The sequence below is a fragment of the Desulfobulbus oligotrophicus genome (assembly GCF_016446285.1).
Lineage (GTDB): Bacteria > Desulfobacterota > Desulfobulbia > Desulfobulbales > Desulfobulbaceae > Desulfobulbus > Desulfobulbus oligotrophicus.
The window spans coordinates 397,220-858,592 of sequence record NZ_CP054140.1; the positions used below are offsets into that span (position 1 = coordinate 397,220).

416 protein-coding genes, 12 tRNA genes, 1 other RNA gene, 5 pseudogenes and 4 riboswitches (2 of these 438 only partly in view) are annotated in these 461,373 nt (G+C 54.5%); of the genes and pseudogenes, 241 read left to right on the forward strand and 193 right to left on the reverse strand.

The genetic code is table 11. The features are described 5' to 3' along the window. Both HP555_RS01810 and HP555_RS01815 read left to right on the forward strand, forming a co-directional pair. Nucleotides 1-808, forward strand: the 3' portion of a protein-coding gene (locus HP555_RS01810) for a FecCD family ABC transporter permease (protein ID WP_199264462.1). Its footprint begins 197 nt before the window's first position; the window shows 808 of its 1,005 coding nt (coding positions 198-1,005); the start codon falls outside the window, past its left edge; it ends in the stop codon at nucleotides 806-808. Continuing rightward, complete coding sequence (locus HP555_RS01815) at nucleotides 808-1,608, forward strand: ABC transporter ATP-binding protein (protein ID WP_199263519.1); 801 nt, start codon at nucleotides 808-810, stop codon at nucleotides 1,606-1,608. The genes HP555_RS01810 and HP555_RS01815 overlap by 1 nt, the downstream gene beginning before the upstream one ends. Before the next feature lie 130 nt (nucleotides 1,609-1,738). Here the strand turns inward: HP555_RS01815 and HP555_RS01820 are convergent, their stop codons facing one another. Next, nucleotides 1,739-2,686 carry an ABC transporter substrate-binding protein gene (locus HP555_RS01820; protein ID WP_199263520.1) on the reverse strand — a complete coding sequence of 316 codons (948 nt, stop codon included), beginning with the start codon at nucleotides 2,684-2,686 and terminating at the stop codon, nucleotides 1,739-1,741. 560 nt (nucleotides 2,687-3,246) lie between these two features. Here HP555_RS01820 and HP555_RS01825 point away from each other — a divergent pair. The 4 genes from HP555_RS01825 to HP555_RS01840 all read left to right on the forward strand — a co-directional run bounded on the left by HP555_RS01825 (nucleotide 3,247) and on the right by HP555_RS01840 (nucleotide 5,224). Next, the gene (locus tag HP555_RS01825) at nucleotides 3,247-3,621 is read left to right on the forward strand and encodes a GIY-YIG nuclease family protein (protein ID WP_199263521.1); all 375 of its coding nucleotides are present in this window, start codon (nucleotides 3,247-3,249) and stop codon (nucleotides 3,619-3,621) included. A gap of 49 nt (nucleotides 3,622-3,670) precedes the next feature. Then, entirely contained in the window at nucleotides 3,671-4,021 is a 351-nt protein-coding gene (locus HP555_RS01830; protein WP_199263522.1) for a GIY-YIG nuclease family protein, read from the forward strand. Between the two features lie 76 nt (nucleotides 4,022-4,097). Continuing rightward, nucleotides 4,098-4,448, forward strand: a complete 351-nt coding sequence (locus HP555_RS01835) for a GIY-YIG nuclease family protein (protein ID WP_199263522.1) — start codon at nucleotides 4,098-4,100, stop codon at nucleotides 4,446-4,448. A gap of 233 nt (nucleotides 4,449-4,681) precedes the next feature. Continuing rightward, a complete protein-coding gene (locus HP555_RS01840; protein WP_199263523.1) occupies nucleotides 4,682-5,224 on the forward strand; it encodes a hypothetical protein in 543 nt (180 codons plus the stop codon). Between the two features lie 39 nt (nucleotides 5,225-5,263). Here HP555_RS01840 and HP555_RS01845 read toward each other — a convergent pair whose 3' ends face one another. Together HP555_RS01845 and HP555_RS01850 are read right to left on the reverse strand one after the other, a co-directional pair. After that, entirely contained in the window at nucleotides 5,264-6,016 is a 753-nt protein-coding gene (locus HP555_RS01845) for an ABC transporter ATP-binding protein (protein ID WP_199263524.1), read from the reverse strand. Beyond that, the gene (locus tag HP555_RS01850) at nucleotides 6,013-6,810 is read right to left on the reverse strand and encodes an ABC transporter permease (protein ID WP_199263525.1); all 798 of its coding nucleotides are present in this window, start codon (nucleotides 6,808-6,810) and stop codon (nucleotides 6,013-6,015) included. The genes HP555_RS01845 and HP555_RS01850 overlap by 4 nt, the downstream gene beginning before the upstream one ends. A 950-nt stretch (nucleotides 6,811-7,760) precedes the next feature. Here HP555_RS01850 and HP555_RS01855 point away from each other — a divergent pair. The 5 genes from HP555_RS01855 (at nucleotide 7,761) to asnB (HP555_RS01875) (ending at nucleotide 15,790) form a co-directional block, all read left to right on the forward strand. Beyond that, nucleotides 7,761-8,072, forward strand: a complete 312-nt coding sequence (locus HP555_RS01855) for a hypothetical protein (protein WP_199263526.1) — start codon at nucleotides 7,761-7,763, stop codon at nucleotides 8,070-8,072. A 416-nt stretch (nucleotides 8,073-8,488) separates the two neighbouring features. Beyond that, a complete protein-coding gene (locus HP555_RS01860) occupies nucleotides 8,489-10,987 on the forward strand; it encodes a PKD domain-containing protein (protein WP_199263527.1) in 2,499 nt (832 codons plus the stop codon). Between the two features lie 221 nt (nucleotides 10,988-11,208). Beyond that, nucleotides 11,209-12,369, forward strand: coding sequence for a hypothetical protein (locus HP555_RS01865; protein ID WP_199263528.1), 1,161 nt, complete (start codon nucleotides 11,209-11,211; stop codon nucleotides 12,367-12,369). A gap of 231 nt (nucleotides 12,370-12,600) precedes the next feature. Continuing rightward, entirely contained in the window at nucleotides 12,601-13,746 is a 1,146-nt protein-coding gene (locus tag HP555_RS01870) for a hypothetical protein (protein WP_199263529.1), read from the forward strand. A gap of 226 nt (nucleotides 13,747-13,972) precedes the next feature. Further along, nucleotides 13,973-15,790 carry an asparagine synthase (glutamine-hydrolyzing) gene (asnB, locus tag HP555_RS01875; protein WP_199263530.1) on the forward strand — a complete coding sequence of 606 codons (1,818 nt, stop codon included), beginning with the start codon at nucleotides 13,973-13,975 and terminating at the stop codon, nucleotides 15,788-15,790. On the opposite strand, the gene HP555_RS01880 is transcribed toward asnB (HP555_RS01875), so the two are convergent. The 27 genes from HP555_RS01880 to HP555_RS02010 form a co-directional block, all read right to left on the reverse strand. Further along, nucleotides 15,787-16,980 carry a glycosyltransferase gene (locus tag HP555_RS01880; RefSeq protein ID WP_199263531.1) on the reverse strand — a complete coding sequence of 398 codons (1,194 nt, stop codon included), beginning with the start codon at nucleotides 16,978-16,980 and terminating at the stop codon, nucleotides 15,787-15,789. The genes asnB (HP555_RS01875) and HP555_RS01880 overlap by 4 nt on opposite strands. Before the next feature lie 138 nt (nucleotides 16,981-17,118). Beyond that, nucleotides 17,119-18,375 carry an O-antigen ligase family protein gene (locus tag HP555_RS01885; RefSeq protein WP_199263532.1) on the reverse strand — a complete coding sequence of 419 codons (1,257 nt, stop codon included), beginning with the start codon at nucleotides 18,373-18,375 and terminating at the stop codon, nucleotides 17,119-17,121. Nucleotides 18,376-18,386: 11 nt separating this feature from the next. Beyond that, nucleotides 18,387-19,733 (reverse strand): phenylacetate--CoA ligase family protein, encoded by a 1,347-nt coding sequence (locus tag HP555_RS01890; protein ID WP_199263533.1) that lies wholly within the window; start codon nucleotides 19,731-19,733, stop codon nucleotides 18,387-18,389. Between the two features lie 34 nt (nucleotides 19,734-19,767). Next, complete coding sequence (locus HP555_RS01895; RefSeq protein WP_199263534.1) at nucleotides 19,768-20,346, reverse strand: serine O-acetyltransferase; 579 nt, start codon at nucleotides 20,344-20,346, stop codon at nucleotides 19,768-19,770. 11 nt (nucleotides 20,347-20,357) lie between these two features. Further along, on the reverse strand, nucleotides 20,358-21,278 hold the full coding sequence (locus HP555_RS01900) for a glycosyltransferase (RefSeq protein ID WP_199263535.1): 921 nt from the start codon (nucleotides 21,276-21,278) through the stop codon (nucleotides 20,358-20,360). Between the two features lie 168 nt (nucleotides 21,279-21,446). Then, the gene (gene asnB / locus HP555_RS01905; protein WP_199263536.1) at nucleotides 21,447-23,318 is read right to left on the reverse strand and encodes an asparagine synthase (glutamine-hydrolyzing); all 1,872 of its coding nucleotides are present in this window, start codon (nucleotides 23,316-23,318) and stop codon (nucleotides 21,447-21,449) included. A gap of 79 nt (nucleotides 23,319-23,397) precedes the next feature. After that, entirely contained in the window at nucleotides 23,398-24,324 is a 927-nt protein-coding gene (locus tag HP555_RS01910; RefSeq protein ID WP_199263537.1) for a glycosyltransferase family 2 protein, read from the reverse strand. 138 nt (nucleotides 24,325-24,462) lie between these two features. After that, nucleotides 24,463-25,413, reverse strand: a complete 951-nt coding sequence (locus HP555_RS01915; RefSeq protein WP_199263538.1) for a glycosyltransferase family 2 protein — start codon at nucleotides 25,411-25,413, stop codon at nucleotides 24,463-24,465. Between the two features lie 120 nt (nucleotides 25,414-25,533). Then, a complete protein-coding gene (locus HP555_RS01920; RefSeq protein ID WP_199263539.1) occupies nucleotides 25,534-27,339 on the reverse strand; it encodes an ABC transporter ATP-binding protein in 1,806 nt (601 codons plus the stop codon). Between the two features lie 101 nt (nucleotides 27,340-27,440). Continuing rightward, nucleotides 27,441-28,433 carry a polysaccharide deacetylase family protein gene (locus tag HP555_RS01925; RefSeq protein ID WP_199263540.1) on the reverse strand — a complete coding sequence of 331 codons (993 nt, stop codon included), beginning with the start codon at nucleotides 28,431-28,433 and terminating at the stop codon, nucleotides 27,441-27,443. Further along, nucleotides 28,423-29,484: a GNAT family N-acetyltransferase gene (locus HP555_RS01930; protein WP_199263541.1), complete on the reverse strand. Its 1,062-nt coding sequence runs from the start codon at nucleotides 29,482-29,484 to the stop codon at nucleotides 28,423-28,425. The genes HP555_RS01925 and HP555_RS01930 overlap by 11 nt, the downstream gene beginning before the upstream one ends. Continuing rightward, a complete protein-coding gene (locus HP555_RS01935; RefSeq protein WP_199263542.1) occupies nucleotides 29,481-30,629 on the reverse strand; it encodes a glycosyltransferase in 1,149 nt (382 codons plus the stop codon). Before HP555_RS01935 ends, HP555_RS01930 begins: the two co-directional genes overlap by 4 nt. Nucleotides 30,630-30,640: 11 nt before the next feature. Further along, a complete protein-coding gene (locus tag HP555_RS01940; protein WP_199263543.1) occupies nucleotides 30,641-31,789 on the reverse strand; it encodes a GNAT family N-acetyltransferase in 1,149 nt (382 codons plus the stop codon). Between the two features lie 75 nt (nucleotides 31,790-31,864). Beyond that, on the reverse strand, nucleotides 31,865-33,007 hold the full coding sequence (locus HP555_RS01945; RefSeq protein WP_199263544.1) for a glycosyltransferase: 1,143 nt from the start codon (nucleotides 33,005-33,007) through the stop codon (nucleotides 31,865-31,867). Beyond that, a complete protein-coding gene (locus HP555_RS01950) occupies nucleotides 33,007-34,080 on the reverse strand; it encodes a glycosyltransferase family 2 protein (protein WP_199263545.1) in 1,074 nt (357 codons plus the stop codon). The genes HP555_RS01945 and HP555_RS01950 overlap by 1 nt, the downstream gene beginning before the upstream one ends. A gap of 139 nt (nucleotides 34,081-34,219) precedes the next feature. After that, complete coding sequence (locus tag HP555_RS01955) at nucleotides 34,220-35,362, reverse strand: glycosyltransferase family 2 protein (protein WP_199263546.1); 1,143 nt, start codon at nucleotides 35,360-35,362, stop codon at nucleotides 34,220-34,222. 5 nt (nucleotides 35,363-35,367) lie between these two features. Beyond that, a complete protein-coding gene (locus HP555_RS01960; protein ID WP_199263547.1) occupies nucleotides 35,368-36,039 on the reverse strand; it encodes an exosortase C-terminal domain/associated protein EpsI in 672 nt (223 codons plus the stop codon). Continuing rightward, complete coding sequence (locus HP555_RS01965) at nucleotides 36,027-36,893, reverse strand: exosortase/archaeosortase family protein (protein WP_199263548.1); 867 nt, start codon at nucleotides 36,891-36,893, stop codon at nucleotides 36,027-36,029. Before HP555_RS01965 ends, HP555_RS01960 begins: the two co-directional genes overlap by 13 nt. A gap of 25 nt (nucleotides 36,894-36,918) precedes the next feature. Continuing rightward, nucleotides 36,919-37,482: a DapH/DapD/GlmU-related protein gene (locus tag HP555_RS01970; protein WP_199263549.1), complete on the reverse strand. Its 564-nt coding sequence runs from the start codon at nucleotides 37,480-37,482 to the stop codon at nucleotides 36,919-36,921. Beyond that, on the reverse strand, nucleotides 37,479-38,117 hold the full coding sequence (locus HP555_RS01975) for an acyltransferase (protein WP_199263550.1): 639 nt from the start codon (nucleotides 38,115-38,117) through the stop codon (nucleotides 37,479-37,481). Before HP555_RS01975 ends, HP555_RS01970 begins: the two co-directional genes overlap by 4 nt. A gap of 11 nt (nucleotides 38,118-38,128) precedes the next feature. After that, on the reverse strand, nucleotides 38,129-38,956 hold the full coding sequence (locus tag HP555_RS01980) for an SGNH/GDSL hydrolase family protein (protein WP_199263551.1): 828 nt from the start codon (nucleotides 38,954-38,956) through the stop codon (nucleotides 38,129-38,131). Between the two features lie 15 nt (nucleotides 38,957-38,971). Next, nucleotides 38,972-39,814, reverse strand: a complete 843-nt coding sequence (locus tag HP555_RS01985) for an XrtA system polysaccharide deacetylase (protein WP_199263552.1) — start codon at nucleotides 39,812-39,814, stop codon at nucleotides 38,972-38,974. 6 nt (nucleotides 39,815-39,820) lie between these two features. Next, a complete protein-coding gene (locus tag HP555_RS01990) occupies nucleotides 39,821-41,365 on the reverse strand; it encodes a class I adenylate-forming enzyme family protein (RefSeq protein ID WP_199263553.1) in 1,545 nt (514 codons plus the stop codon). Between the two features lie 12 nt (nucleotides 41,366-41,377). Beyond that, nucleotides 41,378-41,626 (reverse strand): acyl carrier protein, encoded by a 249-nt coding sequence (locus HP555_RS01995; protein WP_199263554.1) that lies wholly within the window; start codon nucleotides 41,624-41,626, stop codon nucleotides 41,378-41,380. Nucleotides 41,627-41,633: 7 nt separating this feature from the next. After that, nucleotides 41,634-43,604 (reverse strand): asparagine synthase (glutamine-hydrolyzing), encoded by a 1,971-nt coding sequence (gene asnB, locus HP555_RS02000; RefSeq protein ID WP_199263555.1) that lies wholly within the window; start codon nucleotides 43,602-43,604, stop codon nucleotides 41,634-41,636. An 81-nt stretch (nucleotides 43,605-43,685) separates the two neighbouring features. Then, nucleotides 43,686-45,104 (reverse strand): MtrB/PioB family outer membrane beta-barrel protein, encoded by a 1,419-nt coding sequence (locus tag HP555_RS02005; RefSeq protein WP_199263556.1) that lies wholly within the window; start codon nucleotides 45,102-45,104, stop codon nucleotides 43,686-43,688. A 21-nt stretch (nucleotides 45,105-45,125) separates the two neighbouring features. Further along, complete coding sequence (locus HP555_RS02010) at nucleotides 45,126-45,899, reverse strand: polysaccharide biosynthesis/export family protein (RefSeq protein WP_199263557.1); 774 nt, start codon at nucleotides 45,897-45,899, stop codon at nucleotides 45,126-45,128. A gap of 175 nt (nucleotides 45,900-46,074) precedes the next feature. On the opposite strand from HP555_RS02010, the gene HP555_RS02015 reads away from it, so the two are divergent. The 3 genes from HP555_RS02015 to elbB all read left to right on the forward strand — a co-directional run bounded on the left by HP555_RS02015 (nucleotide 46,075) and on the right by elbB (nucleotide 49,653). After that, a complete protein-coding gene (locus tag HP555_RS02015; protein WP_199263558.1) occupies nucleotides 46,075-48,375 on the forward strand; it encodes a tetratricopeptide repeat protein in 2,301 nt (766 codons plus the stop codon). Between the two features lie 20 nt (nucleotides 48,376-48,395). After that, nucleotides 48,396-48,923, forward strand: coding sequence for a hypoxanthine phosphoribosyltransferase (gene hpt / locus HP555_RS02020; protein WP_199263559.1), 528 nt, complete (start codon nucleotides 48,396-48,398; stop codon nucleotides 48,921-48,923). Between the two features lie 73 nt (nucleotides 48,924-48,996). After that, entirely contained in the window at nucleotides 48,997-49,653 is a 657-nt protein-coding gene (gene elbB, locus HP555_RS02025) for an isoprenoid biosynthesis glyoxalase ElbB (RefSeq protein ID WP_199263560.1), read from the forward strand. Nucleotides 49,654-49,779: 126 nt separating this feature from the next. Here the strand turns inward: elbB and HP555_RS02030 are convergent, their stop codons facing one another. The 7 genes from HP555_RS02030 to HP555_RS02060 form a co-directional block, all read right to left on the reverse strand. Next, the gene (locus HP555_RS02030) at nucleotides 49,780-50,457 is read right to left on the reverse strand and encodes a triose-phosphate isomerase (protein ID WP_199263561.1); all 678 of its coding nucleotides are present in this window, start codon (nucleotides 50,455-50,457) and stop codon (nucleotides 49,780-49,782) included. 85 nt (nucleotides 50,458-50,542) lie between these two features. Next, the gene (locus HP555_RS02035; RefSeq protein ID WP_199263562.1) at nucleotides 50,543-50,875 is read right to left on the reverse strand and encodes a DUF167 domain-containing protein; all 333 of its coding nucleotides are present in this window, start codon (nucleotides 50,873-50,875) and stop codon (nucleotides 50,543-50,545) included. Nucleotides 50,876-50,955: 80 nt separating this feature from the next. After that, on the reverse strand, nucleotides 50,956-51,252 hold the full coding sequence (locus tag HP555_RS02040; protein WP_199263563.1) for a YggT family protein: 297 nt from the start codon (nucleotides 51,250-51,252) through the stop codon (nucleotides 50,956-50,958). A gap of 63 nt (nucleotides 51,253-51,315) precedes the next feature. Further along, nucleotides 51,316-53,256, reverse strand: coding sequence for a methionine--tRNA ligase (gene metG, locus HP555_RS02045; protein WP_199263564.1), 1,941 nt, complete (start codon nucleotides 53,254-53,256; stop codon nucleotides 51,316-51,318). 87 nt (nucleotides 53,257-53,343) lie between these two features. Further along, nucleotides 53,344-54,312, reverse strand: a complete 969-nt coding sequence (locus tag HP555_RS14175; protein ID WP_269846852.1) for a PSP1 domain-containing protein — start codon at nucleotides 54,310-54,312, stop codon at nucleotides 53,344-53,346. Beyond that, on the reverse strand, nucleotides 54,309-55,307 hold the full coding sequence (holB, locus tag HP555_RS02055) for a DNA polymerase III subunit delta' (protein ID WP_233249286.1): 999 nt from the start codon (nucleotides 55,305-55,307) through the stop codon (nucleotides 54,309-54,311). The genes HP555_RS14175 and holB overlap by 4 nt, the downstream gene beginning before the upstream one ends. 6 nt (nucleotides 55,308-55,313) lie before the next feature. Further along, nucleotides 55,314-56,405, reverse strand: a complete 1,092-nt coding sequence (locus HP555_RS02060; RefSeq protein ID WP_199263566.1) for a 3'-5' exoribonuclease YhaM family protein — start codon at nucleotides 56,403-56,405, stop codon at nucleotides 55,314-55,316. Between the two features lie 172 nt (nucleotides 56,406-56,577). Here HP555_RS02060 and HP555_RS02065 point away from each other — a divergent pair, with 172 nt between their 5' ends. After that, on the forward strand, nucleotides 56,578-57,876 hold the full coding sequence (locus tag HP555_RS02065) for an amidohydrolase family protein (protein WP_233249225.1): 1,299 nt from the start codon (nucleotides 56,578-56,580) through the stop codon (nucleotides 57,874-57,876). 36 nt (nucleotides 57,877-57,912) lie between these two features. Next, a complete protein-coding gene (gene tsaA, locus HP555_RS02070; RefSeq protein ID WP_199263568.1) occupies nucleotides 57,913-58,329 on the forward strand; it encodes a tRNA (N6-threonylcarbamoyladenosine(37)-N6)-methyltransferase TrmO in 417 nt (138 codons plus the stop codon). Nucleotides 58,330-58,358: 29 nt separating this feature from the next. Here tsaA and ychF read toward each other — a convergent pair whose 3' ends face one another. From ychF to HP555_RS02090, 4 genes are all read right to left on the reverse strand, one after another. Further along, complete coding sequence (ychF, locus tag HP555_RS02075; protein ID WP_199263569.1) at nucleotides 58,359-59,429, reverse strand: redox-regulated ATPase YchF; 1,071 nt, start codon at nucleotides 59,427-59,429, stop codon at nucleotides 58,359-58,361. A 126-nt stretch (nucleotides 59,430-59,555) separates the two neighbouring features. Further along, a tRNA-Arg gene (locus HP555_RS02080) sits at nucleotides 59,556-59,632 on the reverse strand. Between the two features lie 117 nt (nucleotides 59,633-59,749). Continuing rightward, nucleotides 59,750-61,810, reverse strand: a complete 2,061-nt coding sequence (locus HP555_RS02085) for an Rne/Rng family ribonuclease (protein ID WP_199263570.1) — start codon at nucleotides 61,808-61,810, stop codon at nucleotides 59,750-59,752. Nucleotides 61,811-61,891: 81 nt separating this feature from the next. Beyond that, the gene (locus tag HP555_RS02090; protein WP_199263571.1) at nucleotides 61,892-62,872 is read right to left on the reverse strand and encodes a radical SAM protein; all 981 of its coding nucleotides are present in this window, start codon (nucleotides 62,870-62,872) and stop codon (nucleotides 61,892-61,894) included. 323 nt (nucleotides 62,873-63,195) lie between these two features. Between HP555_RS02090 and HP555_RS02095 the strand changes: the two genes are divergently transcribed. Together HP555_RS02095 and HP555_RS02100 are read left to right on the forward strand one after the other, a co-directional pair. Next, on the forward strand, nucleotides 63,196-65,394 hold the full coding sequence (locus HP555_RS02095; RefSeq protein ID WP_199263572.1) for an LPS-assembly protein LptD: 2,199 nt from the start codon (nucleotides 63,196-63,198) through the stop codon (nucleotides 65,392-65,394). A 14-nt stretch (nucleotides 65,395-65,408) separates the two neighbouring features. Further along, the gene (locus HP555_RS02100; RefSeq protein WP_199263573.1) at nucleotides 65,409-66,374 is read left to right on the forward strand and encodes an acetyltransferase; all 966 of its coding nucleotides are present in this window, start codon (nucleotides 65,409-65,411) and stop codon (nucleotides 66,372-66,374) included. Nucleotides 66,375-66,484: 110 nt separating this feature from the next. Here HP555_RS02100 and HP555_RS02105 read toward each other — a convergent pair whose 3' ends face one another. The 3 genes from HP555_RS02105 to HP555_RS02115 all read right to left on the reverse strand — a co-directional run bounded on the left by HP555_RS02105 (nucleotide 66,485) and on the right by HP555_RS02115 (nucleotide 72,514). Next, nucleotides 66,485-66,784 carry an MTH1187 family thiamine-binding protein gene (locus tag HP555_RS02105; RefSeq protein ID WP_199263574.1) on the reverse strand — a complete coding sequence of 100 codons (300 nt, stop codon included), beginning with the start codon at nucleotides 66,782-66,784 and terminating at the stop codon, nucleotides 66,485-66,487. Between the two features lie 138 nt (nucleotides 66,785-66,922). Then, nucleotides 66,923-69,904, reverse strand: a complete 2,982-nt coding sequence (locus HP555_RS02110; protein WP_199263575.1) for a PhnD/SsuA/transferrin family substrate-binding protein — start codon at nucleotides 69,902-69,904, stop codon at nucleotides 66,923-66,925. 336 nt (nucleotides 69,905-70,240) lie between these two features. Beyond that, the gene (locus tag HP555_RS02115) at nucleotides 70,241-72,514 is read right to left on the reverse strand and encodes a hypothetical protein (RefSeq protein WP_199263576.1); all 2,274 of its coding nucleotides are present in this window, start codon (nucleotides 72,512-72,514) and stop codon (nucleotides 70,241-70,243) included. A 1,227-nt stretch (nucleotides 72,515-73,741) separates the two neighbouring features. On the opposite strand from HP555_RS02115, the gene HP555_RS02120 reads away from it, so the two are divergent. The 18 genes and pseudogenes from HP555_RS02120 (at nucleotide 73,742) to HP555_RS02205 (ending at nucleotide 91,459) form a co-directional block, all read left to right on the forward strand. Beyond that, on the forward strand, nucleotides 73,742-74,938 hold the full coding sequence (locus HP555_RS02120) for a quaternary amine ABC transporter ATP-binding protein (RefSeq protein WP_199263577.1): 1,197 nt from the start codon (nucleotides 73,742-73,744) through the stop codon (nucleotides 74,936-74,938). Further along, nucleotides 74,935-75,774 (forward strand): ABC transporter permease, encoded by an 840-nt coding sequence (locus HP555_RS02125; RefSeq protein WP_233249226.1) that lies wholly within the window; start codon nucleotides 74,935-74,937, stop codon nucleotides 75,772-75,774. The genes HP555_RS02120 and HP555_RS02125 overlap by 4 nt, the downstream gene beginning before the upstream one ends. Nucleotides 75,775-75,783: 9 nt before the next feature. Beyond that, nucleotides 75,784-76,623 carry a glycine betaine ABC transporter substrate-binding protein gene (locus HP555_RS02130; protein WP_199263578.1) on the forward strand — a complete coding sequence of 280 codons (840 nt, stop codon included), beginning with the start codon at nucleotides 75,784-75,786 and terminating at the stop codon, nucleotides 76,621-76,623. Nucleotides 76,624-76,770: 147 nt separating this feature from the next. After that, nucleotides 76,771-77,607, forward strand: a complete 837-nt coding sequence (locus HP555_RS02135; protein WP_199263579.1) for a glycine betaine ABC transporter substrate-binding protein — start codon at nucleotides 76,771-76,773, stop codon at nucleotides 77,605-77,607. A 350-nt stretch (nucleotides 77,608-77,957) separates the two neighbouring features. Continuing rightward, nucleotides 77,958-78,224: an RNA recognition motif domain-containing protein gene (locus HP555_RS02140; RefSeq protein ID WP_199263580.1), complete on the forward strand. Its 267-nt coding sequence runs from the start codon at nucleotides 77,958-77,960 to the stop codon at nucleotides 78,222-78,224. A gap of 234 nt (nucleotides 78,225-78,458) precedes the next feature. Beyond that, entirely contained in the window at nucleotides 78,459-79,718 is a 1,260-nt protein-coding gene (locus HP555_RS02145; protein WP_199263581.1) for a DEAD/DEAH box helicase, read from the forward strand. 116 nt (nucleotides 79,719-79,834) lie between these two features. After that, complete coding sequence (locus tag HP555_RS02150; protein WP_199263582.1) at nucleotides 79,835-80,035, forward strand: cold-shock protein; 201 nt, start codon at nucleotides 79,835-79,837, stop codon at nucleotides 80,033-80,035. 77 nt (nucleotides 80,036-80,112) lie between these two features. Beyond that, entirely contained in the window at nucleotides 80,113-80,265 is a 153-nt protein-coding gene (locus tag HP555_RS02155; RefSeq protein WP_199263583.1) for a hypothetical protein, read from the forward strand. A 75-nt stretch (nucleotides 80,266-80,340) separates the two neighbouring features. Beyond that, on the forward strand, nucleotides 80,341-80,988 hold the full coding sequence (trhA, locus tag HP555_RS02160) for a PAQR family membrane homeostasis protein TrhA (RefSeq protein ID WP_199264465.1): 648 nt from the start codon (nucleotides 80,341-80,343) through the stop codon (nucleotides 80,986-80,988). A 229-nt stretch (nucleotides 80,989-81,217) separates the two neighbouring features. Beyond that, on the forward strand, nucleotides 81,218-81,805 hold the full coding sequence (locus HP555_RS02165) for an HD domain-containing protein (RefSeq protein WP_199263584.1): 588 nt from the start codon (nucleotides 81,218-81,220) through the stop codon (nucleotides 81,803-81,805). A 340-nt stretch (nucleotides 81,806-82,145) separates the two neighbouring features. Further along, the gene (gene ycaC, locus HP555_RS02170; RefSeq protein WP_199263585.1) at nucleotides 82,146-82,778 is read left to right on the forward strand and encodes an isochorismate family cysteine hydrolase YcaC; all 633 of its coding nucleotides are present in this window, start codon (nucleotides 82,146-82,148) and stop codon (nucleotides 82,776-82,778) included. A 236-nt stretch (nucleotides 82,779-83,014) separates the two neighbouring features. Beyond that, nucleotides 83,015-83,377, forward strand: a pseudogene (locus tag HP555_RS02175) (bifunctional tRNA (5-methylaminomethyl-2-thiouridine)(34)-methyltransferase MnmD/FAD-dependent 5-carboxymethylaminomethyl-2-thiouridine(34) oxidoreductase MnmC); the annotation flags it as partial. 337 nt (nucleotides 83,378-83,714) lie between these two features. After that, on the forward strand, nucleotides 83,715-84,800 hold the full coding sequence (locus tag HP555_RS02180; RefSeq protein ID WP_199261861.1) for an IS630 family transposase: 1,086 nt from the start codon (nucleotides 83,715-83,717) through the stop codon (nucleotides 84,798-84,800). A 20-nt stretch (nucleotides 84,801-84,820) separates the two neighbouring features. Then, nucleotides 84,821-87,436, forward strand: coding sequence for an NB-ARC domain-containing protein (locus HP555_RS02185; protein WP_199263587.1), 2,616 nt, complete (start codon nucleotides 84,821-84,823; stop codon nucleotides 87,434-87,436). A 141-nt stretch (nucleotides 87,437-87,577) separates the two neighbouring features. Then, a pseudogene (mnmD, locus tag HP555_RS02190) lies at nucleotides 87,578-88,276 on the forward strand (tRNA (5-methylaminomethyl-2-thiouridine)(34)-methyltransferase MnmD); the annotation flags it as partial. Nucleotides 88,277-88,591: 315 nt separating this feature from the next. Then, nucleotides 88,592-89,017: a DNA cytosine methyltransferase gene (locus tag HP555_RS02195; protein WP_199263589.1), complete on the forward strand. Its 426-nt coding sequence runs from the start codon at nucleotides 88,592-88,594 to the stop codon at nucleotides 89,015-89,017. After that, complete coding sequence (locus HP555_RS02200; RefSeq protein WP_199263590.1) at nucleotides 89,010-89,906, forward strand: AEC family transporter; 897 nt, start codon at nucleotides 89,010-89,012, stop codon at nucleotides 89,904-89,906. Before HP555_RS02195 ends, HP555_RS02200 begins: the two co-directional genes overlap by 8 nt. A gap of 362 nt (nucleotides 89,907-90,268) precedes the next feature. After that, nucleotides 90,269-91,459, forward strand: coding sequence for a tetratricopeptide repeat protein (locus tag HP555_RS02205; protein WP_199263591.1), 1,191 nt, complete (start codon nucleotides 90,269-90,271; stop codon nucleotides 91,457-91,459). Nucleotides 91,460-91,845: 386 nt separating this feature from the next. On the opposite strand, the gene HP555_RS02210 is transcribed toward HP555_RS02205, so the two are convergent. After that, on the reverse strand, nucleotides 91,846-93,180 hold the full coding sequence (locus tag HP555_RS02210) for an IS5 family transposase (RefSeq protein WP_199263592.1): 1,335 nt from the start codon (nucleotides 93,178-93,180) through the stop codon (nucleotides 91,846-91,848). Between the two features lie 104 nt (nucleotides 93,181-93,284). On the opposite strand from HP555_RS02210, the pseudogene HP555_RS02215 reads away from it, so the two are divergent. The 3 genes and pseudogenes from HP555_RS02215 to HP555_RS02225 form a co-directional block, all read left to right on the forward strand. Further along, nucleotides 93,285-94,333, forward strand: a pseudogene (locus HP555_RS02215) (IS3 family transposase); the annotation flags it as partial. A gap of 147 nt (nucleotides 94,334-94,480) precedes the next feature. Further along, a complete protein-coding gene (locus HP555_RS02220; protein ID WP_199263593.1) occupies nucleotides 94,481-94,741 on the forward strand; it encodes an AbrB/MazE/SpoVT family DNA-binding domain-containing protein in 261 nt (86 codons plus the stop codon). Beyond that, nucleotides 94,741-95,082: a type II toxin-antitoxin system PemK/MazF family toxin gene (locus HP555_RS02225; protein ID WP_199263594.1), complete on the forward strand. Its 342-nt coding sequence runs from the start codon at nucleotides 94,741-94,743 to the stop codon at nucleotides 95,080-95,082. The genes HP555_RS02220 and HP555_RS02225 overlap by 1 nt, the downstream gene beginning before the upstream one ends. A 37-nt stretch (nucleotides 95,083-95,119) precedes the next feature. On the opposite strand, the gene HP555_RS02230 is transcribed toward HP555_RS02225, so the two are convergent. The 5 genes from HP555_RS02230 to HP555_RS02250 all read right to left on the reverse strand — a co-directional run bounded on the left by HP555_RS02230 (nucleotide 95,120) and on the right by HP555_RS02250 (nucleotide 100,476). Then, nucleotides 95,120-96,192, reverse strand: a protein-coding gene (locus tag HP555_RS02230) for an IS3 family transposase (RefSeq protein ID WP_408639832.1) whose coding sequence is annotated in 2 segments (ribosomal slippage) — nucleotides 95,120-95,937 and nucleotides 95,937-96,192 — 1,074 coding nt in all. Because the reading frame shifts where the segments join, the coding sequence is not laid out codon by codon here. Nucleotides 96,193-96,586: 394 nt separating this feature from the next. Beyond that, a tRNA-Arg gene (locus HP555_RS02235) sits at nucleotides 96,587-96,663 on the reverse strand. Between the two features lie 81 nt (nucleotides 96,664-96,744). Further along, entirely contained in the window at nucleotides 96,745-98,013 is a 1,269-nt protein-coding gene (locus HP555_RS02240; protein ID WP_199263596.1) for a glucose-1-phosphate adenylyltransferase family protein, read from the reverse strand. After that, the gene (locus HP555_RS02245) at nucleotides 98,010-99,263 is read right to left on the reverse strand and encodes a glucose-1-phosphate adenylyltransferase family protein (protein ID WP_199263597.1); all 1,254 of its coding nucleotides are present in this window, start codon (nucleotides 99,261-99,263) and stop codon (nucleotides 98,010-98,012) included. The genes HP555_RS02240 and HP555_RS02245 overlap by 4 nt, the downstream gene beginning before the upstream one ends. A gap of 181 nt (nucleotides 99,264-99,444) precedes the next feature. Further along, nucleotides 99,445-100,476, reverse strand: coding sequence for a DHH family phosphoesterase (locus HP555_RS02250; protein ID WP_199263598.1), 1,032 nt, complete (start codon nucleotides 100,474-100,476; stop codon nucleotides 99,445-99,447). 416 nt (nucleotides 100,477-100,892) lie between these two features. Here HP555_RS02250 and HP555_RS02255 point away from each other — a divergent pair, with 416 nt between their 5' ends. The 3 genes from HP555_RS02255 to HP555_RS02265 are packed head-to-tail and all read left to right on the forward strand — an operon-like array spanning nucleotide 100,893 to nucleotide 103,388. Further along, complete coding sequence (locus tag HP555_RS02255) at nucleotides 100,893-101,975, forward strand: LptF/LptG family permease (RefSeq protein ID WP_199263599.1); 1,083 nt, start codon at nucleotides 100,893-100,895, stop codon at nucleotides 101,973-101,975. A gap of 1 nt (nucleotide 101,976) precedes the next feature. Continuing rightward, nucleotides 101,977-102,735 (forward strand): hypothetical protein, encoded by a 759-nt coding sequence (locus tag HP555_RS02260; RefSeq protein ID WP_199263600.1) that lies wholly within the window; start codon nucleotides 101,977-101,979, stop codon nucleotides 102,733-102,735. Continuing rightward, entirely contained in the window at nucleotides 102,735-103,388 is a 654-nt protein-coding gene (locus tag HP555_RS02265) for an ATPase (RefSeq protein WP_199263601.1), read from the forward strand. Before HP555_RS02260 ends, HP555_RS02265 begins: the two co-directional genes overlap by 1 nt. A gap of 107 nt (nucleotides 103,389-103,495) precedes the next feature. On the opposite strand, the gene HP555_RS02270 is transcribed toward HP555_RS02265, so the two are convergent. The 15 genes from HP555_RS02270 to rnc all read right to left on the reverse strand — a co-directional run bounded on the left by HP555_RS02270 (nucleotide 103,496) and on the right by rnc (nucleotide 120,119). Beyond that, nucleotides 103,496-103,681, reverse strand: coding sequence for a hypothetical protein (locus tag HP555_RS02270; protein ID WP_199263602.1), 186 nt, complete (start codon nucleotides 103,679-103,681; stop codon nucleotides 103,496-103,498). A gap of 105 nt (nucleotides 103,682-103,786) precedes the next feature. Further along, nucleotides 103,787-104,509, reverse strand: coding sequence for an FKBP-type peptidyl-prolyl cis-trans isomerase (locus HP555_RS02275; protein WP_199263603.1), 723 nt, complete (start codon nucleotides 104,507-104,509; stop codon nucleotides 103,787-103,789). Between the two features lie 215 nt (nucleotides 104,510-104,724). Continuing rightward, nucleotides 104,725-106,023: a phenylacetate--CoA ligase family protein gene (locus HP555_RS02280; RefSeq protein ID WP_199263604.1), complete on the reverse strand. Its 1,299-nt coding sequence runs from the start codon at nucleotides 106,021-106,023 to the stop codon at nucleotides 104,725-104,727. A 145-nt stretch (nucleotides 106,024-106,168) separates the two neighbouring features. Further along, on the reverse strand, nucleotides 106,169-106,894 hold the full coding sequence (locus HP555_RS02285) for an ABC transporter ATP-binding protein (protein WP_233249227.1): 726 nt from the start codon (nucleotides 106,892-106,894) through the stop codon (nucleotides 106,169-106,171). Nucleotides 106,895-106,923: 29 nt separating this feature from the next. Further along, entirely contained in the window at nucleotides 106,924-107,715 is a 792-nt protein-coding gene (locus HP555_RS02290) for an ABC transporter ATP-binding protein (RefSeq protein WP_199263606.1), read from the reverse strand. Continuing rightward, nucleotides 107,712-108,794 carry a branched-chain amino acid ABC transporter permease gene (locus tag HP555_RS02295; RefSeq protein WP_199263607.1) on the reverse strand — a complete coding sequence of 361 codons (1,083 nt, stop codon included), beginning with the start codon at nucleotides 108,792-108,794 and terminating at the stop codon, nucleotides 107,712-107,714. Before HP555_RS02295 ends, HP555_RS02290 begins: the two co-directional genes overlap by 4 nt. Then, nucleotides 108,795-109,685, reverse strand: coding sequence for a branched-chain amino acid ABC transporter permease (locus tag HP555_RS02300; protein WP_199263608.1), 891 nt, complete (start codon nucleotides 109,683-109,685; stop codon nucleotides 108,795-108,797). Nucleotides 109,686-110,031: 346 nt separating this feature from the next. Next, nucleotides 110,032-110,463: an ACT domain-containing protein gene (locus HP555_RS02305; RefSeq protein WP_199263609.1), complete on the reverse strand. Its 432-nt coding sequence runs from the start codon at nucleotides 110,461-110,463 to the stop codon at nucleotides 110,032-110,034. A gap of 14 nt (nucleotides 110,464-110,477) precedes the next feature. Then, a complete protein-coding gene (locus HP555_RS02310) occupies nucleotides 110,478-111,776 on the reverse strand; it encodes a phenylacetate--CoA ligase family protein (protein ID WP_199263610.1) in 1,299 nt (432 codons plus the stop codon). A gap of 32 nt (nucleotides 111,777-111,808) precedes the next feature. Then, on the reverse strand, nucleotides 111,809-112,393 hold the full coding sequence (locus tag HP555_RS02315; RefSeq protein WP_199263611.1) for an indolepyruvate oxidoreductase subunit beta: 585 nt from the start codon (nucleotides 112,391-112,393) through the stop codon (nucleotides 111,809-111,811). Then, nucleotides 112,390-114,204, reverse strand: a complete 1,815-nt coding sequence (gene iorA / locus HP555_RS02320; protein WP_199263612.1) for an indolepyruvate ferredoxin oxidoreductase subunit alpha — start codon at nucleotides 114,202-114,204, stop codon at nucleotides 112,390-112,392. The genes HP555_RS02315 and iorA overlap by 4 nt, the downstream gene beginning before the upstream one ends. 201 nt (nucleotides 114,205-114,405) lie before the next feature. After that, on the reverse strand, nucleotides 114,406-116,097 hold the full coding sequence (locus HP555_RS02325; RefSeq protein ID WP_199263613.1) for a DUF3352 domain-containing protein: 1,692 nt from the start codon (nucleotides 116,095-116,097) through the stop codon (nucleotides 114,406-114,408). 37 nt (nucleotides 116,098-116,134) lie between these two features. After that, nucleotides 116,135-118,132, reverse strand: a complete 1,998-nt coding sequence (locus HP555_RS02330) for an ABC-F family ATP-binding cassette domain-containing protein (protein WP_199263614.1) — start codon at nucleotides 118,130-118,132, stop codon at nucleotides 116,135-116,137. A gap of 147 nt (nucleotides 118,133-118,279) precedes the next feature. Further along, the gene (locus HP555_RS02335) at nucleotides 118,280-119,302 is read right to left on the reverse strand and encodes an elongator complex protein 3 (protein WP_199263615.1); all 1,023 of its coding nucleotides are present in this window, start codon (nucleotides 119,300-119,302) and stop codon (nucleotides 118,280-118,282) included. A 79-nt stretch (nucleotides 119,303-119,381) separates the two neighbouring features. Continuing rightward, nucleotides 119,382-120,119: a ribonuclease III gene (rnc, locus tag HP555_RS02340; protein WP_199263616.1), complete on the reverse strand. Its 738-nt coding sequence runs from the start codon at nucleotides 120,117-120,119 to the stop codon at nucleotides 119,382-119,384. Nucleotides 120,120-120,175: 56 nt separating this feature from the next. On the opposite strand from rnc, the gene HP555_RS02345 reads away from it, so the two are divergent. Then, nucleotides 120,176-120,250: transfer RNA gene (locus tag HP555_RS02345), tRNA-Cys, on the forward strand. 156 nt (nucleotides 120,251-120,406) lie between these two features. On the opposite strand, the gene thpR is transcribed toward HP555_RS02345, so the two are convergent. The 7 genes from thpR to HP555_RS02380 form a co-directional block, all read right to left on the reverse strand. After that, nucleotides 120,407-120,958, reverse strand: a complete 552-nt coding sequence (gene thpR / locus HP555_RS02350) for an RNA 2',3'-cyclic phosphodiesterase (RefSeq protein ID WP_199263617.1) — start codon at nucleotides 120,956-120,958, stop codon at nucleotides 120,407-120,409. A 56-nt stretch (nucleotides 120,959-121,014) separates the two neighbouring features. Further along, nucleotides 121,015-121,851 (reverse strand): carboxylating nicotinate-nucleotide diphosphorylase, encoded by an 837-nt coding sequence (gene nadC, locus HP555_RS02355; protein ID WP_199263618.1) that lies wholly within the window; start codon nucleotides 121,849-121,851, stop codon nucleotides 121,015-121,017. Between the two features lies 1 nt (nucleotide 121,852). Then, a complete protein-coding gene (locus tag HP555_RS02360) occupies nucleotides 121,853-124,528 on the reverse strand; it encodes a valine--tRNA ligase (protein WP_199263619.1) in 2,676 nt (891 codons plus the stop codon). 69 nt (nucleotides 124,529-124,597) lie between these two features. Then, nucleotides 124,598-125,707 carry a deoxyguanosinetriphosphate triphosphohydrolase gene (locus HP555_RS02365; protein ID WP_233249228.1) on the reverse strand — a complete coding sequence of 370 codons (1,110 nt, stop codon included), beginning with the start codon at nucleotides 125,705-125,707 and terminating at the stop codon, nucleotides 124,598-124,600. Beyond that, nucleotides 125,692-126,805 (reverse strand): peptide chain release factor 2 gene (gene prfB, locus HP555_RS02370; RefSeq protein WP_199263620.1). Its coding sequence is split into 2 segments (ribosomal slippage): nucleotides 125,692-126,720 and nucleotides 126,722-126,805, totalling 1,113 coding nucleotides; the frame shifts between segments, so codons are not numbered across the junction. The genes HP555_RS02365 and prfB overlap by 16 nt, the downstream gene beginning before the upstream one ends. A gap of 190 nt (nucleotides 126,806-126,995) precedes the next feature. Continuing rightward, the gene (lnt, locus tag HP555_RS02375) at nucleotides 126,996-128,612 is read right to left on the reverse strand and encodes an apolipoprotein N-acyltransferase (protein WP_269846853.1); all 1,617 of its coding nucleotides are present in this window, start codon (nucleotides 128,610-128,612) and stop codon (nucleotides 126,996-126,998) included. Then, the gene (locus tag HP555_RS02380; RefSeq protein ID WP_199263622.1) at nucleotides 128,569-129,468 is read right to left on the reverse strand and encodes a hemolysin family protein; all 900 of its coding nucleotides are present in this window, start codon (nucleotides 129,466-129,468) and stop codon (nucleotides 128,569-128,571) included. Before HP555_RS02380 ends, lnt begins: the two co-directional genes overlap by 44 nt. A 256-nt stretch (nucleotides 129,469-129,724) precedes the next feature. Here HP555_RS02380 and HP555_RS02385 point away from each other — a divergent pair. Next, a tRNA-Lys gene (locus HP555_RS02385) sits at nucleotides 129,725-129,800 on the forward strand. A gap of 124 nt (nucleotides 129,801-129,924) precedes the next feature. Here HP555_RS02385 and HP555_RS02390 read toward each other — a convergent pair. The 3 genes from HP555_RS02390 to HP555_RS02400 all read right to left on the reverse strand — a co-directional run bounded on the left by HP555_RS02390 (nucleotide 129,925) and on the right by HP555_RS02400 (nucleotide 133,007). After that, a tRNA-Arg gene (locus HP555_RS02390) sits at nucleotides 129,925-130,001 on the reverse strand. 78 nt (nucleotides 130,002-130,079) lie between these two features. Then, the gene (gene cysS / locus HP555_RS02395) at nucleotides 130,080-132,407 is read right to left on the reverse strand and encodes a cysteine--tRNA ligase (protein ID WP_199263623.1); all 2,328 of its coding nucleotides are present in this window, start codon (nucleotides 132,405-132,407) and stop codon (nucleotides 130,080-130,082) included. Nucleotides 132,408-132,515: 108 nt separating this feature from the next. After that, a complete protein-coding gene (locus HP555_RS02400) occupies nucleotides 132,516-133,007 on the reverse strand; it encodes a DUF721 domain-containing protein (RefSeq protein ID WP_199263624.1) in 492 nt (163 codons plus the stop codon). A gap of 128 nt (nucleotides 133,008-133,135) precedes the next feature. On the opposite strand from HP555_RS02400, the gene HP555_RS02405 reads away from it, so the two are divergent. From HP555_RS02405 to ftsH, 3 genes are all read left to right on the forward strand, one after another. Next, complete coding sequence (locus tag HP555_RS02405) at nucleotides 133,136-133,279, forward strand: hypothetical protein (protein ID WP_199263625.1); 144 nt, start codon at nucleotides 133,136-133,138, stop codon at nucleotides 133,277-133,279. A gap of 269 nt (nucleotides 133,280-133,548) precedes the next feature. Then, nucleotides 133,549-134,058 (forward strand): hypothetical protein, encoded by a 510-nt coding sequence (locus HP555_RS02410; protein WP_199263626.1) that lies wholly within the window; start codon nucleotides 133,549-133,551, stop codon nucleotides 134,056-134,058. A gap of 139 nt (nucleotides 134,059-134,197) precedes the next feature. Then, a complete protein-coding gene (gene ftsH, locus HP555_RS02415) occupies nucleotides 134,198-136,015 on the forward strand; it encodes an ATP-dependent zinc metalloprotease FtsH (protein ID WP_199263627.1) in 1,818 nt (605 codons plus the stop codon). A gap of 29 nt (nucleotides 136,016-136,044) precedes the next feature. Here the strand turns inward: ftsH and HP555_RS02420 are convergent, their stop codons facing one another. Beyond that, entirely contained in the window at nucleotides 136,045-136,725 is a 681-nt protein-coding gene (locus HP555_RS02420) for a CBS and ACT domain-containing protein (RefSeq protein WP_199263628.1), read from the reverse strand. A 165-nt stretch (nucleotides 136,726-136,890) separates the two neighbouring features. Next, complete coding sequence (gene glnA, locus HP555_RS02425; RefSeq protein ID WP_199263629.1) at nucleotides 136,891-138,219, reverse strand: type I glutamate--ammonia ligase; 1,329 nt, start codon at nucleotides 138,217-138,219, stop codon at nucleotides 136,891-136,893. A gap of 445 nt (nucleotides 138,220-138,664) precedes the next feature. Between glnA and HP555_RS02430 the strand changes: the two genes are divergently transcribed. Next, on the forward strand, nucleotides 138,665-139,042 hold the full coding sequence (locus HP555_RS02430) for a PilZ domain-containing protein (RefSeq protein WP_199263630.1): 378 nt from the start codon (nucleotides 138,665-138,667) through the stop codon (nucleotides 139,040-139,042). A gap of 26 nt (nucleotides 139,043-139,068) precedes the next feature. Here HP555_RS02430 and HP555_RS02435 read toward each other — a convergent pair whose 3' ends face one another. Genes HP555_RS02435 through HP555_RS02445 form a run of 3 tightly spaced genes read right to left on the reverse strand, consistent with a single transcriptional unit; the run spans nucleotide 139,069 to nucleotide 142,527 of the window. Then, nucleotides 139,069-140,478, reverse strand: a complete 1,410-nt coding sequence (locus HP555_RS02435) for a mannose-1-phosphate guanylyltransferase/mannose-6-phosphate isomerase (RefSeq protein ID WP_199263631.1) — start codon at nucleotides 140,476-140,478, stop codon at nucleotides 139,069-139,071. A 47-nt stretch (nucleotides 140,479-140,525) separates the two neighbouring features. Further along, nucleotides 140,526-141,899 carry a phosphohexomutase domain-containing protein gene (locus HP555_RS02440; RefSeq protein WP_199263632.1) on the reverse strand — a complete coding sequence of 458 codons (1,374 nt, stop codon included), beginning with the start codon at nucleotides 141,897-141,899 and terminating at the stop codon, nucleotides 140,526-140,528. 37 nt (nucleotides 141,900-141,936) lie between these two features. Next, nucleotides 141,937-142,527: a CvpA family protein gene (locus HP555_RS02445; RefSeq protein ID WP_199263633.1), complete on the reverse strand. Its 591-nt coding sequence runs from the start codon at nucleotides 142,525-142,527 to the stop codon at nucleotides 141,937-141,939. A gap of 157 nt (nucleotides 142,528-142,684) precedes the next feature. Between HP555_RS02445 and HP555_RS02450 the strand changes: the two genes are divergently transcribed. Continuing rightward, entirely contained in the window at nucleotides 142,685-143,476 is a 792-nt protein-coding gene (locus tag HP555_RS02450; protein ID WP_199263634.1) for a 4'-phosphopantetheinyl transferase family protein, read from the forward strand. Beyond that, nucleotides 143,469-144,329 carry a bifunctional DNA-formamidopyrimidine glycosylase/DNA-(apurinic or apyrimidinic site) lyase gene (gene mutM / locus HP555_RS02455; protein WP_199263635.1) on the forward strand — a complete coding sequence of 287 codons (861 nt, stop codon included), beginning with the start codon at nucleotides 143,469-143,471 and terminating at the stop codon, nucleotides 144,327-144,329. Before HP555_RS02450 ends, mutM begins: the two co-directional genes overlap by 8 nt. A 73-nt stretch (nucleotides 144,330-144,402) precedes the next feature. Here the strand turns inward: mutM and HP555_RS02460 are convergent, their stop codons facing one another. The 4 genes from HP555_RS02460 to HP555_RS02475 are packed head-to-tail and all read right to left on the reverse strand — an operon-like array spanning nucleotide 144,403 to nucleotide 148,866. Further along, nucleotides 144,403-145,749 carry a sigma 54-interacting transcriptional regulator gene (locus HP555_RS02460; RefSeq protein WP_199263636.1) on the reverse strand — a complete coding sequence of 449 codons (1,347 nt, stop codon included), beginning with the start codon at nucleotides 145,747-145,749 and terminating at the stop codon, nucleotides 144,403-144,405. 1 nt (nucleotide 145,750) lies between these two features. Then, on the reverse strand, nucleotides 145,751-146,338 hold the full coding sequence (locus HP555_RS02465; RefSeq protein ID WP_199263637.1) for a hypothetical protein: 588 nt from the start codon (nucleotides 146,336-146,338) through the stop codon (nucleotides 145,751-145,753). 11 nt (nucleotides 146,339-146,349) lie between these two features. Then, nucleotides 146,350-147,888, reverse strand: a complete 1,539-nt coding sequence (locus tag HP555_RS02470) for a sensor histidine kinase (protein WP_199263638.1) — start codon at nucleotides 147,886-147,888, stop codon at nucleotides 146,350-146,352. A 6-nt stretch (nucleotides 147,889-147,894) separates the two neighbouring features. Next, on the reverse strand, nucleotides 147,895-148,866 hold the full coding sequence (locus HP555_RS02475; protein WP_332908650.1) for a VanZ family protein: 972 nt from the start codon (nucleotides 148,864-148,866) through the stop codon (nucleotides 147,895-147,897). Between the two features lie 793 nt (nucleotides 148,867-149,659). On the opposite strand from HP555_RS02475, the gene HP555_RS02480 reads away from it, so the two are divergent. Both HP555_RS02480 and HP555_RS02485 read left to right on the forward strand, forming a co-directional pair. After that, nucleotides 149,660-149,914, forward strand: a complete 255-nt coding sequence (locus HP555_RS02480) for a ComEA family DNA-binding protein (protein WP_199263640.1) — start codon at nucleotides 149,660-149,662, stop codon at nucleotides 149,912-149,914. Between the two features lie 333 nt (nucleotides 149,915-150,247). Continuing rightward, nucleotides 150,248-150,323, forward strand: a tRNA-Phe gene (locus tag HP555_RS02485). A gap of 14 nt (nucleotides 150,324-150,337) precedes the next feature. Here HP555_RS02485 and HP555_RS02490 read toward each other — a convergent pair. The 3 genes from HP555_RS02490 to HP555_RS02500 form a co-directional block, all read right to left on the reverse strand. Beyond that, nucleotides 150,338-151,753, reverse strand: coding sequence for a sigma-54-dependent transcriptional regulator (locus HP555_RS02490; protein ID WP_199263641.1), 1,416 nt, complete (start codon nucleotides 151,751-151,753; stop codon nucleotides 150,338-150,340). Next, nucleotides 151,750-152,976 carry a PAS domain-containing sensor histidine kinase gene (locus HP555_RS02495; RefSeq protein ID WP_199263642.1) on the reverse strand — a complete coding sequence of 409 codons (1,227 nt, stop codon included), beginning with the start codon at nucleotides 152,974-152,976 and terminating at the stop codon, nucleotides 151,750-151,752. Before HP555_RS02495 ends, HP555_RS02490 begins: the two co-directional genes overlap by 4 nt. A 405-nt stretch (nucleotides 152,977-153,381) precedes the next feature. Then, nucleotides 153,382-155,946 carry a sigma 54-interacting transcriptional regulator gene (locus HP555_RS02500; RefSeq protein WP_199263643.1) on the reverse strand — a complete coding sequence of 855 codons (2,565 nt, stop codon included), beginning with the start codon at nucleotides 155,944-155,946 and terminating at the stop codon, nucleotides 153,382-153,384. A 341-nt stretch (nucleotides 155,947-156,287) separates the two neighbouring features. Here HP555_RS02500 and HP555_RS02505 point away from each other — a divergent pair, with 341 nt between their 5' ends. The 13 genes from HP555_RS02505 (at nucleotide 156,288) to HP555_RS02565 (ending at nucleotide 171,859) form a co-directional block, all read left to right on the forward strand. Then, nucleotides 156,288-156,572, forward strand: coding sequence for a DVU0150 family protein (locus HP555_RS02505; RefSeq protein WP_408639838.1), 285 nt, complete (start codon nucleotides 156,288-156,290; stop codon nucleotides 156,570-156,572). A 21-nt stretch (nucleotides 156,573-156,593) separates the two neighbouring features. Then, nucleotides 156,594-157,649 carry a sulfite exporter TauE/SafE family protein gene (locus HP555_RS02510; RefSeq protein WP_199263645.1) on the forward strand — a complete coding sequence of 352 codons (1,056 nt, stop codon included), beginning with the start codon at nucleotides 156,594-156,596 and terminating at the stop codon, nucleotides 157,647-157,649. 28 nt (nucleotides 157,650-157,677) lie between these two features. Next, nucleotides 157,678-158,295, forward strand: coding sequence for a DUF4881 domain-containing protein (locus HP555_RS02515; protein WP_199263646.1), 618 nt, complete (start codon nucleotides 157,678-157,680; stop codon nucleotides 158,293-158,295). A gap of 61 nt (nucleotides 158,296-158,356) precedes the next feature. Beyond that, nucleotides 158,357-158,578 (forward strand): hypothetical protein, encoded by a 222-nt coding sequence (locus HP555_RS02520; RefSeq protein ID WP_199263647.1) that lies wholly within the window; start codon nucleotides 158,357-158,359, stop codon nucleotides 158,576-158,578. Continuing rightward, nucleotides 158,575-159,396: a hypothetical protein gene (locus tag HP555_RS02525; RefSeq protein WP_199263648.1), complete on the forward strand. Its 822-nt coding sequence runs from the start codon at nucleotides 158,575-158,577 to the stop codon at nucleotides 159,394-159,396. The genes HP555_RS02520 and HP555_RS02525 overlap by 4 nt, the downstream gene beginning before the upstream one ends. A 227-nt stretch (nucleotides 159,397-159,623) precedes the next feature. Then, the gene (locus HP555_RS02530; protein ID WP_199263649.1) at nucleotides 159,624-161,315 is read left to right on the forward strand and encodes a sensor histidine kinase; all 1,692 of its coding nucleotides are present in this window, start codon (nucleotides 159,624-159,626) and stop codon (nucleotides 161,313-161,315) included. A gap of 9 nt (nucleotides 161,316-161,324) precedes the next feature. Further along, nucleotides 161,325-161,708, forward strand: coding sequence for a response regulator (locus HP555_RS02535; RefSeq protein WP_408639839.1), 384 nt, complete (start codon nucleotides 161,325-161,327; stop codon nucleotides 161,706-161,708). A gap of 113 nt (nucleotides 161,709-161,821) precedes the next feature. Further along, entirely contained in the window at nucleotides 161,822-163,615 is a 1,794-nt protein-coding gene (locus HP555_RS02540; protein WP_199263651.1) for a sensor histidine kinase, read from the forward strand. Between the two features lie 21 nt (nucleotides 163,616-163,636). Further along, nucleotides 163,637-164,059 (forward strand): response regulator, encoded by a 423-nt coding sequence (locus HP555_RS02545; protein WP_199263652.1) that lies wholly within the window; start codon nucleotides 163,637-163,639, stop codon nucleotides 164,057-164,059. Nucleotides 164,060-164,113: 54 nt separating this feature from the next. Further along, nucleotides 164,114-166,774: a PEP/pyruvate-binding domain-containing protein gene (locus tag HP555_RS02550; protein ID WP_199263653.1), complete on the forward strand. Its 2,661-nt coding sequence runs from the start codon at nucleotides 164,114-164,116 to the stop codon at nucleotides 166,772-166,774. 44 nt (nucleotides 166,775-166,818) lie between these two features. Further along, nucleotides 166,819-167,184, forward strand: coding sequence for a hypothetical protein (locus HP555_RS02555; RefSeq protein ID WP_233249230.1), 366 nt, complete (start codon nucleotides 166,819-166,821; stop codon nucleotides 167,182-167,184). A gap of 148 nt (nucleotides 167,185-167,332) precedes the next feature. Further along, nucleotides 167,333-169,951 carry a PEP/pyruvate-binding domain-containing protein gene (locus HP555_RS02560; protein WP_199263655.1) on the forward strand — a complete coding sequence of 873 codons (2,619 nt, stop codon included), beginning with the start codon at nucleotides 167,333-167,335 and terminating at the stop codon, nucleotides 169,949-169,951. Nucleotides 169,952-170,242: 291 nt separating this feature from the next. Then, complete coding sequence (locus HP555_RS02565; RefSeq protein WP_199263656.1) at nucleotides 170,243-171,859, forward strand: sensor histidine kinase; 1,617 nt, start codon at nucleotides 170,243-170,245, stop codon at nucleotides 171,857-171,859. A gap of 99 nt (nucleotides 171,860-171,958) precedes the next feature. Here the strand turns inward: HP555_RS02565 and HP555_RS02570 are convergent, their stop codons facing one another. The 3 genes from HP555_RS02570 to HP555_RS02580 all read right to left on the reverse strand — a co-directional run bounded on the left by HP555_RS02570 (nucleotide 171,959) and on the right by HP555_RS02580 (nucleotide 175,448). Then, nucleotides 171,959-172,387 (reverse strand): response regulator, encoded by a 429-nt coding sequence (locus tag HP555_RS02570; RefSeq protein ID WP_199263657.1) that lies wholly within the window; start codon nucleotides 172,385-172,387, stop codon nucleotides 171,959-171,961. A gap of 279 nt (nucleotides 172,388-172,666) precedes the next feature. After that, nucleotides 172,667-173,683: a hypothetical protein gene (locus HP555_RS02575; protein ID WP_199263658.1), complete on the reverse strand. Its 1,017-nt coding sequence runs from the start codon at nucleotides 173,681-173,683 to the stop codon at nucleotides 172,667-172,669. A 43-nt stretch (nucleotides 173,684-173,726) separates the two neighbouring features. Then, nucleotides 173,727-175,448 carry a hypothetical protein gene (locus tag HP555_RS02580; protein WP_199263659.1) on the reverse strand — a complete coding sequence of 574 codons (1,722 nt, stop codon included), beginning with the start codon at nucleotides 175,446-175,448 and terminating at the stop codon, nucleotides 173,727-173,729. A gap of 145 nt (nucleotides 175,449-175,593) precedes the next feature. Here HP555_RS02580 and HP555_RS02585 point away from each other — a divergent pair, with 145 nt between their 5' ends. Beyond that, nucleotides 175,594-176,928 (forward strand): IS5 family transposase, encoded by a 1,335-nt coding sequence (locus HP555_RS02585; protein WP_199263592.1) that lies wholly within the window; start codon nucleotides 175,594-175,596, stop codon nucleotides 176,926-176,928. A 51-nt stretch (nucleotides 176,929-176,979) separates the two neighbouring features. Here HP555_RS02585 and HP555_RS02590 read toward each other — a convergent pair whose 3' ends face one another. The 20 genes from HP555_RS02590 to argB all read right to left on the reverse strand — a co-directional run bounded on the left by HP555_RS02590 (nucleotide 176,980) and on the right by argB (nucleotide 194,967). Next, a complete protein-coding gene (locus tag HP555_RS02590) occupies nucleotides 176,980-178,551 on the reverse strand; it encodes an AMIN domain-containing protein (RefSeq protein ID WP_199263660.1) in 1,572 nt (523 codons plus the stop codon). After that, nucleotides 178,551-179,057, reverse strand: coding sequence for a pilus assembly protein PilP (locus tag HP555_RS02595; RefSeq protein WP_199263661.1), 507 nt, complete (start codon nucleotides 179,055-179,057; stop codon nucleotides 178,551-178,553). Before HP555_RS02595 ends, HP555_RS02590 begins: the two co-directional genes overlap by 1 nt. Before the next feature lie 36 nt (nucleotides 179,058-179,093). Continuing rightward, a complete protein-coding gene (locus tag HP555_RS02600; RefSeq protein WP_199263662.1) occupies nucleotides 179,094-179,711 on the reverse strand; it encodes a type IV pilus inner membrane component PilO in 618 nt (205 codons plus the stop codon). A gap of 17 nt (nucleotides 179,712-179,728) precedes the next feature. Continuing rightward, a complete protein-coding gene (locus tag HP555_RS02605; protein ID WP_199263663.1) occupies nucleotides 179,729-180,280 on the reverse strand; it encodes a PilN domain-containing protein in 552 nt (183 codons plus the stop codon). Nucleotides 180,281-180,284: 4 nt separating this feature from the next. Beyond that, nucleotides 180,285-181,343, reverse strand: coding sequence for a type IV pilus biogenesis protein PilM (gene pilM, locus HP555_RS02610; RefSeq protein WP_199263664.1), 1,059 nt, complete (start codon nucleotides 181,341-181,343; stop codon nucleotides 180,285-180,287). A gap of 476 nt (nucleotides 181,344-181,819) precedes the next feature. Beyond that, nucleotides 181,820-182,392, reverse strand: a complete 573-nt coding sequence (gene pgsA / locus HP555_RS02615; protein WP_199263665.1) for a CDP-diacylglycerol--glycerol-3-phosphate 3-phosphatidyltransferase — start codon at nucleotides 182,390-182,392, stop codon at nucleotides 181,820-181,822. Continuing rightward, nucleotides 182,389-183,090: a lytic transglycosylase domain-containing protein gene (locus HP555_RS02620; protein WP_233249231.1), complete on the reverse strand. Its 702-nt coding sequence runs from the start codon at nucleotides 183,088-183,090 to the stop codon at nucleotides 182,389-182,391. The genes pgsA and HP555_RS02620 overlap by 4 nt, the downstream gene beginning before the upstream one ends. Nucleotides 183,091-183,138: 48 nt before the next feature. Further along, nucleotides 183,139-183,783 (reverse strand): fructose-6-phosphate aldolase, encoded by a 645-nt coding sequence (fsa, locus tag HP555_RS02625; RefSeq protein ID WP_199263666.1) that lies wholly within the window; start codon nucleotides 183,781-183,783, stop codon nucleotides 183,139-183,141. After that, the gene (locus HP555_RS02630; protein WP_199263667.1) at nucleotides 183,780-184,046 is read right to left on the reverse strand and encodes a YHS domain-containing protein; all 267 of its coding nucleotides are present in this window, start codon (nucleotides 184,044-184,046) and stop codon (nucleotides 183,780-183,782) included. The genes fsa and HP555_RS02630 overlap by 4 nt, the downstream gene beginning before the upstream one ends. A gap of 125 nt (nucleotides 184,047-184,171) precedes the next feature. Further along, nucleotides 184,172-184,744 (reverse strand): 2-amino-4-hydroxy-6-hydroxymethyldihydropteridine diphosphokinase, encoded by a 573-nt coding sequence (folK, locus tag HP555_RS02635; protein ID WP_199263668.1) that lies wholly within the window; start codon nucleotides 184,742-184,744, stop codon nucleotides 184,172-184,174. A gap of 30 nt (nucleotides 184,745-184,774) precedes the next feature. Beyond that, the gene (gene dapB / locus HP555_RS02640; protein ID WP_199263669.1) at nucleotides 184,775-185,587 is read right to left on the reverse strand and encodes a 4-hydroxy-tetrahydrodipicolinate reductase; all 813 of its coding nucleotides are present in this window, start codon (nucleotides 185,585-185,587) and stop codon (nucleotides 184,775-184,777) included. A gap of 21 nt (nucleotides 185,588-185,608) precedes the next feature. After that, nucleotides 185,609-186,490 (reverse strand): 4-hydroxy-tetrahydrodipicolinate synthase, encoded by an 882-nt coding sequence (gene dapA / locus HP555_RS02645; protein WP_199263670.1) that lies wholly within the window; start codon nucleotides 186,488-186,490, stop codon nucleotides 185,609-185,611. Nucleotides 186,491-186,584: 94 nt separating this feature from the next. Then, nucleotides 186,585-187,421, reverse strand: coding sequence for a diaminopimelate epimerase (gene dapF / locus HP555_RS02650; protein WP_199263671.1), 837 nt, complete (start codon nucleotides 187,419-187,421; stop codon nucleotides 186,585-186,587). Nucleotides 187,422-187,456: 35 nt separating this feature from the next. Then, nucleotides 187,457-188,521, reverse strand: a complete 1,065-nt coding sequence (locus tag HP555_RS02655; RefSeq protein WP_199263672.1) for a fibronectin type III domain-containing protein — start codon at nucleotides 188,519-188,521, stop codon at nucleotides 187,457-187,459. Further along, a complete protein-coding gene (argH, locus tag HP555_RS02660; protein ID WP_199263673.1) occupies nucleotides 188,518-189,924 on the reverse strand; it encodes an argininosuccinate lyase in 1,407 nt (468 codons plus the stop codon). The genes HP555_RS02655 and argH overlap by 4 nt, the downstream gene beginning before the upstream one ends. After that, complete coding sequence (locus HP555_RS02665; RefSeq protein WP_199263674.1) at nucleotides 189,921-191,120, reverse strand: argininosuccinate synthase; 1,200 nt, start codon at nucleotides 191,118-191,120, stop codon at nucleotides 189,921-189,923. Before HP555_RS02665 ends, argH begins: the two co-directional genes overlap by 4 nt. 47 nt (nucleotides 191,121-191,167) lie before the next feature. After that, nucleotides 191,168-192,088, reverse strand: a complete 921-nt coding sequence (argF, locus tag HP555_RS02670) for an ornithine carbamoyltransferase (RefSeq protein WP_199263675.1) — start codon at nucleotides 192,086-192,088, stop codon at nucleotides 191,168-191,170. A gap of 178 nt (nucleotides 192,089-192,266) precedes the next feature. Next, nucleotides 192,267-192,854, reverse strand: coding sequence for a manganese efflux pump MntP (locus HP555_RS02675; RefSeq protein WP_233249232.1), 588 nt, complete (start codon nucleotides 192,852-192,854; stop codon nucleotides 192,267-192,269). A 32-nt stretch (nucleotides 192,855-192,886) separates the two neighbouring features. After that, on the reverse strand, nucleotides 192,887-194,083 hold the full coding sequence (locus tag HP555_RS02680) for an acetylornithine transaminase (protein ID WP_199263676.1): 1,197 nt from the start codon (nucleotides 194,081-194,083) through the stop codon (nucleotides 192,887-192,889). Further along, a complete protein-coding gene (gene argB / locus HP555_RS02685) occupies nucleotides 194,080-194,967 on the reverse strand; it encodes an acetylglutamate kinase (RefSeq protein ID WP_199263677.1) in 888 nt (295 codons plus the stop codon). Before argB ends, HP555_RS02680 begins: the two co-directional genes overlap by 4 nt. Before the next feature lie 237 nt (nucleotides 194,968-195,204). Between argB and lptA the strand changes: the two genes are divergently transcribed. Genes lptA through HP555_RS02705 form a run of 4 tightly spaced genes read left to right on the forward strand, consistent with a single transcriptional unit; the run spans nucleotide 195,205 to nucleotide 198,409 of the window. Then, nucleotides 195,205-195,744, forward strand: a complete 540-nt coding sequence (gene lptA, locus HP555_RS02690) for a lipopolysaccharide transport periplasmic protein LptA (RefSeq protein ID WP_199263678.1) — start codon at nucleotides 195,205-195,207, stop codon at nucleotides 195,742-195,744. Further along, nucleotides 195,744-196,475 (forward strand): LPS export ABC transporter ATP-binding protein, encoded by a 732-nt coding sequence (gene lptB, locus HP555_RS02695; protein ID WP_199263679.1) that lies wholly within the window; start codon nucleotides 195,744-195,746, stop codon nucleotides 196,473-196,475. The genes lptA and lptB overlap by 1 nt, the downstream gene beginning before the upstream one ends. Before the next feature lie 21 nt (nucleotides 196,476-196,496). Then, entirely contained in the window at nucleotides 196,497-197,948 is a 1,452-nt protein-coding gene (rpoN, locus tag HP555_RS02700; RefSeq protein ID WP_199263680.1) for an RNA polymerase factor sigma-54, read from the forward strand. After that, complete coding sequence (locus HP555_RS02705; protein ID WP_199263681.1) at nucleotides 197,945-198,409, forward strand: PTS sugar transporter subunit IIA; 465 nt, start codon at nucleotides 197,945-197,947, stop codon at nucleotides 198,407-198,409. The genes rpoN and HP555_RS02705 overlap by 4 nt, the downstream gene beginning before the upstream one ends. Nucleotides 198,410-198,437: 28 nt before the next feature. On the opposite strand, the gene HP555_RS02710 is transcribed toward HP555_RS02705, so the two are convergent. Further along, a complete protein-coding gene (locus tag HP555_RS02710) occupies nucleotides 198,438-199,787 on the reverse strand; it encodes a class II 3-deoxy-7-phosphoheptulonate synthase (protein ID WP_199263682.1) in 1,350 nt (449 codons plus the stop codon). A 5-nt stretch (nucleotides 199,788-199,792) separates the two neighbouring features. Next, entirely contained in the window at nucleotides 199,793-200,425 is a 633-nt protein-coding gene (locus HP555_RS02715; RefSeq protein ID WP_199263683.1) for a type I restriction enzyme HsdR N-terminal domain-containing protein, read from the reverse strand. 313 nt (nucleotides 200,426-200,738) lie between these two features. Between HP555_RS02715 and HP555_RS02720 the strand changes: the two genes are divergently transcribed. Beyond that, nucleotides 200,739-201,677, forward strand: coding sequence for a 50S ribosomal protein L11 methyltransferase (locus HP555_RS02720; RefSeq protein ID WP_199263684.1), 939 nt, complete (start codon nucleotides 200,739-200,741; stop codon nucleotides 201,675-201,677). 295 nt (nucleotides 201,678-201,972) lie between these two features. Further along, nucleotides 201,973-202,048 (forward strand) — tRNA-Asn (locus HP555_RS02725). Nucleotides 202,049-202,376: 328 nt separating this feature from the next. On the opposite strand, the pseudogene HP555_RS14430 reads toward HP555_RS02725, so the two are convergent. Then, nucleotides 202,377-202,592 (reverse strand): annotated as a pseudogene (locus HP555_RS14430) (IS4 family transposase); the annotation flags it as partial. Nucleotides 202,593-203,163: 571 nt separating this feature from the next. On the opposite strand from HP555_RS14430, the gene atpD reads away from it, so the two are divergent. The 9 genes from atpD to HP555_RS02775 are packed head-to-tail and all read left to right on the forward strand — an operon-like array spanning nucleotide 203,164 to nucleotide 209,827. Beyond that, on the forward strand, nucleotides 203,164-204,549 hold the full coding sequence (atpD, locus tag HP555_RS02735) for a F0F1 ATP synthase subunit beta (protein WP_199263685.1): 1,386 nt from the start codon (nucleotides 203,164-203,166) through the stop codon (nucleotides 204,547-204,549). After that, nucleotides 204,546-204,965, forward strand: a complete 420-nt coding sequence (locus tag HP555_RS02740; RefSeq protein ID WP_199263686.1) for a F0F1 ATP synthase subunit epsilon — start codon at nucleotides 204,546-204,548, stop codon at nucleotides 204,963-204,965. Before atpD ends, HP555_RS02740 begins: the two co-directional genes overlap by 4 nt. Beyond that, nucleotides 204,958-205,302 carry an AtpZ/AtpI family protein gene (locus tag HP555_RS02745; RefSeq protein ID WP_199263687.1) on the forward strand — a complete coding sequence of 115 codons (345 nt, stop codon included), beginning with the start codon at nucleotides 204,958-204,960 and terminating at the stop codon, nucleotides 205,300-205,302. Before HP555_RS02740 ends, HP555_RS02745 begins: the two co-directional genes overlap by 8 nt. Then, nucleotides 205,299-205,604, forward strand: coding sequence for an ATP synthase subunit I (locus HP555_RS02750; protein ID WP_199263688.1), 306 nt, complete (start codon nucleotides 205,299-205,301; stop codon nucleotides 205,602-205,604). The genes HP555_RS02745 and HP555_RS02750 overlap by 4 nt, the downstream gene beginning before the upstream one ends. Continuing rightward, nucleotides 205,601-206,326 carry a F0F1 ATP synthase subunit A gene (locus HP555_RS02755; protein WP_199263689.1) on the forward strand — a complete coding sequence of 242 codons (726 nt, stop codon included), beginning with the start codon at nucleotides 205,601-205,603 and terminating at the stop codon, nucleotides 206,324-206,326. The genes HP555_RS02750 and HP555_RS02755 overlap by 4 nt, the downstream gene beginning before the upstream one ends. Further along, nucleotides 206,313-206,591, forward strand: coding sequence for a F0F1 ATP synthase subunit C (locus HP555_RS02760; protein ID WP_199263690.1), 279 nt, complete (start codon nucleotides 206,313-206,315; stop codon nucleotides 206,589-206,591). The genes HP555_RS02755 and HP555_RS02760 overlap by 14 nt, the downstream gene beginning before the upstream one ends. A gap of 2 nt (nucleotides 206,592-206,593) precedes the next feature. Continuing rightward, complete coding sequence (locus tag HP555_RS02765) at nucleotides 206,594-207,376, forward strand: F0F1 ATP synthase subunit delta (RefSeq protein ID WP_199263691.1); 783 nt, start codon at nucleotides 206,594-206,596, stop codon at nucleotides 207,374-207,376. Between the two features lie 19 nt (nucleotides 207,377-207,395). Continuing rightward, complete coding sequence (locus HP555_RS02770; protein ID WP_199263692.1) at nucleotides 207,396-208,925, forward strand: alternate F1F0 ATPase, F1 subunit alpha; 1,530 nt, start codon at nucleotides 207,396-207,398, stop codon at nucleotides 208,923-208,925. Further along, nucleotides 208,922-209,827, forward strand: coding sequence for a F0F1 ATP synthase subunit gamma (locus HP555_RS02775; protein ID WP_199263693.1), 906 nt, complete (start codon nucleotides 208,922-208,924; stop codon nucleotides 209,825-209,827). The genes HP555_RS02770 and HP555_RS02775 overlap by 4 nt, the downstream gene beginning before the upstream one ends. 25 nt (nucleotides 209,828-209,852) lie before the next feature. Here HP555_RS02775 and cbiB read toward each other — a convergent pair whose 3' ends face one another. The 5 genes from cbiB to HP555_RS02800 all read right to left on the reverse strand — a co-directional run bounded on the left by cbiB (nucleotide 209,853) and on the right by HP555_RS02800 (nucleotide 214,404). Beyond that, on the reverse strand, nucleotides 209,853-210,887 hold the full coding sequence (cbiB, locus tag HP555_RS02780) for an adenosylcobinamide-phosphate synthase CbiB (protein WP_332908651.1): 1,035 nt from the start codon (nucleotides 210,885-210,887) through the stop codon (nucleotides 209,853-209,855). Beyond that, nucleotides 210,826-211,902, reverse strand: coding sequence for a pyridoxal phosphate-dependent aminotransferase (locus HP555_RS02785; RefSeq protein ID WP_199263694.1), 1,077 nt, complete (start codon nucleotides 211,900-211,902; stop codon nucleotides 210,826-210,828). The genes cbiB and HP555_RS02785 overlap by 62 nt, the downstream gene beginning before the upstream one ends. A 94-nt stretch (nucleotides 211,903-211,996) precedes the next feature. Continuing rightward, nucleotides 211,997-213,523: a cobyric acid synthase gene (locus HP555_RS02790; protein ID WP_199263695.1), complete on the reverse strand. Its 1,527-nt coding sequence runs from the start codon at nucleotides 213,521-213,523 to the stop codon at nucleotides 211,997-211,999. A 72-nt stretch (nucleotides 213,524-213,595) separates the two neighbouring features. Next, nucleotides 213,596-214,111, reverse strand: coding sequence for a cob(I)yrinic acid a,c-diamide adenosyltransferase (locus HP555_RS02795; protein ID WP_199263696.1), 516 nt, complete (start codon nucleotides 214,109-214,111; stop codon nucleotides 213,596-213,598). Nucleotides 214,112-214,200: 89 nt separating this feature from the next. Further along, entirely contained in the window at nucleotides 214,201-214,404 is a 204-nt protein-coding gene (locus HP555_RS02800; RefSeq protein WP_199263697.1) for a hypothetical protein, read from the reverse strand. Between the two features lie 411 nt (nucleotides 214,405-214,815). On the opposite strand from HP555_RS02800, the gene dnaA reads away from it, so the two are divergent. Continuing rightward, a complete protein-coding gene (gene dnaA / locus HP555_RS02805; RefSeq protein WP_199263698.1) occupies nucleotides 214,816-216,132 on the forward strand; it encodes a chromosomal replication initiator protein DnaA in 1,317 nt (438 codons plus the stop codon). A gap of 38 nt (nucleotides 216,133-216,170) precedes the next feature. On the opposite strand, the gene hemG is transcribed toward dnaA, so the two are convergent. Continuing rightward, entirely contained in the window at nucleotides 216,171-217,565 is a 1,395-nt protein-coding gene (hemG, locus tag HP555_RS02810) for a protoporphyrinogen oxidase (protein ID WP_199263699.1), read from the reverse strand. A 197-nt stretch (nucleotides 217,566-217,762) separates the two neighbouring features. On the opposite strand from hemG, the gene htpG reads away from it, so the two are divergent. The 6 genes from htpG (at nucleotide 217,763) to ssrA (ending at nucleotide 223,782) form a co-directional block, all read left to right on the forward strand. Next, nucleotides 217,763-219,658 carry a molecular chaperone HtpG gene (htpG, locus tag HP555_RS02815; RefSeq protein WP_199263700.1) on the forward strand — a complete coding sequence of 632 codons (1,896 nt, stop codon included), beginning with the start codon at nucleotides 217,763-217,765 and terminating at the stop codon, nucleotides 219,656-219,658. Between the two features lie 181 nt (nucleotides 219,659-219,839). Then, entirely contained in the window at nucleotides 219,840-220,220 is a 381-nt protein-coding gene (locus HP555_RS02820) for a hypothetical protein (protein ID WP_199263701.1), read from the forward strand. A 35-nt stretch (nucleotides 220,221-220,255) separates the two neighbouring features. After that, nucleotides 220,256-220,870, forward strand: coding sequence for a protein-L-isoaspartate(D-aspartate) O-methyltransferase (locus HP555_RS02825; protein WP_199264472.1), 615 nt, complete (start codon nucleotides 220,256-220,258; stop codon nucleotides 220,868-220,870). A gap of 151 nt (nucleotides 220,871-221,021) precedes the next feature. Beyond that, nucleotides 221,022-222,854, forward strand: a complete 1,833-nt coding sequence (locus HP555_RS02830) for a GspE/PulE family protein (protein ID WP_199263702.1) — start codon at nucleotides 221,022-221,024, stop codon at nucleotides 222,852-222,854. A gap of 71 nt (nucleotides 222,855-222,925) precedes the next feature. Beyond that, complete coding sequence (gene smpB, locus HP555_RS02835; RefSeq protein WP_199263703.1) at nucleotides 222,926-223,381, forward strand: SsrA-binding protein SmpB; 456 nt, start codon at nucleotides 222,926-222,928, stop codon at nucleotides 223,379-223,381. Nucleotides 223,382-223,425: 44 nt separating this feature from the next. Further along, nucleotides 223,426-223,782: a transfer-messenger RNA gene (gene ssrA, locus HP555_RS02840) on the forward strand. Nucleotides 223,783-224,201: 419 nt separating this feature from the next. Here the strand turns inward: ssrA and HP555_RS02845 are convergent. Genes HP555_RS02845 through HP555_RS02860 form a run of 4 tightly spaced genes read right to left on the reverse strand, consistent with a single transcriptional unit; the run spans nucleotide 224,202 to nucleotide 227,001 of the window. Then, nucleotides 224,202-224,624, reverse strand: a complete 423-nt coding sequence (locus HP555_RS02845; protein WP_114607973.1) for a hypothetical protein — start codon at nucleotides 224,622-224,624, stop codon at nucleotides 224,202-224,204. After that, a complete protein-coding gene (locus HP555_RS02850; RefSeq protein ID WP_199263704.1) occupies nucleotides 224,621-226,207 on the reverse strand; it encodes a recombinase family protein in 1,587 nt (528 codons plus the stop codon). Before HP555_RS02850 ends, HP555_RS02845 begins: the two co-directional genes overlap by 4 nt. After that, nucleotides 226,200-226,724, reverse strand: a complete 525-nt coding sequence (locus HP555_RS02855; RefSeq protein WP_013219093.1) for a DUF2924 domain-containing protein — start codon at nucleotides 226,722-226,724, stop codon at nucleotides 226,200-226,202. Before HP555_RS02855 ends, HP555_RS02850 begins: the two co-directional genes overlap by 8 nt. 34 nt (nucleotides 226,725-226,758) lie before the next feature. Further along, the gene (locus HP555_RS02860) at nucleotides 226,759-227,001 is read right to left on the reverse strand and encodes a hypothetical protein (protein ID WP_199263705.1); all 243 of its coding nucleotides are present in this window, start codon (nucleotides 226,999-227,001) and stop codon (nucleotides 226,759-226,761) included. Nucleotides 227,002-227,302: 301 nt separating this feature from the next. On the opposite strand from HP555_RS02860, the gene lexA reads away from it, so the two are divergent. The 17 genes from lexA to HP555_RS02945 all read left to right on the forward strand — a co-directional run bounded on the left by lexA (nucleotide 227,303) and on the right by HP555_RS02945 (nucleotide 244,507). Next, nucleotides 227,303-227,926: a transcriptional repressor LexA gene (gene lexA, locus HP555_RS02865; protein ID WP_144234527.1), complete on the forward strand. Its 624-nt coding sequence runs from the start codon at nucleotides 227,303-227,305 to the stop codon at nucleotides 227,924-227,926. 46 nt (nucleotides 227,927-227,972) lie between these two features. Next, nucleotides 227,973-229,139 (forward strand): hypothetical protein, encoded by a 1,167-nt coding sequence (locus HP555_RS02870; protein WP_199263706.1) that lies wholly within the window; start codon nucleotides 227,973-227,975, stop codon nucleotides 229,137-229,139. Beyond that, on the forward strand, nucleotides 229,132-230,196 hold the full coding sequence (locus tag HP555_RS02875) for a hypothetical protein (protein ID WP_199263707.1): 1,065 nt from the start codon (nucleotides 229,132-229,134) through the stop codon (nucleotides 230,194-230,196). Before HP555_RS02870 ends, HP555_RS02875 begins: the two co-directional genes overlap by 8 nt. A 323-nt stretch (nucleotides 230,197-230,519) precedes the next feature. Continuing rightward, the gene (locus tag HP555_RS02880) at nucleotides 230,520-230,846 is read left to right on the forward strand and encodes a hypothetical protein (protein WP_011367849.1); all 327 of its coding nucleotides are present in this window, start codon (nucleotides 230,520-230,522) and stop codon (nucleotides 230,844-230,846) included. Nucleotides 230,847-231,041: 195 nt separating this feature from the next. Then, nucleotides 231,042-231,626 (forward strand): sigma-70 family RNA polymerase sigma factor, encoded by a 585-nt coding sequence (locus HP555_RS02885; protein WP_199263708.1) that lies wholly within the window; start codon nucleotides 231,042-231,044, stop codon nucleotides 231,624-231,626. 104 nt (nucleotides 231,627-231,730) lie between these two features. Continuing rightward, nucleotides 231,731-232,069, forward strand: coding sequence for a hypothetical protein (locus HP555_RS02890; protein ID WP_013258642.1), 339 nt, complete (start codon nucleotides 231,731-231,733; stop codon nucleotides 232,067-232,069). Continuing rightward, on the forward strand, nucleotides 232,066-233,082 hold the full coding sequence (locus HP555_RS02895; RefSeq protein ID WP_200174595.1) for a PD-(D/E)XK nuclease family protein: 1,017 nt from the start codon (nucleotides 232,066-232,068) through the stop codon (nucleotides 233,080-233,082). The genes HP555_RS02890 and HP555_RS02895 overlap by 4 nt, the downstream gene beginning before the upstream one ends. 26 nt (nucleotides 233,083-233,108) lie before the next feature. Continuing rightward, entirely contained in the window at nucleotides 233,109-233,879 is a 771-nt protein-coding gene (locus HP555_RS02900) for an ATP-binding protein (protein ID WP_011700579.1), read from the forward strand. Nucleotides 233,880-233,891: 12 nt separating this feature from the next. Beyond that, on the forward strand, nucleotides 233,892-234,365 hold the full coding sequence (locus HP555_RS02905; RefSeq protein ID WP_199263710.1) for a DUF669 domain-containing protein: 474 nt from the start codon (nucleotides 233,892-233,894) through the stop codon (nucleotides 234,363-234,365). Then, on the forward strand, nucleotides 234,365-234,847 hold the full coding sequence (locus HP555_RS02910; RefSeq protein ID WP_013258639.1) for an ERCC4 domain-containing protein: 483 nt from the start codon (nucleotides 234,365-234,367) through the stop codon (nucleotides 234,845-234,847). Before HP555_RS02905 ends, HP555_RS02910 begins: the two co-directional genes overlap by 1 nt. Continuing rightward, nucleotides 234,799-237,027: an SF1B family DNA helicase RecD2 gene (gene recD2, locus HP555_RS02915; RefSeq protein ID WP_199263711.1), complete on the forward strand. Its 2,229-nt coding sequence runs from the start codon at nucleotides 234,799-234,801 to the stop codon at nucleotides 237,025-237,027. The genes HP555_RS02910 and recD2 overlap by 49 nt, the downstream gene beginning before the upstream one ends. Then, entirely contained in the window at nucleotides 237,024-240,335 is a 3,312-nt protein-coding gene (locus HP555_RS02920; RefSeq protein WP_408639834.1) for a CHC2 zinc finger domain-containing protein, read from the forward strand. The genes recD2 and HP555_RS02920 overlap by 4 nt, the downstream gene beginning before the upstream one ends. Nucleotides 240,336-240,428: 93 nt before the next feature. Next, complete coding sequence (locus HP555_RS02925) at nucleotides 240,429-241,775, forward strand: AAA family ATPase (protein ID WP_199263713.1); 1,347 nt, start codon at nucleotides 240,429-240,431, stop codon at nucleotides 241,773-241,775. Then, a complete protein-coding gene (locus HP555_RS02930) occupies nucleotides 241,775-242,371 on the forward strand; it encodes an RloB family protein (protein ID WP_199263714.1) in 597 nt (198 codons plus the stop codon). Before HP555_RS02925 ends, HP555_RS02930 begins: the two co-directional genes overlap by 1 nt. Before the next feature lie 491 nt (nucleotides 242,372-242,862). Next, nucleotides 242,863-243,633 (forward strand): hypothetical protein, encoded by a 771-nt coding sequence (locus HP555_RS02935; RefSeq protein ID WP_199263715.1) that lies wholly within the window; start codon nucleotides 242,863-242,865, stop codon nucleotides 243,631-243,633. A gap of 3 nt (nucleotides 243,634-243,636) precedes the next feature. Beyond that, nucleotides 243,637-243,915, forward strand: coding sequence for a hypothetical protein (locus HP555_RS02940; RefSeq protein ID WP_136873453.1), 279 nt, complete (start codon nucleotides 243,637-243,639; stop codon nucleotides 243,913-243,915). Between the two features lie 91 nt (nucleotides 243,916-244,006). Next, nucleotides 244,007-244,507, forward strand: a complete 501-nt coding sequence (locus tag HP555_RS02945; protein WP_015721258.1) for a hypothetical protein — start codon at nucleotides 244,007-244,009, stop codon at nucleotides 244,505-244,507. Nucleotides 244,508-245,107: 600 nt separating this feature from the next. Here the strand turns inward: HP555_RS02945 and HP555_RS02950 are convergent. From HP555_RS02950 to HP555_RS02960, 3 genes are read right to left on the reverse strand one after another with little or no spacing between them, the layout of a single operon-like run. Further along, a complete protein-coding gene (locus HP555_RS02950) occupies nucleotides 245,108-246,022 on the reverse strand; it encodes a tyrosine-type recombinase/integrase (RefSeq protein ID WP_199263716.1) in 915 nt (304 codons plus the stop codon). After that, complete coding sequence (locus tag HP555_RS02955) at nucleotides 246,003-246,377, reverse strand: hypothetical protein (protein ID WP_013258632.1); 375 nt, start codon at nucleotides 246,375-246,377, stop codon at nucleotides 246,003-246,005. Before HP555_RS02955 ends, HP555_RS02950 begins: the two co-directional genes overlap by 20 nt. Before the next feature lie 33 nt (nucleotides 246,378-246,410). Beyond that, the gene (locus tag HP555_RS02960; protein ID WP_199263717.1) at nucleotides 246,411-246,605 is read right to left on the reverse strand and encodes a hypothetical protein; all 195 of its coding nucleotides are present in this window, start codon (nucleotides 246,603-246,605) and stop codon (nucleotides 246,411-246,413) included. Between the two features lie 140 nt (nucleotides 246,606-246,745). Here HP555_RS02960 and HP555_RS02965 point away from each other — a divergent pair, with 140 nt between their 5' ends. The 75 genes and pseudogenes from HP555_RS02965 to HP555_RS03330 all read left to right on the forward strand — a co-directional run bounded on the left by HP555_RS02965 (nucleotide 246,746) and on the right by HP555_RS03330 (nucleotide 326,941). Then, nucleotides 246,746-247,018, forward strand: a complete 273-nt coding sequence (locus tag HP555_RS02965; RefSeq protein ID WP_199263718.1) for a hypothetical protein — start codon at nucleotides 246,746-246,748, stop codon at nucleotides 247,016-247,018. Beyond that, a complete protein-coding gene (locus tag HP555_RS02970) occupies nucleotides 247,015-247,293 on the forward strand; it encodes a hypothetical protein (RefSeq protein ID WP_011367831.1) in 279 nt (92 codons plus the stop codon). The genes HP555_RS02965 and HP555_RS02970 overlap by 4 nt, the downstream gene beginning before the upstream one ends. Next, nucleotides 247,293-248,816, forward strand: a complete 1,524-nt coding sequence (locus HP555_RS02975; RefSeq protein WP_199263719.1) for a terminase large subunit domain-containing protein — start codon at nucleotides 247,293-247,295, stop codon at nucleotides 248,814-248,816. The genes HP555_RS02970 and HP555_RS02975 overlap by 1 nt, the downstream gene beginning before the upstream one ends. A gap of 114 nt (nucleotides 248,817-248,930) precedes the next feature. Beyond that, nucleotides 248,931-250,439: a phage portal protein family protein gene (locus HP555_RS02980; protein WP_199263720.1), complete on the forward strand. Its 1,509-nt coding sequence runs from the start codon at nucleotides 248,931-248,933 to the stop codon at nucleotides 250,437-250,439. After that, complete coding sequence (locus tag HP555_RS02985; RefSeq protein WP_199263721.1) at nucleotides 250,439-255,013, forward strand: minor capsid protein; 4,575 nt, start codon at nucleotides 250,439-250,441, stop codon at nucleotides 255,011-255,013. Before HP555_RS02980 ends, HP555_RS02985 begins: the two co-directional genes overlap by 1 nt. Then, a complete protein-coding gene (locus tag HP555_RS02990; protein WP_199263722.1) occupies nucleotides 255,010-255,522 on the forward strand; it encodes a hypothetical protein in 513 nt (170 codons plus the stop codon). Before HP555_RS02985 ends, HP555_RS02990 begins: the two co-directional genes overlap by 4 nt. Further along, complete coding sequence (locus HP555_RS02995; RefSeq protein WP_199263723.1) at nucleotides 255,519-255,872, forward strand: hypothetical protein; 354 nt, start codon at nucleotides 255,519-255,521, stop codon at nucleotides 255,870-255,872. The genes HP555_RS02990 and HP555_RS02995 overlap by 4 nt, the downstream gene beginning before the upstream one ends. 103 nt (nucleotides 255,873-255,975) lie before the next feature. Next, nucleotides 255,976-258,372, forward strand: a complete 2,397-nt coding sequence (locus tag HP555_RS03000; RefSeq protein ID WP_199263724.1) for a DNA adenine methylase — start codon at nucleotides 255,976-255,978, stop codon at nucleotides 258,370-258,372. 12 nt (nucleotides 258,373-258,384) lie between these two features. Next, on the forward strand, nucleotides 258,385-258,747 hold the full coding sequence (locus tag HP555_RS03005; RefSeq protein WP_013219066.1) for a hypothetical protein: 363 nt from the start codon (nucleotides 258,385-258,387) through the stop codon (nucleotides 258,745-258,747). An 18-nt stretch (nucleotides 258,748-258,765) separates the two neighbouring features. Continuing rightward, on the forward strand, nucleotides 258,766-259,629 hold the full coding sequence (locus HP555_RS03010; RefSeq protein WP_199263725.1) for an HK97-fold major capsid protein: 864 nt from the start codon (nucleotides 258,766-258,768) through the stop codon (nucleotides 259,627-259,629). Between the two features lie 18 nt (nucleotides 259,630-259,647). Beyond that, nucleotides 259,648-260,007: a hypothetical protein gene (locus HP555_RS03015; RefSeq protein ID WP_192905213.1), complete on the forward strand. Its 360-nt coding sequence runs from the start codon at nucleotides 259,648-259,650 to the stop codon at nucleotides 260,005-260,007. Continuing rightward, nucleotides 259,994-260,458: a hypothetical protein gene (locus HP555_RS03020; protein ID WP_199263726.1), complete on the forward strand. Its 465-nt coding sequence runs from the start codon at nucleotides 259,994-259,996 to the stop codon at nucleotides 260,456-260,458. Before HP555_RS03015 ends, HP555_RS03020 begins: the two co-directional genes overlap by 14 nt. Then, complete coding sequence (locus HP555_RS03025) at nucleotides 260,445-260,804, forward strand: hypothetical protein (protein ID WP_028577515.1); 360 nt, start codon at nucleotides 260,445-260,447, stop codon at nucleotides 260,802-260,804. Before HP555_RS03020 ends, HP555_RS03025 begins: the two co-directional genes overlap by 14 nt. After that, nucleotides 260,794-261,279 (forward strand): phage virion morphogenesis protein, encoded by a 486-nt coding sequence (locus HP555_RS03030; protein ID WP_199263727.1) that lies wholly within the window; start codon nucleotides 260,794-260,796, stop codon nucleotides 261,277-261,279. The genes HP555_RS03025 and HP555_RS03030 overlap by 11 nt, the downstream gene beginning before the upstream one ends. Nucleotides 261,280-261,338: 59 nt before the next feature. Next, entirely contained in the window at nucleotides 261,339-261,887 is a 549-nt protein-coding gene (locus tag HP555_RS03035) for a hypothetical protein (RefSeq protein WP_199263728.1), read from the forward strand. Between the two features lie 12 nt (nucleotides 261,888-261,899). Beyond that, nucleotides 261,900-262,157, forward strand: a complete 258-nt coding sequence (locus tag HP555_RS03040; protein WP_022661709.1) for a hypothetical protein — start codon at nucleotides 261,900-261,902, stop codon at nucleotides 262,155-262,157. 2 nt (nucleotides 262,158-262,159) lie between these two features. Continuing rightward, nucleotides 262,160-263,689, forward strand: coding sequence for a phage tail sheath C-terminal domain-containing protein (locus tag HP555_RS03045; RefSeq protein WP_199263729.1), 1,530 nt, complete (start codon nucleotides 262,160-262,162; stop codon nucleotides 263,687-263,689). Nucleotides 263,690-263,719: 30 nt separating this feature from the next. Next, nucleotides 263,720-264,166: a phage tail protein gene (locus tag HP555_RS03050; RefSeq protein ID WP_232005682.1), complete on the forward strand. Its 447-nt coding sequence runs from the start codon at nucleotides 263,720-263,722 to the stop codon at nucleotides 264,164-264,166. Between the two features lie 15 nt (nucleotides 264,167-264,181). Continuing rightward, nucleotides 264,182-264,859, forward strand: a complete 678-nt coding sequence (locus HP555_RS03055; protein WP_199263730.1) for a T4 family baseplate hub assembly chaperone — start codon at nucleotides 264,182-264,184, stop codon at nucleotides 264,857-264,859. Nucleotides 264,860-265,188: 329 nt separating this feature from the next. Next, nucleotides 265,189-266,202, forward strand: a pseudogene (locus tag HP555_RS14340) (phage tail tape measure protein); the annotation flags it as partial. Between the two features lie 2,444 nt (nucleotides 266,203-268,646). After that, complete coding sequence (locus HP555_RS03065; protein WP_199263732.1) at nucleotides 268,647-268,958, forward strand: DUF7768 domain-containing protein; 312 nt, start codon at nucleotides 268,647-268,649, stop codon at nucleotides 268,956-268,958. Between the two features lie 3 nt (nucleotides 268,959-268,961). Then, nucleotides 268,962-269,432 (forward strand): CIS tube protein, encoded by a 471-nt coding sequence (locus tag HP555_RS03070; protein WP_199263733.1) that lies wholly within the window; start codon nucleotides 268,962-268,964, stop codon nucleotides 269,430-269,432. Continuing rightward, a complete protein-coding gene (locus HP555_RS03075) occupies nucleotides 269,429-269,719 on the forward strand; it encodes a LysM peptidoglycan-binding domain-containing protein (RefSeq protein WP_199263734.1) in 291 nt (96 codons plus the stop codon). The genes HP555_RS03070 and HP555_RS03075 overlap by 4 nt, the downstream gene beginning before the upstream one ends. Nucleotides 269,720-269,785: 66 nt before the next feature. Beyond that, nucleotides 269,786-271,069 (forward strand): phage late control D family protein, encoded by a 1,284-nt coding sequence (locus tag HP555_RS03080; protein ID WP_199263735.1) that lies wholly within the window; start codon nucleotides 269,786-269,788, stop codon nucleotides 271,067-271,069. Further along, the gene (locus HP555_RS03085; protein WP_020886736.1) at nucleotides 271,062-271,436 is read left to right on the forward strand and encodes a YcbK family protein; all 375 of its coding nucleotides are present in this window, start codon (nucleotides 271,062-271,064) and stop codon (nucleotides 271,434-271,436) included. Before HP555_RS03080 ends, HP555_RS03085 begins: the two co-directional genes overlap by 8 nt. Beyond that, on the forward strand, nucleotides 271,433-271,852 hold the full coding sequence (locus HP555_RS03090) for a DUF1353 domain-containing protein (protein WP_199263736.1): 420 nt from the start codon (nucleotides 271,433-271,435) through the stop codon (nucleotides 271,850-271,852). Before HP555_RS03085 ends, HP555_RS03090 begins: the two co-directional genes overlap by 4 nt. Then, nucleotides 271,845-272,894 (forward strand): phage baseplate assembly protein V, encoded by a 1,050-nt coding sequence (locus HP555_RS03095; RefSeq protein WP_199263737.1) that lies wholly within the window; start codon nucleotides 271,845-271,847, stop codon nucleotides 272,892-272,894. The genes HP555_RS03090 and HP555_RS03095 overlap by 8 nt, the downstream gene beginning before the upstream one ends. Nucleotides 272,895-272,906: 12 nt before the next feature. Further along, nucleotides 272,907-273,281: a hypothetical protein gene (locus HP555_RS03100; protein ID WP_199263738.1), complete on the forward strand. Its 375-nt coding sequence runs from the start codon at nucleotides 272,907-272,909 to the stop codon at nucleotides 273,279-273,281. Continuing rightward, the gene (locus tag HP555_RS03105; protein WP_011366988.1) at nucleotides 273,278-273,541 is read left to right on the forward strand and encodes a PAAR domain-containing protein; all 264 of its coding nucleotides are present in this window, start codon (nucleotides 273,278-273,280) and stop codon (nucleotides 273,539-273,541) included. Before HP555_RS03100 ends, HP555_RS03105 begins: the two co-directional genes overlap by 4 nt. A gap of 10 nt (nucleotides 273,542-273,551) precedes the next feature. Next, nucleotides 273,552-273,860 carry a hypothetical protein gene (locus HP555_RS03110; protein ID WP_011366989.1) on the forward strand — a complete coding sequence of 103 codons (309 nt, stop codon included), beginning with the start codon at nucleotides 273,552-273,554 and terminating at the stop codon, nucleotides 273,858-273,860. Beyond that, complete coding sequence (locus HP555_RS14055) at nucleotides 273,857-274,867, forward strand: carboxypeptidase regulatory-like domain-containing protein (protein WP_233249234.1); 1,011 nt, start codon at nucleotides 273,857-273,859, stop codon at nucleotides 274,865-274,867. The genes HP555_RS03110 and HP555_RS14055 overlap by 4 nt, the downstream gene beginning before the upstream one ends. Nucleotides 274,868-274,879: 12 nt before the next feature. Then, complete coding sequence (locus HP555_RS03120) at nucleotides 274,880-275,770, forward strand: hypothetical protein (RefSeq protein WP_199263739.1); 891 nt, start codon at nucleotides 274,880-274,882, stop codon at nucleotides 275,768-275,770. After that, the gene (locus tag HP555_RS03125) at nucleotides 275,770-276,687 is read left to right on the forward strand and encodes a GPW/gp25 family protein (RefSeq protein WP_199263740.1); all 918 of its coding nucleotides are present in this window, start codon (nucleotides 275,770-275,772) and stop codon (nucleotides 276,685-276,687) included. Before HP555_RS03120 ends, HP555_RS03125 begins: the two co-directional genes overlap by 1 nt. A gap of 99 nt (nucleotides 276,688-276,786) precedes the next feature. Further along, the gene (locus HP555_RS03130; RefSeq protein ID WP_199263741.1) at nucleotides 276,787-278,196 is read left to right on the forward strand and encodes a baseplate J/gp47 family protein; all 1,410 of its coding nucleotides are present in this window, start codon (nucleotides 276,787-276,789) and stop codon (nucleotides 278,194-278,196) included. Continuing rightward, on the forward strand, nucleotides 278,196-279,770 hold the full coding sequence (locus HP555_RS03135; RefSeq protein WP_199263742.1) for a phage tail protein: 1,575 nt from the start codon (nucleotides 278,196-278,198) through the stop codon (nucleotides 279,768-279,770). Before HP555_RS03130 ends, HP555_RS03135 begins: the two co-directional genes overlap by 1 nt. Nucleotides 279,771-279,780: 10 nt before the next feature. Beyond that, entirely contained in the window at nucleotides 279,781-280,374 is a 594-nt protein-coding gene (locus HP555_RS03140; RefSeq protein ID WP_199263743.1) for a hypothetical protein, read from the forward strand. Between the two features lie 10 nt (nucleotides 280,375-280,384). Next, entirely contained in the window at nucleotides 280,385-281,374 is a 990-nt protein-coding gene (locus HP555_RS03145; RefSeq protein ID WP_199263744.1) for a hypothetical protein, read from the forward strand. 4 nt (nucleotides 281,375-281,378) lie between these two features. Next, nucleotides 281,379-281,510: a hypothetical protein gene (locus HP555_RS14180; protein WP_011367793.1), complete on the forward strand. Its 132-nt coding sequence runs from the start codon at nucleotides 281,379-281,381 to the stop codon at nucleotides 281,508-281,510. Beyond that, complete coding sequence (locus HP555_RS03150; protein WP_011367792.1) at nucleotides 281,497-281,958, forward strand: hypothetical protein; 462 nt, start codon at nucleotides 281,497-281,499, stop codon at nucleotides 281,956-281,958. The genes HP555_RS14180 and HP555_RS03150 overlap by 14 nt, the downstream gene beginning before the upstream one ends. Nucleotides 281,959-281,970: 12 nt before the next feature. After that, nucleotides 281,971-282,504 (forward strand): hypothetical protein, encoded by a 534-nt coding sequence (locus HP555_RS03155; protein WP_199263745.1) that lies wholly within the window; start codon nucleotides 281,971-281,973, stop codon nucleotides 282,502-282,504. Between the two features lie 15 nt (nucleotides 282,505-282,519). Further along, on the forward strand, nucleotides 282,520-286,068 hold the full coding sequence (locus tag HP555_RS03160) for a DUF4815 domain-containing protein (protein WP_199263746.1): 3,549 nt from the start codon (nucleotides 282,520-282,522) through the stop codon (nucleotides 286,066-286,068). A gap of 12 nt (nucleotides 286,069-286,080) precedes the next feature. After that, nucleotides 286,081-286,338: a VrlD gene (locus HP555_RS03165; RefSeq protein WP_199263747.1), complete on the forward strand. Its 258-nt coding sequence runs from the start codon at nucleotides 286,081-286,083 to the stop codon at nucleotides 286,336-286,338. Between the two features lie 249 nt (nucleotides 286,339-286,587). Further along, a complete protein-coding gene (locus HP555_RS03170) occupies nucleotides 286,588-287,547 on the forward strand; it encodes an amidoligase family protein (protein ID WP_097010731.1) in 960 nt (319 codons plus the stop codon). Between the two features lie 8 nt (nucleotides 287,548-287,555). After that, nucleotides 287,556-288,077 (forward strand): DUF5049 domain-containing protein, encoded by a 522-nt coding sequence (locus tag HP555_RS03175; protein ID WP_199263748.1) that lies wholly within the window; start codon nucleotides 287,556-287,558, stop codon nucleotides 288,075-288,077. Continuing rightward, the gene (locus HP555_RS03180; RefSeq protein WP_199263749.1) at nucleotides 288,062-288,859 is read left to right on the forward strand and encodes a glucosamine 6-phosphate synthetase; all 798 of its coding nucleotides are present in this window, start codon (nucleotides 288,062-288,064) and stop codon (nucleotides 288,857-288,859) included. Before HP555_RS03175 ends, HP555_RS03180 begins: the two co-directional genes overlap by 16 nt. After that, on the forward strand, nucleotides 288,856-289,380 hold the full coding sequence (locus HP555_RS03185; protein WP_199263750.1) for a gamma-glutamylcyclotransferase family protein: 525 nt from the start codon (nucleotides 288,856-288,858) through the stop codon (nucleotides 289,378-289,380). The genes HP555_RS03180 and HP555_RS03185 overlap by 4 nt, the downstream gene beginning before the upstream one ends. Before the next feature lie 157 nt (nucleotides 289,381-289,537). After that, nucleotides 289,538-289,741: a helix-turn-helix domain-containing protein gene (locus HP555_RS03190; protein ID WP_039644640.1), complete on the forward strand. Its 204-nt coding sequence runs from the start codon at nucleotides 289,538-289,540 to the stop codon at nucleotides 289,739-289,741. Continuing rightward, nucleotides 289,728-290,774, forward strand: coding sequence for a DNA cytosine methyltransferase (locus HP555_RS03195; protein WP_199263751.1), 1,047 nt, complete (start codon nucleotides 289,728-289,730; stop codon nucleotides 290,772-290,774). The genes HP555_RS03190 and HP555_RS03195 overlap by 14 nt, the downstream gene beginning before the upstream one ends. After that, nucleotides 290,771-293,143, forward strand: a complete 2,373-nt coding sequence (locus HP555_RS03200) for an ATP-binding protein (RefSeq protein ID WP_199263752.1) — start codon at nucleotides 290,771-290,773, stop codon at nucleotides 293,141-293,143. Before HP555_RS03195 ends, HP555_RS03200 begins: the two co-directional genes overlap by 4 nt. After that, nucleotides 293,140-294,837 carry a DEAD/DEAH box helicase family protein gene (locus HP555_RS03205; protein WP_199263753.1) on the forward strand — a complete coding sequence of 566 codons (1,698 nt, stop codon included), beginning with the start codon at nucleotides 293,140-293,142 and terminating at the stop codon, nucleotides 294,835-294,837. Before HP555_RS03200 ends, HP555_RS03205 begins: the two co-directional genes overlap by 4 nt. Continuing rightward, nucleotides 294,834-295,412, forward strand: a complete 579-nt coding sequence (locus HP555_RS03210) for a hypothetical protein (RefSeq protein ID WP_199263754.1) — start codon at nucleotides 294,834-294,836, stop codon at nucleotides 295,410-295,412. Before HP555_RS03205 ends, HP555_RS03210 begins: the two co-directional genes overlap by 4 nt. Beyond that, nucleotides 295,413-295,874, forward strand: a complete 462-nt coding sequence (locus HP555_RS03215; RefSeq protein WP_199263755.1) for a very short patch repair endonuclease — start codon at nucleotides 295,413-295,415, stop codon at nucleotides 295,872-295,874. Continuing rightward, on the forward strand, nucleotides 295,871-297,208 hold the full coding sequence (locus HP555_RS03220; protein ID WP_199263756.1) for an SIR2 family protein: 1,338 nt from the start codon (nucleotides 295,871-295,873) through the stop codon (nucleotides 297,206-297,208). Before HP555_RS03215 ends, HP555_RS03220 begins: the two co-directional genes overlap by 4 nt. Next, the gene (locus HP555_RS03225) at nucleotides 297,205-299,346 is read left to right on the forward strand and encodes an ATP-binding protein (RefSeq protein ID WP_199263757.1); all 2,142 of its coding nucleotides are present in this window, start codon (nucleotides 297,205-297,207) and stop codon (nucleotides 299,344-299,346) included. Before HP555_RS03220 ends, HP555_RS03225 begins: the two co-directional genes overlap by 4 nt. Continuing rightward, entirely contained in the window at nucleotides 299,343-300,593 is a 1,251-nt protein-coding gene (locus tag HP555_RS03230) for an exonuclease SbcCD subunit D C-terminal domain-containing protein (RefSeq protein WP_199263758.1), read from the forward strand. The genes HP555_RS03225 and HP555_RS03230 overlap by 4 nt, the downstream gene beginning before the upstream one ends. A gap of 11 nt (nucleotides 300,594-300,604) precedes the next feature. After that, nucleotides 300,605-303,859: an AAA family ATPase gene (locus HP555_RS03235; RefSeq protein ID WP_199263759.1), complete on the forward strand. Its 3,255-nt coding sequence runs from the start codon at nucleotides 300,605-300,607 to the stop codon at nucleotides 303,857-303,859. A 167-nt stretch (nucleotides 303,860-304,026) separates the two neighbouring features. Next, nucleotides 304,027-305,256 carry a DUF6361 family protein gene (locus HP555_RS03240; protein ID WP_199263760.1) on the forward strand — a complete coding sequence of 410 codons (1,230 nt, stop codon included), beginning with the start codon at nucleotides 304,027-304,029 and terminating at the stop codon, nucleotides 305,254-305,256. After that, nucleotides 305,250-307,064 carry a phospholipase D family protein gene (locus HP555_RS03245; protein ID WP_199263761.1) on the forward strand — a complete coding sequence of 605 codons (1,815 nt, stop codon included), beginning with the start codon at nucleotides 305,250-305,252 and terminating at the stop codon, nucleotides 307,062-307,064. The genes HP555_RS03240 and HP555_RS03245 overlap by 7 nt, the downstream gene beginning before the upstream one ends. Then, entirely contained in the window at nucleotides 307,057-310,296 is a 3,240-nt protein-coding gene (locus HP555_RS03250; protein ID WP_199263762.1) for a DEAD/DEAH box helicase, read from the forward strand. Before HP555_RS03245 ends, HP555_RS03250 begins: the two co-directional genes overlap by 8 nt. 13 nt (nucleotides 310,297-310,309) lie before the next feature. After that, nucleotides 310,310-311,176 (forward strand): HNH endonuclease, encoded by an 867-nt coding sequence (locus tag HP555_RS03255; RefSeq protein ID WP_199263763.1) that lies wholly within the window; start codon nucleotides 310,310-310,312, stop codon nucleotides 311,174-311,176. Nucleotides 311,177-311,320: 144 nt separating this feature from the next. Next, nucleotides 311,321-311,614, forward strand: a complete 294-nt coding sequence (locus HP555_RS03260; protein WP_233249235.1) for a hypothetical protein — start codon at nucleotides 311,321-311,323, stop codon at nucleotides 311,612-311,614. Between the two features lie 55 nt (nucleotides 311,615-311,669). Beyond that, nucleotides 311,670-311,903: a DUF2188 domain-containing protein gene (locus HP555_RS03265; protein ID WP_011369119.1), complete on the forward strand. Its 234-nt coding sequence runs from the start codon at nucleotides 311,670-311,672 to the stop codon at nucleotides 311,901-311,903. 36 nt (nucleotides 311,904-311,939) lie between these two features. Further along, a complete protein-coding gene (locus HP555_RS03270) occupies nucleotides 311,940-312,917 on the forward strand; it encodes a calcium/sodium antiporter (protein ID WP_199263765.1) in 978 nt (325 codons plus the stop codon). A gap of 303 nt (nucleotides 312,918-313,220) precedes the next feature. Beyond that, complete coding sequence (locus HP555_RS03275; protein WP_199263766.1) at nucleotides 313,221-313,682, forward strand: helix-turn-helix domain-containing protein; 462 nt, start codon at nucleotides 313,221-313,223, stop codon at nucleotides 313,680-313,682. Further along, a complete protein-coding gene (locus HP555_RS03280; RefSeq protein ID WP_199263767.1) occupies nucleotides 313,637-316,432 on the forward strand; it encodes an N-6 DNA methylase in 2,796 nt (931 codons plus the stop codon). Before HP555_RS03275 ends, HP555_RS03280 begins: the two co-directional genes overlap by 46 nt. After that, nucleotides 316,432-317,787, forward strand: a complete 1,356-nt coding sequence (locus HP555_RS03285; RefSeq protein ID WP_199263768.1) for a restriction endonuclease subunit S — start codon at nucleotides 316,432-316,434, stop codon at nucleotides 317,785-317,787. The genes HP555_RS03280 and HP555_RS03285 overlap by 1 nt, the downstream gene beginning before the upstream one ends. Further along, nucleotides 317,784-318,878, forward strand: a complete 1,095-nt coding sequence (locus tag HP555_RS03290; RefSeq protein ID WP_199263769.1) for a PDDEXK nuclease domain-containing protein — start codon at nucleotides 317,784-317,786, stop codon at nucleotides 318,876-318,878. The genes HP555_RS03285 and HP555_RS03290 overlap by 4 nt, the downstream gene beginning before the upstream one ends. Further along, nucleotides 318,875-319,060 carry a DNA modification system-associated small protein gene (locus HP555_RS03295; RefSeq protein WP_199263770.1) on the forward strand — a complete coding sequence of 62 codons (186 nt, stop codon included), beginning with the start codon at nucleotides 318,875-318,877 and terminating at the stop codon, nucleotides 319,058-319,060. Before HP555_RS03290 ends, HP555_RS03295 begins: the two co-directional genes overlap by 4 nt. Then, on the forward strand, nucleotides 319,057-319,695 hold the full coding sequence (locus HP555_RS03300) for a hypothetical protein (protein WP_199263771.1): 639 nt from the start codon (nucleotides 319,057-319,059) through the stop codon (nucleotides 319,693-319,695). The genes HP555_RS03295 and HP555_RS03300 overlap by 4 nt, the downstream gene beginning before the upstream one ends. A gap of 70 nt (nucleotides 319,696-319,765) precedes the next feature. Next, nucleotides 319,766-321,757 (forward strand): DNA sulfur modification protein DndD, encoded by a 1,992-nt coding sequence (gene dndD / locus HP555_RS03305; protein ID WP_199263772.1) that lies wholly within the window; start codon nucleotides 319,766-319,768, stop codon nucleotides 321,755-321,757. A 4-nt stretch (nucleotides 321,758-321,761) separates the two neighbouring features. After that, a complete protein-coding gene (locus tag HP555_RS03310; RefSeq protein ID WP_199263773.1) occupies nucleotides 321,762-323,288 on the forward strand; it encodes a DndE family protein in 1,527 nt (508 codons plus the stop codon). A 779-nt stretch (nucleotides 323,289-324,067) separates the two neighbouring features. Then, complete coding sequence (locus tag HP555_RS03315) at nucleotides 324,068-324,985, forward strand: glucosamine inositolphosphorylceramide transferase family protein (RefSeq protein WP_199263774.1); 918 nt, start codon at nucleotides 324,068-324,070, stop codon at nucleotides 324,983-324,985. 4 nt (nucleotides 324,986-324,989) lie between these two features. Beyond that, nucleotides 324,990-326,090, forward strand: a complete 1,101-nt coding sequence (locus HP555_RS03320; RefSeq protein ID WP_199263775.1) for a glycosyltransferase family 4 protein — start codon at nucleotides 324,990-324,992, stop codon at nucleotides 326,088-326,090. 228 nt (nucleotides 326,091-326,318) lie between these two features. Then, on the forward strand, nucleotides 326,319-326,747 hold the full coding sequence (locus HP555_RS03325; protein WP_199263776.1) for a transposase: 429 nt from the start codon (nucleotides 326,319-326,321) through the stop codon (nucleotides 326,745-326,747). Further along, entirely contained in the window at nucleotides 326,744-326,941 is a 198-nt protein-coding gene (locus HP555_RS03330) for a transposase (protein ID WP_199263777.1), read from the forward strand. The genes HP555_RS03325 and HP555_RS03330 overlap by 4 nt, the downstream gene beginning before the upstream one ends. 408 nt (nucleotides 326,942-327,349) lie before the next feature. Here HP555_RS03330 and HP555_RS03335 read toward each other — a convergent pair whose 3' ends face one another. Beyond that, complete coding sequence (locus tag HP555_RS03335; RefSeq protein WP_199263778.1) at nucleotides 327,350-327,883, reverse strand: hypothetical protein; 534 nt, start codon at nucleotides 327,881-327,883, stop codon at nucleotides 327,350-327,352. A gap of 99 nt (nucleotides 327,884-327,982) precedes the next feature. Between HP555_RS03335 and HP555_RS03340 the strand changes: the two genes are divergently transcribed. From HP555_RS03340 to HP555_RS03370, 7 genes are all read left to right on the forward strand, one after another. Further along, nucleotides 327,983-328,867 (forward strand): DMT family transporter, encoded by an 885-nt coding sequence (locus tag HP555_RS03340; protein ID WP_199263779.1) that lies wholly within the window; start codon nucleotides 327,983-327,985, stop codon nucleotides 328,865-328,867. A gap of 221 nt (nucleotides 328,868-329,088) precedes the next feature. Next, entirely contained in the window at nucleotides 329,089-330,774 is a 1,686-nt protein-coding gene (ettA, locus tag HP555_RS03345) for an energy-dependent translational throttle protein EttA (protein WP_199263780.1), read from the forward strand. 232 nt (nucleotides 330,775-331,006) lie between these two features. Then, on the forward strand, nucleotides 331,007-332,158 hold the full coding sequence (gene metX / locus HP555_RS03350) for a homoserine O-acetyltransferase MetX (protein WP_199263781.1): 1,152 nt from the start codon (nucleotides 331,007-331,009) through the stop codon (nucleotides 332,156-332,158). Then, complete coding sequence (gene metW, locus HP555_RS03355; protein WP_199263782.1) at nucleotides 332,142-332,777, forward strand: methionine biosynthesis protein MetW; 636 nt, start codon at nucleotides 332,142-332,144, stop codon at nucleotides 332,775-332,777. The genes metX and metW overlap by 17 nt, the downstream gene beginning before the upstream one ends. A 23-nt stretch (nucleotides 332,778-332,800) precedes the next feature. Beyond that, nucleotides 332,801-333,766 (forward strand): serine O-acetyltransferase, encoded by a 966-nt coding sequence (locus tag HP555_RS03360; RefSeq protein ID WP_199263783.1) that lies wholly within the window; start codon nucleotides 332,801-332,803, stop codon nucleotides 333,764-333,766. Beyond that, nucleotides 333,766-334,692, forward strand: coding sequence for a cysteine synthase A (gene cysK, locus HP555_RS03365; protein WP_199263784.1), 927 nt, complete (start codon nucleotides 333,766-333,768; stop codon nucleotides 334,690-334,692). The genes HP555_RS03360 and cysK overlap by 1 nt, the downstream gene beginning before the upstream one ends. A gap of 124 nt (nucleotides 334,693-334,816) precedes the next feature. Then, nucleotides 334,817-335,026, forward strand: a complete 210-nt coding sequence (locus HP555_RS03370) for a hypothetical protein (protein WP_199263785.1) — start codon at nucleotides 334,817-334,819, stop codon at nucleotides 335,024-335,026. A gap of 108 nt (nucleotides 335,027-335,134) precedes the next feature. Here HP555_RS03370 and HP555_RS03375 read toward each other — a convergent pair whose 3' ends face one another. Further along, a complete protein-coding gene (locus HP555_RS03375; RefSeq protein WP_199263786.1) occupies nucleotides 335,135-336,823 on the reverse strand; it encodes an FAD-dependent oxidoreductase in 1,689 nt (562 codons plus the stop codon). Nucleotides 336,824-336,992: 169 nt separating this feature from the next. Between HP555_RS03375 and HP555_RS03380 the strand changes: the two genes are divergently transcribed. The 8 genes from HP555_RS03380 (at nucleotide 336,993) to HP555_RS03415 (ending at nucleotide 342,342) form a co-directional block, all read left to right on the forward strand. Next, on the forward strand, nucleotides 336,993-338,390 hold the full coding sequence (locus HP555_RS03380) for a sigma-54 interaction domain-containing protein (RefSeq protein ID WP_199263787.1): 1,398 nt from the start codon (nucleotides 336,993-336,995) through the stop codon (nucleotides 338,388-338,390). A gap of 165 nt (nucleotides 338,391-338,555) precedes the next feature. Further along, complete coding sequence (locus tag HP555_RS03385; RefSeq protein WP_199263788.1) at nucleotides 338,556-339,053, forward strand: NifB/NifX family molybdenum-iron cluster-binding protein; 498 nt, start codon at nucleotides 338,556-338,558, stop codon at nucleotides 339,051-339,053. Between the two features lie 30 nt (nucleotides 339,054-339,083). Beyond that, entirely contained in the window at nucleotides 339,084-339,317 is a 234-nt protein-coding gene (locus HP555_RS03390; RefSeq protein WP_199263789.1) for a hypothetical protein, read from the forward strand. Between the two features lie 88 nt (nucleotides 339,318-339,405). Beyond that, on the forward strand, nucleotides 339,406-339,804 hold the full coding sequence (locus HP555_RS03395) for a DNA-binding transcriptional response regulator (RefSeq protein WP_199263790.1): 399 nt from the start codon (nucleotides 339,406-339,408) through the stop codon (nucleotides 339,802-339,804). Beyond that, nucleotides 339,801-340,664 carry an ATP-binding protein gene (locus HP555_RS03400; protein ID WP_199263791.1) on the forward strand — a complete coding sequence of 288 codons (864 nt, stop codon included), beginning with the start codon at nucleotides 339,801-339,803 and terminating at the stop codon, nucleotides 340,662-340,664. Before HP555_RS03395 ends, HP555_RS03400 begins: the two co-directional genes overlap by 4 nt. Continuing rightward, nucleotides 340,652-341,557: a nucleotide-binding protein gene (locus HP555_RS03405; RefSeq protein ID WP_199263792.1), complete on the forward strand. Its 906-nt coding sequence runs from the start codon at nucleotides 340,652-340,654 to the stop codon at nucleotides 341,555-341,557. The genes HP555_RS03400 and HP555_RS03405 overlap by 13 nt, the downstream gene beginning before the upstream one ends. Nucleotides 341,558-341,586: 29 nt before the next feature. Further along, nucleotides 341,587-341,961, forward strand: a complete 375-nt coding sequence (locus HP555_RS03410; protein WP_199263793.1) for a NifB/NifX family molybdenum-iron cluster-binding protein — start codon at nucleotides 341,587-341,589, stop codon at nucleotides 341,959-341,961. Between the two features lie 21 nt (nucleotides 341,962-341,982). Further along, nucleotides 341,983-342,342: a NifB/NifX family molybdenum-iron cluster-binding protein gene (locus tag HP555_RS03415; RefSeq protein WP_199263794.1), complete on the forward strand. Its 360-nt coding sequence runs from the start codon at nucleotides 341,983-341,985 to the stop codon at nucleotides 342,340-342,342. A gap of 195 nt (nucleotides 342,343-342,537) precedes the next feature. Here HP555_RS03415 and HP555_RS03420 read toward each other — a convergent pair whose 3' ends face one another. Together HP555_RS03420 and HP555_RS03425 are read right to left on the reverse strand one after the other, a co-directional pair. Continuing rightward, on the reverse strand, nucleotides 342,538-343,800 hold the full coding sequence (locus HP555_RS03420) for an MFS transporter (RefSeq protein ID WP_408639840.1): 1,263 nt from the start codon (nucleotides 343,798-343,800) through the stop codon (nucleotides 342,538-342,540). 185 nt (nucleotides 343,801-343,985) lie between these two features. Beyond that, a complete protein-coding gene (locus tag HP555_RS03425) occupies nucleotides 343,986-344,417 on the reverse strand; it encodes a PilZ domain-containing protein (protein ID WP_199263796.1) in 432 nt (143 codons plus the stop codon). A gap of 303 nt (nucleotides 344,418-344,720) precedes the next feature. On the opposite strand from HP555_RS03425, the gene HP555_RS03430 reads away from it, so the two are divergent. Together HP555_RS03430 and ilvC are read left to right on the forward strand one after the other, a co-directional pair. Continuing rightward, nucleotides 344,721-345,218 carry a universal stress protein gene (locus HP555_RS03430; protein ID WP_199263797.1) on the forward strand — a complete coding sequence of 166 codons (498 nt, stop codon included), beginning with the start codon at nucleotides 344,721-344,723 and terminating at the stop codon, nucleotides 345,216-345,218. 522 nt (nucleotides 345,219-345,740) lie between these two features. Beyond that, nucleotides 345,741-347,216: a ketol-acid reductoisomerase gene (ilvC, locus tag HP555_RS03435; protein ID WP_199263798.1), complete on the forward strand. Its 1,476-nt coding sequence runs from the start codon at nucleotides 345,741-345,743 to the stop codon at nucleotides 347,214-347,216. A 119-nt stretch (nucleotides 347,217-347,335) separates the two neighbouring features. Here ilvC and HP555_RS03440 read toward each other — a convergent pair whose 3' ends face one another. The 15 genes from HP555_RS03440 to HP555_RS03510 all read right to left on the reverse strand — a co-directional run bounded on the left by HP555_RS03440 (nucleotide 347,336) and on the right by HP555_RS03510 (nucleotide 364,328). Beyond that, nucleotides 347,336-348,253 (reverse strand): DMT family transporter, encoded by a 918-nt coding sequence (locus HP555_RS03440; protein WP_199263799.1) that lies wholly within the window; start codon nucleotides 348,251-348,253, stop codon nucleotides 347,336-347,338. 32 nt (nucleotides 348,254-348,285) lie between these two features. Next, nucleotides 348,286-351,873 (reverse strand): proline dehydrogenase family protein, encoded by a 3,588-nt coding sequence (locus HP555_RS03445; protein ID WP_199263800.1) that lies wholly within the window; start codon nucleotides 351,871-351,873, stop codon nucleotides 348,286-348,288. 402 nt (nucleotides 351,874-352,275) lie between these two features. Next, entirely contained in the window at nucleotides 352,276-352,701 is a 426-nt protein-coding gene (locus tag HP555_RS03450; protein ID WP_199263801.1) for a response regulator, read from the reverse strand. A gap of 647 nt (nucleotides 352,702-353,348) precedes the next feature. Beyond that, nucleotides 353,349-354,050 carry a hypothetical protein gene (locus HP555_RS03455; RefSeq protein WP_199263802.1) on the reverse strand — a complete coding sequence of 234 codons (702 nt, stop codon included), beginning with the start codon at nucleotides 354,048-354,050 and terminating at the stop codon, nucleotides 353,349-353,351. A gap of 1 nt (nucleotide 354,051) precedes the next feature. After that, a complete protein-coding gene (locus HP555_RS03460; RefSeq protein ID WP_199263803.1) occupies nucleotides 354,052-355,332 on the reverse strand; it encodes a sulfite exporter TauE/SafE family protein in 1,281 nt (426 codons plus the stop codon). A gap of 63 nt (nucleotides 355,333-355,395) precedes the next feature. Continuing rightward, nucleotides 355,396-355,824: a response regulator gene (locus tag HP555_RS03465; RefSeq protein WP_199263804.1), complete on the reverse strand. Its 429-nt coding sequence runs from the start codon at nucleotides 355,822-355,824 to the stop codon at nucleotides 355,396-355,398. A gap of 243 nt (nucleotides 355,825-356,067) precedes the next feature. Further along, nucleotides 356,068-356,601, reverse strand: coding sequence for a helix-turn-helix domain-containing protein (locus HP555_RS03470; RefSeq protein WP_199263805.1), 534 nt, complete (start codon nucleotides 356,599-356,601; stop codon nucleotides 356,068-356,070). A 517-nt stretch (nucleotides 356,602-357,118) separates the two neighbouring features. Then, entirely contained in the window at nucleotides 357,119-357,502 is a 384-nt protein-coding gene (locus tag HP555_RS03475) for a response regulator transcription factor (protein ID WP_199263806.1), read from the reverse strand. A gap of 39 nt (nucleotides 357,503-357,541) precedes the next feature. Beyond that, nucleotides 357,542-357,883: a NifB/NifX family molybdenum-iron cluster-binding protein gene (locus tag HP555_RS03480; RefSeq protein ID WP_199263807.1), complete on the reverse strand. Its 342-nt coding sequence runs from the start codon at nucleotides 357,881-357,883 to the stop codon at nucleotides 357,542-357,544. Next, the gene (locus HP555_RS03485; RefSeq protein ID WP_199263808.1) at nucleotides 357,880-359,301 is read right to left on the reverse strand and encodes a sigma-54 interaction domain-containing protein; all 1,422 of its coding nucleotides are present in this window, start codon (nucleotides 359,299-359,301) and stop codon (nucleotides 357,880-357,882) included. The genes HP555_RS03480 and HP555_RS03485 overlap by 4 nt, the downstream gene beginning before the upstream one ends. A 120-nt stretch (nucleotides 359,302-359,421) precedes the next feature. Continuing rightward, a complete protein-coding gene (nhaD, locus tag HP555_RS03490) occupies nucleotides 359,422-360,708 on the reverse strand; it encodes a sodium:proton antiporter NhaD (protein WP_199263809.1) in 1,287 nt (428 codons plus the stop codon). A gap of 97 nt (nucleotides 360,709-360,805) precedes the next feature. Continuing rightward, nucleotides 360,806-362,296, reverse strand: a complete 1,491-nt coding sequence (locus HP555_RS03495; RefSeq protein ID WP_199263810.1) for an SLC13 family permease — start codon at nucleotides 362,294-362,296, stop codon at nucleotides 360,806-360,808. A gap of 38 nt (nucleotides 362,297-362,334) precedes the next feature. Further along, the gene (locus tag HP555_RS03500) at nucleotides 362,335-362,853 is read right to left on the reverse strand and encodes a CBS domain-containing protein (RefSeq protein ID WP_199263811.1); all 519 of its coding nucleotides are present in this window, start codon (nucleotides 362,851-362,853) and stop codon (nucleotides 362,335-362,337) included. Nucleotides 362,854-362,876: 23 nt separating this feature from the next. Continuing rightward, nucleotides 362,877-363,317, reverse strand: a complete 441-nt coding sequence (locus HP555_RS03505) for a response regulator (RefSeq protein WP_199263812.1) — start codon at nucleotides 363,315-363,317, stop codon at nucleotides 362,877-362,879. 417 nt (nucleotides 363,318-363,734) lie between these two features. Further along, on the reverse strand, nucleotides 363,735-364,328 hold the full coding sequence (locus HP555_RS03510) for a carbonic anhydrase (protein ID WP_199263813.1): 594 nt from the start codon (nucleotides 364,326-364,328) through the stop codon (nucleotides 363,735-363,737). A 432-nt stretch (nucleotides 364,329-364,760) separates the two neighbouring features. Between HP555_RS03510 and HP555_RS03515 the strand changes: the two genes are divergently transcribed. From HP555_RS03515 to HP555_RS03540, 6 genes are all read left to right on the forward strand, one after another. After that, nucleotides 364,761-365,351 carry a TetR/AcrR family transcriptional regulator gene (locus HP555_RS03515; protein WP_199263814.1) on the forward strand — a complete coding sequence of 197 codons (591 nt, stop codon included), beginning with the start codon at nucleotides 364,761-364,763 and terminating at the stop codon, nucleotides 365,349-365,351. A gap of 59 nt (nucleotides 365,352-365,410) precedes the next feature. Beyond that, nucleotides 365,411-367,585: a SulP family inorganic anion transporter gene (locus HP555_RS03520; protein WP_199263815.1), complete on the forward strand. Its 2,175-nt coding sequence runs from the start codon at nucleotides 365,411-365,413 to the stop codon at nucleotides 367,583-367,585. Continuing rightward, on the forward strand, nucleotides 367,563-368,789 hold the full coding sequence (locus HP555_RS03525; RefSeq protein WP_199263816.1) for a response regulator: 1,227 nt from the start codon (nucleotides 367,563-367,565) through the stop codon (nucleotides 368,787-368,789). Before HP555_RS03520 ends, HP555_RS03525 begins: the two co-directional genes overlap by 23 nt. Before the next feature lie 69 nt (nucleotides 368,790-368,858). Continuing rightward, on the forward strand, nucleotides 368,859-370,649 hold the full coding sequence (locus tag HP555_RS03530) for a sensor histidine kinase (protein WP_199263817.1): 1,791 nt from the start codon (nucleotides 368,859-368,861) through the stop codon (nucleotides 370,647-370,649). Continuing rightward, on the forward strand, nucleotides 370,630-370,989 hold the full coding sequence (locus tag HP555_RS03535; protein WP_199263818.1) for a response regulator: 360 nt from the start codon (nucleotides 370,630-370,632) through the stop codon (nucleotides 370,987-370,989). The genes HP555_RS03530 and HP555_RS03535 overlap by 20 nt, the downstream gene beginning before the upstream one ends. A 12-nt stretch (nucleotides 370,990-371,001) precedes the next feature. Further along, the gene (locus tag HP555_RS03540; RefSeq protein ID WP_199263819.1) at nucleotides 371,002-371,664 is read left to right on the forward strand and encodes a histidine kinase dimerization/phospho-acceptor domain-containing protein; all 663 of its coding nucleotides are present in this window, start codon (nucleotides 371,002-371,004) and stop codon (nucleotides 371,662-371,664) included. A gap of 128 nt (nucleotides 371,665-371,792) precedes the next feature. Here HP555_RS03540 and HP555_RS03545 read toward each other — a convergent pair whose 3' ends face one another. Beyond that, on the reverse strand, nucleotides 371,793-372,290 hold the full coding sequence (locus tag HP555_RS03545; RefSeq protein ID WP_199263820.1) for an alpha/beta hydrolase: 498 nt from the start codon (nucleotides 372,288-372,290) through the stop codon (nucleotides 371,793-371,795). 55 nt (nucleotides 372,291-372,345) lie between these two features. Beyond that, entirely contained in the window at nucleotides 372,346-373,305 is a 960-nt protein-coding gene (locus tag HP555_RS03550) for a cation diffusion facilitator family transporter (RefSeq protein ID WP_199263821.1), read from the reverse strand. 154 nt (nucleotides 373,306-373,459) lie between these two features. On the opposite strand from HP555_RS03550, the gene fumC reads away from it, so the two are divergent. Further along, complete coding sequence (fumC, locus tag HP555_RS03555; protein ID WP_199263822.1) at nucleotides 373,460-374,857, forward strand: class II fumarate hydratase; 1,398 nt, start codon at nucleotides 373,460-373,462, stop codon at nucleotides 374,855-374,857. A 44-nt stretch (nucleotides 374,858-374,901) separates the two neighbouring features. Here the strand turns inward: fumC and HP555_RS03560 are convergent, their stop codons facing one another. Next, nucleotides 374,902-375,324, reverse strand: a complete 423-nt coding sequence (locus tag HP555_RS03560; protein WP_199263823.1) for an acyl-CoA thioesterase — start codon at nucleotides 375,322-375,324, stop codon at nucleotides 374,902-374,904. A 224-nt stretch (nucleotides 375,325-375,548) separates the two neighbouring features. Here HP555_RS03560 and HP555_RS03565 point away from each other — a divergent pair, with 224 nt between their 5' ends. The 3 genes from HP555_RS03565 to HP555_RS03575 are packed head-to-tail and all read left to right on the forward strand — an operon-like array spanning nucleotide 375,549 to nucleotide 377,695. Beyond that, entirely contained in the window at nucleotides 375,549-375,833 is a 285-nt protein-coding gene (locus tag HP555_RS03565) for a thioredoxin domain-containing protein (RefSeq protein ID WP_269846867.1), read from the forward strand. 5 nt (nucleotides 375,834-375,838) lie between these two features. Next, complete coding sequence (locus HP555_RS03570) at nucleotides 375,839-377,020, forward strand: aminotransferase class I/II-fold pyridoxal phosphate-dependent enzyme (RefSeq protein WP_199263825.1); 1,182 nt, start codon at nucleotides 375,839-375,841, stop codon at nucleotides 377,018-377,020. 15 nt (nucleotides 377,021-377,035) lie between these two features. Further along, complete coding sequence (locus tag HP555_RS03575; RefSeq protein ID WP_199263826.1) at nucleotides 377,036-377,695, forward strand: DUF452 family protein; 660 nt, start codon at nucleotides 377,036-377,038, stop codon at nucleotides 377,693-377,695. Between the two features lie 235 nt (nucleotides 377,696-377,930). On the opposite strand, the gene HP555_RS03580 is transcribed toward HP555_RS03575, so the two are convergent. The 11 genes from HP555_RS03580 to HP555_RS03630 form a co-directional block, all read right to left on the reverse strand. Then, nucleotides 377,931-380,966, reverse strand: a complete 3,036-nt coding sequence (locus HP555_RS03580; RefSeq protein WP_199263827.1) for a type I restriction endonuclease subunit R — start codon at nucleotides 380,964-380,966, stop codon at nucleotides 377,931-377,933. Further along, nucleotides 380,963-382,675 carry an ATP-dependent nuclease gene (locus tag HP555_RS03585; protein ID WP_199263828.1) on the reverse strand — a complete coding sequence of 571 codons (1,713 nt, stop codon included), beginning with the start codon at nucleotides 382,673-382,675 and terminating at the stop codon, nucleotides 380,963-380,965. The genes HP555_RS03580 and HP555_RS03585 overlap by 4 nt, the downstream gene beginning before the upstream one ends. Further along, the gene (locus HP555_RS03590; RefSeq protein ID WP_199263829.1) at nucleotides 382,672-383,988 is read right to left on the reverse strand and encodes a restriction endonuclease subunit S; all 1,317 of its coding nucleotides are present in this window, start codon (nucleotides 383,986-383,988) and stop codon (nucleotides 382,672-382,674) included. Before HP555_RS03590 ends, HP555_RS03585 begins: the two co-directional genes overlap by 4 nt. Then, entirely contained in the window at nucleotides 383,985-385,001 is a 1,017-nt protein-coding gene (locus HP555_RS03595; RefSeq protein ID WP_233249236.1) for a virulence RhuM family protein, read from the reverse strand. Before HP555_RS03595 ends, HP555_RS03590 begins: the two co-directional genes overlap by 4 nt. After that, nucleotides 384,998-386,116 (reverse strand): PDDEXK nuclease domain-containing protein, encoded by a 1,119-nt coding sequence (locus HP555_RS03600; protein ID WP_199263830.1) that lies wholly within the window; start codon nucleotides 386,114-386,116, stop codon nucleotides 384,998-385,000. Before HP555_RS03600 ends, HP555_RS03595 begins: the two co-directional genes overlap by 4 nt. Next, a complete protein-coding gene (locus HP555_RS03605; RefSeq protein WP_199263831.1) occupies nucleotides 386,113-388,251 on the reverse strand; it encodes a type I restriction-modification system subunit M in 2,139 nt (712 codons plus the stop codon). The genes HP555_RS03600 and HP555_RS03605 overlap by 4 nt, the downstream gene beginning before the upstream one ends. A 662-nt stretch (nucleotides 388,252-388,913) precedes the next feature. Further along, on the reverse strand, nucleotides 388,914-389,135 hold the full coding sequence (locus HP555_RS03610; RefSeq protein WP_199263832.1) for a FeoC-like transcriptional regulator: 222 nt from the start codon (nucleotides 389,133-389,135) through the stop codon (nucleotides 388,914-388,916). A gap of 7 nt (nucleotides 389,136-389,142) precedes the next feature. Continuing rightward, the gene (feoB, locus tag HP555_RS03615) at nucleotides 389,143-391,509 is read right to left on the reverse strand and encodes a Fe(2+) transporter permease subunit FeoB (RefSeq protein WP_233249237.1); all 2,367 of its coding nucleotides are present in this window, start codon (nucleotides 391,507-391,509) and stop codon (nucleotides 389,143-389,145) included. After that, complete coding sequence (locus HP555_RS03620) at nucleotides 391,506-391,745, reverse strand: FeoA family protein (protein WP_199263833.1); 240 nt, start codon at nucleotides 391,743-391,745, stop codon at nucleotides 391,506-391,508. Before HP555_RS03620 ends, feoB begins: the two co-directional genes overlap by 4 nt. Continuing rightward, nucleotides 391,745-391,993, reverse strand: a complete 249-nt coding sequence (locus HP555_RS03625) for a FeoA family protein (protein WP_199263834.1) — start codon at nucleotides 391,991-391,993, stop codon at nucleotides 391,745-391,747. The genes HP555_RS03620 and HP555_RS03625 overlap by 1 nt, the downstream gene beginning before the upstream one ends. 417 nt (nucleotides 391,994-392,410) lie before the next feature. Continuing rightward, on the reverse strand, nucleotides 392,411-392,605 hold the full coding sequence (locus HP555_RS03630; RefSeq protein WP_199263835.1) for a hypothetical protein: 195 nt from the start codon (nucleotides 392,603-392,605) through the stop codon (nucleotides 392,411-392,413). On the opposite strand from HP555_RS03630, the gene HP555_RS14185 reads away from it, so the two are divergent. Next, nucleotides 392,604-392,729: a hypothetical protein gene (locus tag HP555_RS14185; protein ID WP_269846854.1), complete on the forward strand. Its 126-nt coding sequence runs from the start codon at nucleotides 392,604-392,606 to the stop codon at nucleotides 392,727-392,729. The genes HP555_RS03630 and HP555_RS14185 overlap by 2 nt on opposite strands. A gap of 152 nt (nucleotides 392,730-392,881) precedes the next feature. Here the strand turns inward: HP555_RS14185 and meaB are convergent, their stop codons facing one another. The 3 genes from meaB to HP555_RS03645 all read right to left on the reverse strand — a co-directional run bounded on the left by meaB (nucleotide 392,882) and on the right by HP555_RS03645 (nucleotide 398,414). After that, a complete protein-coding gene (gene meaB / locus HP555_RS03635) occupies nucleotides 392,882-394,021 on the reverse strand; it encodes a methylmalonyl Co-A mutase-associated GTPase MeaB (RefSeq protein ID WP_199263836.1) in 1,140 nt (379 codons plus the stop codon). 80 nt (nucleotides 394,022-394,101) lie between these two features. Further along, complete coding sequence (scpA, locus tag HP555_RS03640) at nucleotides 394,102-396,282, reverse strand: methylmalonyl-CoA mutase (RefSeq protein WP_199263837.1); 2,181 nt, start codon at nucleotides 396,280-396,282, stop codon at nucleotides 394,102-394,104. Continuing rightward, entirely contained in the window at nucleotides 396,279-398,414 is a 2,136-nt protein-coding gene (locus HP555_RS03645; protein WP_199263838.1) for a methylmalonyl-CoA mutase family protein, read from the reverse strand. Before HP555_RS03645 ends, scpA begins: the two co-directional genes overlap by 4 nt. 139 nt (nucleotides 398,415-398,553) lie before the next feature. After that, a riboswitch (cobalamin riboswitch) is annotated at nucleotides 398,554-398,738 on the reverse strand. 156 nt (nucleotides 398,739-398,894) lie between these two features. Then, a riboswitch (cobalamin riboswitch) is annotated at nucleotides 398,895-399,073 on the reverse strand. A 148-nt stretch (nucleotides 399,074-399,221) separates the two neighbouring features. Next, a riboswitch (cobalamin riboswitch) is annotated at nucleotides 399,222-399,422 on the forward strand. Nucleotides 399,423-399,473: 51 nt separating this feature from the next. On the opposite strand from HP555_RS03645, the gene HP555_RS03650 reads away from it, so the two are divergent. The 5 genes from HP555_RS03650 (at nucleotide 399,474) to HP555_RS03670 (ending at nucleotide 406,926) form a co-directional block, all read left to right on the forward strand. Further along, nucleotides 399,474-401,597: a ribonucleoside triphosphate reductase gene (locus HP555_RS03650; protein WP_199263839.1), complete on the forward strand. Its 2,124-nt coding sequence runs from the start codon at nucleotides 399,474-399,476 to the stop codon at nucleotides 401,595-401,597. Continuing rightward, nucleotides 401,581-402,192: an anaerobic ribonucleoside-triphosphate reductase activating protein gene (locus HP555_RS03655; protein WP_199263840.1), complete on the forward strand. Its 612-nt coding sequence runs from the start codon at nucleotides 401,581-401,583 to the stop codon at nucleotides 402,190-402,192. The genes HP555_RS03650 and HP555_RS03655 overlap by 17 nt, the downstream gene beginning before the upstream one ends. A gap of 165 nt (nucleotides 402,193-402,357) precedes the next feature. Continuing rightward, nucleotides 402,358-402,539: riboswitch (cobalamin riboswitch) on the forward strand. A 133-nt stretch (nucleotides 402,540-402,672) separates the two neighbouring features. After that, nucleotides 402,673-402,822, forward strand: coding sequence for a hypothetical protein (locus tag HP555_RS03660; RefSeq protein ID WP_199263841.1), 150 nt, complete (start codon nucleotides 402,673-402,675; stop codon nucleotides 402,820-402,822). A 52-nt stretch (nucleotides 402,823-402,874) separates the two neighbouring features. Beyond that, nucleotides 402,875-405,010 carry an adenosylcobinamide amidohydrolase gene (locus HP555_RS03665; protein ID WP_199263842.1) on the forward strand — a complete coding sequence of 712 codons (2,136 nt, stop codon included), beginning with the start codon at nucleotides 402,875-402,877 and terminating at the stop codon, nucleotides 405,008-405,010. Nucleotides 405,011-405,021: 11 nt separating this feature from the next. Further along, complete coding sequence (locus HP555_RS03670; RefSeq protein WP_199263843.1) at nucleotides 405,022-406,926, forward strand: TonB-dependent receptor plug domain-containing protein; 1,905 nt, start codon at nucleotides 405,022-405,024, stop codon at nucleotides 406,924-406,926. Between the two features lie 101 nt (nucleotides 406,927-407,027). On the opposite strand, the gene HP555_RS03675 is transcribed toward HP555_RS03670, so the two are convergent. Both HP555_RS03675 and HP555_RS03680 read right to left on the reverse strand, forming a co-directional pair. After that, a tRNA-Ser gene (locus tag HP555_RS03675) sits at nucleotides 407,028-407,120 on the reverse strand. 19 nt (nucleotides 407,121-407,139) lie between these two features. Continuing rightward, nucleotides 407,140-407,225: transfer RNA gene (locus HP555_RS03680), tRNA-Ser, on the reverse strand. Between the two features lie 449 nt (nucleotides 407,226-407,674). Between HP555_RS03680 and HP555_RS03685 the strand changes: the two genes are divergently transcribed. Both HP555_RS03685 and HP555_RS03690 read left to right on the forward strand, forming a co-directional pair. Next, the gene (locus tag HP555_RS03685; protein WP_199263844.1) at nucleotides 407,675-408,214 is read left to right on the forward strand and encodes an epoxyqueuosine reductase QueH; all 540 of its coding nucleotides are present in this window, start codon (nucleotides 407,675-407,677) and stop codon (nucleotides 408,212-408,214) included. A gap of 119 nt (nucleotides 408,215-408,333) precedes the next feature. Next, a complete protein-coding gene (locus tag HP555_RS03690; RefSeq protein WP_199263845.1) occupies nucleotides 408,334-409,017 on the forward strand; it encodes an XTP/dITP diphosphatase in 684 nt (227 codons plus the stop codon). Between the two features lie 26 nt (nucleotides 409,018-409,043). On the opposite strand, the gene HP555_RS03695 is transcribed toward HP555_RS03690, so the two are convergent. The 9 genes from HP555_RS03695 to HP555_RS03735 form a co-directional block, all read right to left on the reverse strand. Then, nucleotides 409,044-409,718 (reverse strand): LOG family protein, encoded by a 675-nt coding sequence (locus HP555_RS03695; protein ID WP_199263846.1) that lies wholly within the window; start codon nucleotides 409,716-409,718, stop codon nucleotides 409,044-409,046. 98 nt (nucleotides 409,719-409,816) lie between these two features. Next, complete coding sequence (locus HP555_RS03700) at nucleotides 409,817-411,433, reverse strand: fumarate hydratase (RefSeq protein ID WP_199263847.1); 1,617 nt, start codon at nucleotides 411,431-411,433, stop codon at nucleotides 409,817-409,819. Between the two features lie 311 nt (nucleotides 411,434-411,744). Next, a complete protein-coding gene (locus HP555_RS03705; protein WP_199263848.1) occupies nucleotides 411,745-412,587 on the reverse strand; it encodes an MBL fold metallo-hydrolase in 843 nt (280 codons plus the stop codon). 85 nt (nucleotides 412,588-412,672) lie between these two features. Continuing rightward, nucleotides 412,673-413,824, reverse strand: a complete 1,152-nt coding sequence (gene hemW, locus HP555_RS03710; protein WP_199263849.1) for a radical SAM family heme chaperone HemW — start codon at nucleotides 413,822-413,824, stop codon at nucleotides 412,673-412,675. Beyond that, nucleotides 413,824-414,561 (reverse strand): RadC family protein, encoded by a 738-nt coding sequence (gene radC, locus HP555_RS03715; protein ID WP_199263850.1) that lies wholly within the window; start codon nucleotides 414,559-414,561, stop codon nucleotides 413,824-413,826. The genes hemW and radC overlap by 1 nt, the downstream gene beginning before the upstream one ends. Nucleotides 414,562-414,859: 298 nt before the next feature. Further along, nucleotides 414,860-416,284 carry an Asp-tRNA(Asn)/Glu-tRNA(Gln) amidotransferase subunit GatB gene (gene gatB, locus HP555_RS03720; protein WP_199263851.1) on the reverse strand — a complete coding sequence of 475 codons (1,425 nt, stop codon included), beginning with the start codon at nucleotides 416,282-416,284 and terminating at the stop codon, nucleotides 414,860-414,862. A gap of 17 nt (nucleotides 416,285-416,301) precedes the next feature. Continuing rightward, entirely contained in the window at nucleotides 416,302-416,847 is a 546-nt protein-coding gene (locus HP555_RS03725) for a hypothetical protein (protein ID WP_199263852.1), read from the reverse strand. A gap of 81 nt (nucleotides 416,848-416,928) precedes the next feature. Beyond that, a complete protein-coding gene (locus tag HP555_RS03730) occupies nucleotides 416,929-419,175 on the reverse strand; it encodes a tetratricopeptide repeat protein (RefSeq protein WP_199263853.1) in 2,247 nt (748 codons plus the stop codon). Nucleotides 419,176-419,219: 44 nt separating this feature from the next. Then, nucleotides 419,220-419,825: a recombination-associated protein RdgC gene (locus HP555_RS03735; RefSeq protein ID WP_199263854.1), complete on the reverse strand. Its 606-nt coding sequence runs from the start codon at nucleotides 419,823-419,825 to the stop codon at nucleotides 419,220-419,222. 239 nt (nucleotides 419,826-420,064) lie between these two features. Here HP555_RS03735 and HP555_RS03740 point away from each other — a divergent pair. Both HP555_RS03740 and HP555_RS03745 read left to right on the forward strand, forming a co-directional pair. Next, a tRNA-Lys gene (locus HP555_RS03740) sits at nucleotides 420,065-420,140 on the forward strand. Between the two features lie 18 nt (nucleotides 420,141-420,158). Then, nucleotides 420,159-420,236 (forward strand) — tRNA-Glu (locus tag HP555_RS03745). A 378-nt stretch (nucleotides 420,237-420,614) separates the two neighbouring features. Here HP555_RS03745 and HP555_RS03750 read toward each other — a convergent pair. From HP555_RS03750 to HP555_RS03790, 9 genes are all read right to left on the reverse strand, one after another. After that, entirely contained in the window at nucleotides 420,615-420,917 is a 303-nt protein-coding gene (locus HP555_RS03750; RefSeq protein ID WP_199263855.1) for a hypothetical protein, read from the reverse strand. Between the two features lie 300 nt (nucleotides 420,918-421,217). Next, a tRNA-Arg gene (locus tag HP555_RS03755) sits at nucleotides 421,218-421,294 on the reverse strand. A 229-nt stretch (nucleotides 421,295-421,523) separates the two neighbouring features. Then, nucleotides 421,524-423,116: an ABC transporter ATP-binding protein gene (locus tag HP555_RS03760; protein ID WP_199263856.1), complete on the reverse strand. Its 1,593-nt coding sequence runs from the start codon at nucleotides 423,114-423,116 to the stop codon at nucleotides 421,524-421,526. A gap of 39 nt (nucleotides 423,117-423,155) precedes the next feature. Then, a complete protein-coding gene (gene cbiQ / locus HP555_RS03765) occupies nucleotides 423,156-424,097 on the reverse strand; it encodes a cobalt ECF transporter T component CbiQ (RefSeq protein WP_199263857.1) in 942 nt (313 codons plus the stop codon). 5 nt (nucleotides 424,098-424,102) lie between these two features. Beyond that, nucleotides 424,103-424,714, reverse strand: coding sequence for a cobalt transporter CbiM (gene cbiM, locus HP555_RS03770; protein ID WP_199263858.1), 612 nt, complete (start codon nucleotides 424,712-424,714; stop codon nucleotides 424,103-424,105). Between the two features lie 2 nt (nucleotides 424,715-424,716). After that, complete coding sequence (locus HP555_RS03775) at nucleotides 424,717-425,055, reverse strand: hypothetical protein (protein ID WP_199263859.1); 339 nt, start codon at nucleotides 425,053-425,055, stop codon at nucleotides 424,717-424,719. 2 nt (nucleotides 425,056-425,057) lie between these two features. Then, a complete protein-coding gene (locus HP555_RS03780) occupies nucleotides 425,058-425,381 on the reverse strand; it encodes a carboxypeptidase regulatory-like domain-containing protein (protein ID WP_199263860.1) in 324 nt (107 codons plus the stop codon). 29 nt (nucleotides 425,382-425,410) lie between these two features. Next, nucleotides 425,411-426,217, reverse strand: coding sequence for a DUF4198 domain-containing protein (locus tag HP555_RS03785; protein ID WP_199263861.1), 807 nt, complete (start codon nucleotides 426,215-426,217; stop codon nucleotides 425,411-425,413). A gap of 438 nt (nucleotides 426,218-426,655) precedes the next feature. After that, a complete protein-coding gene (locus HP555_RS03790) occupies nucleotides 426,656-427,027 on the reverse strand; it encodes a diacylglycerol kinase (protein WP_199263862.1) in 372 nt (123 codons plus the stop codon). Between the two features lie 201 nt (nucleotides 427,028-427,228). On the opposite strand from HP555_RS03790, the gene HP555_RS03795 reads away from it, so the two are divergent. The 5 genes from HP555_RS03795 (at nucleotide 427,229) to recA (ending at nucleotide 432,393) form a co-directional block, all read left to right on the forward strand. Beyond that, nucleotides 427,229-427,603: a helix-turn-helix domain-containing protein gene (locus tag HP555_RS03795; protein WP_199263863.1), complete on the forward strand. Its 375-nt coding sequence runs from the start codon at nucleotides 427,229-427,231 to the stop codon at nucleotides 427,601-427,603. A gap of 95 nt (nucleotides 427,604-427,698) precedes the next feature. After that, nucleotides 427,699-428,742 (forward strand): tRNA 2-thiouridine(34) synthase MnmA, encoded by a 1,044-nt coding sequence (mnmA, locus tag HP555_RS03800; protein ID WP_199263864.1) that lies wholly within the window; start codon nucleotides 427,699-427,701, stop codon nucleotides 428,740-428,742. Continuing rightward, nucleotides 428,739-430,076, forward strand: a complete 1,338-nt coding sequence (gene mtaB / locus HP555_RS03805) for a tRNA (N(6)-L-threonylcarbamoyladenosine(37)-C(2))-methylthiotransferase MtaB (protein ID WP_199263865.1) — start codon at nucleotides 428,739-428,741, stop codon at nucleotides 430,074-430,076. The genes mnmA and mtaB overlap by 4 nt, the downstream gene beginning before the upstream one ends. A gap of 30 nt (nucleotides 430,077-430,106) precedes the next feature. After that, nucleotides 430,107-431,351, forward strand: a complete 1,245-nt coding sequence (locus tag HP555_RS03810) for a CinA family nicotinamide mononucleotide deamidase-related protein (protein WP_199263866.1) — start codon at nucleotides 430,107-430,109, stop codon at nucleotides 431,349-431,351. A 10-nt stretch (nucleotides 431,352-431,361) separates the two neighbouring features. Further along, nucleotides 431,362-432,393 carry a recombinase RecA gene (recA, locus tag HP555_RS03815; RefSeq protein ID WP_199263867.1) on the forward strand — a complete coding sequence of 344 codons (1,032 nt, stop codon included), beginning with the start codon at nucleotides 431,362-431,364 and terminating at the stop codon, nucleotides 432,391-432,393. A 125-nt stretch (nucleotides 432,394-432,518) separates the two neighbouring features. Here the strand turns inward: recA and HP555_RS03820 are convergent, their stop codons facing one another. Beyond that, the gene (locus HP555_RS03820) at nucleotides 432,519-433,484 is read right to left on the reverse strand and encodes a ketopantoate reductase family protein (protein ID WP_199263868.1); all 966 of its coding nucleotides are present in this window, start codon (nucleotides 433,482-433,484) and stop codon (nucleotides 432,519-432,521) included. Nucleotides 433,485-433,609: 125 nt separating this feature from the next. On the opposite strand from HP555_RS03820, the gene HP555_RS03825 reads away from it, so the two are divergent. Genes HP555_RS03825 through HP555_RS03840 form a run of 4 tightly spaced genes read left to right on the forward strand, consistent with a single transcriptional unit; the run spans nucleotide 433,610 to nucleotide 438,378 of the window. Next, a complete protein-coding gene (locus HP555_RS03825) occupies nucleotides 433,610-434,116 on the forward strand; it encodes a dihydrofolate reductase (RefSeq protein WP_199263869.1) in 507 nt (168 codons plus the stop codon). Nucleotides 434,117-434,158: 42 nt separating this feature from the next. Then, nucleotides 434,159-434,953: an RsmE family RNA methyltransferase gene (locus tag HP555_RS03830; protein WP_199263870.1), complete on the forward strand. Its 795-nt coding sequence runs from the start codon at nucleotides 434,159-434,161 to the stop codon at nucleotides 434,951-434,953. A 32-nt stretch (nucleotides 434,954-434,985) separates the two neighbouring features. Further along, nucleotides 434,986-435,435 (forward strand): D-aminoacyl-tRNA deacylase, encoded by a 450-nt coding sequence (dtd, locus tag HP555_RS03835; RefSeq protein WP_199263871.1) that lies wholly within the window; start codon nucleotides 434,986-434,988, stop codon nucleotides 435,433-435,435. A gap of 12 nt (nucleotides 435,436-435,447) precedes the next feature. Next, nucleotides 435,448-438,378 carry an insulinase family protein gene (locus HP555_RS03840; protein WP_199263872.1) on the forward strand — a complete coding sequence of 977 codons (2,931 nt, stop codon included), beginning with the start codon at nucleotides 435,448-435,450 and terminating at the stop codon, nucleotides 438,376-438,378. A gap of 21 nt (nucleotides 438,379-438,399) precedes the next feature. Here the strand turns inward: HP555_RS03840 and HP555_RS03845 are convergent, their stop codons facing one another. After that, nucleotides 438,400-438,786 (reverse strand): DnaJ family domain-containing protein, encoded by a 387-nt coding sequence (locus HP555_RS03845; RefSeq protein WP_199263873.1) that lies wholly within the window; start codon nucleotides 438,784-438,786, stop codon nucleotides 438,400-438,402. A gap of 108 nt (nucleotides 438,787-438,894) precedes the next feature. Between HP555_RS03845 and HP555_RS03850 the strand changes: the two genes are divergently transcribed. Beyond that, nucleotides 438,895-439,785 carry a hypothetical protein gene (locus tag HP555_RS03850; protein ID WP_199263874.1) on the forward strand — a complete coding sequence of 297 codons (891 nt, stop codon included), beginning with the start codon at nucleotides 438,895-438,897 and terminating at the stop codon, nucleotides 439,783-439,785. Nucleotides 439,786-440,633: 848 nt separating this feature from the next. Here HP555_RS03850 and HP555_RS03860 read toward each other — a convergent pair. After that, entirely contained in the window at nucleotides 440,634-441,686 is a 1,053-nt protein-coding gene (locus HP555_RS03860; RefSeq protein WP_199263876.1) for a molybdopterin-binding protein, read from the reverse strand. 21 nt (nucleotides 441,687-441,707) lie between these two features. Further along, nucleotides 441,708-442,331, reverse strand: coding sequence for a histidine phosphatase family protein (locus tag HP555_RS03865; protein WP_199263877.1), 624 nt, complete (start codon nucleotides 442,329-442,331; stop codon nucleotides 441,708-441,710). 411 nt (nucleotides 442,332-442,742) lie between these two features. Here HP555_RS03865 and HP555_RS03870 point away from each other — a divergent pair, with 411 nt between their 5' ends. Next, on the forward strand, nucleotides 442,743-443,594 hold the full coding sequence (locus tag HP555_RS03870) for an amidohydrolase family protein (RefSeq protein ID WP_199263878.1): 852 nt from the start codon (nucleotides 442,743-442,745) through the stop codon (nucleotides 443,592-443,594). Next, nucleotides 443,588-443,899, forward strand: a complete 312-nt coding sequence (locus HP555_RS03875) for a hypothetical protein (protein ID WP_199263879.1) — start codon at nucleotides 443,588-443,590, stop codon at nucleotides 443,897-443,899. The genes HP555_RS03870 and HP555_RS03875 overlap by 7 nt, the downstream gene beginning before the upstream one ends. 297 nt (nucleotides 443,900-444,196) lie before the next feature. Here the strand turns inward: HP555_RS03875 and HP555_RS03880 are convergent, their stop codons facing one another. Then, complete coding sequence (locus tag HP555_RS03880; protein ID WP_199263880.1) at nucleotides 444,197-444,775, reverse strand: cysteine hydrolase family protein; 579 nt, start codon at nucleotides 444,773-444,775, stop codon at nucleotides 444,197-444,199. A 156-nt stretch (nucleotides 444,776-444,931) separates the two neighbouring features. Then, nucleotides 444,932-446,554 carry an L-aspartate oxidase gene (gene nadB / locus HP555_RS03885; protein WP_199263881.1) on the reverse strand — a complete coding sequence of 541 codons (1,623 nt, stop codon included), beginning with the start codon at nucleotides 446,552-446,554 and terminating at the stop codon, nucleotides 444,932-444,934. Nucleotides 446,555-446,696: 142 nt separating this feature from the next. Between nadB and HP555_RS03890 the strand changes: the two genes are divergently transcribed. From HP555_RS03890 to HP555_RS03940, 11 genes are all read left to right on the forward strand, one after another. Continuing rightward, a complete protein-coding gene (locus HP555_RS03890) occupies nucleotides 446,697-447,479 on the forward strand; it encodes a ParA family protein (RefSeq protein WP_199263882.1) in 783 nt (260 codons plus the stop codon). 3 nt (nucleotides 447,480-447,482) lie between these two features. Next, a complete protein-coding gene (locus tag HP555_RS03895; RefSeq protein WP_199263883.1) occupies nucleotides 447,483-448,352 on the forward strand; it encodes a ParB/RepB/Spo0J family partition protein in 870 nt (289 codons plus the stop codon). 354 nt (nucleotides 448,353-448,706) lie between these two features. After that, a complete protein-coding gene (locus HP555_RS03900) occupies nucleotides 448,707-449,171 on the forward strand; it encodes an SH3 domain-containing protein (protein ID WP_233249238.1) in 465 nt (154 codons plus the stop codon). Nucleotides 449,172-449,271: 100 nt separating this feature from the next. Beyond that, the gene (bioC, locus tag HP555_RS03905; protein WP_199263884.1) at nucleotides 449,272-450,069 is read left to right on the forward strand and encodes a malonyl-ACP O-methyltransferase BioC; all 798 of its coding nucleotides are present in this window, start codon (nucleotides 449,272-449,274) and stop codon (nucleotides 450,067-450,069) included. A gap of 43 nt (nucleotides 450,070-450,112) precedes the next feature. Next, nucleotides 450,113-450,814, forward strand: coding sequence for a dethiobiotin synthase (bioD, locus tag HP555_RS03910; protein WP_199263885.1), 702 nt, complete (start codon nucleotides 450,113-450,115; stop codon nucleotides 450,812-450,814). A gap of 313 nt (nucleotides 450,815-451,127) precedes the next feature. Then, a complete protein-coding gene (locus HP555_RS03915) occupies nucleotides 451,128-451,625 on the forward strand; it encodes a hydrogenase maturation protease (RefSeq protein WP_199263886.1) in 498 nt (165 codons plus the stop codon). Next, nucleotides 451,622-452,725, forward strand: a complete 1,104-nt coding sequence (locus HP555_RS03920; RefSeq protein ID WP_199263887.1) for a phosphotransferase enzyme family protein — start codon at nucleotides 451,622-451,624, stop codon at nucleotides 452,723-452,725. Before HP555_RS03915 ends, HP555_RS03920 begins: the two co-directional genes overlap by 4 nt. Before the next feature lie 154 nt (nucleotides 452,726-452,879). After that, nucleotides 452,880-453,302 (forward strand): FKBP-type peptidyl-prolyl cis-trans isomerase, encoded by a 423-nt coding sequence (locus HP555_RS03925; RefSeq protein WP_199263888.1) that lies wholly within the window; start codon nucleotides 452,880-452,882, stop codon nucleotides 453,300-453,302. A gap of 22 nt (nucleotides 453,303-453,324) precedes the next feature. After that, nucleotides 453,325-454,440, forward strand: coding sequence for a tRNA guanosine(34) transglycosylase Tgt (gene tgt / locus HP555_RS03930; RefSeq protein ID WP_199263889.1), 1,116 nt, complete (start codon nucleotides 453,325-453,327; stop codon nucleotides 454,438-454,440). A 42-nt stretch (nucleotides 454,441-454,482) separates the two neighbouring features. Next, on the forward strand, nucleotides 454,483-454,821 hold the full coding sequence (gene yajC / locus HP555_RS03935) for a preprotein translocase subunit YajC (protein ID WP_199263890.1): 339 nt from the start codon (nucleotides 454,483-454,485) through the stop codon (nucleotides 454,819-454,821). Between the two features lie 120 nt (nucleotides 454,822-454,941). Next, on the forward strand, nucleotides 454,942-455,778 hold the full coding sequence (locus tag HP555_RS03940; RefSeq protein ID WP_199263891.1) for a spermine/spermidine synthase domain-containing protein: 837 nt from the start codon (nucleotides 454,942-454,944) through the stop codon (nucleotides 455,776-455,778). A 227-nt stretch (nucleotides 455,779-456,005) separates the two neighbouring features. On the opposite strand, the gene HP555_RS03945 is transcribed toward HP555_RS03940, so the two are convergent. From HP555_RS03945 to HP555_RS03955, 3 genes are all read right to left on the reverse strand, one after another. Further along, nucleotides 456,006-456,614, reverse strand: a complete 609-nt coding sequence (locus HP555_RS03945) for an FmdE family protein (RefSeq protein WP_199263892.1) — start codon at nucleotides 456,612-456,614, stop codon at nucleotides 456,006-456,008. A 104-nt stretch (nucleotides 456,615-456,718) separates the two neighbouring features. After that, the gene (locus HP555_RS03950; RefSeq protein ID WP_199263893.1) at nucleotides 456,719-457,795 is read right to left on the reverse strand and encodes a hypothetical protein; all 1,077 of its coding nucleotides are present in this window, start codon (nucleotides 457,793-457,795) and stop codon (nucleotides 456,719-456,721) included. Beyond that, on the reverse strand, nucleotides 457,792-459,051 hold the full coding sequence (locus HP555_RS03955; RefSeq protein ID WP_199263894.1) for a peptidase U32 family protein: 1,260 nt from the start codon (nucleotides 459,049-459,051) through the stop codon (nucleotides 457,792-457,794). Before HP555_RS03955 ends, HP555_RS03950 begins: the two co-directional genes overlap by 4 nt. A 252-nt stretch (nucleotides 459,052-459,303) precedes the next feature. Here HP555_RS03955 and HP555_RS03960 point away from each other — a divergent pair, with 252 nt between their 5' ends. Further along, nucleotides 459,304-459,600, forward strand: coding sequence for an isoamylase early set domain-containing protein (locus tag HP555_RS03960; RefSeq protein ID WP_199263895.1), 297 nt, complete (start codon nucleotides 459,304-459,306; stop codon nucleotides 459,598-459,600). Between the two features lie 32 nt (nucleotides 459,601-459,632). Here HP555_RS03960 and HP555_RS03965 read toward each other — a convergent pair whose 3' ends face one another. Further along, complete coding sequence (locus HP555_RS03965; RefSeq protein WP_199263896.1) at nucleotides 459,633-460,187, reverse strand: gamma carbonic anhydrase family protein; 555 nt, start codon at nucleotides 460,185-460,187, stop codon at nucleotides 459,633-459,635. Between the two features lie 257 nt (nucleotides 460,188-460,444). Further along, nucleotides 460,445-461,373, reverse strand: partial view of an ATP-binding cassette domain-containing protein gene (locus HP555_RS03970; protein WP_199263897.1) — the 3' portion only. 460 nt of this gene lie beyond the right edge of the window; only the last 929 of its 1,389 coding nucleotides appear in the window; its start codon lies off the right edge, out of view; its stop codon occupies nucleotides 460,445-460,447.

Here is a 461,373-nt window from a genome sequence, read left to right on the forward strand (position 1 = left end):
GGTCGGTGCCAGCCTGGGCATAAGCGGGTGCGAGATCCAGACCATCCTGCGTAACCCCATTGCCAGCCCCTACACCCTGGGCATCACCAATGCGGCCTCCTTTGGCGCAGCCCTGGGCATCATCCTTGATACCAGTGTGCTGCGTGTTGCAGCCCCCCTGATGGTGACCACCAATGCCTTTGTCTTTGCCCTGCTGGCCTCGGGGCTGGTGTATGGCTTTTCCCAACGCCGCGGCGCCGGTAAGACCGGCATCATCCTGTTCGGCATTGCCCTGAACTTTCTGTTCGCCGCACTGACCATGATCCTGCAGTATGTCTCTGATGATGAGAACCTCAAGAGCCTGATCTTCTGGAACATGGGAAGCCTGCTGAAGACAACCTGGTTAAAGCTGATCCTGGTGCTGGTGGTCCTGCTCTTCTGTTCTCTGCTTTTGTACAGGTATTCCTGGCAGTTGACCGCCATGTCTCTTGATGATACCAAGGCGCGAAGCCTGGGTGTTGATACCCGCAAGATGCGGCGTCTGGTTATCCTGCTCACCTCGCTGCTCACTGCCTTTGCCACCTGTTTTGTCGGCACCATCGGCTTTGTCGGTATCATCGCCCCCCATATCGCCCGCTCTTTTGTGGGTGAGGATCAGCGATTTCTGCTGCCGTTATCCGGGCTGATCGGCGGCATGGTGGTTTCCTTTGCCTTTGCCGTGAGTAAACTGGTCATCCCGGGTGTTATCCTGCCCATAGGTCTGGTGACCGCAATTATCGGTATCCCGGTGTTTCTCTCGATTATCTTCAGTAAGATGCGGTTGATGTGATGCTGAGTCTGCACGAGTTGAGTTTTGTATATCAGGGTAAGGGGCAACGACCGGTGTTTACCGGTCTGAATGTCACCTTCAGACGCGGCATCAATGTGCTGCTGGGGCCCAACGGTGCCGGGAAAACCACGCTGATGCAGGCCATTTTCGGCCTGCTGCCCTACAAGGGCCGTATTGTCTACAACGGCGAAAACGTCACGGCAATGCAACCGGAACGCCGCCTGGAGCTGATGTCCTATCTGCCGCAGATGGATATTGAAACCTCCATGCTCACTGTTTTTGAAATGGTGCTGCTGGGCAGGCTGCCCGGGTTACAGTACCGGGTGCCCCAGGAAGAGGTTGATCTGGTGCTGACAACCCTGCAGGCCCTTAATATTGAACCGCTGGCCCACCGGAACTTCAGTGAACTCAGCGGCGGACAGAAGAAACTGGTCTTCATTGCCCAGACCCTGGTACGGCAGCCCCAGCTCATCCTTCTGGACGAACCGGTCAACTCGCTGGATCTGCAGAAGCAGCTGGAGCTGTGCCGGCTGCTGTGTCAGATCTCGCACCAGCAGCAGGTTGACATTCTCATGGTGCTGCATGACATCAACCTTGCGGCCCGTTATGGAGAGCATCTGGTTGTGCTCAACAACGACGGTAGCCTCTATGCTGCCGGCACACCCAACCAGGTTGTCAACGAAGAGATGCTGCGGGAGGTGTACGGTGTTGTCGCCAGAATCAACCGTGATGAAAGCGGCGTGCCGGTGGTGTCTCCCATCCGCTCGGTCCATGCAACAAGCAGAGCAGATCTGCACTGATGGTGGTTGCAAAGAACGCTTAATTTACATCAGGCAGACAACAGCTGATCGACCTGAAGACAGTACGATTGCCTCCTCTGGAACAGCACTGTCTGCAGAGATCTTTGTATCCGGGTCTGCTCCTGATACCTTACTGCACAAGTATCTCGTATGTAGGCAAAGCAAAATCAGGAACCGTTTCAATCATCTTCTGCTTGTGCAAAAACCGGGCTGTCTGTTGCAGGCTGGCCAGGATGGCGGCATCAAAACGCAGACTGTAGTAGTGCCTGTGCAGAGCAGATCGAGCAGCAGAGTGAGAGAGCCCGGTTTCAGAGGCCATCATCGCGACTGTTTCTTCGCCATGTGCTGCCACATAATCCTGTGCCTGGTGCAGTGCCCTGACAAACCGCAGCATCTGCTCCTTATTCTGCTGCAGAAATTCCCGACGCGTCAGCAGGAGAACAGGATAGAAATTCCCCTGCCCTCCCAGGGTGAGCAGCTGCTTTGCTCCTTTTTCCTCCGCCACCGACGGCGTTGGTTCGCTGGCTGCAAAGGCATCCACAGAACCGGCCTGTAGGGCCGTTACCATGGTTGGCGGATCAAGATCAACAAGCTCCAGACCTGCCGGATCCACCTGCGCCTCGTTCAGAACAGCAAGCAGACCCCCATGTGTTGAGGTACCCTTTTTCACGGCCACCCGTTTTCCTGTCAGATCACCAAGGGTATGGATAGTGGAATCCGGCCGTACCATGAGACGGTGGCGGTGCTCGCCAGTGGCATGGCTGGCAAAGATGACAAACTGCGGATGGCGGGCAACCATGAGAATGGCGGCGGTGTCCCCCATTCCGCCGATATCGGCACTACCGGCATAGAGTGCTTCGGCGCAGGCCGGTCCGCTGTTGAAGCGCAGGGGTTTGATGGTCAGCCCCTGTTCGGCAAAAAATCCCTTCTTGATCGCGACAATGGGAAGCACGCTGCCGATACGGTCCTGATACGCAAATCGAATCTCATCCGCCGCCTGGACCGTTGTTCCACACAGAAGTACGGTCAGGATGACAGCCGGCACGATCAGCCATTTCTTAAGTTGTTCTTGTTGCATTGTTGAACCATTTTTTGATTTTTCTTTACAGATTCCTGTTGCAGACAGGCTGTCCCGCCCTCCCAGAAGAAGCAGGCGGGGCATGCCGTCCGGCTCAGAGCTTTACATTAACATATGGGCAGATATAACAAGGCTGAAATCACCTCGAACAGGCTTGCTTTCCCTGCCCTGTCTGGTACTGGTATCCTGTGCGGTTAGTTCGGTCAGGCAATTTCAAGGGTTTTAAGCGCAGTCTTCCTTCTTCTAATTTCATAATTCTGCCATATAACTTCAGAAATTTCTTGAAAATTAAAAGACAACATGAACCAAACAAGGCACCAGTCATTCCGCGACTGTCGTGGAGTCCATGTCTGGCGCATCAAGGATGATGGATTCTGCGACTACGGCCGCTGCGCGTCCTTCGCGCAGAATGACCGTTGCCGGGTGACAAGGTGATGTCTGAGCTAGGTTGATGTCATTCCGCGCAGAATGACCGTTGCAGGTGACGGGGGGGATGTTTGAGTCATATTGATGTCATTCCGCGCGCAGTCGCGGAATCCAGTTGAATGCAGGAACGCCACATGGAAGATAAACATGCCTATACCTATATTCTTGCCAGCAAACGAAATGGAACACTTTACACCGGGGTGACCAGCAATCTGGAGCGCCGTATGTATGAACATAAAAACAAAACACACCCTGAAAGCTTCAGCGCAAAATATACTGTCAATCTACTGGTTTGGTACGAATCTGGAGAAGATATTCAGGCTGCCATCGAATTGGAGAAGAAAATTAAAAACAGAAGTAGAGCCTGGAAAATTGCTTTGATTGAGAAAAACAATCCTGATTGGAAAGATCTGAGTTTGGACTTTGTGGATTCTGCGACTACGGCCGCTGCGCGTCCTTCGTGCAGAATGACTGGTGCAGGTGACAAGGTGATATCTGAGCCAGATTGATGTCATTCCGCGCGTAGTCGCGGAATCCAGTTTTATGCAGGGACGCCATATGGAAGATAAACACGCCTATACCTATATTCTTGCCAGCAAACGAAATGGAACACTTTACACCGGGGTGACCAGCAATCTGGAGCGCCGTATGTATGAACATAAAAACAAAACACACCCTGAAAGCTTCAGCGCAAAATATACTGTCAATCTACTGGTTTGGTACGAATCTGGAGAAGATATTCAGGCTGCCATCGAATTGGAGAAGAAAATTAAAAACAGAAGTAGAGCCTGGAAAATTGCTTTGATTGAGAAAAACAATCCCGATTGGAAAGATCTGAGTTTGGATTGTATGGATTCTGCGACTACGGCCGCTGCGCGTCCTTCGCGCAGAATGACTGGTGCCGGGTGACGAGGGGTGATATCTGAGCCAGATTGATGTCATTCCGCGCGTAGTCGCGGAATCCAGTTTTATGCAGGGACGCCATATGGAAGATAAACACGCCTATACCTATATTCTTGCCAGCAAACGAAATGGAACACTTTACACCGGGGTGACCAGCAATCTGGAGCGCCGTATGTATGAACATAAAAACAAAACACACCCTGAAAGCTTCAGCGCAAAATATACTGTCAATCTACTGGTTTGGTACGAATCTGGAGAAGATATTCAGGCTGCCATCGAATTGGAGAAGAAAATTAAAAACAGAAGTAGAGCCTGGAAAATTGCTTTGATTGAGAAAAACAATCCCGATTGGAAAGATCTGAGTTTGGATTGTATGGATTCTGCGACTACGGCCGCTGCGCGTCCTTCGCGCAGAATGACTGGTGCCGGGTGACGAGGGGTGATATCTGAGCCAGATTGATGTCATTCCGCGCGTAGTCGCGGAATCCAGTTGAATGCAGGAGCGTTATATGGAAGATAAACATGCCTCCACCTAAAGTCGCAGTTTGGCACGCGCTTTCAACCTCTGGCAAAGATGCTCCGCGCTGCAATATGGCCAGGTCCGGCACAAACCTGTTTCATCTGCATGCTCACCACCACTGAAACACCATAAACGATCACACCTCTATGAAAACACCGATAAAAATTAAAAACTCCTGGAGCTACGGCCTGGTCTTTTTCTTCCTTCTTTTCATTATCAGTGCGGTATTTTTTGAGATCTGGGAATTTTCCAATCTGCCCGTCCAGTTCTTCGGGGCAATGTTCGGCGTGGTCATCTCTGCGATCATCACCCTGTTTCTGCTGCAGGGTCAGTCCAGGCAGGAGATGAAGAGAGAGGCCTTTGTCAAAATCTTTGAACAGAAGATCACAGTGTATTCCGAGTTTACCGAAAAGATGTGGGACATGCTCCACAATGAAAAAATAAACGAAGAAGGGCTGCTTGACCTGCGTACAATCTGTTTCGACAAACTGGTTTTTTATCTGAACAACGAACAGATAAAAAACGTCCGCACCTATGTGGAAAAGATAGACGAGAAAAACCTTGACGCCACACTGGAAGCCGTCAGTGAGATTACTGAACTGCTTCAGAATGACCTGAACACCGATGATGAAAAACAACATCTGGAATCCGAAGAACTGGTGCTGTTGTTCAAGGCCTTTAACCGCTGATACTGTACCTGGAAAAGGTTGCCGCCGCACCTGAACTGTTCATTCTTCTTTTGTGTACTCCTGCCGCAGACAGGCGCGCAGCTGTTCTTCCACCGGCAGCAGCTCCTCCCCGGAACGTCTTCTCGGCCGGGCCACGGTCACCGGGATATCGAGCAGAACACCCCTTTGCCCCAAAAGGATGATGCGATCACCCAGATAAGCAGCCTCAGCCACACTGTGGGTCACGTAGAGAATCGTCTGTCCGGCATGGGCATGCACGCGCAGCAACTCATCCTGCATCCGTTCCCGACTGTGGGCATCCAGGGCACTGAAGGGCTCATCCATCAGCAGCACCCGCGAAGCCAGCGCCAATACCCGGGCAATGGCCACCCGCTGCCGCATCCCACCGGACAGCCCACAGGGATATTGGTGGGCCTGGTCTGCCAATCCCATAAATGCGAGGTATTCGCTGGTCGTCTCTTTAAGCTGTTGCCCCCGGACTCCCCGCTGTTTCAGGGCAAAGGCAACATTGCCATAGGCGGTCAGCCAGGGGAAAAGCGTGGCATCCTGAAAAACAACACCACACTCCGGTCCCGGCCCCTGGACAGGGTTGCCTTCAAACAGTACGCTGCCTGAAGCCGGAAACACAAATCCCGCCGCCAGATTCAGCAGGGTGGTCTTACCGCAGCCGGACGCGCCCAGCACACAGACCAGTTCACCCGCTGCAATGTGCAGATCAAGACCAGCAAAGACCGGCACCACAGACCTGTCTTTTTGTGTATAGGATTTACAGACCCGGACAAAGCGGATCATGATCTTTCCAGGGTCGCTGTCCAGCGTGCAGTGGTCTTCTGCTCCAAAGGATACAGAACAAGCCGTTCCGCCACAAGACCAATGGCACAGATCACCCCGATACAGGCAAAGGCCGCCGGATAGTCAAGGGACCAGCGAGCCTGAATAATGGAATAGCCCAGGCCCGTGCCTGTACCGACCACCATTTCCGCAGCAACCAGGACCCGCCATCCGGTACCCAGGCCAATGCGCAGACCGCTGATGATCGAGGGCAGAGCAGCGGGAAGCAGGACCTGAAAAAAGAGCGTCCAGTGGCCCGCACCCATCATCTGAGCGGCACGGATAAGATACACATCCACCCCTCTGATCCCATGGGCAACGCTGATGGCAATGGGCGCAAAGGAGGCCACCGCAATCATGAACACGGTTGCCGGCTCTCCGATACCAAAGAGCAAAATGGCCACCGGAATCCAGGCCAGCCCCGGAATCATCAGCAAAACCTGCGGAATACCAGTGGTGATTGTGGCAAACCAAGGGACGCCGCCAGCCAGAAGACCGAAGCTGACACCGGAAACCGCTGCAATACTGAAGCCCGCCAGCCACCGTTGCAGGCTTTCCTGAATATGAAGCCACAGGGTACTGCCGGCCAGCGGCGCACTGTTGAGCAGTGCCCACAGGCGCTCACCGGTCTGCCGGGCAGTCGGGAAATCCACTCCCCGAAAGGCGTGCACCCCCCACGCGATCAGGGACCACACCGCCAACACAGCAAGAATCGGTATCAACCGGCGCAAACAGAGCTGTAGAAAATACGGCATAATGCTCTCAACACCTCTCTGGGCTGAAGGAGTATCCATCACAGCCGCAACGTGGCCAGGAAGACCAGTCTGCCGGTCTGCTCAATTCCGTCCTGGAGACCCGATCTCCGCTGCCTGGCGAACGTCTCCGACCTATTGGGTCAACTGATCAGCCTGCTGCACCCAGCCGCCGCCCATGGCCTTATACACGGTAATCAGAGCCGGCTATCTTTCCGGCCGTGAAAATTGGCGCAGGCGTGTTTATCTTCCATGTGGCGTTCCTGCATTCAACTGGATTCCGCGGCTACGCGCGGAATGACATCAATCTGACTCAGACATCCCCCCGTCACCGACAACAGTCATTCTGCGCGAAGGACGCACAGCGGCCGTAGTCGCTGAATCCATCATCCTTGATGCGCCAAACATGGACTCTGCAACTGCACACGGAATGACATCAACCTGACTCAAACATCACCCCTCGTCACCGACAACAGTCATTCTGCGCGAAGGACGCACAGCGGCCGTAGTCGCAGAATCCATCATCCTTGATGCGCCAAACATGGATTCCGCGGCTACGCGCGGAATGACATCAATTTGGCTCATACATCCCCCCCGTCACCGGCACCAGTCATTCTGCGCGAAGGACGCTCAGCGGCCGTAGTCGCAAAATCCATCATCCTTGATGCGCCAAACATGGATTCCGCAACTGCACACGGAATGACATCAACCTAAATCAGACATCACCCCTCGTCACCGACAACAGTCATTCTGCGCGAAGGACGCACAGCGGCCGTAGTCGCAGAATCCATCATCCTTGATGCGCCAAACATGGATTCCGCGGCTACGCGCGGAATGACATCAACCTAAATCAGACATTCCCCCCGTCACCGACAACAGTCATTCTGCGCGAAGGACGCTCAGCGGCCGTAGTCGCAGAATCCATCATCCTTGATGCGCCAGACATGGACTCCGTGACTGCACTAACCGAACGATACACCAGGGGAAAAAAATCAACCCGCACAATACCATACTGGCCGGAAAACTCCTCAATCCGTGCCGTGGCAACCAGATCAACCAGCACCGGATCGTTGAACTGGAGCCACCATCTGCTGTCGGCCTACTCCCTGCGCTCACTGGTGGCAACAATCTGCACGCCACCATTACCTAACTACCTGGATTGCATGCGTATTCTACGCGCATCTTTTTCATCCTTTGCCCTGCCGACCGTTTTTCTCTGCAAAACTTTTTATAAAAGAATTGTATTCAACGCCCAATCATATTAGATGTTTTCGTTTTAAAGTATGGCCTTTAAACATCTGAATACGCGATCACTCACAAAAATGAAACGCAGTATCGTACCAGAATAGTCTGTTGACCACTGGTCTCGTCAGCAGAAGGTCGCACCCCGCACGTGCCCGCGTTCCCATTCTTCTACAGCAATCAAGCCGCCGGCACAGGTAACACCGTTCCCTGTCAGTACGACCAGCCTGCCCCGGGCAGCACAGATTGCACACAACACGAAATACAAGAAATGACTTCAAGTTACAAAAACGAAATCAAGATCGCCCACCCCCTCCTGTCTGCTGCTCAACAACCCCCGGAAAAACCACCGCTCAACAAATCGAGTCTTTTGGCACACCGAATGCATAAGTGGAAACCATGGCACTCGTTTTATACAACCATTGGTAAGGTGAATATTATGCATCGTGTTCTGGTCTCTTTTCTACTAACCCTCTTCTTTTGCATGCCCACCTGGGCATTTGCAGACAGCACCCACTCGATCCGCGCCGAATGGTCGCGGTACTCCGCGCCGACAGGATTGACAGTTGCCGGATTTAATCTCTACCAGGATGGAGAGCTGGCCTGTCAGACACAAGGTTCTCGCGCCACGTCACTTGACTGCACAGTGTCGTTAAAAAACGACAGTCCCCAGTTCACACTGACAGCGGCATTTACAAACGGCACTGAAAGCTCTCATTCAGCACCGTTTGCCTTTACACCACCGTCCATTACACCGGTTGGCGAAACAGCAACCATTCGTGCACAATGGACAAGATACACCGCACCCAGCGGGTACACCACATCGGGCTACAACCTGTATATGGAAGGCGTTCTGGCCTGTCAGACACAAAGTACACGGGCCACTTCACTCGACTGCACAGTGTCGCTTCCAGCCGACAGGACCAGCTTCACGCTGACAGCTGCTTTTACAAACGGTGCTGAAAGCGCCCACTCAGAGCCATTTACGTACACAAAACCAAACAGCAAGCAACCGCCGACCGCTGCAATCACCGCCTCGGCAAACAGCGGCACAGCTCCTGTCAGCATCACCTTTAACGGGTCGGGTTCGACAGCAGGCAGCAGTGCTATCACCTCGTATAGCTGGAACTTTGGCGATGGTGCCACTGCCTCTGGATCAACTGCTTCCCACGAGTACACCGCAGCAGGAACCTACACCACCACACTGACAGTCACCGACCAGGCCGGATTAACCAACCTGACAAGCACAACCGTCGTAGTGTCAGCACCAAGCAACACCACCACACTGAACGCCGTGATCAGCACCTCCGGCAACAGCGGCCAGGCACCGCTCACTGTTTCCTTCAACGGCTCAAGCTCAACAGCAGCCACCGGCAACACCATCAGCTCCTACAGCTGGGATTTTGGTGACGGGACAACCGCCACCGGTGCAACCGCCTCCCATGCCTACACCTCGGCAGGAACCTATACCGCCACCCTGACCATTACCGACAACAGAAGGCGGACAAACTCAACCACCACCACCATTGTGGTCTCTGCTCCTGCTAATACCAATAACAGTACGCTTGCTGCTGTTATCAGTACCTCTTCCGCTGTCGGTCCGGCACCGCTCACCGTTTCCTTCGACGGCTCGGCATCAACGGCGGCATCCGGCAACAGCATCAGGTCCTACAGCTGGGATTTCGGCGACGGCACAACCGCCTCCGGCGCATCTACCTCCCATGCCTACACCTCGGCAGGAACCTATACCGCCACCCTGACCATTACCGATAACAGAAGACGGACACATTCAACCAGCACACCCATTGTGGTCTCTGCTCCGGCCAACACTAACAAGGCACCCTCTGCTGTGGTAACCGCCACACCAACCACCGGTACCTTGCCGTTGACCGTTACCTTTGACGGCTCGGGCTCCAGTGATTCCGATGGTCGCATAACCAGCTACATCTGGGATTTCGGCAACGGCAGCACAGCCTCCGGTGCCAACAACTCCCATACCTACACTGCAGCCGGCACCTATACCGCCAGCTTGACAGTCACCGACAACAACGGTGCACGTCATACAGCCAACACCACCATCGTGGTTGAAGAAGAACTGCTGACAGCGGATATCAACCTGGAGGCAGGTGAGGTTGAAGTGACCAACAACTGGGTATTCGTACGGTTTACCAACACCTTCAACAACCCCATTGTTATAGCCGGGCCACCCAGCATCAACGATGCCGATCCCACCACCGTACGTATCCGTAACGTCAGCAAAACCGGTTTCCAGATCAGAATGGCCGAGTGGGATTACCTGGATGGTGAGCATTACAGCGAAACCGTGCGCTACCTGGTAATGGAAAAAGGACGCTCCACCCTGAGCGACGGCACCATCATTGAAGCAGGCAGTTTTGCCGGTACCAGCAAGTCTAAGAACGTGTCTTTTACCAGCAGGTTCAACAAAACGCCTGTGGTTGTGACCACTGTGGCCACGGAAAATGGAACCAACGCCATCAGCGGCCGGATCAACAACATCACCCAGCAACGCTTCAGCTACTACTTCCAGGAGCAGGAGAAGAACAGCAGTACCCATGTCAATGAAACCGTACACTATATTGCCTGGGAACCCGGCCAGGGCACGGTTGGCTCCATGCGCTTTGAAGTCGGCACCACCGGTAACGTTGTGACGAACGCCTGGTACACGCACAATCATCAGAGTTCCTTTGGCCAGGCACCGTTCCTCCTGGCTGATATGCAAACAACCAACGATACCGACACTGCAGCCCTGCGTGTGCGCAACACCACAGCAAACAGCTTTGGTATCAAGGTTGAAGAAGAACGGTCCAGGGATTACGAAGTAAGCCATGGTGCCGAAACAGTCGGATACATCGCAATCGGGCAGGCACAAACCGCCTCCAGCGGAACGTCCTCAGGCGGACGTTCAGGACGTAGATAAAAGAAGCTTCTGTTGCCATGGTAAGGTTGTGGTACACGAACAACCTTACCATGCACAGCGAAACTCATCCAAACCATCAACTTTCTTAATATCTCGTCGGCTGGTTGCTTACCTAAACAAAGATACATGCGGCTATCCATATATCGTTCCATTGGAATCAAGACTCAACGTTACAAACGTATATCCAAATGGATGCAAGAAGATCCCGAAAAGGTGAAATCATGAAACAACAGACTGCAACCCGCAGTAAAGCAATGAAAATAGTTTATAAAGGTATCCTGTTAACCGGGCTAATCCCATGTGTATCATTTGCCGCACCTGCAGTGACCGGTACAAGCGGTTCCCTGTCAACAGGGAATACAGCCGTTATCTCCGGCAGTGGTTTCGGTACACACACCATGCAGGTTGAATCGTTACAAAACTACATTGAGGCAGGTACCGTAGGACAGAAGTTCGCAAAAACCGGATGGACACAGTCTGATTGGACCTGGGCTAGCCCGATGTATGCAACAGATGCCTCCCATTCCGGAAACAAATCATTAAAATGTACGGTGAACTCCAACAACAGTTACAACTGTGCCTTTGCTTATATAATGCCGAACCCGGTTAAAGCAGGAAACAAATTCTATGCGTCATGGTGGGTCAAGTACAATGGCGACACGAATGGTCAGTGGAAGATGTTCAAGTTGAAGCAAAAAGAAACCATTATAGATAACCCCATGGAGTTTGTCTTTTTCAACTGGTTTTCTATGCAACAACAAGCACATGGAGCTGATTCGAATAATGTAGGATACGGTATTTGGCCCAATGAAAACACGATCCCGAAAGGTGATAATAAATGGTATCGTTTCGAATTTGAAATGAATGCTGGAACAACAGGTTCCTCAAATGGCAGCTTTACAATCAGGACCACAACCGACACGGGAACTATTTACGAAGAACGCAGCACTGGTAATAGAACACACGCTGCTAATGCTGATGAATGGCGATATGCTATCTGGCAAAACTATATCGGTAATGGTATCAACAGCGCGGTCATCCATTTTGATGATATCTACGTACAAACAGGTACTCAGGCACGTGTTGAGTTGTGCTCTGGTAGCACCTGGGCAAAGCGAGGTAAATGTGAGATTCAAATACCGACATCGTGGAACGCATCTTCAATTCCAGTAACAGTCAACACTGGTAATTTCTCCTCTGGATCATCTGCCTACCTCTATGTTGTTGATTCCAGCGGAACAGCTAATAGCTCCGGCTACCAGGTAAGTGTTGGAGGAACATCGTCAGGAGGAGGAACGTCGTCAGGGGGAGGAACGTCAACACCAGATCCAAGTCCGGCTTCAGCTCCAGCTCCGCAATTGAGCTCCATAACAGTACAGTAATACTTACTACTTACCTCTATTTAACTAACGTAGTTAATGACGCCTAACAGAAGATACCAGTCAAGAAACAAGCTGGCAAACACCAAATTTCGAGCAATAACAAGATTATCGTGCAACCCAATCTTAACTTGCACAGAATACCTTGACTTAACTATATTATGTCCAGTTATAATTTAATTGTTCTTTAATTGCACATGAATCACCATTCTTCATGCAAGAGGTTTACACGTTATGAAAAAAATTAAACTTTTAAGCTTAGCCCTTCCAACCCTTCTGATGGTTGCCGGCACTTCTTCAGCTGTCTGGGCAGCACCTGCAGTGACTGGGGCAAGCGGTTCCCTGTCAACAGGGAATACAGCCATTATCTCCGGCAGTGGCTTCGGTACACACACCATGCAGGTTGAATCGCTGCAACCTGCTATTGAGGCAGGAACTGTAGGACAGAAGTTCGCAAAAACCGGATGGACACAGTCTGATTGGACCTGGGCTAGCCCGATGTATGCAACAGATGCCTCCCATTCCGGAAACAAATCATTAAAATGTACGGTGAACTCCAACAACAGTTACAACTGTGCCTTTGCTTATATAATGCCGAACCCGGTTAAAGCAGGGAACAAATTCTATGCGTCATGGTGGGTCAAGTACAATGGCGATACGAATGGTCAGTGGAAGATGTTCAAGTTGAAGCAAAAAGAAACCATTATGGACAACCCCATGGAGTTTGTCTTTTTCAACTGGTTTGCGTCTCAGCAGATAGTAGGTGGAGCTGACTCCAATAACGTTGAATACGGCATCTGGCCTCAACAAAACACGATCCCAAAAGGGGATAATAAATGGTATCGTCTAGAGTTCGAAATGAACGCTGGAACAACAGGTTCCTCGAATGGCAGCTTTACAATCAGGACCACAACTGATACGGGGACTATTTACGAAGAACGCAGCACTGGTAATAGAACACACGCTGCTAATGCTGATGAGTGGCGATACGCTATCTGGCAGAATTATATCGGTAATGGTATCAACAGCGCAGTCATCCATTTTGATGATATCTACGTACAAACAGGTACTCAGGCACGTGTTGAGTTGTGTTCTGGCAGCACCTGGGCAAAGCGGGGTAAATGTGAGATTCAAATACCGACATCGTGGAACGCATCTTCAATTCCAGTAACAGTCAACACTGGTAATTTCTCCTCTGGATCATCTGCCTACCTCTATGTTGTTGATTCCAGCGGAACCGCTAATAGTTCCGGCTACCAGGTAAGTGTTGGAGGAACATCGTCAGGAGGAGGAACATCGTCAGGAGGAGGAACATCAACACCAGATCCGAGTCCGGCTTCAGCTCCAGCTCCGCAATTAAACTCCATAACAGCACAGTAACACCCCAGTCCACCCCCTATGTACTTAGCGATGCGCAGTAAGCAACAATAATAAAAACCAAACATACAACCACTTAAAAACATTGCATAAACGACACCATTATTTTAGTCATCACTGTTAAAATAATAGTGTCGTTTTCATACCCTCCTCAACAACCTTTACTTCCTCAAAGGGACTTGATTAAGTCCTTCTCCTCCCTTTTGAACACAAAGGACACCTTCACAGTATGCACAGTATTAATGGTATACTTTCCTGGAAGCGGAATGTGCAACTATGCGCTGCAACAATGAGCCGTGGATCTTCCCAACACTACCCCAACCCTCTGAACGTGCTCGTTGACGAACCTCTTGTACTGAGTCATCAACAGCCAGAGCCTGCCGGCACGAAAACCATGGTAGAGCAACCCGAACGGTTTGGCTGCTGGGCCCTTGCTTTCATCGGCAGAATCTATAACAGTGCAGAAGTACAAAAAAAACTCATTGATCACGGTTATACTTTCGAAGCACTAAATGATGTTGAACTTGTACTCAAAGCCTGGGACTGCTGGGGTGAAGAGTGCCTGCATAGGCTACAGGGTCAGTTTGTCTTCTGCATTGTCAACACCGATAAAAAACGTCTTCACCTCTGTCGAGATCGTTACGGTAATCAGCCCCTCTTTTACAGCCATATTGAAAAGGAACTCCTCTTTTCTTCTCATCTGCGCACCTTAGTGCAGGCTCAGTCCAGAAAACCAGAACCTGACCAGGATGCCCTAGCCGTTTTCCTGGCCCTGCACTATGTACCGGCACCACAGACCGGCTGGAAACATATCCAAAAACTTCGTCCCGGCCACATTTTGACCGTCACATACACAGAAGAGCGACTGCAGATTACAGAACCTAGGGCCTGGCACAGACCATTTTCACCGATGAATACTGAAAAGGGGATCTCTCTGCAGCAACTAGACACAGCCCTGTCGGAAAGTGTGTACAGACAAATGGGGAGAGATGCTCCCATTGGTGCTTTTTTAAGTGGAGGGGTGGATTCCAGCCTGATTTGTCACTATGCTGCCCAACATCGTACCGACCCCTTGCATACCTTTTCCATCGGTTTTGTCGATGCCGGTTCAGAGTATGACGAAACTGTCCATGCTCGACGGGCTGCAGAAATTATTGGTGCCCACCACCATGCTGTGCGGGTAGAACTTGCTGGAATCTCAGATCGTATAGAACTCGTCTTGGCAGAAATGGACGAGTTGAACGCCGATACTTCTGTCTTCCTCACCCATATTGTGTGCGAAGAGGCAAGCAAGCACGTGGCTGTCTGTCTCAGCGGTGCCGGCGGCGACGAGCTGTTCGGTGGATACTTCCGCCATCAGGCTTTGTTAGCACTGAAACTTCTTCAAAAAATCCCCAAACCATTGATCAGCACTGTGCGGACTATTCTCCATCCACTACCGCAAAATCGTGATCATCGCCTGGGTAACCTTGTACGACGCCTGATCCGATTCTTTGAACAACGCGACCATGAGCAGAGTGATTTTTTAACCATCGTTCGCCAGGACCGTGCCTACCCGCAAACCCCTTCGTTCTTCCAACAGCCAAGAATAAACACCCTGCTCAAAGCACTGGAATTTGATTTCAATCACTTTTTAAGTGATAACATCCTCACCTTCACCAACACGATGGCCCGGGTTCATAATCTGGAGATATGCGTTCCTTTTCTTGACACCAACGTTATCAGGGTTGCCGAACAGATGCGCAACAATCAACGTGTCACACTCTTTGACAAAAAGATACTGCTCAAACAGCTGGCTGCCCGTTACTTTCCCAGGGATTTGATCTACAGAAAAAAACAGGGCTTTGCCGCCCCTTTGGAAGTGTGGTTGAGAAATCTGCCAAGAGAAGCATTAAAAAAGCGCTGCCTGGGAGAAGCAAGCAAACTTCTTGTTTCTGAACCTGCAATCAATCAACTTGTTGACAGTTTTCTTGATGATCGGCGTGATCTCTCTTTGCAACTGTTTGCGCTGATTGTGATGAATGTGTGGTATCAGGGAGGTAATTAAGAGGCAACATCCAACCAAACCTGTTTTTGGATGTCGGCAAGCCGGGGCCAATCATAGTTTGTCTTTACAAACTCAAAGGCATGTGCAGCCAGGTGCTGTTGTTTCTGTTCATCTGAATAACAGGTAACCACAGCCTCCGAAAAACTCTTTGGATCATCTCGAAGCATGAGTTCTCGACCATCAACAACATCAATTCCCTCAGCGCCAATGGAAGTGGAAACAATGGCTTTTTTCATAGCCATTGCTTCAAAAATTTTAAGCCGGGAACCACCGCCAATTCTCAAGGGGACGATACACACCCTTGCCCGAGCAATATACGGCCGAACATCCGCCACCCATCCGGTCAACTGAATGGAGGAATCCTTTCGGGCAGCCTGTTTCATTTTTTCTGTTGGGTTTTTACCGACAAAAACAAGACTGGCATCAGGCAACTCTTTTCTTATGGTGGGCCAATGCTCATCGATAAAAAAATAAGCTGCATCCTGATTGCTGAACGTATCATAAGATGCGGTAAACACGATAGAATCGTTGCATACCTCTGAGCAAGTCTCCACATAAAATCCTACATCCACCCCATTTTCAACAGTACAGGGGCGACCACCATACTGCTCTATAACAGCACTGTCATTCTTGCTGACAGCAGTACAAAATGCAACCTGTGGATACCAGTATCTCTCCAGTTGTTCAATTTTTCTTGCCTGGTTGAGTGCAACAAGTTTTTTGAGTGGGTTTTTTGTCTGCTCTGCAAGCCGAAACCATATATCAGACTCGATGTTGTGTGAAGAAATGACACATCTTTCCAAATCACACCCAATCAACAAAGGGGCCAGATTCGTCCATTCACAATGAATAACATCGGGATGTAAACTATGTATCAGAGAAGAAAGGCGTTCCTTCAACTCAGGTTGCACATGGTACACTGTTGAAAAAGGGGTCGACTCAAACAGGTTGAGACCGACTCGTGCATAAAAGGGTAGGGTCCACTTTTTCAAACGCCTGTCTTCAATGGCAACAACCTTAATACCGAGCCGCTCCATTTCGACAACCTTTGTTTGATCGGCATCACCGTAACACAACAGCGTTATCTCAAAAGATTGAGCCAAGTGTTTCAACAGATTATAGGTGCGAATTTTCTTGCCGCTATCAAGTGGAAATGGAATCCACTCATCAATAACCAATACTTTTTTCATGCATGCACAACCAATGTAAAAAATGCTCTAGGTTGGGATAAAAACTAATTTGAAATTCTTTCGATCCAGGGAAATTATTATCTCTTCCGAACACAGACTACTCTGCTATTCATACAGTACTTTTTCATCTCACTCTGACTAAAGTATAGCATGATCCGAAACGGTATTTTCCGTAGTACCTAGCTGCACTATCGTCCACATGGCTCCCGACAAGCCTATAGCAAACCACCAGTAGATCTCATAGGTGTCCATACCAAACAGACCTAAAAATAACCGTGCCCAGATAAAGGCCACCACTGCCTTTGAAACCGCTGCCACAAACTGCTGATCCGGGCTTCTACAGCCTAACAGTCTTTTCTGAATCTGTTTGTTGACCGTGAATATCTGATAGATCACCATAAAAAATGCGATTACACCTACTGGGCCGAGGTTTGTCAGTAGTTCGAGATAGAGGTTGTGAGTGTCCTGAAAGCGGCCGAACATCTCCATGCGCACCAAGGGAAAGGCACCAACCCCCACGCCCAACGGGTAAGCAAGGTAAACATCCACAGCATCATGGATGATCTCCATCCTGGTCTCGGACGATGCTCCCTCTCGCTCTTGCATGGTAAAGATGGACTCAAACCGTTCTTTATACTCGTCCGGGGCAAAAGCAAGGGTTACAGCCCCAATTAAACCGGCTAAAATAAAGTATCGCCACTTGGCCTTTCCCGGACTGAGGACAAAAAAGACCAGGCCAAGCCCAATGGTGGCCACATAGCCTGTACGCGAACCGGTAAAGATGATGATCACCGCACAGAAGGCAAGCAGCAGCAGCAAAGCGCACTTCCAGATTCGAGCAACTGTCGGAAACAGAAAGTAAATAAACGGCAGACACCCCACTGCCATCCCGCTGAATGAGTTCGGGTGCCCATACATCGGGGTTGACCCGTGCAACCGCATAATTCCCTGATTTTGCCATACCTGGCCACCGGTCACCCAGCCCACAAAGCCCTCCTGCCCCAGCTTGAGCATTGCCAGCAGAAACGCACCGACCACCATCTTCAGGGCCCAGGGCGTGCGTACAAATACAGACAAAAAGACGGCCAACATGGCAAACTTCACAACCCGGTCGAAATAGATATTCCAAGAATGCGAGAAATCATGCGAAAACAGCGTATAGCAGGTAAAAATACCAAGAAGAAAGAGAACAGGTCCAAACAGGGGCGAGTTCTTTTCAGGTATGGAAAAGTAGGTGGAAAACGCTGCCAGGGACAGGATAGCACCAAGGCAAAATTCAAACCGGATTGTACCTAATAAACCAACCCGTAGGCCGAGTTGTAAATACCAGGTAAGTATATAGATACAGGTGAGATAGACCCACAGTCTGTTCGGCTGATACCGAGCTGTAGACAAGGTGGAACTCTTCATTTGACATGACAGATGGAAAATCTGAACTTGCCAGACTGTTCCGGAAGGATTGCGTCAAGCAGTACAAGGCGGATTTGGGCGTCTTCACTAAAGACGGATTTCCAATAGGTGATCAGTTCCCTGCCCACCTCTTCTGTATAGGTGGGGCCGACCACCAGACGCATCTCAAAATCCAGCAGTGCATGCTGCACAATCTGCATCTGGTCAAGCCCTGTAAACCGGGTCAGGGTATTCTCAATCAAAGAGATACCCGCCACCCTGGTCTGGTCCGGCTTGACTAAAAAGTCCGCCACTCTGCCGGCCAGCCCCTCCATCAGCGGCAATCCCCTGCCACAGGAGCAGCGCCGGTCAGTTGGTATTCCCACATCCTCCACCTGATAGCGGATAAAGGGCATGGCTGTATTGATAAGATCGGTCACAACAATTTTACCCGGTTCACCAGCCGCTGCGGGCTGTCCGTCCTCGCCGATGAACTCGATAAACAGATGATCGATGTTCAAGTGCATGCCCTCATGACGCTCACACTCGCAGGCAATCAGGCTCACCTCTTCGCACCCGTAGCGATCAATCACACGCACGCCAAAGGTCTCTTCAATCACCTGCCGTTCCGATGGGATCAGCATCATGGAGGAGGAGATAATACCCTTAGGCTGCAGGCCGATGATGTTCAGCTTTTTCAGGTAGCAGGCCAAAAGATAGAGGGAGTGTGCATGCCCGAACAGCAGGGTCGGTTTCATGCGATGCCACTGGCTGACAAAGCTGCGAACAGCATCATCATTCACACTCATGGTATCAAGATAGAGTATAGGCTGCACCAGCCAGTGCTGTAACCATTCCTTAACTGTTTTCGGCAGCATCGGATTTCCCCAGCAGGCAGCAACAGGCTCGCCCGGCTGCCAACCGGCCCAGCGATCGTGTCGCCAGGCACAGCCGTTGCGCCTCTCACTGCACTCTTCTGTATAGTACAGCTCTAACGACCTGCCTGTTGAACCTCCGGTCTTGGCCTGCTGTAGGTTTTCCACCTCAAAACCCTGGCTCAACATGGATGGTCCTGCGGCACGAATCTCCTCTTTGGTCAGGATGGGAAGTCGACGAAGATCATCAGGCGTACTGATCATGTCCGGCGTGATGCCGGCTGCCTCAAAACGTTGCCGATAAAAGGTGTTGCCTGTATAGGCGGCGTTCAATAACGTCTGCAGACATTGCCACTGGATAGCGCGCAGCTCTTCTTCCGGCAACCACTGGGATTTTTCCAGCTCCTGCCAGCACTCCAGCTTAACCGAACCGTTCTTCAGGGCAAGCAGTCGTTCAACAATATTTCGACGGATAAACGGCATGAGCATGGGCCGACCTCTTGTGCAGTAAAGGCATAGGTGTTCAGACTGTGTTCACCACATAATGGCTGGAGCCGTGACCAACAGAGATCTCCGCAGTTCTGTGCACAACCACCCCATAGTCCGGCACTGATTTTGTCACCACCGTATTTGCACCAATGGCAACATGGTTGCCGATCTGAATACCACCGATAACAAACGAACCCGGCCCAATGTATACGTTATCCCCTATCACCGGTGTACCCGGATGTTTGCCCCCATAGGTGGCCCCTATGGTAACCCCATGGTTCAGGTTGCAATTTTTACCGATAACAGCAGCATGGTTGACCACTATGCCTCCATAATGGCCGATATACAGACCAGGGCCGATGGTGGTGTTGTAGGGTATGGAAATACCGTACCTGTACGCAAGCTGCCTGAGCCTCCATCGGCAGAACAGATAGATACCTCGCCCCCACGAATGGTTCTTATAAAAGGCTGCCAGACGGATCCAGCAGGAATAGGCAAATCCCGGGGTCTGCCAGTACACAGACAAGAGATCAGCCCATGTAAACGGTTCTCCACAGTACCGGTACAGATCAGCTTTGATCAGATCTTTGGTAGCATCCCAAGGTGTACGCATTACTGTTCTGTTCAAAACCTGAAGAGCCAGTGGAACAGCCCCTTGTACGGCTCCAGAGACCATGGGTGCATGCAAACAGATCGGGCAAAAAAACGAAGCGAACGCCAGCGGTCGGTGTCGATATAATGATACCCCCGATTACAGTCTGCATAGGCCTGGGCCTGCCGTACTGCCCTGGGGTGAAGACGCTCTTTATGGGCATCGATAAAACCGTCAAGAATCCGGTCTGCACAGGCCCGGCGGCCGTCAGCATTTTTCGACATCTGCCCAGGGTGTCCGACCCGATACAGCAGCAGGGGACGATCAACATAGGCAAAGTCGCAGTGCAGCGATAAACGCATCCACAGGTCCCAGTCAATCCCCATGGCCAGACTCTCATCAAATCCGCCGAACTGCTGCAAACAGGTGGCCCGGACCACAGAGGAGGAAAACCAGACAAAGTTATCAAAGAGCAGCCACTCCACCACTCGGCCGGATCGAGGGCGAAGATACTCGCCGGCATCCCCCACTTCCATCTTTTCACCGTTGGCATCCATCAGTTGAGCCCGGCTGTACACCACCCCTACCCCGGGGTCGGCAAACAGAGGTATCTGTTCGGCCAGCTTGTCCTGATGCCACAGATCGTCGGCATCGAGAAAGGCTATAAACTCACCCCTGGCCGACTCTATACCACGATTTTTTGCCCTGGCCTGCCCGCCGTTCTCCTGAAAGATGTAGTGAAAGTTCTCCAGATGGTTGTACTTCTGCACAACCTCGGCAGTATCATCTGTTGAACCATCGTCAATAAGCAGTATTTCATAGTCTGTATAGGTCTGCTGCAGCACTGACTGCATACACCCATCCAGATAGTGACCGTAGTTGTAGCAGGTAATCACCACGCTGACTGTCGGCGATGTGTTTTCGGTGTTCTTTTCCAAGGGTCTGTTGCTCATAGACTGTTCTGATATAATCCGGCCACAGCCGGATGGTTGTCTGTTACTCCACCACTGCAATTGGTTGTGAGATGATACGTGGTTATCTTCCGGTTTTCAAAAAGAAAGAGAGAGTACCCCTGTTTTTTTAGCTCACCGGCCCCCTTTCCCGATTTACAGGTGTGGTGGTCACACCGTGTGCCAGTGATTGACCAGCCAGAGCTCAAACATAAGCAACATCCACAGGCCGAAGCACAGGCGATAATCAGTTGCCCCCTGCTCATAAAAACGTACCAGCAGATCATCCATGGCAGTTCGATCCAGATACTGCTCGGCCCGGCACCCTTTGGCCAGGCTGTCCTGCACCAGTTCACGGAGCTGATTTTTCAGCCACGTCTCGACCGGAGCGCCAAATCCCTGCTTTTGGCGGAACAGCACCTCAGACGGCAGATATGCCTGCAGGGCCTGTTTCAGAAGATACTTTGTCTCCCGATTGCGCAGCTTCAGGTGGGGAGGGATGGTCATGGCAAACTCAACCAAACGATGGTCAAGAAAGGGATTGCGACACTGTAGACTCGCTTTCTTGGACGCCATATCTACCTTTTTCAGCAGATCACCGGGAAGGAAAAACTGCAGATCATGGCTGAAGGCCACGGTCAAAGGATCCTGGTCGTGAAAGTTCAACCAGCCGCTGGTGGAAAAAAAGGTGGATGGGGCTGTGAATGGCCGCCCAAGCAGGGCAGCCACTGTCTCATCATCCAGCATGCTGCGCATGCCATACCAATTTGACCAGGATCGATCATGCCCTTTACGGGAATAGAGGCGGTCGGCACAGGTACGTCCAAGCTTCTGCATACAGAACGTATCAGTTTCTCTGACCACCTTACTGACTACTCGAGAATTAAACAGATACCGTTGATCAAAGTAGTAGTTATAGCCGGCAAACAGCTCGTCTGCCCCGTCACCGGTCAGGACAGCCCTGACATGCCTGCCCGCCTCCCGGGCAGCCAGATAGGTGGGGATTGCTGAAGAGTCTCCAAAAGGCTCGTCAAAGTATGCACAGACCTTAACCACAACATCTTCCACCCGGTCAGTGACGCACACCTCCTGGTGGTCGGTCTGGTACAGATCAGCCACTGTGCGGGCAAAGGGTCGCTCATCAGCGCCATCCCGCATGCCGACACAAAAACTCTGCAAACGGCCTCGATGGTACTGGCTTGCAAAGGCTGTCACCGCGCTGGAATCTATGCCTCCGGACAAAAACACGCCGAGCTGTTCGTTGGTTCCAATGCGGGCGGCAACCGCCTGCTCAAACAGAGACAGAAAGGATTCGATCGCCTCCTGTTCATGCATGTTCCAGTTAACTGCCAACTCAGGTTGCCAGTACTGGACAGGGGTGAGTGTTTCCCCTGTGATCAGCAGATAGTGCGCCGGCAGCAACTCGTGGACATCGGCAACAATGGTGTGGGGAGCAGGAACGTACAAAGAGTTGAAGTACAGGGCCAGGGCATCGTCATTGAGTTTACGCGGGATGTCCGGGTGCAGCAGCAGCACTTTCAATTCCGACGCAAACAGCATCTTCTCTGCAGACTGCCAGTAGACAAGCGGTTTTTCACCGAGACGGTCCCGCCCGACAAGCACAATGTTCTTTTTCCGATCGTGCAGCACCAGGGCAAACATGCCATTCAACCGCGAGAAGAGCTCTCCGCCCATCTCTTCATAGAGGTGGACAATCACCTCTATGTCGGTGTCTGTCTGAAAGGTGTGTCCTTTGCCGATCAACTCACGGCGCAGTTCCCTGTGGTTGTAGATTTCACCATCACACACCACTGCAACACTCTGGTCTTCATTACAGATCGGTTGATCACCACCATTAAAGCCGGTGTTGTTGAACCTGGCGTGCCCGAAAATCACATGCCCAAAAACAGTTGTCCGCTGCGCTTCCGGCCCGCGTTGACGAAGAGCCTGCACCATTTCGCGGGCCATGGCCATCTCTTCACTGTGTCGGCCTGCAGGTTGAATCGGCTCTTGTCTCAAATAGCTGCAGCTGATACCACCCATATTTTTATCCTGCTTAAAATAATCTATTGTACAGAGTATTCTAGCGCATCAACCTATGATTACAAAAAACAATTACATATTATGTTTCAGCAATTTTCTTAAAGGCCAAACGTACCACCTCAGACACCCTGAGCCAGAGTTCCCGTTTGTGCCAGCATCGGAGTATTCGTAACGACCGACCCAACGTCATCATTGATCTGAGAAGGTCTTTACGATAGAGATAAATTGCACAGGTATCTATGCGACGTACAAAAAGTGCGGCAGCCAGCTCTTTTTTTGAAATATACTTCCATCGGTACTGATTGAAGATGATCTCTTCATGGGCGAGTAGAGCAACATACAGATCTGTTCCAGAAGTATAACTTTGAGCGTGTTTCCGGTAAAACATCAGAGGTTCTTCAATAACCTTGAACCTGCACTCAACAACGGTCTTTAACCACAACTCCCAATCCTCAGCCGTCAGAATTTCCTCATTATACCCACCCAGGCGAACAAACACCTCTTTAGGGATCAGGCCGGTGTTGAACATCACCATCTGGTTCATATGAATCATAAGTATATCAAACACCGTATACCGATCGTCTCTGGCAGGAGGCGGAAACGTGCTGTGCCCCCAGACTCTTTCACCATTTTCTTCATAAAATATGGTGTTGCCGGTTAAGACGATAAGGTCATCTTCATCCTGCATGAGCTCCATCTGTCGGGCAAGTTTGTCAGCGGTCCACAGGTCATCGGCATCTATGATGGTAACATACTTGCCGGTACAGACCTGTAACCCTCTGTTTCGTGCTGCCGGGTGCCTGGCATTTTTCTGCCAGATATACTTCACTCTTGTGTCAGTCTGCGCAAAGCTGTCGACAATCTCCTTTGTGGTATCTGTAGATCCGTCATCAACAACAACAAGCTCAAAGTCGGTGAATGTTTGCGACAGGAGACACTCGATCGTCTCAGCAATCGTCTGACTAGCATTGTATGCCGCCATAAGTATACTGACCTTTGGTGCCATATCTAATCCTGTAAAAGTATGTGGAACCTGTGTTCACTCCATATCCACGAGTCTATCCACATCTGTAGAGAGACGGTGAATCAGTCATGCACGATGCATTCTCAGAATGAGAGGCGCTCAGACAGCAGCACCCCTTACCTATTGCTTTGGTCTGTGCAGGCCAATGGCCATACTCAGGGTGCGGACAACATTCCGTCCCACCTGTCGGATGGTAGGCCACCGCCGATCGCGCACAAGGGCTCGGCCATCGGTCTGCAGCGCTTTCCAGAACCGGCCATGGTCCGCGTACCAGTAGGCCAACCCGGTCAGATAACCTGCAACCGTGGCAGCAAGCTGTTGACGGAAAGCCGGATTCTGCTCACTGACAAGCAGCATGGCGCAACTACGTGCTCCTTCAGCCTGCATGATAAACGAGCTGCTGCTCATGTTTCGGTCATGGAACCGTCGGAGCAGGCCCACACTGTTGACAATGCCCACCGGCGAATGACGGGCCAGCCGAAAGTAGAAATGAAAGTCTTCACAGGCCTTCAGGCCCGGCTCAAAGCCGGGTTCTTTCTCCAGCATGGTGGCACGCATGAGCAGGGTACCGGCACAGCCGAAGTTCTCTTCAAGGAGAAGGGCACATCCCTGTTCAATGACCAGTTCCTGCTGCTCCTCTAATTGCGGCCAAAGGCGAGGACAGGTCTGGAAGTGCGTTGTCGGGTACCTGCCTGCAGCATTAAAGTTGATATAGTCGCAAAAGACAAGCCCGACCCGGGGGTGGCGTTCCATAAAGGCCACCTGATCAGCCAGCCGATTGGGCGTCATCAGGTCATCAGCATCCAGAAAACAGAGATACTTACCGGTACACAGTTTTATCCCTGTATTTCTTGGCACAGCACAACCACCACTGTTGGCCTGATACTGGTAGCGCACCAGTTCACCAAACTCCTGGACAACTGTAGCCGTTCGGTCTGTTGAACCGTCATCAACAACAACAATCTCCACATGCGGATAGGTTTGCGCAAGGACGCTCTCCAGGGTTTCAGCTATCAACTCTTCGGCATTGTAGGCGGGGATAACAACAGAGACAAGGGGATGGGTCTGCATGGTTCACCGTGGAGCAGAAAGACACATGAAAGAGTAGACCAGCCGGACAACAGCGGGCGGTATCCTGTACAAAAGAACAGTTCTTATGGAAATCTGCGGCTGCATAAGATGGTTAAACAGTCACTGCTTTGCAGCATGGCGAAACCATTCGGAAGAAGCTCGCAACTCATCAAAGGTGCCATGATCAATAATTTTACCCTGCTCCAGAAGATAGATAACATCGCAGGACTGCACCGTGGTCAGACGGTGGGCGATCATGATAATCGTCTTTTTGCGGGAAAGGGTACGCAGGGCATCCATAACCGCCTCCTCGGTCACCCCGTCCAGGGCACTGGTGGCCTCATCAAGAATCAGCACCTTCGGGTCCCGGTACAGTGCCCGGGCAATACCGATGCGTTGCCGCTGGCCACCGCTTAAACGCACGCCGCGATCACCAATAACTGTGTCGTATTGGAGTGGTAACTCGTTGGTGATATACGCATCCAGGTTGGCAATACGGGCCGCCCATTGAACCGCCTCCATATCGATGTCCTTGTCCGGGATACCAAAGGCGATGTTACGGGTAATAGTGTCGTCACTTAAAAAGATCTGCTGCGGTACATAGCCCAGGTTCCGTTGCCATCTCGCCACATTTTCTCCCTGCACAGCAACCCCATCCACCAAAAACTCGCCTGAGTGCACGGTCAGCAACCCCAGGATAAGGTCAACCAGCGTGGTCTTCCCCGATCCGGTTGGCCCGACAAAACCAATGGTGGTATTTGCCGGGATAATCAGATCCACATCATGCAACGCCGGCTTTGTGGTGTCCGGATAGTAGTACCGCACCTGCTGCAACTCGATCTGCCGGGTAAACGGCAGGGCCGTCACCTCGGGCATCTCCTTGTCTGTTTCCTCTCCCTGCTGGTCCCGGGTTGCCCCGGCCAGATCCTGATAGACCACATCCAGGGCAGCAAGGTTGAAGCGAAGTGTGGTTACACTGGAGAAGACCTGTTGCAGGGCCGGCAGTAACCGATACCCGGCAAAGGCGTACAGCGCCAGCAAGGGCACAATATGATGAAAGTTCTGTTCGGATTTTAAAAAGAACAGGATAATGAGCAGGATACCGCCAAAAGAGATAATCTCCAGGGCATACCTGGGCATCTGCGAAATCGTGCCGGCACTGGCATTGTGCCGGGCATGGCGCTGGGCGTGAAACCCGTATCGGTTCAAAAATTCGCCGGTACGCCCAAGAATTTTCAGATCCTTGATGCCGCTGAGCACCTCGCCGACCGCCTTGAACTTCATGGCATTGGAAAACACCTGCTCTTCACCTATCCGGGCCAGGTAGCGCCGCACCACTAAAAAGATCAGGGTATAGGAAGAGCCTAAAACAGCGATAATACTGAGGGCAATGGTGTAGTTAACCGCAAAAAGGAGCGTGAAGATAAACAGACTGATCAAGAGACTTGAACAGACCTGGATGCACGGACTGATCACGCCGACAATAACCCTTCTGGCCTCTTCCAGCACATTCTTCCCCATCTCCGAGGTGTTGCGGTTAACAAAGAACACGTATGGCTGGGCAATGTACTGGGCCAGCAGCCGTCTACCCAGGGTATAGTAGAGTTCATTGTCAAAACGAAGCGTTACCCAGGTGGAGAAGGCTTTGAACAGGTTACTGAACACCAGCATGCCAAGAACAAGGATACCGAGAAAAAACAGAAAACTTTCCCGGCTGTTAAAACGAAGGAACTCATAGGTCCAATGCAGCCACCGGTTCTCTTCAATGATACCAGGGCTGGCAACAACAGCCATGAAGGGCATGATCGAGGCAATACCGGCCATCTCAACCACGGCCAGGGCAACCATGCACACAAAAAGAAAGTAGATAAAATACCGTTCTCTTTTTGTCAGTATGGCAAAAATCTTTCTGATGAGGATGTTCACGTGTTCCCCTCTGTACAAGTAAATTGGAGAATTACCCTGACTGCAACCATGTGGACAGATACATAAAACTACAACGGAAATATTGCAAGGAAGAGATCAGCTCAGGGCAGGTACCCGGACACCAGTGCCCTGAATCGGGCCCTGCTGTCAAACCTGCCGATACCGACCCGGGGAATTTCATAGAGACTGTTGTGTGCAGACCATATCCCGCCTGTTGTGGTTACTGCGGTGCTGTACCCCGCCTTTTTAATCTGCTCCACAACCAGCTCGTTGTAATCACCATTGGGATAGGCAAAATGGGCAGGTGGATCACCAATGATCTCGCTGAGCAGCCTGTTGGCTGTCTGCACTGTAGCGCCGATCTCCTCCGGTTGGAGCTGGATAAGCAGTTCATGCCCATGGGTGTGGCTGCCGATGGTGACACAGTTTGAAGCGGCCAGGCGTTTCAACTGCTCCGCTGTCAGCATGGTCAGCACAGACTCGAAATGCACGGCCTCTGCACCAATCTCCTCCACCAGCTGTTGCCGTTCATCCGGCTGTTGTTGTTTTAAAAAGCTCAATAGTTGCTGCATGGCTGTCCAGCGCCGGTTCTCTGAAGCGAAACCGGATGGCAGAAGGAACCGTTGCTGCCCGCCATTCTGCAACCGAACCCTTACCTCCTGTTCTTTTCCGCTCCCCAGCAGGTTGATGACTTTGTCGTACCAGTACAACGTGTTGCCGACCAGAGCCTGGGTAGCAACATAGACCACAAACGGCAACCCCATGGACTCCATGATGGGCAGCACTGTCTGCTCGTTACCGCTATATCCGTCGTCAAAGGTGACCACTGCAAAAGGTCGTTCTGCGTGGTGCCCGTCTGCAAGTCGCGCCACAGCCGCATCCATGGAGATGACATCAAAATGCTGCCGCAGATACTCCATCTGCCGGCAAAAGTCTGACTCCCGCACCACGGTCCAAGCCGGTAACAGACAGGTGTCGGGCAGCACCTCATGGTACATCAGGACAATCCCGCCCGCAGCTGCCAGCCGACGGATCCCAAAGAACGCAAGAGCCTGCGGAAAACAGAGGCTGCAGAGCCCACTCTTAACTCCCACCCTGTCGATACCTCACTATCTTCCTGAGCATGGTCTTTGCCCGTTGCCCGCCTTGCCGCAGCCCGGCACGCCAGTTGCGCTGATAGATGACCAGCTGGTACAGGGGTCGGGCCTCGGTTGTCCAGGTGCTCTTGTACCCTTCATCACCCTGAAGAAAGTTGAACTCCTGCAAACCTTTCGTGCAGCAGGCCTCTAATACATGCATAACCAGCACTGCACCTGGACTCCAGTGACCGAATGCCGGATCATGGGCAATCTGGTAAGCGAAAAACCGTTGTCCAAACTCAAAGCCGTATTGAATCGCAATCAGCTTGTCCTGGACAACAATAGCATAAAAAACGCTGTTGTCGGAATGAGTGACCAACCATCTGTGCAGGTGTTCCACGTGAGGACCGGCAAAGGTACTCTCCAGCTTTCGTTCACCGGAACGTTTGGCATGTAGATGCAACAAGGCATCCAGTAACTTTTGTTTAGAATCCACATCAACGGCGACAATAAACTCACCTCCGCCCTTTACTATCCGACGATATTTTTTCCGGATGTTGGAACGACTTTTACTCCCAAGTTGTCCAAACACTCCTTCAAAATCAGTGTCCAAAGATATATACGGCTGCACTGACACTTGATTTTTGGGCATACCCCAGGCCTCAAGTTCATCCTCAAGGATAAAGGAGAGCACCAGCCGATCCCAGTGACTGTCAGAGCCAAGGTGCTGTTTTATCGCAGTAACAGCTCGACCTCGATCGTCTGGTGCACAGATAAGTCCCAGGGGATCCGGATAAAAGGCAGCACCGAGATAGTGGAGATCGCGACCGCCAAGGATGTTGGCTGTGCTGACCAGAGGGAGCACAGCGATAACACGATCCTTTTCCTTCACCTGCAGAACAACCGGTCGCTCAGACGAAGTCAGCCCGCTACTCACTGCAGCCAGCCAATCCCCGGTACAAAAAAAACTGGGATAGGCCATGGCCTGAGCCAGGGTGGTGCAGATCGGCCAGATATCGGGCAACCTGTCTTGATTGAGTTGTTCAACAGAAAGTTTTCCACTCACAGTGAACATGCTCCTTGAAATTCATTCATAATCTGTTGATAGACCGTCAAATAACGCTGTGCCATGGCTTCACTTGAATACTGCGCACGTACCCGCGCCCTTGCTCTCTGCACCCGAATCTTTGCCTGTTCGCTGTTCTCCACAAGGGTCAGCAGGGCATCCCTTAGTGGTGCCACCTCACCGGCCGGTACCAGCAGACCACACTGACCATGGTCGAGCACTTCGGGAATACCGCCGACCCTGCTGGCCACGATTGGCAGGCCTGCCTCCATGGCTTCGAGCAGCACCATGGGCAGCCCTTCAGTCAAGGACGGCAGCGCAAAGATGGAAAAACAGGAGAGAAACCGTGTCCCATCATCAACAAAACCAGGCATCCTCACCCGTGCGGACAAACCAAGCTGTTCCACCAGCTGTTCAAGTTCGGGGCGTTGCGGCCCCTCACCAAGGATCACCAGACAGACATCCCGGCCCATGGCCACAAGCTCGCCCACGGCGCGGATAAGAAACAGCAGCCCCTTTTCCTCTGACAGACGGCCCAAAGCCACAATAGAGGTTCCCTGCCCGACAGAGTCGAGGATCTCCTGCCCTAGAGGCGGCTCGGAAGACTCTTTGTCTGTATCTGCCAGGGGGATACCGTTATTGATAACATGTAACCGATGACCGGCAATGGCCTGCAATCGCGGATGCGAACGCATGACACTGTTCACAATCGCCACTGCCTGTGCCCGCCGCAAACACAGGGCATCAAGCCACTCGTACACCATCATCCGGGACAGACCACCGGTCCAGGTCCAGCCGTGTACCGTAACCACCAGAGGCAGTCGCCGCAGTCTTCGGGGCAGCATACCCAGGAGGATGTTCCCCTTATAGCCATGGGAGTGCAGAACCTGCACACCCTGTTCTCTGGCCCAGCCAAGCAGATGCAGTGCCCCGGCCAAGTTGAAACCGGCGCGCATCCGAAAGGGCTGAACCGTCAATCCCCGTTTCCGGGCCTCCACCTCCACTGCCTTGTCCGGCATGCCGATCTCACCGATACTGGCCAGAATGGGGGTCAGGCCCAGCTCCTCCTGAGCTGCCATCAGGTGCAGCAGCATGACCTCGGCTCCATACATGCCGCCACTGTCAAGTACATGGAGAATACGCACTACAGCTCCGCTCAGTTGCCGGTGGGCCTGATGGCGGCCATGGCTTTCTTCACTCCACCCACCACACCGGGCATCTGTTCTTTCATCTGATCCTTTAACCAGCGAAGTGCATACAGTGTACGGCCCCTCCAGGTGGAACTGTAAAGCGTTGTGGTGGTGTAAAAAGACGGCTCATCGACAAATCTCTGCTTATAGCCTGTATCCCAGGGAAACATATGAAAGAGTCTTACCTGTGGAAAATGTACGGGCAGGTCTTCAAGAATATGGAGCATAAGCAGGTGAGAAGGACTCAGGTGGGCGAACTGCTCATTGTAGGCCACCTTTGCATGGTGAAAAATATCTTTATCCACATAGCCGAACTCACCAGCCACCAGCACGCCATCAATCTCCAGGCCATAGAGATAAATCTGATCTGTTGTTGACATAAGCCGGATAAGATCAAGGTAGTACTGTTGTATTGCCGTATCGGTGCAGGCAATGGCTGTCCTGGACTGCCCCTTCCACCCGGAGGCCTCAAGTTCCAGAAACTTCGGCCAAAAGGTGAGCACCTCCTCATCCCTCAACAAAAAATACCGGACATTCTTTTCCCTGTTCAACCTGTTGGCAGCGTTTTTAAGATTTTTGCGCAGGTTGCGTGACAACACCTGTGTAAAATACTCTGCAAAGGTGCCCTTCAAAAAAATGGCATAGGTTGGTTCTGTTACATTTTTCCAGAGACATCCACAGCCAGCCAGCCGGCTCTCGGTAAACAGGTGGGGCATTCTGCAGAACGAATAGGAGAAGCTGTGGGTAAATATATCCCAGTCAGTTTTGGTGGCCACCAGGGCGTTAAGCAGGGTCTGCTGAACAACCTCTGTATATTCCACTGCAATCAGCGGGGGAGCAATGAGGCTATGATCGTTAACCAGGTTGGAGAGTTCGCGCACACCGCCGCTGTGATGCCTCAGCACCAGGGGAAGAAGACCGATAAGTTTTTCCTCTGCACGCACAGTGTAGATGCGCACAGCATCCGGTGCGGCAAAATGTGTATACCACATCCGGACATACTCAAAAGAGACAAAAAAAGACCGGATATCAACACGATGATACAGATCGGTCCACTCCTCTTTGCATTCGGTCAGTTCTTCTTTACTGGTAATAACATGAAAAGACGTGTTCATAGGGTTCATCCGTACCATACATTCACAATCCGGTTTTCTCTTCCACAGGTATCATAGGAGAGGAAAGAGTTGAGGTCAACCTGTTGTCAGCAATTGCCTGTAAAGAGCCTGATGCGCCTGTATGGAGGTGTGAACGGCAAAAGGTCCGTTTCTGAAACTCTCCAGTGCAGCTCTGCCGAGCTGGGCAGCCAGGTCCGGCTGTTCGATCAAGCGTACAATATACTCTGTCAACTGCGATACATCGCCCACCGGCACCAGATAGCCGGTCTGACCGTGGTTGATCAGCTCGCTGTTACCGCCGGTGGCTGTACATACAGTGGGCTTACCGCAGCCCATATATTCAATAATGGCATTGGACAACCCCTCAGACTCTGAACACAGGACACAGACGTCAAAGTATTTCATCACAGCCACCGGCTGGGGGACACTACCCAGGAAATAAACATGATCGGCCAGACGCAGGTGCAGTGCCAGGGTCATGATTTCGGCAACTTCCCGTGGCCCACCACCCCCGACAATGACAAGCCGGGCCTGCGGACACCGGCTGCGGACCTGTGCAAAGGCCCGCAGCAGATCGGGATACCGCTTGATCGGCGAGATATTGGCCACCATGCCAACAATCGGATCGTCTGTCCTGATTCCCCACTGTTCCCGAAAACCAGGCTGGGCAGGCTGGAGAAAGGTCGCTGCCTCGCAGCTGTTTTTAATCACCGTCACCTTAGCCGGTGAAAATTTTTCCCGTCTGCAGGTATTGTCTTTCACAGCCTCGGAGTTGGCCACAATCTGATCAACAAACAGGTTAGCACATTTGAGCGCCAGCAACTGCCAGGGCCGATACCAGAACCCCATGTCCCGACGGGAGGTGATCACCTTAGCCCCACCAAGCTTACAGAAGAACGGCGCCAGGATGGCGGCATCGTTAAAGAAGATATGAACAATCCGGATGCGCTTTTTGCGGATAAAACGGGCAAGCCCGATCATCCGCCGCAGGGTGCGGACACTGGCTAGTCGATGGATCTCCAACGACCGCATCTCCTTGCCAAATCCCTGATCATCCCCCTGGTAATTCTTCTCCCGCCTGAACACGGTAAAGTGGAGATGCCACTGCTGCAGATCAAGGTTGGTAATGAGTTCATGAACCTGCCGCTCAGTACCACCTTGCGGCCCGACGAAATAATCCATCAGAATGAGCAGCTGTTCTGGCCGGGAAATACTCATTACGACTTGCTCCGACCTGTCGGCATAAGGGCTTGGACTCTTTGCTTGACTCTCCGCAACACTGATACGACGTTGAACGGCAGGGCTGTCAACAGGAGGAGCACAGACGATTTCCATCCCTTTTCAAAGCCACTGTCTTTCTGTTCCTCGGCAACCAGTGTTTTGGCTGCCTGCAGTTCCCCTTCCTTCAGGTATTCGAGCAGGAGCTGGGTGTTATTCTCCCTGATTCTCCTGGTAATGGCAGCATCAGAGGGTCGATACGGGCTGGTGGAGGGGACATACACCTCCTTATAGAGCGAGCGGTTAGTTTCTAAAGATATGGAAGCCTTGTTCTGTGTTTCCCGTGGCCCGGAATGGGCCCTGTTCTCCACGGTCGGTGTATCCATAAATAAGACATCGCACCTCTCGCTGAGCCGGCAGTAGAAGTAATAATCTTCAGACATCTTCACATGGGCAAAGCGCACCTTGGGCTGCAGGCAGTCCCGATGGATGAGGCTGGTCCAGCAGGCTGCACACACGCTGTACAGCAATGGTTCAAACAGGTTGCCTGCATAGATGGTAAAGGGCCGGCCTGCCCGAGTGATACCGTAGTCTCCGGAGTTGTAGGCATGCGGATAAAAGGTGTGCCAGTCAACATCATCCATACTGATACCGCTTGTTTGCTCAACCCAGTACTCCAGCCCCTTGACAATGATGATGTCTTTGCCGTCACTCGTATAAAAGGTGGAGTGCACAACCCTGTACTCCGGGAAGGCGTTTAAAACCTGAAACTGCAGCGAAAGCTTGTCCGGCAGCCACAGATCATCGGAGTCGAGAAAGGCGATCCATTCGCCGGACGCCTCCTGTAAGCCGCGATTGCGTGCCGCACCGACCCCCTGGTTTGCCTGATACACATACCGCACATCCTTGCCGAACTGCGCAACCACGGCCCGGGTATCATCCGCAGAGCCGTCGTCAACCACGATAATCTCCAGCGAGCAGTCTTTGCTGTCCTGGTTGAGGACACTTGTAATGGCCTCACCAACAAGGTGCGCCCTGTTATAGGTGGGGATAATGACACTCACGCTGTTCATAGGTATACAGTTGTCTAAAGGTTAAAGAACACTCCAACAATCGGCAATAGCGAACCTGCCGGCGTCGCCGGAGTCCACAGGGTGTCTGTTCATCTTCGTCTGTGGTCATCAGATACAAACGGCTGCTCAGTTTGAGAGCCTATCCTTTGCGCGGGCTCCAGACCACGATCTTCTTGCCCAGGACGAACTTGATAAACGCATGGGCTGCCGCCATGTTGATAATACTGAAGTAGTAGGCCAGGTAGAGCAGACGGTTTCCCCTGCCAAACCTTTCCAGTATGGGAGAGAGCACTGCACCGAGATAGAAGGCCGCCTGCCCGAGCAGGGTGATCACAAACAGCGGCCCCTTATCAAGGAGCGCCAGGTTGGTGAGCAGTGCACCCAGTAAAAAGAGAAAACTCAGGTAACGGAGAATCTTGTGCGACCAGAGCTGCCATGAGTAGACCAGATCACCCCCCGGCAGAAACAGGCGCCGCATATCATACAGGGCCCACAGAGCCCGCAGCGAAACCCGCACCCGCATACGGTACTCGTCGGCGGCGGTGGACAGGGCATCTTCACACAGCAGGGCCTCCGGCTCGTACACCACCCGATACCCCTGATCAATAACCGAAAGCGGCAGCACAAAATCGGGAAGCTGATCAGCCTGCATCGGCACGTAGAGTGAACGGCGGACCGCATCGACCCCGCCGTCAACACCCACAATCGAGCCGATTTTTGTTTCCCGGAGGCGGATCATGTTCTCATAGCGCATATAGGCGGAACAGCCGTCACCGATGACACTGCCGTCCGGATTGGTATAGATCATCTTGCCGGTGACATAGCCGACCTGCGGATCAGCAAAGTTGGCAACCAGTTCCCGGAGTGCATCCGGATGATGCAGGGAGTTGGCATCGGAAAAAAAGATGATCTCACCGCCTGCCTCCCGGATCGCCGCGTTCAGCCCCAGGGTCTTCCCGCCCCGGGGTTCCTGCCGCAACAGTCGTACCCCTTCTTCTGCATAGTCTTTGACAATGCTGTCGGTACCGTCGGTGGACCCGTCGGAAACAACCAGAATCTCCAGTTTCTCCCGGGGATAGTTCAGAGCCAGCTTGTTGGCTATGGTCCTGCCTATATGCTTCTCCTCATTGTAAGCGGGAATGATAACAGTGACCATGGGTTCAAACGGCTCTTTGCGGATCGGCCGGGATCGGACTGTGCCCAACAGCCTGACCAGGAGCGGATACCCGGCATACACATAGAGAACAAGCGCTACTGACAGAAAAAACAACATACTCAGCATACTCTTCACCTCTTGGTCGCCGATGCCTGGCCGACAAAGTCGGAAAAAACAGGATAAAAATCAGTGGCAAACCGCGTCAACGCCTCCTTACCTTCGGCAACAGAAACCCCTTTTAAAGGAATACTGATGCGAACAAAGGCATTGGACGCCTCCTGACCGAAAAGTTTGGCCTGTACCGCATACACCTTCTGCATAAACGTGCCGGCTGCCATCTTACGGCCTGCCTGAAACCAGTACAGCAAGAGATCCTGATCACTGTTGCGTTCGGCCGTCACGGTCGTATACTTCAACACCAGATCACCGTCCGGATCCTGGATGGTTCGCGCCACTGTCTGTTTGTTGCGCAGGACCCATCCCTGTCCGGGAAAACAGACCAGCGGATCGTGGGCAGCCCCTACCTTGGCTAAAGAGTGATAGTAGCCGATGTACAGTTCCACAACTGCATGCCCGTTGGAAAACCTGCGGAAGAGGTGGTCATCGAGATAGAGCGCTTCCCGTACGGCGGCGTCCAGCGGAATATCGCCCGCCGCCTGCCAGTCACCAACAGTGGTGAAGGCTGCGGAAAGCGGAGTAGTAACATGATATGATGCCACATTGCGGGTGATTTCAACAAGTATACCGGTCACCAGCAGCAGTACCACCGCCACAGACACCCGTACCCAGCTCAGCGATCCCATAGGGCAAGCCCTCTTTGCAGCATGTACAGCAGACCAAGGGCTGCGCCAAACATCGCTGCCCCGAAAAGAGTGTGCACAGAATCATCGGTCAGATCGTACTGAAAGAAATGCAGGACCAGGATGGCGGCAAGGACCCGAAAACAGTTCACCAGCACAGCCATCGGTAACGACAGGATCACCAGAAGTGTACGCAGGATGTTCCGGTTCAGCAAAAAATACCCCATGATAAGACTCAGCGTGACCAGGCTCATGAGCGAACGCAGACCGCTGCAGGCCTGCACCACCTCAAGCGTACGGCTGGACATCTGGATAATATTCCCGTTGCGATAAATAGGGATATCAAGCCACTGTGCAAAATCGACACTGACCTTGGAAACAAAGAGCTGTAACGGCACGGTAACAGAGGCGTAGACCTGTTCCGGCACAGGAATCATAAAAAACAGCAGCAACAGTGGAAACAGCAGCGTCCGCATTGTCTGCCAACCGGCCACGAACAGGATGAGTGCACCAAAGGTCAACACCATAAACACAGCGGACAGGGTGGCGTTTTCGGCAAATCTCGCCAGCACATACCCCAGACAGAACACAGGCAGCAGCCAGCCCCCCATCCGGGACGGGGTAAGAGGCCGGCCAGGCAGTTCTGCCTGTGTCCGCCACGCTATGTACAGCGCCACGGGCGGGATGAGCAGTCCGTGGGCATAGTCGTCGGACCCGACCCAGGTTTGCCAGAGGGAGTACCACACTCCGGAAAAGGTGAATGCAACAGCACCGCCCAGCAGAAGTATCTGCAACAAGACAGTTCTGTTGACCTGCTTACCTGGCATGTAACCGGTGGGAGGTTCCACGTTGTTCATTGCAGACTCAGGCGTACGGTGTGGTTTACTGTGGCTGAAAGGGTTTGGCGGGATTACCGATGAGCAGTGTCTGCGCCGGCCAGGACTTCTGCACCACTGCCCCTGGATACACCTTTGTGCCCTCTTCCAGAACCACACCCTTGGTCACAAATGCCCGGGCTCCGATGTACACATCCCGGCCGATCGATATGCTGCACGTTTCCCTGGTCTCATCCTTTGGCGTTTGCCGGGAGATATCCAGGGTATGGAAATCGGTATCCATCAGTGAGGCATCTTCAACAAGCACTCCATCACCGACATGGATTGCAAATCTGCTGGAAAACCGTGCCGACACCAGACTGACGTTGTTGCCGATGGTGATGCACGCCTCCGGGGCATTGGTGTACAGTGTGGTCATGTAGGCGGCACTGCCGGGCAGAGCACTCACCACACAGTTGTCCCCGATGGTCACCAGGCCGGGCCCCTTGATCGACAGCCAGCAGTCCAGGCGTAACCCTTCTCCCACCTGGATACGGGGATTCTTCCGATGGATGAATCTGAAAAGAGCCAATCGCATCCGTGAAAAAAGTGGTGGTGTAAACCTAGTCATTTTTCATGCGTTCTCATCTGTAAAAGATTGGCGATCGGCAACGGCCTCCGGGCCGGATTGCCAAGGACCAGATACCCGGCGCCGACTGATTGCCGGAACAGTACTGAGCAGATACCCAGAACCGATCCCTCTCCCAGACTGCTCCCCGGCAGGACCATCGACCGGCCGCTCAGCCACACATGGTCGTCGATGCTGATCGGTGCAGCAGGCAACACGGTGTGCCGGTCACTACGCACCACCGGAAAAGAGAACGGAACATCCTGCAGCAGAACCGCAGCGGCAAGGATGCAGTCTCCCAGTCGGATCTCTTCGGCGCAGCGGATGGTCACCCCGCCCAGGGAACACCGTTCACCGATAACAACCCTGGCCTCTCCGGTCAGGGTGTGAATGTGCAGGCGCTCAAAATTATTCACAAAAACAGAGCAGTCCCTGCCGATGTGGACCCGGCCTCTTCCAGTGATACAGACCCGGGTGTAGCAGAAAAAAGGGAAATCGATCTGCACCCTGCCGAGACTGGTCAGGCGGAACCATACAATATAGAAACATCCCCGCACAAAGGCCCGCAGCATGGTAAGTGTTGCCGCAGGTTGCTGACGGAAGTGCTTCCACAGCTTTTTCAGCTTTGTCGTTGCCACAGCAAGAAGCCTTAGCGGTCGTTTTGAACCTGTGCCGCCTGCACAAGAACCTGAACAAGCTGCCGGGCAAGGAGCCTGCCGCCGTCTGCATTGAGGTGTTCGCCGTCGTCGGTGTACTGCGGCACCAGCGCATAGGCAGCCTTTCCCTTATGCTCAAAGGACTCTCGTGCGCCGTCCGGGTAGGTGGATTCTCCCTTGGCAATATCGTACAGCGGATCTTGTGCAAATTGCGTTCGTACCAGCGTATTAAACGCTTCCCTGGCCACGTTGTCCGCCAACCCGGTCACTGGTTTGCCGATGACCCGCTTGACCCAGGCCTTGGGTCCGGTTTGAATCTGTCGCAACGGCACGGTTGTGTGGATGATAACCATCTGGGGAAATGTTTTTTTCAGGTGCGCGATCAACTCCTGATACTCGGCAAACAGACCATTGATATCTGTATGCTGATCAACATCCAGATAACAGAACTTGAAAAAAGCGATGTCCGGGGGGCTCTCCTTATAGGTATCGAGCAGTCGGGAAAAACTGTTCATCTTCCCGGACGGATCGGCATTGGTGCCGATAAACGCGTGGTTAACAGCCCCCTTTACAAGGGCTTCTCCATTACCGATCCTGTTGACCCCAACGGTCTGGTCACCAAACTGCAGATGACGCAGGCCGTCGAGAATATTCATACCAACGGACTGATGGCCGAAAACAATTGTCTTCTGAGCCAAAACAGACACATCCTGTTCCGATCCATGCATAGCACCGTCCACACTGTTCTGACATTGACCTTCTGCTGCCCAGAGGAAAAAAGGCAGCGCAACCAGCAACTGTAACAACCATGTATGCTTCATATCCTGATGTCTCCCTCACACAGTAGTACCCGGTATAGGTGCAAACCGGAAATCGGTTAACAGCCGTTTCAACCGGGATGCTGTTTTATCCAGATTACAGTAATGCCGAAACCTTGATTTCCAGCCGGCATTATTCATCCGGGGTTGTTCAGGATCCACTTCCCAGGGATGCAGATAAAAGATAAACGGCTGCTGTTCCCGGCTGTTGATCTTTCGTAACGCCATCCTGGTGAACCAGTAGGGAAAGATCCGGAAATAGCCGCCACCGGATACCGGGATGTTCTGCCCCAGAGCGGGCATGGTGGACATGGGATATTCGACGAGATCGTGGTCCGGCCATTTAAAACGAAACCGGGGCGCATCCGGAATACCGTACTGGTCGTGCACCACAGGGAAAATCGATGAATCCCATGTAAAACCCAGCTCCTGCAAAATATCCAGGGCCCAGAGGGACCGTTTGGTTATCGAGTAGGTGGGAGCCCGATACCCGGTGATCGGTTGCCCGGTGATGTTTTCAAGGATGTCCTTTGCCCTGGCAGTATCGGCCCGAAACTCTTCCGGGGTGAGATCATAGATCTTTTTGTGGGCGTAACTGTGGCAGCCAAGCTCATGCCCCCGGGCAGCGATCGTACGCACCATGTCCGGATACCGCTCTGCAGTCCAGCCAACCACGAAGAACGTGCCTTTAACCCCGTGCTCATCAAGCATATCCAGCAGGAAATCGACATTTCGCTCAACCCGGGAGACGTAGCCGTCCCACTTGCCCGGCGACACGATCCGTTCAAAGGCCGCAACCTGAAAGTAGTCTTCAACATCAACGGTGAAATAGTTGATCATCTGCTGCTGTGACTCCGACATTTTTTCTTACCTGTGCAGAAGAGTGGCACGCAGTTCATTCTTCCGGATCTTCCCGGAGGTTGTTTTCGGCAGGTCGGCAACAAAAACAACCTCATGCGGTATCTTATACTGCGGCAAATATTTTTTACAGTGAAGCTTCAGTTCTTTTTCACTGCACGCGCATTCCGGCCGCAGGACGACACAGGCGCAGATACGTTCATCAAGGATCTCATCCGGAACACCGAACACCGCTGCCTCGTGCACGGCAGCATGCTCGGCAAGCACGTCTTCTATCTCTTTCGGACCGATGCGGTGCGAACCGGACTTGATCAGATCGCTTTTACGACTGACGATGTAGAGAAAACCCTCCTCATCGTATTGCGCCAGATCACCGGTCCACAGCCCTTCCGGCCGAAGGACCTCGCGGGTCTCCTCAACACGGTTCCAGTAGCCGGCCATGATGTTTTCACCACGGGCGACAATCTCGCCGATCTCACCCGGCAAGACCAGTTTACCGTCTTTGTCCAACACCTGCAGCTCGACACCGGGAATGCCCTTCCCAATGGAGCCCGGCTTGCGCTCAAGCTCTTCAGGGGGCAGGTAGGCAAGTCGGGCGCAGGCCTCGGTCTGGCCGTACATGATATAAATGGCGCTTGCCGGAAAAATACCCTTCAATCGTCTGGCCAGCTCCGGCGACATCGCTGCCCCGGCCTGGGTAAGATACCGCAGCTTTGGAAAGGAAAAGGAAGCGATTGATGACCTGTTTAAAAGCAGGGCATAGGTTGAAGGCACCCCGGAAAATCCGGTGACCTCGTGGTCGAGCATCTGCTGCAGGATCGTGTTCGGATAGAGAAAACTCTGGTTCACCACCAGGGAGCCGCCCACCGCCACATGGGTCAGCAGAATTGAGTTGCCGTAGGAATAAAAAAAGGGTAGCACGGCCATGACCCGGTCCGACGACTGCAACCCGAGGTACGACACAATGGAGGTTGTGTTGGCGATCAGGTTTGCATGGCGCAGGACAACGCCTTTTGGTTTGCCGGTGGTGCCGGAGGTGTAAATGATCTGGGCAAAATCACAGGCAGACCGGTACGGCAGCATCTGTGCGGCTGACGGCGGACAGGTGCACAGATCGGCAAAGCTGTGCGTACGCCATGGCTGCTCATCCTGTGGGTCTTCACCGGCATCGGCGAGTACAAGCTGTTGCACCGAGGGTGCCTGGGGAAGTGCGGCCTGGATGTAGCGGACAAATTTATTGGCGGCAATCAGCACAGAGGCCCGGCAGTCATCAAGGACGTACGCCAGTCCGGCAGCGGATGTTTGCGTGTTGAGCCCGACAACCACCCCGCCGGCCAGTTGGATCCCGAAATAGGAGGCAATATAGCAGAAGGGATCGTCTGTGAGCAGCGCACCGCGAAACCCGGGCTCCAGGCCGAAACCCAGCAGTCCCGTAGCAATGCCCTGGGCAGCCCTGTTGACATCACCGTAGGTAAACCGCCTGTCGCCATGGATAAGCAGCGTCTTGGCAGGGTTACGTTCGGTGGCGGTAGTAAGATAATCAGTCAGCAGCATATCTGTTTTGTATCAGCTTGTTTTTCTGCCAACGAACTGCGCCAGCAGATGCACTGAATCCAGGTTTTCCGGAATAAGTTCTTCGTCTGCCACCTTTATGGAAAAGGTTTCTTCAAGCCACTCCACCAGCTCCAGGACGCCGGTGGAATCGATGATCCCCTGCTCCAGAAAAGAGGTATCGTTCTCCAGTGGTGTTTCCGTTGTATCAAAGAGAAAGTTGGAAACAATAAAAGCCCGAATTGTATCAATGTTCTCCTGCATTATAGCCTCACATCCGAATCAACTTTTTCGTCTTCTCAAGAGACGCCGGACATTCCACCCGCCAGTTTTCGACAAACTGATCGTACAGGGACTGGGTGGACAAAATGCCGACAAGCGCCATGTTTTCCCGGAATCCCTGTCGGGATTTCGCCCGGCACTTCTCAACAAGACTTGCTACCATAGCCGTTTTAAACAGTTGTGTTGTGCTCAAATACGCCGGTGAAAGAAGATGTTCAACGTACGGCGGGACGGCTGTTCCGAAAAAACTCGGTATATCCGGCGCCATATACGGCTGTTTTTTCCGCTGCACCGTTGCTGCGGGCAACAGACCGTGCACTGCCTTTTTCAGAAGATACTTTTCCTGCAGCCCCTTCATCTTCAACCGGCCGGGTATCCGGGCGGCAAATTCAACCACCCGGTGATCCAGAAACGGATAACGCCCTGCCACTGAATGGGCCATTCCCATGCGATCGCCCTGCGAAGAGAGCAGGTAGTTGGGCAGCAGCAGTCTGGATTCCACAGACTGGGCACGGGTAAAAAAATCCTGACCCTGCATAGAGCTTGCCATAAATGCATGTATCTTTTCAAGTGAGGAATACTGATCAGTGGTTTGGGAGTCGGATAAAAAGCCGGTGAGAAACCGGCCGTTCTTCCATCGCGGCTGGTGGGCGTAAAACAGATCGGATTCCGGATGGACTGTGGTGGCAAAGAACTGCCGGGCATATCCGGCCGAGCGGGTCGGAGAAAGCGCCAGGTACGGATAGAGCCGCTTCAGCAGCATGGCGCGGCATGCCGAATCCGGCTGCACACTGATAAAGGCACGCACCTTTGCCTCCTTGAACAGATCGTACCCGCCAAGGATCTCATCGGACCCTTCACCGCTGAGAACAACCGGACATCCATGTTCCCGTGCCAGACCCGAGAGGAGAAACATTGGTGCAGGTGCTGTGCGTATGATCGGGGTTTCGGCATGAAAGATCACTTCCGGAAAAACCCGGGCGATATCCGCATAGCTGCACACGATCCGCTCGTGCTCTGTCTGCAGGTACTCGCTGACCCTGAGCTGTTCCTGCCGCTCGTCGTACACAGCGTCGTCAAAGGCAACGGCAAAGGTCTGCAGCGGGGTTTTGGTGCACTGCCGGATCAGAGCCGCAATCACGGATGAGTCCAGCCCGCCGCTCAGATACGCGCCGATCGGTACATCAGCCTGCACACGCAGACGTACAGCGTCGGTGAGCAGAGCCCGCAATTCCTCGGCAAGCTCTGCCACCGACCCCTGACAGTCCGGCCCGCTATTGTAGGCCAGAGTCCAGTATGGCCGCTGTTCTCCGATACCCTGTGCACTCACCTCCACAACATGACCGGGCAGGAGTTGCCGCATACCGGCAAAAACCGTGTCTGCCCCCACCGGGCTCCAGCAGGTGAAGATATCGTGCAGAACCTGGGAATCGATCTGGCGCGGCAGGGAAGGATCTGCTGAAAAAACGGCTTTCATTTCCGAGCCGAAATAGCACCGGCCCTGGTGCCGGCAGTAAAATAACGGGCAGATCCCCATGCGGTCGCGGGCAAGGAAGAGCCGTTGTCTCCTGGCATCGTACAGAGCAATGGCGTACTGGCCATTCAACTCCAGCAGAAAATCAACACCTTTTTCCTCATACAGATGCACCAGCACCTCGGTGTCGGAATGACCGGCAAACCGGTGCCCCTGTTGCACAAGTTGCGTGCGCAGTGCAGCATGGTTGAAGATCTCACCGTCGGCGATCACCCATACCGACCGGTCTTCATTGCAGACGGGCTGCCAGCCGGTCTCCGGATCAATGGTGCAAAGACGTGCATGGGCAAGACCGGTCAGGGCATCCTGATAAAAACCAAATCCATCCGGCCCCCGGTGACGCAGTGCCCAGACCATCTGCTCAAGACAGCGCAAAGATCCCTTCGGAGAAGCCTGGATATTAAAATAACCGGCTATTCCGCTCATACTCGCCTGTTCAGGTACATCATTTCTGCCTGTTTAAAAGAGAACTAAAAAGAACCCGCCCCTGATACGCGCCGTCCCGGACTACCAGCGCCACAGTTCGGTGGCAGCTGTCAGAGAGAGAAAAAACCGGTGTTCATCATACTCGTCCCCCGGCTCTGAATGGTCAGCGTATCGATAGGAGGCGGCAAGGGTATAGCGCTGCAGGAAGTTGTACTGCATTGCCACGCCGACATGGTATATCTTCTCCGTATAGTCGAAACGGTCATACTCCTCGGGCAACCCGGCAACAGCAGGGTGTTCATGCTTGCTCCGCGCATAGCCCCCTGACAGCGTTGTCCCCAGATGCGGCGTAAAACGGTGATCAAAGGCGAGCCCGGAACTCCACGTTTTTGTCAACCCAACCTGCCGGGTGTCAAAGTTATCAAACTCATAGTCATGGGCTACATGCACCGACAGATTACTGATTGGTGAGACCGCCCAGCGCAGCCCGGCATAGGCGTTATACCCGGTCTCATCACCGCTGTTTTCAAAGGTCACAATGGAGGGCCCGCCGGACAGGGTCGTGCTCAGCCGCGGGCTGAAATCATGATCCCAGCCAAACGTGAAGGCATGGATCGTCGAATCCTCATACACTTCATCCTCATAGGCCGTTTTTGTATACATATACCGTCCGAAATAGATATCATGGGGCCGCCAACGGTAATTGAGCCTGAGCATGGCATGGTACTCTTCCAGATCTTCATCGACCGCATCCGGGCTATCGGCGTCAATCTCATCGTAGATACCTTTGACATAGGAGAATTCCGATTCGCCATGCCAGTTGGTATCAAACCGATAGGAGAGACGACCGACCCCTTCATGCCGGTCGTAGTCGGAATCTCTTCTGCCGGCATCATCATCGTACCGGAGCACACCATAGCGGTATTCAAGTCCGACGATCGAGTCCTGCGCATAGGTGTAGTCAGTGCGCAGGCTCAAGTCGTTGCGCCAGTACCTCTGACGGCCATAGATATCGGAAAACTCACGTATGCCGTCGTCAATCGGACCCGCGCCGATCGGTGGTGTTGACATCGACCCCTCTGGTTCCGGCATGATCGCTGCCCGTCTTTGTGTGTAATCGCCGACCGTGTCTTCACCCTTGTAGTAGCTGTCGGTAACCTGAACCAACCAATCACGGGTGATGTTCTTTTCAGCAAGCAGGCCGAGATCATGACCGACAAAGTTACTGTTGTCGGCATCGTCATACGTAAAGGAGGGGGCATAGGTGAACTCCAGCAGGTCGCTTGATCCCCGGGAAGAAAGCCGTATTCTCGGGCTGGCAAAGAGATTCCGGGCATCTGATTCGCTTGAATACCTGTGGTCGCCATTTTTATAGTTGCGATCCTGATAGTCATAACCGATCGTCAGCTCACCAATGGCTATGTTCTGCCGCGCCCAGGCTTCGTTCATACCGGCCATTCCCACCACGGCCAAAACAAATGCCCCTATTCGCGTTATCATTCCCATACCGCTCCTTGGTGACTAGTGGACAATGACGATATCACCGGACTGTAAGTAAATATTCTGCTCCAGATTTTTCCCCTTCACTAAATCGTCGTAATCAAACTTGAGGTTTGTTTTTCCCTCTTCACCCCTGCTGGTCTTCACATCATCCCCCACCCTGGCAACGGTGATGCTGTGCTTTGCCCACTCGGTAAAGCCACCGCTGCGGGCAATGGCCTGCACCACGGTCACCGGATAGTCAAGGTTGAAAACACCGGGGGTTCTGATCTCACCCATAACCGTGTACCGGCGGCTGTTGCTCTGCATAAGGCTCACCGTTACCATGGGGTTGGAATACACCGTGGCATACAGTTTTGTCAGATAGTCGGTTGCCTGGGTCATTGTCATTCCGAGAACGTTCACATCACCGATATGCAGCAACGAGACCCGCCCGTCTGTCCTTACCACCGCACCCTCGGCGATGTTGCCGCCTGCCTGACGACCACCTGTCGGTTCACCTCCGGGCAGACCTTCCATCTCCATGCCTATGCCGGCGGCAGAGCTCGTGGCCGCCATGTTGCCCTCACCGTAGATAACCACCGAGAGAACGTCACCATGACCAATGACATACTCCTGATCTTCCCCGGGAAACACCTTGGTGCCGACAATGTCGCTGCGCAACTGTTTCTTCATTGTTTCAGTGGCACTGCCATCCGATGAATCTCCGGCGGCAAACACCTCCTGCACGGCTCCGGTTACCACAAACATGACGATCAGAACCCAGATGGCAAGCAAATATTGTTTTCTAAACATTCTCCCCCTCCATTACGGATGTATGAACAATATTGTACAATAAACCACTCTCATTGAGCAATTTATCATAAGAAAGAAAAAAAACGAACTTTTTCTAGAAAGAACAGCGAATTCTTGGTTATAGTTAACAACATGTAATTACATTTTATTTTTTGAGCCTGTCAGGGAACATACTATGCACCTTTTCTTTCGGCCCGTTGTTGTCTACGCCTGCTCCTGTTTTCTGGTCGTTTCCGTCCTCTTCGGGTGCTCCAGTGACCCGGCACAGAAGAAGGTCACCCACCTTAAAAAAGCCATGGTGTACCTGGAGGACAGCAAGGAACAGGAGGCGATCATCGAGCTGCGCAACGCAGTGCAGATCGACCCGAAATATGCCGAGGCCCGTTACCAGCTCGGGCTGCTGTACCTCAATCGTGGCGAGCCTAATCTGGCCTTTGAAGAACTACAGCAGGCGGCGAGTCTCGACCCGGCCAACTTCGATGCCAAGATAAAAACCGCTGAACTGTATCTGCTTGCCGACCAGAAAGAGGCCTCCAGAAAGCTGCTCAACGAAATACTTGCCAAGGACGCCGACAACAAAGATGCCCTTGCCCTGCTCGCCAATGTGGAGCTGTTTGAGGGCAACCATGAGGCAGCTCTTGCCGGTATTGACAGAGCCCTGGCCAAAACACCTGAAGATGACCGGTTGTGGGGTGTTAAGGGTCGTGTCTTATCAGCCATGCAACGTTTTCCGGAAGCAGAGCAGGCCTTTCTCAAGGCTCTGGAGCTCGACCGGAACGAGGCAACAAACTACTCCCTGCTGGCGTCCTTTTACATCGAACGCCAACAGCCGTACAAGGCCCGGGAGATTCTTGAGAAAATGGCCGGAGCATTTCCGGATTCTCCGCAACCGTACCTGCAGATGGCCTCCATCGACCTTGCGCACAACAACGTGGCAGCAGCTGAACAGCATCTCCAGCAGGCCGTTCAAGCTGATCCGAAAAACAGCCGGCTGAAACTCTCCCTTGCCGAATTTTACACCAGACAGCACAAGCCCGATCAGGCAGAGCAACAGTACAAGGAGGCCATTGACACCGCAGAGGTGAAAGAAGATGTCCAGGCACAGCTGGCCGACTTTTACTTTGACCACGGCAGGTTTGAAGAGGCGCGACACCTGATGGGGCAGATACTTGCCAAACAGGAAAAAAATGCCGGAGCCAACCTGGTTCAGGCTAAATTCTATACCCGGGAAGACAAAAATCCGGAAGCCCTGAGCATCATCAACGGACTGATCCGGGACTACCCGAAATGGGATAAACCATACCTGGTCAAGGCCGTGGCGCACAGCAACCAGATGGACAGGAGACAGGCTAAGGAGGCCCTGCTCGAGGCTATTAAACTTAATCCCGGCTTTGCCAGGGCCCGCTCGTTACTGGCCGCGCTTTCACTGCAGGAAGGAGAATTTGAAACAGCCAAAAAAGAGGCTGCCACTGCCCTGAAAATCAATCCTAACGATTTCCGGTCGGCGCTGACCCTGGCTGAAAGCATGTTTGCGACCAGGGACTACGGGACAGCAGAAAAGATGTTTGTCGACCTCCACAATAAACTACCTGAAAATGTCGATGTTCTCGGCGGTCTTGGGCTCACCTATCTGGCAATGGGGCAGCATGAAAAAGCAAAACAGACGTTTACAAAACTGCTCACCATCCAACCGGATAACGCCAAGGGACTGACCTTTCTGCTGCAGATTGCTCAAACAGAAGGTGCCAAACAGGAAGATCTGCTGAAAATGGCCCAGGCCCAGATCGCCAAAGCACCACAGAGCGGGGGGCTGCAGATTCTTCTGGGCAATCTCTATCTGAGTGCCGACCAACCGGAAAAGGCGCTGGCTGCCTACCAAAAGGCTCAGGAGCTTGACCCGGAAAACCCCCTCTCGTATACGATGAGCGCCATGGTCCTTGCCAAACAGGGTAAAACCGACCAGGCCATCGCGGAGTACAAAGACCTGCTGCGCAAGCATCCCCGGTCTGTGAACGCGCATATGGGCCTGGGTTCACTCTACGAACAGACCGCCGAACATGGTCTGGCCCGGGAAACGTACGCCCACATCCTGACCATCAAACCGGATTTTGCTCCGGCGGCCAACAACCTTGCCTGGCTGATTGCTGAAAGTGAAAATCCGGATCTTGGTGAGGCGTTACGCCTGGCAATGCTTGCCAAACAGCAGCAGCCGGACGATGCCTATATCATCGATACCCTGGGATGGGTCCATTACAAACGCGGATCGTACACCCTTGCGCGTAACGAGTTTGCCCAGGCTGTACAAAAACAGGATGATCTGCCGGTTCTCCGCTATCATCTTGCCCTGGCGCTGTATGGAGAAGGTAAAAAGCAGGAGGCGATCCAGGAACTGACACAAGCATTGACCCAGAAAAACGCCTTTGAGGAGAGGGATGAGGCTGCCGCTGTTCTCAAAAAATGGCAAGATGAACAGTAACACAAACCTGTACCTGTACTATGGTGAACTTACAGTTACCGAGCACCCCCGTTCTCAGCACCGAACAGATCCACCGGCGCGTCCGGGAACTCGGACAGCAGATCGGTCAGCAATACCGGGGCAGACGGCTGGTACTCCTTGGCGTGCTGAACGGCGCCTTTATCTTTACAGCGGATCTTTGCCGGGCCATTGACCTGGACCTTGAAATCGATTTTGTCCGGGTGGTCAGCTACGGCAAGGCATCGGTCTCATCCGGCTCCATTTGTTTAATCAGGGAACCGGACATTGACCTGACCGGCAAGGATGTGCTCCTGGTGGAGGATATCGTTGATACCGGCACGACCATGGCCTGGCTGCAGCAGCACTTTTCAGCCGGCAGGGCCGCAGACGTGCGCACCTGTACGCTGATTGACAAAAAAGAACGAAGGACCACGGCCGTTGATGTCGATTTTGTCGGCTTTGACCTCGATCGCGGCTTTCTCGTCGGCTATGGTCTTGACTATGCTGAAAGATATCGGAATCTCAGCGCCATTTATTCATTAGACTAACACCATCCCTGTCGGGGCGATCCGGCCCGGACAGGAACGAACTCTTCGTCAATCCGTTGATTTGGAGGCTGTTATGCAGAAAAAAATATTTGCCGTCATTCTTTCCGGTTGTGGACACCAGGACGGTGCCGAAATCCACGAGGCCACCCTCACCCTCTGGGCCATCCATAAAAACGGCGCAGACTTTCAATGTTATGCCCCGGACATCAGACAACACCATGTTCTCAACCATATCACCGGTGAGGAGATGAGTGAGAAGCGTAACGTCCTGATTGAATCGGCACGCATTGCCAGAGGCAAAATCGCCTCCCTTGCCACCTTCAACCCGAATTCTGTTGACGGGCTGGTTATCCCGGGAGGATTCGGGGCTGCCAAAAACCTCAGCTCCTATGCGTTTGACGGTGCGAACTGCACCGTCAACAAGGATGTGGCCGGTGCTATCAAGGGTATCCACGATGCCGGCAAACCAATCGGTGCTCTGTGCATAGCACCGGTGATCCTTGCCAAGGTACTTGGCAACGTCACCCTCACCATCGGTCAGGACCAGGGGACTGCAGACAACATCGCTGCCATGGGGGCACACCATCAGCCAACCATGCAGGGTGAGATCGCCATTGACCGCGACCAGAAGATCGTCAGCACCCCCTGCTACATGCTCAACTCACGAATCGACCAGATTGCCGAGGGAGCGGATAAGCTGATCCGGGCAATGCTGGAAATGATGAACTAGGCTGTCTTTACCGGTGTCTCGGGACTGCAGTCACCTGCTTGCCCTGCACCGGCCATCCACCCGATCCGCCGGGTGTGCGTTGCCACATCCGGCGGCTGTGCATGCAAAACCAGAGATGTTTCCGGCTTAAAGACGGTTCACCAGTGCAGCAAAGGCGGCGGCATCCAGACAGGCCTTACCCAGCATGATACCGCTCAACCCCGGCAATGACCACAGCCGGTCGGCGTTGTCCACGGTTATCCCGCCGCCATAAAGCACCGGACGGTTATCCGTTGCCCGGCCGATGGCCGGTAACTGCGCTGTAATGTCTGTCTCGCTTCTGGCCATCTCCAGGGTGCCCGGTGTTTCCGGCGTATACGCCCATAGCAGTTTAGGCAACTCCTCCGAGGCCATGGCAGCAGCCTGGGTGACGATCTGATTCTGACCAAAGCAGACGATCGGCTGCAGATCTTCAACCAGCGACTCGTAGGCCTGCCGTGCAACATCCTGTGTTGTTTCCCGGAAGTACTGCCGCCTTTCCCGGTGACCGATCAGCGTGTAGCGGGCCAGTCCCCGCAACCAGGCCGCTGGTATCGAACCTGTATAACTTCCCTGGGGATACGCAGAAACCCCCTGCGCTGCCAGTGATATCCCTGCAATCGGCTGTGCCCACTTTGCCGCTGACTCCATGAACAGTGCCGGTACCGCGATGACAACCTCCACATCCAGCCGAGGGCGATACACCTCAGCAAAAACAGCACACCATTGCCGAGCCCGTTCCGGTGAGAGATAGGCCTTCCAGTTGGCCACCACCATTTTTTTCATATTTCCCCCTGATGTTTCAGATATATGGTCAATTTGCAGTGATGCAGGTTTCGGCAGGCATCCACCGCCGACCCCCAACACTCACTCATACTGAATCCGCCGCAAGACGGGCTCTTAAGACAGACTGTACCTGCTCAAAATCAGCACCGGTCACGATAACGACTTTAGATCGACTCTGCAGGCCGGTCCTGATGGTTAATGAAGATTTAGGAAGATGCAGCAGCCTGGCGAGAAAACTGATCACCGCTTTATTGGCCTTGCCGTCAACCGGCGGCGTTGTCAGCCGCAGCTTGAGTCTGCCCTCGTGTAAACCGGCCAGGCCGTCACGTGCGGCCCGAGGCTGGACATACAGGGCAATGGACAGAGAGCCGTCGGGAAGTGACTGCAGACAGGGAAGAGTGGTGTCGGACTGCTTCATGATATCCTGGAAACATGCTCTCTGTCCGACACAGAAGGCCCCGGGTGTTTTCAGCAGGAGCTCCCGGAGGGGTTGCGCATTTACTGAAAATACATGGCCAGCTGCTGGATCGTGGGGACAAGAAAGCTCTGCAAAAAGATAATGATCAGGATAAGGACCATGGGGCTGAGATCAAGACCGCCCATTACCGGGACAAAACGACGGATCTTCACCAGCACCGGATCGGTCACCTGACGCAAGAATCGGACAATAGGGTTATAGGGGTCGGCATTGACCCAGGTAATCACCGCCCGTGCAATCACCACCCAAATGTAGGCGCCGAGGACGAAGTTCAGTAGTTTAGCTACAGCCATGAGAAAGTTGCTCAGCATGAACATATTCGCTCTTTTCCTTGTTTATTTGGTCGAGTGACTGCATAGTGGCCTGACGGTTTCACCGGTTTACGCTACCCGGCTCCCGGCTGCAACAGGTGCGGCCACGGTGGCAATAACCAGTTTCTCCGTCCCGTCGGCCTGCTGCTCCTTTGCTGCCAGCATCATGCCCTGGGATGCGATCCCCATGAGCTTGGCCGGCTTCAGATTCGCCACGATAATGACCCGTCGGCCGATGAGGGTTTCCGGGGCATAGAACTCTGCAATGCCGGCAACAATGGTCCGTTCTTCAGGAGCCCGCACTGTTAGTTTAAGCAATCGCTTTGATTTGTCGACCTTTTCCGCGGCCACAATCTCCGCTACCCGCAGATCCACAGACTGGAACTGATCAAAACTGATCAGGCCCTCTGTGGTCTCAACAGCAACAGTCGCTGCTGATGGCTGCCTGACCGGCGTTGCAGCACTGATTTCGACATTTTTCTCCACACGGGGAAACAGAGGCGTTCCCTTATCGATCACCGTACCTGATGGGATTTCTCCCCACTTCTGCAGGTTGTCGATGGTGATGGCCGCAAACAGTTGCTCCATGCCCAGGGCCACCGTCATTTTCCGGGCAGTCTCCGGCATGACCGGTCCAAGAAGCACGGCAATCTTCCACAGTGATTCGGCTAAAAAGTACAGTACCGTTCGCAACCGATCCGCCTGCCGAGGATTTTTGGCCATTTCCCAGGGTGCGTTGGTCACAATATATCGGTTCAAGAGGCTGATCACCTCCCACACCGCCTGCAACGCCTTATGAAACCGGAACCCGTCCATATGCTCTCTGTAGTCGATGATAGCGGCGGTAAACGCGCTCATCAGGGCCCGATCATCCGGGATAATGGTCCCAGCCTCCCGTTCCGGCACCTGACCGTCGGCATACTTATCGATCATGGTCAGGGAGCGGGAGAACAGGTTGCCCAGATCGTTGGCCAGATCCGCATTATGCCGGGCCAGGATAGCATCACTGGAAAACGAGGCATCAAGACCGAAACTCATCTCCCGAAGCACAAAGTAACGCAGGGTATCCACGCCAAAGGCATCGACCAGTTCCTTCGGACGCACCACGTTCCCCAGCGACTTGGACATCTTGGTGGCATCCACATTCCAGTATCCATGCACATGAAGACGCTGATAGGGATTGAGCCCCATGGCCCGGAGCATGGTCGGCCAGTAGATGCCGTGCGGTTTCAGGATATCCTTGGCAATGATGTGCTCCGCCACTGCCCAGTAGGTATTGAAGTCAGGTCCGTCCGGATAACCGATCCCGGTGAGATAGTTGATCAGGGCGTCAAACCAGACATAGGTGACAAAGTTACTGTCAAAGGGCAGTGGAATACCCCAGGTTAAGCGTGAAGTCGGCCGGGAAATACAGAGATCTTCAAGAGGATCGCTGAGAAAGGACAGCACCTCGTTCCGGTAGCGTTCCGGGGTGATGAAGTCGGGGTTGGCCTTGATATGGTCGATCAGCCAGTCCTGGTATCTGGACATCCGGAAAAAATAATTCTGCTCCGTAATGGGGCTGGGCTCGACCTGATGATCAGGGCATTTACCGTCCACCAGCTCTTTTTCAGTCAGAAACCGTTCACACCCCCGGCAGTAGAGACCGGAGTATTCGCTGAAATAAATATCCCCGGCATCGTACACCTGCTGCAGGATACTCTGCACAGTCTTGATATGATCAGGATCAGTGGTGCGGATAAAGTGATCAGGCGCAACCGCCAGCAACGGCCAGGTTGCCTGAAAGGCGGCTGCCACCCGGTCAACATAGGCTCGGGGAGCCTCGCCCGCCCTGCCCGCCGCCTCAGCGATTTTTTCACCATGCTCATCCGTGCCGGTCTGGAAACGGACATCATCCCCGCAGAGTCGGCGAAAACGGCTGTAGGTGTCTGCAACTATCGTGGTATAGGCATGCCCCAGGTGCGGCATGGCATTGACATAGTAGATCGGGGTTGTGACGTAGGTCGGCATACTGGCTCAACAGTTAGAATGAACAGTAGAGAAGACGGATCATGGTATCGGTCGGAGCAAAAAGAGCACAGCCCGCAGGTGCATTGCTCACTTTTCCTCGGCCTCTTCCTGATCCTTCCAGGCATCGGCTTTCATCTTTTTACCACGTTTGCTGATGTTCTTCCGGGTTGTTGTCTTGAGGACCGGATCAGCGGAACGCCATTCCTCCTCGGTGAACACCCGCTCTTCGCCCTGGGATGAGATCGTCGCCACCTGTCCGAGCAGAGGGATCAAGCGGGTGACCTGGTACACAGTGCCCTCGAATTCGATCTGTCGTCCAACCCGGGGCATCCCTTTTTTCATTGTCTTATAGGTCTCATACTCATAGGTCAGGCAGCAGAGCAGGCGGTTGCACAGCCCGGATATTTTAGCCGGATTAAGGGGGAGATCCTGGGCTTTTGCCATCTTGATTGAAACCGAATCAAAGGTGGTCAAAAACAGGGAACAGCACAGTTCGCGTCCACAGTGCCCGATGCCTCCGATCATCTGGGTCTCGTGGCGAACCCCGATCTGGCGCATCTCAATGCGGGTTCGAAACTCATGGACCAGCACCTTGACCAGTTCCCGAAAATCCACGCGGCTTTCAGCAGTAAAGTAGAAAATTATCTTTGACCCGTTAAAAAATCGCTCGACCCGGACCAGATGCATGGGCAGGTGGAGTGTTTGAATACGGTCCTTGCAGAGAAGAAAGGCCTCGTGTTCCAACTGTGCCAGGAGGGTATACTTTTCATCCTCCTCCTCACTCACCCGACGTTGAATAGGATAGCCCGCTGCCCGGTCCCCGGCAGGTACTCCCGGGCTGCGATCGGCAATGGTTGCCGGCTCGATACCGTGTTCCATCCGGACCATAACCCGGTCTCCCGGGATCAGGTCTGCCAGGTGGGCATTGGCAGTAAAGCGCTGCCCCTGCTCGCGAAAATAGATTTTATAATAACAGAGCGCCTCTTCCCCGCCACTGCCTTCCATCATAAGGGATGCGTCATCAGCAAGTTGCGATGCGTTTGGCTGTTCAATCATACTGATTCGATGTTGAGGTGTGTGCAATCAAGGAGTTCCAGAAGAAGAACTTCACTGATCAGACCACGGTTACAGTTCCCGGCAAGTGCCTGTTCGGCCAGGTCAATGGCCGCAATCTTAGCAGAAAGCCCGTCTAAATTCCAGCGTTCTCTTATCTGCTCCACACCAAGCGGCATGTTCGGAACGGTTAAACCGCAGTGCACCATCATTGCATCTTTAAAAAAGATCCGCAAAAGATGCAGGACATTCTCCAGCCCATCCTTACAGTCGGCCAGGGTGACAGCCAGCGTGATCGCCTGTTCAATCCGCTGTGCTCCGGACTGTTCATCCGCCGCTATGGTTTGGAGAATGCGCTGATAAACCGGTAGAGCCCCATCCGTCTCCATAGCCAGCGCCTGGCCCGGACAACCACCGGTCAGGGCGGCCAGGGCATGACAATCGGCAGTATCGAGCTCCGGGCGATGCCGGTGGATAACGGCAGCTGCCTGCTCAAGCGGCAGTGAAACAAAGGGAATGACGTGGCAGCGGGAAACAATGGTCCCGAGAAGAGCATCAAGACTGTTACTGATCAGGATAAGCAGATTATCGGGCGGGGGTTCTTCAAGCAGTTTCAGCAGACTGTTACCGGCCTCCCGCCGCATGGTCTGCACCTCTTCCAGGATGACGATCCGTACCCTGCTTTCAAACGGTGCATAGTTGAGCGTTTTTTTCAACCCGCGGATCTGATCGATTTTAAGGGCAGCACCGTCCGGTTGCAGACGCAGGAGATCCGGATGGTTACCGGATTGTAATTTAAGGCACCCCGGACAGATCGTACACGGTCGTCCCTCCTGAGGATGCCGACAGAGGAGGACTGCCGCCAGCTCCAGAGCACAGGTGGTCTTTCCCACACCGTCGGGACCGACAAACAGGTAGGCATGGGCCATACGGCCACTGGTCAGGGCTCGATTCAACAGGGAAAGGGCCCTGGCTTGACCTGTCAGCGAGGAAAACATCACCGCTTAAAAGAGAGACTGCTGGCGATGGGCCAACGACGATTTCTCCCTGGGCTGACGAACCGGCTCAGCTGGTGAAGAGGCCGCCGGATCAGGGATATCTTCCGCCTGCTCCGCCCCTTCCTCCTGAGCTGCCCCGCAGGCACGAAGGTAGAGATAGCGCTCCAGATGCCGCTGATAATCGGTCCACTGCCAGCTGTTACCGTCCATCTTGACGCACAATGATTCCATGTACTGCATCTTGGCGTCCATGTCGTCAAGATAATGCAGCAGGATGGCTTCCGGCGTCATGGGCAACACCGGGGAGCCAAAGCCGTATTGGCCGTGATGACTGAGGATCATGTGCAGAAGCCGGTCCAGCTGATCGTCTGTGATCGCCGGTACCTGCCCGGCTGCCCGGCGCACAATATCCACTCCCATGACCAGATGACCGACCAGGCGCCCCCGGTCTGTGTACTGAAAGGCTGGTTTGGAATAATCAAACTCCTCAATCTTGGCCAGGTCATGCACCAGGGCTCCGGCAATCAGCATGTCCCGATCGATCAGGGGATAATGGTCCGCCACCTTGTCCGCCATGCCGACAATCGACAGGGTATGTTCCATCAAGCCGCCGATATAGGCATGGTGTAACTTTTTGGCAGCCGGCGCCCGTTGAAATTTCTGCAGCACCTCTCCCTGAAAGATGGTTTGCAGAAGCTGCTGCAGTGCCGGATCAGTAATGGAACCGATCACCGCATCCAGAGCGGCATGCATCTCAGCCGCCGGCCTTGTGCTTGTCCGCAGAAAAGATGCCAGATCCACCGCTGTCTCATCCACCTTCCGCAGGGAGGTCACGGTCATCTGCAACTGGTCACGGAAGGGTTTGACCACAGCCTGCACCAGGGCATAGTCACCCTCTTCGATCAGGGCGTCATACTGCTGCGCGTTCTCCCAGACCCTGACCTCAATCTCACCGGTCCGGTCCATCAGGGTCATGGCAAGGTAGGGTTTGCCGGCCCTGGTATCAGCCAGTGATTTTTTTGCCACCAGAAATACATCCTGCAGCTGCTGACCGGCGGTCAGCTGGCTGATAAAGATTTTTTTCTCCTGAATATTCATTCTCTGTTCTCCTTCTCAGCCGTCGACGTTCACACGCAAACGACCTGCCCAAAGCCCTGCTGTGACAGCGCCTGCCCGCAGGTTTGCGACTTCGGCACATTCAGGTATAATGTCCTTTCAGATCCAACCGACCAAAGTGATACACCATCTTCACGACCGCACGCAATCACTTATGCACATCGATCTCCTGATCACCAACACGACAATTCTCCCCTTTCCCGACACAGAACAGGTGATTGCCAAAGGGTTTGTTGCGATCACCGGTACACTGATCAGTACAGTCGGTCCCATGTCCGCCTGTCCGCCGACAGCAGATGCAACCGTGATCAGCGGTGCAGGACAACTGGTCATGCCCGGACTGGTCAATGGACACTGCCATGCCCCTATGACACTGTTCCGTGGCCTGGCCGATGACCTTGACCTGCATACCTGGCTGCAGACCCACATCTTTCCGGCCGAAGCCAGACAGGTCAACCCGGAGATGGTGTACTGGTGCAGCAAACTGGCTGCCGCGGAAATGCTGCTCAGCGGTACGACCACCGTAGCTGACGGCTATTTCCTGGAGGACGAAGTGGCACGTGCCTGTGTGGAAACAGGTATCCGCTGTGTGGCCGCCCAGGCTGTCCTCGACTTTCCAGCCCCCGGTGTCCCTGACCCTGCACAGAACATCAAGGTTGCCGCTCGTTTCCTGGAACACTGGCAGGGGCGTGACCCCTTAATCACACCCGGCATCTTTGCTCACTCTGCCTACACCTGTTCCAATACAACGCTGCAACAGGCCAAAGAGCTGACCCGTTATCACCAGGCGCCTCTGTTTATTCATGTTGCCGAAACCAGAGACGAAGGCCGTCACATTGCTGAACCGCAGGCCTCAACTCCGATCGGCCATCTGCAAGCCCTGCACCTGCTTGATCCGGACACGATCTGTGTCCACTGCACATGGGCAACAGACAGTGACCTCGTCGATCTGACGGCACACGGTTGCGCGGTGGTCACCTGTCCACAGAGCAATGCCAAACTGGCCTCCGGGCGCATGCCGCTCAGTGCCATGCTGCAGCAGCGCGTGCGACTTGCCCTGGGCACAGACTCCGCAGCCTCCAACAACAGCCTGGACATCTTCCGGGAAATGGATTTTGCCGCTAAAGTTCACAAGGTCACCCCCTGTGACCCCGCAGCAGCACCCGCCGGCACACTGCTGCACATGGCCACAGCCGGTGGTGCCGAGGCCCTGGGGCTGCAAAACGGTCACGGCACCCTGGCACCCGGTGCGCCGGCTGATCTGATCCTCCTTGATCTTCAGCAACCGCATACCCAACCCTTTCATGGCCCCCGGCTCCTCGTGTACAGTCAGGCCGGCAGCAGTGTCCGCACGGTCATTGTCAACGGTCGGATAGTGGTTTATGATCGACAGCTGCGTACCATTGATCTCGATGCAACCTGTGACCGCGTCCGGACCCTTGCGGCCGGGTAACCCCTTTCAAGCACACGACGAATCAAGGAGCACTCCATGTCTCAGCCCATTCTGCAGCCCATCGGTATCGTCCACTGCGATATCACTTCCCGGGAAGACGCGCCGAAAAACTACGACATATCAGATCGTAAAGGTGTTCTGGAGATCTACCCGGCGTTTCAGGACGGCCTGCAGGGTATTGCAGCAGGACACACCATTGTTGTCCTGTTCTGGCTGGATCGGTCAGACCGCACCCGGCTCCTGGTATATCCGCGGGGGGACCGCTCCCGCGGCCTGCACGGTGTCTTTGCCACCCGCAGCCCGGATCGGCCGAACCCGATTGCACTCTCCGAAGTGCGGATACTGGCGATACGTAACAACTGCCTGGAAGTTGTCGGACTGGACGTCCTTGACGGGACTCCGATCATTGATATCAAAAAGAAGATCACGCCTGAGGACCGGCCGACCGCCTGATCTCCTGGACAGTTGCCGCTGCAACGGTGTTACACATTGAAGCGGATGTTCAGGATATCTCCGTCAACGACGGTATAGTCCTTACCCTGAACAGCGAGTTTACCGGCTTTTTTCAGTTCAGCCTCGCTTCCCAGAGCAATCAGTTCGTCATACTTTATGACCTCTGCCCGGATAAATCCCTTCTGCAGATCAGAATGAATAACACCGGCGGCCACCGGGGCCGGTGAACCGGTACGGACCAGCCACTGGTGCACCTCATCCTTCCCCACGGTGAAAAAGGAGATACGTCCCAGGGCCTTGAGACACAGGCCGGTCAGAACTTCCAGCGCCGGCTCTTCAATACCCATATCCTGCAGAAATTCCCGACGCTCCTCTTCGCTGTCAAGCAGGGCTATTTCCGACTCCACCCCGGCCGACACAACCATGGCCTCCATCTTTTCGGCTGCACAGAGATCCTGTACCCGGTCGAGCAGAGAGGTGTCGTTGACCTGATCTTCACCGATGTTGAAGACCAGGATCATCTCCTTTCTGGTGAGCAGCGGATAACTGCGGATCAGCAGATCCTCCTCTTCACTCAACTCCAGCAGACGAAGCGGATGATCGTTTTCCAGATGCTCCTGCATACGCTTCAGCAAGGCCAGCTCCTTGAGCTGTCGCTCATCCTTCACCTTTTTCAGACCTGTTTCCAGACGATCGATGCGCTTTTCAAGAAAGAGCTGGTCGTGGAGCTGCAACTCGGCGTTGACAGCGGCAACATCCCGCAAAGGGTCCACCGAGCCGGCAGCATGGTATATCGAATCATCTTCAAAGGCGCGAACCACGTGGCACAGGGTATCCACATCACTGATATCCCGGAAAACATCGCCCTTAACGATCACCTCTTGTTCCAGCTTCGGCAAAAGGACAAAATCGATACGCGCCCTGGTCTCCTTTTTCGGCTGATACATGGTCACCAGCCGATCGAAACGTTGATCAACAATATTTGCAGTACCGGGAATGGGTTTCAGGGGGCCGCCTGTCTCCTGCACTTCGTTACCGGTCAACACCTGAAACAGGGTCTTTTTACCTGTCTGTGGCAGCCCAATAATGCCGACTTTCATATCTTCCTCTGCAGATCAGAATCACCGGGCAGATACGGCGGCAGATGCCTGACCAGCGTTATGCACCGTCCGGTGACAGTATAAAAAAAAGGGGTTAAGCTGATCCAGCCTAACCCCTTGTACATGTGGCGCGCCTGGAGAGATTCGAACTCCCGACCTACGGATTCGTAGTCCGGCGCTCTATCCAGCTGAGCTACAGGCGCTAAAACAGTTTGTTTGTATACTCTGAACCCGGCATGGATTCAAGTTTTTTTTACTGCTTCTCACTTCCTGTCAATGACAGGAAGTGTATGCATTGCCCGCCAGGGCATGCCCATGGCTTATGATTCGGCCTCGCCTTCAAGGAAATCAATCTGATTTTCCATTGGTTTCATTTCAAGCCGGGGGATTATATCAATGCGTGCCGAATGTTTACTTTCCAGCTCAAGGAGCTCCGCCCGTTTTTTGTTGAGCAGATACTGTGCCACATCAAGCGGCAGTCGGCACTCGATCCTGCCCACCTTCTTCCGGCTGACACCGGTCTGAATACGACGTAGATAGTACAGGGCCAGCGTTTCAACCGAACGGACAACTCCCCTTCCCTGGCAGTGATCACAGGTCCGATAACTGCCCTTCTCAATAGGAGCCCCCATCTTCTGCCGTGAGATCTGCATGAGCCCGAAACGGGAGATCCTGCTGATGTCGACTTTTGCCTTGTCACGTTTCATACTGACCTTGACCTGACGCTCAACCTCGCGAATATGCTTTTTGTTCCGCATATCGATGAAGTCAACCACAATCAGACCGCCCAGGTCCCGCAACCGCAACTGTCGCGCCAGTTCAGCAGCCGCCTCCATATTGGCCAGGAAGATTGTTTCGTCAAAGTCGGCATTTTTTGATGTCCGCCCGGAGTTGACATCAATGGCGACCAACGCCTCTGTGGGATTGATGACGATCGAACCGCCGGACGGCAAGGCCACCTGCGGCTTGAAGATGGACTCGATCTGTTCTTCGATATTAAACTGATTAAAAATCGGTTTAACGCCCCGATGGAGCTTGACCTTGACCTGACGCTGCTCCTTCGGCAGCAGGCTGATAAAGGCGTTGACATTGTCCAGCGACTCTTTGGTATCAACGGTAATCTCCTGAATCTCCGGAAAAAAGTAATCCCGAAGAAAACGGACCACCGTATCCCGCTCCTCATAGACAAGGGCGGGCGCCTCCATGGTCTGACCGCGGTGCTTCACCTCTGCCCACAAGGCCAGCAAACTCTGCAGATCCTTTTCCAGGACTGTCTTGGTGATCTCAGCGCTGGCTGTCCTGATAATGTATCCGATACCTTCGGGAATCTCGAATCCGCTCATGATTTCCCGCAGGGTGCCCCGGCGCTCCTCGCCGACAATCTTACGGGAAATACCGGCGGAATCACTGCCGGGCATCAGCACCAGACAGCGGCCCGGCAACGACAGATAGGTGGTCATGTTGGCCCCCTTGTTGCCGGTAACCTCTTTCACCACCTGGACCAGCACCTCCTGCCCCTTTTGCAGCACCTCCTCAATCTTCAGTTTTTTCCACTGCTGCTGGGCAATGAGGTCACGAATACGTTCATTCACATCCTCACGATAGTATTCAGGATGGATCTCGTTGAAAGGGAGAAACCCGTTGCGGCCGGTACCGATATCCACAAAGGCTGCCTGCAGGTTGGCCTCTATAGAAACAACCCGCCCCTTGTAGATGTTGTTCTTGGTTGGTTCACGGTCACTGGTGGTTACATGAAACGATTCCAGCCGTCCGTCTTCAACCAGGGCCACGCGGCATTCCTCGGGCTCCTCGGCATTGATAAACAGTTTGTAAACAACCGGTTTTTCAGGAAACTCCGAATGATCATCCTCGACAACGTCATCAAGTTCTTCCTCATCCTCCGCATCGGCCACATCCTCCGGCGCTTCATCACCACTCTCTGATACATCTGCCGCAGGATCCGGCGCCTCTTCCTGCAAGGGCCGTTTTTTAGCACTGCGTCGCGGCCGACGTTTCCTGGGTGGTGCCGGCCTGACCTCGGCCTTGGCCTCGACCTCCGGTGCCTCTGATGCCGCCAGTGCCTGCTCTTCAGTGTTGTTCCGGGCAGCTGCAGCCGCCGGCGCCTGCTCCGGCGGCGCCTTCTTTAAACCGGCATCGTCCGCAGGGGCTGACCGTGCCTTTTTTCCGGCTGGTTTCTCCGCTTTATCTTTATTATCTTTATTATCTTTATCATCGGGCCGGGCCTGTAGATCGACCGTTTCAGGCGTGGCTGCTGCAGCTGATTTACCTGGGATGCTTTTCCACCAGGCACCGGTTCGTGCCTTGCGTTCGGGCAAGGCTGTATTTTTCTGTTCGTTCTGTTCGTGTTCTATCTCTGTCATTCGTTTCCTGTCTCATTTTATCAGCACGCTGCTACGCACGCCCGGCCGAAAACAGGCCCCATATGTACCCGGGAACCTCTGTCAGCGCACCCGATGGTAATACCGGGTGCCTCCATGGGCCTTGATGTGCAGGACACCAGCCTGCACCAGCGGCATGAGCAGCTGCTCAACTTTGTCCGGACCGCCAAGGCGGAAAATCCGGTCTACATCAACGGCGGTGCATGGCCGCCGTTGCACAATTTCCTGTATTTTCTCCAACACCACGGGCAACGATACCGGGGGAACAGACCGTGTATCGTCCAAGGGGTGCTGGTGCGCCGCATCCGGGGCGGCAAAGGATACATCAACCGGCAGATTGAGCTCGGTACCAAGCCGGGATGCACAAGCTGTCAACTGTTCCGGCGGCAGGGGATGCGCAGCCGGATCCGCCGGAGGCCGTACCACCGTATTCAGCTGTATTCTGTCCAGCCGCATCGGTTGGAGCGCGGCAACCAGAGCATCCAGGTCCTCGGTGGAATCGTTCATTCCCCGGACCAAAAGAATCTCAAGCCAAAGCATACCGGAAAAGGCATGGCTGAAAACAGTCAAACCTTCAATAACCTTCTGTATATCAATCCCGGCCGCCGGACGGTCAACCCCGGCAAAACTCGCTGATCGAGCTGCATCCAGGGAAGGCACAACAATGTCTGCGGCCATGAGATCACGACGAACCGCCTCATCATGTAATGTTGTCCCGTTTGTCAGAACAGCCACCGGTTTACGGGTTGTTTCCTTTAAAAACCGGAGGATGGTGCCGATCTCGCTGTGCAGGGTCGGCTCCCCTTTGGCCGTCACGGTCAGCACATCCACCTTGTCCAGCAGCTCCGGCTGCCGGCACCAGTCGGCAACTTCCGCCATAACAGCTGCCGCAGACGAGTAGGCGGCTCGCCTGCATACCGTTGCAATTGTTGGTCCGACCTCGCAGTAAACGCAATCAAGGTTACAGATTTTCTGGGGAAAGAGGTCGATGCCGAGGGAGCGGCCGAGTCGCCTGGAATTCACCGGTCCGAAAATATAGTTCATAAAGCGTTGCGGGCGGCCACAGATGCCGCAACCGGCCCTCAAGGAAAAATCAGTACTGGCTTCGGAAAATCAGGCTATTGGGAACTGTTATGAATGGGGGTTTTTATCCGAATTCGCACAGCAGCGCAAGGCAAATCTGTGAGTTTTTGCTTGACACATTGTAGGCGGACACGTACAGTCAGGCCCATTGCCGTCGACTGTTCCCCCTCCTGTTTCGCTAATAGCGACAGGTAGTTGCGTGTCGTGATCCCTTCATCCAGACATGGAGACTCCGGCCCAGCATTACCCTTTCTTTACTCAGACACCCGAAGGAGTCGATCGAGGTGCATCACGTTAAAACTTCCACTCCGATCCTTGCCTGGACTCTTTTCTTTCTTGTACACCTCTTCATTCCCCAGACCGCCGGGGCCGATACGGTCCAGGCACGACAGTGGGAACTGAGCGCGGATAAACTGACCAGACACGAGAACCCTCCGACCATTATCGCCGAGGGCAATGTCATCCTTGAGAAGCAGCAACCTGCCACCACGATCAAGGCGGACAGGGTCTCCTATGACATCACAAACAGCGTGCTCACCGTCACGGGAAACGTGTATATCGATGTCGGTACCGACCGGCTGGTGGCCGACTCCGGCGCCATTGATCTGGACAGGGCGACCGGCACCTTTCATAATGCCACAGTCATCCAGGAAGATAAGGAAGTCCATTTTGAAGGCCGGGTCATTGAAAAAACCGGGGCCCTCACCTATCACATTGCCGATGGCTGGGTGATCACCTGTAAACTCGAGCCCGGACAGACCCCGCCCTGGTCCTTTGCCGCCTCTGACGTGGAGATCACCGATGGCGGGTATGCCTGGCTCAGCCATGCCACCTTCCGCATCCTTGATGTACCCGTACTCTACACGCCTGTCATGGTGCTTCCTGCCAAACGTAAGCGGCAGACCGGCATGCTCTTCCCAACATTTTCCCTTTCCGATCGCGACGGTTTCAGTCTGGAAACCCCTTTCTTTCTCAACATCTCGCCGAGTGCCGACCTGACGCTCTATCCTCGTTATATTGCCAACCGGGGCATCATGACCGGAGCGGAATTCCGCTACATATCCGATGAGAACAGCAAGGGCATGCTGATGGGGAACTTCCTCAACGACAGACTCTCCGATCCAAACGAAGTTGACTACTACAGAGAAGGTCATTTCACCCACACCAACGCCAACCGCTACTGGCTGCGCGGCAAGGCCGACCAGGATATCGGTTCCTGGACCACCAGGCTGGATCTTGATCTTGTCTCCGACCTTGATTATCTGCGGGAATTCGATATCGGCTCAACCGGGTTCAGCATCAGCCAGGAGAAATTTTCCGATGCTTTCGGCCGCGGCTTCATCGACAAAACCAACAAGTACCGGGAAAACACCGTTGCCACGCTTCGCTCCTGGGACAACGGCACCGCACTGCTGGGTGAGGCCATGATCATCAACGATGTGAGCGAGCAGATCTATACCGACAACAACCCCTCCAAGGCATGGACCCTGCCTTCACTCACCCATTCAGGGGTTCTGCCCATCACCTTCCTGAACAACCCCGACTTCTTATGGAATGCCAACTACACCAACTTCTGGCGTGACAAGGGCGTGAACGCCCAGCGGATCGACTTGGCCCCCACGCTCTCAACAGGCATCCCGATCAGTCCCTATCTGGAAGCGACCGTAGCCGCCGGCATTCGCAACACCTCCTACATCATCGATGACAACGGTGCCGATGCATGGGGGGGAAAAGATTCAGAAAACCGTTTTCTCTCTCATTTCAGCAGCGAGCTCGGCACAACCATGATGCGGGATTTTGCCGTCAGCCTGGGCGGTGGAGACAGCCTCAACCATACACTCAGACCCTTTGTCGGGTACAGCCACGTCTCAATTCCGGATCGAAAGACTCTGCCCCAGTTCGACAGGATTGACGAACTGGAAGAGGAAAACGCCCTCTACTTCGGCATCAACAACTTCTTTTCCATTGCCGGCGAACAAAACGGTAAAGAATTTGAACGGGACTATGCCTTTCTCAAGGCGAAGCAGGGCTATGATCTTCGCAATGAAAAGAGCGACAAACCCCTGACGCCCGTTATTGTTGAAACCGGATTTTATCCGCTGCAGAACATGCGGATTAAATACACCACCCACATCGATGTCTACGGTGACGGCGCCTTCCTCCACTCCATTGACAGCAGTTATCATGACGACACCGGTACCCATTACACCATGGATTACCGCTACAACGAACGGGAAGATATCAACTCGGTCAAGGGCACGCTCTGGTATGAGCTCCCCTACAACCTGGCGGCCGGATACAGTCTGGAACGCGCCATCGAACAGAGCAACACCCTGGAAGAGGTGGTTCGCCTCCGCTATACCCAACCCTGCTGGTCAGTGGAACTTTCCTCCAACTCAACGCCGGGCGACCAGACCTTCATGCTCACGTTCCGTTTGGCCAACATCGGCAACCCCCTGGGTTTCGATCTGCCCGGCAGATAACCCCTGGCAGCACCATGGCCCAAATCGATGTCTTCAACGGCGATGCGGACGGCATCTGTGCACTGCAACAGCTGCGCCTCCACACACCCCGGCCCGGAGCCCGTCTTATTACCGGAGTCAAACGCGATATCGCTCTGCTTGACCGGCTTGACGGGGTCTCCGACAGCCGGATCACCGTGCTTGACATCTCGCTGGAGAGCAACCGCCAGGCCCTGCTACACCTGCTCGACAACAACAATCATATCGTGTACATCGATCATCACTACAGCGGTGAAGTTCCCACCAGCCCTCTTCTTGCCGCACACATCAACCCCTCGCCTCAACTGTGCACATCACTGATCGTTGATCAGCTGCTTGGCGGAGCTCACCGGGCCTGGGCCATTGCCGGTGCCTTTGGTGACGGCCTGGACGAGGTTGCCCGCACACTTGCCGACCTCCTTGCCCTCAGCACCGAACAACAGCAGGTGCTCAACGAGATCGGCGTGCTGTTCAACTATAACAGCTATGGGCTGACCCTGGACGATCTGTTCATTCATCCGGCCGACCTGTTCCGTGCGGTCAACCGGTTCAGCGATCCGTTCCACTTTCATGCCGCCTATCCCCGGCTGGAACAACTGCGGCAAGGGTATGCAGAAGATATGGACCGAGCGGCTTGTCTCAAACCCGCCCATGCCTACAGCGGCGGCAGAATCTTCCTCCTGCCCGAGGCACCCTGGGCCCGCCGTGTAATCGGTATACTTGCCAGCCGTTACAGCCGTGAGCACCCGCAACTGGCCCACGCTGTTCTGCTTCCCCGACCGGATGAAAGTTATCTGGTCAGCGTGCGCGCCCCTTTAACAAACCGGCACGGTGCAGACACGCTCTGCCGTCAGTTTGCCACCGGTGGCGGCAGGACAGCCTCTGCCGGCATCAACCAGCTCCCGCAACAGGAGCTGGACCAATTCATCAGGGCGTTCAGCAGACAGTTCCCTGCGCTCTGATCAGTCGTTCAACCGGTATGCCGGAAAAGCCGAACCAGGATCTGTTGCGCGGACAGGTGTTGTTCTGAGTGCGACAACAGGCCCAGACTGCCGGGTTGCCGGACCGTTCTTCACACCAGCTTCTGTTCCACACTCCGGATCTTGTCAGCCATGGTCTGATCGCGATCGATGCGGGTTCCCAGCTTGATGGTGGTGGTAATACGCGGTGCCCCCATCTCATGCACCCGTTCGTGGCAACGCTTCACCGCTGCCATGACCACATCCCACTCACCTTCGATATTTGTGCCATAGGCATGCAGCTGGGTTTTCAACCCCGCCTGCTGTAAAATCCGGTGACACTCCGCCACATATGGGGAGACAGACACACCAACGCCAAGCGGTACCAGACAAAGATCAAGAATAACGTGCATACTTCTCTCCTCTCCAAGATATTTGTAAGCGTGCGAAACAGTTATTGAGACGGTTTGACCGGCGCCTGCTCAGCCTGACTCTTCTGCAGCTGTGAACATGCGTGCGGTGTTCAGAAAAACAACAACGAGCCGCACTCCTCAAACCGGGCACTCCAGATCGCAGAGTACCTCCAGGTTTTCCAGTTTATCGATGCAGTAGGTGGCATCCCGGCGCAGATCAAGAAGACTTGTTTCAATCTCGACCCCTGTGCCCTGCAGCGAGGCAAACATCCCACCCTTACCTGCCAGCAGAAAGCACTGGTCCCGGCTGATGATCACAAAATCCCGACCATAGGCACGAAAGAGGAGTGAATCCGGAAAACGCTCCCGCAGCTCGGCTGTCAGCCGGAGCATGAGAAGATTTCCCTGCTCCCAGCCGTGCTGTCGGTTGTACTCGGCCATATTTTTAACGTATATACTCTGCAGACAGTGATAGTTGCGCAGGATATGGGCATTCTGCAGGACAATCTGCAGGTAGTCCTCGTTGTACAGGCCGGTTAACTTATCGCTGAAAAAGTACGAGAAGCGATGTTCCTCCATCTTGTTTTTGGGCAGCTGGCTGACATCATCGGCAAGTGTGATCCCGCGCAGGACATCCAGCCCGGCAACCACCACCTCCGGATCAAACTGTTTGCCGCTGAGTGCCTGCAGTTCGTCCAGGGCCTCGTCAATGGACTTCCGGGGCTTGTAGATACGGTTGGTGGTCATGGCGTCAAAACTGTCGGCAACACCAATAATGCGGGCCAGAAGCGGAATGTCGTGCCCCTGGAGCCGATCCGGGTATCCCATCCCGTCGAAGCGTTCGTGGTGATGCCGGATGATGGCGGCCAGATCCCGATACATGCTCACACCGGCCAGCATATCATGGCCGGCCGAGGCATGCAGTTTAATCAGCTCATACTCAAGCGGTGACAGCTGGCCCGGCTTGAGGAGCACCGCATCCGGAATGGCGATCTTACCGATGTCGTGAAGCACGGCCGCCTGCTGCAGAAGATCGGCCTGATCTTCGGGCAACCCCATACGGTCGCCGAGCAGACGGCTGTAGCTCGCCACGCGCACGGTGTGACCGGCGGTGTAGGTGTCACGCTGATCGATCATGTCGGCAAAGGAAAGGATGGTCTGTTCGTAGTTTTCCCGACGCTCCTGCTCCAGACTCTGCACCCGCTCACGCTGGCGAAAATCATTCACAACAAAGCCGATGTCGCAGGCCAACTCTTCAAGCATGGCGATCTCTTCCGGTTCAAAGCCCTGACGCCGCATCGTGTACACACACAGAGCTCCCAGTGACGGCTGACCGTAACCGGCGCGCAGAGGCAGGCCGATCACCGCCCGAAAATCGCTGGTGCTGGTCCGATCGATCCACGGGGTGACACTCACCTGCGGATCCCACTGCACCAGCGCCACAGTGGCGTTATCACGAAGACAACGGGCCGCGACCGATTCGGCGAACGGATCAGTGGGATCGGTGAAACTATATGGCGGGTTGCCGGGGAGACGGATGGTCGTATCAGCAGAGTACACCAATTCGACCACCTCACCCTTGCGCAGGCAGATCCAGGTAAAGCCGTAGTGGCTGTGGGCCCCCATCAGGCGGCAGGCCTCAACAAGCAGAACAGGCAGATCCGCTGCCGAGAGCAACAGTCCGTTGACGGCAGCGACGGTCTTCATGATCTCACGAAAGTAGAGCTCCTGATCAAGCAGCGTATGGATACGCCGGGTCCGTTCAATCACGCGAGCTTCCAGGGTGGTGTTCAGTTCATCGATCTCGCAGTTCTTCTCCACCAGCCGGCGATTGAGCAGAAAGATGGACAGGGCCGCCGAACCGATGACGCCCATGGCGGCAAAGAGGAGAGCAAGCTGTCGCCAGTACCGGCGCAGTACATCCATCAGGGTGAACTGGCCGAAGTCTGCATACGGCTCAATACGCAGATCCAGAAGACAGTCATGCACCGGCTGGTAGTTAAGCGGCGCAGTCCACCCCCCGCTGCCACTGGCCTGAGCCGCAGGATCGTCCGGGTCCATGGCGAGCAGCGCCGAGGTCACCCGGTTGACCAACTCGCCCGATGTGGTTCTCAGGGCGGCCATGGGCCATTCCGGATAGAGTGCAGTGCTCAGTTTAAAGGGAAACCCGGGCACCTCCTGTTCAGCAAGGATGCGGAAATTTTCAAGCCGGATCAGATCGGCGGCGGCCATGCGCTCCAGGGTGTCGGTGCGTACAGTGCCCGCGTCTGCCTGTCCGTTCTGTACAGCAAACACCACGGCGTCGTGGGTATTGCCATATTCAAGTCCACTGAAAAAACGCAACGGATCGATCCCGCGCTGATACAGTTCTCGCCAGCAAACGATCCAGCCGCCAAAGGAACGGGGTTCGACAGCCATGAACCGTTGGCCGCGAAGATCGCTGATGCCGCGAAGATCGTCCCGGTCGGCCCGGCAGAAGATGACACCCCCGAAGGTGCTGGTTGACTCACCGTTCCGGTGACGGTTGACGAGAGTGGCGATGCGGCGAACACCGTGGATCTTTTCCAGCTCCACGTAAAAGGCCGGGTTGGTGAGCACGAAGTCGATACGCCCCTCAAGGACACTGTCGTGAATCTGGGTGAAGTCAAGCGCAACAAGAAGAAACCGGTGGCCCGGCAGATGGCTGGTGAGGTAGTCGGCTGTGGGCTGCCATAGGGGCAGGTCTGTTGCTGTACCGCGCTTGGCGAGCAGTCCGATACGTACTTCAGTCACCTCTTCCGCCTGACCGGGAGCAACAGGGAAACCGAGAGACAGCACGGTTAAAAAAACGATGAGAACACGGATCAGCCGGGTTGTGACAGATGCAGGATGCCTGCCTTGCAGCAACATCCTGCCCGGTGAAGCCGAACCTGCCAGGGCGGCTGGAAAAAGGAGGAAAACAGTGCCACCCCCTGCTGATGCGATCCGTACACGGGCAGAGCACCAGGCACGTCTGATTCGAGTCCAGAGACAGAAACGCCTGCGGGCTGTCACGACTGCAGCAGATCGTTGTCGGCTGATGTTTCCTGAAATCGTCTTAATACCCAGGAGAAGGCAAAAAAAGATGTAACGCGGTTCCATTAGACTGCTGGTTTATTCCGGGATCCTGCACACACACAGAGCAGTTCCGGTCAATGCATACGGCAACACGAGAGCACAGCAGTGCTCATAACGAGCATGCTGCTGTCCAAGGCAAAGGGTACTAAAAACAACACTACCATATTCCACAGAAAAGATATCCCCCTCATTGTCCATGCAGGTGACTGATGCCCGCCGACAGTCGATCCAGGACAAAAAACGCCGGATCATTCTTGACCCGGCGTCTCAATGGTGCGGTTTCTTCCGGACCGACGCTGTAAAGGTATCAGCACCGGGATCGGGTCGGCAGACCGTGCAGTTGCATGTTTGCCGCGCCTGTCACTTGTCTGCCGGTGCCGTCTTCTTCTCTGCTGCAGGAGCGGATTCCGGGGCCTTTTTCGTCTCTGCCGGTGTCTCGGTCTTGCTGCCGGACGTCTGCAGTTTCCCCATGATCAACGGTTTAAGCTGGTGCCCCAGCTGTTGCACATACCCCTTGTTCCAGGCAAGACCAAGGGCGGCAAGCAGGACGGCCAGCACGACCCAGCGTTTCCACGGTGTCTTCTTTTCGGCAAAAGGATCGATCAGGCTCCGCTCCGATCCCTTGGGCAGCTCGGCCATTTTAGTCAGGGTGGTTCCGAAAGGGATGTTGATTGCAGCCTTGGTATTCACGGCCCAACCGTTGCCGTCCAGGATCGGACCGAGTTGCCGCTGGCGCAGCTTGAGAAAGGCAATCAGCATCGACGGACCGGAAACAACCAGCATAAGGCCGCCAAGGGCCAGGGGCATCTCCCAGATCCGCAAGGCCATGAACCCACCGACAATCGTTGCGATTGCCGTACCAATGGCGCCAAGAGCCAGACCAATGGCAGCAAAGATACCGGCAAACTTACCCACATCAAAAGGAGCTGCCGGCTGTCCTCCGGCCGCCACCTTAGAACCGGCATCGGCAATACCGGCACCGGCGCTTCCCTCCACAGCCTCCACTTTGGCGGCGGCAAACTTTTCAAGCTGCTCGGCGATCATCCGTGCCACCCGTTTGTACGGTGCCCAGAATGCCTGGGAAACACTGATCGGGTGCTCGACGATCTTCACAATGGTCGCATCCCAGTCATTCCCCCTGGTATCATAAAACACTCCATTACGGCCAACCATCAGGTTGTTGGAATCGCCGGCGGTAAAGGCGGCGGCTATGAACATCTGTTCACCGCTGTTGCGGCGTCTGCACTCACAGTAGGCCAGATAGGTACGGCTGAGGTTTGCTACCGAGCTGTGCGCCTCGACATTCTCCACCCGGACGCAAAGCTCACAGGCACGACCGTCGATGTACAGTGTCCCTGCCTGGAAAATCGCCTTGTATCCCTGCGCGTAAAAATCCCGAAAAGCAACAAAGTTGTTCAGCAGGCGGAACAGATCGCGGTTGTAATGAACCAAACGCACCACCTGGTCAATGGCGGCCACCTGATCTTCCAGCTGCAGATCTTTGTCGATCAGTGCTTCCAACTGCTGCCGGGCCGAACTCTGGACAATTGAGCGCACCCGGTCAACACCAAGCGGCTCGACCTCAACACCGGTCTTTTCAGCAAACCAGGTCTCATAGGCAGCAAACCGCTCCTTGATCTGGTGCCACTGGCTCTCGGTCAACTCCTCAACATCACCGAACAGTGGTCTCACAATGAGCTCAACAAACTGCCTGATCGTTGCAGACCAGGCCGGATTGATGCCCACACTCAGGGGCAGGGGACGTGCAGCCCGGATATGCGCCAGGGGAAACTGGCTCAGCTCGGCCGTGGTCCCTGCCAGATCGTGCCCCATGATCGTTTCATAGGCAGCGGCGGAAGGGTTCAGCGATTCTTCGGCACCAGGATCAAAGGCTGCCAGTCCGCAACGAACAAAGTAGTCCTGCACTTTACCCTTAAGGGCGAAATAGACAGTTGCAGCATCGGCGGTCTGCTCGTCAAAGGGTTGCAGGGCAGAGTCTGTTGCTGTCTGATTCCACCACTGCAGATACTCCTCAGCGGCGGTAAAGAACAGATCAACCCGTTCCTGAGAAATACCGGGAAGACCGCTGCGGTCTTCATCGCTGCCGACACAGGACATGATCTCTTCGATGAGCAGCTGCATTGCCTCATCCTCACCGGCATGGACCGGAATAATACCATCGCCGTTAAAGGCGGACTCATGCAACAGGGCAGCGGTGTCGGCCACATCCTCCATCGTGACGACCTCAACATCCGGTTTACCGAGGTAACTCAGCAGCTGTTTCGCCGACGCCAGCAACTGCTGCCCTTCCGGATGACTGTTGTCAATGGCGCTCAACGGCAGCTCGCTGGACCCGGCCAGCAGGGGCCCCAGGTCGCGTAACATTGAACACGTCCAGTCTACAGCTGCCAGGACCTCCTGAACACGCACCTGCCCATCGGCATCGCTATCCAGCAAGGTCAATGTACGCGTGTCAAATTCAAGACCACTGACCGGACAACTCAGCGCAGCCCAAAGTTTTTGATCGAGATCATGCAGATGACGGACATCCGCCTCCCTTTCTAAACGCACCTGATCAAACCCGCCAAGACGGGAAAAACGCCAACGATGTGGTGTACCTCCGACCTGTTCCATACAGTACTCTCCTCAGGGAAATGGATATGAAGCAACTGACTTGGGAATTACTACTGGAAATAAACAAAAACTTCATCTCATTTCAGCGACTGAAAAAATCAGCAGCCCACCGGTCATCATCGGCTCTGCTCATCAGTACCGTCATGACATTCCCACCTTTCGTATCCTGGCAAGGATATCTTCTGTCCTGTTTTTCAAACACCTTGCACCTCTTTCCGTATCGATTGCTCTGTATATCCGGGCAGGTTTGTCAATCAGGTTGCATAAAAAGACAACTGATCACCTGTGCCCACGTGACGATGGTTGCTGCTGTCTGTTTCCGGCCTCTTCTTTTATTTATTCCACTGTTGTTCGTACGAATTTCAATCAGACGCAGAGATGTTGCCGATCAAATCCGCCCCAAACGACATGCTTTTCATTTTATTCTTACATTTCAACACATTAATTAATTCTTTATGCAATCAAAATCATCATCATGCAACTGATTTTCATGCATCATCGACTGGACGAACAGATGAAATATTGAAATTTCTTCTGTAGAACTGTTGACACCTGGAAACAATCTGTTATTTTCTTACGGATAAATCTATTTGAAGAGCAACTAAAATGGAAAAATGATGCCTTGTTTCATTCATGCTATCACGTCCAATATTCCATATTTAGACCTACTTCATAGTGTTGACAAAGTTTATATGGCGGGGGCTTCCAACAATATTTACACATTGAATTACTATCTGCACACACACAACTGATGAGCTCAAAAGGTGCTTTGAATAAAGGGACTTATCCTGCTCCATGGTGATCGAACGCGGACAACATTCCCGGGATCCCACTGTACAAGGCCACACCCTGCACCGGCAACGCACACCCTGCAGCAAACAGCCTGCAGACGAAGACCGGCAGGCCGGTTATACCGGTCACGCTCATCGCAACGTACAACTTCCCCAATCCTTAAGGCCGGTCAAAACGGCCCCGTCACACCGGCAGCTCTCCGGTATCTTCTGATACCAGGGGTTGCCATCAGAAATATTCAGACTTGCCGCCGCATGGTTTGGCGGCTCAGGCGTTTTCGTCCTATCCGCTTCCGACGAAAATTATTTCGGCTCCCGGTCTGGCCGGGCCTTCCGCCTGAGGTGTCTCTGCCCGGGCAAGACATGATGCCCCCTGTTATTCAATCAACGGTCTGGCTGAACAGGGCAGGCCACCCAACGCAACCAAGGAGTTTACATGGTAAAAATACGCGTACACAGTTTATATAAAATCTTCGGCCCTCATCCGAACAGGGCCATGAAAATGCTCGCCCAGGGGAAAAGCAAAGACGAGATCATGGCTGCCATCCGCCACGGCGTAGGGGTGAACAACGCCACCTTTGATGTGCATGAAGGAGAAACAGTGGTGGTCATGGGTCTTTCAGGCAGCGGCAAGTCAACCCTTGTACGCTGTCTGAATCGTCTGATCAGGCCAACAGCGGGCTCCATCCTGGTTGACGGTCAGGACGTGTTCACAATGAACGACAGTGAGCTGCGGGAGTTGCGGCAGCGCAAAATGGGCATGGTCTTTCAGAACTTTGCCCTGTTCCCGCACCGCACAGTTCTGGAAAATGCTGCCCTTGGCCTGGAAATGCAGGGTGCTCCTGTGAAAGAACGGCTCCGCAAAGCCGATGAGGCCCTGGCTCTGGTCGGCCTGGAGGCCTGGGCCGCCTCCTATCCCAGTGAACTGTCCGGAGGCATGCAGCAGCGTGTAGGTCTGGCCCGGGCCCTCGCCCTGTCACCCGATATACTGCTCATGGACGAGGCCTTCAGTGCACTTGATCCACTTATCCGAAGGGATATGCAGGATGAACTCATCAACCTGCAGGACAAGATGCGCAAGACCATTGTTTTCATCTCCCATGACCTGGACGAGGCGTTGAAGTTGGGAGACCGCATTGTTCTGATGAAAGACGGGGCCATCGTCCAGGTGGATACCCCCGAACAGATTCTGACCAGACCGGCCACAGACTATGTTGCCCGCTTTGTCCAGAATGTGGACATCACCAAGGTGCTGACCGCTGAATCGGTCATGAAACGAAGCGAGGCCGTGGCCTACCTGCGGACCGACGGTCCGCGTACCGCCCTGCGCAAGATGCGCAAATACAACATTGCCCATCTGTTTGTAGTTGATCAGAATCATGAACTGGTGGGCATTATCTCTGCTGATGCGGCGGCGGATTTAGCCGCCCAGGGCAAGGACCATCTGGCTGACGGTGTGGTCTGCACAGATATTAAAACCGTTAATCCCACAACCCCGGCTCAGGACCTGTTCAATATCATGGCTGACCTGCCCTATCCTCTGGCCGTGGCTGATGAAAATAACCGATTCAAGGGGGTTATTGTCCGGGGCACACTGGTGGCGGCCATTGCTGAACGGGGAGGTACGGCATGAACATAGGCAAACTTCCCGTTGGAAAAATCATCGATGCCGGCATCGACTTTCTTGTCGAGCACCTCTCCTTTCTCACCAAGGCCGGTGCCGACATCGTTGAAACCGTACTCAGTGCGCTGGAACGCGGTCTTCTTGCTGTTCCTGCTCCCGGGTTCATAGCGCTGACAGCCCTGGGTATCTGGCTGTTGACAAAAGACCGTAAACTCTGTCTGGGCAGTATCATGGGTCTGCTGCTGATCTGGAACATGGGGCTGTGGTCGGCAACGATCAGCACCATTGCCCTGGTGGCGGTCTCAACGCTCTGTGCGCTGGCTGTCGGTATCCCGCTCGGCATTATGGCGGCTATCAGTTCAATCTTGAATAAGGTCGTGACACCGATACTCGACGTCATGCAGACCATGCCCGCCTTTGTGTATCTTATTCCGGCCATTCCATTTTTCGGGCTTGGCAAAACCGCGGCCATCTTCTCGACAGTGGTCTTTTCCATGCCCCCGGCCATTCGCTTTACCTATCTTGGTATCCGCCAGATTCCCACCGACCTTGTCGAGTGTTCCACCGCGTTTGGAGCAACACGCTGGCAACGTCTGATCAAACTGGACCTCCCCCTGGCCGCCCCCACCATCATGGCAGGCATCAACCAAACCGTGATGCTTGCCCTCTCCATGGTGGTTATCGCCTCGATGATCGGTGCGAAAGGGCTTGGCGGCGAGGTGTGGAAGGCCATCCAACGCCTGCAGATGGGCCGCGGCTTTGAAGCAGGTATCGCCATTGTCATTGTGGCAATAATACTCGATCGGGTGCTGCAGAATCTGGGCACCCCAAAACAACAACAGTAAGGAGGTTGTATGAAAAAAATATTCCTTGTACTTGCAGGCCTGCTGCTGCTCATGGCGCAGCCGGTACTGGCTGCGAAAGGCAAAGTGCGCATGGCCTACGTCGAGTGGGACTGTGCGCTGGCCAGTACCATGGTGGCCAAGGCAGCACTGGAACAGATGGGCTATGAGGTGGAAACCCTGCCCGTTGCCGCAGCAGCCATGTGGCAGGCGCTGGGGACAGGCAACGTGGATGCAAGTGTTGCCGCCTGGCTCCCGAACACCCATGCCGACTACCTGGCCAGACTTCAGGATAAGGTCGAGCGGGTCTCTATTGTTACCGGCGGCGCCAAACTGGGCTGGGCGGTCCCCTCGTATGTGACCATCAGCTCCATTGAAGAACTCAACGCCCATGCAGACAGGTTCAACAATGAAATTATCGGCATTGATCCTGGGGCAGGCCTGATGAGGCTGTCTGAACAGGCCATTGCAGACTATGGCCTGCAGCTGGAGCTGGTCGACGGCAGCGGCGCAACGATGACGGCAGCGCTGGCCAATGCCCTTAAAAACAAGCAATGGATCGTGGTTACCGGCTGGACACCGCACTGGATGTTCGGCAAGTGGGATCTCAAGTATCTGGACGATCCCAAAGGTGTTCTGGGTGGCGAGGAGCAGATTGAAACCGTTGTTCGCCAGGGTCTGAAAACAGACATGCCTGAAGTCTACACCTTCTTCTCCAACTTTGGCTGGGATTCTGCAGAGCAGCTGCAGATGGTCATGGCCTGGAACCAGGAGGGCGGCACCCCGGAAGAAAATGCCCACCGTTTTCTCAAAGAACACCCGGAGACGGTCAACAGATGGATGAGCAGGTAAGCCCACTTTTAAAAAACCAGGGGAAGAGCCGGTACAGACATCCCGGCCTTCACCCTGCGTCTTGCTTGTGCACCAGGATCAGGATGTAGTTTTTGCCGCGTTCTTTGAAAATCTCAGTGCATTGAATCACCAGACAGAGATAGCATTATGAAAAAACTTCTTCTTGTTTTCTTGACCCTGCTGTTCACAACCCAGATGGCTTTTGCAGCAAAGGGCAAGGTACGCATCGTTTATGTGGAGTGGGACTGTGCACTGGCCAGTACCATGGTCGCCAGGGCAGCACTGGAACAGATGGGCTATGAGGTGGAAACCCTGTCCGTTGCCACGGCAGCGATGTGGCAGGCTCTTGGTTCCGGAGATGCAGACGCCACCGTTACTGCCTGGTTACCGGTTACGCATGCCGGTTACCTCTCCAAATTAAAGGACAAGGTCGAACGTGTATCTGTGGTTACCGACAATGCCAGGCTGGGCTGGGTTGTTCCTTCGTATGTGACCATCACCTCCATTGAAGAACTCAATGCGCATGCTGAAAAATTTGACAGCATGATTGTGGGCATTGACCCGGGTTCCGGCACAATGCAGTTAGCCGAAAAAGCCATTGAAGAGTATGGGCTTACCTTTGAGTTAGTTGACGGCAGCGGTGCCATAATGACCGCTGTCCTGGCCAATGCCATTAAAGAGCAGAAGTGGGTTGTGGTCACAGGATGGTCGCCTCACTGGAAATTCGGCAAGTGGGATCTCAAGTATCTGGACGATCCCAAAGGTGTTCTGGGCGGTGAGGAGCAGATTGAAACCATTGTCCGCCAGGGTCTGAAAACAGACATGCCTGAAGTCTACACCTTCTTCTCCAACTTTGGCTGGGATTCTGCAGAGCAGCTGCAGATGGTTATGGCCTGGAACCAGGAGGGCGGCACTCCGGAAGAAAATGCCCACCGTTTTCTCAAAGAACACCCGAAGACGGTCAACAGATGGATGGGCAGGTAAGGGTACACCCGGACACTTGTGCCGTGAGCCGGGCTGCAGGCACCGGTTTGCGGTGTCTGTGCACCACTGCCTGCAACACCCGTCGGCATTCGACTACCGCAGCAAAGTACTGCCCGTAAGCCCGGAGAAATCCGATGCCTGCAACCTGCCATCGACATCCCGTTACTGTGCATAATAATTGATAAGTTGCCCTTACTGCAATTATTTGCTTGCAACATCGTGCTCAACTACTTACAGTTACGTCATCTTATACGTAGCATTTTCTTTTTTTTGATGCCTTTTGCTATCAATATCGATATCTTCGATACCTAAAAAGTTTTTGCTTACAATACCCGATGAGGAAAATGGGCATGAAACTTTTTATTGGTAGCCTCCCGTACAATATCACCGAAGCTGAACTCTCTTCCCTGTGCGAACCTTTTGGCGAGGTGGTCAGCGCCAAGCTTATTGTTGATCATTTCACGGGACAATCCAAGGGTTTCGGGTTTGTTGAAATGGCCAATCGTTCCGCAGGTCACCGGGTCATGGAAGGGTTGAACGGTAAATCGTACAACCACCGGACACTCATCTGCAACGAAGCAAAACCAAATACGAAGAAGAGCCGAGGCCGTCGATGACCTGCGGTTTTTTTCTGTTTGCCGGATAACCCTACACCATCGATATCGTCTTTATACGCAGGTATCGTCTGCCTTTATGCCCTACGCCCGTACTCTCACCCCTTTTTCCAGTCACCACCCGTCCAGGTGGAGTTCCATGAACAATTTTCGCAATCCATATTGAATGGTGTCTGAAATCTCAGTGACAATACAGGCTGAGCAGTTACGCCGATTCTGTTGGTTGCAGGAGTATGAATGAAGTTTAACGAGTTACATCTCAACGATTATCTTATCAAAGCAGTGCAACGGTGCGGGTATACGACCCCCACCCCTATTCAGCAACAGTGCATCCCCTTCATCCTTGCCGGGCATGACATCCTTGGCCTGGCGCAGACCGGTACCGGAAAAACCGCGGCCTTTATTCTGCCGACCATCCAGCACCTGATGGCACATCCGGGCAAGCAGATCAAGGCTCTTGTCATCGCGCCGACACGCGAACTGGCGGAACAGATTAACGATTTCACGCAGACCATTATCAAACACAGCAGGCTGCAGAGTCTGGCAGTCTATGGCGGTGTCAGCAAAGCAGCGCAGATCGCCAAGATCCGTCGGGGGGTTGATATTGTGATCGCCTGTCCTGGCCGACTGCTGGACATCTGCAACGACAAGGCCATCGATCTCAGCCAGGTGGATGTGTTGATTCTGGATGAGGCGGATCACATGTTCGACAAAGGATTCCTGCCGGATATCCGACGCATTATCCGTCTGTTGCCTGTTAAGCGGCAGAACCTGGTCTTTTCTGCAACCATGCCCGATGAGATCAAGCAACTGGCCGAAAACATCCTGGTCAACCCAAAAACCGTCCAGCTCAATCCCAGCCGTTCGGTGCGAAACATCTCGCACAGCGTCTTCACCATCGATCAAGCTCAGAAGACCAGGCTGCTGGTGCAGTTACTGGCAGACGAAGCCATGGGCACAACCCTGGTCTTTACCCGTACCAAGCACAAGGCAAAAAATCTGGCCCGGGTACTGGCGCAAACCGGCCTGAAAGCAACATCACTGCAGGGCAATCTTTCGCAGTCCAAGCGGCAGCAGGCGTTGAGCGGCTTTAAAGACGGCACCTACACCGTGCTGGTCGCCACTGATATAGCTGCACGCGGCATCGATGTTACCGGTATCTCCCATGTGATCAACTATGACATGCCCGACACTGCCGAGGCGTACATCCATCGCACCGGCCGTACCGGGCGGGCCGGCTGCACCGGTGATGCCCTTACCTTTGCCACCAGTGAAGACAGACGATTGATCCGGGTGATCGAGCGGTCTCTCAACAAGCCGATGTCCCAGCTGGATCTGCCGCAGCTGCCTGCAGTGCAGCATCAGCCTGTGCAGACAACAGCCAGGCCGCACAAAAACACCAGACCGGCCGGAAAATCATCGCAGGTCTCTCGAAAACAACAACGTTGTGCAAGCAACGCAAATATTTTTGGACTTGCCCAGCGCGGCAAGAACTAAACAGCTTCACTGTCCGCTGAACAACCATACAACCTGTTCAGCGACACAACCAACGCCCTCTTGCGGGCAAACAACACACCGTGCGCTTAACGCACAACCAATGAGGAGTAATGAACATGGCTGAAGGAACTGTAAAATGGTTTAACGATGCAAAAGGATTTGGCTTTATCGCTCAGGATGGCGGCAAGGATGTCTTTGTCCACCACTCAGCCATTATAGCTGATGGTTTTAAATCTCTGCAGGAAGGAGAACGTGTCACCTTTGAGGTCGTTGATGGAGCCAAAGGTCCGTCCGCTTCTCGTGTTATGAAGATGTAATACAGCCGGCAAAGCGCGGAGAGCCCTGTCTGGGGCGGGGTTCTCCTGGTCAGGTACGGTTCATCAGGGGAGGATATGTGACCAAACGAACAAATTATAAACAGGAAAAAAGGCTGCGCGAACTGGAAAAACAGCGTAAAAAAGAGGTCAAGAAACAACGTAAACTCGAAAAAGAACAGACTGTGACCGAATCTGACCTCGACGATCCGGTGGAAGACGACATCTCCTGAAACGATCCGCAACAGTCCTGCATGCACGTGCATCACCAGAAGGTGCACAGGCATGATACCTCGTTCCACCCGCACATGAAGCACCAACATTCCCCGCGGTATACCAGGGCGGAAGAAAGAGCAAACAGCCTTACCCACGGCGTGGGTACGGTGCTTGCCGTTATCGGTCTGATCGTGCTTATTGTCTGTGCAAACCTGTACGGCACAACCCGGCATGTGGTGAGCTGCTCTGTTTTCGGTGCTGCCCTTATCCTGCTGTACCTTATCTCCACTCTTTACCACGCCGTCTTTCATCAACAGGCAAAGGCGCTGCTGCGCATCCTGGACCACTCCGCCATCCTGGTTCTCATTGCCGGTACCTACACGCCCATCACACTGGTCAACCTGCAAGGTGTATGGGGCTGGTGGCTGTTCGCGGTGATCTGGACACTGGCCATTGTGGGCATTGTGATCGAAACAACCCGGTTACGGCGATACAGAAAAGTCATGATCGGTCTGTATGTGAGCATGGGGTGGGCCGTGGTGGTTGCCGTTCGACCGATGCTGCACAACTTCGGCCATGGAGGCCTCTGGTTGCTCCTTGCCGGCGGGCTGGCCTATACCGGCGGCATTGTTTTTTACCTCTGGCACCGTCTGCCGTACAACCACGCCATCTGGCACCTCTTTGTACTGGCGGGCAGCATCCTGCATTATTTTGCGATCCTGTTCTACGTTATCCCCTGACCCCAAAAAGTGCTGCAGAGCACCCTGTTCCACATTGCCAATCCGCCTGCGGGACTATCCGTTGACATCACAACGTCCACTTGCAAGGTATCCTCGTAAAGTATGGAACTTTTGCAGACCTTCTGGTAGGCTGATTGTCCAGTATGGCATCATCATATAAAAAGCATCTTCTCTCCATGGCCCGACAAGGTAAAACTGTCTCCACCTGTTCCACTGTCAGGATACATCCATGAACGATTTACTTGTAAGAATCTCCTTTATTAAAGAAGTCGAGCGACTCAAAAATGTACTGCGCTCTGCCCATACATCCCAGGGCCGACAGGAAAGTACTGCTGAACACACATGGCGGCTGTGTCTGATGGCGATTGTCTTTGCCGATCAGATGGAAGTCGTTGACTTATTAAAGGTATTAAAACTATGCGTTATCCATGATCTGGGTGAAGCAATACATGGCGACATACCGGCCATTCATCAAAATCAAAATCTGGATAAAACAAAAATAGAGCGGGAAGATCTTCAATTTCTGACAAAATCCCTGCCAATCAATCTGAGAGATGAAATTCTCTCCCTTTGGGAAGAGTACGAAAGTGGACAGACTCCTGAAGCCAGGTCTGTAAAAGCACTTGATAAACTTGAGACCATCATTCAGCACAATCAGGGAGCCAACCCCGAAGACTTCGATTATGCCTTTAACCTTCACTACGGCAAAAAATATACAGACGCGACATCGTTCTTTAAAAAGCTGCGGATGCTCGTTGATGAAGAGACAAGACACCACGCCCTGAAATCCAGTCAGCTTCCACATCAGACCGCCTGACAGTGCAGTCAAGCCGACTTGCCTGAGACGGACAGCTTACGGGAAATGCTGAAGTAATGCAGTACTTACCAAAGGTGCCGAGTTATAAGGAAACTTCTGCATTGCTGCAAAAGATACTGATTTATTACAAGCAGATACGATCACTGTTTCTGAAAAACCACACAGGCTGGAGGAAGATTGTATTAAAACAACACAGGATGTCTACCTGTACTGAAGCAGAAAGGACAGTCCAACAAAATGCTCAATCAGCCACTGAAAAACATTGTACTGGTCAGCATCATGTTGGGCATCAAACCCGATCCAATCCGGATCGATAAACTAACTGTAGAAGGAGACAATCATGAGTACGTCATTCAAGTACAACCGGCTTTCCAAAGGCGATGCCGCTCTGCTGCTGGTGGATCACCAGGTAGGTCTCTTTTCGTTGGTTCAGGACTTTCCGCCAAGTGAGTTCAAAAACAACGTGCTGGCTGTTGCAGCTTGTGGAAAGTACTTCAACTTACCAACAATCCTCACCACCAGTTTTGAAAACGGCCCGAACGGACCTCTTGTACCGGAACTGAAGGAGATATTTCCCAATGCACCGTACATCGCCCGCCCCGGTAACATCAATGCGTGGGACAATGAAGATTTTGTCAGTGCAGTCAAAAAAACCGGCTGTAAACAGCTCATTATCGCAGGCATTGTCACAGAGGTATGCGTGGCCTTCCCTGCACTCTCTGCTATTGAGGAAGGATACGAGGTCTTCGTGGTCACCGATGCATCTGGTACGTTTAACGACGTCACACGGCACACAGCCTGGTTGCGGATGCAGGCTGCCGGTGCCCAGTTGATAAACTGGTTTGGTATGGCCTGTGAACTGCACCGCGATTGGCGCAATGACATTGAAGGTCTCGGTACTCTCTTCTCCAACCACATTCCAAACTATCGGAACCTGATGACAAGCTACTTCACGCTGACAGCGCAGAAGTGACTGATGCCCGACAGATCGTGAAGAACGTATGATCTATATTCACCCCAAAAGATAATTGGGTACTGTGTGCTGAAGATATGGGTACCCGCTGTTCCTGTTCTCGCCAGGGCTGCAGAATCTGAACCAAACCAGGTTCTGATCATACCCTGGTGAGAACTGCTCTCTTCATCAGAAGCGGGCCCCTTCCTCGCAAAATAACCACGATAACACCCGCCTTTCACTTGTAGGCAGCTGCCATGTCCATCACATACGCCCGGCTGGAATGGGATGACCAGGGCCAGCCACTCTCCAGTACCTATAACGATGTCTACTTCTCCAGACTGTCCGGACTGGAGGAAACCCGCTACGTCTTTTTGCAGCATAACCAGCTGGCAGAACGTTTTGCACAGCTGAAAGCTGGTGAGTGCATGGTGATCGGTGAAACCGGTTTTGGCACTGGCCTGAACTTTCTCTGCACCTGGCAACTGTTTCGCCAACAGGCAGCACACAGTTCCCGACTGCACTTTATCAGTGTGGAAAAATCCCCCCTCCAACCAACCGACCTTTGGCAGGCGCTCTCGCTCTGGCCGGAACTGGATGACCTGACTCAACAGCTTCTGGAGAATGCGGATGTGTGTACTATTTGTGTGAATGCGAGTAACCTGTGACGCATCATTTAAGTTTTGAATATCAGCAAAATGCTGACTTGCTATCCATCGTCGGCTGTTAATATCACAACTCCAATTTTGTATATGTATCTTGTTGAAATATGGAACTTCTACAGACTTTTCTGGTATGTTGATTGCCAAGTATGGTCACATCATGTAAAAATCATTCCATCTATGTGGCCCGACATGGTGAAACTGGTCAGCTGTTACACACTATTGAATGGACGGACACGCTAGTGTCCCGTGCGGTTAATAGAGTCTTTTAATATTTTTTGTGTTATAGTGCCGTATGGCACGCAAACACGAGAAATTTACGATAACAGACGAACAACGCCAAGACCTTGAGGCGTTGTTGCGCTCACCGAAAACAGCCCAAGATCTGGCATCTCGGGCCAAGATTATCCTCTTAACGGCATCAGGTAAAACTGCCGAGGATTTGATTGTCGAATTAGGGACAACTTTTCGTACAATCTATCGATGGAGGAAACGATTTAAAGAGTATGGCATCCACGGGCTTGTCGATCGTCCTCGTAGCGGCCAGCCCAAAAAACTGACCGATGCAACGGTCAAAGAAGTTTTGCGGATGACAGTTGAGTGCATTCCTCATGAGGCAACCCATTGGAGTGTTCGCCTTATGGCCAAAGCCGCCAAGGTCACCACGTGGCAGGTGCGACAGATATGGAATGCAGCCGATTTAAAACCGCATCGGCTTAAAAATTTCAAAATCAGCAATGATCCGAATTTTGCTGAAAAAGTAATCGATATTGTTGGCCTGTACATGAATCCACCTGAAAATGCGGCTGTGTTTTCCGTTGATGAGAAAACGCAGATTCAAGCGTTGGATCGTACCCAGCCAATGTTGCCCATGCGGCCCGGCCAGATTGAGCGTCGCACGCATGATTACAAACGAAATGGCACCACCAATTTATACGCTGCCTTCGACATTTTAACCGGACAAGTGCTTGGCCGAACAACCAAAAGGCATCGAGCCAAGGAGTTTCTCGACTTCTTGCGGCAGTTGAATAGGGCCGTTCCAGCCGAGGTTGCCCTCCATGTCATACTGGACAACAGCAGTACCCATAAAACGGCAGATGTGATGCAATGGCTCAAGGCCCACCCTCGGTTTACGTTCCATTTCACACCAACCAGTGCATCATGGCTGAATGCGGTTGAAAGCTGGTTCGGCCAACTGGAGCGCAGAGCCATCCACCGAGGGGTGTTTACAAGTGTCAAAGATCTCAGAGATGAAATCCACCGCTTCATCAAGCAGCACAATAACAGATCGGCCAAGCCATTCACATGGACAAAGACTGCAGCGGTGATACTTGAAAAGGTCTCAAAATTAAAAGACGACACTAACCGCACGGGACACTAGTATGAAGAATGGGGAGAAATATGAAACGAGGACCACTGTTTGAGAAAATCCAAGAGCGCGTTGACTTTGAGAAGGACGAAGGTGATATAGCGTACTTCTACGCACTCATGTCTCAAATCGAGTACGTAACAAAACTCGTCGTCCTCGGTGTACTTGCATGCCTAACCGAGGACACAGATAGGAATAAATACTCACTAGAATACAAGCTGATACGAGCAAATTCAATTGGTGAATGGGTCGAAGTTCTCACCACTGCACTGACAGGTCCACCAGCTCAATTCATTAGGCAAGACGCCAGACACATAACTCGCGATTTGACCGAGCGGGTAGCAAAAAGCGACTGGCGCTATGAGGTCGTTTCCTTAGCTACAGACGTTGCTACCGCATTCGGACTTGATGGTTCAATAGGACATCGTGTTGCATTACGACAATTCTTTGAGTTTGGTGTAATGATAAGAAATCGAACAAAAGGACACGGCACACCAACTAGTGATCAATGTTACGACGTATGTCCGAAGCTTCAACAAGCAGTAGACCTTGTATTAGAAAAATATGTCTTATTTAATCACGATTGGGCACACCTTTACCGCAACCTATCACGAAAATACCGGGTTTCTAAGCTGCTGGGTGACTGTGCAGAGTTTGATTATCTGAAAACAACACGAGACCACAATTTACAGGACGGTGTATACTTTAACCTAGACACCCTAATTGAAGTTAAACTCATTTCAACCAAACCCGGTATACCGAACATTTATTTACCAAATGGCAATTATAGGGATAGAGCCTACGAATTGCTGTCATATTTTTCAAACGACATTGATCAAGGGGACGCTACTTCATGGTCTAAACCTCCAGGCAGACTCCCACCGAGCCATACGGAGGGTAAGCAGAATCTCGATACGCTCGGAAATACTTTCACAAACCTCCCACAGCCCCCCTCCGGATATATTAAGCGGGATCAAATCGAGCGTGATCTTGAAACAGAGCTCCGTACGAAAGATCGGCATCCAATAGTGACACTGACTGGCTTAGGTGGCATCGGTAAAACCACTGTCGCCCTGGAAGTAATAAATCGTATAGCCAAAGGGTCAAGCTGTCCATATGAGGTTATTCTCTGGTTAAGCTCACGAGACGTCGACCTATTGGATACTGGACCAAAGCCTGTCACTCCAAAGGTTGTCAGCAAATCGACAATTTCAAATGTTGTAGTAGAACTGTTGGAGCCATCACAACGCAGCGATAGTGAGTTTGACCCAATCCAATTCTTTCAAAAATGTCTAACTCACGGTTCAGCAGGATGCACACTTGTAGTGCTTGACAATTTTGAGACTGTTGACGATCCGGCTGACATATTTGCATGGATAGACACCCACGTTCGCCTGCCAAACAAAGTGCTCATTACGACTAGGTTTCGAGATTTTCAGGGTGACTATCCAATAGATGTTGGCGGAATGACAGATTCGGAGGCTTTTGATCTCATTGATCAAGAAGCCACGCGGTTAGAAATATCAAATCTAATACCAGACCAATACAAGCACGAACTCGTTGCTGAGTCTGACGGGCATCCCTACGTAATAAAGGTTTTACTGGGACAAGTGGCTAATGAGCGTAAAGCGGTTAAGCCTGCAAGAATTGTAGCTGGTGCCGACCAGCTTCTAACAGCACTGTTTGAACGAACTTATGCTAGTCTCAGTCCGGCTGCACAGCGTGTATTTTTATTGTTGTCAAGTTGGCGGTCCGTTGTACCAGAAATTGCTGTAGAGGCCGTCGTTTTACGTCCAGACAATGAGCGGTTCGATGTTCAAGGGGCCATACGAGAGCTTCGCCGGTTTTCTCTAATTGAAGAGGTTCCATCAGCATCCGAAAACGAAATGTTTGTTGGGGTTCCATTAGCTGCGGCGAGCTTCGGTCGCAAAAAGTTGAAGATTAGCCCTTTGAGGGTCGCTGTTGAAGCAGATAGAGACGTCCTGATGGAATTTGGAGCAGGTGACAAAGAATCGTCGCGCCACGGCGTCATGCCAAGAATCGATATCCTAATCAAGTCGGCTGCTCGTGAAGCTAGTGATGATGCTTCAAGTATCGAAAAAATGATTCCAATTTTGGAATACTTGGCGACAAGGGTACCTCTCGCAAACCTCCGTATCGCCCAGTTGCTAGGTGAAATTGGCGGCGAGGTTGGTGCATCATCCAGAATTAAGACCTACGTCAATCGCTATCTGGAAAGCACCGATAATAGTGAACGTGAACGTGCGTGGAGCTGGTTAGCTGATCTATGTCATACAATGGGTGATCTTATCGGGGAAATTCATGCATTGACTGAGATCGCGACACTCTCGACAACCACCCCCAGTTTAATCGGCGTTGTGGCTAATAAAATCAATAGTCGACTACGTGAACTGAAGAACCGAGGGATGGGTGATGGGTCGGATGAGGTCAAGCAGCTAATTGCCAGAACGGCTGAACAGATGAGTGGTTATCTAGAAAATTTAGATGCAACTGATTGCTCACGTTTGGCATGGCTCTACCTAAATATCGGCAATGAAAACAGAGCGTTCGATATCGCTAGATCCGGTAACAAGAAAGATCCTGATAATGAGCATTGCTTGAAAATTTTAAAACGGCTTGAATCGTGAGAATTCGACTATTGTTCGACTGCCGAGTATAGCTCAATAAATTGCTCTGGCCACCGACAGATCGCTATGCGGGCGACAGTTCAGCTGACCTTCAGCATTAAGCGCTACACAGTATCCGCTTTTCACTTGTAGGCAGCTGCCATGTCCATCACATACGCCCGGCTGGAATGGGACGACCAGGGCCGGCCACTGTCCAGTACCTATAACGATGTATACTTCTCCAGCCTGTCGGGACTGGAAGAAACCCACTACGTCTTTCTGCAGCACAACCGGCTGGCAGAGCGTTTTGCTCGGCTACAAGATGGTGACTGTATGGTGATCGGTGAAACCGGTTTTGGCACCGGGCTGAACTTTCTCTGCACCTGGCAGCTGTTTCGCCAACAGGCAGTACACGATGCCCGGCTGCACTTTATCAGTGTGGAAAAATTCCCCCTGCAACCGGCTGATCTTAGCCGAGCGCTTGCTCTCTGGCCGGAACTGGACGAGCCGGCCCAGCAGCTGGCGTCTGTGTACCGACACCTGCTGGATGGTGTGCAAAGTATCTGTCTGGACAACAACCGTGTACAGCTCAGCCTGCTGATCGGCGATGCCCGCGAGCAGCTGGCCCGGTTGGATACCAGGACCAGGGTAAACGCCTGGTTTCTGGATGGTTTTGCACCGGCTAAAAACCCTGACATGTGGACCGACCAACTCTTTACTCAGCTGGCACGGCTGTCTGCGCCTGATGCCACTCTGGCCACCTTTACCAGTGCTGGTTTTGTCCGCCGCGGACTGCAAAATGCCGGCTTTACCATGCAGCGCAACAAGGGGTTTGGCCACAAACGGGAGATGCTCAGCGGCTGGCTGAAGTAGCTGCCGGAGCAATCGCATCTACCCTGGTAAAATATCAGGGTTGGAAAACGAAAAGTCCAAAGTAACTCCGTACAATATAATTCAGGTGATATATACGATTAAAGATCAGGATTTATTTGATAAATTCTATAAATATATTAGACAGTACTGCTGAAACAGGACGGTGTATCTGCTGATAACAAACACTGGACAACAAAACTTGGTCACAGAAAACCACAGGCCATCCTCCCCTGGAACCAGGTTTGCTCGTACCGATGGATCGTATGTAATTCAGGTGGATAGAGAAAAAACGGAGATTTCATCATGAGCCGGGAGCTGAACTTTCTTGACTTGTTCCCCAGTGCCGGGGAGTTGTCCGAAGGCTTTATCCAGGCCGGGGTCAATCCGGTCGCACATGTCGAGTCTGATCAGGCGGCGTGCTTCACCCTGCGCACACGCATGGCATATCACTGGCTACAGGAACATGGACGCACCAAGCTGTATGCGGACTATCTGAACGGCAACATCAGTCGCTCGAAACTCTATGAACATGTGCCTGAGCAGGTGATAAAGTCTGTCATCAATGCTAAAATTGGTGTCGGAACACTTTCTGATATTTTTCGACAGGTGAACGCCCTTGTAGACAATCGAGCTCTGGACCTGATTGTCGGTGACCCACCCTGCCAGGCCTATTCCATCGTGGGCCGGTCGCGAGCAGATCTTTCGCAGACGTGCAGACTCCATGGATAACTTTCTTCTTATCTTATTTTTTGTCGGTCTTGGCTGGTTATTCCGCCATATCAAGGCATTTCCCGGGCAAACTGCACAGGTGCTCAACCTGTTTGTCCTCTATGTTGCCTTACCGGCTGTGATCCTGCTTAAGATACCGCAACTCAACATCTCCACCGATATGATCGTCCCCATTGCGGTGGCATGGTCAATGCTGCCGTTTTCTGTTCTTCTGATCCTCCTTGGTGCCAGAAGATACAAATGGTCACGGGAGACCATCGGTGTTCTGCTGCTTGTGATACCCGTTGGCAACACCTCCTTCATGGGGTTACCCATGGTCAACGCCTTTTTCGGAGAGGCCGGTATCCCCTATCTTATTATGTACGATCAACTCGGCACCCTGCTCATCTTTGTCACCTATGGATCGGTTATCCTGGCAATTTACGGATCCAGGGGCCAGGTCAGGTACGCTCAGATAGTGCGCCAGGCCCTGCTCTTCCCGCCCACCATTGCTCTGGTGCTCGGCCTGGCGCTGCGTTCGTGGGAGTACCCCGATCTACTTGTCAGACAGTTGCAGATCATGGCTGATATGCTGACACCTCTGGTGATGGTTGCCATTGGTTTTCAATTAAACATACGAATCAGCTCGGGTGTCCTCTATCCGCTGGGGTTCGGCCTGGTCGTCAAAATGGCCCTTGCCCCGATCTTTGCCCTGGCCGGCTGTCATATACTGGGGTTAAAGGGTTTAGCAACAGAGATTGCGATTTTTGAGGCCGGGATGCCGCCGATGGTGACTGCCGGAGCCGTCGCCATTGCAGCAGATATGCATCCGGAACTGGCGGCAGCACTTGTCAGTTTGGGCCTGGCCCTGGCCTTTGTAACCCTACCGGCTCTTTACTGGCTTATCTGACTGCAGGCGCCACTGCAGCAATGAGACCGATCTGACGTGTTGGTCGGACAGGGTGAACAGCGTTTGCTGACTGTGGCGGATATGCGCCTGTCACAGGCTTGTCTGTTCAATGTGTATGCGCTATGACGCATCAGTATAGTCTTCTTGTTCTTGCAGACATACATCACTGTTCTGCTGAAATTAATCAGTTCATTACATACGGTGTCAAGATAGTGCACAAACACCGGAACAATGAGAATGGATACTTCCATGAAAAGAGAGATCAGAGTTTTTATTGCTTCACCAGGGGATCTGACAGAAGAGCGTAAAAAATTCAGAGAGACGATTCAAGCCTCAACGATGGGTTCGGTGACGGCGCCAATGTGAAGTATATACCTTTGGGATGGGAGGAAGTGCTAGCCTCCACCGGACGCCGGCCCCAGGGGGTGATCAATCGAGAAATCGACAGTTGTGACGTGTTTATTCTCGCCATGTACAGACGCTGGGGGCAAGAGGCTCCTGATGCCGAGCCCTATTCATCTTATACAGAAGAGGAATTTTACCGGGCATTAAAGCGTTGGCAGCACGAAGGCAAACCTGAAATTTTTGTTTTCTTCAAATTTGTTGATGCTCTATCTGAAGCTGACCCCGGGCCTCAGTTACAAAAAGTTATGGACTTCAGAAAACAGTTGGAAGAGACAAGAACGGTACTCTACCGATATTTCGACTCCCCTGAAAACTTTGCAGAGGAGGTTGACAAACATCTCAGGGCTTATGCAAAAGGTGAGTTGCCGAGGGCAGATCAGGGTTCTGAACAAGTAGTACTGCCAATGGCTGCGCTCAAGGAGGTTGAGAAGGCCCAAAAGATAACTTTACAAAAAACAGAGGAGGCAGAGAAGGCGAAGGACGACGCTGAAATGTTTCGGTTACGACTGGAAGCCGAGCAGTTACAATCTGCCGAAAATGCTGCGAAACTGGCACTGGAAGGAAAGATCGAGTTTGCACGAGAAAAGCTGACCAGACTTGTCAGTGAGACGGTGGACCTACGGATATTATCTATCGGCTTTGAATTCTTTTACCGCACCGGTGATCTAGCTTCTGCCACCTGGGTTCTTGAAAAATGGCTGCATCTAAATGGTACTGAAAATAAGACTGTAGAAACAGCGGCTGCCTTGGGCAACCTCGGTCTTGTATACATAACCCGAGGTGAGCTGGAGAAAGCTGAGGAGATGTACCAAGAGGCACTGACCATCAATAAGGAGCTAGGTCGTAAAGAGGGTATAGCAAATAACTACGGCAACCTCGGTAACGTATACTGCACCCGCGATGAGCTGGAGAAAGCTGAAAAGATGCAAGAAAAGTCTCTGACCATCCATAAGGAACTTGGCTATAAAGAGGGCATGGCAGATAACTACAACAATCTCGGTATCCTATACTGGATCCGCGGTGAGCTTGAGAAAGCTGAGGAGATGTTCCAAAAGTCTCTGACGTATTATCAGGAAGTCCAATCACCAAAAGAAAAACTACTTGAAGACCAATTGCGGAAACTGCGAGAAGGTAGAGATAAGTTATGAGCTGTCATATGATAGTGAGCCCTTATGCCACCGTAGGTTTATTCGTTTGACTATCAGCCTGCTCTGACGAAATTTCCTTTGTTTTAGCAACCGTCCGGAAAGACAGTAAGAGGACAAAAACTCCAATTGCATACGGAACAGATTGTAAAAACAAAAGGGGTTAGAAGTGGTCTCGGAAATTTGGACAAGCCCTTAAGTGGAAAATCTGCTACCACTAACGCCCAACGATGGGCACAACATGGAGCAGAAAATGGCAAAAGGAACGAGGCGGAAACATTCAGCAGCATTTAAAGCAAAAGTGGCCTTGGCAGCGATAGCCGGTGACAAAACATTGGCTGAATTAGTCGTCCTTGAAAAAGCCTTTTTCATTTTGCCAGAGCGGATGATCAGGCACCGTTCTTCTGCCAATCGGGGCGGCTCCAGAGAGCCAAAAACAATTCGACAAAAAGAAGCAGCAATTTTTCCCTCAACTTCTTGAGGATCAGACGGATATTGTGCCCTGCTCCACAGAGCAGGGCATTGATTTTATCGCCCAACTCACCCAGCAGGTAATTGCGTCCAAGCTTGCCATCCGCCTTCATATGGCCGATCACCGGCTCAACGGCGCTGCGTCTCTTGAGTTCCTTCTTCATCTGCGGTGTCATTCCCCGCCTGCGACCGGAGATCAACACCTGGGGTTCTTTGATCTTGTGACCACGGTAGCCCCGGTCGACAAAACTGCGTTGAACGGTGCAGCCGGTGATCCGTTGCACCTGCTCAATCGCCCTGGCCAGGGTGTGCCCATCATAGGGGTTGCCAGGTTCGGCCAACATCCCCACCACGAAGTTGTCGCGATTGGTGGTCGCCACGCTCACCTTGACCCCGAACTCGTACTTCTTGTGCGCCTTGCCTTTGCCAATGCATTCCACTTCCGGCGCGTGCAGGCTGTAGAGCTTGTTCTTGTCCTGCCGTTGTTGGGTCAACAACCGTTCGGCCAGGGCAAGTTCCGGAAGAAACACGGGGCGAAGAGCCTGCTGGTCTTCGATCTTGCGCACAATGTCCCGGTAGACCCTGCCCAAATAGGTCTTCAACCGCTTGATCTCACGACCGGCTCTGCGCCGCTGACGGGCATGGAGATACCGGCCAACCTTCAACAAAGCCTGACGTCCAAGGCGGGAGTAACTCTGCCGAAGACGAATGCCCCACGCCGCTGCCAGCTTAACCAACCGTTCACGGCTTCGATTGTACAGACGTGAATCGGTCGGAAACGCGACCGCCTTTTCCTGCACGGTCGTGTCAACAATGACCCGCTTCAAACTGGCCGGCGCCACCGCTCCGCTCGCCAAACCTGCCTGCACACTCAGCTTCAGGATCAATTCCGATCCCTGTTCGCCTATCCGTTTTCGCCAGCGACTCAACGAAGACGGATCGATCGGCAACTCATGTCGGAAGTATTCTTCGCCGCAGAAGTATTGGTGGTAGGGATTCTCCACCCACCGCCGTACCGTCTCTTCGTCCGACGTGTTGAACGCATGACTCAGGTAGGTCAGGCCTACGAGCAAACGAATCGGGAGCCCCGGCCGACCGTCTTCCGAATACAGCTTGCCAAACTCGCACTCAAAAACTCCCCAGTCAATCAGCCCACTCAGCCGGTACAATTCATGTCGGTGGTTGAGAATGCTCTCCAAACGGTTGCGGAACATGTCCAGCTGGGGACTGGAAATCTGCTTCTTCGGCTGCATCGTAAATCACCAGAAATTGAAGGGGAAAGGTGCAATATCCTGCAATTTACAATGCTATATTTTTCAATTTTTATCTATATATTTCAGCCTATTGAGGCTTTTTCACGGCCGACGAATTAGCCCAGCAGTTCGAGGTCCACCCCAACCAGATCACCACCTGGGAACGGCAATTAAGCGAGGGCGCCTCAAATATTTTCGATAAATCCCCGGCCAAGCCGGAAGTTGACCTGAAGGCACTGCACGCCAAGATCGGGCAATTAACGCTGGAAAACGATTTTTTAGAAAGCGCGCTCACCAGGGTGGGACTGCTGAGCGCAAAGCGATAATTGACCGCACTCACAAACTCTCTGTGACAAGACAGGCCAAGTTGGTTGGCATCAGTCGCAGCAGCCTCTATTATCGTCCCAGGCCTGTTGCGAAGGCCGATTTGGAGTTGATGCGCCGCCTGGACGAGTTGCATCTGGAGCGCCCGTTCATGGGCGCCCGCATGTTGCGTGATCAGGTTGATCGAGCCGGTATTAAAGTTGGCCGCAGGCATGTGGGTACGCTGATGAAACGCATGGGCATCGAGGCGCTGTACCGGAAACCGGGAACCAGCAAGAAACACCTTGGTCACAAGGTATATCCCTATCTCATGCGGGGGATGAGGATCGACCGAGCCAATCAGGTCTGGGCGCTGGATACGACCTATATCCCGATGGCCAAAGGCTTTGTTTATCTCACAGCCGTGGTTGACTGGGCCAGCCGGAAAGTGCTGGCGGCCAAGATCGCCATCACCCTGGAGGCCTGCCATGCTGTCGATGTTCTGCAGGAGGCGTTCACCCGCCATGGTACGCCTGAGATCATTAACACCGACCAGGGGAGCCAGTTCACTGCCGAGGAATTTGTCCGGGCGGTCAAAGACCGCGGATGCAAGCTCAGCATGGATGGCCGGGGCGCCTGGCGGGACAACGTGTTTGTGGAACGATTGTGGAAGTCAGTCAAGTACGAAGAAGTGTATCTCCATGCCTATGACTCCGTCGTCGAGGCCCGCAGATCGATCATACGTTATTTCGACTGGTACAACCGCTGTCGACCACACTCCAAAATAAAGAGAAAAACGCCTAACGAGGCGTATACCGCGATGCGGCCGGCGGTCCAACAGGCAGCGTAACTATGGACAGAGATTTCACTTAAAAATTAGAAAATCTTGTTCAGACAAGTGGAGCCACCTCTGGGCGCCCCCACCTTATTGACACATATGCGAATAAACAGTATATATGTTTATACGTTGTATATACTTTCCAAATAAGGTGACGATATGCAGTTAGTGGTCAAGAAATGGGGAAACTCTCTGGGAGTCAGAATCCCAAAAAGTATTGCCGAGGCCGGAAAGCTCAGGGTCGATCAGGAAATCAGCATTGAGGCTGTTGATGGTAAAATTGTCATCACGCCGGTGATTCAGACCAAAGAATACTCGTTGAAAGAATTGTTGAGCGGGTGTTCTCCGAAGCTTTTAGCCCTGGATGATGAAAATCGTCAATGGCTCGATGACGAACCGGTCGGCAAGGAAATCTGGTGATGAAAAAATATATCCCGAACAGAGGGGATGTGGTGTGGACAGATTTTGATCCGGCTGCGGGACATGAACAGATGGGAAAGAGGCCAACTTTGGTTCTTTCACCGAAGGCCTTTAATAAAACCGTCCAATTGGCCATGGTTGCACCGATAACCAGCAGGATACGAGGACATGCTTTTGAGGTTCCTTTGGTCGGCAAGAAAATCACAGGTGTTGCGCTGTGCCATCAGGTCAAGATGATCGATTTCGTGGCAAGAGGGGTACAATTCGCTGAAAATGCCCAGGATGAGGTGGTTAGTGAAGTTCTGGCTAAGGTCCGGGCAATTATCAGCGAAACGGAATAGATCAAACTGATCCTGCCCGTTTTGCGTGGACATCCTGTTAAGCTGCTTTGAGAGCTTCAAGCACCATGGGGCTGATGCGACCATTGGCACTATGGCGGCGAATGCGGTTGTAATCAACTTCAATATATTCAAACACGGTGTGGCGCATCTCTTTGCGAGTGGCAAAGTGTTCACCGTGGATGGCCTCCACCTTCATGGTGTGAAAGAAACTCTCAGCACAGGCATTATCGTAGCAGTTGCCCTTGGCGCTCATGCCGGCGACCAGATGATGTTTCATGACGAGACGTTGGTATGCGGCAGAGCAGTATTGGCTGCCTCGATCTGAGTGCAGGACGACCCCCTTGGGCATGTTTCGCCGCCAGAGCGCCATCTGCAAAGCCTGGCAAACAAGATCGGCGGTCATGCGCTCTGCTAAAGCCCAGCCTACCACCTGTCGTGAAAAGAGATCTATAAGCACGGCAAGGTACAGCCAGCCTTCAGCTGTCCAGAGATAGGTTATATCACTTGCCCACTTCTGGTTTGGAGCCTTGGCCCGCAGATTCTGCCGTTTCATGCTCGCTGCCACTGTTTTGCGATCATACGCATGGCCCTGGTCGTACAGATCCAGAACCAGCCTGGGCGAGCCTGACCGCATTTTCCGGGCAAAAAAAGCATTGGCAACCAGTTTATCAAGAACCGTGCGCTGTTGCTGTCGTCGTGTGGGCTGTTCTCCTCGCTGCCGCCAGCGGTAGAATCCACTGCGAGAGACGCCCAGCACGCGACTCATGGAAGTACTCTTGAATTCCTCGGAATAGTTCTGCATAAAAGCGTACTTCACTTCAGGCCCTTGGCGAAGTACGCTGCGGCCTTTTTTATGATGGCCAACTCCTCGGACTGCTCCGCCAACTGCCGCTTGAGGCGAGCGTTTTCTACAAGAAGCCGTTCTTCCACACCGCTGCGATCTGCTGCAAGACGAGCCTTGCTTCGCCAGGAATACAGCTGGCTTTCATGAAGCCCCAATTGCCTGACGGCTGCCGAAACACCTACCTTTTCGGCAAGGGCCAGTGCTTCTGTCTTGTACTGCTGGGAATACCGCTGCCTGATCTTGCTTGATTTTGTTTCCGGTTTCATCGAACACCTCCGTCAAGGAATATACTCGCTTAACAGGATGTCCTTCAACAACGGGCAAGATCAACAGGGAGCTGGGCCGTAAAGAGGGCATGCCAGATAACTATAGCAATTCGCCCTCCCACCAGATCGAATAATTCCCTCCGTTTCCTCTACCCGGCGCTGAGCGTCTGACAGGCGATCAAAGGTCTGTGAAAGACAGGGATGACCTTGCAACCTGATCTCCGCCTTATACACCGTACCTTTCTTTCTTTTTCTCTTGGTGATGGTAGCCATTTTGGGCGCAATTTTTTGAAAAACACTGCTCACTGGGGTAAAAACATGCTAACCACAGCTAAAATGCAATTAAAAAGAAAGGGCCAAAGCTCTGTTTCTTTGAGCTTTGGCCCTTGTTTATTGGTGCTCCAGGCAGGATTCGAACCTGCGGCACCAGGATTAGGAATCCTGTGCTCTATCCTACTGAGCTACTGGAGCATGTTCTATCTGTTTGTTGATGAGCTGTGAATGACGCAAATTGTGGCTGCTGTTTTGTACAAAGAGTATCCCTCGCCTTATTCAGGCCGATTGCCCGTCTGCCAGCACCTTGCTGCCATTAAACGACTCTTCATGGTACCCGAAACTCACTGTGCAGTTGCGACCGATACGCATATCCTGAGCAATGCGCGCCTCTTTGCCGATCAGGGTGATACCGGTGTACAGATGTTTGGGATATGTCCGGTTAACCACCGTGAGGTTGTCACCATAACCAATCACCGCACCGGCTTCAACCCGAACCCGTTTATCGAGAATCGCCAAATCAACAACCGCGTTCTTTTCAATAACGCAGTCATCAAAGACCACGGAGTTGGAGACCACTGCATCCTTCCCTACCCATACTCCCGGTGAAAGCACAGAGTTGGTGACCGTGCCTTCAATCACACAGCCTGCAGAGATAAGCGATGAACTCACCTTGCTGCCGGACAGAAAGCGGGCCGGAGCCCGATCCATGGGGTGGTCGCCGTATTCCGGATTGGGCCGGATCTCCCATTCCTCCGGTGAAAATTCCGAATCTTCCCGGATAATATCCATATTGGTTTCCCAATAGGACTGGATTGTCCCCACATCGCGCCAGTAGCCGTAAAAGGGATAGGCATAGACACGGTCTTCATTGATGGCCCGCGGGATGATATCCATACCGAAATCCACCTCTTGCCGATCCCGGGCCAGGGTGCGGAGCAGGTAGGCGGTATCAAACACATAAATACCCATGGAGGCGAGGTTGGTCCGCGGTACCTTGGGTTTTTCTTCCCAGTCGATGATCCGGTTTTCATTGTCAATGATGCCGGCACCGAACTGATGAATATCCTTTTTGGGGACCACCATCATGCCGATGGTGATGTCGGCCCGTTTATGCTCGTGATAGGAGAGCATGGCATCAAAGTCCATCCGGTAGATATGATCACCGGACAAGATAACCACCTGTTCACTGGGATTGGCAAGAATAAAATCAATATTCTGACGGATGGCGTCTGCGGTGCCCTGATACCAGTCCGCGTCTTTTTCACCGGTCCGGGGCGGCAGGATCTTGATGCCCCGGGTACGGCCGGTAAAGTCCCAGGCAGCACCATCGCCAATGTGCGCCATGAGTGACAACGGCTTGTACTGGGTCAGCACGCCCACCCTTGTCAGACCGGAGTTCATCACATTGGACAGGCTGAAATCAATAATCCGGTAAATACCGCCAAACGGTACAGCAGGTTTGGCCCGACGACCGACCAGCAGGTTCAGCCGGCTACCGATCCCGCCGGCCAGGAGAAGAACAAGGGCATCACCGCTTTCTCTCATCTCAGCTCCTCCCCATCTTCGAGTTTTGTTTTCGGCCACTTCTCCGGTGCTATTCGCGGATCGACCCGGCAACCGCAGCCGATCTGCTGGTCTTCGGGAATATTGTTGTTCCAACCGATGACCGTGATCCGACTCGGCTTTTCGCAGTTTGGTGCACCGACACGGACGTTACGGTTGAACACAGTGTTCACGTCACTGACCATGCGATGTAACTTGGCTCCAGGATGGATGATGTTATCGAAAAAAATGATCGAATCGTTGACCTCTGCCCCGGCCTTGACATGGACGCCGGGGAAGATAATCGAGTTGCGCACAGTCCCTTCAATAATACTGCCGTTGTAGACCATGGAGTTGTCGAGCACCCCATGAGGCCCGATCTTCACCGGTTGACGATCGCCGATATTCCGATGACACAGGTTGGTACGAAGGCCCCAGGCCTCAAGATCGATCTTTGGTTCCGGACCGAGCAGATCCATCGAGGTCTGCCAGTACTCATCAATGGTACGGGTGTACCCCCAGTACCCGTTAAACTTGTAGCCACAGATCTTATAGTGCTGCTCCATCATCTTCGGGATGATATCGCGGCCGAACTCGTACGAGTCGGTCTGTTGGTTTTTTTCCAGTTCTTTATACAGCACCTCCGGCCGGAAACAGAACACGGTGAGCGAAGCCCAGCAGCCCTTAGGTGAGGTTGGTTTCTCTTCATAGGAGAGCACCCGGCCGCCGACCGGCCCTTCATCGGCAATTTCGGCCACACCGAAACGAGAGGCAGACTCCGGCGGCACTTCAATAAAAGCAGCGGTGAGATCAGCATCCTGTTCGTTATGGTAACGGATCATCTTGCGATAATCCATCTGATAGATATGGTCGCCGGAGAGAATCAGGATAACCGACGGATCGTGATACTGAATGAAGTCAAGGTTCTGGTAGACTGCGTCGGCAGAGCCTCGGTACCAGTATGAGTTGTCGTAATCTTTAAACGGCGGCAGGATGGAGATACCGCGATTACGGCCGATCATGTCCCAGGCGGCCCCGGTACCAATATGGTTGATCAGAGAGTACGAACGATACTGACTGAGAATGGCAACCCGCTCAATCCCGGACTGGAGCAGATTGGAGAGTGGAAAATCAATAACGCGGGCAAAACCGCCGAAGGGTACAGCGGATTTGGGACGATAGTGAGTCAGCACGCCCAATTCATCGACACGCCCGCCTGCCAGAATCATCGCCAAAGTCGAAGGTCTATACATAAGGCACCGTGCAAAAGAATATTCGTTACGTTCAACGGCCGCAGCACTTGGCACTGATCATCAAACGCCATGCATGATGAGCATTACAGCCCCATAATATGCTCTACCTGCCGTAAGGTGCAAGGAATATCTGCCGACTCCGATGCGAAACCGATAGGGGGACACTCTGTGCCGTTAAAAACTATTTAACGTGCTGAGTAATAAGACGTATAAGCGTATTTGTTGTGAACTCCTGATTTTCACGCAACCCCAGATTCTTGATGGGTGTTTCCGCCCGCGCTGCCTCCCGGTGCCCGCCGGCGGGACCAAAGCGGCCGAAAGTGGTCTTGGCAAGCTTACCGGCATTTTTTCGGTAGCCGTCACAGCGAAAAATGACCACCAGCTTCTCCACATGAACACCGGAAACAATGACCCAGTCAAACCCCTCTACCCGATTAAAAAAATCAGCGATAATCACCAGGATATCAGGTGTGCTCACCTTGCCGAGGTGCACATAGGCCCGCCGCTTGCTGACCTTGAGTTCATTGAGTGCGGTACGAAAGTACCGGAGCTCGGAGCGACGCAGTTCGGTCAGCTCGAACTTGCGCACCAGGTTCAGGTTGGCGATGTTAAACAGATAACGAAAACTGATGCCATCCGCTATCTGCATATTGTGCTTCTGAAAATTCTGGGTATCAACCTTGATCCCGTAAAACAGGGCAGTAGCCAGGGCGACTGAAGGCTTAATACCGGCTGCTCTGAGGTACTCCACCATCATGGAAGAGACAGCACCGTACTCGGGCCGAATATCGATAAAGGCCGCATCCCAGCCGGTGGTCACCGGGTGATGATCGATCACCACATCAAATGTCATCCTTTCAAAGCAGGCAAGATGATTGGGCTGGGAATCGAGCAGGATTTTTTTGCTGTAGTCCTTGGCGGACAGGGTGTGGAGCCGTTCCATGGGAACCTTCAACCGGTCCACCATGGTCAGGTTGTTGAGGCGGCGGATTTCATTGGGGTGACCGATGGTCACACTCTGCACCCGATAGCTGAGTAAACGCTTGAGTGCCATGGCAGAGGCAATGGCATCCGGATCGGCGTTAATGGCTATCAAAACCGTATCACTTCGTTCAAAGACAGACCAGAAGCCGTTGAGACGAGCTATCGCCGAATTTTTACTGGCACTGCGCGTAATATTGTTGTCGGCAATTTTTTCAAGTCGTTTCTGCATATTCGAGACCAAAGGTCAGAACCTTTGTTTTCGTTTAAGAAAAAAACACTGACCAGGCAAAACCATCGGCCGGCGAAAAAGGGGGATCCACCATCTTTTTGTCGCTGTTGCTGTACCCGGCAGGAGGATTTCCCCGTGCTGAGTAAAAGTAGACAACACCAACATTTAATCGTTCCCCATGTCAACTGTCATGCGTCACCAATAAAAACGAAAGACGAAGCTTACACACAGACACCAAGAAGCGCAAGCACGTCTTTTGAATAAAGGTCTGCATCCATGCCACAAACCTGTTCTCTATTGCTTGACTGAACACGGCCCACAGGGTACACAACAGATGTACAACTTCACGAGCAATACCTTGCCAAACCGTGGCCTGTTCACCACTCTCCCACCCCGATGGAGTACGCGGCTGTTTCATGATCTTGTTGCATCGTTACATTCTTCTGCATTTCTTTCGTAACCTCGGTCTACTTCTCACCAGTTTCATCAGCATCTACCTGCTGATTGATTTCTTTGAAAAGATTGATAATTTCGTAGAAAAAGGTAAGTCCTTCGCGTTAATCGGCCAGTATTTTCTGTTCAATATCCCCTTTATCATCGACATGATGAGTCCGGTCTGTCTGCTTCTGGCCGGAGTCGTTACCTTAGGAATGCTGAGCCACAGCAACGAGCTCATTGCTCTTAAGGCCTGCGGGATTCCGCTCAAAACCATTGTCAAACCGATCATCGGAGCTACCCTGGCCTGTGTTCTTCTCTTCCTTGCCATGGATCAATTCGTGCTCCCCCGTACGAACTCGACCACCAACTACATCTGGAACCGCGAGGTAAAGGGGAAGACACCTTTGGGTATCTACCGTAACGGCCGCTACTATTACCGTGGCCAGGACGGATTTTATTCCTTCTCGCGACCTGACCCGCAAAAAAATGTATTCAACAACTTTTCCTATATGATCTGGCAGAAAGACTATGCGACAAAAACACTGATTGCCGCCCGGACCGCACTGTGGGATGAGAACGGCTGGACCCTGTACAATGGCCAGGTGCAGGATACCGTCGGCAACGGCCGTTACTCCGCCAAGGTCTTTCAGGAACAGCGTTTCACTTTTCCTGAACAACCCGAGGATTTTTTTGTGCCTGCCTACCGCTCCATGGAGCTCTCCCTTGTGCAACTGTACAAAGAGACACAGGATGCCCATTCAAAAGAAGACCGCAACAAGGCGTGGGCAGACTTTTACGGACGCATCTCCTACACGCTGCTCGGCCTGCCGCTGCTTTTACTCGGCCTGCCCATGCTGCTGATTATCTACCGCAGATGGGGCCGGGATCTGTCACTGGCTGTCCCGGTCAGCTGCAGTATGGCCTTCCTTTGCTGGGGTGCCTATACAATTTTACAGTCATTGGCTAGGGCAAACTACATACCGCCCCTGGCTGCGGCACTCCCCATACATCTTCTGGTCGGCAGCCTCGGTGTGTTCCTGCTGTTGCGTGAGGATACCTGATATGTCCCGATTGATAGGTATAGTCGGTGTTCCACCGCTGGCTATTATTGAAAAGATAAACCGTGACGGCGACCGCATCGTTGACCTTGATGAGCCGCAAGTGCGGGCCCCCATCGACCAGACAGCGGCCTATATCCCCAGGGTGTACTGCGCGATCTTACGCACTGTTCTGCTCAACAGCCTGCATCTCCCCCTTGAGCACGTCTATATTGATGTCGGGCCGGGAAAGTGCGACTGCGCCCTCCATGTTGCAGGCATCCTCGCTGATCTGCTCCATGTGCCGGTTACCCCTACCCGCAACCAGGACACCCGTTCTTTCGGGTATCCGCTTTGTACCAGCCGTATGCCGCTGATGGAAAAGGTGAGCAGGATCACCAAGGGTGTCCAGTCTGCCGCACCGCACGCACCGATCCCGCCCTGTCAACCAAGCTGCGGATTTTGGGGGGTGCCGCCGCGGGATTTTGCCCTGCTTGATCTTTTTCCGGAGACCACCCACGTCTTTGGCTGGACCCGATGCATGGAAAACAAAACTCCGGCAGACCTCGAACTGGAGCATGTGGTTGATCCGTCCATTCCCATGGTCTTTTTCTCGCAATCATTTTGCGCGAAATCAGCCCTGGCTAAACGTCTGGCAGACAGACATCCCCGAGCCATCGCTGTGGACTGCGATGTTACCCCCTCCAGCTCCACGCGCGCGAAAATAGAGGCTTTCCTCGAACTCTCCGGGATTGTTCCGGGCCGTAAGACACGTACACCCTGATGCTGTTAGCCGATTTTGGTACCTCCTACAGTAAGATCCTGGACACCGACAAAAAAGACGGTCCCCGCATTATTCCCACCAAAGAACTGCCCTCTTCTTTTATGGCAGACCTGGCCACCGGCCATAATGCCGGTCGGAGAAGCAGGCGCAGCATCAACGAACTGACAGCGCTGGCCCGGGGCGGATATGCTCTGATCAAACGGCCGGATTTTGTCCTGCTTGACTGCGGGAGCCGTGATATCAAGTTCGTCCGCTTTCACGACGGCAAAGTGGCGGATATGGGATGGAACGCCGAGTGTGGCGCTTCCATGGGGTTTACAATCGAACTGCTGTCCACCTATTACAATCTCAACTATGCTGCAATCTCCCCTCCGACCACTGGTTTTTCCGTTACCTGCGGAGTTCTCGGCATGAGTCATATCTTCGACGCAATCATTGCCGGCGCCTCTGAGGCCGAAGCTGTGGCCGGCTTTGTGCGCGGTATTGCCCTCAATGCCTATCGCTTTGCCCATGAACCGGAAGAGATATATCTGTCCGGCGGTTTATGCGCAAACCCCCTGTTCGTTGCCTGCCTGCCCTGCACAGTGCATACTTTGGGAAGATTTGTGCTGCTCAGCGGGCTGCAGGCCACCCTTTCGCAGGCCTCTGCATAACCGCAGCAGAGACGAGGCAGGACCAACGCCCTGTACAACGGGTGCCGATATAAAAAAAGCCGGACACTCTGACGAATGTCCGGCTCCAAAAACCATCGCTGTTGGAATTATTTCTTTATACTCTTCTTCTTATCCTTCTTCTCTTTTTTCTCTTTCTTCTTGTCCTTCTTGTCCTTCTTGTCCTTCTTGTCCTTCTTGTCCTCTTCAGCCTGCAGAGGACAGTTGGAACACATCGTTCCTTTTTTCAGATATGCTTCACAGCATTTCTTCTTTTTCTTTGTACCGTCACCCATAGCTTGCCTCCGAAGCAAGACAGATGTGATCTCTTGGTAACCATGATCCATTGTGGTGACTTCATGTTCAAAAAAGATCTTCTTTTATGATGGAGCACACAGACCTTACTTCTCCTTTTCAGCCTCGGTCATCGGCGGCAGAATCTCAAGCAGTTCAACCTGGAATATAAGCATGGAACCGGGCTCAATCACCGGTGGAGCACCACGGTCACCGTATGCCAGATCCGGTGGAATATACAGCTCAAAGGTTGACCCTGTCGGCATCAGCGGCATTGCCTCCTGCCAGCCGGCAATCACCTGACCGACCTGAAACTCTGCCGGCTCATTACGTTTGTAGGAGCTGTCGAATTCATTACCGTCAATCAGGCTTCCCTTGTACTGCACTCTGACGATGTCCTCCGGAGTAGGCTTGGTACCGGTCCCCTTTTTAATCACCTTGTACTGGAGGCCGGACTTGGTTTCAATGACACCTTCCTTTGTTTTATTTGCCTTTAAAAACTCTTCTGCCGCCTTCCGGTTTTTCTGAACCATGACGGCTGTCTTCTGGATCTGCTTCTCCTGCTGCCGTTTGGCAAAGTCCTGCTGCACTGTGGCCGCCTCCTCAGGCGTCAGCAGCGGTTTTTCCCCGGTATAGCCGTGATGAATCCCCTGCTGCAGCACGTTGAGGTCGAATTTCTCCTCCAACCCCTTGAAATACTCGCCAAGATCAAGTCCCATGGCATAGCTTAACTTCTGTTCTTCGCTCTTTAACTCCACCGGCTGATCTGCAGCCATAACCGGGCCAACCACGAGGAGCAGCACGACGAGACCCGATAGATACGATTTCATACAGTTCACCTTTTTCCTGCGTTGAGAGTAAAACGACTCCACCTGTGAACAACAGGCACCATTGGGCAGACAAGAACACCGGTTTTCAACAGAACAGTCTGCAAAGCCGTCACATCCATTTTCATCATCGACATACATAAGAGCAGTCGGACCACTGCACACATAAGCATCTTTTTCCGTCAGTTGTCCAATCTTTTTCTGTGATGTCCCCTTTTTTACAGTCTTCTTTTATCAAGGACCCGTTTGGCCTTTCCTTCGGAGCGCTCTAACGTCTTCTCCTCCACCAGTTTAACATCAACATGGACCCCCACCTCAGCGGCCAGACGACTCTTTATAAAATCAATCATCCGGCGCTGTTTTTTCATCTCATCGAAGAAGATCGACTCCATCACCTCCACCAGAACCGTCATCTTGTCGGCATGATTTTCCCGTTCGATGATGATCTGATAATGGGGTTCAGTGCCTTCAATCTCAAACAGCACCTTTTCAATCTGCACCGGGAAGATGTTGACACCCTTGATAATCAGCATGTCATCGGAACGCCCCATGACACGCTCCATTCGCCGCAAAGTGCGGCCGCAGGGGCAGGGTTCGGGGATTAAACGGGTCAGATCCCTGGTCCGGTAACGGATCATGGGAAACGCCTCTTTGGTCAAGGTGGTGATCACCAGCTCCCCCACCTCACCTTCGGGCACCGGTTCCAGGGTGTCAGGATCGAGGATTTCAAAAAGAAAATGATCTTCGTTCATGTGAAGACCATTACACTCCTGACATTCACCCGAGACACCCGGCCCCATGACCTCGGACAGCCCATAGTTGTCTGTGGCGAGAATACCGAGCTTCTGGTTGATCTCCCTCCGCATGGCCTCTGACCAAGGCTCACCGCCAAACAGACCGTAACGGAGCGCCAGCCCGTTGGGATTAATGCCCATCTCCATCATGGTATCCGCCATGACCAGGGCATAGGACGGGGTACAGACCAGAGCCGTGGTTTTAAAGTCCTGCATGATCTGAATCTGGCGGTTGGTGTTTCCGGAAGAGATCGGGATAACCGAGGCACCGATGAGCTCGGAACCGTAATGCAAACCAAAGCCGCCGGTAAAAAGACCGTAACCAAAGGCGATCTGGATGACGTCATTTTTCGTGACCCCGGCGGCAGTCGCCACCCGGGCCACCAGATTCGACCAGGTGCGGATATCGTTCCCTGTATAGCCGACCACCGTGGCCTGACCGGAAGTACCCGACGAAGAATGCAGCCGGATCACATCCCGCAGCGGTACGGCAAACAGCCCGTAGGGATAGTTGTCACGCAGATCCTGCTTTTCCGTAAACGGCAGCCGGCGAAGATCATCCACAGATCGGATGTCGTCGTAATTAAACTTACATTGATCAAACCGTTTCTTATAAAAGGGGACATTGGTGCCCACGCGATACAGCGTGGACTGAAGTCGCTCCAACTGAAGCTGCTCCAGGTCCTCCCTGGTCATACACTCTCGTTCAGGTTCCCAGTACATAGGTTCAGTCCGCCGGATTGGCTTTAAGATTGTACAATCGTGTGATATTTTCTAAAAACAAACAGTTTCTTACCCGGTACCCCGGCAGCGGTTGCAAGACTTGTCAGCCGGCAGCTGCTACGTCTGCCGACCACACAACAGCCTTTTATTCTATTTTTTCCCGCCCTAAGTAGGCCCGCTGTACATCGGAGTTGGTCAGGAGATCTGCTGCCGCGCCCTGCACAATGATTTTACCGACCTCCAGCACATATCCACGGTCGGCGATCGTCAGGGCGGCCCTGGCATTCTGCTCGATCAACAGCACGGTGTTGCCCTCTGCGCGCAACTGCCCGATGATGGCGAAGATATCGCGGATGATCAGCGGAGCCAGCCCGGTCGACGGTTCATCCATCATAACCAGCTTTGGCCGGGACATCAGGGCCCGGGCCATGGCCAGCATCTGCTGCTCTCCTCCAGACAGTGTACCGGCCAGTTGGCGGCTTCGTTCTTTCAACCGGGGAAACAGTGCATACTGGCGCGCCAGCTCTTTCTGCACAGCGGCCTTTCCTTTCTCTTTCTGCAAAACATACCCGCCGAGCAACAGGTTCTCTTCCACTGACATGGATGCAAACACCTGCCGCCCTTCCGGCACCAGTGCACAGCCGGAGGCCACAATCCGGCCCACGGGTATCCGATCGCACGCCTGCCCGAGAAAACTGAGCTCACCCCTCATCGGTCTGATCAAACCAATAATGGTGTGGAGCAGGGTACTCTTCCCGGCCCCGTTGGCACCGATCATGGTGACAATCTCACCACGCTTCACGTGGAGCGAGATATTCTTCAGGACCCGTAACTTCCCGTAACCGGCATCGAGATTACGTATTCGCAGCATACAATCAGTCATGGAGGGATGCAGCAGAATCAGGCTGTCCCATCCTCTCCCAGGTAAATTTTAATGACGTCAGCATTCTTCTGGATCTTGGGCGGTGTATCTTCCGCCACCTTGCTGCCAAAACTCAGAACCACGATCTCGTCGGAGACATCCATGACCAGCGACATGTCATGTTCCACCAGCAGGACAGTAATGCCCATATCACGAATCGTTGTGATCAGACGGGCCACCTCAGCGGTCTCATAGATGTTGAGTCCGGCTGCCGGTTCATCAAGGAGAAGCAGGCTGGGTTCGGCAGCCAGGGCTCGCGCCATCTCCACGGCCCGTTGCTGTCCAAAGGCCAGGCCGGAGACCTCGACATCGGCCAGGTCGGCGATCGCAAGCATCTCAAGCAACTCCATGGATCGGTGCCGAATGGCTCGCTCTTCCTGCCAGGTCCACGGCAGGGAAAAGAGGCCGGCCCAAAAGCCGGCGCGGCTCTGCGTATGCCGACCGACCATAACACATTCCAGAGCGGTCATTCCAGGAAACAGTTTAATGTTCTGAAAGGTGCGTGCCATGCCCATCCGGGCAATCTCATAGGGTTTTTTTCCTCGTATTTCCTGCCCCTGAAAGATGATCGTTCCGGACGTGACCGGCATGTTGCCTGCAATCAGATTAAACAGGGTGGTTTTACCGGCACCGTTGGGTCCGATGACAGCTTTAATACTCCCCGGCTGTACAGCAAAACCAACATTGTTAATGGCCTGCAGGCCGCCGAACTGCTTGTACACCTTCTGCAGCACAAGCAGGGGTTCGGAGTGTGAACTGTTGCTGATCATACCTGCCTCCCGGGCAGAAAGAGCTGCACTACCCGGCCGAACACCCCGCGCAGGATACCTTCCGGTGCAAACAGCATGATCACAATCAGGATCACCCCGAACACCACATCATCAAACGCACCAAACACACCGCGCAACGAGAGAAAGGTGAGCCCCACCCCCATGAGAAGTGTTCCCCACAGACTGGTCATGCCACCCACCGCCACCAGTGCAACATACCGAACCGACTTCATAACCGAGGCCTCGTTGGGGCCGATGCCGCCGTTGAAATGGGTGAGCAGACTTCCGGCCACAGCCGCATAGATTGCACTGAGCACAAAGATCTGGACTTTGCAGCGGGCTGTATCAACGCCAAAGGCCTCGGCAGCCTCCTCAGAGCTGTGCAATGAACGCAACGCCCGTCCGGCTCTGGAATCAATCAGATTAAGCAGTAACGCCATCCCGACAAAAAGAACACCCCAGGCCAGGTAATAGTTCAGCACCCGATAAGCGGAATCACCGCTGATAACCAGCGGTCCAAACAGAGCAGTGGCCGGCAGCAGTTGAAAAGCCGGGACTTCGGAGATGCCGTCAGCCTCTCCGAAATAGGGGGACGCCAGGAACACCCGGTACACAATGGTACCAAATCCTAAAGTGGCCATGGCCAGATAATGGCCCCGGAGCTTCAGCACCGGGCCACCGATCACCAACGCTATCAGCGCCGCCACCGTCACTGCAAACAGACAGGCAGCCCAGGGCGACACGGTCACCAGATCGGCTCCGAAGATATCCTGACCGTGCACCAGCAGCCCCAGATTGTCCAGAATCCGGATGCCTCCGGTTGCAACAAACGGTGTGAGGTCGTTGGTGGTCAGTGCCGCGGACAGGTAACCGCCGATGGCAAAAAAACCGGCATGTCCGATGGAAATCTGCCCGGCATAGCCCATCATCACCCCAAGGCCGATCACCACCAACCCGTAGTAGGCGGCCATGGTGAGTTGAACCAGATAAAATTGGGTGCCGGAAAAAACAGTGAACAGGTGCAGACCTGCTGTCAGAAGAGCCAGCGCAGCCAACGAGAGAAGCTTTCGGGTTTTCATCTAAAAATCCTTCAGCCGGGCGGCCTCGCTGGAGCCGAAAATGCCATGGGGCTTCACAAAGAGAATGATCAGCAGGATGGTGATGGTGATCGCGTCCTGGAAGGCAAGCGGAACAACCGTGACGGAAAAAGCCTCGATAACACCTAAGAGCAGACCGGCTGCCACTGCTGCCATCGAGTTGCCAAGGCCGCCTAAAATCGCAACCGTGAACCCTTTAATCGCCAGAGAGGCGCCTGAATCGTACTGGGTGTAGGTAATCGGTGACATCACACAGCCGGCCAGGGCTCCGATGCCGGCACTGAGCATAAAACTCAACGTCACCATATTACGACTGTTGATGCCGCAGAGCAGCGCTGCAGTCCGGTTGGCGGCACAGGCACGCATCTCCCGGCCGATGGAGGTGGATTTGAAAAATACGTTCAACCCCACCATCATCACGGCACAGGCAGCGATGACCCAAAGTACCTGCGGGGAGATATTGACTCCCCCCAGAGAAAAGGTCGTAATTTCGTTCCCGTAAAAATACGGCAGGCTGCGAATGGACTCGCCCCAGATATGGAGAGCTGATTCACGCAGAAGAATGGAAATGCCGATGGTGATAATGACCAGCCGTAATACCGACGGATTGACAAGCCAGCGGATAAACAGCATCTCAATGGCCGCACCGATGAGCATGGTGATGAGCACAGCCGCTGCAATCGCTGCTCCCAGCGGCATGAACTGCAACAGCGAGATAGAGAGCATCCCTCCAAGCATCACAAATTCGCCCTGGGCAAAATTAATGATGCCCGTGGTGTTGTAGATGATGTTAAATCCGATGGCAACGATTGCGTACAGCGAACCGTAGGTGATACCGGCAAAGAGATATTGAAAGAAAAGCTCCAGAGTCATACGGTGCAACAAAATCAACAGTCACCCAACGGGTGCCTGTTGTCAAAGACTTTAATTACATTGCTCTTCACAGAGCCTGAGCATGCCTTTGCCAATCAGCAGTACGGTCATGCAGGCAATAACAGACCGCGACCGCACCCCATACATGAAAATGTACACTGCTGCAATGTGGAGTGGTTGAACAACTACCCGTTGAGGTCACACCCCTCGTCCCCGGGTTATCCGCAAACAGGCACACATCTGCTAACCGGCCTCAGAGCGTGCTTCGGAGCATCTTTTGGTTATCATTATCCCCGTCATTGCTGAACGTACAAGCCGCATCTGCGCAGATACGGCCACCCACGTTCTACAGTGAGCAGATCTGAGCCCCGGTCAACAGGGTAAAGCCCTTCTCCTGCAACACGTCGATAGCCTTGTCCATCTCTTCAAAACGAAAGATCAAAACCGCATCCGAGCCGCTTTTATTGACAAAGGCATACATGTACTCAACATTGATCTCAGCCTCGGTAACCACCTCAAGCACACTGGCAAGACCACCGGTCCTGTCCGGCACTTCAACGGCAACCACATTGGTTTTGCCAACGGTAAATCCCCCTTTGCGAAGAACGTCCTTGGCCAGGTCAACCTTATCGACAATGAGACGCAAGATACCAAAGTCTGCTGTATCGGCCACAGAGAGCGCCCGGATATTGATATTATTTTCAGCCAGAACACGGGTTATTTCCGCCAGACGACCCGACTTGTTCTCGAGAAAAACCGCAATCTGCTCTACACGCATACGACCTCCTGTGGTTAGATTTTGCGCCGGTCAATCACGCGCTGTGCCTTCCCCTCGGAACGTTGAATGGAGCGGGGTTCCACCAGCTTGATTTTGGCGGTGATACCAAGCATATCCTTGAGTTCCGCCCGGATCTTCCTGCTTAACTGCTCCAAAACCTTAATCTCGTCGGAAAAAATATTCTCGCTTATCTCAACCAGTACCGACATCACATCCAGACTCCCCTCTCGAGACACCTCGATCTGATAGTGGGGTTCAACACCCTCAACACCCATAAGCACATGCTCGACCTGGGAGGGAAACACGTTAACGCCGCGGATAATCAGCATGTCGTCGGTTCGACCGGTGACCTTTTCCATGCGGACCAGGGTACGGCCACAGGCGCAGGGTTCGCAAAACAACCGGGAGATGTCTTTGGTCCGGTAGCGGATCAGCGGAAAGGCCTCTTTGGTGAGCGTAGTAAAGACCAGCTCACCGGTCTCTCCGTAGGGCAACGGTTCCAGGGTATCCGGATCAACAATTTCAGGCAGAAAGTTATCCTCAAGGATATGCATACCACGTTCCGTCTGCAGACATTCCATGGCAACCCCGGGGCCGATAATTTCGGAAAGCCCGTAGATATCCACCGCCTTGATCCCAAGCTTGCGCTCCACCTCTTCCCGCATGTTCTCGCTCCAGGGCTCTGCACCATGAATACCGACCCGCAGCTGAAAATCATCCGGTGTAACACCGGCATCAGCCATGGCATCGGCCAGGTTCAGCGCATAGGATGGGGTGGAAAGCAGCACCGTTGAACCAAAATCGCGCATGATCATCACCTGTCGCCTCGAGTTACCGCCCGAAACCGGGATAACGGTGGCACCAAGAGCCTCAATACCGTAATGCGCGCCAAGACCGCCGGTGAACAGACCGTATCCATAGGCATTATGCACCATATCGCCCCGGGTCACTCCGGCCATGGTCAGACAGCGGGCCATAACCGAGGCCCAAAGGGCGATGTCCGCCTGCGTATAACCGACCACTGTTGATTTACCGGTGGTACCGGAAGAGGCGTGGACCCGGATAACCTCCTCCATGGGGGTGGCAAAAAGCCCGAAAGGATAGTTGTCACGCAGGTCATCCTTGGTGGTGAACGGCAGCTTACGCAAATCGGCCAGGGACTGAATATCCTGTGGTTGTACACCGGCCGCATCCATCTTGGCACGATACGGCGGCACCTTATCATATATCCGATATACAAGGGCCTGCAACCGACGCAGCTGTATCGATTCTAATCCGCAACGCGGTAAGGTTTCAATCTCCTGCCAATTCATTGTCTGCCCTCTTGGGAAAGTAAGGGGCCGGGTCAGGCGTATACCGCAGCCCGACCGGCAACAAACGCTTTTTTGTTAACATCACAGAACTGCTTTTTAATCGTCTTGTCAATCGCCTGCAAAAAGACATCCGGGCTGACCGCCAGAAAATTGGACATCGCACCAACCATGGCCACGTTGGCCGCCCGCAACTCACCCACTGACTGTGCCACGGCAAAGGCATCAATGGCCACCACATTGATCTGTCGTGACCTGAGCTCATCAAGAATATCTTCCGGATAACTGGCCTTACCCAAAGCCACCGCCGGCGGCAGAATCTTCTGCGTGTTGACCACCACAGCACTGTCCCTGTGCAGGTAGGGCAGGTAGCGGACTGCCTCAAGGATCTCAAAGGCAACCAGGATATCAGCCGCCCCCAGCTCAATCAACGGTGAATAGACCTTCTCACCGTAGCGCAGGTGTGCTTCAACAGAGCCGCCACGCTGGGCCATGCCGTGAACTTCGCTTTTTTTCACATCATACCCCGCCATAAGCTGGGCATGGGCTGTCAGTTCACTGGCCAGAAGTATGCCCTGCCCGCCGACACCTGAAAAGAGAATATTGCCGCTTTGTCTCATGAGTTCTCCTCCCTTCTGGTGATGGCGTCAAACTTGCACACACAGGCGCACTGGCCGCAGCCGTTACACTGCACCTCGTTGATCCGGGCAAATCCCTTCTGCTTGTCCCGATACCCCCGTGCCACCGCCTCTTCCGGGGTGAGCGGTGTCCAGCTGATCGCCGGGCATCCCATCTGTACACAGAGGGTACAGCCGGTACAGTTGGCAAGATTGGTGAAGTAGACCGGTTTTTTACGCTTTAACTCTTCAGGGAGCAGCACACAGGGCGCACGACTGATGATCACTGAAAGGTCCGGAGATTCAATCTCCTCTTTCAGAACCTTACGGGTCACCTCAACATCATGGGGATTCACCACCACAACACGCTGAACCCCCAGAGCCCGACACAGCGCCTCAAGATCCAGCGCCGGAGCCGGCTCACCAAGGATGGAGCGACCGGAAGCCGGATTGTCCTGATGGCCGGTCATGGCGGTGGTCCGGTTATCAAGGATGATCACCGTGGCATAGGTGCCGTTGTAGACCATGTTCAACAGACCGGTCATGCCTGAATGCATGAATGTCGAATCGCCAAGCACGGCAACAACCCTGCCCCTGCCCTTTTCTCCCAGGGCTTTGGCCATACCGTGCGCCATGGTGATTGAGGCCCCCATGCAGACGCAGGCGTCCATGGCCGACAAAGGCGGCAGAAAGCCCAACGTGTAGCAACCGATATCGCCGGAGACAAACACATCTTTCATTCGGGACAGACCATAAAAAAGGCCGCGATGCGGGCAGCCCGCGCACATGTTCGGTGGCCGCATCGGCAACTCCAGCGGTGCAAAGACCTCGCCGATGGTCTCCGGTGCCAGTGCCTGACGAACGATAAAGGAGTTCAATTCCCCCTGATTGGGAATCAGATCTTTTCCACGGCAGGCAATACCCATGGCCTTGAGATGTGTTTCGAGAAAAGGATCAAGTTCCTCAACCACGATCAGCTCGTCAACCGTGGCGGCAAAATCGCGGAGCATCTTCTCAGGCAGTGGCCAGACCATGCCCAGCTTGAGCACCGGCGCCTCGGGAAAAGCCTCCTTCACATAGTTGTACGCCACACCGGAAGTGACAAAACCCCGGCGGCCGGAGCCGGGCTCAATACGATTTTCCGGCATGGTCTCTGCCAGTTCCCGGGCGGCTGCCATCCGTTTTTCAACAGCAACCCGCCGTACCCGGGCATTTCCGGGGAGCATGACCAGTTTAGCCGGTACCTTCTCAATGGATGTTTCCGGAACCTCAGCCCGCTGCCCCCTCTCGACCACACCCTTCACATGCGCAATGCGGGTGGTGATCCGAATGATCACCGGGGTATCCAACTGTTCACTTAAGCTGTACGCACGTGTCACCATGTGCTTGGCCTCAGCCGGATCAGAAGGCTCCAGCATGGGCAGTTTGGCTGCGTAGGCATAGTTGCGGTTGTCCTGCTCATTTTGTGAGCTGTGCATCTGCGGATCATCGGCGTTGATAATCACCAGCCCACCGCGGACACCGGTGTAGGCAGCTGTAAAGAGCGGATCCGCTGCAACATTAAGACCAACGTGCTTCATGGTTGCCAGGGCACGGGCACCGGCAAAGGAGGCACCAAGGGCAACCTCAAGGCCGACCTTCTCGTTGGGAGCCCACTCGGTATAGACACCCTCATACTGGCCCAGGTTTCCCATAATCTCAGTGGATGGAGTCCCGGGATAGCCGGAAGCCACCCGGACACCTGCTTCCCAGGCTCCGAGGGCGATCGCCTCATTGCCGGAAAGCCATAACTTCGTCTCCTTATCAAATGTCACGTTCTCCCTCCTGTTCTCTGTACGGAAAGTGCTTCAACACTGCTGCTCAAACCCATACGTGCACACACGATCAGATACACCTTCTCCACGCCCCTTGCTTACAATTTAAATGAGCATCCTTACCTTGATTCTCCATAAGAAGGCAAGCGTTTTTCCCACGGTTTCCCGCTGACCGATCGGCACTCTTCACTGATGGGCCGACTATTCAGCCGCCTTTTTCACGGTCATGGTCCATTCAGCCCGTTCTTCAGTCAGATGACTGGTTGCCACAACCTGATCAACGGACTGCAGGAGCTGTACGACTTCCCTGTTCAAACGCCCCATGGAGATGTTTTTGGTTGCCGTGAGAATGCCACCCAGCCAGTCAAGGGCTGCACCGGCCTGCACAGCCATCTGGTGCGGCTGCACGATCAGGCTGCTGGAGTTGGCTGTCATCAGACGGTCAACCACACCTGTTCCCATGGTCTCCTTTACTGTTGCAGTCAGTTGGTTGCTTGCTGTATCTGCAGCAAGCAGATTCTGCAGGGTAGCCTTACTCGTGGCCAGGTACAGCATGTCATCGGTCAGCGCTATCGCCGGCTGAGCAGACTCCGCAGGCAGGATCGGCCAGGAGTAGACCGTATGTCCCTGTACCTGATCCTGCTGTTCAGCCACCATGCCGCTGCCGGTTATGAGCCGTCGAATACCGTTCAGCACTGTTTCGGCAATCTTCCGGTCGCGCACTTCCACAAACAAAACAGCCTTTGGCCAGGGGAAGAGCGGGGTGTGGACGATCTCGTCAAGCATCCCGCCATACTGGGGACCAAAGGCCTTGCCCAGCTCATCCAGTGATACACCCAGGATCTGTCGAACATCTGCATCCATCTCCTGGTAGGTATTCCGGTCAGAGGCCAGGGTCCCGATGAGCACCTCCGGCTGCAATGAGGAGGTCCAGTTGTACAGCAAGGTGCTGTCTTTGAAAAAGTGGACGGTGCGGTTCACGCCGGCAGCATCCACCGTACTTTTGATCATCGGATGAAGCTGATCATACCGGTAGCTGGAATAACCCCTGTTCTCCATGCCCTGCGGCGTCAGGTACCCGATCGAAAACAGAGACGTTATGCCGGCAAGCAACTCACCGCTCTCCTTGATCTCCGCATCCGGCAACCTCTGGGTCAGGCGAGTAAGCTGATCGACATTCAGGTACACCCGGCTGTACACGTCCTTTGCCGGATACGGCTGCCAAAAGGACACCGCCTGCTGATACATCGGTGCCTGCGCCAATCGCTCGACATCCTTGTCACCACTTATGCAGGCCCGGATAACCGCCGGATCATAGGCCAGAAACAGCAGCCTTCCCTCGGTGTAGCCGTACACTGCCTGGTTGTCATCCATAACGATCTTGACAAACGCGACGCCGTCAATGGTCTCTCGGCTGACTTTGGCATGGCTGATTATTTTACTGAGCATATCAATGGCTCCGGCCGCCGCTGTTCTGGCCACCACCACCAGAGATTGCCGCAGGGTTTCAGCCGGATCCCGGGTCTGGTCGATCTTGTCCGGTGATAACAGCGCCAGGGTGACATCATCGCCGAACACGGTGCGAAAGGCCGGATCCGCCGCCACCTCGACCACGCTGTCATACAGCCGATCATATTCAGCTATTGTTTCGTTGCCCCCGCCCAGCTCACGAATAATGGTGTGCATGGTGTCTTTTGCCAGAAACCGGCCCAGGGATGAAGAGGCAATATTGTCACTCACGGCAGACAGATGCGTCAGGTTGACAGCGCCAATCACATCAGACGGCAGGTAACGGGCATACTGCCCCACGGCAGACTTGCCCTTCACGGCCAAAAACCAGCCACAACCGACAATAACAGCCAAGATGAGGACAATCCCCACTCTTTTTTTCATACACGTTCTCCCTATAAAGACGTATCAGATCAGTTGATCAGACACCGGTTTGTGCAAACTCCTGCTCTATCTCCTCAACAGCCTGCTGCGTTTCCTCCCAGCGCTGATAGGCGCGATCGAGGTGGCGCTCCACCTGGCTGTACTCCCTGCTGACTGCACTCCATTGTTCCTGATCGCCGTACAGTTCAGGGTCTGCCATCAACTGTTCAAGCTCAGTTTTACGCGCCTCTAAAGACTCAACCTCCCGCTCGGCCTCTTCGTTCTTCTTCTTCCATGGCCCCAACTTCTGGTTCAGCTGCTGCCGTTCCCGGGCCCGTTGCCTACGCAGCGACTTTTTATCCACTCCTGCATCCGTCTCGCCCTGATCTTTCCGAACCATTCCCGTCCTGTCTGCGGCCGGCTCGATCTGAACAACCTCCTGCATCTCCATTTTCCGGCGCCATGCAAGATAGTCGTCAATATTCCCCTCGTGAAGGGTGGCAGTGCCGTTTCTGATCTCCAGCACCTTGTTGACAAAGGAGTTCACAAAGTAACGGTTATGCGAGACAACAATAATCGTGCCCTCGTACTGAGCCATCGCCTCCTGCAGGATCTCCTGGCTGCTCATGTCAAGGTGGTTGGTCGGCTCGTCCAGCAACAGCAGGTTGGCCGGCCGGACCAGCATTCTCGCCAAGGCCACCCGGGACTTCTCGCCACCAGAAAGCACCTGCACCTGTTTTTCCACATCATCACCACTGAAAAGAAACGCTCCGAGCAGGGAACGGACCTGGGTCATGCTCATGTCGACAGCCGTGTGGTACACAGTGTCAAAGACGGTCAACTCACCGGGCAACTCCTGGGCCTGATGTTGCCCGAAGTAGGAGAGGATAACGTTATGGCCCAATTTAACCGTTCCCTCTTCAGCTATCACCAGACCGGCCAGGATCTTGAGCAGGGTGGTCTTCCCTGCTCCGTTGACACCGACCACCGCCAGTTTGTCGCCACGGTGCAGAGAAAAACTGATACCGTCAAAGACCGTTGCACTGTGATAACTTTTCCGTACCCCGTCCAGCAGCAGCACATCGCGCCCGGACGGTGCCGCCGGTGGGAAAGAAAAATGAATGGTATGATCGGTTGCCGACAGTTCGATACGTTCCAGCTTCTCCAGCTGTTTGACCCGGCTCTGCACCTGCCGGGCTTTGGTGGACTTGGCGCGAAACCGGGTGATGAATCGCTCTGTCTGACGGATCATTGCCTGCTGATTATCATAGGCCGAGCGCTCCAGCTCGAGGCGTTGCTCCTTTTCCACGATATAGTGCGAGTAGTTGCCCCGGAAAACACTCAACCTGCCCAGGCTCAACTCCCAGGTTGCTGAGGTTACCCGATCAAGGAAGGACCGGTCATGCGAGATGATGACCATGGCTCCCTGATAGTTGATAAGAAACTCTTCCAGCCAGGTCAGGGAATCCAGATCAAGATGGTTGGTCGGCTCATCCAGCAACAGCAGGGCCGGTCGCTTCAACAGCAGTCTGGCCAGGAGCAGACGCATGATCCAGCCACCGGAAAAGCTGTTCACCGGCCGGTCAAGATCAGCAGCTGTAAACCCCAACCCGAACAAAACCTGCTCGATCTGCGGACGGATGAGAAACACATCACTCCCCTCAAGCATATGCTGCAGTTCACCCTGTCGCCGCAGCAGATCATCAATCCCCGGGTCTTCAGCATTGACGAGAGCCAGCTCTTCACTTATCCGATCCAACTCTTCCTGCTGCGCCAAAACCTCATCAAAGGCTGATTCAGCCGCGGTAAACAGGCTGACACCACCCAGCTCCACGGTCGTCTCCTGAGGTAAATAGGCCACTGTAAACCAGGAGGCCCGGTTGACAATACCAGGATCAACATCCTGCTCACCGCACATAATTGTAAGCAGGGTTGATTTACCGGCACCGTTGACTCCAACCAGTCCCACCCGATCACCGGAGTGGATCTGCACTGAAACGTCACGGAAGATATGTTTGTTACCGTACTGCAGGTTGAGATCAGTGATACTGAGCATGAAAAAAATCTACTATGCTGAAACTTGATAAGATGGGGATGCACCGGCCGCCGACAGCGGCCGGACTCTCTGCGACATGCCTGCGACAGATCAGAACTCTCTGCTGATGCTGTCTGTTCGACAAATAACTGTGTGTCACTGTTTCTTTCAATGCTGCTCCGCGCCTTCAACAACCCGCACCGTCTGCCGCGGCTGCTGCGGGTCAAGGCGCAAAGTAAATCGTGTCGACAACCCCAGCTCCTGTAACCGCCGCAGGTTAAGTGAACGCGGACCGTGAAATATGGACTGGTCGCGGTTGTTGATAACCAGCTCCACCGGGGATGCGGATGCTGTGCGGGCCAGCAGTCGACGGGTCTGTTGCAGCATGAGACGTGCCTTGACCAGTTCACCGAAAGCCGGATGCCAGGGTCCGGCTATGAGCGATCGTTCCAGGTCTGCGGAACTTTGCAGGCCCATCCGTACCACCCCGATCCCCTGATCGTCAAATCGTTTTTTCATACGGCTGACAGCCGCCACCGCCTGATTGAGGCTGAGCGGACGATATGTTCCCTGCTGGTACTGCCGGGCAAGACCACTGTCCCTTAAGACCAGAGTCGGATAAATACGGACAAAATCGGGCCGCACGTCAACGGTTCTGTTGACTGTGCACCGCAGTGACCGAGTATTTTCACCCGGCAATCCGGGCATCAGCTGCCACCCCAGCCTGAATCCCTGCTCTTTCACCAGTCGGCCGGCCCGTACACTGTCGGCACAGGTATGTCCCCGACCGGCAAGCTGCAGTACCAGGTCATCGCACGACTGCACACCGAGCTCTACGGTGGTTACTCCATAGCGGCGCAAAATCGCCAATCCCTCATCATCGATATAATCGGGTCGGGTGGAGAGACGGATGCTCTGCACCACACCCCGGCGAAGAAACGGTTGCACCACGGCCAGCAGCTCCACCTGTCTTGCGGCTGTCAACCCGGTAAAACTGCCCCCGTAAAAGGCAACCTGCACCTGATTTCTGTGTTTAGGTTGAGCCAGGGCAAGCCAGCTGTGAATGGTGCCAACAACTGCAGCACCGGTCACCTGTTCCCGATTCCGGCTGCTGATGGTGTACTGATTACAGAACAGACAGCGATGGGGACACCCTTCATGGGGGATGAAGATGGGAATGATCAGCGGCATGGGAATCGATTGTCTGTCATATCAGGCAGACCGGAGCATGTCGGCGGCCTGCACTGCACCGATGCGGGTACAAACGGTTTCACGGCTGCGAAAACCGCTGTCTGAGCTGCTTGAGGGCTGTCCGGGCTGCCTGCTGTTCCGCCTCTTTTTTACTGGACGCTGTACCGGTCCCCAGTTCCTCGTCCTGAAACCGGACAGCAACAGAGAAAAGCCGAGCATGGGCAGGCCCCTCCTCACCAACAAGTACATACTCCGGCCCTGTGCTGTACCGCTCCTGGAGCAGTTCCTGCAACTCGCTCTTGGCATCGATGCTCACCAACCGCTCCTGAGAGTCATTAAGATACGGCTCAAAGAAACGGCGGACAAAGACCTGAGCAGCATCATACCCGCCATCAAGAAAGATGGCTCCGACCAGGGCCTCATAGGTGCCTGACAGAATCGAAGGCTTGTCCCGGCCACTGGAAGCACTTTCTCCCTTGCCTAAAAGCAGGTAGCTTCCCAGATCGATCTCCCTGGCACGTTCGGTCAGGCCGCCTTCGTTGACCAGGGCCGAGCGGATACGGGTAAGCTTCCCTTCCCGCAGCTCCGGAAAACGAACGAACAGGATGAATCCCACGATAAGATCAAGAACCGCATCTCCCAGAAACTCGAGCGTTTCGTTGTGGCGGCTGTCATCAAGCCGTTCAAAGGCAAAAGAGCTGTGAACAAGGGAAAGTTGGAGCAGCTGCAGGTCGCGGAATCGATAACCGATCCGATCCTGCAGCTGTTCCAGCTCTACCTCGTTGTCCTGAACAAGGGCTGTCAGCGTGGTTCCCATAAAGACGATTTCTCCTTGTCAAAAATAAAATCCATGGTATATATGCAAAACTTTAAGGCGACGTAGCCAAGTGGTAAGGCAGTGGTCTGCAAAACCATTATTCAGCGGTTCAAATCCGCTCGTCGCCTCCAGAAAATACAGGCGGTCACAGAATACTCTGTGACCGCTTTTTTTTGTGCATCAATCACCCCCCTCATCCCTGAACACTGCCCGTACAGCCGACATCAAGGACACGAAAAGAACGATGAGCAGAGGGTCTACAGTTTCCCATCGTCCATCCCCTACTCTCACGCATCGGCAGCCACCAGCCTGTACGCCTGTTCCATGCTGTAGATGGACCCCTTGCGCCCAAGAACACTCGAATACAGAATAAACCGGTCAACGGCAAACGGAGGCAGGGCGAACAGGGAGTGTTCAATGAAAAATTTACCCACCCGAGCAGGCGGGGTCTGATGAAGCCGGGCCAGAGTAAGATGCGGAGAATACTTTCGATTTTCAAGAGAAAGTCCCAACTGAAACAGACGGGTTGTGATCTTGCGCTGCAGCATCATTAAAGGCTCGCACTTTTCAACACCCACCCAGACAATGCGTGGTTGCCCCCGTGGCGGGAAAGCACCGACTCCCCGTAGTTGCAGGGAAAAAGGAGCAGCAACTATTTCGCTCAAGGCTTCTTTTATATCGAGAAAGGTGGAACCGTCCGTCTCACCGATAAAACAAAGTGTCAGGTGCAGCTGTTCCAGTGGCACCCAGCGGGCACCAGGCAGACCACAGCAGAGGGGTTTGAGCTGATCGCAGATCTCCTCCGGCAGATCAATACCCACAAAAAGCCGTTTATTCATTGTTCTTCTTGATTTTTATCCTTCAGACCGGGACAACCGGCTGCAAAATTGAACCCTTACTCTCTCCAGTCCATACCAATATCGCAGGCACGGGCACTATGGGTCAGGGCGCCGACTGAAATGATGTCCACGCCGGTTTCAGCAATACCCGTTACTGTCTGCAGGTTGACACCTCCGGACGCCTCGACTGTGGCGCGACCGTTGATCAGCGCCACTGCCTGCCGCATGGTTGCCAAATCCATGTTATCCAGCATGATGACACCTACCCTGCAGGCCAGGCACTCTTCAACCTGGGCCAGGGTGTCGGTCTCCACCTCAATGTTGATCGTATGCGGCACCCGCGCCCGAACACGCTGCACAGCCTCGGTGATTGAACCGCAGGCAGCGATGTGATTATCCTTGATCAGCACACCGTCGCTCAGGGAGTACCGGTGGTTACGGCCGCCGGCGGCACGTACTGCATACTTCTCGAGAAGACGCAGCCCCGGCGTGGTCTTCCGGGTATCCACAATAACGGCTCTGGTGTGCCTGACCGCATCGGTGAATGCTGTGGTCAGGGTGGCGATGCCGCAGAGGCGCTGCACCAGGTTGAGTGCCACCCGTTCGGCCCGCAGAAGGGTCCGCGTCGCACCACTGATGCGCAGCAGCTCAACGCCCTTCTCGACCCGGCTGCCGTCGCTTACAGCGTTCGTGCATGCAACCTCCGGGTCGAGCAGACGGAAAACCCGTGCAGCCACGGTCTCCATCCCGACGACGGTCATGGGGTGACGGGTGATAAAACAGGCTGTGCTCCGGTCTTCCGGCTGGAAGATCGCCTGGGTGGTGATATCGCCGTGTTCCAGATCCTCGGCAAGACAGTTACGCAAGAGTGTATCGAGAAGAAAGGTATCCATATCAGTTCAGTTTTGAGAGCCGTTCCATAGACTCCATGGTTTTCGCCAACCGGGTGCGGATCTCTGTTTCCTTCTCCCGTTCTTTGGCAACCACGGTTTCCGGGGCATGGTTGATGAACTTGGCATTGCTGAGCTTACCAATAACCCGATCCAGTTCTTTCTGCAGTTTATCCTGCTCCCTGGTCAGTTTTTCCAGCTCTCCGGCCACGTCGATCATCCCTTTCAGCGGTACGACGAGTTCAACATCCTGCACCAGTCCGTGACCGGCATCGTCGGGAACTGTTCCCGAAGCCACGATCTTAAGGGAAGCCGCCCGAACCATCCCCTGCATGCCCTCTGTATACTGCTCAAGGATCGCTCGTCTTCCGGTATCCGGGCAGATAAGCAAGGCTTCGATTTTCGCACTGGGATGCACCTCTGCCTCGGTGCGGATAGTACGCAGACCGGAGATGACCCCCATCAGCAGGTTCATTGTTGTCTCTGCTTCGGTGTCTGCCCAGGCTGCCCTGGTTTCCGGAAAAGACGCATGCATGATCGAGCCACGGCGGCCGGGCAGCTGGCTCCAGATCTCCTCGGTGACAAAGGGGATAACAGGGTGCAGCAGTTTAAGCACCTGCTCCATCACGGTCAGCAGCACGGCCTGGGCCTGATTGCGCCGTGACATCTCTTCGCTGAACAGATCGGCCTTAATCCACTCCAGGTACCAGTCACAGAACTCATGCCACACAAACTGATACGAGATGGAGGCAACGTCGTTGAAGTTATAGTTGTCAAGTGCCGCTCGCACCTCGGCAATGGTTGTATTCAGTCGACTTAAGATCCACCGGTGAGCCAGGGACAGTCCCTCTGTTTTTCGGACCGCTACAGTGATGGCTGGGTCAACCTCTTTAAGATGCATCTGGGCAAAGCGGGCCGCGTTCCACAGCTTGTTGATGAAACGCCGATAACCGTCGATCCGTTCCTCATCCATCCTGATCTCGCGACCCTGGGCGGCAAAGGCCGTAAGCGTGAAACGAAAGGCATCGGTTCCGTACTGCTCGATCATGACCAGAGGATCAATGACATTCCCGGTGGATTTCGACATCTTCTTGCCATACTTATCCCGCACCAGAGCATGCAGGTACACATCATGAAACGGTACCTCACCCATGACATGCAACCCCATCATCATCATCCGCGCCACCCAGAAGAAGAGGATGTCAAAACTGGTGATCAACACCGAGGTCGGGTAAAAAACGGCCAGCTCCCTGGTCTGCTCCGGCCACCCCAGGGTGGAAAAAGGCCACAGAGCCGAGCTGAACCAGGTGTCGAGCACATCGGTTTCCTGCTGCAGACGGGTACTGCCGCAGTCCGGACACACGTCCGGCGCATTAACCTCGACAATCAGCCTGCGACACGCCTCACAGGTCCATGCCGGAATACGGTGCCCCCACCAGATCTGCCGTGAGATACACCAGTCGCGGATATTCTCCATCCAGGCATAAAAGGTGCGATACCAGGTGTTGGGATAGAGTTTGATCCGCCCCTCTTCCACTGCAGCCACAGCCTTTGCCGCCAGAGGTTTCACCGAGACAAACCACTGTTTCGAGGTGGTGGGCTCAACCACGGTGGCACAACGGTAGCACTTGCCCACCGCATGCTGATACTCTTCGATCTTGTCGATCAGCCCCTGCGCATCCAGATCTGCCACCACCTTCCTGCGGCAGTCAAAACGATCAAGCCCCGCATAAACGCCGGCAGCCTCATTCATCACCCCCTGATCATCTATGACCTTCAAACGGGGAAGATCATGCCGCAGGCCGATCTCGTAGTCGTCACGGTCATGGGCCGGGGTGACCTTGAGCGCCCCGGTGCCGAATTCCCGCTGAACATGGTGATCAAACACAACCGGTACCGTCCGGCCGGTGAGCGGCAGCCTGATACCAATGGCTTTCAGGTGCTGATAGCGTTCATCCTCAGGATGAACCGCCACCGCTGTATCCCCAAGCATGGTTTCCGGCCTGGTTGTTGCCACCACCACATATCCGGAGCCGTCTGCATAGGGATAACGGATGTGATACAGTTTGCCGTCGGTGGGATCATGCTCGACCTCATCATCAGCAAGTGCTGTATGACAGCGCGGGCACCAGTTGACAATGTAGTCGCCCTTATAGATCAGCCCCTCTTTAAACAGACGGACAAAGACCTCGCGCACAGCCCGTGACAGTCCGTCGTCCATGGTAAATCGTTCTCGATCCCAGTCACAGGAGGCTCCCAACCGTTTCAGCTGGTTGATGATCGTTCCGCCCTTCTCTTCCTTCCAGGCCCAGACCCGTTCAATAAACTTCTCCCGGCCAAGATCATGACGGCTGAGTTTCTCGCCGGCCAGCTGGCGTTCAACCACGTTTTGCGTGGCAATACCGGCGTGGTCGGTCCCGGGTACCCACAGGGTGTTGTCCCCTTTCATCCGGTGGTAACGGACCAGCACGTCCTGGAGTGTGTTGTTCAGGGCATGCCCGATATGCAGCACACCGGTCACATTGGGCGGCGGGATGACAATGGAGAAACTCGGCTTCCCCTCACCCATCTGCGCAGAGAAGGATTTATCAGACAGCCATCGTTCATACCAGCGCCGTTCAATCTCGGTAAATTCGTAGGCTTTGGGTAAATCGTACTTTTCGTTTTGTTGAATGGGCATCACTTGCAGTCGCTTAGATTAAAAGATGAAACCCCGGCGCCTTGAGGCGAGGGAATGAAAAAAAGACTTCTAGAGCACACTCCAGGGTCTGGGAATAAAGATCCGAGAGTAGAGAGCCAGGGCATACCGATCTGTCATACCGGCGATAAAGTCACAGACCTGACGATGTCGCATCTGCATCGCATCGGCTGACGAAGATAACCCGTGTGGCGGGCAGCAGGAGTCAATCCTGCCGTTGGGGAACTCGTGTTTGAGAAAAAATCCGTACAGATCCCGGATGATCCGTTGGGCTTTTTCAAATTCGTTGTGAACACGGTAGTTTCGGTACACATTGTCGTAGAGAAACGTTCGCAGCTCGTTGATGGTCTCGTTCATCCGCTCACCTAAGTGCAGTCGGCCGTCGTTCATCCGCAGGGTGGTGTTCACCAGATCGCTGACCATGGCATTGATGCGCTCTGAAGAACGATCGCCGATGATCTTTCGTAAATGGCCGGGCAGATCATCACTGTGAATCATGCCGCCACGCAGGGCATCGTCCATATCGTGATTAACATAGGCCATGATATCGGCGACGCGCACCAGCTGTCCTTCTAAAGTGGCCGGCAGTTCTGTCATGTCATCGGGTAAAATTTCGCCATACCCCTTGGAATGCTTGAGAATACCGTTGCGTACCTCCCAGGACAGGTTGAGACCGCGACCATCGTTTTCCAGAAAATCAACAATCCGCAGACTCTGGCGGAAATGTTTAAATCCTTTGGGATGGAGCAGATTAAGGCTGTATTCACCGGCATGGCCAAACGGAGTATGGCCGAGATCGTGACCAAGGGCAATGGCCTCGGTCAGGTACTCGTTCAGCCGCAGACAGACGGCCATAGTCCGGGCAATCTGCGAGACCTCCAGCACATGCGTAAGACGGGTACGGTAGTGATCACCGGCCGGAGCAAGAAAAACCTGCGTTTTATGCTTTAATCTCCGGAAGGTTTTAGAGTGAATAAGCCTGTCCCGATCACGCTGAAAGGTGGTTCGGAGGCTGCAGGGTTCCTCCGGCCTCATCCGTCCCCTTGACCGGGTGCTCAGACAGGCAAACGGGGACAGGGTCTGTCGTTCCACTTTCTCCTGCTGCTGACGGACAGTCTTATGCACCCCGCTCACCACATTGCCCCTTAATGGTGCTGCCAAAGAAGATACGCCTTGATAAAGGGATCCAGCCGCCCATCAAGAACTGCATCGACATTGCCATCTTCGGTATTTGTCCGATGATCCTTGATCAACCGATACGGCTGGAGCACATAGGAACGTATCTGGCTGCCCCAGGCGATATCCTTTTTGTCACCCTGGAGATTTTCCTGGGCACGCTGTTTTTCCTCTCTCCCCCGCTCATATAATCGCGCCGTCAGCATCTTCATAGCCGTTGCCTTGTTGCTGTGCTGGCTCCGTTCACTCTGACACTGCACCACAATTCCCGTGGGGAAATGGGTGATCCGGATGGCGGAATCGGTTTTATTGACATGCTGGCCGCCCGAACCACTGGCACGGTAGGTATCGATCCGGATGTCCTTGTCATTGATCTCAATGTCAACGTCATCATCCAGCTCAGGCATGACCATGACCGAAGCAAAAGAGGTGTGTCGCCGACCGCTGGAATCAAAAGGTGAGATACGGACCAATCGATGGATACCGATCTCAGAGCGGAGATAGCCGTACGCATTCTTGCCCTTCACCATAATGGTTACGCTCTTGATACCGGCCTCCTCGCCGGCCTGGTAGTCAAGGATATCCGACTTAAACCCCTTGTCCTCCACCCACCGCAAGTACATGCGCAGCAGGATACTGACCCAGTCCTGAGCCTCGGTCCCGCCGGCGCCTGCATGGATGGTCAGCATGGCATTGTTCCCGTCATGTTCGCCGGAGAACATACACTCCAATTCGACCAGATCAATACGCTGCCGCAGCTCATCAAGACTGGCCACCACCTCCCTGTAGGTTGCCTCGTCACGCTCTTCAAGCGCCATCTCCAGCAGCATGCCGGTTTCATCAAGGTCGGTATAGTTTTTATCCCAGACTTCAATCAGATCCTGGAGCTCTCCCAACTGCCGCTGAACCCGTTTGGCCTCAGACTGATTGTCCCAGAAACCAGGACTGACGGTCTGGAGCTCCAGCAGTTCAACCTGTTCACGCTTGCCATCTAAGTCAAAGATGCTCCTTAAGCAAAAGCATCTTGCCTTTCAGGTTGTCGATCAGTTGTTTTGATTCCGCTGATTCGGTTACATCACCCATGGATCACCTCATTGAATAAACACACAAACGTACTTTTTATCGCGCTTGCAGGCAGTTGACAAACATGGCCGGTCATAACTGACCGCCCGCCTCTTTTTTTAAATGGAAGGTATATTAAACAGAAACGGTTCAAGTCTCAAGAAAGAAACTCCGCACACCGATGTGCATGCCCCGGTATTGGCACCGGGTGCTAACTGCGGGCTCTGTATCGGTTCAGCAGCAGAAAAAACGGCATCAGAACAGCACAGATCAGCCCGAAATATGAACCATTCCAGGTGAACACGGTCTGCAGATTCATTACCGGTACATCTGCCGCCTGTGCAGCCTCTGTGAAGATCTCGGTCTGCACCATGATATGCCCGACAGGATCAATGAAACCGCTGATACCGGTATTCGCAGCCCGAACCAGAGAACGCTTGTTCTCCACAGCGCGAAAGACGGCCATGGCCATGGATTGATACGGTGCACTCGACCGCCCATACCAGGCATCATTGGTCAGATTGACCAGCATGTTTGCCCCCTTTTTGACGGTCGTTGCAGCGATGTCGGGAAAGATCGACTCATAACAGATGAGCACTCCCAGCCACAACGGGCCAAGCGGCAGAGGGCCGGTGACGGTGCCGGCTGAAAAATCGCCGATATTGACGACAAGGGGTTGCAGAAAGGGCAGATACCGGCGCAAGGGGACATATTCGCCGAAAGGAACAAGGTGTTGCTTGTTATACTCGCCACCGACTTTCCCCTCCGGACCGATCAGGATGGACCCGTTGTAATAGCGGATCTCTTCCTCTCCTTCTTTTTTAACAGTGACCGAGTACAACGGTGCCCCGGTGAACAGCCAGGTGTTAGTGTCTGTGGTAAACCCGATCACCTTGCCGATCAGCGTGTCCTGTTGTGGATAAAACGGCAGAGCGGTTTCCGGCCAGATGATCAGTTGTGCCGCTTCTCCGTCCAGCACCTGTCGTGACAGTCGCAGGTAGGTATCAACTGTTTCCGCCTTTATGGCCGGTGACCATTTGATCGCCTGATCAATATTGCCCTGCACCACGGCCACCCGTGCCTGCAAAGAGTGATTGATCGTCGTTGCAACGGCATGATAGCGCACCAGCGAATAGCCGATCACAGCAACAAACAGGACTCCGGCCGTAAGCAACAGCCGGCGCTCGGATCGCTGCCGGTAACGACTGCGGTATTGCCGCCAATCCAGGCCAGCGACCAGTAAACAGTTGCCAAGCACAAGAAAAAACGTGAGCAGATGATGCCCGCCAAGGTCTGCCGCCTGGATCAGCCAGGGCTGACTGAACAGACCATACCCGAGATCCATCCACGGGAAACCGGTAAAAAGAACGGAACGCAGATAATCAAGCCCCACCCAGAACAGTGGCGCGATCCAAACAAACGCGACCGCAGATCGTTCTTGATCCTTTGCACGCCCGGCCAGCAGGCTGAGCAGTCCGCAAAACACCGCGCAATAGCCGGCCATGTATGAGGCCAGCAGTACAAGCGCCGGCAGGCTCACCCAAAGCGGTAAATCGCCGTACTGCCCCAGGACAATTAAAATCCAGTACAGCAAGGCCAGATGGTACACCACACCAAAGAGAAACCCGGCGGCAACACTGCGCAGGGGACGGTCGTTAAGGCACAGCCGCAGAAGAGGAACCAGAGCAACAAACAGCAGAGGCCACCACCCGATCTTTCCGGGCATGGCCAAGGCTGACAGAGCGGCGGAGACAAGAGCCGCCCACAGGAGGTTGGGCTGAACCTCAGTCCTGGGTCTGGATGTCTGCGTTGCGAACAATCCGTACACTCTTGATGCGTCGCGGGTCAACCCCCAACACTTTAAAGGTGAGACCGCTTTCCTGGACAACGGTACCGGACGGCGGCACTTTGCCCAGCCGATGGATAATAAAACCACCCACTGATTCGTAGGGTCCCTCCGGCAGGGTCAAGTGAAAATGATTTTCAACCTCTTCAATGTCAATCTTGGCATCGACAATCACTGCCCGCTCATCGACAACACGCAACTCATTTTCTTCGTCGTCATGTTCATCAATAATTTCACCAACGATCTCTTCAAGCACATCCTCAAGGGTCACCAACCCCCGGACACTGTCGAACTCGTCGACAACAATGGCCAGATGAATTTTTTTCGATTGAAATTCGCGTAACAGTTCGGGGATCGGCTTTGATTCGGGAATATAGGTGGCAGGATTTAAAAATTCTCTCAGATCGATTTGAGTATCGCCCCCACGCGCACAGATACCGAGGAGGTCCTTGGCATGGAGAATGCCGATTATATGATCGGAAGTACCCTGATAAATTGGAATACGAGTATATCCTTCCTCACTAATCAGCCGTATCAACTCCGGAATCGAGGTGTTGAGTTCGGCGCAAACCATCTCCGCCGATGGGGTCATGATTTCAGAGGCGACCGTTTCCCGTAGTTCAAAGATAGAGTTGATCAGCTGTTCTTCATGCAGGGTGATCAATCCCTGCTCTTCGCCACCCTCAAGCAACCCCTGAATCTCATGCTCGAGCTCTTTGGTGGTGTCAGGAGCACCACGAAAACCAAGGGCAGACTTTATTTTCTCAAAAAACGACTTACCAGGAGGTTCCTCGTCCGAGGATGTCGAAGGGGCAGACGCTGGTTCTGCAGTGACCATAAAGTTTTTTTATCTCCGTTTTTATAAAAATAATCTGATCTTTTGAAATTAGAGTAACTCAGCACAAAGTCAAGGATATTTTCCATGCCAACAACAGGTACTTCCTCTTGCCCTGTCCTATCATACAATGCTCATGGGCGAAGACCTCTTTTCCATCACTCTTCTTTCTTGACGACAAGGTAACGGTGTGCTAAAAAAGCTGTCGCAATTGATACGCATTTTCTCTCGATTGCCTTTGCAGTTTGTTGTTTAATTGGGGCCGTTAGCTCAGCTGGTAGAGCAGTTGACTCTTAATCAATTGGCCTGGGGTTCGAATCCCTAACGGCCCACCACACAATCAAGCACCTGGCGAACACTCGTCAGGTGCTTTTTTTGTTGGCCACTGCCTGTAAAACAATCACGAGCACCAAATAAAAAAAGCCACCTAGCAGAAACCGGCTAAGTGGCTGTATGGACTGGCACGCCAGAAGGGATTCGAACCCCTGACCCACGGCTTAGAAGGCCGTTGCTCTATCCAACTGAGCTACTGGCGCAATAATGTGGTGCCAATGTACCGGGGAATAGTCATGGGTGCAAGTATATTACAGACAGCAGACAGGCACTTTTTTCTTTCAAGGTGCCCCTTCATCAAGCTGTTCCCAGATCGGACCGGCGGCAGTATCATGAACCGTCACGCCCTTTCGCAGCAACTCCTCGCGGACAGAGTCTGCTGCTGTCCAGTCCTTGATCTGTCGAGCTCTCTCCCGTTGCCGAATCAAGCGATCAATTTCCGGTGTAAGAGGGCACTGCTCCAGACGCAGGACACCCAACACGGTATTGATCGTCCGCAACACGTCCAGAATATCATTCTTCTGCTCGCGGTCCAACTGGCTGGCCTGGACAATGGGGTTGGTGACCTTGATGAAGTTAAATAAGGCACCCAGTGCTCCGGAAATGTTAAGATCATCGTTCATTGCCTCGATAAAGCACCGTTCGAGCTCCGACACTGAACTGGCAACTTCCGGGTGGGGCAACCCTGCGGGCAGACACATGAGCTTGCGGGTATACTCATCAATGCGCCGGAGGGCTGTGCGTGCAGCGTCAAGCCGCTTGTAGGAAAACAGCATCGGCTTGCGGTAATGTACTCCCAGAAGCATGAACCTGATCTCGCGGCCGGAGTATCCCCGTCCCAACACCTCTCGCAGGGTGACAATATTGCCGGCCTCACTTGCCATTTTACGGCCATCCTTGCGTAACTGCCCGGAGTGCATCCAATAGTTAGCCAGGGGCTTGCCGGTAAGGGCCTCTGCAATAGCGATCTCATTCTCGTGATGCGGGAAAACCAGATCCTGACTGGCGGTATGGATGTCCAGGGTTTCACCAAGATACCTGGTCGACATGGCGGAACATTCAATATGCCAACTCGGTCGGACATTGCCCCAGTCGGTTTCATAGAAAATACCCTCTTTCAACTCTGCCAGGGTGGAGCGTTTCAACAGTGTAAAATCACGTGGATTATCTTTTTCGTAGTTATCAAGATCCACGGTCTGGCCAAGCTTGATCTTACTGAGGTCAATGCCGGAAAGCCGCCCATAGGATTTGAACTTGGAGATATCAAAGTAAATCGAGCCCAGCTTTTCATAGGCAAACCCCTTGTGAGTGAGGTCATGAGCAATCTCGATCATATCTTCGACATGTTCGGAGGCAAGGGGGTATCCCGCCGCCTTTTCAATACTCAACACCTCCATTGCCTCCATGAACTCTCTGATGTAGCGGCCGGTAAACTCTTTTAAGCCGGCACCGGCCTCAATGGCACCATTGATGGTGTTATCGTCGAGGTCAGTGAAGTTCATGTACAAATCAACAGCATAACCGCAAGATCGCAGATAACGGTTGATCAGGTCAGCTACAATCAACCGGCGGGCATGACCGATATTGGGTGACTCAAAAGCTGTGGGGCCACAGGCATACAGCGTCACCTTGCCGGGATTGATCGGACGAAAAACCTCCTTTTTACGGGTCATGGTGTTGAAGATCTTCAACTGTGACTCATCTGCAGGTGTTTTTTCCTGCTGCACAAAAAGAGCGGTGCTCAGGTATCGTTCTCCACCATCGGGCAAAAGGGCCACAATATACCCCTCGTCGATCTCCCTTGCCCGCTGCAGAGCAACAAACATGGCCGCACCACTGCTCATGCCGGCAAAGATACCCTCCTCTGCCGCCAGTCGACGCACCGTTTGAAAAGCATCTTCGTCGGCAATGTTGACAATTGCGTGGGGCAAAGTTTTATCGAAGATACCAGGCTTGTACGACTCCTTCATGTTCTTGAGCCCTTGGATTTTATGACCGGCATAGGGCTCCACCGCTATCACCCGAACCTCTGGATGATGATCTCTAAACCATCTCGACAGCCCCATGGCTGTTCCCGAAGTACCCAAAGTAACAATGATATCGGTTACTCGTCCTTCGGTTTGCTCCCAGATTTCCGGCGCTGTGCCCTTATAGTGGGCCTGCCAGTTAGCCGGGTTGTTAAACTGATCGGCAAGGAAGTAACGATCAGGATGCTCACGGGCCAGTGCATAGGCTTTTTCAATGGCACCATCGGTTGCCCTTTTGGCCGGAGTAAGAATGATCTCAGCTCCATAGGCCTGCATAATCAGGCGCCGTTCAATGGAGGCTGATTCCGGCATGATCAACTGACAACGGTATTGCTTTGCCGCACACACCATGGCCATGCCGATGCCGGTATTACCGCTGGTCGCCTCCAAAAGAATCTTATCATGGGTCAGCTCACCGCTCTTCTCAGCTGCCTCAACCATGGAAAGTGCCACCCGGTCTTTTATCGAACCGCCAGGATTTCGGGATTCAAGCTTGCCAACCAGCTGAACTCTCCCATCGCTGGGATTAAGTTTATTCAGTTCAACCAGAGGTGTATTGCCTATCAGCTCAACAAGTTTCATGTTGTCGGAATATATTGTCTGAAATTCTTAATATGTAAGCATGTCGATTTAAACAGCTTATTCCCAGGAAAAGCACACAAAAGGGCCAGGGAAAACCCTGCAGGTTGTCTACTGAGCATTGATGGCAAAAGTCAGCCATAACCGCTGCAACGCCTCCCGGCATTCCTGATTGGCAACACCTGCAGTCAGCCGGCGGACCTCGTGCTCAAAATCGCTGTCAATGACCCGGGCCTGAGCTCGAGCGTGAAAAAAAGACTGCTCTGTCGACACAGCCGGTTGTTCCGGCTGCAGCTGCCAGCGGATGTCAGTTATCTTCATCTCTGTCAGATGCTGATTGATCCGGGTAAGCAGATCGGTTTTTATGAAATGGAAGTGATGCATCCAGGAAGAATCCTGTACATAAATCCACAAGGTATCACGACGCAAAAAAGCCGGTGCGGTCAACCGGGCTGTCTCCACCCCGACAACAGTGGGCCACTCCTGCGCCAGGCGAACAACCTGCCATGGATGGGTCCACTGTTTTCCGGCATAAACCTGGGGTAAGATAGTCCGCAGGAGCACCGGCTCTCCCTTTTCATAACGGGTTCTTGCTTTTTCCATCAACACCACTTCGATAACACAACCAGGTTTTATTAACCTGCCACAGCAACCAGCAAAGCACCTTTCTCCAGGTGCTGTATATTTCTTTTGCACTTCAGGAGAACCTACTCTATTTACCGGTAACCTGCATGAAAAAATCCGATGCACATGACAGCTCAAGCAGGAACTCAACAAAACCTGATCCCTGTAAATTCGGCCGATTCCTCCCTACCGGCAGCAGCGACCACCAGCTGACCACTGCCCGGCTCCGCATCAACGTCAACATCACCTGACAAGCTGAGATTGTGTGACTGAGCGGTTGACCAGCTGCCAATATTGCCTTAACTGTGCTTAATATCGCTGTAAACACCACAATGTTCAAGACAGGGATTGCAGCGGACTCAAACCCACCTTTATCCGAACAGGAACATCAGCTGCGAAAAGGACAGCTGATGTTCCTGTTAATCAGTTACGATCTTCCGTACCCTGTCATGATATGGTATGCAACAGTACAGTCGGTCATAAAAATGCATCTGGTAAACAGTTTCGTGGAGAACAACCGGTGAAAGCACTACAAACCAAAAACTTTATCTATATAGTCGGTGAACAGCAGGAAGGGGTTGTCCAGGAAGCACCGGAGATCTTTACTTTCACCGAACAGTCCATGCAACAGATCGAGACAGCCGAACTGGCTCTGGTCATAGCCAACGTCTTTGCCAAAAACCAGCTTTTCCCCGGACCGGATGGAGCACTCACCTCTGTGATCCATGAATTTGTCGCTCGTTCAGAAAAATTCAAGCGCCGACGTTCTAAATATAAACAGGGACGCTGCACACTGGTAACAGCCCTGAAGCGACTCGACGGGCAGATATCGGTCAAGGTGTCAGCCGTTTTTCCGGTGCAGACAAACGCTCTCACCTCTCAGGATCCGGAAGGTTTTCGATCCCTGCTGATCGATTCCCTCCCCGGTTTTCAGGATGCATTTACTGAGGAAGCCTATGCCCCTGACTCCAAGATTATTGATATTATTAAACAGACGACCCTGCACCATATCCAGGCATCCCTGCAATAAGCGACCTGTTCAACCACTGCAGTGGAGCCGGTAACTCTATACACAACAACACCCATACGTTAAACACAGGCAGGTTGAAGCACATTATCCTGTACGCCAATCTCAACCACACCTACACCTGAACAAAACGGGGACCATTATGGACAACAAACAAAAATTCAATGCGATTTTCGCCATCTTTGCTGTTGTCAGCATCCTGGTTATCCATGAACTCTGGGTCGAACAGCAGAGCATTGCTCCAGTTCCCTACAGTGAACTGGAAAATCTGTTGCAGCAAAACAAAATAGCTGAACTCACCATTCGCGAAAAATTTATCGTCGGTGAGTTGAAAGAAGCCGAAAACGGCAAAAAAACCATTGTCGCCAACCGGGTTGAACCTGAACTCGCTGAGCATCTATCGCAGTACAAGGTCCCGTACACCCAGGTGTATGAAAGCAAGTTTCTCGCCACCCTGCTTTCCTGGATCGTTCCGGCTCTGGTGTTTTTTGGCATCTGGATGTTCGTCTTACGAAGGTTCGCTGAAAAACAGGGTATGGGCGGCAGCTTTATGAACATCGGCAAGTCAAAGGCCAAGGTCTATGTTGAACAACAGACCGGCGTGACCTTTGACGATGTGGCCGGGGTGGATGAAAGCAAGGCTGAACTGCAGGAAATTGTTGATTTTCTGAAGAACCCTGATGAGTACGGCAAGCTGGGGGCCCGCATGCCTAAAGGTGTGCTGCTGGTTGGCCCTCCGGGTACCGGTAAAACTCTCCTGGCCAGAGCGGTCGCCGGTCAGGCTGCAGTTCCCTTTTTTTCCATCAGTGGATCAGAGTTTGTGGAGATGTTTGTTGGCGTCGGTGCCGCCCGTGTCCGTGATCTTTTTGAACAGGCGAGAAAATCAGCACCGGCAATTATTTTCATCGACGAGCTGGATGCTCTGGGTCGCGTGAGAACCGCTGCCGGCATAGGCGGTAATGATGAGCGTGAACAGACGCTCAACCAACTGCTGGTCGAGCTGGATGGCTTTGATCCTTCCAGCGGCCTGGTGTTACTGGCAGCCACGAACCGTCCCGAGGTGCTTGATCCGGCGCTGTTGCGTGCCGGTCGGTTCGACCGGCAGGTCCTGGTTGATCGTCCCGACAAACTGGGACGCATTGCCATCCTGCAGGTCCACATGAAAAAAATTCGACTGGGTGATGATGTTGATCCAAGTCAGGTGGCAGATCTGACCACCGGTTTTTCCGGAGCCGATCTTGCCAACCTGGTTAACGAGGCTGCGCTCCTGGCAACACGCAGACAGGCAGAGGAGGTCAGTATGCATGACTTTACCCAGGCCATTGAGCGCATCATCGCCGGTCTGGAGAAAAAGAACCGTCTGCTCAATCCAAAAGAACGGAAGATCGTCGCCTACCATGAGGTCGGCCATGCGCTCACTGCCCTGGCCCTGCCCGGAACAGACCCGGTTTTTAAAATTTCCATTATCCCCCGGGGCATTGGCTCATTGGGATACACTCTGCAGCGGCCGACCGAAGACCGCTTTCTCATGACCAAAGAAGAACTGGAGAATAAGATCGCTGTACTTCTCGGCGGCAGAGCCGCCGAGAAGTTGATCTTCGACCATCTGTCCACCGGTGCCTCGGATGACATCGCCAGGGCCACGGATATTGCCCGCAATATGGTGACCCGTTACGGCATGGATCCGGATATCGGTTTTGTTGTTTATGAAGAAAATCAGCCCTCTTTCCTCGCTCAACAGGGACATGGCCATGGTGTCAACGGCTGTCAGATCAGTGACAGTACAGCCCAGCGAATCGACGACTCGGTACGTAAAATCATCGACGACACCTTTGTCCGCACGTATGAAATCATGGAGAAAAACAGGGATATCCTGGAACGATGCGCCAAAACGCTTCTGGAAAAAGAAACGCTCCTGGAGCAGGAACTCGTCGAATTGACTGCTGACCTCAAGAGATAAGCACTCTTTTAAAGAGTACAGACTGACCTTTACAGTTCAGCAGAAGGAAGAAAGGGCTGCAGATCACGCTCATAACGACGGAGCACTTTAAATCCCTCGGCCTCAAGAGCAGTGACCGCCTTATCGCCCTCCTGCCTGTCAACCCGGATCACCAGATGCGACACATTTGGATACTGCGGTACAGGCCAACAAAAAAAACTTTGAATATTGATGCCCTGCTCCTTCAGAATGGTTGTCACCGCAGCCAGACGACCGGGACGATCGTCAACCAGAACACCAAGCCGTACACTCTCATCACTCATTCCAATGGCTTGCAGCAGGACAGCCATAACATCTGTACGGGTGACTATACCCACGAGCTTGCTTCCCTGCATCACCGGCAGCGAACTGATCTTGTGGGTCTGCATGATATAGGCAGCTCGCTCAATGGTGGTATCCGGAGCAACCGTTATGACGGTTTTTACCATAATCATACCCACCTCCACCTTCTGCAGGAGGTAGTTCAACTCATGAATACTGAGTGAAGTTGCCGGTGATGCCCAGTTGAGTTTCACGTCCCGGTCAGAGACAACTCCGACCAGAAGTCCCTGCCTGTCGACAATCAACAGGTGCTCGATGCGATGTTCTGTTATCAGGTCACGGGCTTCAACCAGCGAGGCCTCAGGCAACACAGTGACCAGGTTGGTACGCATAATCTGTCCGATATACATGGTGTCTCCTTGTTGGCAAGTCCACTCATTGAACAAACAAAAGACGGGTTTAGATCAAAAAAAATCCGTCACAAATCAACTCTCCGGCACCGGCTGCATGGGAAAAAATATCTTCGTCTGCTGTAGTGACAGAATCAGTGCAGATCAGTACCGGATCAGTGCAGATCAGTACCGGCTGAGATAGTGATTCAACTCCCAATCAGTCACAGCGGTCCGAAAACTGTCCCATTCCTTTTCTTTCCCTTCAATATATTTTTCAAGAATATGCGGGCCGAGTGCTTCTTCAGCAATAGGACTGGCTTTCAGTTCCTGGATAGCCTCGTGAAGGCTGGCCGGAAGACTGTGGATACCGGCGTCGATCTTCTCCTGAACCGTCAGTTCAAAAATATCGGCATTAATGGGAGCAGGCACCGGTAGATCGTTTTTGATCCCGTCCAGGCCTGCATTCAGCATCATGGCAAAGGTCAGATAGGGGTTGCAGGTTGGATCCGGACTGCGGACCTCGGTACGGGTCCCCATGCCGCGGGACGCCGGGATACGGACAAGTACAGAACGGTTCGATGCGGACCAGGCCACATAGACCGGTGCCTCGTAACCGGCCACCAGCCGTTTATAGGAGTTAACCAGGGGATTACTGATACCACAAAACCCTCGGGCATTCTTCAGTATACCGGCAATGTACTTGTAGGCAACCTCGCTCAACTGCAACGGATCCTGCTCATCAAAAAACGCATTGCCGCCATCAAGGTCGAACAGGGATTGATTGGTGTGCATGCCCGAACCGTTAACACCAAAAACCGGCTTGGGCATAAAGGTGGCGTGCAGATTAAAATCTCTGGCTATCGAACGAACAACCCATTTGAAGGTCACCGTGTTATCGGCGGCGGTCAGCGCATCGGCGTACTTGAAGTTGATCTCATGCTGCCCTTCCGCTCCTTCGTGATGGGAGGCCTCCACTTCAAATCCCATTGCCTCCAGAGTCTGGATGATTTTACGGCGGCAGTCGATGCCGGTATCATCCGGCTCGACATCGAAGTAACCGGTGACATCATCGGTAATCGTGGTTGCCAGCCCCTTCTCGTCACGCCGAAAAAGAAAGAACTCACACTCTGTGCCGACATTCATCGTGTATCCCAGGGCTTTGGCATCAGCGAGCACCCTCTTCAGGTTGTTTCGCGGGCACCCTACAAACGGAGTACCATCGGGTTTGTACACGTCACAGATGATGCGTGCGGCATTATACCCATCTTTTGACCGCCAGGGGAGGACGACAAAAGTATTATAGTCCGGCTTAAGATGCATGTCGGATTCGTTGATACGCACAAATCCCTCTATGGAAGAGCCGTCAAACATGATCCGACCGTCAAGCGCTTTTTCGATCTGACTGCGCGGGATGGCGATATTTTTCATAGCACCAAAAATATCAACAAATTGCAGACGGAAAAAATTAACATTTTTTTCTGCTATGATCTTCATTATTTCATCGCGGGTCATGCCTTCTCTCCTTGTCTATGCAACCCCTGATGAGCAACGGCACAGAGCAACAGATGCTGAAAACATTCGAAGCTGTTGTGTGCAGTACGGCCATTGACCAGTTTTGCGTCACCTGCAGGGTGAAAAATTGAGTCCCTTATAAAGTGCTGACAATAAATACATCAGGATAGTCGATAACGCGTTATCTTTTTACCATCTGCAGGATAAAATATACTATAAATTGCTGTGTATCCCTGTCTCAGCTCGCTTCAGTCCGGCAAATAGGATAAGATAGTAGATTAAGTGAACTTGTTTCTGAAGAAATATTACGCAGTACATGCACTGAGCCCCGATCTGAAAGGTATCCGACAGGCGTGGCCCATCAACAACAGGATGTGCAGGTACCCCTGACCACTGCTTACTGTGCAACAAATACTTTACCACCCGTACGCTGCAAGGAGCGCACATGACTACGGAACGTCGAAAATATATCCGCCCGGAATCATTACATCTCCTCGACTATCTCATCATTGACGCACAGGGTCGTCTCGGTGAATACGCCATGGCACGGACGTTGAACGTAAGCAAGGGCGGCATGCTGATCGAAACCCACATTCCACTCGCCAAAGGCCAGCAGGTGATGATCACTCTGGGGTTGCACGAGCAGCTGGTTGACGTGATGGGAACAGTTATCTACACCACCGATAAGACCGGTTTACATTACAGTGGCGTCGAGTTTCTCCACGTTTCCGACCATGATAAACAGGTACTTGACAGCTACATAACCGCCTTTCAACAACAGTATCCCGCTGATACAACACCATACCCCATGGAAAAAGACTAAAAAAGTCCGACAGGTTGTCTGTACGACTACTTGCTGACCCGTCCATATTCATCGTCAAAGCGAACGATGTCATCCTCACCGAGATAACTGCCGATCTGAACTTCAATCAACTCCAGAGGAATAACCCCGGGATTTTCCAACCGATGGACTGTGCAGCTCGGGATATACGTTGACTCATCCTCTTTCAGCAAAATCGTCTGCTCACCTCTCTGCACCTTTGCCGTCCCTGTCACCACCACCCAGTGCTCATGCCGGTGATGATGCATCTGCAGGGAAAGGCTCGCGCCGGGGTTTACTGTAATTCGTTTGATCTGAAAGCGTTCTTGTATCTCAAGCGTGGTGTAGCTTCCCCATGGCCGAAACACCGTCCGGTGCACATGATATTCACCCCGCTTGTTGTACTTTAACTTGTCAACAATCTTTTTCACATCCTGGGATCGATCCAGGGGAGCCACAAGAACGGCATCTGCGGTTTCCACCACCATGGTGCTGTCCAGGCCCACGGCGGCCACCAGAGTGTGTTCAGAGCGAATAAGTGAATCCTGCACATCTTCAAGCAGCACATCTCCATGCACAACGTTCCCCAGCTCGTCCTTTACACTCACCTCCCAGAGGGCACGCCATGAACCGATATCACTCCAACCCAGATCAGCCTGGACCACTGCTGCCAGCTTCGTCTTCTCCATCAATGCATAATCAATAGAGTCAGAAGGGCAGGCAGCCATGGCCGTGTCTCCAAAACGGAAAAACAGACCGTCTCCCTGACCCGCGGCAATGGATTCCGTCATGGCAGCGACAATATCAGGGGCATGAATCTGCATTTCACTTAAAAGCGTATCTGCGGTAAAGGCAAACATGCCGCTGTTCCACAGGTAACCGCCGCTGGCGTAATACTGCTCAGCAGTGGCAAGATCGGGTTTTTCTACAAAACTGGCCACCGCATACCCCTCTCCTTTTGCAATGTACCCGTATCCTGTTTCCGGATGATCCGGCACAATACCAAAAGTCACAATCCGGCCCTGCCGGGCCAGCTCTGCTGCCTCACGCACTGCGACTTCAAATTCCTTTGGTTTAAGAATCAGGTGATCTGCCGGCAACACCAGCAGGACATCACCACCGCGTCCCTGGCTGCTCACATAGGCTGCTGCCCCGCAAATGGCAGGAGCAGTATTTTTACCGTGAGGTTCCAGAAGAATACGAACATCCAATGGAATACCCAGATCTTCCAGCTGGCTCTTTGCTAAAAACCGGTGATCTTCACCGACAACGATCAGCGGCGGCAATGTATTTTCAAGTTGCACCACCCGATGGATAGTGGTCTGCAAAAGTGACCGTTCCCCTGTTAGGCTGATAACCTGCTTAGGGTAGAGTTCCCGGGAGAGCGGCCACAGCCGGGAACCGGTTCCACCGGCCAAAATAATGGGTTGAATTGCCACGATTAAACCTCAGAGGAGTTGATTGTTCGCGGTTGAATCCGTCCTTCTCATGAACGGATTATATGCAGTACATCTGCAGTTATTTGACGCAGTAGTTCCTCATCGCCTTTCGTCTCCACATTCAGCCGCAAAAGCGGCTCTGTATTTGAGCGACGAACATTAAAACGAAAGGCCGGGTATTCAATGGACAAACCGTCTGTCCTGTCCACCACACCGTTCGGATAGTGTTTTTCGATGGCGGCAATGACCTGATCAGGATCCCGTACAGCTGAATTGATCTCACCGCTCACCGGATAGGCAGCCATACGGGCATCACATAAGGCTGACAGGGGTGTAGCACGGGTACTCATCAGTTCACAGACCAACAACCAGGGAAGCATTCCTGAATCACAGTAACCAAAATCGCGGAAATAATGGTGCGCCGACATCTCGCCGCCGTAAACAGCATTGTGAAGTCGCATGTTTTCTTTGATAAAGGCATGACCAGTGCGGGTCATCACCGGGTTTCCTCCGCAATGCTGAACAATCTCTCTGGTGTTCCATACCAGTCGGGGATCATGCAGGATAGTGGAACCAGGATGATGCTGGAGCAGCATCTCCGCCAAAAGACCGACTATATAATACCCCTCAATAAAGCGACCGTTTTCATCGTAGAGGAAACAGCGATCAAAGTCACCGTCCCAGGCAATACCAAGATCAGCCCGATGTTCACGTACAGCCTGAGCAGTGACTTCACGTTTTTCCGGGAGCAGTGGATTCGGCACTCCATTGGGGAAATTTCCATCCGGTTCGTGTTGAAGACGGATAAAGGTAAAGGGCAGGTGAGGGGCCAGTAAATCGATAATCGGTCCGGCACAGCCGTTCCCTCCATTGACCACCACCTTCATCGGTCGCATTGCCCGGCAGTCAACAGAGGTCAACAGATGGCGAAGATAGGCGTCTTTATTCGTTGTCTGAATGTAACTTCCCGCTTTGTCCGCCCTGTGCGCGGCCACCATTTCCTGCCGGTGAGGATCGGTTGCCATCCTGGCAATCTCCAGCAAACCAGAATCAACAGAAACAGGACGGGCGTCACGCTGGACAAATTTCATCCCGTTATACTCTGCAGGATTATGGCTGGCGGTGATCATAATACCACCAGCCACCCCCTCTTCAGCTCGACTGAAGACAGCGTGGTAAACCTCTTCGGTACCGCACAGGCCTAAATCAACAACATCCACACCCTGCTCCAGCAGTCCGGCCACAATGGTCCCGGCAAGTAATGGACTGCTCAGGCGCATATCCCGACCAACAACCACCTTGCGAATCTGATAGTAATCGACAAAGGCACGGGCTATTCGTTGTGCAATCTGTTCATCAAAAGTATCAGGAATTTTACCACGAACATCATAGGCGGTAAAACAGGCGGGCAAGGATTTCATAGCGACTGTGTCCTAAAAAAGATGTACTGAAAACAGATCATGGATGTTTCGCCTTTGCCGGCTCAACGTTCTTCTCTGCCGGCTTGCCGGTAAGCAGGTCACCTGTAATTGCCGGTCTTTTGGGGGTTAAATCAGTACGAAGACGAGGGTCGTCAATAAAAACATGCAACAGTGTCATTCCCTGGCGCAGAAAAGATGTTGCATACGATGAGCGCACCAGATCATTATTCGCTGACAGACCGGATGCCAGAAACATATATGCCAGAGAACAGATCAAAGCGGCCTGGCACCCACCAAGTACCATACCGGCCAATCGATTCAACCAACCCACTAAGATCACCTGGATAAAACGATGCAACACTTTACCCATCATTGTAAAACAAAAAACAGCGATAACAAAAAGAATGGCAAAGCCACAGAAGAAGATTACCTTGGGATGACCGATAACCGAATCGGTTCGTGACAAAAGCGTACCGATATACTGTCCGGCAACAATATAGCTCCCGGCCAGAGCACATAGACTCACCAGTTGTCGCATCAGTCCAACCCAAAGGCCACGTAGCATAAAAATGCAGAAGATCGTTAAAACTGCAAGATCGAGACAGGTCAGTTCATTGATGGTCGGCATACAGTATATGTTGGCGGAACCTGATACCAGGCTCTTCTTCATCGGATAAAAAATATGAGCGAGAACAGATTATATACAGCTCTGGATCGCGCGCTCAATCAGGAAACACTACGGACCACACGGCCATAAACGCGAGTCGATTATACAGGATTCATGGGTGAAGACAACTACTTATCCATCGTCAACCCGGCATTACCTTGAGGTGCTCCTTGCCGACATACGGACAATAAGCACAAGATGGCAGATGTTCGCCCCTTTTTCCTGTTACCTGGCATTGCTCAATCTGCATCTGCTCCGACCACTACTGGAACGGGACAGAACAGAGAATCTACTCACCTGTCTGCTGAGTCCGGCTGAATTGAATATCTTTCATGGCTTCAGCTATGATAAACGCCAGCTGGAATGGCTGGGTGGGCGCATTGCAGCCAAATACGCTTTACAGGCCATGAGCTGTTCCACAACCCCTGCCCCGCACATGTACTCCATCCTTCCAGACAGACACGGCAGGCCGCACATAGCCCAGAAACCGACGGGATGCCCAGCTGTTACCGTCTCCATTGCTCACAGTTCAGGCTATGCAGCAGCTCTTGCCTGTAGCAAAGGATCGTGCGGGGTCGACATCCAACAGAAAACACCCACCTTGTACAGAGTACAAAAACGATTTGCCCAAAAGGAAGAGCTACAGGCCTTTGATCCATCTCCACTACCACCACTAACCCGCCTCGGCCTGCTATGGTCAGCCAAGGAAGCCGTCAAAAAATGTTTCCTGCCGGATCACCCTTCATTTCTCAGCGCTATCAGGTTTACGTCGGCGTACTCTGAACAAAACAATAAGATCTGGATCGGACAGTGCAGCCTCAGCCATACAGCCCATGATCATGCCACTGTGCGGATGGGGGAAATGGATCAACACCTGATCGCCTGTACCTGGGGAGAGAATAATGCCTGAACTACCGGAAGTTGAAGTTGTCCGTCGCGGTTTACTGTCATTCCTTCCCGGCAGAATTGTGACCGCGGTTGCTGTGGGCAAACATCATCTACGCCGCCCCATCCCCACCCACCTGCTCACCAGACATATTCAGGGACAGACTTTTCTCACGATTGACCGTCGAGCCAAATATCTCTTACTGCGGATGACAGGCGGGGCAACTCTGGTCATTCATCTGGGGATGACCGGCAAACTGTCTGTAGTACCGAAGTCAACAACTCTTCACAAACACGACCACCTCCGACTGTCTCTCAACAGCGACAGAGAGCTTCGGCTCAATGACAGCCGACGATTCGGCACTGTTATGGTGTGGCCGGCAGCAGAAGCCGTTGCCAGTGAAGGTCTATTTTTCGCTCAAACAGGTATTGAACCCTTTGACCCCGGTTTCACAAGTGACCACCTGTACACTCTTGCCTGCAGGCGCAAGCTGCCGGTTAAATCCTTACTCATGAACAGCCGGCTTATTGCCGGTATTGGCAATATCTACGCTAATGAAATCCTGTTTGCTGCCCGGATTCACCCTGCAACTCCAGCTCAATTTTTAAATCGGCAAGACTGGCAACGCATCATTGTTGCGACTCAGCGGATTTTACAGGAAGCCATTGAAGCCGGTGGCTCGACCATCGGCGACTTTCTCAATGCCAGCGGCCATCCCGGGTATTTTCAATTTCATTTCGCAGTATACCGCCAGGAGGGTTCCGCCTGCTCTGTTTGTGCGCAACCCACCGTTAAAATGACCCTGGCAGGAAGAGCAACCTATTTCTGCCCGGCCTGTCAACCACTTCAACACAAAATGTCGCAAAAAAGAGACTAGCCATCTCTTGGCATAGCGAAGTTTACTCAACGTGCCAATCAGAACCGTCTTCATATTGCGACACCAAACACGCTCAGTCTTTATAAAGAGACGGTACAATATGATGCCGATTCAGTAATTTATAAAAATCTGTCCTGTTACGCTGTGCTAAACGTGCAGCCTGAGAGACATTACCCTGGGTTGTTTGCAGCAGCTGAATGAGATACTGCTGCTCGAACTGTCTCTTGGCTTCGGAGAGAGGCAGGATTTTCTTCTGATGCTGTTTAATGGCGTCGTACAGCAGATCCTTGCTTATCAGCGATGAGGTGGCTAAAGCAACTGCATTTTCCACTACATTAAAGAGCTGCCTGATATTTCCCGGCCATTCGGCCTCAACAAGAATCTGCATGGCTTCAGGTGTAAATCGCTTTTCCTGACCATCCCTTTTTTCAGTCAGAAGAGCCGCAAAATGTTCGGCCAGCAGCGGAATATCCTCTTTCCGCCTGTGGAGAGGTGGCAGCTCCAAACTGACGACATTGAGCCGGTAAAACAGATCTTCACGAAAGGTGTTTTCCCGAATAGCCTCTTCCAGATTTTTGTGGGTTGCCGAAATAATGCGAACATTGACCGGTACCGGCTGTGAACTGCCCACGGGTCGAATCTGCCGATCCTGCAGAACCCGCAAAAGTTTCACCTGGATATGCAGCGGCATGTCGCCGATTTCATCAAGAAACAGCGTCCCGTTATCGGCCGATTGAAACAGACCGGCATAGCTCTTTACGGCGCCGGTAAATGAGCCTTTAACATGACCGAACAACTCTGATTCAAGCAAAGTTTCCGGAATGGCAGTGCAGTTGACCGGTATAAAAGGACCGTCTTTATATTGACTGGCCTTGTGAATAGCAATGGCCAGCAGCTCTTTGCCTGTACCGCTCTCACCACGGATGAGTACTGTGGCGTCAGTCTCAGCGACAAGCTTTGCCCGGGAGAGCAACTCCTCCATGATCGCACTCTGGCTGACAATCCCCTGCCGCCATTCATCGCGCTCTCCGACAATCTCGCCTCCACCACCAGTGACCTCAATAGCCTTGGCAACCTCCTTTAACAGTGCAGATCCTTCAATCGGTTTGGTTAAGAAGGAAAAGACACCCTGCCTCGTTGCCTCAACCGCTTCCGGAATTGAACCGTGGGCTGTAATAATAATAACAGGAACTGATTTGTTTAAATTGCGGATAGCTTCAAACAAGGCCAGACCATCGATCCCCGGCATACGAAGATCTGTAAGCACCACATCGGGTTTAAATGCCGAAAATGTAGCCAATGCCTCTTCTCCACTGGCAGCAACAGCAACATCGTAATTTTTGCTCTGGAGACGTAATTTCCATAAACGCAACAGATCTATTTCGTCGTCCACCAATAAAATCTTGTGCGAGTGCGCCATCTCACCGTTCCCTGTTTTTAATAATACTTTCTATGTTCTTCAACTGCTCGAGTTGTCGTTCCAGCTCTTTAATTCGTGCCTGATCCTGACTGCCGCTTCTCTCCAGACTTTCGATCCGGTCCATCAGGTCTTTTTTCTCGGCTGCCAGTCCCTCTGTTTTATCGGTCTGCTTACTGTTTTGGCGCCAACGAATAATCTGCTCCCGATCTATCCTGTCCATTAAAAGAAAAATACCCTGAAGGCTTGGAGCTTTCCCCTCATATTTTTTGATGTATCTGGAAAGCATATCTTTCCCGTTTTTGAGCTGTTTATACGAAGCATGCGGATGTAGGCTCAAACAAACCGTACGAAGAACATCCGCACTTTCACCATCAGCAGCACCGGCAGAAGCAGCCTGGTACTCGGCGGTAAATCCACGGCGAGTTATCTTCTCGTTGGCGGCCAGACAGGTAAGAACAGTGTCCGCCTCTGAAGACTGGACAACAAGTTGTTTCCTGGGAAGCTGTCCCTTTTTACTCTCAATCATTTCCGCACAACCACTGACCAACAGTATGGTCAGCAGGACAATGAACAAACTCATCTTTTTCATGTAATTCCTTTTCATACACATGGCAGACTGACCTCAAACCGGGCTCCCTGCAGACTGGGCAACAATCGCAGGGTACCACCGCAGCTCTCAATATACTCTTTACTCACAGCAAGTCCAAGACCTGAGCCTTTTACCGCCGAACGGCTTTTCTGTGTTCCCTGGTAAAACGGTAAAAAAACCTGTGCACGATCCTCCGCGCTGATCCCCGGCCCTGTATCCTCAATCACAAGTTGAAGATACCCTCCTTTCTCCGACATTGTAATGCTGATAGAACCATAATCAGGAGTAAACTTAACGGCATTGCCCAATAAATTATCAATGGCTGTCTTCAACTGTTTCGGGGTGGCAGTTACCAGAAGAGAACGCAAATCCATTGTCAGTTGAATATTTCGTGCCAACATGGCGTTGCGATGATCTTCAGTTACCTCTTCCACCAGCCTGTCTATCTGGATTTGCTCAAGGTCCATGGGCAACTCTCGAACTTGCGCCATGTTAAAATCCAATATATCCTGAATAAGTTTCTGCAGTTTCCTGCAATTATTATCAAGAATACCAACAACCTCAACCTGATTGTCATTCAGCGGCCCGATCAACCTATCTTTTAATAACCCTGCCCCCTCCTTGATAGAGGACAACGGTGTCTTTAATTCATGGGAGATATGGGCCAGCATCTTCGCCTTCTCCCGGTCCAAGACCTGGAGCCGTTTGCGCAGCCAATCGAGTTTTGCGCCAAGATTCTCCAAATCACGGGGTCCGGAGATCTGGATCGGTGTGGAAAAATCTCCCTCGCCCAGGCGCTCAATAACACGATCGAACTGCCTCACCGGGTTGTTGATGAGAGAGATAAACAGGACCACAAGAAGCACACTAAAACCGATCAATCCGGAAACCTGCCAGGCCAACGTGGTTTTGTTCACCCGAACCCGGTCCTTGAGCGCCTCCACCTCTTGTGCCATCAGATGATTGCTTATAAGTTCCAACTTGCTGACAAGCTCACCAATGCCCACGTACTCATCAAATATCGCCTCCAGCCGAAGTTTTTTCGCCCCCTGACCTTCAGCGTCTTCATGTTCAGTTGAAACAACCAGCAGCTCACCGATTGTCATATGCTCATTGAGCACTGTCTCCTGATCGGCAGCGACAGTGTCCAGAGGACCACCGCTTTCAAGCAGAGCCGTGACCACTCGCTGTTCCTTTACCCGCAATTCTTCGATCAATGGCGCAAGCTCATTATCTGTATTCAGTCCTGCAAACTGTCGAAGCAAATCAACCACTTCATGGTGTCGCACCTCGACATCTTCCAGGTGCTCTCTTTCTTCTAAAACCGCAAACAGCCGTGCTGATCGTTCCTGCCGAAGCAGCAGATCGCTCACCTTTCTGCAGCTATCGATGCGGGCCACAGACCGATATACTGCCACCGCGCTCTGCTGGACCATACCGTTAAGAATATGGATAGAGCTGATCAGTGCGACAATCAGCGGCAAAGCCGCAAAAATAAAACCCGTTAACAGTAATGATAAAAATGAACGCGGATGATAAAGCCGATTCACAGATCCTCACTTACCAGGGCTGGGGCCGAGGTAGACATTATCCAAGTAAATTACCTGAGCACAGGGCTGCTGGATCACAAACAAACCGAATCCCTCGATATGTTGCATGTCCATTGTTCGCCCTTTAGGTGCCGCCGCGACCTTGTCAAGTGGAATAACAAGATCGTTCCAACCGGATTCGATATCAAACCCCTGATTATAGCGGTCACTATATTCCAGTCCGTGTTTTTTATGGTGCACATCATGGATACGGGCATTCAGCATGAGTGGTGTTTTTTTAGGATTGTACACGCTGAAATGCAGGGTTTGAAACCCACGCCAGTCATGGGGGAAATAAAAAAGCGCTACTCCCGAGTATTGGTTTGTCGACAACTGGACCCGAGCCGCCCGGTGACCGTGGCGAACGATATCGGATCCGGTCTGCAACTGATCACTATGATTCCACCTGTATCGTTCAAAGGGTGTCTCAAAATCAGCAAGAACGGGAAACTGTTGTCGTGCCAGATACTCGTCAATCAATGCTCTGGTCAGTGGCCATACAGCAATCAGAATCGCACTGACCACCCCAAACCGCACACATATCCTTAGCCAATAACGTGCCAGAATTCCCGTTCGAGCAATAAAAGAATAAACGAGTAAGCACCCCAGCTGGTTACGTACGACATCTCCCATATCCGGAGATCGGCTGCTTCCAAGCGTCTGTAAAACCTCTACAGTTATTCCAAGAAAGAGAACGATGAAAAAAATAAAAAAGAACTCAGCAGGCGGAGAAAATTCTTTTCCCCTGGTCCGTAAACATTGATGCAGCCAGTATGTGAACACCATAAAATAAAAGATATGCCCTGTATCCCATGCAGCTTGAAACGAACGGGAAGAATAGTATCCTGGCCCACCCCAAAAGAAGAAAGGGGCACCTATCAGCAATAAGAGCAGCAAAAAATAACGAAAATGTGGGGAGAAGACTACCCTTGTGTGCAAGTGCTCACCTTACGACCAAACACAGAGAAGCTGCAGGATCATCATACCGCACCGGTACAGCCATTTAATTGCCTGCATAAAAAAATACAAGACCGCACAATCGACAAGTCCGGCACGTATCCTGTCGGTGGTTCTCCATGCTCTGCAGGCATGACTATTTTAAATAGACTCAGCCTGATTCATCGGCTTCCCTGCAGACATCTCTGTACAAAATGACAACACATCCTCGTTAGATACGACCGAGGAAGGAAATTATAAAGCACGAACTTTGATCTGAAATTAAGGGCATCGCTGCAATTGTGGTCTGTCAAAACTTCCTGAAAAACAGACATAAAAACCATGGCACAGTGCGCAGACAGTTACACAAAGGCTGTACAAGGTGTGCCGGTATCACTCCGAATGTATACGTGTAAGCCGGACAACCATGTTTCAACCATCGGAAAACAATCCTTTCCCTGAAACTGGTCCCACTCCTGAATGTTGTGAAAAAATCTCAAAAAACATTCCGAAAGAGCTCACCTGGTCGTAAAAAATGCAATGTCACACGGAATCATCTGCAACAATCAGTAAATACTTCAACCTGTTCCCGAGCCGGAGAACTTCGGAATTGCCAATTGGCAATGGTGCGCAATCTTTCGAAATATCAGCACCTGTCAAGCCCAGCAATCCTCACAGCAGAAATAAAACTGAAATATTGCATTTTCTAATTTGACATGAACTCATATTTTTTCCTATTATATAATTATGAGCTAGCTGGAGGTTGTCATAATTCAAGCAAACGTATGGAGGGCCTATGAAACGATTTTATCTAACACTGGTATTCTTGCTTTGTTTGGTCACCGCCGCCTTTGCCAAGGTCAACATCAACAGCGCCACTACCGAAGAATTGGCAACACTTAAAGGTATTGGTAAAGTAAAAGCCGAAGCTATTGTTGCCTATCGTTCCACCAACGGTGATTTCAAAACAGTCGAAGACCTCACCAAGGTTAAGGGCATCGGCAACAAAATTTTCGAAAACATCAAAGACGACATCTCTGTCGACGAGTAATTACTCCGTTTAAAATCCTCTGACTCTCAGCATCTGAGAGTCAGAAAATATCATAAGGATTCTACCTGATTGACAAAAGGTACATTGTCCGTTAGTAATGATGCGTAGTTAAAAATCGGGTGGTCTCTTGCATTGATTCTTCCAACAGAGGAATCTGCTCCTGCTGCGACTCCACCACTCTGCCCGGAAGCAGTGCAAGCTACATTTCAAACCCAGAAGAACAGACAATCCTTATAATGAACAGCAGTATCACCTCCACAACCTTTGCAATCAAAAACTAGTTGACAACTACTGCATTCTTTTGCTAGTTGTATCAGCTCTAAAAAAATATGTGCCGAGATAGCTCAGTCGGTAGAGCAACGGACTGAAAATCCGTGTGTCCCTGGTTCAAATCCTGGTCTCGGCACCACATACGTAAAGAGGTTAATCGGACTGCTTCCGGTTAACCTCTTTTTTTCTGAAGTCCTGAAGATTGATCCCGTGTCTGTTAATTTTATCGTACAGACTTTTCCGGGATATTCCCATTATTGCACAGGCAGCATTGACCTGTCCCTTAACATGCACGAGAACCTGTTCCACATACAGTTGCTCCTGTCTGCCCATGTACTCCTTCAGAGGGGAAGCCATAACAGATTGAGGTATACCTGTGACCGTTTGCTCGCAGCTGACTGCTTCAGGTTTACCGAACACACAGCATCGGCGCACAAAATTGCGTAATTCACGGACATTACCGGGCCATTCCCGCTCCATCAACTGGCGGACCAAAGCCGGTGTGTATGGCTCCACTGCCCCCTCTTGTTCGTCTCGATACTCATTCCAGAAATAATCAACCAATAGGGGAATATCATCCCTTCGTTCCCGCAGAGGTGGCAGGTGAACAGGCAACACGTTGAGACGAAAGTATAGATCCTGTCGAAACGCCTCTCGATCCACCTCGGCCTGCAGATCACGGTTTGTAGCGGTTACAATTCGTGCTCTTAAAGAAATGGCACTGTTCCCGCCCAGCCGCGTGAAGGTACGATCTTCAAGAACACGTAAGAGCTTGGCCTGTAAGTGAAAAGGCATGGAACAGATCTCATCAAGAAAAAGTGTTCCATCACCGGCGTATTCAAATTTTCCAATCTTACGATGGGTGGCACCGGTAAAAGCCCCCTTCTCATGGCCGAACAGCTCGGACTCGATCATCTCTACGGGCAGCGCCCCCATATTCACGGCAACGTAAGGGCTGCCTTCATTAGACCCTATGGTGTGGATAGCACGAGCAACCAGCTCTTTTCCGGTTCCGGTTTCACCTGCAATCAGCACAGGATCAGTTTCCCGGCCAATGGTCTCAATGAGATCGTAGAGATTAAGCATGGACGGATGACTGCCGATGAGACCATAAAATCGGGAACGACTGGCCCGGCTGGCATGCAGCTGCTGCTCGAGCCGGCGGTTGTCCAGCACCAGTTGTCTTCGCTCGATAGCCCTTGTCAAAGTGGTCAGAATGATGTCTTCATCCACCGGTTTTTGCAGAAAATCATAAGCTCCCTTTTTCACCGCCTCCACAGCCATTGTGATATCACCATGGCCGGTCATGAGAATAACCGGAAGATCCACATCCAGCTCAAGAATTCGCTCCAGCAGCACCATCCCACTCATCTCCGGCATACGAATATCTGCCAGAACTGCAACGAAACTGTGCTCACCAACACTTACCAACGCCTCAACAGGGTTCGCAAAGGTGTGCACAGTATAGCCATGCAGCATAAGGGTCTGTTTGATCGCTGCCAAAAGATAATGGTCATCATCAACAACCAAAACGCGAAGCCTTGGCGCAGCAGATTCCACGAAGCTCATACCGCTCTCTCCCCACACTGTTCTGCCGGGCAGCCATGCTGATATTGCGGGAAATAGATGGAAAAACATGCACCCATACCTTCTGCACTTTCCACTTCAATATATCCGGAGTAACTGCGAACAATCCGATCAACGATGGACAGCCCCAACCCTGTACCGGTGCCGACAACCCGGGTGGTAAAAAACGGGTCAAAGATCTTTTTCTGCAACTCTTCCGGGATCCCTTCACCATTATCTGCCACGGTAATCAAAATATAGGGTTCTTTTTGCATGGTTTGAAGGTTGAGACATTGAACAAGATTACTCGTAATGGTCAACTTCGGCTTTTCAACACGCCCCATGCCCTGTATGGCATTTTGGACCAAATTCAGAAAAACCTGCTCAAGCCGGACTTCAACACCTAAAACTTCACATGCCTGCGGAGTCAACCGTAAATCAAGAGTTATTTCACTTAAACGCAACTGTGATTCGAGGAACTGCAGGATCTTGCGAATAATGCCATTCAGATCCAGCGGCGACTTTTCTTCTTCCACCTTCCGCCCAAAGCTGCGCATGGTGGCAATAATAGAGGAGGCCTTGTTGACTCTATCGATGATAACATGGAGATTTTCTCGTAGCATCTCAGTATGGTCACCTGATGTTTCCAGTGCCTTGAGACAGTTACGGGCAAAAAGCAATATCGCATTTAAAGGTTGGGTCAACTCATGGCCCACTCCAGCCGCCATCTCACCAAGACTGGCAAGTCGGCTGGAGTGGATCAACTGCTTTTGCCCCTCCTGCATCTGTGCCATTAAACCGTAAAATTCGCTGCAGTCCGAGCAGATCAGCATGTGCAAGGTAAGCCCGTTGGGGTTGACATAGGTTGAACCACGCATTTTCACTGGAAAAAAGCCACCCTTGCCATCCTTCAAATATGCCTCAAGTTCGATAAACCCACCATCTACAAAAGCCTGACGAATTGTGTCAGCCATCTCTGTGGAGACCAGATCATTGAGCAGGAGTTGGTGACCGGCGTCAAAGGTCACCCCAGTGCGTTCGAGAAATTCGCGGTTGGTCTGAATAATTCTGAACTCATCATCCATCAGAAGAAACAGCTCGGAAATACTGGCAAGTATCCGTTCAGTAAACGATCTGCTCGCCTCCATCTCCTCATGCTTCCTGAGAACGCGAACAACAAGATCCTGCCGCTGTTTTTCCAATATCTTAATGGTTTGATCATGCATTACTTCACTCCCTTGTGCCGTACATTCGGAAGGACTGTGCAATGTCCTGTCAAACAGCATATTCCGAAAGCAGTTTATTTGGGTTGAGTCAGACCTTTACACAACGGACTGCCGGAGGTGTGAAAATGTTTTTTTCCTCCTTTCTGTTTTCTCCGGATTCTTTCACTTTATTTCTGTACACCTGTCCTTATATTCCGACTCCTGCTTTATATCTGTCACCACAACTCTCCATTCATCGGTTCCAATGCCTTATTCCGATTAGCATCCCAGGCATTCCCCTTACAGCACTTCATGCATGACAGTTTGTCCAGAACAGATCATCGCGCACAAAAAATTCACGCAAATTCGACCATGAAAACGCAGCCACTTATCAATGCCCGACATAAAACAGTGCCTATACCGGCTTCAATTCGTCGATAATCGTGCAAGCAAGTAGCGAGATGACGGACCACGTCCTGCTTTTTCAAGCAAGCCCCTGGTCACCAGGTCACGCAAATCATATTGCGCGGTACGAATTGAAATGAGTTCGCCAACCGCTTCCTGATACTCACTCCGAGTAATTTCTCCTTGCCGAAGGATTATCGGCCAGACCTTGCGCTGACGGGCATTTAATACGATCTCAGGTGTTTCCCCGGATACCCACTTACCAGCTCGGGGCGCTTCAGCTGTGGTTGCTCGGACCGGATCTGAGCATCCGGTCGATGAAGAACAAGAGCCGCCGTCCATATCCTGGATACGAGGTGCCCTGTCAGACTCCGCCACCTCAGGTAACTGATCAGCGAACAACACCTGTTCAGCCAGCAGGATATCATCCTCCATAAAGGCAAGAGAACGGGTAATACAGTTACGCAACTCACGGATATTTCCCGGCCATGGATAATTACAGAGTTTTTCAAGAGCTCCACGACTTATTCTGGCTGGTTCCTGTCCGGTTAAAATAGAATTTTCATCAAGAAAATGCTTGATGAGGATTGGAATATCTTCCTTGCGCTGACGAAGTGCCGGGGTATTGATGGTAATGACGGCCAATCGATAGTACAGATCTTCACGGAATTTTCCGGCAGCGGCACATTGCAGCAGATCGATATTGGTTGCCGCAATAATTCGAGCGTCGAACGCCACATCCTTGTCTGAACCCAGCGGTCGTATTCGTCGTACCGAAAGCGCACGCAAGAGGGCCTGCTGTACCCGAGGCGAGGCATTCCCGATCTCGTCAAGATGAAGTGTGCCGCCTGAAGCCGCTACAAAGGCTCCTTTACGATCAGAATGAGCCTCGGTAAATGCTCCTTTTACATGCCCAAACAGAGCATCCATCAACAAATTCTCATCAAGTGCACCACAGTTGATTGAAATAAAAGGCCCATCAGCTCTATGCCCCATTGAGTGAATAGCCTCGGCAGTCAGCTCTTTCCCCGTGCCCGTTTCTCCTACAATCAAAACATCTGCCAACACCCGGGCGGCTTTCCGGATTTGCTGCCGTAACCGGTTTATTGCCGGACCACTGCCGACAATACCATAAAGAGACATTGTTGATGATCTGGGGTCAATAGAAGATTTTTGCAAAATTCCAGCTTCAAAATCAACCGGTTGCCTCATCCGATCCTCTTCTCGTATCCCCTCTTGCAAAAGTTTATCACTACGCACAATTTTCAATTGTGTAAGAAGGATGTTGATGGGGCGTTGCAGTTGATGAAGTTCGTCAAACAACGGTGCAACCGTCAGGGGAGTTACATCATCACCACTGGTACGTTGCTCAATTTCCTCCTGCAAAAGTCGCACGGAGCGAGTAATACGATACCCGATGAAATACATGGCCATGAAAGTCAAGAAAACTCCAACCCCTAAACAAAAAGCGAGCAGGCTTGCAATTTTGTGAGTGGCAGCCATAAAGACAAAACTTGTATCCACACACCCTATCCCACCAACAACTCGGCGAAGTTCTGCATTTTCAGAAAAAACGATGGGAACATAACTGAGGTATAAATCGCGATCACGACCGTTTGGAGACAAAAAGGTACCGGAAACCAGGGTTTGGCCGGCAACACCGGCCTGCACATTGGCAATCATCTCCCAAAAAAGATTATGCGCTGCTGCTGGACGAAAGGCAGTGGAAAACCCGGGCCTGCCGATATCACCCTGCAGGCCGACGCGCAATGTATCGACCGACAACTCATTATGTGCCCCCTCTAAAGATTCGGATTGAAAGAGCAGCCAGCCGGAAGCATCAAAAAAAAAGCCCCTTTTATGTTCATTCTCCTGAGGGAAAAGAAAGAGCGGCGACAATCTTGAAGCGTGTAACGAAATGATATCTCGAATTTTTCGTAGATCAAGGGAGAGCGTCAGCCGACCTTTAAAAATCTTGTCAGCATCATAGACAGAGGTGGTCAACCGGATAACATGCATGGTCAGCCCACTCATCTCTCCCTGAACATGAACGGAAGGATAGACCGCCTCCATGGGATCACTTATCTGGACGTGGCCTTCCGGTTTGTCAACAAATTGAGTGCGCCCGGAGAAAATATCGAATTTTGCGCCTAATATCTGTTCTACGGCCACAGATTCTATGGTCTGCCCGGTATTAACAAGTACAAATCGTTCTGCCACAGCCTGGCCCTGAAAAGCTATTTCCTTATACCGACTCCGTTCCTCTGCTGTTTTTGCCTGCAGATGCTGCATTATCGACTCCGGGCTCAGTGGCATGCGAGCCAGGTACTGCAGCTCGTTTTGAGCGGCGACTAACAGTTGATTGATCTCATAGGCCTGTGCCAGCGCACGGGTACGTGCATTGCGCGAATATGCCTGATCCAGACTGGTCGACACAACGAAATAGACGCTGACAATCGTCCCGGTAAGAACCGTCCCAACCAGAAAAATCCCTATAAAAATCAGAATTTTAGTAACACCCCAGGTGAGAAATGTCCCTCTCTTTCTAATGACCGGTCTGAATAATGGCGGATACAAAAAGCGCATACAGGCACCTCCTGCTCACGAATAACTCGCACTTTAAGAAATCATCAACGTTGCAAAAATAGACTTTATCGCGAAATAGCGCAACTGTCTTTTTCCAACTACTTGATATAATATTTAATTTTTTTTTGCACAAAAACTGGCATTTCCTTTGATACTACAGCAACAACCTGTTTCTCTGTTCCGGACCAACTCCCATGGACAAGAAACAACCCGCATGATCTGAGCGCTTCGACACCCCTCCGTTGCGCTCAGATCAGCTCATGAAATCACGCTGACACGCTTAACCGAGGTACTGAAACCAAGCTTTCATCAACACGAAGGAGGAGACAATGAAAAAACGTATGCAATGGTTCTGGCGAACAGTTCCTGCCCTCATTTTGTTCGCCCCCGGTCTTTCTTTGGCGGCAGGCGGTGGCGGTGCCCCGATGGTTATTGTCGCAGACACCCGCAAACTTGACGGTATTCTGGCCTGGTGGGGCAATATGTACAATGAAAGCCATCTGCAGTTTGCCATTTTGACCATCATCATCATCCCGGTCACCGGTGTTCTCTTTGGCATTGTAGCGGACATCGTTATGGGGTGGATTGGCATTGACCTGAAAACCCGTGAATTAGCCGAAGATTAAATCGAAATACAGGAGACTCTCATGGACTGGCTTTATATCCTCATGCCCATCGCAGGCGTCAAAATTTTCTGGCCTGGCCTCATTATTCTCGGCGTCGGCGTTGGTATCATCGGTGGCTTTTTTGGACTAGGCGGCGCCTGGATGGTCACTCCAGGTCTGAACATGCTCGGTTTCCCCATGGCCTTTGCCATTGGTACCGATATTGCGCACATGGCAGGTAAATCGCTCATTTCCACTATGCGACACGGCAAGTTCGGTAACGTCGACTATAAGCTCGGCCTTATCATGCTCGTAGGCACGATTATCGGTTTTGAGGTCGGTGCCCAAATGGTCATGTGGCTGGAACGGATCGGATCTGTTGAAAAAGTTGTTCGCTGGATCTACATAGCCCTTTTAGCATTGATTGCCTGGATGGTCTTCCACGATGTGTTCAAACGCAAAGCCAAGGCACGGGCTGCTGCGGCCAAGGGTGAAACACTTGACGCCACTGCAACGGGTATCGAGTGGCACAAAACTCTGCACAAAATTAAAATTCCCCCGATGGTTCATCTCAAAGCGGCCGGCATATACTGTTCTGCCTGGCTCCCCATCATCGTCAGCTTTCTTACCGGCTGGCTGGCCGGCATCCTCGGTATCGGCGGTGGCTTAATCCGTATGCCCGCGCTGATCTATCTCATAGGCTGCCCCACCCATGTAGCCGTTGGTACAGACCTGTTTGAAGTTGCAATCTCCGGTCTCTACGGTGCGCTCACATACACCTATAAAGGCCGTACCGAACTGGTCGCTGCCATGATCATGCTCGTTGGTGCCGCAATGGGTGCGCAGGTCGGTGCTGTTGCCACCAAGTACATCAAAGGCTACGGCATCCGTATAGCCTTCGGCCTGGCAGTCATTGGTTGTGCGATCTCTATTCTGATGAAGCTGGTCCAACCCTGGCTGCCTCAGTTTAAAAAAATGCTCGACATTGGTGCGACCGCTCTGATCCTTGGTCTGGTTTCCCTGATGTCCCTCTACATCTTTATTCGCATGGTCCAGGGTGTTAGAGAAGAGTTGCGTCGTAAGCAGCAATCCGCCTAACTAGAAGAACGCACAAGGAGAACGACCCATGAACTGTAAACATATTCTGATTTCACTTGCTGCAGCCACCCTTGCCTTTTCACTGGCAGGATGCAACAAGGACGACTATCCCAAGATTGAACAAGGTCGAGTTATTGCCTTTAATAAAGAGGCCAAGGAAGTCACCCTGCTACACGACAGCGCCATGGATCCGAGGAATCCGGTGTATGATGTGTTACCGCCCGCTCTTTTCAAACTGCCTGTCGATCCGGCTGAAACCGGGGCACTGCCCGTCGCCGGACAGCGGTTGAAGCTGGATGTTAATAAAAAAATTGTGGTGATTTTTGACACCGCCACCCAGAAGATAGTCGAACTGCCGATCACAGTTGTCGATCTGCAGCAGCCCGTCGATAAGGACCATCCGCTGGTGTATGACAAACAAACCAACAAAGCAAAAAAATTCCCGGTGGTTGATCGTGATAAAAAAACCGTCACCATCTATTCTGACCGTCAGAAGATGCTGTGCACCTTCTCCGTGCCTGATCAGTATCTCGATTATCCCGAAAGCACCTGGGATGCCGGTGATGAGGTACGGCTGACCTACCGAACTCCCGGGCAGTCGCTGCGCTTCATGAATATTACGAAAACCGACATTTACAAACGATAACTCAATCAACCACAGACGGGTGAGCCAATGGTCTCACCCGTCCAATACAGAGAGGTTGATCATGTCAGAATATACATTCTTTCTCTTCCATAAACTGCTGGTGACCGCTGTGAATCTTCTGGTCCTTGGTGCACTGTTCATCGCCATGTACCGTGCTTCTCTTTACCCGGACGAGTTTACCCCTATCTTCTTTTCAACCCTATTTACTCTCTTTGGTCCCATTTTTTTATTGGGATACATCGGTAAACGCTATCTCAACAAACGTCGCCCTGTTTTGGCATGATAAGCGGTGTACATTTTGCCATCTGGCAGCGATATATCGGCATTCTGGCCATGATTCTGATGACAGGAGCACTGCTTTCTCTGGCTGATGCACTGATTGGCGGTCTTGGGGGGCCGCGGGGACTGATAGAACTTGTCCCGGGAAGCCGCTTTCAGATCAGCGGTCCGATGCCGCCGCGGACTGACACCCTCAAAGATGTTCTTATAACCGGTCAACCAAAGGATGGTTCAGTCCGCCTCCTGCCGGAAAACATTTTTACCGGCTATTGGCTTGGCGGGAGCATGTGGCGTGGAGTGATTGAAGTCGCTGATTTTGCGCGTGAAGATAGTGTTGTTATTGCTGTAAGAGACCGTTTTGGTGAAAAACAGAATCCTGCCCTGGTCTTTAAAGTACAAATCTGGCCGGATGAAGCTACCCGTAATGCGCATTCCCCATCTTTCATCACCAGAAAAACCGGCCTCAGTCCCTACATTTTTGCTGTCACCCTTGCGTTGATGGGCATGATGGCTGCGGGTGGCAACTTCTTTTTCGGACATCTTTGGAGTCGACACCTGGCAGCTCATCACTGTGGAGAAATTTTCAGACTGCGGCAAACTCAAAATGGTGTGGAAATCACCTGTGAACTCCCCCATATGGATTCTCTTTCACCCGGAACAAAAGGTGCCGTGTATCGGCCCGCAGGTGAATACGTTTGCCCAGCTACAATAATCAGTTCTGAACCGGAAGGAGTCCTGATGCTTGCCGACCTGCCTGAACATGTACGCCTGGGGGATATCGTCTGTGTTCTTCCTGAAACTGACAACGATCTGTTCAACTGAACCAACGCTTTCTTTGTGAAAAGGTCATTGACAACTTTGACTATACTTTGTAGCGATTACACAAAGATAGCAGGCCCATAGTGTACGGTGAAACAGAAAGCCCCATGTCATTAAACCGGATAGAAGACGGGAAACCACAAACCCCCGCCCCATTCTTCCAACCTGTTTCGGCCGCTTTCTTTTCAGAGCACCAAAGTGCCTGCAGCCCTAACCGCTAGGACATAAACATGGAAAGGAACTATCGCAAACTCTGGTGGCAACACTGTCTGGCCATCATCGGTTTCTCCGTTATCCCGCTCGTTTTCATCAATCTCTCCCTGTACAAACTCTTTGACAATATTTTTATCGGCAAAATGACCGAGTCGTTGCGGAGTACGGTGGAGAACCGTCGCGATGCCATTGACCTTTTTTTCAACGAACGCGTTGCCCAGCTCTATACTGTAGCCAATACCAACACCTTTAAGCAGCTGACCGATGAAACCTATCTCAGCAAGGTGTTTGAGATCATGCATGCCAAGTCCACATCCTACATGGATATTGGTATCATCGACAATGAGGGGCGTCATCTCGCCTATGTCGGTCCCTATTATGATCTCCTCAAACAGGTCAACTACAGAAATGAACCCTGGTTTATTGCCGTCAAGGCCAACGGTATTTATATCAGCGACATCTTCATGGGCTACCGGAAGGTTCCCCACTTTATTATTGCCGTTATGGTCAGAGAAAAGGGGGTTCCGTGGATCCTCCGCGTGACGATCAACCTTAAAAACATCGACGATATCGTTCACAAAGCCTGGTTTGGAAAATTAAGTGACGCCTTCATTATTAACAGCCAGAATGCACTGCAAACCAAGCCCCGGTTTGGTGGTGAATTCCTCAATCCTCCGATTGCCCCGGAATTCGATACCGGTACGATGAAATCCCAGGGGTATCCTGATTACTCTTCGGTGATCAACACCAAAGTGGAACGGATCAAAAGCGGGGTCTTTGATGCCTTTTTCGCAGCAGCCAAGATCCACAATACCCGATGGGTCCTGGTGATCAAAGAAGACCCCAATGAACTCCTCGGCGATCTGCAAAAAGGAAAGTACTGGGTCATCCTGCTCAGCATACTTGGCTTTGCCGTCATCACCTCAGGCGCCGCCCTGTTCACGAACGGGCTGATCAACCGGATCAGGGACACTGACCGCGAAAACGCAGCCCACTCCGATATGCTTCTCCAGGCCAACAAGATGATCGCCCTCAGTAAAATGGCCGCAGGCATTGCCCATGAGGTCAACAACCCCCTGGCTTCAATTGCAGAGAAGGCTGGATGGCTGAAAGACCTGCTGGCTGAGGAAGACCTGGCCGGTAACCCGAATTACGCTGAATTTAACGACTCTGTTGACAAGATTGAACACCATGTTGAACGGGCGAGAAAGATCATCCACAACCTGCTCGGCTTTGCCCGGCGAATGGAACCGGCCAAGGAAAAAATAAATGTCAACAACCTGTTGGATGAAACCACCGGATTTCTCGAAAATGAAGCCCGCTATGTCAACATCCAAATTGTTAAACAGTATGCGGATAATGTCCCGGTTATAACCAACGACCTCTCCCAGATTCAACAGGTGGTGCTCAATCTGCTCAACAACGCCATCGATGCCATTGGACGCGACGGCATTATCACGGTCTCCACCTGCTATCACGAAAAAACAGATGCAGTGGAGATCGGTATCGGCGATACTGGCAAAGGTATTGCTGCAGGCGAGCTGGACAAAGTTTTTGACCCATTCTTCACTACAAAAGAGGTGGGCAAGGGAACCGGCCTGGGCCTCTCAATCTCCTACAGCATCGTTGAAAAATTAGGCGGTAAACTCAAGGTCAAGAGTAAGGTAGGCGAAGGGACGGTCTTCACCCTCCTGTTGCCGAAACAGTAAAGGTATATGATGGAAACCATGCGGGTATTTATTGTTGATGACGAAGATGACTTCCGGGAAACCATAGTTAAACGGTTGAACGCAAGAAAAATCCGGGCAGAAGGTGCATCAAGCGGGATCCGGGCCCTCGAGGTGCTCAAAGAGAAGGATTTTGATGTTATTGTTCTTGACGTGAAAATGCCGGATATGGATGGCATCGAAACCTTGAGGCACATTAAAAAAATGAAACCGGATATCGAAGTCATCATGCTGACCGGGCACGCCTCGGTCGAGTTCGGTCTCAAAGGCATGCAGTTAGGCGCATTTGACTACGTTATGAAGCCTGCTCCTCTTAATGAACTGCTTGATACCATTGGTCAGGCATACAATAAAAAACGAGGTATCATCCACTGATACGGATACAGACTCTGCTTCCTGCCTGGCCTGTCCTCATTTCGTTTCTGTCCGGGGCCGAGCTGGGTGATGATCCGGCTGGCAGGAGCAGACCATAAAAACGGGCGATATATATGAGAGTTTGGGATACCAGCCACCTGCTGGATGACATACCCCAAAAAAAGGATGACGTCTCCGATGCCGAGCACGTTTTTGACCCGATCGACAGTCAGGTCAATGTGCAGCGCATCAGACAGCATTTTAAACAGCTCCGAACACGGTTGGTGCTTGGGTTGATTCTGGGGTTTCTTCTGCCCAATGCCCTGCTGTCGGCCTATTTCCATTTTCAGTTCACCCATACCCTGATGGAAAGCGCTAAACTCAATTTAGCCGCAGTCGCAGAAAGCCAGAAAAATACCATTGACCTCTATCTGCAGGAACGGGTGGTTAATATCTACAACCTCTTTCATAACAGGGATTTTTCCCTCAGGCCAAACCAGGAACAGATGGACAACTATTTGGCCACTCTGCTGCAGTTCAATGACGGTTTTGTTGACGTCGGTTTTTTCGATCCACGGGGCATTCAAATCGGTTACGCCGGCCCCCACCCTAAACTGCTGGGCCGTAACTACAGTAAAGAACAGTGGTACCGGAATCTGATCAAAGAACAGAAAAGCTATCTGATCAGCGATATTTACATGGGTTTCCGTAAGATTCCCCATTTCACCATTGCCACAAAACAGCAGTTCAACGGCCGTCCCTTTGTTATGCGAGCCACCCTTGATCCTGACAAATTCTACATTTTCCTTCGCGCGATCAGTCATGGAAAGGATGTCGAAACAACGCTGATTAATCGTAAAGGGCAATATCAGGTTGTTGACCCTGGCCGCAGTCAGGCCATCGGGAGCGGTGATTTTATCCCCCCTGCCTCCGAATCTTCGGGAGTAAAAGATATTGAACGCGACGATCAGAACATGTTGGTGGCCTATGCCTGGCTCACGGAAACCCCATGGGCACTGAAAGCTGTGCAGCCGGTAGCTGTTGCCCAGGCCGGTATGATGAAAACCCGGTTAGTGCTGACCATCAGCCTGGTTATAATCAGCGTGCTGATCTCCATTATGGTGTACCTTACCATCAAAAAATTAGTGAGCCGGGCGCAACGCATGGCTGAAAAAGGACATCAGTTGCAGGAGATGCTTGCCCATGCCTCCAAACTGGCCTCCATCGGTGAGCTCGCCGCCGGTGTTGCTCATGAAATCAACAATCCGCTTGCGATTATCATGGCAACCAGCGGGGTCATCCGCGACATGCTCAACCCGGAATTTGAACTCGATCACAGTCCGGAAGCCATTTACCAGGAGCTTTTCGTCATTGATGCTGCTGCCAACAGGGCAAAAGGGATTACCAGAAAATTACAGGATATGGGAAAGAGTCGTGTGCCCAGTGTGGTGGAATGCGATGTTAACAGCTTGATCGACGAGGTGGTCGGCAACCTCAAAAAAGTCGAGTTTAAACCTAAGCACATCGACATAATCTACCAGCTCGCACCGGATCTGCCTCCGATCCTTGCCGAACCGGAACCACTGCGTCAGGTGTTTTCCAACATCCTCATCAATGCCGGTGATGCCATTGACGACAGGGGCACCATCACAATAACCTCCGGATATAAAGAGGCAATGGTCAGCATAACCATTGCTGATACCGGCAGAGGCATACCCCAGGAAAACATACAGCGTATTTTCAGCCCCTTTTTCACGACCAAGGGCGGCGGACGAGGGACCGGCCTGGGCTTGAGCATTGCCGCCAGTATCGTCAAATACCTTGGTGGAACGATCAAAGTGAACAGTATCCCCGGAACAGGCAGCGCCTTTACAATCCTGCTCCCTGCCAACAGTCAGGTCAAGCAATCCATTAAAACCCCTTTATAGAAGAACACGTACAAGTACCCTATGAACAAGAAGGAACGCGCATTCAAAGTATTGTTAGTTGATGACGAAGATGTCTTTAGAGAGGCAACAGCCCGGCAGTTGTCGGTACGCGGGTTTATCGTTCAGACTGCTGGTGACGGTGAAACCGCTGTTAAAATGGTAACCGACGATCCTCCGGAAGTGGTCGTGCTTGACCAGCAGATGCCCGGTATGCATGGTTCGGACACTTTCATTGCAATCAAAAAGATCAATCCACTGATCGAAGTCATCATGCTTACCGGTAATACCAGCGTAGACAATGCCATAGAACTGATGCGTATGGGCACTTTCGATTATCTGATGAAGCCGATCAATATCGATGAACTGCTTTATAAAATCGAGGACGCCTATACCCGAAAAAAACTTAACGAAAAGCAGCAGCGAGAAGTTGATCAGCAGCATTAAGTACCATTGAATATACAGCACCGATCGATTCGTTGTTGCCGATGAAGGCGTTTCATGCTGAAAAAACTGGCTACATTTTCTAAAAAATTTCTCTTTCTTAACCAGGAAGAACATGATCCGGTTTTGGAAGAGGAAGAGGTGGAAGCTCTGCGGCTGACCTTCAAATCACGTTACCACAACTTCAAATTGCTCCTGGCCGCCAACACCCGTGTTCTGGAAGCCATGGCTGATATTGAACGGGCTTTGCAGGGTAACGAATCCTTCAGTATGTCCTTTGTTCAAACACGCTGCACCACGATTTCGGTCAATGTGTTTCGTATGATCAACAGTATGGAGGTTATTTCCCCCGGAAAATACTCTGCCCTCAAAGACAGTTTTGCTGCCATTCAAAAACAGATCGACGGCCTTCTTGACGCTCGTAAACAGATCACTGACAATCGACTGGTTATCCCCATCACAGCCCTGAGCAGCGAAATGACGGAACTGGTCGGCGCCAAAATGGCCAAACTGGGCGACGTTAAAAACAGGCTCCACATGCATGTTCCCGATGGATTTGCAATCACCGCAGCCGCACATGAGATGTTCATGCAGGCAGGCGGCCTCCAAAAGGAAATCGCTCGACTCTTCCAGGTGGCCGGTTCTGATGAGGATCGCAACCTTGATCTGGTCAGTTCCCAGATTCGCCAGCTGATCATGGCTTCTGAGGTGCCTGATCCCATCTATAGAGCGGTGGTGGAAGCGTATTCCGCCATGAAGGCTGCCAACAACAATCAGGAAATCCGCATGGCAGTGCGAAGCAGTGCTTTTGGAGAGGATGCGGAAAACACCTCCTTTGCCGGGCAGTATCGAAGCGAGCTCAACGTCAGTTTTTCACGATTTTTCTACTATTACAAGCAGGTACTTGCCTCAAAGTACAGTGTTCAGGCAATTACCTACAAACTCAACCGTGGTTTTCGAGACGAAGACATTGCCATGTGCGTTGGGTGTCTGGCCATGGTCGATGCCGTGGTCGGCGGAGTTATCTATACTCAAAGTCCCCTTGACAATAAAGATGACGCCATCTACATCAACGCCACCTGGGGCCTGCCTAAAGCTGTGGTGGACGGCAATGACCTGTGCGATATCTTTGTCGTGTCACGCGATGACAACCTGACCATCCTGCGGCGAGAGGTCCACAACAAGAGCCATCAGATTGTCTGCCTGGATGGCGAGGGATATGCCCGCACCGCCACAACCGAAGAACTGGCTGACGCCCCGTCGCTCACCGACGAACAGATCCGTGATCTCGCTGACCATGCAATCCGTATCGAGCAGTACTATTACGATACACCCCAAGATATCGAGTGGGCCATTGATAGCCAGGGTAAAATCTATATTCTTCAGTCCCGCCCCCTGCAACAGTTAGAGGCTGTCCTCCCCGGACCTGAATTAGACCTTAAACGTTTCGAATCTTCCCTGCTTGTAAACGGCGGCATCAATGCCAGCCCCGGGGTTGCCAGCGGTAACGTCTTCAAAGTAGCCAAAAAGGTTGATATCCTGCAGTTCCCTGAAGGGGCGGTACTGGTCGTTGAGCAGGCCTTACCCACCTGGGCGCCGCTGGTGGCCCGGGCGGCCGCTGTGGTCTCCGAGCAGGGCGGATTCGCCGGCCACCTGGCCAACGTTGCCCGCGAATTCGGCATTCCGGCCATATTTGGTGCCGCCGGTGCCATGGCTCAACTGCACAACGGTGATGCGGTTACTGTTGCGGCCGATCTCTGCCGTGTGTATCTCGGTAATATCGGACCTCTGCTGGAATGGACACGACCGGTGCCCAAACTGATGTTGGGCAGCCCGGTGTTCGAATCACTTGAAGCAGTGAGCAAGCATATTATCCTCCTGAATCTCCTTGACCCGGATTCACGGGACTTTCAGCCACAAAACTGCCGGACCTTCCATGACATCACCCGTTTCATTCATGAAAAATCTGTAGTCGAGATGTTCAACTTCGGCAAAGATCACAGCTTTTCCGAACGATCCAGCAAACAGCTGTACTATCGAGTACCAATGAACTGGTGGCTTCTCAACCTTGATGACGGCTTTACCCACGAGATCCACGGCAAGTACGTCAAACTGGAAGATATAGCCTCGATCCCGATGCTGGCCTTCTGGGAAGGGTTTGCCGCCATTCCCTGGGACGGCCCCCCGGCCATGGACGGCAAGGGCATGACCTCAATCATATTTCGTTCCACCATGAACACCGCCCTGGTGGCTGGTGTTAAATCAAAATATGCGGATCGTAACTACTTTATGGTCTCAAAAAATTTTTGTACCCTCAGCTCCCGGTTAGGGTATCACTTCTCCACCATGGAAGCCATGGTCAGTGAAAGATCAAGCGAAAACTACCTGGGCTTCAAATTCAAAGGGGGAGCGGCAGATTTTGAACGCTGCCTGGGACGAATCCACTTTATACGCGAAATTCTGGAGCGTTACAGCTTTCGTGTGACGGTGATCGGGGATCACCTTGACGCCCGCACCGAGGGTCGCAACATGCAATATATGCTCAGCCGTCTCAAGATTCTGGGCTACCTGACCCTACACACCCGACAGCTCGACATGATTATGGGGAATACTTCCCTGGTTGGTTACTACATGAAAAAACTCACCACCGACATTGATTCATTACTCAACGCAGCAGATAACGACCATATCGGCGACCAGTCACTCATGTCATCGTAAAAGATGGCCGGAAATCAACAGAAAAGGGGAAACGGATGTCAACCATGATTCGCATGCTACTTGTTCCAGCAATGTGTTTTCTGGCAGTAACAGCCAATGCTGACGATAAGGCTGCCATTGAAAAACATGTCAATGAAATGGTGAGAGCCATTAACCAGGGTAAAGAGGCGGCAAATTACCCGGCTGATGCCTACACACCCTATGTCTTTATCATGGAGCCAAGCGGCAAGTTGATTGTGCATCCCTTTCTTGTCGGCGAGTATCTTCAAGAGAAAGCTGCCCCGGTTCATTCAGCCCTGCAACGGGCAACGACCAAGGGGGTCTGGGTTGAATATTTCTGGAAAGGCACACAAAAACAAACCTATGTGCGTAAAACCAACAACAATCTTATTGTGGGCAGCGGCCAGTGACCCCTGCAGATCCGGACAGCCGACAGCAAACAACAGCACATGCAACCGAACAGAAAGGTGCGGATAACACGACATAGCTCTTCTTTCACCAGCTACGGGCATTACAGACAAGACAAACTGGAGCCCTGAGTCGAGGAGGAATAATTTCATGACCACCATTCTCGGGAATCTGCGACAATTTTTAACCGACATCCGTATCCGTTACAGTAAGGAGAGCCCTGTCGACAACCTCTCGGAGATGAACGCGTTATTTCGTTTCCGTTACAGTCTCTTTAAAGAATTATTAGCTGCAAATTCAGAGTTGCTCACCGTGCTTTCCGACCTGGATGAAAAACTCAAAGGCGAGCACGTCTTTGGCCTGTTCTATATCAATAATCAGGTGAACAAATCGCTCAAATATGCCTTTCAGATGGTGAAGAGCCTGAACGTCATGTCAGGCGGCAAACATCGCGGCCTCTACGACAGCCTGGAAGAGATCAACAACCAGATCAAGGCAATCATTGCAGAGCGTAAAGCAGAACAGGCTCCGCAGGCAGTGATGCCGCATGACCGGATCTTTCTCAAAGACGCTGACTGGGCCGGCGGTAAAAACGCCAACCTTGGAGAAATTAAAAACTGCCTCAACATCCCTGTTCCTGAAGGATTTGCCATAACCACCAAAGGATTCCACGACTTTTTCGACTACAATGACCTCAAAGAAGAGATCATCAAACAAAAAAACCTTCTTTATATCAACGAAATAGATCTGCTCAACAATGTCAGTGCCGAAACTCTGGAGTTAGTACGATCCAAACCAATGCCACCGGCGCTCGAAGAGGAGATCACTGCGGGATGTACGGCTCTCTGGGGGGATGACCAGGAGGTTCTGGTTGCCATGCGGAGCAGTGCTGTCGGTGAAGACGGAGATATCTCCTATGCCGGTCAGTTCCTGACCATCCTTGGTGTGACCCGTTCAAAAATTTGTGAGGCATACAAATCGATCATTGCCAGTCTTTATTCCGCTCGTTCCATCTCCTATCGCAGCTCCAAAGGAGTATACGATGAAGATCTTGCCATGGCGGTGGCATGTCTAAAAATGGTGGACTCCCAGGCAAGCGGTGTACTCTACACCCGGCATCCCTACGATATTACGAATGAGAACATTCTGATCAATGCAGTCTGGGGCCTTGGTCCTTACGCGGTTGATGGTGTCATCTCTCCGGACACGTACACAGTGACCAAAGATGATGACCTGTCGATCACAGAAAAAAATGTCTCCACGAAACCTGTGCAACTGGTCCTTAACAAACAGGGAGGTGTGGAGGAGCGGCCAGTTCCGGCAGAGCTGCAGAGTGTTGCCTGCCTGGACGATGAACACATCCGGATTCTCGCTGGTTATGGTGCAGCCCTGGAGAGCCATTACAAGTGTGCCCAGGATGTTGAGTGGGCATTGGATGCTGAAGGGACGCTCCTGATCCTGCAGTCAAGGCCACTTAAAATACAGAGCCCGAAAAATTTCTGCCTGCTGAAGGCAGCTCCGCTTAAAGGCTATCGCCTCATCGTTGATACCAGCGAAATAGCTGCTCAGGGAGTAGGAGCCGGCCCTGTCCGCCAGGTGGAATCGGTGGCGGACCTGACCGATTTTCCGCAAGGAGCGGTCTTGGTGGCAAAACATTCCTCTCCGGAGTATGTGCTGGTGATGCGCACCTGTGCCGCGATTATCGTCGAGGCAGGTAGTGTCAGCGGTCACATGGCCTCATTGGCCCGCGAATTTAACGTGCCGACCATTATTTGCAACCAGTCTGTGATCGACCTGCTTCCCTCCGAAACAACGGTCACCGTCGATGCCTACACAGGCCGGGTTTATGAGGGTACTGTCCAGGAACTGCTGGCGGCTGTTAAAAAGGATGAAGCCCACATGAAAGGCACACCTGTGTACGAACAGCTGCAACGGGTTGCAAAATATGTCATCCCACTGAACCTAGTCAACCCCGATGCTCCGGAATTCACCCCTGCCGGTTGCACGACCCTGCACGACCTGGCTCGGTACTGCCACGAATTTTCGTACAAAGAGATGTTTCAGATCAGTGATCTGGCCTCCAAGTTCCATGGATGGTCAATGAAACTTGATGCCCTGCTGCCAATGGATATTCACCTGATTGATCTTGGCAGCGGTCTGAAGGAAGGAGCAACCATCAGCTGGAACGGTGTCAGAGTTGACGATATCGTCTCTGCACCGTTTCTGGCACTGGTTCAGGGCATGCTCAACAAAGATCTGCAGGCCGTGGAACCTCGGCCTATCAACCTTTCCGGTCTTTTTTCAGTGATGCGGGAACAGACCCTGACGCCAGGTCACCATGGCGAACGGTTTGGTGACCGCAGTTATGCGATCATCGCTGACAAGTATCTCAATTTCAGCTCCCGTGTCGGGTACCATTACAGTGTCATAGATGCCTACTGTGGTGATACCGTCAACAAGAACTATATTACATTTTCTTTCAAAGGCGGGGCTGCGGATGATGTCCGCAAGAACAGAAGAGTCCGTGCCATCTCACTGATCCTCGAACAGGAAGGATTCAGAGTGAATGTCAAAGGCGACAAGGTTGATGCACGACTGCAGAAGTATCCGAATTCGTACATCGAGAGCCGTATAGACCTACTCGGCCGCCTGCTTATCTTCACCCGTCAACTCGATATGCTCATGACTTCGGAAAAAAGTGTCGAATGGGCTGCAGAAAATTTTGTGGCAGGTAACTACCGCCTAACGGCTCCGCCGGTAGAGGCCTAATTATACTGCAGCAGAGGTGGTATCAATGAAGCATAACTGGATAAAAAGGACTCCATGCAGAACATCATCCTGTTCATAATTGTTGTCGGTTCCATTGTCATAGGCCTTGCTATTGGTATTCGGCTGCGAAATAAACGAAAATAACCGCTGCTGCTGCAGTCCGATTGTCAAGCAAACTCAACAGCAGCGCTAATTTTTAGTATGATCAAGAAGCCGGCCTCCTGAGCAGGTTGTCAAGTTGCATAAAACTTAAACCACAACAAACCTATGCATATAAAAGAAAAAAATTACGTGCGGCTCAAAAGACTCCTGTCTGCCGGATTTTTTGTCAGCGGCATCCTGCCGATCATCATCATAGCCTTTGGCTCAATATACAATTTTTACCAGCTGTCCCGATACGATATCGAGCTTGCAGCCCGTCAGGTAACAGAGAATCGAAGTGATGCCATCAATACCTTTCTTCGCAGTCAGGTGAGTTTTCTCTCTACGCTGATCAATCTGTATGATCTTGACTACCTGAAGAACCAGAAAAATTTTGAAAACCTTTTCCTGACCATCAATCAAGAAGACAAGGAAGATCTTGTTGATCTCCATTTAATTGATACCAACGGCAAACAGCTGGCCTATGTCGGTCCCTACCTGAGCAAGGTTCAGGGGAAAGAGTACAAGGATGCTCCCTGGTTTAATGAAGTCCTTGTTCGCGGAACCTATGTCAGCGATGTCTTCAGCGGATTTCGAAACTATCCCCACTTTGTCATTGCGATCACCAACCCACTGAAGACCTTTGTTCTGCGCGCCACGGTCAACTCCGGTATCTTCAACTCACTGCTCCACAGCGCCCAGATCGGAGCAGGTGGCGATGCCTTCATTCTTAATTCAAACGGTGAATATCAGACACCAAGTTTACAGAAATCGTCCAAACTCAACATCATCGAGCGCCAGCTCCTGAAACACCACAGTGGTACCGAACTGGTTGCAGACAACGAATATCTGTATGCCAGCAAATGGCTCAACGGCGACATGTGGCTACTGGTAGTTAAAACAAAAATTACTGATTCGCTTGACGGCTACTACATGCATCGCAACCGGATTATCTTCATTGTTATTGCGACTGCAGTCGTCTTTCTTGTTATCGGCAGCGGCATCAGTCGTTTCATTGTTGAGCGCATCCGACGTGCTGACCGGGAGCAGACAGCCCTTGACCAGCAGATGGCTCACATCGAAAAAATGGCAAACATTGGACGTCTTGCGGCCGGTATTGCCCACGAGATCAACAATCCGCTCCAGCTTATTCAGATGCAGGCAGGATGGATCGATGAGCTGCTTCAGGAAGAGAAAAAAGAGAATATCGAAAATTACGATGAATATATGGGGGCAGTGGCCAAAATCCGGAAGCATGTCAACCGGGCCGGGACAATCACCCATCGGCTGCTTGGTTTTTCCCGAAAAATAAGCGCGGAATATGATGTTCAGATCAATGAGTTAATCAAAGAAACAGTATCTTTTCTTGAGAACGAAGCACGCAGTAATAACATTGCTCTCAACCTGCGGCTACAGGAGGACCTTCCTACCATCAGAACCGAAGGCTCACAGGTGCAACAGATTCTTCTGAACCTGATTGAAAACTCTTTAGACGCGGTTGGTGAAAACGGTCAGATCGATATTGTTACCGAAACCAGAGGCAATGAGGTGTTCATCCTGATCATTGACAACGGACCAGGCTTGAAACCTGAGGTGCTGGATCGAATCTGGGAACCTTTTTTCACAACCAAAGAACCTGGTAAAGGAACCGGGCTCGGGCTTTCTATCTGCAGTGATATCGCTCACAAGTTAGGTGGAACGATTGTCGCTGAAAATCGGGCTCAGGGCGGAGCACGTTTCACCCTGACACTGCCAAGAAGAAATTAACGCAGCAGCCGGCCCCGCACTTTTACAGGCGTTTCTTTGCTTATGATCAGCAGCTGGAAAAGTGAGCCCGTACAGACCATTGCCCCTGTGGCGTCCTCATCACCAGGCTTTACTCCCTAAGATCGAACGGATTTTGGCTTCGGTCTCCTTCTCAACCAGCATGATCTTCCGTGCATGTGCTTTTTTAATTTTCTCTGTCAACTCCTGGATGTCAGCCGGCTTTTCAAGAAAATCGGCTGCCCCCAACCTCATAGCCTGAACACTCTTTTCCACTGTACCGTGGCCCGTCAGAAGAATAACCTGAAGATCCGGATCAATTGCCTGCAGCCTTTTCAGAGCCTCCATGCCGTCCATCTCCGGCATTTGCAAATCAAGGATAATGGCATCAAAACCACCTTCTGCGGCGAGATGCAGACCATTTTCAGCTGATGTGGCAGTGGTAACATCAATATCTCGATTTTTCATCCGCTCAGACATAACCTCGAGAAAATCTTGTTCATCATCGATTAGCAGTACTTTCTCTGACATGGTCTTCTCCTTTAAGTGGTTAAACAGTGGCACTGTTATCAAGACAACCAGTTCCCGGCATATACTTATAAGCATGAAACAAGGGCAAGCCTTGTTCAAAAACAAAAAGCATGAACCTTCCTGATGTTGCAGGCTGTCCAGCCTCAACGGAACAGGAAGAATCCATGCTTCTGGTTGACTCGTTATTTCGATTATAAAAAATTTACCGCAATAAGTATGATAGCACTGTTACCCTTTCAAGCGATCACCAAAAACAACGGCCATACCTGTACCTGATTATTATCGACGGGCATGCCTTGGCCGGACTTGAGGAGGAGGTACATTGTATACAGTCTGCGCAAAGTTATCAACCAGCGCAGAGATGGCCTCTTCTGTCGCCCTTTCAAAAAGAGCATCATGCTGATGATCTGCCAATACAGACTCCGGTGACGTCTTCACATCGACCCGGTTTGACCAGACAACATCACCCGAGTATGCATCCTGGACCCAAACGCGTAACTGTACCACAGCTTGTGGTATTTTGCCGGAGTGATGCGCCATGTTTCCCATGGCAGCGCCAAAAACGCCCCAGCCCAAAGCATGATTCAAATCGCCATCTGTCAGGGCAGAGATAAGTGCACCATCACCAAAACCACTCACCGTGGTGTTCAACTCATCGTACTTATCAGATTCGGCCTGTCCGAAGGCGACCTTGCTCGAGACTCCGGCCACAAAAGGTAACAGGCCTTTCTTCGCCGGATTCCACGTTGGATCCTGACGATCGTTGTACTGAAGGATCCGGCCACGTACTATATAGTCCGCGGAAAAATGCCGGCCCAGCTTGATAAGCTCCTGTTGCGTCAACCCATGGGTTCCAAGACTGTCAACTCCACTGGCCTGTACTGTGTTTTGCCTGGTCAGATCCGCATACTGCTGCAGATAGGACTTCATGGCATCAGACCATTCCTGATTCAACTCGTAATCCAAACTCGTTTGCTGTTTCTCCTTATAAGAAACAACGCTGATAAAATTATGATCCACCAGGTAGAGAAAAACATCTTCCTGAACAGGTGTGTAAAATCCATACTTACTGAACTGATCAGTCATGTTCTCCGCAACAAGGAGATTGCGGCGGTAAGCTGTCTCCAGGTTACCGGCAGACGAGTAATCAGCAAAAGGCAGGATAACCACCCGTTTCCCCAGTCCTGCATAATTTTGAGTAGAGGGGGTCACCTTCAAGGACTCTTGAACAGTTGTGCCACAACTGCACAGAAAAATTGCCAGCAAGCCGAAAAGTAGAGAGCGGCGCCATTTCATGTTGTCTCTCCTGCGTGTTCTGTTTGTCTATAAGGTTGAATAGTTAAATAATTCGAGGCGTCAACAAGATAACCAGCTCACGCCGTTGAAGTTGCTTTTCCTCAACACCGAACAGATATCTGAGACCGGGTATTTTGCCGAGCCCAGGGGCAAAGTCTTCGGTTTTTCCTTCAATACTATCGATCAGTCCGCCAATAACAAGCATTTCACCATTTTCAACCTCCACCATGGTGGACATCTCACGAACCTTGACCTTTGGCAGCCCCAGCTGAATGGCATTGTTCCCTTCGCCAATGATTGTTGTCGGGATATCTCCGTCTGCCGTCAGATTTTCCAGATCAGTGGTTATGGGGGTCAGATGCAGAACAACCCTGTTACCATCACGGATAGACGCCATCACGCCAAGGGCAATACCCTGGACAACATTCCCGACCTCCGCAGTATAGGTAATACTGTCAACATCCTTATCATGCTCTGCGGTCACCTGCTTAACATAGGCCACATCCTTACCCACACTGATAATGGCCGGCTGACCATTGAGAACAGTGAGCTTCGGGTTCGCCAGAACATGGGTTTCACCCTGCTCGTTGAGTGCATTCAGGAAAATATCAAAATTGAGCGACCGGATCGCAACTCGGCTGACAAACGTATTAGCATATTCGGAATTGCCGGAGACATGCGGATAAACTTGACCGGCATTACCAAAAGATGTGGTTGCACCGATATTGAAATTCTTCAGTACACTGCTCCAGTCGATACCGATCCGTGAGTTATCCTGCAAAAAGACTTCAATGATCTTTGCTTCAATGCTTACCTGCTGGTAGAGATGCCTTTTGACGTTTTCAATGTAATCGTCAACTACCCTCAACGTGTTGGGTTTAGCTGTGACTGTAATCAGGCCAACGCTTTTATCGATCACAAAGGAAGAGCCGTCTCTGGCTGTATTGTTGGCCATTCTCGGCCGAAAAGCATCCATACCTGCTCTGTCACCTGCAGCCTGTTGCCCGGCCACAGCCTGGGATCCATCCTGGTTTGGATCGGCTGCACCTTGCAGCAGTGATGCCGCCTGCAGCACGCTTTCCTGCCGTTCTTCTTCAGCTACCTGCAGCAATGTTCTGAGATTGCTTTCGATATTCTCCCAGACATTGAACTTATTATCGGCACTCGTGATTTTAACCGAACCTTCAGTCCCTGAAGCGGCATCTTTATTAGAAAGAAAGTTACCGCCAACGGTTGTTGTATACGCCCCTTGCATAAAGGGTATGCCAATTTGGTACACTTTGGTTGTCTTGTTTCTGACAACAATATTCTTTCCTTTTACTTCATGAAAATAATCTGCCTGCCGCAGCAAATTTTCGACCGCATCAAAGAAACCGTCACTCGCTGCAATATCTACATCAACAGGAACTGTTTTATCAACATCACTTGCCCAGCTCACTGTCATCCCCTTTAAGTTCGCCAAACGTTTGAGCACTTCCCACAACGGCTGCGGTCCGCCGGTCGAACGAATGGTCGCCCCGACTTTAATCTGATAGTCTGCGGAAAGGCTGCCCAGCTGATCGACACTTTCCCTGGGTGTGATATACCCGGGTGTGGAAAAACGGGTGGGCAGCTGAGGTGGTGCCGGTGCCGTCACTGTACTGGCTGCTGCTGACGGAGGGGTCTCGTCTTGGGATTTGACTGCTTTTTTGTTTCCACACGCCGTATTCATGAGCAACAAGGCGGAAAGAGTGAGCGCCTGCAGGATCTTACCATATTTAAACATACCTTTATCCCCGGTTACTGTCATAAGAAGTAGTCGGCCGTGAAAAAGCCTCAATAGGCTGAAATATATAGATAAAAATTGAAAAATATAGCATTGTAAATTGCAGGATATTGCACCTTTCCCCTTCAATTTCTGGTGATTTACGATGCAGCCGAAGAAGCAGATTTCCAGTCCCCAGCTGGACATGTTCCGCAACCGTTTGGAGAGCATTCTCAACCACCGACATGAATTGTACCGGCTGAGTGGGCTGATTGACTGGGGAGTTTTTGAGTGCGAGTTTGGCAAGCTGTATTCGGAAGACGGTCGGCCGGGGCTCCCGATTCGTTTGCTCGTAGGCCTGACCTACCTGAGTCATGCGTTCAACACGTCGGACGAAGAGACGGTACGGCGGTGGGTGGAGAATCCCTACCACCAATACTTCTGCGGCGAAGAATACTTCCGACATGAGTTGCCGATCGATCCGTCTTCGTTGAGTCGCTGGCGAAAACGGATAGGCGAACAGGGATCGGAATTGATCCTGAAGCTGAGTGTGCAGGCAGGTTTGGCGAGCGGAGCGGTGGCGCCGGCCAGTTTGAAGCGGGTCATTGTTGACACGACCGTGCAGGAAAAGGCGGTCGCGTTTCCGACCGATTCACGTCTGTACAATCGAAGCCGTGAACGGTTGGTTAAGCTGGCAGCGGCGTGGGGCATTCGTCTTCGGCAGAGTTACTCCCGCCTTGGACGTCAGGCTTTGTTGAAGGTTGGCCGGTATCTCCATGCCCGTCAGCGGCGCAGAGCCGGTCGTGAGATCAAGCGGTTGAAGACCTATTTGGGCAGGGTCTACCGGGACATTGTGCGCAAGATCGAAGACCAGCAGGCTCTTCGCCCCGTGTTTCTTCCGGAACTTGCCCTGGCCGAACGGTTGTTGACCCAACAACGGCAGGACAAGAACAAGCTCTACAGCCTGCACGCGCCGGAAGTGGAATGCATTGGCAAAGGCAAGGCGCACAAGAAGTACGAGTTCGGGGTCAAGGTGAGCGTGGCGACCACCAATCGCGACAACTTCGTGGTGGGGATGTTGGCCGAACCTGGCAACCCCTATGATGGGCACACCCTGGCCAGGGCGATTGAGCAGGTGCAACGGATCACCGGCTGCACCGTTCAACGCAGTTTTGTCGACCGGGGCTACCGTGGTCACAAGATCAAAGAACCCCAGGTGTTGATCTCCGGTCGCAGGCGGGGAATGACACCGCAGATGAAGAAGGAACTCAAGAGACGCAGCGCCGTTGAGCCGGTGATCGGCCATATGAAGGCGGATGGCAAGCTTGGACGCAATTACCTGCTGGGTGAGTTGGGCGATAAAATCAATGCCCTGCTCTGTGGAGCAGGGCACAATATCCGTCTGATCCTCAAGAAGTTGAGGGAAAAATTGCTGCTTCTTTTTGTCGAATTGTTTTTGGCTCTCTGGAGCCGCCCCGATTGGCAGAAGAACGGTGCCTGATCATCCGCTCTGGCAAAATGAAAAAGGCTTTTTCAAGGACGACGAAGTAAATTACATGGAAGCCTTAACTGCTGGTCGACTTTGAATATACTTAACCAGATCAGGTGGTACTTCTGTTCCCAGTCTAATTATTTTCTGATACTCTGCCGATGCTGCTTGATATTGGCCCAACTTATCTTTAATGCGAGCAGAAGTGGTTAAGCTATCGAGGTCTTCACTGTGAAGAGACTTGTAGCGATCAAGAATTCTCAGTGCCCCGGAGTAATCTTTCCGCTCTTCTAAAAAGAATGTGTAGTTAAGAAGTGCCTCTCGTGACGGCTGTTTCATTTTAGTTGCTTGAATGAAGTAGTTGTTGGCTGCCTGATAGTCCTGCATATTGGCCGAGGCAATTGCTGCATTAAGAAGAACAGCCGCATTTTTCGGTTCGCGATCCAGAGATTTTTTTGCGTAATGCAGTGCTTTTGGATACTGCTGCAGATAGACCAGATTCAGATAAGATATCTTGGAGGCCAACTGGCTGTTTGCCGGCCATAACTCAAAAGCCTTCTCATAATGCTGAGTCGCCACGTCATATTTTTCGTTCTTTTCAGCCTTTTTAGCTAAATCGATTTGCTGCCTGGCCTCCATTGATTCCAACGGCTGGTTCTCCTGTTTTCTGATAACCAGAGCTTCTTGTTCAAACAATTTTGCATCCGGCTGAAAACTCAGGTTGGTTTGACTTTGATCCGGCCACTTGAAGGCTTTGTCTTTAGGATAAATAACCAACGTGTTAAAACGATCCTCTTTCTCTAAATCCTTTAAATTTAAAATTATATCGAGTGCGAAATCCCATGGTACATCATCGAGAACAAGCGTTAGAGATCCCTGAACAGATTCATCAACAACAATGTTAACGCCACTAACCTGTCTTAAAAAATTAAAGACATTATGCAAGTCCATCTTTTGGAATTCAACCGTGATCCGCTCTTTATTGTATCCGGAAAAGTTAAAGGCATCCTCCATCTGCTGGGATTTGGCTTTTGTCGAAAGTTTTGCATCAAGAGGATTAACATCGGGAAGCTGGCTATCGATACTTTTTGTTGCAGTTATTATATTGGTAACCTTGCTCTCTTCAGCTGATTTACTTGTATTCGCCTGAGATGCTTCAGCTGTGGTGCTCGACACTGAAGGATCAGAAGGTGTCTGTGCATCTGATCTCTGAATAGGATTGGCAATGAGCAGCTTTATTCCTGCCTCATTTTTTTCTGATTCAAATGTTGTCTGTTCCTTTAGAACAAATTCCAACCGTAAAATCTGCGGAGTACTATCTTGAACAGTACTATGTCTAAAAGTAACAAAATCATTGACAGTTTTATTATCAAAACCATCTGCCAGTTTCCCATGAGCAATATCAACAACAATTCGTTGAGGATTAGGCAGCTCATAAATTGTAGAGACCGGAACACCTGAATTTCTGATCAATACTTCATGCGCCTTCCCCGTATCTTTGACCTCTACGCTGTTAACTTCAACAGCACCATTTACTGCATCAGCTGACGTCGCAACATCTGCTGCAGAAAATAAGGCGCATACACAGATAAGGACGGGAAAAACAATGTATTTATAGCAAGATTTTAGCAACATTACTTATCTCCCTCTGCCTTCATTCTCATCGTAATCTGAGACTTCATCTCTTTTCCTGCTCGAGTTTTGGCGGTTTCAGTGATAATGACCTGGTTAGCCTCAATTGCCGTTACTTTCCCTCTCTTCCCGATCAAACTACCAAGTCGTAACACGTACCCTTTTTTGGTCTGGTCCTCCACCAGAGCAAGCGGGTCGCTCTTGGTCATCATCACGCCTACCAGATTTAACTGACCCGGCTCGAATAACTGCATGCCACTATACGTGGTCTCTTCTTCTACAATCTCGTTTGGATCCAGAAGATTTGTTGCTGATTTTTTAACAGAAACAAAAGGTTTAAACGGATCAGGCCGACCTTCATGTCTGTAGATGTATCCGTCACTTTTGATGTTGAGAGTTATCTTCTGTTCGTTGTCATCGCCAGATGCATTGTCCGTAGCATGAGCAAAGCCGTGGAATCCTATCCAGCCAAAAAGAACAATAATGTATATCAGCGTCGTACGGTTCATCCTTCAATCCATTTCGTTGACATCTAGAGCAAACTTTTACTTAGGAGGATCAAGCTTCACATTTGTAAAACGATAGGTCACCAACCTGCAGTTTGAGTGGAGTAATATCTCATTATCCTCCTGGGTCACTTTTTCAGTTTTAATGTTATTAACAGTGACGATTCGTTCAAGCTTGCTGACCTTATCCAAAAAGAGGCCGAGATTGTGGTACGGACCTTTAATTTGTATATCAATTGGAATTTCTGCATAAAAATCACGTGGGCTTTCTACTGTCGGGACAAATGAAATGAAATCCAATCCCGATACTCTTCCTAAATCAGAAATATTTCTCAACAAATTCGGAATCTCCTGACTTTTAGGGAGCAGAGTGGATGTCATTTCAAACAGGTGACGAGCTTCTTCAAGTTCTTTCTGATGAACCGGAAGATTGCGCGCAGCTTTTCTTGCCTTCTTCAACTCCTCATTTGCTGCTGTTACCTGCTTAGTCAATCTTTCATTTTTTTCATAGTTCCCCTGGAAAAGGAGAAAATAAAAAAGAAAGATCAGTAAAAGAGCCACTAAACCAACACCCAAAATCTTGGTTTTTTTGTCGATATTCAGATATTTCTCTTCGATGAACACATCGAATTTAGATTTCTTATAAGAATAGCTCATAAAACTACCGTACGAAATTAATTTTCAGGTGTTTCTACCCGCGCAGACAAGACAAACGTTTTCAAATTACGTTCGGCATACTGTTCCATAGCTGAACTCACTAATTTGACATCATGGATATAGGCTGACCCTTCCAATTCATCCATGTACTTAGCAATGGTCTCATCATCCATTGCCATACCCTCGAGGGTGAGCTGGCTGTCTGACTGCGACAATTTTTTTAACCACATTCTCCCTGGAGGCGTGTGTGTTGCTATTTCATCTAAAACATGGACTGTCAGTGAAGAAGATCGCTTTAATTTATTGATAACATCAATTCTGGTCAGCAGTGTCTTTTTTTCCTCCTCCATTTTTTTGATATCGTTGAGGATGACTTCATACTGCTTTCTCTCTTGCGTAATTCGTTTCTCTTCTTCTTGTAAGCCGGCGATTGCATTAATCTGAAAGATCTCAACAGTCAGAAACAAAAAGAGCAACGCCCCAAACCCCAGAAGAATAAAATAAACCTCTTGCCGAAGGTTTTTCCTGCGAAGAATATCACGTATTGGAAGGAGATTAATTGATATCATAGTCTTAAATAGATGTTGATCGTATTGCGAGCCCGGCGGCTATTGCCATTTCCGGTGCCACACTTTCCAGATAATTTTTATCGATCTTTTTTTCGTCATACAACATCTTCTCGAACGGATTAAAGTTGACCGTTTTTAACCCTGTTTCTTTAGAGATATGCTCACTAAGCCCCAATACCTTTGAGCCCCCTCCGCTTAAGACGATCGTCTTCAAAGATTTATCCGGATGATTTGCGAGATAAAGGTCAATTGCCTTTTTAATCTCAAGCACCCATTGGGCGCAGATCTTGTTGAAAATACCTTTTATGTTCTCTGCGTGCGCTCCGGGCTCAGCAATACCCAATTTGATCTTTTCAGCTTCAACATAATCAATCCCCAGGAAGTTGGCGATCTGTTCAGTTAACTGCAGGCTCCCGACTGCGACATCTCTTGCGAGTACAGATACGCCTTCGGAAATTATATTGATATTCATCTTGGACGCACCGATATCAATCAGAGCTACATTTTCAGTCGATCCTGAGGTTATTTCCCAAATGTTCTCCAATGCAAATCCATCAACATCAACAAGAACAGTCTGCAGCTTTAACTGATCGAGCATGTCGAGATAATCGTTGACTACCTCTTTTTTTGCAGCCACAAGCATTATCTCGCACTTATTTTCCGCATTTCTTTTTTTATCTACTCGTTGAAAATCAATATAGACATCATCAAGATCAAAAGGGACATACTGCTCGGCTTCAGTTTCTATATACTTAACCAACTCTTCATCGCTCATTTCATCTAGTACAATCTTTTTTACAATAACAGAATACCCAGAAATGGAGACCCCGATCTTTTTATTTTTTATTTTTAAATTTGACAGTAATTCGGACAAGATTCGTGATACTGTCAATGGCTCCTGAAGCACACCATCTTCTACTGAACCAAAAGGTAACAATGAAGAACCGATCGAAATAATTTTATAATCCATGCCCACGCGTTGAAGTTCACAAATTTTTACTGCGTGCGATCCTATATCAACGCCAATAATCAAATTTATTTTTTTAAAAATTTTTCGAATCATTTCACTTACAATTGGTTTTGGCAATTTTTCTAATAGATAAGACCATATGTTCCCTGTATTATGACGACCGTCTGCATATATTGGCAGAAACATCCTGTTCGAAAGGCAACAACAAGGAACCAATCCTTATTGATCAATCTTTACTGTCCTAAGTATCATTAGGCATCTAAAACACCTTCTTTGTCAAGGTTTGAAGTCTGTTTTTTCTATCTTCTTGCCAGGACCGTCAAACAACAAACTGCTCTCCGCTGGTCTGCCCAACCCAGGTGATGTTAAATTGTCCAGATACGTTACGGAAAACACCTGCACCGTATGCAAACAGGTCATAGAAGAGCACTCTTCACACAGATCCTGCATCAGGTGAGGACTCGACATACATGAAAACTTAATTTAAAAACACCAGCCTGGTTACACGATACCGGGTGGCAAAGTGCGGAACGGATGTGAAACTCGGTCGCAAAAACGAATAAAGCGTTTTACTGCACCTCGACAAGAAAAATTTTTCGCAACTTATAGAAGTAATCGATCCCGGACCAGACGGTAAGAACCAGCGCAAAGTACATAACGATCAACCCTATCTCGTGAAGGTTTTTAATGAAAAGAATATCCGGAGGAAAAATCAAGATCCCAAGACCAATATACTGGAGTGTTGATTTCCATTTACCGAGACTGCTTGCACTCACAACAATTCCGGATGAAGAGGCTACTCCACGCAGTCCGGTTACAATGATTTCACGACAGAGGATAATAAGTGCCAGCCAGGCAGGCAGTTTACCGTCCGCAACCAGCATAACTAATGCTGTTGTGACCAGTACCTTGTCCGCCAGGGGGTCCATCAGTTGACCGAGCACTGTCACTGCTTTATACTTTCGCGCAAAATATCCATCGATCCAGTCTGATCCGGCAGCAATGGAAAAAACCAGCCAGGCAATCAACCCTATGGTATTGGTTTGCTCTTGCAGCAATAGGAAGGCCAGACAGCCGGAAAGTATAAATCGGCCGCCGGTTATTACATTGGGAAGGTTAATTATTTTGGAGAAACGCCTCAATTGACGGTCACCATTTGTCTGACATTGATATTTGAGGGCAAAGAAGGCTTACTGTTACGATAGGAGTGGTACGTTTCAAGCACCTTCGCGACATAATTTTGTGTTTCAGGAATTCGCGGGACAACTCCGTATGGTGCAACTCTACCTGGTCCGGCATTGTAAGCAGCAAGACTTAATTCCACATTTCCTTTAAAATTGTCAAGGAGATATCGAAGATATCTGGTCCCGCCGATAATGTTCTGATAGGGATCAAACGGATCACTGACAGCCATGTCTCTGGCAGTCCCGGGCATGAGCTGCATCAATCCCTGCGCACCTTTTGGCGACAGTGCGTTCGGATCAAAGTTTGATTCAGCCTGTATGACGGCCTTGATCAGCAAAGGGTCCACCTGATGATGTGCGCCGGCAAGCTGGATGTAACGTTCAATGGTTTGCGGGGCGCTTCTGAACGTGTAGCCGCCGTTACGAAACTGTCCCCTGCCTCTGTTCATGGTTATATTCGGTGAAAGAGCGCTGTTCGAACGGCGTATTATCGTTTTAACCAGCTGATTTTCCGGGGAACCGATACGCCTGCTCGTTCGCGTATTTAATTTATATCGGCCATCTCCCGGAACATTCGTGTAATGACAGATACCCCTGGCATCGACGTAGGCATACATGCCTGCTTCTGCTGGTATCGATAGAGCGATTACAAGCATGAAGACTCCGGCGAAAATAAAACGAGGCCGCATGATACTTTTCACGTCCTATTGTTTGCGTTTTTCCCAATCAGCAAGAAACTGTTTCATGCCGATATCCGTTAACGGATGTTTTGCCAGTTGAGCAATAACTTTGTACGGAATTGTAGCAATATCCGCCCCGAGAAGGGCCGATTCAACCACATGCATCGGGTGACGCACTGAAGCAACGATGACCTCGGTGGCAAATCCGTAATTTCTCAAGATCGTCATTATATCGGATATTAAATCAAGACCGTTTACCGAAATATCATCCAGTCTGCCGACAAAAGGGCTGACATAGGCTGCACCGGCCTTTGCGGCCAGCAAAGCCTGTGATGCGGAAAAAACCAGGGTGACATTGGTCTTGATCCCCTCTGAAAAGAGCTGCTTGACCGCCTTTAAACCTTCCTCAATCATGGGAATCTTGATGACGATATTGTCAGCAATTTTCACCAGCTCACGGGCCTCGGCGACCATCCCGTCCGCATCAAGACTCACAACCTCGGCACTCACCGGACCATCAACCAGCGTACAGATCTCTTGAAGTATCAAGATAAACGGCCGGGGTTCTTTTGCAATAAGCGAGGGATTGGTGGTTACACCATCGACCATGCCCAGGGCTAAGCCCTTTTTAATTTCATCAATATTGGCTGTATCTATAAAAAATTTCATGACTCTCCTTGTGTCGTTTTTTCGACGAATTGATCACAGCATTCTTCACTGCAAAAATAATAGGTCACACCGTTTTTCCGCAGGCGAAGTGCCTGATGCTTCGGAATCAACAGATGACAGACAGGATCTTCAACTAAAACATCCTGGGGGCGAGGATCGTTGTCCGGGATCGAAGGAGTCTGTTTCTTCTTCCTGTGACCACGGATCAGATACCACGCGGCATAACAGACAAGGGCAAGAATCAAAAAGCGTATAGCTATCATCTGTATAAAACGTCCTCACCCAGAATAGGTGCGCAAAGCCCACCTGTTTTTATTAACCTGCCATCATTATATAGGCAGTGAGGCAAATGTCTAATTGAATTTCCAGTCCTATCCCTTTTCCCTACCTATAGGCTCCTCTCAAAAACACCCGTCTGCCAACAGTGCGGTCTGATCTCCTGTTGCGGTTTTCTCCGGCGCAGATCGTCCAGGAGCATCTGCATTGTTTTTCCATGCTGTGGATGAACAAACCCGGCAGCCACTTCCACCAGGGGCACCATGACAAACAGACGATCCGTCATCCGGGGGTGAGGGACCGTAAGTTCTTCGTCACAGATCACAGCATCATCATACAGCAAGAGGTCCAGATCGAGTGTACGATCATCATGCCCATTTCGTACGGATGTACGCCTTCGGCCGTACCGCTGTTCAATGTCGTGGAGAAGGCGCAGCAGGAGATGCGGGCGCAGAGAGGTTTGAATAAGTCCGACGGCATTGATGAACCAGTGTGGGCTGGTCATATCTACCGGCTGACTGCAGTACGGAGAAGAAAGTGCAACTGGAAAAAGACAGGGGTGCGATTGAATATCCAGCCACGTTTTTTGAAGAGTTTCCCGACGATTCTCCAGGTTAGCCCCCAATCCGATAACAACGTTATGGGCACCATTATGAGTGGAAGTATCCGGGTGAGTATGGCTCACAGAAAAAGCAACGGAAAGATTCCGACTCTTCTAGAATGTATGAAGACCAAGGACATCAAACATGGTGTAGAGTCCCTTTGGCTGGCTCACCACCCAATGAGCGGCCAACACTGCACCACGGGCAAAGTTATCGCGGTTTGTCGCCCTGTGGGTGATCTCCAACCGCTCGCCCATCCCGGCAAAATAGACGGTATGTTCACCAACGATGTCGCCACCTCGAATTGTTTGAATGCCGATCTCACGGTCGCTTCGTTCACCGATGATCCCGTTACGCTCCATGACGCCCACCTCAGCCAAATCCCTGCCCAGCGCCGTCGCCGCCATCTGCCCCAGCTTCAAAGCAGTACCCGAGGGTGCGTCTTTTTTCAGGCGATGATGAGCTTCGACAATCTCGACATCGTAGGCATCGCCAAGAACGCCTGCCGCCTTCTCTACCAGTTTAAAAAGCACATTAACGCCTACAGCCATATTCGGTGACTGGACACAGGGAAAATGCCCTTCTGCCAACGTCCTGACAGTTGTCAGCTCCTCCGACGTAAGGCCGGTTGTGCCTATGACCATCGCGGTGCCGCTCTCTGCCGCCCGACGGGCAAACTGCACCGTTACCGCATGAAAGGTAAAATCAATGAGCACGTCAGCCCGATCAAGAACCGAATCCACTCCTTCGGTAATCTTGACACCAATTTCACCTAACCCGCTGATCGCTCCCACATCCTTACCGATCGCACCACTGCCTGATTGCTCAAAAGCACCGGACAATACAAGTTCCGGATGATTGTGCACCATGTGAACAATACGTTGTCCCATACGTCCGGCAGCACCGGCCACAACGACTCGAATCATACTTCTTCCTCCTGATGGCAATTAAAGCAGACCAAGATCAACCATATCTTTTTTCAACCGGTCGATACTGGGCCGATCCATTTGGGTCATGGGCAGACGCACCTCGGCTGAGGCGATTTTCCCCAGCATTTCCAGCGCTTTTTTGGCCGGTGCCGGACTCGGATAGCAAAACATGGCCCCCATGAGTGAAAAAAGTTGATAGTGCATTTTCTTTGCTGTTGTTAGATCACCCCGGGACGCAGCCTCGATCATAGCCGCTGTCTTGGTCGGCTCCACATTAGAAACCACCGAGATCACACCCTTACCGCCGATCAGCACAGTCGGCATCGCTGTAAAGTCGTCTCCGGAAAGCACGATGAAGTCCTCTGGGCACAGCTGTATAATTTCACTGACCTGGCTCAAATTACCACAGGCCTCCTTGATGCCGATCACGTTCGGTAAAGCTGCCAGACGGGCAACCGTTGCCGGCAGCATGTTGGTGACAGTCCTTCCCGGAACGTTGTAGAGCACCATGGGGATATCAACCGCCTCAAGTATTGCCTTGAAATGCTGATACAATCCCTCCTGACTAGGCTTGTTGTAATAGGGGACCACAGAGAGCACGGCATCAGCACCGCTTTTCTTTGCCGATTCGGTCAACTCGATTGCTTCCAGCGTGTTGTTCGCACCTGTCCCGGCAACGACCGCAACCCGACCTTTCACCGTCTGTGCAGTCAGCTCGATAACCCGTTTATGTTCTTCAAAACTTAAGGTGGCGGACTCACCCGTTGTTCCACAGGGAACAAGTCCATGGATACCGCCTGCTATCTGAAACTCAATCAGATCAACAAGCCCCTGCTCATCAACCTGCCCGTTACGCATAGGCGTGACCAGTGCGGTGAAGGCACCTTCAAATCGTTTCATTGTCTCCTCCTTATAATTCGCCTGTCATGCAAGATACGGTCAGATCTCTGCTCTCAGCAGCAAAACAGCCTTCTTAACGTCGGCACTTCCGTATTCAAACAAAGGCTTCAGCTGTAATTTCACCTTTATACACGATATGAGCCGGGCCTCGGAGCAGGACTGCCGCGGCCTTCGTCTCATCCTGGTCAAGCAACTGCACCGTCAGTGCAACGCCACCGGATGTAACCATGTCCACCGGGGAGCTGACCAATCCTTTGGCCGCAGCAATCAGAGCGCCGGCAGCAACACCGGTACCACAGGCCATGGTCTCGTCCTCAACGCCCCGTTCATACGTCCGGATTCGAAACCCGTCTGTCGTCCGGCCGATAAAGTTGACATTCGTCCCGGCAGGGGCAAAGTCAGGGTGATGGCGTATCAGACGTCCCAGACCAACAACATCGACCATATCAATATCATCAGTAAAGAGAACCGCGTGCGGCACACCGGTGTCAACGCTGTGCACCAGAAACCTCTGTCCATCGACCTCAACCTGCCGATCAAAAAGAAAGGAGTGCGGTGGAGTCATGCGGATGGTGACCCGGGTATCGGCTACAGAGGCCTCGACCAGACCGGCCAGGGTCTCAAACCGCATCCGGGCGGCGGCAATTCCCTGCATGTACGCAAAACGGGCAACACACCGTGCTCCGTTGCCGCACATCTCCGCCTCTGAACCATCGGAGTTAAAAAAACGCCAGGAAAAATCGGCTCGTGTTGATGGTTCAACAAGAAACACCCCATCAGCGCCCACGGAAAACTTCCGGCGGCAGAGGAGCCGGGAAAACTCAGCCATCTTTTCCTGAGGGATCAGGGGCTGACGATGATCAATGATAATAAAATCGTTACCTGCTCCATTCATCTTCCAAAATGGAATCGGTAGGGGGAGAGTCTGCATAGCTACATGCCTTTATGATTCGGCTGACGGACTGGTTAGTTACTGATGTATATTTCCCGGGAACGGGGGCTTTCATTCGCCGGATTCTGTGTGTCAAAGCTGGAGATCGAATAAAAGAGCGGTGCAGCCGGTACCTGGGTGTCCGTAAAAATATTCAGAGGCAGAAGCGCTTCACCAATCAACGTTGGTGCGCTTTGGCTGGCTGTTCGCCGGTACAAACGATATCCGGCCAAATCACCGCTCTCAACGTGCTCCCAGAAGAGTTTGACCCCTGCAGCTGTTCGCAGGCCCTCAAATGAACCTGGAACCGGGGGCGCGGTCCGGTCCACTGGTCTCACCTGTACGGCTTCACTCAGGCCGCTGCGCATCATTCCCTGTGTATAAAGAGTAACCGCTTGGATCTGATACGTATACGCCTTACCATTTTCAACAGCCTCGTCTGTATACCTGCCGGCAGCAACAGGCTCGCCGAGTGCCTGCGCCTTCCCACCCTCCACTGCCCGGTAAATCTGGTAGCGGATTGTCGCATCTTTCTGTCCAGCCTCTTCACTGCGGACAACCGGCTGCCATTGCAATGTGTTGCTGCCGTCACCGGCCGCAACCGTCAGACCCTGCGGGACTGCGGGCGGCGTCTGCCAAAGAAAAGACACTTCATTGGAATCCTGAGATTCGGTCCACCACCCGGTTTTGCTGCGTACCATAAATACGTACATATACCCGGGCCGAAGATCTTTGACCTCGTATGTGACTGTACGACTGCCTTCAGGCGGTACAAGCCCGCCGGGAAGAACAATCCGGGTCGTATACGGAACAGGACAGGTCGGACAGTAGGACTGCACCGGTATCTCAGCCCGGTACAGTTCAAACCCGTCGATCTTATCAAGGTCACGACCCGCCACAGACTGATCCGGATATCCCCAGGAGAACGTGGCACCCTGATCATCGACTTCCACCTGAAGATCCTGGATGGCCCTGGGCACAGCATGTTGAGGCGGTATGGGTTTATCCTTATACCCGCAGGCCATCAGCAGTACCATGGGCACCCAGACAACCAACGCACGGATCACATATTGCGGCCAACAGTGCCCGCATCTTTTCATGGCGTTATCCCCAGTGCATTCTCAACGCTGTGCAGCGCCTCTTCCACTCTGACCCGGCTTGTTCCCCCGTCACTCTGGCGAGAGTGCACAGACCCGTCAACGGAAAGGATATCGAACACGTCCGGCTCAATCAACCCGGAAAACTCCTGCAGCTCTGCAAGGGGCAACTCTGTCAGCTCACATCCCCGTTCCTGACACAGGGCAACAATACGACCGACCACGCCATGCGCCTGACGAAACGGCATATTCCGGCGCACCAGGTAATCAGCCAGATCAGTAGCCGTCATAAAACCGCCAACAGTGGCTTCTTGCAGACGCTGTACATTAAACTGAGTATTCTCAAGAAGTTCTGTGGTTATGGCCAGGCTGGACTTCACCGTGTCCAGGGCATCGAAGACCTGTTCTTTATCTTCCTGAAGATCCCGATTATAGGTCAACGGCAACCCTTTCACCGTCATCAGCAGGGCGACAAGCGCACCTGTAACCCGACCGGTTTTACCTCGGATCAGTTCAGGAATATCAGGATTTTTTTTCTGCGGCATGATTGAAGAGCCGGTGCAGTAGCGATCACCGATACGGATAAAGTCAAACTCTTTGGATGACCATAAAACCAGCTCTTCGGACAGACGACTGAGGTGCAGCTGTATCAGATTGAGGCAGAACAATACCTCCAGGGCAAAATCGCGATCACCGGTGGTATCCATTGAGTTGGCCGTGATGGCTGAAAACCCCAGTTCTTCGGCCACTGACTGGCGGTCAATGGGCAAACCTGTCCCGGCCATGGCGGCCGCGCCCAGCGGCATGATATTGATCCGCACACGGCAGTCGGCCAGACGCTGCCGATCACGCTGAAACATTTCCACATAGGCCAGCAGATGGTGGGAAAGCAGTACCGGCTGAGCACGCTGAAGGTGGGTATAGCCGGGCATGACTGCACCGAGATACTTCCGGGCCTGACGGGCAAAAGCCTTTTGGGTCTCGCAGAGCAGCTCATCCAGAACATCGACCTCGTCGCGCAGGTAGAGTCGAAAATCCAGATTAACCTGATCATTACGGCTGCGGGCGGTGTGCAGTTTCGCACCGGCCGGACCGATCCTGGCGGTCAGAGCACTTTCAATATTCATGTGCACGTCTTCAAGCTCAGGTTTGAAGACAAACTCACCGCGATCAATCTCCCCTTCGATCTCGCTCAATCCCTGAAGAATGGCATCACGCTCCTCATCACTGATCAACCCCTGACGGGCCAGCATGCGGGCATGCGCCTTGGAGCCCATAATATCATGGTGATACAGACGAGAATCATAATGAATCGAGGCACTGAACTCTTCGACAGACGCAGCGGTGGTATCGGCAAAACGCCCACCCCACATCTTCCCGGATGGTGAAGTTGAATGTGTACTCATCTCTTCTGCTGATGGGCCTGAATACGTAAACGTAAACTGTTTAAACGAATAAACCCGGTGGCATCGGCCTGATTGTACACCTCATCCTCCTCAAAGGTGGCAAAGGATTCCGAGTACAACGAGTTTGCTGATTTTCGTCCGACCGGCGTACAGTTCCCCTTGTACAGCTTGAGGCGAACCGTTCCGCTGACCGTGGTCTGGGTATCATCCATGGTACGCTGCAACAGCTGCATTTCAGGGGAGAACCAGAAGCCGTTGTAGATCAGCTGCGAGTATCTCGGTATCAGACTGTCACGAATCGCCATGACCTCACGATCCAGGGTGATGGTCTCCAGATCGCGATGAGCAGCCCGTAAAATAGTGCCGCCTGGGGTTTCATACACACCGCGGGACTTCATGCCGACAAAGCGATTTTCCACCATATCCAGCCGGCCGATACCGTTATCGCCACCCAAACTGTTGAGTCTGGTCATCAGCGCCACCGGCCCTAAGCGCTCACCATCAATAGCCACGGGGGTTCCCTGCTCAAAATCGATTTCAACGTAGGTCGGTGTGTCCGGTGCCCTTTCCGGCGACACGGTCAATTTAAACATCTCCTCGTCTGGTTCGTTCCACGGGTCCTCAAGAAGTCCCCCTTCAAAACTGATATGGAGCAGATTTTCATCTGAACTGTAGGGGTTTTTCTTGGTGACAGGAATCGGGATATCGTGTTCCCGGGCAAAGGCGACCAGCTTTTGTCGTGAGTTGAGATCCCAGATACGCCATGGGGCGATAATGGTCAGCCCGGGGTTAAGAGCCAGATAGCTTAATTCAAAACGGACCTGATCATTGCCCTTTCCCGTGGCTCCGTGGCTGACCGCATCCGCCCCCTCCTCGGCAGCTATGCGCACCTGTTCTTTGGCAATCAACGGCCGGGCCAGTGAAGTCCCCAGCAGATACGATCCCTCGTAGATGGCATTGGCGCGGAAAGCGGGAAAGATATAATCCCGGACAAACTCTTCACGCAGATCAGCAACAACAACCTTTTCAGCTCCGGTGGCCAGGCCTTTGGCACGAACAGCGTCCCAGTCCTCTTTCTGACCGATGTCAGCGGCGTAGGCGATGACCGGACAGCTGTACTCATTGGCCAGCCATTTTAAAATAACCGAGGTGTCCAACCCGCCGGAGTAGGCAAGTACAATTTTTTTCGTTGTCATACTATGGCTCTATCACTGCCCCATGGGGACTAAAATTTCAGTTAACATCAACGGGCGGTGAGCATGAAATGCTCTAAAAGCGCTGCATGAATATGCATTTTGTTTTCCGCCTGATCAAACACCACACTTTGTGAACCTTCCAAAACGTCATCGGTAATTTCCTCGCCGCGATGGGCGGGCAGACAGTGCAGGACAATGGCATCTTCGGCAGCCTTTGCCAGCAGATCTGCATCCAGCTGGAAATTCCGGAACACTTCCTGTCGCTCTTCCTGCTCGTCCTCCTGGCCCATTGATGCCCAGACATCAACATTCACGACCTCAGCATTGGCAATTGCCTCTACCGGATCGTTGCACACGATAATCGGTGACGAACTGCGCTCACGAGCCTGTGCCAGAATCCGGGCATCGGGTTCAAAACCAACCGGGCAGGCAAGGGCCAGAGGAAAACCGAACACCGATGCCGCCTCAATCCAGGAGTTGGCCATATTGTTGCCGTCACCGATCCAGGCGGCTTTAGTCTGCTCCAGGGTTCCCTTGTATTCAAGCACCGTCATCAGGTCGCTGAGCACCTGACAGGGATGATGCAGATCGGTGAGTGCGTTGATGACCGGTACTGTAGCATACCGGGCCAACTCCTCCACCACCTCCTGGCCGAAGGTACGCACGACAATTGCATCCACATACCGGGACAGCACCCGGGCCGTATCTTTCAGCGGTTCACCACGGCCCAGCTGCGATTCCTTGGCAGACATAAAGATCACCTGTCCGCCAAGCCCATACATGGCCGCCTCAAACGAAACCCTTGTCCGGGTGGAGGGTTTTTCAAAGAGCAGACAGATGGCGCGGCCGGCAAGCTGCTGGTGACGGATACCCTGCCCCCGCTCCTTCTTTAAAGTCCGGGAACGATCAATGATAGACTGCAGATCTTTTTGAGAAAAATCGGCTAACGACAGAAGATGGTTGTTCATGAAAGTAAGCTATCCTCTACATCCAGTGCCGCCAAGGCACCTCTTCCAGGTCCGCACAGATTATACGGACCGTATTTTACAGAGAAAGAGTTAACTGATACAAAAAAACAGCGGGTTTGCAAAGGTATTTTAGGGGAAACCATGCACCCCCTGTGTACGTGCTCAAAAACAGGGATCGCTACAGACTTCCCCCGGCGGAGCTGTCAAAAAAAAGGGCGCAGACAAGGATCTTAACACCAATGCCGATCAAAATGGCTCCACCGGTGACCTCGGCCTGTTTGCCCCAACGTTGACCAACCCTGGTCCCGAAACAAAGACCCATAACTGTAAAACCACAGGCCACCAGCCCAATGACCAGCGCCGGGAACCAGATCGTAACCTTGAGCATCGCCAGACTCAGGCCCACTGCCAAGGCATCGATACTGGTCGCGACAGAGAGCATAACCATGGTTGTGCCGCGGCTCGGATCTCTCTGTTTTTTCGTGTCCCTTCCCGCAGTGATCGCCTCTCGTATCATCCGTACACCGATGAACAGAAGAAGCCCAAAGGCGACCCAGTGACTCCAGGCAACCGTGAATGCCTGCAAGGTTTGCCCGGCCGACCAGCCGATCACCGGCATCATGGCCTGAAAGAGGCCGAAGTGAAAGGCCAGTCGGAAACATGGCCGGAAGGTCAGGGGACAAAGTACAGCACCTGCAGCAAGGGCAACTGCAAAGGCGTCCATGGCAAGGGCCATGGCAATGCCCAGCAAAGAGAAAGCATCCACGGATCAACAGAAACAGCACCACATATTGAGGGTCAGCTGAACTGATCAAAAACAGATCTCAGCTTGCCGACCAGTTGATCGATCTCTTCCTTACTGACAATCAACGGCGGCACAAACCGAAGCACCCGGTTGCCGGCAAAGTTGATCAGGGCCCCCTGTTCAAACATCTGAGCCACAATGGCCGCCCCCTGTTCAATGCCCTGTTCGGTGAGAACCAGGCCCAGAAGCAGGCCGGCTCCCCGTACACCACCGGCAAGATGAGGGTACTGCTCTGCCAGGGCTTCAAGCCGGGTAACAAAGTAACGGCTCTTCTCCTGCACTGAATCAAGAAATCCATCGCTCAACAAAACCGTCAACACCTCCACTGCGGCAGCCGCTGCCACCGGATTACCGCCAAAGGTGGAGGCGTGCGAACCCACGGTCAGGGACGCTGCTATCTTGTCTGTTGTCAGCATGGCCCCGATGGGCAGTCCGTTCCCCAGTGCTTTGGCCAGCGTCATGATGTCCGGTGTAACGCCGAGCTGCTCATGGGCAAACAGGGTGCCGGTCCGCCCGAGGCCGGTCTGAACCTCATCAAAGATGAGCAGCAGACCATGCTGATCACAGATACTGCGGATAGCTCGCAGGTATTCGGGGTCCAACGGCCTGACGCCGCTCTCACCCTGGAGAGGTTCACACAGGATGGCACAGGTGCGTGGAGAGATCAGTTTTTCAATGGCCTGCGGGTCGCCGAATTCAGCGTGAATAAAACCTTGCGGCAGGGGTTCAAACCCCTGATGGAACTTAGGCTGGCCAGTGGCGGCAACAGTGGCCAGGGTTCGGCCATGAAAGGAACCGGCAAGGGCGATGATCTCGTAGCGGCCCTGACTGCTATGAATCCGCGCCAGTTTGATGGCTGCCTCATTGGCCTCGGCACCGCTGTTGCACATAAAGACCCGATCGGCAAAACTGTTCGCCACTAAAAGTTCTGCCAGCTCGATCTGCGGCGGGGTATGAAACAGGTTGGACACATGGACCAGTGTTCCTGCCTGACGGCAGATTGCCTCGGTAACCTTGGGATGACAATGTCCCAGCGAACACACGGCAATGCCGGCAAGAAAATCAAGATACTCTTTCCCGTCCGCATCCCAGAGACGGCAACCGCTTCCCCTGACCATTGCCGCCGGGAACCGGTTGTATGTCCCTATAAATGCATCCTCACTCCGCTTAATCCACTCCGCATTCTTCATGCCACCAACTCCGTACCTATGCCTTTTCTCGTAAAAATTTCCAGCAGAATCGCATGCTCCTGCCGGCCATCAATAATATGTGCCTTGGCCACACCGCCATCCAGCGCCGACTTGCAACAGTTGACCTTGGGTATCATTCCGCCCCTGATCACTCCGGCTGCAATCAGATCATCAATCTGCTCCCGGTAGATTGTGGAAATCAGTTCACCACTGCTGTTTTTGACCCCTTCGACATCGGTCAGCAGCATCAGCTTAACGGCATTCATTTCAGCGGCAATGGCTCCTGCAACCAGATCTGCATTGATGTTGAATGCCTGCCCATCCTCCCCAACCCCGACCGGTGCAATAACCGGAATGAAATCCTGCCTGTCAAGGGCAGCAAGAATTTCAGGATTGACTGCGGTGACCTCCCCGACCCGCCCCAAATCGATCAGTTCCGGTGGCTGATCACCGGCCGCCGGTTTGCCGTGCAGAGTCATCTTCCGTGCCTGGACCAGATCACCATCACGGCCGGACAGGCCGACAGCCTTGCCGCCGCAGTGATTGATCAGACCGACGATCTCCTTGTTCACCTTGCCCACCAAAACCATCTCGACCACATCCATGGTTTCGCCGTCAGTCACCCGCATTCCCTGTACATAACTGGGGGTCACCTGCATCTTCTCCAGAAACAGATTGATCTGCGGGCCACCACCATGCACAATAATCGGATTGATGCCGATATACTTCATCAGGATAACATCAAGGGCAAAATTACGTTTGAGCGTCTCATCAATCATGGCGTGACCGCCATACTTAATGACCACGGTTTTCTCTCTGAACTCCCGGATATACGGCAGAGATTCGACCAACACCTTGGCTTTGGCAATTTCGTCTCGTATCATCGTTTGTCGCTGACCGCTACAGCCTCCAGATCTTCTTTATATGTTCACAATATCAGAATATTACTCTACTCCTGCTGCTGTAGACTGTAAACCAATCTATCCCTCTCCAGGGAAAAAAACAGGCCTTCATGGTCCGGCCTTTACATTTTCCCTGGAAGTAAGTAGTATCCGCAGACTTGCAAAAACTAAACCTAAACCGTATCGTCCAGTATTTTTGTACATGACCAAGGGTCAGTTATGAAACACCTCGCCGCTGCACTTCGAATAGCTCTCTGCTGCGTTATCATGATTTTCTGTGGCGGCACTGTCTCCTCTTTTGCCGCTGAAGAGGCAGCCGTCCCCATCAGTATCGAAGCAAACCGCATGGTCTCCCAGGAGAACAAAAACTCGGTTGTTTTTATCGGCAAGGTTGACGCCCGTCAGGGTAATCTCATTATTCACTCCGACGAGATGACCGTTTATTACACCGAACAAAAAGACGAACAGACGACAGGTACGGACAGTCGATTCACCAATCAGGTGGACCGGCTGATCTGCATCAACAATGTCAAGATCAGTGAGGGCGACTGGCTTGGAACCGGTGACCGGATGGACTATTTTGCCAAGGATCGCAAGGTCGTACTGAGCGGCAATGCCAAAGCCTGGCAGGGGCAGAACATGGTCTCCGGCAAAACCATTGTCTACTATCTTGATGAAAAACGTTCAGTGGTCGAACCGGGGACAGACGCCAAAGGCAGAGTCCGGGCCGTTATCCATCCGGAATCAAAGAAAAAGTAATGCAGAGCACTTCGATACTCGAAACCCGGGATCTCGTCAAAAAATATCGGGATCGGCGGGTGGTTGACCGGGTCAACCTGCAGGTCCGCAGCTCATCCGTGGTCGGCCTGCTCGGCCCGAACGGTGCAGGCAAAACCACCACCTTCTATTCCATCGTCGGCTTTATCCGACCGACCAGCGGCGCCATACTCCTTGACGAGGAAGATATAACCGCGCTCCCGATCCACAAACGTGCCTCGCACGGTATCACCTACCTGGCGCAGGAGCCTTCGGTGTTCAAGAAGCTGACCGTTGAGGAGAATATCCGTATTGTCCTGGAACCGTTGGGATTGCCGCGAAATGAGATCAATAACCGAATCAGCGAACTGATGGCTGAACTGAAGCTGGAATACCTGGCCGGCAACAAAGGGCATGCCCTTTCAGGTGGAGAACGACGCCGGGTGGAGATCATGCGGGCCCTGGCAACACGACCACGATTTATCCTCCTGGACGAACCCTTTGCCGGGGTGGATCCGCTGTCCGTGGTTGATCTGCAGAAAATCATCCGCGAACTGAAACAAAAGGGTCTGGGAATCCTGATCTCTGATCACAACGTCCGTGAAACATTGCAAGTCTGTGACTCAGCCTATATCATGAATAACGGCCAGATCCTGACCAGCGGCAGAGCTGATGAAATTATCCAGAGTGCTGTCGCCAGAAAAATGTATCTTGGTGATCATTTCACCATGTAGGCACCATCCGGTCTCTTAGTTATGGCGCTCGAACTCAGACAGAATCTCAAGCTTGCACAAAAACTGGTCATGACGCCGCAACTGCGCCAAGCCATCAGGCTGTTGCAGCTTGGCCGTCTCGAACTGACCGAAGCCCTCCATGCAGAACTCGAACAAAACCCCATGCTGGAAGAGGTACCGAGCCTGCTGGAACAGCCTGTCAATCCCGAAGCGCTCAATGCCGAAGAAAATCCCTACCAGGCCGAGACTGCTTTCACTGACCGGGTAAAAGGAGATGACCCGGCCACTGTTGCTGAAATAAACTGGAACGACTATGTCAACTCGTTTGATTCCGATCTTTCATTTTCGCGAGAGACGCCACCCGCCGATGCCCCCTCTCAGTTTGATTTTATCTCCACCACCCCGGATTTAACAGCCTATCTCCAGTGGCAACTGACCCATCTTGATCTCACGGAACAAGACATCCTTCTCACCACCTTCATCGTCTGCAACCTCAATGAACACGGTTTTCTGGAGGCCACCATTGAAGATATCCGTGCGTACGGCCAATGCACCGCTGAGGAGGCTGAGGGGGCACTGCGCCTTGTGCAGAGCCTGGAGCCTGCAGGGGTAGGCGCCATGGATATCCGTGAATCTCTGCTCCTGCAACTTGACCGCCTTGATTACTATGATACGCTGCCCTATCAGATAGTCGACCAGCACATGCCCCTGCTCGAGACCCAGAATTACGCGAAGCTGGCCCGGGAAGTCGGCACAACGCAGAAAAAGATTCTTGAGGCCATCGCCGTTATCCAGGAGCTGACACCCTACCCCGGCAATGAGTTCAGCAACCGGCAGATCAACTACGTGATTCCAGATGTCTATGTGTACAAAATCGACGGCGAATTTGTGATCCAGCTCAATGACGAAGGTCTGCCGCAGCTCCAGCTTTCAGAAGAGTACCTGAAACTGCTCAAACAGCGAAGCACCGGCCTGAGTGCGGAATCAAAGAGCTATCTGCGCGAAAACAAGCGTAATGCGGAATGGTTTATAAAGTCCATCGATCAACGACAAAAAACCATTTATAAGGTCATGGAGAGCCTGCTTAAGTTTCAACGGGACTTCTTCGAGTCCGGGCCGGCCGCCATGAAGCCGTTGATTTTACGTGACGTTGCCGAGGATATCGGCATGCATGAGTCAACCATCAGTCGGGTGACCACCAACAAGTACGTCCACTGTCCGCAGGGAATCTATGAGTTAAAATATTTTTTCAGTACAGCAGTCTCAACCCCGGATGGTGACACGGTGGCTGCAGAAGCCATCAAGACGAGAATTCGCCAACTGATCAACAGCGAGAACCCCGCCAAACCGTTAAGCGACAACAAGATCTCTGAACTGCTGAGCAAAGAAAATATCACCGTTGCCCGGCGCACTGTCGCTAAATACCGGGATCAACTTAAAATACTACCGGTAAAATACCGGAGACAACGATGATGCGTGCAGGCAATGCGATGTACCGGTTGCGGCGTGATGCAATAATTCTCGATATGAAGGCGAACACCAAGGAGGCGGCGCTTCGTGAACTGGCAGGGATAGCTGCCACTCTGGCGGGTCGTTTTACGGAAGAGACATTCTACAACATCCTGCTGGACCGCGAAAATATAGGCTCGACCGGAGTCGGCAACGGTGTTGCCATTCCCCACGGCAAGATTGACAGCCTTGACGAAACACTGGTCTGCTTTGGTCGCAGCCGGGACGGTGTCAACTTTGATGCCATTGACAACCGTCCGGTCCATCTTTTTGTGGTGATTTTTTCTCCAACCCATGAGGGTGAAGAATATCTGCAGACCCTGGCCTCGGTCAGAAGAATGCTCAAACAACCCGGCAGGCGGCAAAAGCTGTTCAACGGTTCCGACCACGACGCCATCATAGACGTATTCACCACCTGGAAATAATGCTCACCGGCTTTAAATTCTCTGTGTATCAGCTGCTGCGAATCATCTCCGCAATCTGAAAGGCCATTTCCAGTGCCTGCTCGGCATTGAGCCGCGGATCGCAGGTGGTCAGATAACGCAGGCCCAGCTGGGCATCGGAAAGCTGTCGCGCTCCGCCGATACACTCTGTCACGTCGTCACCGGTGAGTTCAAAATGCACACCGCCCGGCACCGTACCCTCAACCCAGTTCAACTCGAAAAAGCAGCGTAACTCCGACAAGATATTGTCGAAATCCCGGGTCTTGTGGCCGGACTCGGCTTTAAAGGTGTTGGCATGCATCGGATCACAGGTCCAGAGCACATGGTAACCGGATTTTTTGACTGCTCTGAGAAGCGGCGGCAGGTACTTGTCGATGACCTTATAGCCGAATCGGGTAATAAGCGTGATCCGGCCGGGTTCATTCTCTGGATTTAACCGTTCAACAATGGCGAGGATATTATCGATATCATGGCTGGGACCGACCTTTATGCCGATCGGATTACGTACCCCTCGCAAAAACTCCACATGGGCTCCATCCAGCTGCCGGGTCCGATCGCCGATCCACAACATATGTGCAGAACAGTCGTACCACCCGCCAGCCACCGAGTCTTCCCGTGTCAACGCCTGTTCGTAGCCGAGAAACAACGCCTCATGGGAGGTGAAAAACTGGGCCTCCTTCAACTGAGGGATATCCGTGGAAATGCCGATGGTCTCCATGAATTTGAGGGCATTGCTGATCTGTTTGGCCATACGTTCGTACGACCGTCCCATGGGTGACTGTCTGACAAATTCCTGATTCCAGGCCTGAACCCGGTGCAGCGAACTGAAACCGCCACGGGTAAAGGCACGCAGCAGGTTCATGGTCGCGGCTGACAGATGATACCCTTTCATCAGGCGATCAGGATCCGGGATACGGGCCTCCAGAATGGGATCTGCCGAGTTGGCCATATCACCGCGATAACTCGGAATCTCAAGGCCATTGATATTCTCCGTATCACTGGAGCGCGGTTTGGCATACTGGCCGGCAATACGACCGACCTTGACCACGGGTTTGTTGCCGGCATAGGTGAGGATGACCGCCATCTGCAACAGTACTTTAAGGGTCTCGCGAATATTCGGCGCTGTACAGCGGGAAAACTCTTCAGAGCAGTCACCGCCTTGCAGCAAAAAGGCCTCTCCCCTGACAGCTTTGGCCAGCACTGCTTTCAGGTCTCTGATTTCACCGGCAAAAACCAGCGGCGGCAGCAGGGACAGGGTTTGAATGATCTCGTCATATCGCTCCTTATCCGGCCAGTTCGGTTGCTGCAGGGCCGGGAATTTATGCCAACTCAACTTGTTCCAGTTTTGTGTCTCTGCCATGATCATTATCTTTCTTTAGGGTTTTTTACGTAGTCAACCGGTGGGTTGGCATCATTTTTTTTTACGGGTGTGGAGCTGTCTGTCGGGCAACGACTGCCGAGACAGCAGATATCCAGATCAAAAACGTTGAGGATACGCAGGGCCTGTTCACGCCGTTTAGGGTCGGCAAACGGTTCAAACGCATATGCATAGAACAGTTGTTCCGCCTCTTTTCGATCGGGGATACAGTCAAGACCTGCAGCCACGACCGTGCCGTGTTTTGTTTCCAGCAATTCGGCGTCCCTTCCGTTGGTGACCACGGCCAGGGGTATCCGATAATCCGGTTCAAGAATTCGAGCTGCGGCAATAGCCGCCTTCTCTCTGGTCACCAGGGAGCCGGGTCCATAACGGAGAATAAACAATCGCCGGCCATGTATGCTGACAGCCAGCTCGATGCGTGTCTGTACCTGATTGTTGTTGAAACAGGAATGAATAACCAGTCGCGGCTCAAGCTCCTCCCGTTTGTAGCCCAGATCCTCCACTAGCCGCCTGGCGAGTTGCTGGCGGATGCGCTCATCATCGGTATCCGGTAACACCTCGCCGGTCAGATAGTCGATCAGATCGCCATAGACGATATGATGTCCGGTGGTATCTATCATAGCGGTACTGGAAAGCCAACCGACGGACTTCAAGGAACCGGAAAAACGGTGAGCCGGCTACTGTACCATTGATCATCAATATTTCGGCTGGCAGCATGGATCGGTCAACAGTACAATCAGACCTTGCAGATAATCGTGGATCATTTATTTTGTCAATCTACATTTGACGAGAACCTGCAACAGCATCTTCTTCAATGGACAGACAGTAACCATCAAATCCTGGAACGCTCATCTTACTGTAAAATTCCAGGTCTGCATACACTGTTTATCCCCGTTATTTCCCACATCACTCTTGCTTAAATATACTTTTGCCATGCACCCTACTGACAATCCACCAACTGCAACCCGCTGGCTACAGGTTTCATTGCTCTGTCCCCTGCTTCTTATAGACCCTGCCACAGACTTACTGGGTATACTGAGCGGATCCGGGGTCGAGCAGAGTCCGGAGACCGAAGCCGGAGCAACGATCAGCGGTTTTTTTCAACTCACAGCCACAGACAACGGACAGGAACTGGAAGAGGCTGTTAAGAGTATCCGTACCCTGGTTGAAGATGAAATGACCGCGCTCTTCTCTCTCTATGGTCTTATCCCCAACCAGATGCACCTCACCGTCCTGGCTGATCAGGATTGGGCCACCAGCTGGCAACAGTACTTCAAACCCTTTGCGGTTATTCCCGGGCTCGTCATCAAACCATCCTGGGAAGACTATCAACCAGAACCCGATGAATCCGTTATTGAGATGGACCCGGGCATGGCCTTCGGCACCGGGCAACATGCCTCAACCTGTATGGCTCTTGATCTTCTCAAAAACAGCATGGAGGCCATTCGCCCCTGGTCCGTGCTTGATGTCGGCACGGGCACCGGTATTTTAGCCATGGCCGTCGCCCTCTTCGGAGCCGGGAACATCATTGCCATTGACAACGATCTGGAGGCCGTCACCGTTGCTAAAAATAACGTTGCCCATAACCGGTTATCCGCAGCCATTACAGTGAACAGCACCTCTCTCGAACGGATTTCCGGCCCCTTTCAACTGATCTGTGCCAACATTATCCATGACGTGCTTGTCAGCATGGCGGAACAGTTCACCCGGTTGACAGAACCAGGGGCACACCTTGTCTTGGCGGGGCTGCTCAGCGGTGAGCAGGAGGACAGTATCAAAGCTGTTTACAGTGCCCTTGGCTGGCAGCTGCTGGATCATCGTCACCGGGATGAGTGGGCTGCATTACAGCTGGTCCGTCTGGAAAAACCATAATTTTTCCATTAGCCTTTTCCTGAAACAAACGAAGGCTGCAGGCGTTGCACGTCGTGTCAGGTGGCGGACAGCCGTGTGCTGACCTTGATGATCAGCTGTACGCTCCCAAACCCGCCCTTTATACTGTGTACCCTGTACCCCCGGTTTTTCCTGACCTGTCTGCCGTTTAACCACCGCACAGCACTACAGATCCATCCACAACTTTTTCTTGACGCACTGAAGTCTCTATGCTAAAAGCCCTATCTGTAAACGGGTGCACGTACAGCGTCCATCCGTTGCACCGTACGCACCTCATTCCTCGGTAGCTCAGTCGGTAGAGCAGGTGGCTGTTAACCACCCTGTCGGCGGTTCGAGTCCGTCCCGGGGAGCCAGAAATAACCCGCTGCACATAAGCGGTTCTTCTTAAATACAAAACCCCGTGGGTAATCCCCTCGGGGTTTTGTTGTTTTCAGCCCGCCAGGCCGACTTCCACCCGTCCGCCTGCTCTCCAGCTTCTCTATTTTTCATTCCCCTATTGCCCGTTGTTCACGTCTCCTATGGTGTCAACTCAAATCCGATACCTCGAAGATGCTGAATAGTTACTAACTGTTTACCTGTAATTTTTTGTATGCGAAATCACTGCTGACTCATAGATTTTGCAATAACAAAAACTACGTATAAGTAAATGGCAGATTCTGGTCAGGCGCTTTGAAAGGGCTGATTAAGTTGGAGCAAACGCAGCATCTGCTGCAGTAATGCGTCCAGTTTGGTCTTGAATTTCAAAAAAGCAAAGAGTAAGTAAACACTCAGGGCGATCCAGGTTTGAGTCATCACCGCATTGTATACTATTCCAGGAAAAGTTTTAATTTTGAGGGTGCCCCTTATCCCTTTGAAAAAGAATTCGATCCACCAACGCTCTTTGTACAGCTCGGAAATGGTCTGTGCATCCAGATGTCCTGCGTTGGTGACAAACGAGAGTTCCTTGCCGGTTTCAGGATCCTGAATAGACCAGGCGAAACGGATCTGGTCGGCAGTGCCCCCTTTGCCGGCAATTACCCCAATCGAAAGGGCCTGTATCCCGAAGACTCTCGTAAAAGGTCAGCTGTGCAACATCATGCACAGGTCCAGGTCAGAGAACGACGTGACCTTCCGCTCGCCCGAACAACGGACGACGATCCTTCTGAAGGTGTGGAGCGGCGGATGCTCCATGACCACAGCGAAAATCAACTTGCCTTCGTCCATCCGATGCACCCACGATGGCTCTCTTCGCAGGGTTGCAAGCCGGGGTATCGCCGTCCAGGTCGGTGACCGGCAAAATCATTGAAAAGTGGTTCCGAATCACTGGCTTGCAGACAGGTGGCGCGAAGAGGTCGAGACTCTGCTGTCGTCTCCATCCTGCGAAGGCGTTGCCGACAGGGTCGTGTGCCGTGTTCCGGACACGCACGATGCCGGGGGGCTTGTAGAAGAACCGCAGCTGCGGCTGCTGTCACCAGGAGGTGAGCACGCAATGAATACCGATCACGACCATTCCCAGGGCACCGTGCTGTCGGTACGTGGCAGCGTGGTGGATGCCCATTTCCCTGGCGGCCTTCCGGAGTTCCATAGCGAACTGCACGTGGGGACAGACCGCGAGGTCGTGGTCGAAGTGGTTGGTCATGTTGATACGGAAACCATCCGCGGTATCGCCCTTAACCCGACCGCCGGGCTGGCTCGGGGCACGCCGATCTACGATTCGGGCCACCCGCTGCGGGTGCCGGTGGGCGAACGGATGCTGGGCCGTGTGGTCAACGTGTTCGGCAATGCGATCGACGCCGGTGAGGACCTGCATGGCGGTGAGTGGCGTCCGCTCTACGGGCAGCCGGTATCGCTCGTCGACCAGGGCGCCACCTCGGAAATCTTCGTCACCGGAATCAAGGCCATCGATCTCCTGACCCCGCTCGCGCGCGGCGGCAAGGCGGGTCTGTTCGGCGGTGCCGGGGTGGGCAAGACAGTGCTGATCACCGAGCTGATCAACAACGTTGCCGGACGCCATGGCGGAGTCACGGTGTTCTGCGGCATCGGCGAACGCTCGCGCGAGGCCGAAGAGATGGTGCGCGACGTGGAGGCGGCCGGCGTGCGCGATAACACCGTGCTGATGTTCGGACAGATGAACGAGCCGCCGGGCGCACGCTTCCGGATCGGCCACGCGGCGCTGACCGTGGCCGAGTACTTTCGTGACGACGCCCGCCGGGACGTACTGCTGCTGATCGACAACGTGTTCCGTTTCATCCAGGCCGGCTCCGAGGTCTCCGGTCTGCTGGGTCGGCTGCCCTCACGCATGGGCTATCAGCCCACCCTGGGCACCGAGCTGGCCGAGCTGCAAGAGCGCATCTGCACCACCAGGGGCGCAGCGATCACTTCGGTGCAGGCTGTGTACGTGCCGGCGGATGATTTCACCGACCCGGCCATCACACACACCTTCGGTCACCTGTCGGCGCTGATCGTACTCTCACGCGAGCGCGCAAGCCAGGGCTTCTATCCGGCCGTGGACCCGCTACGCTCGGAGTCGAAGATGCTGACCCCGTCGATGGTGGGCGAGCGCCACTACGAGGTGGCGCGCAAGGTCCGCGAGACCCAGGCCGCCTACGACGAACTCAAGGACGTGATCGCCATGCTCGGGCTGGAGGAACTGTCACGCGACGACCAGCGACGTGTGCACAGAGCGCGGCGGCTGGAGCGGTTCCTGACCCAGCCATTCTTCACCACCGGGCAGTTCACCGGCATGGGCGGCGCCATGGTGGAGCTGGAGGACACGCTGGACGGCTGCGAGCGTATCCTCAACGACGAGTTCTCCGGCTATCCCGAGCAGGCGCTGTACATGATCGGCACAGTCGATGAGGCGAAGAAGCCATGAGCACGGAGGGTAGTTCAATGACCATGCGGATCAAGGTCATCGTGCCCTCGGGCGTGCTGGCAGAGCAGCAGGCCGCAAAACTGGTGGCTGAGGCGAGTGACGGATCGTTCTGCCTGCTGCCGCGTCATGTCGACTTTGTGGCAGTGCTGGTCCCAGGCATTCTCACCCTGACCTCTGCAGACGGTGAAGAGACCTTTTTCGCGGTGGACGAAGGCCTGCTGGTCAAGCACGGCACAGACGTCCGGGTGTCCACCTGGAACGCCCTGCAGGGCAAATTGGGCGAGCTGCAGCAGGCGGTGCTGGCGCAGTTCCGCGAACAGGGCGAACAGGAGCAGCAGGCTCGTCACGCCCTGGACCGGCTGGAGACCAGTCTGGTGCAGCAGGTCCTGGACTGGGACGGGCGCAGACATGCCTGAACGCGATCCCATACCGCCGAATGAGCCGTTGCGCGGACTGGACGAGGAGATCGGTGCCAGGGAAGCGCGCAAGGTTCGGATGCGCAGCCGCCGCGACCGCACCCTCTGGCACGGCCTGGGGGCGGCCGGCATCGTTGGCTGGTCTGTGACCGTGCCGACCGTGGCCGGGACATTTTTGGGACTGTGGATCGACCGCCGCTGGCCGGGCGATCTCTCGTGGACCCTGGCACTGCTGCTGGGCGGGGTCGCACTGGGTTGCCTCAATGCGTGGTATTGGGTCAATCAGGAGTCAAGGATGATCGAGAAGGACGAAGCAGAACAGGAGGCCGACCAATGAACACCGCGCTTCTCCTGCTGTTGGCACTGGTGGCCGGGCTCGGCCTGGGCCTGCTCTATTTCGGCGGCCTGTGGTTGACTGTACAGCGGCTGGCACGCACACGCAACCCGACGCTGCTGTTTGCACTGAGCTTCGTGCTACGCACGGCGCTGGTGGTGACGGGCATGTACCTGGTGATGGACGGCAGCTGGCAGCGCCTGCTGGTATGCCTGGCCGGCTTCATTATCGTGCGCCAGGTGATGCTGTCGCGACTGCGGCCCGACTGCTTCCCGCAGGCGCCGTGCAAAGGAGTGGAACCATGACCATCACGCCTGATGCCATCGTCTACTGGCAGTTCGGTCCATTTGCAATCAGCGCCACTTTAGTGTTCACCTGGGTGGTGATGGCGCTTTTGGCCGGTGGCTCGTGGCTGATTACGTGCAGACTGACGGGCGGGACTTCGGTGTCGCGCGGACAGCTGCTGCTGGAGATCGTGCTCGATGGCATCCGCGGGCAGATCCGCGGCGTGGTCGACGTCGACGCAGACCGCTACCTGCCCTTTATCGGCACGCTGTTCCTGTTCATCGTGACGTCCAATGTCCTGGTCGTAGTACCAGGGTTCCAGGCACCCACCGGCTCGCTCTCGACCACCACGGCGCTGGCGCTGTGCGTGTTCGTGGCGGTGCCTGTCTTCGGCACTATGTCCCAGGGCCTGCGTGGCTACCTGAAGACGTACCTGCAGCCAACCTGGCTCATGCTGCCGTTCAACATCCTCTCAGAACTGACGCGGACGATCTCGCTGTCGATCCGCCTGTTCGGCAACATGATGAGCGGTACCATGATCGCAGCGGTGGCGCTGGCGATCGCGCCGCTGTTCTTTCCGGTCATCATGAGTGTTCTCGGCCTGCTGATCGGCGTGATCCAGGCCTACATCTTTTCGGTCCTGGCGCTGGTCTACATCGTCTCGGCCACACGTGCCCACGAGGAGCAACTCGGCGGGCCACACAACGACAACAAAGGAGGAAGTACCCGTGGAGAGCCTTGAGCTGATCGGCATGATCTCAATCATCATGGCGGGAGCCACTGTCGGCATCGGTGCCCCGATCACCGCTATCGGCGAGGGCTGGGCGGTCTCACGTGCGATGGGCGCGCTGGCCCAGCAACCCGATGCCGCACCGGTGATTTCGCGCACGCTGTTCATCGGCCTGGCAATGACCGAGTCGTCGGCGATCTACTGTTTTGTCGTGTCAATGATCCTGATCTTCGCCAACCCGTTCTGGAACCACTTTCTGAGCCTTGCGGGAGGCTGAGCATGGCGGTCGACTGGTTCACGCTGGTAGCCCAGGCTATCAACTTTCTGGTCCTGGTATGGCTGCTTAAACGCCTGTTTTACGACCGGATCATCGGTGCCATGGACCAGCGGGAAGCAGGCATCGCCGACCGTCTGGAGGAGGCCGCACGTGAGCGCGAGGTTGCTGCAAAGGAAGCCGAGAAGTACCGCGCCGGCAACTGGGAGTTTGAGCAGCAACGTGAACAGATGCTCGCACGCGCTGCTGATGAGGCCGAAGCGCGGCGCCAGGTGCTGCTGGAGGACGCACGCCGGCAGGCCGCCAAGGTCCAACAGCAGTGGCTCGGGAAGTTGGAACGTGAGCGTGAGGACCTGCTGCAGGACTTTCGCGAACGCGTTGGCCAGGGAGTGTTCACCCTGGCCGGTCAGGGCCTGAAGGAGCTGGCTGACGCGGATCTGGAAGCGCAGATGCTGAAAGTGTTTGCGCAGCGGATCCAGGACCTCGATCCGGAGCAGCGCGAGGCGATCATCGCAACGATCCGCGACTCCAGCGGCGAAGTCGAAGTCAACACCTCCTTCACGCTCAACCAGCAGGGCCGGGACACGCTGACAGCAACCCTGCGCGAGCATCTGGGCAAGGATATCCAGGTGCACTTCGGCACCGACCCGAAACTGATCTGCGGCATCGAACTGCGCGCCCGCTCACACCGCCTGGCCTGGAGCCTGGGCTCCTGGCTGGAAGGACTGGAAGCACGGGTCTTCGAGGCCCTGGACGAGAGCGCCCGGGATCATGCCGCCGACCGCTAAGCCAACGACAGCCGGCGCAATGAAGGAGTCGCTGCACGCGTCCGTCAGGCTGACACTGGACATCGTCGCACAGGTGCTGGCGGGCACGCGCGCGGAGCTGGTGACCCATGAGGTCGGCAGAGTAATTTCGGTCGGCCCGGGAGTGGCGCGGGTGCGCGGCCTGGCCGGGGTTCAGGCCGAGGAGCTGGTGGGCCTGCATGGCGGTCTGCTCGGGATGGCCTACAACCTCGATCCCGACGAGGTCGGCGTGGTGCTGCTGGGTGCGGGTAACGCGCTGGTGGCGGGCAGCTTCGCCCACCGCACAGGTCGCATCCTTGATGTGCCGGTCGGCGGTGCACTGCTCGGCCGCGTGGTCGGTGCGCTGGGTAATCCACTGGACGAGCTCGGGCCGGTGCGTACGCGCGAGCGGCGGCCGGTCGAGCGACCGGCGCCACCGATCCTGCACCGGGCACCGGTCACCCGGCCGTTGCAGACCGGGCTGAAGGTTATCGATTCGCTGCTGCCCATCGGCCGCGGCCAGCGCGAGCTGATCCTCGGTGACCGCCAGACCGGCAAGACCGCCATTGCCCTGGACACCATCCTCAACCAGCGCGGCCGGAACGTGGTGTGCGTGTACTGCAGCATCGGCCAGCGCACTTCAGAGGTGGCCGAGCTCCTCACCCACCTGCGCCGCCACGATGCGCTGGGCTACAGCATCATCGTGACCGCCTCGGGCGACGAGCCGCCGGGCGTCCAGTACATCGCCCCGTACGCGGCAACAACCATTGCCGAATACTTCATGGAACAGGGCCGCGACGTGCTGATCGTCTACGATGACCTCACCCGCCACGCCCGCGCCTATCGCGAGCTGTCGCTGCTGATGCGCCGACCCCCCGGCCGCGAGGCCTACCCGGGCGACATCTTTTACGTGCATTCGCGACTGCTCGAACGCGCCACCCAACTGCGTGCTGAGCGCGGCGGCGGCTCGTTGACCGCGCTGCCGATCGCCGAGACCCAATCGCAGAACATCTCCGCCTATATCCCCACCAACCTGATCTCCATCACCGACGGTCAGATCGTCCTGTCGCCGACGCAGTTCCGCAAGGGCATCCTGCCGGCCGTGGATGTGGGCCGTTCGGTGTCGCGGGTGGGGGGCAAGGCGCAGCTACCCTGCTACCGCGCCGTGGCCGGGGAACTGCGGCTGTCGTACACCCAGTTCGAGGAGCTGGAGGTCTTTGCCCGCTTTGGCACACGGCTGGATGAGGCCTCGGTTGCCACGCTCGAACGCGGCCGTCGGGTACGCGAGGTGCTCCGCCAGCAACAGTACCGGCCGATGCCGGTCGCCGAACAGGTTGCAGTGCTGATGACCGCCGGTGAGGGACTGTTGAACGCCGTGCCGGTGGAACAGGTTGCAAGGGTCGAACAGGCGATCCGCACCGCTGTCACCAGACAGTTACCGAAAATCTGTCAACGCATGGAGTCCGGCGAACCGCTCGTCGACGAAGATCGCGCCGAGCTGCTGCGCGTGATCGGTACGGTGCTGACTGTTGCCAAGAAAGCTGCACCATGAGCCGGAACCTGGAATCAATGCGCCGCCGGATCAGCACCGCCGAAGACCTGTACGGCGTGGTCCGGGTGATGAAGGCCATGGCCGCCTCCAGCGTGCGCCAGTACGAGGCTGCTGTGGAATCGCTGGCCGAGTACAATCGCACCATCGAGGCCGGCCTGCAGATCGCCCTGCGCCACCGCCCCGAATCCATCGCGCCCGAGGTCGCGGTCGGCATGCGTACGATGGTGGTCGTGTTCGGCTCCGACCAGGGCATGTGCGGCGCTTTCAACGAGCAGGTCACGGCTTTCGCGCTGAAGCAGCTCGACACCCTCGGCAACGAGCGCGGAGACACCGCAGTGCTGGTTGTTGGCGCACGAGCAGCGGGCAGGCTGGAAGACGCGGGCTGCACCCTGGTACAACGGCTGTCGATGCCGAGCTCGATTGCCGGCGTCAGCCCAGCGGTCCACAACCTGTTGCTTGCGGTCGAGGCGTTGCGTTTCAGTGACAACATCGACCGGTTACTGGTCATCCATCACAGGCCGGGTGCCTTCACTGACTCACGATTGCAGGTGCTGCAACTGCTGCCCGTCGACCGTGCCTGGCTGGACCATCTGGCCAACAGGGACTGGAATTCACGCTCGCTGCCGACCTTCAGCATACAGTGGCGCGAGCTGTTCTCATCGCTGATCCGGCAACACCTGTTCGTTGCCCTGTACCGCGCGTTTGCCGAGTCGCTGGCCAGCGAAAACGCCAGCCGCCTGGCGTCAATGCAGGCTGCCGAGCGCAACATCGAGGGCCACCTCAGGCAGCTTCAGCTCGACTATCACCAGGGACGGCAGGAGTCGATCCAGGCGGAGCTGCTGGACATCGTGGCCGGCTTTGAAACCCTGACTGAAGATGAGGAGAGACCGCCCGGTTTGTAAAGAGCAGCAAACCCAAAAGACACGATCACAAAAAAGACCGGCTCACCGCCAGCCAGGCAACAAGTACACCGATCAGGGCCGTGCGGGTCATAAGCCGGCAGGCGGCAGCAATGTGTTGCGGTGTTACAGCAGCAAGTCCTACACCGATATACGGTTTGTCCACCAGAACCCCGTGATAGTAGTTCGGTCCGTTAAGGCGCACGCCCAGGGCACCGGCAAAGGCTGCCTCCGGATAACCGGCGTTGGGGCTGGCATGATGCGTCCCCTCCTGCCGGGCAACGTTCAATGCACGCAGACCGGTAAGACCTGGGGTCAGGCCGGCGGCCAGGGCAATCAACAGTGGTGAAAGCCGGGCCGGCAGGAAATTCGCCACATCATCTATGCGGGCCGCAGCCCGACCAAACAGCAGGTAACGCTCATTCTTATAGCCGACCATTGAATCAAGGGTATTGACCATCTTGTAGGCCAGGGCCAGGGGTGCACCACCGATGGCCGCGAAAAAGAGCGGTGACAGCACACCGTCGACCGCGTTCTCCGCCACGGTCTCCACCGTTGCCCGGGCTATATCATCGGCCTGATACTGATCAACATCCCGGCCCACAATCATGGCCACCTGGGAACGGGCCCGGCCAACCTCACCGATGGCCAGCGAGGCATGAATTTCCATGGCTGCCTGCCGCAGAGAGCGGGCTGACAGACAAAAAAAGAGCAGCACACTCTCCACCATAAAGCCGACCACCGCATGCACCTGCCAGGCCAGGGACACAACCGCAGCAGCCACGCCCCAGCACCCAAGGATCAGGCTCACGGCAAAGGCCCAACCGGCAAGCTGTTCGCCGGCAAGCCACCGCCGCCACAGCGGCTCGGTTTTGGTGATGGCCCATCCCATCCAGCGGATCGGATGCGGCAACCAGCGGGGATCGCCGATCAAGGCGTCCAGACAGAAGGCGGCGGGAATGGTCAACCAGACCAGATAACCGGCAAGATCCATAACAGACTTATCGTTGTGAATGAACAAGAGCGACCAGATGCCGGGCCACCGCACTGTTTGCAGCCGCATCTTTCAAAGCGATGCGGATGTATCCCTCATCAAGCCCGTAAAAGTTGGCGCAGTTACGGATGAGAAAACGCTGTTCAGCCAGGGCCCGGCAAACAGCGCCTGCGGTTTGTCCCTCCGGCAGACCGATGAGCAGGTACGAGGTGGTGCTCGGATAGACAATAAGGGGTGCAGCGGCGAGCCGCTGCCGAAACAGTGCACTTTCAGCGTCCAGGTGAGCGCGGGTCTGATCGATGAAGGCACCAACCGTATCCGGATGGGCGCCGATATACCGTACTGCCTCCTGGGCCAGACTGTTGACGCACCAGGGCTGCATGTAGCGACGAAAGGGTTCGATAACAGACGGATCAGCCACTAAAAATCCAACGCGCAACCCCGGCATGCCGAAGATTTTGGAGGCTGACCAGAGAACAATGACGTTGTCCAGTGCACATTGGCACATACCCTGATCTTCCCGGGCAAAGGACAGATACGATTCATCAATGATAAAACGGACCTCGCGGTGCTGTGTACACAACTCCATTAACTGTGCATGGGGAATCAGCCGCCCCGTCGGATTGTTGGGATTGCAGAGGAAAACAGTGTCAATCCCGGTCAGTCGCGCACTGAGCCGCACCACATCCACGGCAAAATCAAGGTTTGGCGAGGTGAGAAAAAATTCAGGCATGATCCCGTGGAGGCGGGCACCGTCGGCGTAATCGGCATAGGTCGGGCCAACGATCAGCACCCGCCTGCTTTTCAGAACAGCACAGGCCGTGTAGATGAACTGGGTGGTGCCGTTACCGGCCAGAACCCGCTGCTCGCTCACACCAAGCAGGGCCGCAACAGCACGAACAGCGCCCTGCGCATCGACCTCGGGCAGTGACGTGATCCGGTCCATTCGCCCCTGGAGGTACTCGATCAGCCCGGGTAACGCACCAAGAGGATTGATGTTGCTGCTCATATCGGTGATATCTTCCGGCCGGCAGCCCAGCTCTTCGGCCAGCTCGACAACATTGCCGCCATGTCCTTGTATCATAATGGCTCCATGCAGGTACGAAAAAACAGATCAGAGGTCAACAGGTGTGTACACCGTGGTGCAGTACAACCGGTCGGCAGCAGAGACAGCGTTGTCACGATCGGTGACTCAGCCGTTCCTGCAGATCCCGCGGCAGCAAAGCGATGATCGCCTCGATGTCAAGATAGGCTGCAGCATGCTCGGCCAACTGGTCATAGGCCCGATCACGGGCAGCCGGGCCGTGCAGCTGATCAACAGCCACATGACTGAGGCCGATACCACTCAGCCAGCGGCGGGTGATTGCCGGCGTATCGAAAAAGCCGTGCATATAGGTGCCCATCACCCGCTGATCAGCACTGATGCACCCATCAGCATCGTTGCAGGACGTGCCGTTGCGGTCCTGTACACACAGCAGGCTCTGCCCGTCGGGACACCTGCTCTGCCCCATGTGAATCTCATAACCGCACCCGGCAATACCCCCCCAGGTAAAAGTAGTGCGTGTGGTGGTTTTCGGGGCCTTCAGCACAGTCTCCACCGGCAGCAGCCCCAATCCCCTGGTGCTGCCGGGCGGGCCTTCGATGCCGTCCGGGTCGTGTACCCAGGTGCCGAGCATCTGATAACCGCCGCAAATACCCAGCAGATGCCCACCGTCATCGACATACCGCCGAAGATGCTCCTGCCAGCCCGTCTGGTCAAGCCATTGCAAATCTGTACTGGTGGCCTTTGAACCCGGCAGAATAACCGCCTGCAACTGAGCAAGCGACTGCGGCTGTTCAAGATAGACCAGCCGGCAGTCGGGCAGTTGCGCCAGGGGATCAAAGTCCGTGAAGTTGGAGATATGGGGAAGTCGAATAACGCCAATGGTCGGTCGATCAGCGTCCAAAGAGTTGTGCCGGGCAAGCTTGGGGCCTTCGATGACCACTGCATCCTCTGCCTCGATATGAAAATGCTTAAACCAGGGCAGGACACCAAAAACCGGTTTGCCGGTCCGCTGTTCAATCCAGTCGATACCCGGTTGAAACAACGTGAGGTCGCCGCGGAAACGGTTGATGACAAAGCCGCTGATCCGATCCTGTTCCTCCGGCGACAGACAGGCAAGCGTACCAACGATCTGGGCAAACACGCCGCCCCGGTCGATATCAGCCACCAGAACGACCGGCGCCCGGGCATAGGCAGCCATCCGCAGGTTGACAATATCATGCGCCATCAGATTGACTTCGGCGCAGGAACCGGCTCCTTCGAGCAGAATAAGATCATACCGCTGCCGCAACCGGTCAAGGGCGGCCCGGCTCTCGGCAAAGAGAAACTCTTTTTTACCGGTGTAGGATCTGGCAGAGGCATCGATCCAGGCTGCACCGTTGAGCACCACCTGGGCACCGACATCGCTCACCGGCTTGAGCAGAACCGGGTTCATATCACAGTGCGGGGCAACCCGTGCGGCCTCAGCCTGCACAATCTGAGCCCGCCCCATCTCTGCACCTTCGGCGGTGACTCCGGAGTTGTTTGACATATTCTGCGCCTTGAACGGTGCTACGCGAAGACCCCGATTGACCAGAATCCGGCACAGGGCAGTGGTGACAATCGATTTCCCCACATCTGATCCGGTTCCCAGCACTGCCAGACAGGCTGCTTGCTTTTTCATAGTTCCTCTCCCGGGTGCCCGTCAAAGTGGAGGCAGTGCATGAAGCCTCATAAAGACGCCCGCTGCTCCTGGTTACACTTCAATACCTTTGCGAACCTGCACACCCTGGTCATAGTAGTGTTTGACCGCACGCATGTCTGTCACAAGATCAGCCTGCGCCATCACCGCCTCCGGTGCACCGCGGCCGGTGAGAACCAGCTCCACCGACTCCGGCCGCTCGGCAATGAGATCAAGCAGATCCTGCTCACCAAGAAGCCCCAGGGCACAGGCCACATTGATCTCATCGGCAACAACCAGGTCGTACTTTTTTGAGCGCAGCACTGCCTTCAGCGTTGCAAGACCGGCACGGGCAGCCTCGATATCGGCCTCCTCCGGCGTCGTGACCAGCATGCATCCCCTGCCAAACTGTTCAACAGTGATGAGATCAGCAAGACGGGTCAGGATGTTCAGTTCGCTGTACGCAGCGTTCTTGATAAACTGTCCGATATACACACGCAGTCCGGCCCCCGCGGCCCGTAACGCCAGACCGAGGGCAGCGGTGGTTTTACCTTTGCCGTCACCTGTATAAATCTGCACATAACCCTGCATTTCTCTTTACTCCCATTGTCTTTCCAGGTGGTCTCATAAAAAATCGTAACTCTTCAGTCAACAGCTTTTCATGCCCCGGTACACACCTGTCACGATAAAGAAGAGGTGCCAGACAGTTCCAAAGCAAACAGACCCCCCAGACGGTCACGCCTCTTTCCCTGCTGCCTGCGTTTTGCAATTAAACAACCGGGCAATACACTCCATTTTTCCGGCACATTCACCGGCTGTGTTTCCTTATATCCTGTTTTTATTAAAAAAACGACAAAACGAAAACCACCATTTTTTTTCTTCATCTTCCCTCCCTTCTGAAAGCATGGAATGAAAAGGAGTTAAAGACAGCCGGTGTCTGCTAAACTAAAAATAGAGTATTATTGAGCTAAAACGAGGAAAATGGAGCTCTGCCGGGATCCTGATTTGTTGACAAATTGTTAACAAACTGCTGGTTAACAGCACAACCACTTGATTTAACTGTATATAAGTAAATATTTTCTAATTTTAACGCTGTCAGTGCAGGTTATGCATCGCAGGTCTTGGAAAGTCTGATCCCGGCCAGATCTTTTCATATCAACAGAACCGACTCATTTTGAAGATAAAATCGGGACAAATCGCTTTTGACCGGCAATCGGTTTTTCAGTAGATCAGAGACCATTCAAGAAATTGGAAATGTCTGGCAAGGTATCTTATCTCAAAAGGAAGAGCTTTCTATGATGTGGAATACGATCAAAAAATCCCTGCACGGTCTTTTATCGGAGAGTGAGTTGAACTTATGGATCAGCCCGATTCAATGTCAACCTCTGGAAGGAGATATCCTTACCCTCACCGGACCGGATCGTTTTTTCTGCGCCTGGGTCGAAGATCGGTATCTGGAGCAAATCCGCCGTGTCGCCCGGGAGGTCGGTCAGTTCAGTGATGTCCGTCTCCTCGTTGCCGACCCGCAAACCCAGCATTTTGAGAACAATAAAAGAGGCCAGCTGCTGTTGCCGGGGACTGCCGCCACCCCAAAGCTGCGCTCTCTCCATCCAGCCTTCACCTTTGCCCAGTTCATGATGGGCGAATCAAATATGCTGGCCGGATCTGCCTGTAAAGCGCTGGCTGGTGGTGAGAAAACCTTTGGCAACTGTCTTTTCATGAACAGCAGCACCGGTTTGGGCAAAAGCCACCTCACCCAGGCTGTGGTCCACCAGGTGCTGCAGACCGCCCCCTCCACCCGCCTGCACTATCTGACGGCTCAGCAATTTACTGCAGACATGGTCAAAAACATCCGGGCCAAGTCCATGGAGCTGTTTTCCAAAAAATATGTCAACAACTGCGACATGCTGCTGGTGGAAGACATCCACACGTTGACCGGCAAGGCAAAGACGCAGGAAGAACTCAACACCATTCTCGATTATCTCATCAAATCAGGCCGTCGGGTGATCCTGACCTCTGCTGTCCCGCCTAATAAACTGACAGACTTTGACGAGGATTTCCGCAGTCGTATAGCCTCAGGTCTGGTGACCGGCATCATGTCACCGGATTTTGAAACACGGGCACGGATTATTCGTCATAAGATGGGCCAACACGGCCTGTCCATCACGGACGATCAGGTTGGATTTATGGCAGAATACCTCAGAGGAGACGTGCGTCGCATTGAAAACGCCATCATCGGTATCAAGGCCCAGTGCTGCCTGCATGAGACAACACCTGACCTGGCGATGATCCGCGACGTGGTCTTTGGATTAACCGACGGTGCGGCGGAGGTAACAGCTGAAAGTATCCGTGATCTCATCGGCCGCCAGTTCCGGGTCAGTATCGATGAGCTGTGTTCGCGTTCCCGAAAACGAACCGTCACCTTCCCCCGGCAGATGGCCATGTATCTGACACGCAAATTCACCAACCAGTCTCTTGCTGATATCGGCAGTCTGTACAATCGTGACCATTCAACGGTTCTGCATGCCGTTAAAATCATCACCAGAGAGATGAGTCAGCAGTCAGCGGTTCGGCAACAGATCGAGATACTGACCGCCCAACTGAAACGATAAACCGCTGTTGCCGGCATGACCGGCAGCACGTGGCCGCATCAGAAGTAGATCTTTTTCACCTCAACAGACTGCTCTTCCCCGCTCTGTTCCACAAGTGCCGCTACGGCCTGGCGGGCCTCCCTGACCATGTCGTTGATCCCGACACCCCGCCACCCGAACCCGCAGCAGCGCATATCCGCATGCGTTGTGTGCACGGTCTGCCGCCAATGCAAAAGGCCCATGTAGCCATGCTCCAATTGCGGGATACCCGACGACGGCCGCAGCACCGCGCTGTACACCGGGAGTGACAACTCCATGAGTTGCCTGAGGTCGTGATACACCGCATCAACAAGGTCGGCATCACTTAAACGCAGCCGTTCCGGGTGGCGACGACCGCCCACCAGAGCTTCCACCAGTTGACAACCAGCAGGGGCCCGACCGGGAAACATGTGTGAGGAAAACAGCGCACCCAGAGTGAAACGCTGCTCCTGTTCCGGAGCCAGGTACCCAAAACCATGAGGGATCTGCGCCCTGGAATCAAAGCCGAGCAGTACGGAGAAAATCCTTGCTTCCGGAATGGCGGAGACAGGAGGCGGCATAACAGGCAACGCCGCGCCCAGTATCTGCAACGATGTATTGATCGGGAGTGCGAGCAGGAGTTTACGACAGCGCACCTCGCCCCGGTTGCTGTGAACCAACCAGCCGTCAGGTTGCCTGGTCAGCCCCTGGACAGTTGTGCCGTACTCGATTATGTCTGCCAGATTTGCAGCCAGACGTCGGGGTAGGGCAGCCATACCGTTGTTGAAGCTGATCATGGACGGCAGGCCCCTTTTTGTTCGCTTTTCCTTTCCCGCTGCCCGCATCTTTGCCAGCATGCCCCGGATAACCGAGCCATGCCGCTGCTCCATCTCCCGGACACCGGGCATGACCGCATCGATCCGCAACCGTTCAATATCACCGGCATAGGTCCCGGTAAAAACGGCATCAGCAAAAGGTACCAGTGCTGCCCCGAACCGGTGAGCCACCCAGTCTGCCACTGAAGGTTCCCCCTTAAGCGGCCTCTTCCACACATCTGCCAGCACCCGCAGCTTGGCGCTCCAGGGGATCAGCGGCTGGCGGACGATCGTCCATGGTTTTTGCGGGATGCACTGCAGCCGGCCGTTCAGGCACAGGTAGCGGACAAACTTTGCCAGAGACGCGGTAACAACCTCTTTTTCCAGTCCGCCCAAACGGATCAGTTCCCGGCTCTCCGCACAGTTATCAAGAAAACCGTGCGGCCCCCATTCGGCAAGATACCCACTGTCACTATAGGAGGCGATGGCACCACCCGGCCCATCTGCCTGTTCCATAACAAGTACATTCAGATCCGGGCACAACGCCCGGGCAAAGGTCGCCGCACTCAGACCGGAGACACCGGCGCCGACAATACAGAGGTCATACGGAATTGATTTCATACACCACAGAAGTTAACAGACGCATTGGCATGGGCATGGGCATGGGCACAGGCCCTGTCTTGACAGAGAATCATTCGTGCTTACCATGTTGCCCGGATAAAAGAAAGCCCCTTTATCTGCCTGGTATTATCACAAAAACGTGTGCCGGCCGGCCGTAAACACACTTATTTTTTCATGTACTTTGAGGAACATCACCCATGACAGCAACACAGGTTGAAACCAAGCAGTTTCAGGCAGAGACCAGAAAGGTTCTCGATATCGTCATCAACTCGCTGTATACCGAGCGTGACATCTTTGTCCGCGAGCTGGTCTCCAACGCCGCCGATGCCCTGGAAAAATTCCGTCATCAGAGCTTGATAGAAAAGATCGAATTCGACAGTCACGTCCCCCTTGAGATCACCATCAACGGTGACGATAAAAACCACACCCTCACCATCAGCGACACCGGTATCGGCATGACCCGGGAGGAGCTTGAAACCAACCTGGGGACCATTGCCCACTCCGGCTCCCAGCACTTCTTTGAACAGCTTGCTGAGGCTGCAAAAAAAGACGTCAACCTGATCGGTCAGTTCGGTGTCGGCTTTTATTCGGTGTTCATGGCTGCCAAGAACGTACGCGTTCAGACCCGCTCCTGGGACGGCTCCGAAGGATGGGAGTGGAGCTCCGACGGCGGCGGTTCCTACACCATCGGCCCCTGCCCCGGCCTGCATCGCGGCACCCGTATCATCATCGAACTGAAAGACGATGCCCACACCTATGCCTCCAAGTTCACGATTGAACGGATCATTCAGCAGTACTCCACCTTTGTCCCCTTTCCGGTCATTGTCGAGGGGAAAAAAGTCAACACCGTGCAGGCGATCTGGTCTCGATCCAAATCTGAAATCACTGAGGAGGAGTACAACGAATTTTACAAGTTCATCGGCAATGCGGTTGATGAACCGTTGTACCGTTTTCACTTCTCAGCCGATGCACCGCTTTCGATCAACGCCCTTCTCTATGTGCCCAAAGAGAACTTTGAGGTGCTGGGCATGGGCCGGATGCAGCCGGGTGTCAACCTCTACTGCCAGAAGGTGCTGATCGACCAGCACAGTGAAAATATCCTTCCGGAATGGCTCCGTTTTCTGAAAGGTGCGGTGGACTCTGAAGACCTGCCGCTGAACATCTCGCGGCAATCGCTGCAGGACAACGCTCTCGTCATCAAACTGCGCAAAGTCCTGACCAAACGGGTGATCAAGTTCTTTGCCGAAGAGGCTGAACGGGACGCCGACAAGTACCGTGACTTCTGGAAGATCTTCGGTATCTTCATTAAAGAGGGGATGACCAGCGATTTTGAACATCGCGCTGATCTGGCAAAACTGCTCCGTTTTGAATCTTCAGCCAGTGAACCCGGGGTCATGATCTCGCTTGATGAGTATGTTGACCGGATGAAGGAGGGCCAGGACAAGATCTACTTTATCAACGGTCCCAGCCGGGCTGCTGTTGAGTATGGGCCCTATGTTGAGATGTTTAAAAAACGCGGCATTGAGATCTTCTACACCCTGGACCCGATTGACGACTTTGTCCTCAATCATCTGGGCGAATACAACGGTAAAAAACTGGTTTCCGCAGATCGGGCCGACCTCACCCTGCCCGAGAGCACAGAACCTTCCGCCGACACGGCAACCGATGAGCAGCAGGTTGAGCCGCTGTCTGATGCAGTGGCAACCTCGCTCTGCCGCTGGATGAAAGAAGTGCTCGGCGAGCGCATTCAGGAGGTGAAGGCCTCGGATCGTCTGGTGGACAGCCCGGCCATGATCGTGAATGTCGATGGCTTTATGACCTCCTCCATGGAGCGGATTCTCAAAGCGTCCGGACAGACCGAGGCCTTTGGTATCGGATCGAAAAAAGATATGGAGGTCAACACCAGCAGCAATCTGATCAAACGACTGGCTGCACTGCGTGAAAGCGATGCTGACTTTGCCCGGGATCTGGTCGAACAGCTGTATGACAACGCTATGATCCAGGCTGGTCTGCTGGTTGACCCCATGGTGATGGTGCGCCGCAACTACCGTATCCTGGAACGTGCCGCCGACGCCTCTTCACCAACGAACTAACCCTCTCTGCCCTGGACGCATCGTGTGTGCACCGCAGTATCAGGAACACGAACATCCAGGGCACCGGTTTTTCTTTGCATCTCTGCGATAAACCGGTATCATATCTTGAAAAAAGGTTGTGTTCACGATATATGAACACAACCTTTTTCGTTCTATGAATTGCTTCTGGAGAAACTGTGTGATGCGTTCATCCCTTTTCATGCTTTTCATGGCGCTTCTGCTTCTTGCCGGCTGCCATACAAAACAGATTCGCCACCTTGCCTCTGATGCCGCTCTGATCAAACCGGGACAGACCACGGTGAAAGAGGTGCAGCAGTATCTGGGAGAACCCAATGCCCGACGCGAGGTAGCTCCCGGGGTCAGCGAATTTCTCTACTATGAGGACCGGCCCGGGATGTTCGGTACCATGCCGCTGATCGGCTCGTTCAGCAGTTCCAAAGGGTATGAGATGATCGTTCTGACCATCACCAACGACGTTGTCACCAGCTGTGATTTCCGCAACCACAACGAGACAGATCGCAAGTGGCTGGAAGACTACACCTGGGATCAGGAACTCCAGTGAACCCACTCACCATCTTTGACATCAACAGAGAGCGGATGATCGAGGAGCAACTGATTCGCCGGGGCATAACCGATCAGCGTGTCCTTGACGCCATGCGCACAGTCCCCCGACATCTTTTTGTTGAGGATGCCATTCAGTCACAGGCGTACAGCGACTTTCCCCTACCCATCGGCAGCGGACAGACCATCTCCCAGCCGTATATCGTTGCCCTGATGACCATGGCCCTGCAGCTTACCGGGTCTGAGAAGATTCTCGAAATCGGTACCGGCTCCGGTTACCATGCCGCCATCCTCTCCCGGCTCTGTCAGAAGGTCTATACCGTGGAGCGCCTGGACGCCCTGGTCAGTCGTGCCCGCAAGATCTTTGACCGGCTTCGCTATCACAACATCGTCTCGCGTATTGACGACGGCACCGAGGGCTGGCCTTCGGAAGCCCCCTTTGACCGGATCATCGTGACAGCCGGCGGGCCCCGCATACCCACACCCCTCATCGATCAGCTGGCAGATCCCGGGCGGCTGATCATGCCGGTCGGCGGCCAGGAGGTGCAGGAGTTACAGGTGGCGGATAAACGTGACGGTGATATCAAGATAACAACCATTGAGCATGTTCGCTTTGTGGATCTCATAGGGGCCCACGCCTGGCCCAACTGATAACGCCCTCCCCATAATACGGCAGTCGGAACCGGCCTGAACAGCCTTCCCTCTCCGGCTGTCGGGAAAAACCTTGCATTCGTTGCGGCGACGGGAGAAAATACCAGAGTAATCCGTTCACCTCCTCTCCACCTGTCACCCGATAAAGATCATGTCATTTCTCAACAGCGAAGCCCTGCTCGACCTGCTTATCAAACAGCAGCTGCTCTCCCACGAACAGCGCCGATTCGTTCTCCTGCAACAGGGAAAACAGCGTCAGAAACTATTAAAACAGTTCGGCGGCCGTCGCCAGGAGGATCGCAACAGGCAACTGAAAGGTTTTCCAGACCTTGTTGATATTATTGTCGCCCTCGGGTTGGAGAACCCTGATGTGCAACAGGGACCGCTCACTGAAGAGACCATTATGCGGGCCGTTTCCAGGGGCCTGAAGATCCCGTTTAAAAAGCTCGATCCGCTTGAACTGGACATGGACACGGTGACGAAAACCATTCCCAGATCGTTTGCGGTCAGTCACCTGATCCTGCCGCTGACACTACAAAACGGCGTCCTTGAAGTGGTCAGCTATCACCCGGATATCCAGTCAGTGTTCGAGGATATTGAACGGGCCAACCAGGTGAAAATCCGACCGTATCTGTCGACACGCAGTGACATCAAAAAAATTCTGGCCGAATTTTTCGGTTTTCAGCGTTCCATCACTGCTGCAGAATCCCAATTCGGGACGACCAGCGTTTCCACAGCCGTGGATATCGGCAACCTTGAACAGTATGTGCGCCTGGCCTCCACCAAGGAGCTGAGTTCCACGGACCAGCACATCAAAGCCGCGGTCAACCATCTGTTCAGCTACGCCCTGGAGCAACGCGCCAGTGACATCCACATTGAGCCCAAACGGGACACCTGCCTGGTCCGTTTTCGCATTGACGGTATCCTCCACACCATTTACAAGCTGCCCAAGGCTGTCCATTCGGCCATCACCTCCCGAATCAAGGGACTGGCCCGACTGGATATCGCGGAAAAACGCCGCCCCCAGGACGGCCGCATCAAGATCGGTCGTCAGGAGGAAAGCCAGGAGGCTGAGATCCGGGTCTCCACAGTACCGGTGGCCTTTGGCGAGAAGACGGTCATGCGCATTCTCAACCCTGAGGTTATTTTTCAGCAGCTGGACAACCTTGGCTTTTCCCGGCGCGACCGGCTGGTCTACAACAGCTTCATGAACGCCGCCCACGGCATTGTCCTGGTGACCGGCCCCACCGGCAGCGGTAAATCGACAACCCTGTACTCCACCCTCAAACAGATCGCCACTCCGGAGATCAATATCGTCACCATCGAAGATCCGGTGGAAATGGTGTACGAGGAGTTCAATCAGATCGCGGTACAGCAGCAGATTGATGTCACCTTTTCCTCAATCCTGCGCAACATCCTCCGGCAGGATCCGGACATCATCATGATCGGTGAAATCCGGGATCTGGAAACCGCTACACACGCTGTCCAGGCCGCTCTGACCGGTCATCTGGTCTTCTCCACCCTGCACACCAACGATGCGGTTTCCACCATCATCCGCCTGGAAGATCTGGGGCTCGAACCCTTCCTCATTGCCTCCACCATGCTGGGGGCCCTGGCACAGCGGCTGGTGCGTCGCAACTGCCCCTACTGTCTGGAACCGTACACAATGGACAGCGCCGAACTGCGTAAACTGGGCTTTCCGCTCGCTGCCGGCCACAATTCCATTGAGCTGAAACGAGGCAAAGGCTGTCTCCAATGCCGGAACACCGGCTACCTGGGCCGCATGGGTATCTTTGAGGTCTTTCCCATGTCTGAACAGCTCAAAAAACTGATCGCGGCCAAGGCCAACGGTTCCGAACTGCGGCAGATAGCTGTTCGTGAAGGGATGACCACTTTACGCGAGGATGCCTGGCGCAAGGTGCAGGCCGGGCTGACCACCGTGGAAGAGGCGCTGCGTGTGACCGGAGAAACCGAGACCATTTGATTTTTCACTGGCACTTCCCTGGATTCGACCTATAGTATTGTTGATCAGTAACCAGAAACAGTGCAGAGAGTATGGGACAGAAGATTGTCAGTAAAAATAAAAAAGCCTTTCACGACTACGCCATTGAGCAGACCTTTGAGGCCGGCATTGTACTCAGCGGTCCGGAGGTGAAGTCGCTCCGAGCCGGCAGGGTTAACCTTCGTGACGGGTATGCCCAGCTCAAGGGCGGTGAGGTCTTTTTGTACAACGTGCATATCTCGCCCTACTCCTATGCCACCCATGTTGAGCAGGACCCGCTGCGGACCCGGAAGCTGCTGCTGCATCGTCACGAGATCCGTAAGTTGATCGGTAAACTGCACGAAAAAGGCATTGCGCTGATTCCATTGAAGATTTATTTTATCGGCAACGGTAAGGCCAAGGTGGAAATGGCGCTAGCCAAAGGAAAAAAACTCTACGATAAACGGGCTGCCCTGAAAGAGAAGGAATCAAACCTTGAGATGAAGCGGTCCATGCGCCACAGTGACTGATCACCTTGATTGGGCAGCAGACTTATAGAACCAACACCTACTATGGGGGCGAAACGGATTCGACGGGGATGTTGAAGCTTAATGTTGCATGCCGAGTTTTCTGTCAACTCGTTAAACTGACGGAAGTAAATATAATCGCAGACGATTATAACTACGCACTGGCAGCTTAATCTGCTGTGCCGTTCCACCGGTTTTCGCCTGTAGAACCGGATTCAGAGCGTCGACTCCACAGGCTGGTTGTCCGTGAGTGCCTGGGCACGGCCAACGAGATCTTCAGGCTGGCATCCGAATATCTCTGTTTCGGGAGAGAAGCGGATGCGAGATCTAATCCCGGAACTATGCATGTAGAGACTTAAGGGGAGAATTTCCGGACCCGGGTTCAACTCCCGGCGCCTCCACCATTTAGAAAAGACAAACCCGTCTCTCTGGGGTCATTCTCCGGGGTGACGGGTTTTCTTTTTCCCCTTGTTTCTAAAGGGTTTGCGCCCGTTTCACATCTTTCCAAAGCACCTCTCCGCACCACCGATTCTCCCCATCTTCCTGCCTTTCTTTCTCTGTTTGGCCCCTGATTCTCTGTTTTCTCCGGACGAAGTCCGAAGCGCGTCCGGAAAGTTACATCCTTGATTGATATGGGTTTGCGGCAGATTGCCATTTTTGGCGGTTGTCTTAGGTCATCGTTCGATGCCGCAACCGGACGTTTTTTTCGAAATCGCCCGCTTCGGCCATGAAAAGAAGCGTGGTCAACTCCGGTTTCCTGCCCCCTAAAGTAAAAAAGCCGACGCTGATGGTCGGCTCTCTGTGGTGGTCTCCGGTCCGGTCGTCAGTCGGTGGCGAAGCCGAACTGGCGGCGCTGCTCGGTCCAGTCCTCTGGAAAGGTCTGGGTCAGCTTGGCCAGCGAGAGCCCGTTGGGTTCCTCACCGTTGATCAGGGCTTCGACGATGTCGGGGGCCAGGGTCGTCAGCTTGAGAATGCGGGCCACATACGAGCCATCGACGTCAAGGGTACGGGCAAGCTCGCTGATGGACTTGATCTGGCCGGATTCGAGGATGTCGGCCCAGGAAAAGGCCCTTCCCAGTGCCTGGAGGATGGCGGACTGCACCGGTTCCTGCGCTCCGGTGATTTCTCCATCCAGGGCCTGGGGAGCGATGACCGTCTTGCGGCCGCGCATGCGCCGGATCAGCATCGGGATGTGGATCTGCAGGTTGCCGTTGTCGGCAACAGTAATGGTCGGCTTCATTTTCATCGGCTTGCCCTCCGTTCGGTGACTTCGCATGCCAGACCAGCCAGCTCGGCGATGAGCGTTGTCAGCCCGTTGGTTCGCAGCTCCATGTCGATTCCGGTCTCGCGGATCTCGACCTTATCCACCAGGAGGCGGATGAGCCGGTTTCGCTCCACCGGGAAAAGGTCTTCCCAGAAGCCCTCGACATTCTGGAAGGCCTCCGACACATCCTGTTCCGTGATGCTGCTCCCCTGGTAGGCTCTGCATCGCTCGCTCACATGGGTCAGTTGTTTCGAGAGCTCGACCGCCTGGCGATTGACCGTCGTCAGCATTTCGGTCTTGCCCGACTGATCGCTGCCGGGTTTCATCAGTTCGATGGCTTGCTTCCGCGCCTGCGACAGCTCCATTTCGAGTTGGGCTTTCTGCTTGAACAGCCGCTCCCGCTCCACCTGCTCGATGTCCCGGGCCGCGAAGTAGGTTTTGGCCACCAGCGTCGGCGTGCGGAACACCGCGCTCAACTGCTCGACCACGGCCTGCTCGATGTCCCCGGCGGGAATCCGTTTGAGGGGGCACCGGCTCACGGTCCGCTTGCTGTCCTTCTGGCAGATGTAATAGGTGTAGTGGCGGCCGTTCTTGCGGGCGTAGGTCGGTCCCATCGCGCATCCGCAGTGGCCGCAGCGGATGACGCCTTTAAGCGGGGCGACCATTTTGGTTCTTGCCATGGAAACCTTGACCGGTTTGTTGTCCTCCAGGATGGCCTGCACCTTGTCCCAGGTCGTCCGGTCGATGATTCCTTCGTGCTCACCGGGGTAGCTGCGATCCTTGTGGGCAATCTCGCCGATATAGACCCGGTTGTTCAGCAGCCGGTAGATGTGGCCTGTATTCCATTCTGAGCCCTCGCGAACCTTGCCTTTCTTGGTGGTCCAGGCTTTTGTGCGGTATCCCTGTTCGTTCAATTCCTGGCCCAGCTTCTTGGCCGAGCCGATCTGGATGAATCGGCGGAAGATGTACTGCACCGTCCTGGCTTCATCCGGGTTGACCAGCAGCTTCTTGTTGTCTCGGTCGACGTCGTATCCAAGAATGGGTACGCCGCCGCAGTATTTCCCCCGGCGCTTGGCGGCCGCCACCTTGTCCCGGATGCGCTCGGCGATGACCTCCCGCTCGTACTGGGCGAAGGTGATCAGGATGCCGAGAAACATTCGGCCGGTGGGGTCGGTGGTGCTGAAGTGCTGGGTGACCGAGACGAAGCTGACACCCTTCTCGTTGAAGAGGTCGATCATCTTCATGAAGTCCAGCAGCGAGCGGGACAGCCGGTCGACCTTGTAGACCACGATCACGTCAATCTTCCCGGCATCGATGTCCGCCAGCAGGCGACGCAGCCCCGGGCGCTCCATGTTTCCACCCGAGAATCCACCATCGTCGTAGCGATCCGGCAGAGCCGTCCAGCCACGCATCCTCTGGGCTTCGATATAGTGTTCCGCCGATTCCCGTTGCGCATCCAACGAGTTGAACTCCTGTTCGAGACCTTCCTCGTGGCTCTTGCGGGTGTAGATGGCACAGCGCAGGGTCTTGTTTTTGCCCGGCGCGACATTGCTGTTATCAAGCATCCGAACCTCCCTCGGCTTTTCTGCCGTAAACCTTCTTCAGTCCGAAAAAGACCTTGCCGTTCCACCTGGTCCCGGTGATCTCCCTGGCCACCGCGCTGAGCGACCGGAAGGTGCGGCCTTCGAACTCGTAGCCATCGGCAAGGACGATCACCTCATAGCGCCGGTCGTTCCAGACCCGCACCAGTCTGGTCCCGGGCAGGATCGCTTCGTTCGATTTCCGCTCTTCTGGGATGCGTCGATTGACAGTGGCGACCGGGTCCTCCTTGGCGGCCTGCTGGAGATGGACCTTGGCCTGTTCGGACAGCCCGCCGTAGAAAAGCTCCTGGATGCGATAGGCCAGCCGCTTGATGAGGAATTGTTTCTTGTACTGGGGTGGCTCTTCTCCGTAGAGGTCGAGCCATTTTTCCCGGAGCTGTTCCAGGGACATGGATTGCAACAGGGCCATCTGCCGAAGGACTGAGTTTCGGGTTCGGTCCTGATTCTTGCCGCCGGTGGCGGCGTTCTGTAACTCATTCATTTTCAACTCCTTATTTTGGTTTCCGGACGAGTTGTCATGAATGAATGCTCTGTTCCGGCAATGAATCAAGTCCTTCTTCGAGCACAGGGGAAGAATCTTCGAAAACCTCTAACTCATTGCCCACACATGCGTTTTTTGCCTTTCGGCGCAGGATCGCCGTGGCCAGAATGGAGGCGGCTGACTGGAGCCTCGCCTCACCCGACAAGCGGCCGGGTTTGCCGTTTTCGCCAAGGTCATCCGTCCCCGGCCCATCATTCATTTCCTGGACATCCAACATCGAACACCTCCGGTGGGACCGGGGGACTGGATGGTGTGGATGCCAGAAAACGGTGGCGGTCGGGATGCGCGTTCGATGGCACCCACAACCGCCTCAGCTCCGCCTCTGGTCGGTTATCTGGTTTCTAACTGCTCGTCCGGTTTCAAACCGGCTTTCTTCAGGCCTTACCTACCGAGGGGCTCATGGAAGTGTCGGAAATCAGGTGTGAGATTATTTCTTGACCTGATATGCGTCAGGTTTATATTATTAGGGTTTGCTGGCGCATTGCGCCTTTTTGTCTTTCAACAGAAATGGAGACGCCATGGGCAAAGCGAAAACGGATGAGATAACGCCGTTGCAGCGGAAAACGCTCGAAGCGATATGTCGTTTCGTCGATGCCAAGGGCTTTCCTCCAACGGTGAAGGAACTGAGCGAGATCTTTGAAATCAGCCCGGCGAGTGCCCACGACCGGATCAACCAACTGGTGCGCAAGGGATACCTGAAGCGGGAGGACGGGAAGTCGCGAGGCATAGCTGTTGCCCGTCGCCCCAGCGAGATGGCTGCCTCTCTGGTTTCAGTACCTGTTGTGGGGATGGTGGCGGCTGGCCGTCCCATCCTGGCCGAGGAGAACATCACCGGCCAAGTGCTGGTCGAGTCGGACGTCGTTCGTTCCGGACAGCACTTCGCACTCCGTGCGGTGGGTGACAGCATGATCGGTGCCGGTATCAACGATGGCGATTTGATCATCGTGCGGCAGCAGCCCATCGCCGAGGATGGTGACATCGTTGTAGCGCTGCTCAACAACGAGGCGACCGTCAAACGGCTGAAAATCAAAGACGAGCTCATCGAATTGGTGCCAGAGAACCCGGAGGTAAGAAAGATCCGGATCAGGCCGGAGGATGACCTTCGAGTTTTAGGCAAGGTCGTTGGATGGAAACGGAGTTAACCGAGACAGACATGGACGAATAACGACAAAACGACAGGAGTATTTGATGGCAACTTTTAACCTACGCCGCTTTTCGAAGCCGGAGATGCTCCGGCGAATCGACAGGAAGCATCTCATTGCCTTTCTGGAGCCTCATGCCGCCTATTTTTCAGCTCGCGGCGTAGAGTTGCCACCAGTCCAGCAGGAAGATGGCCTGGACTACAACGCCCTCAGCCACCTTTTGCTGACGCCGGACAGTACGACCCCGGATGATCTCGCCGAGGCGCTGTTTTATGTCAATGAAGTCTCGACCCCCGAGGGTTTTGATTCCATTCAGGATGAGATCGCCGGAACGGACATCGACGTGGAAATCGGGGAGAACGCCGCACCGGCAGACTTGGCGATCCAGGTCTGGATGGCTGACCGGGAAATCATCGAGAAGGTACACGCCGAACAGTTCTTCATGAACGTCAGGTCCTTCGAGTATTTTAAGACCAAGAAAAACCCGCTGCCGGATTTCGTGCTGCCATCCGAGGAAACCCTCGCGGCCCTCGAAGCCGATCTCGACGAATGGTTTTCCAAGAAACGTCGCGGTAAGTATTCCAAGGTGTTCGTCTATCCCAAAGAGGGCCACACATGGTTCCTCGTGCGCCATGGCAAGCCCTATGCCCGTGAGGCGGTCATTGAGGCCGGTGAGTCCACCAGCCAGTACTTCCGTCCTGAAAAATTCGACGTGCTTGCCTACAACCCCGTGATCGGGGAAATCCGCATGAACGCTGAAACCAAGGGTGAGAAGGAGCTCTACCGCAAGAAATTCGGATTCCACCTGTTCGGAGACGAAGAGTTTTTCAACGAGCGCAGCCGATTTGATCTGGAACCTTTGCGGCAAATTGGTGAGGACGCGCTTCTATGTGACGATGTCGATGGCATCGAGTATGTCAGGCTCAAGGAAGTTCAGGTCTTTTGGGGCGGCGCTCATAAGGACGTTGAGATTCGTCGGTCCGAGGATCTGTTTGCCTCCCTTCGTGATCGCGAAAAATCCCTTCCCGCAGGCGGAAAGATCGTGAAGGCAAGCTTCCAGATTAAATTCGACGGTTCGAAGACGCCCAGGTCGGTCACCTTGAGTTCAGGTAACCGAGCGCAATTCAAGCGGGATGGTGATGCCGAGGTTATCGAGCGCTGGCTCGGACTCAGGGGCTTTATTGTCGGAGCCGGAGGGACATCGGATGAGTGATCCCTTCTGGGCATATCTGGAGAGATTGCCTGGAAATTCGGCGGCGCTGTTCGATTGGGATAAGGCGCTCTCCGGTTGGGACCGATACCCGTTGTTTCGGGATCACTTCCTTCAACTGACCAAGAATCACGCGACCGCCGTGGATTGCCCAACGGAATGTGGCCTCGGATGCCCACGGAGTGTTGTCACCCATGTGAAGACCAACATCCGGGCCATCTGCAATGAAAAGGAATATCCAGCCGTCCAACTCACCACAAGGCAGACCTTGATCTACCGGCTCAAGCAGTCAGCCATCAATGGTGCTATCTGCGCGGCCTTGGGAATAGAACACCGAGAATCGAAATTCGATGGACTGCCCCATACATGGAGACTGGGCGATTTCATACCCACGGCGGGGATGGACTTCCCGGTTGTTCTGACGATGCAGGACAGCAAGGATGCGCTGGCAGAGGTCGTTCGATCATTATGTCTCTCGATCCCCAAACCCTTTGTCCTGATCGCGCCCACGCGCCTTCATCTGAGTCCTGCAGTTGAAACACTGCTGGCGCAGAGAAGCAGCCCCTTCATTGCGCTGAACGAAGAGCTGCACCTGGGAGATGAACCACGGTTTCTGACACGTCGGGACAAGGCCGCGATATTCGCCCCCCTTATCGGCCAGGTGCCTGAGCCGGATTCTGGCGGCACGGTGTTTTTTCCGACACCGCCGGGCACCACATGGCCACAAATCAAGATTCAGTTCCGCGATGGTCATACCGTGACGATATGGGCGGGAGAAAAAACTGGACGTTATTCCTACGGCGAAATGGGCATGTTGAATCGAAAGAACAACAAGCCAACGGTCCAGTGGCGTTGGTTGGAAGGGTTCGCAAACTCGCACGGGGAGATCGATTGGAAGAACAAGTATTCGGCGGTCACGTTGAAGAAACAAAAGCAAGAACTGTCAAAGCGACTGCGGGCATTCTTCCGGATCGAGGATGACCCCATCGAGTGGATAAAAGAAACAAAGACCTACCGCTGCAAGTTTCGCATCCTTCCGGAAGGTGACGAGGTCTACTGACCAGCCTCGTTATAGCCCGAGAAATCTAAAGCCCCGATTCAGGATTCTGGATCGGGGCTTTTTGCGTCTTGGAGACCCGCCCGGTGAAATTTCACTGGGGCCGGGCAAAAAAAGTTAAAAAAGTTTTCCTCTGTAAACCCACCACCAATCAGAGCCTTACGGGCTTTCCTCCTCCTTGAGCCCGGGCGTTTTTCGGGGTCGCAACGAAAATTCGCCAAAGCAGGGTGACAGGTCTGGTGAACACAAAGAGTTCACGACCGCCACCCGGGAAATTCATGCCGGACCTGTCCCCCCGGTCGGTCCACAAATGAAGGAGGTTCGGCATGAACCAGACAAGCAAAGCACACCTCACCCCACCGAAGCGGCGACTCATCGAGTTGATGCAGGACATCAACTTCGGCCGCATCACCAACATTCCGGTCCGCGACGGCGAGCCGGAACTCACCCCTGACACGGTCATCGAGCGCGAGATCAAGCTGGGCGGACAGAGCGGTCCCCGGCCCGAGCGCGACCAGGATGACTTCATCCTCAAGCAAGAGGTCGTGGCGCTGCTGGAGCACCTCGCGCAGATGGGCAGCGGAAAAGTCTGCCTGCTCGAAATCAAGCACGGTCTCCCGTTCCTGATGCGCATCGAGGAACGGGCAGCCTGAACACGTAACGACCTGAACCCTTAGACACTGGACAACAAGCTGGACGCATGGCGGAGGCTGTTGTGGGTGTCGCCGAGCCGAATACGGCAATTGGCGGCGTACCTGCGACCCCTTCGCCCACGCGACAGCTTTGTCCTGTGATCTGGCCCGTGCCGACACCCACGCGGACCTCCTCCTCGCTCCGAGGAGGCCCCGATGGTTTCACAGAATTCTTACGACGGCATCGACAAGTATGCCGCCGACCTCATTCGGCACAAAGCACGTCAACTCGTAGGCAAGGCCGGATTCACCGAGGACGACAGACCCGACCTCGAACAGGAACTGATGATCGATCTGCTGCAGCGGATGCGGCATTTCAATCCCGCCAAGGCCAAGAAGACCACCTTCATGGCTCGGATCGTCGAACGTCACATCTCCACCATTCTGGAGGCCCGGTTCGCCCAATGCCGGGACTGGCGGCTCTGCCAAACATCACTCAATGAACCCCTCGACAACGGCGAAGGCGACACCACCGAGCGGATCGACTTCCTGGACAGCGAGGGCTCTCTGGGAAGCGGCACCCGCGAGACAAGGGAGCGCCTCGGCCATGAGATCCGCATGGACCTCGACCGGGCCATCGCCTCGCTGCCGGAAGAGCTCCGGGATCCGTGCGTGCGCCTGCACGACAGCACCATGGCCGAAATCGCCCGGGAGATGGGCATTCCCAGAACCACCCTCTACGACCGGCTGAGCAAGCTGCGGGAGGCTTTCAGCGAGGCTGGCCTGACCGACTACCTGTGATCTCCGACGCATCAGCCCCGGCTCCGGTAAGTAAGCACCGTGCCGCATGGTGCGGCTATCCGGGGCCTCGGAAATCAGAACCTGAACAAAAGAGGAGTTCAATCATGACTCACGACACCTACAAGTACCGTTTTGACGAGTCGGTCCCGGCCCAGGAACTGGAAGACACTTTCATGCTGGCGATGCTGGCCGTCGAAAGCCTGCACGGACGTTCCCGTGTGCGGATGGAGAGCCGGTTCAATCTGGACAAGGCCCGCCGTACCTGCGTGATCGACGCCTCCACCGATGTCGGCAGTGATCTCGCCCGCATCTTTACCGGCTTCGCCACCAAGGAGTACGGCGAACGCTCGGTCCTGATCGAACGAACCCAGCCGTCGGGCTGTGCCTGCGCCTCCAAGCATCGCGCAGCGCCCGCCGCTGCTACAGCGGGGGTGGCGGTATGAGCGAGCTAATGACCACCACCTATTCCATGTGGCGGCTGTTCCGCAACTGCCGCATGGCCTGCAAGTGGCGCTACATCAACGAGCTGGTGCCGCTCGAGCGCGACCCCAATCTGGCCTTCGGCTCGGTCATTCACGACTGCCTGGAGTGCTGGCACGGTGAGCGAGATCTGGCCAAGGTCCTCGACCACATCGACCGGACCTATCCGAACCGGGCGCAGGACGATCATCAACAGGCCGACTGGCATCTCGCCAGGGCCATGATGAGCGCCTATGCGGAACACTACCCGGCTGAAGAGTTCGAGGTCGTCGCACTCGAGAAGACCTTCGAAGGCCCCATCGTCAACCCGGCGACCGGGGCGACCTCGCGCAGTTTCATCCTCGCGGGGAAGGTGGACGGCATCGTCCGCCAGGATGGCCAGTATTTCCTGCTGGAACACAAAACCGCCTCACAGATCGACGCCAGCTACCTGGAACGGCTGTGGACCGATTTCCAGATCATCCTCTACGCCTGGTACCTGGAGCAGACCCTCGGCATCACGGTCAGCGGCATCATCTACAACGTCCTGGTCAAGGCCAAGCTGCGCCAGGGCAAGGGTGAAACCGAAGCCGAATTCGAGGCCCGCCGGGCGGAGCTGATCGCCAAGTCGAAAACCGGCAAGAGCAGCGCCAAGCGCAAGTTGCCCGAGGACGACGACACCTTCCAGCAGCGGCTCCAGGAGAAGTACCTCGAGCCGGGCATGTTCCACCGCGAGGTGCTCTACATCTCCCGCGACCAGTTCGAGGAACTGCGGGCGGAGCTGTGGGAACTCTCCAAGGCCATGCTCGACGCCCGTCGGCGCGACACCTTCTACCGCAACACAAGCTACTGCTTCCAGTACGGAAGGCCCTGCGCCTACTTCCAGCTCTGCCGCTCGGGCGGCAACCCCAACGTCATCGAAAACCATTTCCAACGGATCGCCCCGCACGAAGAGCTGCGGGACGGAGCCGGTGAAGACGCCGCTCCGGTGTTTTGAAATCCCAACCATAAGGAGACGAAGCCATGCTTCCCAAGACCAAAAGCAAACCCAAACACACGCTCTCGGACCTCACCGCTCTGGTGTACGGCCCGAGCAAGATCGGCAAGAGCACCTGGTGCTCCAAGGCCGATGACGCACTGTTCCTGGCGACCGAGCCGGGCCTGAACGCCCTGGAGGTGTTCCAGACCCCGATCACCTGCTGGGACGACCTCCTGCAGGCCTGCGCGGAAATCGCCGAGGGCAAGCACGAGTTCAAGACTATCGTCGTCGACACGGTGGATAACGCCTACAAGATGTGCTCGGACTACGTCTGCAAGAAATTCAAGATCGAGCACGAATCCGACCTGGGCTACGGCAAGGGCTACGCGCTGATCAACAACGAGTTCCAGCGCGTCATCAACAAGCTGGCCTTCCTGCCCTATGGGCTGATCCTTATTTCCCACTCCCAGGAGCGGGACATCGAAACCCGGACCGGCAAACACACCCGCATCGTGCCGACGCTTCCGGAAAAGGCGCGGAAGCTGGTCACCGGCCTGGTGGACCTGATCCTGTTCTGCGACCTGGACATGAAAACCGGCGAGGACGGCAAGCCGGTCTGGCAGCGCGTGATGCGCACCAAACCCAGTCCCAACTACGACGCAGGTGACCGCACCGGCCGACTCCCCGAAGTCATCCCCCTTGATTTTCCGAGCTTCATGAAAGCGTTCAACAACACGGCAGCCGGAGCTGCGGCGAGTGCCGCCCGGCCGAAGCCGGAGCCGACCGCGAGTGCGGCGGCGAAACCCCAACAGTAAGGAGATCCGACCATGGAACACTACGAAAACCAATCCAACAGCAACCTCGACCTGGCACAGTTCGACGACGCCTTCGAAACCGCCGAAGTCGAGGAGCGTGAGTTCGAGGCCGTCCCCGACGGCAAATACCAGGTCAACGTCGACCGGGTCGAACTGACTCGCGCCCAGACCTCGGGCAATCCCATGCTCAAGTGGACCCTGCGCATTCTCGCGCCGACCCACAAGGGCCGTCTGCTCTGGCGCAATAACGTCATGGCCAGCAATGAGAACATCAAGTGGCTCAAGCAGGACTTCTACACCTGCGGGCTGCAGCTTCAGAAGCTCTCCGACCTGCCGGGCCACCTCGAGCAGCTTCTCAACATCAAGCTGGAGGTGACCAAACGCACTCGCGGTGAAAACGAGAACATCTACTTCAACCGTCGCATTGTCATGGCCGACGATGCCGGGGCTCCCGGCGCGGCGATGGACGACATGATCCCGTTCTGATGATGGACCGGATCACCGTTGTCGTCGACACCCGCGAACAGGAGCCCTACAGCTTCGATAGTGACAAGGTTTCGGCGGTTCGCAAGGCGCTGCCCGCCGGTGATTACTCACTGGTCGGCCTTGAGGAACGGGTGGCGGTGGAGCGCAAATCCCTGACGGATTTCGTCTCCACCGTCATCCGGGGGCGAAAGCGGTTTCACCGCGAGCTGGAAAAGCTCTCCGCCTACGAATCCGCCTGCGTGGTTGTCGAGTGCAACTTTCGCGATCTGGTCGATGGCCGCTACCGCAGCGATGCCCACCCGCATGCGCTGATTGGAACGGTCGCCTCCATCGTCGTCGACTTCGGTGTCCCCGTCTACTTCTGCTCGGACCGGCAGGCCGCCTGCCGTTTTGTCGAGGAGTACCTGACACGTTTTCACCGGAGGATCGCGAGATGCCAAAAAGAAATGAGAGTAACCCGGCGCGACTCCGGGGAAGAATAGAGCGCGTTTACTATGCCGGACCCAAGTTCTCCGCAGGCCGACTGCTCACCCCGACCGGTGAGGAAGTCCAGTTCGCGGGCAATTTGTTCGCCCGGGAAAATCAGCCTGTGGTCCTGCTCGGGTCGTGGTCCACCCATCCCAAATACGGCCGTCAGTTCAAGGTCGACGGGATGGAGCACGACCTCGAACTCGATCCGGAGGGGCTGATCCACTATCTGGCCAACCATCCAGAGATCAAGGGCATTGGTCCGGTCAAGGCCAGATTGATCGTCGAGAGCTTCGGCGACGCCTTTGAAGAAACCCTTCTGAATGACCCCGAGCGCATCGCGCTCAAGGCTCGACTGCCTCTGGACGCGGCCCGGCGGCTGCGTGACGAATGGTTGAAGAACCGCAGCGTCAACACCGTCATGGCCTGGCTGTCGGCATTCGGCCTGACCCATCATCAGGTCACCACCCTGGTCGAAAGACTCGGCGGCAACTGCCTCGATATCCTGAAGGAAGACCCGTACATCCTCATTCGGGAGATCCGGGGATTCGGCTTCAAGAAGGTCGACAAGATTGCCCGCAAGCTGGGAACCCCCAAGGACCATACCCCTCGTATCCGCGCTGGGTTGAATTTCTGCGTCCGTGAAGCCCTGGACAATGGCCACTGCTGGATCGAATACGAAGATCTGGTGGACCAGGCCAATCTGCTGCTGGTCATGGATGCCCTGGACAGCCGGGTCCGTATCGAGAGCGCCCTCGACGCGCTCATCGAAGAACAGACGCTTTCCTGCGATTCCCACGGCGGGCGTTTCGTGGTCGCTCTGCCCGAGATCGTCCGCATGGAGCGGGAGCTGGCCTCGCTGTTCGGTCAGGCCGAAACACCCAACCCGCATTTCCACTCCGTCAAGAAACTCGATGCTCTGATTCGGCGCTGCGCGGCGACGCTGAACGAGAAGCAGCTCGACGCGGTCCGCTCGGCCCTCAATCACAGCATCAGCCTGATCTCGGGTGGAGCCGGTTCGGGCAAGAGCTACACCATTTCGGTCATCAACACCATCTGCGAGGAGAGCGATCTGGAGGTCGTGCTCGCCGCGCCGACCGGCAAGGCGGCCAAGCGCCTGGAGGAAGTCAGCGGTCGCAGCGGCACCACCATTCACCGCCTGCTCGGCTATGACGGCAAGGGTTTCTCCCGCAGCAAGGAGAACCCCATCGATGCCGACGTCCTGGTGGTCGACGAGTTTTCGATGGTCGACGTGCCGCTGGCCTGGCACCTGTTCGAGGCGGTCGATTTGTCGCGGACCACGGTGCTGCTGGTCGGGGACCACAACCAGCTTCCGCCGGTGGGACCCGGAAACATACTGCGCGATCTGATCCAGACACGCGCCATCCCCACGGTCATCCTCGACAAGGTCGTGCGCCAGGCTGGCGTCCTCAAGGAGAACTGCACCGCCGTTCTCAAGGGCGAGGTGTGCAAGACCAGCGAGGCGTCGGTGGCCGGATGCCGGGATTGGTACCTGGTGGATCAGTTCACCGATCCGATGGCTGCACGCTCGTTCCTGCTGGAGCTGTTTCAGGAGCGGCTCGACGCCCTGGGTTTCGACATCATCAAGGACGTGCAGGTGCTGACGCCGACCCACAAGGGGCCGCTCGGCACCAAGGAATTGAACGAGGAACTGCAGCGGCTCATCCAGCGAAAACTCTGGAACACCGAAGTACCGCCGGTCGCCATGGGCCGCCGCGCCCCGTTTCTCAAGCACGACAAGGTCATCCAGACCCGGAACAACTACGACCTGAACGTGATGAACGGTGCCATCGGCTATGTGGTCGATGTCCTCGCGAACGGCACCCTGGTCATCGACTTCGACGGCATGCCCGTGGAGATGGAAAAGGGTTCGCCCGACCTTCAGGACCTGCAGCTCGCCTATGCGCTCACCATCCACAAAACCCAGGGGTCCGAATTCCCCTGCGCCGTGGTGGTGGTCCACAAGGCGCATTCCTTCATGCACCACCGCAATCTGCTCTACACCGGGGTGACCCGCGCCCGGCGCACCGCCATTGTCCTGGGCGACCATTGGGGCATCCAGAATTGCGCCAAGCGTTGCCAGGTGGATGACCGTCGGACCTTTCTGCCCCTGTTTCTGGACGCCGCCCAGCACGCGGAGGCCGATTTCGCCCGTGTCGCGGAGGCCGAATGAGTATGGGCGGAACGGATAACGTCAGGGAGTATTACCGGCACGTCACCGAGATGGACATCGGTGACGTGGCCCGGGAACTCCTGCCGGGACGGATCACCCAGGAGACCGGCCAGCGCTTGATGTGCGACTGCCCCAACCATCAGAGCCAGTCGCGTCTGTCGCTGCACGTGATGCTCGACAAGCAGGGCTGGTACTGCTTCGGCTGCGGAGTCGGCGGTGATGTGCTGCAGCTCGTTGAGTTCATTCAGACGGGCTCGGTCACCGCCGGGCAATCCGGTCCGATGCCGGACAGCCACCGTCAGGCCCGGGACTATCTCGCCAAGAAGGCGGGCTTGCCGCCGCTGTCGCGCTATGGCCTCAGCCAGGAGCGTCTCGCCCAGACGGAGGCCGACCGCGCCTTCGAACTGCGGGTCAAGGACGCGCTGACCTCGCTGGCCAGGCTTTACCACGCCAGACTCAAAGAGTCGCCGGAGGTCCTCGACTGGCTGAAATCCAAATACGCCCTGAGCGAGGAGACCATCGACGATCTCCTGATCGGCTACGCGGACAACGCGTCCGGCGCGGTCGCCCAACTGACCGGGGGTGAGGACGGTTTCTCCAAGCGGGAGCTCGCCGCCACCGGCGCTTTCCGTCCCACCAGCCAGGACGGCCTGACGCCATTTTTCGAGCGCCGGATCGTCTTTCCCTACTGGAGCCGTGGCCGGGTGGTGTTCATGATCGGCCGCAAGACGCCGTGGACCCCGGACGTTGGCTGGGAGCAAGGGAAATACAAGAAACTGCCGGTTCACGACGAACACCAACGGCCTTACGTCGCCGACTTCATCAACAACGCGCTGCTGTTCAACGAGGACTGCCTGCTGGCGAGGCCCGGCAAGGTGATCATCACCGAGGGGGTGACCGATTGCTTGGCGCTGATGCAACTGGGCCTGCCCACCGTATCTCCGGTCACCGTCCGCATCCGGGCCGCCGATTGGGAGCGCCTGATCCCCAAGCTGCGCGGCGTCGAAACTGTCTACATCTGCCAGGACAACGAACTCTCCCAGGCCGGTCTCAAAGGGGCGCTGCAAACCGCTCGCACCCTGGCCGAACACAAAATCGACACCCGCCTGGTGACGCTGCCCTTGTCGGAGACACAGCTCTCGGCCCGGCAGGAGCTGACCGAACGCTTCGGCCTGACGGCAAGCGTGGGGCCGAAGGAGCTGGCCAAGCTACTGGCGGGACGTCCCGCCGAGGAAATCCAGGCGGCCGAGGCGCTTCTCGCCATCGCCAAGATCGACGTCAACGATTACATTGCCGCCGGGCATACCCTGGAGGATTTCGAACGCCTGCTCGCCGAAGCCAGCACGCCCATCGAATTTGGTGTGCGCTCGTTGCCCGAGGGCGCTGAAGAGGAAGAACGCAACCGCCTGCTTGAACCGGTCCTGGGGGAAATTTCCGAACAGTCGCCGCTGGAACAGGCACGCCTGCTGAAGCTGGTGCAGGAGCGCATCGGCGGTGGTGTTTCCATGGCCACCCTGAAGGAACAGATCCGCGCCATCCAGAAGGACCGCAAGGTCGAGTTCCGCAACGAAAAGAAAAAGGCCAAGCGGATGTCCGGCGCAATGCCCGGATCATGCCGCGCCCGGGTCGACGAGGTGCTGATCGACACGGAGCTGGAGAACGGCGCTCCCGACTACACCTTGGCAGCCGAGGCGGCCTACGACTGGTTTACCGCCAACGGTGCCCAGTTCTTTCATACCCTGCAGGGTGAGCCGTTCATGTATTTCGACAACGCCATCTACTGGATGGATTCGCCAGACCGGGGCCGAAAGCGCCACTACGCGGCCATGCTCTACAAGCACACGGGCATGGTGCCGACATCCAACGGCGGACGGACATTTTTCGAGGTGTTACCCAGCCTGGCCATGATCCGTGGCCAGGTGCGCGACCATTTCTCCTGGCTGCATACCGATGTGGCTTCCTACACCGTCTATTTCAACCTGAACAATCCGGAGCACGAGATCGCCAAGATCACCCCGGACGAAATTCAGATCATGAAGAATGGCGGCAACGAGGACGGCATCATCCTGGACGGCTCGCGCAAGATGAAGCCGCTGAAATTCCTGCCCGACGCCGACCTCGAAGAGGCGGACCGGCTCCTGGTCGATCTGCTGGTGGGCAACATGACCTGTCCACAAGGAGATCGCTTTCTCATCCTTTCCTGGCTCTCCTGTTTCTTGCTGATCGACTTCGCCGGGACGCGGCCCATGACCCGCTTCGAGGGCTCGGCCGGATCGGGCAAGACCACTGCCAGCAAGATCACGTCGACGCTGCTTTACGGCGAGCCCCAGCACAAGAAGGCCACCGACGCGGCGAACTACACCGACGGCTCGCAGAACCCGCTCATCGTCCTCGACAACATCGAGGTCAAGCAGATGACCGAGGATCTGACCACCTTCATGCTGACCAGCATCACCGGTATCGCCAAGGAGAAACGCAAGAGCGGCACCGACAGCGAGACCATCACCGAGCGGACCAAGTGCCTGCTGAACACCACCGGCATCGAGCCGCTGTGCGGAGAGCTTTCGGAGATTCTGTCGAGGTCCTTCGTCATCAACTTCGACCTCGCCAACCAGGCCAGCGACTGCTTTCTAGAGTCGGAGGTCATCTCCGCCATCCAGCAGAACCGGGACCTGATCATCTCGGCCATTATGAAGCGGACCAGCCATGTGTTGGCGATGATCCGGGACGGAGCCCAGAAACAGGTCATGCGCCTGCTGCACCGAACCATGCCGACCCATGGCAAGCGCCGGTGCAACGATTATCTGAGCCTGATGTACCTGATGATGCTGGCCGGGTCCGAGGAACACGAGGTGACCAGCGGACTCGAGGACCTGAGCCCGCTGTTCATCGAGCAGATCCATTCCATCAACGACACCAGCCAGGAGATGGCGCGGGAGTCGAACCCCATTGCCACGGCGTTGGCGTCGCTCTTCCATGCCTACCGGAACGCGGTGGAGCTGGACGAGAAAGCCCGCTACGGCGAGGACGACCGGGCAAACCACGTGGTGGGGTTCATCGAACGCTACCAGGTGAGGTTCGAGAACGAGAACACCATGGAGCCGGTGTCGGCGGGACGGCTGCTCGCGGCGCTGCGCAGGGTCGGCCGGGAATTCAACCTCGAATTCGAATACAAGAAGCCCGCCCAGCTCGGTCGGCGCATCAGCAACGACCTGGACGTCATCCGGGACGCCGGGTTCGACATCGACCGGCAGCGCAACACCCACACCAAAAACTTCGAGTATCGCATCGGTAGCAGAGGTGTTTAACGAGACATTTTCTCTTTTAGATTGACTTTCAGGCCGCCTATGCCTATATTAAAGGCATGATAAAGCGAATATTTCACTTTAGGAGGCGGTAAGATGATAGTCAGTTTCTCACTCGAAAACTGGATGTCCTTCCGCAACCAGGTCACATTTTCGATGGTCGCCAGCAGGGAGCGCCAGCATGGAGACAGGGTTCCCAAGCTCGGCAAGTACCAGACGAGAGTTCTTCCGGTTGCGGCAATTTACGGCGGCAACGCGTCGGGCAAGACCAACTTTTTCAAGGCCCTGAGTTTCGCCAAGGCGCTGGTCGTCAAGGGCACCCAGCCCGACAGCCTGATTCCTGTCGAGCCGTTCCGGCTGGACGCCAAGGTGGCCGATCAGCCGTCACGGTTTGGCTTCGAGCTGCTGATCGACGAGATCATTTACGAGTTCAGCTTCGCGGTGACCCGCAAGGCGGTTCTGGAAGAGAAGCTGGTGGCCATAACCAGTACCAGTGAAAAGGTGCTCTACCACCGTCGGGACGGAAAGCCCAACTTCGATGATTCCCTGGCCAAGGACCAGTTCCTCCAGTTCGCCTTCAAAGGGACCCGGGACAACCAACTCTTTCTGACCAACTCGGTCTCCCAGAAGGTCGACAATTTCCGGCCGGTCTACGACTGGTTCAAGGACACGCTCGAGCTGGTCGCGCCCGATTCTCGCTTCGAACCTTTCGAGCAGTTCCTCGACGAGGGGCATCCGCTCTATTCGACCATGAACGAGATGCTGCCGCAGCTCGACACCGGCATCGCGCACCTGGGTGGCGAGGAGATCCCTTTCGAGAACATTCCGCTGCCCGAGCCACTGAAGACCAAGCTGCAGGAAGACGTCAAGGAAGGCATGACCGTTCGTCTGCTGACCGAGCCGATCAACGAGCGATTTGTGGTGACCCGCAAAGGTGGTGAACTGATCGCCAAGAAGCTGGTGACCTACCATCCGAAGGCGGACGGCACGGAAGCCAAGTTCGAGATCCGTCAGGAGTCGGACGGCTCACAGCGGGTAATCGATCTGCTGCCCGCGTTTCTTGAGCTGTCGGCCCAGGTCTCAAAGAAGGTCTACGTGATCGACGAGGTCGACCGTAGCCTGCACACGCTGCTGACACGCAGATTGCTCGAAGCGTACCTCGCCAATTGCTCCACGGAAACCAGAACGCAGTTGCTGTTGACCACCCATGACGTGCTGCTCATGGATCAGCAACTCCTGCGCCGTGACGAGATGTGGGTCGCCGAAAGAGATGCCACCGGAGCTTCGAATCTGCTCTCCTTCAGCGAGTACAAGGATGTCCGATACGACAAGGACATCCGCAAGAGCTACCTGCAGGGGCGACTGGGTGGAATTCCCCGGATTCTCTTGGGAGGCGCTTTGACCAATCCCTGCCTCACCGAGGAAAGTGAGGGGGATGACTGATGCCACCGAAGAGACGCAGATTCCAGAGACCCCTCGGCGAGCGTCGCTACCGCAAACTGTTCGTGATCGCGGTGGAAGGCGTGAAGACCGAGCCGCAGTATTTCAACATCTTCAATGACCAACAGTCGGTGATCCGGGTGAACTGCCTCAAAGGCAGTCATGATAGTTCTCCTCCGCAGGTGCTGAAGCGGATGGAGGACCATCTCCGGCAGGAGGAACTGAGATCCTCCGACGAAGCCTGGCTCGTGGTGGACAAGGATCAGTGGACCGACGAACAGTTGGACCAACTTCATGCCTGGGCTCGGGCACGCGACAATTACGGCTTCGCCCTCAGCAACCCCAAGTTCGAATACTGGTTGCTGCTTCATTTCGAGGACGGCACCGGCATCGCATCGTCACGGGATTGCAGCGACCGGCTTAAGCGGCATCTTCCCGGTTACGACAAGGGGATCGACGCACGCAAGATCACCCGCGACCGAATCGATGAGGCCATCCGCCGCGCCAGGCTGCGCGACAATCCTCCCTGTGCCGACTGGCCACGAGCCCTTGGCGGCACCACGGTTTACAAGCTGGTCGAAAACATTCTCCAGGTCTGAACCTCAACCAATTCGATCCCCAATCATCCAGGACGCTCTCGGGCGTCCTTTTCTTTTGCGGTGGTGCGGTGATCACCGCTGTCCCTTGCGGTGGATGACCACCGCACGCCAAACCCTTGCCAGACAAGGCTTTCATGGCCTTTGCGGTGGTTGCGGTGGTAAATCCAGAGGTCTCACCCCCTATGGGCTGAAATATTTTTTCTACCTACCAACCCGACATCCCACGCCAGGGAAATTCCGGCCCAGCGTGAGAGACATTCCCCAAATACCACCGCAACCACCGCACTCTATCTTCTCTTTCTTCATAACTATCTAAAACTAAATAACAAACAAAGAACTACCCTCCTGCGGTGGGACAAGAAAACCTTCCACCGCACGACCACCGCAACCACCGCACATATCCACCGCAGCGGGTGGTCACCGACGGTTTCAGGGCAGCTCCGGTAAGTAACGGGAAAAGCGATTAACCCGTATTTCTGGAGCCTGAAACCATGAGCCTTCTGAAAACCATGATCAAGCACACCGCCGGAGGGCAGGAAGCCTCGGCCGGATGTGAAACCCCATTATTACCACCGCAACCACCGCAGCCCGCCATCTATGTCTCCACCGGGCTCGACATCCACGAGATCGAAGACGCCCGCGACTGGCCTGAAGACATGGAGATCGACGGCACGCTGTGTCGCCGTCTGTCGCCTGAATACTTTGCCTGGCTACGTTCCCGCATGGTCACCGCCCAAACCGCGCACAAGGCCGGAAAGCTCCCCGAGGATGCCTGGAATACGCTGCGGCAGCGATTCAACGCCATGCAGGAACTGTCCATCCGGGAGTTCGGCAAGGAACACTTGCAGGAGGTCCTGCAGTCCTTTCCCCCGAAGAACTACCAGCCACCCGCGCTTCGTCCCGAGTCCCAGAAGAAACCCGTCGAAGTTCCAAGAAAGGACTGGATTTATCCCGGGAACCAAGCTTGGAAATGTAAGCAGCCGGTGACTTCCCAGGCTGTCGCCAAGGTCGACGCCATCCGTGAGGAGGCCATGGCCAAGGGCTGGTCCGAGGCACGCCTCTTTCAGAACCAGGGCCGATTCCGGTTTCCCTGCGGCGAGGACTACGGCCTGGTCTGTTTCGTCGATGGCGATCAGGAGATTGGCGAGGTCACCGAGCGTTCTATCGAAATTATCCACGGGCCGAAGTCCGGGCGTCCCAGCACGCTGCGGTTCTACAACCCGGACGTGCCGCAGCCGTGGATGAAGAAAGTGGAGGATTGAGCCGTGAAGAAAAAGAAGCGCTACGCCAACGCCAAGGATGTCCTGCCCGAGGAACTCTTCGAGCAGATCCAGAAGCACTACACCGGAATTCTCTGGGTTCCTGCACCGAGCCGCTTCTACCAGGAACGCCGCGACCTAGTGCTTGCCCTTCATCTGCAGGGGATCAGCAGCCAGGAGATCTCCAACCTCGCCGGAGTGACCACCCGCCGGGTCAACCAGATCATCGCCGCCGAACGAAAACAGGGTCGGGACCGACAGTTTAGCGCCGCTTCCGGTAAGTAACCCCTGAACCGGCGGGAGCGCGTTTGGAGGCTAAATCGGCCTCCCGCCCCGTATCCCGGCTTGGGAAAACAATATTCGGCAGGATTTCCACGTGGCACTGAACAAACCGGACAAAGAGACGCTGGACCGCTGGCACCGCAACGAGGGCAAGACCGAACCGCCCCGGCGCGGGCCTGGTGCGCCCGAGGGCAACCAGAACCGGCTGCGTCACGGCATCTTCGCCGACCGTTGCCTGACGCCGGAAGAGAAGGTCATGTTCGACGCGATCATCGACCGCCTCAACCAGGACTTCGAGTTCAACAAGTCCAGCGACTTCCTGCAGGTGGAGCTGGTGGGCGTCTACTCGGTGAAGCTGGTCCGCGCCCAGATCGAGGGGAACACCGACGCCGCCGAGAAGCTCGACCGGATGATCCGCTGCCACATGAAGGATCTCAAGACCACCAAGATTGCCCGCGAGGGTGAGGAGCCGAAAGGCCCGCAGACCTCTCCGGCAGAATGGGCGGCGGCGCTGCTCGAAAAGGTAGCCGAGGCCGCCAACGCCCCGGGCGCGAAACCCTCCGGCCGCAAGAAACGCGGAAAGAATTGCGGATAACACCATGGAGGGCTTTTCCGATGACCCCGGCACACGGCGACTTGCGGCAGACAGCTTCACCAGGGATTGCGGATAAGACGTGTTCCTTGCACTTTCGGAATCGGCATTTTCCGGCCGTCGATCACCATTTCCACTCCTCGACCTCCTCCTGCAGCTCTCGATATCCGCTTGGCATGTCTGCGCATAAGCCGAGCCGCATAAGCCAAGTAGATATCGGCATGTTCACTCCGGAGCTCTCTCACACAACCCAAGTAAATATTGGCATATCGTGCCCCAGGCAGAACCGGCCAAGCCCCGCACACAGCCATTCCTTCGGCAGCGGCCCTCGCACATGCCAAGCAGATATTGTCATGTGTGTTCCGCGCCCGGAGCGCACAAGCCAAGCAGCTATAGCGATGTGCGGCCGACAGACAGCGAAGGAGAAATTCCGGTCAATCGATATTTCCCGCTCCGCCTGGGAGACTGAGAACCATCGTCATGATCAATCATCATCGGCGGATGTGTTCTTTTGCGGGCACTGTCATTCACTGTCTTCGACACTGTCTCGCCCAACGAAAACAGGAGCAGCCGAGGCCGCTCCCATCGTCGGGTTCGGAAGGATCAGAGTCGTTCGAGGGCTTCCTCGAGCTGGCCGTCCACGAGGTGTGTGTAGATCTGGGTGGTGGACACGTCCCGGTGCCCCAAGGCCCGCTGCACCACGAGCAGGTCATTGGTCGCGCCGTAGAGGTGGGTGGCGAAGGTATGCCGCAGCCCGTGCGGCGTCAGTTCCTTTTCGATCCCGGCCTTCCGCAGCCAGTGGGCGAGCCGGTTGGCTATCTGCCGCTGGCAGAGTCTGCCGTCCCGGTTCGACAGGAACAGGGCTTCCATTTCTGGGCGGCCATGTCGACGACGCTCGGCCAGGTAATGGCGCAGCAATGTGCGGAGGTCGGTCTTGATGAACTTGACCTGCGGCACATTTCCCTTGGCCCGCACCCGCAGATGCTTGGCGTCGAGGTCGATGTCATCCATGTCGAGCGCGGCCAGCTCGCCAAGCCTGATCCCTGTGCCCAGCAGCACCTCGATCATGGCGCGGTCGCGCAGCGCGGAGAAGTCGGTCCGTCCCTTGAGCTCCTTGAGCAGACGTTTCTTTTCGGCGGTGGTCAGGAACACCGGCAGCTTTCTCGGCAACCGATGCATGCGGATGGACCGGGCCGGATTGTCCTCGACCACGCCCGCCTCGACGGCCCAGGCGAAAAAGGCCCGCACCGCCGCCTTCATCCGATGGAGCGAGGCCGCCGAGCGAGGGCCTCGCTCACTCTCGGTGACCGCCCCGTCGGAAAACACCTGGTCGAGGAGCCCGGCCGTGACCGCCCGGCAGACGATGCCCGGGGTCAGCTCCCCGGCCACGCGGGCCACCAGGGCGATGTCCCGGCGGTATGCGGATATGGTCGCCGGGGAGCGTCCTTCGGCCGACAGGCGGGCACAGAACGCCTCTGCCGCGCCCGTCAGGTCGAGGTCAGCCGTTCGGTTGCTCATCGCTGGACTCCTTCACCCGGCTGTGGCCCATGGGTGTGCTCTTGGGCAGAGGCAGCTCCTCGATGCGCCCCGACTCCCTGGCCCAGACCATCATCATGCGGAACACCCGGACGGTCTTGGCAATGGTGCGCTCGGCCCGCTCCTTGCCGTCGGGGAGTTTGAGCAGCAGGTCGGACTTGTAGAACTTTCCGACCTGGGGAAGCCGGATCTCGGCGAGTTGGCGATCCGCGCCGAAGAAGGCCTCCACCGCGTCGAGGTCCTTCCGGTAGGTGTAAAGGGTCCGCTCTTTCTTTCCGGATTCCCGCAGGTAGCCGATGAAAGCCTCTGCGGCTTGATGCACGGTGCATTCGGTCATGTCGATGTCTCCTTTGTTGGTGGCCCGGTGTGTTCAGGACAGGAACTCGTCCAGATCCCGCAGCAGTTCCTCGACGTGGCCGAGGGAGCCGACGCTCGCCCAGGTGATGTCCGGCTGCTTCGCGTCCGCTTCGAGCTTGCCGCGAATGCCCTCTATCAGCCGGGTGATGTTCTCCTGCTTTTCTCGGTACGCCTTGAGTGCCTGCTGGCGGTTTCTGTCGTAGGTCATGGCCTGCCTCCGGTTCCGGTTTTCTTGGATGCGGGACCATCCCGCGTCACATCCAATGACGCTTCTATTTCGTTGGAAATCAAGTGTTTGCAGAGATCTTTCTGCATGTGACCCAAACCCATAACCCAAAGGAGATCAACATGTTGAAGAAGACCATCGAATGGACCATCCCGCTGGCCCTGGCCGGGATCATGACCGGCTGCGCCACCTACCGGCCTCCGGCCCAGATCCAGTCGGCGGTGGCCACCGTCAACCGCCACACACCCGAGTATGTGACCGAGGCCAACAAGGCGCTGCGCGAGGTCGGCCACCCGGACGCCGAGCGCCTGACCGGTGTCGGCCTGCGCCTGCAGACCGCCGTGGACGCCCTTGACCAGTGGGCCAACGGCGCGAACCAGGAGGCAGGCCAATGAAAGAGATCCTTCAGGAAAACAGCGATGCCGTTCGCCAGGCCGGTGAGGCCCTGGTTGAAATCGGCACCGAGCTGGCGGCGGGACGGATCGAGAACGCCCTCGGCCGTCTGGAAGCGGCCCAGCAGCAGTACCTGGCCTGGGCGGAGTTGGACCAGGCCATCATCGACATTCAGGAAGCTGTCCACGACCGGAAGAACACCCTGGCCGTGCAGCAGATCCTGACGGAACTGGTGGGCACCATCCTCGGCAGCGCCTTGAGGACGGGAATGCACTGATGGCGGTAACCGACAAGGAGCGCAAACTCGCGGCGACCCTGAGCGATCCCGTGTTGTGGGGGCAAGCCTACCTCTACAACCGGGATGGCTCAGGCCGCGACTACTGGCCGCACCAGGTGGAGGACCTGCGCTGCCCGGCCAAGAACATCATCCACCTCGACGGCCGGGACGTGGGAAAGTCCATCGTGCTCTCGACCGACGCGCTCCATTACGCCTTCACCACCCGGGGCGGCCAGGGCCTCATCGCGGCTCCGCACCAGGGGCACCTCGACACCATCATCGAGGAGATCGAGTTCCAGCTCGACAGCAACCCGGATCTGATGAACAGCATCGCCCTGACCAAGTACGGCAAGCCCAAGATCCACCGCAAACCCTACTTCCGGCTGGAGTTCACCAACGGTTCGGTGCTCTATTTCCGCCCGGCCGGGGCTTATGGCGACGCCTTCCGGTCCCTGCACGTGGGCCGCGTCTGGGTCGATGAAGGAGCCTGGCTGACCGAACGGGCCTGGAAGGCGCTGCGCCAGTGCCTCAAGGCCGGGGGGACGCTACGCATCTACTCCACGCCCAACGGCCTGCGCGACACCACCTATTACCGGCTCACCTCGTCGGATCAGTTCCATGTGTTCCGCTGGCCGTCCTGGCTCAATCCTCTGTGGACCGAGGATCGCGAGGCCGAACTGCTGGAGTTCTACGGCGGCCGCGACAGCTCCGGCTGGCAGCACGAGGTGGCCGGTGAACACGGCAAGCCCTCCTATGGGGCCTTCAATGTCGAGCAGTTCAACATCTGTCGGCAGGATCTGCTGGAGTACCAGAAGATCGTCATTACCGATTCCGAGATGCGCGACTGCGACACCGAGGAAGCGGCCCACGACCGGCTGGAGATGCTGCTCAACCTCACGCCCCGCAGCGGTCAGTTCTGGGTCGGCGGCGACCTGGGCTACACCAACGATCCCACCGAGATTGTCGTATTCCAGGAGTTGGAGATCGGCGAGCGGACGCTGCTGAAGATGATCCTGCGCGTGCATCTCGAACACGTTTCCTATCCGCACATCGCCCAGATCATCGCGCTGCTGGAGCGTTACTACACCCCGGCGGGCATCGGCGTGGACAACGGCGGCAACGGCCTGGCCGTGGTCCAGGAGCTGCTCACCCTGGACAAGTACAAGGGGCTGGAGCTGGAAGGCAGGCTCAAGGGATACGACTTCGGCGGCATGACCCGACTGGCGGTGCGGGACGGCAAGGAAATCAAGAAACGGACCAAGGAGCTGATGACCAGCCTCATCAACGGGGCTCTGCAACGCAAGCAGCTCATTTTCCCCTCGGACGACCTGGAGGTGGAAGACCAGTTCACCACCCACACCTACACCCTGCGGGACGGCAAGATCATCTATTCCAAGGGCAACGACCACATCATCGACGCGGTGCGCTGCGCCATGCTGATCCGGGAAGAAGGCAACCTCGACCCGGTCGGGGAAGAGGTGGTCTCGCTCAAGCCGGTGCTCACCAATCCGGTCTTCATCTGACCGCATCCTCCGACGCTTTCCACCCCGCTCCGGTAAGTAATGGGCATCGAGCCGGATTCGGCCCACACGGGCCGGATGTGCGGCTGTCATTGCCGAAACTACCGAGAGGATCACGTGGAAAGCACCGCCCATCAGGACGAACAACCCGAAAGCCTGGAAACCACCGGCTTTGTCATCGCGCCGATGGCCGCAGCGGCCGCTCTCGACTCGGCCGCCTTCGCCAAGGTCAACGCCGCCGAGGCGATTCCGGCCACCTGGGAAGAACGCGCCCGCAAGGCCTGGGAATACTATGTCGAGGAGCCGCTGGTGAAGAATTGCGTCAACTCCTGGCGCACCTTCGCCGTGGGCGACGAGATCAAGATCACCAGCGATGACGAGACCCTCAAGGAGCAAGCCCTGGAGGCCGCCTGGCGGCTGAACGTCTCGCAGTTCATCAAGGACATGGTTCTTCAGCTCCTGGTGAAAGGCGACGCCATCGGCTTCAAGCGCTTCACCAAGTCCGGCCAGGACATCGAGGAGCTGGTCTGCGTCAACCCGGTTTCGGTCAAGGTCAAATACGCCCAGGGCGAACTGATCGAGGCCCGGCAATTTCCCGAGGACACCCCCGGCGGCGGGGAATCCATCCCGCTGCCTGTCGAACAGGTGGTCCACCTCAAATGGGATGCTCCAGCCTTCTCGCCCCGGGGCAACTCCCTCGTGCTTCCCGCCTTTCAAGCCATCGAACTGCTGCGCGACTACCGCCGGGCCGAACAGGCCATCGCCAAGCGCTGGGCCACGCCGTTCCGCCTGCTCAAGGTGGGCGGCGCGTTCGGCCAGAAGATGGTGATGCCGGACCAGCGGATGCTCGAACAGGTCCGCGACATGGTCAACAAGATGGACATGAAAAGCGGCCTGGTGGTCCCGTTCTACGTCAACGTCGAAACCCACGGCACCGATGGCCAAGTCCTCAACGTCGAGGACAAGGTCAAGGAGGTGAAGGAAGACATTGTGGTGGCCCTGGGTCTGTCACGCTCGCTGGTGACCGGCGACGGCCCCAATTTCGCCACCGCCTCGGTGAGCATGCAGAAGATGATGGTCATGATCCGCGAGATCAAACAGGCCGCACGCAAGCTCCTCGACTGGGTGTTCGACGACTGGATGGAGCTGAACGGCCATGACGACAAGAGCATCCAGTTTATCTTCAACGACCTCGACCCCAGCGACGCGGTCGATTTCAAGAAGCTCCTCATCGAACTCTACGACCGCAAGCTCATCAGCCGCTCCAGCCTTCAGCTCAAGATGGACCTGGACCCGGACATCGAGGCCGCCAACCGCGAGACCGAACGTAAGCAGATCGACCTGATGGACGAGAAGCAGGTGAAGCCGGTGGTGGATATGGTCGTCTCCGGCATCCTCAGCGTGCCTCGCGCCCGCAAAATGCTCGGGATTCCGGCCGAGGACGATGAACCCACGGCGGAGGCGGCATTGGTCTGGTCAGGCGACCTGGAGTCCACCGGCATTGCTGCCGTGTGCGACGAGTGCAGCCACTTCATTGCTGACACCAACCACTGCCGGGTTCACAACAGCGAGCGCACCTTCGACGCCCCGGCCTGTCGTTTCATCGACCGCCGGGAGCCCCACTGATGCCGTCGGATCTTAAGCAGCGCATCCAGGCGGCCACCCTAAAGAGCCTGACGGCCCGCAACCGCTACAACGACCAGGTCACGGCCCAACTCACCCAGGCCCTGAAACAGGCCGAAGACGAGGTCGCCCGCGCCATCCTCCAGTACCGCTCCCTCGGCTCCCTGCCGGACAACAAGCTCGCCGCCCTCAAGGGGCTGGAAAAACTCCAGCTCGAACTCGACGACACCATGAAGCGGCTCAAGCGGGAGCAGACCTTGGTCTTTCGCAAGACGACCAAGGACTCCTTCAAGCTCGGCATCCAGCAGGGAATCGGAGAGCTCGCCGACGCGGCGCTGCCGTTCTACGCCGACCTCAAACCCGAAGGCATCGACAAGCTGGCCACCAAGGTGTTCACCATCGTCGACACCAATGCCCTCGACTTCATGGCCCAGTACAACCTCACCCTCGCCGGTGACGTCCACCGAGAACTCGCAGACGGCATCAAGCGCACCATCCTGAACGGCGTCGCCACGGGCAAGGGAGCCGACGACATCGTCCGGGACATGGGCAAGGTGATCGTCGACAAGGACTCCTTTCGCCAGGCCGGAAGCCGGGTGTTCAGCAAGGCCCAGTACCGCATGGAGATGATCGCCCGCACCGAGGTCCTCCGCGCCCACAACATGGGCAGGCTCAAGTTCCACGAGCGGGTCGGCATCCAGAAGCTGGAATGGCTGGCCATGGAGGACGAGCGCATGTGCCCGGTCTGCGGCGGGCTGGACGGCAAGACCTTTCCCATCGACAAGTTCCCCCAGCAACCCGCGCATCCGCACTGCCGCTGCACCAACATCGTGGCCTGGCCGATGACCGTCTGCGGCAGCGAGATGGCCGCCAAGGCCGCCGCCCAGGCATCGCAGGGGGACGCATGCATTCTCCCACCCCATGTGCTGGAAGGCATGGCCGAAGCCCAGGCCAAGGAGAACGCCAAGCTTAAGAGCGCCTTTGAAAACGGCGACATCGCCGACCTCGGCTCGCTGACGGTCAAACAGCTCCAGACCCTGGCGAAACAGAACGGCGTGGCCATTGCCCGGACCAAGGCTGATTTCATCAAGCTGCTCGATCTGGCCGAACCGGGGATCGATCACGGCGACCTGGCCGGAGCGGCGCTCAGCGCCAAGCTCAAGGAACACAAGATCGGTCTGCTGCGGACCAAGGAAGAACTGGTCGAGCTGCTCGGACTGAAGCAGGCGGAACTCAAACAGGCCAAGCTGCTCGCCGCCCAGATGGCGAAGATCCCTCCCGCCGAGGGGCTGGAGGGCATGACCGCCCAGCAGCTCAAGGAGATGGCGAAGGAGAACGGCATCTCGCTCAACATGACCAAACAGGAGACCATCGAGCTGCTGGACAAGCTGGAACCCGGCGTGGATCACAGCGGCCTGATGGGCAAGGAACTATCGGCGGCCAAACAGAAGCACGGCATCGGCATCCTCAAGAACAAGCAGCAGCTCGTTGAGGCGCTGCAGAAGAAGGCCGGTGCCGACATGGCCGAGTCGGTCAAGAAAAAGGCGGTCGACGAGGCCAAACAAAAGCTGATCCTGAAACAGAAAACGGCTCTCGAAGACGCCGCCAAGGCCGTGGCCGTTCCCGACACGCCGACCGGCTACAAGGATTTCCTCGACGCGATTGCCAAGGCGGAACAGGCGGTTTCCGGCGGCACCGATCTACCCCAGGATCTGCTGGCGGCCCACAGCAAGGAAATCGCCCTCAAGAAACAGCTCTTCCAGGACCAGGTCGGCAAGCTGAAATCGACGGAGCTCAAGACGCTCGCCAAGGAGACCAAGGTCCAGTATTGGCAGTGGGCGAACAAAGACGAGCTGACCACGCTCTTCACCGAGACCGATCCCGCGAAAATCAAAGCGGTTCAGGCCAGCATCGACACAAAGCACGCCGCCTGGGCCGAAAAACATGGCGGCAAGAAGAAAACCGCACCGGCCAAGCCCGCCACGCCGAAACCGGCTCCACAACCGAGTCCGGTCAAACCGCCCGAGCCCAAGATCGTCAAGAAAGGCGCGGAGTTCACCACCGTCGATACCGCATGGCAGCAGAAAGGTCTGCCGTCAAAATTCAAGAAAACCGGCAAGGCCGCTGTCGGCGGCGCACACGAAAAGGAGTTCTGGACCGATGAGAACGGCGACAAATGGCTGTTCAAGCCCATTGGCCGCAAGGACGATGAGTTCATCGCCTTCGGAGAGGAAGCCGCCTACAAGATCGGCCGCCTGATCGACCCCCATTCCATCGAGGTGCGCACCATCCAGTTGAACGGCCGCACCGGCTCCATCCAGAAATGGCGTACCGATCTGCGGGACGACTTCGATTTTCGCAACATTCTGCCCCAGGATCTGACCACCATCGAACTGGAGCAGATTCAGCGCGAGCATGTGGTCGACTGGCTGATCGCCAACCACGATGGACATTCCAAGCAGTTCATCCGAGCCCGGGACGGTCGCGTCTACGGCATCGACAAAGGCCAGGCCTTCAAGTTTCTGGGCCAGGACAAGCTCTCGCTCGACTATCACCCCAACGGCGTCTGCGGCGAGGAAGAGCCGTTTTACAACAAGGTCTTCCGGGCGGCCAAGGAAGGGAAGGTACGGGTCGATCCGAACGCGACCCTGCGCTACATCCAGGAAGTCGAAAAGATCGCCGACGAGGATTACCTCGATCTGTTGCGGCCCTACGCCGAGGGACGGTTCGCCAAGGACCCTGCCGGGCTGCGGCATTTCTACGATCAGGCCCTGGAGCGGAAACACAACCTCCGGCGGGACTTCGAGGGTTATTACGCCGATGTGCTGGGGGATCGGGGCTTCCGTTTCGACAAGCTGAGCGCCGCCACCGGCAAGAAAAAGCTGCTCTCCTCCGCCGAGGAAGCCCTGATCGAGGAGGCCCGCAAACTCGGCTGGCAGGGCAAGACCCTGCCCTTCGACAGTGGCGACGTGGAGGACCAGAACGCGCTGATCTTCACCGAGAGCTTCAAGGGGAAGAAGCGCACCGTGGTCAAGATGAAGATCCGGCCGGACACCGACCGCCGCATCGACGAGGTGCTGCGCAGGTATGTGCAGACGGCTGCCGGGGAAAAGGGACAACCGCTGGTCGAAGACAGCTTCTTTCCGACGATTCTGGATGCCGTAAAAAACGTCAATTTCCACGTGGGCGACGGCAAGTACAACCGGACCAAGATCGACAAGGCCCTGCGCCTGCGCAAGAAACTGGAAACCCTGCAAAAGAGCACCGACCCCAAGGTCAAGGAGATGGCGGACCACTATCTGAAATGGGTCAAGGAGATCGAAGAGTCCGTCGACTGGGACCGGGCCACCAACGGCGTATTCGAGCAGTACCTGCCCAATCTCGACGCGCAGAAACCCAAGGAGAAACCGCCGTTCAAGGTGGAACGCGGCAAGGTGACCCACACCAAGCGCAGGATCGGTTCCGGCACCATTACCGTCGAGGCCGACGACATCGACAACCGGACGCTGTTCAATCAAAACTCCCGCATGCAGGACGGGCACCAGTACACCGTCACCTTCGAGGACGGCACCCGGGTCCGCTATCGCCCCTGGTCGGACACCAACCTCTATGCCCAGCGCGGCGAGCTGGAAATGATCCTGGACGGCGACGCTACCCCCGGACGGGTCGAGGCGATGCTGGAAAAGCTCGAACAGCTTGGGATCGATACCCGGGTGGCCACGGCGGAAAACGCGGAGCAGATGTACCTCGAAAAGCTCGCCTACATCCGCAAGACCGACAAGAGCGCCGATTACAAACGGCTGCAGAAATCCCTCGACGACCGCAACGCCACCACCACCGAGCGAGTCCAGGCCCTGCGCGGCTATTGGCAAAAGGAGCTGGGCGTCCAGGACATCACCCAACTTTCCGGATACAACCCGCTGGGCGAATATCAGGCGGGCTTTCTGGACCGCGACGCCAAGGGCGGATACCGGCACCAGTTCCGGTTCGACATCACCGAGGATGACCTGGAAAAACAGATGAAGGGCTATTCGCTGGTCCACGATCTGACCAACGGTGAGAGCATGTCCGGCTTCATCGACTTGATCATGGAGAACAACGGAGCCATGGTCAGCACGGTCGAGAAGATGCGCATGGGCGTGGCTCCGGGCGGAATGTCCCCGGTGGCCGACATGCAGACCGGCGGCGCGAGCTATTTCTTCACCCGGATCAAGAAGCAACCGGCCAGCGACGCCTCACCGGCCCTCTATTTCAAGAAACAGATGCTGCGGCGCATGGACGCCATCAGCTACAACCATGACGCCTACGGCAAGGTGATTGACGATTACGTGCAGCGCAACCGGGGAGCCAGCATCGACGACTGGAAGCGGTTCTCGCAACGCCATGGCAACGAAACCATCTTCAAATACTCGGTGACGCTGCTGGACAACATCGAGTTCATCGTGGCCAGAAGCGACAACGAACGCCGGGAGATCATCCAGAGTTTCACTCGGCGCGGCATCAAGAAACTGCCCGACGGGCGCAAGGTGGAGGACATTGTCCATACCCCGCAAAGCTGGAGCAAACGCAAACAATGACCATGAAGGACTTTATCGAACAGGAGAAACGACGGCTGCAGGAAGCGCTGCACTGGTTCAACAACCGGGGCAGTCGCATGACCGTCAGAGAATCCGGGGATCTCTTTCTGGACGCCCTGGTGGACAGCTTCACCGTCACCCGGATCGCTCCCCATTTCGACACCGCTGGAAACCATCTGCGCACCGATTTCTGGCTGTTGTGGAAGGCGCTCGGTTACGACGAGGGCTTTCAGCACGCCCACACCGTCAAGGTGGTCGATATCAGGATCGAAGACACCCTGACAGCCGAACATGACGGCAAAGAGGTCGAAGGCTGGCTGATTGTCGAGCTGACCGACGACCTGGGTCGCATTCACCATGTCGAAATGATCGAGCCGGTCTCGGAGCCCGAGCTCGCGGCGGACTGGCAACGCTGGATCGCCTACCGCCAGAAAAGCGCCGAAAGATTCCACCGGATCGACGCCCAGCTTCTAGCCGAGCATCTCCGGATCGCGGAGGACTGGTCATGAAACTGCGCTATATGCTCGACTCGATAATCGCAGACCGGCAAGCCACCGCCCCGGAATACGTGCCCGTGGGCGTCTGGGTTCAAGGGCCGGGTCCCGGCCTGGATGTGGAGATGTACTACCTCGACCGGGGGCCTAGCGGGCTTGCCGACCGCAGGGACGAGGCCGCCTGGGTGGTCAACCGTCTGGTCGAGACCGGGGCCACCTCGCTTCCGGCGGATTTTCTCGAATACCACCGGCTGTCCCGCTCACCCTATGACGGGGTCTTTTCCGAGATCACCGAGAGCGACGAATACCCCTCCCTCGACGCCTGCGGCAAAGCCGTTCTGGCCCGGCTTAATCCCGCCCGCTGAATTTCGCCGTCACCCTCCGACACATCGCCGACGCTTCCGGTAAGTAACCGCTGAACGCTCCCCGCAGGTCGCGGAGAGCACAGCAAACTGACCGGAGACGTTGATGGAACTGTTCGCCACAGACCTGGAAAGGCTGGCGTTTCTACTGGAGGCCGATGCGGCGCTGACTCTCGATCCCGATGCGCTCGGGTCCGAGGCCGCCGAACAGTCCGCTCCTGAAGAGCTCCCTCCCGAGAAGCGCCCCAAGTACATCACCAACTACATCGGCAGTAAGCAGAAGCTCGTCGACTGGATCTGGAAGCATACCCCGGAAGGCGTTGGCACGGTGCTGGATGCCTTTTCGGGGTCTGCGGTCGTGGCCTACATGTACAAGACCAAGGGCCTCCAGGTCATCGCCAACGACCGGCTCCGCTACTGCCACCATGCCGCCAAGGCGATCATCGAGAACAACTCGGTTCGCCTGAGCGAGGACGAGATCGAGGCGCTCCTGGCCGACAACGCCAAGGCGGGCAGCTTCGTTCAGGACAACTTCAAGGGCATCTTCTTCGCCAAGGGCGTCCATGCGCTGATCGACACCATCCGCGCCAACTGCGACAAGCTCTCCGGGTTCAAAAAAGACATCGCCCTGTTCGGCCTCGGCAAAACCTGCATGAGCGGCAAGGGTGGCTTCGGCCACTTCTCGTCGTCCACCGATTATGGCCGCCGCCAGGACACTCCCGACGAGTTCAAGGATCGTTTGCGCAAGAACCTGCAGCGCATCAACGCCCTGGTCTTCGACAACGACAAGGAGAACAAGGCATACCGGCAGGACATCAACGACCTGCTGCCGAAAGCCAAGGCGGATCTGGCCTATTTCGATCCGCCCTACGCCACCGAATTTTCGACCACCAATTATGAGCGGGCCTACCACTTCGTGGAGGGGCTCATGACCTATTGGGAAGGCCTCGAAATCAAGGCCGACACCAAGGTCAAGTACTACGAGACCGATCACAAGACCGTCACCAAGGCCAACGCCAGCGAGTTTTTCCAGACCTTTCTCGGCAACGCCAAGCACATCCAGCACTGGCTGATCTCCTACCGCGATCACGCCTATCCCAACGAGCAGGAGATGAAGCGGATCATCGGCTCCTTTGGCAAGCAGAGCCGGATGAAGTCCAAGGATCACCACTACGCCATCACTTCCAAGCACGGCGAGGCTTCCAACGCCAAGGAGCGTCTGTTCGTCTGCGCTCCCGGGGCCAAGGCCAGCGCCGAGCGGGAGGAGAAACCCGTTCCGATGGCCGCCGCCGCGAACTTCCACACCAGCATCCCCGTGGACATCCGGCTGGGCGAAGGCGAACGCCTCACGACCGAGGCCATGGATGTCGGCTCGGCGGGCGACCCCCAGTTCAGCTTCGTGCTCTGCCGCACCGGCACCAACAAGAACGGCGACCACTTCACCGCCGAGGAGTTGTCCGGTCGGCACATGACGGCCGTGAACAAGAAGGTCGATCTGCAGCATTCGCAGGAGTTCAACGACATCGTTGGTGGCATCGTCGCCGCCGACTACCTGGAGGACGACAACGGGGGCCGCGTGGAATGCGTCGGCGAGCTGTACGTCCACGACACCCCGGCCGCCCGGCTGGCCTACAAGCTGATGAAGCGCGGGATCATCTCCCAGGTCTCCATGGAGTGCGACTACCAGGAAGGCGAATGCTCGGTCTGCCACAAGCGCTTCCAGAACAAGGCCGACTACTGCACCCACCTGCGCAAATTCAAGGGCCGTGATTTCAACGGCCAACCCGTTTTCGAGATTCTGCACGGCGTCACTTTCACCGGACTGGGACTGCTCGACCGCAAAGGCGCGGACGAGAACGCCAGGATTCTGCAGGTGGCGTCCCTTCAGAGCCAGCCCGACCAATCCCAACCCGAAGGAGATTCCACGATGGAAGACAAAACCAAACCCACCGATGACCCGGCCGTCGAAGCGGCCAAGAAGAAACCCGCCCAGCAGGAAGGCGATCCTGCCCGCGTTACCGACCTGGAAAAGGAAAACCGGCAGCTCAAGGCCCAGGTCGCCGAGCTGCAGAAACGCGTCCAGGAACTGGAAGCCGAACAAAAGGCTGCCGCCTGCCGCTCCCGGGCGAAGAAGCTGCTCACCCGGCTGGAGAAGCAAGGGCTCTCCTTCGCTTCCGATGAGGACCGGGAAGCCGAGCTGAAACGCCTGGCCGAACTGTCCGACGAAGCCTTAGCCGCCACCGAGGCCGCTTACGAGCGCCTGCCCAAGTCGGCAAAAGCGGACAAGGACAAGGAAGAGAAACCCGCCGACAGCGACCAGGGCGGCAAGCCCGCCGCCAAGGCATCGACGGAAACCCCGCTGCGCAGCGACGCCGGTGTCAGGCCCCACGATGTGGACGACCGCAAGGTGTCGCTCGAAGACCGTCTGCGCGACGGATTCATGGCCGCTTACCGCAACCGTGTCGGCGAGGACTCTCCCGAACACTCGCAAATCAACGCATAAGGAGGAAACACCATGTCATTCATCAATCCGTGTCACCGCAGCCTCGCCTATGGCGACGGTCACATCCAGGGCGACGGCCAGCTCGGCCAGGTGGTCCGCGTGGTCGGCGACGACCTGTTCGCCGTCAACACCGATCCCACCAAGCGCTCCTTCGGCATCCTGATCAAGGACTACGCCGGTGGCGAAATGCCCGGCATCTACTGTGACGGCGGCGTCTACGAGACCGACGCCTTCGAAGGGACCGTCGTCGCCGGAGACGACCTGAAAGTTTCAGCGGGCGGTCGCCTGACCAACGGCGTCGCGGCCGGAGAGCACGTCGTTGCCCACGCCATTTCCGTACAGAGCGGCGTCCTCAAATTCCGCCTGCTCGTCTAACCCAAGGAGCCAACGCACATGAAAACCAATCAGTTGAAGATCCATTCCCAGGAATACATGGAAACCATGGCGCGGCTCATGAGCGAGGCTCTCGAGTCGCCCGAAGGCATGCGGGCGCTTGCCGCCGCCATTGCCGCGCCCATCGAACAGGAGATCAAGCGCAAGGAGATCTCCTCGCTGCTGCTCACCAAGCACACGCTGCCCAAGGGCGAACGTCCGGTCTACCAGAAGAAACCGACCGTCAAGGCCCACTGGATCAGCAAGGACGGCGACGCCCAGGAGCAGGAGGTGGGCAAGGACGAGGTCGAGTTCCCCACCAACCGCATCCACTCCAACCCGATGGTGGACGTTTCCGTCCTCAAGAACGGCAACATCGGCACGCTGATGGACATCCAGACCAGCGCCGCCGACGCCATCCGTAAGGAGATGGACCGCCGCACCATCTCGGTGCTCTCCTCGGCCATCCCGGCGGCCAACACCATCGAGGTCACCGGCGATTTGCTCACCGAGGATGCACTGAACGAGGCCATCTCGATCATCGAGGACCTGGAGCTGTCGGTGAAGTACATCGTCATGCGCGGCCGCCGGTTCAACGACATGCGCGGCTGGAACCTCGATCCCCAGACCAAGCTCGAGCTGCGCCAGAAGGGTGTCATCAAGAACTACGGCACCGGCGGCATTCTGCTGACCGCCTCCATGCCACTGGACGAGATCATCATCGTCCCGGATGAAGAGGTCGGGAAGATGCCGGTGCGCGAAAACCTGAAGACGGAGTCCATCGACCAGAAGACCCGCTTCAAGACCGGCTGGCTGGTGTGGTCCGAGATCGGTCAGGGCATTACCCGCTCCGACATCATGGCCAAGGTCAAACTGGTTCCGTAATCCGGGAGGTGACGTGAGATGAATCGAATCAAGAACATCCGTCCCGGCGTTCTGGTGATCCCCGACGCCGGGTTGAAACTCAAGCCCGGCCAGGTGGTCGAGGTGGAACGCCTCACCAAGCAGATCCAGGCGGCGCTCAAGAACGGCCGCCTGGCCATGGCCGACAAACCGAAGCAGGAACCGCTCGCCCCTCCAGAGCCCGACCAGGACGCGGAACCGGTGGACCTGAGCAAACTCTCCGCCACCGACGCCATCTCCAGGGTCAATGAGGAGGCCAATCCGGAGACCCTCAAAGGCTACATGGAAACCGAAAAACGCCGCACGGTGATCGACGCGCTCAAGAGCCGTCTGGAGGGCCTGCAAGGTGCTGCTGAGTGACCTGATCGCCGACCTGCGGCTCGACCTGTCCGATCCGGGCGCATCTCTCTTCGAGGACCAGACTCTGGAGAGATGCGTCCGGAAAGCCGTTTTCCGGGTGAGCCGCGACCTCGACCAATCGCTGACGGTCACGGCCGGAGAGATCACCCCCGATCCCACCGGCGAGGTCCGCGAGCTCCTGGTGATCATGGCGCAGATCCACGCCTGCCAGGTCATGCGTTCGGCCACCGCCAACGCCTTCTCCTTTTCCAGCGGCGACAAGCGGGTGGACAAAACCGGCCAGCCCGGCCACTGGGCCAAGCTCGAGGCCGATCTGCTCGCCGACTACCGCCAGCGGCTCACCGAGCTGCGTCCGGCCACCCAGCTCGACCAGGAAGCCTACATCCTGACCCCGAGCGGCCTCACTCCGGTCATCTACGAACAAGGGATCGATCTCGATGTTGTTGAATGACCGGGAACGCGCCGAAGCCGTGGCCGATGTCGCCCGGCTGATCCTCTCCTCGGGCCAGACCGCACGCATCCTGCGCGTGGTTCCCGGCGAGCGGCTCTACGGCACCGACGATGCCGAATACACGGAAATCTCCGTCATCCCCCTCGAACTGAACGAAACCCCACCGGAGGAGCTGAGCGGCAAGATCGACGCGCTTGCCTGTGTCCTTCCGGATGCCGATGTCCGGGGTGAAGACCGCCTGGCCGCAGACAGGGAAACCTATCGCATACAGAGTGTGGAAGAAGAACACTTCTTCGGCACCGTCACTCATAAGAACCTGCAACTGGTGAAGCTCAATGGGCGTTAGGCGGACCGGTGACTGGGACAAGGCCCGCGCCAAGCTGACCACCGGCATGGGGCCACGCCTGGCCACGGCCCTGCGTCAGGCCACGATCCGCAACGCCCTTTTTCTGGTGCGCGAGATCCAGCGGGGGATTCGCTCCCAGGCCCCGGGCGGACAGGCCTTCGTAAAACTCGCCGAGAGCACTACCCTGCGCAAAGGCTCAAGCAAGGCGCTCATCGACACCGGCTTTCTCGTCAACGCCATCACCCAGAAGATCATGGCCGACAAGGCGTTCGTCGGCCTGCTGCGCGGCACCGTCAACAAGGACGGGGAAGACATGGTGAACATCGGTGCCGTCATGGAGTACGGGGCCACCATCAACCATCCGAACGGCGCGACCATCATCATCCCCGCAAGACCCTTTCTGCATCCGGTGATGGAGAAGTACCGCGAACAGATCCTCCAGAACTATCGCGAGGCGATCCGCTCCGCGCTTTGATCCTCCGACACATCGCCAGCGCTTCCGGTAAGTAACCAGGCAGAAAACGGAGGCGTCCTTTGAGCACGATACAGACCGTCACAGAAACACTGATCCGCCTGGCCAAGCAGGCCATCCACCCGGACACCGTGCTGGTGTTCCCGGATGACCTGTTCGAGGTCCAGCGTACCCCCAGCGTCATCCTCCAGGGGCCGAAGCTGGCGGAAGACCGTTTCCGCCGCAGCCAGAGCCGCCTGTTCGAGAAGAATGTCGCGGAGCTGAGTTTCGAGGAGTGCCGGTTTCCCCGGCTCTATCACCTCGATTTCGACCTGGTGGTGACCGTGGACCGGGAGGCCGAACTGCTCGGGTTTCATGAGTCGGTATCGCGGTTCCTCCAGCTTCACCCGGAGATCGCCATCGCCGACCAGGGCAGCCTGAACCTCACCGAACTGGTTCCTCTGGGCGGTCTGACCCGGGTGAACCTCTCCAATCTCCGGCAGAGCTCCGGACGCATCCGCATCGAATCCTGCCCGGTGTACGACGGCGACCTGCGCGACGGTCGGCTGATCCGGGATCGGACCTTCCAGTTTCACGGCGACGTGACAGAGCAACGAACCATTCAACCGTAAAGGAGAACAACCGTGATCGAGATCAGAAACCTGCAGTTTCAACCCCTGACGTTCAACCTCTCCGGCCAGGGAACCCTCCACCTCGGGCCGCGAGAACGCAAGAGCATCGCCCGCAAGGACCTCTCCGCCGAGATCAAGACAGCCGGAAAACGCGGCCTGGTGCGCATCACCGACCTGACCGGCGGCGCGGAACCGGAGCCGGAAAAGCCCACGGCGACCGATGACGCCGGAACCGATGAGGCCAAGACCACCAGCAAGCGGAGGAAATAACCATGCCGACCTATCTATCGCCCGGGATTTACACCCGGGAAACGGACTTCAGTTTCTATGTAAAGCAGATCTCAACCTCGTCGGCCGCCATGGTCGGGGTGGCCGAGAAAGGTCCGATCAACAAGCCCGTGCTGGTGACGAGCTGGGAGCAGTTCATCAACCGTTTCGGCTCCTATATCAACGAGAGCTATCTGGCCTACGCCGCCCGGGCGTTTTTCGACAACGGCGGCTCGGTCCTCTATGTCACCCGCATCGCCCATCTCACCGATCCCACCGACCGGGACACCCTGACGGCGCTCAAATCTTCCATCGTGCTGCAGAACCGGGAGGCGACGCCCGCCGACGCCCTGCGGATCGAGGCCGTGAACGAAGGCGTCTGGGGGGACCGGCTCTCCGTCTCCATTGAGGATGGCTCGCTCGACCCGGCCAACCATTTCAACCTGGTGGTCCGGCATAAAGGCGATGTGGTCGAGGTGTTCAAGGATCTGAGCATGGACGAGACGCTGCCCAACCATGTGGAGCTGGCGATCAACGACCGTTCGGATTTCATCCTGGTCCAGGATCTGGCCTCCGCAACGGGAGCGCCCGGCGACCGTCCGGCATTGGGCGTGTTCACACTCACCGGCGGTGACAACGGGCTGACCGACCTGGCCGATGCCGATTTCATCGGCGATCCCTCGCAGCATACAGGCATCTATGGCTTTGACGAGATCGACGCCCTGAACCTGCTGATGGTTCCCGGCGTCACGACGGTGCCGGTGATCAACGCCGGAATCGCCTATGCCGAAGGGCGCAAGGATCTGCTGTTCATCGCCGACACGCCCATGCATCTGGAGCCGCTCGAAGCGGTCGACTTCCGCAAGGGACAAGGGATGTACAGCCACGCGGCCTTCAACTCCTCCTATGCGGCGCTCTACTACCCCTGGCTGGAGATCAGCGATCCGGTCAACTCGCGCAAGAAGCTGGTGCCGCCCTGCGGCGCGGTGGCGGGCTGCATCGCCCGCAGCGACCAGAAGACCAACGTCTGGAACGCGCCCGCCGGTATCGACCGGGGCCGCATCTTCAACACGCTCTCCCTGGCCTACAAGACCAGCCGTGGCGAGCGCGATGTGCTCTATCCGGAAGGGGTCAACGTCATCGCCGTGTTCCCCGACACCGGCATCAACATCTGGGGGCAGAAGACACTGCAGAGCCAGCCATCGGCCGTGGACCGCATCAACGTCCGCCGCCTGATGATGTACATGGAGGAAGCCATCTCGGAATCCTCCCGCTTCGTGGTGTTCGAACCGAACCATCCCCAGACCTGGCGTGCCCTCGGCCGCCTGATCAATCCCTTCCTTCAGGACATCAAGGACAAGGGTGGCCTCTACGACTTCGCCTTCCAGTGCGACGAGGAGACCAACACCCCGGCGGTCATCGACCGCAACGAAATGGTGGCCCGCGTGTTCGTCAAGCCGACCAAGACGGCGGAGTTCATCGAGCTGAACTTCATCCTGACCAGCACCGGCGCGGACTTCAAAGAAATCATCTAACGGGAGAACACGGCTATGAGAAGCGGAAATATGCCCAAAAGCCTTTATCAGAACTGGCAGTTCGCCATCGAGGTAAACGGCTTCGACGTGGCCCTGTTCCACAAGGGACAGGAGCCCAAAACCGAATTCGAGGAAGTGGCCTTCGCCCCGGCCGGTTCGATGTTCGACCAGAAGGTGGCTGGGCGGGTCAAGTTCGAGGACATCACCCTCGAGAAAGGCGCACTGCAGGACGGCTCCGACGAGGCTGCCCGCGAATGGATCAAGAAACAGGTGGACGTGAACGCCGTCACCGGCGGTCTTCCGGCCGACTACATGCGCGACATCGATGTTGTCCGCTACGACCGCACCGGCAACGAGACCCGCCGCTGGACCCTGCACGGGGCCTGGGTGAAGGCGCTCGAATACGACGAGCTCGAGGGCGGCAACACCGAGAACACCATTGAGAAGCTCACCATCTGCTTCCAATACTGGACCTAAACCGGAGGATCGACCATGTACAGCTTTGAACTGCCAAGCGGCACTGAACTCGAGCTCCGGGAAATGACCGGGACCGAGGAAGAACTGCTCACCAACCAGCGCCTGATCCGCTCCGGAGAGGCGATCAACCAGGTACTCCGCAACTGTTTCGTCCGACTGGGCGAGAAGACCGATCCCGATCTTTCCGAGGTGATGAACCTGCTCTCGGGTGACCGGTTGTTCGCCCTGGTCCGCCTGCGCCAGATTTCCCTCGGGGACGAGGTTGAACTGGAGCTGAGCTGCCCGAACAGCGCCTGCCGCATGACCAACTTCGTGACCGTCAATCTCGAGGATCTCAAGGTCACCCCCTACGGCGAAGAGCGGGAGTTCGCCTTCAAGCTGCCCGGCTCGAAGAAAACCGTCCGCTTCGGATATCTCGACGGCCATAAGGAAAAACGCCTGGCCAGCCTGCGCGAGCCCAACATCTCCTCGGCCATGCTGATCCGCATTCTCGACATCGACGGCAAGGCCCCTTCCAAGAAGAGCCTGGCGGAAATGTCGATGCGCGACCGCAACGCGCTGCGGCAGGAGATGTCGCGGGTCGACGCGGGAATCGACACCTCGGTCGAAACCGAATGCGATGGCTGCGGCACCAAGATCCGCACCCGTCTGGAGGCCGAACCGGCTTTTTTGTTCCCCGGAGTTCGCTTGTAAGCGACGCATTTTTTCTCGCTTACGGCGGACTGCACTGGGGCTGGTCGGAAACCCGCTCGCTGCCGCTCAGGGTCCGGCGTCAGTTCGTCGAGGCCCTCGAGCGGCAGCTTGATTTTGAACGTGAGCAAACGGAACGGCGATAGATGAACGGCGATCTCGGACTGGGCATAGTGGTATCGATGAAGGATGCGTTCTCGCAGAACGCGCAGCGCATCCGTGGCTCCATGATGGACCTCGATTCCACCGTGGCTGATGCCAGCGAGCGGATGACCCGCAACCTGGACCGTATCCAGCAAGGCACCATGATGCTGGGGGCGGGGCTGGCCCTGATGGCAGTGCCCGCCGCCTTGGTCGCCTCCACCGCCGCGACCCAGAAGGCCCTGGGAGAGCTGGCGTCCTTGGGCGTGCAGGATCTCCGTGCCATCGAGGACGCCGCCGAATCCTTCACCAACCAATGGTCCGGTGCCGACAAGGCCGCCTTCATCACCGCCACCTACGACGTGAAATCGGCCCTGTCCAACCTCAGCGACGAGGCGGTGGGCGTCTTCACCTCCATGGCCGCCATGACCGCCAAGGCGACCAAGGCCACCACCCAGGAGATGGTCGGCACCTTCACCACGGCCTACGGGATCTTCAAGCCCATCATGGCCGACATGAACGACATGGAATGGGCGACCGCCTTTTCCGGAGCCATGGCGCAGACCGTGGCCTCGTTCAAGACCAATGGCACCCAGATGGCCGACGCCATCAAGAACATCGGCGCGGTGGCGGCGGCGAGCAACATTCCCCTGAACGAACAGCTCGCCGTGCTCGGCCAGCTCCAGACCACCATGCCCGGCTCCGAGGCGGGCACGCTGTACAAGGCGTTCATCATGAAGGCGGCCGAGGCCGGGGACGAGCTGGGGCTGTCCTTCACCGACACCAGCGGCCGCCTCAAGGGCGTGGTTCCTATCCTGCAAGAGATCAAGCGCCAGTTCCCCGACCTCTCCAACGCCGCCGCCCAGGTGAAGCTGAAGAAGGCCTTCGGCTCCGACGAGGCGGTCAAGTTCCTGCTGCAGATGTCGGCGGGCATGGAGAGCCTCGAAGGCAATATCCAGTCGGTAGGCCGGGCCATGAAGACAGGCACGGCGGTCACCGAACAGATGGCCGACGCCATGAACCAGGACATCGGAGCCCGGTTCCTGCTTCTGCGCCAGCAGATGGCCAACCTCAGCGAAATCCTGGGCCGCACTCTGCTGCCGGTGGTCACGCCGGTGATCAACGGCGTCTCCCGCTTCATTCTATTCCTGCAACGCATGGCCAAATCGATGCCGGGCGTGACCCGAGTGGTACTGGGGCTGTCCATGGCCCTCGGCACCATTCTGGTCGTGGCCGGAGCCGTCACCGCCGCCGTGGGCATGGTGGGACTCATGCTTCCCGCCATCAAGGCCGGGTTCGTGGCCATCAGCGCCGCGCTGGCCGGGGTGGGTTCGGCGGTCGCGACCTATTTTTTGCCCGTCACCGCGATCATCGCGGGCGTGATCCTCTCGGTGTATCTGCTCAAACGCGCCTGGGAAACCAACTTCGGCGGCATTCAGGAGATCATCACCGGGGCCTGGAACAAGGTCTCGCTGGTCTTCCAGGGGATCAGAGAGCTGGTGGGTTCGCTCAGCGGCGGCGTCGGGCAGATGTCGTCCGAACTGGCCCAGAAGCTCGAATCCGCCGGACTGCTGGGCTTCGTGGTCACCGTCTTCAAAGCCTATTACCGCGTTCGTGAGGCCCTGGCCGGATTGTGGGGCGCGTTCTCCCATGCCTTTGGCCGCATCCGCGCCATCCTCGAACCAACCGTCCGCACCCTGATGAGCGCCTATGCGGCACTGGCCAGCGCGGTCTTTTCAGTGGTGGAAATCTTCGGCGTGGCCGCCAGCGCCACCGACGGGTCGTCCTGGCGTACCTTCGGCACGGTTATCGGCACCGTCGCCGGTGTGCTTCTGCAGGGGTTGGCGTTCGCGCTGAAGATTGTGGCCTGGAACCTGTCGCTCATCGTCCGAGCCCTGGCGGTGGTGGTGCGCAGCGTGGTCTGGGTCGGCAAGGCCATCGTCGGGTCACTGGTCGGAGCGGCCAAGTTCATCTACAAGTTCCTGTTGCCCGTGCGCATGATCGGCGAGGCATTCGTGGCCGCCGGGAAGATCATCTATGCGGTCTGGCAAGTACTGACCGGCGACATCTCCCTGCTGGACGGGCTCAAGGCCATTGGCGGCGCGGTCTACGATTTTCTTGCCACCCCGTTCCGCTGGGCGCGGGATGTGGTGGTCGGGGTCTGGAATTTCATTTCCGGCATCTTCACCTCCATCGGACGCCTGGTAGCCGACGCCGCCGGACAGATCGGCCAGGCGATTCTGAATCTGCCGATCATCAGCACCCTGCGGGAGCTGTTTGCCACCGTGCGCTCCTTCTTCGCCGGGGACACCACCTTCTTCGAGGCGGGCAAAAAGCTGCTGATCACCCTTGGCGAAGGGATCTGGTCGGCGGTGACCTATCCCTTCACCATGCTCAAGAACGCCCTGGGCAAGCTGCGCAATCTGCTGCCGTTCTCCGATGCCCGCGAGGGACCGCTCGCCAGCCTGACCGCCTCCGGGTCCGCACTGCTCAAGACCCTCGCCGACGGCATGAGCCTTACCCAGTCGCTGCCCGCGAAAGTGTTCGGCTTCGCCGCTCGCGGGATTCTCTCGGCCGCTGCGGGAGCCTGGCAGCAGATCAAATCGGCGGGCGGAAACCTCATGGACGCCGCCTCAGCTCCCTTCCGCATGGCCGGAAAACTCTGGGACGGTCTGACCTCCGGGGCTCAAAGCGTCGCGGCCAAGGCCGGTGCCATCTTCGGCGGTCTCAAACAATCCCTGTTTGGCGACACGCCTGAGCTGGCAATCACGCCGCCCCAGGTCAATGCCTGGGATGCGCTGGCCACGGGAGCCGTCACTGTCCGCGACCGGATCGTTGACACGCTATCGGCCGTGCCCGGCGCTGTCGGTCGAATCTTTACCAACGCCGGTGCCGAGGGGCAAACCCTCTGGCAGAGGCTTTCCAGCGGCGCGAGCGCGGGCATTCAGGCGATCAAGGATCGCAGCGCCGGGATCGCCAACGGTTTGTTCTCCTCCGCTCGCGCCATGCTGGGAGTACAGACTCCGATTCCGCAGGTGGCCGAACAGAAGCAACCGTTCAAGGCCGCGCAGCCCGCCGAATCGATTGGACAACGCATCATCGAAAGCGTGCTCAGTCTGGTGCCGCGTCTGGACGAACGCCTGGTGCCCAAGGCCTTGAGCGCCATGCTGATGCTCCAGCCGGTCATGTCCACGGCCGCGCCACCCCCACAACCGATGAACGGCACCGTGCAGACCGTCGCGGCGGCCGTCGAGCCGGTAAGTAAGAGCTACATCCAGCCGTTTGCGGTGGAACCGGCACCGGAAATCGGAAGTGCTTCTCTGGCTCCGGCCGGGATTGAACGGCCCAAGACGGCCGCACCGACTCCGATAGCGAAGCCCCTGCAATCGGGACTCGCCGAGACGGTGCCCTCCGAACGGTTGATTTCTCCGGCCCGCACCGCTCCAGCGACACCCCAGCGCGGAGAGGAAGCCGGTCCGGGAGTGCGCGAACTGCTGGAATCGCTGCTCTCGCGCCTCGATGGCCTGGCCGACCGACCGGTGGAACTGAGCGTGACCACCAACATCGATGGCCGGAAGGTGGCCGAGGCCGTCTACAAGGATCTTCGGGAGCGGAAGATCAGAAACTACGAAACACTTTGAGAGGACCGATGAAACGCATCTTTGTCTGCAGCCCGTTCGCGGGTGACATAGCCCGAAACGTGAAGGTCGCCGAGGCGCTTTGCCGTCGGGTCATGAGAAACGGTCACGCGCCGTTCGCGCCGCATCTGCTGTATCCGACCTTCACCGACGACAGCGTTCCCGAGCAGCGGGAGACGGGCATCGCCTGCGGCCTGGCCTACATGGAATGTTGCGACGAGGTATGGGCGTTCACCGGCAACGGCATTTCCAGCGGCATGCGGCGGGAACTGGACCGGGCCGGACAACTGGGCAAGCCGATCATCGAGATCGCCGAGGTGTAAGAAATGGCCTGGGATCAACAGCCCATCAAGGGATATCTGGTGGACGCCGACACGGGGGAGCGGCTCGAATTCCAGTACAACCCCAACTCCATCAGCGACGAGAAGTCGACCGACTACGCGACGATCAAAATTCCTGGCATGAGCCATCCGCGCTACCAGTACGTCGCTGGGGAACCGCGCCGGATCGCCTTCAAGGTCGAGCTGTTCAAGGGGCCGGTCAAACAGAAGGTCGACTGGCTCCGCTCGCTGCAATATCCGGAACACGCCGGAACCATGCTCAAGAACGCACCGCACCGCGTACTGCTCATCTTCGGCGATCTCTACCCCGGCGTGACCTGCATCGTCCGGCAGGTGAAGGCGCGGTTCTTCGGCCTGTTCGACCGGGACAGCCTGCTGCCGCAACGGGCCGAGGTGGACATCGTCCTCGAGGAATATGTGGACCGTTCCATCAACTGGTCGGAGGTACGTTCATGATCGGCCGTGATTCCCGCTACGCCCGCAGCATTCTCTACCGGGACAGCGACGGCACCTCCCTCGGCATGCGCCAGCGCATCGACACCACCCCCAGACACGACGACCGCCTGCACACCGTCATCGAGGGCGACCGTCTGGATCTGCTGGCGTACCGCTATCTGGGTGACGCCAGACTCTGGTGGATCATCTGTGATTACAACGACCTCTTTTTCCCGTTGGCGCTCGAGCCCGGCCTGGCCCTGCGCATTCCTTCTCGCGAACACGTCCAGATGCGCCTGCTCGACTGAAGCGTCCGACACCTCGCCATGCCTTCCGGTAAGTAAGCAGGGAACTGCGAACCGCCGGAGAGACGCATGGAACTGGATACCTTCAAGCCGACATTTCTGATTCAGATCGAGGGGCAGGACCTCTCGAAGGACATCACCCAGGAGATCACTTCGTTCGTCTTCACCGACAACGAGGAGGAGCTGGATGTTCTCGAGCTGTCGGTGACCGACCGCAACCTGCAGTTCGTCGACGATCCGCTGTTCCAGGAAGGCAACGAGATCGTGGCCCGCTTCGGCTACGTGGGGAACCTCTCTCCGCGCAAGAAGGCGGTCATCAAGGACATCGATTACGACTTCCCGGAAAACGGCGATCCGACCATCCGCATCAAGGCCTACGACAAGGGCTTCAAACTGGCGGGCAAGGAGAACCAGAAAGTCTGGCAGAAACCCGCTCCCGGCATCCTCTATTCGGAAATCGCCGAACAGATCGCCGCCGCCAACGGCCTCACCCCGGTGGTCACGGCCACCAAGGGAACACATCTTCGCGTCACCCAGAGCAACATCTCGGATGCCCAGTTCCTCAAGGAGCTGGCGGAAAAGGCCCGCGACCGCGATGGCGACGGCGTGAGCGGCTATGTCTTCTATATCCAGGATGACGAACTCCATTTCCATCCTCGCGAGCTCGACCAAACGCCGCTGCTGACCCTCGAATATTTCACCGACACCAAGGGCCTGCTGCGCTCGTTCCGTCCCAGCACCCAATCCCAGGGAGCCAAGGGCGCGGGTGTCGAGACCAAGACGGTCGGCGTCGACCCGCGCAAGAAGGACGTGGTCGAGCACAAGGCCAACAACGCCACCACCCCCGAGCGGACGGCCCTGGGCAAACAGACCTATCTGGTCGACGGCAACACCGGCGAAGGCAGCTTCAAGGAACAGGAGACGGGACAGATCGTGCCCAGCTTCGACCGTTCCGAAGGCTTTCACGAAGAGCCGCGCCAGGAGCCAGCCCAGGACAGCGCCGAAGGCAAATTCCGCGAGGCCGAGCTGCGCCAGGTCGAGGCGGACGCGGCCACCATCGGCATTCCCCAGCTACGTGCCAAGAAGAACGTCGAGATCAAGGGCGTGGGCCGGAAGTTTTCCGGCATCTACTACTGCCACTCGGTGCGCCACAGCATCAGCGGCGCTGGCTATCTCTGCGAACTCAAACTCAAGAAGAACGCCCTCGGCAAGGGCGCGGGCGACAAGTCCGCCGAGTCCCAGGGCAAAACCAACGACAAGGAGGCCCCGCCCACGCCGCAAAACGAGCCGCCAGCCATGGTGACCATCGACGCGGATTCCGGCGCGGTCACACAAGGAGGCGGCAATGGGTGATCTCAGTAAGAATTTCAACCGTTCAGAATTCGCCTGCAAGGGCAAGAACTGCTGCGGCCATTCGGCTGCGGTCCATCCCGACCTGGTCGACGCCCTGCAGGCGTTGCGCGACCGCATCGGCAAACCGCTGTCCATCACCAGCGGCTTCCGTTGCAACCGGCATAACAAGGCGGTGGGCGGCGCGGAGCAGAGTTTCCACACGCTGGGCATGGCGGCCGACGTGAGCTGTCCCGCAGGCGTTTCGCCCGAGGAACTGGCGGTCATCGCCGAGGAAATTCCGCTCTTCCGCGAGGGCGGCATCGGCGTCTATGCCTCCTGGGTCCATCTCGATGTGCGCCAGTCGGGCAAGGCGAGGTGGCGGTCATGAGCGCCGAAATCAAGACCCTGTTTTCGGGCACCGCGCTGGGTCTCTCCGGACCGCTTCGGGTGGAGATCCTGCCCAATGGAATGACCGCGAGGCTGACCCAGCCGTTCCGTGTCCGCACCGGCGCTGGCCGCATCATCGAAGTGCCCGCCGGGTTCGAGACCGACTTCGCCTCGGTGCCGCGCCTGTTCTGGCGCGTGGTGCCGCCCTGGGGGCGATATTCCCCGGCGGCCGTCGTTCACGACTACCTCTACCACACCGGCAAGGTCTCGCGGCTTGCTGCCGACCGTGTCTTTCTCGAACTGATGGCGGCCCTGGGCGTGCCTCTGTGGAAAAGGCAGATCATGTATTGGGCGGTTCGCCTGGGCGGCTGGCTGGCCTGGGACGCCAGTCGAAAACGGGAGACGGAGCATGCTTGAAACCCGCGACCGTCAATCCGAGGAGCGCTACCGCAACCGCTGGTACGGCAAGTACCGGGCCTTCGTACGCGACAACAACGATCCCGAACGCCTCGGCCGGGTCCGGCTGGAGATCCCCGCCGTGCTCGGCAGCGGGCGGGAGAACTGGTCCGAATGGGCCGCTCCCTGTTTCCCCTACGGCGGCAACGACGACACCGGCATGTTCCTGGTCCCCGAGGAAGGGGCCTCGGTCTGGGCCGAGTTCGAGGGCGGCGTCGTCCAGTATCCGATCTGGACCGGGGTCTGGCTGGCCAAGAGCAATCCCGGCGAGCAGCCCGAGGAATCCAAGCGCACCTGCGCGAATGCCTTCTGCCATGACTGCGAGGACAAGGTCGAACATCAGGCCAACCGGCACGACGATCTCGAACACAAGAAGTACCACGGCCATCCGCCGTATTACTGCCCGCGCCTGAAGGTCCTGCTCAAGACCGAAACCGGCCACACCATCTTGGCCGATGACCGCGACGGCGACGAGCTGCTGCGGATCATCGACCGTGCCGGACAGATCCTCACCATGGAAGGGAAGGTGAAGCCGGAGATGCAGAGCGGCAACGCCCTGCGTCGAGGCACGAAGGACGCCGAGAATGGCGACCAGCTCGACATCGCCTCGCAGATCGTCGGCTCCCGCGCCCGCATCCAGCTCACCGACCTCTGCCGCCAGCAGGTGATTCTCGAAGCCTGGCAAGACAAGGAGAAGGTCCACATCCTTTCGTGCGACAAGGGCCGTTCCCGCTGGCAGAAGATCCTCATCGACACCACCAAGGGCCGGGAAAAGGTTCACATCTGGGGACTCAACGGCACCCAGGAAATCCTCGTCGATTCCACCGCCGCCGCCGAACAGATCCGGCTGACCGACAAGGCCGGTCAGATGGTGCGCATGAACGCCGCGCCCGGCCAGGAGAGCATCAGCGCCACCGACAAGTCCGGCAGCCTCGTGTTCATGGATGGGGTGGCCGGAAACATCATCATTCGCTCGACGAACACCGTCTTGATCAACACATGAAGGAAGCATTGCATGGGAGAAAGAACAACAACGCCCTCCGGACTTTCGGCCAGCGAGGAATTGCTGGCCCGGACCTTCGATCATTGGCGGGAGGAATTCCGCAGCATTCTCGAAAGTCACCGCCGGGAAATCCAGGACCGCCTCGAGAAGATCGAGCGTGAAATCGAGAAGAAATCGGACAAGGAAAACGTCGAGGTGCTGGTCCGCTCGATCTATTCCGATCTGCACCGGCACGCCGAGGAGATCGACCGGCTGCATGCCCGGGTCGGCTCCAAGATGGGGACCGAGACCATGTGGAAGATCATCGGCCTGGTGTTGACCATCGGCAGCACCATCGGCGGACTCATCGGCTTTCTGATCCATCTGCTGCTGAAGGTGAACCCATGAGTTCCCAGGCGCGACTCGGCGACATCAGCAGCCACGGCGGCGTCATCATCACCGGGGCGAGCCGGACGCTGGACAACGGCATGCCAGTGGCCCGCATGGGGGACCTGCACGTCTGTCCCATCCCGGGGCATGGCGTGACACCCATCGTGACCGGCAGCTTCGACACCATCACCGAAGGATTGCCCAACGCCCGCATCGGCGACATCACCGCCTGTGGAGCCATCATCGTCACCGGCAGTCCCGACACCATCGACAACTGAAGGGGACGCCATGAACAATCTCGAACAGCCGCAGGAACCGCACTACTGGGATGTCTTCCCGAAACTGATCCGGGTCTCGCGATCCCCATTCGTCCAGCGCATTCCGCTCTCGATCCGTGGTCTACCCGAAGCGCCTGTGTTCGAATCATCCAATCCCGACGTGGCCAGTGTCGATGAGGACGGCAATGTCGAGTGCGGCTTCGTTCCCGGGGCGGCCATGATCCTGGTCTGGGATTCTGCCGAGCGGCTCAGCCTGCGTCACGTCCAAGTCGAGGTCTATGGCGGCGGCGTCTCTGCACCGGTGGAGGTTCCTTCATGACGGATACCGCGTCAGCCTACAACCACTGGGAGGTACAGCCTCTCTCCATCCGACTCTCCGCTGGCGAGTTCGAGCAACGGGTTCCGCTCTCCCTGCGCGGCGACGTGGACGCTCCGGTCTTTGCCTCCAGCAATCCAGAGGTCGCTGAGATCGGGCCGGATGGCGTCATTCGCTGCGGCTGGACCATCGGCAACGCCGTGCTCATGGTTTGGAGATCCTCGGTCCGGGACAGCCTCCGTCATGTACTGGTGGAGGTTCGCGATCCGTCCTGGTTTGCCGACCACCCGGACTTTGCCAGCGGAGCATCGGTCTTCCTCAGCGGCACGGTAGTCAACGCCCTCAACACCAGCGGTGTCGGCAACGCGCTGATCGAATTCCGCCGCTCGGAAACCGGCCCGGCGGCGTTTCAGACCTTCGCCAACGCCTATGGCCGGTTTGAGCTGTCCGTGCCCGAGGGATTCTATTACGTGGAGGTCACCGCGCCGGGATACATCGCCTGGCACGGCTGGGTGAACGCCGACCCCAACACCTCCGGCGACATCCAGATCGTTCTCTCGCCCGAACTCGACGGCCAGGTCGCCCGCATCGTGTTGCAGTGGGGGCTCAACCCCCGGGATCTCGATTCCCATCTCACCGGACCGACGCCATCGGGCGGCAGGTTCCATGTGTTCTATTCCCACACCATCGAAAACGAGGCGGCGGAATTGGACGTGGACGACACCAGTTCCTACGGGCCGGAGACCATCACCATCCATCGGCTCATTCCCGGCGTCTACCGCTACGCGGTCCACGACTACACCAACCGCAACGCCAATCCGAGCACCGGCCTGGCGCAGTCCGGAGCATCGGTGAAAGTGTTCCTGAGCGATGGCCGTGAGCAGACCTTCACCGTTCCCAATGCCCCGGGCACGGTCTGGACCGTGTTCGAAATAGACGGTGCGACCGGGACTGTGACGCCGGTCAACGCCATGAGCTATCAATCCCAACCCGCCAATGTCGGCATGTAATGGAGGTTGTCGATGATTTCCGAAGAACCCGCCGACTTGCAGGCCACCATCGAACAAACCGATTCCGGCGAACAGCAGTATGTACTGCGGGCGCTCTGCGATCACCTGTCCGGCATCCGTGAGGAGCTTTCCGGCATCCGCACGTTGCTGGAGGCCGGTCACGCCGCCTCGGAGGCGATGCGCGGCCAGGCCCAGGCCTATCTGGAAGCCCAGCAGGCCAGGACCCAGGAGTACCTGGAGCAGGTACAGATCGAGCCGGAGCCCGATTTTTATCCCTTTGTCGAACTGCCTGTGGGCACCGAACCCCGGGATCTGCCGGATGGCAACCGGCTCTTCACCTTGCCCGACGGCATGATCCTGCGGACCACGGACGACCAGCGCATCTGCGTTATCGACGGAGGAGAACAGCAGGTCATCACTCCCGGACCCGGCACGGCAATCGAGGTCGCCCCGGGACGCCTTTACACCCTGGTCGAGTCCTATCTGCGCTCGACCCAGGAGGCAGCCGGTATCAGCGGACTGCCTGCCGGGATCGAGCCGACCGCAATGGGCGCGGAACGCTTCGCGGTGGTTCTGCCCGAGGGCATCCGCCTCGACGTCGATCACCGGGAGCGGTTCATCACCCTGATCAACCCGGCCGGACCTATCGACATCATCGGCATCGGCCGCATCGAGGGCATCGGCGAAACCATCGCTGTCCGTCTGCTCTCCGGGGGAGCCAAGGGATTCCAGTGCGGTCAGTCCGGCCACGGCGGGCTGATCGAGGTGGACGGCACCATCCACCTGGGGCTGAACAATGGCCTGGATCTGGTGGTCCGGTTCCAGGGAGAAGCCATTGACGACGGCACTTCGGAAAATGGCTGCTCGGGACAGTGCGGCCTCGACTGCGAGGAGCGTACCTGATGAGCTACGACTTTCTCGGCAAGGGGCTGCGTTACCCATTCCGGTTTCAGTCGCTATCCGGCGGCATCCAGGTATCGACCGCCACCTCGCGGGAGCACGAACACATCCGCGAAAGCATCCTGCAGATCCTCGGCACCCGAATCGGCGAACGGTTCATGAATCCGGAGTTCGGTTCCAGGCTGAAGGATCTGGTGTTCGAACAAAACGACGAGGTGCTCAAGGGCCTGCTGCGCCATTACGTGATCGACGCCATTAAGCGCTGGGAAAAGCGGGTGATCATCACGGAGGTACACTTCGACGACCGGCCGCTGAACATCGACGGCAACCTGCTGCTGGTGCATATCGCCTACCGGGTGATCCAGAGCCAGGTGGACGGCAACCTGGTCTATCCCTTCTACAGAGAAGACCCGAACAATCCCGCGCCCAGCTATCCCCAGCCGGAGCCCGAGCCGGAACCGCCGCCGGTACGCAGCGTGCGCCTGTCGCCGGACGTGCGCTCGCTGTTCAATCTGCTCTGGTTCGACGCAGCCGAGATGAGCCCTGATCCAGATGATTCCTTCATCTGGCCAGCGGGAGAATACGAAGTCGCCTACATCGAGGGAGCCTATCAGGACCGCAACGGCAAGTGGATCGTCAGCGATCCGGGTGACAACCACGGCCATTACCTGACATTCGAGGGAGCGCCAGAAACGGAAGCGCCCCAGGCCGAGCACGCCCTCTATCTGGCCGCGAGCGGTCTGGGCTTCGACACCCAGAGTCAGGCGGAAGACAACGCCGCTGGCACCGTTCACCGGATCACCACCCTGGAGCCGGGCCGCATCGGTCTGTTCTATTTCGAGGGCAAGAAGGAATCCCACTACCTCAACAACACCTCCGGGCAGCCCAATCCCGTCTGGCAACTGCGCGGCCCGCTCTGAGGCATCCCGCCTCCGACACATCCAGGTCCCTTCCGGTAAGTAACCGGCGTGGCGAGAGCATCAGGCGCTCGCGCATAACCGCCGAAAAACGGAGAGACCATGGGCCGCGCAAGCATCGGATACATCAACAAGGATTACGAATCGATCCGCCAGGATCTGTTGGCGAAGATCCCGCAGCTCACCGACCGCTGGACCGATTTCAACCACTCCGATCTCGGCGTCGTCCTGCTCGATCTGTTCTGCGGCGTGGGCGACATGCTGGCCTACTACCTGGACGCCCAGGCGGCGGAGGCCTTTCTGCCCACGGCCCGCCAGCGCCAGAACGTCATCAACCTCTGCAAGCTCATCGGCTACCGGCTGGACTCGCCGGTGGCCTCCACCACCACGCTGCGTTTCCGGCTCTCCGTCCCGCTTGGCAAGGATCTGACCATTTCGGCGGGGACGGCCTGCCGCGCCTTGCTGAGTGACGGCGAGGCGGATTTCGAGACGGTCGAGGACGGCTTGATCCCGCGAGGCGTACTCTCGGTGGACATCCCGGCCCGGCAAGGCGTGCGCCGCACCGAGACCTTCACATCGACGGGGCTGCCATTCCAGCGCATCCGCCTGACCGGCGACGTCATCGCCCAGGGCACCATCACCGTTACGGTGGGGGAAGACGCCTGGAGCGAGGTCGATCATTTTCAGGACAGCCTGGCCGACAGCCGCCATTTCATGGCCGACCTGGATGCGCTCGACATCTCCACCCTGATTTTCGGCGACGGGCAAAGCGGCGCTATACCCACTCAGGGAAGTGCCATCACCGTCAGCTATCTGCAGACCATCGGAGACCAGGGCAATCTCGGCCCGAACCGGATCACCCAACTGCTGAGCCCGGTCTACCTCGACGGCGGCCAGGTTTCCCTGACCGTCACCAATCCTGTGCCCGCCACCGGCGGCGCTTCGCGGGAAGCCCTCGAACACGCCCGCCGACAGGCACCGGCGGAGCTGCGCAGTCTCTGGAAGGCCGTCACCCTGGAGGATTACCAGGCGCTCGCCGAGGGCTACCCCGGTGTCGCCAAGGCCAAGGTGCTCGACACCAATGCCTGTCAGAACATCCGCTATTACAACGTCCACCTGGCCATCGCCCCCAATGGCGGCGGCATGCCCTCAGCGCTGCTCAAGCGGGACCTCGCCGAGTTTCTCGAACGCCGCAAGGTCATCACGGTCGAGATCACCCTGTTCGACCCGATCTACCGGCCCGTTTCCATCGACGCCGAGGTCTACATCTGGCCCGGTGAACCGCTGGAAAACGTGCGCAGCCGCATCGAAGCAGCGCTCACCGATTTCTTTTCCTTCGACGAGGTCTCCTTCGGGCAGACCATTCACTTCTCCGACCTGGTGGCGCTGATCGATGGCGTGCGCGGCGTCAGCCACATGCATCTCTACGCGCCGCAGCAGGACATTGAGCTGCGCCACGGCGAAATTCCGGTTCTCGGCAGTGTCAACCTCGATCTGCGGAGGGCCGGTTGATGTCGGATTGGTTCAAGGACAATCTGCTCGGCCTGCTGCCGCCGCTTTACGAGCACAACGACGAAGCCGGTGACCTGCGCACCTTTCTGAGCCTACCCGCCGGAACGCTCGACGAGCTCAAGCAGGCTATCGACGACTTCCCGACCATCTTCGACGTCGATCACTGCGACGAACGCTTTCTGCCGCTGCTGGCGAGACTGGTCGGCCTCGAAGTGGACGGCACCTGTTCGCCGGACTGCCAGCGCCGCCGCGTGCGGGAGGCGATCGAGATCTATCGCCGCAAGGGCACTATCCCGGCCATCGAACGCGACTTTGACGCGCTTGGTTGGCAGGGGGAACTGCAGGAGACCTTCCGTTCGGCTCTGCGCCTCAATGCCCGCTCCAGACTCAGCAGCGCCAAGCTGCCTGGACTGGTGTTCAGCCTCGGCGTGTTTCGCGTGCTGTGCCTCAACCAGACCGAGGGGCTGCGCGACGCCCTGGTGTTTCACCACCCAGCTGGCACCCGCTGTTTCTGGCTCCAGTTTCTGCTCGAATGGATCGAAGGCGGCGCGATGCTCGACTTCGGGCATGCCAACGCGGTGCGCCGGATCGTGCTGGCGTTTCTCGACGAAACCTTCGTCCTCGGACGTTCCTCGCTCGGTTCCTGCCGTCATCTGACCAACAAGCAGAGAGTCTGGGAGCTGCTGCAGCTCACCAGCACCACGGAGATGATCCCGGAAATCGACCGGGCCGCCGTGAAGGTTTCCCGTTTTCACGGCCGCCAGAACCGGATGCGCCTGAACCACAAGGCCCTCAATGACTGGCGGCTGCCGTACACCCGCGTCGGCGAAGATCGGGTTTCCTTCTGCACGCCCATCTACACCGGCCGAGACTTCGAAGGGGATGTGCTGGAAAGCGGCTTCGGGCTGGGCGAGAGCCACCTCAACCGCACATCGCTGACCCATGGCGAGACCGCGCTGCGCTACTGCTTCCGGCAGAAGGATTTCTTTTTCGACACGCAAGCGGAACCGGTCGAACGGGCGGAGGCCAAGTACGACCTGCGCCTGCCGCTGGAATCTCGTCACCGCCTCTGCTTCCAGCTTGGCCGTGCCAGGCTCAACGACGGTCTCGATCTCACCGCCAACCAGGGCGGCATCAGCAATCTGCTGCTCGCCTCCACCGCTGGCTGCGACGCGGACGTCACCCTGGCCGTCGACCGGATCGACCGATGGCGGCGGAGAGGGCCTGTGTTCCGGCTCAACGCGAACACCCTGAACACCCGGTATCTGAGCAATGCGAATCTGACCGGCGAACGGGCCTCGCTTGAAGTCTACGTGGACACGGGCTCTCTCCAGCGCCATCGGGTCGAGACCATGAAGCTGGGCGCGAGCCCGCTCAACACCACCGGCCTGCGCCTCTCCGTTGATCGGACCCGCCCGATGCGCGTCAGCCGCATGCGCCTCAACCAGGCCGGATTCCGCTGGTCGCGGCCGTCCTACCGTTGGCTGTTCCGTCAGCAGGACCTGCACGCGCCCACGCAGGCCGGGTTCGAGGCCGCCACCAATAACTATCGCGCCACCCAGTGGCCCACCTGAAGGAGAACCCATGGCGATTCACCTCTATCTTGACGAAGCGCTGACCCAGCAGATTTCCGAGGGGGATTTCAGCCGCCCCGAGGCCGAGAGCTACAACGGCACCGACGGCGACATCAAGGATCGGCAGCTCTACGTCGCCAACGAGCAGACGAGCCTCGCCTCGGCCATAGACGCGGCGCAGATCGCCATTCCATTGGCCGAACCGCGCTTTGCCGACGGCGAACTCATCATCATCGACGGCGAGCAGATGCTCGTCGAAAGCGGCGGCGGCACCGCCAATCTCACCGTGCAGCGGGGCGTGGCCAACACCGATCCGGCCGCGCACGACGTCGGGACGACTGTCTATTCCGGCTACGACTACACCGGGCTGGTGCTCGATCCCATCGATGAAACCGGCACCGACGAAGCGGTCTGGTACCGCCTGGCCCTGACCCAGGCCGAACTCGACACCGCCACCCAGGGCGCACCGCTGAATCTCGGCGACAAGGCCTTTCAGCAGACGCTGTCTTTCTGGCGGCGCTGCACCGTGCTCCCGGGCACGCCGGTGCAAAACAAACTCGACATCAAGCTGCGCCTGACCGGCACGGAAAACCCGATTCTCTAAGGAGGCCGCCATGGCATACCAAAGCATTCAAGGACTCGCCCACGGTCGGCTCGACCTGCTCAATCAACTGCGGACCTTCCTGGTGACCACCACCGGCTGGACCCTGCACGACGACCAGTCGGCCGACCCGCAGCCGTATTTCGTCTTCAAGTCGCACGGGGAATCCGGGGCCGAGGACGTCTATCTGCAGTTCCGTATCAGCACCACCTCCGGGCGGATTCACGTCGCGGCATTCCAGTATTGGGACGCGGCCACCCACACCGGCGTCAACGAGGCGTCGCACACCAGTTACACCTACCTGCGGGTGGAGGACAGCGCCGACTTCATCTTCTGGCTGTTCGCCGATCTCGACCACGTCTTCGTGGTGACCAAGCTCATCTCCACCTACTACGGCCATTACAGCGGATCGCTGAAACGGTTCTGGTCGGGGGCTGTCGCGCTCACACAGGCGGCGGTCACTGCAGGAAGCGGTGTGGTGCTTCAGGTCAACGACGCCACCGTAGTCACACCCGGACAAGACTATGTGATCAAGGACGACGCGGGCATCGAACGCGTACGAGTGAGCGCCATCGACACCGCCGTCACGCCAAACACCATCACCGTCGAAACCCTCGTTCGGGATTACGCCTCGGGGGCCAAGATCGGCGAGGACCCGCAGCCGGTCATCAACAGTTACTACAACGCGCCGGGCACCTTCTACGCCGTGAACAAGTTCGACGGCTGGACTTCCGCGTCCGGTCAGCAGGGTCGCTGCGGTGCGGCAAATGGCGGGCTCCAGGGCGAAACCGATCCGGAGATGCGCTACGGCACCACCATCCTCTTTCCCTGGCTCGCCTCGATGTCCGGCTCCGCCGCCTACCAGGAACTGCGCGGCGAACTCATCGAGATCTTCGCCGTGGGCGGCGGCAACGTCGCCTCTGAAGACACCATCCAGATCGGAACAGACAGCTACCGCGTGTTCAACCTGACCACCGGCGGCTGGTGCGCGGTGAAGGAGTAACGCCATGGCAACGCATAGCGGAAAGCTCAAATTCGTCACCACGATCACCGGCCAGCGACGCCCGGAAACGCTCCTGTCCATGAACCGTGGCCAGGCTCTCAAGCTCTGCGGGAGGATTCGCCGTGGCCGTGCATAAGGGACAACTGGCATCCATCACCACCCGCAGAGGCATCCGGCGGCCGGAACTGCTCGCCATCGGCGCAGCGCAACCCGGAGCGCTCTTCGAGCTGTTTTCCGGGGCACCGGCTAGGCGCACGGTGATGGTCCGGGCCGACAGCGCAGTACGGGTCGCCCATCGGCTCGAACGTCGGTCCGACCTCGCGCTTCGCGTGAACAACCACCTGAACCGGAACACCGACCTGTGGCTCATCATCCATGGACGTCTGGGCGTCGATGCCGACACGGCGGTGCGGGTGACGCGCCCCTGGCTGCGGAGCATCGACACCAGCGTCCGGACATCCGGCGCACACATCAGCCGATCCGACACCGTTCAGCGCATCGCGATCCCGGCCGGGCTGCTGGCCGACACGCGCCAGATCCTGTTCGCGGTGCTCATCGATCAAGACCACGAAATTCAGACCTAAAGGAGAACAGCAATGGCACTGGGACTCATCGTCAAAACCGGCCGGATACTGACGGCCAAACTCCTCCTCGGCCAGGCCGTGGACGGCATCACCCACTGCGCCATCGGCGACGGGGATGCCAGCTTCACCGACCCGCAGAATCCGCCCGCGCCGGACATCGGCCAGACCGGACTCAGAAACGAACGCGCCCGCAAGCGCTACTACAAGCGGACCTTCCTCAAGGAGGACGCCGAAGGGGCGCTCCTGGTCAACGGCGTGCGCTACCTGGAAACCGGCGAGGAGACCAACACCATCGGCATCTTCTTTCGCTTCGACGAGGCCGAGGCCAACGGCATCACCATCCGCGAATACGGCTTCTTCGGCGGCGACGTGCAGTACACGGCCAGCGTCACCGGGGATCTCGCCATGGGCGGCGTGTTCCATCAGGACACCAACCCGACCGGCGAGGTGCTGCACCCGGGCTACCTGTACGAGGTGAAGAACATTCCCGACTTCAACAAGATTTCCGACACCCGCGTGGAGCTGGTCGGGATCATCAAGATCTAACTGGAGGATTCAAACATGAGCATCTCACGCGAGACATTCGACCCGACCAAGAATTACAAGCGCATCCGTTACCATCAGGATCGCGACCTGCTGGATTCCGAACTCAACGAGCAGCAGGACATCATCAACCTGGAGCGGCGCAAGATCGCCGACATCCTGTTCAAGGAAGGCTCCATCATCATGGGCCTCGAGGTCAGCGCGGCCGACAACGTCCTGACCCTGGCCCCGGGCGTGGTCTACATCGATGGCCATCTGGAACAGGTGAGCGGCGCGACCCTGACCTATGATCCGGCTACCACCAGCGGGGCCGATTACGTCTATGTGGAGCTGCTGAAATACAGCTACGGCTACACGCAGGACCCGGCCCTGATCAATCCGGCCACCGGCGAGCCCACCGCCGAACGGGAAAAATGGGTTCTTTCTCTCAAGGCGACGGATACCAGCGGCCAGACGCTGCCCAACAACGTCACCGAGCGCCGGGTGATCCCGATCTACAAGTTCGACCGCGAGAGCGGCGATGTCACGCCCACGGTGCAGGAGAAGTCCAACCTCTACCTGCGGGATCTGCTGGGTACGCTGCCAGGCAGCCGGATCACCGTCTCCTCGATCACCGAGGACCAGCTCTCCTTCGCCGCCGCCGAGGGGCTCAATTCCCTGATTCAGAACCTGGCCGAGCGCACCTTCGACCAGGCCGGAAGCTATCTGGTGCGGGGCTTCGACACCTTCATCGGCGGCGTCGACGACGACAGCGTGGAGGCGATCACCAACGCCGGACGCGCCTACATCCAGGGCTTCCGGCATCAGCGCGATCTGCCCACCTCGACCCTGGTGCCCAAATCCATCGCCACCAAGTCGGTGCGCGGCGAGCAGAAGACCTTCGATATCAACAAGCGCCGCTATCCGGTCAACTCCACGCCGCTCAAGGAGACGACCCAGGTGGAGGCCATCGTCGAGATCACCCGCAACGTCACTCGCGGCTCGGTGGGCGGCGGCGAAGACCTGCTCGACCCCAATCCCGTGGTGGACATCCTCGAGGTCAGCCAGGGGGCGACCATCTTCCAGGAGGGCGTGGACTGGCAGCAGTCGGGCAACCATGTCGACTGGCTCGGCTCCGGCAACGAACCGGCCATCGGCACCACCTACACGGTGCGCTGGACCTACACCAAGCAGATGGTCAAGGGCACCGACTACGTGGACAGCGGCTGGTTCGGACAGCCCAACCATCCGGCGGCCGGAAACTACTTCTATCTGGTGACCGCCTACAACGCCACCGGCGAGACGGCCTTCAACGCCGCTGCGGTCATTGCCCGGGCCACCGCCGCCGGTGAGATGAACAAGCTTTCCTGGCTGCCGGTCAGCGGCGCGACCGGCTATCGCGTCTACCGGGCCGCCACCAACGGCGCACGCACCGACTACAAGCGCCTGATGGAGCTGGGCAGCGAGGCGCTTTCCTACGTCGACGACGGCGTCGAGGAGATCGGCACCGCTTCGCCTCCGGCCACCAACACCGCCGGACTCACCATGTCACCGGTGCAGCTCGAGCTGGGCAACCTCAACGTGATCAACTTCGGGCACGGCAGTCTCGGAGACCAGCCGGTGAACGGCTCCAACTGCAGCCTGGACTACGACTATTACCTCGGCCGCCGCGACATCGTTTACGCCACAACCACCGAGATCAAGCGGCTGGAAGGGGCTCCGGCGGATTTCCCGAAGCTGCCCATCGTGCCGGAAAACGCCCTGGGGCTGTGCAGCATCGACTGCCCGCCCAACTCCACCGACATGGAGATCCGCAACTTCGGCCTGACCCGCATCACCATGGACCAGATCCACGACATCATCCAGGACGTCGAGGACCTGAAGTACAACGACGCCCAGTACCAGATGAACAACGAGCTGCAGAACCGGGACGCCCAGACCAAGAAAGGCATCTACTCGGACGACTTCTCGAACACCGCCCAGTCGGACATCTACCACGCCGAATGGGACGCCCGAGTGAACGAGATCGCCCGTTTCGTCGCGCCGGACCGCATTCCGCACTCCACGGTGCTTTCGGTCGATCAGGCGGGCAGCAACGCGAGCTTCTTCGGCAGCCTGGCGCTGTTGCCGGGCAACGAGACCGTGCTGGTGGAACAGAACGACTGGTCCGAGGAGCGCAACATCAACCCCTACGCGGTGTTTGACAAGCCCCCGGCCATGCTGCAGATCACGCCCAACCTCGGGCGGCGCGGCCAGACCGGGATCGCAGTCACAGGCATCAACTTCACCCCAAGCAAATCCGGCATCGTGCTGCGCTGCGACGGCCAGGTGATGGCCAGCAACCTGATCAGCGACGAGGCCGGTCGGGTCAGCGCCTCCTTCACCATCCCGACCAACGCCCGCAACGGCAACCGCATCGTGGAGATGGCCGACGGCGTCTACTCGGCGCGGGCCAGCCTGCAGATCAACGATCCGCTGGTCATCACCCGCATCGAGCGCATCATCGAGAACCGCATCATCCGCGTGCCCGTGGTGCAGGTGGTCTGGCGCACCCAGACCATCTTCGTGCCCCGCGATCCGTTGGCCCAGACCTTCAGCTTCACCCAAAACCAGGTGATCTCCAGCATCGGTCTGCAGTTCACCGCCAGGGACCCGAGCATTCCGGTCACGGTGCAGATTCGCGGCGTCACCACCGGTCTGCCCAACGGCGTGGTGTTCGCCGAGAAGGTGCTGGCCCCGAACGAGATCAGCCTGAGCGGCGAGACCCGCATTCGCTTCGACGACCCGTTCTACGCCGAGGCCAATACCAGCTATGCCGTGGTGCTGCTGACCAACAGCACCAATTACAAGGTCCGCACCGCCACCCTCGGCAAGATGGGCCGCTGGGGCATCATCACCCGGCAGACCTACATGGAAGGCGTGCTGCTGGAGAGCTCCAACGCCGAAACCTGGACTCCGCTCAACGGCTCCGACCTGGCGATGAAGATCTACGGCTACAACTTTCAATCCGAGGGGATGATCCGCTTCCAGCCGATCACCGGCGTGCAGTTCTCCGACATCAACCTCGACGAATACTCGGCCATCCCCCAGGGCACCGGTCTCGACTGGGAATACTCCACCGACGGCGGCGTGACCTGGGACGCCATGGTTCCTGCCGAGGAGGAACGGCTGCCCAACCTCGCCACCCGGGTCCAGATCCGCGTGCGTCTGAGCAGTTCGCTTGCCAACGACACCCCGGCCATCAACTTCCGCGACGTCAACCTGGTGGGCTACCTCAACAAGACCACCGGGGCCTACCTGACCCGCGAGAATGAGCTGACCCAGGGAGTGGAATCGACCAAGGCCTATGTGCAGATGCAAATCCCCAGCGGCACCACCCTGCAATGGTTCGCCAGCAACGACGGCGGCCTGACCTGGGAGACGATGACCATCCAGGACACCCGGCCCATCGACGAGAACTGGACCGAGTACACCCTGGTGCGCACCTTCACCGACAACACCGGCAACAAGGTCCGCTACAAGGCTGAGATGACCGGCACGCCGCTGATCTACCCGCGCATCCATTCGCTGGGCGCGACCCTGAGCTAAGGAGGCACGGCCATGATCGTTCGACGCAAAGGCGGCCTGACCGAGTTCATTCCCTCGCCGCAGGAGAAGCGCGACGGCCTGATCCGCGACCACGCCCTGGGCCTGCTGGAGAACCTGCACCAGCGCCTGGCGCGGCTGGAACGGGCGTCAAAGCTCCCGGCCGACGAAGCGGAGGCCTTCACGGCGCTGCTGTCGCGGATGAGGGCCGACGAGTCGCGCAACCTCGAGCTGCACGCCAGCCTGATCACCTCTGATACCGCCTCCGGCTGACCGGCTCACTGCCACCGCCAACCCAGAAACCCCGGATACGGCCAGCCCGTTCCGGGGTTTCGGCCGCCTGTGCGCCGCCCAATCCGGCCAAGCTCGCAAGTCATTGAAAATAAACGTGTTAAATGTCTGCTTCGGCTGTTCTTCTACTTGATTTATGTCCGGAAAGAAGCATTCATTCATGGTGTAAGCGGAGGCTGAAAAGCCTTGCCATACAACGGCTTAGAAGCGCCACGAACGACGGAGGCACGCATGAACCTGAAAGAGATCCACTACGGGATCGAGATCGAGACCGTAAAACGCACCCGGGAGCAGATCGCCTGGGCCATCCACTCGGTGGTGGGCGGCACGGTCCGCCATGTCGGCATCCCCAGCAGCTATGACCCCTGGGAGGTCGAGGACCTGCGCGGCCGCGTCTGGAAGGTGGTGGGGGACGCATCCCTGACCAGCGTCCCGGCCCATCTGCGGGCCGAGGTGGTCAGCCCGGTGCTCGGCTACGACGACATCCCGCAACTGCAGGAGGTGGTCCGGGCCATCCGCCGCGCCGGAGGCAAGATCAACAGCCAGTGCGGCATCCACATCCATATCGACGCCGCGCCCTTCGACGGCAGGCACCTGGGTAACCTGGCCAAGATCATCTACAAGCAGGAGCCGCTGATCCTCCACGCCCTCGGCATCAGCCGCGACCGCCTCAACCGCTACACACGGCCGGTCAGCGACGAGCTGATCCAACGCATCGAACAGCATCGCCCCCGCACCAAGGACCAGCTCAACCGCATCTGGTACGGCTACCACAACCGCCAGCCCCAGCACTACGACAACAGCCGATACCACGGGGTCAACCTGCACAACGTCTGGTACCGGGGCACGGTGGAATTCCGCTGGTTCGAGGCGACCCTCCACGCGGGGCGGATCAAGGCCTACCTGCAGTTCTGCCTCGCCGTCGCCGCCAAGGCGCTCAATGGCCGGGCCGCCTCCAGCCGCAAGCGGGATTTTGATCCCCAGAGCGCCAAGTACGACTTCCGGGTCTTCCTGCTCCACCTCGGCCTGATCGGCGACGAGTTCAAGACCGCCCGCAAGCATTTGATGGCCAACATGCCCGGCGACGCCGCCTTCAAAAACGGACGGCCCAAACCGGAGGACGTCCTTCCGGACGAAACAACCACTACTCTCACCAACGAGGCCGGGCAAGTTCCCGGCCTCACTGTTTAAGGTGCCCCATGAAGATTCTGATCCGCTCCACCACGCTGGACGGCGAACCGATCCCCGGCAGCGGGGAAACCCTGCAAGCCGCCGACTGCCTCGAAGTTATCGAGCTGATGCGCGGCCAGACGCCGTTTACCGCCAGCCGAGCGCCCCGGGAATACATGACCGAAGTGCTTTCCGGCATCGAAGGCGGGCCGCCCCAGCCATTGCCGGAGGAAGTAGCCGCTGCGGCCGCCGAGTTTCTCACCCGTCTGGCGCGGCACGGCCTGATCGAGTTCCTGCCCGACGACAAGGCCAGCGATCCCTGGCCGGAACGCTTCCTCGAAGCCCTGGAGACGGTGCGGCTCTCCGGGCGCACCAACATGCTCGACCACCCGGAGGTGACCCGGCTGACCGCCGATATGGGCTACCCGGAGGTGGCCGAGTGGCTGGCGGACCACCGGCGCGAATACGCGGCCTTCGTCATCGAAGGGACGAGACCGCTCGGTAAGAACTTCGGCGGCAAGGAGGACCCGGCTCCATGTGCGGACAAGTAGGCATCATCTTCGGCCGCAAGCGCAGGCGGCCCGACGAGCGGGATTACCTGCGCGAGGTCTTCATCCGCATGCTGCTGCACAGCGAGGAGCGCGGCCCGCACGCCTCCGGTCTGGCCTGGCTCAAGACCGACGGCAGCCACCGCATCTTCAAGCGGCCGATGCGGGCGCACGAACTGGTCTACGAGAAGCCGTTCCAGGAGCTGCTCGGGCAGGTCGACAACGAGACCACCATCCTCATGGGCCACACCCGCTGGCGCACCCGGGGCAACGAGTTCAACAACCGCAACAACCATCCCATCCGGGCCGGGATCGTCATCGGCACCCACAACGGCACCATCTACAACGCCGATTACCTGTTCCGCCGTCTCGGGCTGCCGCGCTACGCCGAAGTGGACAGCGAGCTGATCTTCCGCTTGGCCGACCGCTTCGCGCCTGAAGGCCCCATCGACCAGGAGGGCCTGAAGAAGGCGCTTGCCCTCTGTCGCGGCCAAATGAGCGCCGTGCTGGCCTCGCGGCTCGACCCCGGCACCATCACCGTGCTCAAGGGCAACAAGCCGCTCTGCCTGCGCATCCACCGCCAGCACCGGGTGGTGCTCTACGCCTCGGACGACGCCTTTATTGACTTTGCCGTGGTCAACGAGAAGGGCTGGCGCGAGCTGGAGGTTCCGCCCATGACCATGCTCACCATCCGCCACGAGGATGTGCGGGCCATCGAAAACAGCGAATTCCGCTTCATACCCCAGGAGCGCAAAGGGACACTGCCCGAAGGAGTGAATGCATGAACATTGGAGACACCGCGAAGCTGAACACAAACCCGGAAGACGCTCCCGAGACCATCCTCCGGCTGTTCGTCTACGGTACCCTGAAACGGGGCTACTGGAACCATCAACGCTTCTGCGCCCAGGCTCGCAGCATCGAACCAGCCGTGGTCTGGGGCAGGCTCTACCATCTCAACGCCGGGTTCCCGGCCCTGGAAGTGCCGGAAGGTTTGATCCTGGCCCGGGGCACCGCCGATCCACTGACCGACACCCGTAGGCAGCAGGTGATCGACACGCCACGTTTCGGCCGCCCGACCGGAGACTGGGATCTGATCCACGGAGAGCTGGTGACCTTCACCTACCCGCAGCGCGACCTGCCGCCCATCGACCGGCTGGAAGGCTTCCGGCCCGGCGGGCACAGCATGTACCAGCGGGTGATGGTGGCTGTGCTGTGCGGACGCACCTCGATTCCAGCCTGGACCTATTGGATGCCATGCCCGCCTTACGCGGAGAGAGTCGCCAGCGGCGAGTGGTTACGTCCGTGAGCAGACTTTTGCGGCCTTATCCGGACGAAAGCGTTTGACAATCGGCCCCTGCCTAAATATATTAGAGGATGTTTTAAGTTGGGGAAGCTGCGCCCAGCATCCCCGTTACCGCCTCTGGCGTGGCAAGAAAACCAATCGCCCATGAGGAGTTGGAGATATGGCCGAGATAGAAGACCGCTGGTTATCAGTAGACGAGATAGGCAAGTACCTCGGTGTCAGCAGTGACACCGTTTACCGCTGGATCGACAAGCATGCGATGCCCGCCCATCGCATGGGCCGTCTTTGGAAGTTCAAGAAAGACGAAGTCGACGAGTGGGTGAAGGCTGGCGGCGCGGCGGATAAAACAAATGGAAACAGTTGATTTATATGAACAGGAACCAGTGATGCTGTTAGATAAGAAAAGAAGCCCTTCCATACCTCAACCAGGGAAAGAAACGCTCTCGTCTATGCGAGAAAGATCCGTGGTTTCGTTTTTTTGCGGATGCGGAGGGCTTGACCTGGGATTTCTCGGGGGCTTTTCGTACAAGGGCACCAAAGTCCCCAAGCTTCCATTCAAACTTCTCGCCGCTTATGACCATGATGACAAGTGCGTTCAGACATACCTCAAGAATATTTCTGATCACGCAGAAGTTCGGGACCTATCCAGCTATAACCCTATCGAAGTTCCGGCCGCCGAAGTTTTGATAGGGGGATTCCCTTGCCAGGATTTCGCCACGTGCGGGCCACGTCATGGGCTGAAGTCCACCCGTGGAAGGTTGTACCAAGCACTGATTCAATACATGGAGGTTCACAGACCCCTTGTCGTCATTGGTGAAAATGTTCCAGGTCTTGCCAATATGAAACAAGGAGATGTGTTAAACACGATAAAACAGGACATCGCTTCGGCCGGATACAGGGTCGAGGTTTGGACTCTTTTTGCTCCAGATTATGGCGTTCCTCAGAGAAGGACGAGACTTTTCATTGTGGCGGTTAGAGACGATTTGCAGGGGTTTCCGGTCATGCCTAAGAGAACTCACACCGAAGAACACTACAGGACGACTCGCTGGGCGATAGAAGATCTTGAAGGGATATCGGACGATTCAATTCCAAACCAGTCGCAATATTTCAGAGCGTCAAGAGCAAAAAAAGGAAATGGCCAAGGAGACGAGACCACGCCAGCCGATTCGCCTTCATACACAATCAGAGCGAACGCGAAGTCCCGTGTGCAGTTTCACTACTCTCTTGATAGACGGTTGACTGTCCGCGAGTGTGCCAGGTTGCAGACGTTTCCAGACAATTTTGATTTTCCCCATTCGGCCACGTCTAACATCATGCAAATTGGCAACGCCGTACCGCCGATTCTGGGAAATAAAGTTGCAAGAGCTATCGCCAAATATCTGGAGGGCGTGAAATGAAATCAGAGTCGCTAATAACGCAAGTCGTCGACATCACACCCACCCCGAGAATCCTTAGAACGTTGGGGGACATTCCGTTTGCCGCTTGGCAATGCTTGGCGGAACTGACCGACAATTCGCTGGACGCATTTTCTGAGGCTGAAAACAAAGGGAAAGTTATAAATGGCCCCAGGGTCGATATCCATTGGTCCAGTGATTCTGTCGCCGCTTATGATAGAGAAATTGTCGTTCAGGACAACGGGCTCGGCATGGAACTCGAAGTCCTCCAGAAAGCTGCTAAGGCGGGATATTCAAGCAACGATCCTATTCACAACCTTGGACTATTTGGAATGGGTTTCAATATCGCCACTGCCCGACTTGGAGATGAAACTCTTTTCCTTTCGGCGACTCCAGATGGAACTGAATGGGTTGGAATTAAAATCAGTTTTGAACAATTGATAAAGGAGCAAACCTTTTCCGCTCCTGTTGTTAGGGAACCAAAAAAAACTCCGGACGAATCCGGCACTAAAATAATTGTCAAGAGCTTGAAAGACGGCGTTTTCGCGGAAATTAGGAAAAAGGAAAGCGCGATAAGAAGGCAGTTGGAGATAATTTACACGCCGATTCTCAGCAGAAAAAAGGTTTCAATCTTTGTACAGGGAAAGCAGCTTTCGCCTCGTCCACATTGCGTTTGGAGCGATTCAAGGTTTGTGGTCCGTAAAGGGGTTCGAGTAGAGGCGATCCAAAGAATAAACCGAGACCTCGGAGAGACATACTTCGACTCTCTGAAAAACCGCTACCTGACCGAAGACGAAACCGCTGATCTCGATGTCTCGATTAGTAAAGGTGGTGTTTCTCCGACACACATAGTCAAACGTGCTCGTCGGCTTAAAGGTTGGATTGGTATCCAGCGGTATGCCGACCCATCTGATTTTGGTGTGGATTTTGTTCGCAACGGACGGAAAATACTGGTTTCTGACAAATCCCTTTTCGGCTACGAAAATCCGGATACTGGAACTTACACGTCTGAATACCCAGTCGAACTTGGATCGACGGTTGGCGGGAGAATCGTTGGCGAGCTCCATGTTGATTACCTGATCCCGACGTATCAAAAGAATGGGTTTGATATCACAGACAGAGCATGGCGACTCACACTGGAAGCCGTTCGAGGCGCTGGACCGATTCTTCCCAAGAAAAGGCAAGCTTTGGGATACGATGGGGATAACGAGTCTCCTCTAGGTAGATTGGTCAATGCATACAGAAGAACAGACCCTGGCACAAAAAATCTCGCGGTTCCTAATTCACTGGCGAGGGAATTCGCCAAGCGTTTCTTTTCCGGAGACCTAGAGTACGAAACCGATGATAAGTGGTACAAGGTCGCTCAGGAATCAGACAGAGAACGGGGGGATGGCGGTAAAGGCTTGACTCCGGTAAATTCTGGAGAGTCTCCGTCAGATGACATTTCCAGCTATTTGCCCGGCGCTCAATCTGGGGCTGGCTCTCATACCTCCTCTCCTGTCAGTACTCCACCACAGCCAACACCTACTGTGGCTCCCGTTCCGGCGACTTCTGACAGAGATCTCTTGATTCAACATTCTGACAAAGAGGAATCACTGTCAGGAAAATACTCTTACGACACAACTCCCGGAATGGAAATAACCGCTTGGAGAGTGCGTGACAGCCAAATCAAAATCCAAGGAAGCAGAGTGCCATGTCACCTTTATCAGGATGGAATCGAGGTTGATTTCTTTTTCGACCCGACTCATCCAATTCTATCCGAGTACCCACTTTCCCCTAAACAATTGTTGCTGCAGGGCTTGGCAGAAAAATTTGCGCTCCGTGATCCTGGCGTGTCTATTCAAGCGGCGTTTATTGGGCTCGTTGACAATCATTTGCTTGAAGAACGGATCAATCCCCAAGCTCTACAAGAACGGGCGCATTCGATTGTTTCGTCAATACGCGAAAAACTACCTTCTTTGCTCGGGCATCGATTTGCCAAGGTAAAAGAAGTTATCCAGTCTGTTGAAGCTGAAGAGGAAGAACTGGCAAAACGCCTGCTTGATGAGGCTCCAAATCTGCTCGGTGCCTATCAAGACTCCAGTGAAGAATCGATTCAGTCTCTGGCGTTTGTTTGCGACACGACTATAAAACGGCTGATAGCCGAATTTCCTGAAGAGTTTATGGACAACAAGCTTTTCGCGCAGCCTTTTGCCAACCTAAAGATTGGTAATGAGGCGATGCGTGAACGGTTGCGGAAAAACTCCCTTGAACGGGTCCTGTCCTATTTTTCCGATGTTATTTTGCTTCTTCAGGGCGGAAGAGCACAGAGCAAACAAGAACTATTGAGGCACGCGAACACACTGTCTCTGCTGGAAGGACTCCTGGAATGAGTGAACCACAGAATGCGACTTTCCTGACTGAGGCTGTAATGGCGGGAGGTGACTGGAGAGCTCTTGAGCTCGCAGTCTCTAGGTTATTGCTGCACTGCGGTTGGAAAAATATCCAATATGTTGGTGAGAGTGGAGACAAAGGGGCTGATGTCTTAGCAGTGAGAGCGAACCCCTCGAAAGGGATTGACGATTCATACCTCATACAGGTCAAGGCGGTCAATTCAAACTCCTATGTTGGCAAGTCCGCTGTCGATCAAGCCGTCAAGGGTCAAGCCTACTACAAAGCCAAAGTGGTAGTCGTTGCCACCAATGGGGACTTTACAAAATCAGCGTATGATAGAAGAGATGACCTCAACAGACAGGGGTATGATGTTAGGCTCTGGAACGGAAAATTTCTGACAGATCTTGTTGCAAAATGGCCTGAATACAGTGAAGAAAAGAGGTCGCCTCGTGAATATCAGTCAAAGATAGTCGACTCGGTTGTAAAGGGCTTTCACAGTGGCCGTAGAAAGGCCCTATTCGTTGTTGCGACCGGGCTCGGAAAAACCGTCATCGCTTCATCGGTCGCCGACCTTCTTTATTCGACTGGCCTAAAAAAGATACTAGTCCTATGTCATGCTACAGACTTAGCCTTCCAACTCCAACGATCTTTCTGGGCGCAGATTTCCAAGAACATACCAACGAGAATATTCATGGATGGAGAGCCCCCTGTTCCATCCGACGGAATCAATTTCGGGCTGTATCAGACGCTGTTTGGGTATCTCGGAGGAATCGAGCCGACCGCTTTTGATCTCATTATCGTAGATGAGGCCCACCACGCTTTGGCAAACGCTTTTTCGTCATGCATTGAGCATCTTTCCCCAAAACTTCTTATTGGCATGACGGCCACTCCCTGGCGTGGCGACGGTACATCGATTGAGTCTATTTTTGGTGAGCCGATTGAAAAAGTATCGTTGGTCGATGGCATGAGGATGGGGTTCCTTGCAAAAGTCGATTATCGGATGATGTGTGACAACATCGACTGGGAACAAGTTCCGAAACTGGCTCGCACCTCGTTGTCCATCCGAGACCTTAACAAGCGACTTTTCCTGCCACAGAGGGATGACGCTGTTATCGCCAAGCTTCTTGAGTTGACCGCATCCATGGAACGTCCACGGATCGCGATATTTTCACCATCAAAAAACCATGCGGACACATTCGCAGGGAAACTGGTGTCCTCGGGCATTCCAGCAGCCAACATGTCTGTTGATGACAAGGTTAAACGGCGACAGGTTCTGTTGAATTTCTCATCTGGAAAAATCAAAGCGGTTACGGCGGTCGATGTCCTGAATGAAGGTATTGACGTGCCTGACGTGAATATCCTTGTGTTCTTAAGGGCTACCCACTCCAGAAGGATATTTGTGCAACAACTCGGTAGAGGGCTCAGGATCTCACCAGGAAAAGAAAAAGTCATTGTACTGGACTTTGTCACGGACATAAGACGATTGGCTGCGGTCAAGGAGCTTGACAAGGAGGCCAAGGCCGACCCCAAGCCAGGTGAAGTTGAAACGGTTTTCCTGCGGAACGGGGTGGTGACTTTTAGCAATGAAAAAGCGCAGAAGTTCGTGGATGCATGGCTTGATGATGTGGCCAGTCTGCAGGACCAAGACGACGCTGAACGTCTGGCTTTTCCTGACACGGAGGCTTGGTCATGAGCAAAAAGGTTCCTGATGATATCGCTAAAGAGATAAAAGAATGCGTCTTTCAAGAGGCTGACCGAGTTAATTATCTCGCACGTTCTAGGACAGACAACGGCAATTTCCTCGCGCAACTGGTTACCATGCCCAATGTCGGAGGAAGATTGTCCCAGTACATGAAAAAAGCCGAGGTCCGCACATATATAAAAGACGCGATTCTCAACCGGTATTCAAAAGATAAAACACAGGAGGAACGCCCAGACGACCTTGAGTCAATAATTTTGGAAAAGGTAGGGATTCAAGCACTCTTTGTGGAACATGAGGCAAAAAGTCAGATTTCATTATTCAAGTCCCCAGCCGACGCCTGCTTTGTGGTTGTGGCGGATGGCACAGTTCTAAAATGGGAAACCGCATTGCGTAAAGCGTTACTTTACGTTGCCTCAAAACCATTTTCCGATAACTCCGATGCATCTATAAAAATCGTTCTGACGTTGTTCGCCAGACACCAAAAGGTGTCTCCTTCCGATTTACGCCATTTGGAAAAGGCGCTTTCGATGTGCAACGCTAAACCGTACATCTATGGAGAAGGATGATTGGATAACATCAGCAAAGAAGAACGAAGCCGAGTGATGGCTGCTGTAAAGCAAAAGGACACCAAGCCAGAAATGAAGGTGCGTTCTTTCTTGCACAAACATGGGCTGCGATATCGGCTTCACGACAACAAGCTGCCAGGAAAACCAGACCTTGTTTTCCCAAGGTTTCGGACGGTTCTATTTATCCATGGCTGCTTTTGGCACGGCCATCCAGACGAGCAATGCAAATTAGCCAGAATCCCTAAATCGAATGTCAAATTTTGGAAAGACAAAATACGGGCAAACCGACAACGAGATGATAAAAATATCAGGCTATTACAGGATCTCGGGTGGAATGTTGCTGTGATATGGGAGTGTCAGCTTTGTAATAACGCATCATTAGATAGGCTTGCCCTTCAGATTCGTAGCGCTCAAAGATTAAAGAACGGAAAAAAGTCCTCAGATATCGGAGAACAGCCATGAAGCCATGGGGAAAGCATGTCTATCGCATCGGGAACGAGGAGAATCTTGACGTCCAAGACCCCGATGACAGCAAAAGTATCGAATTCCAGAAAAAGCATATCGAACCCTGGCTGGCGGCTGTTTTTCAGAGTGAGCATCTTGCTCTCTTGCTTGGCAGCGGTTTCACAAAGGCAGTTGCATATCAGGCCGGAACGAGCGCAGCCGACATGGCTTGTGACTATGGTGGTTTCCCACTGGACGACAAACTGAAGGAGGCCGCCCAGCAAGCCGCTGTGGCCATGGGACGCGGCGAGGCAAATATTGAGGATCAGATCCGGGCTGCCAACGCGCTGGCTCAAGGCTTGAAAATTCTGGGAGATGATCGCCATACCGAGGTCATCACCGCGCTTGATTCTTTGTTCAAAAAGTTTCTGAACGGTATATCCAAAACCGAACGAGACCTGAAATCAGCGGTCGAAAAATGCGCGGCACCTGAACCAGCAGATGCCGACCCTGCGGCCGAAGAAAAAGCCGGGGAAGAAGCGTCGGAGACGCTCGATTCGCTTGTCATGCTCGTTTCTTTTTTGCTCAGCTTTTCTAGCCGGACAGCGACAAGGGAGCGTCTCCATATCTTCACGACCAATTACGACCGGTTGATCGAATATGGTGCAGATCTAGCGGGTCTGCATTTGCTTGATCGCTTTGTCGGCTGCCTTGAACCGATTTTCAGGTCTTCGCGCTTGGACATCGATATGCACTATAACCCACCTGGCATACGTGGCGAACCACGTTACCTGGAGGGCGTAGTTCGTCTTTCTAAGCTTCACGGGTCATTGGACTGGATTTACCGAAAGGGTTTTGTAAGAAAGGTTGGGTTGCCATTCGGCCCGCAGGATGACCATCCGGCGATCAACGACCAGCCCAGCGATTCCGTGATGATCTACCCGAACTCGGCCAAGGACCGGGAGACATCAGAATACCCCTACGTTGAACTATTCCGCGATTATGCGGCTGCGGTCTGCCGCCCGAACTCGGTGCTTGTCACCTATGGGTATGGCTTTGGTGACGAGCACATCAACCGCACCATCGCCGACATGCTGACAATCCCATCGACACACATTGTCATCATTTCCTATGGCGATGAAGGCGGTCGAATCAGCTCTTTTTGTAAACAGGTCGGCAGAAAAGCGCAGATATCGTTATTGATCGGTCCGCACTTTGGGAACATGCCGACCTTGGTTGAAAACTACCTTCCGAAGCCAGCGATAGACCGCATCACCATCCGGCAGACTGAATTGCTTCGAAATCGAGGCTGGGAACCGGCCGCCCACAATAGCGGGGAGGAAGAGGCATGACCTCACCGATTTCCAAGATTTCGTCCCTGACAATTGGGACGGTGGAGAGTGTTGCCCCAGATGAAATCAAGGTTTTGCTGGATATCGATTCTCCAAGAAATACTGCCCTCAACACCGGTGTCCCGACACCATTTCCGAGAATAAACAGTTTCGTTCTGCTGCCCAACGAATCCGGGGCGGTCGTCGGGATCGTCGTGTGGCTGGGGGTGGAAAGATCGGCCTATCCCAAACGACAAGGGCTCAAGGATTTCGGCCTGATCGACCTGCCATTCCCGCTGCGAAAAATGGCGGTGTGTCCGATTGGAACACTTCTTTCGGAAAAGAATAAATGGCGGCTTGAAAGGGGCGTTCAGAGCTTCCCATCAGTTGGTGATCCAGTAATTCTGCCAACAAGGGAGCAAACCATTGCCATAGTTACCGGCCAAGGCAAGGACAGCCGAGTTCCGCTTGGAACCTGTCCTATCGCGCATGATGCGCCAATCGCGGTTGACCCTGATAAGCTGTTTGGCCGCCATCTTGCCGTTTTGGGTAACACTGGCAGTGGTAAGTCGTGCACCTTGGCAGCCTTGGTGCGATCTGCCGTTGAATCGGCTCAAAAATCCATCAAGAAACCCGAGATTCCTGCGGGAGCCGAGGAAGCTCAAAGCGGACAAGACAATCCAAACGCACGTTTCATAATCCTTGATCCTAATGGTGAGTATTCGAAATGTTTTCAGGACTTGGGAGCGGGCTGCAGGGTATTTCAGGTTCCACCGCTTACCAACACCGATGCCGCTGAATTCACTTTGCCTGCCTGGATGTGGAATAGCTCGGAATGGGCAGCAGTTGCCCAAGCGGCACCCCGCGCTCAAAGGCCGTTGTTGCAAGAAGCGTTGCGGAATTTAAGATCGAATAAACAAATAACGCTCACCATAGAAAATCGACTGAGGGCTCGTTGTAAGTCGCTAAAGTCTTATTTGTTGCAGTTTGCTGGCACGGGCGCATCTGGCTTCCCTAGCAATAACAACTGCGGACAGCAGCTAAGCCGCTTTATCGAAGATATTACATCCTACTGTTCCACTCTCACTGGCGACATTAAAACAAGAACAGAGCGTGCGGCGGCAGCCATTACTCAAGTGGTTGATAGCAGAAAATGGACCAGCGGCGGAAGAACTGGCTTCAACGATTTTGGTGACAACGATTTAAACACTGTCGATCAATGGATCGAAAATATCCTCCAAGGATTTCCCCAAGGCGAAGATGTTGGGACAGTGAACGAAGATTCTCCACTACCCTTTGATCCTCAGGTGCTGGCTGAGCATCTTGAGTCATTAGCCATGCAAGAAGGTGGATCGGCCTCCCAATTCATCTCTACCCTGACGATGCGGATCAAGGGGATCATGTCAGATCCAAGAATGAATGGCGTTATCAACCCTGATTCCTCAATATCGCTGAAAGATTGGCTCGACCTTCATGTCGGCTCCGATGGTGGAGCTAATGGTCCGGTGGCAGTAATAGACCTGTCCCTTGTTCCTTATGAAATTCTCCATCTTGTTATTGCCGTTTCGTCACGTTTAATACTTGAATCACTACAGCGTTACCGAAAACATAATAATCAGAACTTACCCACCGTACTCGTCCTGGAAGAAGCACACACATTCGTGGCAAAGCGCCTTCCTCATGGCGACGACATCCCGAGTCCTGCTGATATGTGTCGAGGGATTTTTGAACGTGTCGCGAGAGAGGGGCGCAAGTTCGGATTGGGACTTGTGCTGTCATCACAGAGGCCTTCCGAACTATCCGAAACGGTACTGTCTCAATGCAACTCTTTCCTCCTCCACCGGATCACGAATGATAGGGATCAGGAGCTGATCTCCCGCTTGGTTCCTGATAACGCACGCGGACTGCTTCGGGAACTGCCCAGCCTGCCCACACGCCATTGCATTCTCCTGGGCATCGCCTCAAAGGTACCCGCGCTCGTCGAGGTGAAACATCTGGAGGACGGTCAGAGGCCGGAATCTGACGACCCGGATTTCTGGAATGTCTGGACCAACGAAGAAACTCGCCCAATCGATTGGGATAAAATCACCAGCGATTGGGCAGGATCGGAAGCGGGAGCTGATGGCGACTCTATGCAGGAAGGCGGGGATGCCCAATGAATCAGAAATTGCCGCCGCTCAAATTGCTCCACACATCCGACTGGCACATTGGGCGTACTCTTTATGGCAGAAAACGCTACGAGGAGTTCGAGGCCTTTCTGACCTGGCTGGCTGAGACGATTCAGCAGAATGAAATTGACGCACTGCTGGTGGCGGGTGATGTCTTTGACACCAGCGCTCCGAGCAATCGCGCCCAGGAGCTCTATTACCGGTTTCTGTGCCGGGTGGCCGCTTCATCCTGTCGGCATGTTGTTGTCGTTGCGGGCAACCACGATTCACCGTCCTTCCTCAATGCTCCCAAGGAGCTGCTCAAAGCCCTGGATGTCCACGTGGTCGGTAGTAGCACGGAATCCCCGGAAGACGAAGTGCTGGTGCTCCGTAATGAGCAGGACGTTCCGGAATTGATTGTCTGTGCCGTGCCCTACCTTCGCGACCGGGATATCCGCGTGGCGGAAGCGGGTGAGAGCGTCGAGGACAAGGAGCGGAAACTGATCGAAGGCATTCGCACCCATTACGCCGCCGTCGCTGCTTTGGCCGAGCAGAAGCGTGAAGAACTCGGGGCCGATATTCCCATCGTTGGCACGGGGCATCTGTTCACCGCAGGCGGACAAACCGTCGACGGTGATGGCGTGCGCGAACTCTATGTCGGCTCCCTGGCTCACGTGACGGCCGGGATTTTTCCTGGCTGCTTCAACTACCTGGCGCTTGGACACCTCCATGTCCCGCAAAAAGTGAACGGCTCCGAAACCATTCGGTACAGCGGCTCTCCTCTGCCCATGGGGTTCGGAGAGGCAAAACAGCAGAAGAGCGTTTGCCAGGTTGAGTTCCACAGCACGGCTGCATCCATACAGCTGATCGACATACCGGTGTTTCAAAAGCTCGAGCGCGTCAAGGGAGACTGGGAAGGCATCTCAAACCGCATCATTGAATTGTCGGCAACCGACTCCCAAGGCTGGCTCGAAGTCATTTACGACGGCACTGAGGTAATAGGCGACCTGCGTGAACGCCTGGAGGCTGCGATTTCCGGTACCCAGATGGAAATCCTCCGGATAAAGAACAACCGCATCATTGAACGTGTTCTGAGACAAATCCATGAAGAGGAAACGCTCGACGACCTGAACGTGAACGACGTGTTCGAACGATGCCTCGCCGTCCATGACGTGTCCGAAGAGCAGCGGCCAGAGCTGCTTCGGGCCTACCAGGAAACAGTCTCGTCTCTCTATGAAGACGATATGCAGGCGGAATAGAGAGGCTGTCGATGAGAATACTGCAGGTACGCTTCAAGAATCTGAACTCACTGGTCGGCGAATGGCAAATCGACCTGATGCATCCGGCCTTCGCGTCTGACGGCATCTTCGCCATCACCGGTCCCACCGGCGCGGGGAAAACCACCATCCTCGATGCTATTTGCCTCGCCCTATACGGGCGGACGCCGCGCTTGAACAAGGTCACCAAGAGCGGAAACGAAATCATGTCCCGCCAGACCGGCGAGTGCTTTGCCGAGGTGACCTTCGAAACCCAGACCGGGCGTTACCGCTGTCACTGGAGCCAACACCGGGCACGCAAGAAGCCGGATGGTGAACTCCAGGCCCCGAAGCACGAAATTGCCAATGCCGATTCCGGCGAAATTTTCGAATCCAAGATCAGAGGTGTAGCCGACCAGATCGAGTCCGCTACCGGCATGGACTTTGACCGTTTTACCCGCTCCATGTTGCTGGCCCAGGGCGGCTTTGCCGCGTTCCTCCAAGCGGCACCGGATGATCGGGCTCCTATCCTGGAGCAGATAACGGGCACAGAGATCTACAGCCAGATATCCATCCGTGTCCATGAACGCCAGCGCGAAGAGAGGGAAAAACTGAACCTGCTCCAGGCTGAAACGGCAGGCATCGTGATTCTTGAGCCGGAGCAGGAACAAGAGATTGGGCAGGCACTCGAAGCAAAGCAGAAGGATGAGACAGACCTTGCCGCCAGGGCCGCTGAAACCGGGAAGGCCATTGCCTGGCTCACTACCATCGATGGGCTGAAGAAGGAAATCGTCAACCTGGCCGATGAAGCGAGCAAGCTGCAGGGCGATATCGAGGAGTTCAAACCGGATCGTGAAAAGCTGGGCCGGGCTTTGAGTGCCGCCTCGCTGGACGGCGCATACGCAACGCTCACCGCCACCCGCAAACAGCAGGCGGATGACAGTGCAGGCTTGAAAGCCGAGGAAGAGGCTCTTCCTGGAATCGAATCCTCCGCCAAGGAACAGGCCGAGGCACTGAAATCAGCTGAGCAACAAACTGCTCGGGCCAAAGAAGAGTTGAAAGCGGCCGCGCCTACATTGCAGAAGGTTCGCTCCCTTGATCAGAAACTTGCCGATCAGAAAAAAGCTGTATCGGAAGAGGATGAGGGCTTCAAGAAGGCTACGGCAAAAATTGATGCAGACAAAAAAGCCCGGCTCGAAGAGCAGGACAAACGATCCAAGGCTCATGAGACGCTGGATCTTGTGGACGGCTATCTCAAGGAGCATGCACAGGATGAATGGCTGATAAGTGGTCTGGCTGGCGTTGAAGAACAGATCGGCGGCCTGCTTTCCAAACAAAATGAAATCGTTCAAAAAGATGCTGCTCAAGAAGCAGCCAATACGACTCTGGAACTGGCGACAAAGTCACTCGACGACTGTCAGAAGCAATCCGGCATTCGGAAGCAGGAGCTGGAGGACGCCTTAAAACAGCTTCAGCAGGGTAAGGATGCTTTGAGCCAGTTGCTGGGAGACCGCTTGTTGCGGGAATACCGCACCGAGAAGGAAACCCTGCTGCGTGAAATGGCCTTCCTGACGAAAATTGCGGAGCTTGAAGATCACCGGGCAAAGCTGGAAGACGGCAAGCCCTGTCCACTCTGCGGTGCAACCGAGCACCCGTTTGCGGAAGGGAATGTCCCTGTTCCCGATGAAACCGAAAAGAAGATCGACGCCCTGACCAGGCTGATCAGCAAAGCCGAGGATCAGGAAGTCGCCATCAAGAAACTCGAAGAAGCTGAAAGCCTGGCCCGCAAAAACCTGACGGAGGCTGAAAAGCTGGAGTCAGCAGCGGCTAATGACAAGAAGGCTGCCGAGAAAGCCCACGCCGAGGTGAAGGACGGCCTGGTGAAACTCCGTGCCGATTTTGCCGTACGCAGGCAGGCTGTTGCTAACAAGCTCCAGCCGCTTGGTATTGCGGACATCTCCGAAACGGACATTTCATCACTGATCGAAACCCTCACGGCGCGGCTGAAGGGGTGGCAGGCCCAGGTCAAGAAAAAGGCGGACATCGAGAAACAGATTGCCGACATCGACAGCGAGGTGAAGCGGCTGGACGCGGTTATCGAAACTCAGAGCACCGCCCTGGCTGAAAAGCTGGAGCGTCTTGAAACCTTGAAAAAGGAACTCGCCACCGGAAGTGATGAGCGCAGTGCACTGTACGGCGACAAGAATCCCGACGATGAGGAGCGCCGTTTAAACAAGGCGATTTCGGATGCCGAAGGTGCCGAAAAACAGGCCAGAGACCGGCACAATGAGCTCCAACAAAAATGGAATACCGCGAAGGTTCATGTCGAATCTCTGAATAAACGCATCGACCAACGAGAGCCGGAACTGAGAAGGCTGGAAACTGAATTCTCCGCAGCGCTCGCGCCCGTTGGCTTTTCAAATGAAGAACAGTTTTTGGCGGCCATACTGCCTTCTGAATCGAGGGCTGAGCTGACGGCCACGGCCAAGGATCTGGATGAGCGTCAAACAGATCTGAAAGCCAGACAGAAGGATCGGGAAACGCGCTTGGCCACGGAGGTGGCCCGCAAGCTCACAGACAAGTCGCTGGAAGAACTCGAGCCCCAATTCAAGGAGCAAGAGGAGACCCTGAAAGAGCTGAGGGACATCATTGCCGGTCTTAAGCACAAGTTGAGTGAAAATGCGGCTGCAAAAGAGCGGATAAAGGAAAAGCAGACAGCTATCGAAGCTCAGAAAAAGGAGTGCCGCCGGTGGGAAAACCTGCACGAATTGATCGGCTCGGCAGACGGCAAGAAATACCGCAATTTTGCCCAGGGGCTGACCTTCGAAATGATGATTGGTCACGCCAACCGGCAATTGCAGAAAATGACCGACCGCTACTTGCTGGCTCGTGACGATGCTCAGCCCCTGGAGCTCAACGTCGTCGACAACTATCAGGCTGGGGAGATTCGATCCACGAAGAACCTTTCCGGCGGCGAGAGCTTCATCGTCAGCCTGTCCCTGGCGCTGGGGTTGTCTCATATGGCCAGCAAGAATGTCCGGGTGGATTCGCTGTTTCTGGATGAAGGCTTCGGCACCCTTGACGAGGAAGCCCTCGACACCGCCCTAGAAACCCTCGCGGGCCTGCAGCAGGACGGCAAACTGATCGGTGTCATTTCGCACGTGCCCGCCTTGAAGGAGCGGATCAGCACGCAGATCCAGGTAACTCCTCAAACCGGTGGCAGAAGCCAGATATCCGGGCCTGGATGCGGCAGCGTCGTCCCAGTTTAGCGGAGCTGGAATTTCGAGAAGATGGTTAATAACAAGGAGACAAGATGAGCAAGAAAATCAGTGGTGCCGAATATCCTCTCTCGAAAATATTCAGCTCCGATTTTGATTATGTCATACCGTCGTATCAGACAAGCTCCCTTTCTCTCTTGTGGAGGGAAGTCTGAAAGATGCCTTCCGTCCTTGCATGGATTGACCATGACTCGAAAGCGAGGGAACGCACGCTTCGCATCCTTTCCCTTTTCCAGGAAAAGGAAAGTCGTGACGAGCTTGGGCTCGGCTCCGTGCGGGACAGCTTTGCCGATCAGTTGTTTCCAGGAACAAGCACGATCCAGACACGCCTTCGCTACATGCTTTTCGTGCCATGGATTTACCATTCGCTGGAAGAGAAGCGACTACCAGCAGAGAGTTTTTCGATCCAGGCTGACAAGCTGGAAAGAGACCTGGTTCAGCCGTTGATGGATTCCGATGATCAGGCTGGCGTCTTTGGTAAGACCGCAGGAAAGAGGCTCAAACGGTTGCCCAGCTCCGTCTACTGGGCCGGTCTCGGTGTCTGGGGAATACGCATTACGCCATTCTCGCAGGACGAATATCACAGGCGCATCGACGAGACTTACCGTCGCCGGAATGCCCTGAAGGCTCTTGAGAAAGACGCAAAGGTACGGGGAGACGACATCGACGTTGAGCAGCGGATGGCCACTCTCAGTTGGCATCCTCGATTGCCAGCACCTCCGGAAGATTTTCCGGGGGCGGTGAACTTCGCTTTATCCAGGGAAGAAGCCGAATTTATTCGGGATCGCATCCAGGTCGCTTGCCCCAATAGTCTCCTCTCGTTCTTGGCACTGCACTGCGAACCCGCCGACACCCAAGCTCCATGGGAACATCCGGACTACGGCCGCTTTTCCGAACAGCATAAAGAACTCCTGACCCATGCACGGCTGTTCTCGGAGGTGATGCATGGAGCGGCGCTCTCGTACAACGTTCAGCTCGCCAGGCTTCGAAACCATGAAGACCTTGTCGCCGAGCATCAGGCAAGTTTCGATGAATGGACCGCAAATCTTCCCCTGGAGGAAATTCGCTCCTGGTCGGTGAGCCGCCTCTGGGAGTTGACCATGGATCATGGCCACACCATCACCCCGCAAACGAGATTCTTCGTTCAGCAGTGGATCGACCATACCCGGAGGTCCCCCAATGACCTCCTTTCTAACGCAGATGCGCTCACCCTGATCAAAAGAAGGGAAATGAAACTCAAGGGCACGCGTTCCCGATTCAGGAACCAGAGGGCGCTCGAGCAGTGGGGCGGGTACTCCGGCGTCGGAAGACTTGTCTATCGCTGGCCGAATGTGAAGGTGCTTTTGAACGACCTGTACCAGGGGATGAGCCGGGAGGAGCAATGCTGAACCCAAACTCCCGGAGCCTTTATACCTCTGCATTGACCCCACCGCCGGGGATGATTTTCGACGAGGCCATTGCAACCACCTTTTCGATGGACCCAGCCCTACTGCTTGAGGCACCTGTCTACCTGGCGTTAATGGCGGCGGATGGTCATACCGATCCTGACCCGTTGTCTGTGCTTGAAGCCATCCGCAGGTACTCGAAACGAATCACCGTCTATGTGCAACGAGGACGGATTCAAGTGCCCCAGATTGCCAAGCCCAATCCATTGTTTGGGTTTCTGGAGGAAATGGTCGTCGAGGTAACGGCCCCTGGCGGAGGCGTCTTCCATCCAAAAGTCTGGGCAATCCGTTTTGTCAGCCCCGATCAAAGCAGCTCGATGTATCGTCTGGTTGTCCTGACGAGAAATATGACCACCGATCAGTCCTGGGACCTGTCACTTCAGCTCGAAGGGACGATTGCAGGCCGGAAGTCCAAATCAAATAAACCTCTGGCTCATTTCTTCAAGACGCTTCCTGATCTGGCCACCGGAACAACAGAGCCTGGCAGGAGCGAACAAGCTCTCAGATTCGCGGACGAGTTGCATCGAGTCCAGTGGGAACTCCCCGACGGCTTTGACGAGCTGACCTTCTATCTTCCGGGAACGAAAGCGTATGACTGGGAGCCTCCCATGGCGAATCGGATGGCCGTCATTTCGCCGTTCTGTTCTGATGAGGCCCTGCGAGCATTGACGAGAAAAACCAAGGCCGCAGATGCTCTCATCTCACGTCCGGAGTCATTATCAGCCCTGAAGAAGGAGACTCTCGAGCTCTTCACGCAATGTCTTCATCTGGACGACGCGGCGGAAACCGAGGATGGCGAGGAAGACGACGCCATCGAACAGCCGCTTGCGACCGGCCTCCATGCAAAGGTCTATCTGTTTGAGACCAGGTACTATTCAGACTATACCCATGTGATCATGGGGTCTGCGAATGCAACCAACGCGGCGCTGAATGCTTCGAAAAATGTCGAGATTCTGGTCGGGCTAGTTGGCCGGAAGAGTAAAGTCGGCGGCATCGACGAGCTTCTTGGCGCTGACGGATTAGGTGAATATCTTGTCGACTTTGACACGAGCAAGGAAGCAGAGATTGATGCGCTCCGGCAGGCGGCTGAGGAATCCGTTGAGAGGGCTCGCTCCCGGATAGCTGAAACAGCCCTGTCCATCGAATGCAGTCCGGGATCGAAGGACGGTCTGTGGGCATTGGTGTTGACGGGAGAAATCCCATCCCTTGATGGGATCGTCAGTGCTATTGCATGGCCGATAACCGTTACTCGGGACTTCGCGGTGGATATTCTTAACGGCGATGCTAACGGTGGGATCGGCCTCGGAGAGTTCTCCGCCTCTTCTGTAACGGGGCTCATCGCGTTTGAGCTTAAGACCAACCATCCGGACGTTTCGGCCCGGTTTGTTCTGAATATTCCCGTTACCGGCGTTCCAGAAGAACGCAACTCTGCCATCCTGCAAACCGTGATCAGCAATCAGGAGGGATTCCTGCGTTATCTCCTACTGTTGTTGGGGGATGATAAGGTATCCGGACTTGATCCAGGTAGTGGCACCGGGTTTGCCAAATGGTTGGCCCGGTTGGCCGACGGTGAAGATATCCCGCTACTGGAAGAGCTGACCCGCACGTACAGCCGACACCCGGAGCGACTATCGGAAATCTCGGGGCTGGTTCGTGATCTGTCCCAGGGAAGCCAGAATGCGATTATCCCCGAGGATTTTTTGAACCTCTGGACAGTTTTTGAATCGGCTATCGGAGGGCGTGATGCATAGCAACCGCTTTTTATCAGCCCCCGCCTTGGCCGGTCTGAAAGATTTCCAGAGGAAGACCGTGGAGTACGTCTTCAAGCGGCTCTATGGCAATGAGCCAACTTCCCGTTTTCTGATCGCCGATGAAGTTGGACTCGGGAAAACGCTAGTCGCCCGGGGAATCATTGCCAAGACCTTGGAGCACCTTCAAGACGAGGTGGATCGGGTCGATGTGATCTACATCTGCTCCAATGCCGCCATCGCGACCCAAAATGTCAATCGGCTCAATGTCAGCGACACGGATGGTTTTTCTATCGCTACGCGACTGACGTACCTGCCCAGGCAAGTACGCTCGCTGCGAAAGAACAAGGTAAATTTCATCAGCCTGACGCCCGGTACAGCCTTCGATCATGCCCGCAGTCGAGGCGGGCATGCCGACGAACGGGCGATTCTCTATCGGATGCTGTACGACTTGCCCCTGGCGCAAAATGAACGGCGTAGACGGCTGCGCGTAGGCCTCCTCAACATTCTTCAGGCGACAGCAGGTAAGGATAACTGGCGAGCCAAGGCCAAAAACCTTCCAGCAGAGGATCTGGATACAGACCTTTCCAAGGCCTTTCGCCGGGCAGTTCTTGAGGATGCTGAGTTGTATGCGGCCTTGAAGGAAGGCTGTGAACGCTTTGCCCGATACCGGGACTACAGCAGAATTCCTTGGGAAGACTCCGAGCTTCGTTACGACCTGATCGGAAAGCTCAGAAGCAAGCTGGCTTCGGTGTGCCTTTCCGCGCTTGAGCCCGACTTGGTCATCCTTGATGAATTTCAACGATTCAAGCACCTGCTGGACGGCGATGACGAAGCCTCCATGCTGGCGACCGCGCTCTTTGAACATCCCGACGTTCGCGTTCTCCTGCTGTCCGCAACGCCCTACAAAATGTTCACCCTCGACCAGGAGAATGACGAGGACGACCACTATCCAGATTTCATCAGGACACTGAACTTCCTCTTCAATGATTCCGGCAAGGTCGACGAGGTCAAAAGTCTTTTGTCAGAGCATCGAACAACGCTCCACGCCTGCGCGAAGGGCTCCGTATGTCATCCGGGGAAAAAGGCCGAACTTGAACGAGCGCTCCTGAACGTCATGTGCCGAACGGAGCGGGTCGCGACGACTCGTGATCACAATTCAATGCTGACCGAGATCGAGCGGACGGCTCCCCTCACGCCAGCGGATCTTCAGCACGCCGCGACCGTTGACGCAGTGGCAATCTGCGTTAAAGCCGGGGAACCAATTGAATACTGGAAGTCTGCGCCTTACTTGATCAACTTTTTGAAACATTATGAGCTGAGGCATAAGCTGGATGCCCAGTTAAATGCCCCTTCAGATGCTCTTCGCGGAACTCTTTCATCGGCAAATGGGCAGTTGCTGACGAAGGACAAACTGGAGGGCTATCAGGCTCTCGATCCTGCCAACCCAAGGATGCGCGTGCTCTTCGAAGACACTATTGATAAGGGCATGTGGCAGCTTTTATGGATGCCGCCGTCCATGCCGTATATCAAGCCTGGTGACGCATACCGGGACAAGGATGGTTTGACCAAAGCCCTTGTGTTTTCCTCTTGGAGCGCCGTTCCGGACGCGGTTGCGTCAATTTGCTCCTACGAAGCCGAACGAATGATGATCGCCGGAACCTCGGTTTCCCACAGCGAACTCTATGACAAGATCAAGCCATTGCTGCGGTTTGCGGTAGCCTCAAACGATAACCGCCTTACTGGTATGCCAGTTATTGCCTGGTTGCTGCCGTCCCCAACCCTTGCCACCAAGATTGATCCGCTCGAGATTGCACTTCGCCATGGATGCGGGCCAGTGGACGCCCAGGAACTGAGGAACGAGGTTAAGGCTACCTGCCGTAGTTTGGTCGAAACCCTGCCTCGTGCCGGGGAAGGGACGCGAGCTGACGAGCGATGGTATTGGGCGGCTCCCATTTTACTCGATTCTCATAACGGGTTGCTGGACTGGTGTAAGAGCCATTCGGGATGGAGATCCGCTACACCGGACCATGAATCTGGCACTCGCTTCAAAGATCACATCGACCTGCTGGTCAGCATGGCGGAGGGTAACATTCCTCTCGGCCCTCAGCCGGATGATCTAGTCGATGTGCTTTGCGATCTGGCTCTTGCCGGTCCTGGCGTGTGTGCCTTGCGAGCTCTTCGCCGTATCAGTGCCGAACTTGACGTGTCCGACCCGAACCTCCTGTCAGCCGCAGCCAGGATCGCATCCGGCTTCCGATCTCTTTTCAATATGCCGGAAACGATTGCCATGCTGCGAGGCTCCGGCGAGGACACTTATTGGCGGTTAACGCTTCAGTACGGTATCGACGGCAATCTCCAATCGGTGCTCGACGAATATGTGCATGTCCTTCGAGAGTCTTTGGGTCTTCAAGAGCACTCACCGGAAGAACAGGTGGCTGGCATAGCCGAGTGTATCCAATCGGTGTTGTCACTGCGGACCGCGCAGATTCGAATCGATGAAATAAAGATGTCGGGCGACGGCTTTGCTCTTGATGATTTCAACACCCGCTGTCGTTTCGCGCTCCGGTTCGGGGATATTCGAGACGACAACAACCAGGCTCTCGTTCGTGCCGACTCGGTGCGGGATGCCTTCAACTCACCGTTTCGTCCCTTCGTTCTGGCGTCGACCTCAATTGGTCAGGAAGGGTTGGACTTCCACACTTGGTGCCATGCGGTAGTCCACTGGAACCTGCCTTCCAATCCCGTTGATCTTGAACAGCGCGAAGGCCGGGTTCATCGCTACAAAGGCCATGCGGTCAGAAAGAATATCGCGGAACGATATGGTCTGACTGCTCTCTCCGAGGCGTTTGAGGAAGGTGATCCGTGGCAGACCCTTTTCCATATCGCGGCCCAGCGAAAGTCCAATGGGCACTCCGATCTCATCCCATATTGGATCTTCGAGGATGGTTCCGCCCGGGTGGAGCGCCGCATCCCTCTACTCCCGTACAGCAAGGAGGTTGGGAAGCTCAAACGACTGAAGCAAGGCTTGGCCCTTTATCGGATGGTTTTTGGTCAACCCCGCCAGGAGGACCTGCTGTTCAGCCTTAGCCAGAACGGTAACCATGAGTCAGCGGATTTAGCCGACTGGCTGATTTCGCTTCAACCCCCGGAAACTGTTTTGAAGGATGAATCGGCCGAGGAAAACACCCTGATCCTGCCTCCGGCAAAGTCCGCTCAGGGCATTAGCAATTGATACGAGGGAGCGCATGAGTTTTTCAAAGGAAATCGTCGAAGATGCATTAGTCGCCTGCGGGCGATCATGCTGCATTTGCCACAAATTCTGTGGGGTCCGAATTGAGACGCACCACCTCAAACCAAAGCACCTTGGCGGTGACGACAGCTTTGAAAACTGCATTCCCCTCTGTTTTGATTGCCATGCGGAAGTCGAACACTACAACAATAACCATCCGCGAGGACGCAAATTTTCGGAGGGAGAACTCAGGAAACATCGGGACAACTGGTACAGCATGGTCCGCGAGCTGAATACGCCGCTTCCGCGTCATGAGAATTCCGTCCACGTTATTCAGGCGGTGAATGGCAAAGGAAATATGGTAGCCGGTCGAGACCTGAATATTGTTACCGAGAGAGTGGTTAAGAAGACCGTCGTGCAGACAGATCCCGGCGGAAAGCACATTGAAAATGCTACAGCTCGAAAAATCCAAGAGCTTGTAAAGGAATACATCGACCTTCATACGGCGGCCGAAAAAGATCCCCAGCGTGCTGCTCAGCGCATTTGGAGTGGCATCAAAAAGGAGTTTAATGTCACCACGTACAAGGAGATACCTGCCGAGAAGTCCGATGAAGCCATTCAATGGTTGTATGCTCAAATTGCCATGGCTCGTCCGAAGATCAGGCGTAAGGCTCCGGAGCGGTGGAAGCAAAGTTTCTATAAGCCGATCTATGCCCGAGCTAATGAGCTTGGGATGTCAAAAGAAGAGCTCTATGCGATTGCGCAAACACGACTTGAATTGAAGAAACCGGTCGGGTCTCTAAAAGACCTGACCCAGAAGAACCTTGAAAAATTACACCATATTATGATTGGCGAGGTTAACAAATCGAAGCGCGGGGATTGATCAGTGGAAACGGCAGATACGCCTTTGGGGCCGAATAAATTGGGTCGGAAACACATCAAGAGCTTTGCCAGCGGCATCGCTCACATGTTTTCCTGTTCGGCCCAGCATTATGCTTGGCAGGCGTATCAGCACCGGTTGCCAACGGTGACAATTGACCTCCTGGATCTGCGAATAGAGCCCTCGGCATTCGACATTGAAAGGAACCGGATTCTTGCCGGGATGTGTCAGAGAACACTCATCCGAAACGCCGGGCAACTGGCACCACCTGGCGCTGTGGTTACGGCGGTTCTCTCTGTCCACTTCGGGATCGATGACTATTCGGAGGACGGCCGTTCTGCCTCGATTGGCAGGTCAGTTTTCACCGCAATCCTGACCGATGACCGAGGCAAGGAGTGGCGCGTGGACCATGCTGAGGAGCGGATGTTGATCCAAGCGTAGCCGAAAACGGTTCGATCAACTCATATAAATGGAAACCATGAAATAGGAGGCAACCATGCCAAAGAAACCAGGATCACATCATGTCGTGCCCAACGCTGACGGCGGCTGGGACGTCAAGAAAGACGGCGCGACCCGTAGCAGCGGCCACTTCGACAAGAAGCAGGATGCCGTCGATGCCGGGCGCAAGATCAGCCAGAACCAAGGCACCGAGTTCTACATCCACGGCAAGGACGGGAAGATCCAGAACAAGGACAGCCACGGGAACGATCCGTATCCGCCCAAAGGGTGATCCGGTGCATCTGCTTTCAGGGAGTTTTGGTTCTGTATGACACTGGCCTTCATCGCTGTAATTTTTGGCTTGGCGCTCCTCGTCTGGAGCGCCGACCGTTTTGTGGAAGGATCGGCCTCCACCGCTCGCCATTTCGGCATGCCGCCGCTGCTGATCGGTATGGTGATTGTCGGGTTCGGTACCTCCGCACCGGAAATGGTGGTTTCGGCCCTGGCCGCTTCGCAGGGTAACCCAGGCATCGCGCTGGGCAACGCCTACGGCTCGAACATCACCAACATCGCCCTGATCCTGGGGGTGACGGCCTTGATCAGCCCCATCGCCGTACATTCGCAGGTGCTGCGCAAGGAACTGCCCATTCTCACGGTGGTGACCGCCCTGGCGGCATGGCAACTCTGGGATGGTGAGATCACCCGGATCGATGCCGTTGTGCTGCTGACCGTGTTCGGAGGCCTGATGGCCTGGACCATCTGGCAAGGGATGCAAAAGAAAGAGGATGCGCTGGGAAGCGAGATTGAGCAGGAACTGGACGTCCGCACCATGCCGATCCGCCGTGCGGTCTTCTGGTTGGTAGTGGGGTTGGCGCTACTCATCGTCAGCTCTCGCATCCTGGTCTGGGGCGCGGTGGAAATTGCTCATGGATTCGGGGTCAGCGACCTGATCATCGGCCTGACCATCGTCGCGGTCGGCACCTCGCTGCCGGAACTGGCCTCGTCAATCATTGCAGCCAGGAAGGGTGAACACGATATCGCTCTCGGCAATATCCTGGGCTCCAACCTGTTTAACACCCTGGCCGTGGTGGGCATCGCTGGAGCGATTCATCCGTTGGCGGTGGGGCCGGAGGTATTCAATCGGGACATACTGGTGATGGCCGTGCTGACCCTGTCGCTATTCGTCATCGGCTATGGGGTCCGGGGGCCGGGGCGTATCAATCGCATCGAAGGCGCGGTGCTGCTGGCCTGTTATGTTGGCTACACGGCTTACCTGATCAGTACGGTTTTCGGTGGGCAGGCATAGGCCAATTCGATTCCTGTTTTGGGAACCGAACCGGCGTCCGAAAACCGGATTCGAAGTTGTTGCTGAGAAGCGCGAGGTATCCGGTTTTACTGCAAACCAGTAACCCTCGTCCGGTGCAGGGAAATCAGGGGAGAAAATCGTTTCTCTGGTCGGGTTGTCGGGAAATGGTTGTGTAAGATGACTTCGGCGTTTATTATCAAGGAGTTACGAGGAGCGCGGGCTTTGAGACTGTTTTGCGGTAGGTCGGCGTTCCCTCCACCATTTACAAAAGATAAACCCGTCTCTCCAGAGGATGACCTTGGAGTGACGGGTTTTCTTTTTCCGCGTACCACCGGCAATGTGTGTTGCCATCAGGGTACCGTGCTGCCGCTGTTATCACTCTTTTTTCGAGAAGTCCGTCACATCCCGCTTCTCTTTTGCCTCGAAATTTTCTGCATTCTTATCCCTGTTATCCGGATCTCGTCCGCTTTCCTGCATCCTTCCTACATTCTTCTTGTTTTTATTGGTGCCCAGGGTTATCTTTCTTTATCATTTTTTCACTACGAATCTCTTCTGAGCGGTGAGGTCATGGATAAAATCGACAAATGGCTGACCATTGATGAGTTGGCAAGCTACATCAAAATGAGCCGAACCAAGCTCTACGGTATGGCCCAGCGCGGCGAGGTTCCCGCCTCCAAGATCGGCAACCAATGGCGTTTCGACCGGGAGGAGATCGATCGGTGGATGAAGGCGCACGCGACCGGCAAAGGGGAACCCAAGGCATGAACGCCGGAATCGACACTAAGGAATCTTCCATGAACACCAAAGATATCATCGATCATATCTTCAGGGACCCGGCCACCAAATACGAGCTGACCGAGTTCGAAAACCTCGGCAAGGCGATTCACGACATCCTGGCGATCTACCCAAAAACGGCCGCCACGGGTCGGGATGCGGGCAAAACCAAGTACTACCTGAAAAGCTTCATTCCCTTTTCCTCGGGCAACGAGGAGGTACAGGTCTACGTCGAGAACGGCAAGGCCAACCCCGAAGAGATCGTGCGCCAGCTGTGGGTCTACAAGCTGATCCACCAGTACGGCTACAAGATGGACGAGATCGACCTGGAGGCCGGCGTGCAGTTCGGCACTGAGGTCGGCACCAAGGCAGCGGACATCATCGTCTACACCGACAACACCAAGGAAACGCCGAAGATCATCGTTGAGTGCAAAAAGCCCAAGCGCAAAGACGGCATCGAGCAGCTCAAGAGTTACATGAACGCCAAGGGCGCGCCGGTGGCGGTCTGGTCCAACGGCAGTGACAGCATCATTCTTTACCGGCCCTATCCAAAAGAATTCGACGACACCCTGTTCGATATCCCCAAGCGCGGGCAGGAGCCGAAGGACGTTCTGGAAACCAAGAAGACCCTGCTGCAGCTCAAGAAGGACTTCAACTTCAAAAAGATCATTCAGGACCTGGAAGAACTGGTGCTGGCCGACAGCGGCAAGGACGAATTCAACGAGATCTTCAAGCTGATCTTCGCCAAGATCTGGGATGAAAAAGAGGCGCTCGAAAACCGCAGGGACAGGACCGTCGAGTTCGGCAAGGCCCTTGACCCTGATATCACCTTCGACCGCATCAACGGCCTGTTCAAAAAGGCCTGCGAGGAGTGGCCCGGCATCTTTAAGGAGAATGAAGATATCGAACTGGCCAAGCGCCACCTGCAGGTCTGCGTCGGCCCCATCGAGGGTGTGCGGTTGCTGGGCTCCAACCTGCGCATCATGGACGACGCCTTTGAATACCTGCTGCCCACCGAATCCAAGAAGAAGAAAGGCCAATTCTTCACCCCTCGTCATGTGGTGGAGATGTGCGTGCGCATGCTCAACCCGACACGGAAGGAGTACGTCATGGACCCGGCCTGCGGTTCCGGGGGCTTTTTGCTGCACGCCATGGAGTGGTGCTATCCGGTCGGGGACAATGACCAACGCGAACTCCGCAAGCACAAGTACGCTGCCAAGTATCTCTGGGGCATCGATTTCGAGGCCCGCGCCGCCAAGACCTCCCGCGCCCTGATGCTGATCGCCGGCGACGGCCACACCAATATCTTCGGCCCGGATGTGAACAGCCTTGACCCCAAAACCTGGTATGAAAGCGGCTCCGGCCAGGCCCTGATGCTTGGCCTGCGCCAGGCCAAGCTGACCGCCAAGAAGATTCCGGAGCAGGAAAACCTCAGGGATGAAGACAAGGCCTGGGAATACTTCAACGAGTTAAAGTTCGACGTCATCCTCGCCAATCCGCCCTTTGCCGGAGAAATAAAGGACCGCAAGATGCTGGTTCACTACGATCTGGCCAAACCGGCCCTGAAACGGGCCGGCAGTAACAAATCCCCCAAGGAAGAGCGCGACGTGCTCTTTATCGAGCGTATCTTGAAGATGCTGCGCCCCGGCGGCCGGGCCGCCATCGTTTTGCCCCAGGGTAAGTTCAACAACTCGTCGCTGGCCTTTATCCGTGAGTGGATCTTGAAAAAAGCGCGGCTGCTGGCAGTGGTCGGGCTGCACCCCAACACCTTCAAACCTCATACCGGCACCAAGACCTCGGTGCTCTTTGTGCAGAAATACACCAGGCAGCAACTCGCCGATATCGCCCGCGTTCATGACGAGGTGGCCAAGGATTGCCCGGCTTTTGATGCCGAGATTCAGGCCCTGCTCGATGAGAACGAGGGCGATGTGGCGGAGGACGCCATCCCCGAAGCGGTGGCCGACCTGCTCGCCGAGACCTTCAACGAACCAGAGGCGGAAGAGCCTGCTGAGAATGGCGACGGTGAAAAGAGCGACGAAGAGGCCGCTGAGCTGCCCTCTGATGAAGAACGCATCGCCCAGGCCGAAGAGAAGGTAGACAACCTGCGGGGCGAGCTGCTGCGGGTGAAGCAGAAGCTCGCCGACCTCGACAGCGACGTGGAAGCACTGGCGCAGCAGCAGGAGCAGGACCTGGACGCCCTGGCCAGCGCCTGGACAGGCAACAAGGGGGACCTGCGCTTTCAGGTTAAGGAAATGAGGGCCACCTACAAGGTTGATACCCAGACCCTCAAGCAGAGCCAGAAGGAAAAATCTAAACGCTACAAGGCTGAGATCAAGCGGCTGGAAAAGGAGATCCCGATTGCCGAGCGCGACCTGAAACTGCTCACCAATCGCGGCAAGCTGGAGTTGATTCTGGCTGACACCGACCTGATCGACACCTTGAAGGAGCGCTGGATCGCCGCCGAGGTGGCCAAACGGCTCGACTACCCGATCTTTATGGCGGTGAGTGAGCGCGGCGGCAAGAACAACTCCGGTGATTACGAGTATGTGCTCGATGCGGACGGCCACCTGATGGAAGAGGCCAGCGGCCAGCCCAAGATCGACCAGGATCTGGTCAACTACGACCTGACCGCAGCCGACCTTTTCAATGCTGCCACCATCCCCGATGACCAACTCTGCGTAGCCGAGGCCTTTGTGCGCTTTGCGCAAGCTGAGGGGTTTGATTTCTGGGGGGCGGGGTGATGGCTGCAATCAATCATGTAATGCTCAGTGATGCAGTTTCCAATAACAGATTCTCAGCCGAATTTTTTGATCCACAATATGTGTTTAAACCAAACAATTCCGTGTGTTGGGCACCAATCGGACGAATCCTGAAAAAATGTGAATACGGCATTTCCATTTCGATGAATACTGAAAGCAAGGGTTTCCCTATTTTCAGAATGAACGAATTGAACAACTGCTTTGCCTTACGACCAGAAAAATTCGCAGCTATCTCACGGCAAGTATTTGAGCAGTACCGATTAAACGAAAACGATGTGCTGTTTAACCGCACGAACTCTTTTGACTTTGTTGGACGTACCGGAATAGTAAAAGACCAGACCGACTGCACATTTGCATCATATTTGATCCGTCTGGTTCCAGACAGAAACGTAATATTGCCCGAATATTTGGCTGTTTATCTGAACACTCAGTTTGGAATAGGCCAGATTAAACGCCGCGCAATGCGTTCGATTAACCAGGCAAATGTGAGCGGATCTGAGGTTAAAAGAATCCTGATCCCCCTCGTTGCTCCCGAAACTCAAGAGCATATTGCCGAGCTTGTTAATGCCTCGTATCAGGTAAGCAAAGAAAGTGAAGCTTACTACACCCAAGCCCAGCAACTCCTCGAATCTGAGCTGGGGCTGGACAGGCTGCGTTTTGACAAACCCGTGGGCTACACGGCGCGGTTTAGTGTTATCGGGCTGTCTGACAGCGTCAGCGCCAATCGTATTGATGCCCAGTGTTTCTCGCCTGAAGCCGTGTTCTATGAAGACTGGTTGCTGAAACATGCGAACTGCGATCGACTGAATCTCTTGCTTGCCAGCACTGCGAAAGGTCGGCAACAAGCCGAAGCCGAAACGGGCACAGCAGACTATTGCAGCATCAAACACATCACTAGCTGCGAAATTGTCGGCGCATCCAAAGCATCACCTTCTGCCGGAACACCAAACGCCAGAAAGGATGATCTACTGTTGGCCATTACCGGCGCGACCATCGGCAAAATCGGCATCGTCAATCGCTACGACAACCTCGTTTTTTCGGGCGACATGTTGCGTCTCCGGGCCAATGGTGCGGTCAATCCCCACTATCTCCTGCTGACTCTGGATCATCACTTGGGCCAGGTGCAATTTAATCGCTGGATCACCGGATCAACCAACGGCCATCTTGCCCAACGCGATGTCAGCCGGGTTCTGGTGCCGCGCCTTGCTCCTGAAAAAGAAAAACAAATTGCCGTGCTGGTGGCGGAGTCGCTTGAAAAGCGGCAGGAGTCGGAACAACTCCTTGACCAGGCCAAATCCCGCGTCGAACAACTCATCGAAGAGGCGGTGCGGGCATGAGCGACAAACCCGACAAACTACCTACCGACTACGTCGGGTTGTTGGCCGATATCAAGCAGCGGGTGCGTCATGCCCAGACCCGCGCCGTGCTGGCGGTCAATGCCGAGTTGATCCGCCTCTACTGGGAAATCGGCGCCCTGATCGACCGCCGCCAAAAACAACAGGGCTGGGGCGCCGGGGTGATCCCGCGCCTTGCCCGCGATCTGCACAACGAGTTGCCGGAGGAAAAGGGATTTTCCGAACGTAACATCAAGCGGATGCTGACTTTTTACCGCGAATATCCTCACCTGAAATTTGTGCCACAGGCTGTGGCACAAATCGAATCCGAGCCAAAAGGGCCACAGGCTACGGCACTTTTTCCGGCCGACCTGATCCAGTCCGTGCCCTGGGGCCACCACGCCGAGCTGATCACCAAGGTCAAGGATCCGACCACCCGCCACTGGTATATGCAGGCAAGCCTTGCCAATGGCTGGAGCCGCACTATTTTGGTCATGCAAATTGAAACCGCCGCCCATCAGCGACAGGGACGGGCCACCACCAACTTTGCCAAACGCCTGCCGCCACCCGATTCCGATCTGGTGCAGCAAACCCTGAAAGATCCCTACCTGTTTGACTTTCTCACCCTGGAAACGAGTTTTCACGAACGCGAGCTGGAAACCGACCTCATCGCCCATCTGGAAAAATTCCTGCTGGAACTGGGCCAGGGGTTTGCCTTTGTCGGGCGGCAATACCACCTTGATATCGGCGAGCAGGATTTCTACATCGACCTGCTCTTCTACCACCTCAAACTGCGCTGCTATGTGGTGATCGATCTCAAACGCGGCAATTTCAAACCGGAATATGCCGGCAAGATGAACTTCTATTGCAGCGTTGTCGATGACCGACTGAGTCATGCAACCGACAAGCCGACCATCGGCCTGATCCTCTGCCAGCAGCCCAACCGTGTGCTGGCGGAATACGCCTTGCGTGGAGTTGATAAACCCATTGGGGTATCCAGCTTTGAATTGACCCGCGCCTTACCGAAGAGCCTGGAAAGCAGCCTGCCGACCATCGAAGAGATCGAACGTGAATTGGAAGGGGATAAACCATGAATCTGACCAGTGAGGACAAACGGCTGCTGGAGGATCTGTGCCGACAACACGGTGTGAGCGCCGACAAGGTGCTGAAGCTACTCGACACAGTGCGTGATTACGAATTCAAGGAGCGCCGCACCGGGGTCTATGACGCCCTGCGCGAGATCCTGAAATCGACACCGGGAGGCGCGACATCATGAGCCACGGTGGAGAGGTCGAGCGTTATATGAAGGACCCGGGCCTGCTGGTGGAGTTGTGCCGGAAGGTGATCGAGCGGCTGGACACCGGGAGCGAAAACGGCGAGACCGCCGCCATGGAGGCGCAGTTGCGGGAAATAGCCCGCACCATTGACAAGCTCGACAAGCAGGGGGTGCCGGTGCCGGACGCACTTCGGGCTGAGAAGACCCGTCTAGCCGCTGCCCTGGGCGTGAGTGCCGAAGCCACCCAGATGCTTAACCATCTGGCCGATGAACTGGAAGAACTGCTGAAAGAGCTCAAGGATCGTATCGGCCGCACTCCTGAAGCTGCGCCCACCAAAAAGCCTCGTACCAAACGGTCGAAATCTCCAAAGACCGACAAAGCGATTCTGCGTATATTGATCATTGAAGCGCTCCGCCATCTCGGCGGCTCCGCGCCCAAGAATGATGTCTTGAAGTACATGGAGGAAAAACTCCTTGGCAAGCTCCTGCCCGGTGATCTGGAATGGCGGGAGGCAACAAATGACCATGCCTGGCAGAACAACGCCTGTTGGGAGCGAAATGCCATGAAGAACGATGGGATTTTGAAAGCGGATTCCACTCGCGGCATCTGGGAACTGAGTGAGGGCCACCGATGACAAATTTGCAGAACAGAAAATTTGCATGCACGCAGTGCGCCCGTCAGGCTGACATACAGGGAGGTATGTCATGAAATTCATCAAACTGACCATCGAGAACTACAAGTCGTTCCAGTTCGCCACCGAGATTGCCTTTCCCATGGCGGCGGACGGCCGCAGCATCTTTTTGATCGGCGGCATGAACGGTGCGGGCAAGACCTCGATCATGGAGGCGATCAACTATTGCCTCTATGGGGCCAAGGCGGACGAGATCTACCGCAACATCAACCGCCGCGAGAAGGCCAAGGGCAACGCCAATGTGGTGTTCGAACTGGTCATGGAGATGGACGACGGTGCAGAGCTGATCGTCAAACGCTCCTGGAGCGCGGGTGCGGTGGCGGAACCCAAGCCCCGCGACCTGAGCGAGCGGCTGGTGGTGGTGCGCGACGGCAAGCGGGTTTCAGTGCAGAATCAGGAGATCTGGCAGGATTTCATCCGCGCCGCCATTCCGCCCGGTATCACCCAGTTCTTCTTTTTCAACGGCGAGAAGATTCAGGAGATCGCTGCCGATGATCATTCCGAGGTGCGCCTGAAATCCTCGCTGGAGGCGGTGCTGGGCATCCAGAACATTAACCGCCTGGCCTCGGACCTGGCCTACATCAAGCAGGAAGAGCGCAAGGGCTTTGTGGAGATCTCCGACGAGGACCTGGAGTTCAAGCAGAGCGAGCTGAAAAAGGAGAAAAGCAAACTCGGTCGCAAGCAGCAGGAGCGCACCGGCTTGCAGGAGGAACTGGCCGGGTTCCGCGAGCAACTCGCCGACGCCAAGAAGCGCTTTGAGGCAACCTTTCATGCCGAGCCGGAAAGCCGCGAGACCATGCGCGAGCAGGAAAAGCGGCGCATTCAGGCATCCAACCGCCTGACCCAGGTGGAGAACGAAATCCGCAATCTGTGCGAAAAGGCGCTGCCCTTTGCCCTGGCGGGCAAACTGTTTGATGGCATCCGCCGGCAGATCGACCAGGAGCGCGACTCGGCCACCGGCGCAGCCATCAAGGAGCACGCCGCCGAGTTGGCCAAACGGCTGGTGCGAGTAGTCGAGGAGCCGGAGCCGATCTACCGGGAAAAGCTCTCCGCCGAAAGGATGGCCGAACTGGAGCGGCGCATCGTCCGCCTGCTCAAGGAAGGTGACGGTCGCGGCGATGCGGCCAAAGTGCTTGATCTCTCCGACCGGGACGCGGCACGGGTGCTGAACCAGATGGAGAATCTGGAACGAAGCGAGGTGTTCCTGATTCAGCCGCTACTGGAGGAAAAGCGCGAGCTGGAGACTCTGGTGCGGGCACTGACCGGCCTCTCCGGCCTCGGTGGCATGACCGAGTCGGAACGGGAGCTGTTCGACCAGCTGCAGGCCGAGATGGAAAGCTGCTCGACTCAGATCGGCCGCAAGACCGAGCAGCTTCGCCTACTGGAAGAGGAAATTCTTTCGTTGGAAAAACGCATCGGCGAAATCGAGATGGAGATCGAAAAGCTCTACGAGAAACACAACGTCTCCAGGGAGAAGGCGGAGTTCATCGAGGAGTGCGACGCCGTCGCCGGCGTGCTCAACCAGTTCATGGTGCGCCTGCGCAAGAACAAGGTGTACCTGCTGCAGGAAAAGACCTTCGAGATGTACCGCCTGCTCTCCAGCCGCAGCGGCTTGATCAAAGACCTGACCATCGACGACAAGACTTACGAGGTGCGTATCAGTGACCGCAACGGGCACGAGATCAAAAAGTCGGGCCTATCGGCGGGGGAAAAGGAGGTGTTTGCGGTGTCGCTGCTGTGGGGGCTGGCTCAGACCAGCCGGCTCAATCTCCCGATCATCATCGATACCCCGCTCTCGCGTCTGGACAGCACGCACCGGGATAACATCGTCAACAACTACTTTCCCAACGCCGGGGAGCAGGTGGTGATTCTCTCCACCGATACCGAGATCGATACGAACTACTACCGGAGCCTGAAGCCGCACCTGAGCGGTGCCGGTTGCCTTGCCTTTGACCAGCGGCAAGAGCTGACCACCTTCAAAATCGGCTATTTCTGGGAGAACTGAACCTATGGCGGATCGTCTGTACACATCGAGTGAGGCGGATGAAATCCTGAGCGCTCTGCGCTTTGAAACCAAGCTGGAGAAGGCAACCCTGGCACGGATGGCCTTTGCGCTCTCTCTTTCCAAGGTCGGTGCCGAGGTGCCGGGCAGCCCCAACTTCAGCGGCGGGGAGATGAAACGGCCAACATTCTTCGCTGAGGACGAGACCTTTATCCGTACCTTGCTTTCCTTCGCCTACAAGAGGCCGGATATCAGCGAAGACGAGCTGTTTTCGAACCGGTCGCTGACAAAGAATCACATCGACCATGGCGCAATGCTGCTGAATGAGTTGTTCCAGACCTGTGGTCGCAGCGGTAACGGGCTGATCGCCCGGTTGGTGGAAGAGGTGGAGTTCTCCGGCCGTCGCGAGAATTTTGGTCTAGAATTGGATATCTTCATCGGCCGTACGTTACTCAAACGCAACGAACTGGTGATGGCGTTGAACAACACCGCCAGGCATGCCAACTCTCACCTGGCCATCATGGGCAAGCCCGGCGTCGGCAAGACGCAGTTCCTGTTGAAGCTGCTCGCGGATATCCGGATTCAATCAAACTACCAGACCAATTTTGTTTACTTCGATTACAAGGGCGATGTAGTTGATAACGAACGGTTTCTGGAAATCGCCAAGGTTCAGCCGTACCGGCTTTTGCAGGCAGGGCAGAGCCTGCCGATCAACCCCTTTGTACTGCCCGCCTACGACGAGCAGACCATCAACGTTTCAGCCCGCGAAAAAGCGGAGAGCTTTGCCTCCATCAACAATAAACTTGGCGTGGTCCAAAAAGGGGCGCTGACCGAAGCGATCCGGGCCGGATATGCAAAACGTACCGGGTCTCCGACACCTTACCCGGATTTCCAGGACATTCTTGAAATTGCTGCGGCAGCATACGAGGAGGATGGCAAAAAGGACGACAGCCTGATCGAGGTCCTACGCGATCTGTCGGACTTTGATCTGTTCTGGAAGCACGGCAGCGACGCGCCGCCCATTGAAAAACTCTCCAATCGCACCCTGCTCATTGATGTACACGCCATGCCGGTTTTGAAGGAGCTGGTGGCCTACCTGGTCATTGAGCGAATGTATAAGGAGATGGCAAGCATGCCGGATAGCCCGGTGACCGACGGGCGACGAACCATCCGCACCATTCTGGTTATCGATGAGGCCCATAACTACCTCAACCAGAAGAATATCTTCTTGCAGCGTATTATTCGCGAGGGCCGCTCAAAGGGCGTGGTGGTGTTTTTCGCCAGCCAGTCGCCCAACGATTACCAGCAGGACTTCTTCAATTTCCAGGAACTGCTGGAGTTCGCCTATATCTTCCAATGCGAGGGCGTGGCTGCCGGTTCGGTCCAGAAGATTCTCGGCTGCACCAGCAAGACGGCCAAGGAGTTGCAGACGGAAATTGCCCGGTTGGAACCCTGGCAGGTGGTAAGTCGCAGTTCCGACAAGACCGAGGAGTTCGTTAAGTTCACGGCCGAAGCGTTTTACAAGAACTATTAAGGAAGCTCATGGTGCAGCCCGAGTTCACCATTGCCAGACGGCAGACCTCCGCAATCATCCGCATCAAATGGGCTTGGTCTGTTTGGCTTCGTGTTGAACCGGATCAAAGGTCCCACAACTTCACGAAAGGGCTTTGGATATTGTAATCAGCGAGGGAGGCAACACCCTGAGCGAGGCGCAGCATGGTCAACTACCTCATCGGGGGGGGGTAACCAATAGGCACAAACAGCGGTTCAGGAACGATCTTTACCCAGTACTGACGCAATCTCTCACACTCTGTCCGCAGCATGGCATCAACGAACAACGGTTCCAGTGGGATATAAAAGCTGGACGGATTCCCTTCCGCAAATAGCATTGAGTCCACCCATCCTTTCTCTCTGCCTTGTAACTCCCTGCAGTACAAGAACAGATCATCTGCTCATCTGAAGAGCTGTATCCTTTAATAAAAAAGGTTGTCAGCTCAAGCGTTATCTGATGTTCGCTCTTCCGGACAAGTTGGTTTTATTGATCAATTGGTGCCTGAAAACCGAGGTTTATGTGATTTCCCACCCGGTGAGACGGCAAAAGAAGACGGCTACCCTTGCTTGTTGATGCTATTAAACTACAGCCTTAAAATTCACAAGATGGTATGCATATGATGCCATCTTGGCAAAAAATAAGAAGATATCTAATCTGACGAATATTTTTTTATGACTGGAAAAAATATTTTTCTCTCTACAATCACTGACCAGGATCCTTAACACTCATTTTTGATATCCTGTCAAAATGTCTGACGATCAATGAAGCTACCTTTTTTTCAACGGCTCAAATCTACGATATTCAGAAAACAGCAATCTGCACAGGCCGAACACATCCATCCATACTGGAGTATCGGTATCTACACCGGAAAAACTCCCGACGCTCTCTCCTCTCCGACAGGTAGCATAAACCCGGTTCTTACCGCCAAGGATGTATCTGATGTCCCGGCAAATTTTGTTGCCGACCCGTTCATGCTCTACGAACAGGGCTGCTGGTACATGTTCTTTGAAATTGAAACCACGCTCAACGGGGCACCCATCGGCAGAATCGGGCTGGCCACCAGCCCGGATGGTCTACATTGGCGGTATGAGAAGGTCGTTTTAGAAGAGTCCTTTCACCTGTCCTACCCCTATGTCTTCAAGTGGCAGGATCAGTTTTACCTTGTGCCGGAAACCAGGTCGGTGCGGGAAGTACGTCTGTATCAGGCTGTTGATTTTCCATGGAAGTGGCAGTACAAAAGGTTGCTGTTAAGTGGCCGCCGGTTTGCCGACTCCTCACTTTTCCGCTTTAACGACCGCTGGTGGATGTTTTCCGATGCCGGTAACAACACCCTGCGGTTGTATCACTCTTCTGAGCTGACAACCGGCTGGCAGGAGCATCGTAAAAGCCCGATCTTAAGAAAAAACCCCTTGCATGCACGGCCGGGCGGCCGGGTTATTCCCACAGACGGTACTGTCCTGCGTTTTGCCCAGGATTGCCAGACATCCTACGGCAAACAGGTCTTCGCCTTTACCGTGACAGAGCTGACACCGAAAACCTATCGGGAAACACCGATAACAGAGCCGATCCTCTTGCCTGGTGCGTTTGCGTGGAACCGGTTTGGGATGCACACTGTTGATCCGCATCAACTGGCCGATGGCAGCTGGATTGCGTGCGTTGACGGCCTGGGTGAGAAGTAGCGGCATGCAGAGATATACCATTGTCCACTCTCTTTGTCATAACCAGTGGGGAGGGCTGGAGCGGCGCGTGTTTAACGAGGCGCGCTGGATGGCGGCACGCGGTCACCGGCTCTGTATTGTCGCCCCGGAAGGATCCCCCATCTTCTGCGAAGCACAGGAAGAGGGATGGGATGTTGTGGCCATGGAGTTTTCCAGGGCTTCGTTACTGCCCGATCTCTTCCGCTTTCGCCGACTCCTCCGGGCTATGCGACCGGATATACTCAACACGCACGGCAACATTGATACCAAGGCAGGCCTGTGCGCGGCCATGGGCTTACATATCCCCTGCATCATCTTATCGCGTCATATCACCGCACCTGTTCCGAACTCGTTTTACAACAGGCTGCTCTACAACACCCTGTGCCATAAAATTCTCACAACATCCGAATCAGCCCGGCAGCAGATTATCCAGACTTTATCGATCAGCAGCGATAAAATCTTTGCCGTGCCAAGTGGCATTATACCGCCGGCAACCCTCGTCTCACAACAGACCGCTCATCTGAAGATGACAAGGCAGCTGCAACGGCCGCAGCATACCCGGTTTATTGGCTTTGTCGGCCGGGTGACACGGGACAAGGGGGTCGATTATATTGTGGAAGCCTTTGCCAATATACACGACCGCTTTCCCCACTATGAGCTGGTGCTTGCCGGGCATTGCGATTACCACAACCAGCTGACGGAGTTTATACAGGAACGATCGCTTACCGGTCGAGTGCACCTGACAGGTTATCAGGAAGATATCTGGACGCTCTATCGTGCCTTTTCCTGTACAATTCTTGCCAGTGTTGAAAACGAAGGCGTGCCCCAGTCGCTCATTGAATCTATGTATGCGCAGTGCCCTGCGGTCGGTACCAATGTTGGCGGCATTCCTGAGATACTGAAAGACGGCGAGCTCGGATGGCTTGTTCGCCCGAGAAGTTCAGCGGATATTGCTGCGGCACTGACCAACATCATTGAGCAACCTGCTGCTGCCATGCAAAAAGTTGCAAAAGCCTCTGCCCATGTCAAGAACCATCACACCATCGACCAGATGGGCAACAGACTGCTGCATATCTATAAAAACTGATTTCCGCATATACGGCCTGCAGTGTATGCGACAGGGGTAGGGTTAGCAATGGCAGCTCTGTGTGTTTTAGCCGTTTTTTACAGCTCCTTGAACAACCAGGGCCGGGCGGCATGAGGATTTTGATTTTAACGAAGCCTTGCAGAAAATCCATATGGAGCTGGAGGACCTGAACATCGAGGCAGCAAGGCTGGCTGCGACCATTAAAAAGAATTTTAAGAAACTGGGAATATGACATACCGCCCGGATACACAGCATCGGCGTTCCATTCGGTTGCAGGGCTATGATTATTCCAGGGCCGGGGCCTATTTTATCACAATCTGCGCACAGAATCGGGAATGCCTGTTCGGCAAAATTGTGAATGGGAAAATGGGGTTAAACAATGCGGGGATGATGGTGCAAACGGTCTGGGATGAAATCCCGGCCCATTATCCGGGCATTGATATCGATGCATTTATTGTCATGCCCAATCATATCCACGGTATTGTCGTCATTGTTGGGGCGGTATTCGTAACCACCCCGATGATGGTAATGGGCAGAATAACGGGCAGCCACAGGGGCCTGCCCCTACGACGGCCCCTGATGTTCGTTACGATGATGGTAAAAAACGTACGGCGGGATTGTCCTTACCGGATGTGGTGCCTCGATTCAAAACCATGACCACAAAACAATATGCCCATGGCGTGAAACAAAACCATTGGCCAAGGTTTTCCGGTGAATTGTGGCAACGCAATTATTATGAACGTATCATCCGTGATGAAAACGAATTGAACCGCATCCGCCAATATATCATGGATAACCCGGCCAGATGGGACATTGACCGGGAAAATCCAGACATGGCAAACAGACAATGACCGATTGTGCAGGAAAAAACTGCAGCTGTCTTTGGCCATGTGTTCCGTGCGTACCCCGCAGTGCCCTCGTCCTATCGTCCTATTATGCGGCCATGCCCGCATAAAAAAGGAGGAGCAGACCAGGATCTGCTCCTCCTTCACAACAAAATCAAAAGTTATGGAAACGCTGATTCATTCTGTCATTGCGAGGAGCGTAGCGGCGTGGCAATCTATAACCGACTGATAAATCAAGAATTCTTGATTACTTCCCGCTTCGATTCCTCACGGTCACAATGACTGTCTCAATTTAATCAGTGCCTCCTTAAGTCTTTTACAAAATTCCCACTTACGCGGGCATAACCTATAAAGCAGTACCTACTTAAAATCCCCGATGAAGCGGGGTGCAACGGTGTAGCATCAGGCACCACATCATCGGCAACGGAGCATGAGCACCTGCATGATGATCGGCATCTCATACACCACATCAACATTCCCCCACTGCCGGTAGCCAACAGATACCCACTCTCCCTGCTTTTCCCAGAGATCATAGCCATACTTCCAGGCACCGCACTGATCGGCACACAGGTACTGGTAGGTCGGGCCATAGTAGAGAAAGGTCGGCCCACTGTTTTTTGTACTTGTCCGCGCCTGACCGATGAGCACCTGGTCAGCTCCGCGCGTACCGGCCTCTTTCAAAATGGTGGATTCGATATCTTTGCCGGAAAACTGCTCAGGCAGTTGAACCAGCACCTCTGCAAAAACACGGCACGATCTGTTTACCTGATCTGCTTGAAAAGCAGTGGCGATTTTGCTGGTGGCCGGATACACTGGCCCGCTGTAAACGGTCGGGTCGGGTCCACCTAAACCAACAACCTGCATGACGCGGTCTTTGGCTCCGCACCCTGAAAGAACAGCCAGAAGAATAACCGCGGCGATCATACACTTTACATTGACTCTATACATGCTTCGCACCCGTTGTGGTGTTGACTAAGAAGAAGGCTGTGCCGGCAGCACTTCCATTGCAGAACAACTGCTTTCAAAACAAACAAGACCTATCCAAGAATGCAAGAAGAAAAACAGCATACCTTTGGCGCAGATTTCCTTCTGCTGCTGGTTGCCCTGATCTGGGGATTCGGCTTTGTCGCTCAAAGAGCGGGCATGGAGCATCTGGGCCCTTACACCTTCAACGGCATCCGGTTTCTTTTTGGCTCCTTCTGCCTCCTGCCGCTTGTATTGCGCCAACAACCCAGACAGCACGACCACACAAAAAACCAAATCTCACTGACCAAAGCAGGGCTGATAGCAGGGGTCATGCTCTTTGCCGCGGCCACCTTTCAGCAGGTTGGCCTGCAGTACACCACGGCCGGCAAGGCTGGTTTCATAACCGGGCTCTATGTGGTTCTGGTACCGTTGATCGGCCTGCTCTGGGGGCAGAAGACCACGGCCGGCACCTGGCTCGGTGCAGCAGCCGCTGCTGTCGGCCTGTACTTGCTCAGTGTGAACGAGGACTTTTCCATAGAACCCGGAGATCTCTTAGAGCTGTTCGGCGCTGTTTTCTGGGCAGGGCATGTGCTGGTTCTGGCCTACCTTTCGCCACGAACAAATCCGGTACGGCTGGCCATGGTCCAGTGCGTGGTCTGCGGTGTGTTGAGCCTGGCTGTCAGCCTCGTCACCGAATCATTCAGCCTGGCTGCTCTTAGCGATGCCGCCATACCGCTCATCTACGGCAGTGTCTTTTCCGTGGCCGCCGGGTACACCTTACAGGTTGTGGTGCAACGCAAGGCACATCCTTCCCATGCCGCCATTCTTCTCAGCCTTGAGTCGCCCTTTGCCGCCCTGGGCGGTTGGCTCCTGCTGGGGGAAATCCTCTCTGGTCGGGCCATGGTCGGCTGCGCGCTGATGCTGACCGGAATGCTGGCCTCCCAGCTGTGGACCAGAACACGGTAAACTACATCCCTAAAAGCAGATCAACATGTCTGCAGGCGGTCTTTCCACCTGTTTCACCCGCATCTTCCCGGTTCAAGGCGATTGCCGGAACAACGGTGTGCTGGTAAGATAGCACCTGTCCTGAGACTTTTATCACCGACTGCCGGAGAGCACGATCAGATCGATCCGTTCTCCGGCAGCGGTTGCAAATACATTTCCACAGAGGAGAAAAAAGAGAATACATGGCCAATGAACCAAACAAAATCATCTATTCGATGATCAAAGTCAGTAAAAAATACAACCAGAAGCAAATTTTAAAAGACATCTCCCTCTCCTACTTCCATGGGGCTAAGATCGGGGTGCTTGGCCTTAACGGCTCCGGCAAGAGTACCCTGTTGCGTATTCTGGCCGGTATAGACAAGGAACATGAGGGAAAGACCGTCCTCTCGGAAGGCTATACCATCGACTATCTGCCCCAGGAACCTGCTCTCGACCCGGACAAGACCGTCCGTGCAATCGTTGAGGAGGGGGCACAGACCACGGTTGACCTGCTCAACGAGTTCAACGCTATCAACGAAAAATTTGCCGAGCCCATGGACGATGATGCCATGCAGGCTCTGATCGAACGCCAGGCCCAGGTACAGGATCGACTTGATGCAGTGGACGCCTGGAACCTGGACTCACGCCTGGAGATGGCCATGGACGCCTTACGCTGTCCACCGGCGGACACACCCTGCGGTGTGCTTTCCGGTGGGGAGCAACGACGGGTGGCTCTGTGTCGTATCCTCCTGAAAAACCCGGATATCCTACTTTTAGACGAGCCCACCAACCACCTGGATGCCGAGTCTGTGTCGTGGCTGGAACAGCATCTGCAGAAATACCCAGGAACCGTGATCGCTGTTACCCACGATCGTTACTTTCTCGACAATGTGGCCGGCTGGATCCTTGAACTTGACCGCGGTCATGGCATTCCCTGGAAGGGAAATTACTCGTCCTGGCTGGAACAGAAGCAAAAACGACTGGCAACAGAGGAGAAAAAGGAAACGGAACGCCAACGTACCCTGGCCCGCGAGCTGGAATGGATCCGCATGAGCCCGAAAGGACGACGGACAAAGTCAAAGGCCCGCATCACAGCCTATGAAAACCTGCTCAATCAGCAGAGCGACAAGGTTGCCGCAGATCTTGAGATCTATATCCCACCGGGTCCGCGGTTGGGAAAACTGGTTATTGAGGCCAGGGATCTCAGTAAAGCCTATGAAGACAGGCTCCTGATGGATACGCTCAACTTCTCCCTGCCACCGGGCGGTATTGTCGGCATCATCGGTCCCAACGGTGCCGGCAAGACCACCCTGTTTCGCATGATCACCGGCCAGGAACAGCCCACCAGCGGGACGATTCGTGTTGGTGAGACGGTCAAACTGACCCATGTGGATCAGTCCCGGGAGGCACTGCAGCCGGATGACACGGTCTTTCAGGCGATCAGCGAGGGCCAGGAGACCATCTGGCTCGGCACCCGGGAGGTCAATGCCCGCGCCTATGTGGCTAAATTCAACTTCAGCGGCAGCGATCAGCAACAGAAGGTGAGCGAGATCTCCGGCGGCCAGCGTAACCGGGTCCATCTGGCCCGCATGCTTAAAGACGGTGGTAACGTGCTGCTGCTGGACGAGCCGACCAACGACCTGGACGTGAACACCATGCGTGCCCTGGAAGAGGCCCTGGAGAACTTTGCGGGCTGCGCGGTGATCATCAGTCACGATCGATGGTTTCTCGACCGTATCGCCACCCACATCCTTGCCTTTGAAGGCAATTCCGAAGTGGTGTGGTTTGAAGGCAATTACTCGGATTACGAACAGGACTATAAAAAACGCAAAGGGGCAGATGCGGATCAACCCCACCGTATCCGCTACCGTCAGCTCACCCGCGATTAGGCCGGCATGTGCTCCTCCGAGTATCTTTTCCGGCATGCCGCGGAGGAGCCTCCAGCCACCTGTTGGTCTTGCCGTATAGCACAGCAGCCACATCACGGCCACCCGCCCCCGATTTCCTGTGGCATAAGTCCTGGTCCATGCTTATACATTTGACCTATGCCTGTTGCAGATCCGGATGCCTGTAAAACTTACGCCATGAAACACTCGCCACTCCAGTAAAGGACAGATGACCATGAGCCCCTCTGCCGACAATGAACATGCACCACTGTTGGTGGAACGCCGATACTTTACCTTTGCCGAGCCTCCCAAACAGATGCAGCTCGACTGCGGTGCACACCTGGGCCCGATTACCCTTGCCTACGAGACACTGGGTGAGCTGAACGCCGACCGGTCCAACGCCATCCTGATTCTGCACGCGTTCTCCGGTGACTCCCATGTTGCCGGCCGCCTGAGTATCGATGATGAACGACCGGGCTGGTGGGACAACATGGTCGGCCCGGGAAAACCGGTGGACACCTCCCGTTATTTTGTCATCTGCTCCAACATTCTCGGCGGCTGCTCCGGCTCTACCGGTCCCTCATCGATCGACCTTGCAACCGGTAAACCGTACGGCCTGCATTTTCCCATGGTCACCATCAAGGATATGGTGCGGGCGCAAAAACACCTGATCGATCACCTGGGGATCAGCACCCTGATGGCACTGATCGGTGGTTCGGTGGGCGGCATGCAGGTGTTACGCTGGTGTGCCGACTTTCCGGAAATGGTGGGTTCCGCCATTCCCATGGCCACAACCACTAGGCATTCGGCTCAGGCCATTGCCTTTAATGAGGTGGCACGACAGGCAATCATGGCTGATCCGGCCTGGAACAACGGTGACTACTATGGGGGGGGCGGTCCGGCCCATGGTCTGGCGGTCGCACGCATGATCGGGCACGTCACCTATCTGTCCGATGAGGCCATGCGGGAAAAGTTCGGTCGCCGTCTGCATCGCAACGCCCTTTCCTTTGACTTTACCGGTGACTTCCAGGTGGAAAGCTATCTCCACCATCAGGGTAAAAAGTTTGTCAATCGTTTTGACGCCAACTCGCTGCTCTACATCACCAAGGCCGCCGACTACTTTGATCTTGAACGCGGCGGCAACCAGCTCATCAACGAAGCTCTTGCCAATGTACCCTTCCTCATCATCTCCTTTACTTCGGACTGGCTTTACCCCACCTACCAGTCCCGTGACATTGTCTCTGCCCTGAAAAAGAACGGCAGCGATGTCAGCTTCTGTGAGATTGAGGCTCAAGGGGGCCATGACGCCTTCCTGCTGCCGAACAGGCGACTGGATGGCCTGGTCAGCGGTTTTCTCGATCGGGTATATCATGACCGCTGTTTATAATCAGGAACTCGGCAATATGCGGTTTGATCTCCAGGTCATTGCCTCCTGGATTGAACCCGGCTCACGGGTGCTGGATCTTGGCTGTGGGAACGGTGATCTGCTGTATTACCTCAAGCATCACAAGCAGGTGATCGGCACGGGCATTGAATTTTCCGAGGAGAAAGCCGCCCGTTGCATAGAACGCGGTCTCACTGTGCTGCAGGGGGACTTCCGGCATGAAGTGAAAGACTATCCCAAAGGCCGGTTTGATGTGGTTGTGCTCAGTCAGACCCTGCAGCAGATTCAAGACCCCAAGGAACTGCTCATCGATCTGCTGTGGATCGGCCGGCGGGTGATTGTCAGCTTTCCCAACTTCGGCCACTGGTCAGCCCGGCTGCAACTCCTGTTCACAGGGATGGCACCAGTTAACGATCAACTGCCCTACGAGTGGTACAATACTCCCAACATTCGGGTTATCACCATCAAAGATTTCAAACGTTTTTTACACCTGTTCGGCCTGCGCATTGTTCGCGAGGTGGCAATCAATACCCATCATCACGAATTCAAGGGCAATATTATCCGAACGTTGAAAAACCTGCGCGCCACCTACGGCATCATGATGCTGGAGCGCGTCACCTGAACTTTCTTTCCTCAGAGATTACCATGCCGCAACACGACATACGAGCTGACAGTTGCAGAATCGAAGCCTTTACCGCCGAGCGGATGCGCAACCCGATACCGGCGGCAGTGAACGCCCTGGTTGAGGGCTTTAAAAACGGTCGCTGGACAAGTCATATCGAGCCGGTACCGATCCCCTCAAAGGGGGAGGTCATCGATCTGATCGAACAGGCGCAGTGTATTCTCTTCCCTGGTTTTTTTGCAAAAGACATCCTCAGACCGGAAAACCTGGACTATCATCTCGGCCGACAGCTCAGTCTGTTTTACGAAAATCTGGCCAATCAGATCAGCTCGGCCATCCGTCATGACTGTTTCCGGCACAACCAGGCCTGCATCCTGTGCAATGAACGGAGCTATGAATACGCTGCAGCGCTGATCGACAGCCTGCCGACCATCCGTAATCTCCTGGAAACCGATATTGAAGCCACCCTGACCGGTGATCCGGCCGCCGGTAACGCAGACGAGGTTATCTTCAGCTATCCCGGGCTGTTTGCAACCATGATCTATCGGCTGGCCCATCGTCTCTATGAACTGAATGTTCCTCTCATCCCGCGGATCATGAGCGAACATGCCTATCACCGCACCGCCATTGACATCAACCCGGAAGCCAGTATCGGCTCCCACTTTTTCATTGATCACGGCGCCGGAGTGGTGGTCGGTGCCACAACCACCATTGGCAACAGGGTGCGGCTCTACCAGGGCGTTACCCTGGGCGCTCTGTCACTGCCCCGGGATGCCGGTGAACGGCTGCGCAATGTCAAGCGCCATCCCACCATTGAAGACGACGTCATCATCTATGCCAATGCCACCATCCTCGGTGGTGCCACCGTGATCGGGGCACGATCCATCATCGGCGGCAACGTCTGGTTGACCGAATCTGTGGGCCCGGACACCAGAGTGATGCTCGAACCGCCCAAACTGGTCTACATCGGTGAAAAAGGAGAACAGTGATGCGATCATCCACCCTGTACAGCGATTTTACGGAAGCGGTCGGCGCAACACCACTGGTACGGCTGCACCGATTGAGCACAGCAGCTGAGTTGCTGGCCAAGGTTGAATCCTGCAATCCCCTGGGGAGTGTCAAAGACCGCATTGCCGTGGCCATGGTTGCGGATGCGGAACAACAGGGCCTGCTGCAACCCGGTACCACCATTATTGAACCCACCAGCGGCAACACCGGTATCGGGCTGGCCTTTGTCTGTGCCAGCCGTGACTATAAATTGATCCTGACCATGCCGGAGAGCATGAGTATCGAGCGCCGCAAACTGCTCAGTCACCTGGGGGCACACCTTGTTCTGACACCGGCGGCTGGTGGAATGACAGGTGCACTGACCAAAGCCAGGGAAATTCAGGCGCAAACACCAGGTTCCTGGTTACCGGATCAGTTCAGCAATCCGGCCAATCCGGCAATCCATCGTCGCACCACCGGTCCGGAAATCTGGCAACAGTGTAACGGCAGTATCGATGCCCTGGTAGCTGGCGTGGGAACCGGCGGCACCATCAGCGGTGCCGGTGGGTATCTCAGGGAGCAGAATCCGGATCTGCACGTTGTGGCGGTTGAACCGGCGGCTTCACCGGTTCTGTCCGGCGGTTCGCCCGGCCCGCATAAAATCCAGGGCATTGGCGCTGGTTTTGTACCGGATAATCTGGATCGAACGGTTGTTGATGAGGTCATGACCGTGGACAATGAAGAGGCCATTGTTCAGGCACGTAACCTTGCCCGTTGCCAGGGTATTCTTGGCGGTATTTCCAGCGGCGCCGCCCTGACGGCAGCGTTGCGGTTGGCAGACCGCCCCGAATTCAGCGGTAAACGGATTGTGGTCATTTTGCCTGATACCGGTGAACGTTATCTGAGCACGGAACTGATGGCCGCATGACCCCGCCTGCCGGGACTGCCGGACACAGCTGAAGTGGACGGCCCATACCGATCAGAACCCGCTCTTTTTGTCGTGCAGCGGTTGCAATGACCAACTGTACACGTGTGGAGTAATGGAACCAGCAATGAAGGAACACCTGCGACAGACACTGCAGCGCCGCCTCGACATCCTGCGGGAGGAGACGGCCTTTTTCCCCGCTGATCTGGGTATCGAGCCGAAACAACTGCTCAGGGAAACCGTGGAAGAAGACCTGGCGATCGCCAAAGTTGATGGCAATCAGAAGGAGATTGAACAGTGGACCCTGGCCCTGTCTTTACTTGATGAACTCACCTGACCATCCACCCGCCTTTCTGCTGATCCTTTCACCACTTGCAGCGGATACGACTGCAAACACCCGGACAGTCGACTGCTGACCGTCCGGGTGAAGAGTACCGGCCACTGATTATCTCTTGCGCGGATAGGGCCAGGCCACGATACCGCCCTCCATCACCTTCACATTGGTGTACCCGTGGGCGCGGAGAATGCATTCAACTTCGTAACCCCGCAGCGAGATCTTACAAAAACAGATGATCTCAGCGGCTTTGTCCGCCGGCAGCTCATCCAGCCGGGAGCGCAGGGTGCCAAGTGGAATCAGGTGTTCGCCGACACCCAGGTGCATCTCCTCATACTCATCCGGGTTGCGGCCATCCAGAAGAAACAATTTTTCTCCGGCCTGCAGCTTTTCCCAGACCTCGCGTACACGTATACCGGTCATCCGCCCCTGCAGTTTATTCTCCATGATGTGGCCAGCGGTTATGAAGTGGTCAATGGCCGGTGAAAAAGGCGGAGCATAGGGCAGATCGGCATGAACAGTTTCGGCAAGGGTGAGTTTAGCCTGGACAGCCATGGCAGCGGTGGCGATCTGTCGACTGACATCGCCGAGACCAACGCACTGGTAACCGAGAATCTGCTGGTGTTCGTCAACCAGCAGTTTGGAGATGAGGATCCTGGCTCCCATGAACCCGGGCTTATCCGGGCTGGCATTCACCACCGTGGTATAGTTGCGCAAGCCGGACTTTTCAGCTGCCTGTTCGGAGAGGCCGGTGGAACCGGCGGTGAACTGGAAGACCTTGCAGATGGCAGTATGCGCTGTGCCGGGAAAGGTGACCGTGTTGCCGACAACAATATTTTCGCCGACAACGCGCCCCGCCAGGTTGGCAAGGTCGCCCATGGGTGCAAACACCGGCTTCCGGGTGATACGACTCGGGATCTCCGTGCAGTCACCGGCTGCGTAAATGGCCGGATCCGAGGTCTGCAGGTACTGGTTGACCGTGATACCGCCACATTCACCGATACTCAGACCTGCTTCACGGGCCAGCCCGCTGTTGGGCCGCACACCAACCGCAAGCACTGCCAGACCGCAGTCGATCGTTTTGCCGTCAGCCAGTTGAACACCGGTTAATCGGCCATTGTCGCCTATAAAAGCACTGACACCGACACCGGTCAGAACCTGAGCCCCCTGGGATCGCATATGATTTTCAACAAGCTTGGCCAGGTCCCAGTCAAGAAAGTTGAGCACCTGATCCATTGCTTCGACGAGCGTCACCTGAATGCCTGAACTCTGCAGCGCCTCACATACCTCAACGCCGATCAGTCCTCCACCGACTATCACCGCATTTTTAACCTCACCGGCATCACGGACCGCCCGCAGATAATCGGTGTCCGCCATGGTCAGCAGGGTGGTGATTCCTGCCAGATTAATCCCGGGAATCGGTGGTTTGACGGCAACAGCACCGGTGGCGATGACCAGTCTGTCGTAGGCTATGGTCTGCTCTGTACCGTTTTTAAGGTCACGACAGTGGACCTGCCTGGCGTTCCGATCGATGGCTCTCACCTCGGTTTCAACCAGGGCCTTGATATTTTTGGCCTTCTGGAAGAAGGTCGGATCACGGATGACACCGGCCGGCGTGCACAACAGCTGCCGGCGGTCGTTAAATACACCCCCGATATAGTAGGGATAGCCGCAGGCGGCCATGGAGAGTTCCGGTGATTTCTGAATAATGGTGATGTCGGCAAATTCATCAAGCCGGCGTGCCTTGGACGCTGCCTTGGCTCCGGCAGCTGATCCACCGATCACAACAATCTTTTTCATGGATGCTATTCCTGTTGGTTGAGTAAAGAGTTCTGTTCATTACAGTCGTTCAGCATACATTTAATACCTGTGATCGACAAGTAATGTGCAGAATGATGATTGCATACCTCGACAATAATGATGATAACTGTATACAATTCTTTGAATTGATAACTGCAGAAAACAGAGCATGAGTAAAAAAACAGTCCAACAGCCCATCGAGGCGACCGACATTATTCTGGAAAGCATTTCAGACGGTGTGTTCACAGTGGACCATGAGTGGCGGATCACCTCGTTTAACCGGGCCGCTGAAGAGATAACCGGTGTACCGCGTCAAGAGGCCATTGGCCGGTTCTGCTGGGAGGTCTTTCGTTCCAACATGTGCGAGGGAGACTGTGCACTGCGTCGGAGCATGAAGGAGGGACGTTCCTTTGTCAGCAGCTCAACCTACATTATCTCCAGCGAAGGCAAGCGTATGCCCATCAACGTGTCCACGGCACCGCTCCGCAATGAGGCCGGTGAGATCCTCGGCGGAGTGGAGACCTTCCGTGACAACACGGTTGTTGAAGAGCTGCGTCGTGAGCTCAGCGGCACCTTTCACCAGGGAGATATGGTGAGCCGCAGCAAACTGATGCAACGGATCTTCTCCGTGCTGCCGCAAATCGCTGAAAGCGATTCAACGGTCCTGATTGAGGGTGAAACCGGGACCGGCAAAGAGCTGATGGCCAAATGCCTTCACGAACTCTCAACCCGGCGGGAAAAACCCTTTGTGGCCATTAACTGCGGCGCCCTGCCGGATACACTCCTCGAATCCGAACTGTTCGGCTACAAGACAGGGGCCTTCACCAATGCGGTGCGTGATAAACCCGGCTACTTTGCCGTGGCCGAAGGGGGGAGCATTCTGCTTGATGAAATCGGGGAGACCAGCCAGGCCTTTCAGGTCAAACTACTGCGGGTGCTGGAAGAACGGGAGTTTCAACCCCTTGGGGGGATCACCCGCAAACATGCCGATGTTCGCATTCTGGCTGCAACCAATCGCGATCTCGAAGCTCTGGTCGACGAGGGTACGTTTCGTCGCGATCTCTTCTACCGGATCAACATCGTCCGTTTAGTTCTCCCCCCTTTGCGTCAGCGCAAGGAGGACATACCTCTGCTGGTGGAACGGTTCATTGACAAGATGAACCGTCTGCGCGGCAAGGCAGTCACAGGCCTGGAACCGGCGGCTCTGGAGCGGCTGATGAGTCATGACTATCCGGGCAATATCCGCGAGCTGGAAAACATCATCGAACATGCCTTCATCCTGTGCAGCCAGGGCCGGATAGGTCTGCATCATCTTCCCGCCTCCCTCAGTCCCCGGGAAGCAGCAGCAGAGGCAACTTCTTCTCTTTCTATCCGTGCACAACAGCAGACCACCGAAGCCGAGATAATTCGCGAAGCCCTCATCCGTAATGCGTACAATCGCCTTGCAACAGCCCGTGAGCTCGGTATGCACAAGAGTACCCTGTATCGGAAGATCAAGAGGCTGAACCTTGCACTGCCCAATGTTGACGGCCGCAGTACCCGCAAAGATCACCCTACGGTTGCATGATCGCACCACTACAGTCGCACATCGTTGCACCCTTGCAACTGTAGCCGGCGACGCAGCCGACACCCCATGCGCAGTCGACAGCATATGATCATGTAACTTCAGCATGTTACATGCAACAGGCCCCTGCTGCTTCTTTTCCGGCCCTATTTTTGCAGAAGAAGTGGTATGAGAGCACGACGAACCATTGCCATCACGGTCTGGGGTGAACGGATTTCACCGGTCTTTGACTCAGCACGCACCCTGTTGATTGTTGAGATTGACGGGAACACCATAATCAACAGCGCCCATCTCACCTTTGATCCGGATCGACCGCTTGAACTTGTGCAGATGTTACAAAGACAGCAGGTGGCGCTGGTTATCTGCGGTGCGGTCTCAGAACAACCGGCAGCCATTCTTGAAACCGCAGGAATCCGGCTGCTTCCTTTTGTAGCCGGTGAGGTGAACCACATACTTGAGCGGTACTGCAAAGGCCGCTCTCTTGGTCGTGAATTCAGAATGCCGGGTTGCAGCAACAACTTCTGCTGCCACGGGAGGATTCGGCGCGGCAGAGAGATCAGTATAACAAAGTTGCCGCAGCAATACGGCAATCGAAAACGGGCTGGTTGCACTGACCTGTTGCCACACCGTCAGAGCAATGGTTCTGAGAAGCCAACACAAAAATAACAGAGTAAACTTCAATAAGGAGCAATACATATGCCAGGAATGAATGGAAAAGGTCCCATGGGAACAGGGCCGGTCGGCAAAGGCTTCGGTCCCTGTCAAACAGATACTGCAGGCCGGATGACGGAAGAAGAGCAAAGACAACAACCCGCTGACCTGAACCGGGCACAGGGTCTGCGCCGGGGTAACCGCTGCGGCTGCGGTGCGGGCAGAGGTGCTGGAGGCGGGCGAGGCGGTGGCCGCGGACAACGTGGCGGCAATCGATAGCCTTCTCCGCCCGATGTTGTCCTTCTCAAAGAAAACAGTTGTCCGTCCTTCAGGTTATGGCGGTAACAATTTTTTACGGAGTATAATTTTGACCATTGTTTTTATTGCCAAGGATTTCTCGCGCTTCGGCGCCCTTGTCTCCCGTCTGCGCCGGGAAAAGCATGTCGACCTGATTCCTGTGGTGACCGGCGCGGCCGGGTTGAGCCACCTGCAGGATGCATCGATTGATCTTGTCATTGTTGATGAACAGCTGGAAGACATGAGCGGTCTGGAATTTATCAACCGGTTGGTGAAGGTGAATCCCCTTGCCAACACTGCTCTTGTCGGTGCTCTGCCGGAAGAGGAGTTCCATGAGAGCACTGAGGGGTTGGGAGTTTTGCTGCAGCTGCCCCGTCAGCCCGGCGAACAGGATGCTGAAACGCTCCTGGCCGCTCTGAACAAGATCTCAGGATTGCTGCAACCGGCAACCGTACAGGCTGACTTATGATTATCAGTATTGCCAGTGGAAAAGGCGGTACCGGCAAGACCACCGTGGCCACCAACCTGGCGCAGGTCCTCGGCAACCGGGTGCAGTTGCTCGACTGTGATGTTGAAGAGCCGAACGCCCATCTGTTCTTACAGCCGACCTTTACCCAAAGCGAGCCGGTGACAACGCCGATTCCGCTGATTGACGAGACAAAGTGTACCTTCTGTCGAAAATGTGCGGATTTCTGCGAATTCAACGCCTTGGCCGTGGTGGGTAAACAGGTGCTGGTTTTTGCCGAACTCTGTCACAGCTGCGGTGGCTGCATGCTCGTCTGCCCGGAAGGAGCGATCACGGAAACCAGCCGCGAGTTGGGTACGCTCAATGTAGGGAACGCCGGGGAGGTTGCATTTGTCAACGGTCGTCTTCGGGTGGGCGAGGCCATGTCACCACCCCTGATTAAACGGGTCCGGGCTGCGGCTGACCCTGATCGCATCACCCTGATCGACGCCCCTCCGGGAACGTCTTGCCCTGTGATCGCGGCCATGCACGAAACCGATTTTGTCCTTCTGGTGACCGAACCCACCCCCTTTGGCTTGCATGACCTCAAGCTGGCGGTGGAGGCCGTCAAACTGCTTGGTATTCCTGCCGGGTTGGTTGTCAACCGGGCTGATATCGGTGATAACGCCGTCTTTCAGTATGCTGAAGAAGAGGAACTCCCGCTGTTGCTGACCATCCCCTTTGACCGGCAAATTGCCGAGGCCTATTCCCGCGGCAGGATGATGGTTGATGCGTTACCTGAGTGGCGACATCAATTTATCGAGCTGTTTGCTAAAATTGAACAGATCGTCAAGGTCAACAAGGAGGCGGCATGCGTGAATTAGTTATCATCAGCGGCAAAGGAGGGACCGGTAAAACCAGCCTGACCGCCGCTCTTGCGTCCCTTGCCGTCAACACTGTGCTGTGCGACGCCGACGTGGACGCTGCTGATCTGCATCTTCTGATGCAGCCTGAAATACGGCAGCACCACGATTTTATGGGCGGCAAATCAGCCAGGATCAACCCCGACCTTTGCACCGGATGTGATACCTGTCGTACCCTCTGCCGCTTCGACGCCATCAGCGAGCGGCTGGTGGTCGACCCTATCCGGTGCGAAGGCTGTGGTGTGTGCGTTCACTTTTGCCCGGCCGGGGCCATTGAATTTCCGGTCCAGCGCTGTGGTGAATGGTATGTCTCAGACACCCGTTTCGGCACCATGGTGCATGCCCGGCTCGGCATAGCTGAAGAGAACTCGGGCAAGCTGGTCAGTTTGATCCGCAAAGAGGCACGACAACTCGCAGAAGAGCACGGCCATGACCTCATCCTCACCGATGGCCCTCCCGGAATCGGTTGCCCGGTGATTGCAGCCATCGGCGGGGCCACGGCACTGCTTATCATCACTGAACCCACGGTTTCAGGTGTACATGATATGGAACGTGTGCTGGATCTCGCCGCTCACTTCAACGTACCGGGCATGGTGTGTATCAACAAGTTCGACCTCAACCCGGCAATGACCGAGACCATCGAGAATATTGCCCAAAAACGTAATGTAGCGGTTCTGGGAAAGATACCGTTTGATCCGGTCTTTACCCATGCCATGGTCGCCGGCAAGACCCTGCTTGAGTACGGCGAAGAAACACCGACGCATGAGGTGGTTCGGGAGATCTGGAACAAGATCATCACCTCACCTTCCATGCATTCCTATGGAATCGTGGATTTAAAAGCAACAATTCAATAACGATAGATGAACAAAAGGAGAAGAACACCATGGTGCGATTAGCGATCCCCTCCGAGGGACAGGGTGGTTTAGACGGCATGCGATCAGGTCATTTCGGCCACTGCGACGTCTTTACCTGCATTGATATCGAGAACGGGAAGATCACTCAGGTATCGATCCTACCCAACAGAGAACATGTGCAGGGCGGGTGTATGGTACCGGTTAACCTGTTGGCCGAAGCCGGAGTCAATGCGCTGGTTGTCGGCGGTATCGGCATGAGACCTCTGATGGGATTTAAACAGGCTGGTATAGATGTCTACCACGACGGCGTCCGTCCGGAGATCCGACCGGTGGTTGAAGATTTTTTGACTGGCAATCTGTCTAAAATCACAGATGACCAGGTCTGCGGCGGCGGGCAGCGTTAAACCGGTCACCAGGGAGACAACATGAAAGTAGCGGTAACATCCAAAGGGGTTCTGCTCAGCAGCGAGGTTGACCCTCGTTTCGGTCGCGCCCCCTACATTGTCATTGTCGATACCGAAACAATGGAATTTGAGGCTGTGGACAACAGCGCCAACGTCAACGCATTCCAGGGCGCAGGTATCAAGGCGGCAACCATGGTCAGTGATAAGGGCGCTGCAGTGCTGATGACCGGTTATTGCGGGCCCAAGGCCTTTACAACACTGGAAGCGGCCGGCGTCAAGGTGGTCAGCGATGTAACCGGTACTGTCCGTGATGCTGTCAACGCGTTCAAAGAAGGGGCCGTCACGTACTCCAGTGCACCGAACAAGGAGGCGCACTGGTAAGAACAGGGTTATCGTATCCTGTATAGCTGTCCATAACGACCGTTTAGAAGTGGAGCCTTTTCCTGTCTTCTAAACGGTCTTTTTTTATGTAAACATCAGGGAACGATCACCAAACGAGTTCTGCCTCATTCTTCCTTGGCACCAGAGCCGACAGCGCATCCTGCACACCGTGTGGTGCGGTGGTAATCCCAGGCGTTACCGTTTTCCCACCACCTCGTCTTCACGCACTTTGGACAGGATGAGGGCGCCGATCGCGAACAAAACCAGCAAACTGAGTACACCCCAACGGGTATCGCCTGTCAGCCGACCGACCAGCCCCATCAGAAACGGTCCGGTGATGGCGGCAAATTTCCCGAACACATTGTAGAAGCCAAAAAATTCAGCACTTTTTTCCGGAGGAATCAGGCGACCAAAAAAGCTGCGGCTCAGTGCCTGAATCCCCCCCATGGCAGAGGCAACAAGGAAGGCAATGCCCCAGAAAGCGAGCTTTTTCCAGAGCGGATCAATAATTGCCGGCAGAAAAAAGGCACCGACCGTTACCAGGCAGTAAAGAAGGATACCGGCCATCAGCATGGTTTTGGCGGTATACCGGGTGGCCAGGCGGCCGTAGATCAGGGCAAAGGGAAAGGCAACGATCTGAATAAACAACAGAACCACAATCAACAGCGAAATGCTGAAGCCAAGGTCACGGCCGTAGGCCGTAGCCATGGTGATAATGGTATCAACACCATCGATATAAAAAAAATAGGCCATGAGAAAGAGAAAGGCCTGCGGATACTGCCGGATCTCGAGCATGGTCTTCCCAATGCGGCGGAAGCTGTCACGAAAAGGTGTAGACGAAACAGGCAGTGCATGGATCTGCCGCAGGGTACCAACAGCGGGCAGCGAAAAACCCAGCCACCAGAGACCGACAACAACAAAGCCGATCCGTACCGATCCAACCGGCAGGGTATCACCGCCACCACCGATGAAAAGAAGTCCGATAACACCGACAAAAGGAATAACTGATCCGATATACCCATAGGCGTAACCGCGGGCGGAAATCAGATCCATGCGCTCAGGGGTGGTCACATCGACCAGAAAGGCGTCATAGAAGATATTCGCCCCGGCCCAGCCGACCCGGGCAAGAACAAACAGCAGAAGACAGAGCAGCCAGTGTCCTGCAGGGACAAGGGAAAGCGTTAAGTTGAAAAAGACACCGGCTAAAAGAAAACCAACGAAAAATATCTTTTTCCGGCCGGGATAATCGGCCATGGCCCCGAGCACCGGGGCAAGCAGCGCCAACGCGAGGGAAGCGGCAGCATTGGCAAACCCCCAGTTTGCCGTAGCAATGTGGGAAGGCTGCCCGGCAGCCATCACATCCTTGAAATAGATCGGCATGATCGCCGTGACCATAACCAGCACAAAAGCTGAATTGGCAACGTCGTAAAGAATCCAGTGGCGTTCTTCTCTGGTCATGTGCATACAGATTTGCTCGTTCGTCTATCCGGCAGATGCTTGAGGTTGAACTCAGCGGTGAAAGTGCGGTCTGTCTTTCACCTGTCTGGCGGTAACCGTCAGCACGGTCCCTCTGCCTCTTTTGTTACGTAACGGTCATCATCAGGTACAACTGATACTGTTGAGAAGGGACTCTGCGGATATTTTTAGAACGAGTAGACCCTGATGTCGGTGAACTCTGCACCGACCCGGTTTTTACTCAGGCTTTTGAGCCGGATTCTCCGCATTACCATCGATCCGGAGACCGAACGGTATTTGATGCGGAGATCATGTGCCTTAGCAATGCTGCGGCTGTACTGTGCAGGGACAGTAAAACCAACCCCCCCAATGGAGATATCGCTGAGATAAACCGGACATTCACTGCCGTTCTGAAGAATGATATAGGCCTTGCCACAGGTGGACTCTCTGCCGGATGCCCGGTGGTTCAGGGTGTAAAAGGTGGAATGTCCACAGGTACAGCGCACCATCTTTTTCCGTAACCCCGCCGGAATAACGACATACTGTTTTTTAGCGCAGCGATCGCAGGTGGTACGGATTCTTCCGTCCTTAACGTTGATGCTTTTGGTTCGGCCTGCCATGGGAACCTCCAACTGTTGAGACGATTTCCTCCAAATACACCCCGCCCGGGAAATTTTGTCAATGGGGAAGACGGGGACTGCCCTGTATTCTGCAGTGCAGAGAGCAATCGCGGATAAAAATGAGGCGGTGAAAAACAAATTGACACTTTCAGGTGGTTTTTGTATTGAATGTTATGTGCTTTTTGGAGGTTATGCTTTACCTGTGCACCGTTGCCTCCAATTTTTAACAGGTTCAGCCACCCGATGATCTGCCGGCCCCGAGCCTGGTCGGCCTAACGCTCCAAACACCACAAAAGAGGACACATGGTTCCGGCACCGATTATTCAAACTATTCTCTATGCAACTGATCTGGGGAAAAATGCCCGAGCAGTTTTTCGTCTGGCTGTCAGCATGGCCCGTCATTACGATGCCCGTCTGCTGATACTCAACGTTGTTGAACCGCTTGGTACCACCGGTTCCACCATCATTGCCAACTATCTTTCCGGTGAAACTGCAGAAAAGATCAACAGGGATGCTGCCCATGACATCCTGCACCATATGAAAGAACGGTTAGCCAGGTACAGTAAAGAGGAAATGGATGCCTTTGGCTTGGACTGGGCACCGCCAACCGATATTTTAGTGGCCACCGGTATACCCAGCGAGGTCATTTTACAGATTGCCAAGAGGTACGAGGCAGACATGATCGTTGTGGGCACCTCATCCCGCTCATTTCTTGGCAGTGCAATGATGGGCTCCACTGCTCGCCGTGTTTCCCGGCACAGTACTATCCCGGTGCTGGTGGTTCCAATCACTGAAGAGTAGGGCCTGCGGATGGACCGGTGCATCTCTGCTGCCTGCTGACACGGCGCGTCCGAAATATCGGGGAGGCGTCGCAGACATGGTCATTGGTACAAAGAGTACCGATGACCATAACATAGCAGTGCCCGTGTACAAAATGAATCTCTCCCAGGCTCCAACTGCTGCGACAAAGCCAGCAGCACTGAGGAAAACTCACATCTTTGTGCCCAATCGCCGGCCTGAACACCTTCTTCATCATTTCCCGGACACGCTGCATACAGCCGACAATACTCATACCGGTTAGCAACAGTACTTTTTTAGTTGCAACAACGACGTCAACGGCTGCCTGATCTGTTCAGGTATCGATAAACCGCTGCTGCGGGAAATGCATTGCCGCAGTGCAAAGCAGGGCAAACAAATCACTTTTCCCAACGGAAATATCGTGTATGTTAAACAACACAAAAAAAGGAGTCGGGAGACGGCAAGAGATATTCACCATCCCTTGCCGGGACAGACACCACATTTCAAAATAAAAAGGAATACAATATGAGACAAAACTATTTCAACACCTTACCGCTGCGTTTGCAGTTGGAAGAGTTGGGCAAATGCCGTTTTATGGATGAATCCGAATTCGCTGACGGTGTGAGCAGGCTCAAAGGTAAAAAGATCGTCATTGTCGGTTGTGGTGCCCAGGGGTTACACCAGGGGCTGAACCTGCGTGACTCGGGTCTGGACGTGTCGTATGCCCTGCGCGACTCCGCCATTAACGGGAAGCGACAGAGCTGGAAAAATGCCACTGATAACGGTTTCACCGTGGGCAACTATCAGCAGATGATTCCCACCGCCGACCTGGTCATCAACCTTACCCCTGACAAACAGCACTCCAATGTTGTCAATGCGGTTATGCCTCTGATGAAACAGGGGGCCTGCCTCTCCTACTCGCACGGGTTTAACATCGTTGAAGAGGGAATGCAGATTCGTCCCGACCTGACCGTCATCATGGTGGCTCCGAAAGCGCCGGGAACCGAGGTGCGTGAAGAGTATAAGCGAGGTTTCGGTGTGCCGACTCTGATCGCTGTACATCGGGAGAATGATCCCAACGGTGATGGGTGGGACATTGCCAAAGCCTACGCCGCCGCTACCGGCGGTCATCGGGCCGGTGTTCTGCAATCGTCCTTTGTGGCTGAGGTCAAATCCGATCTGATGGGTGAACAGACCATCCTCTGCGGGATGCTCCAGGCAGGCAGCCTGCTCTGCTTTGACAAGATGGTCAATGAAGGCATTGCCCCTGATTACGCCGCCAAACTGATCCAGTATGGCTGGGAAACCATCACTGAGGCGCTTAAACACGGTGGCATCACCAACATGATGGACCGGCTGACCAATCCCGCCAAACTGCAGGCTTTCTACCTCTCCGAAGAGATCAAGGAGATCCTGACACCACTTTTTGAACAGCACATGGACGACATCATGAGTGGGGAGTTCTCCAGAACCATGATGGAAGACTGGGACAATGACGACAAAAACCTGCTTGCCTGGCGTGCACAAACAGCGGAAACAGGTTTTGAAAAAACAGCCTCTTCTGCAGTTGCAATCAGTGAACAGGAGTATTTTGAGAAAGGTATCTTAATGGTGGCCATGATCAAGGCAGGGGTGGAACTGGCCTTTGACATCATGGTTGCCTCCGGTATCAGGGAGGAATCGGCTTACTATGAGAGTCTGCATGAGGTACCGCTGATCGCCAACCTGATTGCCCGCAAAAAACTCTATGAAATGAATGTGGTCATCTCTGATACCGCTGAATACGGCTGTTATCTGTTTGCACATCAGGCAGTGCCGCTACTGGCCGATTTCATGAAGGAGATCGGCACCAATGTCATTGGCAAGGGGCTGGATGTCAAGGACAGTGCTGTGGACAATATTGAACTGATTGCGGTCAATGCCGCTATTCGTTATACCGTTGTCGAGCAGGTGGGCGAAGAACTCCGCTCGCACATGAGTGCCATGAAGCCGATCATCTGACGGTTTTTTTCACAGTGCAATGCCCCCTCTGCTGCCCGGAGGGGGTTTTTTTATGTGGCGGACAATCTTCTGTTGCCTCCCCCAAAAACCGCAGACCATCGCTGCTATCAGCGCGATATTCACTGTGTCCGATGGGCAGTCCACTCCTGATACAATAGAGAAACCACGATCAAGAACAGCCCGATAAACGTTGCGGGATGGATCTGTTCATCGATGAACAGGTGCAGGAAGAGCAGGGATAAAAATGGCGTCAGGTAGATCAGATTACTGAGGCGGGCCGTTGAAGACGAGAGCTTAAGGGCTGTCATCCAGAGAACAAAGGTCATCCCCATTTCAAACAGCCCGATGTAGATGAGTGCAGGCCAGGCAGCCTGGGGTGGCCGGACAAATCCACCAAACAGGGGGCTGACCAGCAGCGTACAGACCAGTCCGGAACAAAAACCAAGGAAGAGCTTAAGAACCGGATCAACATCGTCTTTGGTATTGAGGAGCCAGAAAAAGGCCCAGATCACTGTTGAGCCGGCGGTCAGAAGCAACCCTGACCCGCTGAGTTCACCAAAGCCGATAAACTGTCCCCGAGTGGCGATTATGATCGCTCCGATAAAACTGACACCAATGGCAGCGAGTTGACGTTTTTTGAGTGATTGCCCCAGGATAGGAGCCGCCAGCAGTGTCAGGACCACGGGCCACCCGTAGTTGAGGGCCATGGCGACCTGACCGGGCAGTCGGGCATAGGCGGCAAAAAGAACCAGGTAGTAACAAAAGGGGTTGAGAATACCGAGTAAGAGAGCCCTCCATACGGCTGAAACCGGGACAACTGTCAGCCCGGCTGATCGGCCCCGGACAAGCAGAAGCAGCAGCAGAGAAAGAGTTGAGATTGCCGTTGCATACAGCAGCAGGGAAAACGGGTCCACATGGCGCAGACCGATCTTGAAGGCCGAAGCTGCGCCACCCCAGAAGAGGATGACCAGGCAGGTGAGAAGCGTGGCTGTTGCCCGCCGGCTCACAGCAGGGCGGAGTTTTTTACGTGTTGACAAAGAGTACCGCCAGGCCTGATCGGATGGACAGCTCAATCCACCGCACGTTCGCCCACATTCCCATACCGGTGATAGTTGTTGCACATTGCCTGCTGCCGCAGATAGTGGAGCAGTTCAAACCGGCCTTCCATGCACACCGGTGTCCGGGCAATCCACGTTCCGGTACGGGCGGCGGCTGTGAGCACTGCAACAGGAACCCGGTCCGGTGCTGCGTAACGCAGGCGCTCCAGACTGCTGATTCGTGCGGCCAGCTGCTCATCGGTTTCAGTTACCAAAGAGACACCGTGCAAGAATCGTTTGCCCTGGTGCCCTGTTAAAAATTCAACGACCTGGTTTGTCAGATCCGGCGGCAGAGAAAGACCGGGGGTGCAGCCGGCGAAGAGAGCGGCGGCACAGCGTGCCAGCGTGGCAAACAGACTGTCATCAGGATGGAGACGAATAACCAGATCCTTGATCGGCAACCAGCGCAGCTGATTGTCCTGACCGCGAAGATGGAAGTAGTCCCGGGTTAGTCCGTAACAGGTTTCCATACTGTGGATATAGCTGGTTACCGCTCTGATGGTCTGTTCAAGATCCCCCCGAAATGACGGCCAGTGCCCCCATCGGAGCAGACGACGCCACTCCTGTGTGATCACAAAAAGTCTGTGCTCACCGCTGGGCGGTGTCATTGCAGGCGGCTCGGTTTCCGTGACACACATGAACTGACTCACGTACTCGATACTTCCGGCCTTGAGCCCCGGCCCCAGGGATGATTTCCCCATCCCCCCAAAGGGTTGACGCAGGACAATGGCGCCGGTGGTGGAACGGTTGATGTACAGGTTACCGGCCCTGATCCGTGCCTTCCATGTCTCCTGCTCCCGGGTGTCCAGGCTCTCCAGGCCACTGGTCAGACCGTAACCGGTCTGATTGACAAGGTTGATCGCCTCATTGAGATTCTCGGCCCGCATCACCCCCAAAACCGGCCCGAACAGTTCGGTCAGATGGGTGAAACTTCCCGGTCGGACCCCGTACTTAATACCCGGCGACCAGAGCTGTGGATTTCCATTGACCATGGTTGGCGCCAGGGCCCACTCCTCACCGGCCTCCAGGGTGGTCAGCCCTCGCAGCAGCTCACCGGCAGGTGGCCGAATGAGCGGTCCGAGGCGGGTGGCAAAATCCCATGCTGAACCGACCTGTATGCTGGCAGCGGCATCCACCAGCTGCCGACGAAAACGACTGTCGTCATAGACTGTTTTTTCTAAAATAAGCAGTGAAGTGGCGCTGCATTTCTGACCGCTGTTTGAAAACGCCGAGTGAAGGACGTTTTTAACTGCCTGGTCGCGATCGGCCATGTCGGTGACGATGGTGGCGTTCTTGCCGCCGGTTTCTGCCGCCAGATACACCCCCGGACTTTGCGCGAGGATACGCAGACCGGTCTCGGTTCCACCGGTGAGGATGATGGCGGACACACGCTCATCCGCAGTGAGGATCGGGGCAACGTCCGCACCCGAACAGGGAAGGAACTGCAGCGTTTTTTGCGAAACGCCGGCCTCCCAGAAACATTGGCAGAGACGATAGCCGGTCAGCACGGCATCTGATGAGGGCTTGAAGATAACCGTATTGCCAGCGGCCAGTGCTGCGGCAATCCCGCCGCAGGGGATGGCGATGGGGAAATTCCACGGCGCAATAACCAGCACCGTACCCTGCCCAGAGAGCTGCACGTTCGGTAAGGTATCAAATTCGGAGGCTGCCAGGGGATACAACTCGGTGAAATCAATCGCCTCGGAAACCTCAATATCGGCCTCGGTGCAGATCTTACCGGTTTCAGCCATCGCCATCCCGACAAGATCCGCCCGGGCGGCCCTGAGAGCCATGGCTGCCTGTGACAACACCCGGTGCCGCTCACGGCTGTTCAAACGGCGCCAGCCATCCGTATCAGCAGTTGCAGCCGTCAGAGCGCGGTGGGCATCCTCAGCCACACCCCGGACATAACGGCCAACGAGCATTCCAGGGCGACTGGGATCATGACAGTCGACAACCGGACGATCTTGCGCAAGGATTTCACCGTTAATAACCAGAGGAACAGCAATCACCTCTTCCTCTTGCACCTTGTGCCATTGCTCGCGAATTGCCTCAACCCAGCCGCGGTTAGCAGCCAGAGCCCAGTCTGTATCCGGCTCATTGACAAAAAACGAGCGCGGGACAACAGGCTTTTGTGCGGTAAAGGTTTCAGCCCCGCGGTTCTGGGTACGATTGGGAGTTGTCCGGACGGTCGTTGTGCAGGAACGGCGAAATCCAGCCTCAAGCATCTTCCATTGAGGGGAGCCGACCTTAAGACGGGGGGCAAATCGCAAAAAATTTTCCGGGGCGGTATTTTCATCCAAACGGCGGATCAGGTAGGCAACGGCATTGATAAACTCGTGTTGAGCGGCAACCGGTGCATACAGGAGCAGGTCTGCCCCTGATTCCTGAAGAGCACGGCGTACATGATCAGCCATGCCTTCCAGCATCTCGTAACAGAAAAAAGATTCAACACCGTTGGCCCTGGCAAGGACACCGGCATAGGCAAGGTCAAAGAGATTATGGGAGGCTATACCAAGATGCACCGCACGGATATTTTCCGGCTGCATCCCGTAGGCGATCATCTGTTTGAAGTTGGCATCAACCTCCAGTTTGGTATCGTAGGGTGCCTGCGGCCAGTTGTTTAAGGCGGCATCAAGCTTTTCCATCTCCATGTTGGCCCCTTTCACGATCCTGAGTTTGATGGGACCGCCCCCCCGGGCCTGTCGCTTTTGCGCCCAGGCGGTCAGCTCCTGCTGAATGGCATAACTGTCCGGCAGATAGGCCTGGAGCACGATACCGGCTGAAAGTTCAAGAAACTCCTCCTGGTCTAAGGTCGTTGTAAACACATGATAGGTAATCTCCAGATCCCGGTACTCTTCCATATCCAGGTTGACAAATTTAGCACCAGTGGTGCCGTCGGGACGGTTGACACTGTGTTTCCCGGCTGCCCGGTAGATAGCGGTCAGGCGCTCCCTGAGGAGATCAACGGTCTGCCTGAAGGCCAGAGAACTGATCTGAGAGTAGAGGGTGGAAATTTTAATGGAGATACATTCAATCTCCGGGTCAGCCATGTCTTGCATGTAGGTGGCCAGCCGATGGGCGGCCTCTTCTTCACCGAGAACCGCCTCACCGAGGTGGTTGATGTTCATACGCACACCCTGCTGGTGGCGCTGACGAAGATGGGCGTGCAACCGGTCCAGCTCTCCCGGAAGAATGACCTGCCCGGCTCCGGAACGCATTCCCTTGATCAGGGGCGAGACCACCGGTGCAGTCAACTGTGGAGGCAAGGATGCGAACAGACGGAGCGCCAGCCGTTCCGTCAAGGTCAGGCTGCGGGGCAAACCGTGCTTGCGGAGCAGGCTGCGGAGCTGATCAGCCACCCTCTGGTGGGAATCAGGCCGAAAACTCTGATCAATAATGCGACTGAGGAGCACCTTGTCTCCGGGATTGGCCATCAGCCGCTGTAAGCGGCGCTGATAGCCCTGTTCAGCACGGGTAAGCAGCTGGTTGGCACGATTTTGCCACTGTTCGGCCAGGGTCACTGTCTGGTCAATGATCAACGGATCGAGGTCGGGCATGGGATCACCTTGCAGTGCAGAGAATGAGATAATAAAATCGCTATGTTGGATAGGGATATCCAGAGGAAAACCATCTGGGCCGAAAAGAGATCTGCCCGGGTTGCAAAGCAGCGGGAAGTTAACCTGATCAGCCTGTGCATGGTGGATCTACCCACGGCTGCCGGAGTCGATTCGATGTCCTGATCGCGGCTCTTTGCAGAGACACTATTTTCCGGATGCCTGGAGCTGAAATCCAGACTGTCGGGGTCGTTGATACAGAGCAGCAGACTCGTGTTCATGGGGCAGCCGAATGTGTACTCCGGCGCATCGGTCTGTTCACCGTTCTGCAGTTCAGGCCACCGGAACAGCCCGGTATATCTGTCGGATACACAAAGAGTTGATCCGGTGCAACTGAAGGGATAGTTACAGGGTTTTATCCTCAAGGTTGATCAGGGCCTTCTGAGCTGCCAGCTCCACCTTTTCGATGAGTTCACGGACATCAATGGGCTTGAGACAGTAATCAAAGGCCCCGCTTTCCATTCCCTCTATTCCGGATTGCACGGAAGCGTGGCCGGTGAGAATAATCACCTCAACCAGTGGCCAGTGTTCTTTGATCTTACGCAGGCACTGAATGCCGTCCATGCCGGGCATGTTCATGTCCATGATCACCACATCCAGGCGTTGATCTTCCAAAAGTTCCAGCGCTTCAAAACAGCTTCCGGAAACACTGAGACGGATCCCGGCCCGGCCCAGGTGCTTTTGCATGATCTCCTTGAACTCGGACTCATCATCAACCAGCAGCAGATGAATTTTTAATGCAGCATCAAGGCCTGCAAACTGATTACTCATGGTTCAGCTTGTCCTTTATCTCGTGAATAACGCTGACTGGGCAGCAGTGCACACGGCCATTATTTATCAGCATTTTTTCAGATAGTACACATGAACGGCAAGATGATCGAGACTGTCGAGCTCCCCAGCCGCAGCTGCTCCGATCCTTCTCCGTCCACTGGTCAAGTCTGTCGACTCAGGTATTCATTTTAGACAGACAGGAAAACAGTAACGCCCCATGGCCGGTCTTCCAGCAAAACCGCGACCAGAGCATTCTGTTATCTTGATTTAGCGAACGAGAGTACAACACTTTTCCGAAATAAGAAAATAATTTATCGTGCTCAGGAAAAAGTGAGCCCTGCAATCAAGGGATATCAGCCTGGAGAGACGCCAATTCAAACCGGAATCTGATGGATTCTGCATGCGCCGGAGGAGCTTAAGAAGCAAAATGAGCGGTTGGTTATGTACCATGGGACACGAGCGTGCCCATTGTGCACCGGCTCTGTCAACCCGGTCTTGCCGGTGAGCGGAGGACTGCTGTGATCTGAGGTTTGTACAGGTGGCGGCACAACATCTGGTCGCACCGGGTTATGGTACTGTCATGGAGAAGGCCGCGACAAGGTCTGTCGCGGCCGTTGCAGGATCAATCCAGATGTTGGAGTGATCGATCAATGGTCAAGCTTGATACCTAAGCCTTCAAACAAGTACAGCAGCCCGTACCCGTACCACATGGTGTAGATAACGTAAAAGGCCAGCGCGGCAATCAGAAGAACCATCTCTTCCTTCACCGGTTTAGCCTCCACCTCGTAGAAGTTGTAGGCAGGTTCCACAGACTTTGCCATACAGTTTTTAACAAACTTCGCCTGCTCGAATTGACCGGACCCGGTGAAGTCTTTTTCCATGGCATCAAGAGCCTGGTGCCACGAATAAACAACCTGCCGTTCAGTCACCCCATACTTGGTTTTCAGAGCGGTACCGTCATTTTTGTACATGAGATCAGCATCGCTGAGTATGGTGGCCATCATTGCTCCGAAATCACCACTCACCTGTACCTGGTCACCTTCAGTGGTGGCATCGATGGTGTTCGTGGTCAACAGCTGGGCAACAATGGCGGCGTCGGCTTCATTTTTCATCTTCAACGTGGCAGAAAACTGCTGCCCGTCGTACTTCTTTGCCTGTTCCAGCTGACCGGGGATATAATAGGCTGAACTTTTTGCCAACTGGTTGAAAAAGTTATCAAGATAATCGAGTCCGTTCACCTTCTGACCACCTGCACCTGGAAACAGCGGCGAAAAGATGGCAAAAAGAACGACGAAGAAGGAGGCCAGCAGGACTATGCTGGTGGTTTTAAGTTGTGCTGAACTAGCCATATCAGTTCACCTCTTTTGGTCTCAGAACACTGAGGTTGGAGAAAAAGCAGTAAAAAACCCATACCGCAAAGGTAGTGATAATGATGAAAAATCCGGCATTACCTATCATGTCAGCGATTTTAATGACGTCTTGCGACAGGCTGATATAACCCATCTTTACCAGTTTGTCGGGAAGAGCACAGACCCGGTTCAGGAAACCCGCGCTGACGGTTATCGCATAGAATCCGCGGATAGTGGTCCCTGGAACCACCTTGGTAACAATTGAACCGATCTGGATACCGATCAGTGAGCCAAGCAGCATGCCCATGGCCAGGGTATAGAAGATGAAGCCATAGATGGCATACTGACCAATGGCGGCGTACCCGGCGGTAAAGACAATCTGGAAGATGTCGGTCCCGACGGTGGTCATGGAGGAGACGCCCAAACCGTAGACGAACATCGGGAAGGTCAGAAATCCGCCGCCAACGCCCATGATCGCCGCTGCCATACCAACGATAAACCCGGAGATAACCAGAAAGAGAGCCGATATCCGGCGACCGCCGGGGGTAACAGATTCATCAAAGGTCAGCATCGGCGGAATATTGATGGACTGCAGACGTTTACCCATTGCCGGAATCTCTTCAGCGATCCTGGTTGCTCCTTCTGCAACCACCACCTTCTTGGAACGGGATTTGAGATAATCGCTCATGGCATAGTAGGCCAGGAAACCAAGGATAATCACATAAACAGAGGTGATAAACATGTCACTTAAGACCGGATTGGCGTCATAAATACTCCGGTTGATGTAACCGCCGACCGTGGTTCCCACAACGGCACCGATCAGAAAGGTCACCGCCAGCGACACCGAGATATTACCGAGCTTGCGATGGAGAACCGAGCCCATGATCGCCTTGGCAAAGATGTGAAACAGGTCCGTACCGACTGCAAGGATACCTTTGACGCCGGCACTCATCAGCGCCGGTGCGATAATAAAGCCGCCACCAGCCCCGATACAACCGGTGATCAGACCGGCACACAGGCCGACCAGCACAGAGGCACCGAAAATAAGGTTGGTATAATGAGAGGGGCCATAGGCCGACTTACCGCCGATAAAAGACGGCAACGCCTGGCCGATGGCGTCTGCAAAGGCATACCCTCCCAAAAAGACGGGAATCATCAGTAAACCGAGCACCAGCAGCCGCTTGCGACTCTTCAGAATGTTGGTGGACATTTCCAATTCCCATCGGGCATGGGCCCTGGCCCCGGCCATCATGAATTGGTTCAGATCACGAAAAAAATTCATTGTTTTCTCCTTTCTGCTGTCAATGCAAACAGCCTGATTGTTGTGGACGAAAACCCCACCGATTCAGCTCGGCCGGGACATATCTTTTTTAATTTGGGCCATCTCGATTTTTTCCTGCTGACTCCGCTTGCGCTCATAGGCGGCATTGAGTTTTTCAACCAGCGGATCGAGTTCCATGGGCTTCATCAGATAATCAAAGGCGCCATATTTAATGCCGTTGATTCCGGATTCCACCGATGCATGTCCCGTGAGCATGACAACTTCGGTCATCGGTGCAATTCGTTTGATCTCCCGCAGAGTTTCGATACCGTCACGACCCGGCATTTTCACGTCGAGCAAAACAACATCATAGTTTTTCCTGGTGATCATTTCCAAAGCTGTGTCTCCGTCCGGTGCGCTTTCGCATTCAAGATCGCGCTTCGTCAGACGTTTGGTGGTCATTTCACGAAATTCCTCTTCATCATCAACAATCAAAACAGTGTACAGTGCCATAATATTCCTCCTCTTTGTTGGGGGTGCGGATACAGAACAACGGGATACCTGCGGACGGCTTCAACCGAAAAGCAGTGGCCCGTAAAACGATTCGACAGGGAGAAACCGGGAACAGACCAATGGATTCTCCCGTCGGGGTTTTTCCTGATAAGAGGTCACGACGATATGGAAGCCGTCGCGCTGTTGGTCTCCCCTTTTTGACATATACTGATGCAGAGAAGCGGTTCATCCTGTTTTCCTCTGTCATTCGTTCAGAAACTGGTCGAGCCCTGAAGTCCGGCCGCTGGTCAGTGTGAAAATCGGGATGGAGCTGTTCGCACTTCGGTGCAGGACACTTTCAGTATCCTGGTGGCTGGTTTCCTCCTGCAAAAGAACAATTTTATCCGGGTTGAAGGTGATGATCTTGAGCTCGATATTGTCGTCGAGTCGAACAACATCGAAGATATAGGAGGTTTGTTGGCGCAGCCGGTACAGTGCCCAGATGACTTCGGTGGTCACTGCATGGTGAATGGACTCACCCGCAAGAACAAACAGTACTTTTTTACTGTTGCCTTGCAGCAGACGGGCCGGAATAGGTATATTGTGCCGGACAAGGTGCTGCACCAGGTCATGTGAATGGATCAGCTTCTTTCCGCCGATATCGATGACCGGGATGACTCCCTTTTCAATCCACTTTTCAAACCGCTCATCAGAAACAGAGCAGATGACCGCAGCCTGTTGCAGATCGAGGTACTCGTGACCACTCGATACATGTTGTGAGCTGGTCTGATTTGTCATGTCTTCTCCCTGCTGTCACTGGAAAATCATCGATTCCCTGTCTTTTGATTTGCACAGAAGAGACCAGTCTCGGACCTTTCGCTATATAATTATTTTTTATATGTAATATCAGTTCATTGAAAGCAACGGGCTTTGTGACACGTCAATGATTCACAAGACTCTTCTGTGTACATCCGGTAACACACAAAAAGACATCTCTATGCAACTAATTGATATTACTGATTAAAACTGAATGTGTAAAAACAGTGACAACCGTCGTGTTTTCCATTGTTTTGTGCATGAATGGTAACAGAAGAAAAAATGAGAACCTGCGGGAATGAAATAAGGACATACGCCTGTATCAGGCCCCTGGGCGCATATCTGACAGGTGATACACCACCTGAAAAAGAGAACCGTTCTGCCTGCGCTTTGACAGGCACACAGCAGTGTAGAGATTCTGACAGAACGGGGAACAGGCAAGGCAGGGACACAGCAGCACCTGATCTGCCGCTATGCGAAAGAATGACCGGAACCGTCGTCACTCCATGGTGGAGATGTGCCGGTTGCAGGCCAGATGGATTTTTTCGATCAGCTCTCCCAATTCAACAGGTTGAGGGAGGCTGTCAAAGGCACCGAGTTCCAGACCTCGTATACCGGTTGTCGTGGCTCCCTTGCAGATGAGCAGAATAACCTCAATATTCCGATTGCGGCTTCTGAGCAGACGCAACGTTTCAAGGTCATCATCATGCTCAGCCCGAAGATTGAGGACCACCACGTCCGGAGGTCGCACCAGGACGGTTTCCAGTGCTTCACGCCGGTTATCAGCGGCAGTGGCATCAAAGCCCCATGAACGTAACCGATCGGTAAGGATGTCGCTGAATTCCTCATCTTCGGCAATGGTAAGCACGCGAACAGGTTGCATACAGTGCTCCAGCGGCTTGACGCACACTGTTGATGGAGGTCATTCAACCTGTGCTGACGGTAAAATCATGCCGGACAGCAACTCTCCCTCCAGATAACGCTGCAGGGCCTCTGCATGGCTGCCGATGACCCCGTCATACACCTTGATCTTTTTCCAGATAAAAAATTTATGATAACTCTCTTCAATGCCGCCGCAGATCACACAGTCGACCCCTTCCTTGACAATGAGATCGCTTAACTCTTCAGCACTTCGGTGAGGCAGAATAATTGTCCGGGGTTCACCATGCAGGCGCTGACCGTCATGTTCAGCAATCATGACCTCCGTGGCCTGATCAAACCTGGGGGCTATGCTGGAGTCTTGAATAGTGAGGAGTATCTTCATCCCTGTTCGTTGTTCGGTTCGGTTGGGCTCATCAGGCCATGGATTTTAAGTTTACGCCAGAGTGTCGTACGTCCCCATCCCAGCAGGGCAGCAGCTTTGGAGCGATTACCGCGGGTTTGCGTCAGGGTATCGATAATCATCTCCTTTTCAATGCTCAGCCAGTCTCTGTTGGTCTCCCGGGGACGATCAGGTCTTTCCGGGATTGAAGAGAAAAGCGGAGAGGCCGCGGACGGTTGGGAGGCTGATCTGGTATGAGCCAGCAACTGTTTTGGTAAGTCATCAACTCCGATCTGCTGGTGTTGGCAGATATTTGTACAGTACTCGACAACATTACGTAACTCGCGGATATTACCGGGAAAGGCATAGTCCATCAGCAAACGGAGAGCTTCATCGCTGAAGGTTTTAACGCTGCCGCCGGTGCGTTCGGCAAAAAACCGCAAAAAATGGTTTATAAGGAAGCGGATATCAGACTCCCGCTCCCGCAACGGCGGTAAATGCAGCTGAAGAACATTGAGCCGGTAAAAAAGATCTTCACGGAACAGTCCCTGAGAGACGCGTTCTTTAAGCGGACGATGGGTGGCCGCGATGATTCGCACATCCACCTGCACCTTGCGTTCACCACCCAGCGGGAAAAACTCGCGGTCATCAAGCACAGAAAGCAGCTTGACCTGGAGCGGTAACGGCATGTCGCCGATTTCCGTCAGGAACAAGGTGCCTCCCTGGGCCAGTCGAAACATACCGGGTTTGTCTTTGGTAGCTCCGGTAAAGGCCCCTTTCACATAACCAAACAACTCTGATTCGAGCAGGGCCTCTGGTAAAGCGCCACAGTTGATCTTGATAAAAGGCTTACTGCCTCTGTTGGATCGCTTGTGAATGGCCTCGGCGATCTTGTCCTTGCCTGTACCGGTTTCACCGGTAATAAGCACCGAAGCCTCGGTATGCGCCATCAGGGGGATCAGTTCAAACACCTCCCGCATCTTGGAACTGTGGCCGATGATCGACTCGGAAATGGCACTGTCGCCCTCCAGACCTGCGGGGCTCACCACTGCAGAGAGGTCATCAAGAACGATGATCAGACCGACTGTCTGTTCATCAACGGTTTGCAGGGGGGTGATGGTAAAACGCATGGGGATCTTGCGACGATCCCGGCTGACGATATCACCTTCAACCACCATGGGATCACCACCGGCAAGCACATCACGAAATGTCCGTCCACGCCGGGCGATGTTGGAACGGAGCACAAAATCAACAAACACACCGTGCGCATCAGCCGACATTACTCCGGTAAGGGCTTCAAGCGTGTTATTAATTGCCACGATCTTGCAGTCCCGATCGGTCACTGCGATACCGTGGGGGACGGCGTTGAGCAATGCCGGATACATGCCTTGCGATAGGATGTGCGTGAAATTGTCATTCATCGTTCTTTCTGATGCCGCACGGAAAATCAATCAGCAGTGTCTCTTCCTGGTCCACTGCCCCCGGTCATGATGCCGGAGGGCAGTGGAAAACAGAACATTACAGCAGTCCATGGAACATGCTCAGTGGAGGAGCTTGTACTGAGCAATATATACAAAAATGCCGCCAAAATAGCCGACAGCGGCCAACAGGCCTATCTTCCGAGCATACCAGAAGAAATGAATCTTCTCCAGTCCCATCGCAGCAACACCGGCAGCAGAACCGATGATGAGGATGGAGCCGCCGGTTCCGGCACAGTAGGCTAAAAATTCCCATAAAAAGCTGTCGGTTGGATAGGTGGCCATGGGATACATGCCCATGGAGGCGGCAACCAGCGGGACATTGTCGACCACGGCACTGACCAGACCGATCAGGGTAACAATGATATCCTCACGACCTATGGTCTGGGTCAGCCAGGCAGCCAGATTGCCCAGGATATGTGAGTGTTCCAGGGTGGAAACAGCCAACAGGATGCCGATGAAGAAGACGATGCTGCTCATATCGATCCGGCTCAGAGCATTGACCAGGCTGAGATGTTGCTTGAAATCATTTTCCGGTTTTTTCCGATGAAGGATCTCTCCGACCAGCCAGAGGATCCCAACGCCGAAAAGGATGCCCATGAAGGGCGGCAGATGGGTGACCGCCTTGAAGATCGGCACGGAGATCAGGGTTGCCATCCCCATAAAGAACATAAAGTTCTGCTCAAAGGAAGTGGTCTCAAACCCGGGCCGACGCTCAACAGAACTGGGGGAAACAACCTCCCGGCCGCGCATGCTGTAACTGGTGATGATCAACGGGATAAGCAGGCAGACAATAGAGGGGAGCACCACCCCTTTGATGATGTTGAGGCTCGTGATCTGACCGCCTATCCACAGCATGGTGGTGGTCACGTCACCGATCGGGCTGAAGGCGCCGCCGGCATTGGCGGCGATAACGATCATCCCGGCAAAAAACAGCCGGTCGTCATGGCGATCCAGCAGTTTCTTGACCAGGGAGATCATGACAATGGTGGTGGTCAGGTTATCAAGGATAGCACTGAGAAAAAAAGTGACAAAGCAGACCAGCCAGAGCAGGGTGCTCAGTTTGGTGGTCCTGATTCGACTGGTGATGGTGTAAAAACCGTTGTGGGCATCAACCACCTCGACGATGGTCATCGCACCCATAAGAAAGAAGATGATCTGAGCAGTGGCAGACACTGATTCCCGCAGATTTTCGGCAACAAGAACAGTGTCGCTGCTGTTCAGGGCATAGATTGTCCAAAGCAGACCTGCAGCCAGCAGAGCTGAAGCCGACTTGTTCACCTTGAGCGGATGCTCAAGGGCAATGGCCGCATAGGCCAGCACAAAAACAATAACCAGGGCGGTGAGCATGGTAACTCCTGAAGAAACCGATAAAAGATGATAAGTTACCCTCCTCCGGAGTGCTCCCGAAGGAGGGTGAGCCGCAAAACTGTGTGTTGGTTATTATTTATTGTTGTATTGGAGCGAACACCTCCATGCCCATCAGCGGCCAGACAAAGGACACAAAGGCCCACAGAACTACCATCAGCATGATGGATGCCAGGATCCCGAACTTGAGAAATTCGCCGGGGGTGAACTGCTTGGAGTTGTAGGCAATGGCGTTGGGAGCAGCGCCGATCAGGAGCATAAAGGGCATACCGGCCGTGGCCAGAGCGGAGAAGAGAATAACCTCACCGGCAACCCCCAGATAAGGGGCAATAACCAGGGCCACGGGCAGGGAGATGGCAATGGCGGCAACGTTCATGATGGAGTTCGTCATGACCAGTACAAAAAAGGCCATTCCCATGATAAAGACCACTGCCGGGGCCTTCTGAAACAGCACCAGCCAGTTGACAGCCATCCACTTGGCCGCACCGGTCTGCCAGAGACAGAAACCGATGGACATGGCACCGGCGAACAGCAGGATGATGTTCCACGGAATATCTTCCAGATCATCAAGATCAAGGATCTTGCAGACAAAAAACAGGATGGTGGAGCTGAGCAGGATACCGGTCTTGTCCAGATTGTCCAACGCCGGGATAAAGCTTTTCAGAGCGATGAGCAGAACCACACCGAAGATGATGCAGGCCGCCACAATTTCATTACGGGTGATACCACCCAACTCCTTGTACATCCGGGAGGCTTTTTCTTTCAACCCGGGAATACGATCCCGTTCAGGTTTACTGAGGACCATGAAAAAACCCCACAGCAGAAAGGTCATGAGCCAACCCAGGGGGAACATGTAGTAGGTCAGCGTGCCAAAACCGATTTCCACATTCATCATGTCTTTATAAAAACCAAGGGCCACAGCGCCGCGAGCAGCACCCAGGAGGGTTACCACGGAACCGGCACCGGCTACATAGGCCATACCCATGAACAGACACCTGCCGAACTTAGTGGGTGTCTTCTCATTCGTGTACAGGGCATAGATTGCCATCAGCAGCGGAAACATGGTGGCGGCAACGGCGGTGTGGGCCATGACATGGGTCAGGGCGGCGGTCATGAGGAAACAGCCGAGCATGATCATCGATGTTCGTTCACCGATGATTGAGAGCATCTTGTAGGCGATCCGGCGGGTCAGACCGGTCTTGGTAAAGACCATGCCGATGACCACTGAACCGAAGATAAACAGTACCGAGGGATCCATATAGTCTTTAAAAGCCTCGGTCGGGGTACGAATGAGAAACAGGGCCTGCAAGGTACCAATCAAAAGACTGGTAACACCGATCGGCACCACTTCAAAGATCCACCAGGTGGCGGCAACGGCAAAGACAGCCAGCGCACCCTTGGCCTCTTTGGACAGTACAAAATGTTCTCCCTTGGGATCAATGGCATCCGGCCACGGGGGAGCGTAATAGATAATAAAAAACAGGGCGAGTCCGCCGACGAGAAACAGGGTGCGCTTCCAGTCGAACGGGGCCTTCGTTTCCGGGAGTTCTTTGACGATCATAGCAGACATGGTTTTTTTCCTTTAGCAGTAAACGGGCACGGAAGGGCTTACAGTGAACACCTGGAAGCCAGGGCTTGAAACACGTCGACCAGGAGGATAACACCGATAACGGTATCATTCTCGACCACCGGCAGCGAGCAGAGCCGCTGATCCACCATCACTTCCGCAGCATGGAGCGGATGCAGACGAGCCTCAATCGATTCAATCGGCGGCTGCATGAATCCACGGACCGGCTGCCCCCCCTGGCGTTTGCATTCTTCCTGAAAGCTGTCTTCCATTAAAATGGCCAACTCGGAAAAATATATGGGCTTACCGTAAAAAAAAGATCGCTTCCGATCAAGAAACAGGCTCGGGAAATAACAGGTCAGAATGTTCCGCAGGGTCAGGCGGCCGACATACTGGAAGTGTCTGTTGATCACCAGCAGCTCGTTGTACTTCAGTCTGCCGTTGTCATCAACGTGGGTGAAGAGCTGCCCCACAGCATCGTGCACCGGAGCATTGGCGCGCACGTGGGGATACTGTTCCAGCGGGATAATAAGGTCCTTGATAATGGGCATTGTATTCATGCCTTTCTCCTTGTGGGTTGAGGTTACCAGCTCTTGCTCTTGACGATCCTGCGCAATTCTTCCTGTGATTGCTTTTGCAGGACCAGCATCTTCTGGCCTTTGGCCTCACCGATCTTTTCCAGGAGCTCGGAGAGCTCAACAGGCTTCTGCAGAAAGTCGGTAGCACCGAGCTTCATGGCTTCTACGCCGCTCTTTATGGAGCCGTGACCGGTGAGCATGATGATCTCCGCCCCGGGGTTATCGGCCTTGATCCGACGCAGGGTCTCCAGACCGTCGATACCGGGCATGGACAGATCAACAACAATAGCATCATACTCCTGTTCTTTGGCCTCGATAACCGCCTGCTCACCGCTGGTGACGGCACTCACCTTCAGTCCCCGCAGCTCAAGCCGATTAGACAATGTTTCCAGAAATTCTTTTTCGTCGTCAACGAGCAGAACCTTTGCCTCCATGTTATTCTCCATAGTCTCTCCTCTGATACTGTTTTACATTGAAAGTGCGTAGCTGCTTACCACAGATGAGCAATGATATCCGTACCGGAACTGAATCACTATTCAGTTTCAATCAGGAAGTTGCAAGGCTGGGGCCAACTTCATCATTTTTTATGTTTTTTAATAAAAAACAGTAAATTACCGTATAAATTGTAAATAGGAATGTTTTCTATAATAGGCGTTACGAAACAATTAGAAACTTTTTGCAACAGATAACTGTTTCAAAATGTTTCCAACCGTTGCGTTGGGTTTCTGGTTGTTGCATTGCCAACGGTCGAGTGATGCGACGGGTATGCGCCGGACGAATGTCCGGATGAAAGACGGGTGGCAGCCGCCGGAACTGCAGCGCCACCCGGGATGCTGAAGGGTGCGAGAAGAGGCGCAGTCCGGTTAAAGCACGCTCACCACACCGGTGGCCATGTCGTAATAGGTGGCAACCACGAACACTTTGCCGGCAGCCACCATATCGGCGATAACCGGCTCTGACTCGGCAATTTTTTTAGCCGTGGTCCGGGCCAGCTCTTTAGAGGCATTGTCACACCAGTTGCCCTCAAGCCCCATGGTATGTTTTAAGGCAGTAGCAAGCGGCGGAATCAGGGTGGCCATGTGACCATAGGCCTTGGCACCCCTGGAGGCCGCATTGATGGCCCCACACGAGGAGTGCCCCATTACCATCACCAGAGGGGTGTGAAGATGCGCCACAGCATACTCAATGCTGCCGAGCATGTGATCACTGATCACACCGCCCCCCACCCGGAGAACGAACAGGTCCCCCAGCCCCTGATCAAAGATATCCACCGGCGGCACACGGCTGTCCCCGCAGGTCAGAATCGCGGCAATCGGCTCCTGGCCATCAAGCAGTTTTTTGCGTGACTCGTTGCAATGATTCGGGTGTTCAAGCTGTCCCCTGACAAAGCGCTGGTTGCCGGTCAGCAGAACTTCAAGCGCCTCTCGCCCGGACAACCGTGGTTTTGTTACAGTCATGGCGTGCTCCTTTATAATTGGAGTGTTTCATTGTGGAACAGGATGGACCACACCGACGCTTTTGCCGACGCCGCCCCCCTACGGAAAATTGGGGCTTTTTATCAGCATCAATGTGTTTCTGCAAGAAAATAACAAGAAGCATACAGAAAAAAAATCCCGAGCCACACTGTTCACGACCAGATTTTTTAAGGCAGTACGAACAGCACAGTGTCGTATTATTGCGACACATGATAACCAAATTGTCTGCTTTTGGTTCAACATGTTCCTCGAGTGGTAAAACCTGCGTTGAAAACGCCTCAACGATTTTTCCGACCCCACTGATTTTATCTTGACGGTTGGTCAAAATGTATTTAATAATCGATTTAAAACTGACTGAGTACTCAGTCGAAATCCAATTTACATACCGTGCCGTTGTCCATGCAAAAAAAAGACATGAAAAAAAAAGAACTGATTCTCCAGGCGGCAACCTATCTCTTTGCCCGCAAAGGATACAGCGATACTGCCATGCACGAACTGTCGAAGATGACCGGTACCGCAGAGGGAACGATCTTCTATCATTTCAAAAATAAACAGGGAATTTTCCTGGCGATCCTTGAGGATCTCAAAGAGACGATCCTGCCGGAATTTGAACAGTATCGAAAGGTGGAATCAGAAAAAACCGGGCTGGACATGGTTATGGAAACGATCTCTTTCTATCTGTACATGGCGAAAAACCGGGAAGATCTGTTTGCCATTCTTCACCAGCGACATCCCTACGAGCTGGCAGTCAGCAATGCCGAGTGCCGCGACATTCTTGAGGCCATCTACAACTGCTTTGTCGACATCTTCGAGTCCGCCATTGTTGCCGGACAAGCCGATGGGTCCATTCACCCTGCCATTGTCGCCCGTAAGTCAGCCCTGATCGTTTTCGGCATGGTGGACAGCATGGTTCGATTTCGCATGAACAACCTCTATGATGTCGAAGCGCTGTACAGTGAACTGACCGAATCCTGTCGTCGGATGCTGAAAAGTGAACACTGTTGATGTGGTAAAAATACCGTCACTCATAGACCTATAGAACGATCCGAGGTGAAACGAACAGTATGATAAAGCGAATTTTTCCTTTCCTTGACTGGTTCTCCGGCTACAATTTGCCTTTTTTGAAGGCAGACGCGGTTGCCGGACTGACCGTTGCCCTGGTCCTGATTCCTCAGTCCATGGCCTATGCCCAGCTGGCCGGGATGCCGGCCTATTACGGTCTCTATGCCGCCTTCCTGCCACCGATGATCGCCGCCCTCTTCGGATCGAGCCGACAACTTTCCACCGGGCCGGTGGCGGTGGTTTCGCTGATGACCGCAGCTTCACTCGAACCTCTGGCCACTGCCGGCAGTGAAAGCTTCATCGCCTATGCCATTCTCCTGTCCCTGCTGGTCGGCCTGTTTCAACTAAGCCTGGGGATTCTCCGGCTGGGACTGGTGGTCAACTTCCTCTCCCACCCGGTGGTGAACGGTTTTACCAATGCCGCCGCCATCATCATTGCCACCTCACAGGTGTCAAAGATGTTCGGCGTCAATGTGGACAGTGCAGAACATCATTATGAAACGATCATCAAGGTCGTCCAATCGGCTCTCCACTATACCCACTGGCCCACGTTGCTGATCGGTCTGCTGGCGCTGGTCATCATGGTTGTTCTGAAGCGTATCGCTCCAAAGGTGCCAAACGTGCTGGTGGCGGTGGTTGTCACAACGCTCCTCTCCTGGTTGATCGGCTTTGAACACAATGCCGGCAGCAGCAGCACTGCACTGCAGTCACCGGTTGCGCTGGAAAAAATACTCTCCTTTAACGAGGCCGTGGAAGGCATTGCGCCTCTGGCGGAAGAGCGGACCAAGACCAGCAGGATTCTGGAGGAGGCAAAAAAAGGCAACGATGCCATTGCCCGGCTTGATGCGGAACATGACGACCGGGTCATCCAGTCCAAGATTGAAGAACTCAAAGACAAGGCGCATCTGTACCGGGAAGAGATCCGGCTGCTGCTGTTTAAAGCTGTCCGTCAACCGGATGACACAGTGCTGTACTATCAGGACGACCAGGTACCTGCCGGGGCCGTAACCGACGGTCGCACCTGGCGCATTCGTGTTGGCAACAAACCCATCGCTCTTGAGAAGATACCTCTGACCGGTGGCGGTGAGGTGATCGGCACGGTACCCGGGGGCTTGCCCGCCTTAAGTGTGCCAAAGCTTGATTTCAGTGTGCTGCTGCACCTCTTTCCCTATGCCGCCATTATTTCCCTCCTGGGTTTCATGGAGGCCATCTCCATTGCCAAGGCCATTGCCAGTAAAACCGGTCAACGTATCGACCCCAACCAGGAGCTGATCGGACAGGGACTGGCCAACATTGTCGGCGCCATTGCCAAAAGCTACCCTGCTTCCGGTTCATTCTCCCGTTCAGCAGTCAACCTCCAGGCCGGTGCAGTCACTGGTTTTTCGAGTGTCTTCACCAGCCTCACCGTGGTTATTGCGCTGTTATTCTTCACCCCCCTGCTCTACCACCTGCCACAGTCAGTGCTGGCGGCCATTATCATGATGGCGGTCATCGGCCTCATCAATATTTCGGGCTTTCTGCATGCCTGGAGAGCGCAGTGGTACGACGGCCTGATCTCTATCCTCTCATTTCTTTGCACGCTCTGGTTTGCGCCGCACCTTGATAAAGGCATTATGCTCGGAGTCGTGCTCTGCCTTCTGGTCTTTCTCTATAAAAATATGCGCCCGGTTATCACCTCGCTGACCCGCGACCGCAGCCGGGTACTGGTCTGTGCCGTAACCAGGGGCCTTGAAGAGTGCAAGTATCTGTCGATTATCCGGTTTGAAGGGCCTTTGTTTTTTGCCAACGCAAGTTATCTTGAAGACAAGATCTCGGACCTGATGCTCTGTAAGACCACCCTGCGTCACATCTTAATCGTTGCCAACGGCATCAATGACATTGACGCCTCCGGTGAAGAGACATTATCCTTGCTCGTCGGAAGACTCCGCAGTGCCGGCATTGATGTCTCGTTCAGCGGCATCAACGACACTGTCATGAAGGTGTTGATCCGCACGCATCTGTTCAACAAAATCGGTGCCGACCATATCCACCCGACCATGGAAGAGGCCCTGCTCGTCATCCATCCGAACGTCCATACCAGAGAGGAGATAGCACGCTGCCCCCTGGGCAACCATCCTCAACCCGAGATCATTCACCCCTTAGGAGAGAGTTCCCATGTCTGTGATAACTGTATTTAATGCGTTGTACTGTAATGAAGAGCTGATCGTACCGCAGCTGGTGAAAAAGACCGGGTATCGGCTGGTGGAAGATGCCGAGATTGTGGATCAGGCCTGTACGTTGTCAGGCCTTTCTGCGGATCGGATCAGCCGGGCTTTCACGGCCAAGACGTCGCTCTTCAACCCCTTCACCCATGAAAAAGAACGGTCCATCGCCTATCTGCGCCTGGCGGTGGCCGACATCCTCTCCCAGGGCAACCTGGTGGTCCACGGTTTCTGTGCCCACTTTATTCCACCACCTGTGACCCATGTTCTGCGTCTCTGTCTGGTGGCGGACATGTCGTATCGGTTGCAGCAGGCCGGGCGTCTCTCTTCCCCGGAAAAGGATGTCCTTAAAGTTATCCATAAAAACGATGAAGATAAGAGTGCCTGGACCCAGCAGCTGCTGGGCAATGCCGATCCCTGGGATTCAGCACTGTACGATATCGTCATTCCCACCGACAAGATCGGTGCGGAAGAAAGCGTGCATCTGATCATCCGTAATCTCAACACCGATGTGCTTGTGCCGACCGCGGCATCGCTGGCCGCACTGGACGACTTCCGTCTCCTAGCCACTGTCCAGGTTGCACTGACCCGGGAAGGACACGACGTCAGCGTTGCTGTTCAAAGTGGTGCGGTGACGCTGACCATTGAAAAGAATGTGCTCATGCTCAGTCGGCTTGAGCAGGAATTGAAAGAGATTGTCGAAAATATCGAAGGCGTGAAAACCGTCACCACCGAAGTCGGTAAAGACTTTCATCAGGCTGATATCTATCGCAAACTCGATTTCCAGGCCCCTTCCCGGGTGCTTCTTGTGGACGATGAACGCGAATTTGTCCAGACCCTTTCTGAACGGCTGCTGCTTCGCGATCTGGGCTCAGCCATTGCCTATGACGGTGAGTCGGCGCTTGAGATGGTTCGTGAAGACGAACCTGAAGTCATGATTCTCGACCTGAAGATGCCCGGCATTGACGGCATAGAGGTACTGAAACAGGTCAAGGCGACCCAGCCGGAAATTGAGGTGATCATCCTCACCGGGCACGGCAATGAAACCGACCGTGAAACCTGTATGCAACTGGGTGCGTTTGCCTATCTCCAGAAACCGGTCGATATCGACATCCTCAGTGAAACGATGAAACAGGCCAATGAAAAGATCATGCGCCGTCAACAGGGAGAGCTGAGCTGAGCACAGGCCCCATCGTGGTCATGCCGAGGACGTGCCTGCTCCGTACACACCTTAGCCCGGAGAGTCGCCATGCCGCTTCTGGATCGTTTTAAGCCAAAGTTTCTCGATCATCATGATCAGAGCTCCGGCATGTACAAATCACTGTTTAACTTTCGGCTCCTGTGGAAGCAGTCCATTGCCATCACCCTGGCTGTGGTCCTGCTGCCGCTGTTCACCCTGGCCTTTGTAAACTATCGGGTCAGCACGGATGCCGTGGAGTCGGAATTACTGCTGCGCACCAGCCGCCTGGTCTCCAATGCCCGGCGGACCCTGACCGCGTATCTGCATGAACGGATCATTGCGCTGAACTTTCTGATCCTTGATACCAGCTTTGAACAGTTAAACAGCCAGACCCGCCTGGGAGATCTGCTCAATCATCTGAAAAGCGGTCTGGGCGAGTGGCATGACCTTGGTCTTATTGATCATACCGGTATCCAGGTGAACTATGCCGGCCCGGACAACCTCAGGGGCATCGATTACAGCCGGCAGGAGTGGTACAGCAAGCTGAACTACAAAGATCAGGAAAGTTATCACGATACCATTGGCATGCGTTCGGATATCAGTGATATCTTTCTGGGGTTCAGAAAGGCGCCGCATCTGGTGGTCTCGGTTCTGCACAACAATCCTGAGGGTCAGCATTACATCCTCCGCGCCGGTCTGCAGATCGCCCCGCTCAACAACATCCTCACGCATCTGGAGGTTCGCGGTGACGGTGATGCCTTCCTCATCAACCATAAAGGAGTGATACAAACACCTTCCCGGTATTATGGCGAAATCATGACCCGATTCCCCTTGCCGGTCCCGCCGCCCTCCGACCGTACCGAGGTCTTTGAGGGTAAAGATCACCTGGGACGCGCCATTGTCACCGGGTACGCCTACATCACCGGCACTCCTTTCATCCTCATGGTCATCAAGCAGAAGAGCACCCTCATGGCCGGCTGGGAGGCTGCACGAACAAAGCTGCTCATCTTCCTTGCCGGTTCGGTCCTGGCCATCCTGGCCGTGGTGTTCAGCATCTGCACCTACCTGGTCAACAGTATCTACCGGGCTGATCAAAAACGGCTGGCCTCGCTCCACCAGGTGGAATATGCCAACAAGATGGCATCCATCGGCAGGCTGTCGGCCGGTGTTGCCCATGAGATCAACAATCCGCTGGCCATTATCAATGAAAAGGCCGGGCTGATCAAAGATCTGTTCACGTTTCGTCAGGAATATGCCAACGATCACCGTCTTATCGGCCTGGTCGAGGCCATCATTGCGGCGGTTGACCGGTGCGCGACCATCACCCGGCAGCTACTCAACTTTGCCCGCAACATCCAGGTCACCCTTCAGAAGGTTGATATCAGACAGGTGGTGGCGGACGTGCTTGCCTTTCAGAATAAGGAGGCAGGCTACCGCAACATTGAGATCAAGGTGGCGATATCCGAAGATGTCCCTGAGTTTTTCAGTGACCGCGGCAAGTTGCAACAGATATTCATCAACCTGGTGAACAACGCCTTTGCCGCCATGAAGGAGGGCGGCCGACTTGAGATCCTGTGTCGGCTCAGTGATGACGGGTCGCACATTGTCACCAAGGTCAGTGATACCGGGTGCGGCATTCCACCGGAAAACATCAAGAAAATATTTGAGCCCTTTTTCACCACAAAAAGCGGCAGCGGCGGGACAGGGCTGGGTCTGTCCATCACCTATGGTCTGGTCAGAGAGATAGGTGGAACGATTGATATCGAAAGTACCATTGATACGGGAACAAGCTTCACCATTACTTTGCCGGTCGAGTACCCAAAACAACAAGGAGAGCACAATGCGCCTATTGCTGGTTGACGACGAGGAAGAACTGGTGTCCACCCTGGCGGAACGGCTGACGATGCGAGGCATTGACGCCACCTGGGTGACGAATTATCAAGAGGCACTGGCAGCGGTCGAACGGGAGCATTTTGATCTGGCGCTCCTGGATGTCCGCCTGCCGCAGATGAATGGGCTTGAACTCAAACGGCTGATTGCCGCCCGTCGACCGGAGATGAAGTTTATCTTTCTTACCGGCCACGGCTCGGAAGAGGATTTCGAGGCCTGCTCAGCGGAAAGCGGGCCGGAGTACTACCTGATCAAACCGGTGCAGATCGAGGTCTTAATGGCCAAGATCAACGAGCTCACCCAACCATGAGGAAAAATTGCCATGTATGACCAGTCAGCCACTGCCGACAGCCGGGGACTCCACTTTTTCGGTGTCATGACAGCGTCCATTTCCCATGAACTGAAAAATGCCCTGGCCATTATCAATGAAAATGCCGGTCTGCTGGGCGACCTTGCTCTGCTGGCGGAGAAAGGCCGCCCCCTGGAGCCGGAAAGATTGAAGGTGCAGGCGGAAAGGATCCGGCAGCAGGTACGACGCGCCGATGATATTATCCGTCGGCTCAACCGTTTTGCCCACAGTGCCCATGAAGGCCCGACAGGTACTGATATCTATGAGGTGCTGGAGTTTACCCTTGCCCTGGCTGCCCGTCTGGCGGCCATGAAAAGTGTCAGCCTGACCGTACAGGGCGGCCCCCCCCTGCAGCTTGAAGTGCGACTGTTCCAACTGGGAAATCTGCTGTGGCTGTATCTGCAACAGGTCTTGGCAGTGGTACCGGACGGGCCTTCCGGTGTTGTGTTTGCAGCCTCGGACGCAGGAGAAGCGGTGATGGTCAGCTTACGCTGCGACAAGGTGCCGGCAACGACGATTGTGGCGGCTGTTGAGCAGGAGGGACAGCCTCTCCTTATGACCCTGGGGGCGACTGTCCATCTTGAGACAGACACCCTGCTGCTGCGCATCCCCAAAAGATCGCAAGTGATGCGGTAATACGCCGAACACTTTTGTTCTCTGGGGGTCAGGTGTCCGGCTTGTACGGGAAGCTGCGCATTGTGTCCACCGGCACCTGGCAGGAAGCAAGAATGTATTGCCGTAACCACTCTGTTTAAAAAACATTTCTACGTCAGCAGCTGCCCCCAGTCAAGTTTCGGAAAGGTCTGATGCAGCATATGGTCGTCATCCACGCAGCACTCTGTCAGCCGGCTGAAGGTCTTTCTTGCCGCAGGCAGCACCAGGTCCGGCGGACAGACTGTATCGTGCCTGCCGATCACCAGGAGCGTCGGCACCTCCAGCAATTGCTCCGGCGGCTGATACTCATCGAAGTTGAGCGCCGGTGCCAGCAGGACAAGGCGTTTACACCGCTGGGCGTGCATCCTTGCAAAACAGGCTGCCATCAGACCGCCGAAGCTCGACCCCACAAGGATGAGACGATCCTGCATGTCCCGGGTGTGGTGCTCCAGCTGATGGAGTCGCTGGTTCAGGTCACCGTCAAAGTTCCACATCCGGACCATGGGAAAATGCGCTGTGAACCAGCGGGCCTTGGTTCCTTTGATAGAGGATTCCCTCCCATGGAGAAAGATGGGCGTGACGGATGCGTTGTTGGTCGTGACTGACATGATGCCTCTTGTGTATGGACCGGATGAGCTGCAAAAGCAACACATCTTGGGTTAATCACTGTCGGATCGGTCGGGGCGGCACCTTGAACGATGCCGCTTGCCGGCAATCCTCAACCGGGTGGTAATGCACATATACCCGGCGCAGATTTTCAATATCGGTCAGGAGCGTTTCTTCCACTTCTGTGGCAATACGGTGCCCCTGAACAACAGTCTGTGTACCATCTATGCCGATGGTGATATTCACAACCAGGTAGGGCCCGAAGCGATGGGCATGGATCTCTTCAATGACCTTGATACCGCTGACCTGCTGCAGGGACATCCGCATTGTTTCGGCCAGTTCTTTGCCGGGCAGGGTGTCCATGAGATCAGCTGTTGCCGAACGCAGGATCTCGATCCCGGTCATCAGAATAATAAGACTCACCACTGCACCGGCCAGAGGATCGATCCAGGGGTAGCCGAGTCGACCGAAAAAGATGCCGCTTGCTGCGGCAGCCGAGGCAAAGATATCGTTGCGATGGTCTTGCGCCAGGGCATGGACCGCGGTATTCCCTGTTTGCCGGCTGACACCGTAGGTCCAGACACTGAGACCGCATTTCAAAAAAACGGCAAAAAGCGCCACCCACAGTGCTGAAATCGAGGCCCCTGCCGAATCCGGGCGGACGGTCAGCAACTCGTACACCGTATTGAGCGAATGCCAGAAGATGGCAATGGCAGTGGTGATGACAAAGGCACCGACAACCACTGTTGCCACACTTTCAAACTGCTCATGGCCATAAGGATGCTCATGGTCCGCCGGTTTACCGGACAGCCGGACAAAGATACTCACAACAATACCATAGGCCACGTCTGAGGTGGAGTTGATACCGTCTGCCAGTAAAGCCGGGCTCTGCGCAACAACGCCGATAACGGCCTTCAGAACGGCGAGGAGAATATTGGCGGCCAACCCGACCTGAACAGCCAGCATGCTGTTTTGTCTGCGTTGCTCGTCACAACCACTGTTCAGGTCTGGATTCATCTAAAAATCCTGCTAAAAGTCATCTTGACGCACCGGCTGCAACCGGGCAAAGTATCTGCTTCTTCAGCTGGTTATACCGAATAACGGATTTGAAGCAACCGTTTTTGCCGGCGGATCCGTTGCCCAACGATAAAAAGATACTGGAGAAAAATCAATGCCATATCGTATCGAACACGACACCATGGGAGAGATCGAGGTTCCATCTGAGCGACTTTGGGGGGCCCAGACCGAACGCAGCCGCCACAACTTTCGCATCGGTGAGGAACGCATGCCCCTGGCCCTGATCTACGGATTAGTCCGTCTGAAACGGGCCTGTGCCGAGGTCAACCACAATCTGGGTCGGTTGCCGTCAGCAATCCGGGATCTGATCTTCCAGGTCTGCGATGAGATCCTCGCCGGTCAGCATGACCAGGACTTTCCGCTTTCTGTCTGGCAGACAGGAAGCGGTACCCAGACCAATATGAATGTCAACGAGGTGATCGCCAACCGGGCAAGCCTGCTCAAACAGGGCCACCTCCAGCATCCCCGGCCGGTCCATCCCAACGACCACGTGAACATGTCGCAAAGCTCCAACGACATTTTTCCGGCCGCCATGCACGTAGCGGCGGTGTTCGCACTCGAAGACCGGCTGTTACCGGCGGTGGAGGTGTTGCAGCACACCCTGACCGATAAAGCCGAGGCCTTTGCCGACATCATCAAAATCGGACGGACCCACCTGCAGGACGCCACCCCCCTGACCCTTGGTCAAGAGGTAAGCGGCTGGGCAGCCATGCTGGCCAGTAACGTCAGGCAGCTGCAAAAAAGCCTGGAACACCTGCGGGAACTTGCTGTCGGCGGTACAGCGGTCGGCACCGGGCTGAATGCGCCTGCGGGTTTCGGGGAGGCGGTTGCAGCAACACTCAGTCGGACATGCGGCAAAACCTTTGTTGCCATGACCAATACCTTTCATGGGCTGACCGGACATGACCAGCTGGTTTTCGCCCACGGTGCCATCAAGGCACTGGCGGCCAACCTGATGAAGATTGCCAACGATATCCGCTGGCTGGCCAGCGGGCCGCGCTGCGGTATCGGAGAAATCACCATCCCGGCCAATGAACCCGGGAGCTCGATCATGCCGGGCAAGGTCAACCCGACGCAGGCCGAGGCGGTCACCATGGTGGCCTGTCAGGTCTTTGGCAACGATGCGGCCATCGGCTTTGGAGCCAGCCAGGGTAATTTTGAGCTGAATGTCTTCAAACCGCTGATCATTTACAATGTGCTGCAATCGATTACCCTGCTGACCGATGCGATCCTCTCCTTTCATCAGCACTGTGCAACCGGCATTGCTCCGGTCCGGGAACAGATCGACCACCATCTCCACCGCTCCCTGATGCTGGTCACAGCGCTCAACCCGCACATCGGCTATGAAAAGGCGGCAGCTGTTGCCAAAAAAGCCTATACCGAAAACCTGTCGCTTCGCGAGGCTGCCCTGGCGCTTCATCTGCTCACCGGCGAGGAATTTGACCGCATCGTCCGTCCGGAAACCATGATCGGTCCCTCATCATCCCGGTGAGCAGGCAGAACCTGTTCATGGATGTCGGTACCGACAACAGATGCTCAGGTGTCTGCTTTCGATTTCCTGATCGGTTGCTTGCGGCCGTCTTCACCAAGAGCCACATAGGTGATGGCCGCCTCGGTTACCTTAAAGTTGGTGAACTGGTTCTTGTCGGCATGGAGGATCGGACGAACCCAGACCTCAAGCATGATCGTCACCGAGGTAGTGCCGATGCGTTGCACCCTGCCGTAACAGCAGACCACATCCCCCACCCGGACCGGTTTGATGAACTGCATACTTTCCACAGCCACGGTGGCGGTGCGGGTGCGGGTCACCTCTTTGGCCATCATGCTGCCGGCTAAATCCATCTGCGCCATGATCCAGCCGCCAAAGATATCGCCGTTGAAACTCGTATCTGCGGGCAGGGGCATCGTCCGCAACAGCAGCTCTCCCTGCGGCCCTGCAACGGCCTGTGTCTGTGTCATCTGCACACCTCCTTCTTTCCTGACAGACGGGTTGCTGTTCTATAGTGGATTTTTTGTGTTTGCGAAACAGGCAAGGTCAGGGAAAATAACTGGTGATGAAAACTCTCCTCTGGCTATAATGGCTCCTCATAACTGAATAAACCGTGCCACAGATGCAACAGGAGGATTGTATGCAGATTGAGTGGGCGTACCTGAGAAAAGGCTGAGTCTCAAGCGCCAAGGCACTGGATGTGCTGCAACGGCTTGACCTGCCGATCAAAGAGAGAATGGATGCCAAAAAAAACACCCTTGCCGCTGAAGATGCCTGGAATCTGCTGCGCACTGCCAGGCAGGTGCTGGTTGCCCGGGGTAAAAACTTTCAGGTGTTTGCCCCGCAAACCGACAGTAAAGAAGACCTGCTCGCCAAGGCCTTGGGACGGACCGGCAATCTGCGGGCACCAACCATACGAATCAACGATGAGATCTGGGTGGGGTTTAGTGAAAGTCTCTACGCCCGTCTACCGGGGTGACAACAATGGCTGATCTGTATCAACAGCTCGCCGGTGAACTCCACAAAATTGACCAGCAGGGGCAGTTGCGCAACCTTGTTACAGTCACCCACCATGACCGTGGTGAAATAGAGATAGCCGGTCATCGTTACCTTAATCTGGCGGGCAACGATTATCTGGGTCTGGCGGCCAACCGGGCAATGATTGCCGGTTTTTATGCAGAGCAGAACCGTCAGAATCTGCTGGAATGCTACGGGCTCGGCAGTACCGCCTCACGACTGATGACCGGCAGCACAAAACCCTACGCCCGGCTCGAACAGCAGTTGTGCACACTGTACGGTACCGAGGCCGCCCTTGTCTTCAACTCCGGGTATCATCTCAACATCGGTATTCTGCCGGCGCTGGCCGGCAAGCAGGACCTCATCCTGGCCGACAAACTCTGTCACGCCAGCCTGATTGACGGCATGCGGTTGTCACCGGCCAGGCTCATCCGTTACCCTCACCTTGACTATGCCGCCATTGAGGATCTGCTCTCTCGCCATCGGGACAAATATCGCCGGATTTTCATTGTCACGGAATCGATTTTCAGTATGGATGGTGACACAGCCGACCTAGCTGAGCTGGTTCGCCTTAAAGACCGCTGGCAGGCGGTGCTCTATGTTGACGATGCCCATGGCGTTGGTATCCGGGGGGCAACCGGGTGCGGGCTGGCAGAGGAGATGGGGGTGCTTGACCGGATAGAGATCCTGACCGGTACCTTTGGCAAGGCCTTTGGCGGACAGGGTGCCTTTGTGGTCGGTACCCGGGTTCTGATCGACTATCTGCTCAACACGGCCAGGTCACAGATCTTCACCACCGGGCTGCCGCCTGTTTCCGTACACTGGCTGTGCACGGTACTGCAGCAGATGCCGCAGATGCAGGCCCAGCGGACCGGGGTTGCCGAGCTGGCCGATCGCCTTCGCGAGGCATTGCGAGCAGAAGGACTACGAACCCATGGCAGCAGTAATATCGTGCCGGTGCTCATCGGTGATGCCGCCACAGCAGTGGCCGCAGCCGAGCGTATCTGTGCGGCCGGATACTGGGTCAAGGCAGTGCGACCACCGACAGTGCCTGCAGGCACATCTCGCTTGCGGCTCTCGTTGAATGCGGCCATGGCGTGGGAACAGCTGGCACCGTTACCCGGTCTTATTAAAGCAGCACTTACCTAGAGCGGATATACACCCATGCAAACCATCTGGCTGCAGCAGCACTGTCACCGGGAATGCATCCTTTTTTTTAACGGCTGGGGCATGGATCAAACCCCGTTTCACACTCTGCCCGCCACCCGTCACGACCTGTGCATGGTCATCGATTACCGCACACTGCCACCCATTGATCTCCAGATGTTTGCCGACTATCACCGGCTGCACCTCGTTGCCTGGTCCATGGGTGTCTGGGCGGCTGCCCATCTCCTGGCCGGGCAGGCGGACCGTTTCACCACCAGCACCGCCATTGGCGGTACGCTCACGCCGATCGATAACCAGCGCGGTATTCCGGCGGAGAGCTATAACGCCATGCTCGACCACTTTACCGCTGACACTGTCGAGCATTTTTACAGCAGCATGTTTGACAGCCACGAACAGCTGACCACCTTTCTGGAAAACCGGCCTCAACGACCGCTGAACGAACTCCGGGAAGAACTGGCCGCATTCCGGGACGCTGCCCTTGATGCAGGCCCGGCCCGCAACATGTACTCTCGAAAAATTATCACCAGTCGCGACCGTATCTTTTCAGCCCGCAATCAACGGCGTGCCTGGGGTAAAGACAGTGCCGAAGTTTGCAACTGGCCGCACTTCCCCTTTTATAACCTGACCGACTGGCACCAGCTGCTCGACACGCCCTGATTCCTTTGTCCGACAGACCCTATGGCGCGTTGCAACAGATTTTGCAGGCAGGATATCTTGAACTTAAAATAACGAGAGGCCTGGATAGGCACAAAATACAGTTTCCCTGATAGAGATGTAAAGTCAGGTTCTGTCAGTCAGTGCAGTGTAAAGGCTGATGGTTTTGCTGATCGTGGCAACCTGATTCAGGGGATGATGCAGGGTGGCTGCTATTTCATCTTGTTTCTCTTTTACATCACGTCTTCGGATGAACAATACTGCCTTGCGGTCCACTCAGCCGGTCATAAACCTGGCTGCCCAGCCATTTGGAGACCACATCCTGGAGTTCCGGTTTGCTCATGTAGTCGGTAAACAGCTCCTCGTTGAGTTCCATACGCTCGATGAACAGCGATTCCAGCACCTGGCGAAAGACCAGTTGAAACTTGTCAAGGGAGTTCACTTCGGCTGCCTGGCGCAAGGATTCGTTCCGGCTGGCGGCCTCGGCGATCTGATCGAAGAAAAGCTGATCCGCTTCACTCAACTCAGCGCCGAAACGTTCGTTGATGATATCTATAAGGCGGGAGAGCGTTACGTACTGCTCATGATTTTCCGCAGTGCCAACCTCGCGCGGTCCGTCGAGCGGCCTGGCATACCCCTCAGCCAGGTTGATCGAGCCTTCGCTGATCTTCTGCAGCCGATAGTAGTCAAGCTCAACTTCCTCATCAAAATGGTATCCCGGTCCGGTCTTACGCCTGGGTAGTTTCAAGACCAGGTAGCGCAGATACGTATAGAGCTTTTCCAGATCACTGTCCTGATAGGGGATGACCTGGCTCAAAAAGCTGTAGAGAGTGCGAAACGCCCGGGTTTTGCCGCGCCACAACTCGGCCTCTTCCTCTTCATCATTTTGCAGCTGGACAAAACGGGCCACAGCCTGATCAAGCAGGGCGTTCAGATTCTTATGATCAGTCGGGCTCTGGCGACGTTTGGGCGCAAAGAAGATACGTGAAAATTCATCCACCTCATCTTGCAGGTAGATGCCTGACCCGTCCAGCTCGGCCTGCACCTTATACATTCGATCCGGATCAACTTCTTCGCCCATGACCGAACCGTCGTAATACTGACGAAACGCCTCCTGAATCTCGGCCGGGTCGTTGACAAAGTCGAGCACAAAGGTGTCGTCTTTCAGCGGATGGGTGCGGTTCAGACGCGACAGGGTCTGCACCGCCTGGATCCCGGCCAATCGCTTGTCCACATACATGGTGTGCAGCAGCGGCTGGTCAAAGCCGGTCTGGTACTTCTCCGCCACCAGCAGCACCTGGTAGTCGGGTTTAGCAAAGGTGCTTGGCAGTTCCTTTTCCTTCAAGCCGTGATTCATCTCGACTTCGGTGTAGGTTTTCTCCGGCAGCTTGTCGTCTTCCACTGTGCCGGAAAAGGCCACCAGGCTTTTGATGGGATAGCCCTTTTCGCTGATGGTGCGATCGAATTCCTGTTTGTAACGCACTGCCTCCAGCCGCGAGCCGGTGACCACCATGGCCTTGGCCTGACCACCGATCTTGTGGCGGGTGTGTTGCTGGAAATGCTCGACCATCACTTCAGTCTTTTGACCGATATTGTGCGGATGCAGACGCATGAAACGCGCCAAAGCCCGGGCTGCCTTTTTACGTTCAACGTTAGGGTCATCCTCAGCCTTTTTAATCAGTCTGTAGTAAGTCTTATAGCTGACATAGTTTTTCAGCACATCCTCGATAAAGCCCTCTTCAATGGCCTGGCGCATGGTGTAGCGATGAAATGGTTCGCTGCCCCGACCAAAGATTGCCAGCGTCTTGTGCTTGGGCGTGGCGGTAAAGGCAAAAAAACTCATGTTGGGCTGGCGGCCGCGCTTGGCCATGGTCCGAAACAGCCGTTCCAGCTCTTCTTCACCTTCTTCCTGGGCTGCCTCCCTGGCCTTGCGGATCAATTCCATACCACCCAGCACACCTTTCAGCTCGGTGGCGGTCTCCCCTGACTGGGAACTGTGGGCCTCGTCAATGATCACCGCGTATTTGCTTGTGGGCAGATGGCTGCTGCCCTCGCCTCGCTCCTCGGCCAGTTTCATCAGTTGCCCGGAAACAAAGGGAAACTTCTGCAAGGTGGTGATGATGATCGGCACGCCCGACTCCAGGGCCTCGGCCAGTTGGCGCGAATCCTCATCAATCTTCTGCACCACCCCCTGGCGATGATCGAACTGATAAATGGTGTTCTGCAGCTGCCGGTCAAGCACCACCCGGTCGGTAATCACCACCACGCTGTCGAAAATGCGTTCGTCCTCACTGCTGTGCAGGGAGGAGAGCCGGTGGGCCAGCCAGCCGATGGTGTAGCTTTTGCCGCTGCCTGCCGAGTGTTCCACCAGATAGTTATGCCCCACGCCCTCGCAGCCCGCCGCTGTAACCATCTGCCGTACGGCCTGCAACTGGTGGTAGCGGGGAAAGATCATGGTCTCCTTGCGCACCTTTTTGCCCTGATCGCTGACCTTCTCATCGATATCCAGATGGAGAAAGCGGGCCAGCAGATCCAGCAGGCTGTCACGGCTTAACACCTCTTCCCAGAGGTAGGCGGTCTTGTAATTGCGGCCGTCTTTATCCGGCGGGTTACCTGCACCACTGTCCCAGCCCCTGTTAAAGGGCAGAAAATGGGTGCTGGTCCCGGCCAGGCGGGTGGTCATGTGTGCCTCTTCGCTATCCACGGCAAAGTGTACCAGGGTGCGTTTGGTAAAGAGGAAGATCGGCTCACGCGGGTCGCGATCATGACGATACTGGTGAATGGCATTGGCCACTGTCTGTCCGGAAAGGGGATTTTTCAACTCCAGGGTCACCACGGGAATACCGTTGATACTCAGTACCACATCCAGTGATCTTTTGTTTTTACTGCTGAAATAGAGTTGCCGGGTGATGCCCAGGCGATTGGCACGGTAGTGCGCCTCCAGTTCCGGGTTGAGGCCGTGGGCCGGGCGAAAAAAGGCGATACGCAGGGTCCTGCCAAAGCACTTGAAACCCTGGCGCAGGGTGGTCAGAACACCGTGGGTATCCAGCCATTTGCAAAGTGCCAAGAGCACCCGCTGGCCGGTTTCAACGCCGTGCAGGTCCTCCAGCTTTTCCCAGGTTTTGTCCTGGGTTGCACGGATAAACGCCAAGGCCTCATCAGGGAAGATGGCCCGCTCGGTGTCAAAAGCACCTGAGTCGAGTTTGCTGTAACCATCAGCCAGTAAGACTTTCTCAATGGCGGTTTCAAAAGCAGCTTCGGAGGTGGGTTTCATGGCTTGCCTTTCTGCACAGTGAAACAAGATTGCACCAGATCGCAGAAGTTTTTCAACTTGTCATCCGCAATTTGATTAGCGGCGTAGCAGTAAAGCAGGTGCTGGGGCTTCCTGTGTGGTGAGCCTGGTGGAGTGACATTCAGAGCTGTTTCAAGGTCCTTCTGGATCGTTACAATCGCATTGGTGAAGTGATCGTGCTTTGAGTCGGATATAAGCTGGTTCAATTCCTGATGTTCGTTCTTGTTTTCATCGTCATCATGAAGAACAGCATGAGTGACACCAAGCGCACTTAGCAAACTCATGAAGCGATGGATGTTGTATTTCCCCAGGCAGTCCAAGACATAAGTCCCCTGCGGAATCACCAATTTCGAATCATCCAGCAATCGGTTGATTAGCGCCGTCTCGCTAGGACCTTCCACTAACAAGACTTTTTGAGCAAAAAACAACCCAGCACGATCAGGATTCAGCCAAAGAAAATATTTGACTGCTTCCATTTCAGGCTTGAGGTCATCGGCCTGCATATTTTTTTTGACTTTGGAATATTTGTCGGCGACTTTTTCAATAGCCTTATTTGCATCAATAATGTCATCCCACTGATCTTGGCCTACCTGGAACGTCGAGACGATGCCGTTAATCCGCTGGGCTCTAATGATGGCCGGAATTCGAATGGCGTTTCTGCTCACAAAATGTGCAGAGTGAGTAGAACAAACAATCTGCCAATCTTCAGTTTCACTCACCTTAATTAGACTTCTGGCAAGGTCGTCCTGTTGCGGCGGGTGCAAAAACGCTTCCGGTTCTTCGAATAGAACAAGGTTGAGCGAGGGGGTGAAATCTTTGGCCTTCTTTGAAGTCTTTTGAGGCACATACTTTGCGCCGAGCTGAATCAGAGAATAGATGAAATGCCGCTGGAATCCAGAGCCGAAATATTCAACACCTTGGGACTTTTCATGGTAATTGTCCCGGATGTCCCATCCAAGCATGGATTTGATGATCTCCGCCGTGGATGGAGTGGTGAACTTTAGGTTGAAGTTGGTCTGCCACGGCGCAAGCAGCTCGTTCAAGTCGTTCTCGAAATTTGAAAGGGATCGATTGTCCTCTGTTTCTACAGATCGAACACTTCCCGCAAATGTGGTGACGCTTTCCGTCAGCGCTTTATATGCCTCGCTCTTCTCGACGACATCCGACATGATGTTGGTGATCAGGTCGCGCAGAGCTGACGGGCCGCTGAGCTTGGTGTGTTCATCAACCTTGCTAATGGCAGGGATATATATGAGATCGCCAAATTTGCCGCTCTGAACATTCTTGGCGCCGTAAAACGGCTCCTTCGACAAGGTGTCGTCGGACTTGTATCCAACAATTGATCCTGTGGCATTCTTGCCATCGTGTAACCTCTCTGACGTTTGGAAATATTTTCTGACTTTCAGGTCTTTATTGGCCGTTTTGTATTCATCTTTCAGGGAATCGTGCTCCTGATCGCTCAATGCAAAGGTCAGCTCAACCCATGACTCCTGATCAGCAGCACCTTTAAAAGGAAAGTCACAATCTTTTTTGAATTTGAAACCGTCTTTCTCATAAAAAGCCCGGATGCCATCAATGATGGTGCTCTTTCCGGCATTATTCGCGCCAACCAAAAGGCCGTAAGAATGCAAATTCATCGACGCATCAAGTATGCCACGGAAATTGTGAATGGTGACATGAGTAAGTTTCATATCCGCATCTCCTTTTTTGAAATCTGGCCGGTCACAGCGGCAGTGATCAGGGCGGCACGGCGTTCTCGTAGAAGTCTTATAGAGTTCTCAAGCTCTTTCTTGACATTCTTGGTCCCTTCATTCCCCTGCTTTATCAGGAGCAGAATACGTACTTGTTCTTCGATAGCGGGTATCGGGATTCGGAAATTACCAATCTGATCGCAGGTAATAGCACCCTTAGTGCTTCCAGCACCATCACTGTCACTCCTCAGGAAAGAATAGGCCCGAACTAGAACAAACCGCAGGTATTCGGCCAATAGTCGACCATCCTGTGGCTTTAGATAGGCGAGATGCTGATTTATTGTTGCATGGCGCATCAATATAGACGCCATACCGCGTGTCTTTCCCTGGCCGGTGATGCCAACCAGAACAGCAGGGGGTGAGATTATCGGCAGGTGGCATTCCTTCAAAGCTTTGTCTGTAACACCACGTGATGCTCCTGTAACGACTTCCATGTTGACGACGGAGCTGTTCATCCAAGGGAATCCTTCGTCATCCCAGTAATCTGAGTTGTCGACCGTTGGTGTCGAACCATTTCCCACCGTTGCCACGTATTTTATCGGTAGGATCTCCCAATGTGCCGGGATATCTTCCAGCCAGTCGAGGCCCGAGGGTTTGAGAGGCACGGTGGGGTCGAGGCCACGGGTGACAGCGCGGCTGATGAGGGCAGCACGCTTTTCTTCCAGCAGGGCCAGCATCTTTTCCTTTTCCGCTACCAGCGCATCAATGCGCGCGGTTTCGCGGTCGAGGTAGTCGGCGATCAGGCGTTGGGTTTCACTATCAGGATAAGGCAAGTGATGTTGGCGCAGCAGATCAGGCGATACCCGCTTGAGGCCTCCTGCACCCGTCATGGAAGCCTCACCCTCCTGCTTGAAGGATGAGGATTGGAAGTAGTAGAAGAGAAATTTTCGATTGATCTTTTTAGGCCTTATGACAAAAAGCTCCGAGCTTCCGAATCCTTTGCCACCTTCAAGATTTTGAACAACAGCAATGTTACCATTTTCAAAACAAGGCGTGACCTTGGCAAGAACAATATCGCCTTCTTCAAAGGCATTGTAAGAAGATGTGTACCTGGAAAATTTATCGGTATTCGGAAAAAAATAGCCGTTCTTAACCCTGTCCATGGGTAGAAAGGTCAATTCGTCGTCCTCTTCAAATTCACTGAAATCGACAGAGGGGTTAAGCTGGCAAACATAACGCAACGGAATGGTTTTCCAATCAATTCTTCGTGTCTTCATTCCTTCGTGTGAGCCCTGCATCTCCCTCAACTTCATCGCTCTGTCTTCTTCTGTTCAAGTTGTTTTTCAATCCGCGCAAGCTCTGCCATGTCCTCAGCATCGGCCTGTCTGGCCTCGGCAATACGGCGGTTTTCATCAAAGGTGTTGAAGCGTTCGTGGACGATACGTTCCATGGCCTCACGTGAAACACTGCCGGTGTGGGTGAGTACCGCCCTTTCGTTGAAGTCCAACAGGCGATCCACATTCAGCCGCCAGTAATCAAGGGTAAGTTGCTTACGCTCCTTTACCCGTAATTCAGCCTGTTCCAGAAAGATGACTACCAGCCGGTTGAGGGTGTCCACCTCGTCAGCAGACAGGTAGTTCTTGGCCACGATTACATCGTGTTTGCGTACCCGCGAACCGCTCCAGCTGGTGAGGGCCATGTTGGGAACATTCGGATCGACGCGAGAGACAACGATCTCAGCGGCGGTCTGCCCGGTGACAGCAAAGAGCAGTTTGTTCTGAGTTTCAGCAAAAAAGAGCCGGGCGACGTGGTCATCGGAACGGTAGTCGGAGCTGAGCGCAAAGAGGTCGCGCACTTTCTGGTAGAAGCGTTTCTCCGAAGCGCGGATTTCGCGGATGCGGGCCAGCAGCTCGTCAAAGTAATCCCAACCGCCAGGGTCTTTGAGCCGCTTGCCATCCATGACAAAGCCCTTGACCAGGTACTCAGCCAGGTGGGCGGTGGCCCACTGACGGAACTGGGTACCGCGCGGCGAGCGCACCCGGTAGCCCACGGCCAGGATCATGTGTAGGTTGTAATGTTTGGTCTTGTAGCGTTTGCCGTCTTCGGCAGTTGTCAAGTATTCCTTGACAACTGAAGCTTCAGGCAGCTCCTCTTCTTTGAGGATATTTTTGATATGCAGGCTGATGTTCTGCTTGGTGGTATCAAACAGCACGGCCATCTCGCCCTGGTTGAGCCAAACGGAGCCATCCTGAGCTTGCAGTTGGATTTGTACCTGTCCATCCTCAGTACGATAAACGATCAGCTCCCCACGGTCTGGTGTACTCACTCCGTTACCTCCCGTAACTGCTCATCAATGAACCGCTGCATCTCTTCTTTCTGCGGCAACTCCAGCAGGTATTTGGAAACGAACAACTGGTTGTCCATGCCGGCCAGCGCATATTCAACAAGGACGTGGTTCTTGCCGGTGCAAAGCAGGATGCCCACCGGCGGGTTGTCACCATCGGTCATCATGTTAGCCTTGTACCAACTGACGTAGGTATTGAGCTGGCCAAGGTTTTCATGGCTGAATTTTTCCAGCTTCAGTTCCACCAGTACATGGCATTTGAGAATACGGTGATAAAAGACCAGATCAACAAAGAAATGCTCGTCACCGATGAGAACCCGCTTCTGGCGCGCTTCAAAGCAGAAGCCGTGCCCCAGTTCAAGCAGAAACTCCTGTAGCTTTTCGGTAAGCTGCTGTTCAAGATGCGATTCACTCATCACCTCGGCCGATTTGAGACCCAGAAATTCGAAAACATAGGGATCGCGGATGTTGAAGACCGGCTGTGGTTCGGCATACTGCTGCACTTGTTTGGCCAGCTTCTTCTTTTCTAGCGAAAGTCCTGAACGCTCGTAGTAGAGGCTGTTGATCTGGCGTTTCAACTCGCGCACAGACCAGTTGCCGCGTATGCACTCCACCTCATAAAAGGCTCGTTTGGTGGCATCGTCAATGGCGATGAGCTGTTCAAAATGGGTATAGGACATGGAACCGATGAGTTTCTGGGGGTCAATTATGGAAAGTGCGGTCGCTGACCGCACAATTCGGGAGTCACGGTCTCCCGCATCCATAATATCTTTAAAATCCATTGGTTGAAATTGTGGGGGCAGTGACCGCACTATTTGTGGATAGACGTGGTAAAATCGGAGATACCAATATAGCTGGCGCTTCCCGCAGATACTCACTCCGGAACTCTGAAGCTCTGTGGAAAGCCGTCCCAATAAGTTCTCCCCATATTCAGCCCGGTCTTTGCCGTTCAACTCGTACTCGGCAATGTAATACCCGATCAGCCAGTTACGCAGGGTCAGACTGATGTTGACAGCTCTGCCAGCCTGGGCTGCCAATTTACGGTGGGCGGTCTGGATGCTGTTAACCAACTGTGCAAAGCTGGCCTCATTTTTCACTCCGTCACCTCCCGCAAGAGCGCCATGATCCGCTTTTCCACTGCCTCTAGCTCTGCATCGATCTCAGCCAGTGGTCGCGGCGGCTGGTACTGGAAAAATTCGCGGTTAAAGTTGATCTCATACCCCACCTTGCCGATGCCGCCGTCCTGTTCGTCCAGGGTCCCACGGTCGATCCAGGCGTCAGGCACATAGGGCCGCACCTCGCGCAGTACATAGCTGACAATATCTTCCTTCAGAGGGATATTCTCAAAGTCCTTCAGCGCCTGGTCGGGTTCGTACTCGACAAACCTACCCTTGCGCGTTTGGTTCAGGCCCAGCAATTCTTGAATTTCTTCCTGTCTTCGTGCCTTCGTGTGAGCCAAATCCTGGCCGGGAAACAACGCTTTGGTATCCAGAGCGGCCTCCTTGTGCACTTTGGCGATAACCGGCACAGCCTCGGGGTCAACCTCAGTAAAGGCATCACGAAAGGCTTTTTTCTGTGCTGTACCCTTGGCTCCCTTGGCCCAGCCTTCCAGATCGTCAGACAGGTCTTTGACAATCTTCTGCACCTGGCTCCAGACGCTGTTCCAGTCGTAATGCGGTTCACTGCCCAGTGCATCTTCAATGACCAACACCGCGTCGAGCAGTTCCGGGCAGGTGTTCAGGTAGCGATCCTTGGCCTCCTGAGTGATCTGAAACTTCAGGCGTAGCGGGCGCAGGATGCTGACGCGGCGGTAGCCGAAATAGGTATTATCAAAGACTTTGCTGGTCGTTGATTCGGTCAATGCGCCGTGCTCACGGCTGATTTTATTGATAGCCTTTTCATCCAGCCAGCGGCGCTTGTTGCCCAGACTGCGTTTCATCGGTGTCCAGCGCTCGCGGGCATCGATCAGCTGGATCCTGCCCTTGCGGTGCTTTTCCTTGCGGTTGCTGAGCACCCAGACAAAGGTGCCAATGCCCGTGTTGTAGAACATCTGTTCGGGCAGGGCGACAATGGCTTCCAGCCAGTCGTGTTCTATTATCCAGCGGCGGATTTCACTTTCACCACTACCAGCACCGCCGGTGAAGAGAGGCGAGCCGTTGAAAACAATGGCAATACGTGAGCCTGGTTTATCAATGTTGCCCTGCTGCCATGGCTGAAACTTGGCGATCATGTGGATCAGAAAGAGCAGTGCACCGTCGTTGACGCGTGGCAGCTTGCCCCTGTAGCCGCGAAAGTCATCCAGGCGGTCGATGGCTTTCTTCTCTGCCTTCCAGTCCACGCCAAAAGGAGGGTTGGCCAGCAGGTAGTCAAAGCGTTTGCCGGAGAACTGATCGTCAACCAGGGTGTTGCCGTACTCAATGCGGCTGTCTCGGTGTCCTTTGATCAGCAGGTCGGAGGCGGCCACAGCATAGGAGCGCGGGTTGTAGTCCTGACCGTAGACCTTGACTGTGGCCTGTTCGTTGTGAGCGCGAATCCAGTTCTGGCTTTCGGCCAGCATGCCACCGGTACCGCAGGCCGGGTCACAGATAGTGACAATCTTGCCTGCCTGGGTAAGCACCTGGGTATCAGGTTCCAGCAGCAGGTTGACCATCAGACGGATGACCTCGCGCGGGGTAAAGTGATCACCAGCCGTTTCATTGGCTGCTTCATTAAAGCGCCGGATCAGGTCTTCGAACACCAGCCCCATGGTGATGTTATCCACATGGCGGGGGTGCAGGTCGATTTCAGCAAATTGGGCTACCACTTGATAGAGTCGGTTAGCTTCTTCGAGTTTGGCAATTTCCTGTTCGAACTCAAAGCGTTCGAAGATCTTGCGGATGTTCTCGGAAAAACCGTTGATGTAATCAGTCAGATGACGGCCGATATTGTCCGGGTCGCCCTTGAGCTTGGGAAAGTCGAGCTGACTGTGATTGTGAAAGCCAAGTGGCTGGCCGTTGTCGTCTGTGGCCAGTGTATTGAGCACTCCATCCACCAGCTGCGGGTTTTTATCCTTCAAGGTATTAAAACGTTTGAGTATCATCTCCTTGGTGGGAGCCAGCACCGCGTCAAAACGGCGCAACACCGTCAAAGGCAGCATGACCCGTTCGTACTGTGGCGGCCGGTACGGTCCGCGCAGGAGGTCGGCCACAGACCAGATGAAGTTTGCCAGCTGCTGAAAATTACCAGAAGTCATGGGTGGGTGTCCTTATTGTCGAGTTGCAGCTTGCCTTGTTCCGCTATGCGTATACAAAAGACCTTGAATTGCCTTCTTGCCAGTTTAAAGAAAACCGTCTTTGCAAAATTTTCTGCTGCCTTTGCCATATTGGTTTGCCTCAATTCCTGGTGCGCCACCAAAATGCATTGGCGCCAAGCGAACGTAAATTGTTCAACGCACAATTATGCCCTCAATCTAGCAGGTGACAGCGCATGTGGAAAGCACAAGGTTGGCGATTATTCCCAAACCTTTTGCCATATTCTGCAACCAGTCCATAAGCAAAGGCCATGGAAATCAACAAACGGTGCGTGAGCCGCAGGTCAGTCCCACAGGGATGCCACTGTAAAGCAGCGCACAAACCGGATGAGATCCGGATAACAGGGATAAGAATGTGAATAATTTTGAGGCAAGAGGGAAGCAGAGTATGACGGACTTTTCAAAAAAAGTGATGGCAGTACGCTACTCTGAAAGTGACATAATCTGCCGGTGGTACGCAGCAAAAGAAAACCCATCTCTCCAGGGTCATTCTCTGAAAAGACGGGTTTGTCTTTTGTTCATGATGGAAGCACCGGGTGTTGAACCCGGACCTGTTACACCCGTTCCTGAAGGTTGATCAACAGGCGGTACGTGCAGCCCGAAACCTATTCAATCCACTCGTACACCTCGATGGTTGCCGGGTCGCACTGACAGCACCCCTTGCAGGGCGCAGCTGAACCAGGACGCTGCCGCACCTTGCCCTTGTTGACCCACACGTCGAGCAGCGGACGGACGGTTTCAGTATCGGTTTGAAAATGTAACGCCATGTCCTGCAAGGGTACGATCTTGCGTGACTGCAGGTATTTTTTTAATTGAATCAGATCCATAGCATCCTCACTGTTCTCCTGCCGAGCCGGCTACCGCACCGGGTGTTATCACAACAGCTCCGGCCTTTTGTCGTTGCCGTGAACGGCTGACCAGATACAGGGCCAGAACCACAGCTGCAAGGGCCACCAGATCAGCGCCAATGACAGTGGCCGAATAACGCGGATGAGCGGTAAAGTTAGCCACCTGGTAAAAGAGGGTGGCGGCCAGATAGGCCATAAAGGTTGTCCAGAAGCCGGCGAAAAGGGTCCAGGCCAGGTTGGTCTCCCGGTACACCGCAGCAATGGCGGCACTGCACGGGAAATAGAGCAGCACGAACAGCAGGTAGGCAAAGGCGGCACTCTGACTGCCGAACAGGCGCACCATCGAGCCAAAGGTTGCCTCACTGACCTCCTGCTCTTCGGCAGCACTTGACAGATCACTGACATCACCTATCGACAGGCCGAGCGGATCGGTCAGCGTGTCGAGCATACCCCGTGCATTCTCAGGGATGGTGGCAAAAGCCGCAGCAATGCCGCCCCAGAAATCAAAGCTCTCCTCTGCCTCGGCTTCCGCCTGCTCCTGCTGATCGAAACCGGCATACAGGGCATTCAAGGTGCCCACCACAGCCTCCTTGGCAAAGATACCGGTAAACACACCGAGCGTGGCCGGCCAGTTCTCAGCACTGACGCCAAGCGGCTCAAGGGCCGGGGTAATGACCTGGCTGGCCGCTGCCAACACGGACTTGTCGGCATCTTCGTTGCCAAAGCTTCCATCCGTGCCCAGAGAGTTGAGGATGGACAGTACCATGATCACCGGAATCAGCACCTTGCCTGCTCGGAAAAGAAAGGAGCTGAGGCGATCGTAAGTGCGCATCAGGACGGTGCGTACCGAAGGCAGGTGGTACGGCGGCATCTCCATAATAAATGGGGTTGTCTCGCCCTTGAGCAGGGTGTTTTTAAGGATAAGACCGGTGAGCACAGCAAAGCCGATACCGATCAGATACAGAAAAAACACGAGGTTCTGCCCGTTGGTGGGAAAGAAGGCGGCCGCAAAAAGGGCATAGACCGGCAGGCGCGCCCCACAGGACATAAAGGGGTTCATCATGATGGTTAGGATACGATCGCGCTCGTTTTCCAGGGTACGGGTGGCCATGATCGCCGGTACGTTGCAGCCGAAACCGACCAGCATCGGGACAAAGGCCTTTCCGGGCAGGCCGATGAAACGCATAAACCGGTCCATAACAAAGGCGGCCCGTGCCATGTACCCCGAGTCTTCCAGAACAGAAAGGCAGAGAAACATGAAGCCGATGGGAGGGATGAAGGTGGCCATGGTCTGGATACCGCTGCCGATACCGGTCGCCAGAACGGCAACCAGCCACTCGGGGGTGCCGAAACCACTCAGCAGTTCACCCAGCCCGTCTACAAAGATCGTACCGGCCAGCTCATCAAAAAAATCAATAAATATCTCGCCCATATTGATGGTGATCATGAACATCAGATACATGGCCATCAAAAAGACGGGAATACCAAACACCCGGCTGAGCACTACCCGGTCGATACGGTCGGACAGGGCGGCACCGGCCTGTCCCTGCTTTTTGATCAGATCGCGGGTCAGCCAGGAAACAAAGCCATAACGGGCCGAGGCAATGACAATATCCGCCTCTTCATCCAGATCTTCCTCGATCTTATCCTGCAGGGTCCTGACGGTGTCGAGGACTTCCTGACGCAAAGAGACCTGTGATGCCGCATGATGATCGCCTTCGAGCAGCTTAAGCGCCAGCCAGTGCGGATCGAGCTTCGTGGCTGCGCAGGCTTCCTTAAGCTGAACCGCCAGGCTCTCTCTGGCCGCCTCCACCGGCTCCGGGTAGATCAACTCCGCTGTCGGCGCGGCAATGGTTTCGACTGCAGCGAGGATCGCCGCTTTCAGCTCCTTAACACCCTCATCCTTTGAGGCAACCAGAGGGATGACCGGACAGCCAAGCCGCTCGGCCAGGCCCTTGACATCGATGGACAGTTTACGCTCGGCAGCCATGTCCATCATATTGAGCGCGATGATCATGGGCACACCCATTTCCAGCAGCTGGCTCGTCAGGTAGAGGTTGCGCTCGATGTTGGACGCATCAACGATGTTGACGATCAGATGGGCTTCGCGGGACAGGATGAAATCGCTGGCTACCTGCTCATCCAGGCTTGAGGCGGCCAGAGAGTAGATACCGGGGGTATCGATCACCACCACCTTCCGGTCGCCGTCCTGGTACCAGCCGGTCTTGCGGTCAACTGTCACCCCGGGCCAGTTGCCGACCTGCTGCTTGGCACCGGTCAGACAGTTGAACAGGGTGCTTTTACCGCAGTTCGGGTTGCCGACAACACCAATGGTAAAGGTATGAGTGCTCACTTATCACCCTCCGCAACCAGAAGCGTCTTTGCCTCGTCCCGGCGCAGACTGAGGCTGTAGTTCCGAACCGAAATCTCCACAGGATCCCCCATCGGGGCCACCCGTATTACTTTGAACGCAGTCCCCTTGGTGAGCCCCATTGCCAGAAGCTTCTGGCGATATCCCCCGGCCTTCCGGGTAAAACCGACAACGGTTCCTGCCTGGCCCACGGCAATTTCATTGAGTGTTTTTTCCACTACTCCACCTTGATAACGTTAATTTTATGCGCCATACCGCCACCCAGACCGTACCGGCACCCGGATTTTTCAATGAGCACAGCACCGCTGGGCTGCTTGTGCACAACCACAAGCGTGTCCTCAACATTGATGCCCATACTCAACAGGCGCCCCCGAAACTTGTGGCCACCACGCAGGGAAACAACTTTGACCACCTCGCCTTCACCGGCAAGAACGAGGGGATGTGAAGGAATATAACTGTTCGCCATGATCTGCCCCCAAAGGTGTTGTCTTGAGATGATGCTGTGAAGTTACAATCTTGCCCTAAAGAAATAAATTCCGGGCCACACAGGTGCACCCGGATAACGAACCGCTAACTTGCTTAGGATTACCTAAATTAGGACTACCTAAATAGCCGGTCCCGGCTCAATTGTCAACCATCAAAAGCAGGCTCATTTTAAAAATATGGGGTGTTTCAGGCGTTGGTGGATTGTTTCAACTCAATCACACTGGTCGGGATAACCGGTGAAAAGGTCGTCGGTCGCCGCATCCTGGCAGATGCTGCCGGCAATGTTTATTTCGCTGCAAGATAGCCGGACTGTGATTTTTGGTCGGCCGGAGAGAAGTACATCTGCGCGCACCGTTTACAACCAAACCGGGGCGCCACATGTTGACAAGAAGATCGATTATTGGAGGATACCGTTAGACGGCTGCATCATGAGAGAAGTCTGGGCATCGGCGCTGTCCATGGAGGCCTTAATTGCCGCATGGAGGAGATCAACGGTCAGGTCATCGGGGTGCCGCTGGAGACGGGTTGCGAGATACAACAGGTTTTCCAGCGTCTCTCCTGACAGTTCAAGGGTGATCTGTGCTGTTTTCATGCTCTCTCCTCCTGTGCACTCTTTTGCACAGTACATCATTGTGCTGGAATCTCTTCGCAGTCTGTCTTTTCAAATGCTCTTCATTATCCTGTTCAAGGACGGCACTGTTTTCCAGGTCAATTAAATGAGCCCTGGTAACCTTCCGGCCATACAACTGACAAGGTGCTCCGTCGGCAAACAGAGACACCCGGAGTAACATGGCAACACATACAATTATCAGGCACAGAAAAGTTACCGGGACTTCATTTAAAGGACAAATCAATGCGATGGCACTGCTCAGACTTTACACTCGAACACGGCGATCAGTTGCTGCACCGCCGCCACCGCCGGCAGTTCGCCATCAGCCACGCTGCGTTCGACATCCTTAATGATACGGTTGACCTCCGGATGCCTGGCAAAAACCGAACGCAGGTGGTCATCCACCATCTCATGGACCCATTTGATATTCTGTTCCTTGCGGTGGCGTTCAAACACACCGGACTTACCCGTGATATCACGGTATTTACGGATCACTTTCCAGATCTCGTCAATGCCCTCATTGGTCACGGACGAACAGGTGTAGGCATGTGAAACCCAGCCCTCGGTGGAGGGTTGCAGGTAATGCAGAGCACGCTCGTATTCAGCCCGTGCGGTCTGGGCGATCAGCTTGTTCTTGCCGTCGGCCTTGGTGATCACCAGGGCGTCAGCCAACTCCATGATCCCCTTCTTGATGCCCTGTAACTCATCACCGGCACCGGCCAGCATCAGCAGCAGAAAAAAATCGACCATGGACCGGACCGTGGTCTCACTCTGCCCCACACCAACGGTTTCGATCAGGACCACATCGAATCCGGCAGCCTCACAGACCAGCATGGTTTCACGGGTTTTACGCGCCACTCCACCTAAGGTGACACCGGCAGGTGATGGACGAATAAAACAACGCTCTTCCTTGCTCAACCGCTCCATACGGGTTTTATCGCCGAGAATCGAGCCACCGGAAATGGAGCTGGATGGATCCACCGCCAGCACCGCCACCTTGTGTCCCTGTTCAACCAGATGACAACCAAAGGTCTCAATAAAGGTCGATTTGCCCACGCCAGGCACACCGGTGATACCCACCCGGAGAGAGTTACCGGTGTGGGGCAGGAGGATTTTCAACACCTCCTGAGCCTTTTCGATATGCTGTGCCGCATTGCTCTCTACCAGGGTGATGGCCCGGCCGAGCACGGCCAGATCACCGCGCAGCACGCCCTCGGCATACTGCTCGGCATCAAGCTGCGGGCGACGATGACGAACAGCGATTTTACTCCCTTTTCCCGTGCCATTGTAGGTGCTGATCCCATCATGACCCGCTTCCACCCCATCCATTACTCGGCAGGCAAACCCTTCACAGTTACCCTCCGGAGCCCACTCCGGCATTTTGGTGTTCGATGTCATTGCCTCTCCTTATATATAAGGGTTGAAAAAGGGATGCCCCGGCACAGTGGCGCAAAGACACCCCTTTTAACGGATGCGCCTTACTCACCGTGCAGTCTGGCTTTCAATTCCTCCAGGATCTTCATCGCCGCCACCGGGATGACCGTGCCGGGGCCGAAGATGGCCGCTGCTCCGTGGTCACGCAGAAACTGATAGTCCGGGGCCGGAATGACGCCCCCGATGACACACATGATGTCCGGTCGGCCCAGTTTTTCGAGCTCTTCCACCAGAGCAGGCAACAGCGTCTTGTGGCCGGCTGCCAGCGAACTGAAACCGACAATGTGGGCGTCGTTCTCCACCGCCTGGCGGGCAGCCTCCTCCGGAGTCTGAAACAACGGGCCGATATCAACATCAAAACCCAGATCGGCAAAGGCTGTTGAAATGACCTTGGCGCCTCGATCATGGCCGTCCTGTCCCATCTTGGCCACCATAATACGCGGCCGACGGCCTTCCAGCTCCTCGAACTCCTTGGTCATCTGGATAACCTTCTGCACCTCTTCCTTCTCGCTGAACTCCGCCTTGTAGACACCAGAAATCGATCGGATCACGGCCGTATGCCTCCCCCATTTCTTTTCCAAAGCAAAACAGATCTCGCCAAGTGATGCCCGTGCTCGCGCCGCCTCAATCGACAGCGCCAGCAAATTCCCCTCGCCGGTATCGGCACAGTGGGTCAGGGCGTTCAATGCAGCCTGGCACTTGGGCTCGTCGCGCTCGGCCTTCAGTTTGGCCAGCCGTTTGAGCTGGGACTCGCGCACCGCGGTGTTATCGACTTCCAGGGTGTCGAGCGCTTCCTCCTTGTCCAGACAGTAGCTGTTCACACCGACAATTTTTTCCCGGCCGGAGTCAATGCCCGCCTGGCGGCGGGCCGCCGCCTCCTCGATGCGCATCTTGGGCAGACCGGTCTCGATGGCCTTGGCCATACCGCCCAGGTTCTCAATCTCCTGGATTAAATCCCAACCGCGCTTCATGATGGCGCCGGTCAGGGCCTCCAGATAAAACGAACCGCCCCAGGGGTCAGCCGGCCGCAGGATGTTGGTCTCATCCTGCAAATACAGCTGGGTGTTACGGGCAATGCGCGCCGAGAACTCCGTGGGCAGGGCAATGGCCTCATCCAGCGAGTTGGTGTGCATTGACTGGGTATGGCCGAGCGCCGCGGCCATGCCTTCAATGACGGTTCGGCAGACGTTGTTGAACGGGTCGCCCTCGGTGAGGCTCCATCCCGAGGTCTGGCTGTGGGTGCGCAGAGGCAGGGATTTGACGTTCTGCGGATTGAAGCTCTTGATGATCTTGGCCCAGAGCACCCGGGCTGCGCGCATCTTGGCGATCTCCATGAAGTAGTTCATGCCCTGGGCCCAAAAAAACGACAGCCGGGGAGCAAAGGTGTCGATGCTCATGCCGGCGGCAACACCAGCGCGGGCATAGTCCCAGCCGTCGGCCAGGGTGTAGGCCATCTCGATGTCCGAGGTGGCGCCCGCCTCCTCCATATGGTAGCCCGAGATGCTGATGCTGTTGTACTTGGGCATGTTCTTCGAGGTAAAGGCGAAGATGTCGGAGATGATGCGCATACTCTGCGCCGGCGGATAGATGTAGGTGTTGCGCACCATGTATTCCTTGAGGATGTCGTTCTGGATGGTGCCGCCCAGTTGCGACTGCTTCACCCCCTGTTCCTCGGCGGCAACGATGTAGAAGGCCATGATCGGCAGCACCGCACCATTCATGGTCATGGACACCGTCATCTGATCGAGCGGGATACCGGCAAAGAGCACGTTCATATCCAGGATCGAATCAACGGCCACACCGGCCTTGCCCACATCGCCGACCACACGCGCGTGATCAGAATCATAGCCCCGGTGGGTCGCCAGATCAAAGGCGATGGACAACCCCATCTGACCGGCTGCAAGGTTGCGGCGGTAGAAGGCGTTACTTTCCTCGGCAGTGGAAAACCCGGCGTACTGACGGACGGTCCAGGGGCGCTGCACGAACATGGTGCCATAGGGGCCGCGCAGGTAGGGCGGGATGCCGGCCATGTAGCTGAGGTGGTCCAGGGCGTCGTAATCTTTCCTGGTGTAGAGCGGTTTGACATCGATCTGCTCGACCGTGCGCCAGGCCAGTTCTTCGGCGGTGAGGCCGGTCTCCTTCTTGACCTTGGCTGCCCAGGCTTGATAATCCATGGGCGCAGAGACAGGCTTGAATCCAATGGTGGTAAAGTCAGGCGAACTCATGCGATCACCTCCAGATGTTTTTGCAGTTTGGTGAGCAGCTCCAGGGCATTGACACGAACATGGAGGAACTCATCCACGCCTGCCTCCTTAAAAGCATCCACATGTTCTTTAGGGAATCCCGCAAGGATGATCATGATGTGGGGATCAGCAGCTTTCAGCTGTTGCGCCAGTGCAGGGACAATATCCGGATACGTGGCATCAGTGGAACAGATGACCACGGCTTTAGCTCCAGAATCGAGTGTAGCCTTGGCTGCCTCGTCAACGGTGCCAAAGCCGTTGTTGCCGATGGTCTCAAAACCGCCGACATTGAAAAAGGCGGTGGAAAAATCAGCTCGGGCTTTGTGCTGGGGAATGGGCCCCATATTGGCCAAAAAGAGCTTGGGAACGATGCCGGTACGGGCCGTGTAATCCTCGGTGGCACGACGGATCTTTTCAAAGGGTTCGGCACCGCGATGGATGTTGAGCGGTTGAACGGCGATCTCCCCGGCCTCTTTCTGCAGAGCACCGGCCACCATACCCAAGGTGGCTCCCCGGCGGGCAGCCTTGATGGTCTGGGCCATAACTGTACTGTCAAGAGTGGAGCGACATTCGCGGATGGCTGTCAGGGCCGCAGCGCAGGCCTGGTCGTCGATACTGCCCGCATGGGCCTTGAGCGCCTGTGTCCTTTTCTCGCGGAACCCCTGATGATCAAAAGGCTCGGCCAGTTGGCGTTTCTCCTGCAAATTCGGATACATGTTGGTGCCGACGAACCGGTCAGTGCGCGTGGCAACGTTTTTCGCTCGCTGTGCCGCTGTCTCAGCCACCCCTTCCTGTGGCATCCCCTTCTCAAGTGCAGCCAGCATGCCGCCGGCTGCCTCGATATCCTGGAACAGCTTCCAGGCCTTCTCGGCCAACTGGGCGGTTATCTTCTCCACATACCAGCAGCCGCCGGCCGGATCGATCACCTTATCGAAATGGCCCTCATCTTTGAGCACGATCTGCACATTGCGGGCAATACGACGGGAAAACTCGTTGGGTGTGCGGAAGATCTCATCAAAAGGCCCGACGTGCATGCTGTCGACACCACCGGCAATGCCGGAAAAAGCTTCAGTGGAAACGCGCAGCATATTTACCCAGGGGTCCACCTCGGTCTTGTTCCACGTGGCTGTACGGGCATGAACATACATCTTCTGAGCCTCGGCATTACCACCGAAGGAGTCGATTACCTGGGCCCAGACCATTCGTGCAGCGCGGAACTTGGCAATTTCCATAAAGAAGTCATTGCCGATTGCAAACTCAAAGTTCATGCGCACCGCAATATCGTTGATGCCAAGTCCGCGTTCAAGCAGGGCGCGGATGTAGGCCACTCCGGTGGCCAGGGCATAGGCAATATCCTGCACAGCATTACCGCCGCTGTTACGGTAATCTTCCGTGCCAACGGTGATTGTACGCACTTTAGGGGCATGCTCCATGGCCCACAGGGTGAGTTGCGCCATCCGGTCGTAGGCCTCGGCCGAAGAACAGGGCAGCTTTCCCGCAACGGCCAGTACACCCAGGGGATCAACCACCAGCGAACCCTCAAGATCAGCAGGCGACTGTCCCTGGTCCTCAATCAGGGCAACAACCAGTGCTGTCTGGGCTATCCCCGTGGCACCGCAGGTGATCCTGCAGGGGTGGGCGGTCAGGTCGATACCCTCCAGGGCAACTTTGGCGTCACTCAGACTTGCAAGCGACAGGCCATCCTTGCCGACCATCTCCGCCGGAGCCTGATCCGGGTCATATCCATTTAAGGTAGCCTGGTCGAACACGATGTTAAGGCTGTTCTGGCCCCGGGTGAGATCATACCTGGCGGCACGATTGAACTCTTCGGGATCGGGCTGGGTAATCTCCTGGGCAATGTGCCAGGCATTGACCCTGGGGCCTGAAGCCGTGGTACCACGCATGTAGGGCGCCTCACCGGGCAGGGTATCGACCAGGGGCAGACCGTCGAGGTCGTGGATGAAGTACATCGGCTGAATGTCAATGCCTTCGTAGGTTTTTTTGACCAAAGTCTTGTCAAAGGACTTGCCCTTCAACTGCTTTTCCACCTCTGCCAGCCACTCGGCATGGGTGTTGGCCGGAAAATCTTTAAGAATGTCCAATGCTGTTCCCATTTTTACTCCTTGTCATTTGGTTAACAAAAAACCCCCGACCCTTTCGGGCCGGGGGTTCCCCTGTCTCTGCACCGCTGATAACACGCAGGCCTCGAACCTGCACAGTGCTGGGATCAACAACGGGAACCACGGCCGCTTACGCTGATCAAAAAAACCGGCAGGTCTTCTGGCTTTCGGATCACCCTACTCTCCACGTCTTCCCGATCAAATCGACCAGTGACATAAGGCGGATTTCGTCCCCGATTACAGCGGCCGGACCGCGACGGACTTGCACCGTCTTCCCTGTTAGGCCATTACAATGGCACCGATTTTTTCTTCTAAAACAACGAGTTAAAACCGAACTACCTGACTACATCGGACCAGCATTCCCCCAATATCTTCCATGAAAAAACGACAAAAAAAATCCCCGGATCAATATAGATTGATCCGGGGATGCCCTGGTTTATCCACGTATCGGTGCCCTCCCTGGTCCAGGGGGAAAGCGCTGTCATCTTTCAGGCAGGTCTTCTGACTCTCGGATCATCCTACTGACTGCGCCTTCCCAGCCTTTTAGCCAGTGACATTGTGCAGCGTTCGTCCCCGAATACAGCGGCGGGCCCGTCTCCGATTCACACGGAGTTCCCTTTTATCCTTACGGAACCTGAAGATGGTACAACAGAATACCGACACTAAAACGAAATCGATCATGACTGTCAAGATAAAAAACTGAAGGATGCGATGTAATCATGCATGCATTGCACCTCCTCCTGTACAGTAACAACACATCAGGCAACGCCTTTTTTAGTGTTGACCATAAACTGAAAACACAATATATAGTGGTCAAGCGGTTCCTCCTGTCCTGAGAGCCAGGAGGAGAATAGGGAATCCGGTGCAAATCCGGAACTGTCGCGCAGCGGTAATCAGGAACGAACATTGTCAAAGACACTGGTCAGTTGACCGGGAAGTGACAACCAGTAGGTTCCCCAATCGCCTGAAAGTCCGAAGACCTGCCGTGAAACCACAGCCGCACATGCAACGGCTGTCACCTGCACCCTCTTGCCTCGCGTCAAGGAGAGAGCCATGTCACACGTCTGTCTGCAACCCTCTGTCAAAGTATTCACCACGATCAGAAAACGCGATCAGCGTCTGGTTCCGTTCGAGTCGGGAAAGATCACCAGCGCTCTTCTCAAAGCCGGTCAGGCCACCGGAGAATTCGGGCTCCCCGAAGCCCGGCGGTTGACCATACATGCCCTGGCCGTTGCCCAAACCCTCCTTGATACCGATGCCCCCTGTGTCGAGGAAATTCAAGATGTGGTGGAAGAGGTTCTGCTCTCCTCCATGTATAAAAAAACGGCCAAGGCCTATATCCTCTATCGGGACCAGCATGCCCGCATCCGGGAGATGGTCACCCGAACGGACCTGTCCCTGATCGACAGCTATCTGCAACGGCTGGACTGGCAGGTGCAGGAAAACTCCAACATGTGTTATTCACTGCAGGGGTTGAACAACTACATCTCCAGTGAAGTCAGCCGGACCTACTGGCTCAACAAGATCTATCCCGCCGAGGTTCGCAGAGCGCACCTGAACGGTGATCTCCATGTCCACGATCTGAACCTGCTGTCCGTCTACTGTGTCGGGTGGGACCTTCGTGATCTGCTTTTAAGCGGTTTTACCGGTGCCCCGGGAAAGGCGGAAAGTGCACCGGCCAGACATTTCCGCAGTGCTCTTGGCCAAATAGTGAACTTCTTCTATACATTACAGGGAGAGGCTGCCGGAGCACAGGCCTTTTCCAGCTTCGACACCCTGCTCGCTCCCTTTATCCGCCACGATCAGCTGACCTACCGGGAGATCAAGCAGGCGCTCCAGGAATTTGTCTTCAACCTTAACGTCCCCACCCGGGTCGGTTTTCAGACCCCTTTCACCAATCTTACCATGGATCTTACCCCGACCAGCAGCCTTCAACAGACACCGGTCGTGATCGGCGGTCAGGAGCAGGATTCGGTCTATGGCGAATACCAGCACGAGATGGACATGCTCAACCAGGCTTTTCTGGAGGTCATGGCCGAGGGAGATGCCCGTGGCCGGGTTTTCACCTTCCCCATCCCAACCTACAACATCACCGCCGACTTCAACTGGGATCATCCTGGTCTGGAAGCACTCTGGCAGACCACGGCGCGTTACGGTCTGCCCTACTTTGCCAACTTCATCAATTCAGACCTCCATCCGGATGACGCCCGTTCCATGTGCTGCCGGCTCAGACTCGATACCAGGGAGCTTGCAAAACGAGGCGGCGGCCTTTTCGGGGCCAACCCACTGACCGGATCCATAGGTGTGGTCACCATTAATATGGCCGCCCTCGGCTTTCAGGCCACAGATGAATCCGATTTTTTCAAGCGCCTGGATCAGATGATGCTGATCTCGAAAACATCGCTGGAAACAAAACGCAAGATACTGGAGACTTTCACTGACAGGGGACTCTACCCCTATACCCGCTTTTATCTGCGAGCCATTCAGCAGCGATTCGGCCGATACTGGGACAACCACTTTTCGACCATCGGCCTTGTCGGCACCAACGAGGCCTGCCTCAACCTGCTGGACAGGGATATCGGCACTGCGGAGGGAAAGGCTTTTGCCCTGCGGATTCTTGACCACATGCGGATGCGCCTCCAACAGTTCCAGAGCGAAACCGGTAACCAGTACAATCTGGAGGCCACCCCGGCGGAAGGCACCGGCCACCGATTGGCCCGGCTGGATATCCGCCGTTTTCCAGCCATGCGTGCCTCACTGTTCTGCCCGGGTGAAGAAGGTACACCAATCTACTCAAATTCGACTCAGCTGCCGGTCAACTATACCGACGATATCTTCGCCCTCCTTGATCACCAGGATGATATCCAGACCAAATATACCGGCGGCACTGTTGTGCATTGCTTTATCGGTGAATCCGCCATTGATCCTGCTACCGTGAAATCCTTTATTAAAACCGTATGCAGCAACTATCGCCTGCCCTATTTTACCCTGACCCCTACCTTTTCCATCTGTCCCCAACACGGGTATCTCACCGGGGAACATACCCTTTGTCCACAGTGCCAGGGGCAAACCGAGGTGTATTCGCGGGTCGTGGGGTACCTTCGCCCGGTACAGCACTGGCATGAGGGCAAGCAGGCGGAATTCGCGGCACGGGCGACCTATGACTCTGCTTTCTGATCTTGCCGTCGGCGGATGGCATCCAGCAAGTTTTGTTGATTATCCCGGTAGAGTGGCTGCGGTTATCTTCCTGCAAGGGTGTAATTTTTGCTGTCCATACTGTCACAATCCGCAGCTGATCCCTCTGGGCCAGACCGGATGCCTGGCTCCTGCGAAGATACTTGATCACCTGGCCAGGCGCCGGGGAAAACTCGATGGAGTGACTCTCAGCGGCGGTGAGCCCACGCTTCAGGCTGCGTTACCGTTACTCTGCGAAGAACTGCACAACCTGGGCTATCCGGTCAAACTGGATACCAACGGCTCCAATCCCGATATGCTGGCAGAACTGCTGAGCGCGGGACTGGTCGATTACCTGGCCATGGACCTGAAAGCGCCACTGGAACGATATGCAGAGCTGGCCGGAACCAAGGTTGATGTCAACGCCATCCGTTGCTCCATGCACCTTGTCAGCTCAAGCGGCGTCAAACACCATTTCCGAACCACATACGACCAGTCCCTGCTCTCTCCGGAAGACCTGCAGCTGATTCAGAAAATGGTGCCGGAGGGGTCCGGGTACGTTGTGCAACCCTGCCGACAACCGATTGTCACCCGGTAACCCAGAAAGAAGCGATGACCGGCAGATCCAGCGAAGATCCGGTTTCCCCGGTTGCCTCTCTTTCAAGGGTCTTCCCGTTGACATGGGGGCCACACTGTGTGGCATCCGGCCTCTTATGAAGATTTTCGCTACAATATACTTCTTGACTTTCGGAGAAAACGGTCTAAACAAACCCTATTCTCAGGTGCTCCCAGGAGCTCAAAAGGGAACTCCGTGCGAATCGGAGACAGGCCCACTGCTGTAACCGGGGACGAAATCCGTACCATGTCACTGACCACAAGGTTGGGAAGACTCGGCAAGTAGAACGATCCGGAAGTCAGAAGACCTGCCTGAAGAACTGAGCATCTGCTTCGTGGACGGAGGCACGCTCGCATCATACCCACGGGTAAAAAGGGACATCCCGGATCGAATGGTTTTTTCGATCCGGGATTTTTTTTGTGCAAACGCAGGTGACAGTGCAGTTTTCTCTGGGAGGAACGTATGCAAGGATGTGCCACTCTTCTGCTTTCTCTGCTGCCCGACCTGTTCCGCACAACCATACTCAAAACCGGCTGGACCGCCCCTCTGAATCCACACCAGGCGACGGACCGCAGTGGCCTCTCCCTGATGTGGAACCCCGGCGGACCATGACGAATTACTGGTTATTGCAGCAACTCAACAGACCTTAATCCAGGAGAATCCAATGCGCCTTCAGACTGTTTGTCTACGTTTTCTGCTGATGGTTCTGCTCGCCACCGGTTTTTTCTCCTGCCACGCCCTGGCCGCAGGCTCTCCCCTCACCATCACCGACAGTCTGGGTCGGCAACTGACCCTGACCTCTCCTCCCCAACGGGTGGTCTGTCTGCTCAGTTCAGTTACCGATCTGCTGGTCGCGCTGGATCGTACGGAGCTGCTGGTCGGGCTGACTCGCCAGGACCTGCTCAACCACAGCGCCCTGCAGGTCAAAAGTATAGGTGGCTTTTTCGATCCTGATCTGCCGGCGATCACAGCCGTCAGGCCCGATCTGATCATTGCCGCCACCTCACACCGCTCCCTGCTGCAGCAGTGGTTGGATGATCCGCAGCAGCAGACAACGGTTCTCTTCTTCCGGGAAGGCTCGCTTGAGGACGGTTTTGCCCGCATGGCCGCGATCGGTGCCCTGGTTGATCGCAAACAGCAGGCACAGGTCATCATTGATCGTAACCGCGAACAGATCGCCCTGGTGCAATCCCGGCTCAAAGAGCTGTCGCCGGAACAGCGCAAACGAGTGGCACGAGTTGCAGCCGGTCCGGAAAAACTTTTCTGTCCCGGTGATGATTCTTTTCAAAACGAGATGATCAGAGCCGCCGGCGGCACTCCACCCCATTGGGAGAAAGACGGCGGCTTTTTCTCTGTGGATGTCACGGCCTGGCAAACCTTTAACCCGCAAATCATCTACGGCTGCAACAGCAATATGGAGGCAGTGCAGGCAATCCTCAGCCGGAAAGGCTTTAAAGAAGTCGAAGCCGTGCGCAACCGGGCCATCCACCAGCTGCCCTGCTCGGTTGCCTGCCAGGTGACGCCCCATGTGGGGGCGGCTGTCCAATGGCTGGCCGCCTCCTTCCATCCTGAGCTCATGGCCGATACCGGTAAAGCGGTCAGCAGCAACACTCTTAGGGGTGAACATCCGCTGACCGTGGCCCTGCCCTATGTGGCCTCAGCGCATGTACTGAGCCACCGGGTCAATGATGCTGATTTCAAATCCCTGGTGATCCGTTTCACCACCCCCCAGGTGATCCTCTCCACTGCCGAAGAGAACAGAGGACCGGTACAGGCGGTGGGCAACACCTTTATTCCGATGCATGCCAGCCTTGGGCACATGCAGTTCGGCGTTGAACAGGTACGCCGGGATGTGGCTGCCAATCTCGGCTACAACCGGAAAACCTATGCCGGTATGATGACCGGTGCAGACATGGACAACCTCTCAGTGCAGGTGCAGCGTGAAGACGGGCTGGAGGCCGTGGCTCTGGTGACCGCCGGGGTCCGGGGTAATGCACAGCGGCTGTCCCGGGATATCGGCTACAGTTACCCTTCAGGCACAATCAATATCCTTCTGCTCACCAACCGCCGACTGACAGCAGCGGCCATGGCCCGGGCAATAATCACGGCGACCGAGGCAAAAACCGCGGCCCTGCTTGATCTCGATATCCGCAGCACTGCTCTCCCCCGTCTCTACCGGGCCACCGGCACCGGTACTGACTCGATGATCGTGGTGCAGGGGGAGGGCCCGCCGGTCAGCTACACCGGCGGCCACGGTAAGATCGGCGAACTGATTGCCAGGGCGGTCCACGCCGGGGTGACCGAAGCCCTGATCGGTCAGAATGGGATCCGCGCCGGACGCGATGTGCTGCAGCGGCTGCATGAGCGTAACCTGAGCCTGGAACAGTTGGCCCAGCTCTACCCTTCCCCTCTTTCTGAACAGCAGCTGGTTCGCAGATTAGAGCTGGCCCTGGTAGATCCCCTGATAGCGGGCTTTGTCGAGACCGCACTGCTGATCAGTGATGAAGAGGAAAACGGCCTGATCAGTGATCTACAGTCCTTTGACCTGCTCTGTGTATCCATGGGTGAACGGCTTTCCGGCAGAAAAAACCTGGTTCCAACAACAATCAGCATCCCTGACGCCCTGCCCTCTGTCATGGCCAGGGCCTTTGGGGTCCTCGTGGCCGGAGTAAACGCCTCAACCGAAAAAACCGTTGGAGAAAACATTTCGGACAGGCAAACATATTCAAAAGATACACCCAGAGGTTTCCTCTCCGCCACCAGCAATTCCATGATCCTCAACCAAGGGGCCGACCAGTGACCAGTCAACAGATGCAAACAGTAAACATGCCGTACTCCATTGTTGCTGCCGCTGTTTTTGTCGGCGGCATCCTGTTATTTTTCCCCCATACCTCCCAGGGTGCCCACGAAGTCATACACCAGGATACACAAACAACCACGCTGGAGACCATGGTCGTCACTGCTGACCGGTTGCGCGAGTTTGCAACAAACAACCCTGCCATGGTCGAGGCGGTCGGCCGCCGGGAGATCGAGCAGCGCAATATCCGCAGTGTGGAGGAGGCCCTGGGCAACATGGGCGGTGTGGAGGTCAAACAGACCAGCGGCGTTGGTTCACGAATCTCCATCCGGGGCTCAGGAAAAACCGGTGGAGTGCTGGTGCTGGTGAACGGCCGTCCGATCAACAGCAACCAGTACGGCGGCGTTGACCTCTCCTCCATCCCCATCGAAACGATCGAATCGATCACCGTGTTCAAGCCGCCGGTTCCGGTGTGGCTGGGAACCGGAGCAAGCGACGGTGCCATCAGCATTGTCACCAGGGGCATCACCGGAACAAGAGAGGCAGAACAAAAACAGATTGCCAAGATCCGTGCCGCCGCCGGTTCCTATGGCACGGTTGAGGGCAGTGTCAGCGGCCAGGGTAAACTGGGACCAGGAACGGCCATGGCCTCGGCCACCGGCAAACATCGTGACGGCAAACGGACCAACAACGACCTCGACAGCGGCAACCTTCTCCTGCACTGGGACGGATCTTTTGCAAACGATCGCATGCTGGAGCTGGATGGACGCTATCTCTCCTCAGAGTACGGCTCACCGGGACCGCTCGACAATCCTACGCCAAACGCTCGCCAGTCCTATAAAAAAGCTTCACTTGACGCCCGCTTCAGTGGTGCGGTCGGAGCTGACGGTGACTATGCGCTCAACGTGTACGGCGAAACGATTGAAGTGGAAGATCAAAGCCAATCCGGGATGATATCCACCCTGGATGACGATAAACTTGGCATGAAAGGCGAGTACAACTGGAATGACGAGGCCGATCGCTGGACCGTGCGCACCAGCGGCCTTGTTGAGAACGATCGTCTTGACCACACCTTCTCCGGCAGGCACAGCCGGATCACGGCCGGACTTGGACTTCAGGTGGACCGCAAGTGGCAGGATTGGATTGTGACCGGCGGTGCCCGCGGCGATCAGGTCAGTAACTTTGGTCTTAACCCGGGACTCTCCACCGGTATCCGTTATGCCTTTGCCGAGGGTTGGTCGCTCAAGGCCAACATCGGCAGCAGCGTCAACATCCCGACTTTCGGCCAACTTTACCAGCCCAGCCATGGCAGCATCGACCAGGTCCGGGGCAATCCCGAGCTGAACAAGGAAAAGATCCTCTCCGCTGACACCGGTGTGGAGTACACCTGGGACAAAGCCCAATCAGTGCAACTGAGCATGTTCCGTACCGAGACCGTTGACCCCATCCTCTATCAGCGCGGCAGCGACCTGATCTATCGCCCGATCAACGGTGACAAGGCCTGGCGTCATGGCCTGGAGGCCACCTGGAAATATAGTTTTGCCGCCTGGTTGAGCCTGGATGCCAACCTGATCGTCCAGGATTCCGAAATCAGGGAGACCGGCAACCAACTAACCTACACCCCGCACCTCAAAGGCAAACTCACCCTGCAAAGCACGCTTCCACGCACTGAAACCCGGCTGGAAACCTCGGTCCGTTACACCGGCAGGCAGTACAGCGAGATGGAAAACCGAAAGGAACAACAGCTCGACAGCTACGTGAGCGTCGACTGTAAGATCATCCAACCTTTCACACTTAGTGACCGTAAAGTAGAGTGGTTTCTCAACATCAACAACCTCTTTGATACCGGCTACGAAATTCATTATGGGTATCCGGATGAGGGTTTTTTTGTCCTTTCCGGCCTGAATGTAAGTTTTTAGAAACCGACGGAAAGTGTGCAGGAGGAATGTATGCCGGTCAGTACGCAATACAAAAAAATAAGCCCTTGAAGATCAAGGGCTTATTTTATCCTGATGTACTATGGCGGAGAGAGAGGGATTCGAACCCTCGGTGGAGTATAACCCCCACACTCGCTTAGCAGGCGAGCACCATCGGCCAGCTCGGTCATCTCTCCAAAATTCTGATTGTATGTATGGCGGAGGGAGTAGGATTCGAACCCACGGTACTTTCGCACAACGGTTTTCAAGACCGCCGCCTTCAACCACTCGGCCATCCCTCCACAGCGGGATGTTCATAACATTTCATGGAAATTCTGTCAATATCCACCTCGGGGAAATTCACAACGGTCCGTGACAATCACCGAAATTCGACGAAACTGTACCACACAATCATTGACTTGTACATCGGCGTGGCTGTTTAAGGGATACTTTTGTCTGCTTCGGCTCAATCACGTTCTGAATCTGTTTCTGACACACCACAAGAGATACATAGCCTGTTGCCGAAAACAGACAACACTGTCAACACAGCTGTTCTCCAGCAGACACGGCCCAGATCCTGACAGGCAACACCATGCATCGCTTTTCCAGGCAGCAAATTTCATAGACCGTGACAGTTGAACAATTCGAACAAGCGTTTATTATAATGCCATTGCAATCACACCACCAACAGGCGACTTTTATGGCAACACACACGTCCCGGACATTCTCTCAAGTACTCTAGGGGTACGCAATGAAGATTCTGCTTCATATCTGCTGCGGTCCCTGTGCCATTTATCCGCTGCACCGCCTGCGTGAACAGGGCCATGAGGTGCACGGTCTGTTTTATAACCCCAATATCCATCCATTCCAGGAGTTCCGGCGCCGTATCGATGCGGCAAAAACGTTTGCTGAAATAACCGAATTTCCGCTGGAGATCGATGAGCAGTACGGTTTGACCGACTACCTGCGGCAGGTGGTCTTTCATGAACAGGAACGATGCTCCCGATGTTATGAGATGCGACTGGTACAGACGGCGGAGAAGGCAGCAGCCAATGGCTTTGAGGCCTTTACCACAACACTGCTCTACTCAAAGTATCAAAATCACCAGCTCCTCAGTACCCGGTGTGAACAGTTAGCCGGACAGTATCAGACAGCATTTTTTTATGAGGACTTCCGACAAGGCTGGCAACAGGGCATCGACGAATCACGGGGTATGGGACTGTACCGCCAGCCCTACTGCGGGTGTATTTACAGTGAACAGGAACGCTACGACAGGCGGAAACGCAAATAGTCAGATACATCAGGAAAGTATACCGCATGCCAACGGATGGCTCTGTTGAATAAAAGATCAACGCTAGGCCTTGCATGTTCAGAACTTCAGGCCACAAAGCCAAACATAAGGAGATTACAATGGACAACATCATCGTGGTTGCCACCAGCAATATGAACAAGCTGAAGGAGATCCAGGCCTTACTGAAAGAATATTCGGTTACGGTCAAGTCGTTGGCTGATTTCGGCCCCGTGCCCGAGGCGGTGGAGGACGGAGAGACCTTTGATGAAAATGCGTATAAAAAGGCTCTGCATTACGCCAAGGTTCTGGGTTTACCCTGTCTGGCCGACGACTCAGGTCTCGTGGTGGAGGCGCTGGACGGCCGCCCCGGTGTCTACTCCGCCCGCTATGCCGGCCAGGAAGCCACGGATTGGGATAACTGTGAAAAACTGCTGCGTGAAATGGCCGGACAGACAAATCGAGCCGCCCACTTTGTCTGCGTGTTATCACTGGCCACTCCATCCGGCCCTGCGCTGACCTGGGAAGCCCGCTGTGATGGTGAAATCATCAACGAACGACGAGGTGAATCCGGATTTGGCTATGATCCGATTTTCTATTCACCGGTCCTGGGAAAAACCTTTGCCGAAGTATCGATGGCTGAGAAAAACCGTATCAGCCACCGTGGGCTGGCTCTGGCCGAATTTGCCGGTGAGTTTTCCAAAGTACTGGTCTGGCTTCGTCAACGTATGGCCGAAATCAAGCCGCCCAAACCTGATCACAGTGAGTTTGAGCATAATGACTGGTCACAGGAGCGTATGTGCTGAGCCAAACGATCGGATAAACCAGAGGATCACCGGTCTGTCCGGCGTCGCTCTTCACCCTCGAACTGCCGACATTGTTCTATATAACAGGTAATGATATCGGTGGCGGCCTCGGGAGTATCGACCACATGCAAGAGCTCGAGATCGTCCGAATCAATGGCTTTGTGCGCCAGCATCTCCGTCCGGAGCCACTCGACCAGGCCCTGCCAGTAGCCGTTACCGAAAAGAATGATCGGAAACCGACGGATCTTGCCTGTCTGCACCAGGGTGAGCGACTCGAACAGCTCATCCATGGTGCCGAAACCGCCGGGGAAAATAATATACCCCATGGAGTGGCGGACAAACATCAGTTTACGGATGAAAAAATAACGAAAGGTTAAACTGCGACTCTGGTACTGGTTGGGATGCTGTTCCCGGGGCAGGATGATGTTCAGTCCAACCGAGGTACCGCCGGCCTCAAAGCAACCGCGACTGGCCGCCTCCATAATACCGGGTCCGCCACCGGTAAGGACGGCCAGATTCTGACGAACCAAAAGTTCAGCTGTCCTCCGGGCTGCCTCATAGTAGGGCGAGTCCTTGCTGAAGCGTGCTCCACCAAACACCGACACCGCCGGACCCAGGTCCCCGAGAGTTTCTATGCCGTCGATCAGTTCAGCCTGAATACGAAAAATACGCCAGACTTCAGAAGTTTTGAGATCATCCATGTTCGTCTGCTAAAAAAGAACAGGCAGGGAGCAAAAGTTCCCCGCCTGTTGTGATAAGGTCTTTTCATGCAACTGCAGAGGCAGCCAGATGATGGTTTTTACAGGTTCTTGAAAAAATCGTTGCCCTTGTCATCCACCAGGATGAAGGCCGGGAAGTCGACCACTTCAATCTTCCAAACCGCCTCCATACCCAACTCGGGATAATCGATGCACTCGACCTTGGTAATGTTTTCTTCAGCCAGAAGGGCGGCCGGGCCGCCAATGGAACCGAGATAAAACCCTCCATGCTTCTTACAGGCATCCGTGACCTGCTGTGAACGGTTCCCCTTGGCGATCATGATCAGAGAACCGCCATGACTTTGAAAAAGATCAACGTACGAATCCATACGACCGGCGGTTGTCGGGCCGAAAGAGCCGGACGGTTTACCGGCAGGGGTCTTGGCAGGACCGGCATAATAGACCGGATGATTTTTGAGGTAATCGGGTAGTGGTTTACCGGCATCAAGCAACTCCTTCCACTTGGCATGGGCAATATCACGTCCGACAATAATAGTACCGGTGAGGGAAAGTGCGGTGGCCACCGGATACTTGGTCAACTCGGCCAGGACGTTTTTAATCGGCTGGTTGAGGTCAATCTTCACCTGGTGCCCGCCTGTACGATCGCGGTACTCCGCCGGAATCAAACGACCGGGATTATCGTCCATCTGCTCCAGCCACAGGCCTTCCTTGTTGATTTTGGCCTTGATGTTACGATCGGCCGAACAGGAAACCCCCATACCCACCGGACAGGAGGCGCCATGGCGACTGAGCCGGATGACCCGGATATCGTGGGCAAAGTACTTGCCGCCGAACTGGGCGCCCAGCCCGAGCTTCTGTGCTTCCACCAAAAGCTCCTGCTCCAGTTCCACATCACGAAAAGCGCGACCCAGCTCGTTTCCACTGGTGGGCAGGCTGTCCAGATACTTGGCTGAGGCCAACTTTACTGTTTTAAGACAGGTTTCCGCCGAGGTGCCGCCAATAACAAAGGCGATATGGTAGGGTGGACAGGCAGCGGTGCCGAGGGTCTTCATCTTGTCCACTAAAAATTTCTTCAGGGAGTCGGGATTCAGCAGAGCCTTGGTTTCCTGGTACAAAAACGTCTTGTTAGCTGATCCACCACCCTTGGCGATAAAAAGGAATTTGTACTCATTCCCCTGGGTGGCGTAGATGTCGATCTGCGCCGGCAGGTTTGTTTTGGTGTTGACCTCATCGTACATATTCAGTGGTGCGTTTTGGGAATACCGCAGATTTTCTTCCGTGTACGTGGTGAACACACCGGCAGAAATCATCTCCGCATCATCACCGCCGGTCCAGACATTCTGTCCCTTCTTGGCCACGACGCAGGCCGTACCTGTATCCTGACAGAAGGGCAGCACATAGTCAGCGGAAACTTCAGCATTACGCAACATGGCATAGGCCACTTCCTTATCGTTGCGTGAGGATTCGGGATCGGCAAAAATTTTGGCGATCTGCTCGTTGTGAGCCGGACGCAGGCGAAACGACACCTCACGCATGGCCTGATTTGCCAGCACCTTCAACCCTTCAGGGTCAACTTTCAAAACCTCCTGGCCGTTGAACATGTCTGTAGACACATATTTGCCGGAACCTTCCAGCAGGCGATATGTGGTGTCATCTTTACCGAGAGGAAAGGGATCCTGATACACAAAAGCTGCCATAATCGTACTCCTTACTTGGATGAAAAACATATGAAGACCAGCTGGCTACTGCAGCTGACCGGACCGACAGACAGACGTTCTTGTCCAGCAAACCACTGCACCGCACACGCCCTCAGTAAAGGCTGCGACACAATGATCAACCTCTATTTTTACTCTGCCCCTTCAACAAAGGCAAGAACGATAATAAGCGGAGTTGCCGTGAGATGAACGATCAAAAAAGTCGCTCCGTGTACACTGCTTTCAAAAAGCCTGTGTCCTCTGCACGCCTCTGTACAAAAAGACCTCACCTGGGTGCGGTCAACAGTTGGACATCAGCATTTCCACCGGGTCCCGGCAGCAGCAAAAAAGAAACGGTCGCCAAGCTTCTGCTGCAGTCGGGCGCAGTTGGACAGACCCGTGCAATGAGAAGCTCCCAGCTGTTTGATCCCGAATCGGTCGATGGCCGCCACTGTAGCATCAAACCGCTGTTGATCGGCAAACCCCAGATGCGTGCCACCGATGATCATGTGCAGAGGTCGGCCGGGCAGATTGGCGGTAACATGATCAAGAATGTTCATCAATCCGGCGTGGGCACAGCCGAGCACCACGGTCAACCCCTTTTCTGTAGCAACAATCAGCGACAGATCGTCTTTCAGTGCATCCTGCTGCCAGGAACCATCATCCCCCCGCACCTTCATGGTTGTATCAGGAAGTTCTAAATCGTTCAGCCTGGGCACCTCACCGGTCAGATAGATGCCGGGAAAAATTTCAGTAAACCGGAGTACAGACTTGAAACGAGCCCCCAACGACTCAAGATAGCTCCGCTTATAGCGAATACCGATTTCCCGGCACTCATCATTCTTGCCATCCCTGCACCAGTATCGATCGACAAAGGCATCCGGATGAATATAGACATCAGCCCCCCCGCAGGCCACAAGCGCCTCCGGGAGTCCACTGGTATGGTCATAATGGCCGTGGCTGATGACAATGGCCTCCAACCTGGAAAGATCAACACCCATGACCCGACTGTTATTCACCAGCCCCAATCCCTGCCCGGTATCAAACAACAGACGATGCTCTCCGTTGTCAACATGGACCGCCCAGCCATGCTCGCCGATGAGCCCGTGGGACAAAGAAACGGAATTTTCACATAAGACCGTCAGCGTACATTCCATATCTTTCTCCTTGATAGCAATGGATGGAAACGTTCAGCCCGGATCATTCTCAAACGGGTACCATTCCCGTGACCACCCGTCAACCTCAGACCAATGCGGATAACACCTGATTTGCCACCGGTAACCCCTTCAGAGTCAAACAGAGTCGATCCTGGTGCAATGTCAACAACCCCTGCCCTATAAGCTGATCAAGATGCGAACCATAATAGGTGGGGAGATCAAGACCAAAACGGTCCTGCAGTGCAGTGACGGATACTCCGGCCAGCAGTCGCAGACCAATGACCACGGTCTCACGAAAAGCCGCCTCCCGGTCCAGGCTCTCAACATCCTCCCACACCGGCAAGCCGGAAAGAACACGACGGAAGAACTCGTCCAGATCCGCCACTGCTGTTCGTCTCACACCGCCAAAAGCGCTGACCGCAGCGGGCCCCAAGCCGACATAGCAACCATTGTTCCAGTAATTGACATTATGGCGGCATAGAGAGCCGGGCTCAGCATAGTTGGAGATTTCATAGCGCTGCAGTGAGGACCCGGCAACCGCTGTTGCCGTGGCTGCCATCATTGCCAGCACCTCCTCCTCGGGCGGGAGCAACCGGGGATCAGCCTGTGCCTGAGCAGCCAGGGGAGTTCCCTCTTCCACTGTCAACTCATACATGGAGAGATGTTGCGGCTGAAGATCCAAGGCGCGATCCAGCGTTGCCTGCCAACTGCTCACCGTCTGTTGCGGCAGCCCATACATCAGATCAAAGCTCAGATTGTCAAAACCGGCCCGACGGGCGGCAAGAATAGCGGCCAATGCCTCCCGGCTGCTGTGCATGCGGCCCAGCGCGGCGAGTTCACGGTCCACCAGTGACTGCACTCCGATGGAGAGCCGGTTAAACCCAGCCCGCCGCAGTGCGGACAGCGCCGTCCCATCAATGGTGCCGGGATTAACCTCTACAGTAATCTCCGGATCAGGGGTGCTGCAAGAAAACAGATGACGCAACCTGTGCAGAAGATCACTCAAGACAGAGGCGGGTAAGACTGAAGGCGTACCACCACCGAAAAAGATCGTGGCAAAGCCAAGACACTGCACCTCCGGCTGGGCCGCCAGGTACTGCATCTGCGTCAGCAGCGCTGAACAGAACCGGTCGCGGTCCCCCGCTCTGGGCACAGTTGAGAAAAAACTACAGTAGCCGCACTTTCGGTGACAAAAGGGAACATGCACATAGAGGCCGGCCTGCTGTTCCAGAAGCATCAGCCCACCTGTCTGACAATCTGCCGGCAGTCGTCACGGATCTTGGCCATAATACCCTGATCCGCAAAGCTGTACACCTGATCACCGCTGCCTATGATGAGGTGATCAAGAAGGTTAATATGCATAAAGGAGCAGACAAGGTGCAACGTACGGGTCAGCTCTTCATCCTGCCGCGAGGGGGTGAGACTGCCGGAGGGATGGTTGTGGGCAACAACCAGGGCGGCTGCATTATGTGCCAGCGCCGCCTTGACGAGTTCACGGGGATAGATGGTGTTGATGGTGATGGTGCCTTCCGCAACCACCGCAGAATCAATGACGGCATGGGCGGCATCAAGAAAGACCACGGTAAACACCTCATGCTGCAGGCCGCGCATGGTATGGATCAGATAGTCGGCAACTTCCCGGGAGGAATGAACATACTGTCTGCCGACAACGCGCTGGCGCAGATAACGACGAGCCACACCCTGGATAAACTGCAGGGCAAAGATATTCTTCGGCCCCAGTCCCTTGATCCGCTGCAGTTGAACGGAGGAGGCGTCGAGCACCGCCGGCAGGGATTTAAACTGTGCCAGGGCCAGGCGGGCTGCCTCCTTGCAATCGGATCGCGGTGTGCCGAAGGTCAGCAGCAGTTCGATAATTTCACTATCGGTAAACGCCTCAATGCCCTGTTCAAGGAACTTGTCACGCAGTCGTTGTCGATGGCCCTGTCCTTTTTTCTGCCACTCACATTTTTCCATCGGTACTGATCCAGATCAGCTGAACTTCTTCACAGATCCTGCCGTTGCGGCGATTAAAGAGTGAGCAAGATCAGATGTCTGCCCGACAATCAGGTGTTTCTCGGCAGAGGCGTGCCTATATCTTGTGCCGTGCACGCCCGCCCGTGTTCAGCAAAGCACAAACAAGAGATCGCCTCTTGCACACTCCTCCCTCACATCATCGTCTTTCAATAGCGCGTGCACCCCAAAAAACTCAAGTTTGAGTTCCTTGAGACAGCGTTTGCAGCCGGCTCCATACTGCAGCTCTGCATCAGAGCATTCAACCCAACTCCTGCAGGAACAGCCTGTTGGCCAGCTGCGGATTCGCCTGCCCCTTGGTCTTCTGCATCAGCTGACCAACAAAAAAGCCCATCACCTTGGCCTTACCCTCACGGAACTGCTGGACCTGATCCGGGTTGGCGGCAAGAATCTCCCGCACCAGGCTGACGAGCTCTGCCTCATCGCTCATCTGGACCAAACCCTGGGCCTTGACAATTGTCTCCGGATCATCACCGCTGATCAACATCGCGCTGAAGACTGTTTTGGCGATTTTGCCGGAAATCGTCCCCTGCTCTGTCATGCTCAACAGATCGGCAAGCTGGTGTGGTTTGACCGGACAGTCACCAATCCGCTCCGGACCAAAGTCACGCAGGAGTTCGGTACCAATGAAATTGGCCAGTTTTTTGGCATTCCCATAGCTCCCGAGTGCTGCTTCAAAATAATCGGCCAACTCGCGGGAGGCGGTGAGGATCGTGGCATCATAGTCAGATAAATCGATATCGTCGATGAAACGCTGCCGCCGTTTGTCCGGCAACTCCGGCAACTCGGCACGCACCCGTTCAATCCAGCCGTCATCCACCACCACCGGCACCAGATCAGGATCCGGAAAATAACGGTAATCATGGGCCTCCTCCTTACCGCGCATCGGTTCGGTCCGGCCGCGATCCGGATCCCACAGCAGCGTCTGCTGCACCACCTGCCCGCCTTCAAGCAGGATATCCCGCTGACGCCGCACTTCATACTCCAGTGCCAACTGAACATTGCGGAAGGAGTTCATGTTCTTCAGCTCACAGCGGGTACCGAATTTTTCCCGGCCAATCGGTCGTAAGGAAATATTGGCATCACAGCGAAAACTGCCTTCCTGCATATTCCCGTCACAGATATCGAGATAACGGACAATGGCATGCAACTTTTTGAGATAGGCTGCCGCCTCCTCGGGTGAACGCAGGTCCGGTTCGCTGACAATTTCCAACAGCGGCATACCGCTCCGGTTAAGATCAACATAGCTGACCGGTTCGTGTTCATCATGCACCAGTTTGCCGGCATCCTCTTCCATATGGATACGAGTGATACCGATGCTTTTTGGCGCCTGCCCCTCAAGTTCTATTTCCAGCGTACCATGTTCGCAGATCGGCAGCTCAAACTGCGAAATCTGGTACGCCTTGGGCAGATCCGGATAAAAGTAATTCTTGCGGGCAAACCGGTTTTCCCGATTAAAGGACGAATCAGTCGCCAATCCCAGCCTGAGGGCCGATTCCACCACCTGCCGGTTCAGTACGGGCAGGGATCCCGGCATCCCCAGACAGACCGGACAGGTTTGAGTGTTGGGCGGTGTTCCGAACTGCGTGGAACAGCTGCAGAAAATTTTGCTTCTGGTCTTTACCTGGGCATGCACTTCCAGCCCTATCACGGTTTCAAATTCCATAAAAACCACTTATAAGGTTAATCGATTTGACTGTCTGTCCCGATCCAGTGACGAATCCTGATCAGTTCTTCATTCCAGAGCTGTGAGGCGCGAATATTGATATACAGTCGAAAGAGGTCGTCGATCAGCCGGGTCAACTCTTCGAAAAGAGCTATCCGCTCAAGAATGCGCCCCTCCATGCTTTCACGATCAGCACCTTCATCTGCCGCATCTACCGTTTTAGGAAGACGGACATTACGAAACTCAAAAATCGCCGCCGTCAGAGTCACACTGAACTCATTTTCTCCCCACGCCAGACGAATACGTGCCTGCTCCGGCTTTTTAGCCAGCCTGAGAGCGGCTCGCGCTTCTTTTAATTCAGTTTGCAGCCCCCGGCAAATTAATTTCTCGTTGGCCTCACCTTCCCCATATTCCAGCAGCATATGCTTCTCAAACACGACCAGCACGTCACCCCGTCCGGGGACATCAATGCTGCCGCCTCGTTCTTCCGATTTATACCAAAGCCAGGCCAGGAACTCCTGACCTAAAAACCGTTTCTCCTGTATCAGATCAACCAGATCCATATTGCTCACCCAACATCGCCATTCCTTTTATCACCATGCCCGTACTTGCGCACCTTCAAGTATTACAACCAAACAGATATTTTACTCCAGCTCCAGGGTCAGTCCTTCCTTATCAGAAGTTTTTTCCGAGGCATCCACAATCTTTTGAAAAATTGCAGCAGCCCGTTCCTGGTAACGTTTTGCCTCCTCGGGCCGACGCTGAGTGGTGTTCAGCTTGGCCAATTCCTGTAAAACAGCGGCCACACTGGGATGCTCAGGGCCATGCACGGTTTCATTGATTTCCAATATCTTCTGATAACACGCCTCAGCCTCACCATAACGTCCCTCCAGACGATAGGCCTCAGCAAGATTATTCAGACTGATGGCCAGCTGCGGGTGAGTCGGCCGAAGGGCTTTTTCCTGGATTCGAACCAGCTGTTCATAGACAGCCACAGCCTCTTTCTCCTGTTCCAGTTCCATACACAACGCCGCCAGCCTGGTCAGAAGGTTGGCCAGAGACGGGTGCTCGGTTCCCCGTTTTTTCACCAGGATGGAGATGGCCTTTTTATAGAGAGCAACCGCCTTGTCATATTCCCCCAGAGTCTCCTGCAGTTCACCTATCTGTTGCCAACTGACGGCCATCTCCGGATGATCTTCACCAAGTCTTCTGGCTATGCCGGTCATGGCTTCCTTATACAGTGGCCCCGCCTTCTGATAGTTGCCGCTCAACACATACGTATAGGCCAGTTCCCGCTGTGCCAAGGCTAATCCCACCGCATCACGGCTGTTACTGTTCTTTTTCAACTGTACGTAGCTCTCCAGCCACGGCAAAGCCTCCTTATACCGATAAAGGCTGCGCGCAACCCGTCCTGCGGCCTGCAGATAATCAGCATTGTTCACATCCTGTTCAATCGCGCCTCTGTACATGGTGAGCGCCAGCTGTAAATCAACCCGGCACTCAGCCAAACGGCCACAGCCATAGGCTGCCCGGGCTGCAAACGGTTGCATCTTTTTACTTAGCGCCGACAAGACCGCTTCGGCTTTTTCAGGATCACCTGTATACAGATGCTCAACAGCCTCATCCAGTTCTGCAGACCCATTTCCTTCCTGTTGCAGCTGTGTCATGATCTGCAGCACCTGCTGATAACAGGATATCTCCTCAGTATAACTGTCGGCCAGCAACGCTATTTTCTCATTCATAACCACAAGCTCCCGTTGCAACCGATCACGCAGGGCCTCATCCTGACGGGCAATAGCGTCGGTCAATAACGAGCGCTGACGCTCTTCCAGAGCGTACAAACGTTCGGAATACACCTCGAGGGTCAGGTGAATCGGTGTGGGAGCCTGCCCGGCTTCAACAGCAGCAGGGTGGGAAACATCTGAGCTCTCTAGAGAAACTGTACTGTCAGTCGGTGGTACCGGTGCCGCCTCCTGCTGTTCATCCTCTTGAAGCGGTTGCGCTGCAGCCGCATCTGCCGGCACTTCTTCGTCCGGCTCAGAAACCGGCACCTCTGTCTCGGCCTCCTCTTCTTCTGTGGCGGCCGGAACGCGAAGTTCAGGCTCATCCTGAACTTCAGAAGTGGCCTCTTCCCTAGCTATTACCTGTGCAACCTCAGGCTCGTTTTCATCGACCGCCTCTATGATCAGGGACGCCCCTTCCTCACCTTCGCCTGGTACAGGCTCTGTGTCAGCAGTAACCTTCAGCGCCGGATCAACCGTCTCATCGGCAAAAACAGCTGCTTCTTCGTCACTATCGACAACCACCTCTGTTACCGTCGCCGAATCAGAAAAAACGGGGTCAACTTCTGCAAACAGCTGTTCTTCCTGCCCGCTCTCCTCACGGCTTTCCTGCACAAAAGCAGCAGTGACGACCTCATCTTCACCAGCTGCCGCTTCCGACTCATCCGACGCATGTTCTGCTGTCTCTTCCTCTTCTGCAGCAGATACCGTGATATCCACCGGCAGCTCTTCCCCTGGTTCAACAGCTCTTTCCTCCTGATCGACCGGTGCCTCTGTTTCAATAACCTCCAGTTCTATTGCCTCGATCACCGGCTCAGATTCTTGTAACAGGTCACCTGTTGTTGGTTCGGTTGCCGGCATCTCCTCCAGCGGAGCCTCGACCGTCTCATCAGCAGAAACCATCGGTTCTTCGTCAGTAGCAACCGTCTCTTCCGGATCATCAGAGAGCACCGACTCTTTTTCTACGGCCTCTTCAGCAGGGGCAGCCGCCTCTGCCTGTACTTCCTGGACGGCTCCATCGGATCTCTTACCGGTTGACCGTTTTTTTAGTGCCAGAACAATCACGATCAAGACAGCTGCAGCGATCAGGGCAAGCAAAGAACTGTTCATTCTATCTCCATCAGGGTAATCAGAGGAATCGGATACACGTTCAACTACAGCAACAGAGCGGGCCGCATGGCTTCGTATTGATCAAGAATATCTTCGTTTACCATGCGCAATCCGGTCGTCCAGGGAATCTGTAAAACCAGAGAGACCTGAAACGTCTCCTTGAAAAGATCTTCCAGCAGGGCGATTGCCTTTTTACTTGTGGAAAAGAAAAGGACGGTGTTGTCGGCAAGGTTCCAGCAGACATCACAGGTCAATGGTACCGGCGGCGAATGGCGAACCAGCTCCGCTCGTACCCGTTCCTTGATCTCCAAACGAGCAGATCGACTGAGGCGAGGGATCTGTTTTTCTCTTTTCAACCGCTCCTCTTCCTTAGTCACATACTTCTTCAACACAGAGGGAGCCACCTTACGTTCGTCAATCCGCATGGTCAAAACAAGGTTATCGCCGGCAGCGTAACTGCTGTAAGCAAAGCCTGCATCAAACATATCAGCCACTGACACCCAGCCAATGGAGAATTCATCCATGGTGTCATCAATGTCTTTGAAGCTCAGAGCGGCAATTCGCTGTGCGGCAAATTCCCAGAAAGAGGCGGGTAATTCCCCCACCACTGTAAAACGTGTAAATGATGCTGAACCCGATAATAAACCCATAATAATCACTACCTGTTAAGCTCAACGGACAGATAATCGTCCGCAGAATTGTTGACTCGACCTGCAGAATTGTACTCGCAAACCTGCTGCGAAACCAGCGAGAAATGAACAGGAACCATTTAGATCTCTTCCAGCATCTCTCAAAAGGACGACTCTTTCTTCAAAAAATGTCCTTTACTGTCTTTAATTTTTATTGACACGTGAAATAAAAAAAGGTAAAGAATTTTTTTTAAATCTATGGGTCGTTAACTCAGCCGGTAGAGTATCTGCCTTTTAAGCAGAGAGTCGCGCGTTCGAATCGCGCACGACCCACCAGCAGCATCGTTTCATTTCGTCCCCATCGTCTAGTCAGGTCCAGGACACCGGCCTTTCACGTCGGCAACACCGGTTCAAATCCGGTTGGGGACGCCATATAAAAACAGGGTGTTGACTCTATGAAGTCAACACCCTGTTCGCATTTTTACCGATCTTTAAAAAAGAGAAGATCAAACTTTACAAATCAAGTACAAAATAAAGAAATGAATCATTAACGGTTCAAGGATTCATGAAAAGTCAACACTTTATATGCCAAATCTGTTGCCAGGATATCCTTTGAACGCCCTTTCACATTATACAGCTTAACGAAATCTCCACTCAATACGGGCAGGATCCAACCTCAAGGGTCCATCGCCGTCAGTATACTTTTTTCTTACATCGTATCTTTAGAACGTTTTTTGATTTGGAAGTTGTATGATCGACAGATGATACATTGTACCATCAAGACAGGTTGTCTAAAGAATGACAACGTTATCAACCTCCAAAATCATAGTCAAAAAGTACACCTGCCGCGCTATTGTACTTGCTGGTAAGTTCAGAGAACTTTCCCTGGATTTCATCTTTCTCAGGCTTCCAGGAAACCGGGCACTCTGTCCGCAGTTTATCGATTCTATCTTCAAGCTCAGCCATGACAATATGCAACCCATTTACCTCTTCCAGCATTCGTTGTTTGCTGCTGGTGGGCAACTTCTCCACTTTGCTGATAACATCGTAAAGTTTTGCCTTCCAGACAGTGAGTTCCATATCCACATTTTTGCAATAATCTTTCACTTCCATAAAAACCTCCATTGATTTGATTTTATGCTCATTATTGATGCATTGGGCGATGGCCCCTTGAGGTTGGACAGCCCGGAAGTGGAACAAGCTCTGAGGCAGTGGTGATTCATGGGAGGCCTCAGGCTGCCATGGCTGATGAAGAGAGAGGTTGTAAGAGACCTCTCATCCTGAGTCACGTTGTCAAAGGCCTGATGAGGCCCGTCGTCCTTATTGTAGGGCCGAATTCATTGACAAAGGCCCTGTTGCTGCGAATAAGAAAAAAGTACCTGGCAAATTAACGCCAAGCTCTTGAATGTGCAGTGGCGCGCCTGGAGAGATTCGAACTCCCGACTCTCGGATTCGAAGTCCGATGCTCTATCCAGCTGAGCTACAGGCGCATACTGTTTTGATTGGTGTACCATCATAACCGAAAACCAAAGTCTTCGTCAACCCTGCCACCGTTACCAAGATTTTTTTTCATCGGCCCGGAACAAGCAATGTATCAGATGCCGGCAGGCATCTTCTGCTGCCTTGATCAGACGCTCCAGGTAACACACAACACCGCTCAGTCACCTGAGCAGCACATGCCCCTTTCAGTCTTCAAAAAATGGTGCTGAACGGCCTATTTTAAGCCTGCCGGCATCTTCTTTTGTACTGGTAATCAAGGCCGGTAATTTCCTGAAGGTGCTCATCGGCCAGAAATGAACTGGTCGCATAGTCGCGAATGATCCGTCCCTGATGCAGAACCACTGTGCGCCGGCTCAACCAGCGGATGAAATTCAGATCATGGGTGATGAGCAATTTTGTTACAGGGAGTTCTGCAAGGATTTGCACGAGGAGGGCTTCACTGCGAGGGTCAAGACCTGCCGCCGGTTCATCAAGGAGCAGTAGATCCGGACGTAGGCTAAGGGCAGCAGCGATTGCCAATCGCTTACGTTCACCTTCACTCATATTGAGAGGCACCCGCTCTTCGCAACCATGAAGCTGGACCAGCGCCAGGGCCTCTTGCGTACGATGCTCCACCTCATCTGCAGGCAATCCCAGCTGTTGCGGTCCAAATGCAACCTCTTCCCAACAGGAGGGACAGAACAGTTGTTCAGCACAGTGCTGAAACACCATGCCCACCCTTTGCCAAAGTCGTGATCGTTCGTTTGGGGACACCTGTTCTCCGTCCAGCAGCAGAGAGCCCTCACCCAGATGCAAACCAAGCAAACAGAGCGCCAAAGTAGATTTGCCCGCCCCGTTTTCACCCAGCAGGGCCACGGTCTCTCCTGTGAAGAGACCGAAGTTTATATCGCGAAGACCAACTGTTCCGTCAGCGTAACGATAACTGTACCGTTGCAGCTCGATCAGGGGTTGCCTGCCATGATCTGACTGCCGATGATAGCCGTTGGTATCCTGTTCAGGGGTGACCTGACAATGCTGATGTCCCGCACTCGCCGCAGCACAATCCAAGTCGGTAAAACGAAAGGTAAAATCGAGGCCACACGCAACCAGAAGCCGGGGATTTCCCAGCAGGTCATCAAAATGCTGATCATATTGCACCCGGCCTTCAACCAGGACGACCGCCCGGTTACAGATCCCCTGGAGGAAAAGCAGATCATGCTCAATGATGATGAGGGTGCCGGTGTATCCTGCCAGCAGTTCCTTGATCCGTCGTTCCTGACCGGGGTCCAGATTAGCTGTCGGTTCATCAAGGAGCAGCACTTCAGGCTCCATGGCAAGAATGGCAGCCAAGGCAGCCCGTTTTTTCTGACCGTAGCTCAAACTGTGAGACGACTTGTAGAGTAGGTGGTCAAGGTTGACGCCAGCCAGGGCATTTCGGACCAGGTGATCAACCTGGGTTGCATTCTTGCCCTGATTGCGAGGACCAAAGGCGACATCCTCATACAGGGTCGGACAAAAAAGCTGGTCGTCTGGGTCCTGAAACAACAGACCGATCCGTTGCCGCAGGGTCGAGTTCCGGTCGGGTTCGATATTGCTGCCCTCAAACAAGCACGAGCCTTCCTGCACCGTATTGAGTCCATTCAGGTGCCGAATCAGTGTCGATTTCCCAGAACCGTTGGGGCCCATCAGCGCGATCCGGTCACCGGCATGAATGTCCAGTGTAACCCCCTGCAGGCCGGGCGTACCGTCTGGATAGGTAAAAGACAACTGGCGGATGGAGAACAGAGGTGGCTGTCTTTCGGCAGATGGCAGGTTATTTATCAGCAAAGGCACAAGAATTTGTATCAGCAGGGAAAAGGGAGGCGCAAAAAGCTATGGCAAAAGTATCGGCATCATTTTATCAAGCACCAACAACAGGAGACCGATTATGGCGCATGCGGCTGCTTTTATAAAATCACAAACCGTTTTGGATGGTTCAGGACCAATGGGAAAACTGCCCTGATACCCGCGACTCAACATTGCCTCGTAAATTCGTTCTGTCCGTTCAAAGGAGCGGATAAACAGCATACCAAAACAGTTGCCCATAATACGCATGGTGCCAAGATTCGTCCTGGGCGTAAACCCCCGTACCCGCATCGCCCGCTGCATATACAAGATCTCCTCTTGAAAAACAAACAGATAACGATGACACAGGGCTGTCATGGACAGGAGCTTCTGAGGAAGACCGAGCCCGGTAAATCCCCGCAGAGTACGAAAAAAAGGGGCTGTGCCCAGCATCGGTTCCATCAGCAGGACAACACTGACCGCCTTGCAGACAATGGTTAATGCGAGAACGAGGCCACGTTGATGAAGCGGCCAGCCTTCCATACCAAAAACAAGTAGAACCGTATCTCCCGGCCGGGTGGCGCTGGTAAAGGGTAAAAGAACAATGAGCATGGCGAGAAACCCGCTTATTGCGGTCAGGCGTCGCAACAGGCGTTCCCACGGTGTACGAGCCAACAGGACGGCAAGAGTACAGACCCCGACAGCTGCCAGACACCAGGTTAAGGTGCTGAGAGAGACGATCAGAAAACAGCAGAGACAGAGTGTGCTCACCTTGACGGTGGGATGCCAGGAGTGAAAAAGAGATGATCCATCAGACTGTTCATCAAGAACGGGAATCGACCAGTCCGGCTCGCGGTTGTCACTGACCCGTTGTCTTTTACGTCGGCTGAAAAAAACAACGGCAACCAGCACCACTGTAAGTGTTGCGAGGACAAGACCAAAGCTTTCAAAAGTGTCCAGGACGATAACCTTTGAAATCTGGTTCGGCATAATGATCAACCGGGTACTGTTCTCGAAATCAACAACTCGGGTTTCACCTGGTAGAGAAAACTGACAATCCCTCCACCAACTAAAGTTTCCACCGCAACAACCGGTATATGCGCCAGCACCGCGACCTTGGCAACACCCCAAAAATCCTCACCGGCAGTCATCAGCAAAACGGCAAGGATACATGCCGCCAGAACGGTACCAAGGCCGCTGACCATGGCTCCGGCAATGGCATTTGAAGTGCGGGTTTGGCCCCGGATACGTCGAAAAAGCCACCCGCAAATCAGGGCCGGTGTCCCCATCATCAGGGCATTGGCACCCAATGCTGTCAAGCCGCCGAACTGAAAAAGCAGTGACTGTAAAAATAGACCGATAGTTATCGAAAGAAAGGCGGCCGAACCAAGCAGGGCGCCGACAATGCCTGGTAAAAGAAGGTGGACACTGGTTGGGCCAAGGGGCAGGTGAACAAGGGAAGCCACAAAAAAAGAGGCCGTTGCCACTGCAATCTTTGGCAGGTCATCATTATGCAGCATGCGGAGACTGATGCCGACACCGCCAACAGTCAACGCATACCCTGCCGTAGCAATGGAAAAGGGCAACACCCCATCAGCAATGTGCATGATCACTCTTCCCTGTCGGCTCGAGAACAACGGCGGGCACTGAACAGGGCAGCCGTACCGAACAGACCAAGAATAAAACCGATACCGGTTATGATCTCCCGGACACCCGGTCTCTCCATATTTTGATTGAGAAGACTGAGTTCGCGTTTAATCTGTCGAAGCTCCTGCCGCAGTTCACGATTTTGTTCCTCAACAACAAAAAGGACTGCATCACAGTTTTGCTGCTGCACTGCAGATACAGATGAGGACTGCTGCTCTTTTGCCGAGCCGATGCATGGTACTGTCAGCATAAAAACCGCCAGCAAGAGCATTGATTTCAAAGCCCGTTGTTCTCTGCGCACAGCTACATCTCTTCTTTTTTCAACAGATACGTCCCCTTATGCCCCATACCAGCATTGAGGATGATGGTCATGTCTTCCTTTTGGGACAAGGGAAAAGAAAAGAGCCCCTGGTCATCAGTTATGCCCTTCAGCAGGGTTGTACCGCCGGCATCCTGCACCTCAATGCGACCTCCTTTGACCTTTACTCCATCTGAGAAGTAACTTTCCGTGTACACAATGCCACCTTCGGTATAGGCAAAAAGATTCACCTTATGAGCCCAAACAGGCCCAACGCCTATCCCTGTCAGTACAATGACGACAGCCAGACATTGATAAACAAATCGCATACTCCGCCTCTTATCAGATACCAGCAAGATTAAGGTATCGGCGTGGCAAACACCCAATAAACCGCGCCAATCTCAACAGGTTTGTCAACACCATCTTTTTTTATGGTCCGGTCCGCAGTGTTTAAGGCTGCAAAACCCCACCATCCCGCCCAGGGCATGGCATAGCTGAACATACCCTTGGCATCGGTTTTGAGCGTCTGAGTAACAAAGGGGTCTCCGGGAACGGTGATCTCCTTGGTATTCACTGCGGATTCACTGAGGTATTCGATCTCAACCTCAGTAAACGCTGCCGGCTTGCCCTTAACCAGCACCTGCCCGGTAAAAACATTCCCGGTCCACAGGCCATAGGGCCGTGTGAAGGGAACAATCTCCGTTTCCAGACCCACAGGAGAGTCCCACCCTTCTTCCTTGCCCAGCGCATTGACACAAACTTTCGTATAATGAACAATAAAGGTGTCCTCAGCCGGCTCCCAGTATGGAACCGGCTCCATATAAAACGTATAGTCGCCGGGACGCTTAATTGTGTACTCAGCTTGCCAGAACGTGGCTCCTTTTTGCTGATCTCCCCCTTTACCGATGAAGGAAGTCAAGGCAGCGCGCAAATCTGTGCGGTTGCCTTCATGCTGTACCCCGAACTGCTCAGGTCTGGCCAGTTCCATGTACTGCCCTTCCAGAGGATGCAGAAATTTAAGTGCAACCTGAATTTTTCTGGGATCCTCCTGTGTGACGATATCATCAGACGGGATGACACAGCCAAAATGGGCCAGGCTGATGGTAGCACAGCTCAAGACTGCGGATAAACACGTAAAGACCGTAAGCAGATGTCTGTAACGCATAGGTTCTCTCCCTGGTGATGTGCATGTGAACAGATTGATGCTCCTGTCCCTGTTCTTCCTCCAACTGAAGCCACAAAAAGATAACACGAATTATCCTTCCCCGCACGCAACATACACATCAATTAAAAAATCGTGTGATCTTTTCTCCAGTTTGGAGAACAGACGTTTTGGTGACAGAGGAAAGAGGCACGTGAAAAATCAAGAGATTCTGAATTTCCGCTACCTGACACTACCAAACGTTACTGTTTAAAATACCGGTTTGTTTGCTGAAATTTGCTTTCTGAAAAATTCATGGATCAACATGACCAACAATCAGATCCGTCAGGACAGCCCTGTCTGTCCATGGACTGCAGGAGAATTTTCTCCACCAGAAAACGGAAGATGGGAGAAAAACAGGCTTCAGCGGCCAGCACTGAACACAGGAAGATATCCTCGCTTTCAGGTGAACAGTACCAGGAACCAGATCACCACGATCTGAACAATAGCTAAAAAAACAGCCGCAGAACCGAGATCTTTGGCCAATCCGGAGAGTTCATGGTGTTCCAGTCCGATACGGTCAACCACGGCTTCAACTGCGGAATTGAGAATTTCAACAATCAGTAAGATCAGCAGACTGCCAACAAGGAGGGCACGCTCCACACCGGTATCACCAAGCCAACAGGCAACCGGTGTCAGAATCAGACAGACAACGAGTTCCTGACGAAAGGCCTCTTCATTGCGATAAGCGGTGGTCAATCCTACATAGGAACAGCGCAACGCCCGTCTGAGCCGTGCAACTCCGGTTCCGTTAAATTTTTCCTGTTCAATCATGCTACTGGGTTCCTCGGCCGGATAAAGCAGGCCACAAAATGGTGTTTAAAAATACACGCCCCCACTGTTACCAGATCTGTGCCAGGGGGGCCTGACATTCGGCTGACTCCTGACAGAAGTACACAAACAAAAACTTTGGCAAACCTTGCAGCGTATGGTAATTTCATACTGAAATTAATAAAATAGAGCAGACACGTCGATATGAATCGTGAAACTTTTATCAAATTACGGGCCAAACTGGGAAAAACCCAAAAACATCTTGCCGAACTTCTGGGAGTCTCCTTAAAGGCCATACAAAGTTATGAGCAGGGTTGGCGAACCATACCTCTCCATGTTGAGCGCCAACTCTATTTTCTGGCGGTTAACCAACGGCTCGACACCCAGGCCCGGCGGAGTAAAGACTGCTGGATTGTCAAAAAATGCGCACACAAAAAAGAGTGCCCGGCATGGGAGTTCCAGGCAGGGCAGCTTTGCTGGTTTCTCAGCGGTACCCACTGTGAAGGGACTGCCGATACAAGCTGGAAGGAAAAAATAGCCATCTGCCGCAATTGCGATATTCTGACCTCGCTGCTATGAACAGCACCGACAGGCGTCAGATTCCGCTCACGAACACATCGATCGGCTACCCCTCCCATTGACCATTTGTTTTTTATTTTGAAGTAAACTTATATATGGGTGCACGAACAGTCGGTATCGCAATGAGCGGTGGCGTCGACTCCACCATAGCAGCTCTGCTGCTGCTTCAGAAAGGCCATCGTGTACACGGATTCCACATGCTGCTGCCCCTTCCCCAGTCGGACGCGCAGTGCCGGCGTACACAACAGATTGCCCGGCAGCTGTCGATCCCTCTGACCATTATTGATCTGCGCCGGTCCTTCACCGAGCAGGTCGTCACCCCTTTTATCAACAGCTACCAAGCAGGCATCACTCCCAACCCCTGTATTTACTGTAACGAAACCATCAAATTCGGCCTGTTGGCCCAGACAATGTTACAGCAGGGGATGCATCTCGTTGCCACAGGTCATTATGCCCAGATACACGATCAGCAGGGCGCTCTTTTTCTGGCTCGCGGTATAGATCAGGGAAAGGATCAATCCTATTTTCTGGCCCGCCTGACTGCCAAACAACTGCAAACCGCACTCTTTCCCCTGGGGACCTGGACCAAAAAACAGGTTTATGCACAGGCAGCTGCTGCAGGTTTGCAGCGTACCAACCAGGAAAGTCAGGACGTCTGCTTTCTTACTCAGGGAATGGCCACCTTTTTTGCGAACCATGGTTTTCAAGAGCATCCCGGGCCGATTGTCTCCACAGATGGACGACAAGTCGGCGCTCATCGTGGCATCTGGCACTACACCATCGGTCAGCGCCGAGGACTTGGTTCACCGGATAAAACCCCCTGGTATGTGATCCGGCTCGATGAAAACCGTAACCAGGTGATTGTCGGCAAACAAGAAGAGCTCTTTACCGGTCGTTGCTCGCTGCATTCACTGCGTTGGACCTATGAAGCCCCACCTCTGCCCTGGCATGGTCTGGTCCAGTTGCGCTCCCGACACCTCCCTGTATTGTCTGAACTGACTGCCAATGGTGCCGGAAGCTGGTCGCTTTCCTTTGCCGCCCCGCAACGGGCTGTCACCCCCGGTCAATTCGCCGTGCTGTACAAAGACAACCGGGTAATCGGCAGCGCGGTGATCGACAAGGATAAAGAAGCACTATGAAAACACGGGTTGCGATCACCACCCTGGGCTGTAAAGTGAATCAATTCGAATCGGCAGCCTTTGCAAGCGGTTTCGAGGCAGCTGGTTGTCAGGTGGTGCCATTTCAGGCTGAAGCCGATATCTATGTGATCAACACCTGTACCGTGACCGCCAGGGCCGGTCAACAGTCACGACAGTTGATCCGACGGGTGCTGCATCAACGCCCCGGGGCCAGAATAGTGGTCACCGGCTGTTACGCCCAGATGGATCCGGAAGCAGTATTTGATCTCTCGGCAGAACCGTTGCTTGTTGTCGGTAACGGCAACAAACACCGTCTGGTGGCCACTGCCCTCAGCAAGCATTCACCTGACCTGGTTTTACTCATGGGCCGTATCCGGGAGAATCGGCAAATTTGCAACCTCCCTGTTGTCCGGTTCCGTAACCGCACCCGCGCCTACCTTCGGATTCAGGATGGTTGTGATAACTTTTGCTCCTACTGCATTGTGCCCTTTACTCGAGGCGCCAGCCGTAGCCTGCCCCTGGCCGATGTCCTGACACAGGCCGCGATTTTCGTTGAACAGGAGTATCGTGAGCTGGTGATCACCGGCATCAATGTCGGTAAATACGGCCTTGACCTTCACGAGGGTGAAACCATCTACAGTCTTCTCGATCGGCTCTGTCGCACATTTCCACACTGCCGGATTCGTCTGAGTTCCATTGAACCCGGTGAAGTGAACGACACCCTGCTCCAGCTGATGCAAAGATACCCCAACTTCATGCCGCATCTGCACATACCGCTCCAAAGCGGTGATGACGCTGTCCTGGCCCGAATGAACCGCCGGTACACCGGCGCACAGTTTGCCGATACTATCCAGCGGGTGATCGATGCCCAGCCGGAGACAACCATCGGTTGTGACGTTCTGGTCGGTTTTCCGGGTGAAACCGATCAGGAAGCCGATAACACCTATGCATTGCTCGCTGACCTGAAGATCGGTTATCTGCATGTCTTCCCCTACTCCCGAAGACCCGGCACCCTGGCCGCCTCCCTGCCCCGGCAGCTGCCCGGCCCTGTGAAGGAAAATAGAGTCCGGCGACTGCACTCGCTGGATGCAAAAAAACGCCAGTCCCGATATCAAGACAACATCGGTCGTCTCCATCGGGTGCTTGTTGAGCGGCGACAGGCAAAAAACGGACTGCTGCAGGGGTTTTCTGAAAACTATCTGCCGCTCCTGTTTCCCGGCCCCTCCCGTGAAGTTCACCAGGTGGTTTCGGTCAGGTGTACCGGCATTGAGAACGGACATCCCATAGGCATTATCACTGAGGACGAGCTTGAGGAAAGTCGTCAAACCAGGTAATCTGCGGTTCGCAGTCTTTGAGGCATATGAATGATTGGAGAAATAATTGCCATTGGCGATGAACTGACCTCGGGCCGTATCGTCAACACCACCAGTGGTCTTGCTGCCCGGCATCTGTTCCTGCTTGGTCACCAGATTCGCGCCATGCATACCATCGGCGACGATCCAAAGCTGATTGGCACCACTCTCAAGGCTGCGGTCGAACGCAGCGACTTTATCCTGGTTACAGGAGGACTGGGCGCAACCAGTGATGACCTGACCAATGAGGCGGTGATCAAAGCCCTCGGCCTCAATGGAGCCGTCCATCCGGGGGTAAAGGCAAATATTGAATCGCGCCTGGGCAGAGGTGAACAGGCTGCGATCCCCCTGGCCAAACTGGCCAATCTTCCCGAGGGAGTCGAGGTGCTGGATCCGGATTGCCGCATGGCCGGTTATCTTCTCTGGTATCACAACAAGCCGCTCTACTTTTTACCTGGTGTGCCCCCGCAGATGGAATTTCTCCTCCGCAACGAGGTTGTGCCCCGTCTGCAGGCCTTCGATGCCGGACATGCCCAGCCGGTCTGTCAGCGAATCTACCGCACCTGCGGCCTCTATGAGATTGAAATCAACAAACGTCTCAAACCCCTGGAAGATCAGAACATCGAAATCGGTTACTATCCAGTTGGTGCCGAGGTACATGTCAGCCTGACCTGTCATCGTCTGCAAAAAGGTGTCGAAAACTCCGACTTCATCCGCACTGACGCCTTTATTCGCGAGGCATTGGGTGATGACCTGTACGGTTTCAACGAAGATACCCTGGCTGCTGTAACCGGTAAACTGCTTGCTCAACATGGCCTGATGCTCGGTGTCGCCGAATCGTGTACCGGCGGGCTCATTGCCGCTTCACTGACTGAAATACCGGGGAGTTCCCGTTGGTTTAAAGGTGGAACTGTGGTCTATGCCAACGAGGCCAAGGAGCGTCTGCTCGGTATCAAGGCAGAGACCATTGCCAAAAACGGTGCGGTCAGCAGTACCGTGGCCCGGGCCATGGCCGCTGGTACAGTCAACCACCTTGGTTGCGATATAGCCGTGGCTGCGACCGGTATCGCCGGACCCGACGGCGGTACTGCAGACAAGCCCGTCGGCACCGTCTACCTTGGCCTTGCCTTTCGCGGGCATGTCAGCAGCCGTAGACACCTTTTCCACGGATCGCGCCGTCAGGTTCAGGAGAAGACCGCACAAAGCGCCATAGACATGGTACGCCGTACCCTGCTTGATTTTAACCCAGCTCAATAAGGAGTTGTTCATGACGAAAACGACCGACAACAGTGAAGGCCGTCTGAAAAGCATTGATAATGCCATCACCCAAATCCACCGGCAATTCGGTAAAGGCTCGATCATGCGCCTTGGTTCAACGGAACGGGAAAATATTCCGGTCATACCAACCGGTGTTCTTTCCATTGACCTGGCGCTGGGGGTCGGAGGCCTGCCCCGGGGCCGGGTAACCGAAATCTACGGTCCGGAATCTTCCGGCAAGACCACCCTGGCCCTGCATGTCATTGCCGAGGCGCAACGGCGCGGTGGCAACGCCGCCTTCATCGACGCTGAACATGCCCTGGATGTTGCCTATGCCGAACGGTTGGGAGTCGATGTCGACAACCTGCTCATCTCACAGCCGGATTACGGTGAACAGGCCCTGGAGATTGCCGAAATCCTCATTCGCAGCGGCGGTATCGACGTTGTGGTCATTGACTCGGTGGCGGCGCTGGTGCCAAGAGCCGAGATCGACGGCAACGTCGGCGACCAGCACGTCGGCCTTCAGGCCCGGCTCATGAGCCATACCATGCGCAAATTCACCGGTGTGCTCTCCCGTACCAACACCGTGCTGATCTTCATCAACCAGATCCGCATGAAGATCGGAGTTATGTTCGGTAATCCTGAAACCACCACCGGTGGCAATGCACTTAAATTTTACAGTTCTATCCGTATTGATATCCGCAAAATCAGTACCATCAAAGAAGGGCAGGAATCGATCGGCAACCAAACAAGAGTCAAGGTCGTTAAAAACAAGGTGGCACCGCCCTTCAAACAGGCTGAGTTCGATATTGTTTACGGCGAAGGCATCTCAAGGACCGGAGACTTACTCGACCTTGGCGTTGCCCATGGCCTGGTCGACAAGAGTGGGTCCTGGTACAGTTATCAGGACGAGCGTATCGGCCAGGGCCGTGAAAATGCAAAAAAATTCCTCCTGGAGCATCCAACCGCTATGACCGACATCAACCGGAAATTACGGCTGGCTTTCGGCATGCCGGTTGACGGTGATCCGGATGCAGACTGAGACACGTAAACATGTCAGGGATGAGATGCCTGATGGGTTGCTGAAGAATACAGGATATTCTTTTTAAGACGATCAATCTACAGATCGCTGACAGCCTTACCGCAGCGATCCATGCAAAAAACAGGTTACGTGATCGGTCCACTCAACCCGCCCTGGTGTTCTTTAAAACGGACAAGGGCGGTGAGAAAGTCGCAGCATGGGGTCGGTACCCCGAATATCCGTCCCTGAGCCGAGACATAGCCGACCATGGCCTCGACCTCTGTGGGTTTATGATGTTCCAGATCCTGGAGCATTGAGGGTCGGTGGTTGTAGGTGGCCGGCAGTAACTGTTCATAAAAAACGTTGCGATAAGCGGCAGCGCTGGGCCAGGGTACTGATCCCCCCATGGTCGTGAGCACCGCAAAGGTCTCGTCAATCACCTGGTCCATAAGCATACGGGTTTCTTCATGCTCTCCAAGTAAGCCATAGTGAACACCAAGAACGGCGCCCAGAGGGTTGAGGGTGCAGTTGTACAGGAGTTTTGCATAAAGTGACTGATAGATATCCGGCACCGCGACGGTAGGCAGACCGGCATGTGTCAATGCTTCAGCCAGTCGTTTGGCGGCAGCCGGAACAACCCCGGGTACACAGCCGCCCACATGCACGGCGTCCGCAGAGACTGAAATCTGCACCCGGCCGGACTGCTCAATCTCAAAGCCTGTTATTACCCGGGCGGCAAGGCTTCGTTCACGACCGAGTCGCTCTTCCAGTTTTTCCAGGTTACCACAGCCGTTCTGCATTGATACCACCGGACAATAACAGCTGCTCAGGTTGGCAATGGCGGCAATGGCGGCATCAGTGTCATAGGTTTTGGTCGTCAGCAGAACGATATCGTAGGCAGCACCGCTGCGCGCCTTCAGGCTGGTGAGCAAACCAAGCTGTTCCGGATGCGCGTGAAACGTGCCCAGAACACCGCTCACCTCCAGTCCTGTCTGTTGCAGGGGAGCAAGAAAACGAGGTCGTATGACCAGGTCGACCTGATGTCCAGCTGCCGCCAGCATGCAGCCAATGGCCTGGCCCAAAGCTCCTGCTCCAAAAACCAAAAAATACATGCCACCCTCCGTTATCGTCGCCATTCCGTATCTCCACTCGAGCAGATACAGGATTTGTGGTAACAGTGCCGCCTGTCCGGTATACTCTCAACAGTACACAACAAAAATCCAACAGTCTATCGTGTATGGAGCTGATCATCATTGCCGCCCTGACCCGCCGCCGGGTCATTGGCCATCACAATACCATTCCCTGGCAGATCCCGGAAGACCTGGCCCACTTCAAAGCCGTCACCATGGGTTTTCCAGTCATAATGGGTCGACGGACCTATGCATCCATCGGCGGCCCTCTGCCGGGAAGAAAAACGATCGTGGTGACTGCCGATCCAAATTTTTATGCACATCCAGGCTGCAGGGTGGCTGTCAGCCTCCATGCGGCCATCTCGTCCTGCAGGGGCGCAGAAAAAGTCTTTATTGCCGGTGGTACGCGTTTATACAAGGAGGCACTCCCCCTGGCCGACACCCTGATCCTCACCGTTATCTTGCAGGAGTTCATCGGTGATACATACTTTCCGGAGTTTTCCGCTTATCCGTTTATCCTGACTGACAGCCGGCCCCTTGACGCTGCAGTTCCCGCAAGAGTTGACACCTACCACCGCAAAAGGGGCATGCATACCATAAAAAGCCCTTTTTAGTTCTTTGATCCCGGAAATCATAGCTGCAGCAAGCCTGATTTTATGCTAGAAAAGGCCGTTATGCGACGTTTCTTCCTGTCAGACAGTATCCGCAGTGATGATCGGGTTATTCTCACCGGTGCGGAAGCCCGGCACATCGCCTCAGTGTGTCGTCTCAAAGCCGGCCACAAGGTCGAACTGTTCGACGGTGAGGGGAACGTGTACACTACTGTACTGGAAACAGTGGATAAAAACAGTGTTACTCTGGTCATAGAAGAGGCACGGTTTGAAATCACTGTTGAGCAGTCTCCCCTGACTTTGGCGCAAGGGTTACTCAAGGGTAAGAAGATGGATCTAGTGATCCAAAAAGCAACCGAATTGGGCGTGCATACCTTTCTACCGCTTGAGTCCCGTTACTGTGAAAACCAGGGTGCCCGCAATCGTCAGCTGGAGCGTTGGCAACGAATCTCCATTGAGGCATGTAAACAGTGCCATCGCACGGCACCCATGCGGATTCTGCCGGTTACCCCCCTGGCTCAGGCCGACTTCTCAATCTTCCGGCATCGATTAGTCGCCTATGAGGACGAAAAGATTTCGGCATTACCGCAGCATCTTTCCAAACAGCCCGGTGCAATCTGCCTGGTGCTCGGACCAGAGGGTGGGCTCCATGCTGAGGATCTGCATGTCCTTCAACAGTGGAATTTCACTGTTTTTTCTTTAGGGCGCCTTATCCTTCGAGCTGAGACCGCCGCCCTGGCGGCAACGGCGATCGTTCGTTACTTAAGCGGAGGTTTGGAGCCTGTGGACAGGCAACTCTCGACAGACCACCCCTCTCCAGAGATGGAGAATCTCGTGTAACTTTTGCTCATAGCCCAAAGCCCCCTTCTTCTATGCGAGCAGTCATCCAGCGTGTCAGCAAAGCTCAGGTCGAGGTTGAGCAACAGGTTATCGGTGCTATCAGTACCGGCCTGGTTGCCCTTATCGGTATGCATCGGTCCGACACAGACAAAGATCTGCTGTGGATGGTCGACAAAATACAGCATCTTCGCATCTTTAATGATAGCAACGGTGTCATGAACCGTTCACTGGTGGATATCGGCGGTGAACTACTGGTGGTCTCCCAGTTCACCCTGCATGGTGACTGCCGCAAAGGCCGCCGACCGTCCTGGCATGAAGCAGCGCCGCCTGAACAGGCACGGCACCTCTATGATCGCTTCCTTGCTCTCTGCAAAGAACAGAATCTTGCGACGCAAAACGGTACATTCCAGGCTGATATGCACCTGTCCTTGACAAATTCCGGCCCGGTCACCATTCTTTTAGACTCTCATAAAATTTTTTAAAAACGGAGCGTTATGACCACGTTTACCATTGGTTCAACCTATCACGGCTTTCTCCTGCAGAAGAAAGAAGCTATTCCGGAAATTCATTCCACCGCGTTTTTGTTTACTCATACGGTTCTCGGTTGTCAGGCCTTAGCCATTAAAAATCAGGATATCAACAAGACGTTCTGTGTATCCTTCATGACCGTTCCCGAAGATTCGACCGGTGTAGCCCATATTCTCGAGCACTCGGTTCTGATGGGCTCTCAGAAGTATCCTGTCAAGGACGTGTTCGGTGAAATTCATAAGGGCGGCCTGATGACCTTTCTCAATGCCATGACCGGGTCAGACACCACCTGGTATCCCTTTGCCACACGCAACCTCAAAGAGTACTTCAACATCATGGACGTCTACTGCGACGTGGTCTTTAACCCGCTCCTGCTGCGTTCAACCTTTGAACAGGAGGGGTGGCACTATCATCTGGAAAAAAATGAAGACCAGCTCCAGTACATGGGTGTGGTGTTCAATGAGATGAAGGGTGCCTATTCCGACCCGATCCGGGCCCTGTTTCATAATATTTATCAGGGATTGATGCCGGAATCGACCTATGCCCACGAATCAGGCGGCAATCCCCGATGTATTCCCGACCTCACCTATGAACAGTTCGTGGCCTTTCACCGCTCACACTATCACCCTTCCAACTGCACCCTGTTTTTTTACGGTGACGCTCCTCTGGAAGAAGAACTGGCCTTTGTTCAACAGCGCTTCCTGGCACAATTTACAGAACCGGTGCCCAAGGCCGGGATCAAAGAAGGGGTGGAGACAACAGCCCCCCGGTTCATTACCGACACCTACCCGGTGCAGCCGGGAAGCCCCACAGAACAGCGATCGTTTCTGGCCATAAGCTCGACCGTCGGCACAGTGCACGACCGGAAACGCAATGCCGCCTTTCAGATCATTGCCAACATCCTGTTCAACTCCGATGGCTCACCGTTAAAAAAGGCCATCATCAACGCCTCATTGTGCAAAGATTTCGGTGGTGTGTTTTTGGCAAACACGGCCCATAAAACCTTCATGGTCACCTATCTGATTGGAACAGACCCGGAAAAACGTGATCATTTTCTTGCCCTCTATAAGGCAACGCTGACCCGCATGGTTGAACAGCAGCTGGATCGTGATCTGGTTCTCTCGGAGCTCAACAAGCATGAATTCACGGTCCGGGAAGAGATGAACAAGGCACAGCGTGGTCTTGACCTGATCAACAAGGCCTTACCTGCCCTGAAGTATGAGATGTCGCCGTTTGCAGCCCTGCGCATGGAAGAGCTTTTAGCAGAGATCCGGAAGGAGGCAACGGAAAACGGCTATTTTGAACAACTCATCCGTACTTTTCTGTTGGACAACCCAGCCACGGTCACCGTCACTCTTGCTCCGGATCCGGAAAAAATGGCAGAAAATGTCCGCCAGGAGCAACAGCAACTGGAAACCTTTGCCCTATCCCTCACCAAAGAGAGCCGGTTGCAGCTGGTGCAACGAACCAAAGAACTGATGGCGCTTCAGGCAACCCCCACCTCTCTTGAGGATCTGCACCGTCTGCCGCGCCTTTCATTGGACGATCTTGATCGACAGCCGCCATTTCATGCAGTGCTGCCCTCTTCTCTGGGTACAGAAACCGAACTGTTGATCAACGATCTTGACACAAACGGTATCTGCTATCTCGATTTTGGCCTGGACTGCTCCTCACTGCCTGTCCACCTGTTGCCCTATCTTGACCTGTTTGCCACCATTCTCACTGAAATCGGCACCGCTAAAAAAGATTACATGCAGTTTGCCAAGGCCATCAACCTGTGTACCGGCGACTTCTCTCACTCTTTTCAGGTCTATGTACGTGCCGATGACCAGACCAGAGTTCGGCCGATACTCTGGTTGCACATGAAGGCGTTATCCGGTTATCTGGCGCAGGCTCTCGACCTCCTGACAGAGGTGTTAACCTCGGTCGATTTCTCCGATATCCATCACATCGAAGAGATCGTGCAGCGGGAATTCGCCTGGGCGGAACATGCGGCCCAGAGTGAAGGGTACTCTCTGGCGGCTACCAGAACCTTTTCTCATCTCAGCCGGGCCGGTCAGTACCACGAATATGTGCAGGGCATGCATGCCTATCTCCACCTGAAGCAGTTAGCCGGCAACTATCCGGCACAGGAGACGGCGCTGTACGATGCCCTTGGTCAGATCCGCGACCTCCTGTTTCGCCGCCAGGGTCTGATTGTGGCAATCACCGCTGAAGATCGCGATATCAGAAACTTTCAGGAGCTGGGACTGTCTGTGGTCCAGGGATTACCGGATCTTCCCCTGCAGCCGGTGCACCCCCGGTTTGCTCAACCCCCTGCGTCCCAGGCCTTTAAAACGTCGGCAGAGGTGGTGTTCAACGTGCAGGCCTGTACGCTCTTTCCTGACATCCGTCAGTACAACGGGTCCTTTGAGGTCCTCCGGACCTGGCTGTCTCGTGATTATCTGTGGAATACCGTACGACAGATGGGTGGGGCCTACGGCTGTTTTATCCGGTTTAATCACCTCACCGGCAACTTCGGCATGGTCAGTTATCGCGATCCCCAGGTGAAAAAGACCTATGAGGCCTATGAGGCACTCCCGACCGTGGTCAATGAACTGAAAAGTATACCTACAGAGCTGTTACAGCAACTGATCATCGGTGCCTACGGTTCAGCCACCCCGCATCAGGGACCGGCGGCTCAGGGTGCAGCTGCCCGTAATGACTATCTGTCTGGAATCACTCCGGTGTTTCGTCAACAGCGAATTGAAGAGATGATCCAGACCAGTGCTCAGGATCTGCAGGCCTTTGCCCCTCTCTTCAACCAGTTACAGACGACTCGTTATCGAAGCACCATCGGTAACGGTGAAAAGATTGAACACGATAAGGATCTGTTCAGCGAAATAACAGAACTGTAACAGGGTACGCAAAACAGGCTGTCAGTCCTTTCTCGGACTCGACAGCCTGTCCACCACCCGGTTGTAATAGGGCCCATCCTCACCCAGCTCCAAGGGTCTGCCTCGACGACACCCTAACTTGGTCTGCAGAAAGCTGATTCTCTTCAACTGTCTGATCTTCTCCTTTTCATCTGTGCAGTCAACCAGTACCTGTTCAAGCCGGGTGATCTCTTTTTGCAGCGCCACCTCTTCAGGGACGTATCCTGCGTTTTTTAAAAGACGGTACGCCATACGCAGATCCTCCGGCACGTTGGCCATATCATCGGGAGGCAGCGGCTTGTTTTTCCAGTGGCTGAGATCAGGAATTTTCCCCTCAGCCATAGCCTGCTGAATCTTGCGCTCTGCAATAGTCTGAATAATGGAAAACATGTGGCCTCATTCTTTTTCTTGTAGACAGAAGAACAGATCGATACAGTAGGGCACAATGAGTAAAAGCAGCTGAGCTGCCGCCCGCTAACTATACTGAGGAACCGACAAATGAACAAACAAAGTTTACTGATCGTCATGATGTTGGTGCTGTTTGCCTGGTCCTGTGCCTGGAGCGAGGAATTACCCTGGGATGTGAAAACACCGTTCAAAGAAGCCACAATTTACTATGAACTCAGCGGGACCGAGGTGGGCAAGGAAACGCTGTACATACAGGAATTCGGTGCCCGCCAGGCAAAGCATCGGTCCACCACCGCCACTCTTATGGGAATAAGCAAAGACACCCAGACCATCCAGATTACCGATCAGAACTGGATCTACCATTATGATATACGAGAAAAAACCGGCGGAAAAACAACCAACCCCGTCAAAATATACCGGAGCGAATATGCTAAGTTGAATGCCGAAGAAAAAAAGAACTTTGAAAAGAACGCCAAAGAACTGGGCCCTGGCGGTATGTTTGCGCAAGTGGACAGTGTGATCAGGTACAAGGATGATAAGATACTTGGCTTTGACTGCGATATTGCCTCTGTTGCCGGCATCTCCACGGTGTACCTGCTTCATAAAACAGCTATTCCCCTCAAGGCCGAGACCTCTGTCATGGGGATAAAAAACAACGTCATTGCTACCAAGGTTGACACCAGTACCCCTGTCCCGGATGACGCATTCTCGGCGCCGACCGGTATCACCGCTCAACTCGATCAACCGATGGAGTCAATGATGCAGGAGATGGTCAAAAACACGGTGGACACCCTCAAACGTGCCGACGGCATCGAGCTGATGCGGCAATCCGGACCTCTGGGAATGATGGGCGAGGCTCCTCTCCAGCAGATGCTCGGCAGGGAGATGGAAGGTGATGGTGATCAGGAAGAACAACAGGAGCTGATGCGGCAGATAAACGAAGCCCTGCAGCACGTGCGCAAACAACAGCCGCAAAAATAAACAGGTGACCGGCTGCTACGCTTCGACAATTTTTATATGCTGTGGTAATGGCGCTGGGAGTTCGACATGTCTACCGGCGATAATGCTGCAAAATCACCTTTACCCGGGTTGAACTGCCAAAAGAAGCCTACAGCCCTGCAGAATATCTGTGACACCACTGCAGGGCCATTTCATCTCAAGACACGCCACATGTTCATGCTCAGTCACTTCCGGCAAAGCCTCTCAGACAAACTGCCGGCCAAAACGTCACCTCCTCACAAGGATCTGTTTTTTTACAAAATCTGTCATCTGCGTCTGCCGTATCCGTTCTTGTGCCAGCCGGGATGATGACCATTTTGATTGTTGTGGTGATGCCAGCCTGCACTGTGTGCACCACCATGCCCATGCCAGTACCCGGGTCGGCAACAGGCGCCAAGGGAAATAAGTAACGTCAGCAATAGGCCCGTCATGACAATCTTCTTCATTGTACGCTCCTTTGACTATTGAAAGAAAAATTTAAACGCAGCAGCAAACATATTATACTGCTTGCACGTAGAATGCCAGGATAAGCCTGTGATACGTATCTAATCGAGACCACATAAAAAACCAGGGACTGATACTTTCTTTAGGGGACACGGACCACATTGGAAAACAACCGGGGATGGGTACTTTTTACCTGCCGCTAAACAGGAAAAAACAGAGGTTTCCGAAAAATATTCTATAATAACAGTGCGTTAAAAGAAAAAATAAGCACACACCCGTTTTCGGTACCCTGTGTAAACCGGACACTTATTACCCACCCGAAACCAGTGAAGTTGTCGCTCTATCTGACAGAAAGCGTCTACTGCCCCGGCTGCCTCACGGCATCATCAGGCCTTTCCAAAACTGCAGACCGGGTACTGACAGGTTGCACAGTTACGACACAAGCCACCATGCCCCAACTGCGCCAGCTCTTCACGCCCGATGGTCTCACCGGTCAGGATGCGGGGCAGCACCAGATCCAGAACCGTTATTTTATGGAACATGCCGCAGGCAGGTACCCCAAGAACCGGTACACTCCCTATCCGACCGACAAGAAACATGGCACCGGGGAGAACCGGTGTTCCGTACACCACTGCCTCGGCACCGGCTACAGCAATGCCTAAACGCGTTACATCATCCGGATCAACCGACATACCACCGGAAGTGACTATCAGCTCTGCCCCCTCCTCCAAACAGGCCTGGATCGCGGACGCAATCTGTTCAGGGTCGTCCGGAGCAAACCGCACCGTGCCCACGGTGGAACCCAAAGTCGCCAACTTATCACGCAGGACCTGCTCAAAACGATCTTCAATCCGGCCATGAAAGACCTCATTACCGGTGATGACCAAACCGGCACGCACGGTTGCCAGGGGAAGAACCTGTACAATCGCCCCTTCCTCTCGGGCAATGGCCACCGCCTCACGCACAACAGAACGCCGGGCCACCAGGGGAATGGCCCGAGAAGCTGCAACCTGCTCACCTTTTTGAACAGGGGTGTTATTTTGAAGCGTGGCACACATCACTTCACCCAGCAGGTTAAAACGGTACAACGCCTCCCGATTCACCTTCAGCAGTCCATCCACTGCCGCCCGCAAACCCACCTTACCCTCGACAATCTCCGTTGAATATGTCACGCCATCTCCGGACAGAGCCTCAGCCATCAGTAACGCCGCTTCATTTTCATGCACCTCATCCGGGCCAAGTTGCAGCACATAAATGTGTTCCTTGCCCAAACGACGCAGATGGTCAATATCCTCTTTCCGGATGATATGTCCTTTGCGGAAGGCCCGTCCCTTGAACGTATCTTTCACGATTTCGGTGATGTCATGGGGCAGAACCATTCCCACAGCCTGTTCCACCGGAACTATCGATTTTACTGACGGAGTTGTCTTGTGCACCATACTCTTTCTCCTTACTGCTTCTTATTGGTCTTCCGATGTGGGGATCTGCTTGCACAGGTTGACGGCCAAGACCTCAACACCCTGTGCTCTGACCTGTAAAATGTTTATTGCACCGTAATCCTGTGGTATCTTAAACAATTGCTGAACAGGACGTTGCAGCAACCTGGAGAGAAGGACACGATTAACTCCGGCATGGGCAACAATCAGTATCGGCCCCTGCTCCCGGCCGGTGAGAAGAGCCTCCAAAGCAGGAAGCGCACGGGCAGCCACATCACCAAAACTCTCTCCTCTGCAAGGTCTGTAGTGTTCCAGATTCCGACCGCGCTCCTCATAAGCCCCGGGAAAGAGGTGTTCGATTTCCATTACCGTGCGACCTTCCCAATCGCCGAGATCAATCTCTGCAAAGGCTCCGTTCTGTTCCATCATATCAACTGTCCAACCGCTGACCAGTACAGCCGTTTGTACGGCCCGTTGCAAAGGCGAGGTAACAACACGCGCAAAAGACATGGAGCGAAACTGCTCTCCCAAGACCTGCGCCTGTCGGATTCCGGAGCTGCTGAGCGGTAAATCGGACCGGCCGACAAAACGACGGGGAACACTGGTTTCGATCTCACCATGGCGCAGCAAATAGATCAAACGTTGCATAAACTTCCGGTACGTTGCAGTCGGCAGTGCCTGTTGTCGCCTTATTGCATATTTACAGCAATCCGATATATCTGTTGCCTAAGAAAGTCAATCTCGATTCCTAGTACCAGGCATCGATCCCCACAAGGCAGGTTGTCGTCCATGTGCTCATCCCGGCAGCCTGACGGTGAACAGCGCATCTGCGGTACGGATCCCTCTTTTGTTCTGACAGATGTCTTCTGTTTTATTCTGGTCGATTCCTGCCCACTTTTGGTATAGTCTTCCCGAAAAATCCAGTGAACCGAGGGCTCTTTTTTGATCAAAAGATCCTCTGTTCAGGCACGGACCGGTTACAATCATCGTTTCCAACGACTGATCCATTTTTCACTGTGCCCGACAACAGCGTGACCACCACGTATCCAAGGAGAAGACATGCCTGGTGCCATTGATATGCACACCCACGCCTTTCCCGATCATATAGCGGCCAGGGCAATTCCCGCTCTTGAAAAGGAAGGGAACATTACAGCCTGCCTCAACGGCACAGTGGCAGCTCTGCTCAGCTCCATGGATCAGGCCGGAATAGAACGCTCTGTCCTCTGCTCGATCGCCACCCGCCCCGAACACTTTATCCCTATTTTAGAATGGTCCAAAACCATTCGCTCTGATCGGATTGAGCCGTTTCCATCCCTGCACCCTGAAGACTCTCAACTGCTCGATCACCTGCAGGCAATACACAGTGAAGGATTCATAGGGGTCAAAATGCACTCCTACTACCAGAACTATTTTCTTGACGACCGGCGGCTCTTTGCCCTGTATGACCTGATGAGCGAATTAGGGACAATCCTGGTGATTCATGCAGGGTATGATATTGCTTACCCTCGTATCCGTATGGCTGATCCCCAGCGGATCCTTTACATCAGTCGTCAGTTCCCCAAACTCAAGCTGATAGCCACGCACCTGGGCGGCTGGGATGAATGGGACGCCGTCCGCGAGTTGCTCACCGGTCAACCGATTTATATGGAGCTCTCTTTTGCCTTCAACAGTCTTAGCAGCGAGCGTATCCGCGATATTATGCTGCACCACCCGGCAGAATACCTCCTTTTCGGTACCGATTCTCCCTGGACAGACCAGGCAACCGGCCTCGAGATGTTGATGCGACTCGGCCTGCCGGATGATCTGTTGACGAAAGTTATCCGCACCAACGCCTTACACCTGCTCAAGACAAACCAACAACACTCTCCTCTTTCAACACGCGAAGCAAAGCAAGGAGCACAACCGTGCTGATCAACCGTTCTTCAAGAAAGACAAACTCTGTGTTGAGCCTCACTCTACTGATAACGCTGACCATCGGCTTCTCCGGATGTGCCCGGCAGCAGCAGTGGTTCAAGCCCGGGCTCAATCAGCATGAATTCGAACAGGATGCAGCCCACTGTCGCAAGCAGGCCGCCAAATCCACATACCAAAGTCCGTTTGCCTTTAACGCCGGGGAAATGGACGGACTTGAACAGTCCATGGTCCGGGAACGGTTTTTTGAGCGGTGTATGACGGCTAAAGGGTATCGATTACAACGTGAACCTTCAACAAAATAAAGCCGCACTCTCCAGTTGAAAGACCTTGCTGATCTCTGAACTCCCGCTACTTCAGAATCGCGTACTTTTCCATTGTCCAATTCCACAAAAGACAGCCCTGCACCACGGCAATCGCCATCCATGCCGATCTCAAGAGGCAACCAATGTATATCTGAACGTGCGCATTCACACCTGCATTGCAGTGCAAATCATCTCTGCACCCGATCCTGATCACTTCTCCCGCCTGTTCTCAAAGCTGCCCATCATTTAGAACAGCGACGCAGCCTTCGCATTCAACAGGCAGATCCAGCCTCTCTGTTACGCTCGATCTATCTTGTGCAAAAATGTATCGGTACTGACGCACTCCACGCCGATGTTTGCGATATCGTGTATGTTTGCCCGGGCGATCTCTTTTGTCTGCGCCCCGGCAGCGTCGGTGATCAACACAACCTCATAGCCAAGCGCCACACCGTCGAAAACTGTTGTTCGAATACAGTTAGGATACTGTACTCCACAAACGGCGATGGTCTGCACCCCCAATCGACGCAGCATGAAATCCAACTCCGTGTTCATGAAGGCACTGAATCGATTTTTAACAACCCTGTACTCATTGTCCAGCGGTTCGAGTCCCTGCACAATGTCACATCCTTTTGTACCGGGAACACAGTACGCTTTTTCTGTCAGGAATCCCTGGAGTCTGGTGATCTCTATATCACTGCCATCCGCCCGATACTCTCGTATCACATGAAAGACCGGAAATGCTTGCTCTCGGAAGTACTGCAGCACCCGTTTGATATTTGCAAGCGCATCCATCCCTCCAGCCACGTGCATGGGAGCACCCGGCAGCACAAAATCGTTTTGCATATCAATGATGATCAGCGCTGTTTCTGCTTTCATTTCCCCCTCCCTATCCGCCTTGTGGTTAATCAACAGTCATGCATAAAGCTCTTATTGTACACTGGTGACCGGCCTCATCCCCATCATAAAACAGCCCACGCTGGACACCATTTTTTGCACAAACATCATCTTCACACCACAACCCTACAATCAACTTCAACGACCAGGTACCGGTCGCTGCAAGATGGTGTCACGAAGAAAATCACGGTCGTTTTTCTCTGGATAATCAACAATATAATGCAGACCTCGCGACTCTTTCCGCAAACTGGCACTCTGCACAATCAGATCAGCAAGCACCGCTAGATTACGCAGCTCAACCAGATCAGGAGTGAGCAGGTAATCAAAAAAATGCTCCTTAATCTCCGTCAACATGAAGGTGAGGCGATTCTGAATCAGGTCTAACCGCTTTTGACGCCGAACAATACCAACATAATCCCACATCAACTGCCGCAGCTGATTCCAGTTGTGGGTTACAAGGATAGACTCGTCCAACACCTCTGCACCTCCAGCCCGCCACGGATCAACAGCAAGAGCTGGCAGTTGACGGATAGCCACAATGTGTTCCCGTAACCAGTGCACTGCACGATGAGCAAACACAACAGCCTCGAGCAATGAATTCGAAGCCAACCTGTTGGCACCATGCAACCCTGTGCAGGCTGTTTCACCAAGAGCAAGAAGATTAGTGATTGAGCTGCATCCCCATTCGTCCACCAACACGCCACCGCACATGTAGTGGGCTGCCGGAACCACCGGAATGGGTACCTGCGTTAAATCAACACCATACTGTCTGCAGGTCGCATAGATATTGGGGAAACGTTCCCTGAGAAAGTCTGCAGGTTTATGGCTGATGTCAAGAAATACACAATCATCTCCAGTTGCTTTCATCTCAGCATCAATACCGCGGGCCACAGCATCCCTGGTTGCCAAATCACCTCTGGCATCGTATTTCTTCATAAACGGGTGCCCCTGCCGGTTAATCAACACCCCCCCCTCACCACGCACTGCTTCTGAAATCAGGAAATTCTTCACCTCCCTGTTGAAGAAGCAGGTAGGGTGAAACTGAACAAACTCCAGGTTAGCCACCTTGGCGCCGGCACGGTAGGCCATGACCACCCCGTCACCGGTGGCAATATCCGGATTCGTCGTATACAGATAGACCTTACCGCATCCACCGGTACAGAGTACAGTGACACCGGCATAGTACACCTCGACCTCACCGGTCTGTCGATCAAGAACATAGGCGCCCAGACAGCGATCCCCCTCCTTCCCCCCCTTACCTCGTCTAGAAGCCTTTGACTCCATGAGAAGATCAATGGCCAGATGGTTCTCCAGCACCCGGATATTTGTATTGGCCGCCACCTGGGCCAACAGAGCCCGCTCGATCTCCCTTCCCGTCAGATCCGAGGCATGGGCGACCCGCCGCGTCGAGTGCCCACCTTCCATTCCAAGGTCAAACTCTTCACCATCCCGGCCTCTCTGGAAGCGCACCCCCAGCTCCATCAACTCGCGCACCCGGTCAGGGCCCTCAGTGGTCACTATACGAACGATGTCCACATCGCACAGACCATCACCCGAGACCAGAGTGTCGTTAATGTGAGCTTCAACCGAATCCTCAACAGAGAGGACCGCAGCAACTCCGCCTTGCGCAAGATTCGTCGCTGTATCCGCACTGTTTTTTTTAGTAATCAACGTGACACTGGAAAAAGCTGCTGCCTTTAAGGCAAACGAAAGACCAGACACTCCACTGCCGACAATCAGCACATCGCAAAATTCTGTCATGTCTTTAACCGAACCGATGTTTCACGTGAAACATCGGGTAAAAGGAGAAGGGGTGCGTAAAAAAGGAGCTGTTCTCTATGGCGCTAGGGTATAGTATGTTGTTAAATGTTTCATCAAGAAAACAACAAAGAGGAAATGTTTGGTGGATACACGTATTATTGCCTTGGCAAACCAGAAGGGCGGGGTGGGGAAGACCACCACAGCCCTGAACCTTGCCGCTGCTGTGGCGGAAAAAGGGAAACGCGTGCTGCTGGTCGACTCTGACCCGCAAGGCAACGCGACCAGTGGTGTTGGTGCATTATCGAATGATGCCGGTCATGAAAAAAGCATCTACCACTGTTACATTGGAGCCAGGGAGATTGCCGACTGTGTTTTGCCGACAAGATCAAAAAACCTGTCAGTGCTGCCTGCTTCCATTGACCTTGTGGGTGTTGAGGTTGAGCTGATCAACATGGAGAATCGGGAGAAGCGCTTGAAGAACTTGCTGCGATCGGTTCGATCGCGTTTCCACTATATCTTCATCGACTGTCCTCCGTCACTTGGGCTGCTGACCATTAACAGCCTGACAGCCGCAGATTCTATTTTAATTCCTCTGCAGTGTGAATACTTTGCCCTGGAAGGACTGGCGCAGTTAATACATACTATCCGCAAAGTCAGAAAGAATCTCAACCGGGACCTGTACATTGAAGGCGTGCTGCTGACCATGTACGACCGCCGTAACCGTTTAACGCTTTCGGTGGCCAATGAGATTCACAAACACTTTGGCCCCCAGGTCTACCAGACGGTAATTCCACGTAACGTCCGGCTGAGCGAAAGTCCCAGTCACGGTAAATCTATTTTTGAATACGATGCCACATCCACCGGCGCCAAGGCGTATCGGCAGCTGGGTATCGAGTTTCTCAAACGAATCAAAACGAGGGTCTGATTCATGGTAAAAAGTGTATTGGGGAGAGGCGTCGGTGCTCTGTTACCGGAAGAGAGCCAAGACGATGCCGATCGATTTTTCATGTGTGATGTCGACAAAATATCAACAAACCCCAACCAGCCACGCAGCCATTTTGACGAGGAAAAACTACAGCAACTGGCTGATTCGATACAAGAAAAAGGAATCATTCAGCCGCTGCTGGTCACTCGCAAGGCGAGTAACCGATACGTGCTGATAGCCGGCGAACGCCGTCTGCGGGCCGCCAGGATGCTGGGCCACGAAGAGGTCCCGGTGGTCGTGATGGAAGAGGGGGATGACCGGGAAAGTCTGGAATTGGCCCTGATTGAAAACATTCAGCGTCATGACCTGAACCCCATTGAAGAGGCTCTGGCCTACACCCGCTTAATGGAGGAGTTTAATCTGACACAGGAAGATGTTGCCAAAAAAGTCGGTCGCCAACGATCAACCATAACCAATGTCCTCCGACTGCTTCAACTCCCGGAATCTGTCCGCAATGATGTAATCTGCGGCACAATAAGCGAGGGACATGCTCGTGTTCTCCTTCGTGTCAAAGATGACCCTGACCGGTTACAAGACGTACGTGATCGGATTATCAAAGACCAGCTGTCAGTACGCGCCACAGAGCGAATATGTACACAACAACCGCAAAGCGACGCACAGCCGGCTGACAAGGTGAAGAGACCTTCTCCGGAGGAGTTGCCCAAATCGTACTGTGCGGCAGTCGTCAATCAGCTGACCAATCAACTGCATACCAAGGTCCGAATCGTACAGCAGGGAAAACGCGGGCGTCTGGAAATTGAGTACTACTCAAGTGACGATCTCGATCGACTGCTAAGCCTGCTGTCCACCTGAAACGGTGTGCATGCGACAACACAAAGGGTGTGCAACCGGAACCGGACAAAACCGCCCCACACAAAACCGGAATGCTGCAACACCCTCTTTTTACATACTGCCTGCCGAACATTTTTTCTACCTGTCCCGCTGTTCAACACGTCCGATTAGGTTGAAATTTACAGAGGAGAGCTGTACAAAGGTCTGGGATGTGTCGGACACACGGAGCCATGTTGGTTTGGTATCTGCAGCGCTCAATTACGGCAGATGTGTTCTGCGAGCTTTTGCCGGATACGGTCGGTTCATGCAATGTCCCCTCTGACGAACAAGGAGGTCCTTACTGAGCAACCCGCTGATCTTCCCCTGGATTGTGCTATGAAAATGATAGGGCGTTTGGGTACGTTAATTCTGATTGCGGTTTTGAGTGTACCAGCGGCTGCAGCTGCAGTGGACATGGCCAGTATTGTTGATAATGATATCAACATGAGGTCAGGACCGGGTATGCAACATGCTGTAATCTGGAAGCTCGATGCGGGATTTCCGGTGGAAATTCTCAGTACCAGGGGAGAGTGGGTGCAGGTTCGTGATTTCGAGGGGGCGAGCGGGTGGGTGCACAATAAAAAGATAGACAGGACACCGCATATGATCGTCAAGGCCAACAGGGGGACCAGTCAACAGATCAATGTTCGCAGTGAGCCGAACATCAATGCCGCAGTCGTTGCCACAGCCCGGTACGGGGTTGTCTTTAAAACCCTGACCACTCAGGATGGCTGGGTTCAGGTGCTCCACGAGAAGGGGACCACCGGCTGGGTAGACGGTCGACTGCTGTGGGGGTTTTAAAAAAGGTTGCTAACAGATCCATCACTACACTCAGCGATTCTACAAGGTGTGTCGCACTCCCCCATCGCTTTGTTCGGATGGGCTGCAGGGAACAGACAACATGTATGACGCGACGCACACGTCCTCTATGATTCCGGACAAAAAACTCATAAAACTTCGCTTTGAGAAAGCGGCCGCCACCTATGAACAGCAGGCTGTTGTTCAGGCACGAGTGGCTGCACGGCTGCTCAACCTCTTGCAAAAAATCGTACCCGAGCTCAAGCCTGCGGATGTTCTTGAGATCGGGTGCTGCACTGGTCTGCTTACAGAAAAAACCCTGACGCGATTTCCCGGGATAGAACACTTTACCCTCTGTGATCTGGTCGCGTCCTTTGAGCAGCATGTATGCAGAAGAATAGGTACCCATGCACACAAACTCACCTTCCTGCCGGGTGACATTGAGGTGGTCCCGTTACCAGACCGGTACGACCTGATCATATCCTCATCCACCTTACACTGGGTGCATGATTTACCAGGCTTGTGTGCAAAACTGCACGGTCATCTGTACCCTGACTCGATTTTAGCGTTTTCCCTCTACGGGACAGACAACCTGCGGGAGATCCGCACCATAGCAGGAAAAGGGCTGAACTATCGTACTCTTGACCAGCTCCGGAACGTGGTGGCAGAGCGTTTTGACGTTTTAGCTGCCGGTGAGACCAGGGAAACACTCTGGTATACCGATCCTGTTGCCGTCCTTCAACACCTGCGGGCAACCGGTGTCAACTCCATCGGCCAACAGGCCTGGACCCGTCGGCAGATCGCCACCTTTATCACTGATTACACTGCTCGCTTCTCCGGTGCGCAGGGGGTTTGTTTGACCTATCATCCGATGTTTATCGTAGCCCGCCCCAAAAGATGAGCCCGCTGTCAGACACCTCGAATACACTACAGGAAAGTTCAAGATGAAGGCTCAGCAAACCATAGCAGTCGCGGGTATTGATACCGATGTGGGCAAGTCCTATGCAACCGGTCTTTTAGCTCGCTATCTGTCAAACCAGGGGAAGTCGGTGAGCACCATGAAACTGGTGCAGACAGGATGTCAGGGAATTTCAGAAGATATTCAGTTACACCGCAGGCTCATGGAGCAGCCTCTGACCGAGTTTGATCAGGCAGGAACAACCTGCCCCTATGTGTTTCCATTCCCGGCTTCTCCACACCTGTCCTCACGCATGGCCGGTGTACCCATTGCTCTCGACAGGCTTGATCAGGCCATGGCCACCCTGCAGGCACAGTATCAATGGCTTTTAGTTGAAGGGGCCGGGGGATTACTGGTTCCATTAAACCAGCAACTCCTGCTGCTCGATTACTTTGCGACCAAACGCCTCCCCATGGTTCTGGTAACCTCACCACGCCTGGGTTCCATCAACCATACCCGTTTAAGCATTGAGGCGATCAAGCATCGAAACATCAACCTGCTCGGTCTGGTGTACAACCTCTTTGGTGATCATCCCCGGGACATTGTCCAGGACACCTTGCATGAAAGCAGACGCGCCCTGGCTGATTATGACTATCCCGCCACTGTTGTCCTGATGGCAAATATCAAGGAGAGCACAGCCTGCTCCTGGGCACAGCTGATCTCTGGAATGCCGGGGTGCGATCTATGAATGGCTCCGTCACAGCCCGGTCTCACGTCGAATTTTACAGCCTGAAAACAGTGTGTACGATTCTTTCGCGACGAGCTGCACCGCTGACCGGACTCTCCTGCCTGCAGGCTACCGGAACCATGGCCGACTGAGACAGTTGTACACTACCTGGCAAGGTAGACTGTACAGTACTGCGTAGGTACATTGAGGCATTAACCCTTGGTTTATTTTCAGAAAAACAACGTATAGTCCTGCCGTATTCAGATCACCAACACCTCTCCAGCGTGAAAAAAATCCGAATTACCCGTTCATTGTGTCCGACAACCGTGCGTCCATGAAAAATAAATGTGTGGTCATAGGTATTGGCAATCCGTACGTACAGGATGACCGGGCCGGTATCGTTGTTGTGGAACAGTTGAGGAGTCAGCACCCCAACTGTCAGACTGCGTGTATCTATTCAGCCGGTTTTGAGGTTCTGGACAAAATCAGAGGGTATGAAAACGCCATCATTGTTGATGCCTGCAGGTTTGGTATCGCTCCCGGTACCATTTTAGAGGTCACAGCGGATGATATCCTGATCCCCCCCACCTCGATCAACTCTCACACCGTCCCCCTTGGCGCAACGTTGCATACCGGGTATGTCTGTTTCCCCAACGAAATGCCTCATGCTATCCGTATTTTCCTGATCGAAGTCAAGGAGATTGAAGAGTTTAGACAACGGATGTCGCCGGAGATTGAGCACAGTGTGGAGGAGGTGGTGAACCGGATTACCATCCTGCTCAACACTATCAACACCGAAGAGCAACCCTGGTTGCCACGAACACCCCGATGATCAAGCACTCTTTTGCCCTACAACCGGTCGACGTCTTGACATGGTTTCTTCCTGACAGACACCTTGTCCACCTTGAACCGCTGACACAGGGTAATATCAACGACACCTGGCGGGTAGAAATCGCAGGAGGCCAATATGCAATCCTGCAACGCTTGCATCCCGAGGTCTTCACTGACGCGGAAATGATCATGGCCAATGTTCGTGCTCTGACCAGGCATCTCAGTCAGACAGGTGAACCGAATATCACCTTTTTCCAGCTGATCAGCAATCCGACAGGCCAGGACCATTATATTGATACAGCCGGTCACTGCTGGCGGCTGTTGACTCACATTGACAACAGTCGCCTCCTTGTCCGGGTCACCACACCGGAACAGGCCTGCAGTATTGGCCGTCTGCTCGGTCGTTTTCACATATTAACCGCAAATCTTGACTCCCAAACTCTTACTGATCCATTACCCGACTTTCATATCACCCCCAGATACCTGGAGCATTACGACCAGCTGTCCACGGCCTGGCGACCGGTGGATGAGAACGAGCAGTTTTGTCGGGAATTTATCGAAACCGTACGGCCCATGGTTTCTCTTCTGGAAGACTCGAGACACAGGCTCACGCACCGGGTGATTCACGGAGATCCCAAAGTTGCCAACTTTTTATTTGCCCGGGATGAAGACAGAGCTGTCAGTCTAATTGATTTTGACACGGTCAAACCCGGTCTGCTCCTTCATGACCTTGCTGATTGCCTGCGTTCCTGCTGCAACCCTCAGGGAGAGTGGCAAACGACTCCGGAAAAGACACGCTTTCGCCCGGAACTGTTTGAAGCACTCATGGCCGGATATCTGGACCAGGCGGCCCATCTTCTCTCAGCCGGCGATCGGGAACTGCTTGTCCCGGCAACCGCACTCATCAGTTTTGAATTAGGACTGCGCTTCTTCATCGACCACTTAGAAGGAGATCGGTACTTCAAAATCACGAAGCACGGAGACAACCTGCATCGGGCCCTGGTCCAATTTCATCTGCACCGGTCGATCAGCAAACAGTACCATGCGCTGAACAAACGGCTGCTTCCTCTACTGGCACAATATGATATCGATCCACAGTAAGGGCATTGTAACCGGCCGGGACTGCAACCTTGCAATTGTTGATCAGCCGGTATATAGCGTTGTACGCATGCTGCCACATTTTTTTTGAAGCTACCTCGGCTGTCCAGCTCGGAAGAGCGGGGCTATCAGCTAATTTTTTCCAGACGAGAACATCATGATCATCAGTCCAGGAAAAACCGTTACCATCACCTACACACTGACCCTGGACAATGGTGAAACCGTTGACAGCAATGTCGGGGATGAACCGCTTACCTATGTTCAGGGAGAGGAACTGCTCCTGTTTGGTTTGGAACAAAAATTGGCGGGCAAAAAAACCGGTGACAGTTTCAGGGTCAGTATTGCACCTGAAGATGGATATGGTGAACTATCCGAGGATGCGGTACTTGATATTCCTCTGGAACAACTACCTGAACAGGGAAGGAAAAAAGATGCAATCGTCACGGCTGTGGGGCCGCAGGGACAGGAGCTGCAAGGTGTGGTGATCTCGATCAGTAAAACATCGGCCACCCTTGATTTCAATCACCCTCTGGCCGGCAAGACTCTGTATTTTGAACTCACCGTTCTTGATGTGAACTGACCCTGGATTACTCTGAACGCCCATGACAACAGTCTCTCCCTTTACTGTAGAAGGCCGATCCAGTGAATGTGGCGCCCGGTACGGCCAACTGTCCACACTCCACGGTACCGTCCAAACTCCGGTCTTCATGCCCGTGGGTACGCAGGCAACAGTGAAGGCCATGAGCCCGGAAAACCTGATTGACGCCGGCGCGCAAATCATTCTTGGCAACACGTATCATCTCTTTATCCGGCCTGGTCATGAACTCATCCGTTCTTTAGGCGGTCTGCACAGATTCATGCACTGGGATCGACCGATTTTAACCGACTCCGGAGGATTTCAGATATTCAGCCTCCAGGAGCTGGCCGAAATCTCAGAAGAAGGCGCAGCCTTTCGCTCCCACCTCGACGGTTCACGCCTTTATCTCAGCCCGGAGGATGCAGTCCATATCCAGGAGGCACTCGGAGCTGACATCATGATGGCTCTGGATACATGTATTCCGTACCCGGCCGATTACGATACGGCTCGCCGGGCCACCGCTCTGACAGCCCGTTGGGCAAGACGCTGCCGGAATGTCCAGAAGAACTCAACGGGTCAACATCTGTTCGGTATCGTCCAGGGTGGGATGTTTCCAGATCTGCGACTGGAAGCAATTGAGCAGTTAATGGAGACAGGCTTTGATGGCTACGCTTTAGGGGGCTTATCTGTAGGGGAACCCAAGGAGTTGATGTATGAGATCCTTGAAGCCACTACCGCGCATCTTCCGGAAGATCACGCCCGTTATCTCATGGGGGTCGGAACGCCGGAAGATCTGGTTGAAGGGGTGTACCATGGCCTTGATATGTTTGACTGTGTCATGCCAACCCGCAATGCCCGCAATGGAATGCTCTTTACTTCACGCGGCAGAGTTGTTATAAAAAATGCGTGTTTCCAGCAAGACCATCGACCTGTTGATGAAAATTGCGAGTGCTACACCTGCCGCCACTACTCACGCGCCTATTTACGACACCTGTTCCAAAGCCGGGAGATTCTGGCGTATCAGTTAAACAGCATCCACAATATCCATTATTACTGCACGCTGATGAAAGAGATGCGAACAGCCATTCGTGAAGATCGGTTTCTTGCCTTTCGCCGTGCTTTTTATCAACAACGTGCTTAAATCGTTTTTACACCCCAAACCAACTACAAAAAGGAGTACTTCATGACAGGAGTTGCTTGGGCGGCCGATGCAGCCGCTGCACCCGGAGGAATGGCTGGTTTTGCCCAGTTTGTTCCGTTGATTCTTATTTTTGTTGTCTTTTATTTTCTGCTTATTCGACCGCAGCAGAAAAGAGCCAAAGAACACCAGAATTATCTGACAAATCTAAAACGAGGCGATCGCGTCATCACCGGTGGAGGAATTCATGGGGTCATCACCAGTCTCACCGATACCGTTGTCACCCTGGAGATCGCTGAAAATGTTCGCATTAAGGTCAGCCGTAGTGCCATCGCCGGTTCTGCCACCGATACCGACAAGGTGCAGACCAAGAGCGCAGGCTGAAGCCTGAGAGGGTGCAATTGATTTTCATCGTGTATGAAAACCATGTCCAGGTAAATATCTACAGTAGCTGCGGTCCAATGACCGGATTGCAGGGCATCCGCTGCTACAGGCAAACTCTTTATGGACAGCCGTAAAGCTGATGATCAGTTTTACGGCTTTTCTTTCATGGAAGCAATGGAACAGGTGGTGTTCAACGGGCACACCGGCAACCACTCGGTTCAGGTGATCGACAAAAACGGTCTGCGAATCTTGAAATTCGGCACTGAGGAACAGCAAACCTGTCTTGATCTTGCTGAGCCGTGGGTTCTGCAACTGACCTACACCCAATGGATGGCCATGGCGTCACTTCTCCATCCTGATCCAACCCGGTTCCTCATAGCCGGACTGGGAGGTGGTGCCATACCGCATTTTCTCCTTCATTTCTTTCCGCACGCTCGCATTGATGTGGTTGAAAAAGAGCAGTTGGTCATTGATGTGGCTCATGATTGCTTCGATCTGCCTCGCCACGGCAGATTACGAATCTTCTGCCAGGATGTGCTGACATTTTTGTCTGTTCATCCGACCAGTAGCTACGATGTCATTTTTCTTGATATTTTCGATCCTGGAGCCATGGCTCCAGCCCTTTTTGAACCGAGACTGTACCATGCCCTCCTGGCGAGACTGGATAGCCGGGGGGTTTTAGCGGTCAACCTGTGGAGTGGACACAAAAAGATGTATCAACAGGCTTTGCAGACAATAACTGCAGCCAGCCGTGGTCAACTGTTAAAGGTGCAGGAGCATCAACACACCAATATAATCCTGCTCGTCTTCCCGGACTCCATTCCCTTTGCTGCCATCAAACAGGCGCTTAAACGCAGTAAAGAGTATCAGCAGCGCTACAACCTGGATGCCCCTCGATTTCTTAAACGATTGCGCCGAACCAACCCTCTGCCGATACTGCGCTCTCTTCTCGGCTGACCTCTATCCGTCCAGCTACTCCTACCTCCGCCAAACTGACAAACCACTCCTTACAAAATTATGGGGATCAGACAGATAGCAGTGTTGTCGGCTATTAAAAAGATGCTGCTCCGGTTATCGTGGAATGTACCGGAGACCAGAGACGATAGGCATGCTCTGCCCTGAAGATTACCCACGATACGATTCTCAATAATGGACCGTCGGGCTCAACGATAGCAGAGACGCGTTTAGATCGGCGATGTAGAGGAAGTACCCGGGAGCACTGTATAATACCGAAGCCCGGCACAGGCACGACAGACAGTGCCTCCGTCCAGTTGCTGCTCCCTACAGTCTTGCACCCAGTCACCGCACTGGCTGCACTGCACCCTGCGGATGGGACGTCCCGGCATATCACTGACAGGGATCTGTACACCGACCTCCTGAAAACTGAACAGTTCAGTCAACGGCATGACCCTGTAGGCCTCTAACTGGCGACGATATTTATCTTCAATTTCAGGGCAGTATTCTGCTGATAGATCTCGCGCTTCCTCACGGGCAACAACGCGGACCGCACGGCCGGTTTCAAGGTTAACAAAGGTGGCGGCCATAATGCCGAAATCAAACCAGCGCAGAGTACGTTTGCCCAGGCTGCATCCGGTAACAGACTGAATGGCATCAGTCGCGCAACGATCAATTTCGACCATCACATACAGTTTTTTCCGATCAGCACCTTTGGGATCGCGAATACCGATCCGCTCCAGGGCAGCGATGGTCATGCGCACACCAATCACCTGACCAGCACAGATATGACCGTGGATCCGGGTGGACTCAGCAAGTAACTCTTCAAATGTTTCCATAAGGGTTGCTCTTTCAAAGTTTGAACAAAAGCTTTCCAGCCAATCTTCTCAAGAATACCAGGCGTTGCCAGACCCGGCTACCTTACTTGCGAGGCACCCTGATGTCAATCTGCAGTCGTCCGCAGATCCTGAATAGTCATGGGGAGCTCATGAGTAATGGTTGCAAACAACTCCTGACAGAATCCACAGCAATCGCAACGATTATCACACAGAGACAGTATGTTGGCAAAATCAAATGACAGCAGACGGTTGTCGACATAAAGACGATCAGCCAACCAGGCCATGGCGTCCATCAGGTCAAGCAGATTACCGTTATAGTTCCGATTGCGATAGGCTGTTATGGCATTGATCAGAAATGAGGCCCCAAGAGTGCGACCACAGAGTTTGATCGTATCCACATGAAAGAGGTAAAGATCAATATCCTCAGGGCGGATAAAAGGTGATTGCAGGATACGATAGGGTTGTTCGCCCAGCAGACGGATACAGCCGAGAGAACAGTTAATCGCGTGCGTATGGTCATGGCCGGTCATATTGGCCAGGGAGATATAGGCGTCATGGGATAACTTGAAGGGACAGAAGGCTAAACAACCCTCGTTCGCCAGCACCTCTATCCTGATGTCCGGTAACTGCTGCCGCAACTCCAGACATACGGCTGCAAGACCATCGAGGTTACGATTAAGAGAACGATCAAGGATAATTTTAGCAGGGCTTTTGAAACCGGTTGCTTGAATATAGTTCAACTGAAATTCTATTTTAGGCAGTGAATCCAGCATCATATTCACACCGGGCACAGCCTCCAGCCGGGCGGCAACCTCCGGATCCCTCTCAGCCAGCGCCTGGATCAGGTAATGATCACAGTAGATCAGGCCATCAAGCACTCCATGGTCGAGATAGTACTCCAGATCATGAATAAGCGGCACAAGACCGTCCTTTTCAAGCAGCATGTCAGGAGGGTAGAACCGGCTGTTGAGCAGGGCATACTTTTTAGGGCCGGACAGCCGTTTCAAATAACCAAGGTTTGTTTGTCGGGCAATGCCCGGTTCAACTTGAATACGGCTGTCAAGGTTTCTCTGATTGTGCAATAAACTGAAGTGAATACTGTCCAGATCCTCGATACAGCCGGTAAGAAACTCTACGTACCTGTCCTCGGGAAGAAAGGGGATATTCAGATAAGGCTTCATGCGGATGTGATACATTTACGTAACAGGGTGTACGGCTCAAGATCCAACAGAGGTGGATCGGTTTGGATGACAACCCGGGTGATCGGATTAACCCGGTCAACCACTGTGCCGTCCTCAAGTTGAAGTTTGATAACGGTAACCGTGATTGGTTCAACAGTGGTGCGGTGCAGACATTCAATCGGATCGCCAAGCGCAAGAACATGACGAGCTTCGACCAGCAGAGGAGAGGTGGCGCGAACGATCCCCACGGGCACATACCGTTGATCACATCTCATTGTATCATACAACATGTCGTCGGATGAAGGGGGTGCATGAAAAAAATTCTCCGTCTGACCACGGGTACCGATCTTGGCCAGTTCACTATCGAAAACCTCGGGAAACACAAGGCTGTCCAGGGGCCGTCCCGAAACAATCTGTTGTCTGAGCCAGTCAAGAGCCTGCCGGTAGACACGCACCACGGCACCAACATAGCCGATGGATTTCATGCGCCCTTCAATTTTGATGGCATTGACCCCTGCATTGACCAGAGCCGGAAGTTGCCTGAGTAAACAGAGATCACGCGAATTAAAAATATACGTCCCGCGATTGTCTTCCTCCACAGGGAAGTACTCTCCGGGGCGCTTTGCCTCAACCAGTGCGTAGGAATAACGACATGGATGCGCACAGTCACCCTGGTTCGCATTCCGGCCGGTAAGATACGTGCTCAACATACACCTCCCGGAATAGGAGATACAAAGTGCGCCATGGACAAAGACCTCCAGTTCAGCATCAGTGGCCGTACGTATGGCCCTGATCTCCTCCAGACCCAGCTCCCGGGCCAGATTGAGGCGGGTTATTCCATGCTGGGCCCAGAAACGGGCACTGGCCTGGTTGGTGACGTTGGCCTGCGTTGACAGGTGGAGTGGCAAGTCAGGGACAACCTGTTGCGCTACAATCAATATTCCCGGATCACTGACGATGCAGCCATCAACATCGATTTCCTGCAGCAGACGTAAGTATGCTTCAAGATCATGAAAATCACGATTGTGAGCAAAAACGTTGACCGTCACATACACCTTCACACCGCGAGCATGGGCAAAATCCACGGCTCGTCGCATTTCCTCTGCATCAAAATTTGCTGCTCGAGCACGAAGACTGTACTTCTGCCCCCCAAGATAGACCGCATCAGCGCCGTAATGTACGGCTGCAATCAACTTCTCGAAGTTGCCGGCGGGAGCGAGTAATTCCGGGATCTGCGGACTCAAAAATTCGGCCATAACCAGTTGAATTAGGAACAGTTAATATTGATAACGATCGATAAAGGGAACAACACCGGAAAGTCTCCACCCTTCCACCTGAAACAGATCTGGCTCTTTATAATTGTCACCTGTGTCGGCTCTGCGGGTTCATGACTGACCTGCAAGATAGTCCTTGCTCCTACGGATGAGCTGTTATAAAGTAACATTGCTACCTTAGCGACCTGTCTAATATTTTCACACACTGCTCACCCGAGAGGGCAAGGAGACAACATGTTAAAAAAAAGTATTTCTAAAACAGGAGCGGCATGCCGTGTTACCTTTAAATATGAAAACGAAGAAAATGCCGAGACAGCCGTGGTGGCGGGAGAGTTTAATGACTGGTCACTGCATGCAACTCCAATGAAAAAACTCAAAGATGGCAGTTTTTCCGTTACTCTCTCCCTACCAACCGGCCATACATATCGCTTTCGTTATGTTCTTGACGGTGGGGTATGGGTTAACGACACTCAGGCTGACGATTACGCACCCAACGAATATGGTGAGACCAATTCTGTCCTGGTTCTCTGAAAAGAAGTTAAATGACCCCCTGCACACTCTTTTTAAAAACAATCACCAACTCCGGCTCGATGATATTCATTTTTTAGAGCCACATATCGCCGCCAGGATGCCCGCATTTCCTGAACCTGGGCTTCGCTGACCTCCTTGACCACCTTGGCGGGAGTTCCCATGATCAACGATCGCGGTGGAAACTGCTTTCCCGGTGTAACCAGCGAACCGGCACCCACAATCGACTCGGAGCCGATAACCGCTCCATCCAGGATCACCGCACCCATACCGACCAGACAGAGATCACCCACTGTGCACCCATGCAGAATGGCCCGGTGCCCAACCGTCACATCACAACCGATGATGGTCGGGTAACCGTCTTCATCATCCCGTACAGCACCTTCATGCTGGGTAATATGAAGTATTGAGAGGTCCTGGATATTCGTGCGGTCACCAATGCGAATCCGGTGAACATCCCCCCGGACAATAACGCCGAACCAGAGGGAGACATCTTCACCTAAAATTGCGTCACCGATAAGGGTGGCATTGGGTGCCACCCAGCCACCTTTACCGACCTGTGGTTGATAATCACGGTATGGCAGTATCATGGGGCCCTCCTGTTGAGAATGATCATAGAAAAAATGCCTTGGCAGACAGGTCAAGAGTTATGTACCACAAAGAGGTTGTCCATCTCCAGTGGAAACGGCACTGACCAGCCCCTCTACTTTAAGAATGAAACGTCACATCTACAAGATCAGGGTGGAGATGACCTTGTTTTCAGTCGTCATAATCTCTACGGCAGCCCATGGTAACCCGGCAGACCCACGGGAGATTTCGATACCCCTCCTGTCCGCAAGATCATTGTTTAATGAAACTGGACCCGTTGTTTAAAAAAGTTCCGATACTCGTCCGGTCGATGGCTGACATAGATAATGGTGGCAAGTTGTTCATCGGCGATACGCTCAAGAAAATCGAGCAGCGCCATGCGATGATTCTCGTCTAATCCGTGGGTTGGTTCATCGAGAATGAGTAAAGGGGGGGCCTTGATCAGGGCCCGGCCGAGCAGGATCAGCCGCTGCTCACCAAAACTGAGCTGGCGGAAAGGAACAGCTGCCCTCTCAACAAGCCCTAAACGTTCGAGCCAGCGATATCCCAATCGTTGCTGTGCAGCACTGGGTTTGGTGTACAGGCCTATGGAATCAAAGAGTCCGGAGACTATGATCGCCAGAGCACTTCCTGATACGCGGTGGTTGCGATGAAGATCGGCACTGACAATACCCATCTGTTGTTTGAGATCCCAGATGGATTCACCGCTTCCTCGACGACGGCCGAAAAGCGTCAGGTCATTACGATAACAAAGCGGATGATCTCCGATGATAAGTTGGAGCAAGGTGGATTTTCCGCAGCCATTTGGTCCGGTGATCAGAGTGTGATCTCCCTGTTTAACGGTGAGATCAAGACCTGAAAAAACTTCGATCTCACCGTAGTGAGCAAAGCCGTTGCGCAGCTGTATCAGCGGGATATCGGCCTTGCTTCGATCAACCACCTGAGCCTCCTGGCGTAAGTCATCAACCGCAACCTGAGAAAGCGACGACTGACCACGTAACAGCTCGACAACCTCTGGGAAAACATCGGATCGCAATCCTTGCAGCGCCAGGCGACCGTCCTTGAAAACTGCCAGGTGGGTACACCACGAAGGGATATCACCTGTATTACTGACCAGGAGAAGCATGGTGAGTCCCTGCCCGTGCAATCCGGATAAAACCTGGTCCACATCCTGACAACTGCTGCGAT

Bases quoted from the DNA above. Each gene is read 5' to 3' on its own strand.
- scpA (WP_199263837.1), bottom strand. From the start codon at position 396,282: ATGAGTTCGCCTGACTTTACCACCATTGGATTCAAGCCTGTCTCTGCG.
- HP555_RS03665 (WP_199263842.1), top strand. From the start codon at position 402,875: ATGCGCCTTCAGACTGTTTGTCTACGTTTTCTGCTGATGGTTCTGCTC.
- mutM (WP_199263635.1), top strand. From the start codon at position 143,469: ATGCCTGAACTACCGGAAGTTGAAGTTGTCCGTCGCGGTTTACTGTCA.
- tsaA (WP_199263568.1), top strand. From the start codon at position 57,913: ATGTCTCAGCCCATTCTGCAGCCCATCGGTATCGTCCACTGCGATATC.
- HP555_RS03010 (WP_199263725.1), top strand. From the start codon at position 258,766: ATGAAAACCAATCAGTTGAAGATCCATTCCCAGGAATACATGGAAACC.
- HP555_RS03080 (WP_199263735.1), top strand. From the start codon at position 269,786: ATGGAACTGGATACCTTCAAGCCGACATTTCTGATTCAGATCGAGGGG.
- HP555_RS03245 (WP_199263761.1), top strand. From the start codon at position 305,250: ATGCTGAACCCAAACTCCCGGAGCCTTTATACCTCTGCATTGACCCCA.
- HP555_RS02830 (WP_199263702.1), top strand. From the start codon at position 221,022: ATGTCATTTCTCAACAGCGAAGCCCTGCTCGACCTGCTTATCAAACAG.
- HP555_RS02105 (WP_199263574.1), bottom strand. From the start codon at position 66,784: ATGCACGTTATTCTTGATCTTTGTCTGGTACCGCTTGGCGTTGGTGTG.
- HP555_RS03730 (WP_199263853.1), bottom strand. From the start codon at position 419,175: ATGAACAGTTCTTTGCTTGCCCTGATCGCTGCAGCTGTCTTGATCGTG.
- HP555_RS03695 (WP_199263846.1), bottom strand. From the start codon at position 409,718: ATGGATGATCTCAAAACTTCTGAAGTCTGGCGTATTTTTCGTATTCAG.
- HP555_RS03750 (WP_199263855.1), bottom strand. From the start codon at position 420,917: ATGGAAGTGAAAGATTATTGCAAAAATGTGGATATGGAACTCACTGTC.
- HP555_RS03560 (WP_199263823.1), bottom strand. From the start codon at position 375,324: ATGACACAGACACAGGCCGTTGCAGGGCCGCAGGGAGAGCTGCTGTTG.
- HP555_RS03330 (WP_199263777.1), top strand. From the start codon at position 326,744: ATGACCACAAAACAATATGCCCATGGCGTGAAACAAAACCATTGGCCA.
- cysK (WP_199263784.1), top strand. From the start codon at position 333,766: ATGCGATCATCCACCCTGTACAGCGATTTTACGGAAGCGGTCGGCGCA.
- HP555_RS03155 (WP_199263745.1), top strand. From the start codon at position 281,971: ATGGCACTGGGACTCATCGTCAAAACCGGCCGGATACTGACGGCCAAA.
- HP555_RS02790 (WP_199263695.1), bottom strand. From the start codon at position 213,523: ATGAAAAAGCAAGCAGCCTGTCTGGCAGTGCTGGGAACCGGATCAGAT.
- HP555_RS02245 (WP_199263597.1), bottom strand. From the start codon at position 99,263: ATGTATAGACCTTCGACTTTGGCGATGATTCTGGCAGGCGGGCGTGTC.
- HP555_RS03545 (WP_199263820.1), bottom strand. From the start codon at position 372,290: ATGTCAGTCACGACCAACAACGCATCCGTCACGCCCATCTTTCTCCAT.
- HP555_RS03005 (WP_013219066.1), top strand. From the start codon at position 258,385: ATGTCATTCATCAATCCGTGTCACCGCAGCCTCGCCTATGGCGACGGT.
- HP555_RS03840 (WP_199263872.1), top strand. From the start codon at position 435,448: ATGACCACGTTTACCATTGGTTCAACCTATCACGGCTTTCTCCTGCAG.
- HP555_RS02910 (WP_013258639.1), top strand. From the start codon at position 234,365: ATGATGGACCGGATCACCGTTGTCGTCGACACCCGCGAACAGGAGCCC.
- HP555_RS02380 (WP_199263622.1), bottom strand. From the start codon at position 129,468: ATGGTCACTGCAGAACCAGCGTCTGCCCCTTCGACATCCTCGGACGAG.
- HP555_RS02585 (WP_199263592.1), top strand. From the start codon at position 175,594: ATGCAGCCGAAGAAGCAGATTTCCAGTCCCCAGCTGGACATGTTCCGC.
- HP555_RS03185 (WP_199263750.1), top strand. From the start codon at position 288,856: ATGAACATTGGAGACACCGCGAAGCTGAACACAAACCCGGAAGACGCT.
- HP555_RS01825 (WP_199263521.1), top strand. From the start codon at position 3,247: ATGGAAGATAAACATGCCTATACCTATATTCTTGCCAGCAAACGAAAT.
- HP555_RS03575 (WP_199263826.1), top strand. From the start codon at position 377,036: ATGCAAACCATCTGGCTGCAGCAGCACTGTCACCGGGAATGCATCCTT.
- HP555_RS01830 (WP_199263522.1), top strand. From the start codon at position 3,671: ATGGAAGATAAACACGCCTATACCTATATTCTTGCCAGCAAACGAAAT.
- HP555_RS03120 (WP_199263739.1), top strand. From the start codon at position 274,880: ATGATTTCCGAAGAACCCGCCGACTTGCAGGCCACCATCGAACAAACC.
- nadC (WP_199263618.1), bottom strand. From the start codon at position 121,851: ATGGATACCTTTCTTCTCGATACACTCTTGCGTAACTGTCTTGCCGAG.
- HP555_RS03780 (WP_199263860.1), bottom strand. From the start codon at position 425,381: ATGCGATTTGTTTATCAATGTCTGGCTGTCGTCATTGTACTGACAGGG.
- HP555_RS03400 (WP_199263791.1), top strand. From the start codon at position 339,801: ATGATTATCAGTATTGCCAGTGGAAAAGGCGGTACCGGCAAGACCACC.
- HP555_RS01965 (WP_199263548.1), bottom strand. From the start codon at position 36,893: ATGAACAACGTGGAACCTCCCACCGGTTACATGCCAGGTAAGCAGGTC.
- HP555_RS02085 (WP_199263570.1), bottom strand. From the start codon at position 61,810: ATGACAGAGATAGAACACGAACAGAACGAACAGAAAAATACAGCCTTG.
- HP555_RS02285 (WP_233249227.1), bottom strand. From the start codon at position 106,894: ATGCTGCGAATACGTAATCTCGATGCCGGTTACGGGAAGTTACGGGTC.
- asnB (WP_199263530.1), top strand. From the start codon at position 13,973: ATGCACAGTATTAATGGTATACTTTCCTGGAAGCGGAATGTGCAACTA.
- HP555_RS03170 (WP_097010731.1), top strand. From the start codon at position 286,588: ATGAACCTGAAAGAGATCCACTACGGGATCGAGATCGAGACCGTAAAA.
- HP555_RS03465 (WP_199263804.1), bottom strand. From the start codon at position 355,824: ATGGCACTGTACACTGTTTTGATTGTTGATGATGAAGAGGAATTTCGT.
- HP555_RS03880 (WP_199263880.1), bottom strand. From the start codon at position 444,775: ATGAAAGCAGAAACAGCGCTGATCATCATTGATATGCAAAACGATTTT.
- HP555_RS03015 (WP_192905213.1), top strand. From the start codon at position 259,648: ATGAATCGAATCAAGAACATCCGTCCCGGCGTTCTGGTGATCCCCGAC.
- HP555_RS02655 (WP_199263672.1), bottom strand. From the start codon at position 188,521: ATGAAAAGATGCGGGCACTGTTGGCCGCAATATGTGATCCGTGCGTTG.
- HP555_RS01960 (WP_199263547.1), bottom strand. From the start codon at position 36,039: ATGGGATCGCTGAGCTGGGTACGGGTGTCTGTGGCGGTGGTACTGCTG.
- lexA (WP_144234527.1), top strand. From the start codon at position 227,303: ATGGGCAAAGCGAAAACGGATGAGATAACGCCGTTGCAGCGGAAAACG.
- HP555_RS01945 (WP_199263544.1), bottom strand. From the start codon at position 33,007: ATGAGTATTTCCCGGCCAGAACAGCTGCTCATTCTGATGGATTATTTC.
- HP555_RS02280 (WP_199263604.1), bottom strand. From the start codon at position 106,023: ATGTACTGGGAACCTGAACGAGAGTGTATGACCAGGGAGGACCTGGAG.
- HP555_RS01950 (WP_199263545.1), bottom strand. From the start codon at position 34,080: ATGAACAGCGTGAGTGTCATTATCCCCACCTATAACAGGGCGCACCTT.
- HP555_RS02460 (WP_199263636.1), bottom strand. From the start codon at position 145,749: ATGGCGCACTCGCACAAGATTTTATTGGTGGACGACGAAATAGATCTG.
- HP555_RS03295 (WP_199263770.1), top strand. From the start codon at position 318,875: ATGAATCTGACCAGTGAGGACAAACGGCTGCTGGAGGATCTGTGCCGA.
- HP555_RS02035 (WP_199263562.1), bottom strand. From the start codon at position 50,875: ATGAAGCAGTCCGACACCACTCTTCCCTGTCTGCAGTCACTTCCCGAC.
- HP555_RS03105 (WP_011366988.1), top strand. From the start codon at position 273,278: ATGAGTTCCCAGGCGCGACTCGGCGACATCAGCAGCCACGGCGGCGTC.
- HP555_RS01870 (WP_199263529.1), top strand. From the start codon at position 12,601: ATGAAAAAAATTAAACTTTTAAGCTTAGCCCTTCCAACCCTTCTGATG.
- HP555_RS02500 (WP_199263643.1), bottom strand. From the start codon at position 155,946: ATGCGCTTTTTGTATCCGCCATTATTCAGACCGGTCATTAGAAAGAGA.
- HP555_RS03860 (WP_199263876.1), bottom strand. From the start codon at position 441,686: ATGGTGCACAAGACAACTCCGTCAGTAAAATCGATAGTTCCGGTGGAA.
- HP555_RS02600 (WP_199263662.1), bottom strand. From the start codon at position 179,711: ATGAGCTATTCTTATAAGAAATCTAAATTCGATGTGTTCATCGAAGAG.
- metG (WP_199263564.1), bottom strand. From the start codon at position 53,256: ATGCCGACCTACGTCACAACCCCGATCTACTATGTCAATGCCATGCCG.
- HP555_RS02715 (WP_199263683.1), bottom strand. From the start codon at position 200,425: ATGATAGATACCACCGGACATCATATCGTCTATGGCGATCTGATCGAC.
- HP555_RS03500 (WP_199263811.1), bottom strand. From the start codon at position 362,853: ATGAATACAATGCCCATTATCAAGGACCTTATTATCCCGCTGGAACAG.
- smpB (WP_199263703.1), top strand. From the start codon at position 222,926: ATGGGACAGAAGATTGTCAGTAAAAATAAAAAAGCCTTTCACGACTAC.
- HP555_RS02515 (WP_199263646.1), top strand. From the start codon at position 157,678: ATGAACTGTAAACATATTCTGATTTCACTTGCTGCAGCCACCCTTGCC.
- HP555_RS03610 (WP_199263832.1), bottom strand. From the start codon at position 389,135: ATGGATCTGATTCAATTAAAAAAATACCTGCAGTCACGCAAGATCGTA.
- HP555_RS03030 (WP_199263727.1), top strand. From the start codon at position 260,794: ATGGGCGTTAGGCGGACCGGTGACTGGGACAAGGCCCGCGCCAAGCTG.
- HP555_RS02750 (WP_199263688.1), top strand. From the start codon at position 205,299: ATGAACACCGCGCTTCTCCTGCTGTTGGCACTGGTGGCCGGGCTCGGC.
- HP555_RS02005 (WP_199263556.1), bottom strand. From the start codon at position 45,104: ATGATAACGCGAATAGGGGCATTTGTTTTGGCCGTGGTGGGAATGGCC.
- HP555_RS02180 (WP_199261861.1), top strand. From the start codon at position 83,715: ATGGCACGCAAACACGAGAAATTTACGATAACAGACGAACAACGCCAA.
- HP555_RS02530 (WP_199263649.1), top strand. From the start codon at position 159,624: ATGGAAAGGAACTATCGCAAACTCTGGTGGCAACACTGTCTGGCCATC.
- argB (WP_199263677.1), bottom strand. From the start codon at position 194,967: ATGATACGAGACGAAATTGCCAAAGCCAAGGTGTTGGTCGAATCTCTG.
- glnA (WP_199263629.1), bottom strand. From the start codon at position 138,219: ATGACCCGCGATGAAATAATGAAGATCATAGCAGAAAAAAATGTTAAT.
- HP555_RS02090 (WP_199263571.1), bottom strand. From the start codon at position 62,872: ATGAACTATATTTTCGGACCGGTGAATTCCAGGCGACTCGGCCGCTCC.
- HP555_RS01840 (WP_199263523.1), top strand. From the start codon at position 4,682: ATGAAAACACCGATAAAAATTAAAAACTCCTGGAGCTACGGCCTGGTC.
- HP555_RS02110 (WP_199263575.1), bottom strand. From the start codon at position 69,904: ATGGAACCGCGTTACATCTTTTTTTGCCTTCTCCTGGGTATTAAGACG.
- HP555_RS02310 (WP_199263610.1), bottom strand. From the start codon at position 111,776: ATGAATTGGCAGGAGATTGAAACCTTACCGCGTTGCGGATTAGAATCG.
- asnB (WP_199263555.1), bottom strand. From the start codon at position 43,604: ATGAGCGGAATAGCCGGTTATTTTAATATCCAGGCTTCTCCGAAGGGA.
- HP555_RS02870 (WP_199263706.1), top strand. From the start codon at position 227,973: ATGGCAACTTTTAACCTACGCCGCTTTTCGAAGCCGGAGATGCTCCGG.
- HP555_RS02860 (WP_199263705.1), bottom strand. From the start codon at position 227,001: ATGTTGGATGTCCAGGAAATGAATGATGGGCCGGGGACGGATGACCTT.
- HP555_RS02845 (WP_114607973.1), bottom strand. From the start codon at position 224,624: ATGAAAATGAAGCCGACCATTACTGTTGCCGACAACGGCAACCTGCAG.
- HP555_RS03825 (WP_199263869.1), top strand. From the start codon at position 433,610: ATGGAGCTGATCATCATTGCCGCCCTGACCCGCCGCCGGGTCATTGGC.
- HP555_RS03200 (WP_199263752.1), top strand. From the start codon at position 290,771: ATGAAATCAGAGTCGCTAATAACGCAAGTCGTCGACATCACACCCACC.
- HP555_RS03310 (WP_199263773.1), top strand. From the start codon at position 321,762: ATGGCGGATCGTCTGTACACATCGAGTGAGGCGGATGAAATCCTGAGC.
- lptB (WP_199263679.1), top strand. From the start codon at position 195,744: ATGCAGAGCACTTCGATACTCGAAACCCGGGATCTCGTCAAAAAATAT.
- argF (WP_199263675.1), bottom strand. From the start codon at position 192,088: ATGAACAACCATCTTCTGTCGTTAGCCGATTTTTCTCAAAAAGATCTG.
- radC (WP_199263850.1), bottom strand. From the start codon at position 414,561: ATGGAAAAATGTGAGTGGCAGAAAAAAGGACAGGGCCATCGACAACGA.
- HP555_RS03870 (WP_199263878.1), top strand. From the start codon at position 442,743: ATGCCTGGTGCCATTGATATGCACACCCACGCCTTTCCCGATCATATA.
- HP555_RS02955 (WP_013258632.1), bottom strand. From the start codon at position 246,377: ATGACCGAATGCACCGTGCATCAAGCCGCAGAGGCTTTCATCGGCTAC.
- HP555_RS01835 (WP_199263522.1), top strand. From the start codon at position 4,098: ATGGAAGATAAACACGCCTATACCTATATTCTTGCCAGCAAACGAAAT.
- HP555_RS03960 (WP_199263895.1), top strand. From the start codon at position 459,304: ATGTTAAAAAAAAGTATTTCTAAAACAGGAGCGGCATGCCGTGTTACC.
- HP555_RS02745 (WP_199263687.1), top strand. From the start codon at position 204,958: ATGCCTGAACGCGATCCCATACCGCCGAATGAGCCGTTGCGCGGACTG.
- HP555_RS02065 (WP_233249225.1), top strand. From the start codon at position 56,578: ATGCACATCGATCTCCTGATCACCAACACGACAATTCTCCCCTTTCCC.
- HP555_RS02150 (WP_199263582.1), top strand. From the start codon at position 79,835: ATGGCTGAAGGAACTGTAAAATGGTTTAACGATGCAAAAGGATTTGGC.
- HP555_RS02775 (WP_199263693.1), top strand. From the start codon at position 208,922: ATGAGCCGGAACCTGGAATCAATGCGCCGCCGGATCAGCACCGCCGAA.
- HP555_RS03570 (WP_199263825.1), top strand. From the start codon at position 375,839: ATGGCTGATCTGTATCAACAGCTCGCCGGTGAACTCCACAAAATTGAC.
- ftsH (WP_199263627.1), top strand. From the start codon at position 134,198: ATGGACAACAAACAAAAATTCAATGCGATTTTCGCCATCTTTGCTGTT.
- HP555_RS03790 (WP_199263862.1), bottom strand. From the start codon at position 427,027: ATGATTGAACAGGAAAAATTTAACGGAACCGGAGTTGCACGGCTCAGA.
- HP555_RS01940 (WP_199263543.1), bottom strand. From the start codon at position 31,789: ATGAACACGTCTTTTCATGTTATTACCAGTAAAGAAGAACTGACCGAA.
- HP555_RS03175 (WP_199263748.1), top strand. From the start codon at position 287,556: ATGAAGATTCTGATCCGCTCCACCACGCTGGACGGCGAACCGATCCCC.
- HP555_RS02275 (WP_199263603.1), bottom strand. From the start codon at position 104,509: ATGAAATCGTATCTATCGGGTCTCGTCGTGCTGCTCCTCGTGGTTGGC.
- HP555_RS03065 (WP_199263732.1), top strand. From the start codon at position 268,647: ATGAAACGCATCTTTGTCTGCAGCCCGTTCGCGGGTGACATAGCCCGA.
- HP555_RS03495 (WP_199263810.1), bottom strand. From the start codon at position 362,296: ATGTCTGCTATGATCGTCAAAGAACTCCCGGAAACGAAGGCCCCGTTC.
- HP555_RS02465 (WP_199263637.1), bottom strand. From the start codon at position 146,338: ATGAAAAAGATGAGTTTGTTCATTGTCCTGCTGACCATACTGTTGGTC.
- HP555_RS03095 (WP_199263737.1), top strand. From the start codon at position 271,845: ATGCTTGAAACCCGCGACCGTCAATCCGAGGAGCGCTACCGCAACCGC.
- nhaD (WP_199263809.1), bottom strand. From the start codon at position 360,708: ATGCTCACCGCCCTGGTTATTGTTTTTGTGCTGGCCTATGCGGCCATT.
- HP555_RS03240 (WP_199263760.1), top strand. From the start codon at position 304,027: ATGCCTTCCGTCCTTGCATGGATTGACCATGACTCGAAAGCGAGGGAA.
- HP555_RS02185 (WP_199263587.1), top strand. From the start codon at position 84,821: ATGAAACGAGGACCACTGTTTGAGAAAATCCAAGAGCGCGTTGACTTT.
- HP555_RS02880 (WP_011367849.1), top strand. From the start codon at position 230,520: ATGAACCAGACAAGCAAAGCACACCTCACCCCACCGAAGCGGCGACTC.
- HP555_RS03580 (WP_199263827.1), bottom strand. From the start codon at position 380,966: ATGAAACCCACCTCCGAAGCTGCTTTTGAAACCGCCATTGAGAAAGTC.
- HP555_RS02570 (WP_199263657.1), bottom strand. From the start codon at position 172,387: ATGTCAGAGAAAGTACTGCTAATCGATGATGAACAAGATTTTCTCGAG.
- HP555_RS03480 (WP_199263807.1), bottom strand. From the start codon at position 357,883: ATGAAGATACTCCTCACTATTCAAGACTCCAGCATAGCCCCCAGGTTT.
- HP555_RS02510 (WP_199263645.1), top strand. From the start codon at position 156,594: ATGGACTGGCTTTATATCCTCATGCCCATCGCAGGCGTCAAAATTTTC.
- HP555_RS02855 (WP_013219093.1), bottom strand. From the start codon at position 226,724: ATGAATGAGTTACAGAACGCCGCCACCGGCGGCAAGAATCAGGACCGA.
- HP555_RS02250 (WP_199263598.1), bottom strand. From the start codon at position 100,476: ATGCAGAAACGACTTGAAAAAATTGCCGACAACAATATTACGCGCAGT.
- HP555_RS03650 (WP_199263839.1), top strand. From the start codon at position 399,474: ATGTCACACGTCTGTCTGCAACCCTCTGTCAAAGTATTCACCACGATC.
- HP555_RS03195 (WP_199263751.1), top strand. From the start codon at position 289,728: ATGGAAACAGTTGATTTATATGAACAGGAACCAGTGATGCTGTTAGAT.
- HP555_RS03075 (WP_199263734.1), top strand. From the start codon at position 269,429: ATGATCGGCCGTGATTCCCGCTACGCCCGCAGCATTCTCTACCGGGAC.
- HP555_RS03250 (WP_199263762.1), top strand. From the start codon at position 307,057: ATGCATAGCAACCGCTTTTTATCAGCCCCCGCCTTGGCCGGTCTGAAA.
- HP555_RS03895 (WP_199263883.1), top strand. From the start codon at position 447,483: ATGGTAAAAAGTGTATTGGGGAGAGGCGTCGGTGCTCTGTTACCGGAA.
- HP555_RS02165 (WP_199263584.1), top strand. From the start codon at position 81,218: ATGAACGATTTACTTGTAAGAATCTCCTTTATTAAAGAAGTCGAGCGA.
- HP555_RS03470 (WP_199263805.1), bottom strand. From the start codon at position 356,601: ATGACAAATCAGACCAGCTCACAACATGTATCGAGTGGTCACGAGTAC.
- HP555_RS03865 (WP_199263877.1), bottom strand. From the start codon at position 442,331: ATGCAACGTTTGATCTATTTGCTGCGCCATGGTGAGATCGAAACCAGT.
- HP555_RS03915 (WP_199263886.1), top strand. From the start codon at position 451,128: ATGAAAAATAAATGTGTGGTCATAGGTATTGGCAATCCGTACGTACAG.
- HP555_RS02520 (WP_199263647.1), top strand. From the start codon at position 158,357: ATGTCAGAATATACATTCTTTCTCTTCCATAAACTGCTGGTGACCGCT.
- HP555_RS03530 (WP_199263817.1), top strand. From the start codon at position 368,859: ATGCCGCTTCTGGATCGTTTTAAGCCAAAGTTTCTCGATCATCATGAT.
- HP555_RS01955 (WP_199263546.1), bottom strand. From the start codon at position 35,362: ATGCTGAGTATGTTGTTTTTTCTGTCAGTAGCGCTTGTTCTCTATGTG.
- HP555_RS02220 (WP_199263593.1), top strand. From the start codon at position 94,481: ATGCAGTTAGTGGTCAAGAAATGGGGAAACTCTCTGGGAGTCAGAATC.
- asnB (WP_199263536.1), bottom strand. From the start codon at position 23,318: ATGGGTGGTATCAGCTGCAGCTATTTGAGACAAGAGCCGATTCAACCT.
- HP555_RS02120 (WP_199263577.1), top strand. From the start codon at position 73,742: ATGGTAAAAATACGCGTACACAGTTTATATAAAATCTTCGGCCCTCAT.
- HP555_RS02115 (WP_199263576.1), bottom strand. From the start codon at position 72,514: ATGGAACAGGTCGGAGGTACACCACATCGTTGGCGTTTTTCCCGTCTT.
- HP555_RS02430 (WP_199263630.1), top strand. From the start codon at position 138,665: ATGACTACGGAACGTCGAAAATATATCCGCCCGGAATCATTACATCTC.
- HP555_RS01915 (WP_199263538.1), bottom strand. From the start codon at position 25,413: ATGCAGACCCATCCCCTTGTCTCTGTTGTTATCCCCGCCTACAATGCC.
- HP555_RS03405 (WP_199263792.1), top strand. From the start codon at position 340,652: ATGCGTGAATTAGTTATCATCAGCGGCAAAGGAGGGACCGGTAAAACC.
- HP555_RS03505 (WP_199263812.1), bottom strand. From the start codon at position 363,317: ATGGAGAATAACATGGAGGCAAAGGTTCTGCTCGTTGACGACGAAAAA.
- HP555_RS02705 (WP_199263681.1), top strand. From the start codon at position 197,945: ATGATGCGTGCAGGCAATGCGATGTACCGGTTGCGGCGTGATGCAATA.
- HP555_RS02800 (WP_199263697.1), bottom strand. From the start codon at position 214,404: ATGAAGAAAAAAAATGGTGGTTTTCGTTTTGTCGTTTTTTTAATAAAA.
- HP555_RS03360 (WP_199263783.1), top strand. From the start codon at position 332,801: ATGCCGCAACACGACATACGAGCTGACAGTTGCAGAATCGAAGCCTTT.
- HP555_RS02960 (WP_199263717.1), bottom strand. From the start codon at position 246,605: ATGACCTACGACAGAAACCGCCAGCAGGCACTCAAGGCGTACCGAGAA.
- metW (WP_199263782.1), top strand. From the start codon at position 332,142: ATGACCGCTGTTTATAATCAGGAACTCGGCAATATGCGGTTTGATCTC.
- HP555_RS02125 (WP_233249226.1), top strand. From the start codon at position 74,935: ATGAACATAGGCAAACTTCCCGTTGGAAAAATCATCGATGCCGGCATC.
- HP555_RS03535 (WP_199263818.1), top strand. From the start codon at position 370,630: ATGCGCCTATTGCTGGTTGACGACGAGGAAGAACTGGTGTCCACCCTG.
- HP555_RS03810 (WP_199263866.1), top strand. From the start codon at position 430,107: ATGATTGGAGAAATAATTGCCATTGGCGATGAACTGACCTCGGGCCGT.
- HP555_RS14055 (WP_233249234.1), top strand. From the start codon at position 273,857: ATGACGGATACCGCGTCAGCCTACAACCACTGGGAGGTACAGCCTCTC.
- HP555_RS01865 (WP_199263528.1), top strand. From the start codon at position 11,209: ATGAAACAACAGACTGCAACCCGCAGTAAAGCAATGAAAATAGTTTAT.
- bioD (WP_199263885.1), top strand. From the start codon at position 450,113: ATGAAGGCTCAGCAAACCATAGCAGTCGCGGGTATTGATACCGATGTG.
- cbiM (WP_199263858.1), bottom strand. From the start codon at position 424,714: ATGCACATTGCTGATGGGGTGTTGCCCTTTTCCATTGCTACGGCAGGG.
- HP555_RS03920 (WP_199263887.1), top strand. From the start codon at position 451,622: ATGATCAAGCACTCTTTTGCCCTACAACCGGTCGACGTCTTGACATGG.
- HP555_RS02935 (WP_199263715.1), top strand. From the start codon at position 242,863: ATGAGCCTTCTGAAAACCATGATCAAGCACACCGCCGGAGGGCAGGAA.
- HP555_RS01900 (WP_199263535.1), bottom strand. From the start codon at position 21,278: ATGAGCAACAGACCCTTGGAAAAGAACACCGAAAACACATCGCCGACA.
- HP555_RS02875 (WP_199263707.1), top strand. From the start codon at position 229,132: ATGAGTGATCCCTTCTGGGCATATCTGGAGAGATTGCCTGGAAATTCG.
- HP555_RS03045 (WP_199263729.1), top strand. From the start codon at position 262,160: ATGCCGACCTATCTATCGCCCGGGATTTACACCCGGGAAACGGACTTC.
- HP555_RS02740 (WP_199263686.1), top strand. From the start codon at position 204,546: ATGAGCACGGAGGGTAGTTCAATGACCATGCGGATCAAGGTCATCGTG.
- trhA (WP_199264465.1), top strand. From the start codon at position 80,341: ATGAAGCACCAACATTCCCCGCGGTATACCAGGGCGGAAGAAAGAGCA.
- HP555_RS03340 (WP_199263779.1), top strand. From the start codon at position 327,983: ATGCAAGAAGAAAAACAGCATACCTTTGGCGCAGATTTCCTTCTGCTG.
- HP555_RS02225 (WP_199263594.1), top strand. From the start codon at position 94,741: ATGAAAAAATATATCCCGAACAGAGGGGATGTGGTGTGGACAGATTTT.
- HP555_RS14175 (WP_269846852.1), bottom strand. From the start codon at position 54,312: ATGATTGAACAGCCAAACGCATCGCAACTTGCTGATGACGCATCCCTT.
- HP555_RS03785 (WP_199263861.1), bottom strand. From the start codon at position 426,217: ATGCGTTACAGACATCTGCTTACGGTCTTTACGTGTTTATCCGCAGTC.
- HP555_RS01910 (WP_199263537.1), bottom strand. From the start codon at position 24,324: ATGGCACCAAAGGTCAGTATACTTATGGCGGCATACAATGCTAGTCAG.
- HP555_RS03285 (WP_199263768.1), top strand. From the start codon at position 316,432: ATGGCTGCAATCAATCATGTAATGCTCAGTGATGCAGTTTCCAATAAC.
- HP555_RS02445 (WP_199263633.1), bottom strand. From the start codon at position 142,527: ATGCCGACCATCAATGAACTGACCTGTCTCGATCTTGCAGTTTTAACG.
- HP555_RS03685 (WP_199263844.1), top strand. From the start codon at position 407,675: ATGAAGATTCTGCTTCATATCTGCTGCGGTCCCTGTGCCATTTATCCG.
- HP555_RS02890 (WP_013258642.1), top strand. From the start codon at position 231,731: ATGACTCACGACACCTACAAGTACCGTTTTGACGAGTCGGTCCCGGCC.
- HP555_RS02920 (WP_408639834.1), top strand. From the start codon at position 237,024: ATGAGTATGGGCGGAACGGATAACGTCAGGGAGTATTACCGGCACGTC.
- lptA (WP_199263678.1), top strand. From the start codon at position 195,205: ATGAAACACCTCGCCGCTGCACTTCGAATAGCTCTCTGCTGCGTTATC.
- HP555_RS03455 (WP_199263802.1), bottom strand. From the start codon at position 354,050: ATGGCTAGTTCAGCACAACTTAAAACCACCAGCATAGTCCTGCTGGCC.
- HP555_RS03320 (WP_199263775.1), top strand. From the start codon at position 324,990: ATGCAGAGATATACCATTGTCCACTCTCTTTGTCATAACCAGTGGGGA.
- HP555_RS03410 (WP_199263793.1), top strand. From the start codon at position 341,587: ATGGTGCGATTAGCGATCCCCTCCGAGGGACAGGGTGGTTTAGACGGC.
- HP555_RS02595 (WP_199263661.1), bottom strand. From the start codon at position 179,057: ATGAACCGTACGACGCTGATATACATTATTGTTCTTTTTGGCTGGATA.
- HP555_RS03000 (WP_199263724.1), top strand. From the start codon at position 255,976: ATGGAACTGTTCGCCACAGACCTGGAAAGGCTGGCGTTTCTACTGGAG.
- fsa (WP_199263666.1), bottom strand. From the start codon at position 183,783: ATGAAATTTTTTATAGATACAGCCAATATTGATGAAATTAAAAAGGGC.
- HP555_RS01895 (WP_199263534.1), bottom strand. From the start codon at position 20,346: ATGCGTACACCTTGGGATGCTACCAAAGATCTGATCAAAGCTGATCTG.
- HP555_RS02145 (WP_199263581.1), top strand. From the start codon at position 78,459: ATGAAGTTTAACGAGTTACATCTCAACGATTATCTTATCAAAGCAGTG.
- HP555_RS02755 (WP_199263689.1), top strand. From the start codon at position 205,601: ATGACCATCACGCCTGATGCCATCGTCTACTGGCAGTTCGGTCCATTT.
- HP555_RS02620 (WP_233249231.1), bottom strand. From the start codon at position 183,090: ATGCTTGTAATCGCTCTATCGATACCAGCAGAAGCAGGCATGTATGCC.
- meaB (WP_199263836.1), bottom strand. From the start codon at position 394,021: ATGACATCGAACACCAAAATGCCGGAGTGGGCTCCGGAGGGTAACTGT.
- HP555_RS03945 (WP_199263892.1), bottom strand. From the start codon at position 456,614: ATGGAAACATTTGAAGAGTTACTTGCTGAGTCCACCCGGATCCACGGT.
- HP555_RS03385 (WP_199263788.1), top strand. From the start codon at position 338,556: ATGAGAGCACGACGAACCATTGCCATCACGGTCTGGGGTGAACGGATT.
- HP555_RS02270 (WP_199263602.1), bottom strand. From the start codon at position 103,681: ATGGGTGACGGTACAAAGAAAAAGAAGAAATGCTGTGAAGCATATCTG.
- HP555_RS03315 (WP_199263774.1), top strand. From the start codon at position 324,068: ATGAAGCTACCTTTTTTTCAACGGCTCAAATCTACGATATTCAGAAAA.
- HP555_RS01995 (WP_199263554.1), bottom strand. From the start codon at position 41,626: ATGCAGGAGAACATTGATACAATTCGGGCTTTTATTGTTTCCAACTTT.
- HP555_RS02260 (WP_199263600.1), top strand. From the start codon at position 101,977: ATGTCCCGATTGATAGGTATAGTCGGTGTTCCACCGCTGGCTATTATT.
- HP555_RS02420 (WP_199263628.1), bottom strand. From the start codon at position 136,725: ATGTATATCGGACAGATTATGCGTACCAACCTGGTCACTGTGTTGCCT.
- metX (WP_199263781.1), top strand. From the start codon at position 331,007: ATGAGCCCCTCTGCCGACAATGAACATGCACCACTGTTGGTGGAACGC.
- HP555_RS02315 (WP_199263611.1), bottom strand. From the start codon at position 112,393: ATGAGACAAAGCGGCAATATTCTCTTTTCAGGTGTCGGCGGGCAGGGC.
- HP555_RS01990 (WP_199263553.1), bottom strand. From the start codon at position 41,365: ATGCTGCTGACTGATTATCTTACTACCGCCACCGAACGTAACCCTGCC.
- HP555_RS03735 (WP_199263854.1), bottom strand. From the start codon at position 419,825: ATGGGTTTATTATCGGGTTCAGCATCATTTACACGTTTTACAGTGGTG.
- HP555_RS03070 (WP_199263733.1), top strand. From the start codon at position 268,962: ATGGCCTGGGATCAACAGCCCATCAAGGGATATCTGGTGGACGCCGAC.
- HP555_RS03370 (WP_199263785.1), top strand. From the start codon at position 334,817: ATGAAGGAACACCTGCGACAGACACTGCAGCGCCGCCTCGACATCCTG.
- HP555_RS02300 (WP_199263608.1), bottom strand. From the start codon at position 109,685: ATGACTCTGGAGCTTTTCTTTCAATATCTCTTTGCCGGTATCACCTAC.
- HP555_RS02525 (WP_199263648.1), top strand. From the start codon at position 158,575: ATGATAAGCGGTGTACATTTTGCCATCTGGCAGCGATATATCGGCATT.
- HP555_RS03390 (WP_199263789.1), top strand. From the start codon at position 339,084: ATGCCAGGAATGAATGGAAAAGGTCCCATGGGAACAGGGCCGGTCGGC.
- HP555_RS02030 (WP_199263561.1), bottom strand. From the start codon at position 50,457: ATGAAAAAAATGGTGGTGGCCAACTGGAAGGCCTATCTCTCACCGGAA.
- HP555_RS03380 (WP_199263787.1), top strand. From the start codon at position 336,993: ATGAGTAAAAAAACAGTCCAACAGCCCATCGAGGCGACCGACATTATT.
- dndD (WP_199263772.1), top strand. From the start codon at position 319,766: ATGAAATTCATCAAACTGACCATCGAGAACTACAAGTCGTTCCAGTTC.
- dtd (WP_199263871.1), top strand. From the start codon at position 434,986: ATGCGAGCAGTCATCCAGCGTGTCAGCAAAGCTCAGGTCGAGGTTGAG.
- HP555_RS02360 (WP_199263619.1), bottom strand. From the start codon at position 124,528: ATGCCCATTCAACAAAACGAAAAGTACGATTTACCCAAAGCCTACGAA.
- gatB (WP_199263851.1), bottom strand. From the start codon at position 416,284: ATGGAATTTGAAACCGTGATAGGGCTGGAAGTGCATGCCCAGGTAAAG.
- HP555_RS03950 (WP_199263893.1), bottom strand. From the start codon at position 457,795: ATGAAGCCTTATCTGAATATCCCCTTTCTTCCCGAGGACAGGTACGTA.
- HP555_RS03140 (WP_199263743.1), top strand. From the start codon at position 279,781: ATGGCGATTCACCTCTATCTTGACGAAGCGCTGACCCAGCAGATTTCC.
- HP555_RS03645 (WP_199263838.1), bottom strand. From the start codon at position 398,414: ATGGGAACAGCATTGGACATTCTTAAAGATTTTCCGGCCAACACCCAT.
- HP555_RS03290 (WP_199263769.1), top strand. From the start codon at position 317,784: ATGAGCGACAAACCCGACAAACTACCTACCGACTACGTCGGGTTGTTG.
- HP555_RS03165 (WP_199263747.1), top strand. From the start codon at position 286,081: ATGATCGTTCGACGCAAAGGCGGCCTGACCGAGTTCATTCCCTCGCCG.
- HP555_RS03690 (WP_199263845.1), top strand. From the start codon at position 408,334: ATGGACAACATCATCGTGGTTGCCACCAGCAATATGAACAAGCTGAAG.
- HP555_RS03425 (WP_199263796.1), bottom strand. From the start codon at position 344,417: ATGGCAGGCCGAACCAAAAGCATCAACGTTAAGGACGGAAGAATCCGT.
- ettA (WP_199263780.1), top strand. From the start codon at position 329,089: ATGGCCAATGAACCAAACAAAATCATCTATTCGATGATCAAAGTCAGT.
- HP555_RS02630 (WP_199263667.1), bottom strand. From the start codon at position 184,046: ATGATAGCTATACGCTTTTTGATTCTTGCCCTTGTCTGTTATGCCGCG.
- HP555_RS02305 (WP_199263609.1), bottom strand. From the start codon at position 110,463: ATGCGTGTAGAGCAGATTGCGGTTTTTCTCGAGAACAAGTCGGGTCGT.
- HP555_RS03235 (WP_199263759.1), top strand. From the start codon at position 300,605: ATGAGAATACTGCAGGTACGCTTCAAGAATCTGAACTCACTGGTCGGC.
- HP555_RS02765 (WP_199263691.1), top strand. From the start codon at position 206,594: ATGGCGGTCGACTGGTTCACGCTGGTAGCCCAGGCTATCAACTTTCTG.
- HP555_RS02770 (WP_199263692.1), top strand. From the start codon at position 207,396: ATGAAGGAGTCGCTGCACGCGTCCGTCAGGCTGACACTGGACATCGTC.
- HP555_RS14180 (WP_011367793.1), top strand. From the start codon at position 281,379: ATGGCAACGCATAGCGGAAAGCTCAAATTCGTCACCACGATCACCGGC.
- HP555_RS03515 (WP_199263814.1), top strand. From the start codon at position 364,761: ATGAAAAAAAAAGAACTGATTCTCCAGGCGGCAACCTATCTCTTTGCC.
- HP555_RS02200 (WP_199263590.1), top strand. From the start codon at position 89,010: ATGGATAACTTTCTTCTTATCTTATTTTTTGTCGGTCTTGGCTGGTTA.
- HP555_RS02550 (WP_199263653.1), top strand. From the start codon at position 164,114: ATGCTGAAAAAACTGGCTACATTTTCTAAAAAATTTCTCTTTCTTAAC.
- HP555_RS03940 (WP_199263891.1), top strand. From the start codon at position 454,942: ATGGACAGCCGTAAAGCTGATGATCAGTTTTACGGCTTTTCTTTCATG.
- HP555_RS02490 (WP_199263641.1), bottom strand. From the start codon at position 151,753: ATGAGCTTCGTGGAATCTGCTGCGCCAAGGCTTCGCGTTTTGGTTGTT.
- HP555_RS03205 (WP_199263753.1), top strand. From the start codon at position 293,140: ATGAGTGAACCACAGAATGCGACTTTCCTGACTGAGGCTGTAATGGCG.
- HP555_RS03300 (WP_199263771.1), top strand. From the start codon at position 319,057: ATGAGCCACGGTGGAGAGGTCGAGCGTTATATGAAGGACCCGGGCCTG.
- HP555_RS02210 (WP_199263592.1), bottom strand. From the start codon at position 93,180: ATGCAGCCGAAGAAGCAGATTTCCAGTCCCCAGCTGGACATGTTCCGC.
- HP555_RS02130 (WP_199263578.1), top strand. From the start codon at position 75,784: ATGAAAAAAATATTCCTTGTACTTGCAGGCCTGCTGCTGCTCATGGCG.
- HP555_RS03430 (WP_199263797.1), top strand. From the start codon at position 344,721: ATGGTTCCGGCACCGATTATTCAAACTATTCTCTATGCAACTGATCTG.
- HP555_RS03655 (WP_199263840.1), top strand. From the start codon at position 401,581: ATGACTCTGCTTTCTGATCTTGCCGTCGGCGGATGGCATCCAGCAAGT.
- HP555_RS03085 (WP_020886736.1), top strand. From the start codon at position 271,062: ATGGGTGATCTCAGTAAGAATTTCAACCGTTCAGAATTCGCCTGCAAG.
- HP555_RS02440 (WP_199263632.1), bottom strand. From the start codon at position 141,899: ATGAAATCCTTGCCCGCCTGTTTTACCGCCTATGATGTTCGTGGTAAA.
- HP555_RS03585 (WP_199263828.1), bottom strand. From the start codon at position 382,675: ATGAAACTTACTCATGTCACCATTCACAATTTCCGTGGCATACTTGAT.
- recA (WP_199263867.1), top strand. From the start codon at position 431,362: ATGACGAAAACGACCGACAACAGTGAAGGCCGTCTGAAAAGCATTGAT.
- ilvC (WP_199263798.1), top strand. From the start codon at position 345,741: ATGAGACAAAACTATTTCAACACCTTACCGCTGCGTTTGCAGTTGGAA.
- HP555_RS03795 (WP_199263863.1), top strand. From the start codon at position 427,229: ATGAATCGTGAAACTTTTATCAAATTACGGGCCAAACTGGGAAAAACC.
- HP555_RS03550 (WP_199263821.1), bottom strand. From the start codon at position 373,305: ATGAATCCAGACCTGAACAGTGGTTGTGACGAGCAACGCAGACAAAAC.
- HP555_RS03050 (WP_232005682.1), top strand. From the start codon at position 263,720: ATGCCCAAAAGCCTTTATCAGAACTGGCAGTTCGCCATCGAGGTAAAC.
- HP555_RS01850 (WP_199263525.1), bottom strand. From the start codon at position 6,810: ATGCCGTATTTTCTACAGCTCTGTTTGCGCCGGTTGATACCGATTCTT.
- HP555_RS03255 (WP_199263763.1), top strand. From the start codon at position 310,310: ATGAGTTTTTCAAAGGAAATCGTCGAAGATGCATTAGTCGCCTGCGGG.
- HP555_RS02540 (WP_199263651.1), top strand. From the start codon at position 161,822: ATGAGAGTTTGGGATACCAGCCACCTGCTGGATGACATACCCCAAAAA.
- HP555_RS02885 (WP_199263708.1), top strand. From the start codon at position 231,042: ATGGTTTCACAGAATTCTTACGACGGCATCGACAAGTATGCCGCCGAC.
- HP555_RS03325 (WP_199263776.1), top strand. From the start codon at position 326,319: ATGACATACCGCCCGGATACACAGCATCGGCGTTCCATTCGGTTGCAG.
- tgt (WP_199263889.1), top strand. From the start codon at position 453,325: ATGACAACAGTCTCTCCCTTTACTGTAGAAGGCCGATCCAGTGAATGT.
- HP555_RS02480 (WP_199263640.1), top strand. From the start codon at position 149,660: ATGAAACGATTTTATCTAACACTGGTATTCTTGCTTTGTTTGGTCACC.
- HP555_RS03630 (WP_199263835.1), bottom strand. From the start codon at position 392,605: ATGAAAACAGCACAGATCACCCTTGAACTGTCAGGAGAGACGCTGGAA.
- HP555_RS02895 (WP_200174595.1), top strand. From the start codon at position 232,066: ATGAGCGAGCTAATGACCACCACCTATTCCATGTGGCGGCTGTTCCGC.
- HP555_RS02240 (WP_199263596.1), bottom strand. From the start codon at position 98,013: ATGAGAGAAAGCGGTGATGCCCTTGTTCTTCTCCTGGCCGGCGGGATC.
- HP555_RS02140 (WP_199263580.1), top strand. From the start codon at position 77,958: ATGAAACTTTTTATTGGTAGCCTCCCGTACAATATCACCGAAGCTGAA.
- HP555_RS02265 (WP_199263601.1), top strand. From the start codon at position 102,735: ATGCTGTTAGCCGATTTTGGTACCTCCTACAGTAAGATCCTGGACACC.
- HP555_RS02785 (WP_199263694.1), bottom strand. From the start codon at position 211,902: ATGATACAAGGACATGGCGGCAATGTTGTCGAGCTGGCCGAAGAGCTG.
- HP555_RS03955 (WP_199263894.1), bottom strand. From the start codon at position 459,051: ATGGCCGAATTTTTGAGTCCGCAGATCCCGGAATTACTCGCTCCCGCC.
- HP555_RS03460 (WP_199263803.1), bottom strand. From the start codon at position 355,332: ATGAATTTTTTTCGTGATCTGAACCAATTCATGATGGCCGGGGCCAGG.
- hemW (WP_199263849.1), bottom strand. From the start codon at position 413,824: ATGCTTCTGGAACAGCAGGCCGGCCTCTATGTGCATGTTCCCTTTTGT.
- HP555_RS02325 (WP_199263613.1), bottom strand. From the start codon at position 116,097: ATGAAAAAAAGAGTGGGGATTGTCCTCATCTTGGCTGTTATTGTCGGT.
- HP555_RS02060 (WP_199263566.1), bottom strand. From the start codon at position 56,405: ATGAATATTCAGGAGAAAAAAATCTTTATCAGCCAGCTGACCGCCGGT.
- hpt (WP_199263559.1), top strand. From the start codon at position 48,396: ATGGTGAACTTACAGTTACCGAGCACCCCCGTTCTCAGCACCGAACAG.
- HP555_RS02580 (WP_199263659.1), bottom strand. From the start codon at position 175,448: ATGTTTAAATATGGTAAGATCCTGCAGGCGCTCACTCTTTCCGCCTTG.
- HP555_RS03190 (WP_039644640.1), top strand. From the start codon at position 289,538: ATGGCCGAGATAGAAGACCGCTGGTTATCAGTAGACGAGATAGGCAAG.
- holB (WP_233249286.1), bottom strand. From the start codon at position 55,307: ATGTTTTCCTCGCTGACAGGTCAAGCCAGGGCCCTTTCCCTGTTGAAT.
- HP555_RS02925 (WP_199263713.1), top strand. From the start codon at position 240,429: ATGATAGTCAGTTTCTCACTCGAAAACTGGATGTCCTTCCGCAACCAG.
- HP555_RS02405 (WP_199263625.1), top strand. From the start codon at position 133,136: ATGAAAAAATCCGATGCACATGACAGCTCAAGCAGGAACTCAACAAAA.
- HP555_RS02905 (WP_199263710.1), top strand. From the start codon at position 233,892: ATGGAACACTACGAAAACCAATCCAACAGCAACCTCGACCTGGCACAG.
- HP555_RS02255 (WP_199263599.1), top strand. From the start codon at position 100,893: ATGATCTTGTTGCATCGTTACATTCTTCTGCATTTCTTTCGTAACCTC.
- HP555_RS03055 (WP_199263730.1), top strand. From the start codon at position 264,182: ATGTACAGCTTTGAACTGCCAAGCGGCACTGAACTCGAGCTCCGGGAA.
- HP555_RS02975 (WP_199263719.1), top strand. From the start codon at position 247,293: ATGGCGGTAACCGACAAGGAGCGCAAACTCGCGGCGACCCTGAGCGAT.
- HP555_RS02560 (WP_199263655.1), top strand. From the start codon at position 167,333: ATGACCACCATTCTCGGGAATCTGCGACAATTTTTAACCGACATCCGT.
- dnaA (WP_199263698.1), top strand. From the start codon at position 214,816: ATGATGTGGAATACGATCAAAAAATCCCTGCACGGTCTTTTATCGGAG.
- HP555_RS03900 (WP_233249238.1), top strand. From the start codon at position 448,707: ATGAAAATGATAGGGCGTTTGGGTACGTTAATTCTGATTGCGGTTTTG.
- ycaC (WP_199263585.1), top strand. From the start codon at position 82,146: ATGAGTACGTCATTCAAGTACAACCGGCTTTCCAAAGGCGATGCCGCT.
- HP555_RS03605 (WP_199263831.1), bottom strand. From the start codon at position 388,251: ATGACTTCTGGTAATTTTCAGCAGCTGGCAAACTTCATCTGGTCTGTG.
- HP555_RS02015 (WP_199263558.1), top strand. From the start codon at position 46,075: ATGCACCTTTTCTTTCGGCCCGTTGTTGTCTACGCCTGCTCCTGTTTT.
- HP555_RS01815 (WP_199263519.1), top strand. From the start codon at position 808: ATGCTGAGTCTGCACGAGTTGAGTTTTGTATATCAGGGTAAGGGGCAA.
- HP555_RS02575 (WP_199263658.1), bottom strand. From the start codon at position 173,683: ATGAAATGGCGCCGCTCTCTACTTTTCGGCTTGCTGGCAATTTTTCTG.
- dapF (WP_199263671.1), bottom strand. From the start codon at position 187,421: ATGCAGACTCTCCCCCTACCGATTCCATTTTGGAAGATGAATGGAGCA.
- HP555_RS01970 (WP_199263549.1), bottom strand. From the start codon at position 37,482: ATGACTAGGTTTACACCACCACTTTTTTCACGGATGCGATTGGCTCTT.
- HP555_RS03160 (WP_199263746.1), top strand. From the start codon at position 282,520: ATGAGCATCTCACGCGAGACATTCGACCCGACCAAGAATTACAAGCGC.
- HP555_RS02135 (WP_199263579.1), top strand. From the start codon at position 76,771: ATGAAAAAACTTCTTCTTGTTTTCTTGACCCTGCTGTTCACAACCCAG.
- HP555_RS02330 (WP_199263614.1), bottom strand. From the start codon at position 118,132: ATGCTCAGTATCACTGATCTCAACCTGCAGTACGGTAACAAACATATC.
- HP555_RS03925 (WP_199263888.1), top strand. From the start codon at position 452,880: ATGATCATCAGTCCAGGAAAAACCGTTACCATCACCTACACACTGACC.
- HP555_RS03220 (WP_199263756.1), top strand. From the start codon at position 295,871: ATGAAGCCATGGGGAAAGCATGTCTATCGCATCGGGAACGAGGAGAAT.
- HP555_RS01820 (WP_199263520.1), bottom strand. From the start codon at position 2,686: ATGCAACAAGAACAACTTAAGAAATGGCTGATCGTGCCGGCTGTCATC.
- HP555_RS03110 (WP_011366989.1), top strand. From the start codon at position 273,552: ATGAACAATCTCGAACAGCCGCAGGAACCGCACTACTGGGATGTCTTC.
- elbB (WP_199263560.1), top strand. From the start codon at position 48,997: ATGCAGAAAAAAATATTTGCCGTCATTCTTTCCGGTTGTGGACACCAG.
- cbiB (WP_332908651.1), bottom strand. From the start codon at position 210,887: ATGCGGCTGCAAACAGTGCGGTGGCCCGGCATCTGGTCGCTCTTGTTC.
- thpR (WP_199263617.1), bottom strand. From the start codon at position 120,958: ATGAATAAACGGCTTTTTGTGGGTATTGATCTGCCGGAGGAGATCTGC.
- HP555_RS03845 (WP_199263873.1), bottom strand. From the start codon at position 438,786: ATGTTTTCCATTATTCAGACTATTGCAGAGCGCAAGATTCAGCAGGCT.
- HP555_RS02605 (WP_199263663.1), bottom strand. From the start codon at position 180,280: ATGATATCAATTAATCTCCTTCCAATACGTGATATTCTTCGCAGGAAA.
- HP555_RS03540 (WP_199263819.1), top strand. From the start codon at position 371,002: ATGTATGACCAGTCAGCCACTGCCGACAGCCGGGGACTCCACTTTTTC.
- rnc (WP_199263616.1), bottom strand. From the start codon at position 120,119: ATGGGAACCACGCTGACAGCCCTTGTTCAGGACAACGAGGTAGAGCTG.
- HP555_RS02100 (WP_199263573.1), top strand. From the start codon at position 65,409: ATGGCCCAAATCGATGTCTTCAACGGCGATGCGGACGGCATCTGTGCA.
- HP555_RS03335 (WP_199263778.1), bottom strand. From the start codon at position 327,883: ATGTATAGAGTCAATGTAAAGTGTATGATCGCCGCGGTTATTCTTCTG.
- HP555_RS03590 (WP_199263829.1), bottom strand. From the start codon at position 383,988: ATGAAGTTGAGGGAGATGCAGGGCTCACACGAAGGAATGAAGACACGA.
- HP555_RS03510 (WP_199263813.1), bottom strand. From the start codon at position 364,328: ATGACTGTAACAAAACCACGGTTGTCCGGGCGAGAGGCGCTTGAAGTT.
- argH (WP_199263673.1), bottom strand. From the start codon at position 189,924: ATGAGTACACATTCAACTTCACCATCCGGGAAGATGTGGGGTGGGCGT.
- HP555_RS03525 (WP_199263816.1), top strand. From the start codon at position 367,563: ATGTCTGTGATAACTGTATTTAATGCGTTGTACTGTAATGAAGAGCTG.
- HP555_RS03415 (WP_199263794.1), top strand. From the start codon at position 341,983: ATGAAAGTAGCGGTAACATCCAAAGGGGTTCTGCTCAGCAGCGAGGTT.
- HP555_RS03820 (WP_199263868.1), bottom strand. From the start codon at position 433,484: ATGTATTTTTTGGTTTTTGGAGCAGGAGCTTTGGGCCAGGCCATTGGC.
- mnmA (WP_199263864.1), top strand. From the start codon at position 427,699: ATGGGTGCACGAACAGTCGGTATCGCAATGAGCGGTGGCGTCGACTCC.
- HP555_RS03265 (WP_011369119.1), top strand. From the start codon at position 311,670: ATGCCAAAGAAACCAGGATCACATCATGTCGTGCCCAACGCTGACGGC.
- recD2 (WP_199263711.1), top strand. From the start codon at position 234,799: ATGCCAAAAAGAAATGAGAGTAACCCGGCGCGACTCCGGGGAAGAATA.
- HP555_RS02295 (WP_199263607.1), bottom strand. From the start codon at position 108,794: ATGAAAACCCGAAAGCTTCTCTCGTTGGCTGCGCTGGCTCTTCTGACA.
- HP555_RS02040 (WP_199263563.1), bottom strand. From the start codon at position 51,252: ATGTTCATGCTGAGCAACTTTCTCATGGCTGTAGCTAAACTACTGAAC.
- HP555_RS01860 (WP_199263527.1), top strand. From the start codon at position 8,489: ATGCATCGTGTTCTGGTCTCTTTTCTACTAACCCTCTTCTTTTGCATG.
- rpoN (WP_199263680.1), top strand. From the start codon at position 196,497: ATGGCGCTCGAACTCAGACAGAATCTCAAGCTTGCACAAAAACTGGTC.
- HP555_RS02290 (WP_199263606.1), bottom strand. From the start codon at position 107,715: ATGATCAGCAACAGTTCACACTCCGAACCCCTGCTTGTGCTGCAGAAG.
- HP555_RS02555 (WP_233249230.1), top strand. From the start codon at position 166,819: ATGATTCGCATGCTACTTGTTCCAGCAATGTGTTTTCTGGCAGTAACA.
- HP555_RS02710 (WP_199263682.1), bottom strand. From the start codon at position 199,787: ATGGCAGAGACACAAAACTGGAACAAGTTGAGTTGGCATAAATTCCCG.
- HP555_RS02495 (WP_199263642.1), bottom strand. From the start codon at position 152,976: ATGCATGATCAAACCATTAAGATATTGGAAAAACAGCGGCAGGATCTT.
- dapA (WP_199263670.1), bottom strand. From the start codon at position 186,490: ATGAAACGATTTGAAGGTGCCTTCACCGCACTGGTCACGCCTATGCGT.
- HP555_RS02820 (WP_199263701.1), top strand. From the start codon at position 219,840: ATGCGTTCATCCCTTTTCATGCTTTTCATGGCGCTTCTGCTTCTTGCC.
- HP555_RS02965 (WP_199263718.1), top strand. From the start codon at position 246,746: ATGTTGAAGAAGACCATCGAATGGACCATCCCGCTGGCCCTGGCCGGG.
- atpD (WP_199263685.1), top strand. From the start codon at position 203,164: ATGAATACCGATCACGACCATTCCCAGGGCACCGTGCTGTCGGTACGT.
- cbiQ (WP_199263857.1), bottom strand. From the start codon at position 424,097: ATGCCGAACCAGATTTCAAAGGTTATCGTCCTGGACACTTTTGAAAGC.
- HP555_RS03725 (WP_199263852.1), bottom strand. From the start codon at position 416,847: ATGGATCTGGTTGATCTGATACAGGAGAAACGGTTTTTAGGTCAGGAG.
- HP555_RS03660 (WP_199263841.1), top strand. From the start codon at position 402,673: ATGCAAGGATGTGCCACTCTTCTGCTTTCTCTGCTGCCCGACCTGTTC.
- HP555_RS03135 (WP_199263742.1), top strand. From the start codon at position 278,196: ATGTCGGATTGGTTCAAGGACAATCTGCTCGGCCTGCTGCCGCCGCTT.
- HP555_RS03145 (WP_199263744.1), top strand. From the start codon at position 280,385: ATGGCATACCAAAGCATTCAAGGACTCGCCCACGGTCGGCTCGACCTG.
- HP555_RS03520 (WP_199263815.1), top strand. From the start codon at position 365,411: ATGATAAAGCGAATTTTTCCTTTCCTTGACTGGTTCTCCGGCTACAAT.
- yajC (WP_199263890.1), top strand. From the start codon at position 454,483: ATGACAGGAGTTGCTTGGGCGGCCGATGCAGCCGCTGCACCCGGAGGA.
- HP555_RS02400 (WP_199263624.1), bottom strand. From the start codon at position 133,007: ATGGAAAAAGCAAGAACCCGTTATGAAAAGGGAGAGCCGGTGCTCCTG.
- HP555_RS02665 (WP_199263674.1), bottom strand. From the start codon at position 191,120: ATGACAACGAAAAAAATTGTACTTGCCTACTCCGGCGGGTTGGACACC.
- HP555_RS03420 (WP_408639840.1), bottom strand. From the start codon at position 343,800: ATGACCAGAGAAGAACGCCACTGGATTCTTTACGACGTTGCCAATTCA.
- HP555_RS02720 (WP_199263684.1), top strand. From the start codon at position 200,739: ATGCACCCTACTGACAATCCACCAACTGCAACCCGCTGGCTACAGGTT.
- HP555_RS03225 (WP_199263757.1), top strand. From the start codon at position 297,205: ATGACCTCACCGATTTCCAAGATTTCGTCCCTGACAATTGGGACGGTG.
- HP555_RS03100 (WP_199263738.1), top strand. From the start codon at position 272,907: ATGGGAGAAAGAACAACAACGCCCTCCGGACTTTCGGCCAGCGAGGAA.
- HP555_RS03450 (WP_199263801.1), bottom strand. From the start codon at position 352,701: ATGAGTAATCAGTTTGCAGGCCTTGATGCTGCATTAAAAATTCATCTG.
- HP555_RS02010 (WP_199263557.1), bottom strand. From the start codon at position 45,899: ATGTTTAGAAAACAATATTTGCTTGCCATCTGGGTTCTGATCGTCATG.
- HP555_RS03475 (WP_199263806.1), bottom strand. From the start codon at position 357,502: ATGCAACCTGTTCGCGTGCTTACCATTGCCGAAGATGAGGAATTCAGC.
- HP555_RS02850 (WP_199263704.1), bottom strand. From the start codon at position 226,207: ATGCTTGATAACAGCAATGTCGCGCCGGGCAAAAACAAGACCCTGCGC.
- HP555_RS03210 (WP_199263754.1), top strand. From the start codon at position 294,834: ATGAGCAAAAAGGTTCCTGATGATATCGCTAAAGAGATAAAAGAATGC.
- HP555_RS02590 (WP_199263660.1), bottom strand. From the start codon at position 178,551: ATGTTGCTAAAATCTTGCTATAAATACATTGTTTTTCCCGTCCTTATC.
- HP555_RS01880 (WP_199263531.1), bottom strand. From the start codon at position 16,980: ATGAAAAAAGTATTGGTTATTGATGAGTGGATTCCATTTCCACTTGAT.
- HP555_RS02900 (WP_011700579.1), top strand. From the start codon at position 233,109: ATGCTTCCCAAGACCAAAAGCAAACCCAAACACACGCTCTCGGACCTC.
- HP555_RS03965 (WP_199263896.1), bottom strand. From the start codon at position 460,187: ATGATACTGCCATACCGTGATTATCAACCACAGGTCGGTAAAGGTGGC.
- HP555_RS02195 (WP_199263589.1), top strand. From the start codon at position 88,592: ATGAGCCGGGAGCTGAACTTTCTTGACTTGTTCCCCAGTGCCGGGGAG.
- HP555_RS03130 (WP_199263741.1), top strand. From the start codon at position 276,787: ATGGGCCGCGCAAGCATCGGATACATCAACAAGGATTACGAATCGATC.
- HP555_RS02535 (WP_408639839.1), top strand. From the start codon at position 161,325: ATGGAAACCATGCGGGTATTTATTGTTGATGACGAAGATGACTTCCGG.
- ychF (WP_199263569.1), bottom strand. From the start codon at position 59,429: ATGAAAGTCGGCATTATTGGGCTGCCACAGACAGGTAAAAAGACCCTG.
- HP555_RS02825 (WP_199264472.1), top strand. From the start codon at position 220,256: ATGATCGAGGAGCAACTGATTCGCCGGGGCATAACCGATCAGCGTGTC.
- fumC (WP_199263822.1), top strand. From the start codon at position 373,460: ATGCCATATCGTATCGAACACGACACCATGGGAGAGATCGAGGTTCCA.
- HP555_RS03125 (WP_199263740.1), top strand. From the start codon at position 275,770: ATGAGCTACGACTTTCTCGGCAAGGGGCTGCGTTACCCATTCCGGTTT.
- HP555_RS02990 (WP_199263722.1), top strand. From the start codon at position 255,010: ATGACCATGAAGGACTTTATCGAACAGGAGAAACGACGGCTGCAGGAA.
- HP555_RS02995 (WP_199263723.1), top strand. From the start codon at position 255,519: ATGAAACTGCGCTATATGCTCGACTCGATAATCGCAGACCGGCAAGCC.
- HP555_RS02970 (WP_011367831.1), top strand. From the start codon at position 247,015: ATGAAAGAGATCCTTCAGGAAAACAGCGATGCCGTTCGCCAGGCCGGT.
- HP555_RS02795 (WP_199263696.1), bottom strand. From the start codon at position 214,111: ATGCAGGGTTATGTGCAGATTTATACAGGTGACGGCAAAGGTAAAACC.
- HP555_RS03025 (WP_028577515.1), top strand. From the start codon at position 260,445: ATGTTGTTGAATGACCGGGAACGCGCCGAAGCCGTGGCCGATGTCGCC.
- hemG (WP_199263699.1), bottom strand. From the start codon at position 217,565: ATGAAATCAATTCCGTATGACCTCTGTATTGTCGGCGCCGGTGTCTCC.
- pilM (WP_199263664.1), bottom strand. From the start codon at position 181,343: ATGATTCGAAAAATTTTTAAAAAAATAAATTTGATTATTGGCGTTGAT.
- HP555_RS01890 (WP_199263533.1), bottom strand. From the start codon at position 19,733: ATGCTCATGCCGTTTATCCGTCGAAATATTGTTGAACGACTGCTTGCC.
- bioC (WP_199263884.1), top strand. From the start codon at position 449,272: ATGTATGACGCGACGCACACGTCCTCTATGATTCCGGACAAAAAACTC.
- HP555_RS02950 (WP_199263716.1), bottom strand. From the start codon at position 246,022: ATGAGCAACCGAACGGCTGACCTCGACCTGACGGGCGCGGCAGAGGCG.
- HP555_RS03445 (WP_199263800.1), bottom strand. From the start codon at position 351,873: ATGCCCGACCTCGATCCGTTGATCATTGACCAGACAGTGACCCTGGCC.
- HP555_RS02985 (WP_199263721.1), top strand. From the start codon at position 250,439: ATGCCGTCGGATCTTAAGCAGCGCATCCAGGCGGCCACCCTAAAGAGC.
- HP555_RS02505 (WP_408639838.1), top strand. From the start codon at position 156,288: ATGCAATGGTTCTGGCGAACAGTTCCTGCCCTCATTTTGTTCGCCCCC.
- HP555_RS03670 (WP_199263843.1), top strand. From the start codon at position 405,022: ATGCAAACAGTAAACATGCCGTACTCCATTGTTGCTGCCGCTGTTTTT.
- HP555_RS03090 (WP_199263736.1), top strand. From the start codon at position 271,433: ATGAGCGCCGAAATCAAGACCCTGTTTTCGGGCACCGCGCTGGGTCTC.
- HP555_RS03705 (WP_199263848.1), bottom strand. From the start codon at position 412,587: ATGGAATGTACGCTGACGGTCTTATGTGAAAATTCCGTTTCTTTGTCC.
- HP555_RS03375 (WP_199263786.1), bottom strand. From the start codon at position 336,823: ATGAAAAAGATTGTTGTGATCGGTGGATCAGCTGCCGGAGCCAAGGCA.
- htpG (WP_199263700.1), top strand. From the start codon at position 217,763: ATGACAGCAACACAGGTTGAAACCAAGCAGTTTCAGGCAGAGACCAGA.
- HP555_RS03625 (WP_199263834.1), bottom strand. From the start codon at position 391,993: ATGGCGAACAGTTATATTCCTTCACATCCCCTCGTTCTTGCCGGTGAA.
- HP555_RS01985 (WP_199263552.1), bottom strand. From the start codon at position 39,814: ATGTCGGAGTCACAGCAGCAGATGATCAACTATTTCACCGTTGATGTT.
- HP555_RS03850 (WP_199263874.1), top strand. From the start codon at position 438,895: ATGAACAAACAAAGTTTACTGATCGTCATGATGTTGGTGCTGTTTGCC.
- HP555_RS02545 (WP_199263652.1), top strand. From the start codon at position 163,637: ATGAACAAGAAGGAACGCGCATTCAAAGTATTGTTAGTTGATGACGAA.
- HP555_RS03270 (WP_199263765.1), top strand. From the start codon at position 311,940: ATGACACTGGCCTTCATCGCTGTAATTTTTGGCTTGGCGCTCCTCGTC.
- HP555_RS01845 (WP_199263524.1), bottom strand. From the start codon at position 6,016: ATGATCCGCTTTGTCCGGGTCTGTAAATCCTATACACAAAAAGACAGG.
- nadB (WP_199263881.1), bottom strand. From the start codon at position 446,554: ATGACAGAATTTTGCGATGTGCTGATTGTCGGCAGTGGAGTGTCTGGT.
- HP555_RS01980 (WP_199263551.1), bottom strand. From the start codon at position 38,956: ATGAAGCATACATGGTTGTTACAGTTGCTGGTTGCGCTGCCTTTTTTC.
- mtaB (WP_199263865.1), top strand. From the start codon at position 428,739: ATGAAAACACGGGTTGCGATCACCACCCTGGGCTGTAAAGTGAATCAA.
- HP555_RS03230 (WP_199263758.1), top strand. From the start codon at position 299,343: ATGAATCAGAAATTGCCGCCGCTCAAATTGCTCCACACATCCGACTGG.
- HP555_RS03700 (WP_199263847.1), bottom strand. From the start codon at position 411,433: ATGGCAGCTTTTGTGTATCAGGATCCCTTTCCTCTCGGTAAAGATGAC.
- dapB (WP_199263669.1), bottom strand. From the start codon at position 185,587: ATGATTCGAGTCGTTGTGGCCGGTGCTGCCGGACGTATGGGACAACGT.
- HP555_RS02930 (WP_199263714.1), top strand. From the start codon at position 241,775: ATGCCACCGAAGAGACGCAGATTCCAGAGACCCCTCGGCGAGCGTCGC.
- cysS (WP_199263623.1), bottom strand. From the start codon at position 132,407: ATGAAACTTGTTGAGCTGATAGGCAATACACCTCTGGTTGAACTGAAT.
- HP555_RS03180 (WP_199263749.1), top strand. From the start codon at position 288,062: ATGTGCGGACAAGTAGGCATCATCTTCGGCCGCAAGCGCAGGCGGCCC.
- HP555_RS02335 (WP_199263615.1), bottom strand. From the start codon at position 119,302: ATGCCGCTGATCATTCCCATCTTCATCCCCCATGAAGGGTGTCCCCAT.
- HP555_RS03485 (WP_199263808.1), bottom strand. From the start codon at position 359,301: ATGAATGACAATTTCACGCACATCCTATCGCAAGGCATGTATCCGGCA.
- HP555_RS02680 (WP_199263676.1), bottom strand. From the start codon at position 194,083: ATGAAGAATGCGGAGTGGATTAAGCGGAGTGAGGATGCATTTATAGGG.
- HP555_RS03830 (WP_199263870.1), top strand. From the start codon at position 434,159: ATGCTAGAAAAGGCCGTTATGCGACGTTTCTTCCTGTCAGACAGTATC.
- HP555_RS14185 (WP_269846854.1), top strand. From the start codon at position 392,604: ATGCTCTCTCCTCCTGTGCACTCTTTTGCACAGTACATCATTGTGCTG.